Source organism: Mucilaginibacter sp. PPCGB 2223, from assembly GCF_001705515.1.
Taxonomy (GTDB): Bacteria; Bacteroidota; Bacteroidia; order Sphingobacteriales; family Sphingobacteriaceae; genus Mucilaginibacter.
In genome coordinates this window covers 1,499,459-1,960,831 of record NZ_MDJS01000001.1, presented here as the reverse complement: position 1 = coordinate 1,960,831, position 461,373 = coordinate 1,499,459, and the positions used below count along the sequence as shown (strand labels likewise).

Below are 461,373 nucleotides of genomic sequence, written 5' to 3'. Positions count from 1 at the left end.
GTAGTACCTGCCGTTTGCCTGCCCATAATGATGGTATTTGGCCTTGTACGAAGCTCTGCAGCCGCACTTTCGGCCAAACTCTGCGTAAACTCATTTACCAGGACGATCATCCTGCCGGTATACAAAGGCAGGCTCAAACTATTGCTCTGACCAAAACCGCCGCCTGTATGTTTAGCGAACGACCCGGGGAAGTCTACTATACCGTTACAATCGGTTCCCTGTATTTTGCTTTCTGTAAACAGGCCGTTTTTTACCTGCTGCATTACTTTAAAATCGGGGTAGGCACGCATGTCCCATATCACGGTTTTGGCTTCGTGTATGTCGGCAAAGAGTTTGGTAAGGGTAGCGGGTTGGGTTATTTCGCATATACGCACGTACCATACGCCGTTCCCCATGTCTTCCCATGCTTTTAACGGATGGCCCTGGCGGTATTTGTACAAAGCCGCGCCCGTATACAGCGAAACGTGTTTTTCCATAGTTTCACCCTGTCGTTTAATGCCAATTTGGATTGAAGCGACGGTGTCGATCTTAAAAAGCATTGCGCCGATATTGCGGTAAACGGATAGCTCGTTAGTTCCGGTTGTCAATGGTTTGAGATCATTAATCCGGTCGGCAACAGGTTTACCGTTAATGCCCACAATTTCATCACCTATTTTAAAATTGAGCGCGTTCATCAGCGAATCGTACCGACTTTTGATAATGTAAAACCTGCCATTGATAAAGCTCAGATCAAAAGGCATGTTTAAACGTGTATGTGCCTTGTTCCAGTCTTCCTGTTGGAAAAACGAATGGCTGTCTTTTAAACGAGCGGTAAGTTTTAAAAAGGCGAGCTGGTACTCTTCGGCATTGCTTGCCGCAACAAATTGCGGAATACAGTCGGCAAGTACCTTATCCCAACCGGGCGCATTGATCTTTTTGTGCGGATAAAAATAGTTGATAATGTTCCAGTAGCGGAATAATGCCAGCAGGCGGTGCTCTTCATCGGGGCAGGCCGGCTTGTTAAAAGGATCCTCGGTATGCCGGATGTAGTCTAAATGATACTTGCCCGACCAATCGGTTATATATTTGCTCGCCCCGGGCAGGTGATATTGATAAAGGCGGATAAACTCATCCTGCAAAGCCTGGCTTACGCCGAAACTTTTGATATCCTGCTCATCGAACACCCGCATGATGGTATCACTTTGCAATTGCGTTGTGGTTGCCGATAGTTTTGCTTTGGGCAGATGATTATACCAACTGTTGAGCAGTTGATTAAAAGCCTCGTCAGTAGCTGTAGATTTAACCATGGGTATCATCTTACATAATTCCTTATCCCAGTTCGGGTTGCCTTTCGCAGCTTCGGGGTGATAGTACTTTAAAAAGCCCCATACCTTGGCATAGGCCGATAAATTTTTTACCTGCTGTGCAGTTTGCGCTTGCAGCATTGTGATGCTCAATACAACGGCGTTGAAGAGGGCGGCGATCTTTTTCATGCTGCAAAAATGCAAGTGCCTGTTTGCTATCTACATTTAATTAGATGAACGTTGCCGTACGCCCGGTAAACGGGCCAAATAAATTTCGGCGAAGAAAAACAGCAGTTCATCGAAAAATACAAGCGGGATAAGTCAATAATATGGTACTTTGGGGTATGGGTATTCATTTCTCATCATTGAGCTATAAACAAAAGGCATTGCTAACCGAGGCGCTGTATCTTTTTGTGGTATGTATCCTTATCCCTCTGTTTATCGGTTTGCAGATATTCGATAAATTTAGCTGGACTATCGGCCTGGTGATCGTAACAGCATTCAGCCTGCCTTCCATCATCTTGTTTTACCGGTGGGTATTGCCGGTGATATTTGATAAAAAGCGATACTGGCTTTCGCTGATTTTATTCCCGGCCTATATTGTTATTTACGAACTGAATGAACGCCTGGCCGCTATCGCGGTCATCCACATGCCTTTTATCCCGGCTCAATACCGGCATAACCTGCAAATGGCAAGCCCGACAACTTTCAGCGGACATTGGCTGAATCAAACAGTAAGCTATACCTGTTTAATGTTGCTGGCCAACACTTCGTTATATGTGGTTTTACGCCTGTTCAAAAATCAGCACAAGTTGTATACACTCGAAAATGACAAGCTTAAGCTGGAACTAACGCATCTTAAACTACAGGTGCAGCCGCACTTCTTTTTCAACACCCTCAATAACCTGTATTCGCTTAGCGTGCAGGGCTCGCCAAAAACATCGCCTATGATCGCCGATCTTTCGGCCATTATGCGCTACGTGTTATACGAAAGCCAACAGGAGCAGGTATTGCTGCAAAAAGAAGTGGATTTTATGAAAAGCTATATCGAGCTGGAAAGGATACGGCACGATAACCCCGAAATTATCGATTTTGCTATTCAGGGCGACACCTCGCACATCCTGATCGAACCTTTACTGTTTTTACCGCTGATAGAGAATGCCTTTAAACATTCGCTGGCGAAAGATATCCCCGGTAAATATGTAAAAGTGGTGCTGGCAGCTGATGATGACGAATTGATCTTCCAGATTACAAACCCGGTTCTGCAATCACAATCTACCGTAGTTGTTCCCGAAACAGGCGGTATCGGTTTAAAAAATGTGAAAAAGCGGATAGAGCTGCTTTACCCTGGCAGGCACCAGTTTGATATCAGTACCGACGAAGAAACATTTACTGTAACTTTAACCATCAAACTTAAATGATCAATTGTATCGTCATAGATGATGAGCCGCTTGCCCGGCAACTGTTACAAGGATATATGGAGCAATTGCCCGATATAACCTGTGTTGCAGCCTGTCAAAGCGCTATCGAGGCTTTTAAAATATTGCACGAGCAGCCGGTTGATGTGATGTTCCTCGATATCCAGATGCCGGGTATTACAGGTCTTAGCTTCTTAAAATCACTTAAAAATCCACCGAAGGTAATATTTACTACGGCTTATGCCGATCATGCCGTCGAGGCTTTTGAACTGGAAGCGCTGGACTACTTACTAAAGCCCATTACTTTCGAAAGATTCTTGAAATCAGTACAAAAAGCTGTGCCGCAAAAAGAAGGACAGGAGATATCTTCGTCCAGGCAGGATGAAAACCCCTACCTGTTTTTAAAGGTAAACAAACGGCTGGTCAAGGTGGGCCATGCAGATATCATCTATGTTGAAGCGCTCGGCGATTACCTGAAAATATTCACGCCAACACAAACTCTCGTTACTTATATGACGCTCAATAAGCTGGAAGCCTTGCTACCCGCAGCTAAGTTTGCACGCATTCACCGGTCGACGATCATTAACCTCGATCATATTCAATTTATCGAGGGAAATTTTGTGCGGTTAGATGGCAAGGACCTCACTATCGGGCTCACCTATAAGGATAACCTGGCTCAAAAGCTGCAGGGAATCTGACTTGGCCACCCGTCAACGGCCGGATCTCCGATGAAGGGATGCCAATGCCAGGAACTTCCAGAAAAGACCCGCGAGTTTCTTTCAGCCAATCGGGGTGCATCAATATGTCACCACTTGCCTTGCACACAGTTATGCAACGGGAAGCTTTCCCGAGAGCATCCTTATTTTTTGGGCTTGGGTTGATGGGGTTTCAGGTCGGGATGCTTTGGCTTATTTGGCGGGTCTACCCGCTGCCTTCTGTCGTCTTTCCCGTCTTCCTTTTGACGTTTTGGTCCTGGTTTGATTGCTGAAATTTGATTCATCGTATTAAAGAATTTGATTTAGTATGGATATTGATCATTATCGTTTGTGCCGCCCGTAATGGTTACTGGTCCTGCTGTTCCGGTAATGCCCCCCTTTATGGGAGCTGCCCCGGCTGCCCGAATAATGTCCCCCATGGCTGCTGGTATGGCGGCTGCCTGAATAACGGGTTCTTTGCGCGAATGCTGCGGAGATGCACAGCATCGCCATAAAGCAGCAAAAAAATAATTTAGTTTTCATGTTGATTCGTTTGATGGTTTAATAACCAAATTTAAACAGTAAGGAAGATCTAATTTTACGGGAAACCGTATGCTGAATCGCCGTATATTTAGGCGATGATAAAAAAATATATACTTTTCGGGGCGTTCTTGTGGTCCTTTGCCTGTGCGCAGGCGCAGGAAGTGATTATTCACGTGAGTCAGGGTTACCTCGATACGCTGTATCATAAATACCCCGTCAAACCTTTTGTCCATCCGGGTTTCAGCAACTGTTTTGAGTGGGATACGCCCTATTTCCAGTCCATCGCCGATGTGAAACAGCATCAGGCGCTTGTCGTGCATGGCGTTTACACCAGGCAAATGGCTAAAACGGCAGACTCTTTGAATTTTGCGCGCAAGGGTCAGATGGCAGCCTGGAGGCATTTGCCGGATATGCCCAACGAAGATGGGGTTTACAGGGCTGCTAACCAGGACCGGACCGGGACCTCAAAAATGGATAAGGGGCACTTTTCGGCCTGGAAATTGAATGCTTATAACCAGGACGCGGCATTGTTGTCAGATACCTATACCTTCAATGCGGCTTTTGAGATGGCTGCACAGAACATCGGGACCGAGCTGGGGATCGAGTACTTGCAGCGTTTCCTGGTCGGCGAGGTCAAGGGCCGCCATCGCCCTGCGGGCTTACCGCTTTATAAGCGGGTCGAGTATTGGAAAGGAGCCTGGCCCCTGCTTGTCCGATAAACTACTCACCTGTTATGACCTCCGGATCATACGAAATGTAAAATGATCGATAGATTTTATATACGACAAAGAGCTTCGATTTCTCTATAATTATTATTAGGGCACTTCTTATGAAATGTTCCACTTTATAAAACTGCTGTTTTAAATATTGGGTAAATACCACTCAACAACATTTTTGATAATCACTGGGGCATTAGCGATCTCTGTTGAGAACACAATATTATCTTCGTCGATTAAATCGACATAACGCGCAATATCGTAAATTAGTTCAGGGGGGAAACCATATCTTAATAAAAGAATATATACATCGTTATTTGTATTGTACCTTAATAGTTCGATTAATCTAGCGGCTCTATTATCATTAGTTTGTTGCCGGTATATCATAAACGCTGCAATTAACACATCCGATAGCGAGAATGATATCACTTGATCCATGTAATCATAGGTGTCGTAAATAATGGAATCATAACTCACTGCCCTATTAGGGGTTTGTAGGCCAAATAAGCTAAAACTATTTTTTAAGCTGCTGTTTGGTAACTTTTCAGCGGGCTGGCTGAAATTCGCAAACGGGATACCCGGATTATCCCGATTAGTGATAGAGCTATACCTCAGTCCTACGATTTCACTGAATGACCGGCCCTGAGCGGCATGGAAAAAAATATCTATAGCTTGGTTAAAAACCTTTTCCTCCCCTTCATATAAAATCCGCCCAAGCGAGGCTTCATAAATGGTTTGCAATAATCTTTTTGCGTTATCCCGGTAGCTTTTATTGGCTGCGCCGCCTATGCTCAGTCTTAAGTCGGACGGAATTCTGTAAAATATGTCCAAAAAGCGCATAGCAGCATCGATAACGATTGGCTGAGACAGACGTTCAACTTTCGACAAAGGAATATTCGTTGCATCATCGAAGGTATCATTTTGTATGGCTTCGATCAGCTCTCTTTGGTCATTTTCATCGTCCCCCGTCACCACTGATTCCAGAATCGATTGCGGTGTAAGGATAAATTGAGTTTTAATTCTGGTCGAGAAAAGTTTTGCCTTACTGGTAAAAACATAACCATAGTCAAATATTTTTTCCGGCGTCAATCTGCCTGCCCGGCCTATTAAGTTCTTAAATGCCAAAGCACGCTCGCTTTCAGTACCGTCAAACCTGTTATTTTTTAGCCAAACTATGTCGAACGGCATATTTATTCCCTGAGCAAGCGTGCTGGTCGCAAAACAAAGCGAAGAATACTTATTTCGAATAAAATCTTCTATCAGAAATCTGACTTCCAAAGGGATCGAACCATGATGAATGACAACCCCTTTTTTTAAGAGATTAACCAAATTTGATACATGTTCCGAAGTGTTTGCACCCACAATGCGGCGTATGTTTTCAATGATCTCCAATGCACCCTGATCATTGAGTTCCGGTAAACCGGCGATATAAGCGTCAAATCCTTCTATAAAAGAACCATTATAAATGGAGTTTTTTGAGACATATATCAAAATGGAATGTTCACCATTTAATGCAAATTCAGCGAAACTATGTTCTAATTCGATGCAATTTTTTTTAAGATGCCCATTGTCCTGATAAGGGGAGAAGTAATAAAATTTTTCCTTGTCCTTAAAAACACATATTTTTCCCACGGCACCCTGGGTATACGAATGACTGAAACTGACCTCCTGATTTTCCGGTAGCCGGTGTTTAGTAAATTGCGCTCCGGGGTTTTCGATAAAAGGATGGGCGAAAATGATCTTCGCTGCTGGGTAGTGTTTATTAGCCCTTCTTACGGAAACGTCAAAAATTACCCCTCTGCCCTTTTCTTCAGACATTTGGGCTTCATCAAAGAAAAAAACTTCAATGGGCAATTGGTCCCTGTATTTATAAAGTTCTTTAGTTCGTTCCGGAGTTAGCACGAAAATTCTTCTTAAGGGCCGTGTTTTATAGACAAGATCAACAAAGGTTGTGATCATCACGTCTTTATTTCCCGCGAACTTCCGACGCATCGCATTCATATATTCTGCGATTAGTGCCCTGGACGGTACAACGACCACCGCATCTCCCTTTTGTTCAGCTATAAAATCCCGTATGGAGTAAGATTTACCAGCGCTTGTCGGGGCCGATATAGAAATATATTGATTGTCATCGATCGCCCGGCGGATACTTGCCTGGACAGGGGTAAGAAAAGCGCCATGTTCTTCCTTATGCTGGTCACCGAAACCTTGCATCAAAAAAGAATACAAATTACCCGGATCTCCCACCTTGTAAAAAAGTCCAAGTGCCGAGATGATTTTTTCCTCGAACTTCTCAAAAACAGCTGGAAAAAACTTCTTGAAATAACTTAGGTTTTCCAGCAGGGCCGGATCTTTCGGACCTTCACGATGAAGCGTCCCCAATAGGATAGCCAGATCATTTGCGGGGTCCGCTGAATTTTTAATTTCCGTCAGATTCATGGCTTACCCCCACAATGTAAATATTCTTTGCGCCCTTTAAATTTTCGTAAGTCTGCGCTTGTTCTAACGCATTCTTAAGCACCAGCAATGGGTTCGAGGCATTAATCGAAAAAGCCAGTACTACGCCATACTGATCATTATCTAAGTTTAATGCCGCTTTCTCTCCAGCTAAAGAGCCAAGGTGAACATTATCCATCAAATGCTTGGAAGCACCGATAAACCCGTCCGCTTGCCCTCCGGCTCCCGAGCTATCTCCCGAATTACCCCCGTAAGGTGACGCCGTTGACGAAAATTTCGCTTCGCCAAAATTTATAATTTCGCTTGGGCACACGGTATGGAAATCAAAGCCTTCGTTCTGTGATAAATTAGGTTTCCAAAGCTCCGCCAGCGGAATACACCGATGCTGAAAAACTATTTCGAGGGCTTTCGAAGCGCCCATAGAAACCATTAATTCTCCAAATTCGCTAGTAACCCGATTATCGAAAGTCGTCACCTTGAAGACTTCTACCAGTTTTTTCGCCGTTTTGAGGGCCGTGGTTTCATAGGCGCGCCTGGCTCTATGATCCAGGTCCAAAATCCAGTTATGATCGACCACCGTTTGGGAAAGTTCAAAAGCGACTTTCTCTAAATCCGCTATTTGAGCATGACAAATAAATATTTTTTCTAAAGCTGTAATATTTACTACTTCATTAAAAGTGGAGCCCCATGTTGCGTAGGGGAAACTTGCACCATATGATAAGCTATTAGGCATTATTTTTCGAAGAATTTATTTGCTATCTCAAGTTACTAAATTTACAATAGAATAAATCATTCCTATTTACCATGGCACTGAAACCCCGCCAATAACGTCATCCGTGCCCCTGCATCATCCACCCGGTACACCTGGAAAGCGCTTTTGTTGGCGAGGTTGGCAGTGGGGACTTTGATGAGATAACTCGATTTTTGTCCTGCCATGGCGTTTCCGTAGCTATAGCTGGTCTGCGGACGGTGGCTGAACAGACTGTCGGCGGTGCTTTTGGAGGGGGTATGGGCGAAGTCGTACAGGTTGGTGAAATAAACACCGCGGTTACCGGATAGGGCTGAAACTTGGGCGAGGCGGTCGAGGTAGGCTGGGCTCGGCAGGTGCCATGAGGGTTGCTTACCCGCGGAGGTGATGGTGATGGCGGGGCTAAGGCTATTCATGAAGGCCTGGTTGTTGCTGTGCTCGCTGCCGTGATGATCGGCTTTGAAGCCGCAAAGGTGCCCTGAGGCGCTCGTGGTATGGTTCCAGGACCAGGCCACGGGGAATTCTTTGGTAAAATCGGAGATCAGCGCGGTTTCCTGGTCGATGTATTCGCTTTCGGTCTTACCCCCGAGATCGCCGCCGATAAAATAGCGGAACTGCCCGCAGGTGAGTACGAAGGCCAGCGTAAAATTATTGGCATTGCTCTTTTGCGGTTTGGGGTCGGGAGTGATCCCTTGTCCGTTCAGCGTATTTCCCCAGCCCGCGACACATTCCAGCACGACCGGCAAGCCTCCGGCGGTGCCCAGTGTCAGTTTATGACCGATGCTGGTTTTGGCGGTGCCGAAAGACACAAAGTTGCGGCTATGGTGCTGTGTCTTGACTACATCCAGCCAGGGCGTAGCCACCTCCATCGCGGCCGGCCCCCCCTCGGCACCCGGGTCGATCACCGAATCCGCCGTTAAGCGGCCGTCTTTTAGGGCCAGCAGGCCATTGTAATGGTCTTTATGGTAATGCGTGAGCACGACATAGTTCACATGGGTAGCCATGACCGTTCTTAAATAAGGTAAGAGCAGGTCATTGGGATTGGATGCCCCGCCATCGATCAGGATGGTGCTTTTGTAATGATGCGTGGCCACATCATAGATACCGATCAGTGTCGCGTCCCCGTCCTCCACATTGATATGATGGATACGCAACTCCTCCTGGGCCAGTACCCGCAGGCACAACGTAAGAGCGATCAAAACAACTGTTATTTTTTTCATCGGGTTTAATTTATTAGTCGGCGATCACATCTAATTTCCCCATCGTATTGAGAATAATCCGGTAGCGTCTGCCGGCCTGAATCGGGTAAGTCACGAAGTTGAACAAACCGTTCACGACCCGGATGTACAATTGCGTTTGGTTCAGGTCCAAGTGCTGAACGTCCCCGGTCATCATACTGTAGCGCTGCCAGTTCAGCTTGTCTGCGCTGATCAAATAGTTCACGCCTTGGTTAGTACCGTTGGTGATCGTATAGCCGGTTGTTGCTATCGCCTGACGGGTCGTATCAACCATAGCTACCACCTCCAGGTGTACATTCACCGGCGCCGCCAGGTTATTATTACGGAAGCCGAAATAGACACCCGTTCCAAGGCATTGGCTGGTCGCAAAACAGGTGTTGATCACCCCCATGCTCGACCAGCAAACCCTCCAGCTATTATCTTGTTTACGTAGAAAATAATTGGCATCAGCGACATTACTGAAAGCAAAAAGATCCACCGCGCCCCCGTCACTATAATTCAGCGCAAATTGCAGCAAGGTGGCTTCCATCACCACTTGTTTTGGCGCAACAGTTTTAAGTAAGCTGATCAACTTATCACCCTGACCGGTATTTCCTTTCGCTGCGCTCACCCGGTAAATATAACCAATCGCCCTTGCCGGCAACGGTACGGGGATGACGTTCCGTGTATTGCTGTTCGAATTCACAAACATATTGCCAGAAGAATGCACGACGAACGACTGATCAATTACGTTTACGTATTCCTGAGCGGGGCAATCCAGCACGAGGAACAAAGCTATGATCAACAATACTAATTTGGATTTCATAACGGCTTAGGTTTAACGAATATACTATTATTCAACTAATTAGATCGTTAGAATCTCAGGCTCTTCGCATTAAACTGATTTATTACTTCGGAGTTGCAGTAACACCTGTAAATAGAGAAGGATGCTTTTTTTCGCGCACTGGCGATAAGAAAAAATCTTTCGAGTTCAATATATTTCCAGCTATTTCTAATTCAATATAGTTGCTTACTGCGTGCGCTTTCGAAATAAAAAAATCATTTACCTTTTGATTTACGGGATTGTATGTGATCTCTAAAGTAAAATCTCCTTTTTCAAAAAAAGCGTCCCCCGTCGCACCGGCCTGAATCTGATAATTCGTTGGTATAACATTATACTTAGGTTGACCTAATATTTTTTTGATCTGTGTCATACTTTTTCCTTTAAGCCGGGGAATATCAAAAATAACAGGCTGACGCTGCAATGCTCCGAATACCAAGCTAAGGGCAATAAAAAAAAGTTGTTTCATTTATATATACTTCTAAGTTATTGTTTTTCGACCCATTCCAATCTAAACCGATAACCCATACTTTTTATTTTTTGATACGTATCAAAAAGAATGATCTTACTAAAGAAAGGGAGATTAAAATTCGGCCCCTTTCGCAATATCCGGAAAACGACGGTGATTTCGGATACGTCAATTTTTTTGAGGTGTAATGCCGACTTGATCGTTTTATTGGTTAGCTTTTTATCGAGGCTCATTCTGAAATCCTTCTCCATACTTAACAAGCGCGCCGACACCAACCCCTGGTTGAATAAATGGCTTAACTTACTTGAACTGGCGCCGTCTTTAACATGGACGATTTCTCCCGCGTCATTCACAATGTCTCCATACTCAACCGCATTAGATGTCCCGCCTGAACCATAATACAAGTCTCTGTCCAGGACTTGCAAGTTCGGGCCTGAAATAGTAGCAAGATAATTGGGTTCATTCTGTTCTAAGGTTACGCCCGTTTGAAGATATTCTGCACTGCGCAATAATTGATCGAAGAAATGATTGACCTTTTCGTAATGTGTTTTTGCTAATTGAAACCACTGACCGTGTGATAAGATATAAAAGTGACCATTGTCTTCAATTTCTGTCGTTATACACTTATAAAGGGTAAAGCTTTGGAATATCTTTTCATGACCGTTATAAAGTTGAATACGGATGTCTTCGGTGTCATGAATCAATTGCTGATGATATACCCTATAGTCCTTAACGAAAGAGTCGAAATCAATTAGCTCATATTCAGTAATAGAACCATATCCGTTAAATCTAAAGTGATCCAAATTATCCATATCGATAACGGTAGGAAAAGACAGTACGATTTCGTTACCCTGGCCACCAGCGATATGATCATCGATATGCTGGTTCATTGCTAAATTCAAATGATTGATAAGTTGTTCATCTTTTATCGGGGATATAAAGTCAATCCATGCAAAACTGGTCTTGTAGGTTTGCCCTTCGTATTGTGCCATAATTTCTTGGCCCTTTTTTACCAGAGAGGATCCTTCCAGATCGACGGTGAGGTGAAGACTTTCACCGCCACTTAAGGTTTTGGCGAAATTCTTATCTGATGATAATCCTGATATGTGGCTCACCAGGTCCTGCATGATATCAATATCGAATTCTCCGACGCTACCCTGGGTACCTAATTGTACCCGGCGATTTTTAGCTTTATAGTCCAGGCTGTGGGAATCAACACTTTTAAGACCATCACTGTAGACAGAATTTAAAACCACTTTCAATCCAAAATCCCATTCTGTGAAACCAATTTGAACACTTAAAAAGCCATAGCCGAAAACATAGATCAGCTGCCGCTGTTTTGTCGTTGGTACGAATAGAACCGCTGCTGCGCCTTGATTATTCAATTCAAGTGTTTCATCCATACCTTCTTCGAGGAATTTTTTCCAGGCCGGCTCACCGTCATAAGATTGCCCATAATAGAGCTCTGAACCGTTTATGCCGTTCCAATTCTCTATAGGACCAGTAAGCCCATGATTCTTTTTTAACAACTGCGTGGTTGTTCTACCGGGTTTCCCTAATCTGACGGTTAGTTTCATAGCTATTGATGGCTGATTATGCGATACCAAAAGTAATCAGCTATAAAAGATCTTTCTTACGGTTTCCCGTAGCACCTGGAGTTACACTGTATTGTCTTCAAGAACTTTTGCGATTTCCTTAAGTACCGGGTTTAAAAACTTAAAAATATCTGCGATATGCATACAATCTTCCATTGTTTGCAATGGCGGCTTATAAATGGCGATCTTATGGTATTTGCTGCTTTTGCTTTCAAAGCACCAGGGCAGATTAAATTTATCCCGGCGTTTCAGTTCTTTAATGACCCGGTCTTTTAATTGGTTTTTGATATGATTGGGCGCACCGTCACCATAGATGCGGATCATCAGTTGCAGATCAAGCATTTCCTGATAGATCTGCAACTCGTGGCCTTTATAAGTGAATTTGGTCCAGGAATTGGCGTCATTCAGGATATACGCTGCGCCTCCCGCATTATTGACAGAATAAATATAAAAGCACTCGTCCAGCAAATACCGTTTGATCTTACTGTAGGCCGAATAAGCCCGGAAGTGCGGGTTCGCATAGGGATCCAGCCAGGCGCCGTCAAGATAAGCGGCTTGTTTGCTAAGCGCATCCCGGTAATTGGCAGCGATGATGCTAACGGGCAAAGCGGGATCATTGCGCACAATAAAGGTATCGAGTACACCGATCAATTGTTGGTAGCCGATCTTGCAGCTGTGGTCATAGGCGCGCTCCGCGAGCTCATCATAGTCCTGGTCACGGTGGAACTGCAGGTCGGTCGTGCCGAGCAGGATATGCATGCCGGGGCATCGCTGGCTCTCCAGGTGCTTGGCTTGTCTTTCCAGCTGGACATCGGATAAGCCTGACCACATTTTGAGTTCGATCAGGCAAACGTACTTTTTATCGTTATCAAGGATGCCGATATCAAAAAGACCGCCCAGCGGTTCCAACTGGACCTGATAACGGTCAGGCTCCATTCCCGTCATCACTTTCAGAAATAAAGGATCGTTGAACAAGCATTGCAGGATGAGCTGGTGTGTGCGTTCGAAATCCAGAGAAGTGCCTAAAAAATGCTTGAAGGGCATGAGTTTATGCTTTTATTTTTTTCAATACGTGCGACTACAGCTAACAGTGCGTCGGTATGTTTGTAGATCTCGTCCAGGGACTGGATATCGTAGCGAACCTCTTTTTTGGCTTCGTCTAAGATGGCCATGTGTTTTTTGGAGCCGTCCAGGTACAGGCGGCAGACGGTCTTGCGGTTGTTATCGTCCAGCAGGATCGAGAAATAGGATTGGGTATCGCGGTAAGTGATCCGTTTGGCGTCGACGTGCTGGCGGAGCAGGGCCTTGATGATATAGAAGCCTTCGAGCTCTTCTTCGGTGGTCACGATCTTGGGTGCGGGTTCTGCAGTGACGAGTTCTTCGGGCTCGTGTTGTTTTTCCTGGTTCAGGGCGGATTTGAGCCTTTCGCTGATGGCATCGCTGATCAATAGGCTGAACGAGCGCTTGATGATGGGCGCGAATTGTTCTTTGACTTTGGCGGTGAGTACGCCGGGGTAGACCTGCCGGGTGAAAAAGGACACGAAGGTTTCCGAAGGATTGACGACTTCCTGGGTGATCAGGTTCTTCAGTTCGTTGAGGTATTTCAGCTCGCTGGCCGTATTGGTGATACTTTCGATATCAAAATAGGACTTGTGGAACTTTTTGAGCTCGACGATCTCGGCTTCTTTGATCTCGGTAATGTTGAACTCGAAGAAGGGCGTGCTGTCCATCTTGTTCTTTTCATCGAGATCGGTATAGAAACGGTAATTGAGCCCGTTGCTCAGCAGGCCGAACTTCGCTTTGGTAGTATGGAAATAACGGAACAATTGTGAATTATGCGGGTCCAGTTTTTCCAGGTGGTGCTTGCATTCGATCAGGATGGTCGGCTCACCTTCTTTCATGATGGCGTAATCGACCTTTTCTCCCTTTTTGATACCGATATCCGCGACAAATTCGGGATTGACCTCGAAAGGATTGAAGACATCATAGCCCAATACCTGGATAAAGGGCATGATCAGCGCGTTCTTGGTCGCTTCCTCGGTTTGTAATTGCGGCAACAACTTTTCTACCCGCGCCGCCAGTTGTAATATTTGATCTTTAAAATCCATAACCAAAATTATATCGACTACGCCAGCTTTTTTTACGGGAACCCGTATCAGTCGATCTCTACGACCAGTTCTCCCTCGCAAAGCGTTTTTGTATAAGGATCTTCCGCGGACTTACCCGTACCGCTCTTACTTTCATAATAGTATTGCAGGCTATTGGCATGTCCTGGTAGCGGGAACTGGCCCTGTTGCTGGATGAATTTGGATTTCCAGGCGCTCCAGGGGCCGCCACTGCGGCGCCGGGTGCGGTAATACAGGGTCACGCTATCGGAACGGCTGTTGATGCTTAATTCGGCGAGTCGGCCAGTGCAACTGGTATCCGTTAGTTGATGTTTTCTTCGTATATGCACGACCGGCGTGGTATCAGCTACTTTAACGGCCGTCGTATCCGGCGCTGGAGGCAAGGGCCTTGGCACGATGCTGCCCATCGGATCGCTGAAGGCTTGCAGGAGTACCAGGCCCAGGACGAATGGCGCGGCCGCAGGTAGGCACCAGCGCAGCGGGATATGGTATTTGCGCCGGATGACCAGGCTGCCGAGCGCCAGGCCGAAGAAAAGGCCACCCAGGATCCAGCAGAGTACCGGGTAGGCGCTGCCGCCCAGGAGATGATCGCCCCAGGTAAAAAAATTGATCGCGCCTGCGCTGACGGTCGGGTAAGCGCCGAAAATGAGCACGACGCCGAAGATCAGGGCGACGATCCATATCTGTTGGGCTGTCACCTCCGGGGCCTTTGTTGGTACGGATACTTTCGGCAGCATACGGGGCAAGGCAGGACGCTTGTTTCTTTTGAGTAACACGTAGGCCCGCCAGATGATGAGCACAGTGAAGATAAAATTCATCAGCCCGCCAAAATCGATGCTGTAGACCAGGACGGCCACGGCGGTGGCGACCAATACGATCCGTAGGTTTCTTCTCATAGCTTTTCCACCTTTCTGATCGCTAAGACCGACAGGATCAGGGCCGTCAGCATGGCGACGAAAACCCAGTAAAATGATAGGTAGTTATCCGGCAGGGAGCGGGTGATCTCGGTCCTGATCAGCACAGGAGACAGGCTTCCCACTTGCCCGGTATTAAGGGTCAGCAGCCAACGGAACAGGCCAAAAAAAGCCGCGCCGAAAGCGCTGTATTTAAGCAGGTATAAGCGGAAGCTCCGTAAAGGGAAGACGCAGAGTACCCGTACGGGTATCTCCTGTATGTGTTCACCGGTGATGATCCGGATGACCGAGTGGTACTCGGTGTTTTTCTGTAGTTGTTGCGGATCGACGGATAGGATCAACGTTTCTTCGGTACGCCCGTCCAGATCGAATAGGATCACCTCTGTTTGATTAAGGCTGATACCCGCGTGGGCGGGCGATAGTTCGAGCTTTGCCCGGACAAATCCCAGGGCGGTTGCTCGCAACGGAATGATGACTTCCAGTATCTTGGTGGCCGGAATATCGGGCAAATCGATCTCTTTTTGTGTGCTTTCGATCCGGGGCCGATCCAATTCAGCAGCGATCACGTAGAGCAGTTCCTGTACCAGCGCATAGCCCCGGTGTTCATCATCAGGCATCGTAACGCTTTCCCAGGCCGTCCGCCAGTCCGCGTGCCCCCGGGCATCGCACCAGGTAAACAGGCTGCCGTTATCCGCGGATTTGAGCAGTTCCACCCAGAAATCCAGGTCCTGCTGCGCCCTGGTCACCAGATCTTCGGGCGTATCGAATGTTTCCTTACCGACATAAAAAGGGAAATTCGGGTCCAGCGCGTAAATAAAACGCAGGAAATTGATGGGCGAAGGCTCCGGGGGTAGTTCCGTCCAGGTCTGGAGCAGACCCTGGCGGTATTCTTTATAGATGCGGTTCATCAGCGACCGGCGCTCAAAGCCTGCTTTCAGGAGTGCCCGCGGGTCGGTGAACAGTTCCCCGTCGATGCGGTACGGTAAAGCCGGGTTCAGGGCATAACAAAGCTTCAAGTAGCGCTTTTCCGCGTCCTTTTCGGAGCGGTATAGTTGAACAAGTGCAATAGCCCTGTCCGCATCTTGCAGCGCATCAGCATGAGCCTTTAAAAGCGTCGCATCTTCGAAATAAACCTGCGCGCGTTCGGGCTCTTCAAAGAGTAGCGTGCCCAGGCGTTTGAGGCTATGCAGGGTGATGCCGAATAAGGTGACAAAGGTGCCTTTGCGGTTGGGCGGGTCGGGATCTTCTTCGGGACTGGGCAGGGCTTCCCGGAAAGCGACCTTGAGGATCTTTTTATAAAAATCATCTTCGCTGATACCATATTGCAGGCATTGCGGCATAAAATGCCCATAGATCGCTTCACGGACGCGCTCCTCTGCCTTTAGGGTCTTCAGGTGCTCGCGGACCTGGTCGGTCAATGTATCCTGGATCGCAGCTTCCATTACCTGAATTCGATCTGTGCTTTTTGCTGAATGATCCAGTCGCCTGCCGAGCGTTGTAACGTGCCTTCACTCCGCAGGATGATCCGGCAGCCCTTGTACGGCGTACCGAGCAATTCACAGGCCTTGCCCAGCGTATAATCGGGTTCGGCCAGGGCGTAGCGCTGTGCGCTCGGGTCCTCCGAAATACGGTAGGTGCCGGTATCGCCCGTGATATGGATCTCGTAGACCTGCTCGCCGTTCTGCGTAACAGAGAGCAGGCTGGCGCTGAAGCCATTGTCCAGGTTGGCCAGCTTGGCAAAAAACGTGGTCTGTGCTTCCTCCTCCTGATGGTCCGGTTCAGGCTCCGCCGTTCGGCGTTCAAAATCGTCCCAGACATGTTCTCGCTGTAGGGGTTGCTCCATCTGTTTAAAGCGTTCTTCCAGGTTTCGCACCTTGACGGCCAGTTCCCTCAGGTCGCGTTCGTTTGCTTTATATTGGAGTTCTTCCCGCCAGTCCTTGGAATCGTGTCGCGATCTTTCTACCGGGGCCGGCCGCCGGCGAAAAAGCGCGCATAATAAGGCGGTAACGCTGATCAGCAGCGCCAGGTAAATCAGCCAGTGGCTATCTTCTGTTAGGTATTGCATAGGTTTAAATTTGAGCGGTTTTAGCGATTTCTTTAGATAATTCGATCAGGGCATAATTCAGGGCGAAAAAGAACGGCGAGTCATCCACCTGGTCATTGGGATCGAGCCCCTTGATCGTTGCTTTAAAGCTGTCCCGCAGTACGCCCGTCTGGTAGACATCGGTATTGACCGGCAAAAAGAACCGCTTGTACTGCGCAAAATTTGAGATCTCCAGCTTCCGGTTGATGGTATCGACCAGACCGGTATCGTCAAAGAGCAGGTTAAAAAAATCCGTATGGTTGTCGATGAGGTCCCGGTAAAGCTCCTCGCTGTTCATCAGTTCCCCATAGCTCATCGGGCGTTCCTCATAAGCCGGGGTCCTGAAACCCTTATAGATCACGTTTTCCTTCCGGAGCTTTTTATCATTGGAACGCTGCCCTTCCAAAGGAACGTTGCCCCATTCGTTGCCATCCTCATCGCTCACCTCGTCTGCTGCATAATAGACCGCGCCACGGGCGGTGATCACTTTGGGCTCGCTGCTTTTTTCAATGATAAAATCATTCCGGGTCGCCTTGCCCGAAAAAATACCCAGCATCTTTTGGGTAAAGCCTTTCAGGTCTGCATCATTGAACAACAGGTTGATATATTCGCTTCCCTTTCCTGAAAAACTGACGGTACGGGGCAAGGCGATCTGCTTCCAGGTCGAGAGTCTGCAGATATAGAACAGGATCGCGGCATAATGGATCAGGGGCACGACCCGAAACGCGGGCTTATCCGCAAAGATCTCTTTGAACTTATACTCCGGGCTGCTGAACAGCAAACCCACAATATCTTCCGTCTTGATGCTGCTGCCATTGAGCACCCGCTCCAGGTTCCGTGAATTTTCATTGTCGACCTGGGCTTTCAACAGAAAATGTTTATAGTAGGCCACAAAGCCGTTATCGCTGCTTTGGTATTCGTTCACCCCGCTGCTCCAGAGCTGCCGGCCCGCAAAACGGAAAGAAGAACAATAGCATTGCAACTGATTACTGTCCTTGCTGTCTTCCGTCTTGGTCAGCACGATATCCGTCGTTCCCCCGCCGATATCGATATTACAGAAATTATCATTCTGGATATTGACGTTCTTGGACTTCAATTCGTAATAGGGGGCGATCGATTCCGTCACCGGGCTGGCTAGCGGCAAGGCATCCGCGCCTAACACTTCCAGTCTTTGCTGATCGAATATCCCGATCAGCTTGTTCTTCAGCGTTTCTCCCATACTGATCGGGAAGGCGAGGATGATCCTGAGCTTTTTCAGGTTTCCGTGCGATTCTTCCAACAGCACCTTCGTCCGGATCATGAGCAGCAGTTCCCTGGCGAATAAGGAAATCCGGTTGATATTGAACGAATCGCTGCTGGCTTTCTGCAAGAGCCATTTCAGGTCGGTCTTATACATGGCCTGGTCTGATAACTGGTCCTCGTCGATCAGAAACCCGATATTGGCGTCGATGAAAAGGCGGTTATTCTTCGCGTTGCCGATAAAACCGGCGCTCTCATTCGTCGCCGTCCGGAAAGGAAAGCGGACGGAAGCGCTTTTTTGCGTGCCGACCTGAAAGGGAATGAATTCCCTCAGGGTAACCAGGCGGGCCTTGTCGATCTTCGTACCGGTACTCCGCTCATAATCCAAATAACCCTCCCCGTCGTTTTGCTGCAGCCGCCCCGGTTTATTGAGCAGGTACATCTGCATTTCCTGTTCCGTGATGGCAAAGGGCTGTGCCTTTTGCACCCGTTTATCAACGACCTTGCCATACTCCACGTGGGTGTTGGAGGTACCGAAATCGATGGCATAAATGTATTCCGCCTCACCATTCCGCGCCGTTTGAAAAAGCGGCAGTATCGTACCGCCAACCTTGCTGTTATTCTTTTTAAAATTCAGCTGGATGATATCGAAGGACCGGCTGAGCTGATAATAGGTGGTCCTGGTATTAATGTCTGTATAATTCGACCGCTGGATGCCCGTCGCAGGCAGGGCTTCCAAGGCATCGTTCCGGAAAAAGCGGATGGATTCCAACTGTTGCGGCGCATTGGTCTTCTCATAAGAGGCGACCGTATATTGATTGATGAACAGCAGTTCCTGCTCCTCCGCCCGGGTAAAAGGGAAAATACCCAGGATACCTTGATAGTCGACGACCTGCTGGGCCGTATACATACGGGTGCAGGTGATCTCCCGCAAGCCCTTGGTGGGCCCGAATACGGGGACCCGGATCGTAAACCTGATTTCGCCGTTTCCTTCTTCCACGCTCAGGTATTCCTTGATCCGGTGGATGGGGAACAAATGAAAAAACAGCGGTTTGATCGGGTATAGGAAAGGTTGCTCATCCTTCAGTGTTAAAAAACGCTGGTCGTTAAGCACGTATTCCGGCAGCCGGACCAATGCCGGCTCAAAAAAATCGAACGAGGAGAAAAAAGGATACCTGATCCCCGATAAACCCGGTAGTTCCCGCTCCGTCACGATATCTGTGATCGTGTTTTCCGGATAGGCCAGTTCGGAGACTTCCGTTGCGGAGGACCAGAGGTTCGAGGCCGAAGAGTATTGCCCGTTCATCGCCATTTTGTCCAGGAGGAACAAGGGGTTCAACGGTCCCTGATAATGGGTATCCGGCGGCAAGGCGATCTTGAAATCGCTGCTTTCATTGATCCTTGCCCTGAAATCATCACCGCTTACCTGCTGGAGATGGACCTGCGCCGCCATCAGCGCCATATCCCCGAATTTGATATCGGACAGCACCGGCAAAGTCCCGTCAAAGCGCCGTTCATAGCGTTTCGCGGTGTTGGAGACATATTCCGCGATGCCTTTGAAAGAATCCCCGATCCCGGGCGTATTGACCAGTTGCTCCAGGTATTTGACGAAAGCGCTGTCCCGCTCTTGTAATTGCAGGTACTGGGAATCGAACAACACATCATCGGAAACCATGCCCCGCACGGGTCTGAACCCGCGTTCCCGCATCTTGCGTTTAAAGTTCGGCGAAGTAAAAACAAAGGTAAAAGGCGAAGTACCGCCGATCAGTACCTCTTTGCTGCCTTCTTTATAATAGATCAGGGTAATATCGATCTTTTGGCTGAACGGGTACTGGCTGGCCGCCTGTTGGAAGGACGTGGCCAGCAAGCGATGCCCGGGCCGTTCACCGAAATAGTTCAGCGCTTCGTCGCTGTTGTCGAAGGTCCAGCGCTGGTACCGGAAACGGGCCGTGTCGGCGCCGCTGGTATACAATAGCTCCAGCAGGTCCAGGGTCTCGGACACCAGACCGGCGTAGATACTGTTCGGTTCAACGGTATTCTTCCGTACCTGCGCCGCCATGATCTCGAAGGCGGTCTTGAATAAAAACAGGCGCGCCAAGGGTGTCGGGATAGAGGTTCCGGCCGAGGAAGACAGGATATTGGTTTTCTCGTTGATCTCCTGCAAATGGCCCGGGCCGATCCGGTCGGACGCCTTCCAGTCGTAAATATTGTTATTGGCGCCTTTGTGAAATCTGAAGATATACGGCATATATGAACGATTAAATGGGTTAAGGTAATGGACCAAGTTCAACTAAACAGGCCTGTGCTGTTTTGTAAAGCATGTTCAGGTATTTTTCCGGGATGCGCAGATCGTTTGGTTCGGCAACTTCGATCTTGGTTAACAGCCCGCCAACTTTATTTTTGCTCAAGCCCGATGATAAAAAACTGGTTTTGATGGGTTTGCCGTGCACCAACTGGTTTAGGTCCTTGTCGGGGCCGAAGTAAAAAGAATTAAATGCCCGGCCGTTATCCTTGCTGCTCATTTCCGTTCCGCTCCAGTTTTTGAATTGTTCGAAAAAGTCAATGATTTTCCGGTATTCCGACGGCACATCCAGCATGCCTGCGATATTTAGTTCTTTTGGCCCGTAGAAAGCATTATTGCTGAGTTCAGGAATAAGATCTGTCGCGATCTTCGCCGCATAGGCCAGCGCGGTCAGTGGACGGATGTATTGCTGTTTGGTATCGTTACTGAAATGCGCGATCCCAAAAGGGTTATCACCGCTTTCCGCCCCGAATTCGAAGCATTGGGGGCTGGATAGTTCATCGTCTTTTTTTCGTATAAAATCGAGAATAGCGGTCGCCGAGATCAGCTCTACCAGGTGGCTGTTGTTTAACTGGCCCGCGCCGCCTTCTACATTGGGTAAGGTCCCCGATTGGTTGGGGTCGGCGATATAATACAGCGAGTTCACGGTTTTTATTTTTTCATCTTCCGCATAGAAGGCCAATGCCGCTTTCGTCTTGGTGTCGAATATGGCCGAATTGATCGCGCTTTTTTCAAGGGCGTCTACGTTGAAATAGGGCATCACCGTGATAGCGCCAATCCTGGTTTTGGCCAGGTTGGCATTGGAAGTCGAATCCCGGATCAGTTTGACCAGGGTCGGAAAGCCCGAGGCCCCGGTTCCGCCAAAAATGGAGCTGATGATAAATACCCGGTCCTGTTGCGTGTAACTGCTTTCCAGGTTTTTGAACTGTGGTGAATTTTTGAGGTCATTGAATACCACGCTGCCGATGTTCGGGTTGCCCTTAAACCCGACATTCAAATTTAAATGCAGTTCGGGATGACCGTCCAGGTTATCGCTGTATAACAATTCGATCAGGTCCTTGTCCACCTGCTTCAAGGCGTTAAAATGGATAAAATTGGCGAAGGTATCGTCCTGGTTTTGGAAATTGAACTGCACGTCCAGGTCGGCAGCGTCTGAAGTTGTTGTATCCAGGCGGTTAAAAGAGCGGATCTGGGTATTGAAAAAGCTGTCGCTCCTGGAGGAGGCGTTCGGGTCCGCAAAGGTCTTCCGGATGGTATAATAACTGCGCAGCAGATCCCGTGTCCGGGCCGTATCCCCGTTATGGGCGTCCGTATCAATGATGATCGGGACGATCGTCAGGTCCGGATGGTCGAGTTTGACCCCGCTGGCCAGCAACATGGTCAATGAGCGGAGCACCCGTGAACCGGTGCCCCCAATTCCGAAAATAAATACTCTCATAATTAAAAAGGCGTTCTTTTGGAATAGATAGAAAAACGTTTAAAAAACAGCGACAGCAGGATCAAATAGACCGCTAGTAAAACCCCGTTCAGCAATGCGAACTGGGTCAGGTAAGCGTCAGCCGAACCGATGATCCCCTTGGCAATACCATAGGCCAGGCCAAAACCGATCAGGGCCGCGATAATGACCGTCAGCACCCAATGGATCCGGGTGTACCAAACGTTCCGCCAGCGGCCCAGCACCAGGTAAAACAGCAGGCCGATCACGATGGCCATCACCAGGGTCAGCAATCCGACACTGCGGTAGATCGTTTCCCGGTAATCCGGGATATCCGGGTTTTTGCCGCAAAGCAGCTCATAGATTCCTGTAAATAAAGTATTCATATCATTTGGTCAGTGAAAGTGAAAAATCGATGTAGTTTTTGTTGGACGCATCATAGGCTTCCTGCGCGCCCCTGATCAGGTACTCCAGCGCAAAGGTCTTGCCCGCTTGCTGTTTGATCCCTTTGTCGTTCATGGTGGACCAGTCCTGGTACCAGGTATCGTATTTCAGGGGTAGACGGAAATGCAGTTCCGCCTGGGAAAGGGACATTTCCGAAACGCCGATCATCAGCACATGTGTCGCGTTCTGAAAAGCCCGGGCCTGGCTCTCGGAATGAATTTTTGATGGATCGACGGATGATTTGGCCCGCACCTCAAATTTGGCGGTACAGCCACCAGCGCTCATTACCAGGTTATCCTGCAGGTACTTGATATTCTGGGCATACGAAGGCAGCGCATACAGGTCCAATACCGTGCCGATCTGCAACGATTGTCCTTTAGGAAGTTCGATATCGCTTACGCCCGAAGCGCTCTTTGACCAATCGCCCTTACGCTCCATTTCCGGTAAAATGGTATAGTGCGTTACCGGCTCAGTGACCAGGCCGAAATGCAGCGCATTTTCCGGCTTAAAACTGGAGATCCGTTCCAGGCGGTTGTTAAAATCGAGCAGCAGCGCTTTTTTGGCGATGACCCAGATGTAAAAGGGCCGTACCGTTCCCGAAAGCTTTGTTTTCTGATTCTGGTAATCATAATAGGTGCCGAAGAACCCGGACTTAAAACCATAGACACTGGCGGCAAACCCGCGTTTTCTTAGTGCGAAGAAGGTCGTATAAATACTGTTTTTGAAAGTTCCTGCATTTTCGCGGTTGATTTCCGGGTTTTTCTTGATCTCCTGGTCTGAAAAAGAAAGGATACAATCGGAAACCAGCAAAGCAACGTCATTGTCCCCGCAATGACCGGCGATATCCCCGATCATCCGCTGCAGTTCCGAACTTTTTTGCGCCGCCATCGGGGTCGTCGCCAATGCGGTGTTGAAATCTGTTACGCTACCGGGATAAGGCACCGTGGTATGGGCGATAAAGGAAATATCCACCGGCTTGATCTCCCGGTCCATTTTGACGGCCAGGTCGGAAACGATGGTCTTGTATGCTGTCTGTTCCCGGTAATAGCCCGCCATACTCGCCGAGTTATCGAGGTAGAGATGCACCTTTTTGATCTGGGGTGCCGCTACTTTTACCTGGTGCTCATCCGGCGCACATCCGGCTGCGATCAACAACAAACCGATGCAATAGATCTTTTTCAACATTCTTTCAGTTTAAGCAGGTTATCGGATTTTACGTCGTCGGCCTCAGTCTTGACATATTTGGTACCCTTGGCCGTGGTCCGCGCCAGCAGTTTCGCTTTGTTACCATCGGCGTCCTTGACATAGGCTTCTCCGCCATCCTTAACAAAATCGTATACTTCTATGCGGGTCGCAGTTCCGGTTTTTTTCGATTGTTCGTTGATCCAGCTCATGCTGCTGATCGCCACATAAGGATTCTCATGATCCCCGGCAGCCTTCTTAATACAGGTAATTCTTACTGACATATTTTTGATGGATTGATTTCTTATTTCTCCCACTTGCACCGCGTCTTTCCCTGGCTTTCCGCCTCCGATAACGTCATCTTCACGACCGTATAGGTACAATTGCTCAGGCCGCGGCAATGCTCCTTTAGGTGGTATTTTTTGGCACCGCGACTCTTACAGACATATACTATGGTTGTATCATCACGGCAGCTTTCGCTCCATAGTGCGAGCAATAATAAAACTATTTTTAAGCCCCTTTTCATCGTTAAGCATTACCCAAAACTACAGGCATACAGGAACTTATCTTTACGGGAAACCGTAATCTGAAAAAATAAATGAAGATGGATTGGATTTGGCTCAGATCACTTTGTGGTCCTTGCAATAAGCGACCAGCTGCTCGTTCTTGGTGAAGCCCAGCGTCTCTCTGATCTGGTTCAGGCGTTTCTCGACGCTGCTCAGGCTGGTCGCCTTAGCTCCGCTTTGCTGGAGGATGGCCGGGATGTTCTTTTGCAGCGTGCCCTGGGCAAGCAAGGAAATGATCTGGATATCATAAGTGCTAAAATCGTGGGCGTTTTTGCTCCGGACCGCCTGCTGGAACTCGGCCGGCACAAACTTCTTATGCTGATGGATATACTCGACCGCTGTCTTCAGATCGGTCATATCGCGGCGCCCCTTATGGACATAACCGTTGATGTCCAGTTGTTTAAACAGGTTACCCACGACCGCAGGGTCGGGTTCCGCGGAAAACACCAGCACCCGCAAGTCCGGCTGCAGGTTTTTGGCTGCCTCGATCAGCATCGCCCCGTTGCGCAACTGTTGCACGCGGCCATCTTCATCAAAAGACAGGTCGGTCAACAGCAGATCAAAAGGAGTGTTATCTTCCAGGGCTCTTTTCAACATCAACAAGGCATCATCGCAGTAATACGCATATTTCACGGTCATGACCCCCAGGTCCTTTAAGATTTGCTGGATCCACTGGTTCGAACTCTGATGGTCTTCTACGATAAGCGCGCTTTGAAACATAGCTGAATGGTTAAGCCTTGGTGGCTATGGTCAAAAATAAGTTCCCCCTGCATGGCTTTTATACGGTTTCCCGTATTCGTCAAACCGTTCTTATAGACCGTCTCTTCGGGCATGCCAATCCCGTCGTCCATATAAGTGATCACGCAGCGTTCTCCATCGGTTTCAAACTTGACCACCACATTGCCCGCCCCGCTGTGCTTTTGCATATTGACCATCAACTCCTGCAGGATGTATTTGAGCTCGAACTTATACGCCGGTTCGATCTTTTGCCAGAACTCCGCGCTATTCCCCACCAGTAGCACCTTTGTTTCCTCCGTACCGAAAGCCAGCACCAAAGCCGATATCTTTTCCTGGAAGTCCTCATCGGCGCCCGGCACCAGTTCATAGGAGATATCACGCGCTCGTTTATAGACATCGTCTATATCGTCCAGCAGCTCCTCCTGGCCCAGGCCCGTCCCGTATTGGACTTTTTTCATGATCCGATAAATATCGTTGGCTAAGGTATCATGCACCTTTTTTGAGGCCCTGCGCTGGGTCTCCCGCACCGCCTCCTGCGTTTCTTCCGCCTGCTTCCGCTTCCTTTTCCGGTACCACAGTACCACAGCAACAATAGCCAGCACAAATAGCCCAATGATCCCGTAGAGCTGGGCGTTCTTCTTAATAAGCTCGTATTTCTTGTCGGCATTCTCCTTTTGCAGGCGGAGGTTATCCGTCTTTGCCTTTTCCGTATCGTAGCGGATCAGCGCAAACTGGTTCTTGGCCGCGTTGCGCGCCGTCTGCACGCTGTCGTTCAATTGCTGGTAGGTTGAAAAATAGGTTTTCGCCGCTGGATCCGGCGCCAAAGCGATCAGCTTTTGTAAGGCCTCCAGCCGGTCATCCGGGCTGTTCAGCGCCGTCGCCACCGCGTACATTTTGCCGGCATATATTAAGGCCGAATCGGGATGAGATTTGGTATAATAGTTTGCCAAATGGATATAACTCGAATTTTGCCCCCAGCGATCACCTTCTTTCAAACGGATCCGGAGCGCCCGCATCAGGTCGGGTGCCGCATTAAAACCCGGTCGCTGCAACCAACGGGTGCTGGCCATATTGGTCAGGATCCGGGCATAGGTCCTGCCCCCGGCTTTCGTTTGTGTCAGGGCGGTCCGGTAACGTTCCAGGGCTTTGTTGTACGCCTTTTTCTTTTGATAAGCATTCCCCTGGTTATTGTACAACATGGCCAGGAATTCCTTATTGGCCGTAAACCGCATGCCCCGGTCATAAAAAGCGATCGCCTCATCATAGTTCTTGAGCTTCAGGCTGTTCGTGCCCAGGTCATTATAGTCCGAGGCGAGGCAGGCATGGTCCTTCGGATCATCTTCTCTCAAAAACTTCAACGAGAGCGACAAACTCTCCTGGCCGCCAAAATAGTCCCCGGCGTTGGATTGCAACAGGGCCATGTTATTATAAGCCATCGCCACCTGCACGCTATCTTTTGACGTGGTGGCTGCTTTATTGTAGTAATAAAACGCGGAATCGTTCTGATGGTCCCAGAAAGCCTCTGCCTTTTGATAATAACGGTTGTCGGCCACGACATCCTTTTGCTTTTCCTGGCGGCAGGCATACAGCGTGGTCAGCAAGACCGGCAACAAGAACCCAAGTTTTTTCAAAACAGCTTTAAAATATTCCTAAAGCTATTAAATAATATCAAAAAAATAAGGCAAGATCGCTCTTGCCTTATTTCGCCTGACCGGATATTAGTGAGGCGGGAAATGCCCTTCGTCGCCGCCGCTGCCATCATTTCCGATGGAATCCTGCGCCATGACGGTTGAACTGTGATGTGTTTTTGCCGAACGATGTGAAGGGCAAGCCAGGGCCAAAAAGAGGGCCAAAAATATAGAATAGTACATTTTTTTAAAGATTAAAAGGTTACGAAAAAGCAGCCCGCCCGCCAACCATATGGGGGCGGCACTGCGTGGTCGTAAGAAGCGCTTCTTACTGTTTGGGAAGTAAGCAGAGCATCGATCGCGGGGAGCTGGTAACCGCTTCCCAAGCCAGGTACAAACCCCCGCTTTCTTTGCTCATCGCGAAACCTGTTAACTGATTTCGAAACCAAAGGTATAGGCACCTAAAACGCTTTGCAGCAAGGAATTCCTGTAATTCTTATCGTTCTGGCCAGAATTCCGGGAAAGCGTAAAAAGACAGGAAAAATTAACTTAGCTTTACTTTTTAATCTATTGAAATGTCACCCGAGTACCGCGCTGCCGTATTAAAAGCTTACCAGGAGAAGAGAGATTCCGGTAACCTTTCCCCCAATTTGATCGAACCCAAATCGGGCACACTTAAAGCCGAATGCGTCACTGCTTTTGATTGGTACCAGAGCACAGACGAAGCCACGCTTCAATTATTCTATGGAAAAAAAGACAATGAAAAGGCCTACAAACAGGCCGTTAAAAATGGCGTAGCAGAGACAACCTTTAAAGCCCTGAATAATTTTTTGAATGATAGGACAGAGGCCCCTGTAGACCGGACCATTGAGTTACTCGCATTCCTGATCGACTTCCGGCCAAGACCTTACCGGTACGGCTGGAAGCCAAATGAAACCCAAGGCGAAACGGGCGGAAAAACTCCACCACCGCCACCACCAGTCAATGAAGATGATGATGACACCGGTGAAACCATCAAAGAAAATCTTTTAGCGCGCTGGATGCGCTTCGTCAATAGGAAGAACATAGCCATCACCGCCTTGGTGATAGCAACACTTACCGGAGGACTTTATGCATTGAAAAACAGCGCGGGAAAACCGCCTATCAAAAAAACTGATTCACTTTCTTTAAGTGTTATCCCAACCAGGCACATGTACTGGAACAACGACCACTACGATACCATCCCGGGCTCCACACCCAACAGTGCACCCGTCCTTACTTTGGATACCTTCAGATTGGCGCATTTCAGACAGATCACCGATACCAGTCAGATCAATGCGCAATCCATCGGGCATGTCTGGTATTTCAAGACCGCAAAAGGGCTGGCCTGTTTTACCGCAGGAGGCGCCTATCCGCTGGACACCAACCGGCGATTGAAACCCATCACCCTTTACATGATTGACAAATATTTTCATAGATAAGCACTGATAACAAGCTACTTAAAGAAATTGTATACATTTGGGTAAACCTAAACCCCGATGAAACAAGTATTGATTATCCTGAGACTGGCATTCAGCGTGGCGTGCACCAACCCGAGCAGCGCGGCCCATGCCCAAACCCGGGCCGACACCGTATTGATCTGCAAAAGCAAATCCGCACACGCCTATCATCTTTATGAATGCAGAGGCCTGAAAAATTGTACCTATACCATCATCAAGCTACCTAAGACCCAGGCGATCAAATTAGGTTACCGGGCCTGCAAGATCTGTTGCCGGTGAATGGGGATCAACGTCCATTCCAAGCTTCAAATCCCCGTGTCGTGATCAAATAATCACAACTATGCTTCAACTGCGTGATTGCCGGTTGCTGCCAATTATCGGTGGTATGGTAACCCAGCAAGGCGGTTTGCAGTTCTTTCCGGAAGCGTTGTTGTTTGTGTTGATGGAGTAAGTCCCAATAATGAAGGATGAGTTCGGTTTGGTTATCGATGAGGACCGGGCTGGGTATTTTATCGCGTTTTTGATTATTGAGGTCAGTGCGTGCGGGGAGCAGGTTCCAGAGGTCGTTGTTTTTCCAGATGGTGAAGGGGATGATGTGGTCGATGTCATAGCGGCTGATGATATCGCCGCTCCAGACGCAGCGGACTTTGCCGTCGGTTTTGAGGATCTGGCGGTAGAGGGCTTTCGATTCGAGGATATCGCGCTCGGTGACGGGGCTTCGTAATACTTCGTTGAGGACTTGGGTGGTGCTGAGTGTGTGGCCGGAGGCCTGCACGGAGAATTCGGCCCACTTAAATAAGATGGCATCCTGGCCGCTAATAAAACTGCCGAGGAACTGGAAAGCTTCGTAATAGCCGAAGGGTATGGAAAACGTTTTGCTGTCATATTGGTAGATACCATAATATTTACCGTAAATAGTCGTCCCGGTATACTTCATTGGCGTCTGCGTGATCGTGCCCGCCACCTTGCTCGCAGTTTGAGGGTTACCGAAAACCGGGCTGCGCTTCCCCGACCTGAAAGACAAGGGCCTATGAAAGTTAACCATACCCGCAAAAACCCGAACGCAGCAAGTGCACGGCTAAATCGCGCCCAGCTTTTTCAGAAACTTCGGCGCGTATTGCAGGCGCGGTAAAGTGTTTGGAAAGCGGTTGGATTTGGCAGATTTACTTAATAAAAGTAGTTATATTAGAGCACAAAAACCTATAATACCATGGACGCAGAAAATCAGTTGCGTGATTTTAGTGAATTCGACCCGAGGCTTGCTCTGGCGAATTATCAATTTCCACGTTTAGATTTATTGACACCGTTTTTCAGTAGGCCGGTCAACGCAGAGAAATTGGAAAAGGACAAAGGAATCATTGTGGATATCCTGGAGTTTAACGGGGTTTTGATCGAGCGTATCAAAGCGACTGTTGGCCCAACGCTGACTTTGTTCGAAATCATACCGGCACCGGGCGTCCGGATGTCGAAGATCCTGGCGCTGGAGGCCGACCTGGCGCTTTATTTAGCGGCCAAGGTGCGGGTTACCGGCCCACTGGCGCGCAAAGGGACGATTGGCATCGAAATGTTCCATCCGGTACCGGATAAAGTGAGGATACGGTCGCTACTGGCTTCGGATATATTCAAGGATGCGCCAATGGCACTACCGGTGGCTATGGGCAAGACTATGAACAATGATATTTTAATCGTCGATTTGGCTTACTTGCCACCTTTATTGATCGCCGGGGAGGGTAAATCGGTTTTCTTACGTTCCTTATTGCTTTCTTTATTGTACAAGAAGCATCCGGCGGAAATGAAGCTGGTGCTGATCGATACCAGTGGGATTGAATTAACCCTGTTCCACCGGATTGAACGGCATTTTTTGGCGAAGTTGCCGGAAGAAGCGCAAGCTATTGTTACCGATAGAGACAAAGCGTTGCGTACGCTGAATGCATTGTGTCTTGAGCTAGATGCGCGGTGTGACTTGTTAAAAGATGCGGATGTCTGGCATATCAGCGATTATAACGAGAAATTTGTCAGGCGAGGATGGAGCCCGGCCGGTGGATATCGCTACCTGCCTTTGATCGTGGTTGTTATCGACGAGTTTGCCGGGTTGCTGACCGCAGAGATCCAGATTAGCCGCCTGGCCCAATCAGGCCGTTCGGCCGGCATTCATTTGGTGATCGCCACACAATGCCCCTCGGCAAAAGTGATCACCAGCGCCATCAAAGCCAGCTTCATAACGCGGCTTGCGTTTCGCGTCGCCTCTGAAGCGGATTCGCGGACGATCCTCGATAACCGCGGAGCTGAGTTGCTCCATGGGAACGGCGATATGCTACTGTCGATCGGTCCTCATTTGAATCATTTACAGGGAGCGCTGGTCACCCCGGAAGAGATCAAAAACGTTTGCGCATTCATCGGAGCGCAAACCGGCTATGCAGACGCATGGCTTTTACCGGGGGCTGCGGCATACTGATCTTTCGGCCCAACGTAAACCCAAACGCAGTTACAACCGTTCCGGTCGCATGACCGATTACGGCCCGCATTATTAGCCGCTTCGGCATTACCAGCGCCAGGGAAGTAGATTGTCCGGATGATTATCCATCAGCGCTTGGTTCAGACACTCTTGAGCTGGATCGATGATAAAACCGGACTTTGAGGGTGCTGCTATTAAGGCGTCAGCAGCACCGAATCGAGTAAATACAGGGCAAAGCCAGGCTTTCCAACACCAACAATAGGCGCATGAAAGCCTTGCTGCACCTCAGGGCGTATTTCCAAAGGTGTGCCCGGAGCGATGGCAAAGCCCGGATGTTGGTCGTGAACGCCATCAGATATAGGATCATGCTGAGGCCTGAACGGCAGGCTCATCCCGGTTATTCAGCTTTAAAGCTTGCGTCAGTTCCCGCAGCGCCTGGTTATGGCCATCGGCTTTGTCCCAGTATTCGGTATGCCCGCCAGGGTAGGCCCAGAAGGACTTACGCGGAACAGGGATATCGACGATCCCTTTGCCGAAGATGCGCTGCATTGGTCCGCCGACGAAGTCGGAGGTATAAAAGATATTCGTCCAGCGCGTCATGCCGAACAGGGCGCCATGATGCAGGACATTGGCCCCTTTGCGTTTAAGGCCGTCGCCCTGGTCGAGCAGTTCCCGGTAATAGACGGTATTGGTCTTTTCGTCGGGAACGGGCGGGCAGACCGGCAGTTCGCGCTCTTCGATCAGTTTGGGAACGGCTTCGTTGGTCACCATAAAATAGTCCATCGCGTTGAGCGCCGCCCCCAGAGTGATAAAGTCGGTTACCAGCCAGGTATTGCCCAAATCCTGGGATTCTGCCCAGCACCGGTATTGCGCGGCCTGGAAGGCAGTCAGATCAAAGGACGTATCCTGCGTGCTTAATTCGTTGAGCTTGTCCATCGCAGGTTGTCCGTGGTCCGGCGCCGTGCTACAGACCGTATTGTGCTGCGTCCACAGTAACCGCAACAGGTCATAGGATACCACGGTACCTAAACTGTGCGCGACCACGATAATGCGATCGGGTTTGGTGATGTTGCTGATCGCGTGCATTTTTTTTAAGAAAGCGATGCCTTGTTGACGGATATGGCTGCGTTCGCCAATATTATCCGGTTCCGGGGTCATATAACGGGCCACATCGCCCAGCGAGTTCAAAAAAGACGTTTTAAAGAAGGAAGAGACCGCGCCGCCGATCAGGGACAGGGTCGTGCCGCCAAAAAGGGCCGCCACTGCTTTCCAGGCCGAGGGCAGGTGGAAGAAATGATGTGCGAACAGGAAACTGATCACGGCGAACAGGATGAAGAGCCCCCAGACCGTCCACCAGATTTTTTTTAACCGGGGTGGCACTTTGCTAACCGGCTTGAGGATCACCTGGGTCAGCCAGGTCTGCATCTGGCCGAACCTGGTGCCCCGCATATTATGCGCCCAATAGAACTCATAGAAATCAGTGATCGGTCGTTTCTGCGTTTTATGGTCGGCGGAATCATAGCAGCCTTCCATACTCAGGCGGCTGGTCTCGAAGATATCGCCAATGCTGTCTGGTTTGCTGCGGACCTTGACATTTTTTTCATCTGCATCCAGCGTTTCCAGTTGCCATTTCACACCGGCGACAAAGCTGCGCAGGGTGTCCATGGGACGCTGTTCGCCCATGCCGTGCACCACGACAACGGCGATCCTTTTGATTTTTTTGTTCATTTATCAATAATTATCAGATTAAATAGTTTTTAAATATCATATTATTTTTTATATTTACATGCCTGATAATTTAAACCTGATGAGGAAAAACCTACTCTTTTTTTTATCCCTGGCCCTCCTGTGGACCGCCGCAACCGCGCAAACCATCAACGCCGCTTATGTCAGTGCACTTTACGCCAAATATCCCGTAACAAAGTCGAATTTCTGTACAGACTGCTATTTATGGGTCAATCCTTATTATGTCTCCATCGGCGATGTGAAACGGCATATGCCGGTTGTGACCTATGAACATTTTACCAAAACCAATAACGACCAGGTCGCTGTGCTTAAAGTGCCGCGAGACGGCATTTACGCCGCCTGGCACAGCGTGACCGGTCAGCCGAACGAAGATAATGTCTACGCCGCGGCCAACAAGCTCGTGCGTCAAACCGACCCTAAAGCGGTGATCGCCAAGGGGCATTGCGAAGCCTGGATATTAAACGCGTTTTGTTATGATGCGGTGATCCTTTCGGATACCTACACTTTTAACGCCGGCCTGGAAAATCAGAAGCAGAATGTGGGTACCGAGATCGCGACCGAAAACATCACCCGTGAGAAACTGAAAACCATGGATGTCGACGTCTGGTGCGGTACCTGGGGGGACCAGGGCGCATTCACCGACGGCAGGATCACGGACACCTATCCCGCTTTTTACTGGAAGATCATCAGGGCGGGCGGCGAAACCACCTGTTACTGGATGCCGAACGTGGCCGCAGCCACCAAAGCGACCTTGCCCCAGTGCATCGTAACCTATGCACAACTGGTGAAGAACCTGCAGTTCGATCCTCAAAAAATATTTCCCCCAAAACCCTAAGCCTGAAACCGATATGATGAAGCTGCTTCGATTGACTACTTCCGGGATGGCGCTTGCCTGCCTGCTGCTTTTTTTTGGCCCGGCGATGGCCGCAACGTCTCCGGATTCGCTGCGTAAGGACTCTCTTCAAAGCGTTATTGACCTGAGTTCACATAAGGATACGGTCCGGATCAACGAGGTGATTGTTTTTAAATTAAAACTTAGGGAACCGGCCTCATTAGGCGCCTATCACACGCTGTACCTGAACGGTATCAAGGTGGACAGCGTTCATCCCTGGAAGGTCAGCGCGGCCGAACAACTGGTCTATTTTAAGCTGAGCGGACCGGTACGGCACCTGGCCGAACAGTTTCTGACGGCTGTGCCAACCGAAAAAATGGTCCTCCCGGTTAACCTGGGTATCGGCGGTGACCAGCAAGAACTGCTTCGCGCCCCCCAGGTATTTCAACTCGAGGTCAATCAGCATATCAGTGCCATCGGAATCTGGCTGATGGCCGCTGCTTTGATCGTGCTGGTGGGTATCGGGCTTAAATTCCATATTCTCAAAGATGACAATAACCTGTACTACAGCCTGGGCCGGACGCAAATGCTGTTCTGGACCCTGCTGTTCTCGCTGGCCTATCTGTACCTTTGCGGGGAAACGGGCACATTGCCGGATATTCCTTCATCGATGCTGGTCATCCTGGGGATCAGCGCAGCGACCACGGCCGCTTCCAAGTTTCTGGATAACAGTCATAAAGATATCACGCCAATCGATCCCACCGCCAGGAGCGAGGGCTTTTGGCTGGATATCCTTTCGGACGGGAGCAGTATCAATATCCAGCGTTTTCAAAACGTGGTGTTCAATTTGTTGTTCGGAATTATCTTCGTGCAGAAAGTACTGTCGGCGAGATTGATGCCGGATTTTGACAACAATGTTTTGCTGATGCTGGGAATCAGCGCCGGTACGTATGCAGGGATGAAAGTAACGGAGGTGACCAAGGCGCAGAACCAGCCAGCCCCACCGGTGAATTCGGATCAGCCGGCCTCGCAGGCCGGCTCCGCGGTCATTCAGCCCCCGGCGCAGGCGGACCCCGCGGTCACTGCGCCTGCGCCGCCGGTAACTACCGAGGAAGTCAAGCCGGAGCAGCACGCTACCCCAGACAGCGATTACGTGCAGTAATCCTCATTTAACTTTTAACGCCTATTGAAATTATAAAACCCAATTCATATGATCGGAGATCAAATCGCAGCTATCGCCCGAACCTTTGTCGGCCAGGAGGAAATTCAGCCCAATGCCGGCTTCAAAGATCCGGCTTACGCCGCTAAAATAAAAACCACCGGCTGGCAGACCGGTTCGCCCTGGTGCGCCGCCGCCGCCATTGTCGACTGGACGGAAGCCTATGCCCCGTATCCGGCGCTGGCCGCCCACGCCCATAAACTGTACTCGCTGAACAGCCAGGAAATGGGCCGCAATTTTCACGCGGATCCCGTTTGGCCGACCAGCACGAGCGTACCCAAAGTAGGCGCCATCGCCATTTTCGGGGACGGGGACAGTACGGTGACCGGGCATACCGCCGTCGTGGTCGACGTCCTGCCGGATAACGTGACTTATCATACCATTGAAGGCAACACCATTCCCGCCGGAAATCCGGGTAATCAGCGCGAAGGCTATATCGTCGCGCAGCATACCCATGTCGTCGGGCAGCCGCACAGTGTGACGGGGCTGAACCTGATCCGCTTCATTCATCCGATGGAACCTTAACCCTAACGCATGCCCGGAACTAAAAACTTTTACGATACCATCCGCCCCGCGCTGTTCAATGGGGCGCTGAGCACCGCGCAGGTCAATGGGATCGAAGCGATCCTGACCTGCTGCGCAGATGCCGCGATCACTGATCAACGGGAGGTCGCCTATATTCTGGCCACGATCTACCATGAATGCGACCGCACCATGCAGCCCATTGAGGAGTCGGGAAAAGGTGCCAGATATGATTACGGCAAGCAATTGAAAAGGGGTGGAGGACCCGGTAAGCGTATCCCGTATCTGACGCCCAAGCAGCTCTATTACGGACGCGGCTATGTACAGCTGACCTGGTACGAGAACTACGAAGCACAAGGAAAACTGCTCGGCCTGGATCTGCTCAACCACCCTGAACTCGTCCTGCAGCCGGCCATCGCGGCAAAGGTCCTGACCCATGGTATGACGCATGGTGATTTTACCGGGCACCGTCTGGCCGAATACTTTACGCCCCAACTGACAGACTTTGTGAACGCACGCAAGATCATCAACGGGCTGGACTGCGCGGAGCGTATTGCCGGTTATGCCGGTATTTTTCTTAAGGCGCTGACCGGGCCGGCGGCATCGGCCGAACATGACCCGCCTACGGCCTGATTGCTCTCCTGATTTCAGCGAGAGCCATTTTTCTTTTATCCCTTAGCGGAGCGTTTGTTAGTAAATGGTAAACCTATTATTAATAATTGTTAATTATTAATTAAGAATTGCATATGCCCGCGGCGCAGCGCTGCTTCTTGCCGGGATGTCGAAAAATAATTAAGGATTCAAGCTATTGTATTTGTGTAAGTTATACATTGTAATATAAATGTTACAATTGGTATACGTACAGGTAAGCACGCCAAACATATATATTTATAATATCAAAACCTGCCAATTTCCCCATCAGGCCGGTTTAATAATACCAGTAATACAACTACGAATACATGCCGAATACCATCTGCCTGACGGGGCCTGCTTTTTCTTTAAACGGGGATACCTCTTATACAGGTAACGTCATCGCCTTTATGCTGTCTTTCAATACGGAAGCGGATGCCGCTTCGGTGCTGGCCTTCGAATGGTTCCTGGACGGGGAACTGATGGTCGGACAAAGCAGCGCTGTCCTGGATGCGGAGGTGAGTTGTGGCGGCCATACGATCGGCATCCGGATCCTGTCGGCTTCCGGCTGGTCGGCGGTCAAGAGCGTTGCCTTTAAGACTTGTCTTGCGGTGATTTCGACTACCATCGTGGGGCCCGCGACGGTGGTCCAGGGTTCCAGCGCGAGTTACCGCGTGATCGAAACCTTATCGGACGGCCAGACCCGGGATGTTACTGCAGACTATATCCTGACCTGTCCGGACGGCGCCTTTACCGGCGGAAATTTCACACCTTCGGTCAATGGGGAAGATACGCATGCGGCGACGGTTACGGCCAGTAAGGCCGGGGCGGATCCGGTTACGCTGACGATCACGATCATCAGTACAGGCGGTAACGCCGGCGTACTGGTGGTGGATATTTACGACAACAGCGCCCTGCGCGTGGAGGGCCTGATTGATAACCCGGAAATACTGAACAGCCACAGTCCCGCTTTTAGCGGTAACAATGTCGTGCCCCCACTGGCGGCGCCTGCACAGGCGCTCATCCTGGCCTCGGATCTGGTCGCTTCCGCGGTGCTGAAATGGCGGTTTGAATTCAATATCGCTGCTTTACTGAACGCCTATCCGGACAGCCTGCAACTGGTTTTCCTGATCAGCGGGTTAGCGAACGCACCCGGTGCGGTACGGGGCCTGTACAGTCTGAAGACCTATGCAGGACAGATGGTCATGACCGGCGCTCCGGGCAGCTACCTGCCGACGGTCGCGGGTGCAAACCTGCATGCCCCGGTTACCTTCAATAGCTATGTGACCGGAGGAGCGGGCACGCTGCCGGATGCGGCGCTGAATGTCCTGGCCAAGTTTACTTATGATGTCGTCCACCGGACGGTATCCTGTGTCACGGTTACCTCGGTGTCCATAGTAGGGCCAGCCGCCGTTGAGCAGGGTTCCGCCGCGAATTATACGGTGCTGTTTAATTTTTCGGATGGCTCGGTTTCGGACCTGACTTCCGGATATACGCTGAGCTGCCCGGACGGCCTGTTCAGCGGGAACGTTTTTTCGCCCTTTGTCAATACCAATCCGACCCATACCACGGTGATCAGCGCCTCCAAAAACGGGCAGGTGCAACTTAGCCGGACGGTGACCATTACCAATACCAACACGAACGCGGGGATCCTGGTGGTCGACCTGCTGGGCGGCCCGACGCTGAATGTGATCGGCCTGATCGATAATACCGAAGTAGCGAATAATCACGTACCGGCTTACACCGGTCATAATAGCATACCGGCAGGTGCGACTGACCCCGCTTCGGCTCTGATCCTGGCCTCTGACCTGGTTTCAGGCAGTTCCTCTTTACGCTGGCGCTTTGAGTTCAATATCGCCCAGTTGTTGATCGAATATCCGGCCAGCCCCGAGTTCGTCTTTTTGATCAAAGGACGGGGAGATACCATTGGAGGGCTCAGCTTTGCTTTCGTGCTCAAGCAATTCGCGGCGCAGATGCTGATGAGCGGAACCACGGGTAATTTGCTGCCCGGCGTGAGCGGTGCGGACCTGCCCGGCAGCCATGTCAGTTCCGGCACCACGATGCTGGACGGCGCCAACGGCAGCTACGCGGAAGCAGATTTGCCCATACTGCTGAAACTGACCTATCATGTGGCCAGCAAAACGATCAGCTATGTAACTTACCTGGAGATCGTGTCGACCGACATTATCGGCTCGGATACGGTAGCCCAGCATACAATGCAGGCTTATCGGGTAATCGTCACTTACTCGGATGGAAGTACGGTTGATCAGACCGGCCAATATACTTTCAGCAGCCCGGCCGGGCTATTTACAGGGAATATTTTCCGGCCATTTGTTGACGACCGCTCGAGCTTTGGCGCTCAAATCACGGCGACCCCAACCAGTGGGACTCCGCTGAATAAAGCGATAACCATTACCGGAACGGGCAGCAATGTCGGCATACTGGTGGTGGACCTGTTCTCCAACAGTTCGCTGAACGTCATCGCCCTGATCGATAACGCGGAGGTTACCGAAACCCATCAGCCGGTCTATTCGGGCCATAACCTGGTACCGGCGCTGCCCGCTTCGGCGGCGGCGACCGCCTGGATGCTCGCTTCGGACCTGATTGACAGTACCGTGCTGAAATGGCGTTTCGAATTTAACATCGCCGGACTGATTAGCCGCTATCCTTTAACTGATCAGTTCGTCTTTTATATCAAGGGGCGCGGCAGTGTGGCACTGCCGGTGACGGGGCAGTACAGCCTGAAGAACTTTGCTGCGCAAATGACGCTCAGCGGCAGCCCGGGCAATTATCTGCCCAGCGTACTGGGCAGTAATTTAGGTAGCCCGGTCGCATACCGTAGTCAAGTGCTCGGCGGTGCGAACGGCAGCCACCTGGAGGCCGATCTGTATACGCTTTGCAAGTTGGTATATCATGTCGTGACCCGCCAGCTAACCTGCGTGACGGTGACTTCGGTAGCGATCAATGGCCCGGCCAGCGTTGCCCAGGGGACCAGCGCCCCCTACACGGTGCTGCTGCATTATTCTGATCAAAGTACGGAAGATATTACCGCGCATTGTGTGTTCAATAGTGCAGACGGGACCTTCTCGGGCAATACCTTCACACCTTTTGTCAACGAGACCGGTACGCATCAAACAACGATCAACGCGGTGATCGCCGGTTCGACCGCGGCTTCGGCCCAGGTAACGGTTACGAGTACGCATGGGCAGGTAGGTATCATCGTAGTCGACCTGTTTACGGTTGCTTCTCTGGATGTGATCGGGGTGATCAATAATTCGCCGAACGTGATGGAGCACATCGTAGCCTATACCGGGCACAATATCGTTCCGGCCGGATCAACGCCCGCCCAGGCCTATGTCCTGGCCTCCGACCTGGTGGCGGACAACCTGCTTAAATGGCGTTTCGAGTTCAATGTCGCGCGGCTGGCCACCGAAGTGACCGGCCCAACTGTTACCCTGCAGATCAAAGGCCGCGGACGCACCGCGGGGCTGATCTCCGGCGCCTATAACACCAAGAACAACGATACGGTGATGGTCATGACCAACCCGCCTGGATCCTATGTGCCCTCGGTCAGCGGCGGGCAGGAACTGAGCCGGAAATCTTTTACGAGTCACGTCGTGAGCGGCGCCAACGGCAGCCACGCGGAAACCGACCTGACGACGATCCTGCAACTGGTGTACAACCTGGACACCGGGGCTTTAACAGCAACCACTTATTAACAGCAACGACAAGCTATGCCGGATACCTCCACGACCTATATCTCGAAATTTGCCCCGAAATCGCATTTTATCACCGATGCGGGGTCGATTACCCAAACGCAGGCACAGGCTTTTGGCCCGGTATCTGCCGATGTGTATAAGCTTACTTCCAATTTTACGATCAGCGGTTCAGGCACGGATGTATTTGCCGCTTGTTCCGGTGTGGTGTTTATTCAGCCGCAAATGGGCAGCACCGATAAAGTGAACGTGATCCTGCGCCCGTTTACGCAGCCTATCGTCGGTTTCAATATCAAATATTTTATCTACCGCGGGCTGGGTATCAACGATTTTTTTGCCGCAGGTAAAGTGATAGCCGCCTCATCTTCCACTTCAGATCTGATCAATAGCGTAAACGCTTCTTTTGCTTCGTTTTACGGTACCGGAACGGTTCCCGATTTTCTAGCCTCTTTTATCGGCTACGACCCGGCAAACCAGGCCGATAGTCTTTTGCTGGATGACTTTTTCTTTAAGCAATCCACCTATACGGCCGGCACGGAAGATCCCGGCACGGCTTATGAATTACCCAAGGTTAACCTGGGCGATTCAATCGGCACCTTTGTCGCCGGTGAATGCGGTTTTGATATCGTTTTAAATTACGGTGATTATAGGTTGCCCACACCTAATACCGGATTTATCTTTGACTTGGCCTACGCCCGGGCGGCCTCAGCCAGTATCGATCTGAGCGGCACCAGCGATGCGCAGGTGAAAAAGATCACCCGCGAACATATCTTCCAGTTTTTGGATATTGCCGCTTACTACGGTTTTCATACCGATAACAATGGGGTAGTCGTTACCGATAGCAGCGGCACCAAAGTAAACAAAACCGGCGGCAGCATTTATACCGATGTGCTTAGCAACTTTTACACCAAAAACAACCTGTACCTGTATATCCAGAGCGACCGTACCCGCTCGTATAACTTTTACGGAAACTATAACATCAGCGCTACCGACACCAACAGTTTACTGATGGGCGCTACCGCCGACAGCCTTGCCGAGCGCACTTACGATACCAACGGCTGGCCGGTGATTATTGACCATGCCGCTCAAAACCGTACCGACGACCGCAACCAGCTGTTTTTACGGTTGGTGACCGATAATAACGTCAACACCATGCTGTACGGCCAGGTCGCACAGATCGATAACGCCCAGGCCAATAACTTTTGCGATGCCGACGACCTGCAATTGCCACCCGACACCAATGGCAATCCAAGCACTCTTACTAAAGTCATCACCCTATCTAATCCTGCCACCGGCCCTGATGGAGCAAAACTGAATGTGGCGACGTTTAATATTTTGATTTACCAGGGGCAGACTTACGATTACGTAGCGGGGCAAGTAACCGATGTAAATGGCGTAACTACAGATGTTTTAGCCGAACCGGATTTTTTTGATGATGTGTTTGATTTGTTGAATGCAACACCGCTGCTCAAAGCCGGTGACACACCTTATACTACCCTTGTTTCGCAACGGGTAAAACTGATCAACCATTATTATAACAATACACAATATGGCATCTCGGCCGTACAGACTACTATTATTAATGATCAGATAGATACTGGAGACCCAACTACGCCGACTTTGGATAGGGTAACCTACATAAGCGAAACGATTGATATTTTAAATGATGTAGTAGCAACGTTAGGGACAGTTAGTCAGGATACACAGTCATCACCGACAGCAGCTGGTAACCGATCCTATAGCTTGCCTGCACCATTTTATTATGATTTACAACCATTTAATGACGTAGCTGATAATTCGCTCTCAATAAATGGGGTAGTAATAAAAACTACCGACAATACTCTACCTAACAAAATAGTTTTAGGTATTTCCAAAACAGAAAACACTTTTTTGCAGGCGGTATTGGGCGTTGATAACTTTAAAAACCCGCGATTGTTTTTAGTGGATCTTTTTCCTGGTGCCAATCAGCTTATTTCAGAAGACGGGACAGTGTACCAGAAATTTCAACTAACTATAGTGGGAGAAGGTACAAATGGAGAATTGAGCTTAGCTTATCCTGATGAAGATGTTATAGTTTATTCAATCGATCTAAAAAGCTATTTCTCTAAAGCATATTCTGATTACATAAAGAGTGAACAAATCCAATCATTGTACTTAGATCTCGAAATTTCGTTATAAAATGGCAGAAGCGGCAGTATTTATGGACGGAAAGGTAAGGCAGATGACAAGTCTTTCTCAAGTTACATTTAATAATAAAACGGGATTTATTGCCACGTTCAAATTTGGCACAGTAAAATATGTCCATGTATCTAAAGACAGATTCAATTACGCTGACAAAAACTGGGCAGAATTAACAGCAGGCTATTATGACGAATCACAATTTCTAAAGTACTTAACCACTGATGGAGTAAATATTGCGGGAGCTAAACTCGCTTTAAACAAAATACCGGATGCTGTACTAAATGATACTGTGATTGTTCGTTTCTTGAAGGTTGAAACACCTTATAATGATTTTTGTACGGTAAATAAATATTCATGGAATTTTGACCCTAAAGCAAAAGTCTTAGATGATGCACATTTTAATATAATAATCCAACCGGGGTATACACTAACAACAGAATCAATAACTGTCTCGCAGATATCTAGCGCATTTTACAGTAAGAATATATCATTGATTAATAGTAGTGATTTTACAGATGATAAGAACAATGGCGCTTATTATATAAGCCTTATTGCACTATTGATACATCGTATCAATAGGGATATTTTCCCATTATTTTCTTCATCTACCAATCTATCAATCTACATAGCTAATCAGAATTCAGAGTGGCAAACTGGAACAATATTTGTCAAACCCTCTTTACAGGATATTGTCGATTATTTTTCCAATTTGACAAATTTTTATAATGCGGCTTATGCAAATCAAACAGTTATCGCAACGGCCAATGAACAAATAAAATTGTTTTGGTTAGTTAATTGTTTGTCAGCCAGTGGGATATCTGTATTTTCTGTTTATGATAAATTGTTCATTATTACCCAAGCCATTTTAACAAGTAAAAAGTTACAATTAATTGATGTTGCCTCCACTGTTCTTACAACATTAACCTTGCCTTATTTGCCTGTAAATCAATCATTATCCCCGTCTGCTGATGCAAAATGGCTTTTGAATAACGCTCCAAAACTGATTCTAAAAGTAGTTGAATCTGTTACCTTAACTGATGTACAGGGGGATGACTTCTTAGCACAATTAAGCAAAATAGGGGCATTTGGAGTTGCTAAAGACGAAACAGTCTTTGAAGTAATTTACAATTTTTTAGGTGAAAACGAAGTAGGAAATATTATTGGAGATAACAAAGCGGGAAGGATTGTAGGAGGCATTCTGGGTAAACCTGATGACCGAAAAAAATTCATAGAGTTTTTATATCAAATATGGAATAAATCAATATACAACCCTCGCTATCCATCTCCTAAATATACGTCGCCACCTAACGATGCAGGTATATATCCTGAATCTTATTATATGACAGCAACAGGGATACAACATTATGATCCTAATAATGCGACAGTCCTTTTTGTATTCAGTACTACACCTACCGATGACTTGGTGTCTTACACCTCTACTTTTAATTTAAAACTGGATGGGAAAAAGATTATCGCTTACCATGTTGTAACCGAAAAATTTAACATCGAACATGGCAGCCTTGAACCGGAAGACAGTGAATTATATGGTACATATGACTTTTATCAGCCAGTATCTTTAATTGGTTTTCAGGCAGACTTGACACTTAAAATGCCCAATGCAAATTGTATTCCATTATTTTATTTGTATTATGCCAATGATTATAAAGAGGTTAAGGATGCAGATGCATTTATTGAGTTAGTTGTCAACATAGGCTTAAATTTTACGGGCATTGGTGAAGTGACTGATTTGGGTTATTTGAAACAAGTTTCTCAATTTGAACAATTATCATCACTACCTGCATCACAAGCTGTATTATCGTGGGACGCAATAAGGGGAATCAATGAAACTGTACAATTCACAGCTGGAAATGGCTGGGCCATATCGCATTACATAAACCAAACCACAGTATCTCCGGGCCTGGAGCAGTTTACTTCATATTTGGATGGCTTTTTTGGATTAATACTATTTGGCTCTGTTTGCACTCATCCTATAATTAAAGGAAAGGTAACCTTTGCAGCAAAACAAGTAACCGCAGCATATGACAGTTTGGTTGCTGATTTAAGAACAATATTAACTAATAAAGGAGTAACCGAAGATGTTATTAATAATGTTAGGGTTTTGGCGGGCGATGCAGTAGCAACTGCCATAATGAGGTTTTCTGATAGTACAGAATTGCGAAAAGCTTTATTAAATCTAAATAACGCTGATTTAGCCAGATTTTTGAACGATTTTGGAGATATTCCTGATGACTTGTTGCTCAGACTAAAAAACAGTCCCGAATATATACAATACTGGCAAGGTTTATCGAATGCTGAAAGGGATGTAGTAAACGCAGACAAATTAACCTCTTTTAATAATTGGTATAAAAACTATGTTGATGAAGAGGTTCAGCGGCGTTTGGATACGGGTAAATGGATAGATGTTGATATTAGCAGTAAGACCGGCGAACCAAAGAAAAAGCGAAATAGTGAAATGGAATCTATGGTAGAACTAGATATTATATATAAAATGAAGTTAAGGCCTAGCAGTGCATTGGACGCAGGTGATGCGGTAGCCACAGCAGGCGATTATATTAACAAAAGTGTTGATCCGCTAGGATCTCCTATTGTTGCTTTTGAAAAAAACTGGAAAAAAAACCCTACTCAATTTATAGAACAATTTTTAGAATCAATAGACGATCATTTTTTAAAAATAAAAGTAGCAAAGGACGGTAAACCCAAATTGGATATAGTGGTTATCGACCTCAAAAATTTCGACAATTATGATCCTCAACTGAGGACTACTATAATGAATAAAATCAATGATCCCACATACAAGTATAGAGAATTTGTAAATCCCAATCACCTTATAATTATTAACTAAAAAAATGGCTGATTTTTCAAAAATAAAATTTAATTCCCTTGGATTTTGGATTCATCAAGCTTTCATCGAAGTTTTGAGCGAATATATCTGTGAAACTTTTGAAAGCATTGGAGTTAATACTTTTTCAGCAGGTCTACAGAAAATTTATGGATACTGTGATTTTAATAGGCAAGGTGCAAACGTTGGTATGTCAAATATATTATTTGACAATGGTATAACCAGCGTTGAAGACAAAACTGCGATGATAGATGTCTTAAATCAAACAAAAACGTTAATTGCTTCAAAGGGACCGGAATTAAGCATTGCGACACTTGAAGCTTTTGAAAGCAGAAAAACAGACGATTACTTTAAAATTCCATGGAGTTTCCCGATTAAAACACAAAGTTTGATTGCAACCATTGACATCATTATCCAGGTGCTGAATGGTACATGGGCTTATGATGACTACTCAGTTCGTTATACAGGCTTTCCCAATCCTACTAAAATGCCGGAGATATGAAAAACAAGGTATTCTTAAGGATAAGTAATAATAGAAGTCATCTAATTTTAATATATCATTATATGATTTCATTGTGTTTTAGAATCGAATTGTATTAAGAAAAGCAATTAACATTACTACCCATGCCAACATCATCCAACCCGGTTACCAGCAGATACTACCCGCGCTTATCAGAAGTGATAACGGTGGATGACCTGCCTGAGTTTTTGCATTTCGCCGAAACCGGTTTGGATCTGTTGCTGGATAGTATCCATTATAAAAACCTGCAATATTCCAGAAGCGCGCGCGGCGACGCGGCTTTTTACAGCCTGGATATTGTAGGAAAAAATATCGGTATCGATCTGCCTTTCGGCTTGCGTTTGGTGCTTAATCCGGATGATGCGGGGGATAGTTCGATCTCGTCGTTCCCGGTGAGCCTGCAATACCAGTGGCAGATCCTGGCCTTTCTGCGTTCGTTCAACCTGCCGGGTTTTTCGTATGCTCCGGATGGTTTTTATGCCCTGGGGTTGCAGGTCTTCCGGATCAGCGACAGCCAGGTGATCGCCAATACGCTGAATTTTTTTGTTACGCCCGGTAACGATACGACCACGGTCTATCAACAGATGCTGGATGATATCAACTTAGCCTACCCCGGTGCTAACCTGACTTTGCCTGCCGGGCAAACCCCGACGGTAAGCCTGCTGGCTGATCTGATCACTGAAAACGCACATATCCCGCACAGTGTTTCCGAGCTCATGTTCGGTCTCTATATTTCGGATACCGATCTGTCGGTCACCAAGACCAAACTACAGCGGTTCTTTAATATCGCGGTACCGGATGGGATAGAGGATTATATCAGCAAATTGCTGGTCCCGCAAATCAAGGCCAGCCTGTCGCTGTCGGCAGGTATCGAGTTCCCGACGACGATGTTACAGCCGGTAACAGCCGACGGAACGGTGATACCGAATACCAAAACCGTTTTTAAATTTATCGAGGCCACGTTTTATGTGGATACCCGGGCAGGTATCGGCACGCAGCTCGAACTGGGCGGATCGCTGATCCCGCAGTATTCGCAGATCGCCAATACGGGCCTGATCATCAGTTTTACCAATGCCAAGCTGGACCTGAGCCGCACCACGAATATACCCGAGGCGGATGCCGCGGGTTACCCGGTCGACTTCATGGGGCTATACGTGCAGCAGGCCTCGATCACCTTTGGCAAATTCGGTTCGGATGACACGGCCAATACCAGTACGACGATCTATGCCCGGAATTTCCTGATCGGTACGGGCGGGGTGTCGGGTACGATCGGTATCGATGCGTCGGGCGGTTCGATCTACCGCAAATTCGGCAGCTTTGGGGTGGAGCTGGATACGTTCGCGATGACCTTCCGGCAGAATGTGATCACGGGCTGTGCGATCAGCGGGTTGCTGATGCTGCCCGATAATTTCACTAACAATGGTAACCCGCCGGTGATCGGGATCGACGTCAATATCAAGGACTCGGGCGATTTTTCGATCACAGCCAAGGCGCTGACCGTGCTGCCGGTTTTTACGCTGCCGAATGTGTTTACACTGTCGATCCGCAGCCTGACGTTGGGAGAGCAGAACGGGCGTTTTTTTGTGGCCGTGGCCGGAACGCTGGATTTCATCGTTAACCTGCCGGTCCTCGGCCAGATATTGCCGAAAGGGATCCTGATCAACAAACTGGTCATCTGGGAGAATGGCGATATCGAGTTTGAGGGTGGCGGTCTGGTGGTGCCGAAAGCGTTCAAACTTTCGGTCGGCCCGGTTAAACTGGAGGTGTCGCATTTGGCACTCGGCTCCGTCCAGCGCAACGGGCGTAATTACTATTATTTCGGTTTCGACGGGATGGTCAATACCGGCGCAGCGGGCCTGGAAGCGACCGGTAACGGGATCAAATATTATTTTACACATGATCACGGTACTTTTGACCAGTTCCTAAGTATCGATGGCCTGGAGATCGATATCACAATACCAGGCGACGCTTCCAAAGAGGACGCAATATTTATTTTACAGGGTTACTTGTCGATGAAAAATCCCGACCCGGGAATTGCGACGTCTACGGCAGGTACCGAATATGCGGGTAAAGTGAGTTTCTCGCTCCCCAAACTGGATATATCGGGCAGTGCGGCAATGCAGCTCACGCCGAGTATCCCCTCATTCCTGGTCGATATCGGTATCGAGCTATCGACAGCCATACCGCTGGGCGGCACCGGGTTGGGTATCTACGGTTTCCGCGGCCTGATTGGTCAGCATTATATCCCTTCCTGGTCGGCTACGCACCCGCCGAGCCACAATTGGTGGGAGTATTACAAAACGCCGAGTACGATCACCCATAAGCAGGGAATCGAGATTGATAAGTTCGCGAACCAACAGGGGTACTCCATCGGAGCGGGTGTGTCGATCGCGACCGAGTTTGATTCGGGATTTATTTTTTCGAGCAAGCTGTTCCTGTTGCTCGGGGTGCCCGGCGCCTTTGTCCTGCAGGGACAGGCCGGCATTATCCGGAAAAGACTGGGCCTGATGGACGATGCAGATCCGCCGTTCAGCGCAGCTGTGTTGATCTCGCCGCAATCTTTCGAAACCCACCTGGCGTTACATTACAATCTGCCGGATAGCGGCTCGTTGAAGGGGTGGCTAATCGGGCTGGATGCGACATTTGATGTAGGATTCTCGTATACCGATAGTTCGGCGTGGTATATTAACCTGGGTCGCGATACCCCGGATAACGCAAGGGTAAGTGCCCGTTTGCTGACATTGTTTGATGGCTACGCTTATCTGATGTTGTCTTCGCAGGGTATTAAGGCCGGCGCGGGTATTCAGTTCAGTTACCGTAAAACAGTAGGCCCGGTTGGCGTTTACATTGAAGGCCATATCGACTTAGGCGGACATATCAGCTTTAAACCGGTACAAATCGGTGGATATATCAACGCAGGTGGCAGCGCGGGCGCGCTTATTTTCGGTAAGCAAATCGGTTTGAGCGCGCAGCTGGTATTGGCGGTAGAGGTTCCAAGCCCCTTCCATATCAGTGGCAGCGTAGAGATTTCGGTGCGCCTCTTTTTCTTCCGTGTTTCGGTGACCATTGAGGTGGGTTGGCATAAAAACAACAATGATGCCACCGCGGCCCCGTTACCTGTTTTGGCGCTCCCCGATGGTAAAGACTATGTGCCGGTAACCGCGGTCAATATTTTAACCAACGAAGTTTTTCCGGTGAATTATGTGATGTATGAGAACATGACGGTCATACCGCCGCCGACGACGCAAGGCATCTATTGGAAGCACAACTTTTTATCGGCCACGGATGTAACCAACGTGACTATACCTCTGGATAGTTTTATAGATATTGAGTTGCTGAAGCCGGTTATTCCGGGTAGTTTTTTAGGTGGTGCCGAGAACCAATTACCAGATGGTTATTCAGAAATGATACCGCCGCAAAAAGGGATCAGCAATCAGAATAAACACCAGTACGAGGTTGCATCGCTGGATATTTACGCCTGGAGCCCAGCTCTGAACAGCTGGCAGCCTTATAATGTGTACGAGGCGGTAACGGCGATCGTCTCCTCGAATGCGGGACCGGACGCGATTGACCTTAGCCAACTGAAGCCCGGTTATTGGCAGTTTACCGACAAAAATAAATACAACAAGATCAGGTTACTATCGCAAAACATGTTCAGTTATGCAAACGGTTCGGATAAAAACCTGCTGGCGATGGCTGCCCGTAATTTTAAAAACAAGGATATTTTCTGTTACGAGACGGTGCAGAAAGAAATCGTTGTTAATTGGAAACTGGTTGCCGGGGGAACGGTTTACCCTCCCGATACGCCGAATAATGTACAATTACTCACCTTTACATTTAACGGCGTAAATGGGAGGGTAAGCCAGGACCCGAGCTTTAATAATTTAAGTTTACGGATCGATGGCAACCAGGGACAACTAGACATACGTTTCCCAAGCCCCATAGCCGTAGCTAAATTAAATATAGGCGATAACCAGAACCACATAGTTGTCGATTTCATAAAAATTGTGCCTATACCCATGCTGTTCGGGCGAGTTTTCGAGTTTGACGAGGTGGTTAGTTCGGTTACCCTGGTACCCGGCCAGCAGCAAACCCAGGTAGCGTATAATAATGTGAATGTACCGATTGACCATGTCAGACTGACTTTTATCCCGGTTGCATTGCCCGATTATGAAGGTAATATCGTATTTGGGGGGCATTATCAGTTGCCGGCAAACCTCGTTGTTCCGGGCCTCAACCCAAATGTAGAGCAGGCGAAAGGATTGATGTTCGCGACCTGGTATAACCAGAGCTTTACGGGAGTGCAGGTATTGGCGTTGGATTATCAGGGGGCGACAGGCGTCGTTGCACAATGGAGGCTGGATACGCTCATCGATGGTATTCATGGGCTGAAAGGTTTTGCCGTGGGCAGGCCAGCTAAAGTTCCCGGTTTTTATGCCCCGGATGCCCAGCAGGTGCAGCAACAGCATCAAGTGTATTACTTCGTTTCGGTTAACGATGCGGTTATCGTGCCTTATGATCCTTTGCTGAAGGTTGAAAACAGCAGCTTCTCGTTTGAAGTAACTGCCGAGTTCAGTCCGTTTTCAGCGGGCATCAGTACTTTGCTGTATAAAGTTAAGCAGGATCCGCTGTCCGGTAATAAAAGAGGCTATTCTTTGCACTTAGTGCAAACGACAGCCGCCAATCCGGCGACCTTCTATAATACCGGGGCAACGGTGCCTGCATTTAGTATTTTGCTGACCTGTTACAGCGGAAAAACGAGTTCGGCTATTACAGCAACAGAATCCTATACGGTGGATTGCAATACTTCAAAAGTAAGCAGGGCTCAATATAAACGCATTTTGATATCGGTTAATCGGGAAACGGGAAAAGTCGACGTGTATATTGATAAGGTCCTGAAAATAAGTGCCGATATACCGGCAGAACTGGCCCCGTATGCGGTACCTGATACTTATACCTATCTGGATCAGCTCTCGTACGTGACCGGTGTCCTGCAGCGCAGGGTTGCCGATAATGGCCCTACGCCGGCAGGCTTGCTGAATGAAGTTCAGATATTGAGCGACACGATCAATAAAACAGTACAACCGGTTTGGCGGCCGAATACGATTTTTGCGATCAAAATCACTACTCAGGATCGGGTGAACGATAGCCAGAACGTGCCATCAGCCAATATCAAGACCCATATTTTTGGGTTTAAGACCGCCGGCCCGCTTGGGCACTTCCATCAACAAAGCGCGGTATATAAAGCATTGGCCGATGCCGATAAAAGTAATGCCTTCAAATTATCAACACTCCAGTCTTATATCGATTATCAGCGTTCGTATCCGGACGCACAAGGCCGGTATAACTTGAGCAAGCCGGTACTGTGTCATGATCCGCAGGTTAAATTATTTTTTACGCAACCTTACCTGAACGCGATGTTTTCAAACTGGGACAGTTACCTGGGTATGGAGGCCGTGAGTAGTAGCCTGCAACTCCAACTGATTGATACAGGAGGCAATATTTTGACACCGCAGCTGGTTTGGGAACCGCCGCATACCACACTGATTGACGATAGCAATTATACCAGCCTGCCTGCCGACCAGCAATTGCTTTATTTGTTTAACCGCGCCGCTTCACAGGGGGGCTGCGACCCGATGTCGTCGCCTTTGCTGAAAACATTGCGGCGGGCAACCTATCATTTTGACGATCTGCAGCCAAACCGTTTATATACCGCTTTGTTTACGGGCGTCTATGGCGCCAATAATGATGCCGTGGAAGTGTATAAATTCAGCTTTATTTCATCCAGGTACGCCACGTTTACGGCCCAGGCAGGCAGTTATGTACTGGATGCGACTGCCGGCAGCGAGAAGTATGCAGTTTATAAAGCGAATGTTGCCTTTACACAGGACTATATTGATAACACGCTTAAGCTGCTAATCGATAACGACCCGACGGATGACCCGGCACAGACGATACAATATTCCACTCCATTTGACCGGATGGTGTTTGGCGGGTTAAAACAAGGAACTCTAGAGCCTTTTAATTATACGGTGATCCGCCCGGTGATCAATGCAGATCCGGCTGATGCAGCGAACCGCAAAATACTCGGTGTTATCGTTTACAACCCCGAGCCTTTCAATGATCCGAAATTACCATCTGATGCTTTGGCTGGAACCGTTGCCGCGACATTGACCCTGCCTGATACGACCATCATAGGGCCGGATCAATTCATAACTATTTATTCGCGGGACAACTCTGCGGTATTTATCACCAATACCGCAATGAACATCCCGTCGGGATCCATGCAGTTAAGCTTTATTTATAAAATATTCGACGGAACGAACTATGTGCTTCAGGAACAGTATGATGGTCCGGGTATAAGCATCACCGCCGAAATGTAAACTAAAACAATAAGAACGATCAATCAATACATTAAAAATGCCATTACAAACCAACGCTTATGTATTCTGTGCAGACTATAGTGATATGGCCAACTGCTTGTTCGCTATACAGGCGACCGGTGACAGCGGCGCTTTCGATGGTCATACCGACATATTGGACCTGCTGGGCATTTTTGAACAGGACGTCTTAAAAAAACTATATAACCAAACCATCTGGATCCTGGGGCATTTGCAAGGAGTCTCCGTTACAATCGACGGTCAACAGGCCGGGGATTTTGAACGCCTCGATTATTCTTCGACGGACTTTTCGGTAGATTTTGTGGATGGAGAGTTCGAATACTGGGATTTTTCAGGGTATGATTTTAATGTAGGGCTCATTGACGAACGGAACAGCAGCTACAGCAGCCGTTTTCAAACTATACTTAACATCTTTAAACTGTTCTGCAGGTACACTCCCGGGTTAAGTAGTGGCGATGTGCAAAGCCTGATCACCACCTTTATTCCTGTACTGGATGTCTTTAAACAGCTGCGTGAAGCCCTGGCTCAGGCGGGCCTGAATCCGTGCAGTGTATCTACTGATTTTTCTAATAATTCGCTGAATCTAGTTTTACAGGCCGCTGGTTCACCTGGTACGGATGGTGTACCTCGTGGTGTGCATCTGCGTTGGCTTTTAACCGGCGACCTGGGAGCCAATCACCTACCTCAGGGCGGTTACTATAACGGCCTGCCGGATGTGATCCCTACCGGTTACAATAAGCTTGATGATTATGTGACTTTATCCAGGACGCCTTACGTCAATCCGGTAGTAACAACCCTTGATTTTGGAACGGCGCTTCCGGCGATCGATTATAATACGCTTACCTGGACCTATGTAATCAACGTTACTTACGGAAGCCAGAAGATTACCAATCATATACGGGTTACCTTCAATGATGTTTCGGCGTATGCGACCATTTCGCTCGATACAGACCCGACTTCAGATCCTTTTGGCTTTTTGAAATTGTATAACGGCCAGCTGGAAATATCGGTAGATAATAAGAACGCTTTTTCAGTTGCTTATGATTTCCGGCTGAATGAAGGCAACAGTCAGGCCTTTTTAAAAATACAGGCGGTTTCCGTTTTTGATACCACTGGTACCGCTTCCGAAGTGATTGGTGTGCAGAAAACGATTATGGCAAACTCGGCCGAACCGGTAACAGGGCAGTTTTTGGGCGAAAATATCGTACGCTTCCGGGCTCAAAAATCTGCAGAGGGGTATTTGCAGTCCATATCGATTGAAACCTATGCTGATTTCGCCAATACCCGAACAATCGGCGACTGGGTCATCTTAGGTGCCGATTTTGCATTATCGGTAACAGACGAAGTGGTATTTGACCGCTTAGAAAACAGCGCCTACCCGATTGATGACCTGTGGCCCCTGAATACCTTGGGTACGCGCTTAAAAGTAGCCAACTACCAGGACCAATGGCTAACTCCGCATGAAATGGGTATGCCAGTGAAAACCGGTGTGCAAAACTATCTGGAGATCAGTCAAACCGATCCCCGCGCGGTTGGTCAGTTCACGGACCCTTCAATGCCGGATGCCCCGGGGATTCCGGTAAGTTACCTGGATATGATGAATATGCTGATGGTAGATTACCATTGGGCACGAATGATGGGGATGGGCCATATCGATACCTCGGTCAATGACCTTGGCGCACAGCAGTATGTTTATCAGGTTACTTATGTTAACAGAGATGGTTTAAATTCACAGCAAAATACTACTTATCAGTACTTAAGTCTTCCAACAGGTTTATCAGATACACGTTTACCTGAGAAACCGGTAATGCGCCCGGTGAAATATACCCTGCCTGCTGATAATGGCGATCGTACAATTTATGATGATAACGGTTATGCGGTTCACGGTGAGGAACGGCTGGTCAACATCGGACGGCAGTTATATCCTTTTGAAATGGCCGGGAGTACGTTTTTTAATGATCTTAGCCAACCTTCGGATTTTAATAATTTTGATCACCCGCAGTCGGGCACTTATGGTATCGAGTACCGGCTGAACACCGTACCCAACTATGCTAAACCGAGTATCACCAGTACTTTTTTGTTGTCTTATCCTTACTATGCCTACGATGCCGATTTTCCGGATACGGGTGTGTTAGAACCGGTGCCGGTAATGGACGACCAAACATCTTTGTATGTTCATTTGGAGACGAATGATGGTATCCATGCTTATGCGATTTATGGGATCAACTTTCTTTCGCGATTGTCGGTTTTAAGTGACGAGGTATTCACCAATGACACGGAATTTCCGCCGCATAATACGCTGACGCCGCCGACCGGGGTAGGTGTTCAGTATATTCAGCAGGAAGACATCCTGTTATTTACCACGCAAACAGAGCAGGACTGGCTTGCCGGCCGTGCAGCCCAGTTCCCGGGACAGGATACCAATTTTACACGAATAACTTTTAATCGCTTAGACCTTATTGACCTGTCTTATGTCAGAAACATAGGCGGTTTCGATTTTTCAAAAGTTGTAAAGCCGACCCGGTCAAAAGTATGGTTTAAAACCGACCAGCCCCTACAGGTGGTTGGTATCCTAACGGATATTGTACCGGTAGGTGGCTCTGATACGTTGCTGAGTCTGTACACGGATGACTTTGTTATGCTGGATGGTACGAGTGCGGCGCCTTTTATCGCCAGTACCGATCAGGCTCGCTTTATTGGTTCCTTGCTATCGACAACGGAAGGTCAGTTTCCGGTGGTCAGCATATCTGATAACGCCGGCAAGCCGGTATTTGTGGTACAAAAGGTTGCCCAGACCAATGCGGTTGATGATCCGTCAAACCCCGGAGTGTATGGTGCGTACCAAACCTATACTTATCCGGCTGTGGGTAGCCGTTTTACCGTTACGGAAAACCTGTCAGAAGAAGGAAACTGGCTGCCTGTTGCGGAAGACGTCCAGTTGATCGATTTCGGCGATCCGATGCATCCGGTACTGGAGATCACGCCTGGTGATGGAACGAACGTGCGGCGCCTTTTGGTGGGCGGTATTTACGGCAGCGCATCCGTATTGCAGGCTTTGGATGTTGACGGGAATGTTATGAACGGTTATTACCAGATCACCTTTACCCCGGATATCAGCCTGGCGCCCCACCCGCAGAATAACTTGCCTTTTGATCCTGCAAACCCGGGCGCGAATGCACCGGGAACCTTGCACGCGCCCTATGTGAGTTGGTATAATGGGCAGATTCGCTTGCCATTGGCCGATGATCCCACGACCAAAAAAATATTAGATGTCATCCGGATCAGTAGTACCAGCCCGCTGCAGTTGTATATTTATGATGGAGGCTACGCAGATGATCCGGTTCAGACTTCGGTTAGCTCGTCTGATTTGCTGGCCGGTGTAAATTATCATCCGGGTTATAAAGTGTATCTCTACCCTGAACCACCGCCGGATCACGCGTTCAACGGACCAAATATATTGCCGTCCGGCGCTGCGAATGATAAAAAGACGATGCTGGCCTTACAGGAAACGGATTTGGGGCCAGGCCGGAGCGGGTTCGTATCCTGGGTATCTCCGCCAGCCGTTTTGCTGGCGCGGAAGATTGTTGAACCGGTGCAATTACCCGAGCCGCTGAACTACGGGCTCAAGGTGCGGCCCGACGCAACGACCAAGGCTGCATTTACGTTCGACAACGTCATCTTGCCTGATGCCTCGGGCAACGCCCGGAGCCCTTATGGCTTTATGTTTTACCGGACCACAGCGGAGGATGTGCTGAACGCGCTATACCTGCCCGCGACGGTAACCGCGATCCACCAGGCGTTAAGTACGCTGACGGTAGATAATTATGCGACCGCACGTTATTACGAACTGGTTAACCTGATTTATGACCCGGCTAACGACGGACATTTTAGGGTGTTTGACGCGCAACCGGCACCTTATGGTTTTCCTGTACCCGACAATACAGGCCCGCAAACTATGACTTTACCACAAAAGAAAGCTAGCTACCAAACGGCCATACATAGTACGCTGCTACCGCTTACCGCACAGCCCCCTGTATTTTCTTTACTGAAAACCGGCCTGCAAACAGAAAACAAGTTGCCTAAACTGCGGGATATCGATGGTAATTTACTGGATATCAATGATCCGACTTTTGATCCCTTCCCGATGGTGCGGAAGTACACACAAAGCAGCGTACCTAGTACCAGTTATGTGCGGGTGACCGACTATACGCTCAACGGCTCTTCGCGGTTCCTGTATTTTTATGGCAGTGCCGAAATCACCAACCAATTGATAATTGGCCCATTGAGCCTATTTACGGGCCCGGTCACCATTTTGCATACCTTGCCTGCCGACGCGCCGATCGTGCGTTTCTTCAACCTTGGCCCCCCAACAACGGGGAGTACTTCGCCGGTCGCTGTAACGTTCTTCCTTTTGCCTTTCGACGCGGAGGACCCGATCACTAAGGTAAGGGTCTATCGAACCTATACCCTTGACAACGCGGCTTCGCTCCAAACGATGGAAACGCAGACGGATATTGCCGTGCTGACGGATACCGATACGGGTATCGTGACGGTAGACGATTTTTCGGATCTGCCGGCCGTGCCCTACGGAGAGGTGATCTATTACCGCCTGGCTTTCATCCGCACGATCGTGAATGAACGGGAGGAATCGGAAGATGTGGTGGGCCTGGGTTCAGCTGTGGTGACGGTGACCCTGATCGATACGGTAAACCCGCCGCCGCCCGCGTTGACTTATGCTGCCGGCAGTAACGAACTGAGCTGGCCGGTCACGGCCAATAAAGGCACCTATTATTTATACCAACAGAACGACCGGGGGAACTGGCAGCGTATCTACGGGGTGACGCCGCCCGCCTCGGCCACGACGGTGAGCTATCAGCTGCCCGCGCCGCTGGTGCTGACCGGCCCGGACGGCAACCGGATCTATTACCGTTTTAAAGTGCAGGCCCAGAATGCGTCTGGACTGCTTAACCTGACCGATAATGAATTAACCATCTGATTTTTTACATATCAAAAACCTACCACTATGCCAGATCAAGGTCCAATATTAGACAGTTATATTGATAGTATCATTAAGGCGAACGGGGCCAGTAACCCGGATCCGACCAAAACGCAGGGCGCTGACCTGCGCGAGCTGATCAAGGCCATGCGCGATCACCTGGAAGCGGAGATTAGCAATACGTCCACGCTGGTGGGTTTGGAGACCGGTGCCCGGGAAGCGGGGGATATGGACCTGCAAAACCAGATCCAGCAGATATTGCCGCCTCCGGCTTACCGTACACCAAGCGAAACCTTAAGTTCGACCCAGACGACTGCAGGTCTGGAGATCGGCCAGACGCTGTCCATTGCTTTATCGTCGGCCTTTAATCAGGGCGATAGCGGCGGCGCCGTTTCGGTCACCCTGAGCAAAAATGGCTCCGTGATTGCTTCAGGTACTACCGAAAACCCTTTTACCCATACGGATTCCGGCCAAACGATCGGCGCGGCGGCGATCACCTACCAGTCGACGCGGTATTACAGCCAGGGCCCGGTCCTGGATAACCCGATCACACATACGCCGGACAGCCGCGGGCAGATCGGTTCGGGATCGGCGGCAAGTGACCCGCTGGTTTTTCAAGGCTATTATTTTATCGGGTTCGGAGCCGCAGCGGCGCAGCCGGCCGATACGGCAGCCGTCAGGGCCCTGCCTCAACATCAGCTGTCCAGCGGCAGCAAAGTGCTGAACCTCAATTGCGGTACCCAGTATACGTCACAATACGTGGTGCTGCCTCCGGGCAAGTCCATCATCAGCGCGGTCGACGCGGACGCGGGTTTCATTCCCGTAAGTTACAGTCAGGTGGCAAGCTTGTCTTTTAACGACCTGAGCAATACGCCGATTTCGGGCTATACCATCTGGGCCAGGACCCAGGGCGTCCCTTATTCTCAAACCCATATCCACCAGATCACTATAAACTAAGTTCATTATGAGTACACCAGGCATTGAAATTGAAGGTTCTTATAAAAATACCCAGGCATTAGGTCACATTGATTTCTGGTATGGAGGCGGCGATTTTGCTTATTCGAGCACGGCAGCGGCCTGTAGTGCAGTACCGGCAGTCAAAAGGCAAGGCCTCACCGTAGGGGTACTCGTTAGCGGCACGGTGGTTGAATACTGGTGGCCAACCATGGCGATCACGGATGCCGACCTGGTGCCCAAAGGCGCGGCCCTGCCGCAACCGCTGGGCACTACGGATAGTCCGACCTTTGCCGGGTGTACGCTCGCCGGCGCTTTACTGCTGGGCGGTGACCCGACTACGGCGCTGCAGGCAGCTACCAAAAGCTATGTGGATAACCTGATCACGGGCGTAGTGTTTAGCGGCGCGGACGTAATGGCGACGGGAAACGTCACCCTGAGCGGCGAGCAGGCCATCGACGGGATAACGACCTCGGCTTCGCGGGTTTTCCTGAATAGTCAAACTGACCCGACCCAAAACGGGCTCTATATTTCGAATACCGGCGCCTGGACTAGGGCCGCTGACGCGGCCACCGGAGCCCAACTGGAAAAACTGGCCGTGATCGTGCGGACCGGGACGGCGCATGGCGGGACACAATGGCTGAACGCGAACGGCAGCGTCACCGTGGGTACTACGGCCATTAACTTCATCCAGGCGGGCGGCCTGGGCACCTACTCGGTGGACGGAACGACCTTGTCCGCTGCCGGGAACGTATTTAGCCTGAATACAGCTTATACCGATGCGCGGTATGCACATTTGTCCGGGACTGCATTTACCGGCACGGTGGCGATGCCTAACCTAAATATTGCTGGCTCGGGCGTCAATGGTACGGCTTGGGTCAATTTAAAAAATAATGGGTTTACTACGCCGCCCACTCCGGCTGCGGGTACTGGCGGGGTGACTATATATTCAAGAGGTAATCAATTTGCATGGGTTGCTCCGAATGGGCATTATATATGGCTAAGCAATAGCTTGTTTACAACAGATCATAATGTGTTTTTTCCGGATGCAGACGGCACGGTTTACCTGACACCGACAGGTAGCGCAACAACTCAATACGTCGCTGGCGATGGTTCGTTACAAACCTTCCCTACGATACCGACCGCGGCGAATTATATTGCAAACGGTACCACACAACAAACGGGAGCCAGCTTTAATATTGATGGTGGCGGTACGATGTCAACGTTGACCCTTGGCGGTGGAAGCGCTGCAGCGTCGGCGTTAGTTACTTTGTCATCCAACCGAACCTACACAAATCCCTCGCCCGGTTCTATCATCGAAGCTAATTTTTTACCGGTCGGGATAGCTACAGTGGCGACCGCTACGAATGCGCTGATCGGTAATAATCACAATGTTCAAATCGGAGCGACCAATACACAAGATTGGACATCGCCTATAGGCGTTGTCGGCTCGACGACTTCGGTAAGCACCATCGCGGGCGCCCAAGGGACAGTAAGCAATATGGGGGGGATGCGACTGGGTTTTAATCATAACGCAAGCGGGGCGACTATTCTAAATGGTTTCCATATCAAGACGATGGCGCCCAATAACTCGGGCACGTTGACGAATTTTACTTACTGGGTTGCGGGCATCACCACCCAAAATAGCGGCAATTACCTTATCGATGCCAGTGCCGTAACCTATCCAAGCCTATTTGGCGGTAGTATCACCGCCAGTAGTCTCAATGCGGTCAATACCAGCGGTGGGGCTTTACTCAGTGCTTCTAAAAGTACTGCACAGTCAGTTGAGCTGATCACAAATACTAATGACAGGACTTTTGCCGGTGCAAATAACTGGACAGGTACCAATTGGTCAATCTCAGGTGGTACATTTTTACATACACCGGGTTCAAATTCTCCGGCTACATTAACTAACGTTAATTTAACATCAGATTCTATAATTTCAGGTAGGACGTACCTTATAACTTTTACGGTTAGTGGCAGAAGTACGGGTAATTGCACCATAGCTTTAGGCGGCGGAGGTTTGGTTACTATGGGTTCAAACGGAACATTTACAGTTCAAAGAGTAGCTGGTGCCAATAATGCTGATTTAGTTATTACTCCTGCTTCCACATTTGATGGCGCATTCACCAATGTTAGTATAAAAAGAGTAGAGCATTATTTTAGTATTGCGAATAATGGCAGTGTATTTATTAATAGCAATCTTAATGCAATACAACCCGATGGTACTAGCGCTTTAGTTAGCGTTAGTCGATCTCCGATAGGGCAGGGAACACTTAGTGCAACTTCCGGCTCAAATACGATAACTGGTGTTGGAACAAATTGGGCCAATGATTTAAATATTGGTGAAACGATAACAGCAGGAGGAGAGTCTCATGTTATTTCATTGATTAACTCTGCGACCAGTATCACTACAGTAGATAACTGGACGAATAATTTAGCCAATGTGGCTTATACGATACCGCTTTGGAACTCCCTTGCAATAGCAGGTAAAGGTACAGTAAATATATCTTCTCAAAATGGAAGCGGCTCCGCATTAGCGGTCACTGTAACAGCTAATAATAATACAAATAGCGGTACGATATGGGGGGTAAACCCTGCGATTTCGTACTCTAATACAATCGCGGCACAAAATGTTTGGGTGAATAATTTTGTAGGTACTTTAAATATTACGGCGGCTAATACGCAAAATATTACATCGAGTAACCACGCCGTAAGTAATCTCAGTACCAACTTAACTATAGCCGCGGGTGCCATAGGTACAATATCAAATATTTATGGGTGGCACTCTACAGGATTTAATAATAATGCGGCAGGTGTTACACTAACTCAGGCATCTTTAATCAGTTTCGATGCTTTTGCAAATGCTGGTACAATAACCAATATGCGCGGCTTAGTATTACCTGCATTTAGCGGAGGTACCATTAATAATCAGGTAAGCCTGTTACTCGGTACCAATACATCGCCATCAGGTAATTGGGGGATCTATAACGCAGTAGGCTATAACAATTACTACGCCGGCGCGATACTGATCGGTACCAATACGCGTACCGGCTCGGATATGCTGGATGTGAATGGCAGCGCAACATTTGTTGGCGGTGTAACGGCCCAGGGTTCATCTACCATCGGCACGGATACTTCGTCAAGAACGGAACTGGCGATACGGGGGAATAATAATACGTCTTCCGCGGGAGGAGTAGTTACCTTTTACAACGCCGGCACATTCGTAGGGGCGGTGGGTAATCAGTCAACCGTTCAGGGCACCGGGTACGACAGCAGTATGATGCTCTACGCTACGGGTAGTCTGAAAATGACTACCGGCGGTGGCATGGTCCTGACCGGCGGCGCTTTAACCGCGCCCAATTTTGTGACTTCGGGTAACGGGGGACTCAATCTGGCCAATATTGCCGGTACGCCTGCTGCGCCGGCAAGTGGGGTAACGCTGTTAGCAAGCTCTAATGATCAGCTGACGATCCAAAACACGTCCGGCCACCTGGTAACATTTAATATGAGCGGTTCTACGGGCAATCCGGTCTATAACTTGCCGTTAGCCAACGGTACTCTGTATTTAACACCTGCGGGCTCCGCTTCCACGCAGTACGTCGCTGGTGATGGTTCTTTGCAAACGGTAAATTGGGTACCTTCTTCCGGTGGAACCTTTTCAGGAAATCTGACCGCCACCGGTTTCGTGAAATCGGGTGGTACGTCGTCACAATTTTTGAAGGCGGACGGCAGCGTGGATAGCAATACCTATCTAAGCAATAAGCTGCCCTTTAACCTGTCGCAATCGGCCAACTCGGGTGGTACGGTGTCCATCACCAGTGGTTCGCCAACGGTAACCGGCACGGGAACCACATTTAATGCGGATTTCAGAACCGGGGATACGATCACTGTCAACGGAGAAACACATACGGTCATCACGATTAGTGGTAATACCACTATTACGGTTGATGCCAATTGGGGCCAAACGTTTACCGGCAACTTTTCCACAGCGTTAGCCACGAGGGCAGTCTGGATGAATAAAGGAGTATTGGCTTTGGGCAATATACCGCCGGTGGCGGGCCTTAATAATGCTGAGCTGATCGTGAATTCGTCATACACCAATCGACTGAATCAAACGACTGGCGCGCAAATTACTACAACAAGCAATGTAACCAGCCCTACACAATTACCTGGCGGTATTACGGGAGCTGTCATATCATCCGGTATCAGCGCCGCAACCACACAGGGGACTGCTATTACCACTACGGGGGTTTCCGCTAGTGCAACACTCCAGAGCGGAGCTACCGGACAGCATGGCACTTTTATCGGGGGATCTTTTACCGCAAATGCTTCGGGCATTACGCAAGCATATGACTTAGTTGCCGGCTACTTTGCCTGTAATCCGAATATAAACGTTACCCAGGCTACTGCCGTGTATATTAATACTCCGGGCACTGCTGCCCATGTTGCCGGCTTATATCTGGGACAAACTGCACCTTCGCCTACCGGCTCAGACTATACCGGTTATTGGGGTATTTACAATAATTCGGGATACAACAATTATCTGGGAAACGCACATACACTCATCAATACCACTACGGACGATGGCGTTAACGCTCTGCAGGTTAACGGAAGCGGCACTTTTAGTGGGAACTTAAATATAACCGGTGATTTTACAGCGGGTTCTATAACCTCGTCCAGCTCTGTTCAGGCCAACTATATCCAGGCGAATTTACAGCTTAGTTTCCTGAATAGCGGCCACCTGGGCACCCTTAGCGGTACCTTATCCAATGGGCGTAACTGGAGCTTCCCAGATAAATCGGGTACCGTTGCTTTGCTCTCAGATATCACCACCTTGCCAACCGGGGGAAGCGACGGCCAAGTATTAAGTTTACGAAATGGCGGCGTTGCTACATGGGTGCCGGGCGGCTATCCGTCTATGGTATCATCTGCTTATTTAACCGGCCAAACTGCCTTTGGTGCGGTATGCAGCTATACGGTTGGCGGGTCGGATGCCAATTTTGAGATAAAATCCATGTTCTCAATTACCACGGATCTGAGTTCAGCTATTAATGTCCAGGTAACCTATACAGATGAAACAAATACCGGTAAGACAGTTTATTTGTTGTGGAAGGCGGTAGGGGCCCAATCGACTGTTATAACGGCAGGAAGCACGACTGCGGATCAGCATTGCCCGATTCCAATTACCATAAGGGCGAAAGCGGGAACAACGATAGCATTGTCGACAAATGGGACCGCTTTAACATCTGGTCAGTTTAATATTGCAGGTTATATTTTTCAACTACCTTAATATTAAAAAATGATATTCTTAATAATCAGCTATCAATTAAATCGTCAATATCAACAAAAAATATCATGAGTACAGCAGGCATCGAACTTGAAGGTTCCTATAGAAATACCCGGCAGGCCAGTCATATCGATTTTTGGTATGGGGGCGGTGATTTCGCCTATCCGAGCGTTTTGGCAGCCTGCGCGGCTATACCAGCGGTAAAAAGACACGGCCTTACGATCGGCGTGGTGATCAACAATGCCGTGGTGGAATACTGGTGGCCTACAACCGCAGTGGCGGACGGGGACCTGGCGCTCAAAGAGGCACTGCCGCAAGCTTTGTCGGGTACGGACAGCCCAACCTTTGCGAATCTGTCGGTGACCGGTGCGGTAACCGTAGGGACGAATATCCTGCTGAGCAGCGGGGCCGATGTGCGGTATACGGGGCCAAGCGGACACGTGACCGAACTTCATGCCACGAACCCGGCGGCGGACCGGAATATTTATCTCCCGGATAATTCCGGCACGATTGCGTTGTTGTCTGATATACCGTCAAGTACGACGCCAACGGGTGCCGCGGGCGGGGACCTGAGCGGGACCTATCCGAATCCAGCCGTGGCAACGATCAACGGCATCAGCAAAAATTATTACGATCCGACATCTTCCATACAAGCCCAGCTGAATGCGAAGATTAACAAGACGGATATCGGGGCCAATAACGGCGTTGCTCCCCTGGATGCGGCCGGTAAAATACCGGCGGCCTTATTACCTTCTGCGGTCCTGGTCTATAAAGGCGTGTGGACGGTAGCCTCCAATACGCCTGCGCTGGCCAACAATACCGGCACGGCCGGCTGGGTCTACCAGGTCGCCGACACCGGTTCCCGGGACCTGGGATCCGGCACGATCTCGTTCACGGCGGGCGACTGGGTGATCCATAACGGGACCGTTTGGGAACGCTCGGGCGGTGCACAGGGGGTGACCTCGGTGAACGGCCAGCAAGGGGCGGTAAGTTTAAATACGGATAGTATCGCCCAGGGCTTAACCCACCTTTACTGGTCCAACGCCTTGGGCGACGCACGTTATCCGGTTTTGTCCGGGAGCTATGCGGATCCTTCCTGGATCACTTCCCTGGCCTGGTCCAAACTCAGCGGCACGCCGACAACGATCGCCGGTTACGGTATCACGGATTTTAACAGCCTGGGCGATGCACGCTACCTGGGACTCACGGCCACAGCTGCGAACGCCAGCCAATGGGCAGGGTATACCCTGGATACGACCAGTATCTACAGTACGGGTATTGATGCGATCATGGCCAGGACCAGCGGTACCAGTGGCTCACGTTTTATTAATGCGGGTGCGATGAGCGCTTTCCTGGGTTTGGGTAACGGAGCTTTTTTAAACGCCTCGGCCACCGCGGTCGATGGTACGCTGGTGCAGCGCTACGGGGGCGGATTTGTCCAGGCGGTGTATTTTAACCAGAGCGGCGGCGCCGTGGACGAAGTGGCGCTGGGTAGCAACCTGGCGGGCATTGATAGTTCGGGGTACTTCCGAAAGTTTTCCGCCGGCAGCGTACAGTCCTGGCTGGGCCTCGGTTCGAACGCCTATAATTCGACGCCTTATCTGCCTTTATCCGGCGGCACGATTTCCGGACAGCTGAACTTCTCGGGCGGGACCTTCCCGCATGTCAACGGTAACGGGTCTTCGCTGACGCTTTCGGCGAACGGGAACTGGAACAGTGGGGCCACTTCGCTGATCCAGTTGGGCACGAGCGATTTGACTTTCTGGTCGAACGGTGGTGTTTTTCATTTTAATAACGCTTCGGGAACGACCATCGTGAGCATTAATTCCCTGAACGGCCGGGTCAGCGCTTCAGGCTTCAGTGCGGGCGGGAGTTCCGCTCAGGCCCTGACCGCAGACGGCGGAACGCTGACCCTGGGTTCAGGAGCGACCAATGACTGGACCCATTTGCAGTCGACCACCCACGCAGGTACCTACTGGGTACAAAATGCCTGGGACGGCACTTATTGGCAATTGACCTCCAATCACCCGTCGCCGGTTAATGTAGGCCGCGCGAATGTAGCCGGTTCAGCGGAGAACTTCCCCATATCAGCGCGGGGGAATACGGATTTTAATACGATCACCAATAACTCTATACAAGCAGGAGACGATACCGCGCCTCACCGCCCCGGTGATTTTGTGTCCCTGTTAACCCTGAATAATGGCGACCGGGGGTTGCAGATCGCCGGCGGCTATACCAATGACAGTTTGTTTTTCCGGGGCTGGAGTTCATCGGGAGCGGCGTTCACCGCTTGGCGCAGTGTGCTCCATGACGGGAACTACCTGAATTACGGAGATGCGAGCGCAAATGCTAATACCCTGGTGAAAAGAGACGGTAACGGAGATATAACGGGACACTATTTTAACGCGGCCGGGACACCGGTGGACGGTTCGATCAGCCCGGCAGCGTTTTATGTCAGCAACGGGGATGCGTATATCCGTAAGATTAGCCTGGCCCAGGTGCAAACGGCTTTGGGGCTGGGTTCGGCGGCTTATGCCTCTGCTGGCGCTTTCCAGGCAGCAGAGAATCAGCGTCTAAGCACCGGGAACAATGTGAGTTTCGCACAGGTTTCCTCGGGGGCATTTATCAAGACCGGCGGTACTTCTGCGCAGTTCCTGAAGGCAGACGGGAGCGTGGACGGCAATACCTATGCATCCTCTTCCGCCCTGTCCGGCTATCTGCCATTAACCGGCGGTACGCTGAGCGGTAGTTTGACGGCGACCGCGTTTTATAATAGCTCGGATATCCGCCTGAAACAGCTGGATGCCCGGCCGCTTGACTTCGGCAGGCTGGATCAGCTCGAACTGATCGCCTATTATTGGAAAGATCAGCGTGATACGCGTTTACACTACGGTTATTCGGCACAGATGGTGGAAGCGCTGTACCCCGGTTTGGTAGGCAACGATTCCCAGGGTTTGAAGGCGGTGAACTATACAGAGCTGCATAGCCTGCAGATTGCGGCGGTAAAAAATGAAACTGAACTATTGAAAGAGAAAATAACCCTACTGGAGCGGGAGGTTGTGCGGTTAGGAGGGGCAATATGAGCTGGACGGCCCTGGCAGGCAATCAATGCCTGAGTTTTAACGATTTGCAGGATGCACTTAATCTTGGCCTGTTTACGGGGACCGGTACGAGTATTCCCGTTTCTGACCGGTTGGTTGAAAAGGACCAGGTGACTTTGTATCTCCAGGTGGATACCAGTTATTCGTCCTTTGCTGCCAGAGCCAATAATGAGTTAATCGTTAAAGATGACCTGCAAACAGCGTTGAGCACTATCGATGTTTTTTGTGTCAGCGATACCTCAAGTGGGGTTTTCGGTTGGTCATCTCCGGCGGACGCGCTAAATAACTATGCTTCCGGGACGATAGTTACCTGGACGTACTCGGGCACGTTGGCCGTCGGGACCTATCTGACCGGCGATGTGGTGTCAGGGGACTTCAACGGATATTATGCCTATTATAACGGTACAACGATGGCTTGGTTGCAGGTGGAATTTTATGACGGCACAAATCTCGTAATTGATATGGGCGTAGAAGTATCCACGATGCTGCATGTGGTAACGGATTCGATTCCGCCGTCTTTGAGCGCCCCGCCGGAAACGGCCTATATCAGCAATGCCTATACCACACTGGCGCCGGGCGTGTCTGTTTATGCAGATTCGGGACTGACGACGCTTTATCTGACCTTCGAACAGTATATCGCCGATCTGGCCACAGGAATTATCTATCATTATTCCAACGGTGTGGTAGGCGTCATTTGGTCCAACTATGTCAGCTGCAAAATGTCTGACGATTATAACGCGATTTGCGGCGCTTCGGAGCAGACGGTGTACTTTCCGTCTTTCAACGACATTTCGACCGGTATGACCCTGTATCTCGACGCGGGGATGACCACACTGGCAAATGCCGCCTTCGTTTTAGATGAGGTGAATAACATTATTTACGCGATGAGCAATGGGGTAGTGGGCGGAGCCGCCGGTTCATGTCCAGGCTAAATTTTATTATCTATGAAATACTATTATATTAGACCAAATAATCATTAAAATAAACTATATTCACAAGTATGACTAAAATTGAGTTTACCCTGCCTAAATTAAAACAAATATCCAATGATATCGCCGTGTTGAAATCCTGTCCGGCGATTCCTTTCCAGGTAGCGATCAAAATACATGGCAATATCTTTGCCATCGATGCGGCGATTAACAAACTGGAGGGCGAGATCGAAGTGATCAGGGAGCAGTTGAAAGAGTTTAACAAGAGCGAGCCCACGCCGGAGCAGCAATATGAATATGCTGCGAAAGCTGAAGAGCAGGCGCAGCAAATAGCTAATAAAAAGGTATCGGTGAATATCGACGTGGTATCGAAAGAAGCGGTCGAGGGGATTACGATCGACGGAGAAAAAGAAGTGAGCACGCAGGCCGGAACGGTTAAATTCAATTACCGCGACGCGTATTTTAACCTGGTATATTTCGGCATCATCGCTGCCTAGGCGCGCCTCTTTCTGAACACTGTAGACGCAGTTCCGGGATACCAGAACTGCGTTTGTTATATTGTATTTTGTGCTGATTAATTGTAATTTAGTGATTCAGTCGTGTCGTTGTTAAAAAAAATTGCAAGTCCTCCTGGTGCTGTTAACCGCTGTACCGGCGTTTGCGCAGCAACTGCCGGTCATCAGTTCCTTTAGCCCGGGCAGCGCCCCGGTCGGTACGGTGGTCACCATTAATGGCAGCCAGTTGGATAGTCCGACCTCGTTGACCGTCGGTGGCACTGCGCCGATCATTCTATCCGCCAGTAGTTCCCAAATTATTACGGCCTATGTAATGCCGGCGTCGGTAACCGGGCATCTTAACGGTCAACAACGCTCTTCCGGCAAACAACTTCGCCGTCTCAGCCAACAGCGCCACCTGCCATGGTTCAGCCAATGGTACCATCAGCATAACAGCCGCACAGGGTTTGACTATACCGGACCATAACCGGCGTAGCGTAAACGCCAGTTATCCTTTTACAACCAATACGACCATTGCTAACCTGGCAGCAGGTATCTATACGATTTGCTTTACCGTAGCCGGTATCAGCAGTGTTTTACCGTGGTAATCACCGAAACAACAGCATTCAAAACGTTAATCTCACTCTGGATGGCGGCAGTATTTACTTCGTTACCCTGAACGGCGTAACCACCACGGCCGGTAATATTACGCTGGCATTGAGCAAAGGCATCAACGAGGTACCCGTTACGACCGATAAGCCTTGCCAGGGTGTTTATCAGCATCGCTTTGATCTGCCGGCAGATATCCCGGCTTATCCAAACCCGTTTACATCAACATTAAATGTGAGCTTGGGTAGCGATAATATTGCTTCGGCAACTGTTGAGCTGTTTAACACGGCAGGTGTAAAAGTTTACAGTAAACAGTTTAACAATGCCTCCGGTACCGTACAGATGGATGCAGGGAACTTTATCCCAGGTATTTATATACTGAAACTAACCACAGGGCAAACCGAGAAGGTATTTAAAGTTGTAAAGCAATGAAAAAACACATCATTATTACATTAATTGCAATTACAATATTAATTGCCGGCTGCAGCAAAAAGAACAGCACCAGCGGGGCTCCCGATCCGAAACCGGCTGCCCTTACCTTCCCCGCGCAGAACTCGGCCTGTACCGCCGGTACGGTGATCTCATCCACCCAAAGTACCATTACCTTGACCTGGAACAGCGCCAGCAATACCGATAGCTACAAAGTAGATATCAAAAACCTGCTGACGGGGACCACAACAACCCAAACAAGTGCAACCAACCAGCTATCGGTCAACCTTAACCGGGATACGCCTTATTCGTGGTATGTGGTATCTAAATCTAACTCATTAGCTACAACTGCCAAAAGTGACGTGTGGAAGTTTTACAGTGCCGGGATAGGTACGCTATCGCATCCACCCTTCCCGGCTGATAACCTGTCGCCGGCATTCGGGCAAAGTGTGGCGGCCGGAACGGTTAACCTGACTTGGACAGCCAGCGACCCGGATAATGATATTGCCAGCTACGATATTTATTTTGGCACGACAGCTACGCCCGTATCCTACAAAACCCGTATCACCGACAAATTTGTGAACGGTGTAACGGTAATCTCAGGCAGTACTTATTACTGGCGGATCATCACCAAAGATGCTGCCGGCAACACCTCTGATTCGGGCGTGTTCAGTTTAGCGTCAGGTAGGGACGGCCTGTTCGGGATGAACCAGTCGAGGTAGTTATGCCAGAAATAAGAGAAGATATGTCAAAGGAATATTCAGAGTGGCGGGAAGATTTATCAAACACAACTTCACGAGTTAAACAGGAATACCACCGTATCAAGTACCCTGAAGTTGCGAAAAGACACACCCGCCACAATGGCGCCTAGGGGACCGCGCTGAGATCACCGCGGTTTCCGGCCGGCTCAAACAAGATTTTCGGACGCTTAAAAGAGGCCGGCCTTTTCTATTACGAAGACAACGCCATGGGCGATGCGGGCATTGCGCCAAGGTCAACTGCCAGGTGACAGCTGTGACGATAAACACTGCTGTCATCAAACAAATCAGGAATTCAAGAGTCACCAAGATATCCTCGTAATATATTGCTCGTGGTGTAACTTAATAGCCTGGGTAGGGTATTGCGAACGCTATGCAGACTTAATATTATTAGCAGGATGAATGCCTATTGGTCGTATCAGGGCATAGCTACTCATGTTGACCGGCGGGGATTAGCGATTATGTCAGGATAATAAGCCTATTGAAAACGTGAATTGTTACCGGTCAATATGAGTTGTTTTTTACCCACTAATCGTTGTAAAAATGAAAAGGTACACCTACTTTGTTGGCACTGATGTTTCCAGAAATAAACTTGACCACGCTGTAAAAAAGAATGATACTTTGCTTTTTCATAAGGAAACTGCGAATAACAGCACTGCGATCGGTGATTTTATTTCCGAGCTCAAGGCGCTGGAAGGATTTAAGATAGGTAAAACATTGTTTTGTATAGAAGACACCGGCTTTTATAGTAATCATATGTTAAACGGCTTACGAAAAGTGAAAGCCAACTTTATTTCGGAATCTTCTACTAAAATTCGCAATTCAATGGGGAATGTCCGGAATAAATCGGATAAAATCGACGCCATCCGAATTGCAGAATACGCTTTCCGATTTCAGGATAAGGTCACCCTGTGGAAACCAAAACGACCAATCATCGCACAATTGGCATACCTAAATACGTTGAGAGAACGGATGTCCGGATTGCACCTTACTATAAAGATGCCATTAAAAGAGCAAAGTTCGTTTATGAAAAAGACAGACTGTATTAAATGCGAATCGTTATGTAATGCAAGCATTCAGGCAACAAAAGCGGATATTGAAAGAATTGAAAAAGCCATAAGTACATTGGTCGAATCGGATAGCTCCATAAACCACCTCATGAAGGTCATCACCTCTATTCCAGCTGTTGGGCCGGTTACAGCACTAAATATTATTATAGCCACCAATGAATTCAAGGATATCAATAATCCAAAGAAATTTGCTTGTTATTCCGGGGTAGCACCTTTCGTGAAAGAATCAGGAAAGTTTAAAGGAAAGCCGCGCGTATCTCATATGGCAAACAAAAGATTAAAGGGGTTGCTGCATTTGTGCGCAATGGTGGCAAAAAAGGTGGTGCCGGAAATAGCCGCTTATTACAAGCGCAAAACAGGTGAAGGCAAAAATCCGATGTCCGTTTTGAATGCGATACGAAACAAGCTCATTATGCGGATATTTGCCTGTGTTAATAAGAACAAGTCCTACACGAATTTTTGTCCTGTTCCTAGCAATTAAGATCGCACATGATTGTAACACCAGATCACTATCGTCAAATACTCCGATGGGGACCTGCAGTACCGACGCCCAGTGCGCTTAAGGCAGCAATTGCCATAAACGCAGATCGGCCTTGATCTTATCCATTGCCGCTTTGGTCGCAGAACCACTGAGAAGCACTGCCGAGCCAATACCCAGCAAGATGGATTGCCACCAATTCAGCTTGACGGCGTTTTTGATCAGGGCCTGCATCCTTTTTTTGACGGCTGGTTGATACTGATCGATATCCGCTTCCCGGACCGCCGGCCAGTTGGCGCCTGAACTGAATTTAAAGTCAGGGAAAGTATAGTCGGTATAATCCTTAAACTGCGGAATGATCTGGTAACTGTAGTCGCGGGTGGATTTGAAATCGTCCTTATTGGCTAATCCGGCATACCCATTTGCGAAGATCGCGTTTGCATCTACGGCTTCTTTGGATACGGTGAAATAATCCCGCAGGAAGATCTTGCAGTTATAACGGCCGAGGTAATAATCATGCACCCGGAATTCTTTATTGATAAAACCGCTGAAACCATTAAGTGCGCCACAGGCGATCGCCCGTTCGCCGGCAACTTCCTGCAGGGTACCATCGGGTCCGGTGATCAGCCGCGAAGGGGCAATCAGGTACTGTCCGGCGCAGTTTTCATTGAGCGCGTTGGCGATATTCAGCGGCTTGGAGCGCATCTGGCTGATCATCGTAGATAAGGTCAGGCCGATGACATGCAGTAAGCCCTGATCCATACTGATAGGAACGGGAGGGGTAGTGGGAAAGGGCTCGATCATCAAAATGGTCGAGTTAAAGTGGTTAGGATCGTCTACGGTATTCTTAGGCTGACCGGTGGAGCGCAGCAATTCCTCCCTCACTTTCTCAAACGGCTCATTGTTGATCATTCCCCCGTCAACATTTAGCGTAGTATATGCTCCCGGACCGACCGGGGTGTTCCCGAAAATATCCTGCAAGAAAGGATTCGCGTTTACATAGGCTGCGTCACGCTCGAGCAGCCGGGATTTGAGGCCGACCGGGAAAGCGCCGGTAGCCATCGCCGCATTTCGCGCTATGCTCAGGTTGATGCCGGTCTTAAAGTTCAGGGGTACCCAGCCGGCATTTGGCGCCGCCGTATCTGTCATTTCGGTAAGCTGGAAGCAGGCATAGTCGTTATGCAATTGCATGTGATACTTCCTGTTTCCTGCCGAAGCAGCGTAAAAGTCGGCGCTGTACGGAAAGCCCCCGAGGTTTGATAATGTGGTAAACACTTTAAGACCAGGTGCGATATAGGGAGGCAGGGGCTGGTAGCCTGGGGCAGTTACGATCATTTTGGCGGCCACCTCATCTATAAAGTTCGAATTTAGGCCGGACGGAATCAGCCCAGGCTGGATATCGCCCGTATCCAGCATTTTGGAAAACATGTCAGTTCCGGTCAGGTCGACCCAGGCATGGTAAAACTTGTTTTCCGGATGTTCCGCCAGCAGATCATCGCCGGGCCGGTCCAGCGGCTTGACCGGGCTGTTTAAAGCCGATGCGGTAATGATCCCGGTCATGCCTCCCGCCGAGGCGCCTCCGATCACGGGGATCTCTACGCGATGGCTGGGTACGCCGGGCTGGCCGCGCCGTTTCTCCCATTCGGCAAGCGATTCCAACAGGTAGTCCATCACGCCCGCTGTGTAAGCGCCGGCAGAAACCGCGCCGGCCATGCAGATGCCGATCGAAAAAACACCGGGCTTGGGTTGTACAGGATCCATCATGAAACAGGTTAAAAATGTATCTTAAGTTTTTTATTATTTCCAGTTCCCCAGATTATAGTTGAACCCAATACCGTAGACGGTGGCGGACTTTTGGTCAAAAGGCAGCTGCCCCACAGAATAACTTGCAAAAAAGCCGTTGCTGGCCGCGAGCGCACAGACAAAATAATTGAAATGGGCCATATGCGCATTCACCAGGGCCTGGGAAGCGTTCAGTTGCCCATACCAGCGGTAATTCGCGCTGAACCAGAAGGACTGGCCAAGAGCCTTGGCAGCCAGGGTTTTAAATGAAGCCTCGAATCGGAGACGCTCGAAAGCAGCCAGATTGCCCGTAACCGCGTTCCGGAGACTGTCGTTGATGGGCGTGACATAATCGAGGCCAAAAAGGACCTGCGGTACGGAAACTCCCGAAGGGGCGAAGTAATCGGTCGTATTGGTCAGCCAGCGGAGCAATGCAAAGGGATAGTCCGGGAAGTTAAACCACTGTAAATGGCTATAGGAGCTGAAACCATTGATTCCGGCGTTGATGAGGATACCGGGCACGAACTGCGTTTTGGAAAAATCCTGATTGCTTTCATAGGAGGCATTGCCGGTGATGCCAATATAGTATTGGTCGGTGACATGGGTCAGGCTGTCGCCCCGCGCCTTCAGGTAGATGGCCTTCGCGTTGTCTCCTGCATGAACGGCGTCGCTATAGGATAATTTCAAGGCACGGAGCTGGTCGGCCTCGCTTCTGGTGTTTTTCCGGGCGAAACCTCCCCAAAAAAAAGTCCCATTGTAAGCGGCCTTGGATTCCAGGAAGTTACTGGGATTGTAGACTTTTTTAAAGGCGACATTGCCGCTGAAATCGAGATCCAGGGAGCGGCTGTAATGATAAGCATGGCTGCGGTCGGTATTGTTTTTGACCCAGCTGTTCGCGTATTGATAACTGAAGCCCAGTCCCGGGGGCAGGTTGTCTGCCTGAAAGACCTTGAACTTGACATTGAGATCGCGGATAAAGCGAGCCTTTGCGGTGTCCTTGGTCTGCAGGTCCGCCAAATATTTAGCAGCAGCGTCATTCAGGAAATTAGGGCTCGCCAAGGAGTCGGCGATCGCCTGTTTGACTTCATCAAAGCTTTTGATCTGGGCAAACACAAGTTGGGGGCATCCCAATAGCAGGATGAGCACCGCTTTTTTGATTAGTTTTTTCATTAGAAAGTGTAGAGGGTATCGGCGGTATTGGACAGGTCTTCCACGGTTTGATTGGCCACTTTTAAGATCAGTTGCAATTCGGCAATTGCTTTATTGGAATCGATCCCCGTTTTATAAAAGCCGGCATAGCTGTCGGTCAGAACTTCATCGAGGGCAGTGGCAATGGCCAATGCAGCCGCAGAGACCGGGCCTCCCGTAGCGAGTGTGTTGAAGAAGGCAAGGTATTTCATCATTAGGGGACCAGCGTCTTCAAAGGTCGTCGGTGTACCGTATTGTTTCAGGTCGTCAAGCGCGCCGTAGACGGAAACGCAGGTATTAGAAGTTCTGTTCCAAGCCATAGTGATCTTTTTAATATGCCCTAAGCTGTAAATAAAATAGCAAAAATACAAGTGTTAATGAATAATATCATATTAATTAATCGTTTTAATAAATAATTAATAGATGATCATTGTCACCTCAACCCGGTCGTTGGTAGCGGGACTCATATAACCGGTCTTGTTTCACGCAGGAGAATACCCGCAGCACCAGCTTATAACGGATGGCGTTCAGCACCGACATCTTATGTTTTTTTTCCGCGTTGACCTTGCGCTCGTAAAAAGCTTTGAGTTCCGGAACGTTGATCTTCGCCCGGACGGCGCAGATGTGCAGCAGCGACTTCATGTACTTGTTGGCCATCGGGGACACCCTGGCTTTTCCTTTTTGCGGGCCCGACTCTTTGAGAAAAGGTGCAATACCCGCATAGCAGGCGAATTTCCTGGGACTGTTGAAGTCTTTGAATTCATTCGTGCAGAGGATGATGTTCAGCGCCGTTACCGGACCGATGCAGGAAACTGAAGTGATCACTTTCATCAGGCGGGAAAGGGACTCATCCCCAGCGATGGTTTTCTCGATGAGTCCGTTGATTTCAGCCACGTCCTGGTCAAGCGCCCCGATCGTTTGAGAGCAAAGCCCTGAGTGCTGCCTGATCTGTCCTTCGGCCATAAAACCCTGTTGTTGCTTAAGCGACACTTTCAGGATATGCTGGATCCCCTGTAACCGCTTCCGAAGCGCGTTCAACTGCCCTAACTGCTGAACAACGAGCCTCTTGGGTGCCCAGAAACGCAGATGTTCGCGGTTACGGTAGGCATAATCGGCGATTCGCATGGCGTCCATCTTGTCAGTCTTACCACGTGGGTTTCCGATGGCATTTTGGATATGTGTAGCTGATTCGACTGCGAAATTCGCCCGGCATCTTTGCAGGGCTGCGCATAAATGGTTACCGTAAATGCCGGTATGCTCCATGCAGAATACGGTACGGCTCAGCATGAGGCCGGGTATCTTCTTGAGTTCGGCGAGCATGATGTTGACCGCCTCGGCGCTGTTTTCGGTTTTGCGGTGGAACAGGTGATCCTTTCCTGATGACACGGCCCAGTCGAGTTCCCGGGCGGAGATATCCACCCCGATAAAATAGGTGTACTTTTTCGCTTTCATCAAAATAAGCCCGGCAGGAATTGTGACTTTCGATAGGCCCGGAGCCTTTCCGCGATCTAATCCGCCCTGCCGCGCTGTTTCTTTAAAGCCTGATCGCCGGGGATTGCGACATTTTATAAGCCAGCTGCTTCTGTACCAAAATTATTCACCCCGACCCTCAGGCTTTATCCTTAACGACCTGCTGCACGAACTGTCCGCCGAAATTGGTCAGGCGGACGAGCACCCGTTCAAAATCGACCTGTTTGCCGCTGTCTACAATTTCCGCGAAAAGGGGTTCCAGCGCTTTGTCCGCCTCCAGCGGCTCATAAACTTTTTCATCGGCGATTATTTTCATCGCAGGTATCTCCAGAATGCCCAATCGGATCAGATTATCCAGATGAACCGGTACAATGGGGCCATCAAAACTGGTATGAAAACGCTTGGCGACCGAATAAGAACCATCCGCATGGAGCAGCTTGGCATAGGGCCGGATATAGGTTTGAATACTCATCTCAGATCATCTTAAATCGTTCCGGCCCGACGGCCATTAGACCTTCACACACGATATGAAGCGCTGCGCAAGCGGAGCGCAATTCCATCACGTATCGGCCTTCCGCGTTACTGAAGGACAGCCAGCCATTTCTGATCAGTAACAACCGCCCGGCACCGGCCTCTACGGCCATGCCCGTGATCCAGGCCATATCCGGCAAAACACTGCCAGCCTCCGAAAAGGCCAGTAGTCCCCGTTGGGCAGAGATCAGTAAAAGCACGTATTGTAATTGCTCCGCGGGCGCCAGGAGCGCTTTGGCAAAGGCATAGCAGGCTTGCTCGTCTTGCAACATCTTTTGGCGTGAAGTTACCCGGCGGCAAAACTCGGTTGCGGCCAACAAAGTAGCCGCTTTAGCCTGCCCGATACCTTTGATTTGGATCAGTGCCGGCGGATCCATTTGCACAAGGACTGGCAGCGGATAACTTAATGCAGCAGGTATCTTCTTACCCATCAATATGGTGAACAACTCTTCATCGCTTAGTTCACTTGCACCCAAGGCCAGTAACTTTTCCCTTGGCCGCTCCGTGGGCGGCAAATCTTTGATCTTGTCTATCAGGCCGGCCTCCCTTCACCATAACTATAGCGGCGCTGCACCATCGCCACGGCCTCTACGAAAAACTCGAAATCCTGCTCAAACAAAATGACGGACGAACGTTCATACTTTTCATTGGGCGCGTAATCTGCCCGGGTGATTTGTAAATAAGGTTTATTGTTTCTGGCCTTCATCAGGTCCACATAATAAAGTCTGCCTTCTTCGCCGAACATCTCCGAGTCCAGCCGTCTTTTAGCTATCGTTTCCATATCGCATTGATTAACAGCACAAAATTCCGCGAACCAAAATCAAAATTTGTTGTTTTATTCGGATAGAGCCGTTTATAAACGAATAAGGAAATGGAAGAAACCTTAACAGCAGAGACCAAAAAATGCGTGAACTGCGGAGCGCCGGTAGGCGCCGGAAGAAAGGATAGGCAATATTGCAGCGACCTCTGCAAAACGGAATACAACAATAACAAGCAAGCTGCAAAAAGGCGAAAAGAAAAGAATACGCAGGAGGTCAGCGTACCTGACTTCGTCAGCGGGATCAACGCGATCCTGTTAAATAACCGCCGTATCCTGGACGAATGTCTGGGTGAGGGGGAAAAATGTACCCTGAAAAAGCGCGATGTCGACGGACGTGGTTTCCGCTTCAAATTCTTTACCAGTTGCGATAGTACCACTACCGGTGTCGAATACTATTTTTGCTATGACCTGGGCTACAAGATCGTGGAGGAGGAACGGCTCGTCATTGTCCGGCGTCCGCGGGAGGCTACCTATTGAGATAATCTTTATCGAGGCAACGCAGGCCGATGGCCTCGGCTAAATGCGCCAGGTCAATATTTTGGCTATGTTCCAGGTCGGCAATGGTTCTGGCCACTTTCAATATCCGGTCATAGGAACGCGCCGATAATTTATGCTGGACCATTGCCTGGTTCAGCACTTCCTGTTGCATTTTTCCCAAACGAGAGAATTCTTTAAGCATCGCGGCGGTCATTAAGGCGTTGCAAACACCTGCGCGGTCCATTTGCAGGTTTCTCGCGGCAATGACCCGTTGACGTATGCTTTTGCTATTTTCCGCAGTTTGGGCCATTTCCATGGTAACCGGCTTGACGGCGATATGCAGATCGATCCGGTCCAGTAATGGCCCGGAAATTTTACTCATATAGGTACGAATGGCTTGTGGTGTGCAGGTGCATTTCCGGTGCGGGTGCCGGAAATAGCCGCAAGGGCATGGATTCATCGCGGCCAGCAAAACAAAGTTGGCCGGAAAAGTGACCGAATAACTCGCCCGTGAAATGGCGACCTGCCTTTCTTCCAGAGGTTGCCGCAATACTTCCAATACGCGCCGCTTGAATTCCGGCAGTTCATCCAGAAACAATACGCCGTTATGCGCCATGGAAATATCACCGGGCATCGCGATGGGGCCACCGCCGACCAAAGCGATGTCGCTCACTGTATGGTGAGGTGAACGGAACGGTCGCTGGGTCATGATACCCATGCCATCCAATTGCCCGGCTACGGAATAGATACGGGTCGTTTCCAGGGCTTCGGGCAAATTCAGAGGCGGAAGGATACCCGGCAGTCGTGCAGCCAGCATGGTCTTGCCGGTACCGGGCGGGCCGATCATCAGGCCGTTATGGCCGCCCGCCGCCATGATCTCCAGGGCACGTTTGACGTTTTCCTGCCCGCGAACATCTGAAAAGTCAGCTTCGTATAAGCTATCCGCTTGGTGGAACAGTTCCTGCTGTTGTACCATTACGGGTTGTGCCTGAGCAGGGTCATTCAAGAATTTCACTACTTCGCCGAGCGTTTCAAAACCGTAAACCGCCAGGTCACTGACCATGGCGGCTTCATTCGCATTCTCTTTTGGTAAGATCAGGTGTTTTATACCTGCTTTACGGGCCTCGGTAGCGACCGATAAGGCGCCTTTAATGGGCCGTAATTTTCCGTTCAACGAAAGTTCTCCGGTAAATAACATATCCGCCATTTGCTCCGGCGTCAGTTGGCCGGATGCGCCGAGGATACTCAGGGCGATGGGCAGGTCGAAGACCGCGCCTTCCTTACGGATACCCGCCGGCGCCAGGCTGACCAGGATCTTTTGACGCGGCATATCAAAACCACCAGAACTGATCGCGCTTTCTACCCGGAACAGGCTTTCCTTGACCGCTTCACCCGCCAGGCCGACGATAAAATAGCTGACCCCGGCACATACCCGTGTTTCCACTTCGATCATCACTGCCTCGATACCGGCCAGCGCCGCGCTTTTGACAGCGACCGTCACTGTCCGGCGGGTTTACCCAATAACATTATTTCGTTCACGACGATCTCGGTAACTGCATGTTTGATGCCGTCCTTATCGGTATAAAACCGGTTCGCCAACCGTCCCTCGATGGCGATCTGACTGCCTTTATCCAGGTATTTCTCCGCGACCTCTGCATTTTTGTTCCACAACACCAATTGGTGCCAATGGGTCTCCTGCACATTTTCGCCCTTACCATTCTTGCGGTAAAAGTTTGTCGCCAGGCTGATCTTTGCCACTTTCTTCTCATTGTCCAGTTCCCTCATCTCCGGTGCCGCGCCCAACCTCCCGGTCAAACGCACGCTGTTGCTTAAATTATTCATGAAGCAAAGTTGAACAGGTTAGGATGAAAATGTGGTCAATTATCCGTTTATAGCCGTTTCTAAACGGATAACCATTGGGGCGGTGCCTGCGGCCCGGGCTCTGCGCTCTATCTCCTATGGAGGATGCCGCTGCGATCCCTACCGCCGCCTCATGGCATTTTTGCTGCGCTGCAAAAGCCCCGGCGTATCAAACGCAGCTCGCTGCCTTTGAAATTTGAACGAGGGATTTTATCACCAGTTATTCTCAGAAACAAGAGTAAAAAAGAACGCGATGCTCGGAACGGACGGCCCGTACGAACGCATAATGACCTCCGCTTTGCTCCGGTCACCCTTCGGGACTTATAGTTCTCCCGTGCCTTACCATTCCGGCACTGGATGCTTTCTTTTTTACTCTTTTTTCTTTGAAAAAAACTACCCGGGCAGCGTCGCAGAGCAGCAGGGGGCGAAAAGAAATAACGAACAGATTTTATTCATTAAAAAACAAAACGTTATGGAAATCACAGGAAGGTTGGTGGCAGATGCTACCGTGAGGGCAGTAAACGCAGACAAAAATGTAACAGGGTTCAGGGTAGCGGTTAACCGCAATTACCGTTCACAGGGTGAACAAAAACAGGAAACCGCCTATGTAGAGTGTACCTACTGGCGGGGCGATGGCATAGCGCCTTATTTAATCAAAGGGATGGTCGTTCAGTTAAAAGGCTTTATGACCGCCGAGCCTTGGATAAGCCGTGACGGCGAAGCCATGGCAAGCCTCAAATTCCGCACTGACGAAATCAATATGCTGACCAGTTCGGCAAAAAAAGGAAACCGCAAACCTACGCAGTCGGGCAATAACAACCGGGTACTTAAACCAAGTAAACGCTTTAATTAAACGGATATAGCCGTTTGTACACGGGTATTTGACGGCTTTACGAGCGTGAGAGAAATAGTTTTGAACCGAAATTGTAAAGGAGATGAGCGTAAAAAATGATTGTTGGGATGTCGCCCATGCTTGGGCGAACCATCAGGACGGTAGCGGGATTGGTGCAGGTGGGAATATGCTGTATGGCAGTAGTTGCGTTTATTCGTATGGCGACCATTTTATGATTGCCCGACATGTAAAGAATGATAAAGGCGAAAGAGCGGTATTGTTTACCGAGCGTACCTATAGCCAAACTACGGCTAAGCATATTGCAATTGTACGGAATGCTTCGTCGCATTTGAATTTGATACACGTTGCCGACCCGGCATTGAATAAGGAAGAATTATTTAATGACTGGCAGGAGCGTATGATTTCGGTGGCCGAAAAGTTAGCGGATGCCAAACGTCCGCAGAAGTATGCCACCGAAATAGAAAAGCTGTACCATGAAGCAGAACGCTACGCCGATTTCTTCGGCTATGAAATGCCTGAATTATTGGTGATGGCGGGTAATATCCGCAATAGCGAAACCTTTATGGCCTACCTGACCAAAGACAGAGCCGAACGCGAGGCCGAAAAAGCAGAAGAAAGCGAGCGTCTGAAAAAGTTACACGCCCAAAGATTGAAAGACTGGCGTGCCTTTAAAAGCAATGGCACGGGCAGTTTGGACGGTTGGGATTACCTGCGCTTTTTGGAACAGACCTGCGAGGTAGAAACCACTCAACGGGTCATTTTCACGCTGTTTGATGCCAAAGCCTTGTATCGTTTTATTAAGGATACCATTGCCAAAGGCAGTTATTCAGAAAACAGCGAGCAGTTTTTGGGTTACGATATCATCGAGATTAATAAGGCTTATGTACGCATTGGCTGTCATAAAGTAGCCCTTAAAGAAATCAACCGATTTGCTGACCAACAGGGATGGCGCTGAACCATCCCTTAAACATCATCATCATGCAACCACTAAAAATGTTGAACAATGTGCAGAAAGCAAGGCTTTTGCATACTTTACTAATAAACGAGATACCCGGATTTTTAGGGTATCTCAAAGAATTGACCGAAGCGGTTTTGAACGATAAAGAGCGTATCAAAGCCGAATGGAAAGACCAGTTATTTGGGGTGGACTTTTGGTTTGAACTGGCCGAAGAAGTACAGCGGGTCACAGCCAAATATCCCAAAGACCTGCACAAAAGTTCGGGTGTATTTGCTGACCAGTTATTCGATGGCTATACCGCCATTTTTACGGTACATGGGTTAACGCAATACGTTGCCCTCGGCAAGCACACAGAACCCAAATTTAAACCCGCAGTAGACCTTTTATTCGGTTAATTTTCAAGCAATGGAAAAGACCCTGTTTATCAAATTAACGCTGTTGGTTTCAGGTTTATCCCTGCGTTACTGGATAGGTCGGCGCAGGTTTAACCGCCGGAATTTCGCAGGCTTGCAAGTGTACCGCTCGTATTTGGTTGCGGTATTGGTGCAGCTATTAGAAAGTCTGCTGAATATCGCAGGGATGCTCTTGATTTTGACAGCTATTTATTTACTGATTTTTTAATAATAAAAAATATGAAAACGAACTTTTTTGAACATTTAACAGGGTTAGCCCTACATGGTGCTTTGAATTTGAATATCTTAAAGAACCCCGATAACACGTTGGCGGTATCGGTTTACTTAGCGCACGAAACCGCCGATAAGGCGGGGACGGTCATCCCGCCGATGATTTTAAAAGCGACCGCCGAAGAACTGGACGAAAAATTCTTTGAAACTATCGCCAACCCGCTAAAAAAGACCTCGGAACTTTTTGCCAATATGGATGCCTATCAAAAGGCATTGGATAAGGCCAAAGAGCAATCCAAGCAGGAACAGGACAAAAAGAAAAAAGATACCAAACCTAAAACAACGGCTAAGAGCAACACCGAGGAAAACGAGGACGAGGAAGATACCGATAATTTATTCAGCGCACAGCAAAACGAGCAACAGCAGAAAGCTGAAAAGAAGCAACGTTACGAGGAAGCGATGACCCAAATCAACGAACTCAACAGGCAATGCAAATATGAAGAAGCCATCAGCCTCTTACCACAGGTGGAGGATTACCCCGACAAAGCCGAAGAGTTGGAGCGCAAGCGCAAGGAATTGGAGAAACGCAAAGCGCAATATGAGTTATTAATGCAGGAAGTTTAAACCCCACCATCATGGAAATTACAGCAGTCAGCAGGGTTTTCCTGCATAAGGAAAACGGACAGGAAGTCCGTTTGACCGACCCCGGCGAGCATCTGACCAAAGAAGATGTGCGGAATTTCTACGCCAATATTTATCCCATCCTGACCACCGCCAAAATACGTGGCCCTGAATTTAAGGATGACGAGATGCAGTTTCATTTTGAAACCACAATGGGAACGAAAGGATGAAAAAGGTAAAGCACCGCAAGGTCAAAATCGACAAGGAAAACGAAGCATGGAACGTACAGCAACAGTTGGGACGGTTCGCCGTAGGGCTCGACCGTCTGCCCGATGCGGGGGCGATTCAGCGCAATCCGCAGCGAAGCGCACCGCAGGGATTGACCGATATGGTTTTCTAAAGCACCGATTCTTGCCGTTTTACGCCTGTAACGGTAACATGAAAGCCATAGAAAGGGAGTTTTTCTGCTCCCTTTCTCAAATCTGCGCTTATTATGAAATGACGATGCCGGATGTAAACGGTCTGGTCTATCCGCAAAATGTATTTCGGGCGTGGGAACAAATTGCGCATCAGGTAAAGCAGGTAGATAAGAAAATGGACTGTGTGATTATGACCGACAAAAAACATCAAGCCACTTTAGCGACCGTCAAACAGATGGATACGGGGATGACCCTGTATTATATCCCGGTCAGGCCGTTGTGGAATTGGGCGCAGCAAGCAGAGCATCAAGCCATTGCCGAAATGCTGACCGCCATCTTCGCTTATCTTCATCAAATAGTTAAGATACCGTTCTACACCGAAAATGATAGCTATTTGTATGCACAATATGAAACACTTGGGCAATGGTTGGATGAAGGCGATTACGATGAAGATAACGAAGAAGAAAAAGAATGGCAGGAAATTCAATCAGATGCTTTATATGTTGCGCAAAATTCTGGATTGCACATTTACCGTCTAATTATTCAGCCTGAATATGTAAGCAATTTCCGTCAAACAATAGCCGATTTTGAGGTAAGTAATACTTGTGATTTGGAATGGTTGGGACTGGCAAATGAATTCTATGAATTATCACAAGACCATCCGAACCGTTCCATTTTTGACAACATCCGTCCTGACCTGTACTATCCGGAAGAAGAAGAACGCATTGATGCAGAGCAGTATATCAGTTTCTATTGGAGCGGGACGGATTGTTTAAGCGATACGCTGGACGACATGATAAACACCAATTTTCAGGAAATTAGTATCATGGATGAACCTTTGGCGGTACAAGTATTTGACGGGCTAACGCCAATCACGAACGAAACCTTTGATTTTGAAACCAAGCTGTTTGAACTACTGAACAAGTTAAGCAGTTTACTCAATAAATACGATTATGAAGAACGTGAGCCAACAATTTAATCAGCAATATGTTCCGTTCAAAGCCTTGCTCTTATATGAATGTGAAAGCGTCGACGAGGACAATTACAGACAGAAGCAGACCGATATTTACGTGGAAAGTTACGACATCGGTAAACAGGGCAACCCCATCAATGCCCATCCGTTGAGCGTGAGCGAAGTCATACAACTAAGCGAATTGTTCCAAAGTACACAGGAGGTGAAAAGTGGTTACTTGAAAAGCAGGGGCATGTTGCCGGGCAATATCTTGTATATCAATCCGAGCCATAATGGTTTTGCGGTTTGGCACACGCCACTGCAGGAAGTGGATTTATTCTTTGTCGATGGCTTAGCCATACCGTCAGGCAAAGCGCATATCCCCGCCATGATTTGGAAAGCCACGAAAGACAGTTTGTATGTCTATGCGCTGAAAGGCAAAGGCAAGCTGACCGAAAAGACCGTGTTGTATCATGCGCCATATTTCAACATATATTCCAATGGTAACGTGTGTATGGGTACGGTAAGCATTAACATTGACCGCTACACCTGCCTACAGGATTTTATGAGGCTTTGGCAGGAATACTTTTTTAACAGCTATTTCTCGCACACTATAGGCGGTCATTCGGGCGCATCGGTTGATTTGGTCGAGTTATGGCGGGAGCAGGTAAGCACCGAGCGGGAGTTCCCGGGCGAAGTATTGGTAAAACAGGGCATGACCCTCAAAAATTTAATGCAATGAAAAAGCTAAGTAAAAAAGCAATGGCGCTGACCGCCGTTCACATCATTGAAAAAACTTTACTACAGCCTTATAACCCCGTATCTGTTCACCTGATAGGCGCAGGCGGTACAGGCAGTCAGATGCTCACGGCATTAGGCCGTATGAACCAAGCCCTGATTGGTTTAGGGCATCCCGGTCTGATGGTGCGTTGTTTTGACGATGACAAGGTAGAACGTGCCAATCTCGGACGGCAGTTGTTCACCACCGCAGAATTGGGTTTGCACAAATCAGTTGCGCTGATTAACCGTATCAACCGCTTTTTTGGCACAAACTGGAAAGCGGAAACCGAAAAATTCGACAAAAATTATTCGGGTGGCGGTGGCGACCAATGGGCGACCATTACCATTTCCTGTGTCGATACGGTAAGTGCAAGGTTTGAGATAGGGGAAATATTGAACACGGTGAGCAAACAGTTCGGTAACAGCCGTAACCGTCCGCTGTACTGGATGGACTTTGGCAACAGTAAGGATAGCGGACAGGTCGTACTGGCGACCATTGGTAAAATCAGTCAGCCCGCTTCGGAGAAGTTTCGGGCTGTGGAAACCCTGCCATTCGTTACTGAAGAATTTAAGGACTTATTAATCGCTTCGGAAAACTCGGACCATACGCCGAGCTGTTCGTTAGCCGAAGCATTGGCGAAACAAGATTTGTTCATCAATTCGGCTTTGGCCAATTTGGGTGCATCTCTTTTATGGCAGATGTTCCGGGAGGGTATTTTGTATAACAGAGGTTTCTTTTTGAACTTAAAAGATTTCAGGACACAGCCTTTGAAAGTGGCTTAACCAATCAACTGATGAAAAGGGATGCGCAACGGAAAGCCCATTGGGAAAATATTTATCAGAAATTAATCAGTTTACAATCTTAAATCAGTGAAACCATGTGCTATTTAGTATTAGAAATCTTTGGCGGTGCAGAATACGCTGGCATAGTGACCGATGAAAACGGGAACAATAAAGTGTTCGATGAATTAGCGGATGCGGAGGCCGAAGCTGCCGATTGCCAGGACGGTATCGTCGTCGAACTTTGAATTGCCGGACGGCTCCGCTTTGCGGAGCCCTTTTCGCCCCGTGTTTTGCAGGATGAGGATCTTCTCAGGCGCAAAACACGGGGCGTTTGGGTTGAACACGTCTTTTAGCCCGTACCGCCCGCCCGTAGCCACTGGCGAAAAGATTGCTTTTACAGCAGCTAAAAGATCAAGACCAAAGCGAGGGGTTCCGCAGACATCGGCTGCGGAAATAAGGAAATCTGAATTGTGAACGCACCGCGTACACAATTCAGATTGGTGGTCAGTCAAGGAGCCAAATTGGCACCTTGAATTTATTTGAGATGCTTTTTAACATCGTTGATCTCGCTCGTTAGTTGTTCAGCCGTTGGTAGATATAATTGGTATTTTGAAGCAAAAACATTACTGTTTTCAGGCAATGAAAATTTGACGACGGTATCATTTTTCTCCAAACAAAGCAATATGCCCACTGTGGGATTTTCATGAGCTAAACGTTCTACCCGATCATGATAGTTTACATACATCTGTAATTGGCCTATGTCTTGATGAGTGACTTTATGAGTTTTCAGTTCGACGATTACAAAGCACTGTAATAAGCGGTTGTAAAACACCAGATCAACGAAAAAATCATCGCCATCCAAATGAATACGTTTCTGACGGGCTACGAACGAGAACCCGTTCCCAAGTTCCAGCATGAATTCCTGGATATGGGTGATCAAGGCCGATTCCAGGTCTTTCTCAAAGTATGCGCTTTCCTGTTTCAGGCCAAGGAATTCCAGGACCATGGGGTCTTTGATGATCTCTTTAGCTTCTTTTGGTTGTTGCTCGTTCCTGGCCATGGCCAAAACAGTTTCTTTATCTGTACTCAACAATAAGCGTTCATACAAATGACTGGATAACTGTCGTTCTAACTGCCGCGATGTCCAATTGTTTTTTATGGTTTCATGAAGATAAAACTCTCGCTGATCTTCATGACCCACTGTAAGTAACGACCGATAATGCGACCAGCTCAATTGTGCACGCAGTGCGTGCACAATTGGAAATGAGCGATAAAACTGACGGAACAGGCTTAGATTTCTCGAAGAAAAACCACCGCCGAATTGCGGTTGTAATTTCTCAGATAAATATTTGATGAGTTTATCTCCATAGGCCGCACGATCTTGGCCACCTTGTTCCTCTTCAAAAATGCGTCGGCCAATATGCCAGTACATAACGACACGCTCATGATCTACAGCGCGTATAGCCGTGTTACGGGCATTTTGAATGATCGATTGAATATCTGCTATAATATTTGTGTTGATTTCCATGTCGGTTAAGCTGATTTTAAATTGCCGTTAGTCGTAAATATTTTACCGGTGAGCGCCTTCATATTATTGCTGATCTTCCGCTTGGTGACCTTGGCGTAGATCTGTGTCGTGCGTAGGTCTTTGTGACCCAGCATCCTGCCGACCGTTTCAATCGGAACGTCATTTTCAAGCGTAACGGTCGTCGCGAACGTATGACGTGCCGTATGTGTCGTGAGGTTCTTTTTGATGCCGCAGATATTGGCCAGCTCTTTTAAATACACATTATAACGATAGTTGCTGTTGATCGGCAATAATTTGTTATACTCTACACAATAAGGGTGATCCTGGTATTTTTTTATAATGGCCAAAGGAATAGGCATCAGGGGGACGCATTCTTCCGACCCTGTTTTTGACCGGTCTTTCGTTACCCATTGTTTTCCATCCAGGCCCTTAAACACATTTTCAGGCGCCAGGTTATAAGTGGTTTCATACGCGTAGCCGGTAAAGCAGCAGAAGATAAAAGCATCCCGAACCTCGGCCAGGCGTTCGATGTCAATTTTCTTACGGTATATCCTCATCACCTCGTCCATTTCCAGGTATTCCCGGTCAGGCTGTTCATAGGTGCACTTAAAGCCCTCCAGCGCATTAAATTTCGTCCAGCCTTCGATCTTGGCCCGCTTAACGATCTGCTTCAGCGTCTTTACATATTTCATCGCCGTGTTTTCGCCGATATCCTCCGCAAGCAAATGATGATAAAAATTGACGGCAAAACCGGTATTGATATCCTCCAGATCGATATCGGCAACCTTATATTTCTTTTTCAAAAATGCGCGGGTATAATCTTTGAGCCGCTCAAACCTGTCCAGTGTTTTTTGTGAACCTTTCTTCTTCTTTACCTTAACGGCGAACTCATCGTTGTGTAACCCGAATGCCTGCATTAAAGTATGAGAGGAAGTTTTCTTAGGCAGGTAGGCGTCTTTGACCATGACCGCTTTGATCCTCGGGGATGATGCTGACACCTGGTTGTAGCTACGCTCGATACCTGCCAACGTCTTGGTGATATAGCTGTTGATCAAAAGATGATTGGGGCAGTCTGCGGTCGCTTCGCCCTTTTCTTCATCCCAATGATCGGGATGGATCTTTTTACCCGAAGAAAAACCGTCCCGGTCGCCGTTCACGGTAATACGTACGTAGATGGGAACGAGGCCGTCTTTGGAACCCTTGTCCCGCTTCAGCCAGAATAAAATAGACAACTCTTCATTAATTTTCATAACCAAAATTTTTAAGTGAAACCTGGTTCTTTGAACTGAAAATCAAACTGATACAAAGTAATCCAATGGGTACCTGATCAATTCGGTACCCATAAAATTGAGGAAAAACATATGGGTACCGAATAGGGTACCTTTTTCCTTGCATGACCTTGCCTTAAATTGAATTGGAATTTTAAAAAGAAGTCCGGAATTGTCCTGGCGTAATCTGCGTTTCCACGCTAAAACGGCTATAAACAAAAAAAGGAGCCTCTTTTTCAAGAAGCTCCTTTACCAAATTCGGAAACGAAATAGACTTTTTTTTCGTCTTCTGTGATCCCGCTGGGATCATTTTTTAATGTACTATATGCTTAAATATCAGTAAGTTATGACGATGCAATTTTGTATGGTCACCGAAAAGGTCACCGAATTACTTTGTACTAACTTGTATTACTTTGATACGTTTAAAGAACGATAATTATCTTTTACAAATATACTTATACTGACAATATTTTTCAGAATTATTATGGCATTATGTTCTTTTAAACTGAAATTTATTAAAGTTTCCTAAAGAATTAAAATCTTCCATTCCCTGTTTATTAACATACATGTTAGTTACTAACAAAATATATGAAACACAGCGTTTTAGTTTGCGTATTCAATTCAACTGATCTAACTTTATATGTTATCCCCCATGTTTTTTGATTAAACCCGTAACATAATGTTTGATAAAGAAATTGAAGCTATTGCGAAATGTACTGAATTGGTAAAGGAACTTGATGAAGATGCAAAATTTCGCGTCATCAAATACTTGATTGAAAGATTTGGAATTGGCACAACGACTAATCCTGCGCAAACAAATAATGGCTCAAAGCCTGTAAATAATCCTAAATTATTAAATGGTAATTCCGACAACTTTGAAGACATATCAGATACGCAACAAGAGGACGATAATGATTACCCAAGTTTAAAAGATTTAGTGGTTAAGAATTATCCAAAAACAGAACCCGAATGGGTGCTATGTTATGCATTCTTTGCATCAAAGTTTGGCACTGATACTTTTAAACGCGAAGATATTATTGAGAAATACAAAGAAAACAACAGGTCTTCAACAAGTACAACAGCAAATTTGGCTAATAATATTAATAGCTGTATTAAAAAAGACTGGATAAAATCACAAAATAATACTTTTATAATTAAGCCGGAAGGTATAGCTTACGCCAAAGAAATCTTGAAAGGTAATTCTACATCAAAAGAAGTTAAGGCTGTCAAAAAGAAAAAGGAAAAACCGACAGCTGAATAATCATGTTTGATGAATTAAACATATTTCTTGAAAAGGTTATTAATTTTCATAAAAGCAAGTCTTCTGACAAAATAGATTTATTTGCTTACTTTATCCATAAGGTTAAAGAAATCCCTGAATTTACTGCTCAAGACATTAAAGACGCTTTTACACATCTTAAATTGGTGCCATATTCAAACATTAATCAATATTTAAAAGATAATTCGGACAAAGCCAGACCCAAAAAGAAAAAAGTTAAGTTTCTAAAAAAGAAAGTGGGTTATTGTTTAGAAGGTCATTTTGAAAAAGAAGTTGGCGACTTAGTAAAAGATGCTGATGTTCCATTTATAAATTATTCCGTGAATTCAGAACATTTGGAATGGAAGCCGAGTGATATACCTTTTATAACATCTAAAACGAAAAAATCAGCTGATTTTTTTGCGAAACTATATTATGTGCTTTACCACTTAGAGAATAGCCTCCGAAAGTTCATAGCGCATCGTTTGTCAAAAATTATCGGTGTCAATTGGGAAACATCTTTAACGCAAACTGTTGATTTATCAAAAGCTGAATCTATACGAAATGATGTAAGTTTATCAGAGATGCTTCCTGAACGAGGCGACAATATATTGTTTTATTGCATGTGGGATGATTACGGAAAAATTATTAAAGGTTATCCAAATATGTTTTCAAATTCGAAAGAATCAGATGAAATCTTGGCTCATGTAAATTCTATGACGAAAATCCGCAATGCGATAGCCCATAATGCATCAACTATACCTAAAGACTACCAAGATGAATTTACGGTCTTCCTCAAAAAGTATATCAAGATAATGAAAATTCATGCTAAAGATTAAGGCAGATTTCAACGTTTAACTTCACTATGGATAAATCTTTAGAGGACAAAATAAGAGCGGAGATAAAAAAGTCTGGCTTTCCTTTAGAACTCGAATTAACGGAGAAGTTACGCAATGAGGATAACGTTTTGGTGTTTTCTAATATTACTTTTCAGAACGGAGAAAAGAGCATTCGCGAACTTGATGTTGTCGCCATTTTCCAGGACCAAGATAATGAATGGAGCAATGGTCCTGTGGGATCTCAATTACTAATAGAGTGTAAAAAGACTGATAAATATCCATGGGTTTTTTTTGAGGAAGTTTATGATCCCCTAACAATCTTAGGAATAGTACAGAAAATTGATTATTCAACTGATCTTAAAATTGAGGGCCGCGGATCCGTCTTGATAGGGGGTGCTAACACTGAACTTAATCAGCATTTCTATGACGATATAAATATCTCCAAGGCCAGAACCTACTTTGAAGCGTTAAAAGGCTCAAATGATTCCACAATATATAAGGCAGTCATGAATATTTTCCAGGGGAGAAAATATTTAAAAGAGCTTTTTTCGCGGCAATACGAAAACAGAATAGTTCATAGTGACAAAGCCCGAACGTTTTTAAGGCAATATGTAATTGTCTTAGATGGCAATTTAGTATTGGCGAGCAAGAACACAGATGATTTTGACCTTCAAAATGTAAACCATGTTATTTTAAGATCAATGGATACTGATTCTAAAACCAGCGATTACCTTTTCGGAGACGAGGTATTAATTGACGTTATTACAAGGGAATATTTTGATACATATGTAGAACTTACAAAAAAAGGCTTGCGGCATTTTACTAATCATTTGAATAGAGTAAGTAAATCAAATCTGCTTAAGATAAAGCCATCAAAATAACAGGCACACTTTTCTTTATCTTTTTTCACCCATTGAGGTGAGAGAAAAAAATTATTCGTGCTTATTCGAGCAAAAAAGGATTTGCCCTTTTATTAAATAGCCTAATTGTTATCATCTTTTAAAAAGTCTTCGATTTGGTGGTCCCACTGATAATCATAGCTTTTTGATAACTCATAGATATTTTCTGAATCGCTGAGGTAAAACCCATTAAGAAAAATCCTACCGGCCACAATACAAAACATCTAAATTTTCTTGCAGTGGCACCATCCATAACGGCTCTCTAATACTTTCGACTTGGCTTAAAAAAAACACCTAAGTTATGTACGAGTGGTGAAAAACTTAAAATCTTCGTATTCAATTTTGTCTGATTAAAGTATTGGACTATGGATAAAGTTATTTCACATTTCGATAAACATGGAAAGGTGTTCCGCGATCAGTTGATTACTGTTGGCGACTTATTAGAGTTTAAAGATCTTTTACTTTCGGAATTAAGATCAATTATTAGAGACCAGGCCAGTAGTAAAGGAAAAAAGTGGTTGAAAGCGATTGAGGTCAGAAAGATATTAAATATCTCACACGGAAAACTTCAGACTTTGCGCGATAGTGGGAAAATACCCTTTACCAAATTAGGCAAGGTAACCTATTACGATGCTGATAAAATAGAAGGGCTTATGGAAACGGCAACTATTGTTAAGTTTTAATTTATGTTGAAGCGCAGGGCTAAACGGCGACCTTTTAGGCAGCAAGAATTGAACAATGTCTTTGATGACAATTTGGCTGATTCTGTAAACCAGGGAATGGGGTATCAAATACCACCGCTTATTGGCCATGTAGCTATTTACTTCTATCAGCAAAGCATGACTTTGCCGGATGCCCAAACCTTCTTTCAGTATTACGAAAAAATGAATTGGAAAACTGTTACCGGCAGGCCGCATAAAAACTGGAAAGTTTTAGCAAAGGATTGGATTTATAATGCCCTTCAGCAATCGAAATTATTGGAACGTCAAAAAGCAAAACGAGCAGCGTTCCCTGATATAGAATTATAGAATTATGTATTTGCATAAATATGTAGTTATAGAATTATGTAAGTATTGAAAGCTGTAATTACAGAAAGACAGCTTTACAGAAATATGTACTTATAGAAATATGCAATTGATGAAATATGCATTTAAAGATTTACAGCATTATGCAATTACAGCAATATGCATTTAAAACAATTTAGAATTACATAACATGGGAAAGATTATCACGGTAGCTCACCAAAAAGGTGGCGTAGGAAAAAGCACACTTGCCATGAATTTAGCAGTGTGTTTTCAGGATCAGCTAAATGTCGCATTGGTTGATACGGATTTGCAAGGAAGCCTTCTTCATATTCAGGAAGAATTGCCCGATTTAGCAGTTGTTGGTAATGAACACTTGGAGGAAATTACAAAGTTGGAATACGATTTGATTATCGTTGATACTCCGCCTTATTTGTCCAACAAATTGCCGGAACTTTTCAGCTTATCAGATTTCATATTAATCCCTACCAAAGCAGGCTTTTTTGATGTGATGGCTATCCGGTCAACAATCGCTTTGGTGAAAGATGCGCAGTTTAAGAAACCAGAAATTCAAGCTGGTATCGTCATGAATATGATTAAACCCCGATCAGGTATTACTAAAGAAGTGAGCGGCCTTTTAGAAAGTATGGAAACACCCGTTTTGACAACAATGATACACGACAGGGTAAGCATTGCCAGGTCATCAATCACCGCAGGGGTTTTGAATGGAAGCGATGCCAAAGCGATAGACGAAATCACAACATTAGCCGAAGAGATCGTTAACCGCATTAGTGCATAATTACATAAATACAGATTTATGTACTCGTCTAAAATCATTGTTTATTGAAGTTCTAAGGATAGGTATTACCATGGCAGATTACAAAGACAAGCTGGGTGGCTTAGCGGACAAGCTTAAGAAGGACACTCCTAAAACACCCATTCAGGAAGTACACCCGATCAAGCAAAGTGCCGCAGTTAAAGAGGACGAGGCGCAGTTAAATGTATGGATTCCCAGGGCGCTTTTAAAGCGCATGAAGTCTTACGGCGTTGAGCATGATCAATCTTTAAAGGATATCAGTATAGATGCTTTAAAATTCTTTTTAGATGCCAAATTAAAGAAGTCAACATGATTAAGGTTTTAACAGAATGCTTGCAGGATGAAGAGGTCTTAAGGGATGAGATTGCCTATTTTCAGCAATCAGCAAGATAAACGTTTGTATTACAAACGAAATCTTGCCCTCCCTTCCGAAGTCAGTCCGGGGCCATGGTAAAATCTTCCAAAGTCAGATTTTTATAAGACAAGAGGTATGGAAAAACAGGATGAAAACAGATCAAAAACTTTACTTACAAGGCTGAAACCTGCCGAGTACAAGTATATATATACATCATTTAAAAAGACACGGTTTAACAAATTAAGTGAGTATTGCAGAAGCATATTATTAAGCAAACCGGTGGTTGTTACATACCGCGATAAGTCGATGGATGAAATGCTGGAGGAACTGTCATTACTTCGAAAAGAGTTAAATGCTATTGGCAACAATCTCAACCAAGCAGTTCGCCAAATTAATAGTTCGCATGGAAATGCGGATAACCGTTTATGGCTAAATCTGCTATCCATAATTGGCAGCAAGGTCGATCCCGCAATCCACCAGATCAAAGAACGTATGCAAAGCTTTTCAGTATTATGGTCGCAAAAATTAAAACCGGGAGAAGCATCATCGGTGCAATAAATTACAACGAACATAAAGTCAGGATTGGCAAAGCGGAGTTGGTTTCAGCCCCAGGCTATCTGAAAGATCCGGCTAATTTAATGTTCAATGATAAGCTGCAACGACTTACAGACCTTGCTAATCGAAATGAACGTACGCTCGTAAATGCTTTGCATGTTTCTTTGAATTTTGCAGTTGGCGAAAACCTTGATAAAGATGTTTTACAGCAAATCGCTGACGACTACATGGACGGGTTGGGGTTCGGTAAGCAGCCTTATTTGGTTTACCAACATCATGATGCCGGACACCCCCATCTGCATATTGTAACCACGAATATTGAGCCGGACGGAAAACGTATCAGCTTTCATTTACTGGCGAACAGGACATCTGAGGCTGCAAGGAAACAGGTTGAATTAACGTACAATTTGGTGAAGGCGGAAGACCAGGGTAAACAGCAAAAAATCATTAACAGACCATTAGAGCAGTTGAATTATGGCAAGTCAGAAACTAAAAGATCAATCACTAATGTAGTCAACGAAGTAGTGAAAGCCTACAAATTTACCAGTATTCCTGAATTGAATGCCGTACTAAATCAATACAATGTCACGGCTGATCGCGGTTCTAAAGATTCCAGAATGTATGAAAGGAACGGCTTAGTTTATTGGGTGCTTGATACAAAAGGTAATAAAATTGGCGTGCCGATTAAGGCAAGTAGTATCTACGGCAAGCCAACTTTGAAAGCGCTTGAAGACCGGTTTCGGTTAAATGAGGTTCTACGAAAGCCATTAAAAGAACAGTTGAAATCAAAGGTTGACAAGGTATTATCCTCACCTGTTTCAAAATTTACGTTTCAAAACAAGTTGAAAGCAGAGGGAATTCAGGTCATTTTCAGGCAAAATGAAGAAGGCCGATTGTACGGGATAACTTTCGTTGATCACGGGTCTAAATCCGTGTTTAACGGCAGCGACTTAGGTAAAATTTACAGTGCCGCGTCATTAATAAATTGGTTTAAAAACGAGGAAACACCGCATAGTAAATCAGTTTTCAAAAATGAAAATAGCAGCTCTCAAGCCCCCCATAACCCTGACAATTTTTCAGTCTCAAACCCAACTGGTGGTGACGGTGAATCACTGCTAAACATATTATTTAAGGAAGAACAGCAGGACATGGCTGCTATCAGCAGGCTTCAACAAAATAAGCGCAAGAAGAAAAGAAAAGGTCACACACTTTAAAATTTACCATTATGCAAACAGGTGAAAACGAACAAGCCCTTAGAAAGATAATAGACTTTACAAGGCTTTTAAGTATTGCTATTTTAATAGTACATTTTTATCTAAGCTGCTTTACAGCCTTTCAAATTATAGGCTTAACAAAACCTGTCTTAAGCCGTATTTTATTGCCCGTATCGCAAATGGGAATTTTTGCTAACGTTCTATATGCAAAACTGTCCTCGCTTATTTTGTTAATGATTTCGCTGGTTGGCAGCAAAGGAAAGAAGGATGAATCTATTACACCAAAAAGGGTTGTCATTTATTGTATTGTAGGGTTATCACTATACTTTATTAGTACAGTGTTCCCTAAAATGCGTTACCCTGCGACCACGGTAGCTACGTTGTATATAGGTGTAACAGTAATAGGTTACATGCTGCTTCTTTCAGGGATTAGTTTGCTTTTCAGAATGTTAAAAATCAATCTTGGGAAAGATATATTCAATAAGAAAAATGAATCCTTCCCGCAAGAGGAAAGGCTTTTAGAAAACGAATATTCCATTAATTTACCAGCGGTATATAATCTGAAAGGAAAAAGCCGGAATAGCTGGATAAATATTATTAATCCCTTCAGAGGAACATTAATTGGTGGTAGCCCAGGTTCAGGTAAGTCGTACTTCGTCATTCGACATATCATTACTCAACATATCCAAAAAGGCTTTACTATGTTGGTGTATGATTTTAAATATGATGATTTAACCAAGATCGTGTACAATGCATTGGTGAGATATGGCCATCTATATAAAATACCGCCAACCCAATACATTATTAATCTTGAAAATATCATGCATCGGGCTAATCCTTTAGAACCGCATACGATGATGGATATAACCGACGCAATAGATGCAAGCCGGACGATCATGCTCGGACTTAACCGGGAATGGATAAAAAAACAAGGTGACTTTTTCGTTGAATCTCCAATAAATTTTATTACAGCGATCATGTGGTTCTTAAAAAAACATGAAGGTGGGCGCTATTGCACACTGCCTCATGTTATTGAATTAGCGCAAGTAGAATATAAGGAGTTGTTTGAACTACTGTTGCAAGAACCGGAAATAGAAGTCCTTATTAACCCCTTTGTATCTGCCTGGCAGAATGAAGCCTACGAGCAGTTAGAAGGACAGATTGCAAGCGCAAAAATTAGCCTGGCCCGGTTAGCATCCCCGCAACTGTATTATGTTTTGAGCGGAAATGATTTTTCTATGGACATCAATAATCCAGATGAACCTAAAATCGTTTGCCTTGCTAACAATCCGCAAAAATCACAAGTTTACGGAGCGGTATTATCGCTTTACATTAATAGGATCAACAAGCTTGTCAACCGGAAAAATCAGCAAAAGTGCAGTATGATTTACGATGAGTTTCCTACTATCTATTTTAATGGGATTGATAACCTGATTGCAACAGCCCGATCAAACAAAGTTGCCGTTACCCTGGCTGTGCAGGATTATAGCCAGCTTAAAAAAGATTATGGGCGTGAACAAGCAGAGGTTATATTAAATATTGTCGGTAACATAGTCTTCGGACAGGTGACAGGGGATACTGCAAAACAGCTATCAGAGCGATTCGGAAAAATTAATCAGGAGAAGGAAAGTATCTCAATCAACAGCCAGGATACATCCGTAAGTAAATCGACGCAATTGGATTATGCAATCCCTGCATCAAAAATTGCTTCTTTATCCTCTGGAGAATTTGTCGGAATGGTTGCCGACGATCCCGATAATAAAATATCTCTAAAAACATTTCACAACGAAATACAAAACGATCATGAAGCTATCAGAAACGAAGAGCAATCTTATTTAGCTATACCCGAAGTTCGAGATATAGATCAAGCAACAATTTTGAGTAATTATCAGCAAATAAAAGACGATATAAAAATTATCCTTGCCAATGTAATTGCTTATGAAAAATAAATGCTGTCATGTTTAAATATCAGTTAGGTAGCTGATTATTAACTAAATATTACATTTCTGTTAAGTATGTTGGAACATCATATTCTTAAATTGCGTATAAATTTATACCTAATTAGCCAACATCACAGATATGAGAACTTATACCGAACGCCTTTACAGTGCTTTAGAAAATCAATTAAATGAAGTTTCAATCAACGGTGACTCTATAGCCGATCAATACAAAACGTCTATTCAACTTTGCAAAAAGGCAATGGCAAAGCTGAAAAACTACATTTCAAGTTATGCTTTCGAAAATAAGGAAGAAGAAATATACTTTTTTAAAGTTCTTAAGCCACAATTCTACAGCAAGTACATTTACTTCATAAATGTATATAAGTTCATTATGCAGGCTCCTCCGGGCGGTGAAGGTATTTTAAAAGATTTCATCAATTACGAATTAGCTGACATCAAACGTTTTTTTGATCACAATCAAACATTTTATCAGTATTATCGGTCGGGATCAACTCAAATGGATGAATTATACTTTACCCGAGGAGGTTTTGATGTGCATGTAGATCTTGAAGAGTTTGAGGAAGATGAACAATATTCAACCAGCCATGATTATAAGCTATCCAAAATCATTGCTAATGAAAAGTACCAAGACTTTTTAAATCTGGAACTTCAAAAAACGCTGGAACATGACGACACCCCGCCTGAAATGGGACTTGAATTGCCCCTGACCTGGACTTTCAATAAAACAGATCTTGTTGAGTTAATCTATGCGTTAGTTGCTGTGGGCGTATTCAATAACGGGAATATGGAAATAAAAACTGTAGTGAGTTTTTTTCAAACTGTCTTTCACGTTGATCTTGGTTCATATTATCATAAATACCTTGATATAGTCAAACGGAAAAAGGAACGTACTGCTTTCTTAGATAAGCTTAAACTGGCGTTATTAAGACGAATCGACGAAAAGTTGAACGAAGAAGCAACACCGCAACAAAGGCTGAAATTTGGCTGATTACAAATGTCTGTTTATCAGAAAATTACAGTCATTTAAATAAAAAAACACCTAAGTTAGGTATAGGTGGTGAAAAAATAATTTTTTCTACTCCAACCTTTGCTTTCACAATCGCCGCATGGTGCGGTGAGGATTAAAGCAAAGCAATTATGTTGTCCTCTATTTCCTGGCAGCACTATTTCGCAGCCATTGTCATTATTACTATTTCCTATTACCTGTATGTGGTTCTCAGATATTATCAAAAAGAAATAAGTAATCTATTTAATCGCAAGCCTCAAAAATCTGAAATCTTTTCGGTGGGTCAATCTTCAGCTATTTCTGTGATGGGCCAGGCTAAACCGGATAACGGAGTAACCATTAGCGAAATGCAAAACTTACAATTTACAGAGGTTTTGCCGGACGACCCAAAAGAAGTCGTCTTTGAACAGCTTCAAACTACCGCCATTCAAAATGACCCCACTACAGAGTTAGTAGCTGAAGCTGGTAACCTGATTGACGCTTTTAAAGAAGTGGACAACAAACAGGAGTTCTTAACCCTGGTGGGTATTCTTATTGGCTCTTATAAAAATTTTCAGGAGGACATAGACCTTCCTGCTGCACTAACCCGCGTGGTAGAAATCTCCAAAGACAAATTAAAATTCACAGTTGCCATAACAGACTTCCAGATTAGCTGGGCGTAGGCAAACTATCCATTAACATCAAAATTAAAAGTTATGAAATCTCAAAAATCACAAATCCGTTTGAGAGCGGTAAATTTTTTAAGGCATTTAGCAGCAACAATCACCTTAATAATTATTAGCCTGAGCCTTTATGCCCAGGATGGTAACTCAGGCATAACAGCAGCCACCACGCAGGTTAAAAGCTACTTCTCTACAGGCACAAGTTTGATGTATGCTATCGGGGCGATTGTTGGACTTGTTGGTGCTATCAAAGTATTTAAAAAATGGAATGATGGTGAACACGATACCGGCAAAGTTGCCTCAAGCTGGTTTGGCAGCTGTATATTTCTTGTAGTAGTTGCGACAGTACTGAAGTCATTTTTCGGAGTATAAAACCTGTATCATGGCATTATATCAGATAAATAAGGGAATTAACAAGCCTATCGAGTTTAAAGGACTTAAGGCGCAGTACATCGGCTACCTGGCAATTGGATTGGTTTTGTTGCTTATCGGCTTTGCAGTTATGTATATCGTAGGAGTGCCGGTCATTAGTTGCATTATGGTCATTTCTGTTTTAGGCAGCGCACTATTTTATCAGGTATTTAAATTAAGCCATAAATACGGAGAACATGGCCTGATGAAGAAAGCGGCCAAAAGGTATTTGCCCAACCATTTGAAGTTTACTACAAGAAATCTATTCTTAAAATTAAAGAAATAATCATGGCATCACACAGCAAAGCAGAACAGGTATTTCCTGTATATAAGGTGGAGCATAACTCCATGGTTTCCGCTAATGGCGATCTTACAATCGGTTATAAAGTAAACCTCCCTGAAATTTTTACCCTGTCAAATGACGAATATCTGGCCTTTCACGAGGTTATTATTAAGGCTTTAAAGCTGCTACCCAAAAACACGGTATTCCACAAGCAGGACTGGTTCATTAGAGACAGGTATGAAGCTGTTTTTGCAAAGGAAGGCCATCAGCAGGTTAAGACGTTTCTTTCCCATTCCAGTGAACGCTACTTTCACGAACGCGAGTTTTTGCATCATCACTGCCATATCTTTTTAACCAAAAAACCTGATAAATTTAAACAGCATTCGAGCGCAGTAAGTTCATTAATGCGTAAACGTATTGTTCCCGTACAAACTACGTGCGATGAATTATTCAGAGACTTTCAGGATAGCGCCGGCCAGTTCGTGCGGGTGTTAGAGGATAGTGGTTTAATCACTTTATCCCGGCTAAATGATGATCAATTAGCCGGGACATTAAAACATGCAGGAGTTTTGGAACAGTATTGCTTTTTGCTTAATCCAAACGAAGCGCCAGTATTAAAGGATATCCATATCCAGGACGAGATAAGGATCGGTGATAACCATTGTCAGCTATATACCCTCAGCGATGCAGAAGACCTGCCAGCATTATGCGGCCCAAGAATCACTTACGATAAATACAGTACCGATAAAACGAAATTCAGTACAGGCTTTGCTACGCCAGTAGGTACGTTGCTCAAATGCAACCATTTGTATAACCAGTATATTTTTATAGGCGATAGCCAGCAAACGATCAAAAGACTGGAAGCAAAGAAATTGCGCTTACAATCGCTCTCCGCTTATTCCAGGGAGAATGCCATAGGCCGGGATGCTACGCACGATTTTCTGAACGAAGCGATCAGCCAGCAGCGGTTACCGGTAAAGGCACATTTCAATGTTTTAGCCTGGACTGATAACCCTTCACTTCTTAAGGATCTCAAAAATAAGGTCAGTTCCTCACTGGCTCAAATGGATGCACAGCCGAAACAGGAAACCGATGGAGCTGCCCAAATCTGGTGGTCGGGCTTACCAGGTAATGAAGCCGCCTTTCCAATGAATGACACCTTCGATACATTCGTTGAACAGGCCACCTGTTTCTTAAACCTGGAAACAAATTATCAATCAAGCATCAGCCCTTGTGGTATACGGTTAGGTGACCGCTTATCCGGCAAGCCGGTACATGTAGATATCAGCGACGACCCTATGACAAAAGGAATAACCACTAATCGCAATAAATTTATCTTAGGTCCATCTGGCAGCGGAAAGTCGTTTTTTACTAACCACCTGCTTCGCAGCTACTTTGAACAAGGCTCCCATGTGGTTTTAGTCGATGTGGGGCATAGTTATCAGGGACTTTGTGACTTCGTAGGCGGTTATTATTTCACTTATACCGAAGACGAGCCGATCAGTTTTAATCCTTTTTACATTGCTGATGGTGATTATCTGGACACTGAGAAAAAGGAAAGTATCAAAGCCATGATTCTCGCTTTATGGAAAAAGGAAGACGAAGGGGTTCAGCGTTCAGAGTATGTAGCTATATCAGACGCCTTGTATCACTACTATGAAAAATTAAAAAGGCAACCTGACATATTCCCATGTTTCGACAGTTTCTACGATTTTTTGAACGGGGACTTTTATGAAGCTATGAAACAATCAAAAGTTAAAGATGAACGTTTTGATATAGATAACATGCTATTTGTATTGAAACCATACTATAAAGGTGGTGAATACGCTTACCTGCTGAATGCTAAAGAAAACCTTGATCTTTTGCAAAGGCGCTTTATTGTCTTCGAACTGGACAACATCAAAGACCATCCTATCTTATTTCCGGTCGTTACCTTAATTATCATGGAAACTTTCGTTTCCAAAATGCGCAAACTTGGGAAAGATGTTCGTAAAATGATTTTGATAGAGGAAGCCTGGAAAGCAATTGCACGCGAAGGGATGGCGGAGTACATTAAATATCTCTTTAAAACCGTCCGTAAATATTTCGGTGAAGCATTGGTGGTTACCCAGGACATCGAAGATATAATCAGTTCGCCGGTTGTAAAGCAAGCCATCATCAATAACAGCGATTGCAAAATCTTACTTGACCAGCGGAAGTATCAGAATGATTTTCCTAAAATACAGCAGCTATTAGGCATTACGGACAAAGAAACGGCGCTCATTATGAGCATGAACCGCAACAATGACGAGAACTTAAAATATAAGGAAGTATTCATCAGCTTAAACGGCCAGCTTTCAAAGGTATACCGCACTGAAGTGAGCCGGGAAGAATATTGGACTTACACAACTGAATCGTCGGAAAAAGCAAAAGTTCATGCTTACACAAAAAAGTTTGGAAGTGTAAAGCTGGCTATAGCCGCCATTGTCAGAGAAGAATTAGAAAAAGCAGCATAAACTAAATACTATAATTATGAAAGCACTAAAATTTCTTATCGTTTTATTACTTGCCGTACTTTTTTATAGCTGTAAAAGCCATACGGAATCAACTGATTTTTCCGGCACATACGTGTTACAAACTAAAGGCGAATATGCAATAGATTATGATACATTGATTTTGTCATCAAATAAGTCGAATACTTACAGTATCCAAAATAATTCCGGATTTCAAAAAATACGGAACGGTGTCATTATGCCCAAAGAATACAAAAAGACATCTTGGCTTGCAACTTGGAATGAGGATAAGCAACTGTTATCTGAGACTGATTTCGGCAGGCAAATTCTGTTCAAGGATAATGGTAAATCTTTAGTTCTGAAGAACTCTACATACAAGAAAATAAGATAACACTTTCTACATATCAATCAGTAATTCCTGTCTTTACACAGGGATAAGGGAGGTTATTATGAAAAATTTGCATAAAATATTAGTGGCTTCGATGGTTTTTATCACGTTTATCTTACCGGTACGACAAGCAAAAGCACAGTTCGTAATTGGCGAAGTAATAAAACTTACAGTTACCAAAGTGATTAAAGCTATTGATCTGAAAGTACAGCGCATGCAGAACAAAACTATTTGGTTGCAAAACGCGCAAAAGGTCATCGAAAATCAAATGTCCAAAACGAAGCTAACGGAAATTTCGGGCTGGACGGAGCAGCAAAGACAATTATACAGTAGTTACTATACTGAATTAGGAAACATTAAAGCCACCATAGCTAAATATCAGCGGATAAAGGATATTACTTTAAAACAAGCGGCCCTGGTTAGTGAATATAAAAGAGCCTGGAGTCTTTTCCGGCAGGATAGTCATTTCAACCCACAGGAATTAAATTATATGCAGCGGGTGTACACTGGAATATTAGATGCAAGTGTCAAGAACCTGGACGAAATTATGCTGGTAGTTAGCCCTGCAAAAACTCAAATGACGGATGAGCAGCGCCTTGAATTGATCAATAGGGCCAGCGATCATTTGGATGAAAATTATAATGACCTCCACCAGTTCAATAATCAGGGAATTCAATTAAGCTTGGCCCGCAGCAAAGATTTGAGCGACACGCAATCAATTAAGAAGCTTTATGGAATCAATTAACCAAATTAAACTCCGGGCAAATGAGCTACGGCGAAAAAGCAAAAAGTTACTGGCATTCACCGTAATGACAGTGGCCGCGTCAGCACTGGCGACTAACGTAAGGGCGCAAACCTTTGCGGAATGGTTCAGGCAAAAAAGTACCCAAAAGAAATATTTGTTACAGCAGATAGCCGCCTTGCAGGTGTATGCTGCTTATTATAAAGCAGGCAACAACATAGCTCATAATGGCCTGGGTTCAATTGCCGGATCTCTCAAGTCAGAGAACGGGCTACATACTACTTACTACAACAATCTTAATAATGTTAGCCCGATAGTAAAGAATAATAAACAGGTTAACGATATACTACAATGGCAACAAGATATTCTAAACCGTATGGCTTCGCTGGATAAAACTGCTAACCTTAACGGCGGCGAAAAAAAATACATCACTCAGGTAAAAACTGCGTTGCTCAAAGATTGTGATCAGCAGATCACCGAACTGCAAAACGTGGTGACCGATAGCAAACTAAAAATGAGTGATGAAGAACGGTTGAAGCATATCGGGGTGATCCATTCCGCTATGCAAAACAATTACCGCTTTGCTTCAGCCTTTGCCGATCACGTAAAAGTATTCGCCGTGCAGCGGGTACAGGAAAACAACAATGTGGTTTCTGAAAAAAAGATTTACGGAATTCAATAAGATAGTAAAGTATGAAAAAGCATTTAAGTCATGTGGTTATTATACCGGTATTGTTCATTTGCCTGGGTTCTGCGAATCATGCAAACGCCCAGGCTCAGGAAATGCAGCAGCTCATACTGGATATTGAAAAGCTTACCCAATTGAAAGGTATTTTAAGTGATATGAAGATGGGCTACCAAATCTATCAGCAAGGCTATGGAAGTATTTCTCAATTGTCAAAGGGTAATTTTGATCTGCACAGTGTTTACCTAAATGGATTGCTATCCATAAATCCGACGGTAAGAAATTATGGGCGGGTGGCTGATATCATTACCCAACAAGCAAGCTTAATAAGCGAATATAAAAGTGCTTACAAGCAGTTTAGGCAGAGTGGCTCTTTTAGTGCCGGGGAGTTAAATTACATGAGTAATGTGTATAATCAGCTGGTTAATCAAAGCCTGCAAAACCTCGACGACCTCACCAATGTCCTTACCGCAGGCAAGCTACGCATGTCCGACGATGAACGGATGCGGGCAATAGATCGCATCTACGCCAGCAGTTGTGATAAGCTCCAATATCTCCGGCATTTTAATCGGCAGGGCTTTATACTGAATATCCAGCGGCGCAAGGATGCTGGCGATACCCGAACGATGAAACAGCTCTATGGTTTAAATAACTAATCCCAAATTTTATGAAAAAGAAGATTTATTTAACCGCAATTTTTGCGGTAACGGGGATAGCTTTTCCTTTATTTTCCAAAGCAGATGGACTTGCCACCGATATTCAGGGCTTGCAGGGCACGTTAAATGGCGTTTATAACGATATGCTGCCCATGTGCAGTCAACTTATTGGAGTCGGTAGAGCAATAGCCGGATTTGGAGCATTATGGTATATCGGCAGCCGGGTTTGGCGGCAAATTGCCAGTGCAGAGCCTATAGATTTCTATCCGCTGATGCGGCCATTTGCTTTAGGTTTAGCTATACTCTTATTTCCAACGGTTATCGCCATTATCAACGGAATCATGTCGCCTACCGTAAGTGCCACGGGTGGCATGGTGCAAAGTTCTGATGCGGCCATTGCCGCATTACTGAAAGCAAAAGAAGCAGCCGTAGAAAAGACCGACACCTGGCAAATGTATGTCGGAGCTGATGGTGATGGCGACCGGGATAAATGGTATAAATACACTCATCCCGACGATCAGGACGGAAGTAAGGAAGGAATGCTCGCCAGCGTTGGAAACGATGTGAAATTCGCCATGGCCAAAGCTTCATACAATTTCCGCAATTCCGTAAAGCAATGGATGTCCGAAGTATTGCAAGTGCTATATGAAGCAGCAGCATTATGTATCAATACCATCCGTACCTTTTACCTGATTATTCTTGCCATACTGGGGCCAATAGTTTTTGGTTTGGCCGTCTTCGATGGATTTCAGCATACTTTAACCGTCTGGCTGGCAAAATATATCAATGTATTCCTCTGGCTGCCAGTTGCTAATATCTTTGGTGCGATCATAGGTAAGGTACAGGAAAATATGCTGAAACTTGATATCAGCCAGGTTCAAAGTGCAGGAGACACTTTCTTCAGCTCAACAGACACCGCTTATCTCATCTTTTTAATTATTGGCATCATCGGCTACTTCACCGTACCAAGCGTAGCGAACTACATCGTTAATGCTGGCGGTGGAAATGGCTTGCTTCAGAAAGTAACTGCAATGACAAGTTCTGCTACTGTTCAGGCTGGATCTGCTACAGGCGAACGCATGATAAACGGTGCAAATAACATAGTTAATATGCCTAAAAATTTCATGGAAGGTTGGGATAGCGCTGCAAAGAGTCAACCTGCCGCCGCAGGCGGGCAAGCACAAAAAATCGCTGGTAAATAGTCATTAACCATAATTATAAAATCATGTTCACACATCTTAAAAACATCGAAACTGCTTTTAGGCATATCAAGCTATTTAGCTACTTTTTGATAGCCGCTTGCACCATTATATCCTGTTTTGCGCTTTACAAAAGCTACCAGGCAGCGAATATCGCTGGCAGCCATATCTACATATTAGCAAATGGTAAAGCATTGGAAGCTTTTGCGGCAGACCGAAAGGATAATATTCCTGTGGAAGCACGGGATCATATCCGCATGTTCCATCATTATTTTTTTACACTTGATCCTGATGAAAAGGTGATCGATGCTAATATCGGCAAAGCCTTATACCTCGCTGATGAGAGCGCCAAAAATCAATACAATGACCTGAAGGAAAAGAGTTACTACAACAATCTGATTTCCGGCAATATAAGCCAGCAGATTATGGTCGATAGCATCCAATTAGATATCAACCAATATCCCTATTACTTCAAATGCTTTGCTACCCAAAAGCTGATTCGCGCTACTTCGACCGCAAACCGCAGCCTGATCACGCAGGGATATTTGAGGAACGTAGCCAGGTCGGATAACAACCCGCATGGTTTTTTAATACAGCATTGGGAAACCATAGCAAATAGAGACACCATCATTCAACATTAGAAGCTATGATTTTTTCAAATAAAAAAACGTCAGCACAAGTGAGCGACAAAGTTGCGGCAATGTTGGCAAACGTAATTATCAATATGAAATTTCGATTTTCAAACGGGCTTAACAAGTGGATTAACGCTTACTCTACCCGTCAAAAGAAACAGATAGCTATCGCAATAGGGTTTCTAACGTCCATCCTACTGATCAGCAGCTCGTTTTGCAGCTTTTATAAGCTGCCGAAATTAAAGCAAAACTATACTTCTGCCCATATCGGGCAGGCGTCTGACATTCCCGATCCCCAATTCATTAAACGTCAATTAACAGATTCATTAACTAAAAAAAAGTAAAACATGAATGCAGCATTGAACAGCGGCCAATTACCGCAGCATACTCCTGAATTTCTAAAGGAGCGTAAATTTTTAGTAGTAATACCACTGCTAATCATTCCATTTTTAACGATGGCCTTTTGGGCATTAGGTGGCGGCAGGCAATCGGCATCTGCCCTTGAAAAGACCAATGCACACGGGCTAAACGCCACGCTTCCCCAGGCGCAGTTCAAAGATCAAAAAGCGCAGGATAAAATGGGTGTTTATCAAACTGCCAAAACGGACTCCGCAAGTTCATCCAATAGCGGTGTTAGCGAAAGTTTTGTCAGATCAATGGGACTGGATGCAGCCAAAGGCGAGCATGTTGATTCGGCTACACAACGCTCGACCGCTAACCTTACAGGTGGTCCCAATATAGCCGATGTCAACGAAGCAAAGATCCAGGCTAAACTTGCAGCTATCAATCAGCAGATCAATCAGCCGGAACCGGCAAATTATGGCGGCGGCGCTTCCTCGCCTCAATCCTCTGCCGATGTAAAACGGCTGGAATTAATGATGAAAGCCATGAATGGCAATGGAGGCGGCAACGATCCTGAAATGAAACAGCTAACCCAGATGCTGCAGCAAATTAACGATATACAAAACCCCGGCAACGCCAATAACCGGCTGCGAAATCAATCCATGAAAAACCACGGACGCGTGTATGCAGTAATGGCAGCCAATGACGATGATGACGAAAATGCCGAAAATGATAAAGCACAGGTAAGCTACGCATCTTACGGTGGCGGTGGTAAAGCAAAAAAACACCGCACGACCGCAGCAGAAGCTGGAAATACCATTCAGGCGGTTGTGCATGAAGACCAGACGCTGGTAAGCGGTGCGGTGATCAAATTGAGGTTGTTGGATGGCATTTACGTGAACGGCAAAATGATCCCGAAGGGAAGTTTTGTCTATGGCACCTGCGCGTTAAATAATGAACGCCTCGATATCAAAATTGCCAGTATTCGTTACCTGAATAACATTCTGCCTGTCGCACTTACGGTTTACGACCTTGATGGTATGGAAGGATTATATGTGCCTGGTTCGATTGGCAGAGATGCTGCAAAAAACGGCGTTGGCGACGCGGTTCAATCCATGCAGATGATGTCAATGGACCAGTCTGTTGGTGCACAAGCCGCCAGTGCGGGTGTTGAAGCCGCAAAAGGGTTATTCAACCACAAGGTTAAACAGATCAAAGTCAAAGTAAAGGCCGGTTACGAAGTCCTTTTAAAGGATAGTAATGACCGCGATAATTAAACAAAATGCCATGAAAAAATCATTCATTATCTTCATTCTTGGTGCCTGGGGAACAGTTTCCCATGCACAGGATACGGCTTATGTGAGCCGTGATAAAACCACAGCCTTATTCTTTAAGTCCGCGGTTAAACTAATCAGCAAGCCAACATCTGATTTTGATGTAACTCAAAAGGAAGACGCCCTGATCACCATTAAAGCACTTGATGCAAATTTTACACCTACTCGCATTAAGGTGCAGGATGTTAACACTGCAAAAGTTTATCATATCCCCGTCGAATATTCTTATGGACGTGCCGGAAAACGGATTGATGTTGATGGAGCAACTCCAATGACTATTAGGGTCATTAAAAGTGCTGAATTTAACTACAATAACGTTATTGCACAATTAGTTACCGGAAAACGCAAAGACGTGGTAGACCACGAAAAGACCGGCGGCATAAAAGCTTGGATCGATAAGCTGTCTCTTGCTGGTAATAGGATATTTTTCAGGCTGGACATTCGTAACAAATCTAATCTGCCCTATGAAATTGATTTTGTGCGGTTCTATATCAGGGACTTGAAAGCAGTTGCAAGGATGGCAACACACGAGCAGGAAATTGTGCCATTAATAACCACCCTGCATAAAAAGACTACAATTGGTCATAAACAAGAGATTGCCAAAGTTTTCGGTTTTCACCGCTTCTCGCTTTCGGAAGATCAGGCGCTTAACATTGAATTATACGAGCGGAATGGCAACCGGCATCTTTACCTGCAACTCAAACAAAAAGATATGGATGATTTAAAGACAATCACCCCGGCAGCGCAGCAGCCGGTTAATGCAATAGCTGCCAATACACTTTAATTAACCATTTATTTAATTTTTTTAATCATTTCGTTATGAATATGCAAAATGCTGAATTTCTTAAAAAAAACTTGCTAAATCTGGGGTTTGGCGACAAGTTAAATGCTGAACTGGATAAAGAAATGGCTGCTAAGACACCTGAATTTAGGTTAGGGCTTCAACACGAGTTTAACCAAAAAACGGTTGACTATACCTTGCATTTCAAGGCTGGTGATAACCAGGACATGTATTTCTTTAACAAATACGACGCGACCATCAACCACAAGGACGATCCAGCAAAGAACATCGATCAAACCTTTTTTATTAATAAAGGCAGCGGCATTACCGCAAAAGAAGCCTTCAATTTAATGGAAGGCCGCGCCGTGCACAAACAGCTGTACAATTTAGAGGGGCAAAAGTACCAGGCGTGGTTAACGCTGGACGATAAAAATCTTACCGAGAACGGAAATAAGCGGATAAAGCATTACCATGAGAACTATGGCTATGATGTCGAAAAGGTAATTGCCGGAAAGGGTATCAAAGAGCTGGAAGACCTAAAAGCAAAGGAGGAACTATTATATTCACTTAAAAAAGGAAACGTGCAGCAGATCACTGTCAGCGGCAATGACGGTGATAAAAAGTATTTCGTCGCCGCAAACCCGCAATTCAAAACTGTTGACCTTTACGATCATCAGATGAAGAAAATAAAACGGGAAGAATTGCTACAGACTGAACAAAAACCAGTAAGGAGCCTAAAACAACGCGAGCAGCAAAAGGAGGATGCTCCAGTAAAAAAGCAGTCGCGTAAAGCAAAGGTTCACATTTAATTGTATCATGAGGAACAGGCTATGGATAGCCTGTTCCTTAATAAAATAGACCATGGAAATTAAATTACCTCCCAGGAACCCGCTAATTAATATTGACCATTTACAATGGATAAAATTAGTGGAGCTACTTACCGAAAATGTCTTTGCATTAAATAATAGAAGACTTACACAAGTAGAAAATTTATTTACTGAGGGCGGACATTATCCCGCTGTGTATTTTAGATTAACAACCTTGCCTGAAAATTCTGACGATCAAAACAAGGTAGAAGTGTCCGGCTTCGTCTTTGGGTTTAACAATGATTGGGATGATGATGTATACATTCATCCTTTATCGCCCCAGGGCTTTTGGGAGGACTGGCTGGTAAAAAATGGTATTAACACCACATTTAATTACCATGAAGTGGGGATTCGTAAACTGTACTCTTTTATCGACAAAGAAATCAAAATCTGGAGTACGATTGACTTTGCTCAAAAATCAGATATTCCGGTCGAAGAATGGAGAATTTTAAAGGCTTACTGATTTATCCCAATCATTGTAGAATAAACGAAATAAGTCATTCCTCATTCTAATCTATCTTCATTCGGCAAATTATCCAATAGATATTTAGCTCTCGCCTTTGCAAGATTTTTATGCCATTCCCTCATAACATTTCTGATAGCTTTCTCTGTCTTTGATTTGGTTTCAGGTGTACCGATACCGCCTCTTAGATTAGCTTTAACTGCATCATTGATCCGTTCGAGATATGGTTCGTTGAATTCCATTTCTTTTTCATCAAAATTTTCGTCGAGTAACTCTAAGAATAGAAACGTAGGCCATCTGCCTGTTTCATTTATATGACTATAGAAATAAGGAAAAGATATTTTATCCAAAATTGATTTAACAACAGCCGTTGGCTGCACTTGGAAAATATCACATAGTTGCTGAAAATCTTCCGGTAATTCCGATTTATATTCAAACTCCATATTATATTGCTTTAATTAATTCTTGATAATGTTTTAAGTAAAATTGTTTCATCAACGCGCGATGTTCCTCCAAGTCGCGAACAATAAATAATTCATATTTAATTGTTTGATATTCATCTATAAAATCTTGCTGCGCTTCGCCATTTACAATTGTCGTGTCCTCATTACGTCCTAAACCGAGTGTAACTAATTCAAAAAAAGCTAAAGCAGGATTTTCATTGATTTTGTTTAGTGCGATTCTTGCGTCTCTGTCTGCAAGGGAGATCTTTGACATAAAATATTCTAAAAACTCCTTCGGCGTATGTTGAAGCATTTCGCACCTAATACGGAAGTCGTCGCATAGCTCCAAGACAGTATTTTCATCCAAATAAAATTTCGGTTTTGTTATTTGGTGGTTTAATGACAGATTTAATTGCCTCACTATGGGAATGCACTTTTTTCTTTTTTTTTCTGCGCTTATCCCATTCCTCTTACTTATTTCAATCACGTTTCGAACGCACTTTATCGTGAAATCTCTATTTTCAGCCGGGGAAGCACTATAATTTATATTTTCAAATGAAAATTCTGCTAATGTATTCGTCGCTTCACGAAAACCTCGCAGATAATCTGTACTAAGAGACATAAAAAACGACACGTGGTTAATAAAAGTTTGAAGTACTTTTTCTGGCTTCAGATGATAAATTACACATGCAATTTTAAAATCTAATGGCATGGTTATTCCTTGACTTTGCTCCATATTATTGATTCAATAATTTAATATCTTTCGCTAATTCTGTCTGGCAATGTTGCACCGCTAATCCTATAAAGAAATTGCAATGTGATACCAACAAGTCGAATTTATCTGCACTTATTGGATTCACTACATGGTATCTGACGTCAGTTATGCTTTTTGACAAAAGATTTAGTAGGTTAACAGAGCCCACTTTTGTAGTTGGGAAAAACGGATACGCATCAGGCCAAAAGATTCTACACATTTTTAGTAAATGCGATAAGCTATATATATTAGGTACATAGCCCATGTAAGTGTATAATAGAGCCAGACAGATTTGTTCTGTGCTTAAAGCAAAAAGCATCGCAGAAGTGTTTGATTCCTCATTACGGATCTCGTTTGCCGCCTTGAGTAACGCTAATGAGCGTTTAAGCCGTGATGATGAATAGTAGTATTTGTCTGAAGGCTTTTTTTGGTCGCTGGATTTTAAGGCTATGAGCAATTCATTCTGTTCTGTTTTTTGATAAACCAATTGCCCGTCCGCTATGACTCTTACAAAAAATGGGTTTCCGCGTTCCACTTTACTTAAAACCTCTTGTTTAGAATGTATTAACAAATTCGCGGTGATATCATTAAGTTTCTCAATAGCATTATTGACATTAGTTGAATGAACATTAGCTTTTGACGTTATAACTAAAAGATCATAATGAAGTATACTGTTATTCACTTCCTCAACTGTAAATAAGTTGCATTTTGTTATGTGTTTAATATTATTACCAAACACATAAATGTAATCTGGGCACAAATATTCAACTACCAGGGATAAAGCATTTTTAAATTTTCCTGATGAACCAAAAAAACGATGATCATTAGTAATATTAATAAACTGGACTTCACCGATATTGATATTACCGTTTGCCTTCGATTCACTCATTAACGCTTTTTCGTGTTCTTTATCCAACAGTTCCAGTATCATATCTATAGTCCATTTCGATATTGTCTGAAGTGTTTCCACGCGTTCAAAGAGTTTGGGAATTATTTTATCATCGACTAAATGGTTCTGCTGATATCTAACCGAAGAATATGCTTTGTTTAACTTTTTTAATATGTCATGTTCTTCGGGGACCTCTTTTTTAAACAATTTCCCCAACTGAGGGAGGTACTGAAAAACATAATCTTGCAATTCACCTAAATCATGCGTTTTTTTTTCCTTAATTAACAAGGCACTTATTAATGATCGATATGTTAATTCTAAAACCTGATGCAGCATAAATGCAGTCAAATTCGTATCACCTTTATTGTTATAAAAATCAGCTCCAACCAAAAATGATGTGGTCTTATTAGTCCAAGCAGTAAAACGTTCACAAACTGTAAGTTTCCAGTCGGTTATCTTTGCCGATAAAATTTCAGGGATTATTTTTTTTTGAGTGCTGTCATAAATTAGATTGCTTTCAGAACAACTGATGAAAAAATATATATTACCATTCAAAATAGCCTGCCTAACTTCATCTGAACGGTATAACTTAAAAGAGACCGTATAATGATCTACTAAAGCCATTTTTATAAAAGGTTCTATTTCAGCAAACTTCCTTCCCTCGCCTGGAGAAGTTAGAATCAGCAAATTTTGATAAGTAATATCATCCTCAAAATATTCAATGCTGTAAATCTTGTCTATTCCTATTTTTAAAGCCAATTGGTTTACAACCTCTTTTAATTCAATAATTTCCATACTCACATAGATTTATTACCTATTTTGAACACTTTTTCGAAAGTCAAACCGTCCTTACGTTCCTTAGCCCTTAATTTTGGATAGGACTTCTTTTTGCACATGTCAAACAAGATTTCGCGAAGCTCATAGGGCTTCAATTCACCGTCAACAGCTATTTGACACCTATTGAAAATTGAAATAGGCTTTCTTGGTGAAAGGAAATATGTAGAAGAAAAAAGAAGGTCGATAAACTTCGTTAACAACATTCGCCTGTCCTCTTGGCCTTGCATATTTTTATGAGCCTTAACAGGATGGTTAATCTCAAAAAGCCTGAATATCAATTCTGGATCATCTTCATCAGACACTTTGAAAACTTCGTGAATAATCTGTTCAGGATATGTTATTCTAACTAACTTATAAGTTACAATTCCGTTAGCTTCAAAATCATCGAATACAATTCCGTCATTGTCATCCTGGAGTGCTCGGAGATATAAGTTGTTAGTTATAAAATCTAAGCCTAAATTCATAAGCTCTTCGACAGATTTAATAAAATCGAAAGAAAAGCCCATTAAAAAAGAAACATCTAACGAGCTGTACCCCTTCGCTATACGCTTCAACATAAAACTATACAGCAGATTAATATTCAATCTCGTCCTTTCCTCAATGTACACCTCCATTGATGGAAAAATATTACTATCCGGTTTAATCATTATCTGTACTACTAATATTTATAGTTGGATTATATTCTCTTTTGAGCTTGGAGCCAAATGATTGAAATTGAACATCGTAACATTCACTTATCTGATTAAGGAATCGCTCTTTAAAATCATTGATGTGATCTTTTAGGATAGTTAATTTGTAGCCAAACAATTTCAGCCAGTTGAGCAAAACTTCATCTTGAACAGAATTGACGAGATAAAAGCTGTAGCTATTTTTATCAATTACAAAGAGTGATATTTTATCAAAGTCAGTTAACCGTTCATTATTGACTTTAATTGTCGGCAACAAAGTGTAGTCCTCTTTTCGTTCTCTAAGAAGGAAGCTTATGCAAATTTTGTCGCGTGATAACTTGCACTTGTGCATGTCGGCTTTCTTAGGTTTATCCTGCCAGTATCTTAAACCAAAAAAATTATGGCATGCCACAATATTCTCTTGCTGAAGCAGCTTAGGCATTGCCTTTTGCCAGAGAGACAATAAAGGAAATATTACCTCGCTCCAGTTTAGGTTTTTTAAATTACTGTCTGATTTAAAAGCGCTTTTGGATATTTCAAACATATCGAAACATCTTTCATTAAGCATTATCTGCTCATTGGACATATCCACACTGTGAACAAAGTGCCTATCTCTGCGCAAATAGCGGTAGTATGATACTATTGATTTTCCGTCTTTGCTCGTCTTAGCTACGAATGGACTAAGAAAAGTATAGTGAGAACTTCGCCTGCCAGCGGACGTATATACAATAGCATAACCAAGAATTTCTTTATTTCCTACTGGTATCGTATCACTTTTCTTATTATCAAATGTTAACACATCATCAGATGAAAACCCTAAACCAATTTTGTAAAGGTTACCATATTTAATTTTAGGGGTGATGTCCACATGATGGTCATAAGCATGAACATCTATATATTTATAACCACCGTCAATTTCCTGTTGTAATTCAGGCCAGTAATAAGGTTTTAAACTCATGTCCTTATAGTGCATAAGGTAAAAAAGACCGTAGTAGGCATGTTTACAAAGTGCATGTTCCGGCATTCCGCACTCACAAGCAATAAATAAATGAGATCGCTCTATATGTACGTATAAATGATGCTTTTTCTCCTTGTGCAAATCGACCAATAATTTATAAATGTCCCTTTCAAAACTTGCAGTCCTTACCGATGCCCTGTCTGAATACCTTTTGTCTTCCGCTGGAGGGTGGTAATGGCTAAACAACACTGATTTCTTTAATATCATCTCGTCGTTTTCCAAAGGGATTTCGTAGAAAAATGTCTCAGGCGTTATGTCCATGATCTGAAAATATCTTTTAACCCATTTTTATTTCAATTAGCAACCCATCACTTCTTCTGGGATTTCTTAGGCAAAGTTCTTCGAGATAAATGGTGTATCGAACCATGAAAGGTTGTATTTTACAAATCATCGGTTGTTTTGTACATTTACCATTATTAATACTTTTGACCATGGAAGAAAGCACCTTACATCTTGGAAAGAAAATCAGTCGTATGCGTGAGCTTCGCGGCATGAAGCAGGAAACACTTGCTGCCGAATTAGGTATTAGTCAACAAGCCGTTTCTAAAATTGAGCAAAGCCCTGATGTAGAGGATGACGCTTTAGAACGAATAGCAAAAATCTTAGGAGTAACGCCAGACGCCGTGCGAAACTTTAGCGAAGAAGCCGTATTTAATTATTTTAATAATTTTAGTGATAACAGTATAAACCAGGGCCCTATCGGGGCACATAATACTTGCAATTTTAATCCTTTGGATAAAGTGGTAGAACTATATGAGCGTTTATTAAAAAGTGAACAGGAAAAACTGGAAATCCTAAAAAATAAGAGCTAATCAGGTATATAACTAATACAACGAAGCAGGTCTGGCAGCAGTCCTGCTTTTTTTGTAAATTAGTTTTGCAATCAGCACTATCAATGTTTACTTATAATGGCTTTTTTTAAAAAACAACTTGTAATGCTTAAGCTGCTATTAAGCGGATACAGCGAAAGCCATCAAAAAGATGAGCTATTTCTGCATGAGGCGCTTAGACATTCAAACACGGAGGATGATTTCAAAAATATTTGTTTTGTCCTGGGCAAGTCCGGTGGTTTGTTTTGTGTGCCGACTTTGATGGCCTTTGCTAAGGATGAAAATCAAGCCAAAGCAGTTGCAGCAATTAATACAATTTCGCAAATAAGAGAAAGAGTAAAAGAACGTGATAATTCAGAAATGCAGAATTTCTTCTCCCCCTCTTTTTGGCAACTTCACTGGATCGGAAGTAAGGAACGATTTATAAGTTATGCTGCATGTATTGCGGGGATTTTTGATAATGAAAGCCTTTTTGAAGAAAAATTAATAGATGATATTGGTGAAAAGCTAATGCGAGAAATTTATGTTGACATTTTTCCGCACGAAAGTTTTAGAGAGTTGCGCTTATGTACTTCGGGCTGGGAAACAAAAGAAGATTTTGTGCAGGTTTTGTCGGAGATACAGGCTGATACTTTAGTGCAAAGTGTAATGTTAGATGGAACAATTGTTAAGAGTCCGGAAGCGTTTTATGAAGAAAATATGATAAATATGCGTTGCGATTATCTTCTTACAAGGTTAAAGTTCAACGTAGACTACTCAAGCTTTCATTATTTATTAAAAGTAGCAAGTAGATTAAACGAGCCTGATTGAATCTGTATTAAATTTATCATGCCTGATAACTTCAAGCATCTCAGGATCGGCTGTTAAGTTGTGCATTGGGCATACTAACAATCCATCTTTCTCTAACATTAAAGTACCAAAATGAGGGCAAAGTCTCCCTTCACATTTTTTTCCAACATAAGAATTATACCAGTTGTTATATTTTTCGACTTTGGGAATCTGCTTTTCAATTGGATGATCAGGTATGCGAAGTCCAGTGTTTAATCGCTCGCATTTAACTTTTGTCTGAGCAATTGAAAGGAAGCTGTATGAAACAGAACTGTTGGGAACAATAACAGCCGCGGTATATCCGTCCCAGCAATTGAATTGTTGCTTCATTCTGGGCTCCATCTCGAACCTGCCGTCTATATGGTAATGTTCGTCGGGGAAATCAAACTGCTTATCTGCATGCAGATGCTCGAAAATTGGAATGTAATAAATCCTGCCATCAGGAATGGTCATTATTTCCGCGCACGGCCGCCAATACTCTTCGCCGATCTGAAAAACTTCCTGCATTAAGCTTTAACCGTTTGCAGTTCTTGCCAATGATCAAATTGTAATTCTTCAGTGTCGACAAAAGTCGTATCTATCGCTGCCAATTCTGGATATTCTAACGGCGTTGCTTCGAGTGTTGTTCGATAGTTGCGATCAACTGTGCAGAATTCCAGTAATTTTGATGGAATCTGTGTACGGGCAATTTGTGAAAGACGTTCTTCGCTTGGGTTTTCCATTAGCCATTCCCAAGCCAAATCTTCTGTTAAGATGGATGGCATCCTTTTTTTGGAATTATGTATTTGCGACATAACAGTATTGGCATCTGTAATTCCGAATGCAACCGTGTTTACAAATTGTCCAGTTTCAGGATCGAGCCACTCATTATACAAGCCTGGCAAGTAAAAGTACTCTTTGTCTTTTAACGTAACTTGATAGGGATACTTGATCATTTCTTTAAGTTCCTGGCCCTTCTTACCAATCTTTGGAATGTGCCGGGATTCTACTATTCCTGTGGACAGAACAAGACAACGACGGTTTTTGGCAGCATCCGCCCACATAGACCGTTTGCCGTCTTCTTTAACGAAAAGGTTTTCAGATTTAAAATTGAGCGTTGTGTATTTTGCCCGAAAGATATTTGCTTCGGCTCTGGTCTTTACAAAGCCGGGAACATAGCCCCATTCAGCTTGAACAATATCGAAATCTTTGTTATTCTCTGATGGTACAAGAATGGCACATGGCGCATAATTGAATCCATTATGTACACCAACATTTAAAAAGGGGTAATTTCTCACCGGCTTTGCCAAACTTTTTAATTCGATATACTCTGCTCTGGTTACCCGTTGACCGTTATAATAACACATACGCTTAATTTTTTTTACTTCTGATATATGCGGCAATTAGCTTGCCAACTTCTTCTGCTTCCTCCTGCCGACCTTCTGGTATAGACGTCCAAAATTTTTCGTCTCCAAGTCCTTTGCCAACGGTTATTGTTAGTACCTTCTCATTGCCCTGAAATTGAATGTAAAATATCCGTCTGTTTTTTATTTCGGCTTCTGTCACTTTAGTAACCGCGCCTTTATATTCAATTTCAAATGGTGGTTCTAATCCCCTCATTTCTTATAAAACTATAAGTTTTTTTTTTTCCAATTATAAAATCTGCTTACCAGCACTGTTGATCAGCTCTTTAGTAACCAAAAATTTCTGGTTGTAAAATTAATCTAAAAAAGATTTAAAATACTAATATTTTTAGCATTAGTTTTGTGCAGATTCTCATACCGGTTTTGTGGGCGTGATCTAAACGCTGGGAACAAACCGACTGAAATATTAAAATTTTATCTGATTAAATGTAATAGCAGCAGACTAATATGAACGCCGACCGCCAAATAATTCACATGGATCAGGATGCATTTTTTGTATCTGTCGAGGTCAGAAAAGACCCCCGGTTGGCAGGAAGGCCGGTCATTATTGGCAGTTTGTCCGACCGTGGCGTAGTGGCATCGTGCAGTTATGAAGCACGGAAATATGGGGTGCACTCTGCTATGCCAGCGCGATTAGCGAAACGGCTTTGTCCCCATGGAATTTGGATACGTGGCAATATGGATGAATATACCAAAGCATCCCATGAAATTACTGACATCATACAGGAAATGGTTCCGGTGCTTGAAAAAGCAAGTATAGATGAGCATTATATCGACATGAGCGGAATGGATAAGCATTACGGAACGCTCAAATGCGCGAAGGAGATTAGGGCTAAAGTCATCAGGGAAACGGGATTGCCTATATCTTTTGGTTTATCAGTCAATAAAACGGTCTCTAAAATGGCTACCAACGAGTGCAAACCTAATGGCGAACTCAGCGTGGCAAAGCCTGGGGTGCAGCCATTTCTAAACCCTTTATCCATTAGGAAAATTCCTGGTTTGGGTGAAAAGACATTCATCAAATTAAGTGACATGGGCATTAAGCGCATACATACACTGGCGCAGGTGCATCCGGAATACATGACCAGTATTTTAGGCAAGAACGGGATTTGGCTATTGCAGAAAGCCAAAGGGATTGATGATTCACCTGTTATTCCGTATCACGAAGCAAAATCAATAGGGACACAATCAACATTCAACCAGGACAGTATAGATGTTGAAACCATCAATCACTTGCTTACGTCAATGGTAATGGATCTTGCTTTTGAATTAAGGCAAAGTAAAAAACAGACGGCTTGTATCACTGTAACAGTGCGGTATTCAACATTTGAGACGGTCACTAAACAAGCAAAGATTCCTTTTACGGCACTTGATGCCATCCTGATTTCTAAAACAAAAGAGCTGTTCAGGCAACTCTATCAAAAGCGCCTGTTGATCCGGTTAGTCGGAGTCCGATTCTCTAATTTGGTTAACGGATTTGAGCAAATCAACCTTTATACGGAATCGGAGGAACAGTATAGCCTTTGCCAGGCGATGGATAAAATACGCCGACGCTTCGGTCCTGGTTCAATAAAATTAGCGTCTGGCATAGATTTAAACTTGTAGGCGATGTATTTGAACGTTCACTCACAGTATAGTCTTCGCTATGGCACAATGTCCATTCCTAATTTAGTTGAAGAAGCAGCAGCGCGGGGAATTACTCAAATGGTTCTGACTGATATCAATAATTCCACGGGTATCATGGAATTTATGCGCGCATGTGATGAACATGGGGTAAAGCCTATTGCCGGTATGGAGTTTCGCCGGGATAAACATCTGCTATTTATTGGCATCGCCCAGAACAAGGAGGGCATGCGCGAACTCAACGAGTTTTTAAGCGAACACAACCTGGGAAAGAAACCGCTGCCAGACAATGCACCAGCCTTTAAGAATGCGTTTGTGGTATATCCATATTGCTATAATGAAGACCTTAAACACAATGAATACCTGGGTATTCGCTTTGACGAATTGAATAAGCTTTATGGCAAAGATCTGAGTTTGCTAAAAGATAAACTGGTGGCTTTGCAACCAGTATTTGTGTTAGATAAAATCGAATACCGTCTGCACGAATACTTGCGAAGCATTGATCTGAATATGGTACTAACCATGGTAAAAGCGGAGGATAAATGCAAACCGACCGATATGTTTTTACCACCAGGTCAAATGGAAGCAAAATATTCACGATATGCTTTCATACTGGATAATACACGTAACCTGATGAATAGCTGCATCATGGATTATCCGAAAGGCCGGGTAAATCTTAACCGCCGAACATTTACGGGGAATAAAAAGAACGACAAAGAATTGCTGGAAAAACTCGCTATGAGCGGTTTGGAATATCGTTATGGCAAAAGCAATAAGGAAGCCCTCAAAAAGGTCAAACATGAACTCAAAGTAATTTATGAACTGGACTTTTGCGCATACTTCTTAATCACGTGGGACATTATCCGCTACTCGTCCTCGCAAGGTTATTATCATGTTGGACGGGGCTCAGGAGCAAACAGTATTGTTGCCTATTGTTTGAAGATAACAGATGTTGACCCAATTGAATTGAACTTATATTTTGAACGTTTTTTAAATGCCCAGCGCACATCGCCGCCGGATTTCGATATAGATTACTCTTGGGATGAACGGGAAGATGTACAGGACTATATCTTCAAACGTTACGGTAGTCATCATACGGCGCTGCTCGGTACCATGTCAACTTTTAAAGACCGAAGCATCATACGGGAAATCGGCAAGGTAATGGGTTTGCCGAAAGCGGAAATAGATAGTTTTACTGATCCAAGGAAGGCTGCTGACAACAGAAATAATCCCACATTTAAAAAAATAACGGCCATCTATGAGCGCATGTCAAACATGCCGAACCAACGTTCGATTCACGCAGGCGGGGTGTTAATTACGGAAGAACCTATTACCTATTATACAGCATTGGATATGCCGCCAAAAGGCATGCCAACCGTTCAATGGGATATGTATGAAGCAGAAAAAATTGGCTTTGACAAATATGATATACTTAGTCAGCGTGGAATTGGTCATATTAAAATGGCCGTAAAGCTGATTGAACAAAACCAGCAGCGCAAAATTGATATACACCAGGTTAAGGTGTTTATGAAAGACCCCAAGGTCAATGCACAACTTAAAACAGGTGATACTATCGGCTGCTTCTATATCGAATCTCCGGCTATGCGCCAGTTGATCCGGAAATTAAATTGTGATAACTACCTCACCTTGGTTGCCGCCAGCTCCATCATTCGTCCCGGCGTAGCCAGTTCCGGTATGATGGGCACTTACATCAAATACCATCACGCGCCTGAAACAGTTAATTACCTCCATCCGGTAATGAATGAACAACTGGAAGAAACGTACGGCGTCATGGTATATCAGGAAGACGTAATCAAAATATGTATCCACTTCGCCGGTATGGATGGTACAGATGCAGATATTCTAAGACGCGGAATGAGCGGAAAATATCGTTCAAAAAAAGAGTTCGAGCGTCTCGTCGAACGTTTTTTTGAAGAAGCAAAAAAACTGGGCCGACCTGATGATGTAGTAGCCGAAGTTTGGAGGCAGGTATCTTCCTTTGCTGGCTACAGCTTCAGCAAGGCACACTCGGCCAGTTTTGCGGTAGAAAGCTACCAAAGTTTGTTTTTAAAAACTTATTACCCCAGGGAATTTATGGTTGCCGTGCTCAATAACTATGGTGGTTTTTACGCCCGGTATCTGTACTTGCATGAACTGAAAAAAGCCGGAGCAATCATACATCTGCCATGCGTAAACAATAGTGACAGTATCGTTAACATTAACGGAATAGATGTTTATTTAGGTTTTGTTGGAGTACATGGATTAAATGAAACTTATATCAATCTGATTCCAGAAGAAAGGCGGGAAAATGGCGTATACCAAAGTTTGGAAGATTTAATTAAGCGCACTGGTATCGGATTAGAGCAGGCAATTATCTTGATACGTGTCGGCGCTTTACGATTCACAGGCAAAAGCAAAAAAGCATTGCTGTGGGAAGTTCATTTGTTGATGGGTGCAAAAGTAAAAGCGGCGAACGATGTTGAGCTATTCGCAATAGAAGCAAAAAATTACAGCCTGCCGATTTTAGTAAACACGGCTTTAGAAGATACTTATCATGAATTAGAACTTTTAGGTTTTCCGGTGACAATGACCAGCTTCGAGTTGCTTCAAACGGATTATCGCGGTGAGATTTATGCTAACGATCTCATAAATCATTTGGGACAAATGGTAAAAATGGTAGGCTGGTACGTTTGTGAAAAAACTGTCCAAACTAAAACCGGGAAATTAATGTGGTTCGGGTCATTCCTTGATGTAGAAGGTAATTTCTTCGATACTGTACATTTCCCAAATACAACAAAAGAATACCCGTTTACTGGCGCAGGCTGTTACTTAATCTATGGAAAAGTTGTAGAAGAATATGGCTTTGCCAGTATTGAAGTACTAAAGTTCGCTAAACTCCCTATTCACATTAATCCTGTTATTGACTGATTTATGGAAAGATTTAAAATTACATGCGAGATTTCACACAAGCAGGTAGAATTGCAGTTTGACATCAAAAAGATGCCAGGCGAAGTAGGGCCTTGCTATATGGTTTCCATTGACGGATTTTTTAAGGGTTATGTCAAAAGTAAGAAAGCAGGAACCTTTGATCAGTTAATGAGTTCTGATTTTACGGAAGAAGAAATGAGAACAATAAATTTCCATCTAAAGTCCTTTCAAATGAATGATTATAAAAATTCCATTGATTGACGGTTTCTTAAAATTTACTTTTTTTCAGACTCTGATTTCAACCGTGAAAATTCGTGTATTACGGAATTCATAAAGTAAGGTAACTGAGGCTTGTCGGGTTTGGCAGACATTACCGATGCAATATATTTAAAATCGTCTACCTGCTTTGTATCATAGGAGCGAGTCTTCATAGCTAATTCCTTGTCAACCATATAAAAAGCCAAAATTTCTTTTTGGGTGTGCTTAATTCTTTGACGACTTTCCTTGTCAAGATGCTTTGGATCGTAAACATACATCTCTGTCACGAAAAGCACCTGGGTAATAACATCCGCTTCAATTCGTTTGGCGATCTCGTTGAATTTGCGGTAAACTGTAGTTTTAATCGAGAAACCAAATGTTATCAATTCAAAAGTATCGTCGGCATACACAACCAGGCACGTAGGCAACAATGTCTTTTGCATTTGGAAGAAAACCAAATGCATTAATTCAAATTTGCTAAACAAGTCGCCGTTGGGATAAGCTTTGTTCAGATTTTCGATAGGGCTTTTGCTTTGGCCGTGACCACCCCACATGGTAACTCGTGACCCTTTTTCAAAACGATCTTTTTTAGCAAAAAAAACATAGTCATCTACTAAAAGGAAATCTTTTGGCACCCGGTAGAAATTCATCAACTCGATTTTGTTCTCTAACTCATCGGATAGTTTACAATCCTCATTTATGGATAGTTTTAAGGCAGCCATAAGTAGCCGCATTTGATTAATGCCGAAAATAAAGTTGTCATAAAGGTCTTCGGTGTGGCCTTGTTCATAAAAGAAGTATTCGGCTGAAAACATAACTTCAAGCTGGCGTAGGCTCAACAAGGTTACTCGCAAAGATTCGACAATGGTCGAAATTTCTACATCGTTATCAATCGTAAAAATCAATTCCGGGAACGACAACGTTGTCTCACCAGAATAAATAGTGATAACAATGCGCTTTTCCAGGTCAAACGGCTGTTGTTTTAATACTTCATTACGCTTGTCTTTAAACCATTTACCTACCTGATTAATAAGATACTCATCACGCAGTTTTTCATAGGTTGCCAAAAAGCCGGTATGCGCCAAAGAATGTTGTAAGACAAACGTAATATTCCTGTATTCCGAAAAAAAATTATCCAAGTACCTGATATTATCGAAAAAATTTGTCCCTTTTTCGAATTTCTCCAAACTACTTAAGGCGCTATAAAATTTATGCAGTGCAGGATATAGTAAGCCCCTTGAGTTGTTCATATTAATTGCTTAAAAAATTGAATATAAGAAATCTTCTTAAGCATAAACCGCTTGCGGCAGAACCGAATCAAAAACCAAACAGTTTAATATTATTGTTGTTGAAAGTAATCATCTACTAATAATTGAATTATGGCAACAAGAGGTACAAAAGTGGAAAGAAACTCCGTATCGGAGCAGCCACATGAATTAGCTTACGAAGCAAAGAAAGAAGGAACTACTGCTAAGACAGTAGAAGCCGCAAAAAAATCTGCCGGATCAAATCAGCGAAAAGCGGTTGAAAGCAAACTGACAGGAAAGAAATAATTGCTGAAACGTGATAAATAGCCAAATAGAAGCCCCGATAAGGGGCTTTTTTGTCTACCTATAATATGAAGATTGCAACTTACAATATCAACGGCATTAATGGTCGTTTAGAAATACTGCTGCGCTGGTTAAAAGAAGCGCAGCCTGATATTGTATGCTTGCAGGAATTGAAATCGGAAAATCATAAGTTCCCTGAAAGCGCTATTAATGATGCCGGATACCACGCGATCTGGCATGGTCAAAAAAGCTGGAACGGTGTTGCCATATTATCCAAATCAGAGATAAAGGAATTACGCAACGATTTGCCAGGCGGTGATGAAGAATTTACACACAGCCGCTATATTGAAGCATTTGTAAACGGGATGGTGATCGGCTGCATATATCTGCCGAACGGCAATCCCTACCCAGGACCAAAATTTGACTACAAGTTGCGCTGGTTCGAACGTTTAAGTGCACATGCAAAAGATTTAGTGGATCGCGATTTGCCTGTTCTCCTGATTGGCGATTACAATGTCATGCCAACAGAACTGGATACCTACAAGCCTGAAAAATATCTGGACAATGCACTCTTTAGGCCGGAGAGCCGCCAAGCTTATAAAGATCTGGTAGACCAAGGCTGGACAGATGCGATAAGGACGTTATACCCTGACGAACGGATATACACATTTTGGGATTACCTGAGGGATGCTTACGGCAGAAATGCAGGCTTAAGACTTGACCACTTCTTATTAAATAAAACGATGGCAGGCAAGCTTGTAGCTGGTGGTGTAGCAATGAATGTTCGTGGCTGGAAGGGTGCCAGCGATCATGCGCCAGTTTGGATTGAACTGGCTGATGAAAACACTAAAAAGCTCAAAACAAAAAAGACAAAGACCATTAAGACGAATGCTGAAACAGCTAAATCGCAAGCTGTAAAAACAATTTCAGAGCCAGTAGGCCTCGTCGAATTACTGAAAAATACACCTCAGACCCAAATGCCAACTGCTGTTAGGCCGATGAAGGCAACATTGGTGGATGCACCCTTTGATCAGCCAGGCTGGATCTATGAAATTAAGTGGGACGGCTACCGCGCTGTTGCCGTGGTTAACGATGGCAAAGCCACATTAACTTCCAGAAGTAACCTGGTGTTTAGTCAATTCGAGCCTATCAATAAAATACTCGAATCATGGAATTTGAATGTTGTCCTGGATGGTGAAATAGTAGCGCTTCACGAAAATGGGACTGCTGATTTTGGGGCATTGCAAAATTGGCGTAATAAAAAAGACGCTCACCTCGCTTATTACGTTTTTGACATTCTATGGTATAATGGACGAGACTTGGCAGGGTTGCCATTAACCACAAGGCGGGAAATTTTGGATGCGGTTTTACCCAAGGATAATGAAATGATCCGTCCGAGCCAAACATTTGAGGTTGACGGGATCAGCTTTTTCGAAGCCGTCAAGAAAATGGGGCTTGAAGGCATTATTGCCAAGCGGGCAGACAGTTTATACACTGCGGATGAACGTTCCGGCGAATGGGTAAAGATTAAAGCCAAGCGCAGGCAAGAAGTTGTTATAGCGGGTTTTACCAGGAATGAAGGAACAGGCAAGAATTTCAGTGCGTTGGCCATTGGTGTTTATGACCAAAAGGGGGTGCTTCGCTATATCGGAAAGGTCGGGACGGGCTTTAACGATACTAAACAAAAGGAAATGATGGCGCTTTTTAAGCCGCTAATTACTGATCATAGCCCATTTGATATTGAGCCTGACGTAGATGAAACCTCACAATTCAGGCCGAGAAGATTAGGCGCTAAAGCAACCTGGTTAAAACCTGAACTGGTCTGCGAGGTAGAGTTTGCCGAAATCACCAGCGATGGAAAGGTTAGACAAGCCTCTTTTAAAGGTGTGCGCACTGATAAGTTACCGAAAGATGTTGTGATGGAGATCGAAGCCGATACCGAGGAAATTGTCAATACTGGTGATTCCAATCCGGTTGTAAATGTAGCCCAAACGAAACCTCTAAGTCCAAGCAAGAAGATAGTCAAACCTAAAGGTAAAAAAAGCCCGGCTTACCTATTGATCACATCTGCAAAAGAAACGGAAGAAGTAAAAGTTGACGGACATCTGATTAAATTAACGCACCTGAATAAACTTTACTGGCCGGAGGACAAGGTGACCAAAAGGGATATGTTCAATTATTACCATCAGGTCGCACCATTTATGGTTCCTTATTTAAAGGATAGGCCAATGTCCCTTAATCGCTTCCCGGGCGGCATCCATGGTGAAAGTTTTTATCAGAAGAATGTTAAAGATAAAGCGCCCAAATGGGCTGAAACTATGCCTCATAGAAATGGTGAAGGCGTTGATAAAGATTACCTATTGGGCAATAATGAAGCAACCCTGCTTTGGATGGCATCTTTAGGTTGTATCGAAATGAACCCGTGGTTTAGCCGGGTTCAGTCGCCAGACAATCCTGACTATTGTGTAATCGACCTTGATCCCGACAAACAGCATTTTGACCAGGTTATACAGGCAGCTTTAGAGGTTAAAAATGTTTTGGATGCTATCGGCGTACCAAGTTATCCAAAAACATCCGGTTCAACTGGAATGCATATCTATATCCCCCTCGGTGCACAATACACATATGACCAAAGCAGCTTTTTGCGAATATCATTGTCAAACTGGTGCAAAAACAAATTCCCGAATTCACTACCCTTGAACGAATGATCTCCAATCGAAAAGGAAAAATGTATCTGGACTTTTTGCAAAACCGCCCAGGTGCGACGATTGCTGGTGTTTACTCTCTACGGCCTAAACCTGGAGCGACAGTTTCCATGCCGGTAACCTGGGACGAGGTTAGGCCAGGGTTAACAATGCGTGATTTTACGATTCATAACGCAATCGACCGTTTAAAGGAAACCGGCGATTTATTTAGCGGAGTTCTTGGTCAGGGTATAGATCTCGCCATAACCGTTCAAAAAGCCCAAAGTGTTTTCAATAGCCTGTAAATTACCTAATACAAAAATTTCCAAAAGTTTTTTAATAACCGTAATTGGTTTTTTTGCTGTCCCTGCGGCCAGGCTTTCCACTATATCTTTTTTACAAAAAGGATGCCGTTGCAATCCTTGACAGGCGACGGACTAAATATCCATAGCTTCATAGTCCGCTAATGCATTTTTGCTTTGCTGCAAAAGCAATCGCTAAAACCAACACTACTTCTAACTCCAATCAAGAGCATCTTTCAGGACGTCACTTGTTTACCCGCTATGCTGGGAAAAGCTGCGTTTGCCTTCACTCTGCACTTAATTCACTGCCAATAAATCAGATGCTTTCAAGGTGCTATTTTTCAAGAAACGGCCTAAAAGAAACTCAAGCTCGGTCAACTTCCGCGTGCGAACGCATAATGTCCTTCGCTGCGCTGCGGCCACCCTTCGGGACTTATAGTTCTCCCGCGAAAGTTCTGCGACCGGCTTTTTGAGCTTTCTTTTTTTCCGTTTTTTCTTTTGAAAAATAGCTTTTCAGGGAAAGTATTCGGGAAAAGAGGGAAATGAAAAAACAAATTTTAAACCCTTTTAAATCATTTAAAAAATGAAAACAGCAGAAAAAAATGCAAACGGTGTACAAGGTACAGCAGCAAAAAACAACCAAACAGCTAACCGAATTGAAAACCGCCCAAGCCTGACAGGAAAGGAGGCCAAAGAAGATGAAACCGCTAAAGATCAAACACCTGCCAAAACTCCGGAAGTTGAGGCAGCCAAAACCGCCGATGTCAAGACCGATAGCCCCGCTACAGTGGATAACCAACCCGCTAACATTGCACCATCTACAGCAGGACAAGAATTAAACGAAGCTCCGAAAGCCGAGCCGTCAAATGCGGAGGAAGCTAAAGCCGAACCCGTAAAAGTGGAAGAGGTAAAAGCCGAGCCTAAAAAATTCGCGTTGAATTTAGAGCAAACTTTAAAATCGGTGGAGGGATTGCACCGTTTGAGCATTCAGCGTTTGGCCTTAATTGCCCGTATTAAAACGTTAGAAGAATTTGAGGTTAAGTTAGTTGAAGAAAATGACGAACTCGAAAGCAATCCTTATCAGGGCTGCAAGTTGATTATTGAAGATGACAAACGCCGTCAATTTGTAACCAACACCCCGAACCTTATCCGCATGGTTTCACAATTCATATTTGATGCCTGCCACGAAAAACTGGCCGACATTGAAGCAAACATCATTTTCCCAAATGCTTAAACAAAATATGCTCCCATCCCGAAAGCTAACGGGATGGTGAGCATTTTTTATGGTTTCACAAATAAAAGTATTTCCTATGTACGAGCAATTTATAGAGTTAACCAATCAAATATTTTGGGAAGGGTATGCGGAAGCTTTGGTGAAGGAAGACCCTGCACGTTTCCAGTTAGAATTCAGCGATTTTGTGAACACCTATCAATTTTAAGGCAATGGAAGATAAGATCTTTTTACTGGTAAAAGTCAGTATTAAAACCAAGTATAGCAATATACACGATGCAATACAGGAACTGCAAACCAAAACGGTTTTACAAGTAAGCAGCACCCCGAACGTGGAAGTATTACAAACAAAAATTATTGAGCTAAATACAAAAAGTTAAACTTATGGCACATCAAATAAATTTCAATCAGAAAACAGGCAAAAACAGCTTTATGAGCGTGAAAGAAAAGGCCTGGCACGGGTTAGGGCAAATCATAGATCGCTATCCAACCAGTAGCGAAGCAATACAGCACGCCGGTTTAGATTACATCGTTGAAAAACGTCCCTTGTTTACTTACGATACTGCCAACCATTTAGGCGAAGGAAGCGACGATATTATGATACCTGAAATAGAAGTTCCTAATTTCTTTGCTACCGTTCGAGCGGATACCGAGCAGGTATTAGGGGTAGTCGGCAATGATTATGAAGTAGTACAAAACCGTGATGCGTTTTCATTCTTTGACGCAATCGTAGGCGGTGGAGATGGTATTTTATATGAAACTGCAGGGGCATTGGGTAACGGTGAGCGGGTTTTTATAACTGCAAAGTTACCCGATTATATACGGGTAGGCGTTAAGGACTGGATAGAGCAATATTTGTTTCTAACTACTACACACGATGGTTTAGGAAGCATTACCGCAGCTTTTACCCCTATAAGGATAGTTTGCAACAACACACTTAACGCTGCTATGAACAACCATTCAGGGGCGATTAAAATACGTCATACCGCCTCCGCAACCGAGCGCCTCAAACAAGCGCACACGCTTATGGGTATCAGCAAATCTTTAGGCGGTGAGATGGAAGGTTTATTTAACCAGTGGGCTAAAGTGCGTATTACCGATGCCGAAGTTAAAAAACTAATACAGATTGCAATGGCACCCAACAAAGAGGTTTTAAAAAATTTAGCTGAAGGCAAATTAGATTTGCTATCTACTCACTATACCAATATCGTAGATAACGTGTATGAATACGCATTAGGTAGCCAAACCCAGCAAATGGAAACTACAGCCGGAACGGTGTTTGGTGCTTACAACAGCGTAACAGGTTATTTTCAAAATGTGCGCAGTTTTAAAAGCGACGAGGCTAAGTTTAAATCTATTATGGATGGAACAGCCAAACAACGTGCACAAACCGCCTTTAATCTTTGTCGTGACTTTGCGGTTCAAGGTAGCGAAGCCCTGATTTATAATTGATTGTTATTAAGGGGGAGCAATTCCCCTTATTTTCAAAATGCCCGGCGGCGGGCTATCGCCCGCCCGAGGAACGCCCCCTGTTTTCTTATTGCTCAATGAATTTGGTGAAAACAGGGGGCGGTAGATTATTTACGATCTGTTGATTTCCGATTCAGGAATTTCAACCGCATATCGCATAGACTCCGCATAAAATTTTTCTGATCGCTCCCTTGGATCGCCCTTCACCAAGGTTTTACCATCTTTTAAGATGAAGTGGAATTTAGCGCCATCGAAGATAAAAGCCTTAGTTTGCAAGAAACCTTCCGCCTTTTCCAAATTAGGGAAATCGGTACGACAAACGAAGAAGCCGTCAGGAGAATGGTAAAAAACCGAGTATGTTGATGAGGCCATAGGATAGGTTTTACGCTAAAATAAAATATTTTGTTAGATTGCGCAATTGTTAGCTGGTTCCTACCGGCTAATTGTGATAAGGTTTAGGTAAAAATCCCTGGCAGCGAGTGTTAGGGATTTTTTATTTAATTTTCGATATAATATGAAATTAAAGGATCTTCATAAAAGGCAAAAGAAATTTTTAAATGATTTTGACCAAACTCGCATAGTTCAAATCCAAAATTTATTAACTGAATTTTACGTCCAATTTCCGAAGAATAGAATAAACAACATCGCTTTAGATCACTATGTATATGGAAGACATGGAAGAGATCATATAGAGACCTTTAGTTATTGGATGGAAAAAAAATTAGCCTCCTTTGGAAGAATTTCCGGCAGCCCTGCATCGCAATATGGTTTGTGGTATGGCACCCATGGAAAAGATAAAAACGTTATATATCGCCATACTGCTAAGTATGGCACATCCATAGACATTGCTTTTCGAAGAATAAAACAAGAAATTGTGGCTTTGATAGGATTTGGAGAAGCCCATAATTACTCGGCAATTGCAAATTCAATGATAGGAGAAAAACTAAAAGGCAAAATTCTCGCTACTTACTTTCCCGATATCTATTTAAGTATTTACGCGTCAAATTACCTCGATGATATTTTAAAATACTTTAATCTTGACGATTTAAATAGCCATAAGGAAGTTGCCATTTATAAACAACAAAGACTTATAAGTTTTAAAAACTCTGATTCAGTGATGAAGGGTTGGTCACTTATGAAATTTGCTATGTTCCTAAATGACGAGCTATATAATAATTATTATCCAGAGACGGCATCAAAAAATGAAGACAACAGAGTTCCGAATTTTCCTGACATTTCACTTGTTGAAGCATCATTATTAAATCAACAAGTTGATTTAGATGCGAATACGACTGTTGTCGAAAATGAAACAACAATTCCTATCTCCATTGGCAAGCCTGATTATTTGAAACGTAATAAAAAAAACAAAGCAATTGGTGATCGAGGAGAACAAATAGTTTTTTTTTCAGAGATAAAAAATTTAAAAGCTCTTGGCCGCCCTGATTTAGCGGCAAAAGTAAAGTGGGTAGCAGAAAAAGAAGATGGTCTTGGGTATGATGTTTTATCAAGAAACTTAGATGGTTCTAAAAAGTATATCGAGGTCAAAGCCACTACCAAGTTATCTGGTCACGCAGATTTTTATATAACTGGTTCGGAATTTAGGAAAGCCAAAAAATTGAAAAATTACTTTTTGTATTATGTTTATGATGCTACATCGAAAGCACCGAAAATTTGGCAAATTAAAAACCCATTCAATACAGCAAAGGGAGTACGAATGCTACCAACGGTTTTTGCTGTAAGAATTTATAAAATGTAATATTTATCTACAATTGCCTTAATTAAATCGGCGGAACCTTCGTGATTGCCTGTTTGATTTTTATTAAAAACCTTTGATGCCAGGGATTTTACGGCGTTTGGTTCCCCATTGATAAGTTCGATTTTTATTTGGGTAATTGCCGTGCTTGTAGAATAATAAACTACGGCAATAGGAATTTGTTGAACTTGGGTTTGTAAGAAGTCTCTGAATATAGCCAATCTATCATATTTTCTTTTATCTCTACTTGGATAATAATTAGATAATTTTTGATTTTCAATTGGACCGCCTTGAGTGTCTTTTTTATATTCCAACATTAAAACTGGCGAAAATTGCTCATTCAACACTAAAAGATCCATATCGCCTGGATAAGCAGCGTTAGTATGAGATAGTGTACATTCAAGCCGTGATGTTCCATAAATCAAACCTTTGGTTCCCACACTGACAGCTCCACCAGAATAAGTTTGTATTAATAATTTAAACCCATCTAAATTTATTAAATCTGGTTCAAAAGTGTTATTATCAAGATTTAAATTAACAATACATATTTGGCTTGAAGCGCTTGTCCAATCCTGCTCATCTTTAAAAATGATAAATTGAACAGCTAAAGAATATTTATTTGCAAACTCAGAAAGAACTTTAATATAATTGGTCCCGAATTCCTCCTTAATTGCTTTGTCTACATTTCCCAACAATGCATCATAACTATACTCTGTTTGCAAAAATCGCTTAATCCAAATTACTGGCGTAACAATAGGCGACGATTCTTTCCAATTAATGAAATAATCGAAAGAAATTCCGGTTAGCCCTACTTTAGAGATTAAATCGTTATGAAACCAGTCATCTGGGTTACCGCTTGTTGGATGTTCCTTAGGAAGTACCCTGCGATCATCACATTTCGCCAAAAACGGTTTGTTAAGCATCATTATTTTTCTTTCATTGTTATTCTTTCAATAATTGCGACCGAAAGATGTTCATAAATAGAATCCAAGACCGACTGATCTATTGAAAATGCATTGAGTACTGCTAAATCGAATATTCTTCGGTCAGGCATTTTTAACTCGTCAACAACATTTTTAATTTTCCTTTCTAAAAGAGGTTGAAATGCATCTTTGATGCGCATCTTACCCTCGGTTGAAAGTAGCCTTGGGTCAAGCAATTTTAATTCTTTAAAATAATCTGCATTCAAATCCAAAGCACCTAAACTTCTACCGGTACCCCTCATTTCCATGATCAAAATATTTAACGATGAGTTTAATAAAGCAGCCACAAGTTCAGTGTCAATTTCCAAATTATTTGGTTTGACATTGATTGGGGTAACACGTTGATCAACTAAAAATCCTTCAGTTGAGTAAGCAAAAAATATTCTTTGATAAGGATTAATGGCAGTTACAATGTGCGCTTGTTTAGGTTTAATTGTATACCAGTAAGGACGATTTCCTGTTGCTTGACTAATTGTTTTGCTTCCGTTTGAATTAGGTTCGTTTTCAAATTTTTTAATCCATTGATAAGCGCCTGGATAATTTTTTTTTATTTCTTCAATTGGCAATTCACAGCTAAATACATAATTATTAAACTTCCCGCCAAATTTGATGGAATCGAAATCTTTAGGCCCTTTAATAAAAGGCTTTAAGAATTGCTTTTCGATTTTTGTATTTTCAACCTCATCATTTTTTATTATAAACATAGGATTCCAAGCAGTTTTCTGACCTCGAAAGCTGTTGATAACATCAGGGTATAACTTGGCAAGGCTTTTTTCAAACGGTCCAAACAAATTTTGAGCAGTAAAAAAGGTTGCCCAGTTACTGCTGTCTGATAGTGATGAATATAACGAAGTATTGCTTATTATACTTACTTTTATACTGCCGTCCAATTTAAGGAAGACACCGTTGTAAGCGACATCCTCAGTCCAATTTTTATTAAATTTACTGTCACAATGATCAACTTCTGTATAAAAATCTTCAATTCTGCTGAGTTGGATCTCTTCATCCTGCGGCGATAGAAGGTCATTAAGTTTAAAGTTGACAGTTATAAATTTCGTTGGCTTTTTTAGAATACCTTTTTCCAATACAACGTAAATAGTGGAAACTTTCGAATCAGTAAACCAATGCTCTGCACTGCTTCTCACAACATACTTAATATGAAAGTTATCCAATAAAAAACGTTTGAATTGAACACCATACTCCTTACCCAACCATGCATTTGATGTAATTACAGACAGTATTCCATCGACTTTGAGAAAACGCCAAGCATTATATACACAATAGGCAAAATAATCGGAACGCTCATTTATTCTAAAACTGTTATCCTTTAAGAATGCTCTTTGTCCAAGTAAAAATATTTCTCTAAAAAATGGGGTTAAAATGTCATTAGGTATGTCTTCCTGTTGAATAAATGGAAAATTACTTGCTATACCATCAAATAAAGGAATTGGTTCTTCAATGAGTTGCCCAGAGACTTCTGGGTCAGGGAACATCACTTTTTGACCAGGCTCAAGGCTAAAGAAGTCCTCCCGTGTAACTCTTGGAAAATTATTTATTGTTTGGACATCTTGTTTATACAAGCTAATAACAGATAATATGGCTGGAAAATGGGAAATATCATTTCCCCAAATTTGCTCAAGAATTTGCCCATGATCTTTAGCTCCATGATATTTTAAGATTTTGTAAAAAGAATTTAAAAATGTGCCTGCCCCCGACGTAGGATCAAATAGGAATGACTTGCGGGTTTGAACTGCCGGAAATGCTACTAAATTTGATAATATTTCTGGGGTGAAGTATTGACCAAATTTTTGTTTTTCCTGTTTAGGTACAAGATTCTCAAGTATATAACCAATAACATTAGGTGGAAGAATTTTGAAATCAAATTCCGAAAAGCGGCTTATTAAAGCGAAAAAAGCCTGATTTGTAACCTCATTAAATTCTATTATATCAGTAAAATATGGCTTGAATACCGCCTGGTAATCAATTTTGCTTGCCAATTCAAAATACGACTTTAACTTTTCCTTAATACCATCTGCACTGATTATATCTAATTTTTCCAGCTTGCCTTCAAGGTTTTCAGCCAAGGTTAAATAAAACAAAACTCTCCCTATCAGATTATAAAATGTGAACTTTGCTAAAACCTCCTCTTCAATTACTTCTTCTTTTCGTCTTGAAGAACTGGCAAGTATTTGTAAAGTGGCTCGCTCATAGATTTTCCAAGCATTAAATTCATCGCGAAAATTTTTACTTGAACCTTTTTTTTGAATTATCTCTGACTTGAATTGCGGTAAAATTATTTCAGAAGCGTTTCTAACTGCCTCGATAAAACTACCAGAAACATTAATAGCCGGTTTAAGTTCTCCAGATTCGCTTAATTGACCCAGATCATGTAGTATCTCGTCTAAACGTTTTCTTAATTTTGCTTCGTTATTCCGAAATTTTACAGGATCAGAAAGATCTTCACGCAGGTTTATGTTAGGGTCGGGTGGATAATGTTTGACTATGGTGAGTGAATCTACTTTGTAATTATCGGAATTAATTTTCCAAATAATTGCTTCTCTGCCATTCCAGGTGACAAAAGATCCTGAACGTAACCGCTCTGCTTTTTCAAGGGCATTGATAAGCATGATTTGATCATCAACAGCAGTATCAGGATATTTTAATTCCCAACCATTAAATATCAAACCTGAGGTTTTGTCCGAGAAAAGAAGAATGTCTGGAAATTTGGTTACTCCTGAAGCAAGTTTGATGCCCATGTCATTTGTAGCACCTTCAAATATGGTTCGACCTTCACTTATTGCAATTTCAATCCAACTTATTAATTGTCCTGCCCAAGCACGTTCATTATATTTCATAGTTTAAAGTGTGGAATTGTAATAAAGGTTTACGGAAGCAATTTAACATTTCCGTTTCAATTCCATCCTTCGCTAATGTTTCTTCAATTCTTTCTGCGCAAACTTTAATGTAATCAGTTGGCTGTTTTTTATGTAACATTACAAGCTCGTTTTTTTCAATGCCTATAAAGTTTCTATTTTCACGAATTGCTGATAGCAGAAAACTTCCACTCCCACATGCATTATCCAGAACAATATCACCGGGATTTGTGAAGGTTCTAATCAAATAACGGCCAAGCTCAATGGGTTTTTGCGTAGGGTGAACAACCGCACCTTCGGATTCTGCTGTTTTGATATAAATAAAATCATCAATTAGATCTTGTTCTTCAAAAAAAACCACATCTTGTGGATAGCGTTCGCCATTACTTTTGACATGCCGCGGTTTAAAATCCCCGTAACTACCAGTAAACTGATCTTTTCGGATACCTTTATCATAAGGTTCACCAATTGTCATTTGCGGATTATATGTAGGCTGCTTTTTATAAAAGATGCAGATATCTTCATGTTTTCTTAACGGTTGCTTTTTAGCATTTAAAAAATTGGTAGGCTTTGATTTAATCCAAATTATCTTGTACTTAAAAAGCTTTTCATTACTCAATATTAATTTGGCCGTAAATAATCCTTGGGAAGTGAGGGCTATACAGCCATTGTCTTTAATAATTCTTTCATACTCTTTCCATAGCTTTTTTAGATTAATAACAGAATCCCACTTATTTTGAGTTGTCCCGTATGGCAAATCACATAAAACCATATCTACGCTTCCGGATGGAATATTTTTCATAACCTCCAGACAATCACCTTGAACCACTTTATTTAAAAAATCACTTATTTGCATCCGCGCCTTTGCCATTTAATATGATAAATCATAGCAAATGTAAACTAAAGGAATTAGTAAAAAACCTTAATTGAAAACTAATTATCCGAGTTTCTAATTTACTTTTGTCTAAGTTTAATGATATAAAAGTACGTAACAATGGGGTATATTGAAATAGCAGATGTCACTTTACAAATGATAATTGATGCAGGAATAATTCTTCCTGGAACATCCGTTTATAACTCCGTAGACGAAAACATAGTTGGTGTTTTAAACGAAGACGGATCAATTACATTAGATATAAATGGACAATTAAAAAATTTTCCTTACCCAAGTGGAGCTGCTCGTGCAATCGTAAATCTTAGTGTTAATGGTTGGATATTTTGGAAAATAAAAGAGAATAATCTTTTTAATACTTTGAAACATTATAAAGACTTATATTTAAAATTAAACCCATTGAAAAATAAGATTTGAAACTTATTCCAAATAAATCATGTTGATTATTAATAGGTCCAAAGACAAGCTACGATACCGGTATCAGAGACCCTATAACACTGTTCCCAAAGCTGCCATGATGTTTTTGTTTTTATTCTAAAATCGTCAGGAAACCATTCAATTGCGGCTACCTTTTCCGGCTTTACTTCTTTAGAGTTGTTGTAGAATAAATCACCTGCAACAGTATAAACGGGCACTTTACTTTCATATTCAATGTATTCAAAAGGAAATCCCGGAGTAAACTGCTTCCATTTGACTTTTCCGTTTTCTATAAAAATTATCATGACAGGAAAATCGCCGAGAAATCTGTATTTCAGGAAAGTTGCAGTTAACGATACATTGAAGAATTGGGAAGTATCTTGAATTAAGGTTATATCCAGTTTTTTGCCGAAAACTTTTTGTTTAAATAATGGGGAAGGCATTAGCAACTCCGAAGCGAAGTCATTGGCTTGTTGTTCTTGAGGGCCTTTTTTAAACCAATCAGATAGAGTTTTTTCAGTGTCGGAAAACAAGGGGATTACATTTTTATGAAGACAAAAATGTCCAATTTCATGGGCGATCACCCAATTTTTTCTTGGTTCATAGTTTATTGCAGAGTTTACCGTAATAATGGCGCTGTCACCCTTAATCAAGATACGTCCCTCTGAACCAGACAGTGGCTGAAATTTTAGCACTCCATTTAACGAAAAAACGATATCCTCCATCGACAGATCGCCAGGTTTTGACCAGCCAAACTCATGAAGCAACTGAAGCGCCTTGTTACCAGGGTTAACCATTATTGCTATCAGCCTCGTTTGCGCGGTCTTTAAGTATTTCCATGAACTGGAGCATTTCCTGATCTTCTAAAATCTCCTGTTCGTCCTTTTGAGAAAGTTCGGTAAACCTATTAAACATCGGCACTAACCTTGTCTGATCGACTGGACTGAAAAGTTTTTTAAATTCCTCAATGCCTTTTTGTTTTAAAAGTTGAAGTTGGCTTACGGCATCTGCGTAACGCTGACGGTTTGCTTCAGCTTTTAATTTAGTTGTTAATTGTTTGATCTTTAACAGGTGATTGTTAACCACCGAATCTGGTTTAGCTTCTAATTCCGCTAACACATCCTGATCGTCTTGCTGGTAGTTGATCTCCAGCATTAACCCATATAGGTTGTTTAAAATTTGCTTATTGGTCGGCATAGCTTCAGGATTGTTGTGATTTTTTTACCTTGTTAACCAATTTCTCTTTCAGTTTATCAAACTGCTTGGGTGATTTACCCAGCAGTTCGGCAATATCAGCTCGTTTCATCCCTTCACAGATCGCTTCATATATCATTTCTAATTCGGTATCTCCGGAGGCTGCGCTCTTTAAAGCTTCACATTGCTCCTTAAACGTATTTTCTTCATCTACCGTTACCTCAGAATCGTCTGGTACATAAAATTCATCAGTGATATCGGTGTATTCGATACGCAACGCTTTTGATTTAGGTGTTTTATATTTTTCAACTTCGGCACTTATTTCATGATCGATCAAACGGATCATCTGTTCTAACAACGTAAACTTTTCTTTCCATTCCCATTCACCACCCAGCAGTTTAGTGTAGGCAATCTCAAGGTAATGATCAACGGGATTGGTGCCTAAATTTCCGGAACTATGAGCGCCGCTCAAAGTCCTTTGTTTTAATCTTATACGTACGTGTTTTGTGCATTTTCGGAGTACAACTTTCCAATCGTTTTCTTTTAACGTTGAAAATCGTCTTTGATTATTGCTATAGTGGGGACCTATAATCATAGTGATAATAACCGGCTTAGTTTCATTTTCCCCCAGTGGGGAACTTTTTTAAGCATCCGGTTATATATATACCAGGGAGGGTTAATAAGCCGGAACCAAAAAACAGGGGAAGTTATAAAAAAGAAAGGAGTATATGAATTTAAAAGGGAAGATCAGTTTTATTATAGGTATCGCGGGTTTTATAGCCTGCATTTTTATTAAAGCGGCAGATGTGAAGTCTACCATTTTTAAGATCGCTTTGGGTTTTGTTTTAGGCGGGGCCATTGATCTGATCGTGTTTTTGGTGGAGAATAAAAAGCACTGGAATCTACTAAAGACAAAAATATTTAATCCCAATCAGCCGGTACGTGTTACTGTGGCCTATTTGTTTCGCATAGAAGTGAACGGTAGGTATGTATTGATTAAGCGGCATAAAAATGACCGGGTGGGCTACCAACCGATTGGCGGCGCATTCAAATATTTTAAAGAAGAGAACCGTGAGCTATTTGATAAGCTGGGGATTGAACCCTGTGACCACGTGCCGCGTGATGAAAAAACAGATCACGATCTGCGGATACGGCTTAAAAAGCGTAAGAACCTCATTGATTTTCTAAAATGGTTTGAAAGCCGCAAAAATCGGGAAATGGACCCATGGCGAGAGTTTTACGAGGAACTGGTTGAGCCGGGCTTGTTGCAGGAAGATATTTTTAAACATGTGAAGTACGTGTTCATCTGCAAACACACCGAAGGTGTTTTAAAATCGCCAGTTTATCCTATTGATGAACTTCGCTATGCCGAGATCTATGAGTTACGCCCGGAAACTGATGCTCAAAAGAAAGCTATTGCCGATTTAATCAGCCATAACGAACAAATCGTTTTTGCAAGCCCTGACGAAATCCGAAAAGGTGCTACCAATGATGGTCGCACCATATTACCACATACATTTAAAATTCTACCCAAATGATATATTTAAACAACAGACAAGCGCAGATAGATGACATTCTGGATAGAATGGCGGAATCATTGCAACTCGGCGATAGCCGTTATGATAGGATGAAAGGGCATTATGAAGCCATCAAATCCTGGATAGAGAAAGATGAAAAGTTCTTTAAACCTTTTGCGTACGAACTATATCCACATGGTTCCGTGCGTATCCTTACCACGGTAAAACCCATAGGTAAAGATGAGTTCGACCTGGATATCGCCTTGCATATCAAAACCAATCACACTTCGCATACTCCTCAACGCATATACCAGGAGTTGAAGCGCAGGCTGGGTGAACATGAAACGTATAAGGCAATGATGGAATTAAAGAAACGCTGTATACGCCTAAACTATTCCGGTGATTTCCACATGGACATTTTACCTGGTATACAGGAGTTTGACTGGGATGAAAACAGGCTTTGCGTTCCTGATCATGAGTTAGGTAGATGGGTAAGCAGCAACCCGCGTGGCTATGCAAAGTGGTTTATAGACCGGGCAAACACCGTAAAGGTTAGCTTACTGGAAAAGGCGCTGAGAGCAGAAAATATCCCCGCTGATAACTTTAAGTATAAAAAACCGCTGCAACGAGGGGTGCAGCTAATTAAACGTTACCGAGATATTTACTTTCAGGAGGATGATACCTATAAAACATCAAGTATTATTTTAACAACTATCGCCGGATTATATTATAATGGCGAAGAAAGTATCTTTGATACGGTTGAAAATATAGTAAATCAAATACGCCATAATGTAAACTATTTGCCATCGCGACTGAAGATCCTCAATCCTGTAAACGCACAGGAAGACTTTACTGATAAGTGGGATGTAGAGCCGCAATATTATACTGCCTTTAAAGCGTTTGTACTTCACCTGTACAATGAGTGGCAGGAACTGAAAAAACAACATGGGGTGATCACCGAAAGCCGTATTTTAAAAGGATTATTTGGCGATGATCTGTTCACTAAAGCGCAGCGTGACCAAACCACCTTGCTTGAAAGTTATCGCAAATCCCAGAATTTGGGTATTAGCCGGGAGACAGGGAATGTTGTAAAAGCCGGTACAATAGCAAGCGCAGCAGTTAAGACAAATACTTTTTTTGGAGACTAATGTATTGCAATAATAGCTTATTAATAGCCAAGCCACTTTCTGTGCAAGCCCAGGCAATCCGAGTTCAATGGCCTGGCTTTGCGGTAGGTGTAGCAGGTTATAAACTGAAAGCCGTTGGTTATTTGCAACCAACCTCCAGAAGTATTACCTACACTGTTCAAATTGTTTACCCGATAGGTGATAAGCCAGAAATAACATTGCTTAATCCTAAAATTGAAAAGAATTTTAAAGGCGAAATGCCTGAACATTTGTACTCAGAAGAACGCCTGTGTTTGTACCGCCCTATATATGGTGAATTTAAGCCGAGTGATCTAATTAGTATGACCATCATACCCTGGACTTCACTGTGGTTATATCACTACGAGGTATGGCATATTACAGGCGATTGGTTAGGTGGCGGTGAGCATCCATTTTAAATGGATATTCTTATTTGCGTTTGTTAAACTTAAAACTCTCAGCATCCCTGAGAGTTTTAAGTTGAGGATTAGTATACTAAATACCCTATGATACTTTTATCAATCCTTTTTCCCCAAAAATTTTGCTTTCCAGTGCCAACATATTGTTGCTAATCTTTCTTTTAGTGATTTTGGCGTATATCTGTGTTGAACGTAAATCTTTATGCCCTAATAGTTTTCCTACTGTTTCTATAGGTACATCATTTTCTAATAAAACGGTAGTTGCAAATGTGTGTCTTGCTGTATGCGTAGTGAGCTTCTTTTTAATGCCACAAATTGTTGCCACCTCCTTTATATAGGCATTGTATCGAACATTACTATTCACGGGCAGTAGTTTGTTTTCATTCATACAATAAGGGTGGTTTTTGTATTTTTCTATTATAGCCAAGGCAATTGGCATGAGGGGAACAGTTTCCTCAACACCTGTTTTTTGTCTATCCTTTGTAATCCATAATCTACCGTCAAGCCCTTTAAAGATATTCGCCGGTTCAAGTTTATAAACTGTCTCATAAGCATAGCCTGTAAAGCAACAAAAAACGTATACATCACGAACTTCCTCTAATCGTTGTACAGAAATTTTCTTTTCATACATTTCAACTAATTCGTGCATTTCAAGAGTTTCTCTGTCTGGGTCCACATAGGTACACTTAAATCCCTTAATTGTATTATGCTTAGTCCAGCCTTCGTTAATAGCTCGGTCGATGATCTGCTTTAAGGTTTTAACGTATTTCATTGAAGAATTTTCTCCCAAATTCTCCATAACCAAATGATGGTAAAAATTTACAGCAAAAGCCATTTCAATATCTTCTAAAGCTATATCCGCAAGTTTTAATTTCTTCTTTAAATAATCTTGGAGTTTAACTTTTAACCGCTCATACCGAATTAAGGTACCCTTACTACCTTTATTCTTCTCAACCCGTTGTGCAAATTCATCATTGTGAAGTTTGATTGCTTGCATTAATGTTTTTTGGGAATTATGTTTAGGCATATAAGCATCTTTGATCATATCAGGATGAACGCGTTTGTTGACCGCAGAAATCTGATTATAATGCTTTTCTAATTCAGCTTTAGTTTTTACAATATAACTATTGATTAGCTTATATTCGGGACATCCACTCATAGCCATCCCTGATTCTTCATCCCAATAGTCTGGATGTATTTTTTTGCCGGAAGAAAATTCTGTACGGCCACCCTTAACTGTAATACGGACATAAATAGGCACTAACCCTTCCTTAGTCTTTTTTTGGCGTTTTAGCCAAAATAAAATCGACAGATCTTCATTTACTTTCATGAGATTTTTGTTTAAAAAATGTTACAATGCGTTTTTAAACTGAAAATCAAACTGATACAAGACACCAGTATTAATTCGGTGACCTAATTTCGGAAGAAAGAATAGGTCACCGAATAGGTCACCGATTACTTTGAATTACATTAAACTAACTTGAACTGAAATTTTTAAAAAAAGCGCAGGGAGTGTTTTGAAAAACGTCGATTTTTAACCTAAAAACCGCGTTTAAACAAAAAAGAGGCGCTTTTCAGCGCCTCTTACCTTAAAAAACCAGTGGTCGTCTTTCAGACCTCTGTGATCCCGCTGGGACTCGAACCCAGGACCCCAACATTAAAAGTGTTATGCTCTACCGGCTGAGCTACGGAATCGTTTAACCGTTTTGATTAAAGTGGTGCAAATATAGGGTTATTAGCTATAGGGTGCAAGCTATTTTTTAATATATTTTATAATTGCTTTTAAGCCATTATAAACCAATAAATTGCATTATAAAAAGAGCTTTGGTTGTTTGATTTTCCAGGGATAAGGGCGTTTATGCCGTGTTTTTCGGAATAAAAGCAGCAAACATTGCTCAGTTTCAAACCGGAGCAGAAGTATGTACGTATATCCGATCATTACATGCCCGGCGCGCCCGAAGCATTGATCAATCTTAAATACTAAAAGGATAGTAACCACACTTAAAATACTATTCAGCGTACTGTTAATATGGATATGTTACGTAGTGATCAGCACCAGTCTGCAAAGTAACCTGCTTGCCAACTGGAACTTTTTAGGCTCGATACCCTGGATGCGCGCCACTTTGTGGGACTTTTATACCAACGTAGTAGTTATTTATTTCTGGCTATGCTATAAAGAGAGGAGCTTAATTGCTAAATTACTTTGGTTGGTGCTGTTGGTTTGTTTGGGCAGCATTGCCAGTTGCAGCTATATACTCATACAATTATTTAAACTTAAACGCGGTGAAGGGTTAAAAGAATTATTCGGTAACAAAAATGGATAGTTATTCAATCTGGCAACTGGTGCTGATATGCCTGGTGGTATGCTGCGCTATAATGGCGTTGGTATGGGTGTGGGCCAATAAGATAAAGAACGCAGGTGTTGTCGATATCTTTTGGTCGTACAACTTTCCGGTTATTGCGTTGCTGCTTTTATACCTGGCAGATGGCAACCCGACAAGGAAGGTGTTGATATGCAGTATGGTAGCTATTGCCGGTTTCAGGCTGGGGACACACCTGCTGGTGCGCGTGGTGGGGCACATTCGCGAGGAGGAGGGCCGTTACCAGCAATTGCGTAAGGAATGGTTGCCAAACCCCGATCGTAAATTTTTTTGGTTTTTCCAGATGCAGGCCTTATCCAATGTTTTTCTTGCTATCCCGTTTTTTATTATCGTTACCAATACTAACGCAGCGATATCGGCACTGGAATATCTTGGCGCCGGGATATGGGCAATAGGTTTTATTGGCGAAGCCATTGCCGACTGGCAACTGAAAGAGTTTAAAAAATCCCCGGCCAGCAAGGGCCAGGTTTGCAATATTGGCTTGTGGAAATACTCACGTCATCCCAATTATTTTTTTGAGTGGCTGATGTGGGTAGCTTATTTTGTTTTTTCACTGGCTTCGCCGTATGGGTATTGGGCAGCGGTTAGTCCGCTGGTGATTTTGTATCTGCTATTTAAAGTAACCGGCATACCTGCAACCGAAGAGCAGGCCGTACGATCGAAAGGTGAAAAATACAAAGCCTATCAAAAAAGTACCAGCGTTTTTGTGCCTTGGTTTAAGAAATAAATGTTCGTTTGATGAGTAGTAGTTTGTTCAATACGAGGGCATCAGAGCAAACGGCTCTGTTCAAATAATTTGATGATGGCAATATCTATTTCGAAATCTTCAAAAAAATGCTTATATTGTAATAGGCGGGAGACCGAAATAATTGTGAATTTGATAATCGATTATGGATACCTAATCAAAAAATACCCATAAATACCCATGTGTCTGAAAGTTTTTTTGCGGATATGGCAATAAGCCTGCGTTAACGACAGAAGTGGAAAGCCCGGAGCCGACCCCATCGGTGGCGAGTACTTGCAATAGAAAGCGCGACCCTGAGGGAACGCCAAATAAACAACTCCGATTGAGAATAATCTTCAAATATCAAATCCAATGCAACAGCAATATCGTTATATAGCCTACAAAAAACATTATCAGATGACAGGCGTATAATCCTCACGCTAATTTAAACCTATGTGGTACGATAGAATACTTGAACAGGATAAATTTCCCGATTTTTTGCTCCGGCAGGGTATCCGTAAACTGCTCCGGCAGCGTTTAGCCGATGAAAATAAAGGCGATGTCGAAGCACAACAGGCGCACCTGATGACTTTGATCGATCAGTTGAAAGCATCGCCAATAGCTGTAAATACAGCCGAAGCTAACGAACAACATTACGAAGTACCTACACAATTTTACAGGTACTGCCTGGGCAGGAATTTAAAATACAGTTGCGGGTACTGGAAACCCGGTGTTACCGACCTGGATACTTCGGAAGCCGATATGCTGGAGATTACCTGCCAGCGTGCGGAGCTGCAGAACGGGCAAAATGTGCTTGAGCTTGGCTGCGGCTGGGGATCCCTGTCGTTATTTATGTCGGCCAAATATCCCGGAAGCACCTTCACCGTGGTATCCAACTCGCGTACACAGAAGGAGTACATTGACGAACAGGCACAGCAGCGCGGTATCAAAAACCTGAAGGTGATTACCGCCGATATGAATACTTTTGCTATCGACGATCGGTTCGACCGCGTGGTATCCGTAGAAATGTTGGAGCATATGCGCAACTACCAGCTGCTGATGGCTAAGGTAGCCTCGTTTTTAAAACCCGACGGCAAGCTGTTTATCCATATATTTACGCATAAGGAGTATGCTTATTTGTTCGAAGTAAAAGATGAGACCGATTGGATGAGCAAATACTTTTTTACCGGGGGGATTATGCCCAGCGACGACCTGTTGTTTTATTTTAATGATGACCTGAAGGTAGAAAAGCACTGGCACGTTAACGGTACGCATTACGCCCGTACCAGCGAGGCCTGGTTAAAAAATATGGACGATCATAAAACCGAAATTATGCCTTTGTTTGAACATACCTACGGAAAGGAAAACGCTGTGAAATGGTGGGTATACTGGCGGTTGTTTTACCTGGCCTGCGCCGAATTATGGAACTATAACGAGGGCAATGAATGGATTGTGAGTCATTATTTATTTGGTAAAACTCACGCATGATCCGACTGATACTACTCATTTTCCTGTTCCTGGCTGCGTGGCTTACCGTGTTGCACGCGCCCCAATATCACCTATGGATACTGTCTATCTTGGTTACCGAGTTCTGCTGGGTATTTATTATCGCTACCATACTGGCGTTGATATTGGGTTATGGCGACCAAAGATACCATCACTTTGCAACAGTTATTGGCATTATAGCATTGTTGTTGTATTGCACGCCTATGATACGCGGATATGGCGTTGCCGCTAAACTGAATCCTGAGTTTGAGGCAGCTTTTGGAAAAGGCAGTGCCAGTCTAAAATCAGAGCCGGGTAAAAAACCACTCCGGTTTTTCAGGATGATAACCGGTATTAGTGCAAAGCAGATTGTGCCGGCGGTTTACACATACGACGAAACAAACAACTTAAAGCTCGACTATTACCCATCTCAGGTTGCCGGGAACAAGGGCTGTGTTATTGTGGTACATGGCGGCTCGTGGAGCAGCGGCAATAGCACCGAATTGCCCGAGCTAAATAGTTACCTGGCCAACAAAGGCTATAACGTAGCTGCGATAAATTACCGCCTTGCGCCCAAATATCAGTACCAGGCACCGGTTCAGGATGTGCATTCGGCAATCAGGTATCTGTGCAGGCATGCTGACAGCCTGCATATTGACACCAATAGTTTTGTTTTACTGGGGCGTTCGGCAGGCGGGCAGATAGCTTTGCTGGCCGCTTACACCCTGCACGATCCGGGAGTGAAGGGCGTGATCAGTTATTACGCGCCGGCGGATATGGTTTGGGGATACTCCATTCCGTCGAACCGCTGGATCATGGATTCGCGCAAGGTAATGGAAGATTATCTGGGCGGCAGTTATGGCCAGGTGCCCGGTAATTACGCAGCAAGTTCGCCGATACTGCATGTAGACAAGACATCGGTGCCAACCTTATTGATACACGGCCAGAACGATGTTTTGGTAGCTTACGAGCATAGCCGCCGCTTAAACATCAAACTTCAGGAAAATGGCATCAAACATTATTTGCTCACCCTGCCCTGGGCTGTGCATGGCTGCGATTACACCCTGAACGGGCCGTCCGGGCAACTGGCTACCTATACCGTCGAGCGATTTTTAAACCAGGTTATCCGTTAGTATGGAAAAGATAGCGATCATTGGTACCGGTATTGCCGGGATGGGCTGCGGCCATTTTTTAAACCAAACAGCCGACCTGACCTTTTACGAGCAAAACGATTATGTTGGCGGCCATACCAATACCGTTACGGTTGATGAACATGGCAAGCCAGTTTACATCGATACCGGTTTTATGGTATTTAACTACAAAACCTACCCCAACCTGGTTAAGCTGTTTAAGGAGATTGGGGCACCGGTAAAAAAAACCGATATGAGTTTTAGCGTACAGCATGTGCCAACAGGGCTGGAGTATAGCGGCAGCAGTGTAAACCACCTGTTTGCGCAGCGCAAAAACATCTTCAGTTTAAGCTATATTAAGATGTTGCTGGAGATAGGCAGGTTTAATAAAGAGAGTGTGAAGATCATGGACGATCCGCGGTATGCCAATTACTCGCTTGGAGAGTACATCAAAGAGTTTAAGTTTGGCGACGATATGCTGTGGAAATACCTGGTGCCTATGAGCAGCGCCGTATGGAGCACGCCGATGGAAAAAATGCTCGATTTCCCGGCGGTAACCCTGATCCGCTTTTTTTATAACCATGGTTTTTTGGGTCTGGATACCCAACACCAATGGTATACCCCGGTTAAAGGCAGCCAAAGCTACCGCGAACTGCTGATCGCACCTTTTCGGGATAAGATACACGTTAACCGCAAAGCAGTAAAAGTATCCCGCGAAAGCGGTAAAGCAGTTGTGCACGCAAGCGATGGCAGCTTTGAGGCTTATGATAAAGTCATCATCGCCACCCATGGCGACCAGGCCTTAGCTTTATTATACGAACCGACAGCCGACGAACAACGCCTGTTGAGCACCTTTAAATACCAATACAATAAAGCCACTCTCCATACCGACGAAAGCATGATGCCCAAAACAAAACTGGCCTGGGCCAGCTGGAACTATCGTATACAGGCCGAAGGTGGCCGGCTGGTGCCCAGTACGATTTACTGGATGAACAAACTGCAAGGTATGAGCGATAAAGTGAACTACTTCGTCTCCATCAACCCGCATAGTAATATCGATGAACGAAAGATCATCAAAGAAATTGATTATGAGCACCCGCTTTTTGATGTGGCAGCTATCCGTGCGCAGGATGAATTACAGAAGCTAAACCAAGATGGGCCGGTATATTATTGTGGCAGCTACTTTAAATACGGTTTTCATGAAGATGCCTTTACGAGTGCGGTGAAGCTATGCAGCCAGTTATTGGGTAGGCCGATGTACGATGATGCCATTTTGCCCGAACCGCTTTAGCTAATAGTCGGGCAAAAACATTTCTTATTTGGCTTTTTCGCCCAACGAGAACCAATTGCCTGAGTCATCTTTAAACAAAGCCTCAAAGCCATAAAACTCTTTGGTTGGAGCTTTGGTGAATACCACGCCTTTGGCTTTCAGTTCTTCGTAAGTGGCCAGCAGGTCGTTACATTCAAACACGCCGAAGCCGAAGGTGCCTTTGGCTACCAGGTCGCGCATGGCTGCGGCCGATTCCTTTTTGAACATCATGCCTTCGGCTATGGCCATCAGGCTTATCTCTAAATCGGGCTGCTCTGGCGGGGTAACAGTTAGCCAGCGCATGCCCGGGCCCATGCTCGCATCAGTGTGTACTTTAAAACCGAGTTTGTTTACATAAAAATCGTAAGCGCTGTCCTGATCCAGAACGAATACGCTGACGTGGTTAAGTTTCGTGATCATAATTTGTTGATTGTTTATGCAACAAAGATGAGGTGCCCGCTTAAACTTCAGTTATCGAAAATTGCGGTTCTTTGTTCCAGCCGTTGTTCTCCGCAAAACAATTCGGCACGAATTTTAGCGGCACACGTTTCATTTCGGCCTGGCGCTTTAGCTCGTTTTGCTGATATACCGATGGCGGGCATCCTACCAAACGTTTAAACAATGATGAAAAGGAGTGAATACTATCGAAGCCCACAGCATAGCAAGCCTTATTTACAGGCATTCCCTGGTTGAGCAATAGCCGGGCATGTTCAATACGCACCTGCATGAGGTACTGGTGCGGTGTTTTACCATAGGCTTGTTTAAACAGCCTGATGAAATGGAACTTGGAGAAATACGCCTCGCCCGAGATGTTGTTCAGGTCGATATTTTCGGGATGATGGTCATCAATAAACAGTTTGGCTTGTACAATGCGCCGGTACAGGTATATCTTCGGAAACTGTTCGTTTATCTCCATATTCAAATATCGTAAAATATTGTAAATGAAGATAGATGGTTATTCCGAATGGCTTTGAAACACCTCTTTAGCATGCGCAAGGGCATTGCTTACTGCAGCTCCGCCTGCATAAAAGGTCATCTGCAAAATCACCTCGACTACCTGTTGTTTGCTGGCGCCGAGTTTTAATGCGGCATCGATATGCGCTTTGAGTTGCGGTATGGCATGGCCCAGAGTTGTGCACGATGCGATAAGGAGGTATTCGCGGGTAAGCAGATCGAGCCCCGGCCTTGCCATAATGCCTTGTATAGCCCATTCAATAGTCATGTCGACAAAATCGGGGCAGACATCTTTCAGATTATTCACCAGTTGCTCGCCGGCCTGGCCGCCATGAAGATGGTTCAGAAGTTCGAGTCCCTTTTGATAGGTTTCTGTTTGCGTATTTTTCATAGTTTTGATAGTTTTCTGTTGCCAAAATTAGATGCTTGCTTTACTTTTATCAAGTAATTACCTTTTTGTCAGGTGCTGTCAAAAAGGTAACAATTGCTGATTTTCAATATGATTAAAACCGAAACGATCGAAAAAAAATATGATGAAGCTGCCGATTGTCCCATATCCGCGTCTATCGATGTGATAGGTGGCAAGTGGAAGCCTATTATTATCTGGCTATTGATGAATGAAACCCAAAGGTTTGGCGAATTGCACCGTTCCATCCCGGGTGTTGCTCTCAAAGTATTATCGCGCCATTTAAAGGAGCTCGAGGCTGACGGGATCATCATCCGGAAAGCTTATCCCGAAGTACCACCGCGGGTGGAGTATTCGCTGAGCGATAAAGGCAGGTCGCTCGATGCGATTATGAAACAACTGGCGCAGTGGAGCAGGGATAATATTGTGAAATAGGAACAGATCAACCCGGCCATAATAATCCTGATTCATCGCCGTTATGTAAACAACTCCTCCGGAAGGTGCTGGCAGAAAATCCCTGAGGTTGATAAAAACTGGTTGACGATGAAAAAAGGTTTACCCCGGATTGCCGGCCTGGCATTACTGGCCGCTTTAAATGCATGTAAAAAAAATAATAGTGACGTAAACCCTGTTTCGGCCTCACAAACCGTTGCCATTACACCGATAGCGACCTTGGGTTTGTACGAATACGCCTCCGGAACCAATAAGCGGATATTTTTACCTGTTACCAAAGTGGGCACCCAATCAGTTACATATTACACCATATTTGATACCGGGTCGACCGGTTTAACGCTCGATGCGAACGGTATCCTGCCTGCCTCGATGATCACGAGTTCGGGCATAACCGTTACGGGCGATTCGGTTGTGGTGAACGGTATTACGGTGACCAGCAAAACCTCGGTAATGAGCTACGGCGATCAAACCAGCCTTACTAAAGAATATGGCAACCTTGCTTACGCTACGATAACGCTTGGCGACCAAACAGGTAACATCACCACCAGGCGTATACCATTCTTTTTGTATTGGAAGATACAGAACGTAACCACCGGCGTAGTGGCCGTTGCGCATTCGGCCGATGTTTTTGGCGTTGGCCCGGGTACAAGCTACGCGTTTAGCGCAATTGCCAGTCCGCTGAGTTATTTTACCACCGCTACCGGCCAAACCAGCGGGTTTAAGCTGGCAACCTTAGGTACAACAGGGTTTACCAGCACAGGCACTTATGTTGGCGGCTTGCTGACTATCGGGCTCATCAACTCTGATTACTCATCAGGTTTTATCATGCACCCGCTTACCTACAATGCTACGGCCGGGTATTTATCCAACATCCCGGCAACTATCACTTACGGTTCGCAAAGCACTTCGGCACAGGTGTTGTTCGATACCGGCACACCATCAGTTACCATAATTGAGGATAAAACAGCAACCGTAGGGGCATTACCCGTCAATACCAAGGTTACCGTTACTACCAATAAGGGATTCGTTTATACTTATACCACATCAAGCACGGCGAATTTGACCTCGGTAGAAAACCCAAACATTACAGGCGATTACCGTACCATCTTCAGCCTCGACTTTTTTGTAACTAACGAATACCTGCTGGATTACACCAATCACCAGATCGGCCTGAAAAATAATTAACGGCTAAGGCATTTGCCATCCTGATCGAAGACAACCGTTTTGCCCGCACTTGTTTTGATGCGATAAGTTATTTTGCCTACTACGCTCACATTTTTGCGCGCCTCTGCTATTGCCGAATGGTAGTGGCTTTTAACATACCCGCTAACGGCTGCAGGCAGGAATTTAACGGGTGTAACGGTAGTTACACCTACAAATGCGCCGAATGTTGTAAATGTAGCAGTTGTAGGCCCGTCGGCCTTTGAAATCCACCTGGCGTCGTAGTTGCCGTCGTTCTTACTCCAAACCGTAGTTTTAGCATCCGGGTAACGGCGACTCAATTCTGACCGGACGGCTAAAGGCACGGAGGATGCCGGCATTTGCGCATATGCCGAAAGGGTAAGCGCAAAAACAAGGATGGCTAAAAACAGGCGTACTTTCATAGTAGGATAAGCATAAAAATGGCTTGTCAATTTTAGTGAAAAATCGGTATGATAAAAACACAAGTGTATTATTTATCTGCGGTCTGATATACAAATCCCGGCCTTTCCCCATCCTGATAAGTAAACAGTAAAGTACAGGCTTCATCAGGCAAAGCAGGGCGGACGGGTTGATGCAGGTTTAACGAGCAATCATGCCCGGTAAGTTTATCTTCATTATAAACAATGATCGAAGTGGTATATACCGGCCTTCCTTTTGCCTCGGGTTGATAATCAACAGCAGTTGCATCGAACAGCCAACCATTATGGTTTACAGATTGGGCAATTATCTTCTGGTAAGCTTCGATATTGAAATTATATAAATCGGCAACACGGGTTAGCGAGTCCCGGCCATTATCAATTGTTAACTGTACGCCGATATCCTGTGGTATATAAATAACCTTATCACCCAACTGCGATACCATGTTGAGCATAATATTAATTTGCGGCTCCTTCATCAGTGCATAGTTCATGGTTTCGCTTATTACGATATCAATGCGCTCGTCGGGCACCCGCCAGGTAATTGCGTCACAGAGTTCAAAACGTTTTACATAAGTGTCGAGTTCGAGATCCTTTAAAACTTTCCTGAGGGCATTGTAACTTACTTCATTGATCTCAAGTAGGGTAAACTGTAGTTGCGAAGACTTAAATTGCATCATTACAGGTAAAGCCAATGCTGCAAAGGGGCCGGTACCGGCATAAACCACATGCACAGGGCGGTTAGGCTCCTGTTTTAACCTGTCGACGACAGCTTTATATAACCCCCGGCAGAATCGCTGTACCCTGATTGGTTCTTTAATGCAAAAGCCGGCTTTTACAGCAGCTATTGCCCTGCCATGGCTGGTGATGATATCCTGTAAATGCTCGCTTTGGTTTTCTGTTATCCCGGTAAGGCCGAACATTAGTTCAGAATATTGCTTTACGGCCGGTGCCAGTCTTTCATGAAAATCACCTTCTGCAAGTATATCGGTACTAATGGCAGCCAGAGTTTTTTTAATCGTATATAGGTCCCCGGTTACTATAGTATCAAAATTCATTCTGCTGGTTATAGGAGCTTAAATATAGTGTTTGCAATTTAATATATCCTTTTGCTGGCATTACGAAACATCCTTATCAATAAAAAAAACGTAAATTCACTAAAGATACTCTGTAAAATAATGCAGCTAAATTCGTGTTTGTACCGGGCCAAAGTAATGCACAAGCGCCTGGCGCCAAAAGTGCACAGCTTTCATTACGAGGTATTTATGTTTTATCTCGACCTGGATGAACTCGACGTACTGCACAAACGAATGAAGCTGATGAGCCGTAACCGGTTCAACCTGTTCAACTTCCGCGACAGGGACCATTTGCAACTACCGGCTGGTAACCCCGATGCATCAAAAAACATCCGCCAGCATATTACCGATTATTTAAAAATACAAGGCATCGATATAGGCAGTGGTCGTATTATGCTGCTCACCAACCTTTGCACGCTGGGGTATCAGTTCAACCCGGTGTCGTTCTACTTTTGTTATAACGAGGCCAGTGAGCCGGTATCCTCGGTTGTGGAAGTATGCAATACCTTCCGCGAGATGAAACCGTATTTTTTAGGCGCCGAAACCAAAAACGGAGACAGTTTTAAGCTGAATACCGGGAAATATTTCTATGTATCGCCCTTTATAGATATGGATACCAGTTTTGATTTCGACCTGGACATCCCCGGCGAAAAGCTCCGGATCAGGATAGACGACCATGATCAAGCCGGCAATCGCTTTTTTATCAGCACCCTTAGTGGAACGAAAGTGATGCTGACAGATGCAAGGCTGTTGCAATATTTTATCAGCTTTCCGCTGATCACTTTAAAGGTGATGGGTATGATCCATTGGCAGGCATTCAGGTTGTGGCTCAAAAAAATGCCCTTTCATAAAAAGAACGAACAGATGGATCTACAACGGGAGGTATACAGGCCTTATCAATCCAAATAAGTATATTTAATAAATCTTCCGGGTGCTTTATCTCGTAGATAACCTAAATTAAATAACCTAAACAAGATGTCCGAAGCTATCACATTAGTTAAAAGAAGTGGATTTTACCAGGATATAGTTCTGAAGTTTTTAAGCAGGATGGAAAAAGGGGTTTTAAATCTTACCCTGCACGATGGAGAAACACTTTCAATAGGCGATGGCAGGGGCATATCGGCCAATATTACCGTTAAAGGCGAGGATTTTTACAAGCGGTGTATCCTGTATGGAGATATTGGTTTTGGTGAGGCTTATGTTGATGGCCTGTGGGATACGGATAGCATAACCGATGTGATCAAATGGGTTTTGCTGAATATCGAGAATGCGCCGGGTGTATCAGGCAGTAAAACACAGTCGATAGCGCTCAATATTTTAAAGGTATTTAACAAACTGTATCATTTCAGGCGCCCGAACACCCTGAAAGGATCGCGTAAAAACATTTCCGAACATTACGACCTCAATAACGATTTCTTCGCCAGTTTCCTTGATCCGAGCATGACTTACTCGAGCGCCTATTTTTATAAAGATGGCATAAGCCTTGAAGAAGCCCAATATGCCAAATACGAACGCCTGTGCAGGCAATTGCGGTTAAAACCTACCGATCATGTACTCGAGATTGGCAGCGGCTGGGGCGGCAATGCCATTTATATGGCTAAAAATTATGGTTGTAAAGTAACCTCGTTAACCATATCCGAAGAGCAATTGAAACTGGCCCGCGAGCGTGTGGTTGCAGCCGGACTGGAAGACAGGGTGGAGATATTGTTGAAAGATTACCGCGAACTGAAAGGCAATTACGATAAGATCGTATCTGTCGAGATGCTCGAGGCGGTAGGCGATCGATTTTTGGATACTTACTTCAGGCAGGTAAATAACCTGCTCAAAAAGGACGGGATTGTGGCTATACAGGTGATCACCAGTCCCGACTGCCGCTACGAAAGCCTGAAAAAGGGCGTCGACTGGATACAAAAATATATCTTCCCCGGTTCGTTGCTGCCATCGGTGGCCGCGATTAACAACGCCATCAACCGTACCGGCGATTTAACCATGGTCGACCTGAAAGACCTGGGCCTGCACTATGCCAAAACACTGAGGTTATGGTTCGAGCAGTTTAATGCCGAACTGGCTAAAGTGAAGAAATTAGGCTTCGACGATACTTTTGTACGAAAATGGAACTATTATCTGTGTTATTGCGAGGCTGCCTTTGCTATGCGCAATATTAATGTGATGCATTTGGTTTATACAAGGCCCAATAATTTGCAGTGGCAAGGTTAAATGCCATCGCGCAGTTTTTTTATTTGCTCCAATGCCAAAACATCTAATTGATCTTTCGGTCGATCAACAACTTTTTTATTCGCTATTAATTGGTTGATATGTAAAAATGGTATGCTCACACCTTCTATGTCCGCAATGGATGCCATCTGTAGACATTCTTCAAAAGTATAGTTCTCAAGGCCTTTCATTTCCGTTAAAATATCCAATACAAGGCCATTATTCAAACGAAATTCTGTCCATCCCGGAACAAACTGCATTCTTTCAATCATAGGATAATCGCCCATATCACAAGCCCGAAACGCTTTGCGTAAAGCTCGTCTGTTCTCTGATGAATCTTTAATCCAGATATTCAGGTCGCCGGTAAAACGCTGATAGCCATGGAGATTGATGGCATATCCACCAATCAGGATATATTTTACAGTATTGTCCTGAAGAGCTTTCCAGAAGTTAAGTATTTCCTGATCGAAAATATCCACAAATTAAATTATTTGCTGACAAAAGGTTTGTGTGCTATTGTGGCCTTATTCATGGTTTGTTGTATTTTATACAAGCGGGTAGCCATCTCAAAACGTTCCTTATAATTACGTTTCAATGCTTCTTTCAGCAGCGCTATTTCAGCTCTATTAAATGCTTGCTCAACGTTTTTCATGCCACTTCAAACTGAATGATACGCAAATTTAAACAATATTTTGCTCTCCCGCCTCAATAACTTTTGCTTGCTTTTTAGGCTTCGCTTCGCGAAAGCGGCTGAAGAACAGCATCGCCAGTATGCATAAAACAAAACCGCAGATACCGTTAAGGCGCAAACCTTTATCGTTGCCTATATCCCTGCCGTAAATGGTAAGGTACAAAAACAAAGCGCTGCCGATGGTTTGCCCGAGTTTAACGAAAAGATATTTGACCGCGAAGAACATACCCTCACGGTTTTCGCCGGTTTTTTTGGCGTCCTGCTCGGCAATTTCGGCTAAGATCGCATTGGGTAAAATACCCAGCGAAGCTAACGGAAAGGCGGCAAAGATGACCATGGCATAGATTTGCGCATGAGCCGAAAAAGGAAGCTTTCCTAAAAAGTATATCGTGACAAAAATAAGTGATAACAAGCCGAACGAAATAATCACCAGCGGTTTCTTCCCGAACCTGGCGGTAATGATGTTTACCAGTGGATAAAACATCACCGAAACTACTACCATCAGCCCAACAAGCGGCCCGCCTTCCGATTGATCCAGCTTTAATAATACCGTTACGAAATACAGCAACCCGCTGGTAATAATACTAAGTGCCATGTAGAATGAGAAGTCGGAGATCAGGTAATATTTAAAATTACGGTTTCTGAAGGTTTTTGTCAGCGTTTCTATCAACGGCAGGTGCGATGGTTTACTGTCGGAGTATTTTTTCTCGTCGATGGCCAGCACTGGTATCAGCATGATCAGGCCGCTAAAAATACACAGTCCCCAGATAGTATACTGCAAAGCGTGGTTGCGGCTCGTGATGTGAAATACTTCTTGCACCACGTTGGCAAAATTATTCACCATGGCCGAAAATACCATCCCCAGCACATATCCAACCTGTTGGTAGGATGAAAGTCTGACTTTCTCTTCGCCTGTTTCTGTAAGTTCGGCCAATAAAGCATAATAGGGTATTACATAGGCCGTCGCCATCACATAATAGCCTATCAGGGTAAATGTTAGCAAATAAGCGTTGTTTACCGTTTCCGAAAGGGCGAGCGGGCAAAAAACAAGGCAGCAAAAAATCACGGTAGGCAATGCTGCCCATTTCATAAAGGGCAGGCGGCGGCCCCTGGGGTTATTGCTCTTATCACTCATCAGGGCAATAAGCGGATCGGTAATGATATCGAACACCCGCCCTGAAGCTTGTACCAGCGCCATGATGTTTACTAAGCCGAATACCATTAGTTGCGGCACCAGCGATACCAGGCCCGATTTTGACGTTGGCAGATAAAAATAAGGCACCATTACAACAACAATATTCCACATAATGGCCCAACCCATCATCCCCGCAGCATAGGCAACTTGTTTATTAAAAGGCAGTTTGGCTACAGGCATGGTGCAATATGCGTTATTAATATTGTCCCGGTAACATTATGTTAAATTTTTAACCGGTATTTTACATCAAATTACGAAAAAAAGCGGGAGTTAAGTACACAGTGAAAACAACATTTTTATACACATTAATGCCATAATGTTTACATCTTGTTATTGCAACATGTTAACTGAAAGTAATTTGTTACGATAAACCTGAAGCTTTTCGTGTGCTATTGTGAAAAAAGTTAATCAAACGATTAACTTTGCGGCGTTTTTAGTTTTAAGATGATAGGGATAAAAAGAGCAACGGTTACTGATGTGCCTGCGCTTGTTAAATTGATCAACAGATCGTACCGTGGCGACGCTGCAGCAAAAGGCTGGACCACCGAATCACATCTGCTGGATGGTATACGGATAGATGCGGAAACCCTTACCGGGTATATACAAGACAAGGATACCATAATTTTAAAGTGCATTAATAATAATGAGTTGCAGGGTAGTGTTTATATAAACAAAAAGGATAGCGATATTTATTTCGGGATGCTGACCGTCGATCCCGACAGGCAAAATACGGGGATAGGCAAGCTGCTGCTTAAACATGTTGAATGGTTTGCACGCGAACAGAACTGCAACCGCATTTATATGACGGTAATAACCATTCGCGAAGAACTGATTGCCTGGTACGAAAGGCATGGTTTCAAAAAAACGGGCGAGGTAAATCCATTTCCTGAAGATACCCGTTTCGGCATACAAAAGCAGCCTTTGGAGCTACTGGTGATGGAAAAATATATTTAAACCTCAATATAGCGAAATAAAACAACATGCCCGTTTTTTTGTACTGTAAGCATGCTGTTCAAACAAAATTAAATGGCCGATAAAAACCTTACACAAGTAAAAGTGATTCGTAAACCTGGTTTTGCTCTTACGCGGTGGTTAACCAGCGTTTTTATCGATTTCTATAAGGTTTTTAAATTCATTGGCCGGTTTTTTAAGGAGGTGTTATTTCCACCTTACGAGTTTAAAGAGGTAGTGCGGCAATGTTTCGAGGTAGGGGTACGGTCGCTTACCATCATTTCGGTTACCGGTTTTATTGTCGGGCTTATTTTTACCAAGCAATCCAGGCCATCGCTGTCGGAGTTCGGTGCAACCTCATGGCTGCCATCGCTGATTTCGATAGCCATTATGAGGGCACTGGCGCCATTAATTACGGCGATAATTGCAGCGGGTAAGGTGGGATCGAGCATCGGCGCCGAATTGGGCTCAATGCGTGTAACCGAGCAGATCGACGCGATGGAAGTATCGGGTACCAAGCCTTTTAAATACCTGGTAACCACCCGTGTGCTGGCTACTACTTTAACTATACCCATACTGGCTATGTACGCAGGTTTTATAGCATTGATGGGAGGTTATGTTAATGTTGCACAAAACGAAGGTACCAGTTACACCACTTTTATGCAGCAGGTGTTTGAGCCCCTGTCGTTTGTCGATTTTACCTCGTCGCTGGTTAAATCCATCGTGTTTGGTTTCACTATCGGGATGGTAGGCTGTTACCAGGGGTATAACTCAAGCAAAGGTACCGAGGGGGTAGGTAAAGCAGCTAACATGGCAGTAGTTACTGCTATGTTCTTAGTGTTTATTGAAGAGGTTATCATCGTTCAGATATTTGGTTGGTTCAGATAAACAGGTATGATCAAAAAAGCTAAAGCCAGTATCGACTATAAAGAGGCGGTGATCACCATCAAAGCCCTGAAGAAATCGTTTGACGATAACGCCGTATTGCGAGGCGCCGACCTGGAACTGTACAAAGGCGAAAACCTGGTGGTACTCGGCCGTTCAGGTACCGGTAAATCTGTTTTGATCAAGATCATATCAGGCCTCATTAAACCCGACGCCGGTAAGGTTGTTCTGTTTGGCGAAGAGATGAATTACGCCAATGAAAAACAATTGCAATATATGCGTACCCGTATCGGTTTTTCTTTTCAGAACAGTGCCCTGTACGATAGCATGACCGTGCGCAAGAACCTCGAGTTCCCGCTGGTGCGCAATAAAAAGAAACTGACCCGCCGCGAAATAGACGAAGCTGTTGAAACCGTATTGGAAGCGGTAGGATTGGAGCAGGCCATCAACCAGATGCCTTCCGAGTTATCGGGAGGGCAGCGCAAACGTATAGGTATTGCACGTACCTTAATCCTTAACCCTGAAGTGATGTTATACGATGAGCCTACTGCCGGCCTCGACCCGATAACTTGTACCGAGATCAATAAGCTCATCAACGAGGTGCAGCAGCGATATAAAACATCGTCTATCATCATCACTCACGATTTAACCTGTGCCAAAGAAACGGGCGACCGTATGGCCATACTGCTCGATGGCAAGTTTGAGCGGCAGGGCAGTTTTGACGAAGTTTTTGATACGACCGACAACAGAGTAAAACCATTTTTCGATTATAATTTTATCAGATAAGATATGGAAAGAGATGAAACCAGGCGCGCAGTTACAGTAGGGATATTTATCATCCTCGGTCTGCTCGTTTTTGTACTGGGTATTTTTACACTCGGGGGGCAAAAAAAAACATTTGCCAATAATATTCACGTAAGTGCCGTTTTTGATGATGTCGCCGGTCTGAAAAAAGGTAACGCTGTATGGTTCTCCGGAGTTAATGTAGGTACCATCAGCTCTATCAAATTCACCAATAGTTCGCAGGTGGAAGTGCAAATGAATATCGATGAAAAAGTACAATCGTACATTCATCGCAACGCTACAGTAAAGCTAAGCTCGGATGGATTGATCGGTAACAAGATTATCGTGATCGACGGTGGCAGTCCGCAGGCGCCCATGGTTGAAGATGGCGCCGTTTTACAAGCCGAGAAGCTGCTGTCGACCGATGATATTATGAAAACGCTGCAGCAAAATAATCAGAACCTGCTGGCCATTACTGCCGATTTTAAAAAGATAAGCAGCAATATTGCCCGGGGCAAGGGTTTGGTTGGCGCATTGATGACAGATTCGTTAATGGCGTTGAAGTTTAAAAGCATCGTGACCAACCTTGACAATACAACGGCGAGCACCATGCGCATGGCAAACGAATTGAACCGTTTTGGCGATAAACTGAATACAAAAGGCGGTTTAGCCGATAAAATGCTCACCGATACTTCTGTATTTGCACAGTTGAAAGCATCGGTAGCCAAATTAAAGCAAACCGCTAATAGCGCCAGTGAGTTGACCGAAAACCTCAACCGCGCAAGCAATAAACTCAATACAACCGACAACGTTATAGGCGTTTTATTAAACGACCCTAAACAGGCCGCACAGGTGAAAAGCACATTGGATTATTTAAATCAAAGTGTCGTTAAGCTCAACGACGACCTGGAAGCGGCCCAACACAATTTCCTGCTTAAAGGTTTTTTTAAAGATCGCGCCAAAGCACAGAAAAAGGCTCAGGAAGCTGCTGCAAAGCAATAATAATTAAGGTATTATCTGCCTTTAACTACAGTTACCTTGTCGGTCTGTACACCAATCTTTCCGTTCATATCCGCGCCTTCTAATACTATGGTGTAGGTGGTAGGCTTATCGGCGGCATAAAACTTAATTTTTGCTTCCCCGTTTTTATTAGTTACGATGTTTTGGTTCCAATAGATAGTCGAACGTAAATCATTAAAGTTACGGCCGATATCCTTCACCGTGTATTTTGGACTGTAAAACTCTTTCGGTATGGTAACGGCCCTTGGTTTGTAAACATATACCCCTGTCGCTCTTCTCATAAAAGCCCCGTTGCCCGAACGGGTGGTTATTTCGAGGTAAGCTACCGACGAACCTCTCGGGCCTGCCGGGTTAAGGGCCAATATCTCATCCGTAGTTAGATTTTGATTGTTATAATTGGCCACATTCTGAGGGGTATATAACACCTCTATACCTAAAAGGTCTTCGGCTGTTAAGTAATCAAGGGTTTGTTTGATATACTCATAATGTTCGTTTGGTATCCTTGGGATGCCGGGGGCAGCTTCGGTTGGTTGATAAAATCTGTCCAGATCTATGCCGTCGATAACGAATCGTACCCTTTTATCCTTGATAAAGAAATTAAGATCGGTTGACCTGGGGAGATAGCCCGCATGAAAGCCTTTTACCTTGCCTGCAATTACATCGTAAAGCGATGCTTTACCCGCATTCTCCATGTCCTCGGTTGTCAGGGTCTGGTCGGCAGTACCCGCCCCGTTCAGGTTTTGCGAGCCCCTTATTGTGGCCTGATCTTTAATATTTACCGTGTTCAATAGCCGCCCTGTACCACCATTTTCTATCTTATCCAACTCGTAACGATAGGTATTATTTGTTTTAACATAATTAAGCAGGGTACTATCGGTATTCACATACCAGGGTTTAACCGGTTGGCTGTAAACCGTTGTTAACGGTGCCAGGCTTGGCTCGTTTACAGTAATGCCACCCTGTATGGTGCGGCCGCGTTTGGTGCGGGCGCTAAGCACGAATTTAGTGCTATCTGCAATTAAGGGTAAATTAAAGACAAATACCCCGTCGGCGTTGGTGGTGGTATCATGCAGCATTTTATATTTACCGGTGCCCAGCATCAGTACAGATGTATTGGCAAAAGGCTTGTTGAGGATATTGGTAACACGGCCCCTTATCTCTGAGTGCCTTTCGGGCTCAAATGCAGGTTTGGCGTTACCTGCTATAATATTTGCCCAGTTGTAGCCTATCCAGCCCTGGGTAAGTAATAATACATCCAATGCCTTGAAACTTTCGGCATTTTTAGCAAAATAGTAAGCCGGGTCTTCAATATAACCTTTCAAGTCGGCTGATAGCAGCATGCCGGTTAATATATTGGTGTTATTGCTAATGTCTTTCTTAACCTGTGCATTGTCGGTTACGGCAATCGAAAAACTACCCACTACCGGCTTACCATCGGCATCGGTTACTTTAATATGCATCGGTATGCTATCGCGCGGACTGAAAGTTTTACCGCTGCTGATACTGATGTTTAAATTATCGTTACGGGTAATGAATATCAATCTTTCGCTCAAAGGCTGGCCGGCCTGGTTAAACAAAGTTAAATGGGCGATCCCCGACGGGAAATTAGCTTTCGGGATATGAGCATTAACTGAATTGCTTTTAAAATCGAACGAGGCTGCATAACATACCACACCCCTCGATTCGGCAATGAAGTGATACATTTTACCCGGTGCTACCATATCTTCGGTAGCGAAAAAAGAAACATCAACCGTGTCATGGTTAGGAAGGTTGCGGACACGTAACCCAATACCTGATTGCCTTACGGCAGGAAGATTTACAGTTTTGGTATCACCATTGGTTAAGGTTATTTTGGCGGTATAAACTTCGCCCGGCTGCGGTACGAGGTTAAACTCGCCCATGCCTTTGTGCAGCGACTGAAAGGTGGCCACTGCTTCGCCGGCTTTATTAAACACCTCGCCTTTTACTTCAACGCCGCGCCCGTCCTGGCCAATGGCCTTAAAGCCAACAATGCCTGGCAGCGGGGCCACTAATTGGCCGCCTTCGGGCATAAATTGCAGGTCAATGTCTTGCGCCCGGTCCACGTTTACAGGTATCATGGCCAGTTTTTTATTATTTTGTTTATCGGCGGCTACAAGCGTAAGGTTTTTTACCGGTGTGGCGGGCAACACAAAGTTAGTCTCAAAAATACCATCATCGCCGGTTTGCAGGTTGTTACGGAACAATACCTTTTTGCTGTTCATCAGCTTTACATCAAAAGTGTGGCCATCAACCGCCCTGTTATTATTGCCGATGAATTTTGCACTTACGGTTACGTTATTTGGCGAGCCCTCATCGGTTTTAGCATTTGTACTGATGATCCATGGGCTGTTATCGGCATTGGCCAGGTAAAAACTCTTGTAAAAAAAGCTTTCCTCACCAAAATTCCGCATCCACTGGGTGTAAGCCCGGATGGTATAACCGCCCTCGTGATAGATCTTGTCATCCAGCGAAATATTGCCCCAGGTAAGCCCAATAGCCGACGCGAAAATATAACGTTTTACAACCCTGTTGCTATCATTCACCATATCCACATACACGCGGGTACTCAAGGGCGAATAAGATAGGGTAGAGCTCAAGATATAGCCTTTAAACCAAATGGTATCGCCTACCGAATAATAAGGCTTGTCAAATTGCAGGTATAGTTTTTCGACAGGTAGTTTGGCGTTATAGTCGTCAATTTTACTGATAATGCTTTTTACCGAACCGGATGGTACTACTTGGTTTTGGGCGTAGGATAACTCGCCGAAAATTACCAGGGCAAGTATCACAAACAGGGCTTTAACGCCGAACAATTTAAATGAACAAGGCATACGTATAGCTATTGTAGATGTAAGGTTATACTGGTAGACTAAAAATAAGCTTATTAGTTTAATATTTGATGCCTGCGTAACAATAAAATGACTTTAATGTCCTTTTTTTCTGATTTTAGGCACGAACCATATCTGGCGGATATGGTTACTTTGAAAAAGCAAAACAGCAATGGAAGATTACGAAAATATTGATAAAGTAACCAGGCACCAGCTTATAAAACTGATTAAAGGCGGTAATGCACATGCTTCATTACATGATGCGCTGCACGATCTGCCAAAAAAACTGCGCGGTGTGGTGCCCGATGGCTTGCCTTATAGTATCTGGATGCTGGTGGATCATATTCGTATTGCGCAATGGGATATTTTAAAATTCAGCACCAATCCGGAGCACCAGTCGCCTAAATGGCCCGAAGGATACTGGCCCAAACATCACGAGCCCCAAGATGACGATGAGTGGAACGACACGTTGGAACATATTGAAATTGACAGAGCAAAGTTTATCGAGCTTCTGGAAGATGACGAGCTTAACCTGTTTGAACCCTTTCAAAACGAGCCGGACATTAACCTGTTGCGCGAGGCATTACTGATAGCCGACCATACCAGCTATCATACCGGGCAAATCATCATGATACGCCGCTTGCTGGGTGACTGGAAGAGTTAACTATTTAACTGCATTTATAAAGTTAACAATGGCTGTTACAAACTCGGGCTTTAAAGGCAGATCGGGTTTATTATAGGTTTCGAGGTTTTGCTCCCTGTCAGTAGGCCCTTCTTTCAGGATATGGCTCATACCGTTAATAATTTTCAGCGTAGCTTCCGATTTGGCTTTTTTAAGCTTTTCGGCTTGCGATACGTCAACCTGCATATCGGTGGTGCCCTGCACAATGAGGATTGGAATTTTAACCCTTTTAATTACCTTTTGCGGATCGAAAACCATCCAATCCATCATATACTTCTGGATACTGGGGCGCATGATAGAGTAAAGGGCGGGGTCGACCCTATCGGTGGTCTTCCCTTTGCGAAGGCTATCAACAATACGCTTAAATTCGACCTGTACCGATGGCGGTGCTGTTTTTTTCAATTGTTCGGTTAATATCACGTCGGCAGGGTCAGCAGCGCCGGCGGCGGATATAAACCCGTTAAAAGATACCTGGGTTGAAGCGATCATCAGCATACCAGCCAGCGAGCCTTCACTGTGGCCCAGTACAATAAGCTTCGAAAACCGGTTGTCGTCCTTTAACATGGCAGCCAGTTCGTTGGCATCATCGGCCATATTGGTAAACCGGGTATCTGCTTCCTTAACCGAACTTTTGCTTTGTCCTATGCCACGTTTATCATAGCGTAAGCTGGCTATACCCGCCTTGCCCAGCGCAGCAGCTATCATTTTATAAGTATTTGGATGAGGCCCGAGCGCTGAGTTGCCATCCCTGTCAGTAGGCCCGGAGCCGGGAATGATCAGTACGACAGGTATTTTGCCGGATACACTTTTAGGCATGGTTAAGGTGCCCGATAATGTACCCGCGAGCGTACTTACCGTTACCGGCGATTCGGTGAGCGATGGATCGTCGATCGGGATTTGCGATGCAGCCTCCGTGGCTGCTCTGATATTTTCGGTTACCGGCGTTTTGTTTTCGGCAGCTTTTTCGGGTTTGTATTCGTTAAAAAAAATGCCGTCTACCTGATTTAATCCATTGAGAGACAAATTAATGAGGAGAGTGGCCTTGTCGTAATCAGCCTTGTATACCCCGGCTGTTTTGTAATAGTTAATGAAAGTAGTTTGTTTCAGATCGCCTATCTGTGCGTGCATTTGAGTGAACAACTCACGGGTTTTGTCCAGGGGTAAACCGGCTTTAACTTCGGCTGAGAACAGGCTGAATGCACTATCCGGCTGACTGGCGTTATAATACTTTCTGAACCTGGCAATGGCAGTTTTATAATTCGGTTGTTCTGCCTGTGCCATAGCAGCACAGGTAAGGCATGCCATCGTAATAAAAACAAGTACTTTTTTCATGCGATCCTCGTGGCTTTTATCAAAGCCTTTGCGAAAGTAATAAATGTTACGGTTTTTAGCAGGTACGACCATAATCAATTTACGATTAAACCCCGGCGTTTTTTTTAACTCAAACAATAAAAACCAAAAATTATGAAGAAGATCGTTTTGATTTTGCTATTAATAGCCGCATTTGCGGTTTGCGCCGGCGCGCAGGACACCGCTAAAGTAAAGCGCACACCCCAAGAACGTGCTGCACGCATGGGAAAGATGATGGAGAAAAGACTCAGCCTTACGGCCGATCAGAGTAAACAGATTAACGCCGTTTTGCTCGATAGGGCCACGAAAGAAGACGCTTTAAAAGGCCAGAAGGGTACCAAAGGCGAAAAAGCAAAGGTAATGGCTGATGCCGATGCGAAGATCGACGCTATACTTACACCCGATCAGCGGAAACTGTATGCGGCTATAAAAGAAAGCGCTAAAGAAAGAGGTAGAAAAGGCGAAACTACACCGCCATCAGCAAGTACGCCACCACCGGTGCAGTAAAGCATTAAATTAATAAAGCGGCATTAAAGGGACGAAGCAATCGCTATGCTATACAGGTCCGATTGAATGCATCGATCATCCTAAGTAGAGATTGCTTCGCTACCGCTTGCAATGACGCTTTAGTTTTTTACCCGATCTTCTCCATCTCACCTTTAACAAAAGCTGCTAACTCTTTTACATAAGCCGCGCTGAAATCGAATTTGATACCGGCGGTTTCGTAAATTTCGTTGATGGTTTTGGTATAACCCAGTTTCAGAGCATCAAGATATTGCTGTAAACCTTTTTCAGGGTTTTCCTTGTAGTTTTTCCAAACGGCAATCGCGCCAAGCTGAGCCATGCCATATTCGATGTAATAAAACGGCACCTCGAATATGTGTAATTGCTTTTGCCATAGGTTTTGTTTGGCTTCTTCCAATCCGCTCCAATCAACCATGCCCGCACCAAAACGGTTGTATATCTGTTCCCAGGCTTCGTAGCGCTGCTCGTTGGTATGATCGGGGTTGGTGTAGATCCAGTGCTGAAACTGATCGATAACCGCTACCCAGGGCAAGGTTTTCAGTACATCGAACAACTGATCTTTTTTGGCGCGTTTCAGTTCTTCCTCATCCTTAAAATAAACGTCCCAGTTATCCATCGATATCAGTTCCATCGACATAGAGGCCAGTTCGGCAACTTCCGACGGGCAGTGCTTAAAATCGTTCAGTTCCAGGTCGGCCGTTAAAAAAGTGTGGATGGCATGGCCGCCTTCGTGCACCATAGTGGTCAGGTCGCGAAAGATACCCGCCGAGTTCATGAAAATAAAAGGAGCACCGGTTTCGGATAAAGGATAGTTGTACCCCCCCGGCGCTTTACCTTTGCGGCTCTCCACATCAAACAGGCCGTTATCTTTCATGATCTCCAGGCGTTCACCCAAATAGCGGCTGATATTACTAAAACACTGGATAGATTTTTCGATCAGTTCGGTACCATTGTTAAATGGTTTTAAAGCCGGTTTGCCCGATGTATCCACTTCGGTATCCCAGGGTTTTAAAGCATCGAGGCCGAGGGCTGCTTTACGTTTTTCGGCCTGCTCGTGTAAAATCGGTACGATCTCTTTTTCTATCGCTTCGTGAAAACTGTAGCAATCCTGCGGGGTATAGTCAAAACGCCCAAGCGCCTTGAACATATAATCGCGAAAGTTTTCGAAACCGGCATTCAGGGCCAGCTTGTGGCGCAAGCCGCGTAAGTGGTTAAATAATTCGTTCAGGTTATCTTTATCCTGTAAGCGGCGGGCAGTTATCTTTTCCCAGGCTTCCTGGCGTTTGGCACGATCGAGGTTTTTTAAAAATACCGAAGCCTGCTCCAAGGTAAACTCTTTATCATCGATATGTACCGACATCGAGCCGGTTATCGACTGGTATTTTTGCTGCTCAACCTGAATCTCGGTTTGGATCGGGATATTCTCCTCACGGAAAAGCTCCAGGGCATTTTTAACGCCACGCAAGTAAATGAAAAACTTTTCACCGTCGAGCTTGGTGGCATATTCGCTGGCTACAAACTTTTCGTTCAGTTTATTATTATATGGTGCAATTTTAGGTTCGATCTCCGTTGCGAAATACTGGAATTTTTGCAACAGATCTTCACTGGCGGTGTCGCAGGTCATGCGAATGTAGCGCCAGGCAAAATCCTCTTCCAAAGCGGCCTCCAGTTCGCTGCGGTCCTGCAGCCATTTTTCCAGCCCGGCAACAGAACTTATTTCACGTTCGATCAGTTCGGTATAAAAAGGTTCGAGGGCCTCCCAGGTAATATCGAGGTTGGCGGGGATATATTTACGTTCTTTTTTGTGGATCATAATTAAATATGCAGATATGCAAATGTGCGAATGTGCGGATGATTATCAAAGACAGAATAAAATAAATTACCGGGGATACAGAAATGCGCAGACGTGTGCCTGGTTACTTTATTGATGCAAAATATTTAAGCACTTCATCGGGCATAGGTACATGGCCCTTGCCGGGGACAATGGTTTCGCTGATGTTTTTATAACCATGATCGATAGCCAGTTTTTTAGCTGTGTTCCATTGATCGTGGATCATCCCACCTGGCCCGAAGTTGCCATCGTTTTGCCCGGTAAAACCCATAACCGGTAAATTAACGCGCGATGGGTGAACTGAAAACTGATCTGTTTCCATGCAGCGCCCGCGATAATTACCTGCAATTGGTGCCGCCGCTTTTAGTTGCTCCGGATGCAAAAAGGTCATGGCCCAAACCAGGTGCGCGCCTGCCTCAAAACCGGTTATAAAGTACTTGCTCTCGGCGTTATACTCCTTTTGTACATCTTTAATAACCTGGGTAAGCCCTTCTTCATCAAAGGTGCAAACACCGCGCTTATCAATATCATCCCAAACGGTGTTTGAGTAAGGGTAAATTTTAGAGTCGCGGTGCCCCTGGTTTCCGTTGGATACGATAATGGGCGCCACAACGATGAAATTCATTCTTTTGTTGGCCTCTGCGAAGCGCTGCGCGTTCACTTTAAACTCCTTTTCAGCCGCTTCAATAACTACTACAATAGGCCATTTTCGGGTAGGGTTCCACCCTTCAGGCAGCGAAATATAATATTGCATCGGGTGGCCGCTGGCTTTCTTAAGTTCGGGCTGAGATGAGGCTGCTGTTTTAAAAGTGCCCGTCAATAGCAGCAGTACGAGTACATGAAACTTCATTTTTGCAGGTTTATGAATAAAATTACAAATAGGTTTCAACTTTAGAAACCGCAGGTAAACAAAAGCTACTGCGCCTTGTTAAATAACATCATTTATCGTTATGAAAAAATATTTGCTTATCCTCGGTTTGCTGTTGGCATTTAGTAAACCCGATTTTGCCCAAATTAAACCCGACACCTCGTTTTACCTGAAAAACGACAAAAATATCTACGCCGTTGTTATCTCAAAAAATAACAATATTGTTTACCAGCATTTTTTTAATGGGAAAAGCGATGCAACAATGATGAACGACCAGTCGCTTACCAAAAGCGTGCTTTCCATCCTTATCGGCATCGCTATCGACAAACATTGTATTACTTCGCTGGATGAGCCGATAAGCAGGTATTTTCCTCAGTTGGCTAAGGATAAAGATCAGCGGAAGCAAAACATCACCATCCGTCAGATCATGAACCAGGCTTCGGGGCTTTACCATGAAGACCTGAACAATCTGAAAGACTATCTCGGGAAAAAAAATCAGTCAGAATATGTGTTAAAACAAAACATGGTAAGCGAGCCCGGCTCAACCTTTTATTACAATAATGCGGCGAGCCATCTGCTTTCGGTTATATTAACCAAAGCTACCGGGATGACCACGTTTGATTTTGCCAGGAAAAACCTGTTCGACCCGATGGGGATAACCGACGTAAACTGGATTAAAATGAACGATGGTTTTTACGATGGAAGCGGTTTGCTGAGCCTGCGTATGCATACGCAGGATATGGTTAAGATAGGCGGTTTGCTGATTAATAATGGTTTTTATGGCAATAAGCGCCTGGTGCCCGCAAGCTGGATAAAAGCATTGCTCCGTCCGGATAATACCTTCGATACGCAATGGGGTTTTAAAGATTCGAAATATGCGCTGTGCTGGTATCATTTTACCTATAACGGAACGAGCGCGATATATGCATTGGGCTGGGGCGGGCAGTTTTTAATTGCCATTCCGAAATATCGCGCTGTCATCGCCGTTAATGCCAGCATAGCCGATGAAAGCGCGATCATGGAATCGGCCAGGTTTACCGATAAGATATTCCCGGTGCTATACGATTACATCAGGAAGTTAAAATAGTTACCTCACCCACAACCGGTCAATCATAAAAAACACAGCAAAAATAACGCTGGCAATGCCGTTAGTGGTCATAAAAGCGAAGTTCACACGGCTGAGGTCGTTTGGTTTGACCAGCAGGTGCTGGTAGATGAGCATGCTGCAAAAGAAAGCGATACCTAAGTAGTAGGGCCATCCTACAGCAGTGTAAAGGATAGGCAAAGTGATGAATATAGCAGACAGCACGTGCAAAAAAGTAGATAAACGCAAGGCATTTACCTTGCCCAACCAGGCAGGGATGGAGTGCAGGTTTTCGTTACGGTCGAAATCCTCATCCTGTAAGGCGTAAATGATATCGAAGCCGCTTACCCAACATAATACTGAGAGCGAAAAGAATATAGGCAACAGTGCAAAATGCCCGGTTACTACCAGGTAGGCGCCGATAGGAGCGAGTGATAAACCCAGGCCCAAAACCAAATGGCAAAGCGCAGTAAAACGCTTAGTAGCACTGTAGCCTAAAACCACCAGTAAAGCCACTGGCGATAAATAAAAACAGATAGGATTGATGAAAAATGAGGTGGCGATAAATAACCCGCAATTTGTTAACGTAAATATCAAGGCATTTTGTGCCGATATCCGGCCTGCGGGTATGTCGCGCACTTTGGTACGCGGGTTTTTGGCGTCGATATCCCGGTCGAGATAACGGTTAAAGGCCATGGCCGAATTACGGGCAAATACCATGCACAATACCATCAGCACCAGCTTTACCCAATCGAAGCGATAGGTGGTAGTTGTTACCGCCAGGAAAAAACCGATAAAAGCAAACGGCATGGCAAATATGGTGTGCGCAAAAGTGACTAAGGATAGATATTTTTTCATGGTTGAATACGTATTGAGTATTGCGATATGCGTATTGCGATGGTTTTTCTAAATTTTTGGTTCAAACATAGCTTTTGCCGCGCTATAATCAAACCCCTGGTTTACCTCGCCGATAAAACTGAGCACTTCATCGCGGCCTTGCTGCAATTCGGACGAAGTGACGAATACCGGCGGCATAGCCGAGAATGTGGCCGACAATGCTTTTTTGAATTTGGCTACGCTTTGATCCGTTTTTACACGTGATTGTTTATCGGCCTTGGTGAAGATGAGCGCAAATGCCAAGCCTTTTTCGCCCAACCAGTTGCAGAACTCCAGGTCGATTTTTTGAGGCTCCAGGCGGCTGTCGATCAGTACCATTACACACTGCAGGCTTTCGCGTTTATCCAGGTAGGTACGGATGAATTTGTTCCAATCTTCCTTTTTGCTTTTGGAGATACGGGCATAGCCGTAACCGGGCAGATCCACCAGGTACCAGGTGTCGTTGATCAGGAAATGGTTGATCAATTGTGTTTTGCCCGGGGTTTGCGAGGTTTTGGCCAAACCTTTTTTGCCCGTAAGCATATTGATCAAAGACGATTTACCCACGTTCGACCGGCCGATAAAAGCGTACTCGGGCTTTAATGCCGGCGGCAATTTTGATACCTGCGTGTTACTGCAAATAAACTCGGCAGTTTTAATATTCATCATGCAAAGGTAGATAATTTAGTCCGGAGTCTGGAGTACGGAGCCTTGAGTCAAAAAGCTTAGGCGGTTTTCGGTTCAGGACCCCTGACTTCCGGCTCAGCACTTTAAAAGATACGCCCGATATTAATTGACCGTTGAGGCTTCTCATCGGCTTTCGACGTCGATTTCATAAACCTGTATTGAAACGTCAGCAAGAAATATCTTCTGATGATCTGCGATTGCGTATCGGTTATGTTATTCTCAAATATAACGCGGTTTGTACCAACGGCCTGGTTTAAAATATCATAGCATGATAGTTTGATCTCGCCATGATCCTTTTTCAGGAACGAACGCGCTACGCTGATACTTAACAAATTGGAGCTTTTTTGAAAACCCGGGGTAACCTGCGGGTTGTAATTATAAGTGTAATTGCCCTCCCAATTGATATGTTGTGGCCAATATACGTTGAAGTGGGTATCTGCTGTGTGGGTGGCATTGTTTACCGGGTTAAGCGACACCCCGCTGTAGCTCGAGCGCGAAAAACGCAGCGAATATTGGGGGCTTATCTCAACAATATTGTTCCAACTGATGCCAAAATTATGACTATAGTTTACCGAATAGGTGTTTTGGAAACCATCAACATGATTCAGATCGAAAAAATTATGGCTTTGAAACAACGTTAGATTACCGCCGGTGTTGAACGTAATGCCGTGCTGCTTTTTAAAACGCTTATTGAAATAGGCGTGTGCCGAAACACTGTACCGGCCATTGGTATTGATGGGCGTACTGGTTTCAACGCCAAGGGCATCGAGCGTACGTTGTCTGAAAACCCCGTCGTGATCAACCGATAAATGCCCGCCTATGCTCAAACTCATTTGCCGCTGGTTGTTATAACCGAAATAGTTTAAATCAAAATTATCCGTGCGGGTGGGGTGTAAGTTTGGATTGCCGGTAACCGAATACAGAGGACTGAACACGACCGAATACGGCACCAAATCGCCGATATTGGGAAGGTTAAAGCTCCTGGAATAACCAAGCGTGGTTTCTTTATAATGCAGTTGTATATTAGGAAGCAAGGCAAAGTAATTTTTGTTGATATCGGCAAAACCACGATCGAACTGGTTGTTCACGGCCATATACTGTGCGTTGATACCGCCCTGTAGCGACAAGCTTTGGGTGATGTTACAGGTTGCACCTAAATTGGTATTATTGGTCCACAGGTTGCGGGTAAGATCGCCGCTTAATATCTGTAAAAAAGTATCATAATCGCCGGTAACCGGGTCGCGGTCAAAAGTAGCGGTATTGTTTACCTGGTGGTTGTAACTCTCCGCTTCCGAAATATTAAGCGTTACCTTTTTGCTCACCGGGTAACGGTATCCCACAGTAAGGCCCGAGCCGATTGCACGGTTATCGGTATTGCCACGCCGGCTTAGCAGGTACGACGGGAAAGTTGATACGTAAGAAGTTAACCCGTTATCGTTGTATGATATGCCGCCGTTCGGCTCGGCGCGGAGCTCACTGCTGATACTTACCGATTCGCCAGATTTTTTTAGCTGCCGGTTATAGGATATTGCCTGGTTAAACTGCAGGTTGTGGTTATTGTTGTTATCGTTGGTAAAAGTTTGGTTAAGCTGCGGCACGTAATTGCTAAAACTGTTGCCGGTAATATTACTCAGTGTGTTATTGGTGCTGTAGCTAAACCCCGGCACATACGTAAACTCCGTAGCATCATTTGGTTTCCAGCGCAGGTTCGCACTCAGATTATGCCTGTCGCTGGTACTGGTGCGTGTAGTAGCGCTGTTATTTATCAGGTCGGTATCGTGCAGAAACTGCTGCTTATTGGTGAGGCTGCTAAAGTTATTAATGTTGTGCGTGTAATAGTAGGATAGGTTTATCTTTAGCTTTTTACCATAATCGGTATTGATGTTAACACCGGCTGAGGTGGTTTTTTGTATGCCGTTAACCGGTGCAAAGCCAAAGCTGGGGTTACCAAATCCGCCACCACCGCCGCGGTTAACACCGCCCAATTGGTAAAGGTCGTTATAAGAGAAACCGGTGTTATTCAGGTTATTCGATTGGCCGATCAGGCTTACCTGCAAAGTGTCCCTGAACATGTTGACGAGCCCGCCTGTATTGTAGCGCTGCTCGGTACCTGTACCGCCATACACTTTGCCGAATATGGCCTTGCGGAAAGGCTTTTTAAACTTAAGGTTAATGATTTTTTTAACCTCGCTTGCCGGGACGAGGTGATCAGGGTCGTTTTCGCGGTCGTCGTATATTTGTACCTTATCTATCAGGTCGGCATCCAGGTTTTTAGAGGCGATGCGCGGGTCGCTGGTAAAAAAATCGTGCCCATCGACCGTTATTTTGCTAATAGGTTTTGCGTTAACGGTAATGTGGCCCTCATGATCAACCTCAACGCCCGGGAGTTTCTTCAACAAATCTTCAACCAGGGCATTTGGTCGGGTTTTAAATGCTTCGGCATTAAATTCGATGGTGTCTTTACGTATGACTATAGGTGGCCGCTCGCCGACGATATCAACCTGCGCCAGTTGGTTTTGAGCCATACGTATCACAGCAAGGCTAATTTCCTGCGCTTTTGTCAATGTTAAAAATTTACGGTAGGGGCGATAAGCCACAAACGTTATCAAAACCTTGATGGGGACGCCGGCGGGCATGTTATGCAAGGCAAATTCGCCTTTCTTATCCGTCACGGTATAGGCGATCAGCGAATTTGTGGTATCGCGTAAGTTTAAGGCTGCAACGGTAGCAAACTCCATGGGTTCGCTGGTCAGCGAATCGGTGACCTTGCCCTTAATGGTCGCGCGGTTTTGGCCAAGTGTACAGGTAACCGTCAACAATAAAACAACAGCAGTTAAGAAATAGCGCATAGATAAGGTGTCGGGCTGTAAAACTAAATATTTAGTTTGAAAATATATAGCTTTCAGAAAAATAATCAAAAAAAATATCCGGAAATTTTATTTAACTACTTTTAACACTCCGCGAACGAGAATATTACAATCAGGTAACATGCTTTTGGCGTAAGTATATTAAATTTGTATGTTTAAACATGTAATTAAATGGAAGAATATAAAATACCCGCCGCTACCCGTATAGGGCACGTACATTTAAAGGTGAGCGACCTACAGCGTTCGCTCGATTTTTATTGTGGGGTGCTGGGTTTCGATTTGGTGATGAAATACGGTGCCGAGGCTGCATTTATTTCGGCAGGCGGTTATCACCACCATATCGGGCTGAATACCTGGCACAGTAAAGGCTCCGGTCCGGCGCCAGTAAGTTACCCGGGGTTATATCATACGGCCATTTTGTACCCCGAAAGGAGAGAACTGGCTAAAATATTACGGCGGCTGATCGAATTGCGCTATCCGCTCACAGGCATGTCGGATCATGGCGTATCAGAAGCTATTTATTTGGATGATCCCGATGGTAATGGTGTGGAATTGTACTGGGACAGGCCACAGGAGCTTTGGCCAAAAAATCCCGATGGCAGCCTGACTATGTTTACCCGTCATTTGGATGTGGAGGGGTTGTTGGGCAGCCTTGAGTCCTGAGTCTTGGGTCGGAAAATTGCTTAACCTTTCCGACTCTGGACTCAGAACTCGCGACTCTGGACTAAAACACGTACCTTTGCCTCGTCTCATGAGCAAAACAGTTACACCCTACCAAAACGAGCAGGCTACCAAAAAAGAGCAGGTGGCCGATATGTTCAACAATATATCCAAAACCTACGATTTCCTGAACCACTTTATGTCGCTGGGGATCGATATCATCTGGCGAAAGATAGCGATCAATGAGTTGAAGGCTAACAAACCCAAACTGTTGTTGGATGTGGCAACCGGTACCGGCGATTTTGCTTTTGAAGCATTGAAAATTCTGCAGCCCGATAAAATTATCGGTGTAGATATTTCGCGCGGGATGTTGGATATTGCCGAACAAAAGATAGCCAAACGCGCGCTGGGCGATAGGTTCGAGGTGCGCATGGGCGATTCGGAAAAGTTGTTGTTCGATGCAAATACTTTCGATGCGGTGACTGTGGCTTATGGTGTACGTAATTTTGAAAACCTTGAAAAAGGCCTTGCCGATATTTACCGGGTGTTAAAACCGGGCGGTAAGGCTGTAGTTTTAGAGTTTTCGAAACCGAGGGTTTTCCCGGTGAAACAGCTGTATAACTTCTACTTTAATTATATCACACCGGGTATCGGTAAACTGTTTTCGAAGGATTCGCGGGCTTATTCTTATCTTCCCGAATCGGTAGCCGCTTTTCCCGACGGTGAAAAATTTACCTCGCTGATGGACAAAGTGGGCTTCAGCAATACCAAACACAGGCCGTTGGCGTTTGGTATTTGTTCGATATACACGGGCGTTAAATGATTAAAAGGCTTTATCTACTTTTTATAATACTGTTTTTGTGTGGCGCAAAACTGTTTGCACAACACCCGCCTGCATGGGGCGGTGGCGCCGACCAGAACGATATCAGCTTTGGTTTTCATTTCGATTACATCAACAGCAATTATAAAATCTACAAACAGCCCGACTGGCGTAAACCTTACTTTTACAGCGAAACCGGTAAGTATCTTACCGATTCGCTCAATAGCATTACTTCTGCCGGCTCGCCTGGTTTTGCCGTTGGTTTTATTGTACGTTACCGCATCACCGAGCACCTGGAGGTACGCAGCACACCGCTGTTATCTTTTGCCGACCGTACCATTACCTATAAATATGCCAACCCGGCGCAGGATGTAGACAAGAGCGTCCACGCCAGCCAGGTTGAGATACCGTTGCTGCTCAAAATTAAATCGGATAGAATAGGCGATTTCAGGGCGTACCTGTTGGGTGGGGTAAAATATTCCTATGGCCTGAGCGCCGACAAAACGAACGATGACCCTAACCTGTCGCCCCTGGAAAAACAGGTAATCAACAAACGCGGCTATGCATCGTACGAAGCCGGTATTGGCTGTGATATTTATTTCGAGTATTTTAAATTTTCGCCCGAACTCAAAATAGCCAACTCGTTTGGTAACGTTTTGATGCCAGGTACCGACCCATATTCGCAGCCGCTGCAAAAACTGCTTTTACACAGCCTGGTATTCACAATCTACTTTGAGTAGACAAATCAGTTGGGCAAAAAACTTAACTTCGCAGCGTATTAATTACACTCTATGTCGAAAATTGCTTTAATTACAGGTGCTACAGCCGGTATTGGCGAGGCATGTGCTTATACCTTTGCCCGCGAAAAATATAACCTGATACTCACCGGCCGCCGTGCCGACAGGCTCGAAAAACTATCCGCAAAGCTTATTGCCGATTATGGCGTTGAGGTAATTACCCTGGAGTTCGACGTACGGGAGCGCGATATCGTTATTGAAAAACTCGAGAGCCTGCCTGCCGAATGGAAGAAAGTAGATGTGCTGATCAACAACGCCGGCCTGAGCCAGGGGCTCGACCCGATACAAAACGGTAAGTACAGCGATTGGGAAACCATGATCGATACCAATATCAAGGGCTTGTTGTATGTAAGTAAAGTGGTGATCAACTGGATGATCGAAAATAAAAGCGGGCATGTCATCAATATGGGTTCCATCGCCGGCAAGGAAATTTATGCCAACGGCAATGTATACTGCGCCAGCAAAGCTGCGGTAGATTTTTTAAATAAAGGTATGCGTGTGGATCTGTTGCCTTACGGGATCAGGGTAACCGCTATCCATCCGGGTGCGGTTGAGACCGAATTTTCGGAAGTACGTTTTCACGGCGATAAGGAACGGGCTAAAAAAGTATACGATGGCCTGACACCGCTGGTAGCCGAAGATGTTGCCGAAACGATATGGTTCGCGGCATCGCGCCCGGCGCATGTTAACATCAACGAAATTGTGCTGGTGCCAACGGCGCAAGCTAATGCTACCACATTTTTTAGAAAATAATAATATGACTTTTGAAGCCCGCGTAAAGAAATTAGTCGCTGAATATTTAAAGATTTCCAGTAAGGAAATTTTAGATATTGAATTGATCAATGCCGTAGGTTACTCCGGAAACCTTTTAAACAAAGTAATTGCTTTAATAGAGGAAAAGGATGCTAAGGGGCTCGAAGATGAACAATTAAATAGCTCTGATAATCCGGATACCTTGTCAATTTACGAAATAGCCTTGTTAAATCAAAAGTATATTGCACTGATCTTCGAACCATTTGAACTGTACGAAAATACGCAAATATTGAAAGTGGCAGAAATGAATAACTGGCAACCCGCAACTTACAACTCATAACTCAAAGAATATGTCATTAGCAGAAAAAATAGACCAGGATATCAAAGCAGCGATGCTGGCCAAACAAGCCGATAAATTGCAAGGGCTGCGGGCCATCAAATCGGCCATATTAACCGCGCGTACCGAAAAAGGTGCCTCGCACGAACTGGATACCGAAGCCGAGATCAAGATCCTGCAAAAGCTGGCCAAGCAACGTAAAGAGTCGGCCGATATTTACAAAACACAAAACCGCGACGACCTGTACCAGATCGAGATGGGCGAACTGCAGGTGATCGAAGCATACCTGCCGAAACAACTGGGCCGCGAGGAGATCGAAGCTATCATTAAGCAGGTAATTGCGAGCACCGGTGCCACCTCGGTAAAGGATATGGGCAAGGTTATGGGAGCTGCCAATAAGGAACTTGCAGGCAAGGCCGATGGTAAAACAATTTCGGAAGTGGTAAAGCAATTATTAGGTTAAATAATTGTTTTTATTGTTGTAACTCCGCGCCAATAAGCTATTTTTATGGCGGGTAATTTAATTTTAGGCCTGATTTATATTTCAGGATAAAATTTTAATTATGTAAAATATTTACGAATTATATGGATTTTGTGTTAAAAAATGATCATGGTTTTAGTTATATAGACGAAGGCGAGGGCGAGGTCCTGTTGCTGCTGCACGGCCTGATGGGCGCGCTAAGTAACTGGGAACAAGTTATCGAAAAGTTTAGTAAACAATACCGGGTCATTATCCCCATGCTGCCAATTTACGATCTGCCGTTATTGACCACAGGCGTCAAAAGCCTGTCGAAATACGTGCATAAGTTTATTACCCATAAAAAGCTGACTGATGTTACCATTTTGGGTAACTCATTAGGCGGGCATGTGGCACTGATCTATTGCCTTGCGCATCCCGGTGTCGCCAAAGCCCTGGTGTTAACCGGCAGTTCGGGCTTATACGAAAATGCCTTTGGCGGTTCATTCCCGCGCCGCGAAAGCTATGAATTTGTAAAGGAAAAGGTAGAATATACTTTTTACGATCCGGCAACGGCGACAAAAGAACTGGTTGACGAAGTTTTTGCAACCGTGAACGATCGTCATCGTGTTATCCGCATATTGGCTATGGCCAAATCGGCCATCAGGCACAATATGTCGAAAGAGGTACATAAGATAACCATCCCGGTGCTGTTGGCCTGGGGTAAAAATGATAAAATTACACCACCCGAGGTGGCCGAAGAGTTCCATAAATTGTTACCCGACTCGGAGCTGCACTGGATTGATCAATGCGGGCATGCACCAATGATGGAGCGCCCCGAAGAATTTAACGAAATATTGGCCGGCTTTTTGAAGAAGATCAAATCGTAAATTAAAAAATGTTAGCAGCCGAACTCATATCCAACGCCATGCCTGCTGTTCGTACATCCGATACGATACAGAAGGTTATTGACCGTATGGCCGAGTTTAAGGTACGCCATTTACCATTGGTAAACGATGAGCAATTTTTGGGTTTGATAGCCGAGGATGATCTGTTTGAGTATCCCGATTATCAGCAGCCTATCGGTTCGATCGAGTTATCGCTGGTTAATCCGTACGTTATCGAAAACCAGCACATTTATGATGTGATCAGGTTGTTTTACGAACAGCAACTGACCGTGGTACCTGTGCTCGATTTCAAAAGCAATTATCTGGGTTTGATCTCACTTAACAGCATGAACGAGTATTTTGCCAAGCTGACTTCGGTTGCCGAACCAGGCGGAATTATTGTGCTCGAGATCAGCAACCGCAATAACTCGCTGGCGCAGATAGCCCAGATCGTAGAGTCGGATAACGCGCAGATATTGAGCTCATACATCCGTTCGTTCCCTGATTCGACAAAGCTTGAAGTAACATTGAAATTAAATAAACAGGATATTTCTGGCATCGTAGCTGCTTTTCAACGCTATGATTATACTGTACAGGCAACTTTTAACTCGAAGCCTGTTGACGACGACTCGATGGACAGGTACGATTCGTTAATGAATTACCTCAACTTATAACCTCCCCGCATGAAGATCGCGCTATACGGCAGGCAATTTAACGATTCGGTTTTACCTTACGTACAACAGGTTTTTACTTCGCTCGAACAACATGAAGTAGAAATTTATGTTTATTGCGACCTGAACGACCACCTGTCGGGCAAAATACTTTTACCCGAAGGGCATAAGGTATTTACCAAAGGCGATACTTTAAAGGGGTTGATCGATGTTTTTTTAACCCTTGGCGGGGATGGTACCTTGCTGGATACTTTAGCTTTCATCCGCGATTCGGGCATCCCGGTTATTGGTATCAACTTTGGCAGGCTGGGCTTTTTGGCCAGTATTAATAAAAGCGATATCGCCGCAGCTATACATGCCGTGGTAAACCGCAGCTTTACCCTGGATAGCCGTGTGCTGCTGACTATCGAGTCAGAGCATCCATACTTCGACAACGAAAACTTCGCGCTGAATGATATTACCTTTCACAAGCGCGACGATTCGGCCATGATCATTATCCACGCGTTCCTGAACGATGAATTTTTAAACTCGTACTGGGGAGATGGCATTATCGTGTCGACGCCTACAGGCTCTACGGCCTATTCGTTAAGCTGCGGCGGCCCCATCATCTTACCAAAGTCGGGTAACCTGGTATTAACACCGGTATCGCCGCATAATTTAAACGTCAGGCCTATCGTATTGTCGGATGATAGCGTGCTGAGCTTTGAAGTAGAGTTTCGCAGCGCCAATTACCTGGTATCCTGCGATTCGCGAACGGTGGTAATCGATAAACCTATCAAATTTAATATTCGCAAGGCCGGCTTTCAGCTTAACCTTATCCGCCTGGATAATGAATCGTACTTATCCACGTTAAGGAATAAGTTAATGTGGGGAATTGACGCCCGCAATTATTAATTGTTTTTAATGCGCAAGGTAAAACCTGTACTTGTTTTATTGCTGATGCTTATATCCTTTGCGGGAAGATTGAGCGCACAAACCTGGGAAGTTGGCGGTACGGTTGGCGAGTCGGGCTATATGGGCGATTTTAATCAGAACAACCCGTTTAAGCTGACTGATGTTAGCGGTGGGTTCTTCCTTAAACGCAATTTTAGCAATTATCTGTCGCTCAAGCTACAGTACATGTACGGTACCATCCGGGGCGACGATAGTACCTCCGCCAATCAGCAATTATTTAACCGTAACCTGAGTTTCTCCAGTTCGCTGAGCGAGATAAGCCTCATAGGAGAGTTTAACTTTATGAGTTATATACCCGAAATTGGCACCAATAAATATACCCCGTTTATTTTTGCCGGGATTGCTACTGTTGGCTTTAACCCGCGGGCCAGCTACAAAGGTACCGAATACGACCTGGCACCTTTAACTACCGAGGGCCAGGCAAGGCCATATAATACCAGGGCATGGTCGGTACCATATGGTGCAGGCTTAAAGTTTAACTTTACCGGTAAGTGGAATTTTATCGTCGATTTGGGTTATCGCTACACCAACACTGGCTACCTGGATGATGTTTACGGCGCTTATCCTAACAAGGCTGTATTACCAAGCGCGTTATCGCGGGCGCTTTCAGACCGTTCGGCCGAACGTACCGGCGAAAGTATCGGTTCTGCAGGTTCGCAGCGGGGCAACTATGCGCACGATAGCTATATGTTTTTAGGCTTTACCATTTCGTACACCTTCGTAACCCAAAACTGTTATAAGTTTTGAAAGGGGTCGGCCGGTTTTACAACCAGTTTTTTATCGAGTTCGGCTTTATCCAGGTAAAATAAAACCGCGCATATACCTGTGGCGACCAGGTCGGCAATCCGGCGTATCAGTTTTACATTTTCGAGCTCCGGGTTGATCTTCATGATAGTGAACGAGGTAGCATATAAAATAACAATGATACCTGCACCCACAAAAAACACAATCAGTTTCTTTTTTAACTTACCGGCCCACAACTGCTTTTCGGCGGCATCTTCGATCTGGCTATCTATCAGTTTGCCATAAAACTGCTTAAAGTACAGGTAACAGGTCAGTAAAAAAAGTACAGTGATAGAGGAAATCATGAACTGGCGAATTTGGGGATAAAATTAAGCGATTAAATTATCGATAATCAAAATAAAATCAAAGTACGATATTTTACTCCGGCCGGATTTTTCCACCGTATATTTCATGTTGTGATATTCCCTTGTTTGCCAATGTAATTAACCGTTACAGGTGTGCATTTTTCTTTTTACCATATAATAAAAATATACAAAGTTAGTTTTACCTTTGTCCCCTGAAATTTTGAGAAAAATTCAATTTATTTAGCGGACAGCGTTAATTAATTGGGCAAAACAATTGATTGATCACAAATAATAACAACACGTATAAGCTTTACGATACATTAAACCGGGCTACCTTCAGCAGCCTTGTTTTAAAGAAACATGTTACGCATGCAGATGATCGTTTAGCCGTTATTTAAAAGGATGAGTTTTAAAGAGCAGATAGATACCGCAAGGTTACCCAAACATGTGGCCATCATTATGGATGGCAACGGCCGCTGGGCAAAAGGCAAGGGCAAACTGCGGGTGTTTGGCCATCATAATGGAGTTTTATCGGTACGCGATGTGGTTGAAGGCGCCGGCGAACTCGGTATAAAATATTTAACGCTTTATACTTTTTCGGCCGAAAACTGGAACCGTCCCAAATACGAAGTAACGGCTATAATGGAGCTGCTGATCTCGACGATCAATAAAGAGATCAAAAAGCTGATGGAAAGCAATGTACGCCTCAACACCATAGGCGATATTGAAATGCTTCCTAAAAAATGTTATGATGAACTGGTAAGCGCGATGGAAAAAACAGCAGGCAATACCGGCCTGGTGCTTACCCTGGCGCTAAGCTACAGCTCGCGGCGCGAAATTGTACAGGCTGCCAGGGCTATAGCCGAGAAAGTTGAAAAAGGCGACTTAAAGGTTTCAGATATAACCGAAGATTTGTTTGCCGGCCACCTGCATACTGCCGGTATGCCCGATCCGGAATTGCTGATACGCACCAGCGGCGAATATCGTATAAGCAACTATCTGCTTTGGCAAATTGCCTACGCCGAACTGTATTTTACCGATAAGCTTTGGCCCGATTTCCGCCGGGAAGACCTGTATGAAGCCATATCGGATTACCAGAAACGCGAACGCCGTTTCGGGCTCACCAGCGAACAAGTTAACTAATATTTTTACGTTTAACACTTTTTAACAACTGTATAAATTATTTTAGCCACCAAAATATTCTGGATGAATAAATATCTTTTTGCAATTCTTTTTTCTGTGGCATGCACCGGTGCATGGGCCCAGGTATCTAACCAGGCCAGGCCGGCGCTTACCAAAATCCCGACCGACAGCCTAAGCTACCTCAACCCGAAAGACTACATTATTGGCGGCATAACAGTTAGTGGTACAAAATATCTTGAAAAAGATGTGCTGATCACTATTTCGAAATTAAATAAAGGCGATAAGATAACCTTGCCGGGTGATGCTTCGGCCAATGTGATCAAAGCGCTTTGGGAACAGGGTTTGTTTGACGATGTACAACTCAACATCACCCGGATGAACCTGGATACCGTATACTTTGATATTGCGATAGTAGAGCGCCCGCGTTTATCGAGGCTGCACTTAACCGGCCCGCGTAAAGGCGAGATTGAGGATCTGCAGAAAAAACTAAATGATAAGGTAGGCAAGATCGTGAACGAGAACCTGCTCAATACGGTAACTACCATCAGTAAAAGAGAGTTTAACGATAAAGGCTTTTTAAATACAACGGTTACCATTACCCAGCGTAAAGACCCGGCCGATGCCAATAGCGTTATCCTTGATGTGGCGATCGACAAAAAACAGAAAGTTAAGATCAACAGTGTAACCTTCGAGGGTAACAAGGCCTTTAACCAAAATACCTTACGTGGATATATGGGTAAAACCAAAGAGCGTAAATGGTACCATATTTTTGGCTCGAAGAAATTTATGCGCGATAAATACGAAGAGGACAAGCAGGATTTTATAGCCAAACTGCAAAGCAAAGGCTATCGTGATGCCGAAATACTGAGCGACTCGGTTTGGCGTAATGACGACAAGACCGTAAACGTAAAGATCAAAATGTACGAAGGCCCTAAATATTACTTCGGTAATATTACTTTCTCGGGCAATACCAAATATCCGGCAGCAGCTTTGAGCAGTATACTGCGTATTAAGAAAGGTAACGTCTTCAGCGAAGAGAACCTGACCAAACGCTTAAGCGGCCCTACATCAAGCGGCGATGATATTTCGACACTTTACCTTAACGATGGTTATCTTACATACCAGGCCGACCCGGTACAAACCCGTATTTACAATGATACCGTGGATATTGATATCCGCATGTACGAAGGCCCGCAGTATACGATCAACCGTGTATCGGTAAAAGGTAACGATGTAACCAACGATAAAGTGATTATCCGTGAGTTGCAGACATTGCCCGGTCAGAAATTTTCGAAAGAAGCCATTGTGCGCAGCCAACGCGATATTACCCAGTTAGGTAATTTTGACGAACAAAAAACCGAACCAAAACCAACCAATATCAACCCGGCCGATGGAACGGTGGATATTGTATACAACGTAGTTGAAAAGCCTTCAGACCAGATCGAGCTTTCGGGCGGTTTTGGCGGCGGCCAGCTGGTTGGCACTTTGGGCCTAACTTTCAATAACTTCTCGCTGCGCAACCTGTTTAACCTGAGCGCATATAAGCCGCTGCCAAAAGGCGACGGGCAAAAATTGAGCCTGCGCGGCCAGTCAAATGGACAGGATTATCAAAACTATTCGTTCACCTTCTCAGAGCCATGGCTGGGCGGCAAAAAACCAATCTATTTTGGTTTAACAGCTTATACACAATTAAGCTCGAACATCTCGGCTTATTCACAGTCTGACCCGAATTACTATCACCTGCGTATTAACGGTGTTGGTGTAACGCTCGGCCAGCGTTTAAGATGGCCCGATAACCTGTTCCAGTTAAACTACTCGTTAAACGTAGATCATTACAACCTGTTTAACTATCCGGGCTACCTGTTTAAAAACGGTACATCATATAACATTAAATTAACCCAGGAACTGAGCCGTAACTCAACCGATGCGCCTATTTACCCTACAACAGGTTCGAACCTGAAATTTACCATACAGGCCACGCCGCCATATTCGGCGTTTAATGGCGTAAACTACCTGATAGCCACCCCGCAACAGCGTTATCAGTTTGTTGAGTACCACAAATGGAAATTTGAGGGGCAGTGGTTTCAGAAGATATATGGTAAACTGGTATTGAAAGGCCAGGCACAGTTTGGCTTTATGGGTTACTATAATAAAGAAGTTGGCCAGGCGCCGTTTGAGCGCTTTAAACTGGGCGGCGATGGTATGCAGAGTTACCAGTTTTTACAGGGTAGCGAGATCATCGGCCTGCGTGGTTACCAAAACTTCTCTGTTGTTCCGGTTGGGTCAAATTATAACGAAAACAACAACCCGGGCAGCCCGGTGTTCAGCAAATATATGCTCGAGTTAAGGCATCCGGTTATCGCCAGCGAGTCGGCAACTATTTTCCTGCTCACCTTTGCTGAAGGCGGTAACGTTTGGAATAATTTTAGTGAATATTCTCCGTTCAATGTACGCAGATCTGTGGGTGTTGGAGCTCGCATTTTTCTTCCTATATTTGGCTTGCTTGGTTTAGATTATGGTTATGGATTTGACGCTATCCCCGGTATCCCCGGTGCAAACAAAGGTCAGTTCCACTTCTCCATCTCTCAAAGCCTGAATGGCGGATTTAATTGATCGTAACATGAAAAAAATATTCCTGACGCTTAGTGCGGTTATACTTGTGTCGCTTGGCGCATTTGCACAGCGTTTTGCCTATGTCGATTCGGAGTACATATTAAAACATGTACCCGATTATATCTCTGCGCAAAAAGAGTTGAATGCGCTGTCGGGCCAGTGGCAAAAAGAGGTCGACAGCCGTTTTCAGGAGATAGATCACCTGTACAAAGCTTACCAGGCCGACCAGGTACTGATGACCGCTGATATGAAAAAACGCCGCGAGGCAGAAATAATAGATAAAGAGAAAGCAGCTAAAGATTTTCAGAAATCGAAGTTTGGCCCCGATGGTGAACTGGCACAGCGCAGCAGTGCACTGGTAAAACCCATACAGGACAGAATAGCCAAAGCCATACAGGCTGTGGCCGAGGCCGAAGACCTGGATATGATATTTGACAAGAACAGCGAGGTGGTGATGCTATATGCAAACCCCCGTTACGACAAGAGTTCGGATGTCATAATCAAACTCGGATTAAAGCCCGGAGTGTTGGCCAAATAAAATAAATTAGTTAAAATAGCACCACAATAGAAATCAGAAAAACAGAAATGAAAAATTTATTAAAAGTTGTATTAATTGCCGGTTGTATGGTTTTTGCGGGTACGTTGGCGAAGGCGCAGGGTAAAACCGGTTATATTAATTTTAATGCAGTAATTGATCAGATGCCCGATACCAAGGTTATATCGTCGCAGCTTCAAACATACCAACAAACCTTTATCACCCAATTGCAAAGCATGCAGAACGAGTATCAAACCAAAGGCGCCGATTACGAGTCGAAACGTGCAACCATGACCGATGCCGTTCGTACACAAAGAGAAGCCGAGCTGACCGACCTGCAAAAACGTATCCAGGATTACCAAACTACTGCCCAGGGCAAAGTCGAAGCCGAAAAAGACAGGCTTGGCAAACCATTATTGGATAAAGTTAAAGCTGCGATAACTGCAGTTGCTAAAGAAAAAGGTTACGCTTACGTTATCGATTCATCACAAGGTATATTTATCGTTTCGCCTGAGGCGGACGACCTGATGCCGGCTGTTAAAATAAAATTAGGCTTAAAATAAAAGGCATTTAAAACCATATCGAAGCGAAGTTCGATCCGATGATCGAGTTTCGCTTTTTTTTTAACAAAGTATCAAAAAAAGGAAATAGAAATAAAAGATGAAAAAATTATTTGGAGCAATATTAGTAGCCGGGTGCTTATTGTTTACGGCAAATTTTGCAAAGGCGCAGCAAAAGATCGGTTATGTAAATTTCAGTGCTGTTATTGATGTAATGCCTGATAAAACAGTGATCGCCAAAACCATGCAGGATTATCAGAAAACATTTGCCGATCAATACCAGGCAATGCAGACCGAACTGCAGACAAAAGGTGCAGACTATGAAAAAAATAAAACCACCTGGAACGATGCGATACGTACCCAAAAAGAATCTGAAATAACCGATATCCAAAAAAGGATGCAGGAGTTTACCCAAAAAGCGCAGCAATCTATAGATGCGAAACAAAACGAACTGGCCAAACCTTTGTTCGATAAAGTAAAAACAGCAGTTTCGGCTGTGGCGAAAGAAAAAGGTTATACCTATGTATTTGATTCATCATCGCAGATCATGCTGGTTTCGCCTGATGCGGATGATCTGACCGCAGCAGTAAAGCTGAAACTGGGTGTAAAATAATCTTATTCTTTTTTAAGACAAAGCGAAGTTCGGTTTTTAATTGGGCTTCGCTTTGCTATTTTTACAACATGTTAAGCAAGCAGTCTATCGGCGTTTTTGATTCGGGTTACGGTGGCCTCACCGTGTTCAAATCTATAGCCAAACTGTTGCCAGGGTATGATTATATCTATCTCGGCGATAATGTGCGCGCACCTTATGGCAACCGGTCGTTCAAAACCATCCACCAATATACCTGGGAGTGTGTGCAATTGCTGTTCGAGATGGGGTGCCCGCTGGTTGTATTGGCCTGTAACACGGCCTCGGCTAAAGCATTGCGTACCATACAACAGCAGGATTTGAAAAATGTCGACCCGGCAAAACGTGTGTTGGGTGTTATCAGGCCCACGGCCGAAGTAATCGGCAATTATACCAGTACCAAACAAATAGGTGTGCTGGGCACAAAGGGTACTGTCCAATCCAATTCGTATGGTATCGAGATAGGCAATTTCTTCCCCGATGTAAAAGTATACCAGCAGGCTTGCCCGCTTTGGGTACCTTTGATCGAAAATGGCGAACACAACAAACCTGGCGCAGATTATTTTGTAAAACAATACCTTGATCAGCTCCTGTCGCAAAGTGCCGATATTGATACCCTGCTGTTGGCATGTACGCATTATCCTTTGCTGCAGGATAAAATCGAAGCTTATCTGCCCGACCATATCAGGGTAATAGCACAGGGCGAAATTATAGCGCAAAGCCTGCAGGATTACCTGCGCCGTCATCCCGAAATAGAGTCAGGGTTAAGTAAAAATGGCAACCAGCAATTCTTTACCACTACGGATGATACGCTCGATTTTGATCAGAATGCCACAATGTTTTTTTCCGAAAAAATCAAATCAACGTATATACCGGTTAAATAGGCCCCTCCTGAATCCTCCCCGGAAGGGCAGACTTGATTTGATTTATCAGGCAGACGCTTATTAAATCTACTAATCTCATCGGGTTTTCCTTCTAAATAACTAAGTTTGCACCCAAAGCAAACTTGATTGAATTTTTACTTCACATATATATTAGTAGCATTAGGACTTTTTGGCTTTGCTGCCGTGTTTGCCCTTTTCGGGATCTATGCCGAGCGTAAGGTTTCGGCCTTTATACAGGACAGGCTTGGCCCCACCGAAACAGGTAAATACGGCTCCCTGCAAACCATCGCCGATATTATCAAACTCATCCAAAAAGAGCTGATCGTGCCATCGGCAGCTGATAAGATTTTATTTGTATTGGCGCCCTTTATCATTTTTGTTTCGGTGTATATGGGCTTTGCTGCCCTGCCATGGGCGCCAGGGCTGGTTCCGGCCAAACTAAATATCGGCTTGTTTTACATTTTTGCCATTGTATCTGTAGAGGCGCTGGGCATTTTGATGGCCGGCTGGGGGTCGAACAATAAGTATTCGCTGTTAGGCGCTATGCGCTCTGTAGCACAGATCATCTCGTACGAAATCCCGGCAGGTTTTGCTATTATTTCTGTTGTGATGATTACACAAACCCTGAATTTACAGGATATCGCTACACAACAAGGTGTTTTATCGGGCGAAAGCAGCAGGTTTTTAGGTTTTATTGATGTGGGACAGGCAGGTGGTATTTTAGCCTGGAACATATTTCGCGCGCCGCACCTGATCGTGGCATTTGCTATTTACTTTATCGCATCGCTGGCCGAAAGCAACCGCGCGCCGTTTGACATACCCGAGGCCGAATCGGAACTGGTATCTGGTTTCCATACCGAGTATACCGGTCTGGGCTTCGCTTTTGTTTTTCTGGCCGAATATTCGATGATGTTTCTGGTATCGATGCTGGGCGTTATCTTATTTTTAGGCGCCTGGAATACGCCGCTGCCCAATATCGGTCCGGCACACCTGGCCGATTATACAACCGGTACGGTATGGGGCATCATTTGGATCGTACTCAAATCGCTGCTGTTGGTTGGTGTGCAGATGTGGATCAGATGGACGCTGCCACGTTTCCGAGTTGATCAGTTAATGAACTTATGCTGGAAGGTGTTAACACCACTGGCTTTATTGTGTATGCTTATTTCGGGCGTATGGCGCCTGTGGTTAATGTGATATGGCAAAGAGCGGAGCTATAGGATTGAAAACGGTATTCGGAGGGTTGTTCCTTACGCTGAAGCATTTATTTGCTTCAAAAAAACGCAGGGTGATGGATTCGGTAAAATCCGACAATTATTTTACCGAACAAAACCGGGGCACGAACACCATACAATACCCGTCGCAACAGTTACCCGTCCCGGAAGTTGGGCGCTACCAGCTTTTTGTGGAGATGGACGATTGCATTGTATGCGACCTGTGCGCCAAGATATGCCCGGTTGATTGCATCGATATCGAGGCGATAAAAGCGACAGAAGCTATCGGGCAAACATCCGATGGTACGACTAAAAGGCTGTATGCGGCCAAGTTCGATATCGACATGGCTAAGTGTATGTATTGCGGCCTGTGTACCGTAGTTTGCCCGACAGAGTGTATTACCATGACGAACCAGTACGACAAAAGCGTACAGGAGCTTGATTTGCTGACGTATAAATTTTCGGAAATGGACCCGGCTTTGGCCGAAGAAAAACGCCGGCTATTTGACGAGCAGCAGGCCGAAAAACAGGCGGCCAAATTAGCTGCTATGAAGAAAAAGGAAAACGGAGAATGAACATAAACCAGGTTTTATTTTACGTAATGGGTTTTACTGCGCTGGCATCGGCATTAATTGTTGCTGCAAGCAAAAACCTGGTACGCTCTGTTTTTATGTTTTTTGTAACGTTGTTTGCCCTGGCGGGGCTGTACGTTTTTGCCCTGGCCGATTTTGTGGCCGTAACGCAGATTGTGATCTACGTTGGCGGCGTATTGGTGCTGATGTTGTTCGCCTTTATGTTATCGAACAAGGAAACGTTAAACAGCCTGCAGAACAAAACCGGTAATAAGTTTATTGCCATCAACAATATGGCGGCGCTGCTTGCCGCAGGTTTGTTTTTGGTGATCCTGGTAAATGCAATCATTAAGGCGCGGCCCGATGGCATCGTCTGGATACAACATGCGCAGCGAGTAAATCCGCCACGTACGGATAATCTGGGTAACATCGGTGTAAACCTGATGACAAACTACTTACTGCCTTTCGAAGTGATCTCAATTATATTAATGATGGCACTGATTGGTGCGGTGCATTTATCCCGGAAGGAGGAGCATAAGCTATGAGTATGTTATCCGATTTCATGTTCATCAGCGCAGGCCTGTTTTGCATCGGGATTTATATCGTGTTATCAAAGCGCAATGCCATTCAGATATTGATCGGTATTGAACTGATGATCAATGCGGCGATACTGAACCTGGTAGCCTTTGGTAAGTATGATGACTTAGCTAACAGCGGACAGGTATTCGCCTTGTTTGCCATTGTACTTGCAGCAGCGGCCGTGGCGGTTGCCTTAGCGATAATTTTAAATGTATACCGGCAATACAAAACGATCGACCCGGCAAAGGTGGAAAGATTGAAAGACTAATAGTTTAGCAAGTTTGGAAACAGTTTTAACACATTCGGATATTTCCGTTATACAATTGGCCGTTACGGCGGTTGTATTGCCGTTTGTGGCTTTTTTGCTCAACCTTTTTATTGTACCCAGGCAGAGCAAACTATCTGGAGTGCTTTCGGGCTTGGCTATTGGCGCAAGTCTGGCGCTCTCTGTATTCGTGTTTTTTGAGGTTTGGAACCAACCGGCGCTGCATGTGCAGCAGATATGGTTTACTGTTGGCAGTACACAAATCCGCTTAGGCATCTGGCTCAATAACCTGTCGGTACTCATGTTGTTACTGGTATCGGCTATAGCCTTGCCGGTTCATGTTTATTCCATCGCTTATATGAAAGGCGATAACCATTACACGCGGTACTTTGCCTATCTCAGCCTTTTTTGTTTTGCTATGCTGGCTTTGGTGGTAGTGGATAACCTGCTGCTGCTTTATGCTTTTTGGGAGATGGTGGGTTTTGCTTCGTACCTGCTTATCGGTTTTTGGTTTACGCGCGAAAAAGCTATTCAGGCCAATAAAAAAGCTTTCCTCATGAACCGGATAGGCGATGTGGCCTTGCTCACCGGTATTATGCTGGTGTATACGCATTACGATACTTTTGATATCGTTACCTTATTCGGTGATCACTCATTAGCGACTGCTGCTGCTACAGCAACTGCTACTAAATCGGTAACAATTGCAGGCCTGTGTTTCCTGGCTGGCGCCGTTGCCAAGTCGGCACAGTTTCCCTTACATACCTGGCTGCCTGACGCCATGGAAGGCCCCACCTCGGTTTCGGCGCTCATCCATGCTGCTACCATGGTTGCTGCGGGCATATTTTTACTGGGCAGGGTTTATCCTTTGTTTAATACCGAAGTCCTAACAGTTATTGCCATTGTAGGTTGCTTTACCGCTTTTATGGCGGCCACCATCGCGCTAACGCAAACCGACCTGAAACGGATACTGGCCTATTCCACCATATCGCAGTTAGGTTACATGATGATGGCGATGGGGATCGGCGCTTATTCGTCGGCCTTATTCCACCTGGCTACCCATGCATTTTTTAAATGTTTATTGTTTTTAGCTGCAGGTGTGATTATCCACGAAATGCAGCACCTGAAACGTAAACATCGCTTACATATCGATGCGCAGAATATTAATAACATGGGTGGCCTGCGCAAAATTATGCCGGTAACTTTTATAACCTGTTGCGTTGCAGCGCTGGCTTTGATAGGTTTCCCGTTAACAGCCGGTTGCCTATCTAAAGATGGTATATTGATCCAGGGCTTTGCTTGGGCAGAAGGTAAAGGATGGGCTTATTCGATCATCCCGATAGGTGCGGTGCTCACAAGCTTACTTACTGCTTTTTACATTGGCCGTTTAATGTTTAAGGTGTTTTTTGGTGAGTCGGGGTTAGAAGGCATTAGTGCCGATAGCGAACCGGAAGCTCACGAAGAAAACCCGCTGTTGTACCTGCCGATGATCTTGCTCGCATTGGGCTCATTATTTCCTTTATTCTCGTTAAACCCGCTGAAATTCGAAAGCGCCTGGATAGTTAAGGGCTTTGCTGATATGGTAAATAAAACCGAAAGTTCCGGCGAGTTGGTCCCGTTCCTCATCAGCGCGCTAAGTGTTTGCGTAGTACTGATAGCCTATGGGGTGTACGTCAGGCAAAAACTGCAATGGCTTAAATTTAAGGGTGTGTTGTTTAACATGTCCTATAATCAGTGGTATATCGATACATTTTATAACGGTATAATCGTAAGAGCTGTAGTTGGTTTAAGCCGCGCCGCATCGTGGTTTGATACTTATGTTATTGACGGCATCGTCAAATTGATTGCAGGAACAGGGCTGGTATTGAGCCGTATTTCGGCCTGGATAGATCGGTATATTATTGACGGGATTATCCACTCGATTACCTATTTTGTAAAACAGGCGGGTAATTTCATTCGTGGTTTTCAAACCGGCAGGGTACAGGGTTACCTGTTTACTATGCTCATCATTGTGCTGGCATTGTATATTTTAAAGACGTTTATTTAAAGATGAATATACTATCGTTACTTATATTTTCGCCTTTGTTATTTGGCTTACTCGTTCTGGTATTGCCCGATAGCCTGCGGAATCTTTTCAGATACATTACACTGTTTGCCACACTGTTGCAACTGGTGTTAAGTGTATGGCTGTATATTCATTTTAAAACAGGGCCGAATTTTGCAGGAATAAGTAATGAAGGGCAGTATCAGTATGTAGAGAAAGTACACTGGATAGGCCTTAACCTGGGGGGCATGGGCAAAATGCAGATCGATTATTTCGTTGGTGTTGACGGTGTTTCCATCCTGATGCTGGTAATGTCATCTATCGTTATGGTCATCGCCGCTTTGTCATCCTGGGAAATCAATAAAAACCATAAAGGATATTTTGCGTTATTTTTATTGCTTGATATGGCAGTAACGGGCGTATTCTGCTCACTCGATTTCTTTTTGTTCTACATTTTTTATGAATTAATGCTGCTGCCGCTTTACTTCCTGATAGGCATCTGGGGCGGTGTCCGGCGCGAATACGCGGCTATTAAGTTCTTCCTCTTCACACTGTTCGGCTCGGTATTTATGCTGCTGGTGATGCTGGGGCTATACTTTTCGGTTAAAGACCCGGCAACGGGTTACCATACTTTCAACATCATCCAGATGATGAACCCGGCTAATTATGATAAAGACTCGATTTTTAGTATCCTGAGCCATCAAACCCTGTTGGGTTTCCCGGCACGTACGGTGGGCTTCATAGTCCTTTTCATCGCATTTGCCATCAAAGTACCGGTAGTGCCTTTGCACACCTGGCTGCCCGACGCACACGTGGAAGCACCTACGCCGGTATCGATCATCCTGGCCGGAGTACTGTTGAAAATAGGAGGATACGGTATTATCCGTATCTGCCTGGGCATCTTCCCCGAGGTAGCAACTTCCGGCGCTTTTTGGTTGGGACTGTTGGGGGTGATATCTATTTTGTACGGTGCGCTTAACGCGCTTGCCCAGCGCGATTTGAAGAAGCTGATCGCCTATTCCTCTGTATCGCATATGGGCTTTGTGCTGCTTGGGATAGCCTCACAAACCGCCGAAGGCGTAAGCGGTGCAGTTATGCAAATGGTGAGCCACGGCTTTTTATCAACCATGTTGTTTTACCTGGTTGGTGTAATTTATAACCGCGTACATAACAGGGATATTTACAGCTTCCGTGGGTTGGGTACTTTGCTGCCACGATATACCGTTTTTGTGATGATCGCATTTTTTGCATCGCTGGGCCTGCCCGGTTTCTCGGCATTCATAGCCGAAGCATTCAGCTTGCTGGGCGCCTTTAACTCGCATGTATTTAACGGTTTATTGCCAACCTGGATGGCTGTTTGCGGTTCGGTAGGGATATTATTAAGTGCCGGCTATTTTTTATGGACGCTGCAGCGAATGTTTTTTGGCGAAACGCATTTAAAAGGCGGCGATATATGGAAACTGGCCCTGACCGACCTCGGGAAACGTGAAATGATAGCCCTGGTACCTTTGGCTTTGCTCACGCTGGCGCTGGGTGTAATGCCTTCGCTGGCTTTTGATAAGATCAACGATTCGGTACTGGCGCTGATACAATTTATGCATACCAAATAACCTAACCTTATGGACAAGAAGTTTATCAACTTATGTTTTCTCCTGTTGCTGGTTTGCGGATTGGCAAACGCCAATGAAGATCAGAAGGTCACCTCAAAGCCCGAAAAAATAACTGTGTTTTTAACAGGTGCGCAGGTAACGCGCAGTGCAATGGTCAATATTGTTACAGGTACATCAACCGTAACATTCCAGGGTATTTCACCGGATATCGATGTGCAAAGCATACAAGTACATGCGGCCGGTCCTTTTACCATTTTATCGGTAAAGCAGGAACTTAACTTTTTGAACCAGCAAACCAAGCTAAAACAAATAGAAGAGCTGCAGGATCAGCAAAAACTCATCAAAGATAAAATAACCTTACAGACCGACCAGCTTTCGATCTATAAAGAAGAGGAAAGTATGCTGCTCAAAAACCAGGTTGTTAGCGGGCAGAATGTTAACCTCGATGTTTTGAAACTGCAGCAGGCGTTGGACTTCCAGACGCAGCGGCTAACCGTGCTCAGAAAAAAACAGCAAGTAATCAACACAGAGTTGGCCGCTTTAAACCTTGAACTAAATAAGTTTACCAGCCAGATTGCCGATATATCGCGCGGCAGCACCAAAAATACAAGTGATATCATTGTCACCATTTCATCTAAAGTGGCAACGCGTTCACAGTTTACTTTAAGCTATCTGGTACATAATGCCGGCTGGTACCCAACCTACGATATCCGCGCTAAGGATGTGAACAGTCCGATCAATATTGCTTATAAAGCCAATGTATCGCAACAATGCGGCGAAGAATGGAAAGATGTAAAGCTGATCTTATCGACAGGAAACCCCAGTGTGAGCGGCAGTAAACCAGAGCTTAAGCCTTATTATCTGAACTATGGGATGGTGTATAGCAACCAGGCAGAAAACATAACACGCGTTACCGGGCGTATAACAGATCGCACTGATGGGACGTCTTTAATTGGTGTTAGCGTCAAAGTTAAAGGTACGTCTATCGGTACAGCAAGTGATGCAAACGGAAATTATTCATTGCAGGTACCACAGGGCAGCCAGACACTGGTGTTTTCATATATAGGTTACGAAACACTGGAACGCCGTGTTACTTCGGCCAGCATGAATGTAAGCCTGGAGGCTTCGCATAACTCTTTAAATGAGGTTGTTGTTACGGGTTACGGCAGCGCATTAGAGGGGCGTGCGGCCGGAGTTGCTGTTAATTCGGATAAAGTACGGATCAGGGGAGCAGCTTCCATGGAAACTATCCCGGTTTTGGTGGATCAGGAAGAGAACCAAACCAACGTTGATTTTAATATCAATAACCCATACAGCATACCGAGCGATGGCAAACAATATGTGGTCGATATTGGTCAGTTTGATCTGAATGCCAGCTTTCAATATTTTGTGGCGCCTAAGCTCAATACCGATGTTTTCCTGACAGCTCAACTGGTCGACTGGAATAAGTATAATTTCCTTTCGGGAGAGGCTAATTTGTTTTTTGAGGATACATATATCGGCAAATCCTTACTTGATACGCATTCTTCGAGCGATACCCTGAATCTTTCGCTGGGTACAGATAAAAATATCGTGGTAACACGCACCCTTCAAAAAAATACCACTCAACGGCAGATTATTGGTTCGAACAAAAAGGAAACCAAAGACTGGCTGATCGATGTTAAAAACCGGAAGAACCAGGTAATAAATCTTTTAGTTGAGGACCAGGTGCCGGTTTCGCAAAACACAGCTATCGAAGTGGAGAAACAGGAACTATCAGGTGGTAAAATAAACGACCTGGATGGCAAGCTACAATGGGTACTTAAACTTAGTCCGGCTGAAGAGAAAAAGCTTGATCTGCGTTACCAGGTTAAATATCCCAAAAACCAACAAGTTATAGTTCAATAATTAATGAACGACCTGATACCATACATACCCGCACAGCTTAAAAATATTACAGATAGTTTGCACTTTTTTGTGCCCGAACTATTGCTGAGTGTTTTGTTTTTGCTGGTTTTTATTACCTATCTGTTTGCGGGCAAGCAGAACCCTGTGTTTTGCCGCACAATTGCATTGGCCGGCATGGTATTGGTAACATTTGAAACTTACCGTGAATTAACCACATTAAGCCAATCGCACTTCCTGTTTAACGGGATGTTGTTGCTGCATCATACCTTCACCTTATTTAAGCTGATAATTGATGTTGCAGCCTTGCTGATATTGCTTTATCTGCCCTGGGATAAAGCCCTGCGCTCGCATTATAAAGGGCTGGCCGATCTGTATTCGATTATTATCGCATCGTTATTAGGCTTGCATTTAATGACGATGGCGGTAAACCTGCTGAGTATCTATATTTCGGTCGAGATGGTATCTATTGCATCGTACCTGATGGCCGCTTACCGGTCTGACACGGCTGTGAGTACCGAAGCAGGTATGAAATACGTCCTGTTTGGTGCTACTTCGTCGGCCATTATGCTTTACGGTATATCCCTGTTATACGGTTTTGCAGGTACGATGGATATTTTCTCGGGCGACTTTGTTACCAACCTGATATTGGCGCACCCGGTCAGCGTGTCGCTCGCCATGGTGCTGGTACTGGTTGGTATAGGTTTCAAATTGTCATTTGTACCGATGCATTTTTGGGTACCCGATGTTTATCAGGGTGCGGCGACCCCGGTTACTGCATACCTGTCTACGCTACCCAAAATTGCAGGTTTTGCATTGCTGGTTAATTTTCTGAGGCCTTTTGCATTCAACGCCTACTGGTCGACTTTCGATTTCAGGTTGTTTTTATCGGTTGTAGGTATTGTGACGATGATTGTGGGTAACCTTGCGGCTATCTGGCAAAAGAACATCAAAAGGCTGCTGGCCTACTCGAGCATCGGCCATACGGGTTTTGCGTTAATGGCCGTTACTACATTTTCGCAACAGGGTATATCTTCGCTGGTGTTCTACCTCGCAGTATACGCTGTGGCTAACCTGGCCGCGCTGATGCTGGCGACGTACTACGTTAACAAAATAGGCGCTGCTACCCTCGATAGTTTTAAGGGAGTAGGATTGCGCTACCCGCTGCCGTCTGTTTGTTTTGTAATTATCCTGATATCCTTAGCGGGGTTGCCGGTTACGGCCGGTTTTAACGGTAAGCTACTTGTTTTTTCGGCTGCATATACGATGTATGAGCAAACACGTAACGGTTGGCTGCTGGCGTTAATGATAACAGGGGCAGCTACTACGCTGATCGCGCTTTTTTATTATATCAAGATACCGCTGTATATGTTTTTGAAGAAAAACGAGCATCATGCCGACGATCTGATCGTTAATCACCGGTATTTACTGATGATGGTTTGTTTCCTGTCGGTTTTTTTGCTGTTTTTGGGAATATTTCCCCAATTTTTGAGCAATCTGCTTAATTAATATGATATATGTAATATAAATTAGGTAATGTATACCGAAAATGTAGAAATTTTATAATTTTGGAAATCTATTTAACAGGTTTTTGAAATTATAAATGAAACGCTACGTCCCCTTTGCTATTCTGGCATTTCTTGTTATCCTCACTTTTATTTACCCGTCTATCCAGGTAGTTAATTCGAACGGAAAGATTGACGCTGCCGACACCGCCTGGATGCTAAGCGCTACAGGTTTGGTACTGATCATGACCCCGGGCCTTGCCTTTTTTTACGGCGGTATGGTGAATAAGAAAAATGTGATCTCGACCATGTTCCAGAGCTTCATCTGTATGGCCGTTATCACGGTTATCTGGATAACGTTCGGGTTTAGTTTAGCCTTTGGCAATTCGATACATGGCATTATAGGCGACCCGCGTACGTTTTTTATGATGAAAGGCATGCTCGGTAACCAGGTTTGGAAACTGGCGCCTACCATACCGCTGCTGCTATTTGCTATGTACCAGTTAAAATTTGCCATCATTACCCCGGCGCTGATCACCGGCGCTTTTGCCGAGAGGATCCGTTTTAACTCGTACGTGGTATTTATCTGTTTGTTCTTTGTATGTATATACGCCCCGCTGGCGCATTGCACCTGGCACCCGGATGGGTTGTTGTTTAAGTTAGGCGTGCTCGATTTTGCCGGTGGCACGGTAGTACACATGTCGGCCGGATGGGCGGCGCTGGCATCGGCGCTTTATTTAAAACGGCGCAATGAGCCCAATCATTCGCCTGCCCGGATAACTTATGTGATGATCGGTACCGGCCTGCTTTGGTTTGGCTGGTTTGGTTTTAATGCCGGTTCGGCCATGGGCGCTAACCCGCTTGCGGTTACAGCGTTGGCTACCAGTACAACAGCATCGGCGGCAGCTGCAGTTTGCTGGATCAACGTCGACCTGCTCCGTGGTAAAAAACCAAGCGCAATGGGCGCCTGTATCGGTGCTGTGGTGGGCTTAGTGGCCATTACCCCGGCTGCGGGTTTTGTATCTATCCCGCACTCGCTGGCTATCGGCGTTATTTCGTCGTTGGTGAGCAACCTGGTGGTTGAATGGCGTACACGTACCACGATCGACGATACTTTAGACGTTTTTCCATGCCACGGTGTGGGCGGTATGGTAGGTATGGTACTTACCGGTGTATTTGCCCATAAAAACATCAACGGCGGCAATACTACGGGTAACGGTTTGTTCTTTGGCGAATGGCATTTGTTTTTGACCCAACTGGAGGCATTGGTCGGCGTTTCGATATTCGCCTTCTTTGGCTCGCTGCTGTTGCTCAAAATAACTGATATGATTACGCCGCTGCGTGTTTCGGCAGAAGAGGAGGCAATAGGTTTGGATATCAGCCAGCACGGGGAGAAGTTGTAGCGGGATTTCGAATTTCGGATGTTCAATTTCGAATTTTTAATATAAAAGCGTTATCGCTGTAAGGATAAGTTTCGTAATTGTTGATAATAAATTAATTACCGATATTTGTGTAATGAATTTACTTAGCCGTATAACTATCGATCCTGAAATCTGCCATGGCAAGCCATGTATACGTGGAATGCGCTGGCCGGTTGAAGTTATTATCGATATGCTGAGTTCTGGTATGTTAGCGGAAGAGATATTGGGTGATCATCCGGAATTAGAGAAGGATGATATTTTGGCGAGCCTGCAATACGCTAAATTAACTTTGTCGGGACATTCATTGCAAGATGTTGCCTGATGAAGTTTTTATGTGATGTACACATTTCTTATAAACTTGTTAATCGTTTGATTTTATTGGGGTTTGAGTGTATCCACGTCAATAATATATTGAATAACTGGAACACAACCGATAATGAGATATGTTCTTTTGCGGATGCCGGTGGTTTTGTTGTGATTACAAAAGATGCCGATTTTCGGGATAGCTTTTTAGTCCGGAATACTCCAAAGAAACTAATCAAAATTAACCTTGGCAATATTTCGAATGCTGAACTGATGGACATTATCGAAACTAATTTAGCTGCGATTGTTAAGCTTGATGGCTACGATAGTTTTCTTGTTGAAGTAGATAAAAACCGATTGAGTTATATTGCTAAGTAATCTCTTTATTGATTAACTCTTCGCGTTAGTGATAGGAGCGGATACCGGCCCTGTGGCTAATGCCCGTGCAGTATGAGCGGATAGCCGGGCCGCAGACAACGCCCAAGTTGTCAATGACTGAATTATTGAGTTATTGAATGATTGATCGAAGGCAATAACTGCTATCAAAGAATAATTGATCGAATTATCTTTGATTTACTACAAAATTTTTACTAATAAACACCTCTTTCTGCAGATTTGTCAGAAACTCAAAAACTGTCATATTGTACTCATTTAAGCGTTTTTAGGAATGATTCGTCTTTACAATTTGATAATAAAGCACTAACTTTGCGTGCTTAATATCCAACATGAGCGAATCGATAAAACACGAGTGCGGCATCGCATTTATTCGTCTTTTAAAGCCCCTATCTTATTACCAAAAAAAATACGGCACGGCACTTTACGGCCTCAATAAGTTGTACCTGCTAATGGAAAAGCAGCACAACCGGGGGCAGGACGGCGCCGGCGTAGCTACCATCAAGCTCGATATCGAACCGGGTAAGCGTTACATCAGCAGGCACCGGTCGATGGCATCGAATGCTGTGGCAGATATATTTGAATACATCCAGAAGAAGTTTGCCGACATACAAAAAGAACAGCCCGAAAAAATGGCTGATGCAGAATGGCTCAAAAACAACGTTAGTTTCACCGGCGAAGTTTTATTGGGCCATTTGCGTTATGGTACCCATGGGAAGAACAGTGTGGAGAATTGCCACCCGTTTTTACGCCAGAACAACTGGATGACGCGTAACCTGGTGATTGCCGGCAATTTTAACATGACTAACGTTGATGAGCTTTTGCAGCAACTGTACGACCTTGGTCAGCACCCTAAAGAAAAAGCCGATACGGTAACGGTACTGGAAAAAATCGGCCACTTTCTGGATAGTGAGGTACAGGGTTTGTTCGACCAGTATAAACGCGAAGGTTTGGATGATAATGCCGAGATCAGCAGGCTGATCGCTAAGGATCTGGATGTAGCCAAGATCCTGAAGAAATCGGCCAAGAACTGGGACGGAGGTTATACCATATCGGGTATCTTCGGCCATGGCGACGCGTTTGTAATGCGCGACCCGGCAGGGATCCGCCCGGCATTTTATTATGTTAACGATGAGATTGTCGTAGCTGCTTCGGAAAGGCCCGCTATACAAACTGCCTTTAATGTGCCGATAGGAGATATTAAGGAAGTACAGCCGGGCCATGCGCTTGTGGTGAAAAAGAACGGCAAGATAACCGAGGAAATGTTCAGCGATCCGGTTGAGAAAAAAGCGTGCTCGTTTGAGCGGATCTACTTTTCGCGCGGCAGCGATGCGGATATTTACCGTGAGCGTAAACAACTGGGCAGGTTATTGTGCGATCAGATATTGAGTGCTGTAGATCACGACATGGAAAACACAGTGTTCTCTTACATCCCCAACACAGCCGAAATAGCATATTACGGCCTGGTTGAGGGTATGCATAAATACATTAAACAGCAGCAGCGCGATATCTTGTTAAGCAAAGCAGGAGCGCTGACAGATAAAGAAATCACGAAAGTGCTCAACATGGCGCCGCGTATCGAAAAGATAGCCATTAAGGATGTAAAACTACGCACTTTTATTACCCAGGATGCCGACCGCAGCGAAATGGTAGCGCATGTGTATGATACGACCTATGGCGTGATCAAAGGCGGTGCTGATACACTGGTTGCATTAGATGATTCGATTGTACGTGGTACTACGCTGAAGCAAAGTATCCTGAAGATACTTGACAGGCTGGGGCCGAAGAAGATCGTTGTAGTATCATCGGCGCCGCAGATCCGTTATCCCGATTGTTATGGTATCGACATGTCGCGCATGGGCGAGTTTGTGGCTTTTGAAGCAGCTATCAGTTTGCTGAAAGAGAGCGGCCGTTACCAGGTGATCGCGGATGTTTACGAGAAATGCCAAAACAGTTCGAAATTGCCGAAAGAGCAGGTAGAGAACTATGTAAAAGAAATTTACGCACCGTTTACCGATCAGGAAATATCCGACCGTATAGCACAAATCATCACACCCAAAGAAATTAAAGCCAAAGTACAAGTGGTTTATCAAACCCTGGATAACCTGCATATCGCCTGCCCTAATCATATCGGCGACTGGTATTTTTCGGGCAATTACCCTACTGCCGGCGGCAACAAGGTAGTTAACCGCGCCTTTGTAAACTGGATGGAAGGCAAGAACCAGCGGGCTTATATGTGATTTGGTTTAGACTAAAGAACAAGGAGCAAGGAATAAAGATTTAATGAAAGTCTTTGTTCTTTGCTCCTTGTTCTTTTATCATATCTGTTGGATTTTAAGCCAATTTTTGCTATATTGTAAGTTTGGCGCGAGGCTTTGGGTTTGTAGTTACTCCCAAATTATAACTCATGGGTGTACCCATTAAATACCCATGTGTTTAATGGGTGCAGAATGTTGAAAAGTTGCATTTAGATTGATTTAGGGCATATTTGACCAGAAAATCGCAAAAACACCCATAAATACCCATGTGCCTGAAGAGCTCAAAAGGTGGCAGGTGTATTTTACTATCAGCCCCAGTGGCTAACGTCGTTAATTACTACAATAATGGCCGGTATGAATGATACTAAGCTCCCCCATAGGAAACCACGACCGGTTATCTTAACTTTCTCATTCTCCACAGATGCCACAATAACAAAGCCAGTGGTTAAAAACCGAAAAAGCTTATAAAAGGAATTGAGTTTATATGCAATGAATCAGAGATGCGGGCACATAACACGTTGAGTAAAATAGTCAGTACGGTAAATAAATAATGTTCTTCTCATTTATTGTATTTACTTACCTCCAAAAATAAAATGCGTAAATATCTTATCCACCAAAATCAGCGCGGCTATAATGAGCGCAATACCGGCTACCTGGTTTAGGCGATGGACGGATTTTTCGGAGATCCGGTCGCGTAGTTTGTTGGCGTAAAAGGCCTTGGTCGTATCCATCGAGAATTGCACAGCCAGGATGGTGATGAACATAATAGCTATTTTTAACTGGCGGTTATGCACGTCTTCAGGGTAATAAGTGCTGGCAGCGCCGATTACGGTTACCCAATGAAACAACAGGGTAGGGTTGAAAATGCACATCAGGAAACCCTTCAGAAAAAAGCCTGCGCGGTTACTTTTTATCGGCGTGGTACTATAACTGATCTCGGCTTTTTTGAATATGTAATAAACGCCGATAATAAATAATATGGTGCTGCCTACTGCTCCAACTATCCTGGTATCAACTTTAAAGCTAATGAGTTGTGAGCCGAAAAGGATGGCTCCGATGAACACCATATCGCTTGTTACAACCCCAAGGGCCATAGCTACGCCGGCATGAAAACCTTTTTCAATACTGGTTTTGATCAAGGCGAAAAAAACGGGCCCGGTTAGTACCGATAGTACTAAGCCAAACCCAATGCCGGTAATAATGGCTTCTATCATTAATTATGGCCTCGTATTCATTAATGCGAATATGCAACTTTATATTAAATAGAAAGAAATTTTAAAACTATTGAATTGAAAATTTAAAGTTAGATAATTATAAAATTTAAACTATGTTTATAGCGTAAAAGGTACACTAACCAACACCAATACAAAAATTCATGGAACAAAACAGCACCAAAAATTACGGCGCCGCGCTGTATACTTTAATTACCGTATTCTTTTTCTGGGGTTTTGTTGCAGCAAGCAACGATATCCTGATCCCCGTTTTTAAAGAGAAACTGCACCTGGAGCAATGGATGTCGCAAATGATATCTTTTGCTTTTTATGTAGCATATACAGTGGGCTCAATTATTTACTTTTTTGTTTCGAAAGCCATGGGCCAGGATGTGCTAAACCGCTACGGCTATAAAAACGGCATTGCTGTCGGCCTCATTATATCGGCTTTGGGTACACTGTTGTTCTTCCCGGCAGCAGAGAGTGCGTCTTTTGTACTGATGATAAGTGGTTTGTTTATTGTAGGCCTGGGCTTCTCGCTGCAACAGATAGCCGCCAATACCCTGGTTGTTGCTTTGGGCGATCCTAAAACCGGCGCGCAGCGTTTAAGTCTGGCCGGCGGTGTAAATAACTTTGGTACCACGATAGGCCCGTTATTGGTTAACCTTGCCATTTTCGGCAGCGTTACCGGCACCAAAAGCGTAGCCGACATCAGTGCAGTTAAGTTCCCGTACCTTATATTGGGTGCAGCATTTATCCTGGTCGCTATCATATTTAAATTCTCGGGAGTACCCAACAAGATACACGGCGTAAGCGACGAAGAAGCTATTAGTTCGCCAACGGATGTTTCAAATACAGTTAAGCCAACCAATAACAGAAGAAGCGCTTTGAGTTTCCCGCAATTAACGCTGGGGATGATTGCCATATTTGTTTATGTTGGGGTTGAGGTATCAACAGCCAGTAATTTACCTGCTTTTATGAAAGATAAGCTGCATACGGCTACCGATAGCATAGCACCCTTCATTTCCCTGTACTGGGCAAGTTTGATGATTGGCCGCTGGACAGCATCAGTAGGCGCCTTTAACTTTGGTGAAGGGATGAAAAAAGTATTGGCGCTTGTAATGCCATATATTGCTTTTGTAGTGTTCCTGATAGTTAATGCGATCGCACATAAAGATATTGCACAGTTTTATGTGTATGCGATCGTGATCGTGGCGCTGATAGTTGCCAACCTGTTAAGTAAAGGCAATCCGGCGCGGCAGTTATTAATATTTTCGGGTTGTGCCATTACCGCATTATTCGTAGGTATGCTGTCGAACGGAATGGTAAGCGTATTCGCGTTTATCACTGTAGGGTTATTCTGTTCAACTTTATGGCCTTGTATCTATACGCTGGCGGTTACCGGTTTGGGCAGCCACAGCAATGAGGGCGGCAGCTTTCTGATCATGATGATTATGGGTGGCGGGTTCATCAGTTTATTGCAGGGCTATCTGGCAGGTGATGGCTTATTAGGTATACAATGGAGTTACCTGGTTGGAGTTGCCTGCTTTGCCTATCTGGCATTTTATGCTATCAAAGCTAAAAGTGCTTTGATAGAACAAGGTATCGATTTTGACAAGATAGAAGCTGGTGGCAGCCACTAATATATACCAATGACCACTAAACCCGGTTTCGACGAAATATTCATGAACCTGGCGCTCGACCTGGCCAAACGTTCACACTGCGTTAAGGCCCAGGTTGGCGCTGTTTTAGCTAAAGATACCCGTATTATATCCATCGGGTACAACGGCCCACCTGCCGGTACGCATAATTGCGATGAGGAATGGCCAGGTACAGGCTGCGCCCGCGATGCCAAAGGCAGCTGTTCATTGGCGTTACATGCTGAAGAGAACGCCATATTATATGCCGTAAAAAACGGCACACGATTGGAAGGCGCTACTTTGTATACCACCTTGTCGCCTTGTTTACCCTGTGCCAGGCTTATATTTTCGGCCGGGATAACTAAAGTGTACTTTCAAAAATCGTACGCCGCGTACAAAGGCCTGCCTTTTGATGAGGGCGTTGAGTTTTTAAGGCGCTTTGGGGTTGCGGTTGTCCGGATAGAGGAGTAAGGCTTAAGTCAAAAGCCAAAATTAAAAAGTCAGAAAGGCACTCAAGCTGCCCCCCCAAGACTATACCCCGCTTCCTTTTTTAACTTTTGGCTTTTAACTTTTGCCTTTTTTAACTATCTTTTTGGCATAATCATTTACCGCTTAATGATATGGCCAGCCAACAGGCGCAACAGCTTAAAAAGGTTTTAAAACCCATCCACTTGTGGGCCATAGCGGTCAGTCTCGTTATCTCGGGCGAGTATGTGGGCTGGAATCTGGGCTGGGGCGTATCCGGAACTGTCGGGTTTCTCATTGCTACCGTGATCATTACGGTGATGTACGTTACCTTTGTTTTCAGCTACACCGAGCTCACCACATCCATACCCCATGCCGGCGGCGCATTTGCCTACGCCTATCACGCGATGGGGCCATTCGGTGCGTTGGTGGCAGGCTATGCTACCGTGATCGACCTGATGTTTGCCACCCCGGTTATCGCTTCGGGACTTGGTAGCTATATCCATTTTCTGTATCCGGGAATTCCGGTAATACCCTGCGCGATGACATTCTATCTCATTTTTATGGGGCTTAATATCTCCGGGGTGAAGGAGTCGGCCGTGTTTTCCATCGTAGTGGCCATGCTGGCTATAGCCGAGTTACTCCTGTTTATGGGTGTCATAGCGCCTTCGTTTAAAATACATACGTTTTTAACCGACTCTATGCCTTTTGGCTGGGGAGGCGTGTTTGCTGCATTGCCTTTTGCTATCTGGTTTTACTTAGCTATCGAAGGTGTGGCCATGGTTGCCGAAGAGGTAAAAGAGCCCAAAAAAGATATCCCGAAAGGCTATATATCGGGTATTGTTACATTGGTGTTTTTAGCTTTTGGTGTGATGATCCTCTCCGGCGGTATCACCAACTGGAAAAACCTCAGTAAGATTGACTATCCGCTCCCCGAAGCCATCGGTATTGTTTTGGGTAAGACAAATGGCTTGACGAAGATGTTCGCGGGTATCGGTTTGTTTGGCCTGATCGCTTCCTTTCATGGCACTATACTGGCCTATTCGAGGCAGTTGTTTGCAATGGCCCGTAGCGGTTATCTGCCCGGTTTTCTATCGGCAGTGAACAAAAAATTCAACACCCCACACTGGGCCATTATTGCTGGCGGCGTTATTGGCTGTATAGCCATCCTCACCGGTACTACCGACCAGATACTGGTACTTTCGGTGTTGGGCGCTGTTGTGATGTACCTGATGAGCATGCTAAGCCTGTTTATCCTGCGTATCAGACAACCGCATATGGAGCGGCCCTTCGCTGCGCCGTTTTACCCGGTATTTCCAGGAGTGGCTTTGCTGATTGCAGTTGTGAGTCTCTTTGCGATCATTTGGTACAACCCCGTGCTAAGTTTGCTATTCCTCGGGGGATTGATATTGACCCTTGCCTTATTCATACTGTTGAAAAAACACAAGGCAGCGGTACCCGAAGACCTGATGTCTGTTACCATAGATATTTAAAATGGCATACCGGCATACCATAAAAGGAAAGGTTTACAAGTTTGACGACTTACGGACACTTCTTGCCAAAGCATCCCCATACCGCTCAGGCGATGTACTGGCAGGGTTGAATGCCGATAGCTACGAGCATCGCATCTGCGCGCAGATGACACTGGCTGATGTGCCGCTGAAAAACTTCCTGAGCGAAGCGCTTATCCCTTATGAAGAGGATGAGATCACACGCCTGATCATTGATACACACAGCGCAGCTGCTTTCGATGTGATCAGTCACTTAACAGTAGGCGGCCTGCGCGACTGGTTATTATCCGATGATGTAGACGGCGCGGTATTGACTACCCTGGCGCCAGGCTTCACCCCGGAGATAGTCGCGGCGGTGTCCAAACTGATGAGCAACCAGGATTTGATAGCCGTTGCCAAAAAGTGCGAGGTGGTTACCCGTTTTCGAAATACGATTGGCCTAAAGGGGCATTTTTCAACCCGTTTGCAACCGAATCATCCGACGGATGATGTAAAAGGCATTGCGGCCAGTATTATCGACGGTTTGCTGTATGGCAGCGGCGATGCGGTCATAGGCATTAACCCCGCAACAGATAGCCCCGCGGCGGTAAACTCTTTGCTCGAACTGATCGATTATCTTCGCCGGCAATTTGATATCCCTACACAATCGTGCGTGTTGTGCCATGTGACTACTACCATCGGGCTCATCAATAAAAATGCACCTGTCGATCTTACGTTCCAATCCATCGGCGGTACCGAGCGTACCAACGCCAGTTTTGGCGTTAACCTGGCATTACTTGAAGAGGCTTACCAGGCTACACTTTCGCTTAACCGGGGCAGCGTGGGTAATAACGTAATGTATTTTGAAACCGGGCAGGGCAGCAGCCTGTCGGCCGATGCGCATTACGGGGTCGACCAGCAGACCTGCGAAGTGCGGGCCTACGCCGTGGCGCGCCGGTTTAACCCGCTACTGGTCAATACGGTGGTTGGCTTTATTGGTCCGGAGTATTTATATGATGGCAAGCAGATTATCCGTGCTGCATTGGAAGATCATTGTTGCGGTAAATTGCTTGGGCTGCCCATGGGTGTTGATGTTTGCTACACCAATCATGCTGAAGCCGACCAGGACGATATGGACAACCTGCTCACCCTGCTTGGCGTTGCCGGCTGCAATTTTGTGATGGGGATACCCGGATCGGATGATATTATGCTGAACTACCAGTCAACCTCGTTCCACGATGCCCTGTACCTGCGCAAAGTGCTCGGGTTGAAACCCGCACCCGAATTCGAGCAATGGTTAATAAAGCAAGGCATATTTAACCAAAGTGGCCAGCTAAACCATCATCATAATCCAGCTAAGCTGTTAAAAGCGATTAATTATGAGCGATAAACCCGAAAAAGCAGATCAGTTGCAGGGCGATCCCTGGGTATCGCTCAAAAACTTTACCGCTGCCCGTATTGCCATTGGCCGGGTAGGGAGCAGTATCCCGCTGCGGCAGATGCTCAATTTTAAACTGGCCCATGCCCATGCCCGCGACGCAGTTTATTCGAAACTGGATATTGATGCGCTAAGTGATGCACTGGAAGAATTTAACCTGCCTGTGTACCAACTGCACAGCCGGGCCATCAACCGCGAAAAATATCTTACACGACCTGATTACGGCCGGAGGCTGGATGAAACTTCCGTTGAGGCCCTTCGCGATCAGGTGCCCGTTACCATTTCGTTGGTTATTGCCGATGGCTTATCGGCGGCGGCCGTAAATCAATATGCTGTCGAATTGCTGCGATTGCTCATTCCGAAGCTCGTGGCTGCAAATACAGGAACGCTCAATATCAGCCTGGCTGAGCAGGGCAGAGTGGCCATAGCCGACGAGATAGGGCAATATTTTGACGCCGAACTTTCGGTAATATTGGTAGGCGAACGCCCCGGCCTGACAGCGCCCGATAGCATGAGCGCGTATCTGACCTACAAACCGCGGGTTGGCCTTACTGATGAATCCCGTAATTGCATATCCAATATCCGGCCCGATGGCCTCGATATCCGGCCCGCAGCCGATAAACTGTTTTACCTGATCAGTGAATCGCTGAAAAGGAAACTTAGCGGAGTTGAGTTGAAAGATCGTCATGGGTTATTAAGTAGTTAAATCTTTATATTATCATAAATTTGTATGTAATTTAGTACAGATTTAAGATCAACAACTTGATGACATATCCGTCGGTGGACTCTAATCAAACAGGTGGTATACTCCGATAACATATACTTAACCATGCTGTTACCCTCTTTAACTATTTCAATAACTATTATTTAGCGGCCACACAACTGATACATATAATCACATGGCATTACTATTGATTTGCTAACTAACGTTTACCCTTTTGAAGTAAACCAATAAAAAACAACAATGATGAAATTCAACTTAAAAACTACTACATTATTACTGTCGGGGCTAATGCTCGGCAGTACGGTGCTCGCGCAAACCATCGACACCCCGCTCACAAATAATTATGTACAACCCTTTTCGTCGGGAAGCGCTTTTAAAACCTGGTCGTTCGGTATACATGCCGGGATGATCACTCCTTACACTTTTATAGGCGGCAAGCAGGATTTTAAGGGGCGCGAGACCCAGTTGGGCTACGGAGCTTATGTTAAAAAACAAATATTGCCCTCGTTTGGATTAGAAGCAGAGTATTTTGGAGGTCAGATAGCCGGTAACGGATCGCCGACCACAACCAATGTACAGCCTTATGCAAGCTACAGCACCCAGTTAAACTGGACGGCAGCCCTGGCTGCCAATATTACACTGGCTAATATTAACTGGCGGCATAATCAAGGCGCAATACAGCCTTACCTTACTTTGGGCGGCGGTTATATGGCATTTACTCCTAAATTGTACAGCGGTACCGGCAGCAGAGTGCCATTGGCAACAAGTGCAACTGATTTTACCGAGTTTTTTATCCCGGTAGGCGTGGGTTTAAAGTTTGATATTGCAAAAGATGTGAACCTCGACCTGGGATACCAGATGAATTTTGTGAATTCGGATTTTGTTGACGGTTACGCTTATGGTTACAACAATGATAAATTTGCTTATGCCCATGCAGGTCTGGAGTTTGCATTCGGTGGCAAAGGAAAGCCCCAGCTGGCTACGCATAATCCTGTATCGTCTATGCGTTATGAGTACATGACCAAGGCACAAACCTTGCAAACCGAATTAGATGCCCAAAAAGCAGAAAACGATCGTTTACGTGCTGATTTAAATGCCACTAACAACAATCTGGCCGCTACCAATGCAAACCTGGCTAAATTAACCCAGGACAGCGATGGCGATGGCGTTCCGGATTTGTTTGATAAATGTCCCAATACTCCCGCCGGGACAAAAGTTGATGGCTCTGGTTGCCCGCTGCCGGTTGCCAAAGCACCAACCGAAACTAAGGTTTATATAACCGAAGAAGATAAGAAAGTCGTTAAAGATGCGATTGCTAACCTCGAGTTCGACCTGGGCAAAGCAACCATCCGCCCACACTCGTTCCCAAGTTTAGACAAGGTTGCCCGCTTACTGGTTGATAAAAACTTCAGCCTGAAACTGGCCGGCCATACCGATAATACAGGTTCGCCCGAGTTTAACATGCGTTTATCAAAAGACCGCGCCGAATCGATCAAAAATTACCTGGTGGGTAAAGGCGCAAACCCATCGCGTATTGAAGCTACCGGATATGGCGAAACACAGCCTATAGCTACCAACAAAACCGCTGCGGGCCGTCAGAAAAACCGCAGGGTCGAGTTTACTTTGTATTAAATATCAGATATTAACTATTGATGAAAGCCATCCGGATTTATACGGGTGGCTTTTTTTATTTGCCGGTATTTAAGTATCTTGCTGTATCTAAATCAGATACGCAATGAGCCATTTTACCAGTTTTAACAGCACAGGGGTACCCCGCTTAAACACTTTTATACCCCAGGCAGCCGTAGCCCAAGGTACCATTTACGTTTCCGGAATGGCGGGGCTCGACCCGCAAACCGGCAAACTGATCAGCGATAATTTTGAGGAACAGATACGCCAGGCTTTCACCAACATCAAAACTATATTGAACGAGCTTAACAGCGATGTTGATAAAATAGTTAAGGTGGTGGTGTGGATGGTATCTGGGGCCGACCCAACTTTCGCCGGCCTCAACAAGGTTTACGCCGAATTTTTTCCAACCAATCCGCCTGCCCGCAGTGCCCCACAGGTCATGCCTTTTCCGGGTGGGATATTGGTCTCGGTTGAATGTATTGCTTTGGCTTGATCAGTATTTGCCCGGCACATAAGGCCATAACCGGCTGAACCAGCTGTTTTTAAACTGTGCCTGCGATGGGTTGTTGGCTATGATATTCTGATAAAATTGCTTACGCAAAGCAATAAAGGCGTTGTACAAAGTTTCGGGATTGGCGGCATTTACAGCGGCCAGCGTTTGTGGCCCGATAATGCGATCGACAGTTACCCCGGCAGCTTGCTGCAGAAACTGTGCGCCGCGGCCTACACCCATATTCACCGAAGTATCGAACACCTGGTTCGCTATCTGCTGATCGTTGATCGAGCCGGTGCTGTTTACATTCCAGTAATTGGTAAGATAAAATTGCTGTATATCGGTTTGCAGTTGTGCGTTTGCACCTAAAGCAGCATTGATATTTGGCGGATTGGTAGCCAGGATACTATCGACAATTGCCCACCCGCTCCAGTTAGGGTTGTAATTGCGTGCAACGCCGCGGTAGGTTTGTCCGCCACTATCGGCAGGGTTATTGGCATAGCCGCCCTCGGCGCCCATAGTTAAGTTGAATGAGATCGAAAAATTAGCCATAAGTGTAGGTTTGTACAGAGCTAATTTATGAATGTTTATTATCTTAAAACAATAAATAACAAATATCCTATGAGGCCTCAGGGCTCATAGATAACAATAGCCTCAAATAAAAAACCCGCGGCACTACCGCGGGCAATATTTTATCAAAGAGATGTTTAACTTTTGTTAACTAACCGGTCCGATAGGTAGTACAACCCGGCCGTAAAGTTCGTTTAATACCTGTGCAATGCCGGTATAAATAGCCAGCAGGCCGCAAAGTATGCCTTCGTAACCGGCAAAGTGGCCCAGGCCTTCGCAGCCTGCATGCTCTGCAGCTAATAAAAAGAACAGGATAGTTAACGTGCCAAAAACCAGTTGCAATGCGCGGTTAAGCTTTAATGTGCCGAAAAACAGCAAGAGGGTAAATACACCCCACATACCTAAATATGCCGCCATCGAAGCATCGGTAGGGGCGGGCATCCAGCCAAATTTTGGTATCAGTATTAATGCTACCAGGGTAAGCCAGAAAAAGCCGTAGCTGGTAAAAGCGGTTAATCCGAAAGTGTTATTCTTTTTCGCTTCGATAATACCGGCAATTACCTGTGCCAGGCCACCATAAAAAATACCCATACCCAAAATCATCGGGCTCATTTCAATAAGTCCCGCATTTTTAAAGTTGAGTAGAACAGTGGTCATGCCGAAAGCCAGCAGGCCAAGCGGGGCCGGGTTGGCGGTGTTCTCTTTTAAAGAGATAATAGATGTTTCTGCCATAATTTTTATAGGTTTGGTTAAATGATTTCAGGTAATTACAAAATTGGTTAACTGTAATTATTACATCTAAAAATAGATGTTTTTAGAACAATATCAAATAAAAAAACCTCTGGGCAACAAGTAAGTTACCATATGCAAAAATTAGTGCTGCTGCGCCACGGCGAGAGCGTTTATAACCAGGAAAACCGTTTTACCGGCTGGACGGATGTCGACCTGAGTGATGCTGGATACCTGCAGGCAAAGAGGGCAGGCCAGCTACTCAACAAATACGGCTATAATTTCGATGCTGGTTTTACTTCGGTATTAAAACGGGCCATTAAAACATTACATATTGTTTTGGAAGAGCTCGACCACTTGTGGATACCCGTGCAAAAGTCGTGGCGGATGAACGAGCGCTTTTACGGCGCCTTGCAGGGTTTGAATAAAGATGAGACCATGGCAAAGTACGGACCGGAACAGGTACAGAGATGGCGCCGCGACCCTAACGAACATCCACCCGCTATCACTAAAGATGATGAACGTTATCCGGGCCATGATATCCGTTACAGGCAATTAACCGAGCGCGAATTGCCATTGACTGAGAACCTGAGCGAGACTATGGACAGGGTTTTACCTTTTTGGCAGGAAAGTGTTGTGCCCGAAATGCGTAAGAATCAAAAAGTGATCATTTCGGCGCACGGAAACAGCTTACGCGCACTGATCAAATACATTGATAACCTGACAGACGAAGAAGTAACCGGTTTAGAGATACCTACCGGGATACCTTTGGTATATGAGTTAGATGATGAACTGAGGCGTATAAAACATTATTATCTCGAATAATCCTCATTTAAACATCCAAAAGTATGATCATGAGGTGGCAACCTTATCGATAGCAGCGGCCAGTTCACGGTCTTTTGCGGTGACGATATCCCCGGCATCATGGGTGTTTAGCCAGATATCGACCTTGTTGTAGGTGTTGGTCCAGGTAGGGTGGTGGTTTTGCTTTTCGGCAATAGCAGCAACTTTGGTCATGAAAGCAAATGCCGCCGTAAAATCCTTAAAAATGAAGGAGCGGTGTAGTTTGTTATCTTCTTCGCGCCACATGGTTAACTGATTTATTATAGAATATACTAATTTATTCCCTGGCCCGGTATATTGGGAATTCTTAAACTACGATAGTACGCCAGATTGTGCAGCGGTTTTTCGAAATTGTCGGGGATAGGTTTCCGCGAAAAAGTTTGAAAATACAATACACAGGCATCGCGCCACCATATAGCTTCGTCGTGCTGTATGGCCATCAATTCCTTAACCTGGGTAAAACGATCGTGGTCTATATACTTTTCCATCAAATTCCATACCAGCTGCATGTGCTTTACCGAGTCGGCGCCGCGATAATAATGTTCCACCATTTCGTCCCAAAGTGTTTTACCCGATCGCATACGATAATTCCAGCTGAGGTGATGGAACCATAAAAGGTATTCGTCGGGGCAGGTACTCAGGTCTTCAAAATATTTTTGCACCTGGGGGGAGTATTGGGCGAGGGCATTGCTTCCGGTGCGGGTACGATCGAACCCTACGCCGTTTGTATCCGCTTTATGGTAATAAACAGCGGTCCAGTCGGCCCTGCCGGTATTATCCGTCCAGGGGCCGGGGCCGTAGTGCCCGTTTGCGCCCATAATATGATGCAAGCCAAGTGGCGTCATATAGTTCACGGTATTTTCGCGCGATTGAAGCATCTCGCGCTTCATCGGTTCAATAAAATGATGATCATTGGTAAAGGTCATACGTAACCAGTCGTCCGCTATTTTGGTTGCCGATAACCCCGGGTTCCAGGCCAGGCGGCCAAAGCTATACCAATTGGCCTGTGCAAAAGGATGGCCGCACCAGTTGATATCGGTGCCTATGTTGGCAACTCCGGCCATACCGGTAATCAATTTCGGATTATACCGGCCCTCCAGTATATGCTCAACCGTGCTGTTTGGTCCGGCTGTATAGGTATCGGCATTTAAACATTCCTTAAACAGAGGTGCTTCATATACCAGGTGGGTCGAAAAACCAAGATACTCCTGTGTAAGCTGCAGCTCGAGCATAACCGATGTATTGGGAAGTGCACCAAACAGAGGGTGAAAAGGTTCACGGGGCTGAAAATCGATCGCTCCGTTCTTTACCTGTATAATTACGTTTGCATCAAATTTGCCGTCGAAAGGTTTAAACTCATTATAGGCTTGTTTCGCGCGGTCATCGGGTACTTTATCGTCGTAAACAAAAGCCCGCCACATGACAATGCCGTGGTGCGGAGCCAGCGCCTTGCCAAGCATATTAGCGCCATCGGCATGTGTGCGGCCGTAGGTTTGGGGGCCGGGCTGCCCTTCGGAGTTTGCTTTTACCAGGAACCCGCCAAAATCAGGGATGTAGCGGTATATCTCATCAACTTTAGCTTTCCACCAGGCTTTAACATCTTCATCGAGCGGGTCGGCGGTTTTTAGCCCCCCAAGTTCTACCGGGCTACTGAATTTTACCGAAAGATATATTTTGATGCCATAAAGCCTGAATACATCAGCCAAAGCTTTGATCTTGGCCAGGTAAGCTGGTGTGAGCATAATCGTATTGGCATTCACATTATTAATAACGGAGCCGTTAATACCGACAGATGCGTTTGCACGCGCATAATCAATATACCTCGGATCGATATAGCCGGGAAGCTTATGCCAGTTCCAGATAGAAAAACCTGCATAGCCGCGCTCTACAGTGCGGGTGGGATTATCCCAGTGATCGAGTACCCGGAACATGGTTTTAGGGTATTCAGCAATATTCAACGCAGCGAGCGAACTGTTTATCTGAAATAATTTCAGGAAGTTAAAAACGCCGTACAGAATGCCCAGGTCGGAGTTTGCAGTTAAAAGGATAGTGTTTTTTTTCGAGGTAGTTATGGTTTTGATCAAAAAGCCATCAGTACCGATCTTGGCCGGAATGCTGTCGGGTACGTATTTTCTCAGGTTCCCTATTTTATCGATTGTGGCAATAACCAGTTCGCTTTCCGATATCGTTTTTTGAGCGGGCGACAGACCGATCATACTGCTTAAGCCCCTGTATAATTCGTCATGAGCAACCTTTAAACGATCCGATCCTGCAGGGAAATAGATGTTTTTAACCGATTTTTGATATTGAGCCTTTAAAGCAACATCAGTGACAGGCGCGTAGCGTAGCCAAAGTTCATACCCGTTTTCGGCCCTGGCCATGTCGCCAACCAAAAGAATCCCGGCTAAGATGAGTAATATGAGGCGGATTTTTACACGCATATTCACGATGTTAAGAAACATAGCTAAAACTGTTTGACTTGTTCAATATTACTTAAATAACGCGGGGTCGACGGCCTCTCCTAATAATTTATATCCCGCTTCATTCGGGTGAAGATAATCGCCGGATTGAGCTGCCGGCAGCAATGCTACTGTATCCTGCGGGTCTCTTAAAACTTTGTCGAAATCAATAACGGCATCAAAATGCCCGCTGGTACGTATCCATTCGTTTATTTTATTGCGTGCCGAATCGCGATAGCTGCGGTAATAAAACGATTTTCCGAAAGGTGTGATCGTGGCCCCATAAACCTTGATGCCCTGCGCGTGCGCATCGGCTATCATTTTATCGTAAGCTGCAATCAATCCGTCGGCTACCTGGAAAGCGGCCAGGCTATCCCTTGTCCCACCCAAATCGTTAACCCCTTCGAAGATGATCAGCCAGCGTACGCCGGCTTGTTTCAGCACATCGTGCTCAAATCGTTTAAGGCCATTAGGGCCCAGGCCGCCTTTAAGCACTGCATTACCGCCGATGCCCATATTCAGCACGCCGGTTTTTTTGTTCCCTTTTGCCTGCAGGCTGATTGCAAGCACATCCGGCCACCTGTTTTGTTTGTTTGTGCCCGAACCGCGACCATCGGTAATAGAGTCGCCAAAAACTACTACAGAAGCTGTTGAGGTACCCTTTTCGACTTCGATGCCAGTAATGGTGTACCAATGATCTGTTTTAACAGCTGTCGCAAAATCCGCATCGCCGGAAATATGTTCGCCATTAAGCAGGTAGGAGGTGGTACGCGAACCCGGGTGGCCGGTTAACGCCGTTGGCACTGTTCCGAAAACGATGGTAATGGCGATCTCGGCTCTTGGTTTAAGCTCGAATTTGATCGGGTCTGATTTAATTTCTTCGCCCTGGCCGATGTCGATGCCCGGATTGCCATTAAATGTTAATGCTTTTGCGGAATTTTCATCGGTAAGATATTCTCCTTTTGAAGTCGCTATCTGTACAGATTTAATCGAAAGAACACCGTTACCAAACTCATTCGAAAACTTTAAGCGCAGCTTTTTACCACCAGTCGATACGCATACAACCTGACGCAGGGTATTATTACTGAGACCGGGAGCAGGGGGCATATTGTTGGGTTCGACCAGTTGCCGGGCAGTACCCCAGGTGCCTATCCATTCGTTTTTTTGCTGTGTTTGCGAAAATGTCTTAGTGATTGTCAGTAACAGGAAGAGAACCATGCATCCAGTTGTCAGGACACGGCGTTGCCCTGTGTTGTGGTATGCTTCAGCGCTGCGGTATCGGATTTGATCATTCATAAAACTCTTGATTAAACTTAAGTGTTTGGCTGGTTAATGTGTTATGGATGTATATGTAGAAGTTCTTATCTTGCGAAAAGGCGTTAAGGTTGCATAAAATGAAGCCTGTTAAAATTACTATCCGGAGTTTACTGAACATGTTATCGTCAATTAAAAAGGATATTTACAGACAAACATCACCTGTTAAAGCAAGTATGGTTTTATAATTGGTTATACATTAAGGCGCTATATCCCAAGCTGCCCTGGTGCTGATTGCTGGTATTTTATAGTACGTGCAACCGCTATGCAAATAAAGCATTAGTTTGCTATTTTGCAATCGATTACTAAAAAATATTTTAAATGAATTTATCATTTGATCAATGAAAGAATTTTTTTTGAAATGTGTTGAATGTAATCGGTTGCTCGCTTATTTTTGTTAGAGCCAATAATTAACCGATAATCATTCATCCGGGGGCGCCATCAATCGTTTGTTGAAATTTATGCAACGATTGTATCAGATTGTCCTTTTGATTTGTATAATTGCCCAAGATTGATCTGTTTTAGAGACAGCCAGCCTATAAATACTAACAATAATAACATGAATACGAGATTTAATGTGTTATTTATGAGGGGCTTGCTGACATGCTTTTTGTCGGCATCAGTTTTCCTCGTTTCTTTCGGACAGGATACCCACGTCATCAGCTTATATGACGGTGTGGTACCGAACAGTAAACTTGCTCCCGACGATTATGCCGAAAAAAATAGTAATGGGTGGGTTACAATGGTAACGAAACCCGAGTTAGCCGCTTTCCTTCCGCCCGGCGGAAAATCTACAGGGGCTGCGGTAATTGTTATCCCCGGCGGCGCTTATGCCGGCCTTGCCATTAACCATGAGGGAATTGATGTGGCCAAAAGATTTGCATCTTTAGGCATTACAGCGTTCGTATTAAAATATCGCTTACCCGATGACCGTATCATGCCCGAACGCTCGATAGGCCCGTTACAAGATGCAGAGCGGGCTATTCAATTAGTTAGGCAAAGAGCCGCTGAATGGCATATTGACCCGCACAGGGTTGGGATTATTGGCTTTTCCGCTGGGGGGCATTTGGCTTCCAGTCTCGGAACGCATTATAATGAGGTAGTGATAAAAGATATGCCGGGTATAAGTCTCAGACCTGATTTTATGATGCTAATTTACCCTGTGATCAGCATGGGACAATACACGCACCAGGGATCAAAGCAAAACCTGATTGGTACGAATGCAACTACAGACCAGATCATACACTTTTCGAACGAAAAGCAAGTGAATGCCCAAACGCCGGTTGCTTTTATTGTACATGCCGAAGATGACACTGCAGTGCCCGTAGAAAACAGCCTCAATTTTTATAAAGCTTTAAAAGATAATGGGGTTAAGGCCGAAATGCACCTGTATCCGCAAGGCGGACATGGATTTGGAATGTACAACAGTACCACCTCCGATTCCTGGTTCGACCGTTGTATCAACTGGTTACAGGCAAATAAACTATTAACGCAGTAATATGTATAAATAGCTTTCATTAAATGATTATTATTCTGTAGATCAATCGTGTGCTGATAAGCTTTTGTTACAGTACTGTATACAAAACGGCAACTGTAGCACCGGTATGATTATTTATTTTGTGCATTCAATAATAATTTTAGTCTGACAGGTGCTTTTTCGAACATTGCACATCTACCTTTTTATCACTATAAATGTAACTGATGAAAAAGGTGCATCGTGCCTGACGCAGAAAACGACCCCTGATTTTACCATATCAGGGCCAGGCGAAATAGTTGCAACTGATAATAGCGACCCGTCATATCTTACCTCATTTGCTTCAAATCAGCGCAGGCCATTTAACGGGTAACCTGGTAAAATGCTGTGGAAAGAGATAGGCCGTAATCAAACAAATGTTTTATTAATATCAATAAATGTGCTATCCTAAATAAGGTATAAACCTGATCTTTGGTTATTCAGCGTCTGGTAAGATATCTTCTTATCACCCATTACCCACCCACTTCACAATTGGTTAGTGAATGTAATTGGAAAGGACAGCGCGAGGCTGTCCTTTATTCTCTACTTGCCGCACAAACCGGAGATCAGAGCCGATCCCAACCCAAACACTGCAAGGGATATATTACTCTGGTCTGCTTAGTTTATCGGGTGTTGCAATAATAAAGTAGCCTTTAGGCATATCCCTTTTCGAATTTTTTACGCGTAATGTATGTTTACTGTGCTCATTTGTGATAGCATATTCACGATTTGTGCTATTCCTTTCTTTTACAGATGGATAGCTTAGGATATCCGAAACGCGGATGCCAATTAACCATTATTCATCTAAAAACTACATTTATGAAAAGAACTGTTTTCAATCTGATTGGAATAGGATTGCTTTTGGCCGGTTGTACCAAAGACCAGCCGGTGCAGCAGCCTCAATCGGCACAACAACTACAGGCGGCTACGTCAAGTACGACTCCGCAGCTTCAAACAATGGCTACTGGTACAGCAGCCATCGATGCATCCACCGTGCAGCAAACCATCCAGGGTTTTGGCGGAGCCAGTATCTTGGCCTGGGAAGCCGACCTGACCGGCACGCAACGGACAGAGGCGTTTTCTCCCACAAGCGGTATCGGTTTGAGCATCCTGCGGGTGATGGTGCCCAGCACCGGCACAGGTAGCTTTGCTGCCGAAAAACCTACTATCGATGCTGCTAAAAGCTTTGGTGCGAAAGTTGTAGCCACAGCCTGGAATGCTCCATCCAGCATGATGACCGGTGTACATTTGAATACATCATCATATGCTGCTTATGCATCCTATCTCAGCTCATATAATACCGCAGTAGGCGGCGTTTACGCAATAAGTCCATTCAATGAACCCAATTATTCGGGTTCGGGCTGGATGGAAGCCACTGCTACCGAAGTGGCTAATTTTGTTGCGGCACAAGGTGCCAACTGCGGGGCGCCCATTATGGCACCCGAGCCTTTTAACATGGACCAGACTTTTATTAACAGCTACTTAAGCAATGCCACTGCAAAAACCAACACCAGTTTTGTTTGCGGCCATATCTATGGCAAAACACCTTATAACCTGGGTAGCATCGGTAAATCGGTTTGGATGACCGAACACTATACCAACTCGGGTGTTAGTGGCGATGACTGGAACAATGCCATGACTGCGGCGAAAGAGATCCACGATTGTATGAACTCTGGCTGGGCGGCTTACGTGTGGTGGTATATCCGCCGCAGTTACGGCCCGATTGATGAGAGCAGCAATATTACCAAGCTGGGTTATGTAATGGCGCAATACGCGCGTTATGTCCGCCCTGGTTACAGCAAGATATCCTGCACGGCAAACCCGTCTACAGGAGTATATGTAACTGCTTATAAAAGCGGTACCAAACTGGTAGTTGTTATTGTTAATCAAAATACGGCAACTACCTATCAGGCATTCAGCCTCAGCGGTATCACAGTTACCGGCTTTAACCGCTATTATACCAACAGCACATCAAGCCTGGCTTCAAACAGCTTTAGCGTTACCGGCAGCAGCTTTGGTATTAACCTAACACCATCAAGTGTGACAACCCTGGTTTCGATGTAACCCGGGCTATTTAAATTATCCGCGTTATCGGCTATTTAATCAAACGGGAGCTGCAGAACCACGGCTCCCGTTTTTAATGAAACGTATGCCGGTTGAAAAGGTGACCGGTACGCACAATGTGTTTTTGTGTTTAAAGGAGAAAAGTCCGGCGTACTAATGTATTTCGACTATTGGATGTTTTTAAAATAACCCTGAATAACAACAGATTCCTTTTTTACCTGCGATATTTTTTCTCTCATATTTCTTTTTCAATTTATAGTATTTTCAGGTGGATTTTTTTAAATTCACACAAACTGTAATCGGTTGCTTTTTTTTGTGTATATTTGACACGTAAAACCAATTGTAAGATAGCCGGCTAAAGGTTTCTATCTAAATTTCTAATTCAACAGTGCCATACTTATGCAAAGATGTTGGGCGAGTTGTTTCTTGTTATGGTCTTTTTTATGCTTTTCGGCAGGCTCCGTATTGGCACAGGAAGATATTAATTTTACCAGCCTCACCATCAAAGAAGGGCTTCCCTCGAATATTGTCCATGCTATTGTAAAAGACCGACACGGGCTGATGTGGTTTGGTACCGCAAACGGGTTAAGCAGGTTCGACGGGACTAATTATTATATATACCGGCACGAAACGGAAAAACCTTATTCACTACCAGGAAACGAGATACTATCATTATGTGCAGACCGCGAAGGGAAAATCTGGATTGGAAGCGGTGCTAACGGCCTGAGCTATTACGATAGGGCGATGGACCGGATAGTACCGTACACGGGTGATGGCTCCTGGCCAAACATTATTCATATTTCGCCCCGGGCAATTATAGAAGATCACCTCGGGAATATATGGCTGGGCACGTATGGAGATTGCCGCATGATCGATCCGAAAACGGGGCATATCACACAAATCATAATCCCCGGGATAAGAAAGCTGGATGAGTCGTTCGTGGTGCTTTCGCTGTTAGAAGGTAAAGACCATCGGATATGGATAGGCACGAATAAAGGTTTGTACCTGTTCGAGCCTAAGGCCAAAACATTTACCCGGTTTGCCAATATCCCGGGCGACCCGGCAAGCCTCAGCGATAACCTCGTCAAATCGATCATTCAGGACCAGGCGGGTAATATATGGATAGGCACTTACAATGGATTAGATAAAATGCTCCCCGGCGGGCATTTCCAGACTTACCGGCATAACCGCGATCCGGGCAAATCTATCAGCAGCGATGCGGTTTTTGCACTGAGCGAAGATAAACAAGGTAAGATTTGGATAGGTACTGAAGAGGGCGTAGATATTTATGATCCCGGATCGGCTACATTCCGTAACCTGCATCCCGATCCGAGAAATGTTTTTAGCCTTCACAACAAATCTGTCCGTAGTATTTTTATTGATAAGGGAGATATTTACTGGGTAGGCACTTTTGGCGGCGGCGTGGCTAAATACAATAAAAACACCCCGTTGTTTAACCTGAAACAAAGTAACCCTTTCGATCCGTTTGGTTTGCGATCGCCGATGGTGACCTCTTTTGCAGAAAAAGGTAACGGGCCGATCTATATCGGTACTGATGGCGCAGGCATGGGTACAGCCGGTGCAGGCATAGAAATTTTTGACAGGGTTAGTGGTTTGTGCAGGCCGCTAAAGCTGGTAAGCAAGTTACACCGGCAGTTGCTTACCATTTTTTCGCTGTATTTTGACAGGAAAGGCTTTTTATGGGCAGGCACTTATCACGATGGGGTTTTTCGTATCAATACCGCAACCGGGCAGTATGAGCAGATAATTTGTGATGGTACGGCAAGCGGATTGAGCCATAACGATGTGACCTCGATCATTGAAGATAACTTCGGTAATTTCTGGATCGGTACATTAGGTGGCGGAATTGATGTATACAACCCGCAGACAAAGAAAATGGAAAGGTTCAACAAACGGCAAACATCCGGTGCTTTCAATAACCAATTACTTCCGCTCAATGGCTTTATCAGTTGTATAGTTAAATCTCCAACCGGCGAAATGTGGATAGGTTCGGTAGGGGACGGTGTCGTGATGTTCGATCCGAAAACGAAACACATGGAGCATTACACCAAAGATAAAAACAACATACCATACGATATCGCAGATAACCTGTTTTTTGACAGCAGCGGTACGCTTTGGATATCAACAGAACTGGGTTTGGGGAGGTTTGACAGAGCAACTGCCCGGACAGCTTTATATACCGAAAAGGATGGCCTTGCCAACGCTGCGGTAAAGTGTGTGACTGAGGATAAGACCGGGATGTTATGGATCAGTACCGAACAGGGCATCAGTTCATTCGACCGGCAAACCCGCAAATTCAGGAATTTCAACGGCGATAACGGTGTTCAGCAAGGTTCGTTTTATTCCAGGGCAGTGCTCAGAACCCCCGATGGCGATATTTACTTCGGTGGTCACGATGGGTTTAATTTTTTTAACCCGCAAAGCCTGCCTAAGCAAGGCACATCGGGACCGGTGTTGCTTACCGATCTTAAAATAAGTAACCAATCTGTCGCACCATCAGAGGATGCACCGATACAGGAGCAGCTAACTACCGCTAAGGAAATTAACCTCAAATACGGGATGAACTTTGCCATTAGCTATGTGGCTTTAAATTTTACGGCGCCAAAGCAAAATCAGTTTGCGTACCGCCTGGTAGGTTTTGATAAGGAGTGGAACTATGTCCGCAAAGGTAAAACGGCAAATTACACCAATATCGACCCCGGGAACTACGTGTTCCAGGTAAAAGCCAGCAGCGATGGCGAGCATTGGACCTCACCGCCTACCGAAATAAAAGTATTTGTCGCACCGCCCATATGGCGTACAAGCTATGCCTACATCATCTACTTGTTACTGCTGGGGACGATATTGTTTTTATTAAGGCGCAGAGGCATACAAAAAATAAGGCAGGAGTTTGCCACTGAGCAGGAAAAAATCAGGATAGCCCAGGAACGCCGAGAAGCGGAACGTCTGCATGAATTAGACCTGCTGAAAATTAAGTTTTTAACCGATCTCAGTCATGAATTCAGGACACCGATATCGCTGATTGTGGCACCTGTAGAGAATCTGTTACAAAAGAGACTGGCCACCGAATCGCGGGAGGACATTGAGATGATCAACCGGAACGCCCGCAGGCTGCTCAATATGGTGAATCAATTGCTGGATTTTCGCAAAATGGAAGAGCAGGAGCTAAAGCTTAACCTGCAGGCAGCCGATGTTATTACTTTTGCAAAAGATGCAGGCAACTCTTTTAAAGACCTGGCTGCCAAAAAGAAGATCAGCTTTTCGATTGAGTGCAAGAGTGATTGCTGGTATGCCGAATTTGATCACGATAAATTAGAGCGAATCATTTTCAACTTATTGTCGAACGCGTTTAAATTCACCCCGGCAGAAGGAGAAGTTACGCTACAGGCTGAAATAACAGGCATAGATAATGAAAACCCATGCCTGACAATTACAGTGACGGATACGGGTACTGGTATCCCAGCCAACGAACTGCAAAAAATATTTGAGCGATTTTATCAGCATCAAACTAATGATGTGATGAACCAGGGTACAGGGATCGGGCTCTCGATAACAAAAGAGTTTGTCGAGCTGCACGGAGGGCATATTCGCGCAGAAAATATGGAACGGGGCAGCAGGTTTGTCGTAAAGATCCCGATGCCCGGTGTGGCTGAAAATATAACCGAAGATGTACTTGATATTTTACTCCCGGACCTGGAACCCGAATTGGATGCTATTAATAGCGGGATTGTAAGCGGTGATGCAGTTGCTAATCAAAAAACCACTGTGTTGCTGGTTGAGGATAATGATGAGTTCCGTAGCTACCTGGTAGGCCATCTTAAACAATATTATCATATTGTTGAGGCTGCTAACGGTAAAGAAGGGTGGCAAAAAACATTGAGCGCTCATCCACAGCTTATAGTAAGTGACATTAACATGCCGCTGATGAACGGGATAGATCTGAGCAGGAAAGTAAAAGCCGATAAGCGTACTTCGCACATCCCGGTAATTTTGCTTACCGCGATGACTGGTGAAGAAGACCAGTTGAAAGGGTTACAGTCAGGAGCAAGCGATTACCTCTCAAAACCATTTAACTTCCAGATATTGAATACCAAAATAGGTAACCTGCTTGATCTGAACCGCACATTGAAAGATACTTATTCCAAACAAATACAGCTCACGGGTAAGGAAGTGGTAGCTGAGTCGACAAACCTCAAGCTGCTGAACTCGATCATGAAATACATCGAGGATAAACTGAGCGATTCTGATCTTTCGGTAGAAGAGTTAAGCAAGCACGTCGGCATGAGCCGGGGATCGCTTTATTACAAGCTCATTGAGTTAACAGGGTTAACGCCGATCGAATATATCCGTACAGTAAAGCTCGAAAAAGCGGCTGCATTATTGGAAATAAGCGACTATAATGTGGCACAGATAGCCTATATGACAGGTTTTGGTACACCAAGCTATTTTTCAAGAATGTTTAAAAATAAGTATGGTATGGTACCATCAGAATACCTGAACTTTAAACGAGGGCAGAGTAAATTGGCTATAGCTGTTGAGTAAGCAATCCCCCGGTGCCTATTTCAACATTCATTCTGTATCAGTGTGAATGTGAGATTGTTTTGCGTGGCCAGAAATAATTAGCTGCATCCGAATATTTCAAGCATAATCTCGCTATGAAAGTCGCCGCTTTGGTGTTTTTTTGAGCCCGTTGCGGTTTAGGTCTGGCGTCAAATAAGTCCGATTGGGCGCGGTTGGAAATACCTGCCGGAAATAAACACACCGCATATCAATCATCGATCAAACTGGTCGTTACTCTTTCCTCGAACTTACGGGCTATTTCAGTTCAAGAGCTAAACAAATCACACCAGGTACTTTGCCGGCCTCCGATCGCAGAACTATATCCCATCCTACGGTCAGTTATAACGCTAATCATCGAATTTAACAGTATTTTATTAAAAAAAACATGATGTTTTATATGGTAAATAATTGATTTTAAGTAGCTTATAATCTATGAACATTCCAACTACTATATTGAACAATTGTGATAGTGACACTTTTTCCAATCTGATACTTTTACTTCTAAACCAATGAACTGAATCGTGTCGGTTCAAAACCAATTTATTAAACCTTAAGCCCTGTATTATGAAATTGAACAGCACTTGAACGCATTTTTCATCGGGAAAGCAACGAGTGTGCAGAGGATAATGCGTTGCTGACAATCCCGGTTGATGTGTATCTCCTTTTGCACGTCTCAGGATAGTATAAAGTCAGGCCCCCATACACCCCGGCTGCTTTATGACTATACTCAATTAACCCAATTATATTTTCTCTAGTTGATAAGACATGATTAAAGTTATACTAAAGAATTTTAACCCCCCAAAAATATGGCTGGCCGTTCTGGCAATTAGTATCCCGGCTATTATTCTGAGCAGTTGCAAGAGCCGGTTCGACGAATATTATAACGATGCAATCGGTACTAAAGGCGGATATTTATTTACCAAATTGCAGAGCAACCCTAAGTTTTCCATTTTTACCGCGGGCTTAAAGCGCGCCAGTATTGATCAGTATATTGCATCCGGTGGCTTATATACTGTTTTTGCTCCTACAGACAGCGCTTTCCAGGTCTATTTTAAAAGTAAAGGGTACGGCTCGGTCAATGACGTACCGATAGACACTCTTTTCTCCATCCTAAGTTACCATATAGTTAATAACATGTGGTATTATTATGATTTTAAGCTCAGATATCAAACTTACCAGCAAACGCTGTTTTTAACCAGGAGCAAAAAGTTTGTAAACGTCGACGTGAGCGCAACAGATTCTTTGAAAGTTAACGGTATCACTGTTATCAAAAGTCTGCGTGATATTGATGCTGATAACGGCGTTATTCATGGTATAGGCCAATTGCTGCTCCCGAACCCTAACCTGGAACAAAAACTCCAGGCAGATCCGCAGTTAAGCGTCAGTACCTTTTATCGCCTGATGAAAGTATGTTCGGCCCGCACTTTCGACCGGTTTAACAGTTACGATAAAAACCACGATGGCTTACTCGATTCGGTATTTTACACCTCGTATCCGTACCTGAGTAACGTGTACACCGCGATCGATTACCAGGTTAATACGCTGGCTTCCGACCAGGGCGGCGACCCGGTATTTACAACCATATTGGCGCCAACCAATACAGTATTGGACCCGTTGATTGCACCGGCGTTAGCCAAGATCAGTAACACCGTCACCGATAAAATAGCTGCGTTATCGCCTATTTATGCCAAAGCCGTGTTAGAGTCGTATTTCATTGGCGGGCAAAATATATCTTCAAGCGTATTAATTAAGCGGCCAAGTGCGCTCACATCTGTAAACGGTGCTCTTGTGCCAGGCCTCACAGCCGCTTCTTTTTATCGTGCTGATATTCCGGCAAGCAACGGGGTTATCCATATGATCAATACAACCTTCCCTATATCCGATCTCTTAAAGAGCGGTATCGGGCAGGCATTGTCTGACCCCGACCTGTCGATGTTTTGGCTGGCAGTTCAAAAGGCGGGCTTGTTATCTTCATACGCGGCAAGTACCAGGGCCGGGACCCTTTTTGCGCCTACCAATGCAGCCTTTGCCAGTGCGCGCCTCGATCTGACAACAATGACCCTGAACGGAGCACCGCTCACCACGGCAACGCTAACCAATATCATCAGGGTGCACATGATCAATTCGAACCTCGCAGCCACGGCATTTCCTAACGCGGTATACAGTACCGATCTGGCCGGAACGGAGCAGCTTACATTTAACAGTACAGGTACTACGGTAACCAGCCCGACGGGTAATGCGGCCAATATCGTTTTACCTTTCGTAGCAGTAGGGCCAAGCAATGTTGGGTATGTGTATAAAATTGATCAGATACTGATACCGCAATAACATTTCATCATAGTAAATCTTCAAACACTGATTTTAAACCTTATTAAGATGTTAAGATTTAAATTAAAAATACTTTTCATGTGTGCCGGGCCATTGCTTTTGCTCTGCTGGTCAGGCTCTGACGGCCTGGCGCAAACTGCTGCCGCAGTTGTAATAAAAGGTACGGTTACCGACCTCAAATCCAAAGCGCCTATTCCGGGTGTAACGGTTGTTGAGGTTAACGAAAACGACCGCCAGGTAAACGCATCAGTAACCAACCTCGATGGTATCTATACACTGAAAGTTGCCAATAAGAACGACAAGGTCAGATTTTCTTTCATCGGCTACGAGTCGCAAACCTTGCCTATTGGCGATAAAACCGTTATTAACGTTTCGCTGAAAGAAGCACAATCCAGAGATCTTGCAGAGGTAATTGTTCAATCGAAAGCCACGCAAAAAATTTCGAATGGTTTTGGCGAAAGTTCGCCACGGGATAAGATCGGCGCCATTGCATCGGTTTCGTCCGAACAGCTTGCCGGGCAGCCCGCTACTTCTATAGACCAGATGCTGCAGGGGCAATTGGCCGGTGTACAGATCGTATCCAACTCTGGCGACCCGGGTGGTGGTACGAATATCGTAATCCGCGGGCAGGGATCTATATCGGCAGGGAATGACCCTTTGTACGTTGTAGATGGTATCCCTATTATTTCGACGCCCTACGATAACAGCAATGCCGCCGCCAGTTATGCACGCATCAACCCGATAGCTGACCTCAATCCGAACGATATCGAAAAGATCGATGTGTTGAAAGATGCGAATGCCGCAGCTATTTATGGTGCAAGGGCGGCAAATGGCGTTATTGTAATTACAACCAAGCGCGGAAAGCCGGGCACAACGAATATTATTATTAACACGCAGTTTTCGTTACAGATGGCACCGCGGCCGATACCAGTGCTTAATGCCAGCCAGTACAAAGTGATGAGGCTGGAGGCCGAGCAAAATAATAATGATATCAACCCTTCGACGAACACCCTGCTTCCGCTGGTTGACGATCCGACTTATCAGAACTATTGGCTATACCAATCGAATACCAACTGGATAGCTGCCCTGGAGAAGACCGGCTTTACACAAAACTATAACATGTCGCTAAGCGGTGGCGGTGAGAGCGCAAGGTATAATTTCAGTACCTCTTATACTAACGCAGCAGGATCAATGATCAATACCGGTTTCAGCCGCTTTACCGGCCGGTTTAACCTGGATTATACGGTGTCAAAAAAGCTGCGGTTTACTGCGAATATTGCTTTTTCGCGAAGCAGCATTAAGGATTATGCCAACAATGGCGGCGGTACACTGTATTTTAATGCCCTGGTGCGCTCGCCGGCAATGCCTATTTATGATGTGAGTTATGTGGATGGCAGCTCGTTGCCAAATTACATGTCGTTAGGCGGCGTTAACGGTTTTCAGGATAACCCGATCGCGTTTGCCAATACGGTTGATAACTCATCGTACAGTACCAACCTTAAACCTAATATCAGGGCGCAATTGCAGCTTACCAAAGGCCTGCAGTTTATCAGCAATGCATCGCTTGATTTTGTCGGTGAAAACGCAAAGTACTTTCAACCGGCTGCCGCAACAGGCGTGATCTGGAACAGTAACCAGTTTAACCGGGTGGATACGCGCGATTTTGAGCGTATGCAAATGATATCAGACAACTACCTGACCTACAATGTGAACCTGGTGCCTAAGCTGGTAACCAATTTTTTACTGGGCAACACATTGAATACTTTCAAATCGAACCAGTTAACTGCCCAGGCCTATGCCACCGCCGACGCCGCCATGCAGACACTCGGAAATTCGGGAGGGTATAACGCTATTAACTCAAGCAGCGCCACGGAAACCATTTTATCGCAGTTTGTAAAAGCCGACTTTGTTTATAATGATACTTACGGGTTTAATTTCACCATGCGAAGGGATGGTTCTTCTAAGTTCGGAGGCTCGAATAAGTACGGTTACTTCCCATCGTTTGGGGGGTACTGGCGTATCTCCAACCTTAAATCGTTAAAAAACAGCAATACCGTATCCGATTTAAAGCTACGCGCATCATGGGGGCAACTGGGTAACAGCGGTATTCCCAATTATGCCTATATCAGCCAGTTCGCACAGGGAGCCAACTATATGGGGCTAAGTGGTGTAAGTCAAAGTAACCCGCAATTAAACCACCTGAAATGGGAGACGAGCGAAAGCACGAACCTTGGTTTGGATGCGTCTTTCTTTAACAGCAGGCTCGGGCTTACGGTGGATGTGTACAACCGGTTGACCAAAGATTTATTGTATAACCTTGCCCTGCCTGCAAGCAGTGGTTTGGTAAACTCGTTAACGGGTAATTCGGGCGGATATATCTACACCAATTTAGGTACCATCCGCAACCGTGGTATTGAGATCAATATCACCGGAACGCCTGTTGCCCTAAAAAACTTTAGCTGGAACACCTCATTCAATATAGCCACCAACATTAACAAGGTGCTCTCATTACCGGGCGGCACGGTTACCACTGCCGATAGTTATGGCGGTTTTACCTCGCAGATTAAAGAAGGCGATGCGTTGGGAACTTACTACGGGTTGGTGTTCAAAGGTGTTTATGCCCGCGATGCCGATGCGGTTGTGCATGATAAGAACGGGAACATCATCTATGAATTGAACGGAACCACGCCGCGCCTGATGCACATCGGCAGCGAAACCGGTAACGTTTACAAAGGCGGCGACGCTATCTATGAAGATTTCAATCATGATGGTATCATAGATGATCAGGATAAAGTGAGGATCGGCGATGCAAACCCGAAATTTTTTGGTGGGTACAATAACTCATTTACCTATAAAGGCTGGGGGCTACGTTTCTTTATCCAGTACCAGTACGGTAACAATATTATCGACGGCCTTCGCCTGCAACTGGAAAGCATGACCAACGCGAATAACCAGGCCCAGTCGGTATTGCGGCGCTGGCGTACCCAGGGCGATGTAACCAATATGCCAAGGGCCCTGGCTACCGATACCAGGAACATTTTGCCGTCTACGCGCTGGGTAGAAGATGGTTCGTACGCCAGGTTGAAATTCGTTACTCTATCCTACAAAGTGCCGACAAAGGTTGTTCAACGGCTTAATATTTCGAGCCTGGATATGTTCTTCACAGCCAATAACCTGTATACCTGGACGAAGTACACCGGCGCTGATCCCGAGATCACCCTGGGAAGTAACCCGGCCTTTATCGGCATAGACCAGGGTTTAACGCCTCAAACCAAAGGCTACACATTCGGCATCAATCTGAAACTTTAATTACCATAAAGACTCAAAAAATGAATTCAAAACATAAAAAAAGCCCCTTATGGTTTGGCATGTTGATCATCTGCATGGCCTTATTGCCGGTCGGGTGCGGCAAATACCTGGACCAGGCGCCGACCAACTCGCTGACCAGGGAACAATTCTTTCAAAACGAAGCCGATGCCAACGCCGCCATGATCGGGGTTTACGATGGCCTTCAGGGTTGTGTAACCCAGTTTTTGGCCTGGGGTGAGTTTCGGGGCGACCTGGTTACGGCAACAGTGCAGAGTACTTCAAACTATCCGTATTATGAAGCTTTCTCTGCTGATGCTACCACGAATATCAGCTCATGGTCTGATTGGACTGCGGTATATAAAATGATAGGCCGGGCCAATATCGTGATCGAATCTGTACCCAATATCGTTAACCTGGATAAAAACTTTACCCAGGAAAAAAGCGACGCTATTGTCGGGCAAGCACGGTTCCTGCGGGCATTGGGATATTTTTACCTGGTAAGAGCTTTTAAAGAAGTTCCGTTAATACTAACGGCCCCAAGCAGTGACGACGTCAACTACCGTATCCCCAAATCTTCTGCTGACGTGGTGCTGGACCAGATAGAAACAGATCTGACCTTTGCAGAAGCTAAGGCTCCCGCACAATACTCTACCGACCAGGCCACCCGCGGAATGGCGACAAGAGGTGCCGTAAACGCATTACAAACCGATGTTTATTTGTGGCGTGCCAAATACCAGCAGGCAGTTGATGCTTCTCAAAAGGTTCTTAATAACACGCTATATTCATTGGTAGCAGGGGTTAACTGGTTCAGTATGTTTTCCCAGAAGAATACTTCCGAAAGCATATTTGAGGTTCAGTTTGATTATAAATTACAGGAAACCAATAATCTTGGAGGGGTGTCGGGAGGTTTTACGGTAAACCCGGTGTTAACAAACTATTTCTCGATCGAGCAGGATAAGACGAGGGGCTTAAACAATACCTACGTAAATGCCGGTTCGAACGTGTACTGGAAGTATACAGGCTTAAGTGTAAACGGTACCACCAATATCGGCCGTCCGGCGGGCGATGCTGATTTTATTGTATATCGCCTGGCGGATGTGATGTTGCTCAGGGCCGAGGCGCTTACCCATCTTGGCGTATCCCAAAAACAGGAAGCGATCAATTTGATTAACACGATACGCACCCGGGCTGGCATTTCTCCTTATGTAGGGGTTGATGGGACCGCCGATGGTGGCTTACTCGAAGGATACGTGCTGAAGGAGCGTGCCCTTGAACTCGCCATGGAAGGTAAACGATGGTTTGACCTGGTGCGTGAGGCGACAAATGACAGCAACCCTGATTTGCTGATCAATGCCGTGGCCCAATCGAGAACGGTTGCTGAGCGTGCGCTTATCCGGTCGAGAATCATCGACCCAAGAAGTTGGTACCTGCCTATACTGAGCATCGAACTTAACCGAAACCCAGCGTTGGTGCAAAACCCATATTATCAATAAACGCCAATGATTTAAACCGATTAATATGAAAAGAGTAGTAAAAATATTAACCAATACAAATACCGGTGCAGCAAAGCTGTTAACCAGGCTTACGGTTATTTGTTTGCTGGCTGCATGCGCAGGTTGCCGGGATACCAGTCTTTCGTACATGGTGCCCACCCGCACTACCCTGATGCTGGATCAGATACAGGCAGATACTTCGCTTACCACAACAGTCCAGGCGCTGCAAATAGCAAACATGGCAGCCACGCTGGATACTTATGGGCCGTTTACTTTTTTTGCGCCCAATAATTCGGCCTGGGCGCAATACATCAAAAACAAAGGGAAAACAAGTATTAACGATTTAACCGCCGCGCAGTTAAAAACGGTATTGACTTATCTTATACTCCCTACGCGGTTATATGCTGCCAACTTTATCCAGGGGCCGCAGGCAACCCCATCCGGTGCGGGCGATTTTTTGACCTTAGATATATCCAAGGGGTATCGTTATAATACGGTTGCAAATGGTATTGCGCATGTTTATCAAACGGATATCGTTTACTCTAACGGCCTTGTCCACAAGATAGATGCGGTTCTGGATCCGCCAAGTTTAACCATTGGTCAGTTCCTGTCGCAAAATCCAGGCACCTACAGTGTATTTACAGCAGGATTGCAACGCGTAGGGTTACTCGATACGCTTACTTTACTTAACGATAAGAATAATGTGCGGGTAGCCTTATCGCTTTTTGCCGAAACCAACGATGTATTAAAAACCGCAGGCATTACAACATTCGATAATATGCCAATGGCTGACCTCAAAAGCCTGATGCTGTATCACATCATCAAAGGGAGCAATTTTAGTGCTTCCTATACGCCGCACACCCTGGCTATTCCGGGTATCAACCTGCTGGAAAGCTATGATAATACCATTCTGTCACTGGATAATCAAAGCTGGATATATTTTAACCTGGCAGACAATAAGCTGATTAACAACAGTACGGTCGGCCTGGCCGCCAGCGATATCCTGATGCGGAATGGACTCGTTCATAACCTGGATAAGCACATGGTGTTTGACACAACAACCGATAGCAAAACATCGAAAAGGGTTCAGATCTATCACTATTTCAGCCTGGCCACCAGTTATGAATACGGTGCTGCCGGGTTTACCGCTGGTTCGCTTCCCCCGACGACCACCACCGGCAACTGGCGCATTTATGCCGAGAGCGGTACCGGTACTTCACGTGGGACGATCAACTGCTTGTTCTTTAGCCCTCATGCAGCGGGCGACTCCGTGATCTCGATTGTGAAGAATATCAGAAAAGGGACTTACCGGATTGAGGCCAATTACAAAGCAGGCGGCCGCGGAACCTACCAGTTGTATTGCGGGAAGGATCTCATCGGAGTGCCGGTCAACTATGGTTTGACGCTGGGGCAGCCTTCAAACTGGGAGCAGAAAGCTTTTATTGGTAACTACACCTTCAAAAAAAGCGGCGATACTCCATTAAAATGGGTTTGTACGATAAACGGTTCAGTCGATTTTGATTGTCTGGTGCTGACGCCGATATATAAATAAGTCCACCCGTTATTTAACCTTTCAACATAGAAAAATGATAAGATCTCGACACCAAATAATTCGTTTTTGGGGTTTAACCATACTTGGCTTCGGGGCGTTCTATACGGCGTTCGGCCAAAATAGCACCTCCCCGGCTAAATTGTCCAAAATAGATTCGCTGCGCGCTTTGATCAATCAAAGAGACGTGCAGGATTCGCAAAATGCGCAAAATCCGGATGTGGGTTACTTAGGCGTTAAAAACCAACCTTCTATCGGAACCATATCGGTGCTACAGGATAACCGATTTAAAGAATTGACCTCGCAATCGATAGGCAGCCTGTTACAGGGGCAGGCAGCAGGTGTGCATGTAATTAATACATCGGGCGCACCAGGTTCGGGTGCGCTTGTGAATATCAGGGGAATATCTACATTAAATGCGGGCACCACGCCATTATATATTGTGGATGGAGTGCCCGTGCGATCAATCCGCAATCAATACCCACTGGCGCTGAATGCAGATAATGACCCACTGGCCGACATTAACCCGCACGATATCGCATCCATAGCTGTTTTGAAGGATGCTTACGCGACGGCAGCTTATGGAGTTCGGGCGGCTAACGGAGTTGTCATTGTTAATACTTACGGCGGTACCAGCGGAAAGACCTTGCTGGATATCACGCTGAACAATGGTATCTCGTTCGTTCCGAAAGAATTGTCGGTTTTAAATGCCGATCAGTACAAAAGTTATATTATTGATGAGGAGACCTCACGGGGGCAAACTCCCGCCCAGATAACATCCGGCATGGGGCGTTACCTGCTGTTATCCACCCCATCAAACCAGCGCTGGCGTTATAGTAATAATACCGATTGGCAACAACAGGTGCTTAGCCGGGGCAGCTTCAACGATTTTCACCTGGTGCTGCGCGGAGGTGATGCGGTGGCTAAATATTCACTCATGGCAGGCTATACCAACCAGGGCGGTGTAATTACCGGTACCAGTTTCGACAGGTTTAGCGCCAGGTTTAACCTGGATTATAAAGTAGGTAAGAAACTAACTTTCCTGAACAGCCTGACATTTATACGCTCGGATAAAGTATTGAAAGATGAAGGTAACGCTCCTAATACCAATCCGTTGTTATTGGCCACATTAAAAAGTCCTACATTAACCACTTTACAGCACGATCCCACAGGCAATACGCTTCGCGACCCTGACAGCTCAGATTATGCCGGGCGTAACAATCCGTACGCGATAATTTACAGGATGCGCGATGAAAACAACTCAAACCGCATATTCGGGCGGATAACCGGGCAATATACCTTTTCGCCTTACCTCAATCTGCGTATCGGTATCGCTGCCGATTTTGACCGCCTGAACGAATTGCGTTTCGTGCCGTCGGCCGGTTTTTTACCAGTAACTTATGTGCAGCGTTATTCGGCGCAAGCCAACAGTACAGAGCTGATGGTACTTAACGAAAATACGTTGAATTATGAACGGGTGTCGAAGTCGGGCGACCACGCGTTTTCGGCATACCTGGGTAACTCTTTTCAATCGACGTCGCTTGATGCCAAATATGTTAAGGCAATTAACTCCACGGCCGACCAGTTCCTGATCAATACCAACGATCCCAATTTTATCGATTCGATAGCCAGCCAGACGCCTACCTGGCGACTGATCTCATTTTTTGCAGGTACGCAGTATAGTTATAAATCAAAATATACCATCGGGGCAAACATCCGGGCCGATGGTTCGAGCAGGTTTGCGGCAGGGCATCAGTGGGGATATTTCCCGGCGGTTGCAGTCTCGTGGCATGCCACGAAGGAAGACTTTTTCAAACCCGGGTCTTTTTTATCTGATCTGACCTTGCGCGCCAGCTACGGCATTACCGGTAATGATGATGTTGGTTATTACAGCGCTTACAATTACATTGTCGCATCTCCATACCAGGGCTATTCGGCGGTAAAGTTAGGCATCCTCGGTAACCCCGATTTTACCTGGGAACAAACCACCCAGTTTGATGGAGGGATCGACTTCAGCGTGCTGAAAAACAGCATCGAACTCACTGCAAACTTTTATAACCGGGTTACCGGTAACCTGCTGAACTCGATAGCCCTGCCGGGTATAAGCGGCTTTAGGAGCTATACCGTAAGCGAAGGTTCGGTAAGGAACCGGGGGGTAGAGCTCTCCTTATCCACTCATGTAAAAAAAGGGTCTTTCGCCTGGAACTCCGGGTTTAATATCTCCTTTAATACAAATACCATCTTATCGATGCCGGATAGGACGAACCCGATAGTCAACTATCCGGGTGGATTCAGCACTATCTTAAAAGCTGGCAGTCCGGTTGGTGCATTTTATGGCTATAACGCTACAGGGGTATATGCACGAACATCGGATGTAACGCTGAAAAACGGGGCGACAAACGCTATCCCTTTCAAAGGCGGTGATATGATTTATGAAGATGTGGATCGCAATGGCGTAATTGATACCAACGACCGCAAGATCATCGGCAATGCTAATCCCAAGTTCTTTGGCGGCTTTCACAATACGTTCAGCTACAAAATGTTTGATCTGACCGTGTTTATGGATTTTGCGTATGGCAACCAGGTATATAACGCGCAGCGTGCCGCCCTGGAGTCGATGTCTAATTACGACAATCAATCAACTTCTATCTTAAATCGCTGGCGCCAGGAAGGCGACGTATCTGCAATGCCGAGGCTTCAGTATGGCGATCCGGAAGGGAATGCGCGTTTTTCGAGCCGCTGGATCGAAGATGGCTCTTACCTGCGCTTTAAGGCGGTGACCTTAGGTTATAACCTGCCGCTGAAAAGCGCGAGGTTGAACAGCGTGTTTAAAAGTGTCCGGGTACAGGTCACCGGGCAAAATCTGTACACTTTCACCAAATACAAAGGCTATGGCCCTGAGGTGGGTAGCGCAGTTAATCAGATTATGTACGGCGCCGATTACGCAAGTATCCCACAAGCCAAAGTGGTTTACATAGGTGTTAAGCTGGGGCTATAATGGTTGGATATTTTAGAGCAAAATAATGATGAAAACTTTCTTCAATAAGCGACTTACTTTTGCAACGATAGTTGTTGTGAGCGTATTGGTCACCGCAATATCATCCTGCAAAAAGTTCCTGGATGTAAAACCTACCGATGTTACCCGAGCCCAGGACTTTCTGGGCGATTATTGGGATGCGCAGTATATGCTGCGCGGAACCTACGAGGAATTGCAACCCCTGGTGGACTACATGTTTGTACTGGGAGAGGTACAGGCAGATTGGGCCAAACCGGGTACGGGTGCCGACAGTGATATCGTTCAGCTGGCTGAGCATCGCGTTAAGCCCACAAACCGGTACACCAATTGGGGGCCGTACTACGACCTCATCAACAGGGCAAATTATCTGATCAAAAACATATACCGTGTTCCGCGCGATCAGAACAATTTTTCGCTGTTTATGATGAACCAGTATATAGGCGAGGCTAAGTACCTGCGGGCCTTTGCCTATTTCCACCTGATCAGGAACTGGGGCGACGTGCCATTTACAACTACACCGGTCGACGATATCAGCAAGGTATCATACTTATCGGTAACTCCGCAAAACACCATCCTGGATTCGATCGAGAATGACCTGACCCAGGCGTTCACCAATACCGATTTTGCCATCAACGTATTTAACGAGGATGGCACCTTAAGGCAAAGTAACGAGCAAACACGGCACCGGGTTTGTAAAGGTACCGTATGCGCCTTGCAGGCGGAGGTTTACCTGTGGCGAAATAAATATGCGCAGGCAAACGCCGCTTGCCAGGCCTGGTTTAACACCGGCCAGTACCCGTTCATATTGAATGGAAGCGGCCCGACCATAGGCGATCACTGGTTTGATATTTTTACCTTAGGTAACCAGTTGTTCAACGAGCCGATGTTTATGGTCAATTTCTCGTACGCAACACGCGAAACAAGTACTTTGATGGCTTTAACTTCAAATGACCCAGCATCTGGCGGGAAATATGTCGTCGCACCATCTGATGTGGCAATAAAGGCTTACAACCCTAATTGGCCAAATAGCGTAAGCGTAACAAATACCGCTACCGATGATGCCTACCGTGGTTTTGGCGGTACGTATGCCGGTGGTGCACCATCTTACAACAGGGTAGGGAGTCCTAACCCTGTAATATGGAAGTATTTAGGTACCGGTAAGGTTGCACCGGCTACTATTGATGTGCCGCCGCCGGTAAGGTTGCCCTATCGTAGCGAAGGCGATTTTCACATCACCCGCCAGGGCGACATGTACCTGTTATGGGCCGAAGCATTGAACAGGGTTGGAGATAAAAGCAATGCTATCTCCAAGCTTAATGCAGTGAGGGGAAGAGCAGGAATGCCAACTTATCCGTCAACGACCGCAACAACTTCTACTAACGACCAGATTGAAGATTTAATTTTGAAGGAGCGCGGACTTGAATTAGGGTATGAAGGGCATCGCTGGTACGATTTAATGCGCGTGGCCAGGCACGGGCGCCCGCGTGTGCTGATCGATGCAGTTGAGAATAGGGCACCTGCATCTTTAAAACCTTATTTGGAGTCGACTCTGACAGATCCTAATAAATGGCTGTTACCATATAACGCTAATGAGCTTCAACTGAACCCTAATTTGAAACAACATTGATGACTGACTGATATGACCTAAGCTTTAATTAAGCAAAAAGCTGTGTACTGTAAAGTGCCGGCTTTTTGTTTTATGTATAACGTTATACAAATGTGTACATAATATATACAAACGTAGTATTGCAGAACGAAATAAGGCTATAGCTTTGACCATCAAATATTATTTATCGGTATGCTAAAAATATCTTCACAGCTTCAAATAAAATGTTTAATTATAGTTGCGGTTTTATTCATTTTGTTTCAATTACCAGGCTATAGCCAACAAAAAACAGCAATCGAACCGGCATATAAATCAGGTGTGTATCGCAATCTTTTTCGCGAAGCTGGTTATGACCAGAAAGAAATCGACCAGAAGGTGGCTAAAGCTTATTACGATGTTTTTGAAGGGCCGAACCGTGTTTATTTTGAAGTGGGCGATACGATGGCGTATGTGTCGGATGTTAAAAACCATGATGCCCGCACGGAAGGGCTTTCGTATGGGATGATGATCGCGGTGCAGCTTAATAAGAAGGACGTGTTTGACCGGATATGGCGCTGGTCGAAAAAATATCTCCAGCACCAGGATGGCCCCAGGGAAGCTTACTTTGCCTGGAGCATTAACCCGAAAACAATGCGCCGTAATTCGGAGGGGTCTGCTTCAGATGGGGAGCTTTATTTTATAACCGATTTGCTCTTTGCATCAAACCGGTGGGGAAATAATACCGGGATAAATTATTACGCTGAAGCACGGTGGATACTGGATGCGATGTGGAAGAAGAACGGAGACGCGGGTATCTATAACATCATCAACACCGAACATAAGCAAATCAGTTTTGTGCCCGAAGGCGGTGGCTATAACTGGACCGATCCATCATACCACCTACCTGCTTTTTTTGAAGTTTGGGCGATGTATGCACGCGATGGTCATGAACAATTTTATAAAGATTGCGCAGATACTGCGCGTGCGTTCCTGCACCGGGCGTGCGCGGCAGGTACCGGGCTGAATCCCGATTATACCGAATTTTCGGGCCAGCCGCACAATACGCGTATGCAGTCGGTATTCAGGTACGATTCGTGGCGGGTGCCCATGAATATTGCTATGGATTACAACTGGTTTGGTAAAGACAGGGCATGGCAGCATGATTATGCCCGGCGGTTCCAGGCATTTTTACGATCGAAAGGGATTGATCAATTCGGCGATCAGTTTAACCTGGATGGCACGCCGCCCGAATACATTTTGCAGGCAGGCGGTTTCAGAAAGCTGCGACACTCTTTAGGACTCGTATCCACAAGTGCAGCCTCGGTGTTAATGGATACGGACAAGCATAGCCTTGATTTTGTGCGTGCGCTGTGGGACGCTAAGCTACAGCCTTATGATGATGGTTATTTTGACCCTTACTACGATGGGTTGCTTTACCTGTTCAGCCTGATGCACCTGAGCGGTAAATATCATATTATTAAACCATCGCCTCATTGAAAGCAGCACAACGGTCAAAACAAAAAAACCTTTCAGAGAGAGCATCTCCAAAAGGCTTTGTTTCGTGGTCGCATCAGGGCTCGAACCTGAAACCTACTGCTTAGAAGGCAGTTGCTCTATCCAGTTGAGCTATGCAACCGTGCAAGTATATTTTTTTGCGGTGCAAATATGCACAAATTGCTTAAGATTTGAAAATGCTTGTTTAAGTTAATTTAATCAGATATGTATTACTTTAAGTATTTTATCCTGAGGTTTTTATACTCTATCTTCATGGGTGGCCCAACGTGCACCTGCACACCGATGAGGCCGTTCATCTTGCGGTTAACAAGGTCGTTATCGGTAACTTCGCTCATTAACACACCGTTGATGTAATGCTTCATGTTATTGCCTTTTACTACCAGGTCAATCTCGTTCCAGTCGTCGTACCTGATCGCTTTTAATAACGTTTCCTTAGTGCCCAAACTATCAGTAACGACAGGCTTTTTATCGGGCTCAATAGTGGTACGCTGCCCGCGATAGGCGAGGAATTGCCGGCCGCGCTCTTCATAGTTCTGGCCACTGTATTTGGGATAGCCCAAGTTGTATTTGTCCTTACCGTCGAGGTCGAACTGGTAGCCTTTTAGGGCATAAGGCAAGGTATCAACACGTGTGCTGCGATAGTTGATGCCGCTGTTGCCTTTGGCCGAGATGCGGTACTCGCATTTCAATTCAAAATCGCCGGGCTGGCCGCCTTTCCAAATCAAAAAGGTATTGACTTTGATGATCGTTGCCGGTGTTATCTCGCCGATGATCTCGCCGTTTTCGGCGCGCCAGTATTTCGGGTCGCCTTCCCAGCCGCTGAGGGTTTTGCCGTCGAACATCGGTACAAAACCTTTTTCCTGGTCCTTAAATGACAGTGCCGGGATGGCAACCGTAATGAGTAGTAGAAAATATCTGATCTTCATTGGTTTTAAACAGGTAGATAAAGGTAACAATCAATTACTTTTATTCATCAGTCTATCGTTGAAAGCCAGCAGCAATTTAAATAATTCCGGATATTTGGTTAGAGGCAGGGTAGCACTGATGTCGTAAACATCGTGATAAGCTTTGATGCCGCCCATGGTGTACATAAAAAACGCCGGTACCCTCTTCTCGGTAAAAAAATAATGATCGCTGTTTGCGGCTTTGCCACGTGGATAAATTTTAACCAAGTAATGATACTGATCGTTCACCTGGTTAAGCAGGGCAAATTCGTTTTTGTAGATGGTGCTGTTCACTACGGTCGCACCTTCGTCGCCGGTACCTTCCAGGTCGAGGTTGAATAGGAAACGGATATCTGATAGTTTGATCAACGGGTTTTCTGTAAAATACTTAGACCCCAGCAAGCCAGCCTCTTCACCCGAAAAGAGGATAAAGGCCATGGTATAAGGTTGAGGGTGCGTTCCGTAATACTGTGCCAGAGCAAGCAATAAAGTTACTCCGCTGGCATTGTCGTTAGCACCCGGAAAGTAGGTAGCGTTGCCCATGCCGCCCAGGTGATCATAATGGGCAGTTATTACGATGATGGAATCGGGTTTAACAGTACCCTTTACCACACCGCAGATGTTGGCTGTTTTAAATTGGGGGATGAGCTTGTTTTCTATATCAATGTCGATAGTTTGCGGATCGCCGGTTATAGCTTTCTGATCTACTTCAATACCGGTATAATCTTCGGTTTTTTGAGCTACATCCCAGGTTAGCTTTTTTTGCAAGGTTACCATAATTCGATGTTCCGCATCTACAAAATGTACGCTGTCGCTTTTTATGAGGGTACCGCTGGTTTTGATACCACGGCTATCGGCAGTTACAATATAATCGTAACCGGTACGCAACTTAGTGCCATTAATGTTCACCTCTGCTTTTCCCGGAAAGGTGTTAACCGGGAAACTGAACGGCTGTTCGAAACGCTTGCCATCCATCGGCTGCAAACCGTAACTTTTAAATTGCCCGGCCAAAAAACGTGCGGCTTTGCCAACGCCGTCGTTGGTATAACCGCGGCCCCAAAAGTATTTTGAAGTGAGCGTATCAATCATTTTGTGGCCAAAGGCAGGGTCGGCCTCCTGGGCGAGGGAGATGTTAGCGATAAGTATAAATAGTAATACGAACTTTATTTTCATGTGACTTCGATCTGAACAAGTATACCGATTTTATCAGAATTGACCACACAAAAAAGCCCCCGGGTGGCTGTCCGGGGGCATGGCTGGTGTTTTGGTCAGTTAACTAAAATTATTTTTTAAGGGATTGGATAAAAAATAATTAAAGAGGATCAATATTGTTGTTGCCCGAGCATCCGCCAGTAAAGGCTCAGACAAAGAACAAACAAAACTTCACCGTACCCAAAAATGGGATTGATGATTAAAATTGCCCAGGAATAAAACGGTGTGTGTTTGGGTTGCAGGATTGCAACCTGGAAAATAACAGCTATACTGCAATGATACTAAGCCTGGGGATTGGCCGTTTTAAATAACATCACTAAAAGAATAACTTGTTATTTTTATAAAGGTAAAAATATTTTGATATCTCCAAAAAATATTTTTCCGGATATAATTCGCCAAAAACACAAAAAGCCCCGGATTTATTTAATCCGGGGCTTTTTGTGAATAAATTATTTCTTTCTGGGTATCTGCGCGATGAGCCATTTACTCAGATCGTCGGCTGCTTTGTCGTTATCGTAACCTGCGGGTAAATGCCCGTTAGTGTATTCGTTGTACAACCAGGGGTCGCCTACTGCAAATACGGTGCCTTTACCGTACTTAACTGTCGCCATCAGCACTACACCGTCTTTATTAGTGTAAGCAGCTTTGGCATTGCCGCTCAGGGTGATGGAGCTCATATCCTTCAGGTAAATCTTTTTGGCAGTTTTGAAGATAGGGTCGCCGTCGGGTACCATCAAAGTACCAGCAGCAATGTTGCTACCGATAACGTGGTTCTGTATATCATCATTGAAATGTAAACCAAACTCTTTAGCGAGCACATTGGTGCTTGGCAGGTTAACGTTGGCGCTGTCGTTAGCCAGTATCACCAAAACGCCGCCGGCTTTTACCCACCCGGCTATGGCTTTGGCATCTTTCGGGGTAATGATATGCGGGTCGGGCGTTTCCTTTTTGTTGTCAGGGTCTACAATGATATAAATATCGCTGTGTTTCAGGTTTTCGGCAGTGGGAGCTTCTTCGTGACTTTTGAGTGTGGCGCCGTATTTGATAAATGCATCGCCCCAATTGGAGTAACCGTTCAGGTCCTTTTCATCCCAGATGTAGTGGAAGCGTTCGGAGGTAAATTTACCTTCCTTATCCTTTTTAAACTCGTGGTTAAAGTAGCAGTCGAGATCGACTATCCAGTTCGGGCCTTGGGCCTTTACCTTTGGAATGAGTGCAAGCGCGAAGAGGGCAATAAGCAGCGTTATTCTGTTTTTTTTCATGGTTGTTGTTAATTGGATAATTGGTGCCTAAATATAGACGTTAAAAACCAAAATAGTAAAACACCTGTGCAAAATATGTGTTTAAGCCAATATAGTGTAATATTTTGCATATAGTGGATAAGCACTGCCGGCACTGCGAGAAAAAACTTTCTATATTTGCCTTTCAGTTTATTGACATTTGCCCGATCAGAAACCAAACTCAGAAGCACAGGTGCCCGATAGTATTGTAATTATACCAACCTACAACGAAAAAGAGAATATTGAACGCCTGTTGAATAAAGTATTCTCGCTTGAACATGATTTTCATGTATTGATTATAGACGACGGTTCGCCCGATGGTACGGCGCAGATCGTTAAACGCATCCAGATAGATTACCCGGATCGGTTGTTTATCGAAGAACGTGCAGGGAAGCAAGGTTTAGGCACCGCTTACATTCATGGGTTTAAATGGGCCATTGCGCACCAGTACGATTATATTTTTGAAATGGATGCCGATTTTTCGCATAACCCCGACGACCTGATCCGCCTGCGCCAGGCTTGTGTGGATGGTGCCGATGTGGCCGTGGGTTCGCGCTATGTTAAAGGCGTTAACGTGGTAAACTGGCCGATGAGCCGGGTGCTGATGAGCTATTTTGCCTCGGTATATGTGCGCTTTATTACCGGCATCGATATACAGGATGCCACAGCCGGGTTTAAATGCTATAAGCGCAAAGTATTAGAGACCGTGCAACTGGATAAGATACAGTTTGTAGGCTACGCCTTCCAGATCGAGATGAAATATACCGCTATTAAGCATGGTTTTAAGGTGGTTGAAGTGCCGATCATTTTTACCGACCGTACGGTAGGCACTTCCAAAATGTCGACCCGTATTTTCCGTGAAGCGTTTTTTGGTGTGATCCAGATGCGTATCAACGCCATATTCAGGAAGTATCCGGAAGGGTAGGCCCCACCCAACCCTCCCCGGAAGGGAGGGCTTTAAACAACCATTTAAAAAAGTCTCCCCTACAGGGGGAGATTTAGAGGGGGCTTTTCAATTTAATTACTAATTTCGTTGGTAATGAACCAAAATCTCGATCCTAACCCGGATAGCCTTTCGTCGACTGAGCGTGATATTGAAAAAGTATTGCGCCCGCAGGCTTTTGAGGATTTTACAGGCCAGCATAAAATATTAGCCAACCTGAAAGTTTTTGTGCAGGCGGCCAAACAGCGCGGCGAATCGCTCGACCATGTGCTGCTGCACGGCCCGCCGGGATTGGGTAAAACTACCCTTTCACATATCATCGCCAACGAAATGGGCTCGGGTATTAAAATTACCTCGGGCCCGGTGCTGGATAAACCCGGCGACCTGGCCGGCTTGCTTACCAATCTCGAACAAGGTGATATTTTGTTCATCGATGAGATACACCGGTTGAGCCCGCTGGTGGAAGAGTACCTGTATAGCGCGATGGAGGATTTTAAGATCGACATCATGCTCGAAAGTGGACCTAACGCACGCTCGGTGCAGATATCGTTGAATTCGTTTACGCTGGTGGGGGCTACCACACGCTCGGGATTATTAACCGCACCGTTGCGCGCCCGTTTCGGTATCAACGCCCGCTTAGAATATTATGATGCCAAATTGCTCACCACCATTGTGTTGCGTTCGGCATCGATATTGCGTACCCCGATACGCGAAGAAGCCGCTTACGAAATTGCCCGCCGCAGCCGCGGTACACCGCGTATTGCCAATGCTTTGCTGCGCCGAACCCGCGATTTTGCCCAGGTAAAAGGCACCGGGCAGATAGATACCGAGATTGCCCGTTTTGCTCTGAGTGCCCTGAATGTTGACGAGCATGGTTTGGACGAAATGGACAATAAGATACTGCTCACCATCATCGATAAATTTAAAGGCGGGCCGGTTGGTTTAAAAACCATCGCGACAGCCGTTGGTGAGGATGAAGGCACCATTGAAGAGGTTTATGAACCTTTTTTGATACAAGAAGGGTTTTTGATGCGCACATCGCGCGGCAGGGAAGCTACTGACAATGCGTATAAGCATTTGGGGAGGTTGAAGCTGGGCGGCGGGCCGACGTTGTTTTAGAGATGGGCAACGCGCGCAAAGTTGCGTTAGGAAGCGGATACCGGCCATGCGACTAATGCCTGTGCAGTATGAGCGTACAGCCTGACCCAAAGGGGAACGCCCAATAATTAAACTCCATTTTAAATTACTACTTTAGCCAGTACTTTAAAAACTGACCTGTTACTACTTATGAAAAAACTCTGCTGCATTTTTGCATTTGCTGCTGCTTGTACTTTTGCACAAGCACAAATGATAAATACCGTTACCGACCCGGTTGAATATATCAACCCGCTGATGGGTACCGAATCAAAGATCGATCTATCTAACGGAAATACTTATCCGGCTATAGCCTTGCCCTGGGGCATGAACTTTTGGACGCCCCAAACCGGCAAAATGGGCGATGGCTGGCAATACACCTACAGTGCCGATAAGATCAAAGGTTTTAAACAAACACACCAGCCTTCGCCATGGATGAACGATTACGGGCAATTTGCCATTATGCCGGGCACCGGCCGAATTAAAGTGGGGCAGTGGGACAGGGCAAGCTGGTTTTCGCACAAGGCCGAAATATCCAAACCTTATTATTATAGCGTTTACCTGGCCGATGCGGATGTAACTACCGAGATCACGCCGACTGAGCGCGCTGCCCAGTTCAGGTTTACGTTCCCTAAATCGGATACCTCGTTCGTGGTGGTTGACGCGCTGGACAGGGGATCGTATGTCAAAGTCATCCCGCAGGAAAACAAGATCATCGGTTACAGCACACGCTATGCCCGCGGCCCGTTAAAAAACTTTAAAAACTACTTTGTTATTTACCTGAGCAAGCCGTTTACGATGGTTTATACTACACGAGATACGTTGCTGGTAAAAGATTCGTTGGAAATGAGCACCAGGCATGCAGGCGCAGTTATCGGGTTTAAGACCCGTAAAGGAGAGCAGGTAACGCTGCGTGTGGCATCTTCGTTCATCAGCTTTGAGCAGGCCGAACTGAACCTGAAGCGTGAGTTGGGTAACGATAGCTTCGACATCACCAAACAAAAAGCTAAAGCTACCTGGAACAAAACCCTGAGCCGCATCCAACCCGAAGGGGGCAGTATTGACCAGATGCGCACTTTTTACAGCTGCCTGTACCGGATGCTGTTCTTCCCGAATAAATTATACGAGATCGATGCCGGCGGAAAACCGATGCATTGGAGCCCATACAACGGGCAGGTGCTGCCGGGCTATATGTTTGCCGGTACGGGTTTCTGGGATACTTTTCGCGCCTTGTACCCATTCCTTAACCTGGTTTATCCGTCGGTAAATAAAGAAATGCAGGAAGGGCTTGTGAATGATTATAAAGAGAGCGGCTGGCTGCCCGAGTGGAGCAGCCCCGGTTTGGCCAACGTGATGGTGGGCAATAACTCAGCATCAGTCGTAGCTGAAGCTTATCTGAAAGGCTTGCGCGGATACGATATCAATACACTTTGGGAAGCCCTGAAGCATGGCGCCAATAACGAAGGGCCGATACGTGCCGTGGGCCGTTTCGGCGTAAAACAATATAACGGGTTAGGTTATGTGCCGGCCGATTTTAATATCAATTTGAAACACGATACCGTATTGACCTTCCCCGAAAGTGCCGCCCGTACTTTGGAGTATGCGTATGATGACTTTGCAATTTACCAGTTGGGCAAAGCCTTAGGTAAACCTAAAGAGGAGATAGAGATTTACGCCAAACACAGCCAGAACTATCGCAACCTGTTTGATAAAGAAACGCGGATGATGCGCGGCAAATACAGCGATGGCCAATTTCAAACCCCTTTTAACCCCTTTAAATGGGGCGATGCATTTACCGAAGGTAACAGCTGGCATTATACCTGGGGCGTTTTTCATGATATTAACGGGTTGATCGGTTTGATGGGCGGTAAACAACAGTTTGTAGCCAAGCTCGATTCGGTGTTCAGCCTGCCCCCGGTGTTCGATGATAGTTATTACGGCGGTACCATACACGAGATACGTGAAATGCAAATTGCCAATATGGGGCAGTATGCGCATGGTAACCAGCCCATACAACACATGATCTACTTGTACGATTATGCCGGCGAACCCTGGAAAACCCAATACTGGGCCCGCGAAACTATGAACCGGATGTACAAAGCCACACCCGATGGTTACTGTGGCGATGAAGATAACGGGCAAACTTCGGCCTGGTATGTGTTTTCGGCGATGGGCTTTTACCCGGTTTGCCCGGCCAGCGACCAGTATGTTTTAGGTGCTCCATTATTCAGGAAAATGACATTGAAGCTCGAGAGCGGCAAAACCCTGGTGATCAATGCGCCGCTAAACAGCGCCGATAATAAATATGTAAACAGCATAACTTATAACGGTAAGCCTTACGACTTTAACTGGATAAGTCATAAGCAACTGATGCAAAACGGCGGTATGATTAATTTTAATATGTCGAAATCACCAAACAAACAGCGTGGGATAAACGATGTGGATTTTCCGTATTCGTTTTCGCGCGGTTATTGATCTGACATTGAACAATATAAAAAAGGCAGCTGCACATTTGTACAGCCGCCTTTTTTATTTCGGGATTGTTACATGGATGAAGTCCTTCTTATTTTTAATTATAATTTATTAAGTAAACCTATAATTAAAAACACAAATACTTTACGCAATTATTTGATTTGTAACGCGATAAGTTCTACTTTTTACGTATATAGATGCACTTTGTTTCACTTTATATTTTAAATATTAACAAAAATGTCGCAACATTGCAGTTACCCTTAATTAAGTAAACCGTTGAATTAACCTTTAATGTTATTGTATTTAAATTATGAAAAAAACATTACTACTGTCTCTTTTGTTTGTTTTATGTACGATGTTCAGCTATGCACAGGTTGATCTGGACCCGAGCCAGTTCATCTCATTTACAGTCAGGAATAAAACTGACAACTCTAAATTTACTGTAATCAGGCCCTCCTCATTTACCAGTGTAAAGTATATCCAGTCGAACTCACAGATCAAAATCAATTTTGATAAGAACCTGATCAAAAAGATAAAGGATTCGGTGAAGATCAAACTGATGGCTACACTGATTGATACCAAGGGTAACGAAAAACCGGTAAATGTTTTTGGTTTTGTAGACGTATTGAAGAACCAGGTGCCACGTGCAGATCCTTCAGCGCCCGAGATGTACACCTATACCTATACCCAGAAATATGTTGATGGCGCCGATTTGCAAAATACGGAGATCGACATCTCGTCGGAAAATATGGAACCTGGCGATAAACTGAAGATCACGGTTGATAACATCAAAGGCAACTCAGCCTTTGTAATGCTTTTCCAGGTGGATGATTTTGGCTGGACAGGCGGTCCGACTTCGGGTTTTGCATGGTTAAAAACACCAGGCAGCGGCGATAACGGCATTAACTTCCAGCCGGCACCGTGGGTTGGCTATTCGTTTTATTTAAAGCCTAACAAGGGTGCCAGCGTGGTAAAACAAATATTTGTACCGTCGTTTGGCCCGGAGGCAAGTTTTGTGGAAGTGAATAATCACATTTACGTAGGTTTGGGAGGCCAGATTAGTATTTTTGCCAATACGGTTAAATTCAGCTACGGCAGGTTGCTGAGCTACGAAACGCAAACATCATACTTTACCATAGGTTTAAACTTTGTGAACTCGATTCAAAGCATCAGCCATTTGCTAAGAGATAAATAAGATATCTTAAAGAAATAATTGGAAAGCTCTGGTAAATGCCGGGGCTTTTTTTGTTTGGGAGAGGCTTAAAAAAACAAAAGAGAGCATTTTGCAATGCTCTCTTCCCCCTAATTAATTTAAACTATTGATTAACCCAAAAAAAGAACGTACCGGATGCGACATGGGTAATTGCGCATTACAGGTTTAACGCGTAAAAGCATATAAGGTTTAATGTGTTCATTAAAATATCTTAAATTCATACTTATTCGTCAGGATTTATTTCATGAAAGGATTAAAATTGCGCGTTCCGATCTCCATTCCTGCCGCCCGGCATACAGTTTTATCCCCATAACGGAAATTTATTTTATCCAATGCCCGGTATAGCCTGATTTTTTCTTCGTTATCCTCAAATAAGTTGATCTGGTAGTTGCCCTGGCAAAGCTGGCTCAGCCTCACACCAATTAACCGCACCGGCCTGTGCCTGTTCCATGCTCTTTTCAACAGGTTTTTGATGCCGGGTATGAGGATATGATCGGCAGAGGTGAGGGCGATCTTTTCCTGCAGGGTATGCGTTTCAAAATTAGCATAACGTACTTTAATTGCCAGGCACGAGGCCAGCATGTTTTCTTTGCGAAGTTTAAAAGCCAGCTCCTCGGTCATCGAAACCAGGACGGATTCTAATGTCTTATGATCGGCCACATCGTTGCCAAAAGTATTTTCGGTTGAAATGGATTTGCGGTCGGACTGGGGTACGATGTCGCCATAATCAATGCCGTTGGCTTTCTCCCAGATGGCGCGGCCTGCCTGACCGAAAACTGTTTGTAAAAAACGCAGGTCGGCACGCTGCAGGTCGCGTATTTTTTCAATACCGTATTGGTAAAGCTTTTGGCAGGTCTTTTCGCCCAGCATGGGTATTTTATTGATGGGCAGCGGCGCCATAAACTCCTTCTCACGGCCATGCTGTACAAACAACTGTCCGTTAGGTTTGGCTTCGTTTGTGGCCATTTTGGAGACGGTTTTATTTGACGACATGCCGAATGAAATGGGCAGCCCGGTTTCGCGGATGATCTTATGCCGCAGGTCGGTGGCAAACTGATAACAATCGTAAAAGCGATCCATCCCCGTAAGATCGATGTAAAACTCATCGACAGACGTTTTCTGAAAGGCCGGAACGGTATCGGCAATGATTTTTGTAACCTGCGCCGATGCTTCAGAATATTTGCCGTGCGAACCGCGCACGATAATGGCATGCGGGCATAAACGCATGGCAGTACGCATAGGCATAGCTGAGTGGATGCCGAATTTGCGTGCCTCGTAACTACAGGAAGCTACTACGCCACGATCGGCAGAACCGCCTATCAAAACAGGCTTACCGATAAGCGAGGGATCGAACTTGCGCTCGACCGATACGAAAAACGAATCAAGATCGATGTGAACGATGTACCGCTTATGCTCCATAAAACAAAGTTAAATAATTATTTGAATTTGCTAAAAATATTAGCAAATTAGTCAACAAAAATTAAGGCTATGGGAGTGTTGGAAAGTACCTATTGTGACTATATGATGCTGATATCTCCATCGGCGGAGATTAAAGAAATGGTGCGAAGGCTGAAGCTGTCGTCGGCAAAAGTAATTGGCGAATATGATGGGAAGCATTCCATCGCGCATATTACCATTACCGGGCAGGGGCGGCAAATGCCGGTGATGATGACCGAAAAGCTGGAGTATTACCAGAAAAAGCTGCTGCGCATCAGGGCGAATTATATCAGCGTAAAGGGTTTTGCCTATTTTCTGCACGGTTCTGCATCGGCTACAATCTATGCGCGCCCCGTTTTAAATGCCGAACTGGCCGATTGGTTCAGGGCTGTCAGGAAAGTGTTTGGCGATAAACAGCAGCTTGTACCGCACATTACCATAGTTAAAGATATCCCGATGGTCGATTTCAGGCGGCTGTGGCCATATTTTGAACATAGGGAGTTTAATGCATATTTCCTTGCAGATAAACTTACCGTTTTATCGAGGCCAACCTTCGGCAGTGAAAACGCGCATTGGACAAATTTTAAGGACCTGTATTTTAAAAAGTAAACAGCGCTGAATATTTTGTAGCTTATGGATGCTAAAACATCGCTTGATTTTCAATAACTTGCGCCTCCTTACCGGTGTGCAGAATGTGCCTATGAGCGAACAGGAACTACAAAATATTATACAGGGCTGTGTAAAACAGGATAGGGCCAGTCAGAAAATGTTATATAAAACGTTGTATGGCTATGCTATGAGTATTTGCCTGCGCTACGCTGCCAATCGCTACGAGGCCGCCGAAGTATTAAACAGCGGTTTTTTTAAAGCGCTTACCAATATCAAAAAGTACGATGAATCGAAGCCGTTCAAGGCTTGGCTGGGTCGTATTATGACGAATACAGCCATCGATTATTACCGTACTAATTTAAAAGTAGCTTATACCGAAGATATTGATACGGCGCCTGAGGTAGCTGTAGGCGATACGATTACCGCTAAGCTGAATTATGATGATCTGCTGGCGCTGGTGCAAAGCCTGCCGCAGGCCTATCGCACAGTATTTAACTTATATGTTATAGATGGTTACACGCACGATGAGATTGGTGCAATGCTGGGCATAAATGCAGGTACATCAAAATCAAATCTGCACAAAGCCAGGCACAAATTGCAGCAAATGATATTGGGGAAAGATAAAGGCGAGCCAGAGCGGCCCGGAGAAGGTGCAAGAATGACGATACATAAAATAATGACAGATAGTTATTTAAGAGATATTTTAAGAAGATGAGCCAGGATGACGAATTGAACAAAATGTTCAGGGAAGTGCTAACCGAACCCGGCCATCATGCAGAGTACCGTGAGGCCGACTGGGAAGCACTTGAAAAAATGCTGGATGAGCGTGAAAAAAAACGCGGCATTATAGTTTTGCTGCCCTACATAGGCGCTGTCGCGGCTGTTTTGCTGGTGTTTTTTGCCTGGATGTTTTTTAAACCTGCAGCAACAGATGAGCAGGGTAAGCCATCTTTTGCTGTAAGCAAGCCACAACAAAATGGAACAATTGGTGGTGATAAGGCACAACAAACCAGACCCGCCGGGCAGCAGGCAACTGCCAATATTAACTCAAATGGTGCATCTGCTGCGGCTGGGGGCATCGTTGAGCAGCCAGGTGCAAAACAACCTGCAAAAAATCAAAGCGGTACGCAAGGGACGGTAACAGCAACAAGCATTAACCCGGCTGCTATAGCCTCGAACAAACATCCCCGTAAGGGAAACAGACCTATTGCACCTATTAAAAATGAGCCGGAAAGCATAACCGCTGCAAATAAACCACCAAAGGTAAATACCGAAAGTACTGCAACAGATAAACCCGGAACGACAAATAACACCGATGTAATTGCAGCCAATAAGCCAGAGCAAAACAATACGGCAACTGCATTCAGCAATAAAACTTTTGAAGTTAGCAAACCGGAGACTGTCAGGGGTGGGGTTGCTAACCCGGATTCGGCGGCAGTTGAGGCTAAAGAAACGCCGCAAATTGCCAAACAAATACCCAAAACAGGAGTGAAAGCTACATCCACATTGGCGGGTACACACTTTGCGTTAACTATTTTGGCAGCGCCGGATATAAACGGGGTAGGCTCGTTCGCCGAAACACAAACCGGGGCGAATTTTGGCCTGCTGTTCTCAGTTGGCCGCGGCAGGTTTACATTGAGCACCGGCGTTGTGTATGCTAAAGCCACCTACGGTACCGATTTTAGTAATTATCACACCGGCTATTATTTTACCTACAAGCCACAATATGTAAATGCCGATTGCCGGATACTGGATATACCGCTCGACCTTAATTACCGCTTGTTTGGCAACGTTAAGAACCAGTTTAGTATTGGAGCAGGCCTTTCATCGTACCTGATGCTGAAAGAAAATTACTTTTATGATTACGGCGCCGCCGGTATTACGGGCCCTGCAGGATACCAGGTTTCGAACCGGAATAAACATTATTTCGGCGTGGCCGATCTGAATGTACTGTATCAGCACCGCCTGAGCTCTAAATTCAGCCTCGGTTTGCAACCTTACCTGCAATTGCCGCTGACGGATATCGGTTACGGCAAAGTTAAGCTACAGTCGGCCGGTATGGCCGTTGGTTTTAGCTGGAATATTAAATAGTTGTATAGTAAACAGTTATGAAGATAACATTGGCAAAATGTTATTTTTAGTGAACGGAAAGCATTTTTTTGTATCTTTGTGCCGGGGTAAGTCTTTTACGACCAGCTCCTCTTGAATTCCCCCAGGGTGGGAACGCAGCAAGGGTAGAGGGTTGTAGCGGTGCGATAAAAGGTGCTTACCCTTTTTTTTGTGCCCTTTTTTTTGCCGGCATCGTTCTGATGTTGTTGGCAGCAAACAATACTTTAAAATACTTGGTATGGTGTCCTCTGCTACCTGACACTGCCTGGAAAGCATTCATAAATATAGATGTAATGCAAACTATCAAATAAAACTCTCTAAAAATAAAATACTTGATACCTGATACTTGCGACTTGATACTATTTCCCCATTTAATTGTCACAGTTTTAACTGAAACAAAAACAACTGCCATAAATTGCTAATTTTAGCACATGCTTGATCTGTTTATTATTGGCGCCGGACCCATTGGTTTAGCCTGCGGGTTGGAAGCGCAAAAGGCGGGCCTCTCTTTTGTGATTACGGATAAGGGCTGCCTGGTTAATTCGCTGTACAACTACCCGTCGACGATGACCTTTTTCAGCACTTCGGAAAAACTGGAGATAGGCGGGATACCGTTCGTCTCCAATAACGTAAAACCCACACGGGCCGAAGCACTGGAGTATTACCGCAGGGTAGCGTTTTCGAACCATTTACTCATCAACCTTTTTGAAGAGGTGCTGAGTGTTGACGGCAAAGACGGGCATTACACCATTACTACAGCCAAAACAGCTTACCATGCAAAAAAGATCATTATCGCTACTGGTTTTTACGATATCGCCGTAAAGCTGAGCGTACCCGGCGAAGATCTGCCAAAGGTGAAGCATTATTATAAGGATCCGCATTATTACGCCATGCAAAAGGTACTGGTGGTTGGTGCGAGCAACTCGGCAGTGGATGTTGCGCTCGAAACCTACCGCAAAGGCGCAGAGGTGACTATGGTGGTGCGCGCACCTGAGATCAGCAGCCGGGTAAAATACTGGGTGCGGCCGGACATCATCAACCGGATAAAAGAAGGCAGCATCAAGGCTTATTTCAATTCGTCGGTAACAGCTATCAGCGAAAGTGAGGTTGATATAGCCACGCCGGATGGCCCGGTAACCATAGCCAACGACTTTGTGCTGGCCATGACGGGCTATAAACCCAACTTCGACTTTTTGAAGAAGATAGGCATACAGCTTTCGGCTGATGAGAAGCTGCTGCCGCAATATAACGCCGAAACTATGGAAACAACAAGCCTGCCAGGCGTTTACCTGGCCGGTGTAGTTTGCGGTGGAATGGATACGCACCTGTGGTTTATCGAGAACTCGCGGGTGCATGCGGAGATGATTATTGGGGATATAGTTAAGAAGAAATAAGGACACAATATGAAGAAATATCTACCTGGATTTTTTGCCTCATTAGGCGTGCTGGTTATGTTTACCAGTTGCGGTACCAATAATTCGGAAAAAGCAGGTAAAAAAGCCTCTTTTGATAAGATTAACCTTTCTACCATAAAGGGTAATTGGGTTGTAACAGGCTATTATTTTGCAGGTAACGTTACAGCGATGGATGAGAGTGAGGCTAAGAAAATGGTAGGAAAAAGCGTTTTGCGCATTCATCAGCACGACATTGCAGATTCAAAGGATTCCTGTGCTTATGATAAGATTGGTATGGATAAGCTTAACGCGGATAAATACTTTGAAGAAGACAAGATAAAAAAGGAAAACCTGAAAATCAGCTCGAAATATATCATTGTTGTTTCGTTTAAAGGTAAAGATGATTCGAACGAATGCGGTGCGTTAAGCAACGAGATCATTGCGGCGCCCGGTCAATTTTTATTTTATATAGATGGTGTCTATTTTATCATCAAACATAAAAAGTAATCAATATACTTAATACCGTAACCATGAGATCGCGAAATACCTTATTTGTAACGTTTTATGTTTTAAGCATTACCGCAGCAAAAGCAGCCCCGCATAAGTTACCCGTTATTGATACCTCAGTAAACGTTTTTAAATGGGATATTGATAAAAAGGATAAGGGTACGCTGATGTTTTTGGATGTGCAATTCTCGTTACGGAGTAAACAATACGTTACTCTGACGGTGGCTAAAACAAAAACCGTTAAACGGCCCGCGTTCATATCGTTTATATTGCCCGGGGTAATAGCCCCTCAAAAAGGTTTGAAGGTTAGCTTTACAGATGACCTGAAAGATCCGACGCGAACTGTATCGGCAAATATGCAGTTTACTGAAAGTTCTGGCGACACCTACACCGCCAGGGCGGTTGACGGTTATGGAAATCCGGGTAATAAGTTTGATGTTTTTAAAGATTTTACCAAATATAGATACCTGATTTTGCTGTTTTACGGAAAGGGTGATAAGCAGAAGGCTGTTGTGGTACCTTTGGCAGACTTTCAGACGCAATATGCCCGACTTCCTTAATAAGCTTTGGATGCCGGCCTTCTTTCAGGCCCAGATATAATAGTAGCAGCCTTTTTGTATATTTATTCAATCTTTAGTTGATGCCCCAAAACCGACGACTCTTTGTAAAGCAGTTTACCGCCCTGGCAGGAGCCTTTTCGGCCGGTAATTTATTTGATATTGCCCATGCTGCCGATTTTGCCCATGCAGCCAAACGGGTGTCGCATTTAACGGATGCGGAGGTTGCTGCAGATGAAGACTACTGGGCAACTGTACAACAGGCTTATACGGTAAACTCGGGATTGATCATCCTGAATAACGGCGGCGTATCGCCGGCGCCATTGGTGGTGCAACAGGCCCTGGCCCGGTATAACGACCTGGCAAACCAGGGGCCATCGTACTACATGAACCGGGTGCTGGATATGGGCCGCGAACCGCTTCGCGAAAAACTCGCCCTGCTTGCCGGAACATTGCCAGACGAGATCGCCATTAACCGCAACACCACCGAGGCACTGAATACGGTGATCTACGGGCTCGACCTGAAGGCGGGCGACGAGGTTATCGGCACCAAACAGGATTACCCGAACATGATCCAGGCTTACCGCCAGCGGGCCATGCGCGAGGGGATAGTGTATAAGCAGCTTAGTTTCGACTTCCCGATAGAGAACGACGAGCAGATTGTGAAAGCTTTTGCCGATGCCATTACCCCAAAAACCAAGCTGTTGCATGTAACACATATCATCAATTGGGTAGGGCAGATCATGCCGGTGCAGAAAATATGCCGTATGGCGCACAGCCGGGGCGTGGAGGTGATGGTGGATGGCGCGCATTCGTTCGGCTTGCTGGATTTTAAGATACCCGACCTGGGGTGCGATTATTTTGGCACCAGTTTGCATAAGTTTCTATCGGCACCGGTAGGCACAGGCATGTTGTGGATTAAAAAAGAAAAAATAGCGAAAATATGGCCGCTGCTGTGTAATAGTAAGCCTCAAAGCGATGACATACGCAAGTTTGAAACCTTGGGTACACGCAGTTTTCCGATAGAGCAGGCTATAGGCGAAGCGCTCAACTTTCATAATGCCATTGGCAGCAAGCGCAAGCAGGAGCGCATCCATTACCTCAAATACTATTGGGCGAGCCGTGCCGCGCAAATACCCAGGGTAAAGATACATACCTCGTTAAAACCGCAATACTCGTGTGCTATTTGCGGGGTGACCGTTGACGGCATGACCCCGGCTGAGTTGGACAGCGCCCTGCTCGGCAAATACAAAATACATGCTGTGGGCATTGTTTGGGAAAACATCAGCTGTGTACGCGTAACGCCGCATGTGTATACTAAAATTGCCGACCTGGATAAACTGGTGAAAGCGCTGACCGAGATCGCCGCCGGGGTAAAATAAAACACCTGTTGTTTTGTAAAAAAATGTTAAATGTATTGCATCATTTTTAAGCTAAGACGTTAAATGGCTATATTGTGGCCCCTTAGCATTTAACATTCCATCCATGATTTTACGGAAATTTTTATTTGCCTTATTTGTATTTGTTACAACGTTTTGTTTATTGGCCGATGCGCAAACTAAACCCGATACCGTTAATTTAACAACGATATTGGAGAAAACGATTAAACAAGGCAATGAACACCCTATCGAAAAGGTTTACCTGCACATGGATAAGCCTTACTACGCGATAGGCGATACCATCTGGTTTAAAGCTTATGCTACTATCGATAAGCACCAGCTTACGGGGTTGAGCCGGATAGTATACGTGGATGTGATCACCAGCCGCGATTCGCTGGTAACAACCATTAAATTGCCGCTTAATAACGGCATTGCCTGGGGCAGTATACCCTTGCCTCAAAACATGTACAAGCAGGGCAGCTATCATTTGGTAGCCTATACCAACTGGATGCGTAATTCAGACCCGGCCTACTTTTTTAACAAGGTGATCAGTGTTGGGAATGCGATAGAGAAGGAATTAACCACTAACGTATCGCTGGCTGTTGCACCAGCAAAGAACGGGCAATCGAAAGTAACCGCACACGTAGTGTACCGCGATCAGAATGGCCTTGCATACGCCGGTAAAAAGGTGAACTGGCATGTCGACCCGGAGGACGATAAAGAAATAAAAGGTACAGCTGTTACCGATGCCAGCGGCGCTGCCAATATCGTCATTAATACTGCCAAGCTATCGGGAATTAGCCAGGCGCCGCTGCAAACCAATATTGAAGTGGGTAGCCGCAAAGTGCTTGGTGCTTCGTTTTCGTTAAAACAGGTTGATAAAGAAAAAGATGTACAGTTCTTCCCCGAAGGCGGCGAACTGATCAGCGGTATCCGTACCGTAATGGGTTTTAAAGCTGTCAAACCTGATGGTTTGGGGATTGATGTGAGCGGCGTTATTATGGATAGCGACGGCAAGCAGGTTACCGACTTTAAATCGCAAAACCGGGGCATGGGCAAATTTGTGCTGACGCCCGAAAGCGGGAAAACTTATACGGCCAATGTTACCTTTGCCGATGGCAGCCACGGTAATTACGATCTGCCGAGGATAGCAAGTACCGGGATCAATCTGGCGGCAAGCATCATCGATCCGCAAAACCTGTTGTTGAAGATCACCAGTAATGACATTTTTTTTCAAAAAAACCAGGGTAAGGAGTTTTACATCATCGCGCAAAGCGGTGGGATCATTTATTATGCGGCAAAAAGCACGCTTACCAGTCAGTTATACACTGCATCTGTACCTAAAAGTAAATTTCCTACCGGGATATTGCAGATCACGCTGTTTGCATCAAATGGCAGCCCGGTAAGCGAGCGGATCGTTTTCATCCGGGCGAATGATCTGTTGAACCTCTCGGTAACATCTTCTAACCAGACTTTCGCTGCAAGGCAAAAAGTAAAGCTTAATGTAACGGCTAAAAATCAAACAACGCCTGTGGCAGCAAGCATTTCGATGGCGGTGATAGACGAAAGTAAAGTGCCTCTTGATGAAAATGCCGAAACCACGATACTCACCAGTTTGCTCCTTACATCCGATTTGAAAGGCTATATCGAAAAACCCAATTACTATTTTACAAACGTTACCGATAAAACGACATCCGATCTGGACGTGCTGATGCTGACACAGGGGTACCGCAGGTTTTCGTACCGTGATATTATAGCCGATAAGAAGCCGCCGGTATATTTTCTGCCCGAAATGCACGGCATTGAAATATCGGGTACATTGCGAAACAATACCGGGCTGCCTATACGAAAAGGCAATGTAAGGCTGCAGATACCGGATAATAATTTTTCGACGCAAACTATTACCGACCCGGTTGGGAAATTCAAATTCTCAAATCTGTCCATATCCGACTCAACCAGCGTAACCCTGAACGCGCGCGATAACCTGAACAACAACTCGCTGATGATGACGCTTGACCAGCCTCCGCTGCAAGGTGTAACACCTAATTATAATGCGCCTGATGAGGTAGCCAATATAGATAGCCTGATGCATCCGTATCTGCAAAACAGTCTGAAAATTTATAACAACAGCCATACACTGAAGGAGGTTGTGATAAAAGATGTGCCCTATGTTAAAAAACCGAGCCATACAGATTATCCTGCACTGATGGGACTTGCTATGGACCCGGATCACCTGGTAAAGGGCGAACAACTGAAGGATTGCCCGTTTTTAGCCAGTTGTTTACAAACCGCCCTGATCGGTTTTACCTATGATAATAATAACTTTTATGTAACGCGCGATTATAACAGTGGTAAACGTACCCCTGCCGCGATATTTTATAATGGGATGAATGTTGATTACAATTACCTGGCAAGTATAAATGCTAACGAAATTGAATCGGTAGAAACGTTTATGAAAGATGACCTGAGCGGTATAAACCGGATGTACAATACCAATGGCGTTATCGTGATCAACGGTAAAAAGAAACCCGAGGGTAAAAAGATCAGCAAAGAACAGCTTAAAGAGTTGTTCCCGCCAAAATACCTGTTAACCTTCATGCCAATGGGATATAGCAAAACGCGCGAGTTTTATTCGCCTAAATACGCCGGCCCGGCAACTGTTAATTCGCGGTCCGATCTGCGTACCACTATTTACTGGAACCCAAGGTTGTTAACCGATAAAACTACCGGCGCAACAAGCGTCGAATTTTTTAACGCCGATGGCCGCGGCAGCTACCGGGTAGTTGTTGAAGGTATTGACGGCGATGGTAACGTCGGCCGGTTTGTGTATCATTATAATGTACAATAAATAAAAGGCGCACACGTATTGTGCATGCCTTTTATCGTGTATTTGAAATAAATTCTATCAGAATTTAAAGCCCAGGCCAATTTGCCAAACCTGGTTGTTATATTGCGGATTATAGTTGGGCGAATAGGCTGTGTTACTTTGCAGATCGACAGTATAACGACCGCGCAGCTCAGCATTGCGGTTAAGATTGATACTTACACCAAATACGCCATCAATCAAACTTTTATTATAACCCTGGCTATCCTGGGTATATTGTTGCTGCACTGTTTGACTAAAGCCATTATTAAAAACCGTTTGCGTAGATGTTAAAAAAGCTACCTGCGGGCCAACCACAAAACTAAAATTAGGAATGACGTGAATTTTAAGCAATAATGGCAAATCGATAAAGTTATTGCGCTGGCTAAATTGCCCATAGGGGGTATAAGCAGTATAGCCTTTTTCTGAATACAATAGCTCACCTTCGAAGGCCAACGGATACACAATTGGCACATCAAGACTTACACCTAAATTGAGACCAACACGGGTATCGGTATGAAAACTCGGATCGTTGGGATCAATAATATTGGCAATATTGGCACCGGCCACAATACCGAACCTGGGTTTATAAAAATCGCTGTTGTTTTGACGCTGTTGCTGCTGTTGAGGGTAGCGGCGAGGGTGCGGGTAACGGCGCGGAGGCGGATAATAACCCTGGGCTTTAACTGTGATTGAGCCTGCCAGCAATACTAGCATGCCTATGCTTAGAAAGAGAATTTTTTTCATGGCGTGTAACGTTTATTAATAGTTAGGATATAGATTAAACCAGAATCAAAAGGTTTATTTAAAAGAGAGGGAGTTTTATTGATTTTAACAATAATTAACACATTAACGGCACTACTGTAACTTTGTTGTTTTTTTAAGCTCCGGCCTGAAAATTATTTTAAACTTTTTAAAGAAGGCAGAGTTAAAGCTATAAATACTGCATCATATGAAGACGATTTTAAGATCAATAACAATGGCAGCCGTTTTGGGCGCTATTGCATTTACAGGTAATGCGCAAGTAAGGGTTTTTGTACGTACCAGGCCGGTTGAGCCCGTTGTGGTAAGGCCCGCACCTCCGGATAGAGAATCGGTATGGGTTAGCGGCGAATGGGCATGGCGCCACGGCCGTTATGAATATGTGCGGCCACACTATGAGCGTATGCGCCCGGGCCGGCACGAATGGATACCAGGCCACTGGCGAAGGGTACGGGGTGGCGAGGCATGGGTACCAGGCCATTGGAGATAACAAATTTGAACATCAAAAGCGCCGGGGATATCCCCGGCGCTTTTGATTGCGGTTAACTGTTGTAGAGTTCGGGAGGAAAAGTGAGTTTAAAGGTAGTACCTTTGCCAAGCTGCGAAGCCACATCGATCCGGATATTATGGAAATCGGCAATGGATTTTACGATAGGCAAGCCCAGGCCAAAGCTTTCCTGCTGCAACGATTGTTTGAACTTCTTAAAACGGTTAAAAATAAGCGGCAACTGCTCTTCGGCTATTCCAATGCCGGTATCCGAAATTTCTACCACAAATGCACCATCGTACATATAACCGTTTATCTCTATCGTGCCCGACTCCTGATTGTATTTGATAGCATTGTTAATAAGGTTAAAGAACAGGTTAAACATCAAAAACTTATTGATACCGTTTAACGTAACATTTGGCGCAACGGCAATATTCAGTGTAAGGTTCTTCTCTTGCAGGCGAATGGATATCTCATCATAAACTTCCTGTAAAAGCTCGGCGGCATTCACATTATCATCCTTGATAAATTGCTCGTTTTCGATCTGCGATATCAATAATAGAGTTTTGGTGATGCTTTTCAACCGGTTCAATATCCGTTGCATCTCGAGCAGGCGTACCTTTACGTCGTCTATCACATCGTCGCGGTCGAACATATTCTCTATTTTGGATTGCAGTATCGAGATGGGCGTCATCAGCTCGTGCGAGGCATTTGAGATGAACTCACGTTCTTTCTGAAAGGTGCTTTCGATGGTTTTGATCATCTGGTGGATGCTCTCGTCGAGATATTGAAAGTCAGAGGTGGTGGTGCGCACCTTTTTATAAATGCCGAAGTTGGGAAATTTATGGCCGATAAGCTTGGTTTTAATGATCTTATCGAGTGGCCTGAGCACGTAGTTGGAGTAGATCAGATCCGAAAGGATGGTCAGAAAGATCATCCCCAGCAGTACCTGCAGGGCAATACTTTGCAATGGGCTGCTGGTATCGCTTATGGTACTCACACTGCGGCCAATTTCGAGCAGGTATTTCTTGTTGCTGACGGTAAAATTGCGGCTCAGTATCCGGTACTCCAAAGTATCTTTATCATCGGTAAAAACCCGGCGGTCGTTCTTAATCGTGTCCAGCCACTCGTTTGCAGTATCGATATCCAAACTGATAAAATCTTCGTGCAATGGGAGGTAACTGCCGTAGCTTTCGCCATTTTGTATATAGTTGGATATGCCGCGTTCTTTTACGATCTGCAAAAACTTATCACGTTGTTTGCGCAGGCGGTTATCGGTGTAGGTTTTATTAATGTTTTGGATAAGCTTTGGCAACAGCAAAACAAACAGGATCACAATCACCAGTTTTGAGCTGGTATTAAACAAGGTGAGTTTGTTTTGCAGTTTCAAACCGTATTATATTTTTATTTTGTAACCTAAGCCACGTACGGTTTCCAGCCAATCGGGCTGAGCATAAACGCCCAGTTTTTTGCGGATGTTTTTAATATGGACGTCGATATAGTTCGAGTCATAATCGTCGTTAACTACACTGCCCCAAATATGCTCGCTCAATTGCGGGCGGGTAAGTGTGCGGTTTTTGTGCAGGATGAGATAAGCTATAAGGTCGAATTCTTTTTTGGTGATGGCGCTGACAGGAGTGCCATCGTGTGTAATGCTGCGGTCGTTCAGGTCGATTAAAAATTCTCCCAACGTTATGGTAGTATGTTTTAAACCAAATTTGCGCCGGGTAATGGCCTGCATACGGCTTTGCAGTTCAAGCATTGAGAAGGGCTTGGGCAGGTAATCGTCGGCACCCAGATCGAGGCCTTTGATACGGTCGTAAACTTCGGCGCGGGCCGTTAAAATAATACAGGCCGCTTCGGGATTGTTCTTTTTTGCTTCCTTAAGTAAATCCAGACCCTCGTAATCGGGCAGACCAAGATCTATCAATATAAAATCGTACAGGTTTACGCCTATCTTTTGCGATGCCGATTTACCATCATAGCATATCTCGCACAGGTAATTACCGTTAGTTAAAAATATTTCCAGCTCACGTGCCAGCGATTTTTCGTCTTCTACGATCAAAACATTCATAAGGTATCTTAATAAAAAACGTAATAGAAGGTTAAGTTAAAAAACGACTCGTGGTTATTAACTAATGCGCCCTGAACGTTTACAGGGATAGCATATTTATAGGCAGCTTCCAAAGTATAGTGAGGCCTGTTGTAGGCTATGGGCAATTTAAAACTGTAGTTAAGCAGTTTAAATTGCTGATTCTGATTGGCTGCATCGGGTGGTGGGTTTGGATCGTAATGCATCGGCGGCCCGTCATGCCCGGGCGGGTTATAAAAATCGTGATTGTTTGCAAAATTCTGCACAAAGTTTTGTGTGCCGAATATCATCGTAAAAGCGGGCTCGAACGTTAAGTAATCTTTGTCATCAAAAACACTCCAGTTACTTTCAAAATACTTTGAGTTATTGATCGTAACAAAAAAATCGTTCGATCTGCCGAACAGATAATCCAATGTCGCACTCGTTTTCAGATACTTCCAATCGTACGAATTTTTAAAGTTAATATCGTTTGTGGCTGATGATTTGATGATCTGCGATTTATCATTGATGAAAAAACGGGTATAACTGATGTCGCCTTTAAATTCTTTCGAAAAACGGTAATGATAGCCCGCGCCCAGATCAAGCTCATCAACTGTTGGTTCGGAGGCCAATACCTTCCATATCGATCCATAAGCAAAAAGGCCTGATTTGCTGTTGTAAATTACATCGCTTGATAAAAATGGGTAACGGTACTGGCTGGTGCGACCAAAAAAGCTTACATCGGTGCCGTAATTTACACCAGCAGAAACCGATTGTTTTTTGACGATGGTGCCCGTATCGGGCGCCATAACCGCTGGTGTGGCGCTAACGGCACCGTACATCAGCAGCAAAATCAGAGTCGTTAAATATCTCATATCATTAACTTTTGATAAAACTCATTTTTAATCGTTGTTCCGCCGCGGTATTTCGGGTGGCCTTTCCAAACCTTCGGGCCGTCGCTGGCGTTTCGCTTTTTTATTTACGGTAGCGGTATCAACCGGCGCAACAACTTTTTCTGGTTTCGACTGGTGCTTTGGTTTGGCTATCTCCTTTATTTTTTTTGCTCCAAGTACATCCATATGGCTTTGCGGAACGGTTTTTATACGCAAAGTATCAACAGGTAAAGCCGCGGCCGGGACAGCTAACTCTGGTTTTGCGGCAGGCGGATAGCTTATAACACCATTTGCCGGTATGTGGCCGGGGCTTGCAGCCAGTAAGCGTGCTGTGAAAAGCAATAAGATCAATATGTACACGAGCCGCTTCATCATGGGTGGGTGGAGAACAATTAAAAATTATTCAAATTGATATTAATTAAATTAGCATGCCCTGTTATTAGCATGCTAATTTAATTAAAAATGATATAATGCTGTTGTATTAATGTTTAACGGCAACAAAACACTCTTGTTACCTGTAGCTCAGGTTTTTTGATGTATATATTTTTTTGCGATGGTTAATAATTACACAAGCTATTTGGTTTAAACGATTAATTAAATTTAACCCAAGGCGTACACCCATGGCCATAACAGGTACACCCATGGCTGCGGCAAGCTCGGCGCTTGGACTTAAAATGGATACACTCTTGATATTGCTTACAGCCATACCGTTTTTAGTATTAAAGTATCCATTATTCCCTGCGGTAATTACTGCCATGTTACTGATATTGAGGTTGGCAATCGGACCAAAGCATTGATTGGGCGCCGCAGCCGATACCGTCCAAGGTTGGTGATCGGGCTGGCTGCCCCAGGTTAGTAAGTTGCCCGCTACGTTAACTACTCCGCTGGCTACACCCTGCATCTGTAAAAAATATTTAACACGATCGGCAATGTAACCCGTGCTGATGGCGGCAAGGTTGATTTTCATCCCTTTTTCTTTTAAAAACACACTGGTCTGTTCTGGCTGGAGGATGATATCGCGGTAATCAACGTTGGCAGGGCCATAGGTGATATCGAATGAGCCGTGTGTCAGTTCGGCTATCTTTCGCGAACGGTCTATCAGGTTATAAACTTCCTGGTCCACCTTAACGGGCCCGATTCCGGCAAATTGGTTAATTCGGTTTGCTGCACTTTGCGGGTTGGCATCGGTAAGCAACTCTTCAATGCGGTCGATCTCGGCAAAAGCCTCATCGATACGCTCGTTGGCCCATTTCTCGTCATCGGCAACCACACTGATCTCAAAAATAATGCCCATCAGGCGCATTTCGCGCCTGAAGACACTTGTTAATATAGAGTTTGGGAGTTGAGTTAGCAGCATAATTTTTAGTATATATTGATACGAAAGTAGGTGGGCATAATGAAAATCAAATGAAACCATGCCTCATTAAAAAACCCCGGCGCCTCTGGCATAGGCAACCGGGGTAAGTAATAATTTAACCTCACATTAAATTACCTTAGAACTATAGTTTTTACAAAATTCCCGCTGGCATCAAACTGTACCGCCAGCCTTGTATTGTTGGCATTTATAAAAACAAAATAACCTTTAAGTACACCGTTAAGCGTTTCGGTAAATGCTTTGTCGAATACGTATCCGGGGAAAGTGGTTGTTAGATAGGTAGTTACACTGGCCGGCAATGCGCTTTGTGCGATAGAAGCATGGTGCTCGTGGTGCGGATAGATCTGTATACGTTTGATAAAGGTGCCGCCCGATGTAAAGGCAGTAGCAAATAAGCCGTTATCGGCGCTGATGACAATATACGTTGCATCAAAGTTAACAACGGCATGCAGCAATGTATCGGCAGGGTAGTTGGTAGCAAAGTACGTTTTAATGGCCGCCGGCAACGCGCTGATGGCTAAAGTATCTTTAAAGTTGCCGCTGCGGTTACCAAAGCAACCTCCATCGTGCCAGCCTTTGCCCGCCAGGTCGTGCCCCTCTCGTTGTTCGAGTACTGCTACAAAAACACCGTTTGCATCAAATTTTAAACCAACGGGCTTGCCGTTATAGGTAATGATAACTACATAACCGCCGGCAGTGCCGCTTGCTGTAGTAATTTTAAATGCTTTTTGAAAAGTATAGCCCGCATAGTTGGCAGTTAAATACTTGCTTATAGTATCGGGCAGGCTGCTGAACGATGTCAGCGAATCTTTTTTTGCACCCTGAGGATAGCAGTTCACCACAAATAGGCCGCTGGTTACTATCGGCGTAGTTACAACGCCCGATGGGGTCGTTACGGTAAGTGTTGTGTTTGTTGACGACGATACCTGTATGGCAGCAGCGGCGGTCAATGCGGCATCGTCAGACTGATTACTATTAGTTACCCCCGATTTTTGGCAGGAGTTTAAACCTGTTAGTGCGACAAGGCCGATAAGCAGTAATGAATAGAATTTCGTTAGCTTTTTCATTTGTTTAAGTTTTTTCAGGTTAAAAACAATTAGGTTAAATGGTGGCCACCCATTAAATTTAATGTAAACCTATCGCCCTTAAATGAAATCAACATGAAACCAAATTTTTTTTAAATTTTTTTCTATTTGAAATATCCTTTGCCCGCCGGCCATGTCTGCAGCCCGTAAAAAGTTTTTAATTTAGCACGATATGCCTGCAACCAAAACCCAGCAGTTTGATTGGATAAATAATTTAAGGGTGATCGCGCTTTTTGCCGTTATCGTGCTGCACACTACATCGCCGGTACTCGAAACTTATAACAAGGGCCCGGTAAATGTTTGGTTGATTGGCGATTTTTACAATTCGCTGGTGCGTTTTGCCGTGCCGGTTTTTGTAATGATAACAGGCGCACTGATGCTGCACCGGGAGTATGAACTGGGCGATTTCCTCAAACGCCGCCTGAGCAGGGTGGTAACGCCGTTCCTGTTTTGGAGCCTTGTGTATATAGCCTATATGTATTATAATGAGGATATCGATATGCCCGAAACCTGGTGGTTAACCTTTAAACAGGCGATGCATTTTTTGCGCGACGGGGCATCCTATCACTTATGGTATGTGTATATGCTCATTGGCCTTTATTTAATTATGCCGGTTATCAGCAGGTTTGTTCGGAATGCATCCCAAAAGGAGGTGAGATACTTTTTAATTGTTTGGTTTTTGGTGATGATGATAGAGCAGCCTTACTTCTCCAAATACAAGCCCTCGCTCGATCTGCGTTACTTCGAGGGATATATCGGTTATCTGGTTTTAGGGCATTCCCTGGCTTTCGCAAAGTTTAAGGTCAAAAATATGAGGGTATGGATGTACCTGTTGTTTGTGGTTAGCCTGGCACTGATTGTTTGCGGGACGTATCTTTTATATCAGCATTATAACGGTATCAGCACTATCATGTACGAACCCATCAGCCCGTCGATCATGCTTATCGCCTCAAGTGTGTTTTTAATTGGTAAATCATCTGCACCAAAATTGCCGCAATGGCTTATTAAGCTGCGCGATTTTGCCGGTACCTACTCCTTTGGCGTTTATTTAAGCCACGCATTGATATTGCAATTGCTCGATCAGCAGGGGTTGAATTATAAGCTATTCAATCCCCTGTTCAGCATCCCGGTAACGGCATTTACCTGTATGGTATTATCGCTTTTGCTGGTTTGGATAGTTAATAAGATACCTTTTGTGGGTAAGTATATATCGGGTTAATTAATATGTATAACTCCCGCCAAACTCAAAGCATCCCAGGTCGGGGGCCTTGCCTTTAAACGGGAAACCAATATCAACACCTTTATCTATAAACTTGCTGCCCGGCCTTAATTTCATAAAGTCGACGTCCGGTAAATTACCATTAGCCTGGCGTGGGCCGGTTAGCAGCGCTTCGTTTAAACTTTCAAAATCGGCGTCGCTGGCTTCAAGGTTAAGGTCGAAATAGTTGTTGGCCACATCACTCTTGGCCCTGTCCAGGTTCTGCAATTCGCTGCGGCTTTTGTAGCCCAGGTTATTACGCATTTTTTGACTGTATCCCGGTACATCAGCGCCCGGGTCGTCAAGTAATCGATTCAGCATATTAAAGTTGATGCTGTTTTTGTAAGCGGTATTGTTATACCAGTTATCGCCGTTAATGTGGTGATTGGCATAAAAGCCGCTTGCTTTATTACCAACTGCCAGGCAAAACTGAATGGTGTGGCGCGGTACAGGGTTGGGTATTTCGTTGGCCGGCCTGCGGGCAAATCCGCCGGCTTTAAAGCCGTTGCCGTCGCCAAGGCTTTTAAAATCGGTGCCCAGGCCATTGTACATTGCCCAGCAATGATCGAACGTTACCGATTCGGCCGAGTTGATCACATCGTAACCATCATCACTGTTAAACCACGAACGGCAACCCCTGAATATATTATTAACAGCCCCCTTGCGCGGATGGCAACCAAAACCGTCGGTATTGCCACCGCGCCCTGTTTCCGAATAATAGTCCCAGTTGCGGTAAGCGTCGCAGTTCAGTATCAGGTTGTTCGAGCCGTTTAACAGGTAAAAACCGATAGCCATACCATCGTGCATGCTCAGCTGCTCATAAATATTGTTGCTGCCCTGGTTCTCAAAGCATTCCGACTGAGTATGGGTTTTGATGGTAACCTGGGTGCCCACAACCTCGAACCCTTTGAGGTGTATCCACGAACCCGAAACATAAAATACCGTAACCCGTAAACCTTCGGGTTTGATGGCCGAAAGATCGAACACCGGTTTTTCGTTAGGGTAGGCCCAGTATTTAATGGGTTTACCTTCAGCACCGCTCTTATCAAGATAGGTAACATATGCCCACTGGCGTTCCTGTTTTGCAATCTGGTTTGGTTGCAGGCGATAAGTGCCGCCACGCAGGTAAACTAAATCGCCGGGGTTAGCTACGCTTTGTGCTTTTTGTACAGTAGCAAAAGGCTTATCGATGCTGCCATTGCTGGCATCGCTGCCGTTGGGCGCTACATAAAATGTGGCCGAAAAGGCAACAGGCAATTGCAACGCAAGTACAAGCAGGGTAATAATTTTTTTGATCATTTTTATTAAGGCGATGGGCCGGATTTAAGTGATTGGTTTATAAGACGTAAATATCTGCAGGATGGTTTAATTAAGCATCCTGTCGTATCCTGTGTTAATTTTATTGCGATGGTTTTCGTATCTTTAGGGCATAAAATACTATGGCAGCAACTAAACTAACTATAAACAGCAACGGTTCGGTAAAGATCGACGGCGATTTTGAGATTGTGGATATGCAGGGCAACGCTTATGGCCTGCAAGGCCGTACGGTGGTTTCCATCTGCCGTTGCGGACTTTCGGCTAATAAGCCGTTTTGCGACGGGTCTCACAAGGGGCACTTCGAGCATAATGCCGAAGCGTTCGACCTGCCGCCGCGTAAAGTATAAATAAAACCTGAAATCTGGTATGATAGATCTGTTTGGCGAACAGGCGGCAGCGTTAAAAAACGTTATTGAGGCCCAGCAAGCGGTCATCAGTTCGTGGGAGGCTGTTTTCGGCTCAGTTGAAGATACCGTATTAAGCCTGGTGAAACAAAACCTCGAACTGAAGGTAAGGCTATTGCAGGAAAAAGATCCCACAATTAAGGTGCCCGAAGATATTTATGCAGGTATGGACCAGTTAAAGGATCAATATCACCAGGGAAGGATTTCGGCGCTTGAATATTTTGAGGGCTTGGATACTATCCTTACGGCGATAGCTTAGTGAGTATGCGAATGGGAAATTATTTAGGCCGAATTTTTGAAATTGCCTGATACAACCTTGCCAAAGTTTTCCTTGTTGTTGATATAATTCCATTTTTCAACGTTGATAAAGCTATCCACAACAGCATTTTTACAGGTATCTGTGAGGCACCTGATGGTCCATACTTTTTTGTTCTGCTCAATTACAGGGCGTTTCCCGCAAACCTTGCAGTTTTCACAAAAAAAGTTCTTTTGGATCTCAAAACTCATTTCAAAACAATTAACATATTGTTCGCTATCGGTTGTTAGTTAACGCTATAGTGCAACAAAGTTAAATAAATATTAAGCAATTTCAATCGGTGTTTTCACCATGAACCGGCCGTTATTTAACGGGAAATTAATTGGTTTATTTAAAAGAGCTCATGGCATAGCCTATCACTTCCTTGGTATAGGTATTCCACGCCGACAGGATTCCGGGCTGGGGAATAAGTTCTTCAAACGAAAAACTCTTATTTACCGAAAAGTATTCGGCGGGATAAGGAATAACGGGTACGCCGGCCTTTTTAAAGATATATAGTGCCCGGCGCATGTGGTAGGCGCCTGTTACCAGAAGATACGGCGGTTGCAAATGCCTTGCCTGGAGCACTTTTTTTGAAAACTCTGCATTTTCGAAAGTGTTGCGCGAGTCGTGCTCAACCAGTATAGCGCTATCGGGTACATTAAATTTCAGCAATTGAGTTTTAACCCAGTCGGCCTCGCGAAATCCGTCGGGCCGCAAACTCGAATTACCGCTGCTGATCAGCACATGGGATATCGTACCTGTGGTCTTTAATTCTGTAGCTTCGATGAACCTGTCACACGATTCATTAAAATACCCCTTGCCATTACCCTTTTCGGAAGCAAAACCACCCAGTAGTATGGCACAGCTGTATTTACCGCTTACCTGAACAGGCGGATAATTCCAGTATCCTGCAAAACGACGCAGCAAAAGCGGGTTCGAAAAAATAAGGAATACCGCTGCAGAAGCAATAAAAAAGCGTTTTTTTATTTTGGGCTGTTTGCTGATGAGGCCTGAAACGAGTAAGCAGCACACCCAAAAAAACGGTGTGATCAAAAAGTAAAGAAGCTTTGAAAATATAAAGTACATAGCAACAGATTAGAGCTTAAAAATAGAGTTTTTTTAAGCTGCCGGTTTACGTTGCCTCTAAAATATAGTTTTGTGTTTTTTTAAATGCGGTTTGTGCCGGGTAACCAGCAGCCAAACCAGTGGCGCACTAAGCAAGGCCAATACGGCGATAAGTGCCGGTAACCAGGTTTTATCTGCCGATCGGAAGATGCCGGTTATAGCTACGCCATATACACTTACCGGGAACAGGATCATGAGGCATAAACCCGGCGTATTGAACTTTATTTTAAAGGGTCTGTTTGCACGGGGGAATGCAATACGCAGTTTGATGAGCGATGCATATTCCAGAAATAAACCTGCACCGTAAATGGTCACATCGATAATGATCAGTTCCTTAAACCCTAACAGGATCATCATACTTACTACAGCCGAACAAACCAATATGGATACATACGGCGTTTGGAACCGGGTATGCAGTTTATTGATACTGCTGTGCAGCAACTCATCATTTGCCATGGCTTTTGGCAAACGCGATACCGAGAGCAAGTTAGCAGCATACAGGCCCAGCGCGCTGGCCATGCCGCCAAGGGCTATTAATGTTCCTAACCATTTGCCGCCAACCAGCGCTCCGAGTGAGGGGTAACCATCATCAGCAAGATGTTTGAAATTGATGTGCGATTGCTGCGATACCAGCACCACGCAAAAATATACCACTATCACCAGTACAAAAGCCGTAGCTATCGAAACAAAATAAGCGCGTACAGGCTTCTCAACTTCGTCGGCATAGGTGGTAACGCTGTCCCAGCCAAAACAATTCCACATAATGGTATACAAGCCGAAGCTTAACGAAGGGAAAGCGACTCCTTTTAACGATGGCGACGGGATATGTAACCCGCCGGTATGGTGGTAGAACGCTAATCCAAATAAAATAAGAAACGGCGTTAGTACCAGCGCGCTTAACGCCACAGTAAACTTACCTACCGGCAGTATCCCCCAGATGTTTAAAATGGCAGATATCCAGATAATAGCCAGGCATATCTCAGCCTTAACCAGCTTTAAATGTTCAAGTTCAGGGAAGAAGAAGCTCGCATACTCAACAAATAGCACAGGGTATATAGCCAGGTCGACAAATGTGTACAACCAGGTCCACCAACCCTCGCAAAAACCCCAGAATGGCCCCAGTGCATTTTTCACCCATTGATAATAGCCGCCGTTAACAGGCATCATGCTGTTTAGCTCCAGCACGGTTAGTATCGCCGGTACATCCCACAAAAGCGGCGTTATCACAACGAGCAGTAACGCTCCATGTTCGCCCACGCTGTCCAGCAATGGTTCCAAGCCATAGGGGCCGCCCGATACGGTAAAAAATATGAGTGCTACAAGCTGTACAATGCGGATCTTTTTCAAAGGCGTTATAAGGCAAAAATATGAGGGTACATGATCGAGGCTTTTAAAATGAAACAAACCGAATCGGTGGTCCATATTTCGCCATCTTTTACCATCTGCAATACCTGTGGCGCGGGCAGGGTAATCAGCTCTATCACTTCCGACGGGTCGGGTTTTTGCGTGGAGTTAAACTCTGCATCGAACAACAAATAACCATAGGTCACCTGTTTCAGCTTGGTTGGGTTAATAGCTATTCTGCCCAATGATATTAATTTGTCGGCGGTTGTTTTAACGCCGGTTTCTTCCTCCATTTCGGCAATAGCCGAATCGATCAGCCCTTTACCAGGTTGCTGCATTCCCCCGGGCAATTCGAGTAAAATATCGCCTAAACCATGTTTGTACTGTTTTACCAGTATCACTTCGTGCTGCGGGGTTAAGGCCAGTACCTGTACAACATCGCCCAGTGGGGCAAAATAATAATCGTTTAAAATCTGCCCTCCGGGTAATTTCACTGTTTCGCGCGTAAGCGGGAACCATGGGCTTGGAGAAATATCTTCCTGCTCCAAAACCGACCATCTTTCAATCTTTTGTCTTACCATTGTGCCAAATATACTTGTTTTTACATGGCCCGTGGGCATTGTTGCCATTTTGCATTCCGGCAAAAGTATCACCGGGTAAAATAAGCAGATAAGTGTAAATCACCTTCGTGCGACATGCATCAACCCTTAAGATATTAAATGATAAAATACTTATATTACCACCACATAAATTTAAACCTTAACAATGATGGATATTAAAAAAACCTGGCACCAGATCGATAAAGAATCACTGGATTTCGGCCAGCGCCTTGCCGATTCGGTGGCTAACGGCATGGGCTCTTGGCGTTTTATCATTATTCAAACAATTATAGTTGCCCTATGGATGGTGCTTAACGTTGTAGCATTCATGAGCCATTGGGACGTGTACCCATTTGTGTTACTTAACCTGGTGTTCTCTACCCAGGCGGCTTATGCGGCACCTATCATCATGATGGCTCAGAACCGCCAGAGCGAGCGCGACCGCATACAGGCCAATGAAGATTTCAGGACTAATATCGAAGCCAAAAAAGAGATCGAAGAGTTGCAGCTTCGCCTAAATGCCATCGAAACCGAGAAGCTGGACAGGATTTTGACAATGCTGGAAGAAATGAACAAAAAATAAGACCAATGAACAGGGAGTTTACAGTATCGGTATGGCTTAAAGTATTTTGTGGTTTTTTTGCCCTTTTGATGATCGGCGGAGCCGTGTTCGGTATAGTTCAAAGCCGGGGCGAGGATGTTGCCTGGATCATGGCTATATTTCTGGTGCCGATCGGTGTGTTCATTTTCACATCGGTGGCACAAAGGCGTATTGTTATTACGGATACTACGCTAACCAACACCAATATTTTTAAAACTATCGAATTACAGATAGCCGATATTAAAGGAGTTCGTTTCAATCAAAAAACTGTGGTTATCGAATCATTGTCGGGTAAAAAAATAAGCATAGGCAGTTGCGGCGACTATGCCGATGGCAGCGAGTTAAAAGATTGGCTACTGGCTAATTTTACCGATCTGAATGCCGATGAAGGCGCGACGGAGTTAAATGCCGTCTTAAACGATATCAGTTTAGGCTATACCGTAGAAGACAGAAAAGCTAAATTGGACCGTGCAAAATATATAGCGATAGGCTATTCTATCGGTGGTGGTATAATAGGGGCGCTGGGCTTTATCAGTTTAGCAACATCAGGTGGCGATGCGCCCTTTATTTTGGTGGCCCTGATCTATCCTTTGCTCGGGGCATTGGTTATAGCCACCAGCAACGGCCTTATCCGGATCATCACAAAAAAAGCAAGTCCCTATTATCACATCATTATCGGTATCGAGTTCCCGGCAATAATGTTGATGGCCGTAGGCCTGAGCCGGGGTAATATCCTACAATACGACAACTTTGTGTTGTTTGCAACTATTGTATTGCTGGCGTTTATGCTGTTATTTTATTTTGCAGATCATGCAAGCAACAATACAGATATCAAGGGCAAGATTATTATTTTACTCATATTCGGTGCTATGTACGGCGCCGGCGCAGTAGCTTCGGTTAACGATGTGTTCGATAGGTCGGAAGTGCAGCAGTACAGCGCTACAGTGTTAGATAAGTACGTAAGGCACGGCAAAAGCACCAGTTATAATTTACAGATAAGTGGCTGGGGGCAACAACTCAAGGTACGTACCGTTTCGGTTTCGCGCACTTTATACAATCAAAAGTCTATCGGCGAAAGTGTTTCTGTGTACTTACATAAAGGCTTTTTAAGTATTCCCTGGTACACGGTTTCGCAATAAAATAATGTACACGCAGCTATCCGAACATATCAGGCGCTTTGTAACGTTAACAGTGGATGAAGAGCAACTGCTTCAAGCTAAAATTCAATCTAAAACTTTAAAAAAGAAAGAGTTTTTGTTGCAGCCGGGCAAGGTATGCCCGGGGAATTACTTTGTAGTGAAGGGCTGCCTGCGCTTATATTTTGTAAACGATAAGCTGAATGAGCAGATTACCCAGTTTGCTATCGAAAGCTGGTGGATAGCCGATTATGATAGCTTGCTTAACAAACAACCTTCACAATGTTATATACAGGCTATCGAACCCTGTGAATTGTTTTTTTTACCTGCCATGCATCAAACCGAACTGTTTGAGCAGGTACCTAAATTGCAAACATACTTCTATATCATGATGCAGAAAGCCTTTGTTGCTTCGCAGCGCCGAATAGGCTTTATCTTTAATCAAAGCGACGAAGAGCGTTACCGCCATTTTGTTAAACTGTTCCCCGGGTTTATACAGCGCGTGCCGCAATACATGCTGGCATCGTACCTGGGCTTTACACCGCAATTTTTAAGCAGGCTGAGGGCCAAAAAAGATTAGTGTTTTCTTAAACCCGGTTCATTTTTTTGAGGATACTTAATGCTCAACTTTGTTTTAACAAAACAATAAAACCATGAGCACACGAATTAAAATTAACCAGGCCGAACCAGAAGCATACAAAGCGATGCTGGCTTTTAACCATTATGTAGAAACATCTTTGATAGATCCCAAACACAACGATCTGATCAAAATACGGGCATCACAAATTAACGGCTGCGCTTTTTGTATCGACATGCATACCCACGATGCGCGCAAAGCAGGCGAAACCGAACAACGCATTTATGCACTGAACGCCTGGCGCGATACGCCGTTTTTTGACGACAAGGAGCGCGCGATACTGGCATTGACCGAAGAGGTAACCCTTATAACCGGCCACGTATCCGATGAAACCTATAATGCGGCTGCCGCCTTGTTTGACAGGGCTTACCTCTCGAAAATCATCATGGCCATCATCAACATCAACTCCTGGAACCGGATTGGCATTGCCACAGCCCTGCAACCATCGGTACAGGCAAAATGAATTAAACGATAACCCGGTTTATGATGTTAAGCAGATATGACAGCACAAACCAATCCCGAGAGCGCTGCGAAAGTTGCAGTGCTCTCGTTTATTGAAGCTTTGAACAAAGAAGATTTTAAAGCCGCCCGCCGTTTCATGGCGGATGATATGAAGTTTGAAGGCGTAATGGGCAGCCGCGATGGCGCCGACAACTATATGGCCGATATGCAGAAAATGAAATTCAAATATGATATCAAAAGATCGTTTGCAGACGGCGATGATGTTTGCCTGTTTTACGATATCAATATGGGCGGGGCTACCCTGTTTTGCTGCGGGTGGTACAAAGTTACAGCCGAAAAGATAGCCTGGTTTAAAGTAGTTTTCGATCCGCGCCCGTTATTGAAATAGGGATTCGGCGATAGGTAAAAAGCGATACAAAATTACTATGCAATAATCTATAGTTTTATGTTTATTTTGGATGGGGAAAAACTAAACACATCCTATGACAATTCGCTTTGCTTTAATCTTCACCGCTTTATTTATCATCGGTATCAGGTCATCTTTTGCCCAGGAGCCGGGTGCTGTAATTTTCCATATCACATCGTCGCATACAGCCTTCCCGGATACAGGCAGGGCAAAGGGGCATATTTATGCCAAGGTTTTGTATACCGAAGCCGAACATTATCACGATAGTACGGTGCTGATCATTGCACCCAAAAAACTGGATGCCAAAAAAACGGTCGACCTTGTGTTTTGGTTCCACGGCTGGCGCAATCATGTAGACAGCGCGGCATCGTTTTACCAGCTCACCCGGCAGTTTATTGCTTCACACGAAAACGCTGTTTTAATTTTACCCGAAACAGCCCGCGACGCCCCGGACGGCTACGGCGGTAAACTGGAAAACGAGGGTGTATTCAAGGCTTTAGTTGCGGATGTATTAAACGGAATGAAAGCGCAAAAGCTCATCGGCAAGGATTGCCAACCGGGGCACATACTGTTAGGGGGCCACAGCGGCGCTTACCGGGTGATAGCCCACATCCTCCAAAATGGGCAAATGCCCGTCGGCCAGGTGATGCTGTTTGATGCCCTGTACGCCAATACCGCTCAATTTATCAACTGGTTAAAGGCTGATACTGCACACCGGTTCAGCCAGATTTATACGGATCATGGAGGTACGGTGGATGAAAGTCACAACATGATAAAGTTACTTGCACAGGAGCATTTGCCTTATACTGAAACAGAAGAGATTGATCTGACGCCACAAATGGTTAAAAACGAACGGATACTGTTTATCCATAGCCTGCACGAGCATAACGATATTATATGTAACCCGGATAATTTTCAGCTTTTTTTGGAGAATAGTCCGTTTTTGAAGAAGATAAGATAAGACCAAATAAAAAAGGATCGTTCCGAAAAACGATCCTTTTTTATTTATGAAATGCATCACACAAGCGATTCCAAAGGAGACTTGGCGAGCAAATAAACCATTAGCTATGTTCTATTTTGTCAATGGTCCGAACAACTTCCAGTTGCCTTCTGAAATAACTTCAATTTTTTGGTCAGTTATTTTCACAGCGGTTTGGTCATCGATCGCGTAAACAGGAACAGTGAGTTTGGCGGCCCATTCTTCCACATTAACTCCGCAGGCGTCAGGGTGGCCAGCGTTCTCAAAGTGTGGAATGATCGCAAAGTCGACCCATCCGGCTCCCCGGGCAGTGATCAACGTCCGGCGAACTTCGCCTTCCGGCGCAGTAAATAAAATATCTTCGGAAGCGAGCACATCGCCGGCCCCGCCGCGCGGCCCCTGGTAAGTCTCGGCGAAAGTGGCCGACGCAGCCATACTACCCGCACTCACGCCCACATACACCATTTCCCGCCCAAGCGACGATAACAGATCGATCAGGCCCGACTTCTGCAGCCAGTAAGCCAGGAACAAAGGGTCGCCGCCCCAGGCGAGCAGGACATCCGCCGCTGCGACCGAGGCTGCCCAAATTTCAAGGTCGATACCCGGCAGCGCGGTCAGTTCCAGCAGACCGATCGACTTCCAGCCCAGGTTGACCAGTTTGGCCCGCTCACCCCAAAGGGCATTTCCAGCGTAAAATGAGCCCTGCGCAAAAGGATAGATCGCCGTTGGAATAAAAAGTGCATTAGCTTCGGCAACAGGTTTGCCCAGCAATTCGACCAGCGCATGATGAATACTGACATTGCTGATACCAGAGGAAGTAAGCAGTAGTTTCATGCTTCAGCATATTTTTTAAATGAATTTAATACCGCCTGGCAAAAATCACGCTGCATTTCCAGCGGGTCATGATCATTAGGCTCGAAAGTTTCGGTTATAGTAACCGGGTTAGTTCCCGTAAACTGAATTTCGGATCGCCGCCCCTCGGTCAGTGTGTAACTGATGAATTCGTGCATCCGCACCTCATCATACACCGCCTCAAAATCAAAACTGAAACTACCATCTTTCAAACCCATAACCAGGGAGAGCCTGCCGCCAGGGCGCAGATCGTTCTGTGCCGACGGTGTATGCCATTTATCGGACACATTATTCCAGTGCCTGATATCTTCAGGTGTGTTCCATAGTTTCCAAACCAAATCGATTGAGGCGTTAACTTCAACGCTTAGCGTGATAGGCATGTAATCTGTTTGCATGCTTCAAAGATAGACGGCCAATTGAATGGCCGTGAGGGGTATTCGAGACTTTTAAGGGGCGGATCACGACAAACACAGGATGTTAAGTCCTTGTCGGGTGGTTGTTGGGTATCAATAAAAAAGGATCGCTATTTTTAGAGCGATCCTTACCCGAAACTGATGCAGTCTCATAAAGTGCTTCCGACGAGATTCGAACTCATATCGATGGTACCGGAAACCATAATTCTATCCATTGAACTACGGAAGCAAGCCCCAAACCCCTAAAGGGGGCTTGAGAAATACAAATATATCAATTCCCTCCTTAGGGGGCAAGGGGGTTACACGTTAAATCTAAAATGCATAATATCGCCATCGGCAACCACATATGTTTTGCCTTCAACGCTTAATTTACCGGCTTCCTTGCAGGCGTTTTCCGATCCGTATTTTACAAAGTCATCATATTTGATCACCTCGGCTCGGATAAAGCCTTTCTCAAAATCTGTATGGATAACGCCGGCAGCTTGTGGTGCGGTGAAGCCTTGGGTGATGGTCCAGGCACGTACTTCCTGTACGCCGGCGGTGAAATAAGTAGCCAGGTTAAGCAGCTTATATGCTGCCTTGATCAGCTGGGCCACGCCCGATTGCTGTAAGCCAAGGTCGTCCAAAAACATCTGGCGCTCTTCGTACGAGTCGAGCTGTGCTATTTCCGATTCGATCTGCGCCGAAATGATCAATACCTGCGCATTTTCTTCTTTTACGGCGGCTTTTACCTGTTCAACATAAGCATTGCCGGTGTTTACCGATTTCTCGTCCACATTGCAAACGTACATCACCGGTTTTGCTGTCAGCAGCCAGATATCTTCAATATATTCCTTGTCTTCATCGGCTACCGGCGCGGTACGTGCCGATTTGCCTGCAAGCAGATGATTTTTATAAACCGTCAGTACATCAAAAGCTTTTTTCTGTTCTTTATCACCTATCTGCGCACCTTTGGCAACTTTGGATATTTTTTTCTCTATCGATTCCAGGTCTTTCAACTGTAGCTCGGTATCGATGATCTCTTTATCGCGGATGGGGTCTACCGAGCCGTCAACATGGATCACGTTATCATCATCAAAGCAGCGCAAAACGTGGATAATGGCATTGGTGGCGCGTATGTTAGCCAGGAACTGGTTGCCTAAGCCTTCGCCTTTACTGGCGCCTTTTACCAAACCGGCAATGTCAACAATCTCGATCACATTTGGCACAACGCGTTGCGGGTTTACCAACTCGGCTAATTTGGTAATGCGTTCGTCGGGAACGGTGATAACCCCAACGTTCGGCTCAATGGTACAGAACGGAAAGTTTGCGGCCTGTGCCCTGGCATTTGATAAGCAATTAAAAAGTGTTGATTTACCCACATTCGGCAAACCTACTATACCACATTGTAAACCCATTTTATCGTTATTATGTAGCCCATAGACCATGGTCAATAGTCCATAGTGTTTACTATGATCCATAGACTATCGGCTATCGACCGTAATTCGGCCGCAAAGATAAAATAAAAAAGCGCCCTGTCTAAGGCGCTTCTTCAAGTTTTTGTTTTTGCGATAACCAATGCTTCATAGTAGGATAGGGATTTACAGCCGCTTCGGGGTTATGATCGCCATAGTTGGCCATACCGTGCCAATCCAACAAAAAAGCGCCCATGTATTGCCCTGCATCAAAATTTGCTGCTATGCTTCGGCTAACGCCCCTGTAACCATGATCGTGAAACACAATGAGCGGGTCGATATTCAGATACCTGCATGCCGCGTACGACCATGCCATAGCTGCCATTTCGTTGCCGTCGTCAAACTGGCCGGTTTTGCTTTCATCCAATGCATCACGTTCATCAGCAGGTGTTACCGCTATATGGCCGGCCTCGTGCAACAGGTCGCCGGGATATAGCAGTTTTTCATGATCAACTATCAGCGCGCCGTTTCTGATGGTCATACCGGGCAGAAAGGTCTGCCCGGTAATGTTTTCGCAATAAACAGGTATGCCTGTGCTTTGTATAAAATTGATGAGTGTTTTGGTAATATCCTGAGCCATTTATAAATATACAATTAATTAGTTGCCGGTGTATCGGGCGGATTAACCGGAGGTATAGTAACATTAGGTACTGCCGCTGCCGGATCGGGCAAAGGTGCAGCAGGTACAACCGGTGGTATAACCGGAGCAGCAGGTACAACCGGTGGTGTAACCGGGGTTGCAGGTGTTGTTGGAGCCACAGGCGCAGGGTTGTTAGCCGGCGGGATGGTTGGTGTTGCCGGCGGCGTGGTGTTCTCCTGTGTTTTCATGGCCAGGTAAGTAGCATTGCTAATCCCGGTTAGAGCAAGCAGGGTCGAATCTAACTCGGGCAGGCCAGGGCATGCACTTGTTGAGCAACCGTGTTTTACCATAAAAACTTTGGTTAAGTAAACCACCATGGCGATCCCCGTCCACACCACGTTCTGGAAACGGGGGATACTGATGCCATTTGCATCCGAAAGAATATCGGTAAAAAAGCCTTGTGATATATGGTTCTGATGTCTTTGTTTATTGTTTTGTATATCGCCTTTGTCGATAATGGTGCCGCTTGCGGTAACAGCTGCGCCAATCCCCATCAATATCAGTGCCGTTTGGTTAATATCCGGGTTAGGGCAGCACGCTTCGTTGCAAAAAGTTAAATAGATATAACTGCAGGATATGATGACAGTCCACACAGCCAGTTGTACACGCGACAGGCTAAATGGCGCATTATTACGGCGGAAGCGGGTACGCCCGTTAAGTTTTGCCGCCTCAACTTCGGCATCTATGGCATTGCAATCCACATCGTCGCGCAGCAGATTTGAATAGACATCTAAAATAAAAAACAGCGCGATAATCAGAATGATCAATACCAATGCCAGCGTTTTGTGCAGGTCGATATTGCCGTGAGCACCGGTACAACCGGTAAATAAAATGGCCAATACAATTGTGCCGGTAAATAAAATGGGTTTCATCATTGTTGTAGGTTTGGTTTGTAATGTAATATTAAAAAATAATTACAATATGTAATCCATCTGTTTTAAATAAATATTGGCCTATTGTTTGTTATAACCTGTTTAGGTACAATGAGTTTGATTAAAGCGTAACAGCTCAACCTGGTTGTAAAGATCGAGTGCATCCCACAGACATTCGGGCGGGGGCATGTCCCTTTGCTCAGAGAATACAGTGCCCGGGTATTTTGAATGGTAACCGGTTCGCTCTTCCATCTTTTGCCGTAAAGCAGTATCATACTTTATGTTGGTAACCCTGGCTATTTTATCCATTATGGCCGTCATTCCTTCGTTGTAGTTTAATAATACACTTAAGCTGTCGGTGGAAGCAACCGTAATGTAGGCCGTCAAATAGCTTGCGATGACCTTGGCCGGGAAAGAGTGAAAATCCGGGATGCCATCATTTGCAAATCCGAACACTTCGGGTTCTATCAGCCCGGGTACGGTTTGCGTCCCTCTGAGCTTGACATGCGATTCAAAAACTTCGGCCGGGGCACGGTATAATAACAAGAATGGAACATCCGGGTAAAGCGTGCGCAATTCCCGGTAAAAATGGATATGCCAGCTATCGGTTTTGATGAACATATTTTTTTCTGTTCCGAAACGCTTTTGTCCGTAAAATTTCATGGCAGCCTGTAAAAGTTCGCCGGTGTATTCTTCGGTAATGCCCGGAAGTTTATACCGCAAACGCAGGATATCGTCAAATATCGGCACTTCGGACAGTGAAATAGATTCTTCGTTGAGCCCGAGTAGCTGCGACAACAAAGTTGAACCGCAGCGTGAGATGTGAAAAATAAATGAGGTGGGCGATACATGGTCAATTACCGTCGCCCATTCTTTCATCATTTCAAGACTGCTTACCGGTAAGCAAAATATCCGACGACGGGGTATCGACCTCATTTTACTTATCGTTTCCGCAAAGAAGGGTTCAAGGTATCGGATGCTGAAGGTGTCGATCCAATGGCATAGTGCGCCATCATTATCTACAGTTATTTTGTAAGGTATCCAGCCTTGCATAGGGCAAAAAGTAGGGTTATGCATCGGTCTGCGCCGATAGTTTTAGTTCCAGTTCATCGGCCATGCGGTTCGAAAATTCGGTCTGCATTTCCCGGAGTGCCTTGATCATCTGACTGGTTTGAACAGGGTCGAGTTTTTGTTTAAAAGTAGTTTTCTCGGATGACTCAAAAACATCCTTCAGCCAGTCGTTCACTTCACAATCCATCACCAAATGTATGCGGTCTGTACCACCCATATTGTTTACCCGGTGTGGCATGTTGGCATTGATATACCAGCACTCGCCCGGCACCATGATCACCCGCTGGTTGCTCACATAAAATTCTACCTGAGGGTTAGTCTGCACCGGAAAGTGCAGGCGCGCATAGCCGTTTTCGAACGAAAGCTCCACATCGCGGTGTTCTTTAATAATGGCCCCTGCTTTGAGGTTGAGCAACCTTACCGAGTTTACACGGCATGGCAGGTTATCCAGCAAGCTTTTAACCGATGGCGTTTTTTGCATATATGGGGTGTCCGCGAAACCGTCTTCGCCATTAATGGGTTCGGGAATAATGGTATCCCTGCCGCCGGGAGTGCGCAGGGGTAATACTTCCCATCGGCCTTCATAATCGCGCGTATTAAAGTGCGGCTGCCAGTTATCATCCAAAAAGTCAAGTACATCGGTAAAAGAAGGTACAGTTACAGGCAATCTGGCGAAGCCGATAATATCATCCATATTGGTTAACGGTTAATAGCTTTTTAAAAATAGAATATTATAACCGGCATTAATAATAAAACTGAAAAATTAATATTTAAATTAGCCATACACTAACACAAATAAAACCTAAGCTTTTTAATCAGATGAATGATCAGAATATTGCGCAGCCCTTATCCCTGGCGCAGGCTACCGAAGTTGGAAAACTTGGCATAATGCACTTGAAAAGATTCTGGAGTAAATCGCTGCTCAAACGAATTAATGCGTTAAAAAACGACGATTATATCGACGAGGGCCAGCTGGATAAAACCTTGCTGTACGCCCTTGGCCTGGGCCTTGAGCAAACCACGATATATATCTACACTATCGCACCCTCCTTTGATCAGTTTGAAAACTGGATTGTAGAAACAGCCGGGCGCCCCACACCCCAAACAACACAGCGGTTTAACCGGATAATTACCGGGGAGGCCCCGGAGCAGGGCGAGATACCACAGGTATTAAACGCTGATGATCTTGCTTTTTTCGAACAGCATGGATATATTATTATAAAAAATGCCGTACCGGCGGAAGACTGCGAAAAAACTATTGATACGATATGCAGATATATTGGGATTGATCGTGCAGATCCATCCACCTGGTACAACAATAACCAGGCGCGCCAGGGTATTATGGTGCAGCTTTTTCAGGATCCGGTAATGGAGCGTAACCGGAACTCGGTTAAAATACGGCAGGCTTATGAGCAGCTTTGGCAACGTACCGATTTGTGGGTATCGGCAGATAGGGCGGGGTTTAATCCCCCCGAAACTGAAATCTGGAAATTTCCGGGGCCCAATCTGCACTGGGACGTGAGCCTGCAATTGCCCATCCCGTTTGGTTTGCAGGGCATACTTTACCTGGCCGATACCGAAGAGAATCAGGGGGCGTTTAGCCTGGTGCCGGGCTTTCAGCATCAAATAGACGACTGGATAAACGGTCTGCCCGAAGGCGCTGACCCGCGCACGCAGGATCTGGACGCTTTGGGCAGAAAATATATAGCAGCTAATGCCGGCGATTTTATTATCTGGCTTAAAGCCTTGCCGCATGGCAGCAGCGCTAACACCTCAACCAGGCCGCGTTATGTACAATATATTAATTATGCGCCGGCAAAGCTGGATATAGCCCGAGAATGGAAATAACATCAATATGCACAGATGTAAAAGGCTGTTTCTGTAATAAGAGATGGCCTTTTTTATTTGGGAAGCGGTTACTGTTTTAAGTAACTTAAAAAAAATGTAAATTTCCTGTAACCATTTATTTTTTACGGGGTCTCCAATCATATAAAAGCAAAAGAAACATTGAATTCGCTGACCGATAACGCTATTATGCTCCGGGTAAAAGCCGGCGACCTGGACAGGATGGGCCTGCTGTTTGAGCGGTACAACCGTCAGCTTTACGGCTTCCTGTTTCACATGACGTATGATAAAGAAGCGAGTGAGGATATGGCCCAGCATGTATTTTACAAAATGCTGAAATATCGTTACACCTTTACAGGCGACGGCGAGTTTGTTGCCTGGATGTACCAGATAGCGCGTAATACGATTAAAGATATGGCTAAAAAAAACAAAAATAAGCTGTATCAATATGATGTGGAAGATATAGCCGACAAAATAGGTGGCGGCACTTTGGCCGATGAGTACCTGGAAAAGAAGCAGGCAAAAGCCGAACTGCACCGGGCAATGGCTAAATTAAGCGATGACCATCGCGAGATATTAACCATGAGCCGTTTCCAGGAGATGAAATACCAGGAGATAGGGGCGATACTGAACATCAGCGAAGGTGCCGTGAAGGTTAGGGTTCACCGGGCGATGCAGGAATTAAAAGATATTTACAAAAGAGTAGAACAATAATTTTGAGAGAGATGAAAGATTGCGGGCAATTTCAGGATAAATTTACAGATCTGGTGAACAACCAGCTTTCGGATGCGGATAAACAAAGCGTAGAAATGCACCTGGCCGGTTGTGCCGATTGCAGGCAGGAACTTGCCGATATGTGGAAACTGTGGGATATGATGGGCGAAATTGAAACGCCCGAACCATCGGCGCATTTAAAAGTTAAGTTCAACGCTATGCTCGAAACCTATAAAGAATCGCAGCAAAATGCAGGCTTACTGGCGAGGGTACGTGAGCAGTTCGGGCGTTTATGGCAACTGCAACCGCGTTGGCCTTTATCATACAGTGTTGTAGTGATGTTGTTGTGCCTGGCTGTTGGCTATTGGTTTATACGACCCGCTCGCATAAGCGACCAGGATAAGCAATTGGCCGCGCTCACTACGCAGGTACACGAGCTAAAACAAACCATGGCGCTGGCCCTGATGGAAAACCCTTCTGCATCCGAACGTATCCGGGGGGTTAGTTATACGAGCGAGATGAAACATGCGGATAAGGAGGTGATCGATGCCTTGCTGGCTACACTAAACAACGATCCTAACGTAAATGTGCGCCTTAGCACGCTGGATGCATTAACTCATCTTGCCAGCCATCCCGAAGTGCGCGAAGGGCTGATCAGGTCGATCGTCACACAGGAATCGCCGTTAATGCAATCGGCTATAGCCGATGTGATGCTGAAATTGCAGGAAAAGGCTTCCGTAAAATCATTTAAAGAATTGCTTAAACAGAAAAATCTCGATAGCGGGGTAAGGGATAAAATCCAACAAACCATTACACAACTCATTTAAAACCAACGATTATGAAAAAATCATTACTTCCCATTTTTATGGGACTGGGGCTGTGCCTTGTCCAAACCATAGCCAAAGCTCAGCATGAAGCCAAGGAGCACATCAGCAAAGAATTTACCTTAACCAAAGGCGTGGTAGCTGTTTATAACGTGTTTGGATCTATTAATGTCGAAGGCTACTCGGGCAATAAAGTGATCATGGAGATCGATCAAACCATCTCGGCCGATGACGAAGCTACTTTAGCGGAAGGAAAAAAGGAATTTAAATTGGCCTTTGACGAGAAAGCAGATACCGTGATGGCTTATATTGCCGCACCTTTCGACTCGCGTCCGCATACCCATTACGGCGATTGGGAAAACAACCACAGGCGTATCGAATACAAATACAAACTAAACTTTACGATCAAGGTGCCCTATGCCTTAAGTTTGCGTATATCAACAATAAACAGCGGCAATATACTGGTTAAGGATGTTTACGGCTCGCTGCATATCAATAACGTGAACGGCGGTATTGAGATACAGAACGCCAAAGGCGCCACTTATGCGCACACGGTTAACGGCCCGGTAACGGTTAACTACCTGGTTGCGCCTAACGATGATTCGTCGTACTATACCATCAACGGGGCTATCAAAGTTACCTACCCGGCCACCTTGGCGGCCAACATTGGCTTCAAAAGCATGAACGGACAATTCTATACCGATTTTGATGATGTGGAGGTATTGCCGGGCAAGGTTACCAAAACCGAAGGCAAAGGTAAAAACGGCACCACTTACAGGTTGAATAAAGATTCGGAAGTAAAGATTGGTGCGGGTGGTAAGCTTTTTAAATTTGAAACACTCAACGGAAATATTTATATTAAAAAACAACAATAAGAAGATGAAAACGATAAGATCAATAAAATTTGCAGGGATACTCGCTACAGCAATGCTGCTTGGCACACAGTTGCGGGCACAAGATAAAAGCGAGCAATTAACAGTAGCTTTAAGCGAACCGGGGAAACCTTATAAACTCAACGTCGACCTGGTGCAGGGCTCAATAACGGTAACCGGTTACGAAGGTAAGGACGTAATTATTGAAGTTAAGAGCGAAGAACGCCGCCACCAGGACCGTGAAGTAAACGGCATGAAACGATTAGATCCGGGCGCTTCAGCCGATATCCACGCCGAAGAAAAGAATAATACGGTTACCGTAGGTGCCGATATCCCGCACCGTGTTAACCTGCTTATCAAAGTGCCTCAAAACGGTGCTACCTTAAAGCTGAGCACAGTTAACGGAGGAAATTTAACAGTGAACAATGTGAGCGGAGATATGGAGTTAAGTAACACCAATGGCGGTATTAAAATGAGCGGCATATCAGGGTCGGTGGTAGCAAACACTACCAATGGGCCCGTAAACGTTGCTTTTAAAAGCATCGACCCTAAAGCTGCCATGGCGTTTACCACTTTGAACGGTAGTGTTGATATAACTTTCCCGGCAAACCTGAAGGCTAATATCAAGCTTAAAACCGATCATGGCAACATCTATACCGATTTTGATGTGGTTAACGATGCCCGCAAGCCCGAAATTACCCGCACCGCCAAAGATGGCATGTATAACCTGAAGATAGACGATTGGGTTTATGGCAAAATAGCAGGTGGTGGCCCCGAAATACTGATGAAAACCATGAACGGCAGTATTTATCTCCGAAAGGTTAAGTAACGGATACCTCTGAATATAACCGAATAGCAACTTACCTTATGAAAACATTTATAATGGCTTTGATAGCCACAGGGCTGTGCTCTGCCTTTAATTTTGCCCGGGCCCAAGGTGGCTCGGGCAAAATTGAGGGTAAGGTTTCCAATCAGGATAAAAAACCGGTAGATGCCGCTACGATAACAGTGGCCGATTTTAAAACACTGGCAATGGTGAAAACAGCACTTACCAATCCCGATGGCTCCTTTGTGGTTGAAGGGCTGCAAAATGGTAAATACCGCGTTTTAATTAGCGCAGTAGGCTATCAGAATTATAAAGGCGACTCGTTGCTTATCGATAAGCAGCAAACAATCAGCTTGCCCGCTATTGTACTTGTATCAACGAGCAGGCAACTTAAAGAGGTCGAAATCGCTGGTCAGAAACCATTTGTTGAGCAAAAGATTGATCGTACGGTGGTTAACGTAAGCTCTTCTATATCCAGTGTGGGCGAAAACGCTCTTGAAGCTTTAGAGAAAGCACCCGGGGTTACCGTTGACGATAACGGCAATATAACTTTCAAGGGGCGCACGGGTGTAATGGTGCTGATTGACGATAAACCGACTTATTTATCTGGTCAGGATCTGGCCAACTACCTTAAGTCGCTGCCTGCATCACAGCTGAACCAGATAGAGCTGATGCCCAATCCGCCGGCTAAATATGATGCTTCGGGTAACGCAGGTGTGATCAATATCAAACTTAAAAAATCAAAAGCCAAGGGATTTAACGGTGGTATCGCAGCAAGTGTGGGTATGGCTAAATATTGGCGCACACTGGAAAGCGTTAACCTCAACTATCACGTGAACAAGGTAAACTTTTTTGTCAATGCCGGGTACGGTGTGCAAAATGGTTACCGGAGGCTCGATGTTGGCCGCACTTATCTGGATGGGCTCGGCAATGTGACTTCGTCATATACCGAAACAGCTTTTTTTAACCCTACCAACTACAACCCGAATGTTAAACTGGGGATGGACTATTACCTGTCGCCCAAAACTACACTTGGCTTTGTATTGACGGGCGCAATGTCCACCGGGCATAATTACAACCCGGTAAACAGCGTGTTAAAAGACAGGGAAGGAAAGCTTGATTCGACCATTACATCCAATAACAACACCCAGAGCAAAAACTATAACGGCGGTATTAATCTTAATTACAGCCATCAGTTTGATAGTTTGGGCCAGGTTTTAACCTTCGACCTGGATTATCTGAGATATAGTAACAGACGGGATCAGTCGTTTTTTAACAATACTTACAACGCGGGCGGCATCATGGCCACGACACAGGATATACTGGATAATTTACCCGCTGATATTGACATATATGCTGCCAAAACCGATTATGAGCGTCCGTTAAAAAATAAGGCTAAGCTATCGGCGGGCTTAAAAACCAGTTATGTAAATACAGATAATGCAGCCAATTATTTCAATGTGATCAATAGCATCAGTACTGTAGATAACAACAACACCAACCGCTTTTTATATAAAGAAAGCATTAATGCCGCCTATATCAGCTTTAACCAGGATTTTAAGCGGCTATCAATACAGGCGGGTTTGCGTGCCGAAAATACCCATGTAAACGGGCATCAATTAGGGAATGCGCAAAGTCCCGACTCGTTATTTACTCAGCAGTACACCAGTTTATTCCCTACAGCATACATTTTATACAAATTGGATACAGCAGGAAAAAACGCCTTGAAATTTAGTTACGGCAGGCGTATCGACCGCCCGTACTACCAGGATCTGAACCCCTTTGTAACTATATTGGATAAATACAGCCAGTTTAGCGGTAATCCTTTCCTGAGGCCCCAATACTCAACGTACTACGAGTTGACATACTCATACAAAAGCATGCTTACCTTAACGGCAGAGTACAATCCTATTGTCGATTACCAGGTAGAAGTGGATAAGACCATAGCAGGCGGTATTTTTGCGGCAACCTCAGGTAACCTGGGCCGCCGCGACCATTGGGGGATTACCGCAAACATTGCCCTTAATCCGGCAAAATGGTGGAGCTTTAATTTTTACACCGAGCTGATGCACAATTGGTATAACGGGCAGATTGATAACCTGAACCTCAATAGCAGCAGTACCTATTATTACTTTAACTGGACCAATCAGTTTAATTTAGGTAATGGCTGGAGCGCCGAGCTGGGCACTTTTTATGTTACACCAACACGCGATGCACAATTTACCCATCGTTTCCGCGAACAAACCAATGCCGGTATCCAAAAGAAGGTGTTAAAAAATAAGGGTGCGATAAAGCTAAGTGCACGGGATGTATTCAAGGCAAACTTTTCGGCAGGCACGATCACCAATGTCCCGGGCGCGGCTATAACCTATCATAACGATAATGCTAACCGCTCGGTTACGCTTGGTTTTAGCTATAACTTCGGATCAAATAAAGATAACCGTAAAAAACGCGATACGGGCGCTGCCAATACCGAAGCAGGCAGAGTAGGGAATTAATGGGGAAAGTTATCCTATAATTTTCTGGCCAGCCTGTTTTTACGCGTCTGGGATATGGCAACGCCTATGTGATAAAGTGCCAGAAATAGTTTGGGGCTAAAATAAGCCAGCGCGTATTTAAATTTAAAGGATGGCGTAGGCTCCCGGTTAAAATCGCGGCGCAGGCCGGCAATTATTTCTTTGTAAGGCTGATCGGCAGTGCCAAAGCACAAGCGCCATATATATACGCCTTCGGCGTAATGATAAACAGTATCCGCCGCCGATTCGCCCCAGCGTTCGATCAAAACATCTTTAAAGGTATAATCAACCAGCTTGTGCGATGATATCCGCGTATCGGGATGCAGGTTGATCATGACCAGCGGGCCGGGTATTGATTTTACTTTCAGATCGAGTTCAATAACTCTCCTGCACAGGTCATAATCGTCCATGCGGCTTTGCGCCTCATCAAAATACAGGTCGTTCTCTTTAAATATGCTGCGGTTTATCGCTATCGATGAGCACGACATCATCATCAGTTTTTCGGTATGCAGCTTTTTGTTGTAATGGTAATACCTGTACATTTTAAAAGGGTAGGGGTATATCTTTGAGTATCCTGCACAATACAATAACGCCAGTTCGGGGTCGGCCAGCATTTCGTCTACGCGTATGCTCAGGCTGTCAGCCAGCAGTTCGTCGTCGTCATCTAAAAAAAAGATCAGGTTACCTATGGTTGCCGCCATGCCATCGTTACGTGCCCCCGAAGCGAATTTTTTATTGCTGTGGATATAGATCCAATTAATGTCGGCGTACTGTAGCTCAAACTCCGCCACGGTTTGTTTTACCTGGAGGCTGTTCTGTTCATCAGTGTTGTTATCTACCACACAAACCTCAAAATGCCTGTAGGTTTGCTTAACTACAGACTGTAACGCGCGTACTAATAGATACGGACGATTTTTGGTTGGAATAATGACCGATAAAATTGCAGGCTGGGTTACATCCATACTGTACGGGTAACGTTCGGGTTTTAACAGATGCGAATATAACATGTTGCCCGCTGCATATACAATTTGTTTTATCAAGGGGTTTATGATAAACAATGGATTATGTTTTGATGTAAATATTACTGTACATTACAGTATGGTAACTATTAATTAATTTGTATTATTGCAATCAAAACCCATAATCTTTTTAAAAACTGTTATTACCCCAACCAAGGATTTCCGCCAGGCCATAATAAAATGTGTATCAGCAAACGATTTCTCCTATTTCTACTTCTTTTCGTTTTTCTTGATCAATCTGCAGTGTTTGCGCAGGCTATAGGCAGGCAGCTACCGGTCGATACCTCAAAACTTGGGAAAGGAAACGGAAACACTGGGATACCCAATCCTAATAAAGTGGATGTTGAACCAACGGTTATTGCTCCAGTAAACAGGACACCCGTAAAAAACGACTATCAAACTGTTGCTAAGTTGCCTACTTCGGAGGTATTTGGCGCATCTTTTTTTACAAATGAGTCTTTATCCTTTGAGCCAAACCTGCGTATCGGCATTCCGCCAAATTATATACTCGGTCCGGATGACGAATTAACGATCAATGTGTCGGGCTATCAGGAAATGAATATTAAGACCCCGGTACAGCCCGAAGGCTCTGTTTTTATACCACAGGTAGGCGCCGTTAACGTAAATGGCCTTACTATCGAAGATGCAATTGCACGTATCCGCGATAAAATGTCGCAAACAGCGTACCCCTCGTTAAGAGTGGGTTCGTCAAAGCTCTCTGTAACATTAAGTAAGATACGCAGTATTCATATCACAGCCGTAGGGGCTGCCAAATCGGGTAATTTTACAATTTCGTCTTTATCAAGCCTGTTTAATTCACTCTACTTGTGCGGTGGGCCCGGCGCCATTAATACCTATCGTAATATCGAACTCATCAGGAACAACAAAGTTATTCAGCATATTGATATTTACCAGTTTTTAACACGTGGCGATCAAAGAGGCAACGTATCCCTGCGCGAAAACGACGTGATCAATTTCCCGGTTTACAAAAAACGGGTAACCGTAAACGGAGCTGTAAAAAGGCCCGGGATTTTTGAACTAAAGGACGGCGAAACCCTCGACGATTTGTTGTTTTTTGCCGGAGGCTATACCGATAAAGCTTATAAAGCAAGTATCAAGGTAAAGCAAAACACTGATACAGAAAGAAAAATCAGGACTGTATTTAAGCAGGGAATATCCACATATGTACCAACAGATGGTGATGAGTTTGATGTCGAAGAAATATTAAATACCGTTGAAAATGCGGTAAGTATTAAAGGAGCAGTATACAGGCCCGGCGAATTCGAACTGACGCCCGGTTTAACCATCAGTGCATTGATTAAGCACGCAGGCGGTTTACGGGAGAACGTTTTTACCGATAGAGCGACTTTAACCCGGACACATCCTGACGGCACAATGGAAAATTTTACATTTAATGTAGCCAGTGTGATGAAAGGAGGTGCTGATGATATGCAGCTTATTAAAAGGGATGTTATTAACATCGCTACAATCAACGAATTTAAAAGTATATATACGGTAAATATAACCGGAGAGGTAAGAAAACCAGGCTCATTCCCATATCAGGAAAACCTCTCATTGCGGGATCTGTTTTTTCTGGCAGGCGGTTTTACCGACGCAGCATCATCATATCATGTCGAAATAGGCCGGCGCATTATTAACGAACGCACAAACCGCGATGCCGATTCGATAGCGACTGTTTATGATGTTAACATCGAAAAAGCGCTTAACATCGAAAACGATAAATTTATTCTGAGACCCTTTGATATAGTTACTGTTCGTAAAAATCCGGGCTATACAGAGCAAAGGACTGTAAACGTTAGCGGTGAAGTAAATTATCCGGGCGCGTATACTATCGGGTCGAAAAAAGAAAGGGTAAGCGACCTGATTAAACGGGCCGGCGGTTTAACTGCTTTAGCTAATCCTAATGGCGTATTTCTCATCAGAAGTACGCCCGAGGTAAATGATTCGCAAAAACAAGCCGCTAAACTTATACAAAGCAGTATTAAAGATACAAGTGTCAAGGTTCTGGAAGACATAACCCGGACTAATTTTAGAATCCCGATAGAAGTTAAGACAGTTTTAAGCAATCCGGGTTCATTACAGGATTATATACTGGAGGACCATGACGAAATACAAGTTTCGAAGTTTGACCCACTGGTAAAATTAAGCGGCGAAGTTTTGATATCGACTAAAACCGGGTTTGTTGAAGGCAAAAGCATACAGTATTATTTATCACAGGCCGGAGGGACAACCGATAATGCCCGCCGCTCAAAAATTTATGTATTATATGCCAATGGGCACATTAAACGGACAAAAAATGGTGTTTTCGGTATATTCCGGTCATATCCAAAAGTAGAAGAAGGATCGGAGATAGTAGTGCCTAAAAAAATGGAGAAAAAGGGTGTCGACGTAGGCTCTACAGTAAGCACCCTGGGTACATTAATTTCGCTGATATCTTTAGTTGTAGTTACCATTTCAACCATAAAAAAGTAAGATGGCCGAATTATTCAATAAGAATGTTATAAGGCTTTGGCGGGTACGGATATTCCGGGTGGGGTTTTACCTCTTTAAAAAATGGTACTTTATCCTCCTGGCCATAGTTGCCGGTGGGGGGTATGGATATTATAAGATGTCGAAAGTAGTACCTACTTACAGTGCTACTTTTACGTTTGTGCTATCAACCGATCAAACCGGCCGAAGTGGGGCATTAGCTGGTTTGGCAGCGCAATTGGGTGTTGATGGCCTGACCACCGGGCCCGATAACATTTTTTCGGGTGACAATATTATCGAATTGTTCAAATCGCGTAAACTGATCGGGGCCGGCCTTCAGTCAGAGATAGACCGGCAAACCCATCAAACATTGCTAAATTATATTGCACAAAAGCAATTTAATGCACGTTATAAAAAACTTGGCCCGTTTGGTACCAATCCCGATACCTATACACAAGCGCAAACCGGTTTATACAGATCTGTTATCAGCTCAGTGGCGAGTTCGTTCCTGGTATTCAAAAAAGATAAAAAGTTAATATTTTACAATATCACAGCAACTTCAGCAGATGCCAAAACTGCCTATTTTGTGGCTAAGGAAATGCTTGATCAAACTTCTCAATATTTTATTGATACCAAAACCAGGGTTTCGGCTACCAGCGTAAGATTGCTCAAACAGGAAGCCGACAGCCTTGCCACGGTTTTGAGCAAAAACTACAGTGCCACAGCATCTATGAACGACAGAACCTATAATCTCAATCCATCGGTAACGGTACAGCGTTCGGGCCTGCAATTTAACATAGCTAAAGCAAATGCACTGGCAGGAGCATATACCGAAGTTATGCGTAACCTTGAAGTGGCTAAAATGAACCTGCAAAAGGAAACACCGCTATACCGTATTATCGACGAACCCGAACTACCGCTCTATGCGGCGGGAGTCAATAAATTAAGATACACTGTTTTTACTGCCGGGATTGCATTTATATTGGTTATAATCCTGCTTATTGTGTTACGCTTTCATAAAAGCATTCTATCATTACTTAAATAATTAAAATGACCGGAGATTTTACACCCCATATAGGGATAATTGGATTAGGTTACGTAGGCTTACCGCTGGCCGTTGAGTTCGGTAAAAAATATCCGGTTACAGGTTTTGACATCAATACCCAAAGAATCGAGGAGTTATCGGCAGGCAACGACCATACACTCGAAACAGACGCGGAAGAGTTAAGAAATGTAGCACGAAAGGAAGATTCGGCCCAAGGTGTATTTTTTACCACTGATAAAAGCTCTTTACACAACTGCAATGTATTTATTGTTACAGTGCCAACACCGGTCGACCGGTATAACAACCCCGATCTTACCCCTTTGCTAAAAGCAACCGAAACAGTTGCCCAGGCGTTAAAAAAAGACGACATTGTTATTTACGAATCAACAGTTTACCCGGGTTGTACCGAAGAAGCCTGCATTCCCATTTTGGAGAAAAACTCTGGCCTGGTGTTTAATGCCGATTTTTTCTGTGGTTATTCGCCCGAAAGGATAAACCCGGGCGATAAAACCCGGACATTGCCTAATATAAAAAAAGTAACATCGGGTTCAACTAAACAATCGGCGCAATTGATTGATGATCTGTACTCGTCCATAATCCCGGCGGGTACACACCTGGCCCCTTCGATAAAAGTGGCCGAAGCAGCCAAGGTTATTGAAAATGCACAACGCGATATCAACATCGCCTTTGTAAACGAGCTTTCAAAAATATTCACATTGCTTGGCATCGATACCAACCAGGTGTTGGAAGCCGCTTCGACCAAATGGAATTTTTTATCATTCAAACCAGGCCTGGTTGGTGGACATTGTATCGGTGTCGACCCGTATTACCTGGCACAAAAAGCTATATCTGTAGGATATTATCCTGAAATTATTTTATCGGGCAGGCGCATCAACGATAGCATGGGCACTTACATTGCCGATAAGGTAGTTAAACTGATGCTCAAAAAACAGATCAACGTTTGGCATTCGGACATTTTGGTGCTGGGTATTACCTTTAAGGAAAACTGCCCGGATGTTCGCAATACCAAAGTGGTGGATGTGATCAGGGAACTTAAATCGTACAAAGCCAACATAACAGTATTTGATCCATGGGCGAGTTGCGCACAAGTAAAACAGGAGTATGGGATAGATTGTGTGGACAAATTACCCGCTGATAAAACTTACGATGCTATTATTCTGGCCGTAAGTCATGCCGAACTCATTAAACTTAATTTGAAATCTATGTTGAAACAACCCGGAGTGCTTTATGATGTTAAGGGTGTTTTAGATACTGAGATGGTTGATGGCCGCTTATAACGATGATAGCCGTCAACAAACGACGGCTTTATAATAATGAAAACTGAAACTATTTATTTTCCAGGGCTAAACGGTTTACGTGCCATATCTGCTATTGCTGTGGTGATATTCCATGTTTCGTTAAATGCAAAAGCATTTAATTTGAACTCATCTTATCTGGTTAAATTAGAGAATGGCTACCCACTGGGTGCATTCTTAGGTAGTTATGGTGTAAGTATTTTTTTTGCATTAAGCGGTTTTTTAATTACCTACCTGCTACAGGCCGAAAAACAGAAACAAGAAATTGATATTAAGAAATTCTACCTTAGAAGAATATTGCGAATCTGGCCCCTTTACTATTTGTATCTGTTTATAAGCATACTTGTTATAAATTACTGGGGATTAGGCATAAATTTCACGGCATTATTACTGTATATTTTTTATGCTGCAAATCTTCCGTTCGCCTTAGGGTTATCTTTGCCTTTGCTGTATCACTATTGGTCTTTGGGTATCGAAGAACAATTTTATATATTCTGGCCTTGGCTAAACAAAAAAATAAATTCGTTAATTAAAATTTGTATAGCTTTAATAATAGTTTTGCTCGTTGTAAAACTATTGGTGCATTTTGCTTACCAAAACTCACTTGCTGATAGAATACTTCATTATGCAAGGTTTCAATGCTTGATTATTGGAGCCTTGGGTTCTCTTTTGTATAAACAAGATAACCTACTGCTGCTACGGATCATGGATAATAAAGTTTCTCAATTGATATGCTGGGGAATTATGTTTTTAGCAGCTGTTAACAGGTTTCATATTGCTACAGTCATAGATGATGAGATCATATCTGTTGTGGCTTTATGTTTAATTATAGGACAAATCAACGTCAAAAACAGGATTATAAACTTGGATACTCCTATATTTAATTTTCTTGGTCAGATATCGTATGGAATATATGTCATACATCCAGTACTAATTTTCTTGTTAGCCAAGTGCCTATCAGACTTACCGATATCACAGCCTTATAAATATTGCCAGGCTTATTTAGGCGTATTGGTGGGCACCATTGGTATTTCTTATTTGTCTTTTACATATTTCGAAAAATATTTTTTGAAATTAAAGGAAAAATTTGCCGTGGTGCGAAGTTCTGCCCAAAGCCCAATTTGAAATAAGTAATATGTACGAGACTCCTTACCACAATGTTAATTTGAGCCAGCACAGTTTCTTGGTTACTGGCGGCGCCGGGTTTATCGGGGCAAACCTGGTCGAATATCTTTTAAAATACGGCGCAGGTAAGGTACGCGTGCTTGATAACTTCTCGACCGGATTTATGCAGAATATCGAAGCGTTTAAAACCAACCCGGCGTTTGAACTGATTGAAGGAGATATCCGCGATTTTGAAACCTGCAAAACAGCCGTTGACGGTATTGATTATGTTAGTCACCAGGCCGCATTAGGGTCGGTGCCAAGGTCTATTGCCGACCCGCTAACTACTAACGCCGTAAACATAACTGGCTTTTTAAATTTGCTTTATGCTATAAAAGAAACGGGAACTGTTAAACGGCTTATCTATGCTGCATCTTCATCAACCTATGGAGATAGTAAAGAGCTTCCCAAAGTTGAAGCGCGTATAGGTAAACCTTTATCTCCATATGCGGTAACCAAATATGTTAACGAGTTATATGCCGATGTTTTTGCACGTACTTATGGTATCGAAACGATAGGGTTACGGTATTTTAACATATTCGGCCCGAAGCAGAGCCCTGCAGGCGAATATGCAGCAGTTATTCCATTATTCATTAAAGCTGCAAAGGAAGGCAGGGGCGCAGCGATTAATGGCGACGGACGGCAAACCCGCGATTTTACTTACGTTGAAAATGCCGTACAAGCAAATATTAAGGCTTTATTTGTTGAAAATAAAGATGCAGTTAATGAGGTATATAACATCGCCTGCGGAGGACAAACATCACTAAATGAGCTTTGGCTGTTAATAACCGGTATAGCAGGTAAAGATATTTTACCTGTTTACAGGCAGGCGAGGGCAGGAGACGTGCGGGATAGCAAAGCCCAGATAAAAAAAGCAATGCAACTGATAGGATATCAGCCTTTGGTAGATTTACAGGAGCAATTAAAACTTGTATTCGGGTTATTTGATTAAGATGAAACGTATTTTCGCAATTTTGATACGAACCTCAGGTAAACTGTATTTAAAGTTGACCAACATATTGAGGATTACATACTTGCGTTTAAAATATCCCGGGGCAGATATTGATTTCAAATCAAAAATTGCTAAAAACTGTCATATAATCTGTGTTGATGGCGGTACACTGAAGCTTAGAAATACTTCATTGGCACCAGGGACCCATTTATTTGCAGATAAAGGATCCAGACTTGAGGTATATGATTCTGTTATCGGGCAAAACTGTGTCATAGTTGCAAAAGATTGTATCGTTATTAACCCAGGTTGTGCAATTGCCGAGATGGTTGTTATCAGGGATCAGAATCATATGGTGGATACCGGCAGTAAGACAGATGTATTCTCGCAATACGATACCGGCAAAATAGAAATACACGAAAATGTTTGGATAGCAGCGAAAGCCACAATTTTAAAAAACGTAACTATTGGCAAATATGCTGTAATAGCTGCATCGGCAGTGGTTACAAAAGATGTTCCCGGATACCAGATATGGGCTGGCATACCAGCAAAATTTTTAAAGTATGTTAATCAATAACACCGTATTTAAATTATCATACCTGCGCAATCTACATAAAAGCAAAACTTTTAGAGCATTCAGCATTTATTTTTCGACTACATTTTTATCGAAGGTTTTCTATTTTGCATCTTTCATACTTTTTTCCCATTACCTGACTAAGGACGATCTCGGGCATTTAAGTATATATAATAACTCCATAACCCTTTTAACCGGTTTTACTACCTGGGGGATAATTTATAATATCAACACTAATTTTTTCAGGCAAAAGCCTGATGAATTCGGTACAACCTTTAAGTCTGTTCTGATTCTGCCTGTTATAAACATTACCGTGTTGATGGCCCTGTTATATCTGACGCTCGATATAACTGTGAAGAAGTTTGGTTTTTTACCTGCTTTTTTTTGGATGATACCATTAACCTTGCTTTTTAATTTTTTAAGTGATGTTGGCCTTAACATGCTGCGCAATAATTTAATGCAAAAAGAGTTTGCTTATGCATCGGGCGCAGAGCTGGGTATCGAATTGTTATTGGCCACCGTATTGATTGTATGGTTTCATTTTGGTTGGCAGGCCAGAATAATCAGCATAATTATCAGCTCTTTTTTTCCAACAATTTTTTTTATTTATTTTTTTTATAAGAGAGGTTACTTTAAAGGCCGCCTTGATGTTGTACATTGGAAAACCGAACTGCTGGCATTTGTGCCTATAATAATTATGCAGGTTTGTATTTTCATGCTCACCGGCTCAACTAATTTTTTTATCAGTTATTTTGAGAACATATCACGGACAGGTTTATTTTCAGTAGCTACAAATTTCTCCTCAATAATTATCGTAGTAAGCAACGCAGTTTCACTCACGCTTATCCCGCCGATGTATAAAGACCTGGCCGAGCACAAATCATTTGATGTAGTGCTTCCTAAATTTTATCAATATTTGTTGTTGCAACTTGTTTTTTTTGTAGCGATATGTGTTTTTATATGGGTGGCATATACCTATCTCATCAATAAAAACTTTTACGTAACAATGAAGTATGCGTATATTACATTAATTGGCTGTTTTTTGTGGACATTGTGTAATTTTTTTCTCACCATATTTCTCTTCCTCAAAATGTTTAAAATGATTCTGGTGGTTTCAGCAGTTTCAATTGCCTTTACTTTTTGCGCTAATTATTACCTGATAAAAAAATATTCATTTTTAGGTGCTTCGCTTTCAACGGTAATAACAAATTTATTCTTGTTTTTACTGATGATTGCCATTTACAGGTTTATAGTTGCCGGCAAAATTAAAACCAGTTTAAGTAACCATTAAAAAATATGCGTGTTGTATTTATTCTGTATAACATTTATAAATCATTAGGCATTGAATGGTTAACAACTGGATTATTGGAAAATAATATCGAGCTGCATTTTATATTGATTAACGATGATGTTAGCGATATGGAGTTGTTTTTACAAGATCTAAATGTGCCGGTGACCCGTGTGAAATATAAAGGCAAGGCTCAGGCTCTGGTTTTGCTGTATAAATTGTATCTCCAATTACACCATATAAAGCCCGATATTGTCCATACCCATCTGCGTCAGGCTGATATATTAGGGCAAATGGCTGCATATCTATCGCGGATAAAAAAACGTATCTATACCCGTCACAGCTCAACGCTAAACCACGTATTCCATAAAAAAGCAGTGCTGGCAGATAAAATGGTAAACTTTTTGGCTACCGACATTATTGCCATATCTGATGTTACAAGGCAGGTGTTAATTAAAATGGAAGGTGTTAATGAAGCAAAGGTTACTTTGATTCATCATGGGTTTGATTTGGCTGCTTTTGACAATGTTGATGCCGAAAGGGTAACTTTATTGCGAAACAAATATGGTTTTCGCAACGATCATCGAATAGTGGGGGTGATTGCAAGATACACTAAATTTAAAGGCCATGAATATATCATACCAGCGTTAGCCAAGCTGAAAGAAAAGTTTCCCGATCTGCATTTTGTGTTTGCAAATACTGCGGGCGAATACGCTACGACCGTAAGGCAGTTGTTAACCGAATATTTACCCCGGGATAGCTATACCGAAATATCGTTTGAGGCCGATATACAGGCGCTTTACAAGCTGTTGGATATATATATACACGTGCCGATTGACGACAAGCTTGAGGCATTCGGGCAAACATATGTTGAGGCATTGGCATCGGGGGTGCCATCGGTATTTACATTATCGGGTATTGGCAATGAGTTTATAACAGACGAAGAAAACGCACTGGTTGTCGGTTATAAAAACACTGCACAAATATACAATGCTGCTTACCGGTTGTTAACGGATGAGGATTTAAGGAAAAGACTGATAATCAATGGAAAAACATCGGTGCAGCAATTTGACCTTGCCTCGTTTATAAATAAAACTATACAGTTATATGAAAGCTGAAGATTTAAATCGTAACAATAATGGGCTGTTTATTTTGTAACTCTGAGAAAGTCATAGATTCCTGTTATGAGGATACTTTGTTTAATAATAAACAATTCAGGTATTTAAAATGTGCAGCATGCAATTTGGTCTACCTCAGTCCGCTGCCGGTTGCAGATGATTTCGACAAAATGTACCCTACAAGTTATCAGGGTAAGCTAATTACGTCGGCAACCGGGTGTTACGACTGGTTGTTTAAAAAGGTTGAAAATGCCGGAAAGTATGCCAGGATATTAGATTATGGTTGTGGTAATGGTAAATTTGTAGCAGAAGCAGTAGCCAAAGGATACCAGGTAACCGGCATAGAATACAATGAAGATTTAGTGCAAAGCCTTGCGCAGGCAATTCCTGGTGCTTCATTTTTAACGATAGGCGATTTTACATCGCAAACTGATTTGTATGATGTTATTTTTTTAGGTAATGTGCTCGAGCATTTAACGAACCCCTCAGAGATGTTAGCGTATTTTAAAGAGCGTTTAAGTACCGGTGGGTTGTTGATCCTGGAAGGGCCGCTCGAAGAAAACTTTACTATTGCAGGCGCTCTGAGGCGATGGTTTTTTAAGCGACGTAAAAAAAGAGGCCAAATGGCAGCTCATTTTCCGCGGCATATTTTTTATGCCGATTATAATAATCAACTGGATGTTTTAACACGGGCCGGCTTCGAAAAGATAAAATATAAAGTCGGCGAAAAGACCTGGCCATTTCCTGCAACATTGCGCGAATGCACATCAGTAAAGAGCGTCGTGTTTTTGTTGATCGGGTGGTTCTCGATCGGTTTAGGGTGGTTTATTCCACATAACGGCAACTTGTTTTTTTACATAGGCAGGTCGATATCAGAGCCGGTTATCGGCCATAAAGTGGCCGAACAAGCAATTGTGGTAAAATGAAAAAGCATGTAAAGATTATCCACCGGTTAGTTGCCTATCTGGGTATCGAGGGCTTTTTTGTTGCAGCTAAAAAGTATTTGCCATGGCTTATTAAATTCATCCCGCTGCATACTGCGTATAAAAAGGCTGCGCACCGGTTGGTAAAGCGCGATGGTGTATTCTTTAATGTTTTGCTCAGTGACTATATGCAATGGTATGTGTTTGCCGATATTGAAGATCTATCGTGGCGAAAGGCTACCCAATATGTGGCTAACAATAGTATAATTATTGATGTTGGTGCAAATTGCGGCGCTTTTGCTTTAAAGCTTGCCCAATATGCGCATAAAAGCCAGATCAGCAACTTTAAAATCTATGCCTTTGAACCTAACCCGCTTGTTTTTGAGCAATTAACCGATAATTTACAGTTAAACCCCAATTTGCAGGCCTATGTTTATCCTGTAAATCTCGGCTTAGGCGATAAGGATGCTACACTTAATATGATCATATCAGCTGATAATACAGGAGGGGGCGCCATCACCACGGCTGAGGGGCTGGGTGAGGTGCAGATATCTGTAACATCATTGGATAAATTTGCCGGGACAGAAAATTTAACCGATGTTAAATTTATCAAGATCGATGTTGAAGGTTTTGAATCATTAGTATTAGCCGGTGCCGAAAACAGCTTAAAAAAATGGCTGCCGGGTATCCATATTGAGATAACGGATGAGTGGCTACAGAAGCATGGCTCATCTCAAAATGCAATTATCGATTATTTTACAAAATTGGGGTATGAGTTGTACGTTGAGAAAAATGATAAATTTGTTCCCATTGTAAATGCGTATAACTATATTAGCAACATATTCCAATATAATTTATTAGCAGTTTTGCCTAAAAACAGCTAATCTTTAAACTATTAAATTGTAACTAAGGGATCAAACTTTGCCAATGTTTTTAAGTGATACCAGTTCTCATCCCGAATTTTCAATTATTGTTCCCACATATAACCGAGCAAAACTAATAGGCGAAACAATTAAAAGTTTGCTTGATCAAACCTTCAAAAATTACGAGATCATAGTTGTTGATGATGGAGGAACAGATAACACCAAAGCAATAATAGAAGATATTAAGGATGAGCGTGTAGCTTATTATTGGAAACCAAATGCCGAACGGGGTGCTGCCCGGAATTACGGAGCCTCATTGGCAAAAGGCAGGTATCTTAATTTTTTTGACAGTGACGATATAGCTTATTCAAACCACCTGGAAACAGCAAGCAGGTTTATTAGTGAAAACCCCGACGTTGTGACGTTTCATTCGGGCTATGATTGGACGGATGTTAAGATGAAAAAAATACGTCCAACTGTAGCAAATACGGGTTTATTAAACAAAAAGATAATTAAGCATAATATTCTTAGCTGCAATAATGTATTTATCCGTAAGGTTGAATTTGACGAACTGAGATTTTCGGAAGACAGGAAATTGTCGGGCACCGAAGATTGGCTTTTATGGTTAAGGATAGCCTGTCGGTACGATATTTTAGGGCTGCCAACAATTACCTCGGCCATTATTGAGCATGACCTGAGAAGTATGAACATTGCCACGGGTGAGAATACATTAAAAAGAACCATGGCGTTTGACGAAAATATACGATTAGATACTTGTTTAAAACAAACCGTATATAAAAAGGCGATGGCTGAAATGTACTATCTTACTGCCTTGTATTTTAGTATTGAAGGCAGAAAACGAAGTCGGGCTATCACTTTTGCTGTTAAAGCATTTAAACTATCGCCTGTCATCATCGGCACTAAAAGAACTTTAGCCATTATAAAATACCTGTTAAAAAAGTAACTTTTCTATTGTAATGTGTGGCATAACCGGTTTTGTTGACTTCAATTGCGATAGTTCTGCTGATCTGTTGCAGGCAATGACACGAACTATGCAACATAGAGGCCCGGATGGGGAAGGGCTGTTTTTCAGGCAGCATGACAGCTTTCAGATAGGCCTTGGGCATCGCCGCTTATCAATTATTGATTTAAGCACCAATGCCGACCAGCCAATGAGCTATGACGGACTGCATGTTGTATTTAACGGAGAAATTTATAATTACGCTGAACTTAGAAACGAACTGATACTTTTAGGCCATCAGTTTAAAACACACTCGGATACGGAGGTTATATTACATTCGTGGAAAGAGTGGGGCAATGCAAGCATACATCGCTGGATAGGGATGTTTGCCATAGTTTTGTATGATGAGCAAACCAATGAAATTATAGTTATCCGAGATAGGGCAGGTGTGAAGCCTTTGTACTACTATCATAGCGACGGTTTATTTGCTTTCGCTTCAGAGCTAAAAGCTATAGTGCTCCATACGGGGTTTAAAAAGGAGATCAATAAAAATTCTGTTGCCAGTTTTTTGCAATACGGCTATGTATCGGCGCCGCACTCCATTTACAATAATACCTTTAAACTTGCGCCCGGATATCTTCTAAAACTAAATTTATCAACCCGTAAAGTATGCATTGAGCAATATTGGAATGTTTATGACTACTATAACAAGCCAAAGTTAAATATAAGTTTAGAGGATGCCATTACAGCGACCGAACCTATTTTGCAAAAGGCTTTTAAATATCGCATGGTAGCAGATGTCCCCGTAGGCATATTTTTAAGCGGGGGATATGATAGTACGTGCGTAACCGCGCTGCTACAAAAAGAGAGCACCGAAAAGTTGAAAACCTTTACCATTGGCACCATTGAAAATAAGTTGGACGAAGCGCCTTTTGCTAAACAGATAGCGACGCATTTAAATACCGACCATACCGAATATTATTGCACTGCAAAAGAAGCTCTTGAGATAATACCTGTACTACAGCATTATTATGATGAACCATTTGCCGATAGCAGTGCCATTCCAACAATGCTGGTAAGCCGTTTGGCAAGAGAAACAGTAACAGTGGCATTATCGGCCGATGCCGGTGATGAGGTGTTTGCAGGCTATAACCGTTACGACTATATAGCACGGTACGGAAAAAAGATCGCCTCAATACCCCGGCCAATACGAAGATTAACTGTGAGTGCAATGAAGACTATTTCGTCTGAAAAATTGCCCGTGCTCAATAAAATGCAAAATTTTCATAGCCGTTACAATAAGCTCCGGAATTTGTTGAATAATCCATCGACAACCGAGTTGATGAATAATCTTACACAGGCATTTACCTCCAGCGAGATCGGTCAATTATTTAGCCAACCGATACTACCGTTGTCTACCCAGCACCGGGTTATGGAGATTGATTCAGAAAGTGACCCGCTGGCTTATATGATGGCTATTGATTATGAAACTTATCTGGTCGACGATATTTTACAAAAAGTGGATCGGGCTACAATGGCTGCAAGCCTGGAAGGAAGAGAACCCTTTTTAGATCATCACATTATTGAATGGGCCGCGCAATTACCATCAGAGCTTAAGTACTATAAAGGCGATAAAAAACATATCATAAAGCAAATAGTGCATCGATATGTGCCACAGCAAATAATGGACCGCCCGAAAATGGGATTTGGCATACCGGTTGAAAAATGGCTTCGCAATGATCTGAGAGAGGTGGTTGAAGATTATTTAAGTGAGCAAAAATTGCGTAAGCACGGGTTGTTTAATATAGCGGAAGTTAGGAAAATATTGACGCAGTTTTATAATGGCAGGACTGAAAAGCACCTGCAGATATGGTATTTATTAATGTTCCAGATGTGGTATGAAATGTGGTTCTGAAACGATTAAAAAGACGGACTTTGAAAGTTTTCGATAATGACTGAAAAAGCGGTGAAACACGTTTTATATATTTCGTATGACGGGATGACTGATTCTTTGGGAGAGAGTCAGGTTATATCTTATTTAAAAGAGCTAAGCAAAAAGGGATTTAAGTTTACAATTATAAGTTTTGAAAAGAAAAAAGCCTTCGAACAGAAAAAACATGCTATTCAGAAGATAACCGATGAATGTAATATACTTTGGTGTCCGGCTATGTACACTAAAAAACCGCCGGTGATCTCAACTCTTTTCGATCTGTGGAAAATGAAAAAAATGGCGGCGGCATTAGAAAAGGAGCATCAATACGATGTTGTTCATTGCCGCAGTTATATAGCTGCAATGGCAGGGCTTTACCTGAAAAAAATTACGAAAGGAAAGATAAAGTTCATTTTCGATATGCGTGGTTTCTGGATTGAAGAGCGCGTTGAAGGAGGGATGTGGGATCTGAAAAAACCGCTGTTTAAAATAGTTTATTCTTTCTTTAAATCGCAGGAACAGAAATTTTATCAGCAATCGGACAAAATTGTCAGCCTGACTGATGCCGGTAAAGGATATATAGTTAAAGCAGAGGGGATCAATGAAAAAAAAATTGGTGTTGTACCTACATGCGTTGATTTTGAGCTTTTTAAGCTTACCGATTTACAGCAGCGCAATGATCTGAAAAAACAATTAAAAATTGATGCAGATGCCAAAGTGTTTGTTTACGCCGGGGCCGTGGGAGGGAGTTACACAACCGATTTGATATTAAAGGTTTATTATTATTATAAACTGTATTTTAAACATACACATTTGCTTTTGCTGGCAAAGGATTCCCTGAATGCGGATAGCCTTGTAACACTCGACGAGTTGGAAATCAAACCCGATGAGATAACAATAATTCAATCGCCCTTTAGAGAAGTTTACAGGTACCTTAACATTGGCAGCCTGGGGTACGTTTTTTATGCGAAGGGATGGTCAAACATAGCTCGCAGCCCAACAAAGATGGGCGAATACCTGGCTTGTGGATTGCCGACATTGGTATACGGCGATATTGGCGACGTGAATAAGCTAAAGAATGACCTTGAAATTTTCATTACTGGTGATATTTCACAGGGGAGTTGCTTTGGTTTGTTTGCAGAGATCGAAAAAAGCACAAAGGCCCCCCAGATAATGCGCAGCGAAGCATACGAGTATTGCAGCCTTGAAAAAGGCGTTAAGTTTTATGATAATATATACCATGAATTAATGGGCGAAACGGTATGATGTTTTTGAAAATAACGGTTTATTAAATAAGAAATGAAGAAAATTTTAGTCACTGGCGCTGCTGGTTTTATTGGTAGTAACCTAATCAACCAATTATTAGGCGCCGGTTTACAAGTCATAGGGATAGACAATTTTGACGATTTTTACCCAAAAGCCATAAAAGAGACCAATCTTAACACCGCTTTTAAATACACTTCATTTTCTTTTTTCAAAAGTTCAATATTGGATATAGATTCGACAGGCATGCCTGATGATATTGATTGTGTTATTCACCTGGCCGCAAAAGCCGGAATACAGCCCTCTATCAATGATCCATCAGGTTATATCGATACCAACATACAAGGCACACAGGCGATATTGAATTTTATGCAAAATAAACGCATTAAAAAACTTGTATTTGCTTCATCATCGTCGGTTTACGGAAACACGGATAAGGTGCCGTTTTTAGAAAGTGCAAAAACCGATGAGCCTATTTCGCCTTATGCTGCAACAAAAAAAGCCGGTGAGTTACTCTGTAAAACCATGCACCACTTAACCGGTATCGATATTATATGCTTAAGATTGTTTACGGTGTACGGGCCCGGGCAAAGGCCCGACCTGGCCATACACAAATTTTTTAAGTTAATAAACTCAAATAAACCTATACAGCTGTACGGCGATGGATCCACTTCGAGAGATTATACCTATGTTAGCGATATTGTTAACGGTATCAATCTTGCAGCCAATTACCTGATGGCGAATGACAATGTTTTTGAAATTGTAAATCTGGGCAACGAGTACCCTGTTTCGTTAAACGAGCTGATAAAAATTATAAAAGAAGTAGCTGAGGTACCGGTAAACATTAATATGATTGATAAAAAACCCGGCGATGTAGATATCACATACGCGGATATAACAAAGGCAAAACAATTGTTAGGATATGCTCCGTCAGTTACGATAGAGCAGGGTATAAGGAATTTTTATAATTGGTTTAGATTAAATAATCAATAACGTACAAATTATGAAAAGCGAAGAGCTTAAGAGTTATTTGCAATCGCTTAACATTGTTGCTGAGGGGAATGAGAATGCCAGCAAGATAATAACGGGAAAGGAGTACTCGGGTTTTTTTCTGACATCGTCAGGGGTCGGGGCAAAAAATCTGTCACTCATCCGCGAACTGTTGTTTGGGAAATTTAATTTTTGGTTTTTCCGTATCTACCTTTTAAAATATTTTTTTTTTTCGCACAAGGAACGCCTAAAAAAAGATAAGTATCTGATTGTTCATAATTTTTGGTCGGGCGGCTATCATCATTGGTTAGCCGAAGCATTATTAAAATTGGCGGTATCTGAAATTAACTATGAAGACTACACCCTGCTTTTGCCAAAGGAGTATCCTGCATTTACGTCAGAGTCGCTCACAAAGTTTAAGTTTTCGGCAATTGTATATTTAAAACCCAAAAACCTGTATTATATCAATAATGCTGTTATATTGAGCAATCCTGTTTCGGGTTTTTTTTGTAACAGACATATTGAAAAATTGAGGGAAATGTATGTCGCAAAGAAATATTCAAAGCCATTTAGAAAAATCTACGTAAGCCGGATAAACGAACGCTCAAGAATGGTAACGAACGAAAAGGAAGTATACGGAGCTTTGCTTGATAATGGATATGAAATTGTTGAAACGCAAAAAATTAGTTTTAACGAGCAGGTTGCTATGTTTGCCGAAGCTTCGGAAGTGATATCGATACATGGTGCTGCACTTACCAATATGATTTTTATGCAACCAGGTACAAGGGTAGTTGAACTATATCGCGAATTAACATACGGTGATAAAATGAATCTGTGTTATTACCGTTTAGCCGACGCTGCGTCATTGGCGTACGAATGTCATTTTTTGAAAGTAGCTGCTGAACATCATGATATTGACCACTCCGATCTATCGATCGACGTATCCGATTTCATTTCTGTACTAACACCTAAACAAAGTAACTTGTAAGGAGCATAATTGGATTATTATTGATAATGACTAAGAAGATTCTTTTTATTGTTCCATACCCGTACAATGTAGCCCCCAGTCAGCGGTTAAAGTTTGAGCAATATTATGCCGAATTTGATAAGGCCGGTTACCATGTTACCTATAATTCATTTATCAGCTTAAGATTTTGGAATATTGTTTATAAAAATGGAAGATATCTTAGCAAAATTATCTATACCGTTATAAGCTATTTTAAACGATACTTCCTTTTAGGTACAGTAAATAAATACGATATCGTCTATATTCATTTATGGGGAACACCATTGGGTTTGCCAATTTTTGAATGGATGCTGTGCAGATTATCAAAAAGAATAATCTATGATATTGACGATCTTGTTTTTTTGAAGGATATAAAGCACGAAAACAAGATCCTGGCTTTCTTAAAGGGGAAAGGTAAGCCCATATACCTGATGCGGAACGCCGACCATGTCATAACCTGTACCCCATACCTTGATCAGATAGCTAAAAAGTACAATAAACATACTACCGATATTTCGTCGACGATCAATACCGATGCGTATATCCCCGTAAATTCCTACAATAATAATGACCGGTTGGTTATTGGCTGGAGTGGCAGTCACAGTACCTCGCAGTATTTATATTTGTTAAAGGATGTTTTGCTCGAGTTGCAAAAAACAATTCCATTTAAACTTTTAGTAATGGGCGATACCTCATTCTATATTCCGGGCCTTGATATGGAGGCTATAGCATGGACGGAAGAAGAGGAAATTAAAACCCTGCAAAAAATAGATATCGGTGTTTATCCGCTCCCGCAGAATGAAGAATGGGTATTGGGCAAAAGCGGTTTAAAAGCACTGCAGTATATGTCATTAGGTATACCAACAGTGGCAACTAATGTAGGATGCAACGATAGGGTGATTGAAAATGGGGTCGACGGCTATCTGGTTTTATCAGCGCAGGAATGGCTGGACAGATTGATGGCTTTATGCCGGGATCCCGCGTTGCGCCGGGCAATTGGTCAACGGGCTCGTTTAAAAGTTGAAAAGCAATTCTCGGTAAAAAATACCGCGCATGTTTACCTGGGTATATTCGATAATCTTTAAAGCTTTCAGTTATCAACCTTCCCGGCAGGTAAATTATCTGCCGATGTTGTACGGTCAAATATGATGATTATTAAGAAGAGGATATAAAACGGTGTACATGGTATTTTATACCTTGATAACGAACCGAAATTGTAACTCGAAACACCAACAAAAAAAGCAAAGACCAGTGTAAAAAATAAACACATGATCAAATTGGGGTCCTTATAAATCTTTTTAACTGTTTTTAAAATATTCCTTTTTATAATCATGTATAAGGTCAGCAATATTACCCCTGTAGATTCAAGCGCATTAAAAAGCTGGATAGCACTTTTTGATTCCCTGATATACGGCCTGAATAATGTAACATTAATGGCTGGTATTATCATTTTTGATATCCCGCGTATTGTTGGTTCAAAATCGCCAAGATCATATGCCGAACCTTCCGAATCGAGTGAAACCCGCAATAGATAATCCTTTTGTATTTTTACTTTTTCCAATACGTTTTCTGTACTAAAGTCCGACAGGTAATTTGCTGCTGCTTTTGCTGCTTTGTAACCTATAAAACAAATCCCAATAAGGGCAATGTAAAAAATCAGTTTTCTTTCAGGGTGCAGCGCCACTCTCTTTTTGTGAACCAATATGATTTTAAAAATTAAGATTGGAAACAGGGCTATCAATATATAGGCCTTAATTAACCATAATAATGTTATTGAGAATGCTGCCAGCAGAACCAATGATAATTTTAAGGTACCTTTTTCGAACAGGAGATACATACTGTAAATTAAAGCGCCTATTGCAAACATGCAGAAACTATCCTTAAAAAGGCCGGCTCCCCAAACAATAGGTCCCGGCATAAATAAAACAGCTATGGCTATATATTTGGTTATTGTTTTATATTGTTGTGCAAATGTTAAAAACATCAGCCACATCCCCACAAATGACAGTGAAGCTACAATGACATTAATTTCCAGATATTTTGTAAAGCAAAATATACCGATAACCGCACCCAAACACGAGGTAGAGTAGGCGGATACATCATCGTACCAAAACATGTCAGATAATGCCTGCGAATCGGCATAAATACTTTGATCGGCGGTATGGGTTATAAGCCTGAACCAGGTACCCGGTGATGAGATCAGTGTTGAGTTAATTATTTTAGCATGAAAAAAGAAATTAAAGGTATCACCACCCTGGTAATAGTAATTGTAGATCAACCCTATAAAAATAGCTCCTGCAATTTTTGCTGTTAAACCAGGTATAAAGTACGGTTTGAATGGATGGTGATCGGGATAAAACTTATCCCGGTAGTGATAAGCCAACTTATAAATAAGTACCAGGTAGAATGGCAGTAAAAGATAATCAATCGTAGTTATTTGCGCTATCACACCAGGATGTTTTTGGGGTTTACCAACAGATGTAAAATAACAAAATATATTTCACTATAATTATGCCATGTATAAAGTTAAAGTTATCAATAGGCATACCGGCGCCTTGCAGGCTGTTCAAATAATGTGTTATGCCTAAAATTTTACGGATACTTAATCGTTTAAACGTTGGCGGCCCAACCTACAATGTGGCATATTTATCAAAATATTTGAAACAGCCGTATCAAACAATGGTACTGGCAGGGCACAAGGAGCCGGATGAGGGGAGCTCGGAATATATATTGGATGATCTTGGAGTGCAGTACAGGTTCGTTCCTGATATGTACCGCAGCATACACCCCGTGAAAGACTTTAGGGCATATAAATTTATAAAGCAGTTTGTAAAAAAATATCAGCCCGATATTGTACACACCCACGCTGCAAAAGCCGGCGTATTGGGCAGGTTAGCTGCATATCACAGCCGTAACCGGCCTAAGGTTATCCTCCATACTTATCATGGGAATGTTTTCGACGGCTATTTTTCGCCGCTCAAGACGAAGATTTTTTTAGCCGTCGAACGTTATTTATGTGGTATCAGTACAGCAATAGTTGCTATCAGCGAAGCGCAAAAAAACGACCTGGTAAATAAATACCGCATAGTTGAAGCCGATAAAGTACACGTTATAAGGTTGGGGTTCGATTTAAGCAGGTTTACCGAAGATGATGCACAAAAGCGTAAAGTATTCCGCTCTTTTTATCAGCTTACCGACGATGAAGTTGTGATCAGTATTACCGGGAGGCTTGCGCCGATAAAGAATCATTCGCTATTGATAAAGGCGGTAAGCTTAATTAAGCAGGATAACCCCGGTTTAAAATTTAAGCTATTTATAGTTGGTGATGGAGAATTGATGGAGCCTATTATCGAAGAAATTAAACAAACCAACCTGAGTTTTTGCCGATTTGGTGAGCGAGATTACAGTGCTGATATCATCTTTACATCGTGGCGTAAGGATATTGATGTGATCAATGCCGGGTCGGATGTTATAGCGCTGACATCGCTAAATGAAGGTACCCCTGTAAGTATAATCGAAGGAATGGCGTCGCAAAAGGCTGTGATATGTACCGATGTGGGCGGGGTTAAAGATGTAGTTCAGAACAGGGAAAACGGTTTCCTGTGTAGCCTGGATGCGAAAGAATATGCTGAAAAGTTAAAGGAGTTAATTGTAAATAAAGACCTTAGGGTCGAAATGTCGAAAAACGGAAAAGATTTTGCCTTGAAAAATTATTCCTACGAACGCTTATTGTCAGAAACTCAAGATTTGTATAGGCATTTATTAGAATAATATTTAATTTCACCCTTGTTAATTACCCTTACATAATCTATTAAACTATATTTATGACGAAGATTTTAATTACGGGCGGCGCAGGAAACGTTGGTGGTGCACTTGCCTGTCACCTCGTGCAAAAAAAGGGATACCAGGTAGTAGTGGCCGATAATCTGATCACCGGCTCAGTAAAAAATCTTCCGCAGGGATACGATAACTTTACATTTATTAAGTGCGATATCAATAATTATAACGATGTGGCAGCTGTGATGCTGGCGTTCAAGTTTGATTATGTGTTTCATTATGCTGCTTTGGTTGGTGTAAAACGCACATTGAATAACCCTATATCGGTTTTGCAGGACATCGACGGGATTAAGAATATCCTGAATCTTTCAAAAAACACAGGTGTAAAGCGTATATTTTATTCGTCTTCATCCGAAGTTTACGGCGAGCCGGTCGAATTCCCGCAGAACGAGCACACCACCCCTCTTAACTCCAGGTTACCCTATGCTATTGTAAAGAATGTAGGCGAGGCTTTTTTCAGATCTTTCCATAAAGAATATGGTATCGATTTTACCATATTCAGATTTTTTAATACATATGGCCCTAAGCAAAGCACTGATTTTGTGGTATCAAAGTTTATTAATGCCGCGCTGAACAATCAGGATATTACCATTTATGGTAACGGTGCCCAAAGCCGGACGTTTTGCTATATTGATGATAATATTGAAGCCACCACCCGTATATTTGAAGACGGACTTTATTTGAATGATGTAATCAATATCGGTAACGCAAAAGAGATTAGTGTACTACAGCTTGCTCAAAAAGTAATTAGACTTACCGAGTCATCTTCGTCCATTGTGCATCTCGATCCATTATCAGAAGGTGATATGACCAGGCGACAACCCGACAATTCACGGATGCTGCAGGTTTTAAACCGCGATTTGTTAACCATTGATGAAGGCATCAACAAAATACTTGAGCTTAAATATAGCTTCTCTAAATAAATACAGTGAATGTCTTTTTTACTTAAAGCGGTACTGGCGGGTGTTGCTTCCTTAATTGCCAGTTTGGCTATAATGCCTTTAGTTATTAAGCTGGCAAGCCGCAAAGGGTGGGTTGTTTATCCGCGTAACGACAGGTGGCACACCCGTCCTACGGCTCTGATGGGAGGTATAGGTATATTTGCATCTTTTACAGTAGCAGTTTTCTGCTTTAATGCAATATCGGGCTTTGTTAACTGGACGATATATATAGCCGCCCTGGTGATGTTTGGCATAGGCCTCATAGATGATATTAAGGAGGTAAAACCAATTGTAAAACTTCTGGCACAAATAGCCTGTTCGTTTGTGCTTATTTATCATGGCTATACCTTTGGTGGCGGTTTATTGGGCTGGGCAGGCATACCCTTAACTTTTATCTGGGTAATAGGCATTACCAATGCTATTAACCTGCTCGATAATATGGATGGCCTTGCTGGTGGGATATCGGGTATTATAGCAATTATTTCGGGCGTCTTGGGGCTGTTAAATAACGAATTTACCCTTGCATTAATGGCTTTTGCCATAGCCGGTGCAACCACAGGTTTTTTGTTTTACAACTTTAAGCCCGCCCGCATTTTTATGGGCGATTCGGGTAGCTTGTTTTTGGGCTTTTCGCTCTCTTTTCTAAGTATAGCTGTACAGGGTAAACTGGGCTCTTCGTCGGCGGTATTAATGTTGTTAATACCTATCGGGCTGATGGCTTTGCCTATTATGGATACAACCCTGGTAACCATTAAGCGTATTGCGGCAGGCCGCAGGATAGACCAGGGCGGGCGCGACCATACCTCGCACAGGCTGGTTGCTTTGGGGCTGAGCGAAAAAAAAGCAGTGATCGTACTGTATGTGATCAGCGCTATCTGGGGTGTTTTGTGCCTGTTGATGTACAAGTTTCAGGTTAATAACCTGATTCTGTGCGTTATACTGCTTGCGGTTTTTTCGATCGCTTTCTCGGTACTGTTGTCTAAAGTAAAAGTGTATAACGAATCGGAAGAGAAACTGTCGTACCTGAAAATGCGTGGCCAGAAAACGGATGATAATAATTTCTCGCTGCGTTTTTTTATGATGCACAAGAAATTAATATTTGGTTTGTTTACCGATATATTAATCATCTATTGCTCCTTCCTGATCTCTACAAAAGCCATCCACATCAGCTTAGCTAATGATTATGTAGTGCTGGCAACTTTTATATGTGTTAAAATATCGTTGTTGTATATCAGCAATCTTTACTATCGCCTGTGGCGTTATATGGAAGTGTTGGAAGTGGCTGGTTATTTTATGTTTATCACCATCGCTACCCTTATTTTAGTGGGTATATTATTTATAAAGGGTAAGATGAATGTTTATACACCTTACTTTTTTATGTTCGATTACCTGCTTACGTTTACCGGTATTGTGTTTTCGAGGCTGTTTTACCGCTGGCTTGGTGAGGTGATTAACCGTAACCGCAACATCGAAAAAAAGGTGATGATCTACGGAGCCGGCGACAGCGGGTATTTGCTGATTAAAGAGATACTGCAAAACCATAAGCACGAGCTGCGGCCCGTGGGCTGGATTGACGATGATGAATCGAAGCATAACATGTATCTGTACGGTTATAAAATATATGGCGGTAAAGACCAGTTGCGGGATATATGCAGCAAAGTTAAGCCTGATATTGTCTTGATTTCGACTAACGCCATTGATGAGGATTACGAAATGATCATAAAGGATATCCTCGCCGAGCAGAATATCGGTACCGGGCGATTTAGCTTATCGATACGGTATAATTAAAAAAAGAAGCCCCTGTATTTTCAGGGGCTTCTTTTTTATTGACCAAATCCACGGGGTTTGATCTGATAGTCATAAGGCGGCTCGGCGCCAAGCAGGTTCTTCACAAAATAATCCCAGCGGCGGCGCATCATGTATGATGAGTATGAGCCGTAACCGTGAGCACTGTTCGGGAAAATAACGAGGTCGAAACTTTTGCCGGCTTTTTCTAAAGCTTCAACCACCAGTAAGGTATTTTGAGGAGGGACGTTATTGTCCATTAAACCGTGTGCAAGCATCAATTTGCCTTTGAGGTTTTTAGCCAGGTTCTCGTTGGCCTGGGCATCGTAATCCGAATTTGCCGTTAACCCATTATAACGCTCGCCCCAGTTATCTTCATAATTGCGGTTGTCGTGGTTGCCCGATTCCGAAATCCCAACCTTAAAAAAGTCCGGGTAACGGAACATTGCTCCGGCAGTGGCAAAACCACCGCCCGAATGCCCCCAGATACCAACCCGGTTGATATCGATATACGAATACCGCTCGGCCAGTTGTTTGATGCCGGTAACCTGGTCGGCTAGTGTATTATCGGCCATATTGCCATAGCTCATATCGTGGAAGCTTTTAGAGCGCAAGGGGTTGCTTGTGCCTTCGATGGCAACAACGATGAACCCTAATTCGGCCAGCGCCTGGTTATCGCCACGGGCAACAGAGAACGACCAGGCTGTGGAGCTGGAGCCTATACTACCGCCCTGCGGGCCGGGGTAGATGTAATCGATGATCGGGTATTTTTTTGACGGATCCAGTTTTGTAGGCGTCCACATCATGCCATAGATATCGGTCTTGCCATCGTGTGCTTTTACCGAGAATGGTGTAACAGGCTTCCAGCCAGTGGCCAGCAATTTCGAAATGTCAGTTTTATCCAGTTCCATTACCTGCTTACCCTGCAGGTTACGTAATACAGTTACCGCCGGGACATCGGGCTTTGAATAAGTATCGGTAATGTAATTACCGGCAGGCGATATGGTGGCGATATGGTTTCCGGCCCCCGGTGTTAATATCGTAAAACCTTTGCCATCAAAACCTATTTTGCAAAGCTGGCCAAAGTATGGGTTTTCGGGCTGCAGGCCGTCAACAGTAAAATAAATCACACGGTTCTTTTCGTCGATCTTTTCAACGCTCGTCACCACGTAATCTCCCTTGGTAACCTGGTTTTTTAGTTGCCCTGTTGCAGCATCATACAGATAAAGGTGCCCCCAGTTGTCGCGCTCCGAAAACCAGAGTATTTCGTTCGTTTTGCTTAGATAACGCCAGTTGATGCTTTCCCAACCCGATTCGAATTGTGTTTTAACCGTTTCTTCAAATATTTCACGAACGGCCCCGGTAGCTGCATCGGCCATGCGTACTTTTTCCTGTTTATGATCGCGATTGGTGGAAACAAAAACCAGTTTGCTGGCATCATCGCTCCAGTAAACATCTGCCCAGCCTGCTCCGCCCTTAATATCATCGCTTAAGGTCGACCGGTGGGGATCGGGTGCAACATTTAAACTGATCACCCTGGGATTATCGACATCAATAATCACCCGCCTTAACATAGCTACTTCCTTATCGCCAGGTAACGGATTTTTCCATTGGGTAAGCACCGGTGCACCTACTTTAGTGCTTACCAGGTACATATCACTACAGTTGCGTTCGTCCTGTTGAAAAGTGGCTATCTTTTTCGAATCGGGCGACCATATCAGGATGGGCCTGTCGCTCCCGGCCCACCCCGCGTTATCGGTAGCATAACCGTTGTATTTAACCCCATCGGTTGTTAGCTGGGTTTGTGTATTTGTTTTAACATCACGCACCCAAAGGTTGTAATCTTTGATAAATGCCGCTTTCGAGCCATCGGGGGATAAGATTTCGTTTCCACCACGGCCGCCTGCACGACGCCCCCTGAAACCTCCGCCATTTACCGGCGCCGTGATGGGCGAGTTATCCGGACTTACCTGGTTGGTTTTGATGTCGAACTTATATTGTTTACCCTCAACCAGGAAGATAACTCCTTTATAATCGGCCGAAAAACTAATGGTTTGAAAAGGCAGGTCGGTAGCCTGATAGGTTTTACCTGTAGCTGACGAAAGCGCCGCGGCGAGCTTTTGATGATCGAACGCCGAGGTAGAAGTGCCTTTTGCCGGGTTAAACAACATGAATTGTTTATCAGCTGTGCGATACCAAAAATGGTCATCTGGCAGCCAATTCGGAGCAATGCCATTGTGCTGGATCAGGGCCGGGTTACTGCCCAGAAAGCTTTCAGCATGTTCGTAATCTTTGGCGGTAACAACCACGCCTTGTTGTGCATACGTTGTAAGCGAGATGCCTAACGCAGTTAATGCGAGGAGAGATTTATTCATTTTGTGTGAATAAGTTGTTTATTGGTCAGTTAATTAAAAGCACCAATATAGAAAAAAATAGCATTACACTATCCTGCAGTTTGTGTAACGAATTAATGATAGTAGTGCCAAATGAACTGAAGGCAGAAGATAAGAAATAAAACCGACCCGTGCAGCGGGTTGCGGGTTTGCAGATTACTGATCGGACTGGTTGTCGTTTGTAAGTTCGAGAAGCCCCTTTTCGTTAACAATAACAATGTTTTTGCCGTTTACTTTGATCAATTCATCGGCGATGAGATCGTTCATCGTTCTGAAAACAGTTTCATAGGTGGCGCCGGCAAATGAGGAGAGATCTTGTCGCGTAAGTTCAATGTTAAGCCTGTTGTTGTCAGTTACGCCAAACTGATCTTTCAGGGTAAGTAACGATTGGGCCAGCCTGCCTTTAACCGGCATGTGGGCAAGGTTACGCATCCGTTTTTCAGATTCCTGCAGATCGCTGGCGAAAAACATGAGCAGGTTATAGGCAAAATCGTGATTTACCTTTAAGGTAGCATTGAAAAAATCAAGGTCGAAGAAGCAAATTTTGGTGGGTTCTAAAGCTGTTGCAGATATAGGGTATGTGTTTGTATTTAAACCTCTGTGGCCAAATATGGCACCGTTATTTGCAAACCGTACAATAAGCTCTTTATCATTGCCCCATTTTTTATGAACTTTAACATTTCCGGAATATACGAAGCAAACACCGGTTACCGGGTCGCCCTCCTTAAATATAACTTCGCCCTTTTTCACATCAAAGTTCTTTCGGTTGGCGCTGATAGCAGGCTGCCACTCTTTGACACATGACCGGCATAAAAAACAGCTCTGGAGATCGCAATCGTGTTTGCTTTTTTTCATATGTGGGCGATAGGATCAATAATTTTATAATTATTTCAATATAAATCAATAAAAACTCACAAAAATAATTCTTTTTTTTATGTTTTTTGCAAGATTGTGTAAATAATTGCGAATTATGTCTGATTTTTTACTTTGATATTTTAAATGTTCCATTTTTTTTTGATGGTTGCAGTAATTTTTAATCATTGTTTTTTATTATCAATAAAAAACAATGCATTTTATTTGATAAATTATAAAAGAATTACTGAATCTCATTTGGATATTCCGGTTGTCAGCTTTGTCTTGATCTGGCGTATTTAAAATCGTTGAATGTATATTTGCTTAATCTGTGCGGTGAAAGTAAACCTGCACCCGAAATGTGGATTAACTATAGGATGAAACAACTACGTGGTGTAATTATATGCGGCGGTGAAAGCCGGCGGATGGGAACCGATAAAGGGTTGATCCGTATTGGAGACAGTTGCTGGGCGGCATACATGGCAGATAAACTAAATGTATTTGGTTTACCTGTACTGGTTTCCATAAACAAGACACAGCAACTGACCTACCTTAATTTTTTTTCGGGAGATCAATTGATAGTCGATTCGATGGACATAGGCGGGCCTTTGAATGGTTTGTTGAGCGTCCATACATTGTATCCTGATGAAGATTTGTTATTGCTGGCCTGCGATATGATCAATATGCAGAAATCCACGATCGAACGTCTGATTAACACGTATAATGACGATGCGGGCCATGATTTTTATGCCTACCGGCAAGATGCTTTTGCAGAGCCGTTGTGTGCCATCTATACCGGCCGCGGGTTAAAAAAACTTATCCGCGAACAGGGTACCTTATCTCTTCAAAAATGGAGCTTGCAGAAAGTGCTGATGCCTGCTATAACCAAAAATCTCACTATTACTGAGCCCGGGAGTTTTGAAAATCATAATAACTTGTAATAAGTTTAGAGCAAGTGAGATGTTTTTGCTTTATAGCTTAGTATTGTACCTTATTTGAAACTTTGTTGATAAAATACGGTAAAAACACCTATTGCTATTTGATAAATATCTCCGCATCTTTATCATAAACCAAATCCCTTAGATCATGAATGTTTCAGCACTCGATGAAAGCGGCAAACCCGTTGACTGGTGGTTTATTTATAAAGTGCCACAGTTAAATGCAGGTGTAGGATGCGATGCCGCCACCGGCTACGAATATGTTTACTACGACTCGACTATCGACTCAAACGCCGATCCCCGGCAAAAGAATATCCTCAAATCGCCTTATACGCTTAACAGTGGTAAGGGCGCACTGAACCTTACGCTCGACTCTGTATTTGCCAACTTTAAGAACCCGGCAAAAACAACAGGCTGGATATTGTATAACGATGAGTTGCCTGCAACAGCTAACCGGCACGATGATGGCAGTAAGGGACATACCAAAGGCGTCTTAGCGTTCGATACACAGTCGGGAACTGCATTCTGGCTGCTGCATTCGTGGCCGAAATTTGCCGACCCCGACGCAACGACCGACCCTACACCAAAATACGGGCAAACCTATTTATGCATATCGCTCGATATCGCAACAGCGCGTCTGATTGCCGCGCAGATGTACGACCATCAGGAACCACAGGTGTATTTCCCAAACACGGCCGATTTGCCAAATACCGATGCGCTTTACAAGCTTGCTCAGGGTACTGCTACCAAACCGGCTCCCCTGGGCGATAGTATTGACCTGAAGTCGATCGGTGGGACGCCTTTCAAAGTGATTGCCAAGAACCGCGAGTGGAACAAAGACTTTTGGAACGATTTGGTTGGCCCGATATTGCAGGACGATATGGACGATGAAACATGGATCCGTGGGCCGATACCGCCGATCGCCGATTCGGACGGTATCCACAAAACATTCGATATCAAATATATCAATTTAGGCTATATGGGCGCTCATTGGGCCTGGCCCGAAACCAACGATCATGCCAAATGGGGGATAACGCTGCACCAGCCATGGGTTTGTATAGGCGACATCAACAGGATGATCTCGCAACGCAAACGTGGCGGCGGCACCATCGCTTTCCAAAACCAGACACTTTGGATAGGCTTATCAAAAGCCGGGCTGCTATTGGCGCCTCCGGGGCATACCCGCACCCAGGCTCACGAACTGATCGCAAGCACGCATCACCCTCACGCCGAAGCTCCGCCCAAGGCGCCAAAATCGTAAATTAATAAAACGCCGTTACTGTGAGGGTCGGCGTTTTTGTGGGGTTCTATTATTCCTGAGGCCCCATTCTGCCTGTTTTCACTTCTCCGTTACGCTTATAATTGGCCATAATAACACCGGTCGATGTAACATGGCTTTCTGCCAGCTCAAATGCCGCCGGCATTGCTTCGGCATCAAACAGCTTTTTCCCTTTGCCCAAGACAATGGGGTGGATGTTGAGCCAGAGTTCATCAACCAAATCGTATTTCAGCAATAGCTGAACAAGCCCACTGCTGCCCCAAACTTTAATGTCGCCGCCCTCCGAATTTTTGAGCTTTTTGATGTCATCTACATTGTTAAGAATCACCGAGTTTTTCCAATCCGACTTTTTCAACGTGTTAGATAAGCAGTATTTGGTGACATCCATAATGCCCGGCCAATATTCGGCATGCCGGGGCCAGTAAGCAGCAAATATGTCGAAGGTTTTTCTGCCCAGAAGAAGATCTGCAGGAGCCAGCAATTTTGGGAATACCCTACCTGCAACTTCGTCGTCGAAAGGTGCGCTCCAGCCGCCGTATTTAAAATCATCCGACGGGTCCTCCTCCGGGCCGCCCGGCGCCTGTATCACACCATCCAGCGTGATGAACTCCAAAACAATTATTTTTCTCATGTTATGTGCCTCCTGCAATTGGTTTTATTAAGACATACAAATCTCAGCAACAATTGATTGAAAATGGAGGGGTGTATACGGCAAATTAAAGGGCAAAATGCGACAAAAAAAATGCTGCCCATTAAGATGAACAGCATTTTACTATTGGCGGAGAGAGAGGGATTCAAACCCCCGGTACCTGTTACAGTACACCTGATTTCGAATCAGGCACATTCGATCACTCTGACATCTCTCCGTTTTTCCGGCCCATGAGCCGAAAGCGGGTGCAAATATAAAACTTTTGATCATATCAGTAAAAAAAACTTACATTGTGTAAGTGTGCGGTGTAATTTGCAATATTTGCTCAAGCCAATTCAATCATGACCAATAAAGTCCTTTCTGTAATCGCGTTATTTTTAAGTCTTGTTATAAGCGTTAGCGCACAAACGCCCGACCTTGACTTTCATTTGTATATCCTGATCGGACAATCGAATATGGCAGGCCGCGGGCCGATCACCGATGAGCTGAAAAATGAAAGTAACGATCGGGTTCTGATGCTGACCAAAGACCTGAAATGGGTTGAGGCCAAACACCCGCTTCATTTTGATAAGCCTAAAATTGCAGGAGTTGGCCCCGGGCTGGCGTTTGGCCTTCAAATGGCCAAGGTCTACCCTGAAGCCAAAATCGGACTAATACCCTGCGCCGTTGGCGGCACTCCTATTGAGCATTGGTTACCTGGCGCTTATGATAAAGCTACCGACACCCATCCCTGGGACGATGCCGTTGCTCGGATAACCGAGGCGATGAAATATGGTGTCATTAAAGGTGTGATATGGCACCAGGGCGAATCGGACAGCAGTCCAGAAAAGGCAAAACTTTACCTGGCCCGGTTGACCGAACTGATAGCGCGTGTACGCACTTTGGTTGGCAACCCCAGCCTGCCATTTATTGTTGGCGAACTTGGTCGTTACCGGCCGGTTTATGCCAACATCAATACCGAACTGGCTAAATTACCCGCCCAGGTACCTTTTACCGCGGTGGCCACATCCGAAGGCCTGGTGCATAAAGGTGATACCACGCATTTTGTCGGAACCTCGGCTGAGGAATTGGGTAAAAGGTTTGCGGCACAAATGCTTAAGATGCAAAAAACAAAGTAAAGCCATTGATGGTGATAGTGTTTATTTAACACTAAGTACTATATTTGGGAGCCAATTAACCAAACAAGTCATCATTATGCGGTCTGCCAAAGTCATTTGCCTCGTTACTTTTCTGTCACTATTTATCGTTAATCAAATTTTAGCCCAGGGGCGGATCAAACAATCCGTTAACACCGGCTGGCACTTTTATAGTGGGGATATCGCAGGATATCCCGAAAAGGAAAGCAATGTAAACTGGGAACCGGTTTCGATACCCCACACCTGGAACACTAAAGATGTAAACGATGACGAAAAAGGGTATTACCGAGGGATTGGATGGTATAAAAAAACAATCTATGTACCTGCATCATACAAAAACAAATCGGTATCGCTTTACTTTGAAGGCGCCGACCAGCAAACTTGGGTGTATGTGAACGGAAAACTGGCGGGCAGCCATACCGGCGGCTATACAGCGTTCAATATTCCTGTCGGCAACCTGCTTAAGTTTAACAGCGATGATAATACCCCTAACGAAATTGAGGTGAAGGTAACCAACGCGCACGATGCCAATATCCCGCCACTGAGCGCCGATTTTACCTTTTACGGCGGTATTTACCGCGATGTGTACCTGGTGGTCACTAATCCCATACATTTTGATACCGATAACAATGCCTCGAACGGTGTGTTCATTAGCACGCCATCGGTGTCGGCAGCATCAGCTTGGGTGAATGTAAAAGCGAGTGTCGATAATCAGTCTGCCGTAAAGCGCGATGTGAAAGTGCTTACGCAGATATTGGATCGTGACGGTAAACTGATCTCATCCGGCGAAAGCCGTAGCAATGCCCTTCCCGGGCAAAAGATAAGTTTCGTTCAAAACCTCAAAAACATCAGCAGGCCCAATCTATGGGCGCCCGATGAGCCATACCTGTACCGTGTGGTAACTACTTTAACCGATGCAAAAACCAAAGAAATATTGGATGAAGTAAGTAATCCGCTGGGTTTCCGCTGGTACCGGTTCGATGTCAATACCGGTTTTTATCTGAACGGCAAACCGCTGAAGCTGATCGGCGCCAGCCGCCACCAGGATTTTAAAGACCTGGGCAATGCACTGCCCGATGCCATCCATGTACACGATATGGAATTGCTGAAAGCGATGGGCGCTAACTTTGTGCGGATAGCACATTACCCCCAGGACCCGGCCATTGTTGAAGCCTGCGATCGCTTAGGTATCCTCGCTTCCGAAGAGATACCGATCGTAAACGAGATAACTGATAACGAAACGTTCGGCACTAATTGCAAAAATATGATGACGGAGATGATCCGCCAGAATTATAACCACCCGAGTATTATTGTATGGGCCTATATGAACGAGATTTTATTGCGGATGCCGTTCAAAGAAGCCGAAAGGCAGGCCACCTATATCAAAAACCTGGCGTTGCTGGCGCAAGGTATCGAAACCCTGACACGAAGCGAGGACTCGAGCCGGTACACCATGATACCTTGCCACGGCAGCTATAACGCTTATGCGAAGGCCGGTTTGTTAACCATACCTAAAATTGTGGGTTGGAACTTATACAACGGATGGTACTCGGGCAATTTCGGCGGCTTTGCCGATTTTATGGATAAGTTTCACAAGGACATGCCCAATACACCTTTCATCATATCAGAGTATGGCGCAGATGCCGATCCGCGCATTCACAGTAACAATCCCGAAAGGTTTGATAAATCGATGGAGTATGTGAATACTTACCACGAAGTGTATATGAAAGCCATTATGGCCCGCTCGTTTTTAGCCGGAGCTGCGATATGGAACCTGGCAGATTTTAACTCTGAACAACGCGAGGACGCCATGCCGCACATCAATAGTAAAGGCATCATGACGGTAGACCGGCAGCCGAAGGACAGTTACCTGTTTTACCAGGCTAACTTGCTGAAAAAGCCTTTTGTTAGGATAGGCTCGCGCAGCTGGACTTTAAGGAGCGGCATCGCTAACGATAAATTGCAATGCATACAATCGGTGGAGGTATACACCAATCAACCCGAAATTAAGTTGGTGCTTAACGGAGAGAACATCGCAACCAAAAAGGCCGAAGACCATGTTTGCCGCTTTGATGTGCCATTCGTAAACGGAATAAATAAACTGGAAGCGATCGCGACAAGCAACAGTCAGAGCGATGAAGCGGAGATCAATTTTGTGATGGTCGATAACAACTTAAAAGGCACCGTGTTGCCGTTCAGTGAGTTAAACGTGAGCGTAGGCGACAGGCGCATGTATGTTGATGAGCGTGATCATGAAGTTTGGCTGCCCGAACAGGAATATAAACCCGGTAGCTGGGGCTATGTAGGTGGACGTGTTTATGCGCTAAAAGGCGGCGGCCGGCAGTCGTTTGGCACGGATAAAAACATAACCGGAACCGATGACGACCCTATCTATCAAACCCAGCGGGTTGGCCTTGAAGGTTTTAATTTTGATATAGCCGATGGCGATTATGAGCTGACCTTACATTTTGCCGAACTCGAAACCCCGGCTAAACAGGAGGGGCTGGCCTATAACCTTGGCGCCAATGCCGAGGGTGCTGCCTTTACCGTTCGTAGTTTTAGCGTATCCGTTAACGGCAATGAAGTTTTACACGATCTGAATAACGCGGCCGATTTGAAGCCCTTAGCAGCCTATGCTACCAAAGTGCGGGTAACTGTAAGAAACGGACAGGGGATACGCATCGGCTTTAAAGCCAACAAAGGCGAGGCTATTCTAAACGGTATACAATTGAGGCGCATATTTTAAGCCACTGTTTTTGTTACCAAAATTTTTGGATAAATGTGACGGATACAGTTAATTTTACCACTGTTGTATCGGCCCATCTTCATGAACAAACACAAATCTAGGAAACAATTGCGTGCCGATCAAATTGTAAAGGGCGCCAATAAATCCGATGTTAACCCACAGGTAAAATGCAAAAAATCTTATTTACGCTGATATTTTCTGTTGTTATTGCACACGCTTTTGCCAAACGCATCACTGTAGCCCAGGATGGCAGCGGCGATTTTAAAACCGTACAGGAAGCTGTTAATGCCGTGCCCGATCAAAGCAAAAGCATTACCGAGATATTTGTAAAGAAAGGCACCTATAAGGAACGCATTGTAGTACCTTTAAATAAACCCAATATTACGCTGATTGGCGAAGATGCCAAAGGTGCGGTACTTACTTTTGATAATTACGCAGGCAGATTAGATACCGCAGGCAAGCCATTGGGTACTTCGCGCTCGGCAAGTTTTTATGTTTATGCTAACGGGTTTACAGCGAAGAACATCACCTTCGAAAACTCTGCCGGGCCGGTAGGCCAGGCTTTGGCTATCTATGTAGCCGGCGATAAGGCAGCGTTCTTCGACTGCCGCTTCTTAGGTTTTCAGGATACAATCTATACCAACGGTCGTGGTACCCGCGAGTATTACCAAAACTGCTATATCGAAGGTACCACCGATTTTATCTTTGGTGCGGCAACTGCGCTGTTCGTCAACTGCGATATCTTTTGTAAAAAAGGTGGCATGTTTCTTTCGGCAGCATCAACTTTAGATACTACCAAATATGGCTATGTTTTTCTGCACTGCCATATTACCGGCGATGCACCCGACCACAGCTTTTCGTTAGGCCGCCCATGGCGCCCCTATGCCAAAGTGGTTTACCTATATTGCGATCTGGGTAAAGTGGTAAGCTATGAAGGCTGGAGTAACTGGCATGGTACCGAAAGTGACAAAACCGCTTATTATGCCGAATATAAAAACAAAGGCGATGGTTATACACCGGATAAACGCGTCGCCTGGTCGCATCAGCTTACCGACGAACAAGCCAAAATATATACACCCGGCCAGATACTGAACGGCTGGGAACCTAAGCCATAAAGAGATGAAGAAATTACTCGCCTTTTGCCTTATCGCGCTAAACGGATATGTAAACGCTCAAACCAAAACAATTACCGTAGCGCAGGATGGCAGCGGTAGTTATAAAACCGTACAGGCGGCTTTGGACGCCATACCGAACAGCAATACCAAACCTTTGGTTATTTATGTGAAAAACGGGTTGTATCGCGAAAAGCTGCACCTGGATGCCGGCAAGCAGTTTGTTGAACTGGTGGGTGAGTCGAGGTTTGGCACGATCTTAACGTATGACGATCATCCCGGCATGGTATCGCCAAAAGGAGATAGCATCAATACCCGCAGCTCCTACAGCTTTTTAATTGCCGCAGATAATTTTAGGGCTCGTAACATAACTTTCCGTAATGATGCTGGTTTTACTGCCGGGCAGGCAGTAGCAGTCGAGTGCCGTGGCGATAAAGCCATATTTACCGATTGCCGTTTTATCGGCAACCAGGATATTCTTTTTCTTAACAGCGAAACCAGCCGGCAGTATTATAAAGATTGTTACATTGAAGGTACCACCGATTTTATCTTCGGTGCTGCGACGGCCTGGTTTGAAAGTTGCCATATCCACAGCAAAAAGAACTCGCATATTACCGCAGCATCTACTCCGCAGGATCATCCGTACGGTTTTGTGTTTTACGATTGCAGCCTTACCGGCGATAGTACCCTGCATATGGTTTCGCTGGGCAGGCCATGGCGCCCGTATAGCTGGGTGACCTATATTCACTGTTATATGGGCCAGCAGATCAAAGCCGAAGGTTTCTCCAACTGGAACAAAACCGAAAGTTATAAAACCGCACGTTATTCGGAGTATCAGAGCTATGGCCCGGGCTCATCAAGTGCAGGCCGTGTAAGCTGGGAAAAACAACTCACCGCTACCGAAGCCGAGAAGATCACTGTGAAAAACGTGTTGGGTGGATGGGAGCCTTGAGAAAATAATATAAGTAAGGATTTATCGATTATTTTGATTGTAAGCTGTCGATTAGTGCCTTCATTTCGCTGATCTCTTTCTGCTGTGTTTTAATAATTCCATCAGCCAATTTTCTTACGCGCGCATCTTTGATATGTGCATTTTGGCTAGTCATAATGGCTATAGAATGATGTGGGATCATTCCTTTCATATATTGGATATCGCCGATACCTACCTGTTTGTGAACACAGACAAAGGCCAATACCGCTACAAGAGTACTACATGTGATAATACCTGTATTCACTTTTTTATTCTGATACATCATCGGCATCATCACAACCATTAGAATAGCCATTGCAGATATCATGATGAGGGTCATATATAATCGTGTCATATTAATATAAATGTGGTCTGCCTGATCTACGTTCAGAAACATGATCAGGTACATTAGCAGGAAAGATATACCCAGAATAAATATGAGCCTGATGTAGTTCCCATTTTTCATAATGTCCTTTTAAGAGTAATACAACGATAATCAGAATTTGTTGGCTGATATATTCATCCGGGGAAGCTTTTAAATCCTGGTGATAATGAATGGAGGTATACTTTCTGCTGTGTTTATCAACTCATAGTAGCCATTAAGTGCAAACATATTCAGAACAATACCACGGGCAGTTGGTTAATTTAAAAGCACTCTGTTTAAACAAGATGGATAACTAACACCGATATTATGATTAGGAAATTAAAATCAGGCCAGTACCGTATTTACTCCAGGAAGGTTGACCCTGAAACTCATAAACGGAAAAACCTCGGGACATTTGATTCTCTCGATGCGGCAAAGAAACATGAAAGGGAGATACAGTATTTTAAGCATCATTAGTTATAAAAATGTTAAATATGAAAGGATAGGCATCATGATACAAGCGTTTACAAGGTTACCAAGTATTGTAGCGCAGGTGGTTTCTATGAAGCAGCAGCCGGGGTGGAAGTTGCCGGCTAAAAAACCTGGTTTTTGAAAATTAAATGGAACACGATAAAAATAATGAGCAGGATCAGTACAGCCAGGATCAGGAACGGATAGGGATTTATTTTCTCATTCGTTTTTCTTGTTTTTAATACGTGTTTCATGGTTTTTCGGCTTATCCGTCTTTCAGTATTTTTTTCTTCTCGCGATAATCCTCTTTTGTTATCTCACCCGAGGCAAAGCGCCTTTTCAAAATGTCCATGGGCGAGTCTTTTCTTTTGCGTTGGCCAGGAAGATCGTAAGGAATTGCAAATATCCAGATCAACACGATGCACCAGAGGAACCACCAGATCAGGTGCATTCCCCAAAAATGATAACCTTGATAAAAATGTAACATGATCTTAATTTTAATTGGTTAAAAACTAATTCCGGATGATAAATTGAAAAGCAATCCATAAGATTAACGCAATCAATATCACCAACAAATACAATGGATAGGGGCTGGCATGCTCACCATCCCTTTTTTTGAGGTTCCAAACATTTTTTTTCATCAGCTTCAATATTTTAAAGTTAAAACTCAATATTATTTAAAACCGGGAGGGAAAACCAATACGGAAAATTGCTGGTCTGAAATCATGGCTATTGATTCGCTATGACCGAAAAGCCGCGAAACGAAAGAATGATGGCCATGGGCCATAGCCAGTAAATCCGTATTTTTTTCCTGACAATAATGCCGCAAACCCCGGTGTACATCATCTGTAAACACCTGGTTGAAATTTAACCGATGTTGATTCAGGTATTTCCGGAAGCTTACTTCCGGTTCGATCTTCGTATTGACTTCGCCGTGAGGGATCATATGAACAATATCAAGTTCGAAGCCCAGCTTTACCGACAGATCGTGCAGAAAGCCCACTGCCTTGATATCGGCTGTTCCGAAATCGGTCGCAAAAACTACTTTTCCCGGGATGATGAAAGCTGCGTTCATAGGAATGATCAGAACCGGTTTTGTGGCTTTTCGCATAACTGCTGCAGTGTCGCTCCCGGACAGGATATGATCAAGTGCGCCGCCGGACCTGCCACCCATGATGACCAATAAGATGTCCGGATCATTAGTTAAATCGGCTATTACATCACCAATACTGCCGTCGCCATTTCTCTCCTCAATTCTTACCTCGCAACCCGGAGTCATTACCCCGATTTCCTTCAGTTTATCGGCCTCCTGCATCAGGCGTTCTTTGCTATCTTCAAAAAGCATATTAGCCGTTTCTGTAACATACGGCCCCCCGCTGTCACTGGGGATCAACGGGACATAGGGCAACGTATGGTATAACAAAATGCCAGCGCCTATTTTGGCAGCTATCCGCAACGCAGCCGCTTCGGCGTGCGAAGCATTGGCTGTGAAATCGGTAAGGACAAGCAGCTTTTTCATTTTTGTTTCTTTTTTAATTCGCTTCATAATTTCAGCGCTTCGTTTGTCGATTCCGCATCCGTTCCAGGTAGCGGGCTTACTCGTCTTTTACCGAAAGCTGAACTTCTGTTTCCGGCCGCCGCCCGTGTTCGGAAGTGGATTTTATATTATCTTTTTTAACTATCACTCAAAGTTAATCAACAGATGAGCGCCAATATATGACGGTGGGCATAAAAGCGACTGATATTAAGCATTTTAACTCAATACTAACAACAAGTTGGGCCCACTTTGTTTTTTTAGATTTTGCTATATCCACTTTTAGTGGGAAGCAGGATTGCCCTGGATTGGTGATTATGATTAGTTACAATAGTGACCAGCATCATTGTTGCCGCTTTGTCATCTCTGTAATTTTGTCTCGCAGCAAGATGAACGGACGGCGCTTTCTACCCCAGCCGTATGAATAAACAGGGAATCTGCAGCAGTGACTATCTTGTCGTATAATGACTTTCTATAAATGCGAACTAAGATGAATGCTATACTTGATCCGGAGATCCACGAAGTGATAAACGCCGTTCATTATCGGCCTGCATTATCTATCATTCTGCCGCTTGAACCACATATCGGTTTAGAAACAGAAATAGCCCATACCCTTAAAATTACTGCCGATAAAGCGGAGCGAGAACTACACCGATATTATCCTGACGAGCAGTGCCGGGTGGTTACGCAGAAACTTCAAAGGCTGATTGCCGGAGTAGATATTCCTGTAAAAAAGAAAGGGATGGCGCTCTTTGTGTCACCACTGTTCGAAAAAGTCCTTTACCTGGACTACCCTGTAATGGAGAAGCTGGTAGTGGATGAATCCTTTAAGGTGCGCGATCTGCTTTACGATGCCAAACAGGATGTCAGATTTATTTTATTGGTACTTAGCGCGCTGGAAAGCAAGGTATTTCTGGGAGATCACACCACCCTGACTCCGCTGCCGTCCAATATCCCCGGGTCTATTTATGCTTATATGACCGATATGCCTGAACGGATAAGTAATTTTTCGGATATAGGGGAGCATAAGCAGATTGTGATTGACAAATTCCTGCATCATATAGATGAAGAGCTGGGAAACCTGATCAATGAACGGCATTTGCCGGTGCTGGTGCTGGGGGCAGAAAGGATATTGGGCCAGTTTAAAAAACTGAGCAGAAATACCAGGTCGGTAATGGCCTATGTAGACGGTAATTATGAAAACGCGACGATTGTGGAGCTGACCGAACTGGTCCGGCCTCATTTAAGAGCCTTGAAGATGACGCGGCAACAGGAATTGCTGCAGCGCCTGGACAAAGCGGCCGGGCAACACCGTATTGCTACCGGCATCCAACAGGTATGGCGGGATGCCCATGACGGCAAAGGTCAATTGCTGATCGTGGAAAAGAATTATCGTTTTGCAGCGCAGCATGGCCCTGAACCTGGCATCATCGAAGCAGCTACAGAGCCTTATGATCACTTTGCATATATCCGTGATGCGGTGGATGACGCCATGGAAAAAGTTTTAATAAGTGGCGGGGATGTGGAGTTTACCGAGGACGGGGCGCTTGAACATTTTGATCATATAGCGCTGATTAAATACTATCAATAGCCAGCAAAATTAACAATTGACTAAATATTTATTCATTAAAAATCAATTAATTATGAAAACACAAGCATTAACCAGATTTACCGACGATATGCCGGTATTGTTCGAGGATCTCCTGAAGCCATGGAACGAATTATTTGACCGCCGCCTGTTCAGAAAAGAACTGAAAGTCCCCGCGGTTAACATCGCCGAACACAAGGACCATTACCTGGTATCGCTGTCGGCGCCTGGTTTAAAGAAAGAAGATTTTAATATCGATGTGGATGGTGATGTATTGACAATCAGCAGCGAAAAAGAAGAAAGCAAGGAAAAGAAAGAAGAGAAGTATACCCGCAAGGAATATAACTATTCCTCTTTCAGCCGCAGTTTTAACCTTCCGGAAGGGGCCGATAAGGAAAAAATAGCTGCCAAATACGAAGACGGCGTGCTGAACATTACCGTGCCGCGCGATCACCGGGGTAAAACCCCTCCTGCCAAACATATTGCGGTAAAGTGAGCAGCGTATAATAAAATAGCTACACCCTGCCGCTTTTATGCGGGTATTTAAGCCTTATAGCGGTGACCAGGAAATTTTTGCTGATTTGCGAAATCGGCGGCTCTTCCTGTCGATGCGCAACGAATCCGCGGACGAACATCGAAGATGGGCTGAGCGCGTGTGTCATAACTCTTCAATAAGACAATTGCCACTTGTTATTTCAAACCGTTCCAAAACTGCTAATTTATAATTATATGTCAGCTATTGTTACCATAACCTTTAACCCTGCCCTCGATAAAAGTACATCGATAGCCGAACTGATACCCGATAAAAAATTAAAATGCACCCGGCCGGTTTGTGAGCCCGGCGGTGGCGGTATTAACGTAGCCAGGGCTATTAAAAAGCTTGGAGGGGAAGCAATAGCAGTTTATCCTGCCGGTGGTGAAGCCGGGGAAAACATTACACGGTTGTTAACAGAAGAGACCGTTTCAACCCTCGCCATCCCTATAAAAAATCATACCCGCGAAAATTTGGTGATCGCCGATCAAACCCATCAAAAGCAATATCTTTTTGATATGCCCGGACCATCGGTTAGCAAACAGGAGTTGGAACAGTGCTTAAACGCCATCGCCGGGATACACGATGTTGCATTCATGGTTGTTAGCGGGAGCCTGCCCCCCGGCGTACCTCCCCACGTTTTTGAGACTATATCATCTATAGCACGAACAAAAAACGCCAAACTCATTGTTGATACGTCGGGCGACGCGTTGAAAGACGCCATAAAAGCCGGTGTCTACCTAATAAAACCCAATTTGACAGAATTAGCTTTGCTGGCCGGGAAAGATAAACTGAACTCCGCATCAATAGGTCATGCGGCCACGGAAATGATTGCATATGGCAAGTGCGAGGTTATAGTGGTTTCGCTGGGGGGGCTTGGGGCCATATTGGTAACAAAAGACCTGGAAATGAGTTTAACGCCGCCAGCACTGGCTACCAAAAGCACTGTAGGTGCTGGCGATAGTATGCTGGCGGGCATAGTACTTGGTTTGATGAAAAATACCTCCCTGGCCGATGCCGTCAGATACGGCGTTGCCTGCGGTTCGGCCGCTACTCTGCGTCCTGGTACCGAATTATGCACCAAAAAAGATGCTGATGACTTGTACAGCAAAATTGTAATAAAAAACATTAGGGAATACCATGTATCATAAAAGTCATAAAACTTCGTTAATGGATCATAACGATTCAGAGATAGTTTCTGTAGCTTTTTGGTAGAAATCAAGGGCGAAATCGGCAATAGCTGGTTCGGTTTTTTCAGGTTATCACACGAAGTAGACAATTCACCGTCGTGCCAGTTTCCGATCACGTCCTGAAATTGCGTTAGGTAACCTTCATTTATCCCGACTTCCGGTATTGGCTTAACGAGCGGGTAATTATACAACAATACCTTGATCCGTTTGCGGCAGTCGTGTAATTTATCAAACACAAGCGGATCTAAGGATCCCGCTATCAGCCGCAACTCATCCCTATAAAACAGCGTTATTGCAGTGTCGTCGATCGATTTTATTTTAGGTTTGAGCGCTTCTCCGGCAATGTTTATTTTTTTTAATATTTCTGCCCGTTTTTGCGAAATTTTCTTCTGACTTTTTTGCCTGATGATCGTCCTTGGCCGCCTGCGATCGTCCGGCTAACTCCGATTTGATCTGAGCGTTGCGTAAAACTCCCGCTTTTTAAATATCTTTTGGATGGGGCCGAAACTCCCGGTTAAAGACCGGTGACGTGAGGAACTGTCCGAAAACAACATCAGTAAAGCCTTTAGTTTTTTGACGTGTACTCTAAATTGACGCAGGTCTTCCTCTTGCCGTTTTTTTAAATAGGATTTCAGGTGCATCCTCATTGCTATCCACTCCTGCTTAAAATAACTGATGACTTTCTTCCTTTTCGTACGGAATTATCTCGTTTTTATTCCTTTTACAACCGGTTTCTGCCAACCCTGCAAATCAGCTTCCGCACGGAAAGCCAGGTTTCTGTTATCGCTGCGCCGTACTGGAATGGTGATGAAAATCATATCGCACCCTGACCAATATCATAGTAAATTTCATAGGTCCAGTCGTACTTTGATTAGAATTCTACAGGTTTTACTTAATCATTAAAATTATGAAAACAGACAGTCAAATTCAAAAAGACGTGATGGATGAACTGAAATGGCAACCATTTTTAAGTTCATCAGAAATTGGCGTGGCCGTAAAGAACGGTGTTGTTACCCTTTCAGGGATCGTCGATTCATATTCCAAAAAAATAGACGCCGAAAAGGCCGCCAAAAATGTAGCCGGGGTGAAAGCAGTTGCTGAAGATATTCAAGTAGGTGTATCACCAGTTTATCGTAAAACAGATGCGGAGATTGCACAAGCTGTTTTAAATGCGCTTAAGTGGCATAGCGCGGTACCTGACGACAAGATCAAAATCAAAGTGGAGAACGGGGTAGTGACCTTGGAAGGCGAGCTGGAATGGGAATACCAGCGTGTAAGCGCCAGAACAGCCATACAAAACCTAACAGGTGTGCGTTCGGTGACCAACCTGATCACCATGAAACCACGTGTCTCGCCGATTGAATTGGAGCAAAAGATCAGGGCTGCCTTTCATCGCAGTGCAAGTATTGACGCCAATAAAATACACCCGACGGTAAGTGGCACTACAGTAACACTTACCGGTAAGGTTCGTTCGTTTGCTGAAAGTGAAGACGCTGAAAATGCGGCATGGGCGGCACCTGGTGTTTACCACGTGCTCAATCAGCTCGATATTGAAGAGCCGGAACTGGTATATTAATTGCTTTCAGGCTGCCCGCCTTGGCCGGCGGGCAGCCTGGCACTGCAGGGCATGGATATCAAACACAGTTATGCCGGTGCAAGAATACATTGCGGACAAAAAGATAATTGATCATGAAAAAAATATTATTAGCCATTGACGCCGAAAGATTAAATCAAAAGAGTGTTGATTTTGCATGCTACCTCGCACAGCTAACCGGCTCTCCTCTGGCCGGTATGTTCTTGGAAGATATTCGATCCAAAAATGTACCTGGCTTAAAATTCGCCTATGGTGGCGTTTATGTGGAGACGATTGATACGGCGATGGATACTACTTCCGTACAAAAAATTGTAAACGATAATATTGCTGTTTTTAAAACTCACTGTGATTCGCGTATGGTTGCTTATGATATTTGTCATGGCTACGGTGAGCCTATCGAACAAATCGTTGCGGAATCACGGTTTGCGGACCTGTTGATTTTAGAGCCAACCTGTTTTTCGTCATCTCCGTTGGAAAAACCTTCAATTTTCGTCAAAGAAGCACTCTCGCGGTCCGAATGCCCGGTTGTTATATCCCCGTATGATTTTGACGAGGTAAACGAGATTATATTCGCTTCCGATGGCGATGCGCCGTCTGTTTTTGCGGCCAGACAGTTTACTTATCTTTTTCCAGAGCTAAGGGATAAAAAGGTCACCGTTCTGCAGGCAGGCGAACAAACCAATTTTAAAGCTGACGGTGAAGAGAAGTTGGAAAGCTATCTCAAATGTCACTACGGCAGCGTTGCTGCCGAAAAGCTGCCTGGTAAGCCGGAGGATAAATTGTTCGATTACCTGTTACGGAAAAAAGATGCATTTGCGGTTATGGGGGCTTATGGTCGTAGCAAGCTGTCAAACATGTTAAAGCATAGTACAGCCGAATTGCTTATTGAGGGCAACATGCTTCCAATATTTATTGCCCATCATTGATCCGCCAGAGAGCTATGATGAGTAAAGCTGATATTTTTGGTTACGAACCTGATCATAAATACAATAAGGCCGTTGCCTATTTCGCTATGGAATTCGGTATTGACCAGGCACTTAAAACCTACTGCGGTGGCTTAGGTTATTTAGCGGGTTCGCATATGCGCAGTGCATTCGCGTTAAAGCAAAATGTGATTGGTGTAGGCATCTTGTGGAAATATGGTTACTATGATCAGGTGAGAAGTTCGGACGGATTATTAAATCCCGTCTTTATTAAAAAGAGCTATTCTTTTTTAGAAGATACCGGAATTATAGTCACCGTCCGGATACACCAGGCTCCGGTACATGTTAAAGCATATTTATTATCACCTTCAGTATTCGGTACGGCCCCCATTTTATTACTAAGTACCGATATACCCGAAAACGATTATCTCTCCGGGACGATAACGCACCGCCTTTATGATCCTAACGAATCCACCCGCATCGCACAAACTATCGTTTTAGGAATCGGTGGCGCACTTGTACTCGAAGCCCTGGGCATTGCCCCGGATGTTTACCATATGAACGAAGGTCATAGCGTGACGCTCGGCTTCTATCTGTTTGAAAAATACAAAGATATAGCCGAAGTGCGGAGGCGCTTGGTTTTTACTACCCACACGCCCGAAGCCGGCGGAAATGAAGAACATCGCATCAGTTTCCTGAGCGATATGTCGTTCTTTTGTTCATTGCCCGAAGCAGAGATAAGAATGCTGCTTGACATGAATGGCGAAATCTTTAATTATACTGTTGCGGCCCTCAGATTTTCGCGGAGAGCTAATGGAGTTTCTAAGCTCCATGCAGAAACCGCCAATCAAATGTGGGGAAATACCCCTGGCATATGTCCGATCCTGTCAATAACCAATGCTCAGAACAAGGCCTACTGGAAAGATGATATTTTAGACGGCGCAATCCTGAGTGATAACGATGAATTGATCAAAGCCAGGAAGAAAGAGTTAAAGCGGTGCCTTTTCAAGATCGTTGCAGACCAGTGTGGGAAAATTTTCGATGAAAATGTATTAACTATCGTATGGGCACGGAGGTTTTCGGGTTATAAACGGCCGGAACTTATCATGGCTGATTGGAATGAATTCGTAGGTTTAGTAACCGATAAACAATGCCCGGTTCAGATCATATGGGCAGGAAAACCTTATCCTGAAGATGCTGTCGAAATTGGCAAATTTAATTTCATCATTAAACAGACCGCTGATCTGGCCAATTGTGCAGTGTTATTGGGGCACGAACTGGCTCTGTCGGCATTATTAAAAAGAGGGTCTGACATTTGGTTAAATACCCCGCGCAAATATCACGAAGCTTCGGGAACCAGTGGAATGACAGCTGCCATGAATGGTAGTATCAATTTGTCTATTCCTGATGGCTGGGTTCCGGAATTTGCCGTTGACAGGAAGAATTGTTTTTTAATACAAACTGCAGCCGATGGGGCAGGGCAGGAACAGGCTGATCAGATGGAATATCGCAATCTGTTTGATACCTTAACCAAGGTGGTTATCCCGATGTATTACCACGACCAGGAGCAATGGTTGCGCATCATCAAAAAGGCTGCTGCAGATATAGTCCCCCGATTTGACTCCGGGCGGCTTGCGCATGAGTATTATGAACAATTGTACCTGTAAAAATATTAAGGCATCAACAGTACTGCGGCGCCATTTATTTTACCCGTTCTTAACAGGTTTATCGCCGTGTTGGCATCCGCCAGTTTGAAAAATTGGGTTTGAGTGACGACGCGTAATTTTTTCAGACTGCTAAAAAAGTCAGCGCCATCCTTCCGGGTTAAATTAGCTACCGAACGCAGGCTTCTTTCCTGCCATAAAATGCTGTATGAAAAGGATGGTATATCCGTCATATGGATACCGCCACAAATCACCTCGCCACCTTTGTCCGTATTTCCTAACGCTTTAACTACTAACTCGCCCGCCGGGGCAAATATCATGGAAGCATCTAATCTTTCCGGCGGGGTATCCCCACTTTCGCCAGCCCAGGCGGCACCCATACGCAATGCAAATGCCTGTGCCTCCTGGTCATCTCTTTTGGTAAAAGCAAAGATATTTTTACCTTCAGCTTTGGCGATCTGGGTAATAATATGCGCGGCGGCCCCAAAGCCATAAATCCCGATATTTTTGGCACTCTGGCGGATCATCCGGTACGAACGATACCCAATCAGGCCCGCACAAAGCAGAGGTGCGTTTTCAGGACCTTGGTAAGCCGTCCCAAGCAAGAAACAAAAGCGGGCATCTGCAACTGTATATTCGGCGAAACCGCCGTTGATGGTATAACCGGTAAATCCGGCGTTATCGCATAAGTTTTCACGTCCTTGCAAACAAAATTTGCAGGTGCCGCAGGTATATCCCAACCAGGGAACCCCTACGATATCGCCCGGTTTAAAACTGCCGGCATCGCTGCCGCAAGCTACAACCCGCCCAATGATCTCATGTCCCGGTATCAGCGGGAACTTAGCCTCTGGCAGTTCCCCGTCGATAATATGCAGATCTGTCCGGCATATCCCACACGCAGTTACCTTAATTAGTACCTGATCGTTATTGGGCGCCGGGACGTTCAGTTGTTTCAAAACAAGGCTGGTGCCGTAGGCTTCCAACACCATCGCCTGCATTGATTCTGGATGCTTCATCTTATGTACATTGTTAGCTATCCATAAAATTCGCGCAATTAATCCCCAAAACTGCTGACTATCATCATACAAAAAATTGATCGCACGCATAAAGATGATTAGAGACCCGAAAATGTCGGAGTACAAAGTCAGCACATTTTCGCGATTCAACATGTGAAGATATAATCATCATCAGTAATTTTCGTGCCTTAGCTCATAGGCTTACCCAACAGGTTGCTTTATTATTGTGACGAATTGTAAGAGTACAAATATGCCAAGTAAAATGAAAGACGCCAGGACAAATTTCATGAAGCGCACAATTACAGGTGCGGTATTGGTACTTGTTATTTTGTGCGCCGTTGTCTGGAATATATATAGTTTTGTTGCTTTGGCGGTGGCCATTAATATACTCTGCCTGACAGAATTTTATCGCCTGTTACAATCAAAAACGTTCTTGCCACAAAAGGTAAATGGTATTGCCCTGTCTGTTTTGATACTTATTGCTTCCGCAATGGCATTCTATCAGCAAAACCTGAAATTTGTTTTGATAAACATACCTGCAGTTTTCGGTGTTTTTGTGGCTGAACTATACCGAAAGGCCAGCCACCCGTTTTATAACCTGGCCCTTACGTTTTTGGGCATCTTTTGTATTACAGTACCGCTGTGCTTGTTGGTTGGCGTAGCATTACTGCCAACCGGCAGAATGTTTTATCATGCCGATATCGTGCTGGGCTGTTTTATCCTGATCTGGACCAGTGACACCTCTGCGTACCTTATTGGCCGTAGCTTTGGTGAACACGCTTTATTTAAACGGATATCACCCGGTAAAACCTGGGAGGGGAGCATCGGTGCATTTTTATCTGTTACCTATATGGCCTATTTTATTTCGTGCTATTTTAAAAGCCTGAGCGCCGGCATGTGGCTGATTGTGGCGATGATTGTGCTGATAGCCGGGACATACGGAGATCTCATCAAATCGATGATGAAAAGGAGCCTGGGCGTTAAAGACTCGGGTACGCTGCTTCCGGGCCACGGAGGGATGCTCGATCGCTTTGATTCCCTGTTAGGCTCTGTACCTTTTATATTGGGTTATTTACTGTTATTCTATGAAGCATAAACCGGCCTGTCTTGCAATCAACCTGATTACGATGTACCGGATAATTGCGGCGCCCATACTTTTTATATTGATTTTTGCGGCCCGGTTCGAATTATTTAAGTGGATGCTGGCATTTAGCTTTTTAACCGATGCGGTCGATGGTTTTCTCGCCCGCAAGTATAATGTAACCAGCAAACTTGGGGCAACTATAGATTCGATAGGAGATGATTTAACGGTGGCAGCAGGGATATTCGGTATTATCCGTTACAGGCCGGGGTTTTTAAGCCAGGAGTATTTACTGGTTACGCTGCTGATTACTCTCTACCTGGCACAGGTTATACTGGCGCTTGTCAGGTATGGCCGTATGAGCAGTTTTCATACCTATGCAGCCAAGCTCGCAGCGATTTTTCAGGGCGTATTTTTAATTCTTTTTTATTTTATATCTCCTTCATCCAACTGGCTGTTTATACTGGCTGCCTTGCTCACCGTTTTCGATTTATTGGAAGAGATTCTGCTTGTTATTATACTTCCGCGGCACCAAAGTAATGTTAAGGGCTTGTACTGGGTTTTTAAAAGAAAATAAAAAATAAGATCAACTATGTTTAACAGCTATTAATAAGCGGTCCAGCCGCCATCGGCAGTAACAACGGCGCCATTAATAAAACTTGATTTTTCGGATGCCAGGAATAAGGCCAGTTCCGCAATTTCAGATGGCTCGGCACTTCGCGGATTGTTATTTGTTCCGGCGTTCATACGGTCGAAACCAAACGCGTTACTTTCCATGCCCTGTACAATATTCGTGTTAACGCCGCCTGGTGCGATGGCATTACACCGGATATTTTTTAGTGCATACTGGTACCCGATACTTTTGGTAAGGCCTATAAGCGCATGTTTTGATGCCGTGTAAGCTGCACCTGCGCGGCCGCCAAACAGTCCGCCGATAGAAGAAATATTGATAATATTGCCCGCCCCCTGTTGCAAAAAAAGATTGATAGCCTTGCGGCAGGTATAAAAAGGGCCGTTCAGATTAATCCCCATTACCTGGTTCCACAGCGCTGTACTTACATCGCCGGCTGGCGTGAAACTATCCATAATGCCCGCATTGTTAACCAGTATATCCAATTTATGATATGTTTTTAAAACATAATCCAGCAAGAGGTCAACATCGCTTTCCTTGGCAATGTCAACAATTAAACAGTAAGCATTTCCTCCCCCGGCCTTAATGCCTGCTGCTACCGCTTCTATATTTTCCTGGTGAATGTCAGCCAAAACAACGCTCGCTCCCTCATGGGCAAAAAGTTCTGCTATCGCTTTACCAATCCCTGATCCCGCTCCGGTAACCAGGGCTACTTTTTTGTTTAATGTATGCATGATAGGTTCTCATTAACATCATTTATATAGTTGATTTGTCAATCAGGGTTTTAGCTTTTTGAGTTTGAATGATAGATGAACCCTGAATATCCCCGAAAAGATAAAAGCGATACTTGTCCACATGAGGATATTGGCAATGCCAAACGCCGGATTTGCTAAAATGGCCAGTGCCAACAAAATGATGATGATCCCGACAACAAGGAGCCAGCCCCAGTCCCATATACCATATGCGCGCATCTCGATAGCACTGCCTATAGCCATAAACCCCCTGAAGAGCATCCAAAAACCAACAATGAAAGGTAAAACAGCCATTGTAATTACCGGGTAGCCCATCAGGTATCCGCCTATAAAAAGGTCGATCAGCCCGCTGATGAGTATCCAAACCCAACCTTCCAGAGATTTGCTGTTAGCGATTGAAAAAATAACTTCGAACAAGCCTGCGACGAACATACAGAATGCGAACGCCAGGCTAAGTGAAATATAGGACTGAACCGGGCTTGCTATAATCCAGATTCCGAGCCCGATCATCACGATCCCGCCAATCAGGATTAGCCACCAATGATTAACTATTGTACGGATATTTTTTAAAATAATTGTTGCCATAATCTGTTTTATTTAATCGGTTTAAAATTTAATTATTGCTCGATCAAAGTTGAATAAATAAGAGTGCGTAAAGAATGATCATGGTCAACATCACGAATGATAATCAGCACCAATCGCCGGTAGCTTTTCATCAATCAGCCCTGGACGAAGTTCATGGTAAAGCAGGCTCCTTCGCCAGGTTTGCTGGTTAAAGTCATCGTGCCGTTCATTAATTGCACATATCTCAGCACGATATTCAGGCCCAAACCGGTGCCGGGGATACTGCCATCTTGCTTGATCCGGAAAAAAGGCTTGAATAAGTTTTTCATATCTTTTTCGCCGATACCCACACCATCATCATTGACAGCAATAATGATCTGGCCAGAATCGACCATAGTTTTTAACAAAATATGTGCATCCTTACCCGCATATTTAATAGCATTTGAAATAAGATTAATAATCGAATTCCTGATCAGGTGCTCGTCGAGGCCGGAGACTTCAGAACCTCCTTCGGCCTCGTAGCGCAAAGCCTGTCCGGGCTTCACTATCGTCTGCAGATCTTCTACAATATCTGAGCAAAGCTCCTGCAGGTTAAACGAGGTGTAAACAGGTTTGACCTTCCCCGTGTTGAGCTTTTCTAGTGATAGAAAGTCTTCCAAAATCCCGTTTAAATTATTAATGGAGTTTTTTATTTTTTGACAATGCTTGATGATATTTTCCCTGTCCTGTGTGCCGTTGTATTTTTCAATCAGGTTAACCGATAGCAAAACTGAACTTAGCGGCGTTCGGAATTCATGCGATGCCAGGGAGACAAAATTACTTTTGAGCGTACTGATGTCTTTTTCTTTTTCATACGCTCGCATTTCTTTGCCAAACTCGGTTAAAACCAGATAGATCAGAAAAGATACGATCGCCAGGATAAGCAGGACCCCGGTAATAACGGATATGGATGTGCGTTCACGTAATCTGCCGTTCTCGCGGATTCTTTCCTTCAATAATGACTGTTCGCTTTTTTTAACGGTATCGATGGTCGTCCTGATTGCTTCAAGTGTTTTTTGTTGTTCAATACTCCTTCTCTGAGTAAATGCAGACGGCTCGCTTCCGGTTTGTTGGATATTTAGCAGGTTACTCACATGCGTAGAGATCATTTGTGCCCTGGCTTTCTGCGGTTTATTATCCTGAACTAAATCTGTGAGGGCTGTGGTCTTACGAAGGAGATCGGCGGTTTGTGCCCTGTCCGCCGGATGGTCGGGGAAATTCTCGGACTGAACAGCAGTTTCCCTGGCTCTGATAAGATCTGTTACCTCTTGTTGTAAAGACGCGACGGCGTTTAAAACGATATAAGTGCGCTCAATCCACTTTTCTTCCTCTTTCTGTTTATCAGAAAAATATAGGGCGACCATCGCGACAGATAGGACCAACGCGAGTGCAAGCCCACTGCCCAGGTATAACAGCGGCGGAAACTTTCTTAGCACTTTAACACTGGTCGTTGATCGTGATGAAGTGATATCGTTGTCGTTACCCTGGTAACGGGTATCCGGTTTTTCATGTTTTAATCTCATGACAACTCGAATTATATCTAAAGTTGAGTAATTAGTAGGGCAAAAAAAATGACTTAGGACACCTATTGAGTGCCGTGAGATTTCCACATGTTTTTTGGCCGCCGTACGCGAAGCCCGACCTCTTCCGGAACCTGATTCCAATCACCGGACGGATTGACGGGCGTCATTCTTTAGTTTGGTACCGGCATTTAATTTTAAGCGACAAAATGTAAACAGGTAAAATTAAATTCAGTACCAATGAAAAAGATCAGTGTAGCATTCGACGGTTTGAAGTTTTCGACTGCGACCATGCAATATGCCCTTAAAATTGCTCAGGAAAGTAAGGCATTGCTCTCCGGTATATTTCTTGAGGACTTTCTTTACCATAGTTATACAACCTTCGATATGGTAGGAAGCCAGGGCGTTTCGGCTACCAAACTACGGGGCCTGATTTACGAAGATAAGCGAACCAGAGCGCAAGCTGCTGCTGTTTTCGAGGATAATAGTAAAAAACAGGGGATCAATTATACCGTCCATTTCGACAAAAGTTTTGCCCTTGAAGACCTGGTTAAAGAGAGTATCTATAGCGATCTGTTACTGATAGGGAGTAGCGAAACCCTCAGTCACTATCATGAAGAACCGCCCACATCGTTTATCCGCAATCTGCTGGCGAAAACGCAATGTCCGGTGTTGATACTCCCCAGCGAATATCATGATATCAGCCGGGTAATTATGCTGTATGATGGCCAGCCATCATCGGTATTCGCTATCAAGATGTTCCACTACCTTATGCCCTGGCTATCTAAGGTTGAAAAGGAAATAATTCACGTTGGCGCTGATGTCGATCGTACTGATGATAAGTTGTTAAATGAATATATTACCTGTCACCATCCGGCCGCAAAATACAAACCAATAAACGGTTCACCGGACATCGTCATTTCCCAATATTTAAAAAAAGCGCCGCCGGGTAGTATGGCCGTATTAGGTGCCTATGGACGCGGGTCGCTTTCGCGGTTGTTGAAGGCAAGCATGGCTGATACATTGATGCAAGAAATACAGATGCCGCTATTTATCGCACACAGCAAATGACGATGGCCATAGCCAAATCGATCAAGCGTGCCCCCAACCTTAATCAAACAGCAAAATCCGCCGGCAATGATAATTGCCAAATCCATGAAGGTTAAAGTAACTTTGCCGTAAAGATCAAGTGTTTTATATGTTGTGCTCAAACCCAAAAATGATTTGCAACATATTAAATAATATCTTATTATTGTATTAGCGTAAGCTGCATCTACTTTTTTTTAAGACTACCATCTAACACACCGTTCACATTCATTTGCTGGTACTATCTATTTGTTCATTTTAATTTATGATGTATGAAAAAGCTCATATTAATCATCGAAGATAATGAAGATATCAGAGAAAATTCGGCAGAGCTTTTAACCCTTGCAGGATTTGAAGTAATTGTTGCCTGTAACGGCGGGCAGGCACTCGAACTGATCGGCGAACGGAAGCCCGACGTGATTATATGCGATATCGTAATGGGTGATATGGACGGATACGAAGTCTTATCGCAGCTGAAACAAAACGCGCTTACTTCGGATATACCTTTCATATTCTCTTCTGCTTTGTCCGAAAAAAAAGACCAATTCAAGGCATGGTCGCTGGGAGCTGCTCATTATCTCGTCAAGCCATTTGATGTGCATGAACTGATGTCGTGCATTGATAAATGTTTGACAGCAAAGCCGAGACTGAGAAAAGGTGATGAGTATCAATCCAGCAGTTGATAGGTATCATAGAAGAGCCGTAGCCTCGCGGCTATTTTTGCCATTAAAAATGGCATGGAAAATCATACCAACCAGGCAATTCTTACTAACCTGCTAAATTATGATGCCAGCAGATTTATAAGTGCTGAAATGCTGTTGAAAAAACAGTTTAACTGTTTGGGTCGACCATGCCCATTCGGCGCAGCTAAAGATGATCATGTTCAGATACCTGAATATCATCCATCAACACATCGAAAAAATGCACCAAACCATGTTGGATGAAAAGATCAGTTCGTTAAGCCTGGCTAACGCAGTGGTGTGTACATTTATAGAAGAAACTGACGAAAAGCTTCTCAATTGTACCCCCGGCGATCAGGATACCTGCATCTTAACCTGCTTAATGGATATTAACCACTATAAAATAGGTAAATACAACACCGCCGCCACCTTTGCCGAAGTTTTGCACAAGGACACAGTAGCCTCATTTTTTTATTTTCTGGAAAGCAACGAGCGCGAAATCAATAATCGCCTGTACCACCTGGCAGACGAAGAACTACACCTGAGTTATCGATAATTTTCGCATAGTGACAACGATCATGCGGAGTTGTGACGGGAGTCAAGGCCATTGCAAAGTGCCCAAGGTAGTTTTGTTTTACAAAACAAAGAGCCATGGAAACAAATTCGACAATTACCATCCTCCGGCAGTTGCTGGATGACGACATCCGAAGGTTAATCAGCGCTGAAGCTGAGTTGGCCAACAGCCTGGTTGTATGGTCAAAAAAGGCCGGTGCCTTACCGCTCAAAATGCTTCTGCAGGAGTACAATCAGCAAACAGAAAGCCATATTGAAAAACTGAATGCCTATGCGGCCGCGGAGCAGATCAATGCGATCAGTATCGCTAACCGGGTTATGAAAGCTTACATTGATGAGACTGACGATAAATTGGCAGCCTGTTCGCTGTCGGACGTGCGGGATGCATCTCTTTTAGCATCTGTACAAAGTATTTGCCATTTTAAGATCAGCATGTACGGAACGGCGGCAACTTTCGCTAATCTGCTCGACTTAAAGGAGGCGGCCAAGGTATTTCACGAAGCAGAGTCGAACGAGAAAGGTATGGATGAAAGACTGTCTTTCCTTGCCGAAGATCATATTAACAAAAAAGCCAAGTCGCCGGTAGCTTTGCCATTATGATAACTGAACTATGCGCTACCACGTATTCACAACGGATTATGATGGAACATTAGCGGTTAACGACCGTGTTTCTGCCGAATCGGTCCGGTCACTGATCAGGCTAAAGGCAACCGGTCGTAAGCTGGTATTGGTTACAGGTAGAGAACTGGATGAATTGAAAAATGTCTTTCCGGAACATCGCCTGTTTGACCGGATTGTTGCGGAGAATGGTGCACTGATCTATCGCCCTGCTACCCTTGAAATTAAATTACTCGGCCAACTGCCACCTGTAGATTTCATCGATAGCCTGCGAAGCAAGAATGTACCGGTTTCGGTCGGGCGCGTCATTGTTGCTACTCATGAGCCATATCACGCAACGGTACTCGAAACCATCAAGGAAAAAGGATTGGAATACCAGGTGATTTTTAATAAGGGCGCCGTGATGATATTGCCTCCCGGCATCAATAAAGCTACTGGGTTGCATGAGGCTTTGCGGGAAATGTCAACCTGCGCACATAATACTATAGCTATTGGCGATGCCGAAAACGATAATGCCATGCTGCAATTTGCCGAGTGCGCTGTGGCTGTTAATAATGCTCTCTCCCAGGTAAAGGAAGCCGCCGACTGGATTACCGAACCGTCATACGGTGAAGGTGTACAACAATTGATAGCAGCGTTGATCAATGATGATCTTTGTAATTTAGATATCAAAATGACACGTCATTATTTAAAGATAGGCGAAGAAATGGATGGTTCGCCATTTCTTATCAGCCCATACGACAACCGTATCTTACTTGCCGGTACATCCGGATTCGGTAAAAGCACATTAGCAGCTGCCTTACTCGAAAAACTTATTGTTAAACAATATCAGTTCTGTGTGATCGACCCGGAAGGAGATTACCTGGATTTTCCGGATGTGGTTACTGTAGGCAACAGCGTACAACCACCGGTAATAACAGAGGTGCTGCGGTTACTTCATCAAGCAGAAGAGAATGTAGTTGTTTGTATACTGGCGATACCTTTTAACGATAGGCCAGCTTTTTTTGCGAAGCTCATGAATGAGATTTTTATATTACGCGCCCATACCGGGCATCCGCATTTTCTCGTTCTTGATGAGGCACATCATCTCATTCCAAAAGAAAACTGTTCCACTTTTTACAATTTCCCCGAAGACCTGAACAATTTTATGGCCATTACAACCAGGCCCTCATTACTTAATATAGACTTTTTGAAACGGATGAACCTCGCCATGACGATGGGTGAACTGCCGGATAAAACGATGCACTCGTTTACTATGCTAGTTGGTGAAGAAGCAGATATACCCAAAGGTTTGGTTTTCCAAAAAGGGGACGTATTGGTATGGCAAAAACAAAAAGGCAGCCCCCGCCTGGTGCGAAGTGATATGCCCGGGCAGCTCATGATGCGGCATAAGCGCAAATATGCTGCCGGAGACATGGGTAACAATAGTTTTTATTTCAAAGGACCATCGTGCAAGCTCAACCTGAAAGCTAATAATCTGCTGATCTTTATCCAAATGGCCGCAGGCGTTGACGATGAAACCTGGTTATATCACTTACACAGGCACGATTATTCTAAATGGTTCCGAAATTCGGTAAAAAATGAACTCCTTGCCGAGCGTACCGAACGAATTGAAAATCGTGAGCAAGGAGCCGATTGTTCACGGCAGGCGATTTTTAAACTTATCCTCGAAGATTATACTGCGGCCGCCTGACCTGCTATGTGCCTCAGAACACAATGCTGACAAGTATCATTTTGGGTGATGATGCAGATTGTACGCTCGCATACCGCAGATGGTCAGCAACTATTGATTGTTGGCAGGCTTGATCATAAAACAGGCCACGAAGACCCTGAAAAAGCTTTCGCCGATCTGGAAAAATACATCCGCAAATATTACAATGTATCGTCGGTCAAATACCGTTGGTATAGTGAAAACACGCCGATAGCCACTACCGCAGCTACAACCATGATGACTGTGTTCTGCTATCTTGTATCGTTGTATCGTTGGCTTTATTACTTTTGAAAGGCCGGGTAAAGCATTCAGTTACACCACCGGCTGCCAGCAGGAGCTTGATAAGGCCCAGGTGCCGGAAGTAATTGAACTCCTGGCAGATATCAGGACAATCCGGCATCGTGGGGTTGGCTACACGATAATCAACCCTACCCGTTTACCACCTCACCGCCATTAACGTGGATGACCTGGCCCGTGATGAACGAAGCATCGTCCGAAGCCAGAAAAACATAGGCGGGCGCTAATTCCGAAGGCTGCCCGGCACGTTTCATTGCGGTTTCGGAGCCAAAATCTTTAATTTTATCCGCATCAAAAGTGGAAACGATCAGCGGTGTCCATACAGGGCCGGGTGCGACGGCGTTAACGCGGATCTTCTTTTTTACAATATTGGTCGCTAAGGAACGGGTAAAGGAAGTGATGGCACCCTTGGTTGAAGAATAATCCACCAGGTTGGGCGACGAACGGTAAGCCGTTACCGAAGTGGTGTTGATGATACAATCCCCAGCCTTCATAAATTCCAGTGCCTCATTGGCGAAATGGAAATAGGCGTAGATATTGGTACGGAAGGTATCGTCCAGTTGTTTTTCGTCGATGGCTTTCGGGTCTTTTTGTGGCACCTGCATCCCTGCGTTATTGACCAGGATATTAAGCCCACCCAGTTTCTGTACCGTTTGCTGCACGGCTTTTTTACAGAAAGCGCTCCTTTTAACATCGCCTTTCAAAAGAAGACAGGTGCGTCCTTCGGCTTCAACCAAGGAACGGGTCATTTTGGCATCCACCTCTTCATCATAATAAACAATGGCAATATCCGCCCCTTCGCGTGCGAAATGGATACTCACAGCCCGGCCTATGCCGCTATCACCTCCGGTAATAAGGGCAACCTTGTTTTTGAGCTTGCCCGAACCCGTATAGTTGGGTTTTATATACTCAGGAGCCGGGGCCATCTGCGCTTCGATGCCGGGTTGCCGGTTTTGTTTTTGAGGTGTGTTTGCCATGATGATATTGCTTTATTATATAACCTTTATTACCGGCAATAGTTTAGAAACAAATAAAACAGGCTGACGCTTTCGCTGTTGAGCAATAACCTATGAAAGATATTGCACAACGTTTTTCTGAAAACCCCTTATTGCTCCCTAAAGACCTGCAACCCAGCAATGCAGGTTTGCAGATCATCAGTTTATTAAACCCGGGTGTCTTTCGCTTTCAAGATAAAACCTGGTTATTGGTTCGCGTGGCCGAAGGTACCGCGCAAAAAGAAGGCGTGATCTTTTTTCCAGTGCTGAACGCAACCGGTAATACAGAGATCATCGAAGTGCCCTTAAATGACCCTGACCTGATCGCGACGGATGCCCGCGTGATCAATTATAAAGGATTGGATTACCTGACCACCATCTCGCATTTACGCCTGATGGCGAGTGATGACGGTATTCATTTTACTGAGCAGGATGGTTATGCACCTTTATTTGGACAGGGCTACCTGGAACGGTTCGGCATTGAAGATTGCAGAGTTACACAAATTAACGATACTTATTACCTGACTTATACCGCTGTTTCGGACAGCGGCGTAGGTGTTGGTTTACAAACCACCAAAGACTGGCAGCATTTTGAGCCGGGTGGGATGATATTGCCGCCACATAATAAAGATTGCGCGCTGTTTGAGGAGAAGATAAGTGGCAAATACTATTGTTTGCACCGGCCGAGCAGCAAGGAGATCGGCGGCAATTATATCTGGCTGGCCGAATCTTCAGACGGCAGGCAATGGGGCAATCACCAGTGTTTGATCAAAACCCGTTCTGGTTTATGGGATAGCGCCCGTGTAGGTGCAGGCGCCGCACCGATCCGTACCGAACAAGGCTGGCTGGAGATCTATCACGGTGCCAATGCCGAGCACCGTTACTGCCTCGGCGCTTTTTTAATGGATATCAATGATCCTTCCATAGTACTGGCACGCACCACCGAACCAATCATGGTGCCCACCGAGCCCTATGAATTGAGCGGTTTTTTTGGTTATGTGGTTTTTACCAACGGCCATATTGTATATGGGGACAAGTTAGTTATCTATTACGGCGCAGCTGATGAGTTTGTTTGCGGTGCGCATTTTTCGATCAAGGAAATACTAAGCAGGCTAAGCTAAATCAGCAAGTATCCACTACGACCATTACCGGTTTAAAGATAAAAAGCTACCTGATCAACAAGTGACCTTTCAAAACTTAGCACTATTTTCTATTTATTTCACGCTGTCATGGATCTTTTGAATGGCCTACAGGTGCATTTTTAGGGTAGTCAAGGTTTTTATGGCAAAGGTTTTCAGGTCGGCATCTTTAGTTTTTAGTTGCGTCTTCGAATTCCTTAATATCCATTTTATGATCGTCGGTCATATTACTGACATAAGCCTTGTCAAAATCGCAGCCGAAGTCTTTGACCTTAGCATTCGCTGCTTTCTGCTGCGCCAGTTGCCCCGGTTCCACTTAGGCCGTGCCGCCGAATTGCCCAGTGACAGGTTAGCAAAACGTGGGTCAGGGCGCGGTACCCCTGGCATTGAATTGTATGTCAACCAGTCTGGGTAAAATATGTTTCTAATTAATTAAAAAAATAAATATTATAGAAAATATCTAAACAAAAAAGAATGTTTCTCAGTTAATATTATACATCTTTTATTGCCGCTATTCGCGGGTTAATGGGTAATTGAAATATAAAATGCTAAGTTTTTTACAATGAGCGCAGCTTCACCCTGGCTTTTAAATATTAATAAGCAACTCAATGAACCTGGTCTCCAATCGGTTTTTGGGCGGGAAGTATCGGGTTATTTATTTAAAGTTTTCCTAACCAATGATTCCTGCTGGTTGATCGTCTACTGGCCCAAAGGCAGTCGCATCGCCTTTCGGATGGCTTACTCGCCCGATGATCAGTTGGAGCTGAAAAGGGTTTTGGCAAACGACCGGGCTGTCACTTTTACCATCAGCTCGCTGATGGGCGAATACGAGGTTGTTTTAACCCTAAGCAGCGAAGAAACACCGGTCATACGTTTAAAAACGACCTTGCAAACGGCAGCTCCGCTATTGTTTCCGTACTGGCCGCGCGATATCGTGCCATTGGGTGCAAGTAGCAGCGATGTGCTGGCTGAAGGCGAAGTTAAAGTAAGCCAGGTGGGTGCGCGTTCGGGTCAGCTTTACTTTAACTTAACCCGGCCGAGAGCCGGTTCGGTTTTGTACCTGCAAAACCTCACTGCACTTGCAGATTACAACCAGGATACAGAAACGTCGGCAGGCGGCACCGTTGGTGGCGAATGGCCTGAAATTGGTTTCGCTCTGCCGCCAACACTTAAAAATAAATCGCTCAAGGCCAATAAGGTTTATACCCTGAGCGATGCCATTATCGCCTTTTCTGAAGAGGTACCGGCAGATGAGCCGGCTATGGTGCAGCAGTATTTAGACCTGCTGGCAGCAATTTATCTGAAGCTGTCCACTCCGGCAACTACTTACAAACATTGGCCGGATATCCTGCAAAAAGGGCTGGATGATCTTCAGAAAAGCCCCGGTTGCTGGTCGCAGGTTAGTGGCAACCACTATTTTAACGCTTATGTGTGTGATTATAAAACACCGCCCGAAATTATGGTACAACTGGCTGTGCTGTTACCGTTAACAGACTATACAGCGTGGAGCGGCACACAACTCGAAATGATAGACAAAATTAAGGCCGGTTTGCCAGCTTTTTATAACGAAGAGCTTGGCACCATTATGCGTTGGCACCCTAAAATGGCCGATACCATGGAGGGTGAAGAAGAACATAAAAAACCGCTGGTCATGGATTCCTGGTATCTCCAGCATCCGCTGCTCAATTTGTCGCGGCTTGCCTTGAAAGGCGATAAGATCGGCAAAAAGCTGTTCCTGGACTCGCTCGAATTTGCGATTAAGGTAGCCCGGCATTTTGATTATGCCTGGCCGGTCTTTTACAACATGGATACGCTCGAGGTGGTCAAAGCCGAAACACAACCCGGTAAGGGCGGTGAAAAAGACGTACCAGGTTTGTATGCACACGTGATGTTGCAAGCCTGGGAGCTGACCGGAGAAAGGCGTTATTTGACCGAGGCAGAAAAAGCAGCACAGCGTTTGCACAGGCTTGGCTTCGAATTATTTTACCAGGCCAATAATACCTCGTTTTCTGCGGGCGCTTTATTGCGGTTATATAGGATCACTAAAAAAGAGATATATAAAGACTTAAGTTACTTGTGCCTGGCCAATGTTTTCAAAAATGTTAAGCTATGGGATTGTAACTACGGTTACGGGAAAAACTTTCCATCCTTTTTCGCCCTGTTCCCGTTGAACGATGCGCCTTATACGGCAGTTTATGAAGAGCAGGAAGTTTTCTGCGCTTTCCATGATTACCTGCACCATGCCCGTGGCCAGGATATCCTGCCATCGGTAAGACTATTGCTGTCCGAATATATTCGTTTCCTGATTGACCGCGCGGTGTATTATTATCCCACGATGCTGCCGAAAGAACTATTGTCGGAGAAAGTAAAGACAGGCGAAGTTGATCCTAATCTTTGGATAGCATTGGAAGACCTGCACGATGGCTGGGAGAAATCGGGCGAAGTAGGCCAGGAAGTTTATGGGGCAGGTAATGCTTTCGGCATCGTTCCGCGGCACTATATGCGGGTAGTCGGTCAGCCCTTTATGATCTATACCGATTACCCGACCTATGGTTTTTCTTCAACAAAGCAACGTCAGGCCGAATTTAGGTTGGCTGGCGACGGCCGGCTCGCAGCCCGGGTTATGCTCGTAAAAACGGGTAAAGAAAAAATTCCCGCATTCGAGATAAGGGCCCGTGGCCAACAAGAAAGCTTAAAAGGGAGGCAAACAAAAGAAGGCCACCTGGAATTTACCGTCCCCGGCGATAGTGAAATTCAGATCAGTTGGCATAAGCGTTGATAAAAACATGAGGGAAAAAGAATTCAGTATCGATCAGTTTTATAATGCCGCCTATCATTGGGTGCTTAGTTACGGGCCGCGTTTCCTCATAGGCCTGGCTGTGCTGTTCATAGGCCTCCGGTTTATCCGGTGGATACTGAACCGTTCGCACGAAGGGATGCATCAAAAAAACATCGATCCGACCGTCAAACCTTTTTTGGCCAGCCTCATCGGTGTGGCCTTGCGTGTTCTGCTGGTCATTGGCGTCATGCAGATCATGGGTATCGAACTAACGCTTTTCACAGCGATCGTTGGCGCTTTCGGTGTAGCCGTTGGCCTGGCCCTGTCGGGTACGCTGCAAAACTTTGCAAGCGGCCTCCTAATCTTGCTGCTTAAACCATTTGTGGTCGGCGATAATATCCTGGCCCAGGGTTTGGAAGGCACCATCACTTCCATCCAGATCTTCTATACACTGATGACGACCTATGATAACCGCTCGGTCATCCTGCCCAATAGTCTGCTGTCCAACAACCTGATCATCAATATCAGCCGCGAAGGCATCCGGCGGCTGGATATCGATTATAAATTCAACAATGGGGTAGATATCGGGCAAGCCAAGAAAGTGATCGGCGATATTATCGACAAAGAAGAGGCTTGTTTGAAAACACCTGAACGAAGGATAGGGGTTATGCAGCTTGAAGCCGACAGCTTCACCCTGGCCATTAATGTCTGGATTGCCGCCCATGGGTATTGGGACAATAAAATGAAAATACAGGAGGCCATCTTACAGGGCTTGAAAGATTCCGGTATCAGGATCGGAGGCCTATAAATCTATCATTCTATGAAAAACTAAATATCATGAAAAAAGAGATACAAAATTTTTGCTGGATGTGTTTTTCGGGTTCATGTAAATGCCGAAGCACGCAGCTTATGCCAGAATTGCCTGAAGAGGGCCAAAATGCAAAATACTATTTTATTGAATCGATAAATGAACCTTAAAAATTCAGTTTATGGATATATTCATCCACCTTTTCGGACAAGGGAAAGATCTTAACGCCCTGCAGATGAGCGATCGTGGGATCGTTATATTTTTTATTGCCCTCATCCTTATCCGCTTATCCGGCCGGCGATCGTTCGGCCTCCGCACGCCGCTGGATAATATTATCAGTATTTCGCTGGGGGCTATTTTGAGCCGGGCGGTAGTAGGCGCGTCGGATTTCGTGCCTGTAGTTGTTTGTTGTTTTGTTATTGTCCTTTTGCACCGGCTGTTCGGTTGGCTCATCGCCAATAATAAACGATTTAACCGCATGGTAGAAGGGCAAAAGATATTATTGTTCGATAAGGGGCACTTTCTGGAAGAAGAGATGAAACGGGCATTGGTATGCCGTGAAGATATTATGCAGGGGGTGCGAAAATCAGCGCTCACTGAAGACATGGAAAAAATCGATAAGGTGTATATAGAACGCAACGGTGAGATCAGTGCGATCAAAAAATAGCGGAACACAAATTGCATCTGTTTTATACATTAATAAATCTACCATTATGACTACAAAAACAAACAAAAGAACGACCGCAGCAGCTGCGGAGCGTACACCGGAAGCCGAAAGCGCTTTAAGAGAATTATTCGTTGATGAATTAAAAGACATCTATTGGGCAGAAAAACACTTAGCGAGCGCTTTACCAAAAATGGTCAAGGGCGCAACCTCGGAAGACCTGAAGCAAACGATTACCAATCACCTGGAAGAAACCAAAAACCATCTGACACGTTTAGAAAATGTATTTGGACTAATAGGTGAAAAAGCCGCTGCCAAAAAATGCCTGGCCATGGATGGGTTATTGAATGAAGCGACTGAATTATTATCGGATACTGACAAAGGTACCGAGGTGCGCGATGTGGCGATCATTTCTGCCGCTCAAAAAGTGGAGCACTATGAAATTGCCTCTTATGGCACCTTGCGCACTTTAGCCGGTACTTTGGGTTACAACGAGGCCAAAAGCCTACTCGACGAGACCTTGGCCGAAGAAAAAAATGCCGATTCCCTGTTAACCCAGGTAGCCGAAAATTACGTGAACGAAGCAGCTGCCGCCGAAGTAGAATAAAAAGTCTAATTGTGATTTTATTTCCCTCTCAAAAGCTATCATTTTTAACCATGCGGGCTGCGATGGTCAAAAAATCCCGCCTGCTAAGTCCAACTATGGGCCGATGATAACTACATATTTTTTCGGAGGGAGGTATTAGCCAATCGATTCAAGGGCAGCGGAGCAGATTATGCAGGCGTTCATAGAAAATGCCTGCATAATCTGTGAAAGATGTCAATGATCCGGTTGCAGCAATTTTCACCAGTCGCTTTCTATCAATAAAAGTGGTTATTTTTCCTTTGCGATAGATAGCAGCCCGGCATTGATGGCGACCACTACGGTACTCACGGTCATCAGTACCGCGCCAATAGCCGGGCTCAGCAAAATGCCCTGGTTATAAAGCACGCCGGCAGCAAGCGGTATCGTCACTACGTTATACCCGGTTGCCCAGGCCAGGTTCTGGATCATTTTTCGATGGGTAGCTTTGCCAAACAGCACCAGGTTGACGATGTCTTTAGGATTGCTGTTGACCAGTACGATGCCCGCGGTTTCTGCGGCTATGTCGCTGCCCGAACCTACGGCGATGCCGATGTCGGCCTGGGCCAGGGCAGGCGCATCGTTCACGCCATCGCCGGTCATGGCTACAAACTCGCCTTTTTGCTGAAGTTCTTTGATCTTTTCCAATTTTTGGTGCGGTAATACTTCAGCAAAAAAGCCATCCATCTGGAGTTGCTTACTCACACTCTCGGCGACCTGTCTGTTATCACCTGTCAGTAATACTGACTTAATGCTGTTTTCATGCAGTATCGCAATAGCATCTGCTGATTCCGGTCTGATCGTATCCGCCAGGGCAACAAATCCGGCTAACTCATCATTAAGCAATACAAAAACAACTGTCTCGTTACCTGCCGGGCTGTAATCTGCCGGAAATTGCATCTTCTTTTCTTTCAGATAGCCGGGACTGACGACTTTAACGTGTTTTTGTTCTACAACGGCTTCGACACCTTTACCAGTGATCGCTTTAAAGTGATCGGCAGCCGGCAGGCTCAGATTCCTTTTTTTCGCTTCTGCGATGATGCCGGTTGCAATCGGGTGTTCGGAGTTTGCTTCCAAGGCTGCGGCTAACCGAATGAGCTCATCTTCGTTAAGTTGAGTCTTTGCTATAACCCCGACCTGCGATACTTCAAATTTTCCTTTGGTCAGAGTTCCCGTCTTGTCAAAAACAATGGAAGTGATTTTCCGGGAATTTTCAAATGCCGTCCGGTTCTTAATGAGCAGGCCATGCTGGGCGGATAAGGAAGTGGATTTGGCGACCACGAGCGGCACCGCCAGGCCAAGCGCATGCGGGCAGCAAATAACAATTACGGTTACCATGCGCTCCATGGCAAATGCGAGGTCGCGGCCCAGACTGATCCAGACCACAAATGTACCTATACCCGTTAACAGCGCAATAACTGTCAGCCACCTGGCGGCTTTATCGGCTAACAGTTGCGTACTTGATTTGGCTTCCTGCGCGCTGCGCACCAGTTCAACCACTTTGAACAGGTAAGAATCTTTACCGCTATGGGTCACCCGCACTTTTAAGGAACCATTACCGTTCACCGATCCCGCGATCACTTTTTGCCCTTTAGTTTTCTGGACTGGTGTAGATTCCCCCGTCAGCATGGACTCATTCAAATAACTGTCGCCCTCCTCGACCATGCCGTCAGCGGCGATCTTTTCGCCGGGCTTGACCAGGATCAGGTCGTTTTCTTTTAAGGTGTCTGTTTTGACATCCATGATATGCTCCCCGTGTACCAGGTGCGCACCAGAAGGCATGAGCTGAACCAGTAATTCGAGCTCGCGCGAAGCGCCCGCCACGGATTTCATTTCGATCCAGTGCCCCAGCAGCATGATTAGGATGAGCGTGGCCAGTTCCCAGAAAAAGTCCATGCCCTTCAGTCCGAAAACGGTGGCGGCGCTATAGCCATAAGCCACGGTAATGGCAAAACCGATCAGCGTCATCATGCCCGGATTTTTAGCTTTCATTTCCGAAAGCCAACCGGTAAGAAAAGGCCAGCCGCCATAAACAAATACGACACTGGAAAGTGCAAAAAGGACATACTGGCTTCCCGGAAAGCTGATCTGCAAATGCAGCCACTGCTGGATCATGAGTGATAAGAGCAAGATGGGTACCGTCAACACCAGCACAACATAGAAACGTTTTCGAAAATCCGCGATCATGGCATTATGGCCATGGCCTGCATGTCCCATGTGCTGATGCTGACTGCTATCATAATGGGTGTGCATTTCGTGGTCGTGATGATGATGTTCCATATTTTTTGCTATTACATTTTTAGGCCACTCATTGGGTTAGCGCCTTTTATAAAGATATATTCGCTGCTTGGGAGATACGCCCCTGTTTTGACAATTACATTCCCATCGTTTAATCCTGATTTGATCTCTATGCGATCGCTGTTTTCAACGCCAACATCCACCATTTGGCTCTTAAACCTGTTGTGCCCCATTGCTATCCAAACCGTTGCACTTTTGCGGTCGCGCAATACAGCATCAATCGGCAGTGAAAGTGAACTGTGACCGGGATTACGTACATTAACATAAACAGCCATTCCCGGTTTTAGTTGAGCCATCGCTTTTGCATCTTAATCCTCTCTCAGATAGAGAACCCTCAATAGAGGGTTCTTATTATAATTATCGGCAAAAGTTAGTTAAAACGGTGTTGGCGTACCTATAATGAAAACGCTTTTAGCGCAGCCTGAGCATAATCGCCCCAATCTTTTAAAGCTGATTGCAAGGTTTTGGTCAACCCTTTACGATCTATCGGCTTGCCTTTGGTTGGTGCGACGAGCGGTTTCTGATTAGTGGCCAGCATATCGGTAACCTTGGTAGCAAACCAGGTTATGTTCTCGTGGGGCAGGGCAACGCCTAATATCATACCAGGCAAGCCGGTAAATGATTCCGGACCACCGGAAACGGGTATTTCATCAGTATAAAAGGCCACCACGTAAATCGAATCCATGATCAGAGCATTGGCCCTGCGGCAATGATAACCAGCTATATCGCGCGTTTCGCTGGTCATTTTCCAGTTGATACGGCGGGTGCTATCTTTCAACAGGAAAGTTTCCTCATATACTTTTTTCTGCGCTACCGATGTATTAGTACCCAGGTCGGTATAGATGGTGTTGTTCTGTTCGGCCATAACGCTGATACCAAAACCATTCATGGGTGTTTCGGGTTCGATAGGAGTAAACAACGTTTTATCGCCCTGGAAACTAAGCGTACTATTTAAAACTTTAAATTGAGGCTGGTTTTTGATATAGCTCTCATAAGCAGGGCGCATATAACTTTCATTATCCTTATTGATGTTCTTTTTCATCAGCGCGAACATGTTCACGCTTTTTTGATATTCGATCACACCGTTGAAGGAAAAGTGAGCATTCTGCGCATACATCGTACCACAAGCTGTCAAAAAAATGAGGAATAAGATTGATATCTGTTTCATGGTATGATTATTTTTTTTCGGCACCGGTCGTACCAAAGTGACTGAAATCGTAAGTTACAGAAAATAAGAAATAGCGTTTAATAGTTGTATAGCTGTTTTGTGTAATGGTACTGCCGTAAGCATTACGGTTGAAACCGACATTCTGATTGAGGATGTCGTTACAGGTAAGCGACATCTTAAGGTTCTGCTCTTTCAGGAATTTTTTACTGAGCGTAACATTTAACAGTAATTGGTTAAAATCCTGGTCGAAAGACTGGGTTTTACCTTTGAACTGGTAATTGGCTTCGTAATTAAATTCGATGCTTTTAGGCAGGTACAGATTTACATAAGAGTAGCCACCAAGGCCGAACCCGTTATTGTTGACATTGGGTTGTAACGACGAACCGCTGACCGTATAATTCGGGCCGAAATTAAAGTAGATATCATATTTCTTTTCCGAATACCGTGACACGTTCAGCTGCATGCTGTAAGAGTTATTGGTTGTTGTATTTAACGCGTTATTCGAATAATTGTATGATGTATTGCCGCTCACATTGGCGTTCAAACCCAAATTGATATCGCCAAGAAACTTCACCTTGCGGCCAAAGTTTGAATACACATAGAAGTTCGACGAGTTACGGGTAGTCAGATTAGAATATTGAGAAGTCGTTTTGCCGGTAGTATAGTCGGTAACGGTATTACTTACTATCGGGTTTACCCTGAACGAATAACTGCCGCTGATGTAGAAATACTGATCGCTTAAAACTTTGTACGAGTTGTAGTAAAAGTTAAAAGAGTTATTGAACGAAGGCTTTAAATCGGGGTTACCTAAAGTAACATTTAATGGGTCGTTGTTCGTAAATACAGGCTGGATCTGATCGATAGTAGGCTGCGTGGTGTTACCATTATACCCGAAACGGATGGAATTACGCTGCGAGAAATTGTACTGATAATATCCACTCGGATTCCAGTTCAGGAAATTGCGTTTGAAGACCGAGTTCGTATACTCGTTGGTTTGATCGAAATTTACAGCCGTTACCTTAGTGCCAAAGTTCAGGGTGCCTTTACCCTTTTTCAGGTTGAAAGTAGCGCCGCCCTGGTTAGATAGCTGATCGAGTTTGAAATTATTACTTAGTAAGCTATTGAAGCGGTTGTATTCGCCTGTGGCTATGGTTTGATCAAGGGTCTTTCTGTCTGATGTGCCATTGTTAACGTTCAGTCCGTAGTTTAGTGCCAGTGTAAGGTATTTGCTCAGTGGCTCGGTGTAGGTAAAGGTTGAATTGAGCACCGAACTTTTCGTATTACTGGTCTTGTATTCGTTAATCAGTTGGGTGCTATCCAGCACTGTTGTTTTGCCGTTATAGAAGTTGATTGATGAGTTTAAATAGCCGTGCGTATCTACTTCGTTATACGCTTCAGACAAATTGACCGAGAAGGTACGGCCTTTTTTCTTAAGCTTTTTGCTATAGAAAAGGCTGGCGTTGAATATTTTAGTATCACTGATGTTGTTGATGCTTCGCTGGCTCTGGTTAAGCAGCGTATCCATATTGCGATAGCTGGATGTTTTGTATTGACTATTGGTGGTGCTGTGCTTCATGGTACCATCGGCACTGATTTTCAGATTAGCCGTGGTATCTATCTTTAAATTGTATGCTGCATCCAGCTTTTGCCTGAAGACATAGTTGTGATAACCCTGGTCTGAACTGCTGTTTAACACATTACCCGGTAAATTATTTTGGGTAAGACTGGTGTTATTACCATCAACGGTTAACTCGCCCGCCTTGTAGTTCATGTTCAGGGTGGCCTTATCTTTAGTTACCTTGGTATCGTAATGCACGCCGCCGGTATGGGCAACAGGTATGCCGCGGCCATTGTAGTTACCACCGAATGATTCAAGTTCGTCGCCACCACCTCCGGTTATAAAGATACCGCCGTCATCGCTAACTTGCACATTGTCTGACGATGCGCCATACTTACTGTTATCTTCCCAGCTTAATCCGGTTTTGCCGGTGTTGGCCAGGGTTACATAGGCCGATAGCTTAAACTTAGCTTTGAAACGATTGAACAAGGCCTGGCCCTGGTAAAAACCATCAGTGCCTGCGCCGGCATCGATTTTGCCGAAATAGCCCGACTTTTTATCTTCTTTCAATTTGATGTTGATGGTTTTGTTTTTCACACCGTCATCAATGCCGGTAAACGCAGCCTGATCGCTTTTTTTATCATATAGCTGTACTTTATCTACCATATCAGCACGCAGGTTTTTGGTAACGAGGGTAGGGTCGTCGCCAAAAAATTCTTCACCGTCTACCAAAACCTTGTTTACTGTTTGACCTTGTGCTGTTATTTTGCCGTCCTTATCTACCGTAATGCCCGGTAATTGTTTGAGCAGATCTTCGACCTTGGCGTTGGGCTGAACCGTAAAGCTCGATGCATTAAATTCGGTTGTATCACCATTGATCTTGATCTGGGCCTTTGTGCCTTTGATCATGACCTCGCTTAACAGCTTTGATTTTAGTGTAAGGTTAATCTTGCCGAAATTTCTTTCCTTCTTTACAGAGTCGAGTACAAAACCCTCTACGTAATCGGCATAATCAGGATAACTAACCAAAAGCAGGAATTTACCCTTGCGTAGATTATTGATCGAAAATGAGCCGTTGGCCCCGGCACGGGTAAACTTGTACAAGGTCGAATCCTTAGCATTAAGTATGCAAATGGTGGTGTTCTGCATTTTGCCATTCGAGGCCGAATCGGCTATTATGCCCTTAATACCGTAAGTGGTTTGTGCGAGAGCGCCCAGTGTACTTAAGCACAGGATGGCTATTGCCAGGATTGTGAATCGCATAGGAAGGTTTTATGCGATCAATATATAACTAAAAACTTAGTAATCAAAAAAAGAAGTAGTTAAATATTGTTAAATATGAAAATAGTTATTCAGGTAAAGATTTTAAGTGATGTCATGATAACTTACCCAGATATACTTCCGTTTCGTAATATATCGTTACGCGGCCATTAACCTGGTGAGCATCAAACAGCTGTTGCAGCAATAATGCAAATTCGCGCCCCGCGCTGGTATCTGCCGGAGGAACATAGGATGAAGAGAAAGCCCGCCCTGCTAAACCTTCGGCATCAAAAACCTGTTTATTGCTGAATTTAGTGAGACTATATTCCCCATCCTTATAGAAATAATCAAAATCAACGCCTTTTAAATGCTGATGGTTAACCTCACGATAATCTGTGGCTTTTTGCTCTAATAACAGTTCATATGCTCTTGCGAAAGCATCAATACGGGTTAGCCTGTTATTCCAGATTAAAGCCACATAATTGCTATTATTTTTAAGTATACGCTTAAATTCGGCACGTGTTTCGTCGGGCCTGAACCAATGATAGGCTTGTGCGCATACAACCAGGTCGACAAAGTTGGCAGGCAGGGTAGTGGCTTCGGCGATGCCATATACCGGAATAAAATGAGCATTATTTCTAAAATGATATACAGCTGCCAGTTGCATAGGCTCATTGGGTTCGACACCATATACGATGTAGCCTTTATCAAGCAGTAATTTTGAAAAGATACCCGTTCCCGAGCCAACATCGGCAACGAGCGAACCTCGTTTCAGAGTACATCGCCCGGTCAGAAAGTCAATTACCTCAACCGGATATCCCGGACGGTATTTGATATATTCGTTTACCCGGTTTGAAAATCGTTGTGTGGAGTCGGCTTGAGCCATGGCGATCCTATAAATAAACTGAAACAAAAAAGGTGCTCCTAACTGAAGCACCTTAATATTGATATAATAACGGATTTATTTTAAAATGAGTATCAGTAACAAAATAATGATAATGATAGCGCCTACCGACAGATAGATGCCACCGCCCATACCATCGCTCGAGTTAATAGCACGGGCTTCTTTGCGCATTTCGCGTAATTCAACACGCAATTCCTTTTTCTGCTCGTGGGTGAGGGTTGATTTATCCATAGATTTTATCTCGTTTACACGATCTTTGATCTCTTGCAAACGGGCGGTTTTTTCTTCAACACTCATCTTGTTCAGTTCTTCTTTGCTGTAGTTAGCTAAGCTGGTAGTGGCAGTAGGCACAACGGCTGCCGCTTTAGTTGCTGTAGCGCCAAAAACCAGCATCAGCAGGGCTGTAAGTAAATAAATTTTGATCTTCATGTGTTTAAAGTTTAATGTGAATTAATAATTAAATCTATAAATGCGCGAGCCTGAAAATTGTTTTAAAACCACCAAAAATTTTTAATAGCTGGTTGTTATAAAGTATTCAGCTTCAAATACATGCCCTTTGTCTACTTTCTGTATCGCTTCTTTTTTCTTAAAATCTTTTACTTCGCCCTCGTTATCGGCGCAGCCCAGCCATGGTTCGATACACACAAAAGGTGCGCCGGGTTTAGCCCAGACGCCCAGGTAATTAAAATGTGGATACTCTACCGATAGTACTTTGTTGTGTTTACTGCTTTTAATATGTACCTCCCGCGATTTGATATTCTTGAATACCAGGGCATCTGCAGCAAAAAGATCTTTGGTTAATTTAAGTTTTTTACCGTCGGTTTTAACCGGTTCGGTTTCGCCAGTAAACAGTCCTGAGGGGCCCAACAGATGCTTTTCGAGCTTTTCTGATTGTTCAAACTCGAGGTAATAATCTTCGTATGCCTCGTCATTATGAAAAGGTACGTTAAATGCCGGGTGCCCGCCTACCGAAAAATAGATGGTTTTAGCATCCTGGTTGATGACTTTATAGCAAATACGCAGGGCGTTATCTATCAGATCGTATAAAATTTGAAATTCGAATTTATAAGGATAAACAGCCAGTGTTTTTTCATTGTACAATAATGAAAACTTAGCGTGGGTATCACTCGCTTCCACTAACTGAAAATGCGAATTGCGGGCGAAACCATGCCTTTCGAGCATATAATCGTTGCCGTCAACATGTATCTGATTATCCTTAACACCGCCAACAATAGGGAAAAGGTTAGGGGCATGCCAGGGCCATACGGATGCATCGGCTTGCCATAAATGCTCGGTTTTGTCGGTTTTATCGTAAAATGATGTTAGCTGGGCGCCTTCCTGGCTGATAGACACTTTAAGGTATTGATTTTGAAGATTAGGCATGGTATTATCGGTTTATGATTGTAAATATACAACCCAGATAAATACAAAAAGGTTTCTGTTAACAGAAACCCTTGCAAAATTGTATGAATGATTTTCAACTATGATCAATCGTCATCATCTTTCTTTTTCTTTACGGGCATTACAAATGCGCTGCGTTTTGGAGCAGGCATGGTAGCGTCCTCGCCTTTAACGTACTTCCAGATCACGTCGTTCAGTTCCAGGTCGGGTATGGCATCTTCCTTGGCAAAGTTAAATTTATCCGAACGTTTGCTGCTGTTATTGTCGGCAATGTTGCGTTTTTGCAGGTCAACTTCGGCGGGCTTAACCTCAAAAGGTGTAACATCAGGGGTGCTGGTAAAGCAATCGAACAGAGGTGTCGCGGCTGCATCGTACTGGCTCATAGGCGGCAGGCCTAAGATGAGTTCGATCGTTCGTAATACACCCGATGTCGAGTACATGGTATGGCTAACGGCGTTACGTTTTACATATCCACCAGCAACATACACCGGCGAGCGGTGCGCGTCGATATGATCGGGACCGTTTTGGGCGTCGTCTTCCAAAACAAATACAACAGATTCTTTCCAGATCGGGCTGTGTGATAAATGTTCGATCATCAGACCCACGCCCTGGTCGTTATCGGCAACGGCTGCTATAGGCGATATTTTACCCTTTTTCTGCCCGCTGGTATGGTCGTTCGAAATACGCAGGGTATTGAACCGCGGTACGGCGTTCATCGTCAGTAGCGAATCAAAATCGTGCGCCCAAACCTGTTCGCGTCTGATATCGGTAATATCGAGGTCAAAGCCCGGCGATTGTACGCAGAAGTGTCCCTGAAGCGATTTGATGTTAGCTTTTCCGTCCTCGGCAAATTCGCCATAGGTGCGATAGCTTATGCCTGCGCGTTTGCAATAATCCCATATAAAACCATCGCGCGGGTAACCTATCAGCCGGGTGCCCTCGCCATCGTAATTGCCACCGCGGCTGCCGTAGCTTGTAGGCCAGGTTTTTTCGGTAAAATCGGTAGCGTAGGCGGCAGTGCTCCAGTTGTGGCCATCGCAGCTTACCTCGGCATCGACATAAAAGTTATCCATCAGCACAAAATTATCGGCAATGGCGTGCAGGTTAGGTGTAACCTTTCTGCCGAAGATACAGAGCGAGGTATCGCCGTTGCCTTTGGGCATATCACCTAAAACCTGGTCGTAGGTGCGGTTCTCTTTGATGATGTAGAACACGTATTTAATAGGCGATTTATCGCCCACCTTTCGTGGGATGGGGTTGCCTTCAAGGCCATCGGCGGTCAAAGCTTTCTGATCAGTAAAAGGTGTGTTTGCATAAACCTGCGTGGTGTATTTTTTTAATTGTTCGTCGGTTGGTGCATCAATAAGCGATAGTTTACCTTTAAACAAACCAGCTATATATTGCTCGCGCGAATTGATAGCGCCACGCTGATAACCACTGTTATCGCTCTTGCGTACCGGCTGCGGCCCTTTGGGGTTAGCCATCGACGTATAACCTTTACCATTCGTAACAATTATTTTGCTGCCCAATGTTTTAACGTTGGTTGGATACCAGCCTACCGGGATAAAGCCCTTGCTATGGCTTTTGCCTGGCTGGCTCACATCAAAAACTGCAAGGCAGTTATTATCGGCATTGGCAATATATAACGTCTTTTCATCTGGTGATAGTGCCAGGCCGTTACTGGTCGAACCGGTTAAACGCGTAGGGTATAAGGCTGTGCTGATGTTCTCGGCAACTTTGTTGGTTGCCGTATTGATTACTGATACCGAATTATCGTTGGCATTGGCCACAAACAGCCAGGTACCTTTTTTATTGAGCAACAACTCGTTCGGGTGATCCTGTGTAGGTATTTCGGTAATTATCTTGTTCGATAAGGTATTGTAAACGGCTACTTTTTGCCCGCCCCATAACGATATGTACAATAATTTTTCATCCGGCGAAAGCATGCAACTGTAAGCTTCGGCATCCAACTGAACTTTATTGATGACCGAGCGGTTTTGCGGATCGATCACATAAAGCGTATTGTCTTCTTTAGTTACCGCGTATAGGCGGTTATTATCCCGGGTAACTGTCATACCTGTAGCGCATATCTTGCCTTTCGGCCATGGAGCGCCAAGTTTGATGGTATCGGCCGAGCCGAATTTTCCGTTTTTGATGTTAAAAGCCAGTATCCAGTTATCGTTACCGCCCGAAGCATAAAGCTTCTTTTCATCGTAGCTGAAAGTCAGGCCGTACCATAGTTTGCCAACCACTTTCTGGTCGAGCAGTTGTTCATTCCTGGGGTCGATCAGTTGCAGGCTTTGTATACTTTGCCCGTTGTTGGTTACCGCGAGTAATTTGCCCGATGTAGATAGCTGCATGTTTAACGGCAAATCGCCTAATTGGAGGGAGCGCCCTGCAGGGCTCAATTTCCAGCCATTGGGGAGTAAAACCTGGTCGGTATTGACAATGGGGCCCGGGGTTTGAGCGAGCGTTGTGGCAGTTAACACCGTTAATGCAAAACCTGCAACAATAGAAAGTTTGTTCATAAGTTAAGAGGCAGCTAATTAATTGTGCTCAAAGCTAACAATTAGTCGGCATTGAATTAGCGCTTAACAAAAACTTAACGAACGTATAATTAACTGTTTACAATAATCCGGGTTTGATGATGCTGGTAAATTCCTTCGCAAACTTGGTCATTTTGGGTTGGATAACAAACATGCAGTAAGGCTTCATCTTGTTATCGTTGTAATAGTTTTGATGATAATCCTCGGCAATGTAAAATTCGCTGGCAGGGGTTACTTCGGTAACGATTGGCTGATCAAAAATATGCTCACCGGTGAGCCTTTTGATCATTGCTTCGGCCTGTTGCTTTTGCTCATCGCTGTGGTAAAAAATAACCGAACGGTACTGTGTGCCTACATCATTGCCCTGGCGGTTAAGCGTAGTGGGGTTGTGGCTTTTGAAAAAAGCCAGCAGCAGGGTATCGAATGAAACGACATCGGCATCGTACTCCAGCCGGATTACTTCGGCGTAACCCGTATCGCCGTTGCAAACTTCTATATAGGTTGGGTTTGGCTTGCTGCCGCCCATGTATCCCGACTTTACCGATTGGACCCCTTGTATGGATTGAAAAATGGCCTCAGTGCACCAAAAGCAACCATTACCAAATGTGGCTTGTTGAATATTCATATCTTACTGACGAAGTTAAGGATATTTTGGTTGGCGAAGATCAGGAGTTTGTCAATAATCGATCAAACCTCCGACTTAACTTACAGACTGTTATTTAGTCGCTTTCATATACTTGGCAATCGCAACTTCATTCCCATCCGCGCTTTTCTCTAAAGCTTCAATAATATTCCGGCGCTCAGTCTCACTGCGATTTTGGCTCAGTTTATTTTTCGCTTGTAATGAGGTTACCCTGATCCCGAAAACAACAATGCCTTTCAGCATTTTGGTTTTGTATTCCATAGGCAACCCATCCCATTGTTTAAGGTAGCCCAAATCGTATTGCCTTATCATCTTCTCCAGCAGGGCTAAAGCTGTATCGGCATCGTCAATAATGGTGGCCCTGCCATAAGCATGCACGGCCATATAATTCCATGTGGGCACACTTTGCTCTTTTTCGTAATGTTTCGGCGATACATAGGCATGTGGTTCAGAAAAGATAACCATTACCTCGTTGTTGAGCAATTGTTCAGCTTGCGGGTTGTTTTTCGCGATATGTGTTGTTAAAACTATGTCATCGCCCTCCATCTCAATCGCAAAAGGCATGTGCGTGGCAAATGGCACATTATTTTGCGCAGTAACAATGGTGCCAAAGCTATACTTTTGGATAAACCTCAAAATCTCTTTGGTATCGCTGTTCTCAAAATGTTTAGGTATGTACATGATTTCGAAATTCGAATTTTCAATTTCGGATTTATAGCACCGGTTAACGCAACTGCCGCCGCTACTGCAAACTTTCCAACATACTCTTCAGCACCGCCTGGGCAGCCCAAACACGGTTCCCGGCTTCGTGTACCACCAATGAGTTAGGTCCGTCTAATATCTCTGCCGAAAGCTCTAAGTTTCTCCTTACGGGAAGGCAGTGCATTACTTTGGCATCATTGCTTTGCGCAAGCTTTTCGGGTGTCAGCATCCAATCATCATATCCGCCAATCACTTTTCCATAAGGCTCATAAGCCGACCAGTTTTTTACATAAATAAAATCGGCACCGGCTATAGCTTCAGTTTGGTTATGAGTAATAGTAGCACCCTGCGTAAAATCGGCGCAAAGCTCATAACCTTCGGGGTGGGCTATCACAAAATCAACATCGGCTTTACACATCCATTCGGCAAAAGAGTTGGGTACGGCCTGTGGTAACGGCTTAACGTGAGGCGCCCAGGTTAATACTACTTTTGGTTGTGCAGTTTTCTTTAGTTCGGTAATGGTTACCAAATCGGCTAAGCTTTGCAGCGGATGACGCGTTGCCGATTCTAAACTTACAACCGGTATACCGCAGTACTTTACGAATTTATTAAATATCTCTTCGCTGTAATCCAGTTCGCGATCTTTTAAGCCAGGGAACGAACGTACGCCTAAAATATCAACGTATTGGCCCATTACACCGGCTGCTTCACGGATGTGCTCAACGGTAGTGCCGTTCATGATCACGCCATCGTTAAACTCCAGAGCCCAGCCCTCTTTATCCATATTCATCACAATTACGTTCATGCCCAGGTTGGTTGCGGCTTTTTGCGTGCTTAAACGGGTACGCAGGCTTGGATTTAAAAAGATCAATCCCAGGGTACGGTTTTTGCCCAGGTGCTGAAAAGCATACGGGTCCTGTTTCAGTTTAAGCGCATCGGCAACCAGTTGGTTAATGTCGGTAACGTCGTGTACAGAAGAAAAAAGTTTCATTGTTTAAGGCTTAAAGCCGAAAGCATAAAGCTAAAAGCCTTTTGCTTTCGGGTAATAATTACATGATTAATGTGGCACAGCCTCGCCGGCTAATACGGTGCTGAATGCTTCCAAAAACCTGTCGGCATGTGTTTTAGTCAGGTTGAGCGCAGGCAATAACCTGATCACATTCGGTTTAGCCTCGCCGGTAAAAATATGATGCTTAAACAGCAGTTCTTTTTTAACATGCGCCAGCTCTTCGGGCAATTCAATACCGATCATTAGGCCACGGCCACGCACTTCCTTAATTTGAGTGAACTTTTTCAATTCATCAATCAGGTAACCGCCAACCTCGGCAGCGTTCTGGATCAGGTTATCGTGTTCCATCACTTCCAACACAGCCAGTGCTGCCGCACAGGCCAGGTGGTTACCGCCAAAAGTGGTACCCAGCATAAAGTAAGCCGGCTTAATTTTTGGTGCTATAGATATTGCCCCGATAGGGAAGCCGTTACCCATACCTTTAGCCATACTGTAAATATCAGCATTGATGCCGGCATAATCGAACGAGTAAAATTTACCGCTCCGACCATAACCGCATTGTACACTATCGGCAATAAATACCGTATTATGTTCGTCGCAAAGTGAGCGTATTTTTCTCAAAAAGCTTTCGGGCGCTACCTGTATGCCGCCAACGCCTTGTATACCTTCAATAATTACCGACGATATCTCATCTTTATGGTCGGCGAAAGCCTGCTCTAAAGCCGCTTCATCGTTCCATGGGAGAAATATCACGTTGTCGGTCTCATTAATAGGCGCAACGATCTTCGGGTTATCAGTAACGGCAACTGCCAAGGATGTACGGCCGTGGAATGCTTTACTGAAAGCGATCACTTTCTTCCGTCCGTTGTAAAACGAGGCAAGTTTCAATGCGTTCTCATTGGCTTCGGCGCCTGAGTTTACCAAAAATAGTTGATAATCTTCCTTACCCGAAACATGGCCCAGTTTTTCGGCCAACTCCTGCTGCAGCGGGATTTCGATCGAGTTTGAATAAAATCCGAGTTTATGCAGCTGGTTCTCCAGTCGTCGCACATAATGTGGATGAGTGTGTCCGATAGATATTACAGCGTGACCGCCATAAAGGTCCAGGTACTCAGTTCCCTGCGCGTCCCAAACCAAACTGCCTTGTCCCTTAACAATCTCGATATTGTTGATAGGGTAAACGTCGAATAGTTTCATTTTTTGTGTATTAATATTAAAACTCCTTGTACCTCACAATGGCACTTTTATAATTAAAAAGCAACTGCTTTTAGCCTTAAACCTGCAGTTTCTGGTAATCCAAAAACTAAGTTCATATTTTGCACAGCCTGACCAGATGCACCTTTAAGCAGGTTATCCAATATGCTAACGATAAACAGCTTAGTCCCGTGCTTTTTAACCTGTATAAAACATTTGTTAGTATTCACGATCTGCTTCATATCGATGTTGCGCTTGGTAACATGGGTAAACGGATGCCCATCGTAATATCCGGCATATAGTTTTAACGCTTCGTCTTCGGTTAAATCGCTTTCGGTATACATGGATGCAATAATGCCTCGTGTAAAATCTCCCCGGTAAGGGATGAAATTTATATCACCAATCGCCTTATCAGGCTGTAATTGTTTTAACGACTGGCCAATCTCATTCAAATGCTGGTGCTCAAATACCTTGTAAACAGAAAGGTTATCATTTCTCCAGGTAAAGTGCGATGTCGCCGCCAGGCTTTGGCCCGCTCCGGTTGAACCCGTTGTGGCCGTAATGTGCACCTCGCTGGTCAGTAAGCCTTTTGCGGCAAGCGGTAATAATCCCAACTGCAAACAAGTAGCAAAGCAACCCGGGTTAGCAATGTTCTTAGCCGTTTTTATGCTTTCGCGATTTAATTCGGGTAAACCATAAACAAACTGCCTGAAGCTTGGCTCCGGGTCGGCGGTTATATTCTGGATATGGAATTTTGAATTCTGACTTAACCTGAAATCCTGGCTCAGATCAATGATGCGGATTTGTGGCGCAATAGCGTTAGCTTCCAGGAATTTTTTGGCATCACCATGGCCAACACATAAAAACAACACATCAATATCATCCGACAATTCATCGCCAAACTTCAATTGCGTATCGCCGAACAGGTCCGTATGTACTTCGTAAACGTAATTACCAGCGTTACTGTTACTGTGTACAAATACAATATCAACATCGGGGTGATTGACCAAAATACGCAGCAGTTCGCCGCCGGTATACCCTGCACCACCAACTATGCCTGCCTTTACACGGATTAGTGAATTATAATCGCCTATATTTTGTTCGTTGCTCATTATTCTTTGCCCCTTTCCGGGATTAAATATTTATCCTGTCGTTATTGGTGGATGGTTGTGAGTATAAAATAAACTCCAGGTCGGCCGGGTCGTTGTTGCTTATTTTATGTTTTTGTCCTGCCCTTATCTCTATCCCCTCACTCGTTTTCAAAACGTGATCAACACCATCTATCATAAACTTTGCCGTACCCTTTAATATAAAAAAGAATTGGTTGGCGTGCTCATGATAATGCAGCTGTTCGCTGGTATCGGGCGGCATTAGCTCTTGTTTTATGGATAGGGCAGGGGTATCGACAAAGGTCCAGCCATAACAATCATCGCCCCAGTTATATTGGTTAAGGCAGTTTGATTTGGAAACGCCCGGGCCAGCTAATGAAGGTTGTTGATTGTTATTGCTCATCTTTAATCGTTTGTGTGGTTAACCTTGTGATAGATCATTACCTGGTTACCGAATATTTTCGAAAAACCCTTAACGTCGTCGCCGGTCCAGGCATTGTTCATTTCGCCGTAGCTGCCAAATTTGTTCGACATCAGGTCGTGATCCGATTCGATACCGATGATTTGGAAGCGATATGGGTGCAGTTCGACAAATACCTTACCGCTAACGGTTTTCTGGGTATCTGTTAAAAATGCTTCTATATTACGCATGATTGGGTCGTGAAACTGACCTTCGTGCAGCCAGTTACCGTAGAAGGTCGATAATTGATCTTTCCACGACAATTGCCATTTAGTAAGTGTATGTTTCTCTAAAGTATGGTGAGCTTTGATGATGATGATAGGCGCAGCGGCTTCAAAACCTACACGACCTTTAATGCCGATAATGGTATCGCCAACATGGATATCGCGGCCAATACCATAAGGCTGTGCGGTAGCCTGTAAAGCCTGTATGGCCTGCGTTGGATGATCGTATTTTTTACCATCGATAGCAATTAGCTCGCCTTTCTCAAAAGTCAGTTCCAATTGTTTAGGTGCTGTTTCAGTTACCTGTGTGGGCCAGGCATCCTCAGGCAGGCCAAGATTTGATGTTAAAGTTTCCTTACCACCAACCGATGTACCCCAGATACCTTTATTGATGGAGTATTTGGCTTTCTCGAAGTTCATCTCCACGCCATGGTCTTTCAGGTATTTAATCTCTTCTTCACGACTTAATTTCAGATCGCGGATCGGAGTCAGTATTTTTACGTCGGGTACCAGGATATTGAATATCATATCAAAACGAACCTGATCGTTACCTGCGCCGGTACTACCGTGAGCAACGTACTCAGCGCCAATCTCTTTAGCATAGTTAGCAATAGCTGTGGCCTGGCTAACACGTTCGGCACTTACCGATAGAGGGTAAGTATTGTTTTTTAACACATTACCATAAGTAAGATAACGGATGCAGGTATTGTAGAAGTTAACGGTTTCATCAACCACATGGTGCGAGGTTACGCCCATCTGGTAAGCACGTTTCTCCACATTATCCAGTTCTTCTTTACTGAAGCCACCGGTATTAACAATAACGGAGTGCACTTCCAGACCTAAATCCTGTGTTAAATAAATGCAGCAGAATGAGGTATCTAAACCGCCGCTGTAAGCCAATACTACTTTCTTTTTCATTTGATATGTTTATTCAATGGTCATTAGTCATTAACCAGTGTTGTTCATTATGGCTCTGCTCACCATTCACTACTCACCACTCACTCAATGATCTTGCCCTATTTTTTTTAATGCGTTTTCAATACGCTCCAGCAGGGTGGCTTTGTGCGTGATTTTTTTCATTTTTTCTTCGTACTCTTTTTGCTTCTCGGCCGGGTCGAACAGCATGGCGGTGCACATACAATTCTTGCGATTTTTGCTCATCAGGATGTCGTAGTTTACGCAGCTTTTACAGCCCTGCCAAAAGTTTTCGTCCTGCGTCAATTCAGAGTAGGTTACCGGTTCGTACCCCAGGTCCGAGTTGATCTTCATTACAGCCAGGCCGGTTGTTAAACCGAATATCTTGGCGTTGGGGTATTTGGTACGTGATAATTCAAACACTCTTTCTTTGATGGCTTTTGCCAAACCAACTTTTCTGAACTCCGGATTAACGATCAGGCCCGAATTGGCCACAAAATCGCCGTGGCTCCAGGTTTCGATATAACAGAACCCCGCCCACGTACCATCTTTGTATAAAGCAATAACCGCCTTGCCTTCCAGCATTTTGTCGGCAACATATTCAGGCGAGCGGCGGGCTATGCCGGTGCCCCTGGCTTTTGCCGATTCAGCCATCTCATCACAGATTTGCTGGGCGTATTCGACATGCTGACCGGTTGCAACCTGAATATCAAAATCTTGTATGGTCATCGAAAGAAAAATATTAGCTTAATAAAATCAGATAATTTTGAAAAACCTTAGTTGAGAAATAACCAGGGAAAGGACCCAATGTTTCCTTTTTTAGTTTGAGGGTGACTCAATTACCGAATCAAAGCCTCGTAATAAAAAGCCTTCGTCGTGATGTGGGTATCACAACCATTGTAACCAAAGCGCAAGTAGCCACAGCAAATTTTGCTGTAGTTTCCTGCTTGTATATGCCTGGTCGCTTCATTTTATTTAAAGTTTGGGATAGCTTTAAAATTTGATGCAAAATACAGTATAATTTTTAAATTATACAATACCGTTTTTGATTTATGACATCAGCTACAGTTTAAATAAAAAAGCCCTCCCAAGTTGTTCAGGAGGGCTTTTTTATTTTTATTAATGTAAAAGTTATTGCTTTACAGGAGCACCTGTTGAAGGTGTCGGCTGCGGAGGCGTATTTGCAGCCTTTTTAGGAGCCGCCTGTTTTTTACCCGATTTGGCGTTGGCTGCAGCTTCACTTCCATCCAAAGCGCCTGTTGTGGTATACGCCCATGCATTGGCTTTGTAATCGGCCAGTTTCTTTTCGATGCGTTGTGCTTCTTTATCCTGGTCGGCAGGATCTTTCATATAGTCCTTTATCCTGCGGCCCAGCGGGTTCGATTCTTCCACGATCTTGGCATAAAACTGCCTTTGTAAAAACATGTCGTCCATGCTTACGTCGTACAGGTTTTTGTCGGGGTCAGAAACATCCATTGTAGCAAACACAAGTCGGCACTGTTTATATTTTAACCAGCATACCGGCTGCGTACCGATAGTATCGCCGTTGGTTAATGTAACCCTGATCAGAGGTGCTATGCCAATGATGCGGGTTTGCACACGCGACAAGCGCTTGTCAAAATACACATCTTCTTTAATACGATATCCAACTACTTTGTCTGGAGAAAAGTCATTCAATTTTCTTTCGCTGCCTATCTTGTTGCCATCTTTATCCAATTTGTCAATTGTAGCAGTGTCGCGCATACGGCCCATTAAATTATCATAGCTCATCGGCACAGTAAATGCGTCGCCTCCGGGGTTTTCGGGGATGCCCCCGGTTGCATCATAGGCGTTTATTCTGCCATCCTTAATCCCTTTTAACAATGCCTCGATTAAGGTAGCACCAGGCGTATTAAATTTCTGGTTCCGAGGGTCTTTCAGATCAATATCCCTCCAGTAACGGTGGTAATATTTAATGTTATTCGGGTTAGGGTCAGGTATCGGGAATGGCCTGGCCTTGGTCATTATTTCGCTTTTTAGATAGCCATCATCCGAATCGGGCACCGACACTACTTTATTAGGAGTATTCTGAACCACAACAGGAGTTGAATCTTTTTTTGCTGCGATAGCAGTTGTATCTGTTTTAGGCTTAACAACCTTGGTAGTTCTTTTGGCAGGGGTTTTTGTTTTGCTTCTTTTTTTGCTCTGCGCCATTGTAGACAGGCTTGCCACAAGCATTATACACAAAACAATGAGGATTCTCTTTTTCATATTTCTACAGTTTCCGTTTCTCTGTGTGTCAGATCTTAATTAGTTGATGCAGTTAATTTAGCTGCTTTTTTGCTCTTTTTAGGTGGTTTAACAGCCGAGCGTGTTCTAACCTGTTCAGTTAACAGGTCGGGAGCAAGCATTACGCATCTAAAGCCAATGTATGAGTGAGCGGTGCCCTGCACTTCGTAATTGCGCGTTGCGGTGTTCATGTCAGCAGCCGGGTCCTTCCACGATCCGCCGCGTACAACCTTACGTTTCATTACATCAACATCGTTGTCCGGTGCATCAAAAAGCAATACAGGGTTCAGGTCATCTACAAATTCGCGGGCCGAAGGGCTATATGCGTCAAGTGTCCATTCGGCAACATTGCCTTGCATATTGTAAATGCCGAATAAGTTAGGAGCGTATGATTTCACAGGCAAAGTATATGTTGAACCGTCTTTAGTATAGTTACCGTCACCTTGTTTAAAGTTGGCGATTGGCAAGTTCTTTTTACTTTTTTTGTTTATATACGAAGGAACGACATTAATTGTTGTGTATGCAGCCACATTTCCGGCAACCGTTTCGGAATTATTTTCGCCGCCCGATGCTGCATATTCCCATTGTGCCTCTGTAGGCAAGTTAAAGCGCAGACCAAAATCTTTCAAACCTTCATCCTGCGAGCCCGATATAATACCTCTCCAGGCGGCATAAGCGCGAGCTTGTTTCCAGTTAACGCCTACAACGGGGTAGCTTTCAAAAGCCTTGTTGGTAAAGTAATTGTTTACGTAAATATCCGATTGTGAATTTGGAAAGTCTTCGGCCCAAACGTTGCTGTCTGGCATAACGTTCACGGTATCAGTCACACTTTTGCCATCATTGGGACCGCCGGCCTGTACGTGCACAAAGGTGAACTTTACTTTATCTTTATTCAATATTTTCTTTCCTCCCGAATTAATTACCAGGCCGGAAAGTTTTGGCTGAAGGTCGTTGTTTAACCAAAAAGGAACTTTGCCGGTGATATTGATCTTGCTCCAGTTAATGCGTTGTACCGTCGAATCTTTAGCACCTTTGGCTTTTGATTTGATCTTGGTTTTGTAAAAATATTTAGGGTCTTTAATAAAATCAGTAACTGCAATCGAATCGGCTACCCAATCAACAAACCTGCGGTATTGTTTATTGCTCACTTCTGTAGCATCTATAAAAAATGCGGTTAAAGTAACCCTCCTTTGCGATAACGTATCCACAGCATTTGAATCTCTAATAGAGCTCTTCTCAAATATCTGTCCTGCAGGGATATATACCATCCCCGGGGGAGCGGTTATGGTTTTGCCTTTAAAAGGGCGCACCTCATCAGGCACTTCGTACATTTTTTTGCTTTTGCAGGCACAAAATGTTGCACATGTGGCTAACAGGGCTATTTTGATATATTTTGTAGTCATATCGATGTTCAAAATGGTTGTTGGTTTAAATAGTTAAAGTGTGTTTAATAAGGGTATTTTGAGTCAACGTTGTCCTAAAATTTAAATCTTAATGTAAGCGATCCTACAAAGTAAGCCTGGTTTCCGTTCACCCCAATAAGAGGGTTGTTAGGGTCGGGCTGCGAGTTTGGCTGATAACCATCGAAGTACGGACTCTGAACGAATACATACTGAAGGTTTGGATTCAACTCAACCTTGTCATTCCCTAAGAAACCACGCAAAGCAATATTTGTACCAAAGCTTACCGGTATCTGGGTGACCGTTATATTTCCGGCAAAAGTTCCGTTACTTTTTTGTTTGGTTCCGGGAGGTATTTTGCCATAGGCTAAACCCGATACAACAAGGCTTGGCAACCCTTTACCATCAGTATGCGGTGTAAGAGTGAAATTTGAATAAACTTCGCCTATACCAACCCCAACATAAAGCCTTTTCATCGCATCCTGGAAGCCATTTTTACTTTTAAAGTCGGCAAACTGTCCGAGAGCGATTTTAAAGGTTAAACTGCCTCCGGCAAAAACTACACTGGTTTTGGTAAAGTATAGTTTGTTTTCGGCATCGGTACCTGTAAGCTGTCCAAAACTGCCATCTAAACCAATAGTAAAATAGGGGCTAAGGTCATAATCCAAATACAAAATCCCCGCAGGCCCGATCGACGTTTTGCTCCAGTTTGATTGTAACTGCGAAGCGCCCAGACCTACGCCCACCCGGAAACCTTTTTTACTCACCCCGTAACTATAGTCGATTTGGCCATAGGCAGATGATGAACAAAAGAGCCCGAACATGACGACTACCAGCGCTAAAAAAGGGGGATTTTTATACTTAAAAAATTTAGTCGGTGTGAATTTCATATTGTGATGGTTTTCGAAATGTAAAAATAGAAAAATTTTAATAAATACAAACTATTAAGCTTTTTGATATTCAAAATAAAATTTTAAAACCATTTTTGTATAAAGTATTTAATCTAAGTCCACATTAGCTACATTTATTGCATTTTAACTTATTACGGTATTTTGGCGTTATTGTTTCAAAAAAAATGAGTGTGTATAGTGTTTATTTAACCATTAATTAACTATAGAATATTTCCAGAATTGGTATTCATCTTTATCGTTCTTTTGGATGTAGTTTGATTGTGGCTACAAAAATATTTGCATGCAGTTGATTACAAAACCGTGATTTAACGGTTTTTATAGAGTGATTTAACCGTTTTTAATAATAGGGTGTCAGGCAGAGTTGTAAGTTATAAATTGTAAGTTTGAGTTTGTTTTATTTCTTTTATGTGTAGTTTTTGTTGATTTTTGATAGGCGTAATTTAATTATTGAATAAAAATTTCTTAATAGTTGAAGATATTAATAATTGAGGATGAGAAAGGACTCCGGGAAAGTGTAGAAAACTACCTTTCGGATGGGGGGAATCTGTGCGAAACAGCGCCCGATTACCAATCGGCTATAGCCAAAGTAAGCCTTTATAATTACGATTGTATTTTGCTCGATATCACCCTCCCCGACGGTAACGGCTTTAACGTATTAAAGTATCTGAAGGAGAATAATAACCCCGACGGGGTATTGATCATCTCGGCAAAAAATTCGCTCGATGATAAAGTAGCAGGGCTGGAAATGGGCGCCGACGATTACCTGGTTAAGCCTTTTCATTTATCGGAGCTTAAAGCACGTTTAATGGCCATAGTAAGGCGTAAATCTTTCAACGGCAGTAACTCGCTCATATTTAATGAGCTTGTTATTGATCTGTTAGCTAAGGAGGTAAGGATAAATAACGTATTGCTTAAGCTAACACGTAAAGAGTATGCCCTGCTTTTATATTTTATTGCGAACAAGAATAAGGTGGTTTCAAAAAATGCTATTGCCGAGCACCTGTGGGGCGACGGCGCCGATATGGCTGATAACTTTGATTTTATTTACTCGCACATTAAAAATCTGCGCAAAAAACTCGAAGAGGCCGGCGCGAAGGATTACATTAAAGCTGCTTACGGCATGGGCTATAAGTTTACCGACCAATGAAGTTATTAACCAAATATAACAGGGTAAACCTTGCATCGGCCGTAGCAGTATTGTTTGTAACAGGTCTTATCTACTATAAGGCCATCAGCTATATCCTTAACGATCAGGTCGATAAAGATATATTGATCGAGGAGCAGGAAACGTTCACTTACGTGAAACAGAATAACAAGTTGCCGAAGATTGAGCAATATAAAGATCAGCATATATTTTTTGTTCGGGTTAATGGCCCCGTTGAGCGCAGGTTTATCAATACGGATTATTTTAACCCTAAAGAGCACGAAGCGGAATCAGGGCGTGGACTGATCACATCTGTACAGGTAAAAGGTCAGACTTATCAGGTGACCATCATCGAATCGAAAGTCGAGACCGAGGACCTTATCCGGATCATCTTTTGTATTACCATCGGCGTCATCCTCTTCTTGCTGTTGGTTTTGTCTATAGCCAACAGGTTAATCTTAAATCGCATCTGGCAACCATTTTACAATATTTTGCAGCAGCTTAGATTGTTCAGCCTGACTGATAACAAGGATATTGCTATTAGCAATTCGACTATCGACGAATTCAACGAATTGAATAGTGCGGTGACCAGTATGGCATCGCGGGTCAAAACGGATTATAAGGCCCTTAAAACCTTTACGGAGAATGCCTCGCACGAATTACTAACGCCTATAGCAGTTATTAATTCAAAATTAGATTCGCTCATCCAGGCCGGCGAGTTTAATGCCGAGCAAAGCAGTCTGCTAAATGATGTTTACGATGCAGTGGCCCGCCTGACGCGTTTAAATCAATCGCTGTTGCTGCTGGCTAAAATTGAGAATCATTTAGTGAGGGATGATCAGGTTGTCGATATGAAACAACTCGTAGAAAATAAGATCAATCAATTTAAAGAGTTGTTTGTCAACAAGGAACTTGACCTGAAATGTGACCTGACAGCAAAAGAAATTAAAGCCAGTTTTTTTTTGATGGATGTTTTATTAAATAACCTGATCGGTAATGCTATACGGCATACACCTGCCAGCGGGACGGTAGAGATAATGCTAAACATGCAAAAACTGAGCATTAAAAACACGGGGACCGGTGCTGAACTGCCCGGGGACGAAATTTTTAAACGTTTTAGCAAATCGGCAAACTCCGAAGGCAGCGGACTGGGCCTGACTATCTCAAAACAAATATGCGAAAGCTATAAGTTTGAATTATCGTATGATTATGAAACACCATACCATTGTTTTACAGTGAATTTTTGAGTTTGACCTTGTTGATTAGCAGGTGGGCAATTTAAAATTTGGGCATAAAAGTCGTTAAATCACATTTTTATTATATCTTTACAATTCGCAGACTATTTTTTATAATTAAGGTTATTCAGAATAGCGTTAAGCCGCACCGCACCTTAATTATAAACTAATGGCGTTTTTAGACCATGTACTGCAACCGCCATCTTACGGATGGAAACACGAAAACGGCGATCTGATAAAGCCGACCCCAAAACAAATCTTCAGCGAATTTTTTTCACGCCTAAATGTTTTTAAAAGCCGTAAAAACTGGCTGGCATTTTTCAGCTGGTTAAAGGTATTGTGCCTGGTGCCGTTTTTCCTGTTGTTTATTTTTAAGTTTTTTAGTTTGTGGATGCTGCTGGCGGCTTTTGTATATAGCATGATTGTTATGGGTACGCACGGTACTATCTGGTATCATCGCTATTGTACCCATGGCGCCTATAAATTTAAAAATGCGTTTTGGCGCTTTTTTACCCAAAACCTCACGCTTAAAATTATTCCCGAAGAAATATACGTGGTATCGCACCATGTGCATCACGCCAAATCAGATCAGCCCGGCGATCCGTATAACGCACAGGGCGGTTTTCTGTATTGCTTTCTGGCCGATGTCAATCACCAGCCCATTGCTACCGACCTTAGTGAAGGCGATTACAAGCGCATTGGCAATTTGATGAAACATACCGGCGTTAAGGTAAATACCTATGTGCAGTATCAAAAATATGGCTCGGTGGCCAACCCATATTCGGCTGTTATTTACTGGATCGTTAACTGGAGCCTTTGGTATTTTATTTTTTATGCCATGGGCGGGCATGCCCTGGCATGTACTTTATTTGGTGCGGCGGGCTTTTGGGCGGTTGGCGTACGCACATTTAATTATGACGGGCATGGCCAGGGCGATGATAAGCGCCGCGATGGTGTTGATTATAACCGTAACGATATGTCGATCAACCAGCTATGGCCGGGTTATGTGGCGGGCGAGTGGCACAATAACCATCACCTGTACCCTAAAAGCGCGCGATCGGGCTTTATGCCGCACCAGATCGATCTGGCCTGGTGTTATATAAAATTCTTGAGTATGATAGGTGCCGTTACTTTTTACCGCGATTCGAAAAAAGAGTTCCTGGAAAATTATCACAAGCCATACCTCGAAACAAAAAAGCATGCCGAACCACAGGTTGCAGTAGCTGAGGCCGGTTTATAAAAAATAACGCCGCAACTAAAAGCTGCGACGCTATAACTAAACAAACTAATCACTTATCAACAACTAATAAGTTTCTTAAAGTTCTTCGCCGTGCTGGCTGATATCTAAACCTAAAGCCTCTTCTTCTTCGCTTACTCGGAGAGGGCTGATCAGGTCGGTCACTTTTAACAGGATGAACGAGCCGCCGAAAGCAAATATCGATACGGCTACCAGTGCAATGAGGTGCATCAGGAACAAATGTGTTTCGCCATAAAATAAACCGTTGCCGGTAGAGTTGCCGCTGTTTACATTAGTATGTGCAAATACCCCGGTAAGCAACATGCCTACCATACCGCCCACGCCGTGGCAGGGGAATACATCCAGCGTATCGTCGATTGAGGTGCGTGAGCGCCACATCACCACCAGATTACTTACAACCGCGGCTACTATACCTATAATTAAAGATGATGATACGGTTACAAAGCCGGCAGCAGGCGTAATAGCCACCAGACCGACCACCGCGCCGATACAGGCGTTCATTACCGATGGTTTTTTGCCCAGCATCATATCAAAAAATATCCACGACATAGCCGCTGCTGCCGAAGCTGTAGTTGTAGTAGCTAAAGCCGTTGCGGCCAGAGCGCCCGAACCCAGCGCCGAACCTGCGTTAAACCCGAACCAGCCAAACCATAATAAGCCTGTACCCAGTAACACATAGCTGATGCGCGCCGGGGCATGTGCTTTTTCGTTGCGCTGCTTAAGATAGATTGCCGATGCTAACGCAGCCCAGCCGGCCGACATGTGTACTACCGTACCGCCGGCAAAATCGAGCACGCCCAATTTAAACATCAGGCCATCGGGGTGCCAGGTAGAGTGGGCGAGGGGCGCATAGATAAACACCATGAACAGACATAGAAATATTAAGTACGAATTGAAACGGATACGTTCGGCAAAAGCTCCGGTGATCAATGCAGGAGTAATTACCGCAAATTTTAGCTGGAACATGGCGAATAATACCAATGGTATGGTAGGTGCCAGCTTCCAGGTTGCATTGCCCAGCATGCCTTTCATCATAAAAAAGGTCGACGGGTTGCCGATAATGCCGTTAATCGAATCGCCAAAAGCGAGGCTAAAGCCGAATACCACCCAGATAACGGTGATGACACCCATACATACAAAGCTTTGCATCATGGTTGAGAGTACGTTTTTCTTGGTTACCATGCCGCCGTAAAAAAAGGCCAGTCCTGGAGTCATCAGTAAAACCAGGGCGGTTGAGGTAAGTAGCCAGGCAGTGTCGCCACTGTCTATCTTATTACCTGCTACAGTAACAGTTTCGAAAGAAGGGGAAATTAAAGCGAGTATGAGTACAATAACAAGTATTGCAAAAGGTAGTGATCTTTTCATTGTTATAAGGGGTTTTGAACAGGGCATAAAATGCCACTCTAAGTTTGATTGATTTGGTAAATAATGTTGTGCAATTAGCAATTACGGGCCATGCATGCCGGATATGGCCGGTGATGCCGGGAAAAATTACAACAATAAGTAACTGCCCCTGCATAGCAGTGGAGCTATTGTTGTGCCAGATGAAATGAATTGCCGGATTTTGTATTTACCAAAAAGCGTGGAAAGGAAATAGGATGAGCTTATAAAACCTTGCTAAGCCCGAAACATGGGTGCCTGTATAATGCGGGAGTGAATGGATGCAGGCAGCTATCCGCGACTGGAAAACTACCGCCGCTTTATTAAAGTGCACCTGCTTAAAACTTTGGGAGGTAAGCTGTGCTGCGCTGCCGTAGTTAAAAAAAGCATCAAAGGCATCTTTGCTATTGTGCTTTGATACCGACGCCGGTGCTTTGTTGTTTTTTTGTACCTGTTGTTTGCGACTAAGGTTGGCTATCGTTGCATGGCAATATCCCCCGAAAAGGAATAGTGTAAACAGCGATATTTTAATAAAATTCTTAATCACGTCATAAATATACATCAAATCATCAAATATTTAAGGGTGAAAACAGAATTTTGATAAATTTTATAGATTTTATGGGGTTTTATGCACGATTGTTGATGTATATAGGTAAAATATCTCGAAACTTTAGGTTTTTGATCGGTTTTTTATGTTGTTTAACTGATTTCAATCAAATTAAGTAATATAATAGAGCCAATTCGATTTGTTTTTGATCATATTACCCGCAAATAATTTTCAGCCTCTTGAATACTTACCGGCAGCACTTTTTGTTAAAAACTGTTAAACCTTGCTTTAAATGATTTTTTAAGTTTTTTTTGCAGTTAACTTTGATGTAAATGCGGTATCTATGTTAATGCTATTCCTATTCGGATACTGTATTTTTTAGCATATCTTTGCAGCTTAATTACAGGCATTCTGTATAAAGCAAAGTTTCATGTTAATTGATTATTTAATAAAATTGTTATGTTAAGTTCAACGTTATTGTTTTTCAGTGGTCAGGATACCATTGTGATTCTGTTAGTGGCTTTAGTGTTGTTTGGTGGTAAAAAACTTCCTGAACTGGCCCGCGGTTTAGGTCAGGGCATCCGCGAGTTTAAAGATGCTTCGGAAGGCGTGAAGAGAGATATACAGGAGCAGATCAATAAGGAGACAGCCAAAAGCGACCCAACTCCGCCGCCTGCGCCGCCGGTACAAAACACTAACCAGATCCCGGAACATTCTACCCCGGTAACCAATACGCCCGGTACACCCGTGAGCCAGGCTCCCATAGCAACCGACCATTCGGAACCGTATGTGCCTTCATCATCTATATCTTTAGAAAAAAATGACGCTCCTGCTCCGACAACCGAGCACCCGCGCGAAACACCGATATCGTAACACAATAAAATCAATTATAAACCTTACAAATGATTTTTTCTATTTCCTGAAAAGCTATGCAATACAACAGAATCAATAACATTTTGGGCTGGCTTTGCTTTGCAGTAGCGGCAATTACGTACATTTTAACTTTAGAGCCATCGGTAAGTTTCTGGGATTGCGGCGAGTTCATCTCATGTGCCTTTAAATTGCAGATATCGCACCAGCCGGGTTATCCGCTGTTTACCATGATCTGTAAAGCATTCTCATTGCTTTCGATGGGTGATAATGCAAAAGTTCCATATTTTACCAACTTGGGTACAGCCATGTCGAGCGCGGCTACGGTAATGTTCTTGTTTTGGACGATTACCGCGCTGGCTAAAAAACTCCTGGCCAAAAGCACCGAAAACCTCGATGCCTCGCGTACCATATTAATTATGGGCGCAGGTTTGGTTGGCGCGCTGGCCTTTGCATGGTCGGATACGTTTTGGTTCTCGGCTGTCGAAACCATCGTATGGTCTACTTCATCGTTATGTACCGCAGTTGTTTTCTGGGGGATTTTAAAATGGGATGCCCATGCAGATGAACCGAACGCCGACAGGTGGATCGTGTTTATCGCCTATGTGATGGGTTTATCCATCGGTATACACTTGCTGAACCTGGTAACTATACCGGCTATTGCGCTGGTGTATTACTTCCGCAGGTACAAAACCATTACACCGGGTAATACCATTATTGCAATGGGTATAGGTGTGGCGATTTTGTTAGCAGTAATGTTTGGTGTGATACAATACACCGTAAAGTTTGCCGGTTATTTTGATTTGTTTTTTGTTAATACACTGCATTTGGGCTTTGGCTCGGGCGCATTGTTTGCCATTGTGGTGCTTGTTGCTGTTATTGCCTGGGGTATTATTTACAGTACACGCAGTAACAAACCGGTAATGAACCTGATATTTTTATGCCTGGCATTTATTTACCTGGGTTATAGCTCGTTTGCCTTTATCCCTATCCGTGCCAAGGCCGACCCTAACCTGAACAACACCGACCCGAACAACGCCATCACCATGCAAAGCTACCTAAGCCGCGATCAGTATGGCGAGCGCCCTTTGGTTTACGGCCAGTATTTCGATTCAAAGCCTGTTGACCAGAAAGAAGGAAGTACTATTTATCGTAAGGGTAAAACCAGCTATGAAGTTGCAGGTAAAAAAACCGACTATATCTACGACAGGAACACACTGTTACCGCGTATGTATGATACCGAAGGCGATCACCCTAACTTCTATAAAGAATGGATGCAGCTTGGTGAAGGCCAGAGCCCGACTTTTGCCGATAATTTAGGCTTTATGTTCAGCTGGCAGATCAAACAGATGTACATCCGCTACTTTTTATGGAATTTTGTTGGCCGTTATAACGACCTTGATGGCCAGGCCAACCAGGGTAAGGTGGATGGCCTGCCAACCTCGGGTATCTTTGATAATAAAGATAACCTGCCTAAAAGTATTTTGAACAGCAATACCTATACTCCGCTGTTCTATACTCCTTTGATATTAGGCTTATTGGGTATGATCTATCATTTTAGCCGTAACCGCCGTTATGCGCTGGTAGTTGCTTTGTTGTTCTTTTTTACCGGTGTGGCTATTATTTTATATGTAAACCAACCACCTGAACAGCCCCGTGAGCGTGATTACTCATACGTAAGCTCATTCTATGCATTTGCTATATGGATAGGTTTGGGTGTGATAGCAGTTGCCGATGGTATCCGTAAAAAACTCGATGGCAAGGTGGCTGCACTTGTAGCAACAGGCTTATGCTTTTTGGCCGTACCGGTAGTAATGGCTAAAGAGGAATGGAAGAGCCACGACCGCTCAACCAAATGGACACCGCACGATATGGCCTGGAACTACCTGAACAGTTGCGCTCCTAATGCCATTTTGTTTACCTATGGCGATAATGACACGTATTCGTTATGGTATGATCAGGAAGTTGAAGGCGTCCGCCCGGATGTACGCATCGTTAACCTGAGCTTGTTAGGTACCGATTGGTACATACGCGGCATGAAGCACAAGATGAATAATTCCGATCCGCTGCCTATTACGATGCCCGACGAGAAATTCGAGTTAGGCGTTCGCGATGTGGTTTACTATAATGATGCGAAAATACCGTCTTCGGTAGAATTGAAGGAGATTTTTGACTTTATCACCTCTGATGATCCGCGTGCCAAGCTCGAGTTGCAGGGCGGCGAAACAGCCAATTACCTGCCTACCAAAAACTTTAAGCTAACTGTTAACCCTGATGATGTGATCAATAGCGGTACTATCCCTGCATCACAGCGCGATAAAATTACCCCGGCCATGGAGTGGAAATACACTTCGAACTATGTAACCAAGGATAACCTGGCTATGCTGGATATACTGGCGCATAACAACTGGAAGCGGCCGGTATACTTCGCAGTAACCGTAGGCAATGATAACATGATCGGCTTACAGCAATACCTGTATAAAGAAGGTTTCGCCTATCATCTGATGCCGTTTAAACCAGATACCGCTTTGAGGGGTAACGAACAACTGGACAAAACCAACACCATGGCGATGTACAAAAACGTGATGGAGAAATACAAATGGGGTAATATGAAAAATGCCCGTTATCTGGATCACGAATCATCAACCATGTTTTACCCGCTGATATTGGGTACATTCTCAAACCTTGCGCAAAGCCTGCTGCAGGAAGGGCACCCGGATATGGCATCGAAAGCATTGCACAGGTATCTCGACGTAATGCCGGATATTTATCCGGATATCGAATCGGCTATCCGTAAAAACTTTATAGCGCAAACATTCTATCAGCTAAATGAGCCGAAGCCGGCTAATGATCTGATGAAAAGCATCGACGGCTATCTCAAAGATCAGTTGGATTATAACGCTTATTTATTGCAGAAAAGTCCGGAAGCCGTAGATATGCGCACGGTGCAGTATGGTATTTCGGTGTTGAACGATATGGCAACTATAACCAAGCGTTACCAGCAGACGACATTGGCGAACGATTTTGATAAACAACTGAAAGATTACGAAGGTAAGTTTTCGGGAGTATTAGGTCAGCGACGCTAATCTGTTCCGACTATACAACCAAAGGCCATGCTTAAAGTATGGCCTTTGTTATTTGTGCGCGTTTGTTAAATAAAAAGGGGTATGTGATTATTTATTTTATTTTTGCGGCGATAGTGCATAAAAACATAACCCGCTTTTTGCCGTTAATAAAAGCACCAACGTACGCCTATGAAATATTGCCACCGGTATAAAAAAGCTCTGTTAGTTACCCTTTTTTCTATCCTGTTTGCTCTACCGGCATTTGCTCAGCTGGATTATCAGCCGTATAGTTACCAGTTTTACCAAAAGCTGAATATTGATGTGTATAGCCCGTTAACAAAACTGCACACATCGGTAAAACCATATTTTATCGGCGATAGCAGCGCACTGCGTCCACGGTATGACTCGCTCATGCTGAACAATACCGATAATCGTAAAAACAGCTGGATACACCGGGTTTTATTTAACGGGCATATTGCCGAAGTCAGGAACAAGGAGTTTACTTTTTACTTTGATTACCTGACAGATATCGGCCAGGGCCGCGAACTAAACGATAGCAAGACCACTTATATCAATACCAGGGGGTACGAAGCCGGCGGCTCAATTGGCTCCCGGTTTTTCTTTTTTGCCAGCGGGTACGAAAACCAGGGCCGTTTTGCCAATTATGAGCAAGCGTATATCCAGACCAAAGCTTTTGTACCTGGCCAGGCACAGGACAGAACCGTTATAGGCCAAACCACGGTTAAAAACAGCAGCGACTGGTCGTACTCTACTGTGTTATTGGGCTTCCAGGCTTCAAATGCCATTATGCTTAACCTGGGTATGGATAAAATGTTTATCGGCGATGGTTACCGCTCGGTATTGTTATCTGATTATTCTTCGAGCTATCCTTTGTTCCGCTTAACTGCCGACCTGGGCAAAAATGTACGATATATGACCATGTGGGCCTATCTCGACGATCAGAATGCTCATAAGTTTGATCTGAATACCAGCGGCGCAAATAACAGGCGCAAGTGGGCAGTGTTTCATTATGTGGATTGGAATGTGACCAACCGTGCTTCGCTGGGTTTTTTCAACGCATTGATAGCCGCCGAGACTGATGACCAGGGCAACCGGCACGGGTTTGACCTCAACTATATTAACCCCTTGATTTTTTCAAGCTCTATAGGGCCGTCATCGCCTATTACCGACCATACTTTATTGGGCTTTAACGCCAGATACAAAGTGCTGGATAAGACGACAGTTTACGGGCAACTGCTTTTCGATAACGGGTCGACGACAAGGAACGCCTATCAATTAGGCTTCCGCGGGGCGGACCTGTTTAAAATAAAGGCGCTGAACTATCTGTTCGAATACAATACAGCCGATCCGTATACCTACGCCGATCAAAACCCAATAGTTAACTATACGCAGTTCAGCGAGCCGCTTGGGCATCCGTTCGGGGCTAATTTTAAGGAGTACCTGGGGATACTAAATTATTCGATAGGAAAATTTGATTTGCAGGGACAGTTAAACTATGCAACATACGGTTTAAACTCCGGAGGGATTAACTACGGTAAAGACATTACCTTACCCGATAACGTATCGGTTGCTAATGGAAGTACCGGGCAGGGCCTGGCAACCACTTTAAAATACGCCGAAGGGACAATAGCGTATGTGCTCAACCCGAAATATAACCTGCGGGTTGAAGTAGGGGCATTACTGCGTCAGGAGAAAAATGCGGTTTCGGATACGAAAACAACGCTGATAACTTTTGGCCTGCGCAGCAGTTTCAGAAACCTTTACCATGATTTTTAATCGCAACGTATGAACATCGATATATCTAAAATATACCAACGGGTACTGCTGTTTTTGATGGTGATGGTTTTGGCGGCATCTGCGCTAAGAGCGCAGTCTGTATACCAACCTTATTCGTACCAGTTTTATCAAAAATTCAGCACCGAACTGTATGCAACGAATACTGCAATACATACCTCGATAAAACCATGGTTTGTTGATGATACCTTGCTCAGGCACAAATACGACTCGTTAATGCAAGCTAACAATAAGGCCAATGGCCTGTTAAAGGGGCGCTTTTTTAACGAACACCTGGTTGATGTGCAACGGGCCGGTTATACGCTTTATGCAGACATACTTCCCGACCTGCAAACCGGGTACGACTTTGCCAGCAGCAAAGCTACCTGGCTAACCACTTTAGGCTACCAGGTTGGCGGCACCATTGGCTCTAAATTCTCTTTTTATGGCAGCGGCTATAATAACAAGGCACAACTGCCGGCTTATATTACCAACTACGCCAACAGCACGGGCGTAGTGCCCGGGCAAACCCGGGTAACCAATCGCGGGAGCAATATTACCGATTGGTCGTATTACGCCTTTCTGCTATCCTACACGCCGGTTAAGTATGTAAACTTTACCGCCGGGCAGGATAAAAACTTTATCGGCGATGGTTACCGCTCAATGTTATTATCCGATTATGCCTCACCCTATCCTTTTTTTAAAGCAACGGTCAATGTAGGCAGCGTTAAATACATTGCACTATATTCTTTATTTGAAGACCCTAACGGACCAAAAGTGCCAGGCGATAACTCGAACCTCAAAAAATGGGGTTATTTTCAATATATCGACTGGAGCGTAAGCAACCGGGTTTCGCTGGGGTTTTTCGAGTCGCTGGTTTCGGCCGACAGGGACAGCGTAGGCCACAAACGCGGGTTTGATTTCAGTTACGCCAGCCCGCTGACGTTCCTTACCACGGTCGAATCTTCACATGGTTCGCCAGATAAAAACGGGCTTGGCCTAACCTTCAAATGGAAATTTGCCGATAAGAACATTGTTTACGGCCAATTTTATCTGACCGAGTTTCAGGCAGGCGATTTCTTCTCCAGCAACGGCAGTTCGCGGAACAAATATGCTTACCAGCTGGGCATACGCGGCGCCGACTTGCTGAAAGTAAAAACATTGAATTACCTGTTCGAATTTAACGCAGCCAAACCTTATACTTATACCGAGACGGTAGGATTCAGAAACTACTCGCATTACGACGAGCCTTTGGCTCACCCGCTTGGGGCAAACTTTAGAGAGTGGCTCGGAATATTAAACTACTCGACAGGCCGTTTTGATCTGCAGGGACAGCTTAATTATGCCTATTACGGGATGGACATGAACGGGCTTAATTATGGGCAAAATATTTTCGAATCGTATCAAACGCCTGCCAAAACCACTGGTAACTTTATAGGACAGGGTTTACGCACCGATTTTTATTATGCCGAAGGAAAAATAGCCTATCTCCTCAATCCGAAATACAATTTGAGGCTGGAACTTGGAGCATTATATCGCGACGAAAAGAATAGCGTATTCAATAACAAAACCGGGATGATCACGTTTGGGCTACGCAGTTCGTTCCGCAATATTTACAACGATTTTTAACAACCGGCTCACTTTTTCATTGTAAATTCGCAGCCTTATATCACAACATGAGCCATAAGTTTACGCTACTTTTTTTTATTTCGATATTATCAGGCACCACCGCTTTTGCACAGCAGGGCGACGAAAAACAAGGCAGCCTGGACGTGCATTTTAATGGCCTGGGTTATATGGATAACCGCGAGTATTCGGCTTTTGTGCCACGTTCGCGCACTTACTCTGGAACCCGCACTATGATAGATTTCGGCATTAACCTCGATAGCCTGAACCATTTTATAATAGGTGTTAACGGCCAGCATGAGTTTGGCGGGAAGCCTTTTTGGGTAAATACCGACCCGGTTGCTTACTATCATTACCAAAGCCAGAAATGGACATTTAATGTAGGCGAATTTCCGCGGGAAGGCTTGCTGACGCAGTACCCCCGCGCTTTATTGAACGATACCTTGCGCTACGAGCGCCCGAATGTTCAGGGGCTGTTAACCTCGCTGCATACACAATATGGTTATGAAACTATCTGGATAGACTGGGTAAGCCGCCAGACGCTTACCGACCGCGAGCAGTTTTTATTCGGCGATGGCGGTACGTATATTCCTAATCCAAAAGGGCCGTTCTTTCTATCACACTACTTTTTGCTCCTGCATGATGCGGGAGATGCCTCTAACGGCCCGCAGGCCGGAATATCGGATAACGGCGGCGCCCAGATCCGTGTAGGGTTGGACTTTAGCCACCGTACAGTCTTCGATTCGCTGAAGGTTGATATTGGCGGTATGATCTCGCTCGAGCGTACCCGAGGTATCGACGGGTTTAAAATACCGAAGGGCTTTGTGGCCAGCGCATATTTGAGTTACCACAGGTTCGCTTTCTTCGATGAGGTTTATGCCGGCCAGGGCAGCCACATCGATTATGGCGATTCGTTCTATGAAAAAACCTTTTACAACCGCTTAGATATCATCTATTCGCCCTTTATCTATAAACGATTAAAAGGCCAGTTTATCATCAGCCTGCACCAATCGCCGGGCTTTACCGGGGATAGTCAGCAGGCGTTTAGGCTCATCTACGATGTCGGCCGCAAAAAACTGGTGAAGTTTAAGAGTGATAATTTACTGTGAAATTAACTTGTGCCTTAATTTCTGAATATATCGTTTACTAAGTTGGCGATCAACGCAGTCCACCCGGTTTGGTGGCTTGCGCCCAGTCCGTGCGCATCATCGCCATGGAAATACTCATAGAACAGGATCAGGTCGGCGTTTTCGGGCTTTTTGTAAAACTCCTGGTGCGCGCCGTTTACAGGCCGTTCACCTTTTTCATCCACTTCAAAAATATTGATGAGGCGTTTGCTTAGCTCATCAGCCACCTGGTGCAGGGTGAGTTGCTGATCTGAGCCTTTCGGGAAATTGATCTTCGTGGTATCGCCGTAGTATTGCGCATATTTTTTCAGGGCGTTGATGATCATAAAATTCATCGGTATCCAGATAGGGCCGCGCCAATTGGAATTTCCGCCAAATAAGTTCGATGTCGAATCGCCGGGTTCGTAGTCGACACTATAATCGGCACCAGCAATATTGACGCGGTAAGGATGATTTAAGTGATACTTGGATAAGGCCCTGATGCCGCCTTTTGATAAAAACTCATCCTCATCGGCTATCCTGTCAATAAGCTTTAATAACCTGTCGTAGGGTACAAGCGACAGCAGATAGTTGCCTTTATCATCAATGCTCAACGGTAAAAAAAGCTTATTCTGTTCGCGGTAACGGTTAAGCCAGCCAGCCCTTTTCCTGAAATCCTTCAAACGCTGATCATTTTCATCCAAATGAAATACAGATACCGCAAACATGGATATTAAACCTACTAATGAACGTACTTTGAGGTGATGTGGCGTGCCATCCTGCAAACGCAGGGTATCATAAAAAAACTGGTCCTCGTTATCCCACAGCCCCAGCTCATTCAGTGCTTCGGCTATTAACACAAAATGCTCATAAAATTTTACGGCCATGTCTTCGAAAGCTTCGTCAACCAATGCTATTTCGATAGCAATATCCATCATATTGAGGGCGAATGTGCCCATCCAACTGGTACCGTCGACCTGCTCCAAAACAGCGTCTTTTATCTGGGCGCTGCGATCGAAAACGCCGATATTATCTAAGCCTAAAAAACCGCCCGAAAAAATATTATTGCCATCGATGTCTTTCCGGTTGGCCCACCAGGTAAAATTTACCACCAGCTTCTGAAAAACGCGCTTTAAAAAAGTAATATCCCCGGTACCTTTCTTTTCCTTTTCGATACGGTAAACCTGCAATGCCGCCCAGGCCTGCACGGGTGGGTTTACATCGCTGAAGTTCCATTCATAAGCTGGTATTTGCCCCTCGGGGTTCATATACCACTCGCGCATAATGAGGATGAGCTGGTTTTTGGCAAACACAGGGTCTATCAATGCCATCGGTACGCAATGGAAGGCCAAATCCCAGGCGGCATACCAGGGGTATTCCCATTTATCGGGCATTAATATTACGTCCTGGTTTTTGAGATATTTCCAGTTGCTGTTACGCCCGTTTGGCCTGGTTTCGAAAGCCGGAGAGGTATTCCGCCCGTTATAAACCATTAATCGCGTATCGTAGTGATAGTACTGCTTGCTCCAGAGCAGGCCTGCTAAAGCCTGGCGCTGTATGATGGCATGTTCGGGAGTAGTATTGGGCGGCAGTATAGAAGCGTAAAAATCATCGGCTTCTTTTTTTCTCTTAGCAAACATGGCCTCAAACTCGGCATCGAAAGGATTTTGTACCTGGCCCTTACAAAGCCGCAGGTAAATGCGCGCACTGCCCTTACCGCTAATTTTAAACTTGTAAACGGGTGCGTATTTTGTGCCCGTCTCTTTGCTCTCTAACCTGTCAACATTAGCCTTATTGATAATGGCATTGTGAAAAGCATCCTTTACAAAAGCAGTTGGATTGGGTATACCAAAAAGGCGCTCGACATTGGTATCATTCTCTGTAAAAAATGCGGTATCCGCAGGCTGATGATAAAGGTAATAACCGCCGCTGTTGGGGTGGTTGGCCCTTACACAGTTGGGGCCCATTTTAGTGATGAGCGGTTTGGGTTTTACTTTATCAAACTGCCAGTAATTGTAAAACCAGAGCGTGGGTAATACCGTGATGCTGGCGGCATCGGTACCCCGGTTAATTATTTCAATACTGATGTGAATGTCCTCGCTGTTCTTTTTTGCGTAGGTTACATATACATCAAAATACCGGTCGTTGTCAAATACGCCCGTATCCAGCAGCTCATATTCCGGTTCAAGTTTCGAGCGCTGTATATTGGTGCTAACCAGGTCGTTATATGGAAACCTGTCCTGCGGATATTTATATAAATATTGCATATAATAATGTGTGGGCACATTATCCAGGTAATAGTAAAGTTCCTTAACATCTTCACCGTGGTTACCCTGACCGTTGGGCAGGCCGAACAGGCGTTCTTTTAAGATAGGGTCGTTGCCGTTCCATAAGGCAATTGCAAAGCAAAGGCGCTGGTGATAATCTGATATGCCAGCCAGTCCATCCTCGCCCCAGCGATAAGCGCGGCTCCGGGCCTGATCATGTGTGAGATAGCCCCATGCGTCGCCATTTTCGCTATAATCTTCCCTTACGGTAGCCCATTGTCGTTCACTTAAATAAGGTCCCCAGTGCTCTAACGGAACCTCTTTTTTACTGTTTTCGTCTAACCGTAGTTGCTCAGGGTTTGTATCCGTTTTAGCCATAAATAATTTCGACCCCAATCAGGCCTTTAAAACAGTGGTGTTTTAAGGGGAAAAGTAAGCAAATTAATTAACAAGAGGAAGTTGATGCGACTTGTTTTTGGTTTGAAAAAAAAATTATACTTTCGGAAAAATATATCTGTTAACAGCTGTCAATAATAAATTATATTTTGATTTAATAAATTTGGCGAGGTTGCTATCACTCTTAATGCTAAAAGGTTTTCTTTTTAGAATAATAAATTGTTAAATCTGTTTGCTATTTTAAGCTGATGTAACTATTTTGTGACTGGATTTAAATATGGTAAATATTTATTAGCGAGCGGTTGAAATTTTACAAAAATTTACTTTTTTTATTTATACTGACCAATTTTTGTACTGCAAATGCCCAAACCAATAATGGTACGATTATCGGTTTGGTGGCAGATATTCAAAATGTTCCTGTAAAGGATGTTACAGTATATCTGTTGCGGTCAGCGGATTCCAGCGTGGTCAAATTTACCATTTGTAATAAAGATGGTAAATTCGAGTTCAACGATCTGCAGCCCGGTTCGTACCTCATTAAGGTAACCGATATCAGTTATATCAAAACTACTACCAAGGTTTATCGCCTTAACCGCTCGGTAATTGTCGATGTCGGTGTAATTAAATTACAACTAAGCAATAACCAGTTAGGGCAGATCGATGTGGTAGCTTCAAAGCCTTTCATCGAAAACAAACCCGGTAAACGGATCCTTAACATCCAGAACAGTGTTACCTCGACCGGAAGCAACGCTTTGGAAATACTTAAAAAATCACCCGGCGTTAAGGTCGATAACGATAACACCATCAGCCTTGAGGGCAAGGGCAATGTGTTGGTATTGATCGACAATAAGCCCACCTATATGCCGCCCGACGCATTGATAGATATGCTCCAGGCCACACCGAGCAGCATGATCGATCAGATTGAACTGATTAACAGCCCGGGAGCAAAATACGATGCTGCAAATGGCGGGGTTATCAATATCAAGCTGGTACGTAGCGAGGGCATGGGGATCAACGGATCGGCAAACGTTACCAACGGTGCGCAACAGATCAGCAACGATCATGGCTCGAGGTTTAGGAGCAGCACGGGATTTAATTTTAACTGGCGCTTAAAAAACCTGGATGTATTCGGTAATTATGCTTATACCTACACGCCCTATAACCGCATATTTATAACCGACAGGCTGGTGAACTATAAAGGCCTGCTCACCGAAGTAAACGCCGACTATTTTTCGGACCAAAGCAAAGCATCCAACGTTTACCAGTTCGGGGCCGACTATAATTTTAGCCCCAAACATATTATCGGCTTTTTGGTAAGAGGGTTAACCAATAGCTTTACTTTAAAGAAAAGCACCACAACCAATATTGCCAACCAGGGTGTACGCGATTCGAGCGTGGCAACTACCGCTAAACTGGATAGTAAAGCAGCCCAGGTAGCTGTCGATTTAAATTATAAAGGCAATTTCGACAAAGCAGGAGAGCTATCAGTCGATCTGGATTATTTCAGCTACAACCGTAGCCCGCTCGAAATGATCAACAGCGATTATTTTAATGTTACTAATGTTCAGCCGTATCGCAGCCTGGCCATACAAAATAGCTTTCCGTCGAATTTTAAGATATATACATCCAACATAGTTTATGATGTGAACCTGTCGAAAACCTCGAGCCTTTCGGTAGTTGCGAAAACAGATTACGTTAAAACACACAACAACCTCGACTTTGGCGAGATAGTTAACAAAGTTTACCAACCCGACCCGCGGTTTACCAACCAATTTGATTTTACCGAAACCGTGAAAGCCGGCGCGGTAACTTATAACTACACACCAAACAAAAAATTGAGTTTTGAAGCAGGTTTAAGGGTTGAGCAAACCACATCCGAAGGAGTATCGCCGACCAATAAAACGGATGTTAAAAACAACTATCTCGACTTTTTTCCGGATGTTAAGATCACCGATAAATTAAACAATAACAACGTGCTGCACCTTACTTACGGGCGAAGCATTTACCGGCCTTTTTATACCGACCTTAACCCATTTATTGCCTACCAGGATCAGTACAGCTATTATATGGGCAATCCATATCTAAAGCCGGTTTATATCGATGTGGTGCAACTGCAGCATCTTTACAAGGATAAGTTTTCTGTTTCGCTGCAATTTGCCAAGTTCCATAATTTTATAATGGCTGTCTTTTCGCAGAATGATAGTTCAAAAATACTGATCACACATAAATCTAACTTAGGCAACCGTTATGTTTATAGTTTTAATTTTAACGGAGAATTTGACCCTGTTTCGTGGTGGGAAGTAAACGCCGCCGTGTCGGGATCATATCAATGGTTAACAGCAAACCCTGCTGAAGCTTATCTCAATCATACCGGGATCGATCTTGACTTACTGGTAAAGCAAATATTCCATATTGGTAAAAGTTTTAAAATCGGGTTCGACAGCGAATACGAAATACCGACAACCTACGGGGTTAATCAGTACAAATCGGCGTATAATTTTGACGGGAACATTACCAAAAACATAAGTAAACAGGCGACCCTGGCTCTCAATGTAAACGATATTTTTAACAGTAAGCGTAACAGGTTCACATCCAATTATTCAAACCTGAATGTTACCGGTACCGATCAGACCGAATTTCGTACTATACTCCTCAGCTTTACCTACAAGTTTGGCAATAAAACAGTTAAAGCAGAGCGCTCGCGGCATACGGGCGCCGAAGCCGAACAGATCAGGGCAGGCTCGGGCAATAACCCGCAATAAAAAAGGTATCCATGTTTCTGCGGATACCTTTTTAGTTTATAATTTAATAATTTTCTTAGCTCAATTTAGCCAGGGCTGCTTTAATGCGTTTCATGGCTTCGATCAGTTTATCATCCGCGGCAGCGTACGATATACGGATGGATTTAGGATCGCCGAACGAGTCGCCGCCTACAGTAGCCACGTGCGCTTCTTCCAGCAGGAAGATGCTCAGCTCATCAGCATCGTTAATGGTTTTGCCGTTAAAGCTTTTGCCGAAGAACGAGGTTACGTTAGGGAAGAAATAGAAGGCGCCATCAGGCAGGTTGGTTTTAATGCCCGGGATATCTTTTAGCAGGTCATATACAATACCACGGCGGCGTTTAAACGATTCGCGCATTTCCAATACGCTCTCCAAACCGCCTTCGCAGGCTGCAACGCCTGCCTTTTGGGTGATAGAGCAGGTACCCGAAGTGATCTGGCCCTGTAATTTATCGTTAGCAGCGGCTATCTCTTTATTCGATGCCGAGTAGCCGATGCGCCAGCCGGTCATCGCGTAGGCTTTTGAAAAACCGTTGATGATGATCACACGGTCTTTTACCGACGGGAACGAAGCGATAGAAGTGCAGGCATCAACAAAGTTGATATGCTCATATATTTCATCCGAGAGGATATAAACCTGCGGGTGTTTTTCGAAAACTTTTACCAGGCCTGCCAACTCTTCTTTGCTGTAAACGCTGCCGGTAGGGTTACATGGCGACGAGAACATGAACAATTTGGTTTTGGGCGTAATTGCAGCTTCCAGTTGCTCGGGAGTGATCTTAAAGTTTTGCTCAACAGTGGTATCGATAAATACGCTTTTGCCTTCGGTTAATTTTACTACTTCAGAGTATGATACCCAGTAAGGCGTAGGGATGATCACTTCTTCGCCTGGGTTTACCAGCGATAACAAGGTGTTGGCAATAGCCTGTTTTGCACCTGTCGAAACAACAATCTGGCTCGGGTCGTAATCCAAACCATTCTCGGTCTTTAACTTATTGGCAATAGCCTTACGCAGTTCTGGATAACCCGCAACCGGTGTGTAGTAAGTAAAGTTTTGGTCCATAGCCTGCTTGGCAGCAGCCTTTATGTGCTCCGGGGTGTGAAAATCCGGCTCTCCAAAACTCAGGCTGATCACATCAACCCCTTTAGCTGCAAGCTCGCGGCCCAGCTTTGCCATTTTAATTGTTGCTGACTCGGATAAATTGTTGATCCTATCGCTTAGTGCACTCATATTAATTGTTTGGTTGTATTTGCGGCAAATATAGAAAATAACTTTACTGGTAATGAGGCTTATTGCCTATTAATTTTATATGCAAAGTAGTTTTATGCTCTAATTGCGAATGTTGTAAAATTTCAACATTAAGCCCATCCGGCAAGTTTAGCGTGAAAATTTGCCTAAGTTTGCCCACAAATAAAAAACAGTTTTGCACCAGCAACGCCGGATTATCCTTATTTCGCTCATTACAGGCGCCGTTTTAATGGTAGCCAAGTTTATCGCATACTTTTTAACCAACTCCAACTTTATTTTAACGGATGCCGCCGAAAGTATAGTCAACGTAGTGGCCAGCGCTTTTGCCTTTTACAGCATTTACCTGGCGGCGCAGCCACGCGATATCAATCACCCGTACGGGCATGGTAAGGTGGAGTTTTTTTCGGTTTTTGTGGAAGGGATCCTCATATCTATTGCAGGCATCATCATTATCTTTAAATCGGTTTATGGCTTATTAAGCCCACACCCGGTGCACGAAGTGTTGCTTGGCGCTGCAATAATCGCAGCTACCGGTGTGGTAAATGGGTTACTTGGCTGGTATCTGATACGGAAGGGTAAAAGCCTTAATTCCATCACACTGGATGCCGACGGGCACCATCTGCTTACCGATATGGTAACCAGCGTTGGCCTGGTTATTGGCTTAATGCTCATCTATCTTACCAAAATTACTCTGCTTGATAATATATTGTCTATACTGGTTGCTTTGTATATTGTGTACACCGGTTATAAACTTATACGGAAATCTGTTGCCGGGTTGATGGATGAAGCCGATTTTAAGATTGTAGAAAATATAGTTAAGATACTGAATGATAAACGTAAATTCGACTGGATCGATATCCATAACCTGCGTGCGCAAAAATACGGGCACGAACTCCACATCGATTGCCATTTAACCTTACCTAATTATTACGACCTGAACAAAGTACACGATGAAGTTAAGCAGGTTGACATGCTGATCAACGCCGAGGCAAGCATCAAAACCGAACTCTTTATCCATACCGACCCCTGTATACCCGAGTGCTGCCATTATTGCAGCATGCCCAACTGCCCGATACGATCGGAAGCCAAAACAAAAGATATTGAGTGGACAATGGATAACGTTACCCGCAACAAAAAACACTTTGAATAATGCACCCATTTAATGTGAGAGTATACGGACTATTGATTAACAGCCAAAACGAGGTTTTGATCAGCGACGAGCAGGAGTATGGGATGAAGTTTTCCAAATTCCCGGGCGGCGGGCTCGAGTTTGGCGAAGGGTTGGTTGACGGGCTTAAACGTGAGTTTATGGAGGAGTGCGCAATGGGAGTTGAGGTACTGAAGCATTTTTACACAACCGATTTTTTTGTGAAATCGTTATTTAGCGAGGCGCAATTGATCAGCGTTTACTACACCGTGAAAAATATCCAGCCGATAAACCTGGCCGTCAAAACTACTGCCTTTGATTTTGACGGGGAAGTAGAGCCGCTGCAATGCTTTAGATGGGTAAAAATAAATGAGTTGAAGAAAACTGATCTCACCTTCCCGGTAGATCAGTATGTGGTTGAACTGTTACACCGGCATTATGAATTTAGTTGAACGCGACCTGAACGTTATATGGCACCCCTACACCCAAATGCAAACCGCCAAACCGCCCATCCCCATAGTAAGGGGCGAAGGTGCTTTGCTTTTTGACGAGCATGGCAAAAGCTATATCGATGCAGTATCATCCTGGTGGGTAAGCATACACGGGCACGCAAACCAATATATCGCCAAAAAGGTTGCCGAACAGTTAAAGGTGCTTGAGCATGTGATTTTTGCAGGTTTCACCCATCCTACGGCAGTGGAACTTGCCGAAAGGCTTTTACAGATCATACCCGATAACCAGGCTAAAGTATTCTACTCGGATAACGGTTCGACCGCAGTTGAAATAGCCATTAAAATGTGCCTGCAATACTGGAGCAACAAGGGACATAAGCGGGGCAAAATGCTGGCATTTAAGAATGCCTATCATGGCGATACTTTCGGGGCAATGGCGGTAAGTGGTCGCAGCGCTTTTACCGAGGCTTTTGATAACCTGCTGTTTGATGTCGAGTTTATTGATCTGCCGAACGCCGAGAACATAGATGAGCTCAAATCTCATATATCCCATCTACAGTCTGACCTGGCTTGCTTTATTTTTGAGCCGCTTTTACAGGGCTCGGGTGGTATGCTGATGTATGAGGCTAAGTATCTCGACGAACTGATAGCGCATTGCCGGGCAGAACAGGTATTTACCATTGCCGATGAGGTAATGACCGGCTTTGGCCGCACCGGCGAGCGTTTTGCCTGCGACCATTTACAGCAGCAGCCCGACGTGATGTGTTTCTCAAAAGGCTTAACGGGTGGTACCATGGCTTTAGGGATCACCACCTGCACACAGCAGATCTACGATGCATTCCTGTCAGACGATAAGCACAAAACGCTTTTTCACGGGCACTCGTTCACCGCAAATCCTGTGGCATGCTCGGCGGCATTAGCAAGTATGGATCTGTTTATGCAGCCCGAAACGATGGCCAATATCAAAAGAATAGTAGCCAGCCATGTGGCTTTCGGTAAGAAAATAAAAGATCACCCAAAAGTAAAAGACGTGCGCCAAACCGGTATTATAATCGCCATTGAATGGGAAACCGGGGCCGGCACATCGTACTTCAGCACCCTGCGCGATAAGCTGTACCAGTACTTTTTGGATGCCGGTATTATTTTACGCCCGCTGGGTAACGTGTTGTACATTTTACCTCCGTATTGCATTAGCAACGAACAACTCGGCTATATTTACGGCAAAATTGAAGAGGCTTTAAACACCTTTTAATGGTAATTATGGATAAATTATTAGAGAAAATAGTGGCTGATACCGACCTTCATGCCCGTTGGCTCAATACGCTTTCGCTGATGGAGAACACCGGTGCGCGTAAGATATCGGCAAGCGAAGATACTGTTAACGTAACCTACATCATTTTAAAGCATGCTGCCGAAGAGCACCGCCATGCTTTTTATCTCAAAAAACAACTGGAAAAATTAGGCAACGGCTTTTGCCCGACCTATGCCCGCGAATACCTGCTTGCGCCATCGCACAGCAAATACTACCTGAATTACCTGGATGTTGAAGTTTGCCGTCACCTGAAAAGCGAATTGGGATTAACCGGCAGCGAACTGCGTTTTGCAGCTTACCTGCTGGTTACCTACGCCATCGAAGTTCGCGCCGATGAGCTTTACCCGGTTTATCAGCAGGCTTTGGATGATGCCGGCAGTAAAGTGAATGTGAAATCCATCATCCTGGAAGAAGAAGGGCACCTGGAAGAAATGCTGAACCAGCTCCGTATTTTCTCGCCCGAATGGCAACGCCACGCCGATAAAGCAGTGGAGATTGAGACCGGGTTGTTCAATAACTGGATAAAAGGATTGGAAGAAGAATTGAAAACGATAGCGGTCTAATACGCCATATACTCTGTAAAGATCTGTTGTAAAAAGGCCTTGCCATAAAGCAGGGCTTTTTCGTTGGTGGCTTTACCGATCTTTGGATTTTGGACGTAAACCACCTGTTTGCCCAGGTTATCGTACGATATAGTTTGCCCGTTTATCATAAAGCCCATGCCGTTATCCCAATCAAAAAAGGCAAAAGGTTTGGTGCCGGGGTTCAGCAAATCTTTCGACCAGCGGAACTGATCGTAAGGCAGATCCAGCTGCGCCAGTAACGTTGCCGCGATATCGGTTTGATTACCCAGCTTATTCACTTTTATACCCCGGTATTGCTCTTTTATCGCCCCGCCAAAAAATAACAGCGGGATGTGATATTTGGCGGGCTGGTACGATTCGGAAGTATTGCGCGGCAGGCGGTGCCCATGGTCGGCAACCAGGATGAATAGTGTATTTTTGTACCAGGGTTGCTTTTTAGCCTGTTCGAAATAATTATTCAAAACCGAATCGGTGTAATATGCCGTACTCCTGAATTTGTTGGAGACGCTGGCACCGGGAAAATGAGGCTTTGCCGGCATATCAAAGGGCTCGTGGTTGGTTAGCGTTTCAACCAATGAGAAAAAGGGCTGTTGTTCGGTATTCAGGTATTCGATATGCGAATCGAGCAAAGTGCCGTCGTTTACACCCCATTTGGAGTCGACCTGGCTGCGGTCGAAGTTATTCATCCCGGTAATATGCTGTATCCGATGCGTGAGCATATACGATTTGAAGTTCATATACTCCACTTCGCCGCCATAGAAATAAGAGGTTTTGTAACCGGCGGGCAGCAATACTTCGGGTATGGCTGGCAATTTTTCCTGCTTGGTGTTATTGGTGATGATGGTACGGATTGCCTGCGACGGGAAACCGCTCAGGATGGCTACCATGCCTTTGTCGGTACGGTCGCCGGCGGCGTAAACGCTATCGAACAGCACCCCGTTTTTGATGAATTTCTCGAAGTTGGGGCAGACGCCCTTATCACCGCCAAGCGATTCGATCACATCGGCTGTAAAGCTCTCCAGCTGAAAGATGACCACATTGGGGCGTTTAGTTTTAAGAATATGCAAAGTGGTATCGGCTTTTTGCAGGTATAACGAACGTGATATGCTGTCGGCTTGTTTGGGCGGGAGATACAGGTAAGGATTATGTGCGGCCCGCAGGTTCTCGATGATGTTATCAACCAGGTTCCATTCGGTGTTCAATGCCGACTGGTTCAATATCTGCTTTTGCGAAAAGTACGACATACTTTGATTGGCCGGCGTTGGCTGCCAGCCTCCCCTGATGGCTGTTAAACAAACAAAAAGCAATACAAATGAGTAAGCTACTTTTGATGATGTTTTAACATACGGTGCTTTATAAAGGTAATCGATCAGCCGGTTTGAAAGCAGTATACCAATCGTCAGCAGCAACACGCCGATGGCAATGCAGGGCAGGACAGGGGCCGAACCGCTCGAAGCTATGGCTTCGGAGAACGAGTGGATGATGCTGTCGAAAACGCGGTAATTAACCTTGGTGCTCCACTCCTGGAAGATGTTATAATCCAGTATGGTCAAAAAACAAACAATCAGCAAACAAAACCAGATATACAGCTTAAAATAGATCGGTTTTACCCTGCCGCCGGGAATGAACCATACCACTATTGAGACGAGGAGCGGGGCAATGGCAATGTAAGCGGCGGTTGAAAGATCGAGCCTGATTGCGTAAAGGAATGACTCGATAATTTCCTTGATGCTGGCTACCTTAAGTTTGCTGTGAAAATATAACTCAAACGAGATACGGGTTATAGCAAAAAATAACAGCCAAAAAATAAAGAATCTAAATAAAGCAGCGAGGTTCTTTAACATGGGCCACAAAAATAAGCAATTAAGCCGATGTTAAAAGTTAATTTAACACCGGCTTAATGTAACACTAACACTTACGCGTTTATTGCCTGCGGCCGCCCATTGCTTTCAGGTCGGATAATGATATTTTGTCGTAGCTGGCGTCGATTTTGAAAGTTCCGGCAGGTACTTTTTCGTCGCTTATAGATTTTAAAGTAGCTAACTGGGCCACTTTTGCACCTGCAGGTATGTACGAAAACTGGACAGGTACGCCTTTAACGCTTGCAAAGCTACGGGTTAAAATATTGGCAGGCGCGCTGATATCGGTTGTTACCCACAGGTCGTAGCTTGTGCCGGTTTTGGTATCTTTGGCAGTATACTTTGTACAGTTATAATCGCCTATCTTTTTAGTTTCGGTGCCAGGGGCGAAAGTATAGCTTGGTTCCGAATCGGCAGATTCTTCGATCTCACCAGGGGTTGCGACAGCAGCTTTTTTCATTGATGCTACAGGTACGTCGACCAAAATGGCAAAATAATCAGCTTTAGCAGTGCTGATCATCTTGATGGTTGCAGGACCTGCAGAATATTGAAATGATGAGCTGTCGGGCGTAAAATAGGCTTTGCCTTCAACGTCCTGACCCATCGCATTAATGTTATAAGTGGCAACACCCCGGGTGTAGGTTTTTTGTGCCTTTGCTGCTACAACAGCTGTAGTAAGTGCAAGGCCAAGGGCAATTTTTTTAATGGTTAGCATTTTCATCGATCAGTTTTTTACTGCAAATTATTGTTGTTTTTGATTTAATTTAAAGATTAGATACAACTATGAGCGAATTGTTACGCTTCAGGTTTTTAAAATCTGTTTTTGTTGATAAGGATTCGGTTTGCAGCCTGTTTATCACTTTGTTTGAGTTATTGCCATCAACTATCAGCATCTTAAAATTATATTTCTGCTTCAGCTGGATTAACCCGGTTTGCGGGCTGCCGGTAACGTAAATATAATCCAAATTTATCTTCCCTGCAAATAAATTGTCGGGCGCAGCTTTGTCAATTATCAACATACGGGTATTGTTAAACTGTACCAGGTTTTGCTTTTTGGCGATATAACTGCATAAAGTATCTTTATTTGCGCCAATACGCTTTACATCGGTTATCTTGCAGCTATCCAGGTAAGGCTGTATCGAATATTGGTAATCTTTATCTCCGGGCAACAGATCGGAGATAAGCACCGCCTGTTCGCCATTCCTGAACAGAATAGCCGGATTTTTTCGCAGACTAAAAAATGTGATGTTTTGTGTATCCATAGCCCGGTAACGTTTCATACTCAAACTCACGGCCATCAGTATTAGCAAAACAAAACACCATTTTAAAGCATTTTTGCTTTTGCGGGCGATCACATAAAAAGCGCTGAACAGCACACCGTAAAACAAAACCGACTCGGCGGGACTAAGCCATATTTTATTGATGCTGCCCAGTGGCGCATGCTCAATGGCCGAAAGCACCCGGTTCATCAACAGGATAGTTTTCTCGACCACCCAGGCCAGCGACGTGGATAGCACAGGTATTTGCGGCAACGCCAGGTAAGCAATGCCTGCGTACATTACCACAAGCGAAGGGATAATGATAAACACATTGCTTGCCAAAAAATATACCGGCAGATCGTGAAAATAAAAGGCGCTTACCGGGAAAAGAATCAGCTGTGCCGAAAGGGATACCGAGCACACCATCCACACTTCGCGGGCGATCCTGTTTTTAACATTTATCCATTTATAGATAACGGGTTGCAGGATGATAATGCCAGATACAGCCAGATACGATAGCTGAAACCCTGCGTCGGTAATCAAAAACGGATCATATAATAAAAGAATAAATGCTGAAGCCGCCAGCAGGTTGAGCTTGTTGATGTGCCGGTTAAATGCAAACCCGACAATAAATAAGCTCAGCATTAACGATGCCCGGCATACCGCAGGCGAGAAGCCGGTGATCAGGGCATAGCACCAGATGACGGTTATGGACAGAACAGCTTTAATTAACCTGCCATGCTTTTGAGGCGGCAAAAACGCCAGTAAGAAGCTTATCAGCAGATAGATCAAACCCACATGCATACCCGAAACCGATAGCAGGTGCATGGTGCCGGTTTTTGAGTAAGCTTCCTGCACTTCTTTGCGCAGGTCGGCACGGTACCCTAAAATAATGGTCGACGCTACGGCAAGCGCATCTGTATCGCGGATGCCGGCGCTGAGTTTTTCAACCAGATGTTTCCGCAGTTTAAGTGCTATGGCAACGGCAGTATTGCCCATATCGTGCCGTATAACCTTAACCTGGCCTGCTGACAGGTAGGCTTGATGATAAATATTTTGATGTGCGAGGTACGCCCTGTAATTGAACCCGGCCGGGTTTAACGGTGGCTCAACGGGCGTATAGCTGGCCGGGATAAGCAGTTCATCGCCATAATTAAAACTGTTTTTCGAGGCGCTGTCCACCCGTACCGAGATCATCAGCCTGCCGGTTACCGGTTTAACCGCAGCCGAATCTTTCGCCTGCTCGGCAATAGCAGTAAACCGCGCGGCGCTGCCGCTCAGTTTAGGCTCGCTGTTGATGCGAACAACCAGGTAGCCTGATTTGAGTTTCGAAAAGTGACCGGCGACATTAAGCTCGTTTCCCGCATTGATATAACACAGCCCGGCAAAAAAGAGCAGCAAACCGGCTATTGCTCCGCCTAACCATCGCATCCTATAAATATTGAGTTTTCGATAGGCCACATTTAATACAACAAAAGCTGCAAGCAATACGTAAAATATAGTATTCAACCAAACTATAAACCCATTGCAGGTAATTATTGCGCCCGTTGCCAGTCCCGCCAAAAAAGGCAGCAGTAATAACAGTAAGGGAACCTCTTGTTTATTAAAAGCGGTCATACCGGGTGCGGGCTGTTAAGTATTTTATAATGATAGTAATAAATTAAGCACGGCTGCAAATTTTATCTATTTTTGCGCCGGTCAAATTTTTTTGGTCCGACTACATGAACACAATGGTATCAAAGCGCTTTCTTCTGCCCCTGATTTTGATTGTTGCGGTTTTGGCGGGATGTAAGCATAAGCCCGAGATAGCCGGAAAATTATCAGAACACTACCAAAACAAAACTTACGAAGATTTTGATACCGCCGCCTATCATGCAGAGTTCAAAAAACAATTTGAGGTTCTCAAACCCGGACTCCGCCATGCAGACGTGATCGAAAAGTTCTACACTGCGCAAAACAACGAACCGCATTTTGTAAACGAAGGTCTTACCGACGGGCAGATAGCCACACTGGTCAGTTATTTAAGTCGTGCCGGCGAGCACGGCCTCGATACTGCGGTGTTCCGCCCGGGGCAGATCATGGCTTTGCTTAACCAGGTGCATGCCAATAAATTCACCAGCATCAGCCAGGTTTACCCGGTATTTGCCAAACTGGAGCTGCTGACAGCCAATGCTTTTCTGAATTACTCGGCCGTAATTCATTTCGGCGTGGTTAACCCTCATAACCTGTACCGGCGATACGATATGCAGCCCTTGCGGCCCGATAGTGCGTTCTACCAAACGGTGTTCAACGCGCCCGATATAGCCGTCTTTCTGCACGATATCCAGCCGGCCAACCCTGCTTACCTCGCTTTACAAAAAGCCCTTGCCGCTATCAATACCAATTATGTGGATAGCGCCAAGATGCAACGTATGCGTTTGATCAAGCTCAATATGGAGCGCCTGCGCTGGCAAAATCCCGAAAAGGAGAGCAAGTACATCTTCGTAAACATCCCGGCATTCAAACTGCAATGGATACAGGACGGAAAGCCTGCACTCGAAATGAAGGTTTGCGTGGGCGAACCCAAAGGACCTGATTACGATCAGCAACTGGCGCATTACCTGCAGACCCATAAGCTGGACGATAAGCCTTTCAACCACGAAACCACCATCCTGAGCAGTAAGATAACCACCATACAGCTTAACCCAACCTGGAGTATCCCGAGCAGTATCGCGCAAAGCGAAACGTATTTCAATATCCAAAAGAACCCGAATTACCTTTCGGATAATAACATCCGGGTGTACAGTACCCGTACCGACCGGGAGGTCGACCCGGACACGATCAACTGGGCACGCATCCCGCGCGATAAAATGCCGTTCAGGTTTCAGCAGGATGCCAGCGATCAGAACGCCCTGGGTAAATTCAAATTTATATTTGACAACGAGGCGGGTATTTACCTGCACGATACCAACAACAAAGGCGGTTTCCTGAAACCATGGCGCGCCATCAGCCATGGCTGTGTACGTGTGCAGGACCCCCTGATGCTGGCCCAGCAATTGATCGGCGATACCACTCGGATGGACGCTATCCGCATGGAAGTCGGCCTGGCACCCCGCGATTCGGTCAATAAAGCCAGATATGCCAAAATTCAGCAGGCCCGTTCGGCGCCCGGCTTCCAGCTCAAATCAAAATTCCTCGAGGTGCCCGATAAAGGCGTGCAGGTATTTATCGATTATTATACCTGCTGGCCAAATGATAAAGGCGAACTGCAGTTTTATTACGATGCCTACCGCATGGACGATATCCTCGAAAAAGCCATGGGTAAATATCTGGCTAAATCGACGCGGTAATCAGGTAGTATCAAGTCGCAAGTATCAGGTATCAAGTATTTTTCTGTCTGGTTACTTGATACCAGCTACTTGCTACCAAAGCACATGGGTATTTATGGGTATTCTCATTTTTACTTCCGGCTTCGTGCTTCAAGCTTCCTGTTAAAAACTGTAACAATTAGCGTAAATTGCGGTTTAATAAACTGAAATACATTCATTACCATGAGAAGAAGAGATTCGAGCATCCTTTACCTGGCCCTGGGCGTTTACTCGCTCATGATCAACTGGTACTATAACCACAGCCTTTTGTACCTGCTGCTGAGCTATATCTTTTGGCCGCTGTATTTGTTATACGAACTGCTCACCGGCGGGCTTTCGCACGGTATGTGGAAAACGATCCCGTTATCTTACTTTAAGTAGAGTTGTGATACGGGTTCAGATTTGACAACTTTTTTCAGGACGGGACAATCTGAAAACACATAGGTATTCTTCGGTATTTTTTGCAATATTTCCCGCTTTATTGCCCCTGTTGGCTTCAAACAGGCTTCTTGCGTATTTTATACCTATCAAACACATCGGTATACCTATGTCGCTGTGATGATCATTCAATCCTTCGATCAATAAAAAAGCAGGGTCCGAAGGACTCTTATGGAGGGGGATATTGTAAGAAATTTTTCAATACTTTCGCTTAGATTTAAAGAACGATTATCTATAAATATAAGAAAAAGGCCTCAGAAAAACAAACGATTTACCACTCACTACCGACTACTCACCATCAGGCAATCTGATCTAAAACCGTGCTGATCGGCTGATCGCTATCAATCAGGATACCCTTTACACCGGCAGCTGTTCCGGCTTCCACATCACGTTCCCGGTCGCCAATAAAATACGACTGTGCCGGGTCGATATTATACTTTGCTATGCCCTGTAAAAGCAGCCCGGGTTTAGGTTTGCGGCAATCGCAATCGCCGGTATATTCCGGGTGGTGCGGGCAATAAAAAATATCAGTTATCTCAACGCCGTGTTTGTGGTATTCGCTGCGCAGATGTTGGTGCATTTGCGCCAGGATCTCTTCGCTGTACCAGCCTTTGGCCAGGCCGCCTTGGTTGGTAGCTACGATGAGCAGGTACCCCTTGTCCTGCAAGGCTTTAAGTGCTTCAAAGTTATCGAGCAGTTTAAAGTCTTCCAGGCGGCAAACATAATCGCCTAATTCTTTATTTAAAACCCCGTCGCGATCCAAAAAAACCGCTTTATTTTTTTCTGACATTCTATATTAGGTTCAATGCTAACATGGTTGTTAACAAACTTATTATTATACATAGCGGCGAAAAATACAATTTATCCGCATCGGCGAAGGTAGTGCCCTTTATCCGTTTATTAAAGCCCACATACTTAAAATCGCCAATGGCGCGCAAAAGGAAAATGAAGGATATGATACTAAACCCGTAGGCATCCAGCCAACGCCACAATGCTATGTGCAATAGTTTTACTTGTATCATCACAAAAATCGCCATCGACAGTAATATCAGGCCAAGCGCAAAGCAAGCTGCAGGGCCTGGATTTAGTAGTTTTTTGCCCTCTTCGTTGGTGGGGATAGCCGCTCTGATTCCCCATTCCCCGCCCAAACCCCAATAAAAATGTAAAGAAGAAAGAGATGTGAAGATCAGGGTTAATAAAATAGCAAGAGCGATGTTCATGGATTTACCTGGCTCGTATCGCGCACGTTGAGGCGCATGTAAAAATTAGTGTAAAAATCTTTACCGGCAGTAGTTAACTGGTACGATGCCGCGTAATATTTGTTCCAGCCCGTGTTCTTTTTCTCAAAAGCCCCGGCGTAATTGGGTTCCAGCTCGTTTTGAAGTAATTGCTGCGAGTTTTTAAACTGGAGAAAGAAAGATACATTGCTCTTTTCGGCCTGCAGGTTATCAAAGCGGCGGTATTCATCGTTATGGCTCAGCAAGTTGCCGTTAGTGTAGTTGCGATAATACTCCAGCAGGCCGGTTTGAGATGCGCACATGATGAGATAATTATCCGCGATAATAAAATACGGCCGCCTGAAAATGCTGAACGCATCGCCCAGCAAAAACAAGGGCAACTTATCATAGTTAAACTGGCCGGCATCCTCGGTTACCATCGTGCTGATATTTACCATAAATGGCCGGAGCTGTAAGCCGTTCTTGAGCTTTACAATAGCCAGTTTTTCCTGGTATTTGGTGGTGATGATGGCGAACTCGTTCCCGAGGTCGTTCATAAACTGTTGCATCAGGTCGACAGCTGTTTCGCGTTTAATGCGGGCAAAAACCGCCTTCTTTTCCACGTTAACACCATTTTGCACCTGCCACTGAAAAAGGTTATTTTCGAACTTTACCGGGTCGGATACGGCAAAGTTTACACTATAGGCAGTAGTGAGCGGAAAGATATCTTTCAGCTCGTTAACAGTAGGCTGCTGATACCTGAACAGGCTCAGGTAGCTGTTCGGCTCTGCACCGTTAATGTGGCTCGTGCCGTTAAACATCAGCGCATCGCTTTTATAGTTCAGGTTGAGCGATGCCACGGCAGGCATCTGGCGGAAGCTGCGCAATATGTCGTTGTTCTTACTTTTAAACAAGCCGTCGAAAAGCGGGTCGAGCGCCCGGTAGTTCACATACAGGTTGGCTATCGAGTTGGCATCCTGCTGGTCGGTCATCTGCACAAAAACGTCCCCGTGCTTTTGCGTGCGGTATAACGCCGAAGCCTCAGCCAGTTGTTTCGAAAAACTTGCCGAAAATATATTCTCGCCCTGGTTTACGATGTATAGTTTTTTGCTGATGCTATGCAGGTTAACCACCAAACCGGGCCGGCCGGCAAAGTTGGTGCCTGCCATATCTATATCGTCGGTTCTTAGCGCGCCAAAACGTTCAAAAGCACCGTTGAGCGGTTTATTGCCCGACGTGGTGATCAGAAACGCCACGCTGTCCTGTCGCGGATGCACCGATATAAAAATACTTTGCCCTGCAAAAAAGCTTTTCAGGTCGCGGTTTTGCAGTATGCTGGTTTTCAGTTTGATCAGCTCGGCAGATCGTTGGTCGCCTATCAGCGTGGTCAACAAGCTGTCTTTCCCTAAAAGTTCGTAAAAATCCTGGTCGTTTTTATACTCCAGCACCAGTGCAGCATCGGCCGGTATAGCGCTCATTACCCTGCCCGATTGCTGGCCGGGCAAATGCAGGTTTTTAAAATATGCGACAGTTATGGCTCCTGCAATCATCAATAAAATAGCCGTGATAATAATAGGTCGCCTCATTGTTTGCGGGGAATTTTTACAAAAATAGATTTTTAAACTGCAAGCCGTTAGTTATTCTTTTCAACTTGTTAACTTAGCGCGCAAATATCACCCATGAATAAACAGATCATCGTAACCGGGGCGCTCTTTGGTTTGCTCGCGGTTGTTGCAGGTGCCTTCGGCGCGCACGGCCTCGAAGCTAAGCTCGATGCAAAACAGCTCGAAGTTTGGCACACTGCCGTGCAGTACCAGTTTTACCATGTGTTTGCCTTGCTGTTCCTGTCAACCTTTACCCGTTTTAAAAATAACCTGATAGCTGCAAGTTATTACCTGTTTACGTTTGGCATCATCTGCTTTTCGGGTTCGCTTTATCTGTTCGTTTTCGGCCATTTATTTAACTGGAACCTGCCAACTGTTATCGGTGTGATTACACCCATTGGCGGCTTGCTATTTATTGCCGGATGGGCTACATTAGCTGTAGCTGCCATAAGGAATAAATAAATGCTTGAATTTGCCGGATCGACTGGCACCCAGCGCGAAACACTTTTTGTTGAAGTGATCCTGCCGCTGGCCATTGCCAAAAATTACACTTACCGAGTACCATTTGAGTTGAACGACAGCGTTGCTGTGGGCAAGCGTGTGGTAGTGCAGTTTGGTAAAAGTAAGCTCTATACTGCGATCATTGCCAGTATCGGTAACCAGGCGCCCGAAAAATACGAGGCTAAATACATCATTGATATTTTGGATGACCGCCCGGTGGTTAACGACCGGCAACTGGCTTTCTGGAAATGGATTGCCGATTATTACCTCTGCAATGTAGGCGAAGTAATGAACGCTGCCTTGCCGGCCGCGTTAAAACTGGCCAGCGAAACCAAGATCACCCTTAACCAAGATTTTGAGTACGATAAATCGGAGCTTAATGACAAGGAGTTCCTGATCATTGATGCGCTCGACATGCAGCCCGAACTGACCGTAAGCGATGTGGCTAAACTGCTGGGCCAAAAAACGGTGATGCCGATCCTGAAAAGGCTGTTCGAAAAAAATATCATCCATATCAGCGAGGACGTGAACGACCGTTACAAACCACGTAAACGCGCTTTTATCACGCTCAACCCGGTTTATCAAAACCCGGAACAAATGAAAGAGCTTTTCGCGATACTGGAACGCGCGCCCAAGCAAGCCGATGCCTTGCTGGCTTATATCCACCTGTCGCGCCAGCAAAAAGCGATCTCCAAAACCGAACTTACCGAGGCCAGCGGCGCCAGTGCTGCAGCCATTAAAGCTTTGATAGATAAAGAAGTTTTTATTGCTGATGAGCGCGTGGTTAGCCGGTTATCTGATGGCGATGATTTCCTCGATGAGCATTTTACCTTGAGCGATAAGCAATCAGAAGTGTTAAGCGGTATCAAAGAGCGGTTTAGCACGAAGGATGTGGTTTTGCTGCACGGGGTAACCTCATCGGGCAAAACGCAGGTGTACATTCGTTTGATAGAGCAGGTGCTCGATAAAGGCGGGCAGGTGCTGTACCTGCTGCCCGAGATCGCCCTGACTACACACATCGTCGAGCGCCTCCGCCAGTACTTTGGTAATAATATCGGTGTTTACCACTCCCGTTTTAATGATAACGAGCGGGTAGAAGTATGGCAAAAGGTTTTAAAAGGCGAATACCGCATTATACTCGGTGCACGATCGTCGGTATTTTTACCTTTCGAAAATTTAGGTCTGATCATCGTAGATGAAGAACACGAAAGCTCCTACAAACAATACGACCCGGCTCCGCGCTACAATGCGCGCGATGCTTCCATCTTTTTAGGTAACCTGCACAAGGCTAAAGTGTTGCTGGGTTCGGCCACACCCTCGTTCGAATCGTACTACAATGCCCAAGCCGATAAGTACGGGCTGGTTGAACTGAATGAGCGGTTCGGCGGCGTTGAGCTGCCGAAGATCGAGGTAGTGAGCATTGTTCAGGAAACCAAAAATAAAACCATGCAGTCGCACTTCAGCAGCGTGCTGATGCAGGATATCGGCGAAGCGCTGGCAAAAAAAGAACAAGTCATTTTGTTTCAGAACAGACGCGGCTACGCACCGGTCATCATCTGCAAAACCTGCGCGTATACACCCAAATGTATCAATTGCGATGTAACGCTTACCTATCATAAAAGCAGCGGCAAGCTGCACTGCCATTATTGCGGTTACCGCGAGGATTCGCCATCCATTTGCCCGGCATGTGGTTCGGCGCACCTGGAGCAAAAAGGCTTCGGTACCGAAAAGGTGGAAGACGAGCTATCCATGCTGCTGCCCGATGCCCGGATAGCCCGTATGGACCTCGATACTACCCGCTCTAAAATGGCTTTCCAGAATATCCTGAACGATATCGAGGAAAAAAAGATCGATATACTGGTAGGCACGCAAATGGTAGCTAAAGGGCTCGACTTTCCGGATATTACCGTTATCGGCATCGTCAGCGCCGACAGCCTGCTTAAATATCCCGATTACCGGGCCAATGAGCGCGCCTTTCAACTCCTGGCTCAGGTAAGCGGCAGGGCAGGGCGAAGGGGTAAGCAGGGTAAAGTTGTTATCCAAACTTACGACCCTGCGCACCGTGTCATCAAACAGGTGATCGAAAATAATTACCGCGACCTGTATGATACCGAAATGATCGAACGTAAAGGCTTCAAATACCCGCCGTTCTCTCGTATCATCAGCCTCGATATCAAACACAAAGAACCCGAAAAGCTATACCTGCAGGCCGATTACCTGGCAACAGAGTTAAGAAAGCACTTCGCCGACAGGGTGATCGGTCCGGAGTTTCCGCTCATTAACCGCATCCGCAATTATTATATCAAATCCATCATGCTCAAGTTTGAGAAGGATACGGTTTCGATAGTGAAAGCCAAAGCTATTTTGCAGGATGTGCTGCTGCAGTTCCAGACCACCAAACTGAGCAAAGGTTGTGTGGTGCAGGTTGATGTGGACCCGTATTAGTGCCCGAAATCTACGTTAGGGATAGCAGCGCCTGCCTGTCGGCAGACAGGGATACCGGCCTTGTGGCTAATGCCTGTGCAGTATGAGCGGATAGCCCGGCCCGTAAGGGAACGCCCAAACCCCTCCACCAAAATAGTAATATGGCAATATAATTGAATGTTTTCCCACACCAAAGTTTTCTTCCCAATCTTCTATTATTTACCTTTACCCTCACCAACAAACCAATTTACTTTTATGAAAAAGATACTCCTTTCAATAACGATCTTTGCCATCACCGTCTTCACCGCCTCGGCCCAAGCCGAATGGACCCAGGCCAAAGCCGATAAATGGTTCGCCGATCACCAATACCTCGATGGCTTAAAGCTCGTTCCGGTACCATCGACAAACAAGATCGAGTTCGCCAAACAATACAACGCCAATAAGGCCGTGTGGGATAAAGTTTTCGCTTACCTCAAAAATACCGACCTTAATGCCCTGCCCGTAGGTAAATACGCCGTTGAAGGTACTGCCGCTACCGTAGCTGTTACCGACAACCCGACCAAAGATTATGAGAAAACCGCCTGGGAGTCGCACCGCAAGTTTATCGATCTGCAATATGCCGTTACCGGTGCCGAAAAGATGGAAACAGCACCAATAACCAGCTTAACCGTAACCGAACCATACCTGGATGCTAAAGACGTTGCCCATTACGGCGGAACAGGTATGCAATACGTGGCAACTCAAGGCGCCTTCTTTTTATTTTTCCCGGCCGATGCCCACCGCGTAAACATCAAAGCCGACGGCTCCGACCACGATAAAAAGATCGTGATCAAAATACCCTATGTGCAGTAGGTTAATCCTTTTTGTAATCCTTGTTTGCGATAATAATTTGATGGGCGTCTTCGTCTAAACGATCTTTTGAGAAGCTGTATTGCGCAAATTTTTGAGGATAGTCTAACTCATTTGAGTGATAACTAATCAATTCGCTTTTTTGAAAACTCATAATCAGGTGATTGACATTGCCAATGCCAGTATAAATGAAATCTGATCTGTCAAAGTAAAAAAAGTAAGTAGCTACGTTTTTAAAACTCTCGTTAAAATTGATCTTGATATTGCTACCGGATATGGTTATGCCGCTTTGTTGCGTCCCGCGCGATGCAACACGATTTATAGATTGCTCAATACTATCCAAAAATAAAACTACCAATGACGTTTGATACCCTGCATCACGAGCTAAATCGGCTAATTCTTTAAACGATTCATCATTAAATACTGTTTCCAGTATCACATTTTTACGTTGAGCTATAGCATTTTTAGCAAGATCTTTAGTACGCGCCTTATAGACATCGGTCATCAACACGTCGAATCCAGCTAACTCGCTCAGCCGGGTTCTGATAAAGGTGGATTTGCCTGCCGCATTACAACCTACAACCAAAACCAATTCTGGCTTACTCATTAATCCAGCTTTTTGATGATAGTGTCTTTTATTTGAACGGGCATATCATTTTCATCCATAATAACCTCTATGGTAACCAGATATTTTTCACCTGTGGGTAATTCCTTGCGCCAGTATTCACCATCTTCTTCAAATTGGGCATAAAACGGATTGCCTAATTCAAACGCACGCTGGCGCCCCAGTTCGTGCATGTTACTCATGTTTTTTAGCAAGCGGTCAACTATCGATGTTTGCATAGTATTGGATAACTGATTGTAAAAATAGCGATTTTATCGGGCAACAACCAAACTACAAGTATTTGACTTAATAAATCGATTGGCTCTGTTTACTTTGTGCCTCCTCTGTGCACTTTGTGGTTAAGATACATATGCAGAGTTTTGCACATTCGCGCCTTATGAGTGTTTAATAGGCGTTTTTATACTAAATTCGCCTTTGCAATGGCATATAAGTATATTGATAATTACCGCGAAAAGGGCGCACGTAAAAAACTGGTCGAACTGCTCAAAACCAAAGGTATCGAAGATGCCCATGTGCTCAATGCCATCGCCAAAGTACCCCGCCATTACTTTTTCGATGAAACTTTCTGGAACCAGGCTTATAAGGATATCGCTTTCCCGATAGGCGAGGGGCAAACCATTTCGCAACCTTATACCGTAGCCTACCAGTCCGAACTGCTGCACATCCGCAAAGGTGATAAGGTATTGGAGATAGGCACCGGCTGCGGTTACCAAACCTGTATTTTACTGGAACTTGGCGCGAAAGTTTACACTATCGAACGCCAGGAAAAACTCTACCAGCGCACCATAAAAGTATTACCGCACATCGGCTACAAGGCCGAGTTTTTTTATGGAGATGGCTCCAAAGGGTTACCCAAACATGCACCTTTCAACAAGATCATCGTAACTGCGGGCGCACCGTTCGTACCTGAGGATCTGCTGAAACAACTGGCCATCGGCGGTATCCTGGTAATCCCCGTAGGCGATGAGGAAAGCCAGAAAATGGTGACGGTGCTAAAAACCTCCGAAAACGATTTTGAAAAAGTTACCCTGGATACCTTCAGGTTTGTGCCGCTTGTGGGAGATAAGGCGTGGTAATGATTCGGATTTTCAATTTCGAAATTAAAAGAGCAATAAGAGCTCAATAAAATTCCAAATCTAAATGATACAATATGACTGTCTAAATTCGAAATTGAACGTTCGAAATTCGAAATAAAGGGTCATCTCTTCAACGCCCTGTCCATCTCCACTTTGCTGTCGCGCTCTTTGAGGGTTTCGCGTTTATCGAAAGTCTTTTTACCCTGGGCCAGGGCAATTTCCAGTTTGGCAAAACCCCGCTCGTTTATAAATATGGCCAGCGGTACAATGGTGAAACCCTTTTCTTCGCCTTTGGTCTGCAGTTTTTTGAGTTCTTTTTTATTGAGCAGTAAAACCCGGTCGCGCTTTTGCTCGTGGTTATAGAACGAACCGTGCGAATACTCCGAAATATGCAGGTTGCGCACATACAATTGCCCATCAATAAACGTGCAGAAAGCATCCGTCAGGTTGGCTTTACCCTGCCGTATGGATTTGATCTCGGTACCCAGCAGCGCAAGGCCGGCCACATATTTATCCAGTATGTGGTAGTCAAAGTAAGCCTTTTTATTCTTGATGTAGATGTTTTCCTGCGCCATAAGAGCGCAAAGATAGTGCGATTTCGGATTTATTTAATTCGAAATTATAATTAAAACAGCCAAAAGATGTTGGCCGGCTTTTCTTCATTCTCTGTATCGATCTTTTGTAATATTATTTCAAAGTTCGTTTCTTCATCAAAAACAATATCAGAATCAGGGTCAGATACTTGTCTTACGGTTACCTTATAAAAGCCATTTTCGAGGTCAATCCTTAAATCCGAGTTATGGCTTGATGGAATTTTCTTATCCTCAAATTGCGCAGCCATGGTAAGGTCTTCATAATTTGTTAAATAAATACAACCGCCCGTTACTTCAATAAGCTTTGAAAATTCTCTGAATGGTAACGTATCAGAGGAAGCCTTTAAAAAATCAGCAGACCAATTGTTTGCAAACCCGGTCGACCAGATTATCAACGAATTCTCATTCATTTCTGAAAGGAAATGGTCGAACAATTGAGTAAGGCTCCAATCGTTATCAACAAATGAGGCATATTTTTCGGCGTTTACCAAGGCTAAAAAGCCAGAACCATCGATAATTTGATGGCGCACTAGAATATTTGATCGCATTGATTAAGCTTAAACTTAATGTAAGATAGAACTTTATTTTTATCGGGCGTTGCCTTCGGCTCGCGCTGTCCCTGCCCGTCCGGCAGGCGGGCGCTCATACTGCACGGGCATTAGCTACGGGCCGGTATCCCTGTCTGCCGACAGGCAGGCGCTGCCATCGCTAACGCGGGTTAACGTTCAATAGTTAGCTTATCGGGTTTCACTATCAAAATAGGGATATTCACCCTATGCCGTACCGCATCCACCGTCGTCCCAAAGATGATATCCTTCAACGCCTTATGCCCGTGCGCGCCCATCACCAAAAAGTCGATGCCTTCGTCGTTAACTATCTTGGCAATAGCGTTTGCCGCTTTACCATAGCCTATTTTAGCGTTGGCCTTGTAGCCCAGTTTGTTTAACGAGTCGACATACTGCTGCAGGTTTTCCCGGTCGCTTTGGGTTTCATGATCGGCAACCTCGGTACCGTGGTAACTTGCGGCGGCCGTTTCCACAATGTGTATCAACGTATATTGCGCCTGTTTGCCGCCCTGCATCAGCCCGTGTCGTATCGAGTCGCGGTCGTTTTTCGAAAAATCTATCGTAATGCCGATGTGGGTATAAGTCGTCACGGCCAGGTCGTTGATGGTCGTAGCCACGCCGTGCGGCACCTGTATAGTTTTGCGCGTAGGGCCGTGATGTTTAAAAAATATCGGTTTAAAGAAAACATACAACAGCAATACCGCAATGCCGATGGTAACCGGTACTACCAGCGCATATATCCAGGTGGCTGCCGATGGGAACTGTTTGACCCAATCCTGTATCTGCTCTAATACCAGTTTACCGTTCAATATAACAATAAGCGCCGCGCTGGCCCACGCCAATACTTTTACCGGTGGTTTGATGGCGAATACGCCCATCTTTTCCTTATCGGATGTAAAATGGATAAGCGGTATCACCGCGAAGCCCAGTTGTAAACTCAGCACCACTTGGCTTAAGATGATCAGGTTACCCAGCCCTTCCTCACCGAAATAAACAATGGTGAGTACCGCCGGCAAAATAGCCAGCAGGCGTGTAAGTAACCGGCGCAGCCAGGGCTGTATCCGCAGGTTAATGTGCCCTTCCATAATGATCTGCCCGGCAAGCGTACCGGTAATGGTGGAGCTCTGGCCCGAGGCGATCAGCGCGATAGCAAACAAAACAGGAGCGAGGGCGCCGAAGATGTGCTCGAGCAATTTATAGGCATCCTGTATCTCGGCCACCTGGAAATATCCGCGGTGGAAGAAAGCTGTGGCCGCCAGTATCAAAATAGCCGCATTTACCAAAAAGGCGAGGTTCAAGGCTATCGATGTATCGAACAGATTAAACCTGATGGCATTGCGTATGCCATGCTCCGAACGGTCGATCTTACGCGTTTGTACCAGCGACGAGTGCAGATATAAATTGTGCGGCATCACCGTAGCACCGATAATGCCAATAGCGATATACAAAGCACTGCCGCTCAGGTTACCCGGGATAAACCCATGCGCTACCTCGCCAATATCGGGCTGAACGATGAACATCTCGATCAGAAACGACAAGCCTATGATAAAGATCATCGAGATAATAAAACCTTCCAGCTTGCGCATGCCCTTATTCATTAAAAACAGCAGTAAAACGGTATCGGTGATGGTGAGCGATACACCCCAGATGAGCGGTAAATGAAAAAGCAATTGCAGGCCGATAGCCATACCGATGATCTCTGCCAGGTCGCAGGCTACAATGGCTATCTGCGCCAGTATATACAGGCAAACGTTCACAAAACGGGTATAGGTGTTTTTGGATGCCTGGGCCAGATCCAACCCCTGTACAATACCCAGCCGGGTACTCAACGATTGCAGCAGCAGGGCGATCATGTTCGAGAGGAACAGGATCCATATCAGCTTATAGCCAAAAGCACTGCCGCCGGCAATATCTGTGGCCCAGTTACCCGGGTCCATATAGCCCACGCTCACCAGGTAGGCCGGGCCTAAAAAAGCCATCACCTTGCGCCAGCCGGTTTTATTTTCGGTACTTACCGAGCTATGTACATTGCCTAACGATACTTCCTGATGCTCATTCATATGGTTACCAGTATATTTTTGGCCACTTCCCTGCTGATGGTGACGGAATTTTTGTTGTTCAGCTTCAATATCACCGACTGATCGTAATCGATAATATCGGCTACATGTACCTGTATACCAATAGTTAACTGTAATTTGGCCAGATATTGCAAAAAGGCCGGTGCGTGTTCTCTTACACCCATGATGGTTCCGCGGCTGTTAATTGGCAGTACCGATATGGGTTTTAGCTCGTCGGTTTTGATGCAGCCGTTCCTGTCGGGTATCGGGTCGCCGTGCGGGTCGTATTTAGGATATTCCAGAAAGCGGTCAAGCCGGTCGATCAATTCGGCCGAACTGATGTGTTCCAGTTCCTCTGCCAGCTCATGCACTTCGTCCCATTTAAAATGGAGCTTTTCCATTAAAAAAAACTCCCACAAACGGTGCTTGCGCACAATATTAATAGCCACGGCCCTGCCTTCATCAGTAAGGCTAACGCCTTGGTATTTAGCGTAGTTTATGAGTTTTTTATCGGCCAGCTTTTTCAGCATATCGGTAACCGATGCTGCTTTGGTATTGAGCGCGGCAGCAATGCTGTTGGTACTCACACTTTCATCATCGGTAACTGATAAGTGGTAGATAGATTTGAGATAGTTTTCTTCTGTAAACGAATTCATTTAAACAAATCTAATAATAAATTTAGACTTATCTAAAAAAATCATCAAAACGAATTTATTTTGCTCGAACAGTATTTTTAAAAAATTTTATTTTGTTTGATAGGAAAATTTATATTTGTAACCAATTATGGCAACCGACATAGATAAAATAGACCTACAGATCCTAAAAACGCTCCAGGAAAACGGGCGTATCACTAACCTCCAATTGTCAACCGAGATAGGCTTGTCGCCTGCGCCTACTTTAGAGCGTGTGCGTAAGCTTGAAAACTCCGAGTATATCAAGAGCTACCATGCCCTGGTGGATGAAGAAAAATTGGGCCTGGGTATCAAAACATTCATCCAGGTTTCGCTCGATTTTCATAAAAACAATACCATCCAGGTGTTTGTAGATGAGATCAAAGCCATCAAAGAAGTAACCGAGTGCCACCACGTAACCGGGCAGTGCGATTTTCTGCTTAAGGTTTATGTAAAGGACATTAAAGCTTATGAGCAGCTCATTATGGATAAGATCAGTAAGATTACGGTGGTAAAAACCTTCCAGACGATGATGATCATGAGCACCAGCAAAAAGGAGCCTACCGTGCCGCTGGAATATTAACCCCCTAACCCCCTAAAGGGGAGACTTAGTTGGAAATAAAAAGCCATTACTTTCTTGATAAAGTAATGGCTTTTTGCTTTTGGTTCCCCCTTTAGGGGGTTAGGGGGTTCCGCTTATCGCGTTAATAATATCATACTGTGTAATGATCTCGATCGCGCCGTTTTCGTCCTCAACCAAAACTGCGGTGTTATCTTTATTGATCAGCGATGATATCTTGTCGATACTGGTATTCAGATCCACAAACGGGAACGAACCCGTAGCGATGCTTTTTACCGGGCTTGACCGTAACGACGGGTTTTCCAGTAAAGCATCCAGTATGCCGCTTTCGGTTATCTTGCCGATAACCATCCCTTTTTGCGTTACCGGTATTTGCGAGATATTTAAAGTTTTGATGGTCCCTATCGCCTCGATAATGGTTTTCTCGCAATCGATGGTCACAATTTCCTGTTTTTCCTTTTTTGCTATGATACTGCGTGCGGTAAGCTTGGTATCGGTTAAAAATCCGCGCTCGCGCAGCCAGTCCTCATTAAACATTTTACCCATATAGCGCGAGCCGTGATCGGGAAAGATCACCACCACTACATCGCCGGGTTTAAACCTGTCTTTCATCTGTAATAACCCGGCAACTGCTGAGCCCGATGAGTTCCCAACAAAAATGCCCTCTTTAAGCGATATTTCGCGAGTCATCAGGGCGGCATCCTTGTCGGTCACCTTTTCAAAATGATCGATCAGGTTAAAGTCGACGTTTTGCGGTAAAAAGTCTTCGCCAATGCCTTCAGTTATATAAGGATAGATCTCATTTTTATCAAAAATGCCGGTCTCTTTATACTTTTTAAATACCGAACCGTAGGTATCTATACCCAATACCTGGATGTTGGGGTTTTGCTCCTTTAAAAATTTAGCGATACCAGATATGGTGCCACCTGTGCCGACACCCGCCACCAAGTGCGTTATTTTACCTTCTGTCTGGTCCCATATCTCGGGCCCGGTCTGTTCGTAATGAGCCTGCGAGTTCGACAGGTTATCGTATTGGTTTGGTTTCCACGAGTTGGGTGTCTCTCGTACCAGGCGCGATGATACCGAGTAGTACGAGCGCGGGTCTTCCGGCTCAACATTGGTAGGGCAAACTATTACCTCGGCGCCAAAGGCACGCAGGGCGTCGACCTTTTCTTTCGATTGCTTATCAGTAGTGGTGAAGATACATTTATAACCTTTAATAATAGCAGCCATAGCCAATCCCATCCCTGTATTACCCGAAGTGCCTTCGATGATGGTGCCGCCAGGTTTTAACAAACCGTTTTTTTCGGCATCTTCTATCATTTTAAGCGCCATACGGTCTTTAATCGAATTGCCGGGGTTGGTTGTTTCAATCTTGGCCAAAACCGTAGCGGGTATATCCTTGGTTATTCTGTTTAGTTTTACCAGTGGGGTATTACCAATGGTTTCTAAAATATTATTATGCCACATAGTGTGCTTGATTTACTTGATCGTTATAGTAGTATTTAATGCCGTAAAATTAGCTTTATCAAATCACATATTCTATCTTTACTATGTGATTTTTGAGAAATGTGCCCGACTGTGTAACAATGATGCTGGGGATTAATTTCCACAATTCCACACAAATTCCACACTTTAATCAATAAAGAGGCTTTTGTTCGCTATACTAAATTTTGTTAGCAATAAATTAATTTTTGCCATTTTCATAAAAATACCGCCTGGCCAGTTTTCTGCGCCTTATAACGATAGCTATCTCAAATACCAATACCAGGCGGTTGGGGCGTTTTAGATAGTTTCTGGCAACTTATCTTCGCACTTAAAAATGTTGTTTTACACTTAAATGGTTAATATGTGGACGGATAAATAGCCTGGTTAGGGAGGTTTATTTTATTAAAAATAAAAGTTTTTCACACAGGTTAATTCTTTGAGAAATAGCAAGCCGGGCTGTTGGAATATATCGATAAGCACAGGATTCTTAGCAGAGCATATACGTATCGGGCAACCCTTTAACAGTGTTTTGCAAATTTCGAAAAAAAGCTTTTTTGTGGCAAAAAACTCAAAAATACGGGAATAGTGTTTGCGCGGGGGATGGTAGAGTTTAAATAGCATCGTTAAGGGTGAGATTTAAACCTCCCCTATGCAACTATGATGAAAACAAAACTACTAACAACGTTTTGCTTTTGCTTTATGCTTATCCTGGCGTACGGTCAAAGTAAAAAATATAAAGCGGTGCAACGGTCGCTTCAGGACGGAGCCGTCGCTGCATCATCTGTGCCCGATACATTAAAAAAGGCGCGCCATGTCAACAAAAAGAAATCTGCGGTTCCTACCCCAAAAGTATTTGGGGGCTTAAAGCAGTTTCGTACCTGGAGCGTCGGTTTCAATGCCGGGGTATTATCAACATCGGTAGTAACCGGTGGCGAAAACGATTTCCGCAAAGTTGCGCCCGATGCTGGTTATGGTATTTCGGTACGCAAGCAGTTTGGTCACATATTCGGGTTGCAGTTCGATATCTTATCAGGGCACATGTCGGGCTCCGTACCGCGCCAATATGACGAGGCCATCAGCAGCTACCGCACCGAGTTGGGTTATTCGGCTACAACCAGTATCGTCGCAAATTTAGGTACTGTTAGTTATATGCAGCGTAAGCAAAGTATGAGTTTTTTTGTTTTAGGCGGCGAGGGCTTTTTAGGTTTTGCCCCGACGGTTTATTATAAGGATGGTACATCGTTCAGCACAAAATACCTCAACGGTGCATTTAAAAATAAAGTGTATATCCACGAGTTTACCACATTTGTCGGTGCGGGGGTCAAATTCCGGATCAACGATCGGTTTGCTGTCAACACCGGTTATACCGAAAACTTCATCGATGATGATTTTCTCGATGGCATCCACAATATGTCGGCCAATGGCCGCGATTATCAGAAAGATAAGTTTTCTTACGGTTATGCTTCGCTTGAGTTTTCCATAGGCAAAAGCTCAAAGCCAAATATCGATTGGGTGAACCCGGTATCGCTGATCTATAATGAGTTGGAAGATCATTCGATACGGGATGAGTTCGAGATATTGAAGATGAGGCTGACAGGCATCGAACACGCCATCATCGAACTGAAAGGAGATAGCGACGAAGATGGTGTTCCCGATTACTTCGATAAATGCCCTAATACCCCAAAAGGTGTAATTGTGGATGGAGCAGGCTGCCCGGTTAAGGTTGATAGCACGCTTATCAAACGCGATAGTGTCATCCGTGAAATATTGATTAAGAACAGCACAGCTACGGATACCGGTATGCCTTGCAACAAAACGATAATATTTAATTATAACAACGCCGAAATTATGCCTGCCTACTTTAAAACGCTGGATGCGATAGCCGCGGAGCTAAAAGCTAATAACAACAAAAACGTGGTATTGAGCGGTTATTCATCATCCGAAGGCACAAGCGATCACAATATGCGCTTATCATTGCAACGGGCATTGGCAGTAAAGGCCTACCTGGTAAAAGCCGGTGTTAACGAAAAGCAACTTGCCGTAAAGGCCATGGGCGAAACAAAAGCCGTTGCCAGCAACGCCAGCGAGGAAGGGCGTATGCTGAACAGGCGCGTACAGATTTATTGATTTTTGATTGGTTATATTGGTTTAAACTGGGGTGTCGTCAAAATTGATGGCGCCCTTTTTGTTGCCCCGGGGTTTTTAAAACCACTAAAAATTTTACCTTTGCTGTCCGTTTTAACAAATCTGTTTCTTAGTTTATTACATGGTTAAATTCAACCGCTTTACATTAGATAATGGCCTGCGGGTCATTGTTCACGAAGATAAAACCACACCGATGGCGGTGCTCAATATTTTGTATGATGTTGGCGCCCGCGACGAAGATCCAAAGCAAACCGGCTTTGCCCACCTGTTCGAACACCTCATGTTCGGCGGCTCGGTTAACATACCCAGTTACGATGAGCCTTTACAACGGGTTGGCGGCGAGAACAATGCATTTACCAGTAACGATATTACCAACTATTATATCACGCTGCCTGCGGTTAACATCGAAACAGCCTTCTGGCTCGAGAGCGACCGTATGCTCAGCCTGGCTTTCAGCGAAAAAAGCCTCGAAGTGCAGCGCAACGTGGTGATGGAAGAGTTTAAGCAACGGTATCTTAACCAACCATACGGCGACGTGTGGCTAAAACTACGGCCGCTGGCTTATAAGGTACACCCTTACCGCTGGGCAACCATTGGTAAAGAGCTTGCCCACATCGAGGAAGCGCAGATAGGTGATGTAAAAGCTTTCTTTAAAAAACACTACAACCCGCAAAATGCCATTATGGTTGTTGGCGGCGATGTGGATACCGAACAGATCAGGGCCCTTGCCGAAAAATGGTTCGGCCCGATACCTGCAGGCTTAAAATACCATCGTGACCTGCCTCAGGAGCCTGTGCAGACCGAAGCAAGGCGCCAAACCGTTACTGCAAAAGTGCCTTTGAACAGCCTGTATATCGCGTTTCACATGCCCGAACGTACCGACGAAGAATATTATACTACTGATCTGATATCCGACCTGCTTTCGCGCGGTAACTCTTCACGTTTATACCGCACACTGGTTAAAGAAAAACAACTGTTCAGCGAGATACATGCCTACACCACCGAAAGTATTGACGCAGGTATGTTTGTTGTAGACGGCAAACCGCTTGCAGGTGTAAGCATTGCCGATGCCGAGGCTGCCATTTGGGAAGAACTGGAGAAGATAAAGAACGAATTGGTTGAGAACGACGAGCTGACCAAGGTTAAAAACAAAACCGAGTCGACCATGATGTTCTCCGAAATGTCGTTACTGGATAAGGCCATGAACCTGGCATTTTTTGAGCTGTTAGGCGATGCCGATCAGCTTAATCTCGAAATAAGCCGTTACCTGGCCATTACGCCTCAGCATGTACAGCGGCAGGCGCAGCATCTGTTCAGCAAACAAAACTCATCAACGCTTATATACCTGGCCGAATAATGTTAAACAGAACCATCACTCCCGAATTTAAGGCAATTGAGCATATTAAACTAATAGCTCCGGGTCATATCAGGCTTGAGAACGATTGCAACTTTTACTGGTTTAACTCAGGCGAGCAGGAACTGGTGCGCATCGAATGGATATTTAATAACCTGCGGTTCAATCCCGAAAAACCACTGTTAAACATTGCGGTAAATACCATGCTGAACGATGGTACCAATAATTTAACCGCCGCCCAAATCGCCGATGCTATCGACTATTATGGCGCATTTTTACAGGTCGACTATGGTTTCGATCATTCGCAGGTAACGCTGTATTGCTTAAATAAGCATCTCAAACATACATTGCCTGTTGTTAAAGAGGTGCTCACCGAATCTGTATTTCCCGAAAAGGAGTTGGCTACGTTTATCCGCAACCAGCAGCAAAAGCTGCAGGTTAGCCTGCAGAAGAATGATTTTGTGGCCCGCCGCACTTTTAACAAGGCTTTATTTGGCGGAACCATGTATGGTATCAGTCCGGAAGTCGAAGATTACGCACAGATACAGCGCGACGACATGCTGGCGTACTTTAAGCAAATGTATCAGCCCAATAACTGTACGCTGATAGCTGCCGGTAAGATTGACGATGATATTTTAAAAGAAATAACAGATTGCTTTGGTAAGAACTGGACCGGCAATAATGTGCCCGATATCACACAGCCTGGCTTTAAAACATCAGAGCAGTTATTCAATTATATCGAAAAGCCCGGTGCACTGCAATCTGCCATACGTTTGGGTACTATGCTCATCAATCGTACTCACCCCGATTTCCCGGCGTTGCAGGTTGTGAATACTATTTTAGGAGGCTATTTTGGATCGAGACTGATGGCCAACATTCGCGAGGATAAAGGTTACACTTATGGTATCGGTTCGGGGATGGCTTCGATGAAAGCCACCGGTAGTATATTTATTGCTACCGAGGTAGGAGCAGATGTTACACGCCAGGCATTGGCTGAGATCGAAAAGGAGATCAATATCCTTAAAACCGAACTGATCAGTGAGGAAGAGCTATCTTTAGTTAAAAACTATATGCTCGGCTCGCTGTTGGGCAGTTTGGAGAATGTCTTTTCGCACGCCGATAAGTTTAAGAATGTTTACCTAAGCGGGCTCGATTTTGAATATTACGACCAGTATACCGAAGTCGTGCGTAGCATCACCGCTAACGACGTATTAAGGCTTGCAGGCAAGTATCTGAATTTCGGTCAGTTTCACAAAGTGATTGTAGGGAAATATTAATTGCCGGCAGTATCTGCTTTAAGCGATGCCAGCTTGCGTTTATCGGGCGGCAAGGCTAAAAACTTTTGATAACAATCATTCAGATAAAGCGCCAGGTCAAAATTTGGCGCTTTATATTGTTTAATGGTCGGGCGATATATTGCGATGAACTGTTTCAGGTCATTGCCTTTTAACGGGATGTATTTGCTCACGCTCGCCGGGCTGAAAGCCTTATCTATCTGTGCCGTGGCTACGGTATCGTATCCCAGTTTTTCGGCACGTTTCTCTTTAGCGCTTTTTCCGTAACCAAACCGTATAGCCAGGCCGCCTATCGGGCTGCCGTTTGCATCGCGCTGGTAGGTCACTGCCTGATTATGAAAGGTCGTATCCTTTAAATTGCCCAGTTTGGTCGATTGGTTCTTAATTGTTACCTCTTTTAAATTGGTGTTTTGTGGCTGCAGCAGTATCTCCAGGTAACGCGCATTGGTTACCAGCACTGTGTCCGGTTTGTAAGCAAACGATTCGAAGATCAACATGTCGCCGGCTTTAGCTTTAATACTGAATATGCCTGCGGCATTGGTAAGGGTATTATCCTTAGTAGTGGTATTTTGCACTTTTACACCGGCCAACGTTACACGTGTGCCTTTTTCCAAAACTTTTCCGCTTACCGGTATTTGCCCATAAGCAGCCCGGCAGGCAAATAACAACAATGTAAAGGCAAGCAGCGTACGCTTCATTAGTACTGGGTATATTTAATAATGATGCAAGTTTATCAATTGTGAATGGATAACGTTGCTGGCAGGAGGGATATTTCACTTTTTTTAACATATCCGTAAGGCTATAAAACAAAAAAAAGAGAAAGTGGGAACTTTCTCTTTTTAGTTAACTGACCTCATTATTTATCATAAAGAACAAATTGGTTAGTACGGATAAATTAACAATTGATACAAATATATAATCTATAGAATTACCAGACTAATTTTTAACAATAATTTAACACATTTTTTTTCCACATATACTACATAATTAATGGTTTAACTAATCGGATTTGGTGTTTTTATACCGATTTTAACCTAAGTATTTAGTTTTTGTGCTGCGAAAGCTGTCCTCAATAAAATATAATATGGCAATAACAGGCTATAGGCAAAGTGCAAATGTTAATTAAATTTAATTGATGGTTGGTTGTGCACAGTACATTTTTCATCAAAAATTAACAATAATTTCCATCTTTGCGGGGGAATTTAATCCATAACTATGTTATTTGAGCAAATAAGCAGCGCCCCGTTTTTCATATTGGGCCCCTGCGTGATGGAAGATCAGGAGTTGTTATATACCGTTGCCGATAAGGTTGCTACCATTGGGCAAAAGTTTAACGTGCCTGTTATTTTTAAGTCATCGTTCGATAAGGCCAATCGAACTTCCATACATTCCTATCGCGGCCCGGGTATTAAAAAGGGGATGGAAATGCTGAATAACGTTAAAGAGCGTTTTGGCTTGCCCTGCACTACCGATATTCATGAGCCGGGGCAGGCAGCAATAGCCGCCCAGGTAGTTGATATATTACAGATACCGGCTTTTTTATGCCGTCAAACCGATTTATTGGTAGCTGCTGCGCAAACCGGTAAGATCGTGAATGTAAAGAAAGCTCAGTTTTTATCGGGCCAGGATATGTTTTACCCGGCTCAAAAAGTTGTTGAAGCCGGAAACAAACAGGTTATCCTTACCGAGCGCGGCAATATGTATGGTTATAATAATCTGGCTGTCGATTTCAGGAATATATATGACATGAAGCAGTTTGGCTACCCGGTATGTATGGATTGTACGCATTCGGTACAGCGGCCGGGCGGGGCAGGAGGCAAAACCGGTGGCGACCGTACCTTTGTACCCATGATGGCCATGGCTGCCAAAGCTTTTGGCGCCGACGGGTATTTTATGGAAACACACCCGGATCCGGATAACGCTTTGAGCGATGGCCCGAACATGGTTAAGCTGCACGAATTGGAAAACGTTATCGCACCTTTGTTAAACAAATAGCAGCCTGGTTAATGAAAGATATAGCCCGCCGTGTTTTTGATATTGAGATCGAGTCGCTGCTGCATGTAGCCAGTCAGCTCGATGATGAATTTGACCGTGTTATACAGGCTATATTAAAAGGTACAGGTAAGGTAATTATTACCGGTATCGGCAAATCAGGCCTGATCGGAAAAAAAATAGCAGCTACTTTATCAAGCACAGGCACGTCGAGTTTCTTTATGCATCCAGGCGAGGCTTTTCATGGCGACCTGGGTATGATCGGTGCGGACGATATCGTGATCATGATATCCTATTCGGGCGAAACTGACGAGGTTCTGAAGCTGATACCTTATCTGAAATGGAATAAAAATATACTGATCGCGCTGACAGGTAATGCCGAGTCAACCATCGCCCGCAACAGCGATTATCATTTAAATGTTAGCATAAAGCACGAAGCCTGCCCGTTAAAGCTGGCGCCTACTTCGTCGACGACTGCGGCGCTGGTTATGGGGGATGCTATTGCTGTTGCCTTGATGGAGTCGAGAGAGTTTAAAGAAACAGATTTTGCACGTTTCCATCCGGGAGGAAGCCTTGGCCGTAAGCTGGTGCTTAAAGTGAAAGATCTGATGCGTACAGATAATTTGCCCTTTATCAATACTGATGCTACGTTTACCGAGCTGGTGTTGAAAATGTCTGAAGGCAGGATAGGGATGGTCATCGTCGGGACAGGCGAAAAAGTTGAAGGTATCGTAACAGACGGCGACCTGCGCCGTGCCCTGGTACAAATTGCCGATACATCAAAACTCAATATCAGTGATATGATGAACCGTAACCCCGTTATAGTTGACGAAAACGAGTATCTCAATACTGCTGATAACCTGATGATAGATAAAAAAATAGTGACCGTCTTGGTTGGTTCGGCCCACAAGCATACGGTAAAAGGGGTTTACCAGATTTATCATAATTAGAACAAAATGCACCTTAATCGGTTTATGGTAAATTGCAAAATTTGTACAACGATTGGATATTAATTGTTAATTTCGTAAAATAAAATAAGATATTCTATCTATAAATTTAAACTGTTTTAACTCAATTGAGTCTTAACGAAAACTAAAAAATGAGATATTGCTACCGCGTCCTGATATTGCTTTTGCTTTTCATTTGCATACAAAATACCAACGCTTTATTTGCTCAGACAATTACCCCGGCCAATATCGGTACTGTAAAGGTTGATGAGCTGACCGACGCCCAGCTTTCGGAACTGATAAAACAAGCCCAGGCAACCGGGATGAGCGATGCGCAATTACGCAGCCTGGCTATCTCCAAAGGTATGTCTGAGGATGACGCTAATAAGTTGCAGACCCGTATTAATCTGTTAAGAAATAACGGCAATAATGTAAATAATAGTCAAACAGGGTCGCGCCAATTGAATTACACACCCCAAACAGCAAACAAAAACATACCGGCAGATAGCAGAGACACAAGTAAATTAAGGGTTTTTGGCGCAGACTTGTTTAACGGCAGTGACATTACGTTCGAGCCAAATCTGCGTATTGCTACCCCACAAAACTATGTTTTAGGCCCGGATGATCAGGTACTGATCGATGTAAACGGGGTAAACGTAGCCAATTGGAAATTGACTGTTTCTCCCGATGGAACTATTCAGGTACCCAACGTTGCTTTGATAAATGTTAATGGAAAAACCATCGAGCAGGCGAAGGCATTGATCAGCAATAAATTAATTGCCGCCCATTATGCCATCGGCAACGGAGCTACGTTGGCTGTTACCTTAGGTAATATACGCAGTATAAGAGTGACTATCACCGGTGAGATAACGAAGCCCGGCACTTATACGCTTTCGTCTCTTACCACACTTTTTGGAGCATTGTATGCGTCCGGAGGGCCAAATAATAATGGCTCCCTGCGGCAGATTAAACTGATCCGTGATAATCGTATTATCAGGACAGCCGACGTTTATGATTTTATATTGAAGGGGATCCAAAAGGATAACATTCGCCTGCAGGATGGCGATGTGATCAATATCCCTACCTACAAGGTACGTGTTGCGTTGGCTGGCGAAGTGAAGCATCCAGCTTTATTTGAGGTGCTGCCCGGCGAAACGCTGCGGTCGGTTATTAATTTTGCCGGAGGTTTTACGGATATTGCCTATACAGCCTCGATAAAAGCTACGCAAGTTACCGATAAAGAGCTCCGTGTAACCGATATTAGCTCTGACGATTACTCAAACTATATTCCTCTGCGTGGCGATCAATATGCAGTTGGTAAAATACTTGAACGTTTTGAGAACCGGGTGATTATTAACGGAGCGGTTTTCAGGCCCGGCCAGTTCGAACTGGATAAAGGATTGACTTTATCGCAACTAATCGCCAAGGCAGCCGGTTTAAAAGAAGATGCTTTTGCTTCAAGAGGATATATCACGCGTTTGAAACCGGACAATACTACTGAGAACATCCCTTTCGATGTTAAAGCGATTATGTCGAAAACAAGCGCTGATATTCCGTTACAGAGAGAGGATGTGGTAACCATTCCGTCTATATTTGATTTACGCGATAATTATAAGGTTACTATTAAAGGAGAGGTAAGAAAAGCAGGAGATTTTGATTATGCTGATAACATGACTATCGAAGACCTGATCGTCCGGGCCGGTGGCTTTGCCGAAGGCGCAAGCGCTAAACGCATCGAGATAGCACGTCGTATAAATAACAGCGATCCTAATCAGAAAGGTGCTCCCGTAGCTCAGGTGTTTGTTGTTGATGTGGATAGTCAGCTAAAATTTAGTACTTCATCATTCATATTGCAGCCCTTTGATGAGGTATCGGTATTTGGCTTGCCGGGTTTTGAAAAACAACGTACAGTTAAAATAGAGGGCGAAGTGTTATATCCTGGCCCATACGCTATCAGCAGCAAAAATGAAAAAATATCAAGTCTGGTAAAACGGGCCGGCGGGTTAACAGCTTATGCAGACATTGAAGGCGGTACACTAAGGCGAACCAGTGATAACGGAGGCCTCGATTCGGATAAAGGCAAGTTAGATTCGGCAATATTGAGGCAAAACCGCCTTGACAGGCTGCTGCAACTGCAAAAAACGTTTAAAGATTCGACAAACAACGTGCTCGAACAAGTTAAGAATGATAATGTGGGTATCGACCTGAAAAAAATATTAGATAATCCCGGATCCGATATCGACTTAATTTTAGAGGAGGGTGATGTACTGATAATTCCCAAACAACAACAATTGGTTAAAGTCAACGGCGAAGTATTATTTCCAAGCTCTGTAATTTATTCCAGCTCAAAATCGCTCAGAGGATATGTTGATAATGCCGGTGGCTTTTCGCCGGATGCGTTAAGACGCAGAGCTTACGTAGTTTATGCTAATGGAACGGTTAAAAGCACGCACACCTTTTTGTTTTTCAGGAGCTATCCTAAAATAAAGGCAGGCAGCCAAATCGTCGTACCGAAAAAGCCTGTTACACGGGGGTTATCGGCAGCCGAATCGGTTGGTCTGCTTGGCGGCTTAGCATCAATGGGCGCTGTGATTATTGGGATTATCAGTTTGGTTAAAAAGTAATATAATGAAAACCACTAAATTGTCGGTTGATGACTCTGCAGCGAAAGAAGAAATATCTATACACGAAATGTTATTGATGTTTAGAAACAGTTACAGATATCTGTTATCTAAGTGGTTAGCTATTGCCATTGTAAGCTTATTGGGTGCGATATCAGGATTGGCTTATAGCATTATTAAAAAGCCGACCTATACTGCCAACTGCGTTTTTGTATTGGAGGATAATAGTAAGAGTGGGTTACTCAGTCAATATGCTGGTTTAGCCTCAATGGCAGGTATAGACATTGGAGGGATAGCAGGCGGCGGGGTATTTCAGGGAGATAACATTCTCGAATTGTACAAATCGCGTACAATGATCGAAAAAACACTTTTGAATAAGGGGAACTTTAACGGGCGCGATCAGTTGCTTATCGAAAGATATATTGATTTCAACAAACTGCGACCCGGTTGGAAAAAAAGCACCGGTATCGACAACATAAGTTTTAATGGAGATCCTCAGAAATTTAGCCGTATACAGGACAGTATAGTAACCAATTTAGTAGATGTTTTTAACAAGAAGCTGCTTTCGATTGTTAAACCCGATAAAAAACTTAATATCATTAATGTATCGCTTACCACAGAGGACGAACTTTTTTCGAAGATATTTACAGAGCAGCTTGTTGAGAATGTTAACCAGTTTTATATACAAACCAAAACAAAAAAGGCTTACCAAAGCGTAGCCATACTGCAACACCAGGCCGATAGTGTAAAAAATGTTTTAGACCGGTCAATTAACGGTGTTGCCTCCGCTATGGATGCTACGCCCAGTGCCAACCCCAATCTGTTATCATTGAGGGTGCCTTCACAAAAAAGACAGGTGGATGTTCAGGCAAGCAGCGCCATGTACGCCGAGATCGTAAAGAATTTAGAATTGGCCAGGATATCTTTGCAGCAAGAAACGCCTCTGATACAAATTATCGATAAACCGGTTTTGCCATTGGAAATTAAGAAGGTAGGGAAAGTAGTAGGTGTGTTGTTGGGCATTGTAGTTGGCGCATTCGTTGCGTGTGCCTATTTTTTAGTTAAATTGATGGGGCAAGGTATCGGGATGTAAGTTTCGCGCGGCAAGCTGACGTTTTAATAAATAAAGAATGAATACGAATTTTAATAACAAAAATATCCTGATAACCGGCGGAGCCGGCTTTGTTGGCAGTAATATTGCGTTTTACCTGCAAAAAAACTACCCCGACAGCAATATTGTAGTATTCGATAAATTTCAGTCAAGCGAAAGATTCCCGTCCGGGAATCACACGGCATTAGGTCATTTTAAAAATTTGCGGAATTTTGCTCATACAGTTATTTCAGGCGATATCAATAACCCGGATGACCTGGCTTTACTGAATGCTTATTCGTGGGATTATATATTTCACCAGGCCGCCATCAGCGATACTACCGTAATGGACCAGTCTTTGGTTATCAAAACAAATACCAATACGCTTAAGTTCTTTATCGACCTTGCTGCCCGCACAGGCGCACACCTGGTATACGCGTCATCGGCAGGTACCTACGGTAATTCGGAGGCACCTAATCGGGTGGGGTATGGCGAACATCCTGAAAACGTTTACGGATTTAGCAAACTGATGATGGATAACATTACGCGCGATATAATCCCAAAAACCCCTCTGGCTAAAATTACCGGACTGCGTTACTTCAATGTGTATGGAAATGCAGAATATTACAAAGGAAAAACCGCGTCAATGATACTGCAGCTCGGCCTTCAAATGCTGTCAAATAACAAGGTGAAATTGTTTAAATATGGCGAGCAGCTCAGGGATTTTGTTTTTATTGATGATGTAGTACAGGCTAATATTAAGGCAGTCGATGGTAAGCCGGGGATTTATAATGTTGGTTATGGTAAGTCAAGGTCCTTTAATGATATTGTATCTGTTTTAAGTCAACATCTCAATAAAAAAGTTGAGGTCGAATACATTGATAACCCGTTCACTTTTTATCAGAATAATACTTGTGCTGATATCACTGCGACCAGCCAGAATTTAGGGTACCTACCTGAGTTTACACTCGAAAAAGGTATTGCCGCATATATCGACGAGATACAACGAATTCATGAACAGATAAGGTAACAGCGTTAATGCCCAAACCAACAGCTTGTTCAGCAACTTCTAACATTCTATTTTAATAAATGAGAGATATTTTAGCGGTAAAAAACGATATCCGTACACATATTCAAACTGCCCTTGCGGTAGAAGACCAGTTGCCCGAAGCTATTGCAAATGCATGTGCAATGGTCGTATCTACAGTCAAAGCAGGCAACAGAGTGTACCTTTTCGGCAACGGGGGCAGCGCAGCCGACGCGCAGCACATAGCGGCCGAGTTTACCGGGAGGTATTTGAAGGAACGCGACGGTTTACCCGCTATAGCCCTTACCACCGATACTTCGGCCATTACAGCCATTGCCAACGACTATAGTTTTGACCGGATATTTGAAAGGCAGGTGCAGGCATTGGCCCGGGAAGGCGACCTCCTTATCGGCATATCAACAAGCGGTAACAGCACTAACGTTTTAAATGCTTTACAGTATGGGCGGGCAAAAGGGTGCAAAACATTGGGCCTGTCTGGCCGCAATGGTGGTAAAATGAGCGAGTTGTGCGATATTAACATTGTCGTACCATCCGATATTACTGCTAATATTCAGGAAATGCATATTTTGATCGGCCATATTTTATGTAAGGCCATTGATGATTGCTTTTAAAGGATAAAGAATTAGGTGACCAGGGCAAACTGAATATTGATTATGAGGGTAGCGAAGCTTAATATTTTTAGTGCGAATAAGATCAAGGTTAACGAACTGAACTCCCAATCGCGCGACAAAAATATCCTGAAACAGCTTAGTACATCCATGGTATTAAAGCTGTTGTCTATCGGTCTGAGCCTTTTTTTGGTTTCTTTTTTAATCAGCAAGCTTGGCGCCGAAAAGTATGGTGTTTGGTCTACCTTGCTAACTATATTGCAATGGCTCTCACTGATGGATATAGGTATTGGCAGCGGTTTGCGCAACAAGCTGTCGGCAGCTCTTGCCAAAAACCGATTGTTCGAAGCCAAAAGATATGTATCGACAGCATACTTTGCAATGGCCATATTTGGTATAGGCGCCATCATTATCGTAACTCCATTATTTTATCTTTTTAATTGGAATAAGGTATTTAATACCCAAATAGTGAGTAACGGCGAACTGCGGATAGTTGTAATGACATTTATCTACTGCATGATCATCTATGTTGTGCTCGCATTGATCAATCAAATACTTATTGCGGTACAACGTAACTCACTGACATCCGTAATTTTGATAATCGGAAATACACTTTTTATAATATTACTGGTAGTGTTTTTTCATGGACGGCCGGTGAGTTTGATCATGACAGCCGTATTATATTCAAGCAGTCTTTTAATAGCAATCCTGATTGTTTCTGTACTATTTTTTACAGAGTACACCTATCTTAAACCTGGCATCAAATACTTTAAAAAGTCAAAAGTCTCTTCTATTCTGAATTTGGGATTGAAATTTTTCCTTATGCAGATTATAAGCATCATAGTATTTTGTACGGATAATATCATCATCTCAAACATACTCGGGCCAAAATTGGTTACCGTATATGCTGTGCCATTTTTGATATTTAATAACATAGGTTATTTAATGAATATGTTAATGACGCCTTTTTTTGCGTCGTATACAGAAGCATATACTAAAGGAGATATTGAGTGGATGCAAAAGAAGATAGAACTGATGTGCAAATTATTGATTCCTATTATATTCTTTATTTTACTTGTCGTTTACTTTTGTGATGAAATTATTAAAATATGGATAAAAGAACCAATTGTTATGCCTAAAGGATTGCCGCTGTTGATGGGAGTATATGCTATAATCTATACATGGAACAATATTTTTGCGTATGTGCTTAATGGCATAGGTAAGTTACGTCTATCTATGTACCTGTCAATTGTTACTGCTGTTATAAATATTCCGCTTGCTATATTTCTGACAATAAACATGAAGATGGGCTTAAATGGTATAGTACTCAGTAATCTGATTTGTCTTGGACTGGGGACCATTACTTCTCCGATACAGGTTTACTATTTTATTTTTTCAAAGAACAAAAATCCAAAATACGAAAGATTACTGCAATGAACATTGAAAAGCAGCCCTAACGTATTAAAAGTTTGCTGAATAGGCTATATTTGCCCACATTATTACTATAATCTCTGTTTTCTTAATAGAGTACTTTAATTGAATAATTTTTTAATGAAGAATTTTATTGTTTTAGGCGATCTTATTTTAGACAGGTTTATTTATGGCGATATAACAAGGATATCTCCGGAGGCCCCTGTTCCGGTATTAGATGTTAGGGAAGTTATTAATAGTTGTGGCGGGGCATTTAATGTACATGCGCATATTGAAAATTTACAGCATAACTCCACCTTTATTTCGGTTGTAGGGAATGATTTTGAAAAACTCCGGGATGATTTTTTCTCGGAAAAAACGAAAGATAATATACGGCTTATCGTTCAGAACGGCAGAAAAACCTCATTAAAAACGCGAATCATAGCGCTTTATAACCACAATCATCAAATACGGTTTGATGACGAAGATAGTTCTGATATATCCGCCGAGTCGGAATCGGCGATAATTGAGCTTTTAAAAAAAATGGTAAATCCTGATTCGTTCATTATTCTAAACGATTATAACAAAGGGGTAATTACCTACAATTTGGCACAAAAGGTAGTTCAGTTAGCAAAACAGGCTAACGCAAAAGTATTTGTTGACAGCAAGCGGGATGATGTGCAGCGCTTTAATTCGGTTTTTTTACTTAAACCTAATAAGCACGAGTTTAATATGATCAAGCTGCGGTACAACCTGTCGAGCGAATTTCCGGAAGAGTGTAAGGAACTGGTTAAGCTTTTGAATTTACAATACCTTGTGGTTACCTTAGGTGATAATGGCATTTTTTGTTGCAACGCAGCTTTAGAGTGTTTCTCGGTACCCAGTATTAAAACAAGAGTGAAAGAGCTTTCGGGAGCCGGCGACTCTGTATTGGCGGTAATCGCTGTTGCCCTGGCCACGGGTTCAGACATTAAAAGATCAGTTAAAATAGCCAACAATATCGCGGCTAAGTTTGTTTCAATCGGGCCGACATACCGGGCGGATATTGCAGATTTTAACGAATGATTTTTTTATGAAGGTAATTAAAGCGCTACAACGAAGGGGTAAGCATATTTTGTGGTTTTTGTTTCCGGCTTTGGTTTGGCGGTATTATAATGCCAGGTGGCGCTCTTTTAAAAATATTGTAATTGTACCACACGGCGGGCTTGGCGATATCGGGGTAATTGTACCCGCATTAAAAAAACTCGCAGGTAAATTTGATAATATATACGTTGTTTGTCACCCGGAGTACTTTAAGGCAGCACAGATATTATTTGCATTGCCTGCCAATATTCATCATATCGATTTTCCGGCACAACACCGGAAAGTTTATGAGTTAGATACTGAATTTAGCAGTACGCTGAAGGAATACGGACAGCTTATTAAGTTAGGGACGTATGATAACGATCCGATTGTAAATTATCCGGATTTGTTTTTTCTCAAATTGGGGATAGACCCTGCTTGTGTTAACGATAAATACGAAATTGATTACAATAAATTGTCGAATCCGCAGCTGGATTCTTTCATCCGGCAGATAGGCAACCAATATGTATATGTTAACTTAACAACTTCAGAAGAACTAATGGCTTTTAATTCAAAATATCCGGATAATATACCATACATATCTTACGGCGATTCGGCACTGGCGTTAGGCATTAAAACATATTCTGATATTAATGATATAAAACCTTTATCCATCCATACTTCAATCATTAATAATGTATTAACCTGTTTACGTGCCAGCCATGTGATAATTTCAGACGCGGGCTTATTTAACCTGGTTATAAAATTTGTTAATTGCCCTGCTTTAACCGTAGTTACCAGGGCGCATAATCATTCACACAATCGTTCACTATACAAATCAATCAAATTTAATGGAACAATTCAAAGCTGCAGTTTTAACTAAGCAGCATCAACCGCTTGAGATATTCAATTTAAAAGACGCCCAGGTAGCACGCGGCCAGGTTAAAGTACGGATGGAAACATCCGGATTGTGCGGTGCCCAATGGAATGAGATCAACGCTGTTAAAGGTGTTGATAATTACTTGCCACATTTAATGGGGCACGAAGGTTATGGCGAAGTTATCGAAGTAGGCGAAGACGTTAGCAGAGTTAAAGTTGGTGATTTTGTCGTACTACACTGGCGTAAAGCCTCGGGTATTGATGTGTTCGGCCCCCGCTATGAATCAGAAATCGGGTTAATCGGGTCGGGATCGGTAACCACTTTTTCCCAGATCACGGTCGTTTCGGAGAATAGGGTATCGCCCGTTGCCAAAAACGATGAACTTAGGCTGGTATACCCGTTAATTGGTTGCGCTTTGTCGACCACATGGGGTATCTTTAAAAAGGAGCTTACAATCAGCGCAAACAGCCGTATATTGATTACCGGGGCAGGCGGTCTGGGCCTGTCGTTACTTTTTTGGGCCAAGGTTTTTGGCTTCGGCCAGATTGTGATAGTTGATAAATTCTCATCAAAAAAACAATTTGTTGATAAGTTCGATGTGGATTTTCACAGCATTGAGGACGGATTTAAATTTGCCGATCTGGAAGGGAAGTTCGATGTCATTATGGATACTACCGGCGATGTAAATATCATATCATCAGGTTTTAACTTACTGGCCAAAAAAGGATCATTTGTTTTAATCGGGCAACCGCGCACCGGCGAGACGCTTAAACTGGAAGATCCGTTGAAGTTTTTTGATGGGATTAAATTATTTGCTTCTGATGGCGGCGGTTTTAACCCGGATACAGATTTTGATGAAATTGTAAAAGATGTTAACAGCAACGCGGCCCTTGCCAAAAATCTCGTATCGCACGTTATAGGGCTAGAGCAGGTTAACGAAGGTTTCGATGTTATGAAATCAGGGAAATGTTCAAGAATAATAATAGACTTTAATTAAGTATAAATATGTTAAGCACAGAATTCTCAATGAATTTGTTGTCGAAGATGGTTCAGATCAGAGCAGTTGAAGAGCTCATCGCAGACGATTTTTTTAAAAGTAAGATATTTTCGTTTTTACACCTCTCCATCGGGCAGGAAAGTTCGGCAGTAGGCGTATGCTCGGCGTTAGAGACAGATGACCTGGTAATGGGTAATCATAGATCGCATCACCATTACCTGGCTAAGGGCGGTGATTTCGACAAGATGGTGTATGAGGTATACGGCGATTCCAGAGGGTGCTGCAAAGGTTACGGGGGGTCGATGCACATGCTCGACCGGTCGGTAGGCTTTGTTGGTTCTACACCTATCCTGGGCAGTGTTGCTCCTTTAGGTACAGGTATCGGATTTTCGATCAAAGCTTCGAAAAAAAATAATATAGCTGTTGTTTTTATCGGAGATGGGGCTGCTGAAGAGGGCGCTTTTTACGAGTCTATAAACCTTGCTGCTTTAATGAACGTACCGGTGTTATTTGTAATTGAGGATAACAAGTATTCAGTTATATCAGCTCACAGCGACAGAAAAGCAAAAGATTATTCGTACCCGAAAATCATCGAGGGCCTTGGCGCCACGTATCACCGTATGGAAGCAAGGGATGTTAACGCTGTAAGCAAGCAAACGAAACTGATGAAAGAAAACATACTTGCCGATAGAAAACCGGCGGTTTTGCATTTGGATGTTGTTAGGGGTACTTACGGACACAGCGGCCCGATGAAAGAAAAAGCACCTGGTTATCGTGTCAATGATACGCCGGAATTTATTGAAGCCAACGACTGTATAACAGTTAGTAAGGATTTGCTGATCCAAAATGGTGTTGAACCGGAAAAAGTAGAAGCTTTAATTGCAAACACAATTAAAGAAACCGAGGAGAAGTTTTTAAATATTAGAAATCAAATAAAAGTTAGAATATGAATTTTGTCGAAGCGCTGAGAGAAGGCCACCTTTATCAGTTAGAAAATAACGATTCCACATATATTATTGGTTTGGGGGTAAATTATGCTAACGGTGCTGACGGCAGTACAAAAGGTTTGGCAGAATTATATCCGGACAGGGTGCTTGACGTACCTGTTTCTGAACTATCTTTCACAGGTATGGCTGTCGGCATGGCATCGCAGGGGTTAAGGCCCATAGTTCACCACGGAAGGATCGAATTCGCGATGCTTGCTTTTGATCAGATATTCACCCAGGCGTCCCGTTGGGATTATATGTTTGGTGGTAACTATCCTTGCCCGGTAGCATTACGCATTTGTATAGGCAGGCAATGGGGCAATGGCCCGCAACATACCGCAAACTACCACTCAATATTTATGCAGGCTGCCGGTTTGGATATCTTTATCCCTGCAACGCCGCTTGATGCCTACAGAGCATCAATTTACTCAACACTGATCGACAAACCTTCTGTGCTTTTAGAGCACCGCTGGCTGTATAAAACTATGGAGCAGTTTGAGTTGGGATACGACGTAACCCATGATAAATTTGAAACAGCTGCCATATACGGCGATGGAGAGGACTTTACTCTGTTAACTTATGGTGATGGGCTGGTCGAGTGCCTTAAGTTTATTGATTTTAGCAAAGAAAAATACGGATATCAAGGTAAGGTCATTTGTTTAAAATACTTCTCTGCCGACAAACGCTATTCTGAAGATACTATAAAAGCTTTACTGGCATGCAAAAACGTTGTTGCAGTCGATACCGCACCTTTTGAGGGGGGGATTCTTGCATCTTTCATCGGCTTTGCAATTACCCACAACAAGCACGAAAAAATCAATATCGAAAAATGTGCACCACCTCATCATCCTTGCCCAACTTCACCGGCGCTCGTTGGCGAATACTATCCTAATGTGAAATCTATCGCGGCGAGCCTCGCCAATTTTGGATTTGAATTTAACGAATTACCCGAATTGGTTTTTGATGACCTGCACATAGCACCCGGTTTCGATTATACTAATTATAAATTCGTTAATATTTATTAAATAGCGGAGTTTTAGTAAATAATGTAATTAATCACAGATGTCATATATAAAAAAGGTTTTAAGATTTATCCCTCGTGTAACCAACGTCATTGTTGCCGAGTTGCTTTATCCATTCAGGAAAATTAAACAAACACATACAACAAAATTAGGCGTTAAACTATCTATTAACGACCCGGTAATTAGCCGGCAGGTATTTAGAGAAATAGTTAAGGAACATTATGAGGCTGGTGAAAATGATTGCATCAGAACAACATTAGAGCCGGATGATATATATGTCGAACTTGGCTGTGGTGTTGGGTTCAACTCAATTACTGCACAGAAAATATCTAAAAATAAAGTAGTGGCGTTTGAAGCTAACCCGAAGCTGATTTCGCTCATCAAAAAAAATATGGCGTTAAACCATATCGCTTTTGATGTTCACAACGAGATAGTTGTAAGTAATGACTTTGACAAAAACGAGATAGATTTTTTTATAAAAGATGATCACCGCGAGTCTTCAATATTTAGCGAAATTGATGGGAAGCCTGCTAAAATAAAAGTCATCAAATTAAATGATTTGATAAAAAAGTATAACCCTACCTATTTTTGTGTAGATATTGAAGGCGGAGAGGTCGAAATTTTTAAAGATGTATCCTTTCTGAAAAACTCGAATATTAAGAAAATAGCGCTCGAATTCCATCCTTCAATTACAGGCGAAAAGGTAATATCGGACATAGTAAGGCGAATTTTAAACGAAGGTTTTTATTTTATTTGCGATGATTTTAACAAAAACTTTTTTTACTTCATTCGCCTTTAAAACAGGGGTTTTTTAGTTAAAATTTGAATGTTGATTAAATTTACTCATATCAGAACAGTAGCATAACGTATATAAATTCATAAAACGTATTAATGCGATCTATAGCGCTTCATTTTTAATTGTAGATGATGAAATCAATAAAAAAAGAAGCTATTGAAAACTATGCTGAATATATACTGGCTATTTTTGCCGTGTATGCCAATGGTTCATGGTTGTTTTTTGAGTATACCAATGCCGTTAAAATAGGTTTAGACCTGTTTTTATTACTGTATCTCTTTTTCCAGGTAAAAATTACAAAGACAATTGCAGTTCCAAATGCAATTGTCTTTTTTTTAGCTGTTTTTCCATTAATATCGAAGATATTTAATGTGTCATTTGACCTGTTTAATACATTCTCAATCATGATTGTGTATTTTATCCTGGGCTTTTACAACAAAAAAACGCTGCTATCTATTCTCGATAAATTTGCCCAGGTAATCTATTATTTGTCTATAATAAGTATCGTATTTGGTATCCTTTTTCTAATCAATTATTCATGGATAACACTCTTGCCGACCCATACTAACGACTTGTTTGGCGGTGCCGACACAGGTGGATATTATAACCTGTTGGTTTACACAGATAGGGTATCAAACGATTTACGGGTACAAAGTATATTTTGGGAACCCGGTGCCTGGGCTTTTAATCAGCTTTTCGCATTTTATTGGTTTTTGTTCTATAAAAGGAACAATAAGGTACTTATCGTGTTCTTAGTAAGTATTTTACTCACAGTTTCTACCAGTGGTTTTATCATGGTTTTGCTTCTGGCGCTGCAGATATTTTTATTTTCGGATGATCGGGTATTGAAAAAAAGGTTCGGCATTTGTTTAATTTCTTTAGTTTCGTTGCTTGTACTCGGAAGCGTTTATCTGGCCAGCGCAACCGATTTGGATATCGGCAACATGATTTACATACAAACCATCGATAAGCTTTTTACTCACGAAAATACACTGGCCGCCGGATCAGTCAACGATAGGGCCGAAATTACTTTAAAAGCATTTAATATTGCACTCGATCATCCCATATTTGGTATAAGCAGGCAGAGTGCCGAGAATATGTTACAGGTTACATCCTCAATTTCTGAGGTTTCGTATCAACTTGGTTTTTTATACCTGTTTGTATTTATGTATCTGTTTCGTATGGTATTTAAAAAGCTTAATTGGTTCATTTCAATCTTATTTATCATTGTGTTACTAAACGGTGAGGCATATGCAGGTGGTATTCTGTGCTCGTTTATTTTAATATACGGAGCAAAGGAAACGCGCTGGGCCGAGGTGCTTTCGTTCAAGAAACCCATAGCCGCCGTTTACCATATCAATAGCTAAAAATGAATGTATATACACAAACACCGGGCACTGATACACTTCCTCTGATATCGATAATAACTATTAATTATAACGGTGATAAATACCTTGAAGAATGTATCAGGAGCATCATATATCAGGATTATCCCAATATTGAATACATCGTTATCGACGGTGGCTCAACCGATAACTCGATAAACATCATCAATAAATACCGTGATAATATAAATGTATTTGTCTCGGAGAAAGACGAAGGAATCAGCGATGCTTTTAATAAAGGTATATTGCGGGCCAATGGCGAAATAGTTGGCATTTTAAACAGCGACGACCTGTTTGCAGATAGTGCTATAAAAGCCGTTGCAAACGCTTATTTAGCCAACAAAAAAACCGGAGGTGTATATTTTGGTGATATCAGGTATTTTAACGATGAAAAAACAATGGAATTGGTAGCCAATTCGGCCGACTTGTGGAAATACATGTCGATATTTCATCCTTCGACATTTGTCACCAAAAACGTTTATGACGAGTTTGGCGTTTACTCTAAAGAGTATAGGTACGCGATGGATTGTGAGCTTATCCATAGATTTTTGATCAATAAAGTACCTTTTATTCATATTAGCCAAACACTGGCGAATTTCAGGCTTGGCGGAACAAGCGACAAAAACTATATCAATAGTTACCGCGAATTTTATAAGTCTGTAAAAAAATATAACCCAAGCTACACGGCCAAATTATATTTTTATTGGAACATTACTAAAAAAAGGGTGCTGCATTCCGGCATCGGCGGTTTTTTAGACAGAAATAGAAGAATATTCTCTTTTCTCTTAGCCGGGAAAGCGAAGTAAATGTTTAACATAAACATATCAGGAATAGTTTGAAACGTTTAAGTATCGCGTTGTTATTGGGTGTTTGTTGCTGTGTTTTGCGGGCCGGTATAACTGCGCCCGTTACTAATCTACCAGTCAAAATTATAAAAGGTATCAACGGGCACCCGCTTAACCAGGCTACTTATATGGATATACCGCTGCAACAGCAGATCGATATGATTAAAAAGCTTGGATTTAATTACTATAGGTTTGATGTACCGGTAGACAGCAGCGGGAATATCAGAAATGAAACAAACTTTTATCAACTTGTTAAACTAAGTAAACCAGCTCATATCGGTTTGTTGCCAATGATATATATGATGGGGATGAACTTTAATGATAACAGCCAGGTATCATATAACAAAGGGCGTACCATCGGAAATGTGTTCGCACAAAAATATGGCGCTTACTTCGATTATTTTGAACTGGGGAACGAACAGGAGATAGCATTGGCTAAACCCGGTACAAGCGGGAGCTCTCCCGATGACTATGATGTTAATAAACTGGATGTTTTAGCCTCATTTTATAAAGGAATGATCGACGGTATAAAAAGCCAACGCCCAGGCGCAAAAACAATTATAAATACCGGTGGCTGGTTCCATTTTGTTTTTTTTGACCTCCTGAAAAAAAAGAATGTGAATTTTGACATTATTGGATATCATTGGTATTCGGACATGGACGAATACTCGAAAAAAGTGGGGGTGGATATTGTAAAAACAATTTCGGCACGTACAAACAAGCCCATATGGTTTACAGAAGTAAACACTGCTTTTGGTACCTTTAAAACAAGTGAAGAAGAACAAAAAAAATGGCTTGAGAGTTTTACCGGCTATTGCAGAAAATATAAAGCTGTGCAGGCTGTTTTTATTTATGAATTATTGGACGAAACTAAACTGCCTATGTCATCTGGCGGAGAAAGATTTTATGGAATAGCAAAGTGGCAGCGTAAACAATTTGCGTTAAAATTAGGCGCACGTGTAATGACCACGGCATACAAAAAATAATTGATCAAAATCAAAATAGACTAATGATATATATAAACGGGAAATTTTTGACCCAAAAACAGACTGGGTCACAGAGGTTTGCCTACGAAATGACCCGCGAACTGGTTAGTAAGTATAACGAGGGCGAAATATGTATACTGGTGCCAAACCAGCCTATTAACAGTTCATATAACGTATCAGGTTTTCCAATCAAAACCATCGGAAAATTAAAATCAGTATTTTGGGAACAAATAGACCTGCCTTATTTCTTATATAAAAACGGAAAAGAACTTTTGATCAGTTTTGTCAATACAGCTCCGCTAATCTATAAAAATCAATTTGTCTCTATTCTGGATCTGACGGTTTTTGTGAACCCTAAATGGTTTAGCAAAGCGTTTTATTATTATTACAAATTTGCTTTACCCAGGATAGCTAAAAACAGTAAGTTAATAATTACGATCAGCGAGTGTTCTAAAAATGATATTGTGAACATATTGAAAGTAGAACCCGATAAGATTGTTGTTATTTACTGCGGTGTTGCAAATGAGTTTACCAATACCGGAAGCCCATCACCGGAATGCGAAAATATTCTTAAACGCCTTGAGGTTAAAAAAAAGGGATATTTATTAGGAGTGTCTTCGTTAGAACCCAGGAAGAATTTTGTAAAGCTTGTACAAGCTTATAAAAAGCTTAATAATGATGCACTGCCACTCGTTATAGTGGGATCTGAGGGAAAGGTTTTTGCCGATCATGATCTAAAAGAAATGATCACTGATTCGCCCAATATTAAATTAACAGGATATATTACCGACGTTGAATTAGCGTATCTCTATCGCTCCGCTTTTTGTTTTATCTATCCATCACTGTATGAGGGCTTTGGCATGCCGCCCCTTGAAGCAATGGCATCCGGTTGCCCAACTATAGTATCTGATACCTCAAGCCTTCCTGAAGTATGTGGCGATGCGAGTTTGTATGTTAACCCCTACGACGTTGACTTGCTTACAGAGGCCATGATCAGGCTTCACGAAGATCCGCAACTGAGAGCCGGGCTAATTGAGAAGGGGGCCGGTCAATACAAAAAATTCTCCTGGAAAAAATCTGGCGATGCTTTGGAAAAAATTATTAATGATTTCAGATATCAGAGTTATATTTGACCAAACTAATGTTATAATTACCTGATATCAGATTTCTTTGCTCATTATTACATGATTAACTTTTTGAAATGAAAATAGCCTGCATATCCGGCATCACAGGTCAAGACGGGCCTTATTTGGCAAAATTACTATTAAGCGAAGGATATACAGTGGTGGGACTTACCCGGAGCTACAATAATGTTAATTTTAATAATTTTAAATACCTCGACATAGATGGGCAGATTAAAATTGAAGAGTGCGATCTGCTTGATTTTTCGAGTATTATCAAAATATTGATTAAATACAGCCCGAGCGAATTTTATAATCTGGGGGCACAAAGTTCGGTTGGTATGTCATTTGAGCAGCCGATCGGGACCATTACTTACAACACACAATCGTTGCTGAATATATTAGAGAGCATCCGGCTTTTAAAACTGGATACCCGGGTTTACCAGGCCTCAAGCAGCGAGATGTTTGGCAAAGTAACAAATCTGCCGGTTACTGAAGTCACGCCACTCCATCCGCTTAGCCCATATGCCATATCGAAGGCCTCGGCATATTGGATAGGGATCAATTATCGCGAATCTTACGATATATATTGCACTAACGGCGTGTTATTTAACCATGAATCTTACCTAAGAAGCTCCAATTTTTTTGTTAAAAAAGTAATCAAGACCTCGTTAGATATTAAGCATGGCCGCGCCGATTTTTTGCGGGTAGGCAATATAGATATCAAAAGAGATTTTGGCTATGCCCCCGATTATGTTAGAGCAATGTGGCTATCATTGCAGCAAGATAAAGCTAACGATTATATCATCTGCTCGGGCACGTCGATTTATTTACGCGAAATTATAACGTTTGTGTTTGATCTGCTTAAGATACCAGCTGACAAACTGGTTGAAGACAAAGAATTATTCAGACCAACAGATATCGAAGACATGTACGGAGATAACAGTAAAGCGAAAAGATTGCTCAAATGGGATTATTCAAAATCGTTTTTTGAAGTTTTAGAATTATTGGTTAGTGAAGAGTTAAAAAACTACAAATAATGTTTTATCCATATATCGAGTCATTACAATAAATGTAACTCGAGCCGGATAGTATAGCTACTGCAAAAAAGCCTGTTTAGCACCTCTATTGGTTTGTGCGGTTTTTCATGAACATCCCCAGATGATATGATTTTTTAATTAGGATAAAAAACTCTAATCTTGTACATTGATTGCCGGCAGTTTTACATGCCTTGATTTGTTACAAAGTACAATAAGGCAAATGTTCTGATCTGCATTGTAGTAAATAAAGGAGAGGGATACAGGTCAGCATTTACACTATTGATTTATAAATGAAAATTGCAATTGTTCATGATGATTTGATGAGGCGGGGTGGTGCGGAGCAGGTGGCCCTTAGTATGTTAAAGGCATTTCCTGAAGCCGATTTCTATACCATGTGTTATGATCCGGAAAGCACCTATCCCGAATATAAAAACTATAAGATACATACCTCGCTTTTTCAAAAAATAGCAAAAAACGCATCTGTTATGAAGAAGCTGTTTTTTCCTTTTGGCATTTGGGCGATGAAAGCTTTAAAGGTAAAAGGTTATGATGTTGTAATTATCTCAACAACCTTTTGCTCTAAATATGTTAAAGTTGATCAGCAATCAATCGTAATTAATTACACCTATACACCCTTCAGGTTAGCCTGGAACCCCACAAGTTATGATCAATATAACCAATCAAGGGGGATATCAAGGTGGATTTTCGACATAGTCATTAAATATTTAAGATATAGCGATGCCAAAGCAGCAAAAAGGGCAAATTATTTTGTCGCCATGACACCCGAAACCTCACAACGCATACGCGACGCATATCAGGTTACCGGCGAGATTGCAATAATCAGACCCGATGTGAAGTGCCGGAATTTTTATCTTTCTGATAAACCTAAGACCTATTATTTATTGGTGTCGCGCCTTGAGCCATACAAAAGGGTTGATCTGTGTATAGAGGTGTTCAATAAGCTGGGTTTAAATATTATCATAGTGGGTACAGGTACCAAAGCCAAAGAGCTAAAGGCAATGGCCAACAGTAATATCGAGTTTAGGAGTGGTTTATCGAGTGCAGAGCTCGCAGATTTGTATGCTAATTGTAAGGCATTTATTTTTCCGCAGCATGAAGATTATGGTATTACACCATTGGAGGCAAATGCATCTGGCCGACCCGTTATTGCTTACGAGAAAGGCGGCGTATTATCGACTATGATACCTTATGTTAACGACGCCTCAAAAGCAACTGCAGTTTTTTTTAGTGAACAAACTGTTCAATCGTTGTCGGAGGCAATTACTAAATGTGAACAATTGGAGTTCGACCCGGCTTTTGTTCGCAACCACGCAGAGAAATTTGATGAGTCGGTTTTTATAGATCAACTCCAGAGCTTTGTCAGTAAAAAATGCAAAAACCTGTCTGACGAGGTTGAAAGCCTGGCAGGCATAAATATAACAACCTGAGGCGCATTAATTTTTCCCATAAAATGAGAAAAATATAGAGCATATGATTACACGATACTCAAATTTTTTAAAGAGCGTAAATTTAGTATTTGACTATTTGATCCTGAATGCATCGCTGATCATTACTTACTTCGAGGTCGATAAATCTGGTATTTCGTGGACCGTTAATAAACAATATCTGCCAATTGTTCTGTCAATCAACCTCATCTGGCTGCTGTCTACCAATATAACCGGTTTATACGAGTATGTGTTAAACAATAATTCTGTAAAAACCTTTCAGGCAGTTTATAAAACTTACATACTATTTATATGCTTCATTTTTGTGTCGGTTGTTATCATCATAGGCACTAACTTTTATTTTATAACCAGGCCCTACCTTTATTATTCGATGATTTTGTTTGGCTTTTTGATAGGTGTCTGGAAGACAATCTTCCTCCTTATCAGAAGGAGTAACAGGACGTTGATTAGCGACACCATTAATGTGGTAATAGTTGGCGCACGGCAATCAGGATTTGAATTACAGCGATTTTTTTCAGAAAACCCCTTTCGGGGATATAAATTACTTGGTTTCTTTGATGATGATATAAGCAGGCTAAGTAATAAAAAACTGTACCTGGGTAATAACGACGATTTTAAGGACTACATAAGCAACAACAAAGTCGACGAAATATTTTGTGCCCTTCCCACTGCCGAGCATTCAACTATACAACGGCTTATGCTTTGTGCCGACAAAAATCTGATACGTTTCCGGATCGTTCCGGAGTATCATGAATACTTGAACAAGCCTACTTATTTGCAAAGTTTTGGAAGTATACCCGTAATTGCAGTGAGAGAAGAACCTCTTGAAAACAGGTTTAACCAGCTGGTAAAGCGGTTGTTCGATATTTTTTTCTCTTTATTTGTTATAGTTTTTATTCTTTCGTGGCTATTGCCGATACTGGCAATTATAATCAAACTGGAGTCGAGAGGTCCTGTGTTTTTTGTACAACAACGTCCGGGCCTATATCATAAACCCTTTAAATGCTATAAATTCAGGAGCATGAAAATCAACCGGGATGCTGATACTATCCAGGCCACAAAGGACGACTCGCGCATTACCAGGGTTGGCGCTTTTCTTCGAAAAACAAGCCTCGATGAATTACCTCAATTCTTTAATACGTTAATTGGCAATATGTCTGTGGTAGGGCCGCGTCCAAATATGATGATCCACACCGAACAATATGCCGAGCTTATCGACAAGTTTATGGTGCGGCATTTTTTAAAACCAGGAATTACCGGTTGGGCCCAGGTAAATGGTTTCAGGGGCGAAACAAAAACAACCCAGGCGATGGAAAAAAGGGTTGAAGCTGATGTGTGGTATCTCGAAAACTGGTCGTTTTTTTTAGATATTCAGATCATTGTCCTCACGCTATGGAATATTTTAAAAGGTGAAGAGAACGCATTTTAGGAAATATCCGAAAGATGGCTCTTCTTCCCGATTGCTCTTTTTTTTGATTAGGCCACAAAATAATGCTATTTTAGCTTACTCTTAATTTCGCTGTAGGTTCTATATGGTTAATAAGTACTCAACATTTTTTAAGGCAATAAATCTTTTTGTTGATTACGTACTTCTTAACATAGCAATGTTGACGGTTTATATCTATCTGGATAAACCAACCACTATCTTTTTAAACAATAAACAATACCTGCCTGTAGTTCTGGTATTCAATCTGATATGGTTACTGTCGGCCAATATTACCGGTTTGTATGAGCATGTGCTTAATAAAGACTCGGTAAAAACATTCCGTAATGTATTTCAAACCTATCTGTTGTTTTTAAGCCTTATTTGTATCACTATCCTGATCGTAATCGGCACAAAACGATATTTTATTACCCGCTCGTACCTGTTCTATTCAATCGCATTATTCGGTTTTTTATTAGGTTCATGGAAAGTAGTTTTCCTGTACATCCGGCGAAGAGGGCGGGGCATGCTGAAAGATGCGCGAAATGTGATTATCGTAGGGGCAGGCCGGGCAGGCCACGAACTACGGACTTATTTTAAACACAACCCTTTTGGGGGATACAATCTGCTTGGATTCTTTGATGATGATCCCGTACGGGTAACCGAGAAAGGGCTCTATCTGGGCAATACGCAATATTGCATGGAGTATGTGCTTAATAACAAGGTTGACGAAATATACTGTGCATTACCTTACTCACAACATGATGTGATAGAACGGCTGATGATTGATGCCGACAAAAATTTAATACGTTTTAAAATAGTTCCCGAGTATCACGAATACATCAAAAAGCATACTTTTTTACAAACTTTCGGAAATATCCCTATCATCTCGATCCGGCCCGAGCCGTTAGAAAACCTGCTCAACCGCGGTATTAAAAGAGGATTCGATATTGGATTTTCAATTTTTGTGATCCTATTTATATTCAGCTGGTTGTTTCCGTTGCTGGCAATACTGATTAAACTCGAAAGTAAGGGCCCCGTGCTCTTTGTTCAGAAAAGGTCCGGACGCGATAACAGCCCGTTTAACTGTTATAAGTTCAGGAGTATGTATGTGAATAAACATTCGGATACATTACAAGCTACCAAGGGCGACTCGCGCATTACCAGGCTCGGCACCTTTTTAAGAAGGACCAGCATCGACGAGTTACCACAGTTTTTTAATGTGCTAAGCGGCCACATGTCAATAGTAGGGCCGAGGCCGCACATGATAAGCCATACCGAACAGTACTCTGAACTGATCGATAAATTTATGGTACGCCACTTTCTGAAACCAGGCATTACCGGCTGGGCGCAGGTAAATGGCCTGCGTGGCGAAACCCGCACTACCGAAGCCATGCTCGAGCGTGTTGAAGCCGATGTGTGGTATCTCGAAAACTGGTCGTTTGTGCTGGATATCAAAATTATTTTCCTGACCGTATGGAACTCTGTTAGGGGCGATAAACATGCGTTTTAATGGTGCGCAGCTTTACTGATCAGCTGGGGCGCCAGGTGCAAATAAATTATCCGCCGCAACGTATTATTTCATTGGTGCCTTCGCAAACTGAGCTGTTGTTCGACCTGGGTTTACAGGCTAATATCGTCGGCATAACCAAATTTTGTAACCATCCGGCCAGCCTTGTAAAAACTATAGCGAAAGCAGGAGGAACCAAGCAACTCAATTTTGATACCATCCAAAATCTTAAACCCGATTTGATTATTGGTAACAAGGAAGAAAATGAGCGTACACAAATAGAGGCGCTGATGCATAGTTACCCCGTTTGGATGAGCGACATAGCGACATTAACTGGTGCTTTGCAAATGATAACAGCCGTGGGGCTGATAACAGGCACACAAAGCAGCGCCGACGGGATCGTTGGCCGGATATTGACCGGTTTTGATCAGTTTGAACCCTTAAACAAGCCAATGACGGTTGTTTACCTCATCTGGCAAAAGCCTTTTATGGTTGCCGGAAGAGGTACCTTTATCGATGACATGCTTAAACGCTGTGGCTTTGTCAATGCTGTTAAACAGGACCGTTACCCGGAGCTATCGGCTGAAGATATACAAAACTCACAGGCGGATATTGTGCTTCTTTCTTCGGAGCCGTATCCTTTTAACAAAAAGCACATCGCGCAATTTCAGGCCTTATTACCCGATAGCAAAGTGCTGTTGGTTGATGGTGAAATGTTTTCGTGGTATGGCAGCAGGTTATTGCATGCTGCCAGTTATTTTAAACAACTGATAAACGATATAGCGTTTTAGAGCTAGTAGCCAAATAATTTGAAAAAATTGATCCTTACATTTCTGTATTTACAATTTTAGCTTACCTTTGCAGTCCTGTAAAAAACCAACAAGCGGAAGTGGCGTAATTGGTAGCCGCACCAGACTTAGGATCTGGCGCCGCGAGGCGTGGGGGTTCGAGTCCCTTCTTCCGCACTTCTTAAAAAGCCGTTAACTTATTTTAGTTAATGGCTTTTTACTTTAAAATAACCTTGTTAAACATATAAGCTACCCCTTTATTTTGGTTTCTTCTACAATATGAATGCAATCGATTGAATTTATATTGAAATAATTTGCTTTTATCTTGTCGAATAATTACGTTCGTCTCAATAATTGTACAATTTACAATTATTGAGACGGCGGCTCCGTACATTTATAGCTCCTTAACCTAAAATAACCAATTATTAATTATGAAAAAAACACTACCCTTACTGCTTATCTTGTTCGTAATGTTTGCCGATAACACATTTTCGCAATCATATCAACGTACAAGCCTGGGCGTTAAAGCCAATATTCAATCTATGGATATTGAAGTGCAATTTTACTCACCTCAAATTGTGCGGGTATTAAAACAGCCTGAAGGCAGTGTCGTAAAAAAAGAAAGTCTTTCGGTGATCAAAAAGCCACAAATAAAGCAATTTGATGTAACAGATAAAGATGGGATCGTTACTTTAAAGAGCGACTCGATTGTGGTTACGTTTAATTTAAAAACAGGAAGGGTTAGTTTTGCAACCATTAATGGCACACCGTTGTTTACCGAGAAAGATTACGGTGCACAGTTTACGCAGGTTAAAGATGGTAACGAAGCATCTTTTGATGTGAGGCAATCTTTTCTGTTAGATAAAGATGAAGTGATTTACGGGCTTGGACAGCAACCTAACGGTAAACTGAATCAGCGCGGGCAAAAGGTATACCTGCGTAATGAAAATACGCGCGTTTGTATACCGTTTTTTCAGTCGGTAAAGGGGTATGGCATTTATTGGGACAGCTACGCGCCCACCACTTTTACAGATAATGTACAGGAAACCTCTTTCGACTCAGAGGTCGGTAATTGTGCAGACTATTATTTTATGTACGGCGCAGGGGCCGACGGTGTTGTTGCCCAGATGCGCGACCTTACCGGCCAGGCCCCAATGATGCCGTTATGGGTATACGGGTACAGCCAATCGCGCGAACGTTACAAAACACAATTTGAATTGATCAGCGTGGTTAAAAAGTACCGTGAGCTTAAAGTACCCTTAGATGGTATTGTGCAGGATTGGCAATATTGGGGTAAAGACGACAACTGGAATGCTATGGCCTTTGACGCAGTCACGTATCCCAAACCACAGCTGATGGTAGATAGCGTACACCTTTTAAATGCCCATTTATTTATTGTTGCCTGGCCGGGCTTTGCTCCCAAAACGCCACAGTTTAAGGAGTTTCAGCAAAAAAGTATGCTGATCAATTTTGACACCTGGCCACCGGGTGCTAATACACGTCCGTACGATGTATATAACCCTGTTGCCAGGGATATTTATTGGAGTTACCTGAGCAAAGGCCTTTTCTCATTGGGCCCCGATGCCTGGTGGCTGGATTCAACCGAACCCGATCATATTAATATAAAGGATAAAGATTTTGATCAGCCTACTTTTTTGGGCACTTTCAGAAAGGTACAAAATGCATTCCCGCTGGAGCATACCAAAGGAGTGTATGAACATCAAAGGCAAACTTCGGAAGGAAAGCGGGTTATCCTGCTTACCCGTTCGGCATTTGCAGGGCAACAACGGTACAGCGCCAATACCTGGAGCGGTGATGTACGGTCGGACTGGCCCACCTTAAAAAAACAGATACCTAATGCACTTAACTTTTCGATGACCGGGCTGCCATATTGGAATGCCGACATAGGTGGCTTTTTTGCCGGTAACTGGAATAAGGGCGGTGGTATTAATAACCCAGAGTTTCAGGAATTATATGCCCGCTGGTTGCAATTTGCTACTTTTACACCAATGATGCGATCGCATGGTACGGATATCCCGCGAGAGATATACCAGTTTGGCAAGCATGGCGACCGGATATTTGATGTACTCGAAAAATTTATTAACCTGCGTTATAGTTTACTGCCTTATACCTACTCAACTGCCTGGGATGTTACGCATAATTCAGGCTCTATCATGAGGCCGTTATATGCGGGCTTTGGACGCGATAAACAAGGTTATGAAAATAATACCGAGTACCTGTTCGGTAAGTCGTTTTTAGTGATGCCGGTTACCAGCGAAGGCGTTAAAAGCCAAAACGTTTACCTGCCTGCAGGAACTAAATGGTATGATTTCTGGACAGGAGAAGTTGCAGAAGGCGGGAAAACGATCGAGCGTGCAACGCCGATAGATATCCTTCCGCTGTATGTTCAGGCGGGTTCGATTATCCCGTGGGGGCCAAAAGTGCAATATGCTACAGAGAAAAAATGGGATAACCTGACCATTCGTATTTATCCCGGTGCTGATGGTAAATTCACTTTGTACGAAGATCAAAACGATAACTACAATTACGAAAAGGGGATGTATAATACCATAGATTTTATGTGGAACGACAAAGAACGCACATTGACTATCAATAAGCAACAGGGAGCTTTTCCGGGGGAGATTAAAAAAAGGAACTTTAATTTGATTATTGTTAGGCCCGGCCATGGCAATGGGGTTGAAATCACTCCTCCAGATAAAACCATGAGTTATAATGGCAGGACTTTGAAAATTAAGTTTTAAGAAACGTCGTCTTTCTGATTTTCTACTGCCCTGACTAAAGCATTTTCAAGGTATTACAGCTCCTGCACAGGCTTCGCACATTCTCTGCAAAGTTGTAAGCGGCGTAGAAGATTTTCAAGCAGCCGTTAACTGAATAGGTTAACGGCTGTATTGTTATATAATTTTGTAAAAAATGTGGTTCCGGGCGAACGCAATCATAAATGCAAGCTGATAGATTGTAAATAAGCCTCCCCGGCCATCTCTTTACTCTCCGAAAACAGGCCGATCCCAATAATTGCCCGCATTACTGTATAACCCTTTTCTGCTTAGCTACAGGATATTGATGAACGTCATCTTTACCAGTGACACTCATCATAGTATTTCAGGCTGCAAAGGGTCAACTTTATAATTATTTAGTATCAAAACAAAGAGGTTTATAAGGACTCGCTTATGCGAAAATTACCTTATCCCTGTAAATTTTAGAATTATGTTAGGTACGCTTGATGAAAAACAGATCGACGACCTGTTGACGCGGCAGGTTACCGGCAGAATAGGCTGCCATGCAGGTGGAACAACCTATATTGTGCCGGTTAATTACGTTTATCGAAGCCCCAATATTTTTGCGCATTCGGCTTATGGAAAGAAGATTATGATGATGCGTAAGAACCCTAAGGTATGTTTCCAGGTAGATGAGATCAGAAATATCTTCAACTGGCAAAGCGTTATTGCCTGGGGGCAGTTTGAAGAAATAACCGACATAAGCGAAAAGGAACGGGTTATGCAGGGGCTTATACACCGCATTATGCCGATGGTCGATCAGCCTTCAGGTCATCCTTCGCATGGTATAACCGAAAGCGAATATGATATCGGCACCTCCGTTGAACTGATCGTATATAAAATAGTGCTAACTAAAAAGACCGGCCGATTTGAAACAAGGCCATGATTGGTGATGAATTTATCGGTCATCTGAAAAAATCGTTAACCATCTGATCCGGGCATGGGCTTATACAGAAAAGTAATGATGATCAAGTCCGGCTAACAATGGCCGGATTAATTTTATGCTTAGAAAAGACAAGTAAACTATCGCAGTAGAGAATCTATTTTGTACGGCAATGAAAAAAATTTTGGCTCTTACCGATCTTTCAGAAAACTCAGCACACGCAGCCCGGTTTGCATCCATGCTGGCAGGCCAGATGAAAAAAGGGCTAATATTATATCATAGTTATGCCGTTTTGCCGGTGATACCGAGCTATGCAGGAGCTCCATGGGTTGCCCGCGACATTGTATACGCTGCAAAACAGCGAAAGGCGCATCTTGAAGATCTGGCCGAACAACTATCGGCGGTGCCGGGCATTGGCAGTCCGGCTAAAATAGAAACATCCAGCGATGAAGGTTCGCTGGTAACTAATGTCAAAAAACTGATTAAGCAAAATGATATTGAGATGATTGTGATGGGCGCCGCTTCGGGTAGCCGGATCGATCATTTTCTGAATGGGAGAGATACGCTGGCGATTATCAGTACTTGCCCGTGCCCGGTGTTGGTAATTCCACGAGCTGCCGAACCCAAACCTATCTGGAAAATCATTTTCGCAACTGCATTGCACGATCGGGATATCGCAGCTGCGTCTTACCTGGTTAACCTGGCCAGGGTGTTAGGCGCGCACCTCGAAATCGTGCACATGCTGCCCTTAGCCGGAGGAGAAACTGAAGAATGGCAGGAAGCCAGGTTTATGCATCTGTTGGAAAATTTTAAATATCCTTTGATCACTTATCACAGAATGAGGGCCAAAAGTATTTCTGCCCACCTTCAGCACGAAGGAAAAGAGTATGGAGCTGATACGCTGGCGCTGATCCATTATCATCATGGTTTTCTGACCGGGCTATTTGCACATGGCACCATACGGCAGTTGCTGGCGCATCACAACCTGCCTGTGTTGGTTTTGCCTGCAGAGATGGAACTTGAAAGCCCAGACTAATGGAAAGCCCGGGGTCATATAATATGCTGATTGGCGAAACAGAAGCCATCAGCGGGTTAAACTCTAACCAGGTTTTAGAGGCGAGACGTGTACACGGATCTAATATCATCAGTGTAAAAAAACAAAACAGGCTTTGGCTGGCCGTCATATCGCTTATTCGTGAGCCTATGGTTTTACTGTTACTAATCACGTCGCTGATCTATTTCCTGACGGGTAATTATAACGATGGCTTTTTTCTGGGGGTATCTGTTTTGCTCGTTTCTGCTATCTCGCTTCTTCAGGATGCACGAAGCCGGGATGCGCTCGAAAAACTAAAACAATATACAAAACCGCGTTGCAAGGTAATCCGTAATGGCAAAACGCAGTGGATCGATGCCATGGATCTTGTAGTAGGCGACTGCCTGATCATCGAAGAAGGTTCGTCCGTTGCTGCCGATGGCATAATTATCAATGCCAACGATTTTTCAGTTAATGAGGCAATACTCACCGGCGAATCGTTTCCCGTAACTAAACATGCAGGCGGAAACGATGAGGTTTATCAGGGCACGCTGGCGGTAAGTGGGATGGCAGTAATATCGGTTACCGCCATCGGCGACCGCACCAAACTTGCAGACATTGGCAAGATTGTGGAGGATATCACTGCCGAAACAACGCCGCTTGAACTGCAGATAAATGCCTTTGTAAAAAAAATGGTTTATGCGGGAGCGACTATGTTTCTGATTGTTTGGCTGCTAAACTACCAACGCTCACATAATTTTCCCGACAGCCTGGTTAAGGCACTGGCGCTTGCCATGAGTATTCTCCCCGAAGAGATACCGGTGGCAGTAACAACGTTCATGGCCTTAGGTGCCTGGCGACTAATGAAAGCGGGTATTGTGGTTAAACAAATGAAAACCGTGGAAACCTTGGGCAGCGCCACCGTAATCTGCCTGGATAAAACAGGCACTATTACTGAGAATCGGATGGTTATCGCGGAACTATACACCCCTCACTCTGGTTCTCAAGTGTACACAGATTCGTTTTCTGCATCTGAAGTATCACTGTTAACGGCAGCCATGTGGGCCAGTGAACAAGCTCCTTTTGACCCGATGGAGAAGGCTATCCATCAGGCCTACAGTAAGCTCACCCCGCCGGATGAGCGCACGGGCAGTAGGATGATACACGAATATCCTCTTTCGGGCATACCACCAATGATGACGCACATCTTCCTGAAAGCCAACGGGGAGCAGGTTGTTGCTGCAAAAGGTGCGCCCGAAGCTTTGTTTGCGTGTTCGGTACTGACCGCTGACGAAAGGAGGCTTGCAGACAATGCTATGCATGAAATGGCAGCTAAGGGCTACAGGGTGCTGGGCGTAGGCATTGCAGAATACGATGATACGGATTTTCCTTCGGCACAGCAGGATTTTCATTTCACATTTAAGGGCCTTATTGCATTTTACGATCCGCCCAAAGCCAATATTGGTAAGGTGCTCGAACGTTTCTACAAAGCCGGCATCCGGGTTAAACTGATCACAGGGGATAATACGGCTACAACGATCGAGATAGCCCGCCAGGTCGGATTTCGCGGGTATGCCGATCATATCACAGGGGAAGAGCTGATGCAATTGACCGCCGGACAGTTATCGGCAGTTGTACAAAACGTCAATGTGTTTACACGGATGTTTCCTGACGCCAAACTTAAGGTCATCAATGCTTTAAAGAGCCGGGGTAATGTAGTAGCCATGACTGGCGATGGGGTTAATGATGCGCCGGCATTAAAGGCTGCTCATATTGGTATTGCAATGGGTAAAAAAGGTACCGAGGTTGCACGGGAAGCTGCCGCGCTGATCTTACTGGAAGATGACCTGTCCAGTATGGCCAATGCTGTAGCTATGGGGCGAAAGATCTACACCAACCTGAAAAAAGCTATAGGATATATCCTTTCTATCCACATCCCGATCATTTTAACGGTCTTTTTTCCACTTGTGCTCGGCTGGAAATATCCCAATATTTTTACGCCTGTGCATATTGTGTTTCTCGAATTAATTATGGGGCCAACCTGCTCGGTGGTATATGAAAACGAACCCATGGAACCCAACATGCTCGAACAAGTACCCCGTGGCTTCAGCGATACATTCTTTAACTGGCCCGAGCTGACACGCAGTATCATACAAGGCCTGGCTATTACAGCAGGTACGCTCATGGTGTATCATTATGCTCAAAACATTTATAGCTTGCAGGTTACGCGTACTATCGTTTTCATTACTATAGTCAGCGCAAATATTTTCCTAACGTTGGTTAATCGCTCATTCTATTACTCTTTGTTGAATACCATACAATACCCTAACAGGCTGGTATGGTATATTGTCGTCGTAACGATCATTCTCTGCGTATTGTTGATTCGCGTGCAACTCCTGGCGGGTTTATTTGGCTTCGCATCCCCAGGTCTGGCCTCTATACTTGGTGCAATTGCAGCGGGTATGATCTCGGTAGCCTGGTTCGAAGTATGGAAGTGGCAGATAAGAAAGGTGAAAAGTGTGCCGAATCAATAAGATAAGTGACTTGAGGCACTATTTATATCGCTCATCATCAGGAGCTTTGGTGTATAAAACAAAACACCATGAAAACGCTACTCTTATCAACGGATTTTTCGTCTACGGCAGATCACGCCGTGAAATATGGTTATCACCTGGCACAAAACATCCATGCAAATGTAGTATTGTGCCATGCTTTTATTGTGCCCGCCGAGGTACCGCAGGCCGGAATGGTTGTTTGGCCGATGGATGCATACGATGAAATTCTGCACGACAATGATGAAAAGTTAAAAAGGCTTAAAGCCAGTTTAGGAAGGCAACACAACGAAACTGGTTTTACCCCCGATATCAGGATATTTAACCAGACCGGGCCGGTGGGCGATGTTGTACGCAACGCTGCCAATTCGGAAAAAGCCGATATGATCGTTATCGGTACACACCATTCGGGGCTTAATACCCTGCTTGTCGGCGATCATGATAAAGCATTGATCGACCATTTGGGCAAGCCTTTATTGCTTGTGCCGCCGAACATAAAATTAAAGTCACCACAAAAAATTGCCTTCGCATCCGATTTTAAGCACCCGGACCAGGACATGCAATTGATTCTTGGACTGATGCCTTTGATCAGGACATTGGGGGCAGAACTTTATATTACCCATGTTCAGCCAATGGCACAGCACAGCGAGCATCAGCTATGGTTGTCCCGGTTTTTGACTGATATTGCCAAACAAGCAACCTATCCCCGCGTATTTTCGAGAGTAATTGATGATGATGACCGCGTTGCTGCATTGGAAAGGTTATGCACCAGCGGGGAAATGGATTTATTGGTAATGGTACACCATCGCCGTAGTTTTTTCGAAGAACTTTTTAGAGGTAGTTATACTAAAAAAACTGCGAAAAGTACCAAGGTGCCACTACTTGTTTTACATCCAACCGAATGACACCATCTTTCACAGAGTTATTATTAAACCGGTTAACGATGAGAACGATAAAAAATCTAAAAGATATATGTGCCGCAACAGGTATGGCAGTGATTATCCTGTTATACAGCGGCATTTCTTTTAACACGGTTTGCGGTCAGGGTATGCCCATTCGTAACCAGCTTAACAGGCAGGTGCAGTATCTGTATTACCCGCAATCGGTAAAAAGATTTTATGCGGCAACGAACTTTAAAGCAGCATGGGTTGCCCCCGATACAGTTAAAACACACGCCTATGATGCCATGCTGCTATTGGATTGTGTAAGGCAGTACGGGCTTAATCATGCCGATTATCACCCGGATAAATTACTGTATAAAAGGTTAAATGCAATTACAGCCAATTATGCCGGGACCAGTGAGGACGAGAAAGCTGCTTTTGATATTTTTTTGACCGACGCTATGATCAGATTTATCAATAACCTTCACTATGGTAAGCTTAACCCCCGCTATTCATCCAAATTGCTTGATGCCCGTTCAAATGATGGCCTTCGGGCAGAAGAAATTCTGTTAAAAGCTGATGATAGCAAAAATTTCGTTGCGGATATCGAAAGGGTGCAACCCCGGTCTGAATTGTATCGCGACCTGCAGCGGCAGATGCACCAGATGGCGGGTGTCTATGTCGGCGATTGTTATGAGGTGCCCGAAGCATTGCTCAGGCAGGTTGCCGCTAATATGGAAAGGCTCAGGTGGATGCCGGTCAGAGGGCGTTCGTATGTTCAGGTTAATATCCCGTCATTCACGCTCAGATTTCACCAGCAGGACACAGATATTTCGTACCGGGTGGTAGTTGGAAAGCGCGAAACACCTACAACCGTGGCATCGGGCGTATTATCGGGGGTAGTATTGGGCGGGCCGGTACCCGATATCAGGCGGTGGCTGCCCCCTTCGCTTAATGATATTAGCTATGTTGAAAAACATGCTTATCAATTGACTGATCTGGATGGGAAGCGGATTGAACCCACTGCAGCCAACATTGCCATGGCAAGGCAAAACCCTTCCAAATACCGGTTGATCATACCCAAACCCGGTCAGACTGCTGTAAACCAGATCAATTTTGAACTAAGCGGCGCTCCTAATATTATCCTGGCGGGCCGGGCTGAAGGACGCCCTTTTAAAACGATAAATCCGGCACTGAGCAATGGCACAATTTGGATTGATCAGGCCAGAAA

Annotated in this window: 414 protein-coding genes, 5 tRNA genes, 1 other RNA gene and 1 pseudogene (2 of these 421 only partly in view); 267 read left to right on the top strand and 154 right to left on the bottom strand. The window is 44.4% G+C overall.

Going from position 1 to position 461,373, the window contains the following annotated elements; genetic code table 11:
• Nucleotides 1-1,472 carry the 5' portion of a S41 family peptidase gene (locus BEL04_RS08500; RefSeq protein ID WP_066002296.1) on the bottom strand. It extends 205 nt beyond the left edge of the window, so only the first 1,472 of its 1,677 coding nucleotides appear in the window; its start codon is at nucleotides 1,470-1,472; its stop codon lies off the left edge, out of view.
• A 155-nt stretch (nucleotides 1,473-1,627) separates the two neighbouring features.
• Between BEL04_RS08500 and BEL04_RS08495 the strand changes: the two genes are divergently transcribed.
• Both BEL04_RS08495 and BEL04_RS08490 read left to right on the top strand, forming a co-directional pair.
• Nucleotides 1,628-2,704 carry a sensor histidine kinase gene (locus BEL04_RS08495; protein ID WP_066002295.1) on the top strand — a complete coding sequence of 359 codons (1,077 nt, stop codon included), beginning with the start codon at nucleotides 1,628-1,630 and terminating at the stop codon, nucleotides 2,702-2,704.
• On the top strand, nucleotides 2,701-3,399 hold the full coding sequence (locus BEL04_RS08490) for a LytTR family DNA-binding domain-containing protein (RefSeq protein ID WP_066002294.1): 699 nt from the start codon (nucleotides 2,701-2,703) through the stop codon (nucleotides 3,397-3,399). Before BEL04_RS08495 ends, BEL04_RS08490 begins: the two co-directional genes overlap by 4 nt.
• Nucleotides 3,400-3,560: 161 nt before the next feature.
• Here BEL04_RS08490 and BEL04_RS24230 read toward each other — a convergent pair whose 3' ends face one another.
• Together BEL04_RS24230 and BEL04_RS23850 are read right to left on the bottom strand one after the other, a co-directional pair.
• Entirely contained in the window at nucleotides 3,561-3,701 is a 141-nt protein-coding gene (locus BEL04_RS24230) for a hypothetical protein (RefSeq protein WP_175404031.1), read from the bottom strand.
• A 37-nt stretch (nucleotides 3,702-3,738) separates the two neighbouring features.
• Complete coding sequence (locus BEL04_RS23850; RefSeq protein WP_083227819.1) at nucleotides 3,739-3,939, bottom strand: hypothetical protein; 201 nt, start codon at nucleotides 3,937-3,939, stop codon at nucleotides 3,739-3,741.
• A gap of 95 nt (nucleotides 3,940-4,034) precedes the next feature.
• Between BEL04_RS23850 and BEL04_RS08485 the strand changes: the two genes are divergently transcribed.
• Complete coding sequence (locus BEL04_RS08485; protein WP_066002292.1) at nucleotides 4,035-4,658, top strand: hypothetical protein; 624 nt, start codon at nucleotides 4,035-4,037, stop codon at nucleotides 4,656-4,658.
• 141 nt (nucleotides 4,659-4,799) lie between these two features.
• On the opposite strand, the gene BEL04_RS08480 is transcribed toward BEL04_RS08485, so the two are convergent.
• The 19 genes from BEL04_RS08480 to BEL04_RS24225 form a co-directional block, all read right to left on the bottom strand.
• Entirely contained in the window at nucleotides 4,800-7,094 is a 2,295-nt protein-coding gene (locus BEL04_RS08480) for a DEAD/DEAH box helicase (RefSeq protein WP_066002290.1), read from the bottom strand.
• The gene (locus tag BEL04_RS08475) at nucleotides 7,075-7,845 is read right to left on the bottom strand and encodes a hypothetical protein (RefSeq protein WP_066002289.1); all 771 of its coding nucleotides are present in this window, start codon (nucleotides 7,843-7,845) and stop codon (nucleotides 7,075-7,077) included. Before BEL04_RS08475 ends, BEL04_RS08480 begins: the two co-directional genes overlap by 20 nt.
• Before the next feature lie 62 nt (nucleotides 7,846-7,907).
• Nucleotides 7,908-9,080, bottom strand: a complete 1,173-nt coding sequence (locus tag BEL04_RS08470; protein ID WP_066002288.1) for a ComEC/Rec2 family competence protein — start codon at nucleotides 9,078-9,080, stop codon at nucleotides 7,908-7,910.
• 13 nt (nucleotides 9,081-9,093) lie between these two features.
• Nucleotides 9,094-9,903 (bottom strand): hypothetical protein, encoded by an 810-nt coding sequence (locus BEL04_RS08465; RefSeq protein WP_139112961.1) that lies wholly within the window; start codon nucleotides 9,901-9,903, stop codon nucleotides 9,094-9,096.
• An 82-nt stretch (nucleotides 9,904-9,985) separates the two neighbouring features.
• On the bottom strand, nucleotides 9,986-10,387 hold the full coding sequence (locus tag BEL04_RS08460; RefSeq protein ID WP_066002285.1) for a hypothetical protein: 402 nt from the start codon (nucleotides 10,385-10,387) through the stop codon (nucleotides 9,986-9,988).
• Between the two features lie 17 nt (nucleotides 10,388-10,404).
• Entirely contained in the window at nucleotides 10,405-11,964 is a 1,560-nt protein-coding gene (locus tag BEL04_RS08455; protein WP_066002283.1) for a DUF6119 family protein, read from the bottom strand.
• Nucleotides 11,965-12,045: 81 nt separating this feature from the next.
• Complete coding sequence (locus BEL04_RS08450; protein WP_066002279.1) at nucleotides 12,046-13,026, bottom strand: PD-(D/E)XK nuclease family protein; 981 nt, start codon at nucleotides 13,024-13,026, stop codon at nucleotides 12,046-12,048.
• Nucleotides 13,005-14,090 carry a type I restriction endonuclease gene (locus tag BEL04_RS08445; RefSeq protein ID WP_066002276.1) on the bottom strand — a complete coding sequence of 362 codons (1,086 nt, stop codon included), beginning with the start codon at nucleotides 14,088-14,090 and terminating at the stop codon, nucleotides 13,005-13,007. Before BEL04_RS08445 ends, BEL04_RS08450 begins: the two co-directional genes overlap by 22 nt.
• A gap of 47 nt (nucleotides 14,091-14,137) precedes the next feature.
• Complete coding sequence (locus BEL04_RS08440; protein WP_066002275.1) at nucleotides 14,138-15,004, bottom strand: hypothetical protein; 867 nt, start codon at nucleotides 15,002-15,004, stop codon at nucleotides 14,138-14,140.
• Nucleotides 15,001-16,464: a hypothetical protein gene (locus tag BEL04_RS08435; protein WP_066002274.1), complete on the bottom strand. Its 1,464-nt coding sequence runs from the start codon at nucleotides 16,462-16,464 to the stop codon at nucleotides 15,001-15,003. Before BEL04_RS08435 ends, BEL04_RS08440 begins: the two co-directional genes overlap by 4 nt.
• The gene (locus tag BEL04_RS08430; protein WP_066002273.1) at nucleotides 16,464-17,087 is read right to left on the bottom strand and encodes a hypothetical protein; all 624 of its coding nucleotides are present in this window, start codon (nucleotides 17,085-17,087) and stop codon (nucleotides 16,464-16,466) included. The genes BEL04_RS08435 and BEL04_RS08430 overlap by 1 nt, the downstream gene beginning before the upstream one ends.
• A gap of 4 nt (nucleotides 17,088-17,091) precedes the next feature.
• Entirely contained in the window at nucleotides 17,092-20,592 is a 3,501-nt protein-coding gene (locus BEL04_RS08425; RefSeq protein WP_066002271.1) for a hypothetical protein, read from the bottom strand.
• Between the two features lie 19 nt (nucleotides 20,593-20,611).
• Nucleotides 20,612-22,084 (bottom strand): hypothetical protein, encoded by a 1,473-nt coding sequence (locus tag BEL04_RS08420; protein WP_066002268.1) that lies wholly within the window; start codon nucleotides 22,082-22,084, stop codon nucleotides 20,612-20,614.
• A 2-nt stretch (nucleotides 22,085-22,086) separates the two neighbouring features.
• Nucleotides 22,087-22,467, bottom strand: a complete 381-nt coding sequence (locus tag BEL04_RS08415) for a hypothetical protein (RefSeq protein WP_066002266.1) — start codon at nucleotides 22,465-22,467, stop codon at nucleotides 22,087-22,089.
• Between the two features lies 1 nt (nucleotide 22,468).
• Entirely contained in the window at nucleotides 22,469-23,710 is a 1,242-nt protein-coding gene (locus BEL04_RS08410; protein ID WP_066002265.1) for a hypothetical protein, read from the bottom strand.
• On the bottom strand, nucleotides 23,704-23,991 hold the full coding sequence (locus tag BEL04_RS08405; RefSeq protein WP_083227818.1) for a DUF3892 domain-containing protein: 288 nt from the start codon (nucleotides 23,989-23,991) through the stop codon (nucleotides 23,704-23,706). The genes BEL04_RS08410 and BEL04_RS08405 overlap by 7 nt, the downstream gene beginning before the upstream one ends.
• 336 nt (nucleotides 23,992-24,327) lie before the next feature.
• Nucleotides 24,328-24,993, bottom strand: coding sequence for a response regulator (locus BEL04_RS08400; RefSeq protein ID WP_066002262.1), 666 nt, complete (start codon nucleotides 24,991-24,993; stop codon nucleotides 24,328-24,330).
• A complete protein-coding gene (locus BEL04_RS08395; protein WP_066002260.1) occupies nucleotides 24,969-26,642 on the bottom strand; it encodes a tetratricopeptide repeat-containing sensor histidine kinase in 1,674 nt (557 codons plus the stop codon). The genes BEL04_RS08400 and BEL04_RS08395 overlap by 25 nt, the downstream gene beginning before the upstream one ends.
• An 87-nt stretch (nucleotides 26,643-26,729) precedes the next feature.
• Nucleotides 26,730-26,882, bottom strand: a complete 153-nt coding sequence (locus BEL04_RS24225) for a hypothetical protein (protein ID WP_175404030.1) — start codon at nucleotides 26,880-26,882, stop codon at nucleotides 26,730-26,732.
• A 332-nt stretch (nucleotides 26,883-27,214) separates the two neighbouring features.
• Here BEL04_RS24225 and BEL04_RS08385 point away from each other — a divergent pair, with 332 nt between their 5' ends.
• Entirely contained in the window at nucleotides 27,215-28,099 is an 885-nt protein-coding gene (locus BEL04_RS08385) for a hypothetical protein (RefSeq protein ID WP_066002255.1), read from the top strand.
• 57 nt (nucleotides 28,100-28,156) lie between these two features.
• Nucleotides 28,157-28,396 (top strand): hypothetical protein, encoded by a 240-nt coding sequence (locus tag BEL04_RS08380; RefSeq protein WP_066002253.1) that lies wholly within the window; start codon nucleotides 28,157-28,159, stop codon nucleotides 28,394-28,396.
• A 7-nt stretch (nucleotides 28,397-28,403) separates the two neighbouring features.
• On the opposite strand, the gene BEL04_RS08375 is transcribed toward BEL04_RS08380, so the two are convergent.
• The gene (locus tag BEL04_RS08375; protein WP_175404029.1) at nucleotides 28,404-29,081 is read right to left on the bottom strand and encodes an HNH endonuclease domain-containing protein; all 678 of its coding nucleotides are present in this window, start codon (nucleotides 29,079-29,081) and stop codon (nucleotides 28,404-28,406) included.
• Nucleotides 29,082-29,327: 246 nt separating this feature from the next.
• Here BEL04_RS08375 and BEL04_RS08370 point away from each other — a divergent pair, with 246 nt between their 5' ends.
• Nucleotides 29,328-30,572 carry a DNA translocase FtsK gene (locus tag BEL04_RS08370; RefSeq protein WP_066002246.1) on the top strand — a complete coding sequence of 415 codons (1,245 nt, stop codon included), beginning with the start codon at nucleotides 29,328-29,330 and terminating at the stop codon, nucleotides 30,570-30,572.
• A 194-nt stretch (nucleotides 30,573-30,766) separates the two neighbouring features.
• Here the strand turns inward: BEL04_RS08370 and BEL04_RS08365 are convergent, their stop codons facing one another.
• Together BEL04_RS08365 and BEL04_RS08360 are read right to left on the bottom strand one after the other, a co-directional pair.
• Nucleotides 30,767-30,964 (bottom strand): hypothetical protein, encoded by a 198-nt coding sequence (locus tag BEL04_RS08365; RefSeq protein ID WP_066002240.1) that lies wholly within the window; start codon nucleotides 30,962-30,964, stop codon nucleotides 30,767-30,769.
• Complete coding sequence (locus BEL04_RS08360) at nucleotides 30,936-32,300, bottom strand: hypothetical protein (protein ID WP_066002238.1); 1,365 nt, start codon at nucleotides 32,298-32,300, stop codon at nucleotides 30,936-30,938. The genes BEL04_RS08365 and BEL04_RS08360 overlap by 29 nt, the downstream gene beginning before the upstream one ends.
• A gap of 79 nt (nucleotides 32,301-32,379) precedes the next feature.
• Between BEL04_RS08360 and BEL04_RS08355 the strand changes: the two genes are divergently transcribed.
• The 19 genes from BEL04_RS08355 (at nucleotide 32,380) to BEL04_RS08265 (ending at nucleotide 70,310) form a co-directional block, all read left to right on the top strand.
• Nucleotides 32,380-33,153, top strand: coding sequence for a DNA/RNA non-specific endonuclease (locus BEL04_RS08355; RefSeq protein WP_139112960.1), 774 nt, complete (start codon nucleotides 32,380-32,382; stop codon nucleotides 33,151-33,153).
• A 13-nt stretch (nucleotides 33,154-33,166) separates the two neighbouring features.
• On the top strand, nucleotides 33,167-34,312 hold the full coding sequence (locus BEL04_RS08350; RefSeq protein WP_139112959.1) for a hypothetical protein: 1,146 nt from the start codon (nucleotides 33,167-33,169) through the stop codon (nucleotides 34,310-34,312).
• A gap of 48 nt (nucleotides 34,313-34,360) precedes the next feature.
• Nucleotides 34,361-34,894, top strand: coding sequence for a CHAP domain-containing protein (locus BEL04_RS08345; RefSeq protein WP_066002231.1), 534 nt, complete (start codon nucleotides 34,361-34,363; stop codon nucleotides 34,892-34,894).
• 9 nt (nucleotides 34,895-34,903) lie between these two features.
• Entirely contained in the window at nucleotides 34,904-35,524 is a 621-nt protein-coding gene (locus tag BEL04_RS08340) for a glycoside hydrolase family 19 protein (RefSeq protein ID WP_066002228.1), read from the top strand.
• Between the two features lie 326 nt (nucleotides 35,525-35,850).
• Nucleotides 35,851-39,240 (top strand): hypothetical protein, encoded by a 3,390-nt coding sequence (locus BEL04_RS08335; protein ID WP_066002226.1) that lies wholly within the window; start codon nucleotides 35,851-35,853, stop codon nucleotides 39,238-39,240.
• Nucleotides 39,241-39,255: 15 nt separating this feature from the next.
• Nucleotides 39,256-41,415, top strand: coding sequence for a hypothetical protein (locus BEL04_RS08330; RefSeq protein WP_066002224.1), 2,160 nt, complete (start codon nucleotides 39,256-39,258; stop codon nucleotides 41,413-41,415).
• 1 nt (nucleotide 41,416) lies between these two features.
• The gene (locus BEL04_RS08325) at nucleotides 41,417-44,281 is read left to right on the top strand and encodes a hypothetical protein (protein ID WP_066002221.1); all 2,865 of its coding nucleotides are present in this window, start codon (nucleotides 41,417-41,419) and stop codon (nucleotides 44,279-44,281) included.
• Between the two features lie 4 nt (nucleotides 44,282-44,285).
• On the top strand, nucleotides 44,286-44,780 hold the full coding sequence (locus tag BEL04_RS08320; RefSeq protein WP_066002218.1) for a hypothetical protein: 495 nt from the start codon (nucleotides 44,286-44,288) through the stop codon (nucleotides 44,778-44,780).
• A gap of 122 nt (nucleotides 44,781-44,902) precedes the next feature.
• Nucleotides 44,903-51,181 (top strand): hypothetical protein, encoded by a 6,279-nt coding sequence (locus tag BEL04_RS08315; RefSeq protein WP_066002216.1) that lies wholly within the window; start codon nucleotides 44,903-44,905, stop codon nucleotides 51,179-51,181.
• Nucleotides 51,182-51,218: 37 nt separating this feature from the next.
• Nucleotides 51,219-56,195, top strand: coding sequence for a hypothetical protein (locus BEL04_RS08310; protein ID WP_066002214.1), 4,977 nt, complete (start codon nucleotides 51,219-51,221; stop codon nucleotides 56,193-56,195).
• Between the two features lie 27 nt (nucleotides 56,196-56,222).
• Entirely contained in the window at nucleotides 56,223-57,152 is a 930-nt protein-coding gene (locus BEL04_RS08305) for a hypothetical protein (RefSeq protein ID WP_066002212.1), read from the top strand.
• 7 nt (nucleotides 57,153-57,159) lie between these two features.
• Nucleotides 57,160-62,442, top strand: a complete 5,283-nt coding sequence (locus BEL04_RS08300; RefSeq protein ID WP_066002209.1) for a hypothetical protein — start codon at nucleotides 57,160-57,162, stop codon at nucleotides 62,440-62,442.
• A 905-nt stretch (nucleotides 62,443-63,347) separates the two neighbouring features.
• A complete protein-coding gene (locus BEL04_RS08295; protein ID WP_175404028.1) occupies nucleotides 63,348-65,522 on the top strand; it encodes a tail fiber domain-containing protein in 2,175 nt (724 codons plus the stop codon).
• On the top strand, nucleotides 65,519-66,472 hold the full coding sequence (locus tag BEL04_RS08290) for a hypothetical protein (RefSeq protein WP_066002203.1): 954 nt from the start codon (nucleotides 65,519-65,521) through the stop codon (nucleotides 66,470-66,472). Before BEL04_RS08295 ends, BEL04_RS08290 begins: the two co-directional genes overlap by 4 nt.
• Nucleotides 66,473-66,540: 68 nt before the next feature.
• Nucleotides 66,541-66,966, top strand: a complete 426-nt coding sequence (locus tag BEL04_RS08285) for a hypothetical protein (RefSeq protein ID WP_066002201.1) — start codon at nucleotides 66,541-66,543, stop codon at nucleotides 66,964-66,966.
• 121 nt (nucleotides 66,967-67,087) lie between these two features.
• Complete coding sequence (locus tag BEL04_RS08280; protein ID WP_066002198.1) at nucleotides 67,088-67,450, top strand: IPT/TIG domain-containing protein; 363 nt, start codon at nucleotides 67,088-67,090, stop codon at nucleotides 67,448-67,450.
• 104 nt (nucleotides 67,451-67,554) lie between these two features.
• Nucleotides 67,555-68,004: a T9SS type A sorting domain-containing protein gene (locus BEL04_RS08275; protein ID WP_066002195.1), complete on the top strand. Its 450-nt coding sequence runs from the start codon at nucleotides 67,555-67,557 to the stop codon at nucleotides 68,002-68,004.
• The gene (locus BEL04_RS08270) at nucleotides 68,001-68,723 is read left to right on the top strand and encodes a hypothetical protein (RefSeq protein ID WP_066002193.1); all 723 of its coding nucleotides are present in this window, start codon (nucleotides 68,001-68,003) and stop codon (nucleotides 68,721-68,723) included. The genes BEL04_RS08275 and BEL04_RS08270 overlap by 4 nt, the downstream gene beginning before the upstream one ends.
• A 579-nt stretch (nucleotides 68,724-69,302) precedes the next feature.
• On the top strand, nucleotides 69,303-70,310 hold the full coding sequence (locus BEL04_RS08265) for a transposase (protein ID WP_066002191.1): 1,008 nt from the start codon (nucleotides 69,303-69,305) through the stop codon (nucleotides 70,308-70,310).
• A gap of 78 nt (nucleotides 70,311-70,388) precedes the next feature.
• Here the strand turns inward: BEL04_RS08265 and BEL04_RS08260 are convergent, their stop codons facing one another.
• The 7 genes from BEL04_RS08260 to BEL04_RS08230 form a co-directional block, all read right to left on the bottom strand.
• On the bottom strand, nucleotides 70,389-72,071 hold the full coding sequence (locus BEL04_RS08260) for a patatin-like phospholipase family protein (RefSeq protein ID WP_083227816.1): 1,683 nt from the start codon (nucleotides 72,069-72,071) through the stop codon (nucleotides 70,389-70,391).
• Between the two features lie 33 nt (nucleotides 72,072-72,104).
• Nucleotides 72,105-73,259 (bottom strand): hypothetical protein, encoded by a 1,155-nt coding sequence (locus tag BEL04_RS08255; protein WP_066002187.1) that lies wholly within the window; start codon nucleotides 73,257-73,259, stop codon nucleotides 72,105-72,107.
• Nucleotides 73,259-73,597: a hypothetical protein gene (locus BEL04_RS08250; RefSeq protein WP_139112958.1), complete on the bottom strand. Its 339-nt coding sequence runs from the start codon at nucleotides 73,595-73,597 to the stop codon at nucleotides 73,259-73,261. The genes BEL04_RS08255 and BEL04_RS08250 overlap by 1 nt, the downstream gene beginning before the upstream one ends.
• A 118-nt stretch (nucleotides 73,598-73,715) precedes the next feature.
• Nucleotides 73,716-74,729: a transposase gene (locus tag BEL04_RS08245; protein WP_066002182.1), complete on the bottom strand. Its 1,014-nt coding sequence runs from the start codon at nucleotides 74,727-74,729 to the stop codon at nucleotides 73,716-73,718.
• A gap of 157 nt (nucleotides 74,730-74,886) precedes the next feature.
• A complete protein-coding gene (locus tag BEL04_RS08240) occupies nucleotides 74,887-75,219 on the bottom strand; it encodes an Abi-alpha family protein (protein WP_066002180.1) in 333 nt (110 codons plus the stop codon).
• A 1-nt stretch (nucleotide 75,220) separates the two neighbouring features.
• Complete coding sequence (locus BEL04_RS08235; protein ID WP_371327580.1) at nucleotides 75,221-75,793, bottom strand: UPF0758 domain-containing protein; 573 nt, start codon at nucleotides 75,791-75,793, stop codon at nucleotides 75,221-75,223.
• A 17-nt stretch (nucleotides 75,794-75,810) separates the two neighbouring features.
• The gene (locus BEL04_RS08230) at nucleotides 75,811-76,059 is read right to left on the bottom strand and encodes a hypothetical protein (protein WP_066002175.1); all 249 of its coding nucleotides are present in this window, start codon (nucleotides 76,057-76,059) and stop codon (nucleotides 75,811-75,813) included.
• A 126-nt stretch (nucleotides 76,060-76,185) separates the two neighbouring features.
• On the opposite strand from BEL04_RS08230, the gene BEL04_RS08225 reads away from it, so the two are divergent.
• Nucleotides 76,186-76,575 (top strand): hypothetical protein, encoded by a 390-nt coding sequence (locus tag BEL04_RS08225; RefSeq protein WP_175404027.1) that lies wholly within the window; start codon nucleotides 76,186-76,188, stop codon nucleotides 76,573-76,575.
• Here the strand turns inward: BEL04_RS08225 and BEL04_RS08220 are convergent.
• Together BEL04_RS08220 and BEL04_RS08215 are read right to left on the bottom strand one after the other, a co-directional pair.
• Nucleotides 76,565-78,076, bottom strand: coding sequence for a YifB family Mg chelatase-like AAA ATPase (locus BEL04_RS08220; RefSeq protein ID WP_083227815.1), 1,512 nt, complete (start codon nucleotides 78,074-78,076; stop codon nucleotides 76,565-76,567). The genes BEL04_RS08225 and BEL04_RS08220 overlap by 11 nt on opposite strands.
• The gene (locus BEL04_RS08215) at nucleotides 78,073-78,417 is read right to left on the bottom strand and encodes a single-stranded DNA-binding protein (RefSeq protein WP_066002170.1); all 345 of its coding nucleotides are present in this window, start codon (nucleotides 78,415-78,417) and stop codon (nucleotides 78,073-78,075) included. Before BEL04_RS08215 ends, BEL04_RS08220 begins: the two co-directional genes overlap by 4 nt.
• A 490-nt stretch (nucleotides 78,418-78,907) precedes the next feature.
• On the opposite strand from BEL04_RS08215, the gene BEL04_RS24220 reads away from it, so the two are divergent.
• The 11 genes from BEL04_RS24220 (at nucleotide 78,908) to BEL04_RS24210 (ending at nucleotide 84,669) form a co-directional block, all read left to right on the top strand.
• A complete protein-coding gene (locus BEL04_RS24220) occupies nucleotides 78,908-79,288 on the top strand; it encodes a single-stranded DNA-binding protein (RefSeq protein WP_066003567.1) in 381 nt (126 codons plus the stop codon).
• A gap of 82 nt (nucleotides 79,289-79,370) precedes the next feature.
• Nucleotides 79,371-80,243, top strand: coding sequence for a hypothetical protein (locus tag BEL04_RS08205; protein ID WP_066002168.1), 873 nt, complete (start codon nucleotides 79,371-79,373; stop codon nucleotides 80,241-80,243).
• Nucleotides 80,244-80,266: 23 nt separating this feature from the next.
• The gene (locus tag BEL04_RS08200) at nucleotides 80,267-80,641 is read left to right on the top strand and encodes a hypothetical protein (protein ID WP_139112956.1); all 375 of its coding nucleotides are present in this window, start codon (nucleotides 80,267-80,269) and stop codon (nucleotides 80,639-80,641) included.
• Nucleotides 80,642-80,651: 10 nt separating this feature from the next.
• On the top strand, nucleotides 80,652-80,867 hold the full coding sequence (locus BEL04_RS08195; protein ID WP_066002163.1) for a hypothetical protein: 216 nt from the start codon (nucleotides 80,652-80,654) through the stop codon (nucleotides 80,865-80,867).
• Between the two features lie 11 nt (nucleotides 80,868-80,878).
• On the top strand, nucleotides 80,879-81,493 hold the full coding sequence (locus BEL04_RS08190) for a PRTRC system protein E (RefSeq protein ID WP_066002160.1): 615 nt from the start codon (nucleotides 80,879-80,881) through the stop codon (nucleotides 81,491-81,493).
• 11 nt (nucleotides 81,494-81,504) lie between these two features.
• Nucleotides 81,505-81,720: a PRTRC system protein C gene (locus tag BEL04_RS08185; protein ID WP_254659543.1), complete on the top strand. Its 216-nt coding sequence runs from the start codon at nucleotides 81,505-81,507 to the stop codon at nucleotides 81,718-81,720.
• Nucleotides 81,717-81,890: a hypothetical protein gene (locus BEL04_RS24215; RefSeq protein WP_175404026.1), complete on the top strand. Its 174-nt coding sequence runs from the start codon at nucleotides 81,717-81,719 to the stop codon at nucleotides 81,888-81,890. The genes BEL04_RS08185 and BEL04_RS24215 overlap by 4 nt, the downstream gene beginning before the upstream one ends.
• Nucleotides 81,891-81,928: 38 nt before the next feature.
• On the top strand, nucleotides 81,929-82,888 hold the full coding sequence (locus BEL04_RS08180) for a hypothetical protein (protein ID WP_066002156.1): 960 nt from the start codon (nucleotides 81,929-81,931) through the stop codon (nucleotides 82,886-82,888).
• Nucleotides 82,863-83,603 (top strand): PRTRC system protein B, encoded by a 741-nt coding sequence (locus tag BEL04_RS08175; protein ID WP_066002154.1) that lies wholly within the window; start codon nucleotides 82,863-82,865, stop codon nucleotides 83,601-83,603. Before BEL04_RS08180 ends, BEL04_RS08175 begins: the two co-directional genes overlap by 26 nt.
• Nucleotides 83,600-84,424, top strand: a complete 825-nt coding sequence (locus BEL04_RS08170; RefSeq protein ID WP_254659542.1) for a PRTRC system ThiF family protein — start codon at nucleotides 83,600-83,602, stop codon at nucleotides 84,422-84,424. The genes BEL04_RS08175 and BEL04_RS08170 overlap by 4 nt, the downstream gene beginning before the upstream one ends.
• A 95-nt stretch (nucleotides 84,425-84,519) precedes the next feature.
• Nucleotides 84,520-84,669: a hypothetical protein gene (locus BEL04_RS24210; protein WP_175404025.1), complete on the top strand. Its 150-nt coding sequence runs from the start codon at nucleotides 84,520-84,522 to the stop codon at nucleotides 84,667-84,669.
• 290 nt (nucleotides 84,670-84,959) lie between these two features.
• On the opposite strand, the gene BEL04_RS08165 is transcribed toward BEL04_RS24210, so the two are convergent.
• Nucleotides 84,960-85,952, bottom strand: coding sequence for a YhcG family protein (locus BEL04_RS08165; protein WP_066002152.1), 993 nt, complete (start codon nucleotides 85,950-85,952; stop codon nucleotides 84,960-84,962).
• A gap of 5 nt (nucleotides 85,953-85,957) precedes the next feature.
• Nucleotides 85,958-87,202, bottom strand: coding sequence for a site-specific integrase (locus BEL04_RS08160; protein ID WP_066002148.1), 1,245 nt, complete (start codon nucleotides 87,200-87,202; stop codon nucleotides 85,958-85,960).
• A gap of 697 nt (nucleotides 87,203-87,899) precedes the next feature.
• Here BEL04_RS08160 and BEL04_RS08155 point away from each other — a divergent pair.
• The 26 genes from BEL04_RS08155 (at nucleotide 87,900) to BEL04_RS08030 (ending at nucleotide 109,082) form a co-directional block, all read left to right on the top strand.
• Nucleotides 87,900-88,481 carry a hypothetical protein gene (locus tag BEL04_RS08155; protein ID WP_066002146.1) on the top strand — a complete coding sequence of 194 codons (582 nt, stop codon included), beginning with the start codon at nucleotides 87,900-87,902 and terminating at the stop codon, nucleotides 88,479-88,481.
• Between the two features lie 2 nt (nucleotides 88,482-88,483).
• On the top strand, nucleotides 88,484-89,317 hold the full coding sequence (locus tag BEL04_RS08150; protein WP_066002145.1) for a HEPN domain-containing protein: 834 nt from the start codon (nucleotides 88,484-88,486) through the stop codon (nucleotides 89,315-89,317).
• 26 nt (nucleotides 89,318-89,343) lie between these two features.
• Nucleotides 89,344-90,198 carry a hypothetical protein gene (locus BEL04_RS08145; RefSeq protein ID WP_066002142.1) on the top strand — a complete coding sequence of 285 codons (855 nt, stop codon included), beginning with the start codon at nucleotides 89,344-89,346 and terminating at the stop codon, nucleotides 90,196-90,198.
• A gap of 383 nt (nucleotides 90,199-90,581) precedes the next feature.
• Nucleotides 90,582-90,899, top strand: a complete 318-nt coding sequence (locus BEL04_RS08140) for a helix-turn-helix domain-containing protein (RefSeq protein WP_066002140.1) — start codon at nucleotides 90,582-90,584, stop codon at nucleotides 90,897-90,899.
• A 3-nt stretch (nucleotides 90,900-90,902) separates the two neighbouring features.
• A complete protein-coding gene (locus BEL04_RS08135; protein WP_083227813.1) occupies nucleotides 90,903-91,244 on the top strand; it encodes a hypothetical protein in 342 nt (113 codons plus the stop codon).
• Between the two features lie 187 nt (nucleotides 91,245-91,431).
• Nucleotides 91,432-92,037, top strand: coding sequence for a ParA family protein (locus BEL04_RS08130; RefSeq protein WP_066002138.1), 606 nt, complete (start codon nucleotides 91,432-91,434; stop codon nucleotides 92,035-92,037).
• Nucleotides 92,038-92,107: 70 nt separating this feature from the next.
• On the top strand, nucleotides 92,108-92,368 hold the full coding sequence (locus tag BEL04_RS08125) for a hypothetical protein (protein WP_066003561.1): 261 nt from the start codon (nucleotides 92,108-92,110) through the stop codon (nucleotides 92,366-92,368).
• Nucleotides 92,369-92,545: 177 nt separating this feature from the next.
• Nucleotides 92,546-92,968, top strand: a complete 423-nt coding sequence (locus BEL04_RS23985; RefSeq protein ID WP_066002137.1) for a plasmid mobilization relaxosome protein MobC — start codon at nucleotides 92,546-92,548, stop codon at nucleotides 92,966-92,968.
• Nucleotides 92,923-94,179 carry a relaxase/mobilization nuclease domain-containing protein gene (locus tag BEL04_RS08115; protein WP_066002133.1) on the top strand — a complete coding sequence of 419 codons (1,257 nt, stop codon included), beginning with the start codon at nucleotides 92,923-92,925 and terminating at the stop codon, nucleotides 94,177-94,179. The genes BEL04_RS23985 and BEL04_RS08115 overlap by 46 nt, the downstream gene beginning before the upstream one ends.
• Nucleotides 94,180-94,190: 11 nt before the next feature.
• Nucleotides 94,191-96,128, top strand: a complete 1,938-nt coding sequence (mobC, locus tag BEL04_RS08110) for a conjugal transfer protein MobC (protein WP_066002131.1) — start codon at nucleotides 94,191-94,193, stop codon at nucleotides 96,126-96,128.
• Nucleotides 96,129-96,258: 130 nt separating this feature from the next.
• A complete protein-coding gene (locus BEL04_RS08105; RefSeq protein ID WP_066002125.1) occupies nucleotides 96,259-97,128 on the top strand; it encodes an RteC domain-containing protein in 870 nt (289 codons plus the stop codon).
• A 149-nt stretch (nucleotides 97,129-97,277) separates the two neighbouring features.
• The gene (locus BEL04_RS08100) at nucleotides 97,278-97,808 is read left to right on the top strand and encodes a hypothetical protein (RefSeq protein ID WP_066002122.1); all 531 of its coding nucleotides are present in this window, start codon (nucleotides 97,278-97,280) and stop codon (nucleotides 97,806-97,808) included.
• A 33-nt stretch (nucleotides 97,809-97,841) separates the two neighbouring features.
• A complete protein-coding gene (locus BEL04_RS08095; protein ID WP_066002120.1) occupies nucleotides 97,842-98,180 on the top strand; it encodes a DUF4134 domain-containing protein in 339 nt (112 codons plus the stop codon).
• A gap of 10 nt (nucleotides 98,181-98,190) precedes the next feature.
• Nucleotides 98,191-98,505 (top strand): DUF4133 domain-containing protein, encoded by a 315-nt coding sequence (locus BEL04_RS08090; RefSeq protein WP_066002119.1) that lies wholly within the window; start codon nucleotides 98,191-98,193, stop codon nucleotides 98,503-98,505.
• Nucleotides 98,506-98,507: 2 nt separating this feature from the next.
• Nucleotides 98,508-100,997, top strand: a complete 2,490-nt coding sequence (locus BEL04_RS08085) for a TraG family conjugative transposon ATPase (protein ID WP_066002116.1) — start codon at nucleotides 98,508-98,510, stop codon at nucleotides 100,995-100,997.
• Between the two features lie 16 nt (nucleotides 100,998-101,013).
• Nucleotides 101,014-101,385 carry a hypothetical protein gene (locus BEL04_RS08080; protein ID WP_066002114.1) on the top strand — a complete coding sequence of 124 codons (372 nt, stop codon included), beginning with the start codon at nucleotides 101,014-101,016 and terminating at the stop codon, nucleotides 101,383-101,385.
• 58 nt (nucleotides 101,386-101,443) lie between these two features.
• Nucleotides 101,444-102,127 carry a conjugal transfer protein TraI gene (locus BEL04_RS08075; protein ID WP_066002111.1) on the top strand — a complete coding sequence of 228 codons (684 nt, stop codon included), beginning with the start codon at nucleotides 101,444-101,446 and terminating at the stop codon, nucleotides 102,125-102,127.
• The gene (locus BEL04_RS08070) at nucleotides 102,114-102,806 is read left to right on the top strand and encodes a hypothetical protein (protein WP_083227810.1); all 693 of its coding nucleotides are present in this window, start codon (nucleotides 102,114-102,116) and stop codon (nucleotides 102,804-102,806) included. Before BEL04_RS08075 ends, BEL04_RS08070 begins: the two co-directional genes overlap by 14 nt.
• An 11-nt stretch (nucleotides 102,807-102,817) precedes the next feature.
• Complete coding sequence (locus BEL04_RS08065) at nucleotides 102,818-103,465, top strand: hypothetical protein (RefSeq protein ID WP_066002109.1); 648 nt, start codon at nucleotides 102,818-102,820, stop codon at nucleotides 103,463-103,465.
• An 11-nt stretch (nucleotides 103,466-103,476) separates the two neighbouring features.
• Nucleotides 103,477-104,667, top strand: coding sequence for a conjugative transposon protein TraJ (traJ, locus tag BEL04_RS08060; RefSeq protein WP_066002106.1), 1,191 nt, complete (start codon nucleotides 103,477-103,479; stop codon nucleotides 104,665-104,667).
• Between the two features lie 23 nt (nucleotides 104,668-104,690).
• A complete protein-coding gene (gene traK / locus BEL04_RS08055) occupies nucleotides 104,691-105,305 on the top strand; it encodes a conjugative transposon protein TraK (RefSeq protein ID WP_066002103.1) in 615 nt (204 codons plus the stop codon).
• Nucleotides 105,306-105,310: 5 nt separating this feature from the next.
• Nucleotides 105,311-105,640, top strand: a complete 330-nt coding sequence (locus tag BEL04_RS08050) for a hypothetical protein (RefSeq protein WP_066002101.1) — start codon at nucleotides 105,311-105,313, stop codon at nucleotides 105,638-105,640.
• Between the two features lie 3 nt (nucleotides 105,641-105,643).
• Complete coding sequence (gene traM / locus BEL04_RS08045) at nucleotides 105,644-106,915, top strand: conjugative transposon protein TraM (RefSeq protein ID WP_066002100.1); 1,272 nt, start codon at nucleotides 105,644-105,646, stop codon at nucleotides 106,913-106,915.
• 10 nt (nucleotides 106,916-106,925) lie between these two features.
• Nucleotides 106,926-107,756, top strand: coding sequence for a DUF4138 domain-containing protein (locus BEL04_RS08040; protein ID WP_175404024.1), 831 nt, complete (start codon nucleotides 106,926-106,928; stop codon nucleotides 107,754-107,756).
• Nucleotides 107,757-107,791: 35 nt separating this feature from the next.
• Nucleotides 107,792-108,562, top strand: a complete 771-nt coding sequence (locus tag BEL04_RS08035) for a hypothetical protein (RefSeq protein ID WP_066002097.1) — start codon at nucleotides 107,792-107,794, stop codon at nucleotides 108,560-108,562.
• Nucleotides 108,563-108,614: 52 nt separating this feature from the next.
• Nucleotides 108,615-109,082, top strand: a complete 468-nt coding sequence (locus tag BEL04_RS08030) for a hypothetical protein (protein ID WP_066002095.1) — start codon at nucleotides 108,615-108,617, stop codon at nucleotides 109,080-109,082.
• 41 nt (nucleotides 109,083-109,123) lie between these two features.
• On the opposite strand, the gene BEL04_RS08025 is transcribed toward BEL04_RS08030, so the two are convergent.
• From BEL04_RS08025 to BEL04_RS08005, 5 genes are all read right to left on the bottom strand, one after another.
• The gene (locus tag BEL04_RS08025; RefSeq protein ID WP_066002092.1) at nucleotides 109,124-109,525 is read right to left on the bottom strand and encodes a hypothetical protein; all 402 of its coding nucleotides are present in this window, start codon (nucleotides 109,523-109,525) and stop codon (nucleotides 109,124-109,126) included.
• Nucleotide 109,526: 1 nt separating this feature from the next.
• Nucleotides 109,527-110,261 (bottom strand): hypothetical protein, encoded by a 735-nt coding sequence (locus BEL04_RS08020; protein WP_066002090.1) that lies wholly within the window; start codon nucleotides 110,259-110,261, stop codon nucleotides 109,527-109,529.
• 1 nt (nucleotide 110,262) lies between these two features.
• Nucleotides 110,263-111,963: a HEPN domain-containing protein gene (locus BEL04_RS08015; RefSeq protein WP_066002088.1), complete on the bottom strand. Its 1,701-nt coding sequence runs from the start codon at nucleotides 111,961-111,963 to the stop codon at nucleotides 110,263-110,265.
• Between the two features lie 2 nt (nucleotides 111,964-111,965).
• Nucleotides 111,966-112,562: a hypothetical protein gene (locus BEL04_RS08010; RefSeq protein WP_139112954.1), complete on the bottom strand. Its 597-nt coding sequence runs from the start codon at nucleotides 112,560-112,562 to the stop codon at nucleotides 111,966-111,968.
• Between the two features lie 82 nt (nucleotides 112,563-112,644).
• Nucleotides 112,645-113,952 carry a hypothetical protein gene (locus BEL04_RS08005; protein ID WP_066002084.1) on the bottom strand — a complete coding sequence of 436 codons (1,308 nt, stop codon included), beginning with the start codon at nucleotides 113,950-113,952 and terminating at the stop codon, nucleotides 112,645-112,647.
• Nucleotides 113,953-114,122: 170 nt separating this feature from the next.
• Here BEL04_RS08005 and BEL04_RS08000 point away from each other — a divergent pair, with 170 nt between their 5' ends.
• Both BEL04_RS08000 and BEL04_RS07995 read left to right on the top strand, forming a co-directional pair.
• Entirely contained in the window at nucleotides 114,123-114,503 is a 381-nt protein-coding gene (locus tag BEL04_RS08000; protein ID WP_066002082.1) for a helix-turn-helix domain-containing protein, read from the top strand.
• A gap of 96 nt (nucleotides 114,504-114,599) precedes the next feature.
• The gene (locus BEL04_RS07995; RefSeq protein WP_066002080.1) at nucleotides 114,600-115,331 is read left to right on the top strand and encodes a hypothetical protein; all 732 of its coding nucleotides are present in this window, start codon (nucleotides 114,600-114,602) and stop codon (nucleotides 115,329-115,331) included.
• On the opposite strand, the gene BEL04_RS07990 is transcribed toward BEL04_RS07995, so the two are convergent.
• Genes BEL04_RS07990 through BEL04_RS07980 form a run of 3 tightly spaced genes read right to left on the bottom strand, consistent with a single transcriptional unit; the run spans nucleotide 115,314 to nucleotide 116,948 of the window.
• A complete protein-coding gene (locus tag BEL04_RS07990) occupies nucleotides 115,314-115,856 on the bottom strand; it encodes a hypothetical protein (protein ID WP_066002078.1) in 543 nt (180 codons plus the stop codon). The two genes, BEL04_RS07995 and BEL04_RS07990, sit on opposite strands and share 18 nt — an antisense overlap.
• Nucleotides 115,856-116,695: an SOS response-associated peptidase gene (locus tag BEL04_RS07985; protein WP_066002077.1), complete on the bottom strand. Its 840-nt coding sequence runs from the start codon at nucleotides 116,693-116,695 to the stop codon at nucleotides 115,856-115,858. Before BEL04_RS07985 ends, BEL04_RS07990 begins: the two co-directional genes overlap by 1 nt.
• A gap of 4 nt (nucleotides 116,696-116,699) precedes the next feature.
• On the bottom strand, nucleotides 116,700-116,948 hold the full coding sequence (locus BEL04_RS07980; protein ID WP_066002076.1) for a hypothetical protein: 249 nt from the start codon (nucleotides 116,946-116,948) through the stop codon (nucleotides 116,700-116,702).
• A gap of 251 nt (nucleotides 116,949-117,199) precedes the next feature.
• Between BEL04_RS07980 and dinB (BEL04_RS07975) the strand changes: the two genes are divergently transcribed.
• Genes dinB (BEL04_RS07975) through BEL04_RS07965 form a run of 3 tightly spaced genes read left to right on the top strand, consistent with a single transcriptional unit; the run spans nucleotide 117,200 to nucleotide 121,564 of the window.
• The gene (gene dinB / locus BEL04_RS07975; RefSeq protein WP_066002073.1) at nucleotides 117,200-118,357 is read left to right on the top strand and encodes a DNA polymerase IV; all 1,158 of its coding nucleotides are present in this window, start codon (nucleotides 117,200-117,202) and stop codon (nucleotides 118,355-118,357) included.
• A 3-nt stretch (nucleotides 118,358-118,360) separates the two neighbouring features.
• On the top strand, nucleotides 118,361-121,303 hold the full coding sequence (locus BEL04_RS07970) for a DNA polymerase III subunit alpha (protein WP_066002071.1): 2,943 nt from the start codon (nucleotides 118,361-118,363) through the stop codon (nucleotides 121,301-121,303).
• A gap of 3 nt (nucleotides 121,304-121,306) precedes the next feature.
• On the top strand, nucleotides 121,307-121,564 hold the full coding sequence (locus BEL04_RS07965; protein ID WP_066002070.1) for a hypothetical protein: 258 nt from the start codon (nucleotides 121,307-121,309) through the stop codon (nucleotides 121,562-121,564).
• A gap of 14 nt (nucleotides 121,565-121,578) precedes the next feature.
• Here the strand turns inward: BEL04_RS07965 and BEL04_RS07960 are convergent, their stop codons facing one another.
• Nucleotides 121,579-122,811 carry a hypothetical protein gene (locus BEL04_RS07960; RefSeq protein ID WP_066002069.1) on the bottom strand — a complete coding sequence of 411 codons (1,233 nt, stop codon included), beginning with the start codon at nucleotides 122,809-122,811 and terminating at the stop codon, nucleotides 121,579-121,581.
• Nucleotides 122,812-122,940: 129 nt separating this feature from the next.
• Between BEL04_RS07960 and BEL04_RS23980 the strand changes: the two genes are divergently transcribed.
• The 7 genes from BEL04_RS23980 to BEL04_RS07945 all read left to right on the top strand — a co-directional run bounded on the left by BEL04_RS23980 (nucleotide 122,941) and on the right by BEL04_RS07945 (nucleotide 128,780).
• Nucleotides 122,941-123,114 carry a DUF3606 domain-containing protein gene (locus tag BEL04_RS23980; protein ID WP_139112952.1) on the top strand — a complete coding sequence of 58 codons (174 nt, stop codon included), beginning with the start codon at nucleotides 122,941-122,943 and terminating at the stop codon, nucleotides 123,112-123,114.
• Between the two features lie 65 nt (nucleotides 123,115-123,179).
• A complete protein-coding gene (ligD, locus tag BEL04_RS24750; protein WP_083227809.1) occupies nucleotides 123,180-125,819 on the top strand; it encodes a DNA ligase D in 2,640 nt (879 codons plus the stop codon).
• On the top strand, nucleotides 125,816-126,100 hold the full coding sequence (locus tag BEL04_RS23975; protein ID WP_175404023.1) for a hypothetical protein: 285 nt from the start codon (nucleotides 125,816-125,818) through the stop codon (nucleotides 126,098-126,100). Before ligD ends, BEL04_RS23975 begins: the two co-directional genes overlap by 4 nt.
• 580 nt (nucleotides 126,101-126,680) lie before the next feature.
• A complete protein-coding gene (locus tag BEL04_RS07950; protein ID WP_066002067.1) occupies nucleotides 126,681-127,331 on the top strand; it encodes a hypothetical protein in 651 nt (216 codons plus the stop codon).
• A gap of 76 nt (nucleotides 127,332-127,407) precedes the next feature.
• A complete protein-coding gene (locus BEL04_RS24685; RefSeq protein WP_256389324.1) occupies nucleotides 127,408-127,536 on the top strand; it encodes a hypothetical protein in 129 nt (42 codons plus the stop codon).
• Between the two features lie 4 nt (nucleotides 127,537-127,540).
• Nucleotides 127,541-127,708 carry a hypothetical protein gene (locus BEL04_RS24205; protein ID WP_175404022.1) on the top strand — a complete coding sequence of 56 codons (168 nt, stop codon included), beginning with the start codon at nucleotides 127,541-127,543 and terminating at the stop codon, nucleotides 127,706-127,708.
• Between the two features lie 4 nt (nucleotides 127,709-127,712).
• Entirely contained in the window at nucleotides 127,713-128,780 is a 1,068-nt protein-coding gene (locus tag BEL04_RS07945; RefSeq protein ID WP_066002064.1) for a DUF932 domain-containing protein, read from the top strand.
• A gap of 129 nt (nucleotides 128,781-128,909) precedes the next feature.
• On the opposite strand, the gene BEL04_RS07940 is transcribed toward BEL04_RS07945, so the two are convergent.
• Nucleotides 128,910-129,170 (bottom strand): hypothetical protein, encoded by a 261-nt coding sequence (locus BEL04_RS07940; RefSeq protein WP_066002063.1) that lies wholly within the window; start codon nucleotides 129,168-129,170, stop codon nucleotides 128,910-128,912.
• A 142-nt stretch (nucleotides 129,171-129,312) separates the two neighbouring features.
• On the opposite strand from BEL04_RS07940, the gene BEL04_RS23835 reads away from it, so the two are divergent.
• Nucleotides 129,313-130,554, top strand: coding sequence for a DUF3883 domain-containing protein (locus BEL04_RS23835; RefSeq protein ID WP_083227808.1), 1,242 nt, complete (start codon nucleotides 129,313-129,315; stop codon nucleotides 130,552-130,554).
• Here BEL04_RS23835 and BEL04_RS07930 read toward each other — a convergent pair.
• The 3 genes from BEL04_RS07930 to BEL04_RS07920 are packed head-to-tail and all read right to left on the bottom strand — an operon-like array spanning nucleotide 130,542 to nucleotide 135,278.
• On the bottom strand, nucleotides 130,542-131,477 hold the full coding sequence (locus tag BEL04_RS07930) for a hypothetical protein (RefSeq protein ID WP_083227807.1): 936 nt from the start codon (nucleotides 131,475-131,477) through the stop codon (nucleotides 130,542-130,544). The two genes, BEL04_RS23835 and BEL04_RS07930, sit on opposite strands and share 13 nt — an antisense overlap.
• Nucleotides 131,477-134,389, bottom strand: a complete 2,913-nt coding sequence (locus tag BEL04_RS07925; protein ID WP_066002057.1) for an N-6 DNA methylase — start codon at nucleotides 134,387-134,389, stop codon at nucleotides 131,477-131,479. Before BEL04_RS07925 ends, BEL04_RS07930 begins: the two co-directional genes overlap by 1 nt.
• Nucleotides 134,379-135,278 carry a site-specific DNA-methyltransferase gene (locus BEL04_RS07920; RefSeq protein ID WP_217493606.1) on the bottom strand — a complete coding sequence of 300 codons (900 nt, stop codon included), beginning with the start codon at nucleotides 135,276-135,278 and terminating at the stop codon, nucleotides 134,379-134,381. Before BEL04_RS07920 ends, BEL04_RS07925 begins: the two co-directional genes overlap by 11 nt.
• A 123-nt stretch (nucleotides 135,279-135,401) precedes the next feature.
• Here BEL04_RS07920 and BEL04_RS07915 point away from each other — a divergent pair, with 123 nt between their 5' ends.
• Nucleotides 135,402-135,716: a DUF4357 domain-containing protein gene (locus BEL04_RS07915; RefSeq protein ID WP_066002054.1), complete on the top strand. Its 315-nt coding sequence runs from the start codon at nucleotides 135,402-135,404 to the stop codon at nucleotides 135,714-135,716.
• Nucleotides 135,717-135,745: 29 nt separating this feature from the next.
• Here BEL04_RS07915 and BEL04_RS07910 read toward each other — a convergent pair whose 3' ends face one another.
• Genes BEL04_RS07910 through BEL04_RS07900 form a run of 3 tightly spaced genes read right to left on the bottom strand, consistent with a single transcriptional unit; the run spans nucleotide 135,746 to nucleotide 137,382 of the window.
• Nucleotides 135,746-136,513 (bottom strand): ImmA/IrrE family metallo-endopeptidase, encoded by a 768-nt coding sequence (locus BEL04_RS07910; RefSeq protein ID WP_066002052.1) that lies wholly within the window; start codon nucleotides 136,511-136,513, stop codon nucleotides 135,746-135,748.
• On the bottom strand, nucleotides 136,506-136,913 hold the full coding sequence (locus BEL04_RS07905; RefSeq protein ID WP_175404021.1) for a hypothetical protein: 408 nt from the start codon (nucleotides 136,911-136,913) through the stop codon (nucleotides 136,506-136,508). Before BEL04_RS07905 ends, BEL04_RS07910 begins: the two co-directional genes overlap by 8 nt.
• Before the next feature lie 4 nt (nucleotides 136,914-136,917).
• Entirely contained in the window at nucleotides 136,918-137,382 is a 465-nt protein-coding gene (locus tag BEL04_RS07900; protein ID WP_066002048.1) for a sigma-70 family RNA polymerase sigma factor, read from the bottom strand.
• 256 nt (nucleotides 137,383-137,638) lie between these two features.
• Here BEL04_RS07900 and BEL04_RS07895 point away from each other — a divergent pair, with 256 nt between their 5' ends.
• From BEL04_RS07895 to BEL04_RS07885, 3 genes are read left to right on the top strand one after another with little or no spacing between them, the layout of a single operon-like run.
• Complete coding sequence (locus BEL04_RS07895; protein WP_066002047.1) at nucleotides 137,639-138,448, top strand: hypothetical protein; 810 nt, start codon at nucleotides 137,639-137,641, stop codon at nucleotides 138,446-138,448.
• The gene (locus tag BEL04_RS07890) at nucleotides 138,445-139,575 is read left to right on the top strand and encodes a nucleotidyltransferase (protein ID WP_066002046.1); all 1,131 of its coding nucleotides are present in this window, start codon (nucleotides 138,445-138,447) and stop codon (nucleotides 139,573-139,575) included. The genes BEL04_RS07895 and BEL04_RS07890 overlap by 4 nt, the downstream gene beginning before the upstream one ends.
• Nucleotides 139,575-139,991: a hypothetical protein gene (locus BEL04_RS07885; RefSeq protein WP_083227806.1), complete on the top strand. Its 417-nt coding sequence runs from the start codon at nucleotides 139,575-139,577 to the stop codon at nucleotides 139,989-139,991. Before BEL04_RS07890 ends, BEL04_RS07885 begins: the two co-directional genes overlap by 1 nt.
• Nucleotides 139,992-140,076: 85 nt before the next feature.
• On the opposite strand, the gene BEL04_RS07880 is transcribed toward BEL04_RS07885, so the two are convergent.
• Both BEL04_RS07880 and BEL04_RS07875 read right to left on the bottom strand, forming a co-directional pair.
• Complete coding sequence (locus BEL04_RS07880) at nucleotides 140,077-141,321, bottom strand: site-specific integrase (RefSeq protein ID WP_066002045.1); 1,245 nt, start codon at nucleotides 141,319-141,321, stop codon at nucleotides 140,077-140,079.
• Nucleotides 141,322-141,613: 292 nt separating this feature from the next.
• Nucleotides 141,614-141,686: transfer RNA gene (locus BEL04_RS07875), tRNA-Lys, on the bottom strand.
• Between the two features lie 275 nt (nucleotides 141,687-141,961).
• On the opposite strand from BEL04_RS07875, the gene BEL04_RS07870 reads away from it, so the two are divergent.
• The 5 genes from BEL04_RS07870 to BEL04_RS07850 all read left to right on the top strand — a co-directional run bounded on the left by BEL04_RS07870 (nucleotide 141,962) and on the right by BEL04_RS07850 (nucleotide 147,002).
• A complete protein-coding gene (locus BEL04_RS07870) occupies nucleotides 141,962-142,315 on the top strand; it encodes a DUF1475 family protein (protein WP_083227805.1) in 354 nt (117 codons plus the stop codon).
• Complete coding sequence (locus BEL04_RS07865) at nucleotides 142,308-143,099, top strand: DUF1295 domain-containing protein (protein WP_066002042.1); 792 nt, start codon at nucleotides 142,308-142,310, stop codon at nucleotides 143,097-143,099. Before BEL04_RS07870 ends, BEL04_RS07865 begins: the two co-directional genes overlap by 8 nt.
• 450 nt (nucleotides 143,100-143,549) lie before the next feature.
• Complete coding sequence (locus BEL04_RS07860; protein ID WP_066002040.1) at nucleotides 143,550-144,584, top strand: cyclopropane-fatty-acyl-phospholipid synthase family protein; 1,035 nt, start codon at nucleotides 143,550-143,552, stop codon at nucleotides 144,582-144,584.
• Nucleotides 144,581-145,714: an alpha/beta hydrolase gene (locus BEL04_RS07855; protein ID WP_066002038.1), complete on the top strand. Its 1,134-nt coding sequence runs from the start codon at nucleotides 144,581-144,583 to the stop codon at nucleotides 145,712-145,714. The genes BEL04_RS07860 and BEL04_RS07855 overlap by 4 nt, the downstream gene beginning before the upstream one ends.
• Before the next feature lies 1 nt (nucleotide 145,715).
• Entirely contained in the window at nucleotides 145,716-147,002 is a 1,287-nt protein-coding gene (locus tag BEL04_RS07850; protein WP_066002036.1) for an NAD(P)/FAD-dependent oxidoreductase, read from the top strand.
• A 24-nt stretch (nucleotides 147,003-147,026) separates the two neighbouring features.
• On the opposite strand, the gene BEL04_RS07845 is transcribed toward BEL04_RS07850, so the two are convergent.
• Genes BEL04_RS07845 through BEL04_RS07835 form a run of 3 tightly spaced genes read right to left on the bottom strand, consistent with a single transcriptional unit; the run spans nucleotide 147,027 to nucleotide 148,365 of the window.
• Nucleotides 147,027-147,440 (bottom strand): VOC family protein, encoded by a 414-nt coding sequence (locus tag BEL04_RS07845; protein ID WP_066002034.1) that lies wholly within the window; start codon nucleotides 147,438-147,440, stop codon nucleotides 147,027-147,029.
• A 40-nt stretch (nucleotides 147,441-147,480) separates the two neighbouring features.
• Nucleotides 147,481-147,936 carry a helix-turn-helix transcriptional regulator gene (locus BEL04_RS07840; RefSeq protein ID WP_066002027.1) on the bottom strand — a complete coding sequence of 152 codons (456 nt, stop codon included), beginning with the start codon at nucleotides 147,934-147,936 and terminating at the stop codon, nucleotides 147,481-147,483.
• A gap of 39 nt (nucleotides 147,937-147,975) precedes the next feature.
• Nucleotides 147,976-148,365: a carboxymuconolactone decarboxylase family protein gene (locus tag BEL04_RS07835; RefSeq protein WP_066002026.1), complete on the bottom strand. Its 390-nt coding sequence runs from the start codon at nucleotides 148,363-148,365 to the stop codon at nucleotides 147,976-147,978.
• Nucleotides 148,366-148,473: 108 nt separating this feature from the next.
• Between BEL04_RS07835 and BEL04_RS07830 the strand changes: the two genes are divergently transcribed.
• Together BEL04_RS07830 and BEL04_RS07825 are read left to right on the top strand one after the other, a co-directional pair.
• Nucleotides 148,474-148,815: a helix-turn-helix domain-containing protein gene (locus tag BEL04_RS07830; RefSeq protein WP_066003552.1), complete on the top strand. Its 342-nt coding sequence runs from the start codon at nucleotides 148,474-148,476 to the stop codon at nucleotides 148,813-148,815.
• 108 nt (nucleotides 148,816-148,923) lie between these two features.
• Nucleotides 148,924-150,018 (top strand): hypothetical protein, encoded by a 1,095-nt coding sequence (locus BEL04_RS07825; protein ID WP_066002025.1) that lies wholly within the window; start codon nucleotides 148,924-148,926, stop codon nucleotides 150,016-150,018.
• Here BEL04_RS07825 and BEL04_RS07820 read toward each other — a convergent pair.
• Both BEL04_RS07820 and BEL04_RS07815 read right to left on the bottom strand, forming a co-directional pair.
• Nucleotides 150,015-150,437 (bottom strand): PepSY-like domain-containing protein, encoded by a 423-nt coding sequence (locus tag BEL04_RS07820; RefSeq protein ID WP_066002024.1) that lies wholly within the window; start codon nucleotides 150,435-150,437, stop codon nucleotides 150,015-150,017. The genes BEL04_RS07825 and BEL04_RS07820 overlap by 4 nt on opposite strands.
• A 68-nt stretch (nucleotides 150,438-150,505) precedes the next feature.
• On the bottom strand, nucleotides 150,506-151,510 hold the full coding sequence (locus BEL04_RS07815; protein ID WP_066002022.1) for a hypothetical protein: 1,005 nt from the start codon (nucleotides 151,508-151,510) through the stop codon (nucleotides 150,506-150,508).
• Nucleotides 151,511-151,630: 120 nt separating this feature from the next.
• Here BEL04_RS07815 and BEL04_RS07810 point away from each other — a divergent pair, with 120 nt between their 5' ends.
• Nucleotides 151,631-152,437: a DUF1365 domain-containing protein gene (locus tag BEL04_RS07810; RefSeq protein WP_066002017.1), complete on the top strand. Its 807-nt coding sequence runs from the start codon at nucleotides 151,631-151,633 to the stop codon at nucleotides 152,435-152,437.
• A gap of 66 nt (nucleotides 152,438-152,503) precedes the next feature.
• Nucleotides 152,504-153,745, top strand: a complete 1,242-nt coding sequence (locus BEL04_RS07805) for a cyclopropane-fatty-acyl-phospholipid synthase family protein (RefSeq protein WP_066002014.1) — start codon at nucleotides 152,504-152,506, stop codon at nucleotides 153,743-153,745.
• Here BEL04_RS07805 and BEL04_RS07800 read toward each other — a convergent pair.
• Genes BEL04_RS07800 through BEL04_RS07795 form a run of 3 tightly spaced genes read right to left on the bottom strand, consistent with a single transcriptional unit; the run spans nucleotide 153,742 to nucleotide 155,808 of the window.
• Complete coding sequence (locus BEL04_RS07800; RefSeq protein WP_066002011.1) at nucleotides 153,742-154,221, bottom strand: nucleotidyltransferase; 480 nt, start codon at nucleotides 154,219-154,221, stop codon at nucleotides 153,742-153,744. The two genes, BEL04_RS07805 and BEL04_RS07800, sit on opposite strands and share 4 nt — an antisense overlap.
• Nucleotides 154,222-154,229: 8 nt before the next feature.
• Nucleotides 154,230-154,394, bottom strand: coding sequence for a hypothetical protein (locus BEL04_RS24200; protein WP_175404019.1), 165 nt, complete (start codon nucleotides 154,392-154,394; stop codon nucleotides 154,230-154,232).
• Between the two features lie 28 nt (nucleotides 154,395-154,422).
• Nucleotides 154,423-155,808, bottom strand: a complete 1,386-nt coding sequence (locus BEL04_RS07795) for an MFS transporter (protein WP_066002009.1) — start codon at nucleotides 155,806-155,808, stop codon at nucleotides 154,423-154,425.
• Between the two features lie 264 nt (nucleotides 155,809-156,072).
• On the opposite strand from BEL04_RS07795, the gene BEL04_RS07790 reads away from it, so the two are divergent.
• From BEL04_RS07790 to BEL04_RS07775, 4 genes are all read left to right on the top strand, one after another.
• Complete coding sequence (locus BEL04_RS07790; RefSeq protein WP_066002007.1) at nucleotides 156,073-156,582, top strand: GNAT family N-acetyltransferase; 510 nt, start codon at nucleotides 156,073-156,075, stop codon at nucleotides 156,580-156,582.
• 72 nt (nucleotides 156,583-156,654) lie between these two features.
• Nucleotides 156,655-157,467, top strand: coding sequence for an ABC transporter permease (locus BEL04_RS07785; RefSeq protein ID WP_066002006.1), 813 nt, complete (start codon nucleotides 156,655-156,657; stop codon nucleotides 157,465-157,467).
• A 6-nt stretch (nucleotides 157,468-157,473) separates the two neighbouring features.
• On the top strand, nucleotides 157,474-158,250 hold the full coding sequence (locus BEL04_RS07780) for an ABC transporter ATP-binding protein (RefSeq protein ID WP_066002003.1): 777 nt from the start codon (nucleotides 157,474-157,476) through the stop codon (nucleotides 158,248-158,250).
• Nucleotides 158,251-158,253: 3 nt separating this feature from the next.
• Nucleotides 158,254-159,249: an MlaD family protein gene (locus BEL04_RS07775; protein WP_066002002.1), complete on the top strand. Its 996-nt coding sequence runs from the start codon at nucleotides 158,254-158,256 to the stop codon at nucleotides 159,247-159,249.
• A gap of 11 nt (nucleotides 159,250-159,260) precedes the next feature.
• Here BEL04_RS07775 and BEL04_RS07770 read toward each other — a convergent pair whose 3' ends face one another.
• Nucleotides 159,261-162,119 carry a hypothetical protein gene (locus tag BEL04_RS07770; RefSeq protein WP_139112950.1) on the bottom strand — a complete coding sequence of 953 codons (2,859 nt, stop codon included), beginning with the start codon at nucleotides 162,117-162,119 and terminating at the stop codon, nucleotides 159,261-159,263.
• 169 nt (nucleotides 162,120-162,288) lie between these two features.
• Here BEL04_RS07770 and BEL04_RS07765 point away from each other — a divergent pair, with 169 nt between their 5' ends.
• Nucleotides 162,289-162,780 (top strand): DinB family protein, encoded by a 492-nt coding sequence (locus BEL04_RS07765; RefSeq protein ID WP_066001996.1) that lies wholly within the window; start codon nucleotides 162,289-162,291, stop codon nucleotides 162,778-162,780.
• Here the strand turns inward: BEL04_RS07765 and BEL04_RS23830 are convergent, their stop codons facing one another.
• Nucleotides 162,781-164,130, bottom strand: a complete 1,350-nt coding sequence (locus BEL04_RS23830) for a serine aminopeptidase domain-containing protein (RefSeq protein ID WP_175404018.1) — start codon at nucleotides 164,128-164,130, stop codon at nucleotides 162,781-162,783. It abuts the gene before it with no gap.
• Between the two features lie 132 nt (nucleotides 164,131-164,262).
• On the opposite strand from BEL04_RS23830, the gene BEL04_RS07755 reads away from it, so the two are divergent.
• Nucleotides 164,263-164,655, top strand: coding sequence for a hypothetical protein (locus tag BEL04_RS07755; RefSeq protein ID WP_066001995.1), 393 nt, complete (start codon nucleotides 164,263-164,265; stop codon nucleotides 164,653-164,655).
• Nucleotides 164,656-164,782: 127 nt separating this feature from the next.
• Here the strand turns inward: BEL04_RS07755 and BEL04_RS07750 are convergent, their stop codons facing one another.
• Nucleotides 164,783-166,486, bottom strand: coding sequence for a M3 family oligoendopeptidase (locus BEL04_RS07750; protein ID WP_066001992.1), 1,704 nt, complete (start codon nucleotides 166,484-166,486; stop codon nucleotides 164,783-164,785).
• A gap of 103 nt (nucleotides 166,487-166,589) precedes the next feature.
• A complete protein-coding gene (locus BEL04_RS07745; protein WP_066001990.1) occupies nucleotides 166,590-167,354 on the bottom strand; it encodes an alpha/beta hydrolase-fold protein in 765 nt (254 codons plus the stop codon).
• A 100-nt stretch (nucleotides 167,355-167,454) separates the two neighbouring features.
• On the opposite strand from BEL04_RS07745, the gene BEL04_RS07740 reads away from it, so the two are divergent.
• Entirely contained in the window at nucleotides 167,455-168,459 is a 1,005-nt protein-coding gene (locus tag BEL04_RS07740) for a serine hydrolase (protein WP_066001987.1), read from the top strand.
• Here the strand turns inward: BEL04_RS07740 and BEL04_RS07735 are convergent, their stop codons facing one another.
• The 3 genes from BEL04_RS07735 to BEL04_RS07725 all read right to left on the bottom strand — a co-directional run bounded on the left by BEL04_RS07735 (nucleotide 168,460) and on the right by BEL04_RS07725 (nucleotide 172,868).
• Nucleotides 168,460-169,314, bottom strand: a complete 855-nt coding sequence (locus BEL04_RS07735) for a UbiA-like polyprenyltransferase (RefSeq protein ID WP_066001985.1) — start codon at nucleotides 169,312-169,314, stop codon at nucleotides 168,460-168,462.
• Between the two features lie 48 nt (nucleotides 169,315-169,362).
• Nucleotides 169,363-169,998, bottom strand: a complete 636-nt coding sequence (gene yihA, locus BEL04_RS07730) for a ribosome biogenesis GTP-binding protein YihA/YsxC (RefSeq protein ID WP_066001983.1) — start codon at nucleotides 169,996-169,998, stop codon at nucleotides 169,363-169,365.
• 104 nt (nucleotides 169,999-170,102) lie between these two features.
• Nucleotides 170,103-172,868, bottom strand: coding sequence for an outer membrane beta-barrel protein (locus tag BEL04_RS07725; RefSeq protein WP_066001980.1), 2,766 nt, complete (start codon nucleotides 172,866-172,868; stop codon nucleotides 170,103-170,105).
• Nucleotides 172,869-173,057: 189 nt separating this feature from the next.
• Between BEL04_RS07725 and BEL04_RS07720 the strand changes: the two genes are divergently transcribed.
• From BEL04_RS07720 to BEL04_RS07675, 10 genes are all read left to right on the top strand, one after another.
• A complete protein-coding gene (locus tag BEL04_RS07720; RefSeq protein ID WP_066001978.1) occupies nucleotides 173,058-173,549 on the top strand; it encodes a VOC family protein in 492 nt (163 codons plus the stop codon).
• A gap of 88 nt (nucleotides 173,550-173,637) precedes the next feature.
• A complete protein-coding gene (ubiE, locus tag BEL04_RS07715; RefSeq protein ID WP_066001975.1) occupies nucleotides 173,638-174,369 on the top strand; it encodes a bifunctional demethylmenaquinone methyltransferase/2-methoxy-6-polyprenyl-1,4-benzoquinol methylase UbiE in 732 nt (243 codons plus the stop codon).
• A 35-nt stretch (nucleotides 174,370-174,404) separates the two neighbouring features.
• Nucleotides 174,405-175,106, top strand: a complete 702-nt coding sequence (locus BEL04_RS07710; RefSeq protein ID WP_175404017.1) for an outer membrane beta-barrel protein — start codon at nucleotides 174,405-174,407, stop codon at nucleotides 175,104-175,106.
• Nucleotides 175,107-175,157: 51 nt separating this feature from the next.
• Entirely contained in the window at nucleotides 175,158-175,916 is a 759-nt protein-coding gene (locus BEL04_RS07705) for an SDR family NAD(P)-dependent oxidoreductase (protein ID WP_066001967.1), read from the top strand.
• Between the two features lie 4 nt (nucleotides 175,917-175,920).
• Nucleotides 175,921-176,256 (top strand): hypothetical protein, encoded by a 336-nt coding sequence (locus tag BEL04_RS07700; protein ID WP_066001966.1) that lies wholly within the window; start codon nucleotides 175,921-175,923, stop codon nucleotides 176,254-176,256.
• A 10-nt stretch (nucleotides 176,257-176,266) separates the two neighbouring features.
• On the top strand, nucleotides 176,267-176,716 hold the full coding sequence (locus BEL04_RS07695) for a GatB/YqeY domain-containing protein (protein WP_066001964.1): 450 nt from the start codon (nucleotides 176,267-176,269) through the stop codon (nucleotides 176,714-176,716).
• A 122-nt stretch (nucleotides 176,717-176,838) separates the two neighbouring features.
• Nucleotides 176,839-177,600: an alpha/beta fold hydrolase gene (locus tag BEL04_RS07690; protein ID WP_066001963.1), complete on the top strand. Its 762-nt coding sequence runs from the start codon at nucleotides 176,839-176,841 to the stop codon at nucleotides 177,598-177,600.
• Between the two features lie 8 nt (nucleotides 177,601-177,608).
• Nucleotides 177,609-178,271, top strand: coding sequence for a CBS domain-containing protein (locus BEL04_RS07685; protein WP_066001962.1), 663 nt, complete (start codon nucleotides 177,609-177,611; stop codon nucleotides 178,269-178,271).
• Between the two features lie 9 nt (nucleotides 178,272-178,280).
• On the top strand, nucleotides 178,281-179,162 hold the full coding sequence (locus BEL04_RS07680) for an NAD kinase (RefSeq protein ID WP_066001960.1): 882 nt from the start codon (nucleotides 178,281-178,283) through the stop codon (nucleotides 179,160-179,162).
• A 9-nt stretch (nucleotides 179,163-179,171) separates the two neighbouring features.
• Nucleotides 179,172-179,969 carry a DUF6089 family protein gene (locus BEL04_RS07675; RefSeq protein ID WP_083227803.1) on the top strand — a complete coding sequence of 266 codons (798 nt, stop codon included), beginning with the start codon at nucleotides 179,172-179,174 and terminating at the stop codon, nucleotides 179,967-179,969.
• On the opposite strand, the gene BEL04_RS07670 is transcribed toward BEL04_RS07675, so the two are convergent.
• On the bottom strand, nucleotides 179,957-180,310 hold the full coding sequence (locus BEL04_RS07670; RefSeq protein WP_066001958.1) for a hypothetical protein: 354 nt from the start codon (nucleotides 180,308-180,310) through the stop codon (nucleotides 179,957-179,959). The genes BEL04_RS07675 and BEL04_RS07670 overlap by 13 nt on opposite strands.
• A 402-nt stretch (nucleotides 180,311-180,712) precedes the next feature.
• On the opposite strand from BEL04_RS07670, the gene BEL04_RS07665 reads away from it, so the two are divergent.
• From BEL04_RS07665 to BEL04_RS07580, 18 genes are all read left to right on the top strand, one after another.
• Complete coding sequence (locus BEL04_RS07665) at nucleotides 180,713-181,453, top strand: isoprenyl transferase (RefSeq protein WP_066001954.1); 741 nt, start codon at nucleotides 180,713-180,715, stop codon at nucleotides 181,451-181,453.
• A gap of 63 nt (nucleotides 181,454-181,516) precedes the next feature.
• Nucleotides 181,517-184,066 carry an outer membrane protein assembly factor BamA gene (gene bamA / locus BEL04_RS07660; protein ID WP_066001953.1) on the top strand — a complete coding sequence of 850 codons (2,550 nt, stop codon included), beginning with the start codon at nucleotides 181,517-181,519 and terminating at the stop codon, nucleotides 184,064-184,066.
• 7 nt (nucleotides 184,067-184,073) lie between these two features.
• Entirely contained in the window at nucleotides 184,074-184,604 is a 531-nt protein-coding gene (locus BEL04_RS07655; protein ID WP_066001951.1) for an OmpH family outer membrane protein, read from the top strand.
• Between the two features lie 47 nt (nucleotides 184,605-184,651).
• Entirely contained in the window at nucleotides 184,652-185,164 is a 513-nt protein-coding gene (locus BEL04_RS07650) for an OmpH family outer membrane protein (protein WP_066001950.1), read from the top strand.
• Between the two features lie 97 nt (nucleotides 185,165-185,261).
• A complete protein-coding gene (locus BEL04_RS07645) occupies nucleotides 185,262-185,774 on the top strand; it encodes an OmpH family outer membrane protein (protein WP_066001949.1) in 513 nt (170 codons plus the stop codon).
• 68 nt (nucleotides 185,775-185,842) lie between these two features.
• The gene (murI, locus tag BEL04_RS07640; RefSeq protein WP_066001947.1) at nucleotides 185,843-186,673 is read left to right on the top strand and encodes a glutamate racemase; all 831 of its coding nucleotides are present in this window, start codon (nucleotides 185,843-185,845) and stop codon (nucleotides 186,671-186,673) included.
• Nucleotides 186,674-186,799: 126 nt separating this feature from the next.
• Complete coding sequence (locus BEL04_RS07635) at nucleotides 186,800-187,870, top strand: complex I subunit 1 family protein (RefSeq protein ID WP_066001945.1); 1,071 nt, start codon at nucleotides 186,800-186,802, stop codon at nucleotides 187,868-187,870.
• A gap of 1 nt (nucleotide 187,871) precedes the next feature.
• Nucleotides 187,872-188,462, top strand: coding sequence for a 4Fe-4S binding protein (locus BEL04_RS07630; protein WP_066001944.1), 591 nt, complete (start codon nucleotides 187,872-187,874; stop codon nucleotides 188,460-188,462).
• Nucleotides 188,459-189,004, top strand: coding sequence for an NADH-quinone oxidoreductase subunit J (locus BEL04_RS07625; RefSeq protein ID WP_066001943.1), 546 nt, complete (start codon nucleotides 188,459-188,461; stop codon nucleotides 189,002-189,004). Before BEL04_RS07630 ends, BEL04_RS07625 begins: the two co-directional genes overlap by 4 nt.
• Entirely contained in the window at nucleotides 189,001-189,306 is a 306-nt protein-coding gene (nuoK, locus tag BEL04_RS07620; protein WP_066001940.1) for an NADH-quinone oxidoreductase subunit NuoK, read from the top strand. The genes BEL04_RS07625 and nuoK overlap by 4 nt, the downstream gene beginning before the upstream one ends.
• 13 nt (nucleotides 189,307-189,319) lie before the next feature.
• Nucleotides 189,320-191,347, top strand: coding sequence for an NADH-quinone oxidoreductase subunit L (gene nuoL / locus BEL04_RS07615; protein ID WP_066001938.1), 2,028 nt, complete (start codon nucleotides 189,320-189,322; stop codon nucleotides 191,345-191,347).
• A gap of 2 nt (nucleotides 191,348-191,349) precedes the next feature.
• On the top strand, nucleotides 191,350-192,954 hold the full coding sequence (locus BEL04_RS07610; RefSeq protein WP_066001936.1) for a NuoM family protein: 1,605 nt from the start codon (nucleotides 191,350-191,352) through the stop codon (nucleotides 192,952-192,954).
• Between the two features lie 9 nt (nucleotides 192,955-192,963).
• The gene (locus BEL04_RS07605) at nucleotides 192,964-194,841 is read left to right on the top strand and encodes a mucoidy inhibitor MuiA family protein (RefSeq protein ID WP_066001934.1); all 1,878 of its coding nucleotides are present in this window, start codon (nucleotides 192,964-192,966) and stop codon (nucleotides 194,839-194,841) included.
• A 3-nt stretch (nucleotides 194,842-194,844) separates the two neighbouring features.
• A complete protein-coding gene (locus BEL04_RS07600) occupies nucleotides 194,845-196,347 on the top strand; it encodes an NADH-quinone oxidoreductase subunit N (RefSeq protein ID WP_066001931.1) in 1,503 nt (500 codons plus the stop codon).
• A 94-nt stretch (nucleotides 196,348-196,441) separates the two neighbouring features.
• Nucleotides 196,442-197,746 (top strand): ammonium transporter, encoded by a 1,305-nt coding sequence (locus BEL04_RS07595; protein ID WP_066001929.1) that lies wholly within the window; start codon nucleotides 196,442-196,444, stop codon nucleotides 197,744-197,746.
• A gap of 112 nt (nucleotides 197,747-197,858) precedes the next feature.
• Nucleotides 197,859-198,086, top strand: a complete 228-nt coding sequence (locus tag BEL04_RS07590) for a DUF433 domain-containing protein (RefSeq protein WP_066001926.1) — start codon at nucleotides 197,859-197,861, stop codon at nucleotides 198,084-198,086.
• Nucleotides 198,086-198,445 (top strand): DUF5615 family PIN-like protein, encoded by a 360-nt coding sequence (locus tag BEL04_RS07585; protein ID WP_066001924.1) that lies wholly within the window; start codon nucleotides 198,086-198,088, stop codon nucleotides 198,443-198,445. The genes BEL04_RS07590 and BEL04_RS07585 overlap by 1 nt, the downstream gene beginning before the upstream one ends.
• A 347-nt stretch (nucleotides 198,446-198,792) precedes the next feature.
• Entirely contained in the window at nucleotides 198,793-200,700 is a 1,908-nt protein-coding gene (locus BEL04_RS07580) for a class II glutamine amidotransferase (RefSeq protein ID WP_066001921.1), read from the top strand.
• Between the two features lie 590 nt (nucleotides 200,701-201,290).
• Here the strand turns inward: BEL04_RS07580 and BEL04_RS07575 are convergent.
• Nucleotides 201,291-201,932 (bottom strand): LysE family translocator, encoded by a 642-nt coding sequence (locus tag BEL04_RS07575; protein ID WP_066001919.1) that lies wholly within the window; start codon nucleotides 201,930-201,932, stop codon nucleotides 201,291-201,293.
• A gap of 161 nt (nucleotides 201,933-202,093) precedes the next feature.
• On the opposite strand from BEL04_RS07575, the gene BEL04_RS07570 reads away from it, so the two are divergent.
• The 7 genes from BEL04_RS07570 to BEL04_RS07540 all read left to right on the top strand — a co-directional run bounded on the left by BEL04_RS07570 (nucleotide 202,094) and on the right by BEL04_RS07540 (nucleotide 209,811).
• Complete coding sequence (locus tag BEL04_RS07570) at nucleotides 202,094-203,572, top strand: MFS transporter (RefSeq protein WP_066001916.1); 1,479 nt, start codon at nucleotides 202,094-202,096, stop codon at nucleotides 203,570-203,572.
• Between the two features lie 9 nt (nucleotides 203,573-203,581).
• The gene (locus BEL04_RS07565; RefSeq protein WP_066001914.1) at nucleotides 203,582-204,040 is read left to right on the top strand and encodes a dCMP deaminase family protein; all 459 of its coding nucleotides are present in this window, start codon (nucleotides 203,582-203,584) and stop codon (nucleotides 204,038-204,040) included.
• 149 nt (nucleotides 204,041-204,189) lie between these two features.
• Nucleotides 204,190-205,527, top strand: a complete 1,338-nt coding sequence (eat, locus tag BEL04_RS07560; RefSeq protein ID WP_066001908.1) for an ethanolamine permease — start codon at nucleotides 204,190-204,192, stop codon at nucleotides 205,525-205,527.
• Between the two features lies 1 nt (nucleotide 205,528).
• Nucleotides 205,529-206,914, top strand: a complete 1,386-nt coding sequence (locus BEL04_RS07555; RefSeq protein ID WP_066001906.1) for an ethanolamine ammonia-lyase subunit EutB — start codon at nucleotides 205,529-205,531, stop codon at nucleotides 206,912-206,914.
• Nucleotides 206,904-207,668 (top strand): ethanolamine ammonia-lyase subunit EutC, encoded by a 765-nt coding sequence (gene eutC / locus BEL04_RS07550; RefSeq protein ID WP_066001904.1) that lies wholly within the window; start codon nucleotides 206,904-206,906, stop codon nucleotides 207,666-207,668. Before BEL04_RS07555 ends, eutC begins: the two co-directional genes overlap by 11 nt.
• A gap of 261 nt (nucleotides 207,669-207,929) precedes the next feature.
• Nucleotides 207,930-209,318, top strand: coding sequence for an OmpA family protein (locus tag BEL04_RS07545; RefSeq protein WP_066001901.1), 1,389 nt, complete (start codon nucleotides 207,930-207,932; stop codon nucleotides 209,316-209,318).
• Nucleotides 209,319-209,421: 103 nt separating this feature from the next.
• Entirely contained in the window at nucleotides 209,422-209,811 is a 390-nt protein-coding gene (locus tag BEL04_RS07540; protein WP_066001899.1) for a RidA family protein, read from the top strand.
• On the opposite strand, the gene BEL04_RS07535 is transcribed toward BEL04_RS07540, so the two are convergent.
• Together BEL04_RS07535 and BEL04_RS07530 are read right to left on the bottom strand one after the other, a co-directional pair.
• A complete protein-coding gene (locus BEL04_RS07535; protein WP_066001896.1) occupies nucleotides 209,812-210,363 on the bottom strand; it encodes a glycoside hydrolase family 108 protein in 552 nt (183 codons plus the stop codon).
• Nucleotides 210,364-210,528: 165 nt separating this feature from the next.
• On the bottom strand, nucleotides 210,529-211,113 hold the full coding sequence (locus tag BEL04_RS07530; RefSeq protein WP_066001893.1) for a GPR1/FUN34/YaaH family transporter: 585 nt from the start codon (nucleotides 211,111-211,113) through the stop codon (nucleotides 210,529-210,531).
• A gap of 132 nt (nucleotides 211,114-211,245) precedes the next feature.
• On the opposite strand from BEL04_RS07530, the gene gpmA reads away from it, so the two are divergent.
• Nucleotides 211,246-211,935, top strand: a complete 690-nt coding sequence (gene gpmA / locus BEL04_RS07525) for a 2,3-diphosphoglycerate-dependent phosphoglycerate mutase (RefSeq protein ID WP_066001891.1) — start codon at nucleotides 211,246-211,248, stop codon at nucleotides 211,933-211,935.
• Nucleotides 211,936-211,962: 27 nt separating this feature from the next.
• On the opposite strand, the gene BEL04_RS07520 is transcribed toward gpmA, so the two are convergent.
• The 3 genes from BEL04_RS07520 to BEL04_RS07510 are packed head-to-tail and all read right to left on the bottom strand — an operon-like array spanning nucleotide 211,963 to nucleotide 215,708.
• Nucleotides 211,963-212,199 carry a 4a-hydroxytetrahydrobiopterin dehydratase gene (locus BEL04_RS07520; RefSeq protein ID WP_066001889.1) on the bottom strand — a complete coding sequence of 79 codons (237 nt, stop codon included), beginning with the start codon at nucleotides 212,197-212,199 and terminating at the stop codon, nucleotides 211,963-211,965.
• Between the two features lie 26 nt (nucleotides 212,200-212,225).
• On the bottom strand, nucleotides 212,226-214,394 hold the full coding sequence (locus BEL04_RS07515) for an alpha-glucuronidase family glycosyl hydrolase (protein ID WP_066003547.1): 2,169 nt from the start codon (nucleotides 214,392-214,394) through the stop codon (nucleotides 212,226-212,228).
• Nucleotides 214,395-214,442: 48 nt separating this feature from the next.
• Entirely contained in the window at nucleotides 214,443-215,708 is a 1,266-nt protein-coding gene (locus BEL04_RS07510) for an SGNH/GDSL hydrolase family protein (protein ID WP_066001887.1), read from the bottom strand.
• A 577-nt stretch (nucleotides 215,709-216,285) separates the two neighbouring features.
• Between BEL04_RS07510 and BEL04_RS07505 the strand changes: the two genes are divergently transcribed.
• The 11 genes from BEL04_RS07505 to BEL04_RS07455 all read left to right on the top strand — a co-directional run bounded on the left by BEL04_RS07505 (nucleotide 216,286) and on the right by BEL04_RS07455 (nucleotide 238,661).
• Nucleotides 216,286-217,224, top strand: a complete 939-nt coding sequence (locus BEL04_RS07505) for an alpha/beta hydrolase (RefSeq protein ID WP_139112948.1) — start codon at nucleotides 216,286-216,288, stop codon at nucleotides 217,222-217,224.
• A gap of 151 nt (nucleotides 217,225-217,375) precedes the next feature.
• Nucleotides 217,376-217,573 carry a hypothetical protein gene (locus tag BEL04_RS24745; RefSeq protein WP_175404016.1) on the top strand — a complete coding sequence of 66 codons (198 nt, stop codon included), beginning with the start codon at nucleotides 217,376-217,378 and terminating at the stop codon, nucleotides 217,571-217,573.
• 485 nt (nucleotides 217,574-218,058) lie between these two features.
• On the top strand, nucleotides 218,059-219,303 hold the full coding sequence (locus BEL04_RS07495) for a glycosyl hydrolase (RefSeq protein ID WP_066001883.1): 1,245 nt from the start codon (nucleotides 218,059-218,061) through the stop codon (nucleotides 219,301-219,303).
• Between the two features lie 399 nt (nucleotides 219,304-219,702).
• Nucleotides 219,703-223,866 carry a hybrid sensor histidine kinase/response regulator transcription factor gene (locus BEL04_RS07490; RefSeq protein WP_083227802.1) on the top strand — a complete coding sequence of 1,388 codons (4,164 nt, stop codon included), beginning with the start codon at nucleotides 219,703-219,705 and terminating at the stop codon, nucleotides 223,864-223,866.
• A gap of 783 nt (nucleotides 223,867-224,649) precedes the next feature.
• Nucleotides 224,650-226,212, top strand: coding sequence for a fasciclin domain-containing protein (locus BEL04_RS07485; RefSeq protein WP_066001877.1), 1,563 nt, complete (start codon nucleotides 224,650-224,652; stop codon nucleotides 226,210-226,212).
• A gap of 48 nt (nucleotides 226,213-226,260) precedes the next feature.
• Nucleotides 226,261-229,521, top strand: coding sequence for a SusC/RagA family TonB-linked outer membrane protein (locus tag BEL04_RS07480; RefSeq protein ID WP_066001876.1), 3,261 nt, complete (start codon nucleotides 226,261-226,263; stop codon nucleotides 229,519-229,521).
• Between the two features lie 20 nt (nucleotides 229,522-229,541).
• Entirely contained in the window at nucleotides 229,542-231,014 is a 1,473-nt protein-coding gene (locus tag BEL04_RS07475) for a RagB/SusD family nutrient uptake outer membrane protein (RefSeq protein WP_066001873.1), read from the top strand.
• A gap of 25 nt (nucleotides 231,015-231,039) precedes the next feature.
• Nucleotides 231,040-232,566, top strand: a complete 1,527-nt coding sequence (locus tag BEL04_RS07470) for a fasciclin domain-containing protein (RefSeq protein WP_066001870.1) — start codon at nucleotides 231,040-231,042, stop codon at nucleotides 232,564-232,566.
• 34 nt (nucleotides 232,567-232,600) lie between these two features.
• Nucleotides 232,601-235,561 (top strand): SusC/RagA family TonB-linked outer membrane protein, encoded by a 2,961-nt coding sequence (locus BEL04_RS07465; RefSeq protein WP_083227801.1) that lies wholly within the window; start codon nucleotides 232,601-232,603, stop codon nucleotides 235,559-235,561.
• Nucleotides 235,562-235,586: 25 nt separating this feature from the next.
• Nucleotides 235,587-237,206, top strand: coding sequence for a RagB/SusD family nutrient uptake outer membrane protein (locus tag BEL04_RS07460; RefSeq protein ID WP_083227800.1), 1,620 nt, complete (start codon nucleotides 235,587-235,589; stop codon nucleotides 237,204-237,206).
• Nucleotides 237,207-237,503: 297 nt separating this feature from the next.
• The gene (locus BEL04_RS07455; protein ID WP_254659539.1) at nucleotides 237,504-238,661 is read left to right on the top strand and encodes a glycosyl hydrolase family 8; all 1,158 of its coding nucleotides are present in this window, start codon (nucleotides 237,504-237,506) and stop codon (nucleotides 238,659-238,661) included.
• Between the two features lie 65 nt (nucleotides 238,662-238,726).
• On the opposite strand, the gene BEL04_RS07450 is transcribed toward BEL04_RS07455, so the two are convergent.
• From BEL04_RS07450 to BEL04_RS07435, 4 genes are all read right to left on the bottom strand, one after another.
• Nucleotides 238,727-238,800: transfer RNA gene (locus BEL04_RS07450), tRNA-Arg, on the bottom strand.
• An 88-nt stretch (nucleotides 238,801-238,888) separates the two neighbouring features.
• Complete coding sequence (locus tag BEL04_RS07445) at nucleotides 238,889-239,605, bottom strand: DUF1080 domain-containing protein (protein WP_066001857.1); 717 nt, start codon at nucleotides 239,603-239,605, stop codon at nucleotides 238,889-238,891.
• A 30-nt stretch (nucleotides 239,606-239,635) separates the two neighbouring features.
• Entirely contained in the window at nucleotides 239,636-240,796 is a 1,161-nt protein-coding gene (locus BEL04_RS07440; protein WP_066001855.1) for a M28 family metallopeptidase, read from the bottom strand.
• Nucleotides 240,797-241,284: 488 nt separating this feature from the next.
• Nucleotides 241,285-242,097 carry a DUF4350 domain-containing protein gene (locus tag BEL04_RS07435; RefSeq protein ID WP_066001853.1) on the bottom strand — a complete coding sequence of 271 codons (813 nt, stop codon included), beginning with the start codon at nucleotides 242,095-242,097 and terminating at the stop codon, nucleotides 241,285-241,287.
• Between the two features lie 211 nt (nucleotides 242,098-242,308).
• Between BEL04_RS07435 and BEL04_RS07430 the strand changes: the two genes are divergently transcribed.
• From BEL04_RS07430 to BEL04_RS07415, 4 genes are all read left to right on the top strand, one after another.
• Nucleotides 242,309-243,040, top strand: coding sequence for a polyprenol monophosphomannose synthase (locus BEL04_RS07430; RefSeq protein ID WP_066003543.1), 732 nt, complete (start codon nucleotides 242,309-242,311; stop codon nucleotides 243,038-243,040).
• 114 nt (nucleotides 243,041-243,154) lie between these two features.
• Nucleotides 243,155-244,177 carry a Holliday junction branch migration DNA helicase RuvB gene (ruvB, locus tag BEL04_RS07425; protein WP_066001851.1) on the top strand — a complete coding sequence of 341 codons (1,023 nt, stop codon included), beginning with the start codon at nucleotides 243,155-243,157 and terminating at the stop codon, nucleotides 244,175-244,177.
• Nucleotides 244,178-244,345: 168 nt separating this feature from the next.
• Nucleotides 244,346-246,667, top strand: a complete 2,322-nt coding sequence (locus tag BEL04_RS07420) for a GH92 family glycosyl hydrolase (RefSeq protein WP_066001850.1) — start codon at nucleotides 244,346-244,348, stop codon at nucleotides 246,665-246,667.
• Nucleotides 246,668-246,974: 307 nt separating this feature from the next.
• Entirely contained in the window at nucleotides 246,975-247,859 is an 885-nt protein-coding gene (locus tag BEL04_RS07415; protein WP_139112946.1) for a hypothetical protein, read from the top strand.
• Between the two features lie 255 nt (nucleotides 247,860-248,114).
• On the opposite strand, the gene dinB (BEL04_RS07410) is transcribed toward BEL04_RS07415, so the two are convergent.
• Nucleotides 248,115-249,296 carry a DNA polymerase IV gene (gene dinB, locus BEL04_RS07410; RefSeq protein WP_066001845.1) on the bottom strand — a complete coding sequence of 394 codons (1,182 nt, stop codon included), beginning with the start codon at nucleotides 249,294-249,296 and terminating at the stop codon, nucleotides 248,115-248,117.
• Nucleotides 249,297-249,398: 102 nt separating this feature from the next.
• Between dinB (BEL04_RS07410) and BEL04_RS07405 the strand changes: the two genes are divergently transcribed.
• The 9 genes from BEL04_RS07405 (at nucleotide 249,399) to BEL04_RS07360 (ending at nucleotide 258,717) form a co-directional block, all read left to right on the top strand.
• Complete coding sequence (locus BEL04_RS07405; RefSeq protein ID WP_066001843.1) at nucleotides 249,399-249,923, top strand: 2'-5' RNA ligase family protein; 525 nt, start codon at nucleotides 249,399-249,401, stop codon at nucleotides 249,921-249,923.
• 58 nt (nucleotides 249,924-249,981) lie between these two features.
• On the top strand, nucleotides 249,982-250,638 hold the full coding sequence (locus BEL04_RS07400; RefSeq protein ID WP_254659537.1) for an RNA polymerase sigma factor: 657 nt from the start codon (nucleotides 249,982-249,984) through the stop codon (nucleotides 250,636-250,638).
• Nucleotides 250,635-252,014: a hypothetical protein gene (locus BEL04_RS07395; RefSeq protein ID WP_066001839.1), complete on the top strand. Its 1,380-nt coding sequence runs from the start codon at nucleotides 250,635-250,637 to the stop codon at nucleotides 252,012-252,014. Before BEL04_RS07400 ends, BEL04_RS07395 begins: the two co-directional genes overlap by 4 nt.
• A gap of 84 nt (nucleotides 252,015-252,098) precedes the next feature.
• An RNA gene (gene ffs / locus BEL04_RS07390) (signal recognition particle sRNA small type) lies at nucleotides 252,099-252,198 on the top strand.
• A gap of 265 nt (nucleotides 252,199-252,463) precedes the next feature.
• Entirely contained in the window at nucleotides 252,464-253,426 is a 963-nt protein-coding gene (locus tag BEL04_RS07380; protein WP_066001834.1) for a YpdA family putative bacillithiol disulfide reductase, read from the top strand.
• Nucleotides 253,427-253,435: 9 nt separating this feature from the next.
• Nucleotides 253,436-253,933 (top strand): hypothetical protein, encoded by a 498-nt coding sequence (locus tag BEL04_RS07375; protein WP_139112945.1) that lies wholly within the window; start codon nucleotides 253,436-253,438, stop codon nucleotides 253,931-253,933.
• A 23-nt stretch (nucleotides 253,934-253,956) separates the two neighbouring features.
• Nucleotides 253,957-254,493 (top strand): hypothetical protein, encoded by a 537-nt coding sequence (locus BEL04_RS07370; protein ID WP_066001829.1) that lies wholly within the window; start codon nucleotides 253,957-253,959, stop codon nucleotides 254,491-254,493.
• An 80-nt stretch (nucleotides 254,494-254,573) separates the two neighbouring features.
• On the top strand, nucleotides 254,574-255,872 hold the full coding sequence (locus BEL04_RS07365) for an aminotransferase class V-fold PLP-dependent enzyme (protein ID WP_066001827.1): 1,299 nt from the start codon (nucleotides 254,574-254,576) through the stop codon (nucleotides 255,870-255,872).
• Between the two features lie 103 nt (nucleotides 255,873-255,975).
• Nucleotides 255,976-258,717 (top strand): carboxypeptidase-like regulatory domain-containing protein, encoded by a 2,742-nt coding sequence (locus tag BEL04_RS07360; protein WP_066001826.1) that lies wholly within the window; start codon nucleotides 255,976-255,978, stop codon nucleotides 258,715-258,717.
• Between the two features lie 57 nt (nucleotides 258,718-258,774).
• Here the strand turns inward: BEL04_RS07360 and BEL04_RS07355 are convergent, their stop codons facing one another.
• Nucleotides 258,775-259,479 carry a porin family protein gene (locus BEL04_RS07355; protein ID WP_083227798.1) on the bottom strand — a complete coding sequence of 235 codons (705 nt, stop codon included), beginning with the start codon at nucleotides 259,477-259,479 and terminating at the stop codon, nucleotides 258,775-258,777.
• A 205-nt stretch (nucleotides 259,480-259,684) separates the two neighbouring features.
• Between BEL04_RS07355 and BEL04_RS07350 the strand changes: the two genes are divergently transcribed.
• Nucleotides 259,685-259,984: a YXWGXW repeat-containing protein gene (locus BEL04_RS07350; RefSeq protein ID WP_066001820.1), complete on the top strand. Its 300-nt coding sequence runs from the start codon at nucleotides 259,685-259,687 to the stop codon at nucleotides 259,982-259,984.
• A gap of 52 nt (nucleotides 259,985-260,036) precedes the next feature.
• Here the strand turns inward: BEL04_RS07350 and BEL04_RS07345 are convergent, their stop codons facing one another.
• From BEL04_RS07345 to BEL04_RS07320, 6 genes are all read right to left on the bottom strand, one after another.
• Nucleotides 260,037-261,371, bottom strand: coding sequence for a sensor histidine kinase KdpD (locus BEL04_RS07345; protein ID WP_066001818.1), 1,335 nt, complete (start codon nucleotides 261,369-261,371; stop codon nucleotides 260,037-260,039).
• Nucleotides 261,372-261,377: 6 nt separating this feature from the next.
• On the bottom strand, nucleotides 261,378-262,055 hold the full coding sequence (locus BEL04_RS07340) for a response regulator transcription factor (protein WP_066001815.1): 678 nt from the start codon (nucleotides 262,053-262,055) through the stop codon (nucleotides 261,378-261,380).
• 8 nt (nucleotides 262,056-262,063) lie between these two features.
• Nucleotides 262,064-262,927 carry a hypothetical protein gene (locus tag BEL04_RS07335; RefSeq protein WP_139112944.1) on the bottom strand — a complete coding sequence of 288 codons (864 nt, stop codon included), beginning with the start codon at nucleotides 262,925-262,927 and terminating at the stop codon, nucleotides 262,064-262,066.
• 27 nt (nucleotides 262,928-262,954) lie between these two features.
• On the bottom strand, nucleotides 262,955-263,320 hold the full coding sequence (locus tag BEL04_RS07330; RefSeq protein WP_139112943.1) for a hypothetical protein: 366 nt from the start codon (nucleotides 263,318-263,320) through the stop codon (nucleotides 262,955-262,957).
• Between the two features lie 136 nt (nucleotides 263,321-263,456).
• Nucleotides 263,457-264,302, bottom strand: coding sequence for an FAD:protein FMN transferase (locus BEL04_RS07325; RefSeq protein ID WP_066003539.1), 846 nt, complete (start codon nucleotides 264,300-264,302; stop codon nucleotides 263,457-263,459).
• Between the two features lie 131 nt (nucleotides 264,303-264,433).
• The gene (locus BEL04_RS07320; protein WP_066001807.1) at nucleotides 264,434-265,387 is read right to left on the bottom strand and encodes a PepSY-like domain-containing protein; all 954 of its coding nucleotides are present in this window, start codon (nucleotides 265,385-265,387) and stop codon (nucleotides 264,434-264,436) included.
• A 190-nt stretch (nucleotides 265,388-265,577) separates the two neighbouring features.
• On the opposite strand from BEL04_RS07320, the gene BEL04_RS07315 reads away from it, so the two are divergent.
• A complete protein-coding gene (locus BEL04_RS07315; RefSeq protein WP_066001805.1) occupies nucleotides 265,578-266,624 on the top strand; it encodes an acyltransferase in 1,047 nt (348 codons plus the stop codon).
• Here BEL04_RS07315 and BEL04_RS07310 read toward each other — a convergent pair whose 3' ends face one another.
• Complete coding sequence (locus BEL04_RS07310) at nucleotides 266,625-267,962, bottom strand: rhamnogalacturonan lyase domain-containing protein (RefSeq protein WP_083227797.1); 1,338 nt, start codon at nucleotides 267,960-267,962, stop codon at nucleotides 266,625-266,627.
• Nucleotides 267,963-268,102: 140 nt separating this feature from the next.
• On the opposite strand from BEL04_RS07310, the gene BEL04_RS07305 reads away from it, so the two are divergent.
• A complete protein-coding gene (locus BEL04_RS07305) occupies nucleotides 268,103-268,327 on the top strand; it encodes a CDGSH iron-sulfur domain-containing protein (RefSeq protein ID WP_066001801.1) in 225 nt (74 codons plus the stop codon).
• A 19-nt stretch (nucleotides 268,328-268,346) separates the two neighbouring features.
• Complete coding sequence (locus BEL04_RS07300; protein WP_066001799.1) at nucleotides 268,347-268,643, top strand: hypothetical protein; 297 nt, start codon at nucleotides 268,347-268,349, stop codon at nucleotides 268,641-268,643.
• A 23-nt stretch (nucleotides 268,644-268,666) separates the two neighbouring features.
• Here BEL04_RS07300 and BEL04_RS07295 read toward each other — a convergent pair whose 3' ends face one another.
• The 4 genes from BEL04_RS07295 to BEL04_RS07280 form a co-directional block, all read right to left on the bottom strand.
• A complete protein-coding gene (locus BEL04_RS07295) occupies nucleotides 268,667-268,891 on the bottom strand; it encodes a hypothetical protein (RefSeq protein ID WP_066001798.1) in 225 nt (74 codons plus the stop codon).
• A 136-nt stretch (nucleotides 268,892-269,027) separates the two neighbouring features.
• Nucleotides 269,028-269,735, bottom strand: coding sequence for a YdcF family protein (locus tag BEL04_RS07290; protein ID WP_175404015.1), 708 nt, complete (start codon nucleotides 269,733-269,735; stop codon nucleotides 269,028-269,030).
• Between the two features lie 90 nt (nucleotides 269,736-269,825).
• The gene (locus tag BEL04_RS07285) at nucleotides 269,826-271,154 is read right to left on the bottom strand and encodes an APC family permease (RefSeq protein ID WP_066001794.1); all 1,329 of its coding nucleotides are present in this window, start codon (nucleotides 271,152-271,154) and stop codon (nucleotides 269,826-269,828) included.
• Between the two features lie 5 nt (nucleotides 271,155-271,159).
• Nucleotides 271,160-271,732 (bottom strand): NUDIX hydrolase, encoded by a 573-nt coding sequence (locus BEL04_RS07280; protein ID WP_066003535.1) that lies wholly within the window; start codon nucleotides 271,730-271,732, stop codon nucleotides 271,160-271,162.
• Between the two features lie 184 nt (nucleotides 271,733-271,916).
• Here BEL04_RS07280 and BEL04_RS07275 point away from each other — a divergent pair, with 184 nt between their 5' ends.
• The 6 genes from BEL04_RS07275 (at nucleotide 271,917) to BEL04_RS07250 (ending at nucleotide 275,953) form a co-directional block, all read left to right on the top strand.
• Nucleotides 271,917-272,333 (top strand): DUF1003 domain-containing protein, encoded by a 417-nt coding sequence (locus BEL04_RS07275; RefSeq protein WP_217493605.1) that lies wholly within the window; start codon nucleotides 271,917-271,919, stop codon nucleotides 272,331-272,333.
• 5 nt (nucleotides 272,334-272,338) lie between these two features.
• Nucleotides 272,339-273,490 (top strand): hypothetical protein, encoded by a 1,152-nt coding sequence (locus BEL04_RS07270; RefSeq protein WP_066001789.1) that lies wholly within the window; start codon nucleotides 272,339-272,341, stop codon nucleotides 273,488-273,490.
• A gap of 4 nt (nucleotides 273,491-273,494) precedes the next feature.
• On the top strand, nucleotides 273,495-274,067 hold the full coding sequence (locus BEL04_RS07265; RefSeq protein WP_066001786.1) for a Crp/Fnr family transcriptional regulator: 573 nt from the start codon (nucleotides 273,495-273,497) through the stop codon (nucleotides 274,065-274,067).
• A 73-nt stretch (nucleotides 274,068-274,140) separates the two neighbouring features.
• Nucleotides 274,141-274,587 (top strand): carboxymuconolactone decarboxylase family protein, encoded by a 447-nt coding sequence (locus BEL04_RS07260; RefSeq protein ID WP_066001784.1) that lies wholly within the window; start codon nucleotides 274,141-274,143, stop codon nucleotides 274,585-274,587.
• A 36-nt stretch (nucleotides 274,588-274,623) separates the two neighbouring features.
• On the top strand, nucleotides 274,624-274,974 hold the full coding sequence (locus BEL04_RS07255; protein WP_066001783.1) for a nuclear transport factor 2 family protein: 351 nt from the start codon (nucleotides 274,624-274,626) through the stop codon (nucleotides 274,972-274,974).
• 94 nt (nucleotides 274,975-275,068) lie between these two features.
• Entirely contained in the window at nucleotides 275,069-275,953 is an 885-nt protein-coding gene (locus BEL04_RS07250; protein WP_066001781.1) for a hypothetical protein, read from the top strand.
• 111 nt (nucleotides 275,954-276,064) lie between these two features.
• Here BEL04_RS07250 and BEL04_RS07245 read toward each other — a convergent pair whose 3' ends face one another.
• From BEL04_RS07245 to BEL04_RS07210, 8 genes are all read right to left on the bottom strand, one after another.
• The gene (locus BEL04_RS07245; protein WP_066001779.1) at nucleotides 276,065-276,805 is read right to left on the bottom strand and encodes a Type 1 glutamine amidotransferase-like domain-containing protein; all 741 of its coding nucleotides are present in this window, start codon (nucleotides 276,803-276,805) and stop codon (nucleotides 276,065-276,067) included.
• Complete coding sequence (locus tag BEL04_RS07240) at nucleotides 276,802-277,218, bottom strand: SRPBCC domain-containing protein (RefSeq protein WP_066001777.1); 417 nt, start codon at nucleotides 277,216-277,218, stop codon at nucleotides 276,802-276,804. Before BEL04_RS07240 ends, BEL04_RS07245 begins: the two co-directional genes overlap by 4 nt.
• A gap of 175 nt (nucleotides 277,219-277,393) precedes the next feature.
• A tRNA-Arg gene (locus BEL04_RS07235) sits at nucleotides 277,394-277,465 on the bottom strand.
• A 70-nt stretch (nucleotides 277,466-277,535) separates the two neighbouring features.
• Complete coding sequence (gene ychF / locus BEL04_RS07230) at nucleotides 277,536-278,633, bottom strand: redox-regulated ATPase YchF (protein ID WP_066001776.1); 1,098 nt, start codon at nucleotides 278,631-278,633, stop codon at nucleotides 277,536-277,538.
• Nucleotides 278,634-278,754: 121 nt separating this feature from the next.
• Complete coding sequence (locus BEL04_RS07225; protein ID WP_066001774.1) at nucleotides 278,755-279,270, bottom strand: hypothetical protein; 516 nt, start codon at nucleotides 279,268-279,270, stop codon at nucleotides 278,755-278,757.
• A 14-nt stretch (nucleotides 279,271-279,284) separates the two neighbouring features.
• A complete protein-coding gene (locus BEL04_RS24190) occupies nucleotides 279,285-280,205 on the bottom strand; it encodes a hypothetical protein (protein ID WP_175404014.1) in 921 nt (306 codons plus the stop codon).
• 99 nt (nucleotides 280,206-280,304) lie between these two features.
• Nucleotides 280,305-281,255: a sulfotransferase family protein gene (locus BEL04_RS07215; protein WP_175404013.1), complete on the bottom strand. Its 951-nt coding sequence runs from the start codon at nucleotides 281,253-281,255 to the stop codon at nucleotides 280,305-280,307.
• A 16-nt stretch (nucleotides 281,256-281,271) separates the two neighbouring features.
• Nucleotides 281,272-281,967, bottom strand: a complete 696-nt coding sequence (locus tag BEL04_RS07210) for an aspartyl/asparaginyl beta-hydroxylase domain-containing protein (RefSeq protein ID WP_066001770.1) — start codon at nucleotides 281,965-281,967, stop codon at nucleotides 281,272-281,274.
• 125 nt (nucleotides 281,968-282,092) lie between these two features.
• Between BEL04_RS07210 and BEL04_RS07205 the strand changes: the two genes are divergently transcribed.
• From BEL04_RS07205 to BEL04_RS07180, 6 genes are all read left to right on the top strand, one after another.
• Nucleotides 282,093-283,121, top strand: a complete 1,029-nt coding sequence (locus tag BEL04_RS07205) for a phytanoyl-CoA dioxygenase family protein (protein ID WP_066001768.1) — start codon at nucleotides 282,093-282,095, stop codon at nucleotides 283,119-283,121.
• A gap of 159 nt (nucleotides 283,122-283,280) precedes the next feature.
• Complete coding sequence (locus tag BEL04_RS07200) at nucleotides 283,281-283,832, top strand: RNA polymerase sigma factor (RefSeq protein ID WP_217493604.1); 552 nt, start codon at nucleotides 283,281-283,283, stop codon at nucleotides 283,830-283,832.
• Nucleotides 283,833-283,843: 11 nt separating this feature from the next.
• Nucleotides 283,844-284,659: a zf-HC2 domain-containing protein gene (locus tag BEL04_RS07195; RefSeq protein ID WP_066001766.1), complete on the top strand. Its 816-nt coding sequence runs from the start codon at nucleotides 283,844-283,846 to the stop codon at nucleotides 284,657-284,659.
• Nucleotides 284,660-284,670: 11 nt separating this feature from the next.
• Nucleotides 284,671-285,531, top strand: coding sequence for a hypothetical protein (locus tag BEL04_RS07190; protein WP_066001763.1), 861 nt, complete (start codon nucleotides 284,671-284,673; stop codon nucleotides 285,529-285,531).
• Nucleotides 285,532-285,535: 4 nt separating this feature from the next.
• Nucleotides 285,536-286,357 (top strand): DUF4097 family beta strand repeat-containing protein, encoded by an 822-nt coding sequence (locus BEL04_RS07185; RefSeq protein ID WP_066001761.1) that lies wholly within the window; start codon nucleotides 285,536-285,538, stop codon nucleotides 286,355-286,357.
• Nucleotides 286,358-286,395: 38 nt separating this feature from the next.
• Nucleotides 286,396-288,852 (top strand): TonB-dependent receptor, encoded by a 2,457-nt coding sequence (locus tag BEL04_RS07180; RefSeq protein WP_066001759.1) that lies wholly within the window; start codon nucleotides 286,396-286,398, stop codon nucleotides 288,850-288,852.
• Nucleotides 288,853-288,866: 14 nt separating this feature from the next.
• On the opposite strand, the gene BEL04_RS07175 is transcribed toward BEL04_RS07180, so the two are convergent.
• Nucleotides 288,867-289,877: a glycosyltransferase family A protein gene (locus tag BEL04_RS07175; protein WP_139112941.1), complete on the bottom strand. Its 1,011-nt coding sequence runs from the start codon at nucleotides 289,875-289,877 to the stop codon at nucleotides 288,867-288,869.
• Between the two features lie 255 nt (nucleotides 289,878-290,132).
• On the opposite strand from BEL04_RS07175, the gene BEL04_RS07170 reads away from it, so the two are divergent.
• The 15 genes from BEL04_RS07170 to BEL04_RS07095 all read left to right on the top strand — a co-directional run bounded on the left by BEL04_RS07170 (nucleotide 290,133) and on the right by BEL04_RS07095 (nucleotide 308,854).
• A complete protein-coding gene (locus BEL04_RS07170; RefSeq protein WP_066001755.1) occupies nucleotides 290,133-292,382 on the top strand; it encodes an SLBB domain-containing protein in 2,250 nt (749 codons plus the stop codon).
• 1 nt (nucleotide 292,383) lies between these two features.
• Nucleotides 292,384-293,424 (top strand): hypothetical protein, encoded by a 1,041-nt coding sequence (locus tag BEL04_RS07165; protein WP_066001753.1) that lies wholly within the window; start codon nucleotides 292,384-292,386, stop codon nucleotides 293,422-293,424.
• 5 nt (nucleotides 293,425-293,429) lie between these two features.
• The gene (locus BEL04_RS07160; RefSeq protein WP_066001751.1) at nucleotides 293,430-294,722 is read left to right on the top strand and encodes a nucleotide sugar dehydrogenase; all 1,293 of its coding nucleotides are present in this window, start codon (nucleotides 293,430-293,432) and stop codon (nucleotides 294,720-294,722) included.
• 36 nt (nucleotides 294,723-294,758) lie between these two features.
• The gene (locus tag BEL04_RS07155; protein ID WP_066001749.1) at nucleotides 294,759-295,865 is read left to right on the top strand and encodes an acyltransferase; all 1,107 of its coding nucleotides are present in this window, start codon (nucleotides 294,759-294,761) and stop codon (nucleotides 295,863-295,865) included.
• A gap of 10 nt (nucleotides 295,866-295,875) precedes the next feature.
• Complete coding sequence (locus BEL04_RS07150) at nucleotides 295,876-296,856, top strand: SDR family oxidoreductase (protein ID WP_066001747.1); 981 nt, start codon at nucleotides 295,876-295,878, stop codon at nucleotides 296,854-296,856.
• Nucleotide 296,857: 1 nt separating this feature from the next.
• On the top strand, nucleotides 296,858-297,430 hold the full coding sequence (locus BEL04_RS07145; RefSeq protein WP_066001745.1) for an acyltransferase: 573 nt from the start codon (nucleotides 296,858-296,860) through the stop codon (nucleotides 297,428-297,430).
• A gap of 1,362 nt (nucleotides 297,431-298,792) precedes the next feature.
• Nucleotides 298,793-299,833, top strand: a complete 1,041-nt coding sequence (locus tag BEL04_RS07135) for a glycosyltransferase family 4 protein (protein WP_175404012.1) — start codon at nucleotides 298,793-298,795, stop codon at nucleotides 299,831-299,833.
• 170 nt (nucleotides 299,834-300,003) lie between these two features.
• Nucleotides 300,004-300,759, top strand: a complete 756-nt coding sequence (locus tag BEL04_RS07130) for a bifunctional 2-polyprenyl-6-hydroxyphenol methylase/3-demethylubiquinol 3-O-methyltransferase UbiG (protein WP_175404011.1) — start codon at nucleotides 300,004-300,006, stop codon at nucleotides 300,757-300,759.
• Nucleotides 300,756-301,640: an FkbM family methyltransferase gene (locus tag BEL04_RS07125; RefSeq protein WP_066001736.1), complete on the top strand. Its 885-nt coding sequence runs from the start codon at nucleotides 300,756-300,758 to the stop codon at nucleotides 301,638-301,640. The genes BEL04_RS07130 and BEL04_RS07125 overlap by 4 nt, the downstream gene beginning before the upstream one ends.
• Nucleotides 301,641-301,683: 43 nt before the next feature.
• Nucleotides 301,684-302,583, top strand: coding sequence for a glycosyltransferase family A protein (locus BEL04_RS07120; protein ID WP_066001734.1), 900 nt, complete (start codon nucleotides 301,684-301,686; stop codon nucleotides 302,581-302,583).
• Between the two features lie 13 nt (nucleotides 302,584-302,596).
• Nucleotides 302,597-304,495: an asparagine synthase (glutamine-hydrolyzing) gene (asnB, locus tag BEL04_RS07115; protein WP_066001732.1), complete on the top strand. Its 1,899-nt coding sequence runs from the start codon at nucleotides 302,597-302,599 to the stop codon at nucleotides 304,493-304,495.
• A 36-nt stretch (nucleotides 304,496-304,531) separates the two neighbouring features.
• Nucleotides 304,532-305,776, top strand: a complete 1,245-nt coding sequence (locus BEL04_RS07110; protein WP_066001729.1) for a glycosyltransferase — start codon at nucleotides 304,532-304,534, stop codon at nucleotides 305,774-305,776.
• 33 nt (nucleotides 305,777-305,809) lie between these two features.
• Entirely contained in the window at nucleotides 305,810-306,766 is a 957-nt protein-coding gene (locus BEL04_RS07105) for a GDP-mannose 4,6-dehydratase (RefSeq protein WP_066001727.1), read from the top strand.
• 10 nt (nucleotides 306,767-306,776) lie between these two features.
• Complete coding sequence (locus tag BEL04_RS07100) at nucleotides 306,777-307,751, top strand: DUF563 domain-containing protein (protein ID WP_066001722.1); 975 nt, start codon at nucleotides 306,777-306,779, stop codon at nucleotides 307,749-307,751.
• Between the two features lie 26 nt (nucleotides 307,752-307,777).
• Complete coding sequence (locus BEL04_RS07095; protein ID WP_066001720.1) at nucleotides 307,778-308,854, top strand: glycosyltransferase family 4 protein; 1,077 nt, start codon at nucleotides 307,778-307,780, stop codon at nucleotides 308,852-308,854.
• 5 nt (nucleotides 308,855-308,859) lie between these two features.
• Here the strand turns inward: BEL04_RS07095 and BEL04_RS07090 are convergent, their stop codons facing one another.
• On the bottom strand, nucleotides 308,860-310,218 hold the full coding sequence (locus tag BEL04_RS07090) for a hypothetical protein (RefSeq protein WP_066001717.1): 1,359 nt from the start codon (nucleotides 310,216-310,218) through the stop codon (nucleotides 308,860-308,862).
• A gap of 131 nt (nucleotides 310,219-310,349) precedes the next feature.
• Here BEL04_RS07090 and BEL04_RS07085 point away from each other — a divergent pair, with 131 nt between their 5' ends.
• Genes BEL04_RS07085 through BEL04_RS07075 form a run of 3 tightly spaced genes read left to right on the top strand, consistent with a single transcriptional unit; the run spans nucleotide 310,350 to nucleotide 314,335 of the window.
• Entirely contained in the window at nucleotides 310,350-311,540 is a 1,191-nt protein-coding gene (locus BEL04_RS07085) for a glycosyltransferase (RefSeq protein WP_066001716.1), read from the top strand.
• A gap of 53 nt (nucleotides 311,541-311,593) precedes the next feature.
• Nucleotides 311,594-312,529 carry an NAD-dependent epimerase/dehydratase family protein gene (locus BEL04_RS07080; RefSeq protein WP_066001714.1) on the top strand — a complete coding sequence of 312 codons (936 nt, stop codon included), beginning with the start codon at nucleotides 311,594-311,596 and terminating at the stop codon, nucleotides 312,527-312,529.
• A 9-nt stretch (nucleotides 312,530-312,538) separates the two neighbouring features.
• Entirely contained in the window at nucleotides 312,539-314,335 is a 1,797-nt protein-coding gene (locus BEL04_RS07075) for a hypothetical protein (protein ID WP_066001712.1), read from the top strand.
• Between the two features lie 35 nt (nucleotides 314,336-314,370).
• Here the strand turns inward: BEL04_RS07075 and BEL04_RS07070 are convergent, their stop codons facing one another.
• On the bottom strand, nucleotides 314,371-316,707 hold the full coding sequence (locus tag BEL04_RS07070) for a S9 family peptidase (protein WP_066001711.1): 2,337 nt from the start codon (nucleotides 316,705-316,707) through the stop codon (nucleotides 314,371-314,373).
• Between the two features lie 174 nt (nucleotides 316,708-316,881).
• Nucleotides 316,882-317,580, bottom strand: a complete 699-nt coding sequence (locus BEL04_RS07065) for a Crp/Fnr family transcriptional regulator (RefSeq protein ID WP_066001710.1) — start codon at nucleotides 317,578-317,580, stop codon at nucleotides 316,882-316,884.
• Nucleotides 317,581-317,954: 374 nt separating this feature from the next.
• On the opposite strand from BEL04_RS07065, the gene BEL04_RS07060 reads away from it, so the two are divergent.
• Together BEL04_RS07060 and BEL04_RS07055 are read left to right on the top strand one after the other, a co-directional pair.
• Complete coding sequence (locus BEL04_RS07060; RefSeq protein WP_175404010.1) at nucleotides 317,955-318,518, top strand: molybdenum cofactor guanylyltransferase; 564 nt, start codon at nucleotides 317,955-317,957, stop codon at nucleotides 318,516-318,518.
• A gap of 145 nt (nucleotides 318,519-318,663) precedes the next feature.
• On the top strand, nucleotides 318,664-319,776 hold the full coding sequence (locus BEL04_RS07055; protein ID WP_066001706.1) for a deoxyribonuclease II family protein: 1,113 nt from the start codon (nucleotides 318,664-318,666) through the stop codon (nucleotides 319,774-319,776).
• A gap of 49 nt (nucleotides 319,777-319,825) precedes the next feature.
• On the opposite strand, the gene BEL04_RS07050 is transcribed toward BEL04_RS07055, so the two are convergent.
• Nucleotides 319,826-320,425 carry a dihydrofolate reductase family protein gene (locus BEL04_RS07050; RefSeq protein ID WP_066001704.1) on the bottom strand — a complete coding sequence of 200 codons (600 nt, stop codon included), beginning with the start codon at nucleotides 320,423-320,425 and terminating at the stop codon, nucleotides 319,826-319,828.
• Between the two features lie 145 nt (nucleotides 320,426-320,570).
• Nucleotides 320,571-320,660: transfer RNA gene (locus tag BEL04_RS07045), tRNA-Ser, on the bottom strand.
• A gap of 124 nt (nucleotides 320,661-320,784) precedes the next feature.
• Between BEL04_RS07045 and BEL04_RS07040 the strand changes: the two genes are divergently transcribed.
• The 4 genes from BEL04_RS07040 (at nucleotide 320,785) to BEL04_RS07025 (ending at nucleotide 326,389) form a co-directional block, all read left to right on the top strand.
• Nucleotides 320,785-321,561, top strand: coding sequence for a sialate O-acetylesterase (locus tag BEL04_RS07040; protein ID WP_066001701.1), 777 nt, complete (start codon nucleotides 320,785-320,787; stop codon nucleotides 321,559-321,561).
• A gap of 76 nt (nucleotides 321,562-321,637) precedes the next feature.
• Nucleotides 321,638-324,325, top strand: a complete 2,688-nt coding sequence (locus BEL04_RS07035; protein ID WP_066001698.1) for a glycoside hydrolase family 2 TIM barrel-domain containing protein — start codon at nucleotides 321,638-321,640, stop codon at nucleotides 324,323-324,325.
• Between the two features lie 167 nt (nucleotides 324,326-324,492).
• On the top strand, nucleotides 324,493-325,440 hold the full coding sequence (locus tag BEL04_RS07030) for a pectinesterase family protein (protein ID WP_066001697.1): 948 nt from the start codon (nucleotides 324,493-324,495) through the stop codon (nucleotides 325,438-325,440).
• A gap of 4 nt (nucleotides 325,441-325,444) precedes the next feature.
• Nucleotides 325,445-326,389, top strand: a complete 945-nt coding sequence (locus tag BEL04_RS07025) for a pectinesterase family protein (protein ID WP_066001696.1) — start codon at nucleotides 325,445-325,447, stop codon at nucleotides 326,387-326,389.
• Between the two features lie 28 nt (nucleotides 326,390-326,417).
• Here the strand turns inward: BEL04_RS07025 and BEL04_RS07020 are convergent, their stop codons facing one another.
• The 4 genes from BEL04_RS07020 to BEL04_RS07010 all read right to left on the bottom strand — a co-directional run bounded on the left by BEL04_RS07020 (nucleotide 326,418) and on the right by BEL04_RS07010 (nucleotide 328,761).
• Nucleotides 326,418-326,762: a DUF305 domain-containing protein gene (locus BEL04_RS07020; RefSeq protein ID WP_254659535.1), complete on the bottom strand. Its 345-nt coding sequence runs from the start codon at nucleotides 326,760-326,762 to the stop codon at nucleotides 326,418-326,420.
• 602 nt (nucleotides 326,763-327,364) lie between these two features.
• Nucleotides 327,365-327,496, bottom strand: a complete 132-nt coding sequence (locus BEL04_RS24680) for a hypothetical protein (protein WP_256389310.1) — start codon at nucleotides 327,494-327,496, stop codon at nucleotides 327,365-327,367.
• Nucleotides 327,497-327,507: 11 nt separating this feature from the next.
• Nucleotides 327,508-327,729 (bottom strand): SHOCT domain-containing protein, encoded by a 222-nt coding sequence (locus BEL04_RS07015; RefSeq protein ID WP_066001693.1) that lies wholly within the window; start codon nucleotides 327,727-327,729, stop codon nucleotides 327,508-327,510.
• Between the two features lie 186 nt (nucleotides 327,730-327,915).
• Nucleotides 327,916-328,761 carry a universal stress protein gene (locus BEL04_RS07010; RefSeq protein ID WP_066001692.1) on the bottom strand — a complete coding sequence of 282 codons (846 nt, stop codon included), beginning with the start codon at nucleotides 328,759-328,761 and terminating at the stop codon, nucleotides 327,916-327,918.
• Between the two features lie 505 nt (nucleotides 328,762-329,266).
• Between BEL04_RS07010 and BEL04_RS07005 the strand changes: the two genes are divergently transcribed.
• The 6 genes from BEL04_RS07005 (at nucleotide 329,267) to glgP (ending at nucleotide 336,270) form a co-directional block, all read left to right on the top strand.
• Nucleotides 329,267-330,367: a hypothetical protein gene (locus BEL04_RS07005; RefSeq protein WP_066001691.1), complete on the top strand. Its 1,101-nt coding sequence runs from the start codon at nucleotides 329,267-329,269 to the stop codon at nucleotides 330,365-330,367.
• Between the two features lie 52 nt (nucleotides 330,368-330,419).
• Entirely contained in the window at nucleotides 330,420-330,860 is a 441-nt protein-coding gene (locus BEL04_RS07000) for an Hsp20/alpha crystallin family protein (RefSeq protein ID WP_066001689.1), read from the top strand.
• Between the two features lie 233 nt (nucleotides 330,861-331,093).
• The gene (locus BEL04_RS06995; RefSeq protein ID WP_066001687.1) at nucleotides 331,094-332,047 is read left to right on the top strand and encodes a 1-phosphofructokinase family hexose kinase; all 954 of its coding nucleotides are present in this window, start codon (nucleotides 331,094-331,096) and stop codon (nucleotides 332,045-332,047) included.
• Nucleotides 332,048-332,993: 946 nt separating this feature from the next.
• Nucleotides 332,994-333,662 carry a BON domain-containing protein gene (locus BEL04_RS06990; protein ID WP_066001686.1) on the top strand — a complete coding sequence of 223 codons (669 nt, stop codon included), beginning with the start codon at nucleotides 332,994-332,996 and terminating at the stop codon, nucleotides 333,660-333,662.
• A 113-nt stretch (nucleotides 333,663-333,775) separates the two neighbouring features.
• Nucleotides 333,776-334,606: a hypothetical protein gene (locus BEL04_RS06985; RefSeq protein ID WP_066001684.1), complete on the top strand. Its 831-nt coding sequence runs from the start codon at nucleotides 333,776-333,778 to the stop codon at nucleotides 334,604-334,606.
• A 14-nt stretch (nucleotides 334,607-334,620) separates the two neighbouring features.
• Nucleotides 334,621-336,270, top strand: a complete 1,650-nt coding sequence (glgP, locus tag BEL04_RS06980) for an alpha-glucan family phosphorylase (protein WP_066001682.1) — start codon at nucleotides 334,621-334,623, stop codon at nucleotides 336,268-336,270.
• 5 nt (nucleotides 336,271-336,275) lie between these two features.
• Here the strand turns inward: glgP and BEL04_RS06975 are convergent, their stop codons facing one another.
• On the bottom strand, nucleotides 336,276-337,283 hold the full coding sequence (locus BEL04_RS06975; protein WP_066001680.1) for a zinc-dependent alcohol dehydrogenase family protein: 1,008 nt from the start codon (nucleotides 337,281-337,283) through the stop codon (nucleotides 336,276-336,278).
• A gap of 286 nt (nucleotides 337,284-337,569) precedes the next feature.
• Between BEL04_RS06975 and BEL04_RS06970 the strand changes: the two genes are divergently transcribed.
• Both BEL04_RS06970 and BEL04_RS06965 read left to right on the top strand, forming a co-directional pair.
• The gene (locus BEL04_RS06970; RefSeq protein ID WP_066003529.1) at nucleotides 337,570-338,379 is read left to right on the top strand and encodes a phosphatidate cytidylyltransferase; all 810 of its coding nucleotides are present in this window, start codon (nucleotides 337,570-337,572) and stop codon (nucleotides 338,377-338,379) included.
• Nucleotides 338,369-338,941, top strand: a complete 573-nt coding sequence (locus BEL04_RS06965; protein ID WP_066001678.1) for a CDP-alcohol phosphatidyltransferase family protein — start codon at nucleotides 338,369-338,371, stop codon at nucleotides 338,939-338,941. The genes BEL04_RS06970 and BEL04_RS06965 overlap by 11 nt, the downstream gene beginning before the upstream one ends.
• A 29-nt stretch (nucleotides 338,942-338,970) precedes the next feature.
• Here the strand turns inward: BEL04_RS06965 and BEL04_RS06960 are convergent, their stop codons facing one another.
• The 3 genes from BEL04_RS06960 to BEL04_RS06950 all read right to left on the bottom strand — a co-directional run bounded on the left by BEL04_RS06960 (nucleotide 338,971) and on the right by BEL04_RS06950 (nucleotide 341,873).
• On the bottom strand, nucleotides 338,971-339,729 hold the full coding sequence (locus BEL04_RS06960) for a glucose 1-dehydrogenase (protein WP_066001675.1): 759 nt from the start codon (nucleotides 339,727-339,729) through the stop codon (nucleotides 338,971-338,973).
• Nucleotides 339,730-339,771: 42 nt separating this feature from the next.
• Complete coding sequence (locus tag BEL04_RS06955; protein ID WP_066001673.1) at nucleotides 339,772-340,332, bottom strand: HdeD family acid-resistance protein; 561 nt, start codon at nucleotides 340,330-340,332, stop codon at nucleotides 339,772-339,774.
• 134 nt (nucleotides 340,333-340,466) lie between these two features.
• Nucleotides 340,467-341,873, bottom strand: coding sequence for a HAMP domain-containing sensor histidine kinase (locus BEL04_RS06950; RefSeq protein WP_066001671.1), 1,407 nt, complete (start codon nucleotides 341,871-341,873; stop codon nucleotides 340,467-340,469).
• A 237-nt stretch (nucleotides 341,874-342,110) separates the two neighbouring features.
• Here BEL04_RS06950 and BEL04_RS06945 point away from each other — a divergent pair, with 237 nt between their 5' ends.
• From BEL04_RS06945 to BEL04_RS24185, 6 genes and pseudogenes are all read left to right on the top strand, one after another.
• Nucleotides 342,111-342,941, top strand: coding sequence for a universal stress protein (locus tag BEL04_RS06945; RefSeq protein ID WP_066001668.1), 831 nt, complete (start codon nucleotides 342,111-342,113; stop codon nucleotides 342,939-342,941).
• A gap of 287 nt (nucleotides 342,942-343,228) precedes the next feature.
• Entirely contained in the window at nucleotides 343,229-343,639 is a 411-nt protein-coding gene (locus BEL04_RS06940; protein WP_066001665.1) for a PleD family two-component system response regulator, read from the top strand.
• Between the two features lie 172 nt (nucleotides 343,640-343,811).
• A pseudogene (locus tag BEL04_RS06935) lies at nucleotides 343,812-344,192 on the top strand (hypothetical protein); the annotation flags it as partial.
• Nucleotides 344,193-344,287: 95 nt separating this feature from the next.
• A complete protein-coding gene (locus BEL04_RS06930) occupies nucleotides 344,288-344,809 on the top strand; it encodes a ferritin-like domain-containing protein (RefSeq protein ID WP_066001661.1) in 522 nt (173 codons plus the stop codon).
• A 10-nt stretch (nucleotides 344,810-344,819) separates the two neighbouring features.
• A complete protein-coding gene (locus BEL04_RS06925) occupies nucleotides 344,820-346,520 on the top strand; it encodes an HAD-IIB family hydrolase (protein WP_066001659.1) in 1,701 nt (566 codons plus the stop codon).
• Between the two features lie 48 nt (nucleotides 346,521-346,568).
• Nucleotides 346,569-346,829 carry a hypothetical protein gene (locus BEL04_RS24185; protein ID WP_066001657.1) on the top strand — a complete coding sequence of 87 codons (261 nt, stop codon included), beginning with the start codon at nucleotides 346,569-346,571 and terminating at the stop codon, nucleotides 346,827-346,829.
• A gap of 137 nt (nucleotides 346,830-346,966) precedes the next feature.
• Here the strand turns inward: BEL04_RS24185 and BEL04_RS06915 are convergent, their stop codons facing one another.
• Nucleotides 346,967-347,812: an SDR family oxidoreductase gene (locus BEL04_RS06915; RefSeq protein WP_066001655.1), complete on the bottom strand. Its 846-nt coding sequence runs from the start codon at nucleotides 347,810-347,812 to the stop codon at nucleotides 346,967-346,969.
• A 92-nt stretch (nucleotides 347,813-347,904) separates the two neighbouring features.
• Here BEL04_RS06915 and BEL04_RS06910 point away from each other — a divergent pair, with 92 nt between their 5' ends.
• The gene (locus tag BEL04_RS06910) at nucleotides 347,905-348,951 is read left to right on the top strand and encodes a glycoside hydrolase family 130 protein (RefSeq protein WP_066001651.1); all 1,047 of its coding nucleotides are present in this window, start codon (nucleotides 347,905-347,907) and stop codon (nucleotides 348,949-348,951) included.
• 187 nt (nucleotides 348,952-349,138) lie between these two features.
• Here BEL04_RS06910 and BEL04_RS24180 read toward each other — a convergent pair whose 3' ends face one another.
• Complete coding sequence (locus BEL04_RS24180; protein WP_175404008.1) at nucleotides 349,139-349,285, bottom strand: hypothetical protein; 147 nt, start codon at nucleotides 349,283-349,285, stop codon at nucleotides 349,139-349,141.
• A 246-nt stretch (nucleotides 349,286-349,531) separates the two neighbouring features.
• Here BEL04_RS24180 and BEL04_RS06905 point away from each other — a divergent pair, with 246 nt between their 5' ends.
• The 4 genes from BEL04_RS06905 to BEL04_RS06890 all read left to right on the top strand — a co-directional run bounded on the left by BEL04_RS06905 (nucleotide 349,532) and on the right by BEL04_RS06890 (nucleotide 353,827).
• Entirely contained in the window at nucleotides 349,532-351,748 is a 2,217-nt protein-coding gene (locus BEL04_RS06905; RefSeq protein ID WP_066001648.1) for a hypothetical protein, read from the top strand.
• 7 nt (nucleotides 351,749-351,755) lie between these two features.
• Nucleotides 351,756-352,556 (top strand): mechanosensitive ion channel family protein, encoded by an 801-nt coding sequence (locus tag BEL04_RS06900; protein ID WP_066003528.1) that lies wholly within the window; start codon nucleotides 351,756-351,758, stop codon nucleotides 352,554-352,556.
• Nucleotides 352,557-352,737: 181 nt separating this feature from the next.
• Nucleotides 352,738-353,223 carry a DUF421 domain-containing protein gene (locus BEL04_RS06895; RefSeq protein WP_066001647.1) on the top strand — a complete coding sequence of 162 codons (486 nt, stop codon included), beginning with the start codon at nucleotides 352,738-352,740 and terminating at the stop codon, nucleotides 353,221-353,223.
• 46 nt (nucleotides 353,224-353,269) lie between these two features.
• Nucleotides 353,270-353,827, top strand: coding sequence for a ferritin-like domain-containing protein (locus BEL04_RS06890; RefSeq protein ID WP_066001646.1), 558 nt, complete (start codon nucleotides 353,270-353,272; stop codon nucleotides 353,825-353,827).
• Nucleotides 353,828-354,094: 267 nt separating this feature from the next.
• Here BEL04_RS06890 and BEL04_RS06885 read toward each other — a convergent pair whose 3' ends face one another.
• The 19 genes from BEL04_RS06885 to BEL04_RS06795 form a co-directional block, all read right to left on the bottom strand.
• Nucleotides 354,095-356,122, bottom strand: a complete 2,028-nt coding sequence (locus BEL04_RS06885) for a copper-translocating P-type ATPase (RefSeq protein WP_066001642.1) — start codon at nucleotides 356,120-356,122, stop codon at nucleotides 354,095-354,097.
• Between the two features lie 11 nt (nucleotides 356,123-356,133).
• Nucleotides 356,134-356,436: a hypothetical protein gene (locus BEL04_RS06880; RefSeq protein WP_139112939.1), complete on the bottom strand. Its 303-nt coding sequence runs from the start codon at nucleotides 356,434-356,436 to the stop codon at nucleotides 356,134-356,136.
• Between the two features lie 98 nt (nucleotides 356,437-356,534).
• Nucleotides 356,535-357,308 (bottom strand): GLPGLI family protein, encoded by a 774-nt coding sequence (locus tag BEL04_RS06875; protein ID WP_066001637.1) that lies wholly within the window; start codon nucleotides 357,306-357,308, stop codon nucleotides 356,535-356,537.
• A gap of 7 nt (nucleotides 357,309-357,315) precedes the next feature.
• Entirely contained in the window at nucleotides 357,316-360,129 is a 2,814-nt protein-coding gene (locus BEL04_RS06870) for an outer membrane beta-barrel family protein (RefSeq protein ID WP_066001630.1), read from the bottom strand.
• 112 nt (nucleotides 360,130-360,241) lie between these two features.
• A complete protein-coding gene (locus BEL04_RS06865; protein WP_066001628.1) occupies nucleotides 360,242-361,012 on the bottom strand; it encodes a class I SAM-dependent methyltransferase in 771 nt (256 codons plus the stop codon).
• 75 nt (nucleotides 361,013-361,087) lie between these two features.
• The gene (locus BEL04_RS06860; RefSeq protein WP_066001627.1) at nucleotides 361,088-361,459 is read right to left on the bottom strand and encodes a hypothetical protein; all 372 of its coding nucleotides are present in this window, start codon (nucleotides 361,457-361,459) and stop codon (nucleotides 361,088-361,090) included.
• Nucleotides 361,460-361,540: 81 nt separating this feature from the next.
• Entirely contained in the window at nucleotides 361,541-362,413 is an 873-nt protein-coding gene (locus BEL04_RS06855) for an aldose 1-epimerase family protein (protein ID WP_066001626.1), read from the bottom strand.
• A gap of 104 nt (nucleotides 362,414-362,517) precedes the next feature.
• The gene (locus BEL04_RS06850; RefSeq protein ID WP_066001623.1) at nucleotides 362,518-364,959 is read right to left on the bottom strand and encodes a bifunctional YncE family protein/alkaline phosphatase family protein; all 2,442 of its coding nucleotides are present in this window, start codon (nucleotides 364,957-364,959) and stop codon (nucleotides 362,518-362,520) included.
• Between the two features lie 97 nt (nucleotides 364,960-365,056).
• Nucleotides 365,057-365,602 carry a peptide-methionine (S)-S-oxide reductase MsrA gene (gene msrA, locus BEL04_RS06845; RefSeq protein WP_066001621.1) on the bottom strand — a complete coding sequence of 182 codons (546 nt, stop codon included), beginning with the start codon at nucleotides 365,600-365,602 and terminating at the stop codon, nucleotides 365,057-365,059.
• A 90-nt stretch (nucleotides 365,603-365,692) separates the two neighbouring features.
• Nucleotides 365,693-366,301: an FMN-binding negative transcriptional regulator gene (locus BEL04_RS06840; protein WP_066001618.1), complete on the bottom strand. Its 609-nt coding sequence runs from the start codon at nucleotides 366,299-366,301 to the stop codon at nucleotides 365,693-365,695.
• 61 nt (nucleotides 366,302-366,362) lie between these two features.
• Nucleotides 366,363-367,313: an acetylornithine carbamoyltransferase gene (locus tag BEL04_RS06835; RefSeq protein WP_066001615.1), complete on the bottom strand. Its 951-nt coding sequence runs from the start codon at nucleotides 367,311-367,313 to the stop codon at nucleotides 366,363-366,365.
• Between the two features lie 66 nt (nucleotides 367,314-367,379).
• Nucleotides 367,380-368,528, bottom strand: a complete 1,149-nt coding sequence (locus BEL04_RS06830) for an aspartate aminotransferase family protein (protein ID WP_066001610.1) — start codon at nucleotides 368,526-368,528, stop codon at nucleotides 367,380-367,382.
• 53 nt (nucleotides 368,529-368,581) lie between these two features.
• Entirely contained in the window at nucleotides 368,582-369,637 is a 1,056-nt protein-coding gene (argC, locus tag BEL04_RS06825) for an N-acetyl-gamma-glutamyl-phosphate reductase (protein ID WP_066001607.1), read from the bottom strand.
• 22 nt (nucleotides 369,638-369,659) lie between these two features.
• Nucleotides 369,660-370,037, bottom strand: a complete 378-nt coding sequence (locus tag BEL04_RS06820) for a cupin domain-containing protein (protein ID WP_066001605.1) — start codon at nucleotides 370,035-370,037, stop codon at nucleotides 369,660-369,662.
• Between the two features lie 2 nt (nucleotides 370,038-370,039).
• Nucleotides 370,040-371,236 carry an argininosuccinate synthase gene (argG, locus tag BEL04_RS06815; protein ID WP_066001598.1) on the bottom strand — a complete coding sequence of 399 codons (1,197 nt, stop codon included), beginning with the start codon at nucleotides 371,234-371,236 and terminating at the stop codon, nucleotides 370,040-370,042.
• Nucleotides 371,237-371,320: 84 nt separating this feature from the next.
• Complete coding sequence (locus BEL04_RS06810; protein WP_066001597.1) at nucleotides 371,321-371,962, bottom strand: acetyltransferase; 642 nt, start codon at nucleotides 371,960-371,962, stop codon at nucleotides 371,321-371,323.
• A 402-nt stretch (nucleotides 371,963-372,364) separates the two neighbouring features.
• Nucleotides 372,365-373,483: a gliding motility protein GldN gene (gldN, locus tag BEL04_RS06805; RefSeq protein ID WP_083227793.1), complete on the bottom strand. Its 1,119-nt coding sequence runs from the start codon at nucleotides 373,481-373,483 to the stop codon at nucleotides 372,365-372,367.
• A gap of 35 nt (nucleotides 373,484-373,518) precedes the next feature.
• On the bottom strand, nucleotides 373,519-374,904 hold the full coding sequence (locus tag BEL04_RS06800; RefSeq protein WP_066001595.1) for an SUMF1/EgtB/PvdO family nonheme iron enzyme: 1,386 nt from the start codon (nucleotides 374,902-374,904) through the stop codon (nucleotides 373,519-373,521).
• A gap of 74 nt (nucleotides 374,905-374,978) precedes the next feature.
• On the bottom strand, nucleotides 374,979-375,791 hold the full coding sequence (locus tag BEL04_RS06795) for a hypothetical protein (RefSeq protein WP_066001590.1): 813 nt from the start codon (nucleotides 375,789-375,791) through the stop codon (nucleotides 374,979-374,981).
• A gap of 490 nt (nucleotides 375,792-376,281) precedes the next feature.
• Between BEL04_RS06795 and BEL04_RS06790 the strand changes: the two genes are divergently transcribed.
• The 3 genes from BEL04_RS06790 to BEL04_RS06780 all read left to right on the top strand — a co-directional run bounded on the left by BEL04_RS06790 (nucleotide 376,282) and on the right by BEL04_RS06780 (nucleotide 379,431).
• The gene (locus BEL04_RS06790) at nucleotides 376,282-376,959 is read left to right on the top strand and encodes a response regulator transcription factor (RefSeq protein WP_066001589.1); all 678 of its coding nucleotides are present in this window, start codon (nucleotides 376,282-376,284) and stop codon (nucleotides 376,957-376,959) included.
• Nucleotides 376,956-378,203: a cell wall metabolism sensor histidine kinase WalK gene (locus BEL04_RS06785; RefSeq protein WP_066001587.1), complete on the top strand. Its 1,248-nt coding sequence runs from the start codon at nucleotides 376,956-376,958 to the stop codon at nucleotides 378,201-378,203. Before BEL04_RS06790 ends, BEL04_RS06785 begins: the two co-directional genes overlap by 4 nt.
• A gap of 157 nt (nucleotides 378,204-378,360) precedes the next feature.
• Nucleotides 378,361-379,431, top strand: coding sequence for a fatty acid desaturase (locus tag BEL04_RS06780; protein ID WP_066001586.1), 1,071 nt, complete (start codon nucleotides 378,361-378,363; stop codon nucleotides 379,429-379,431).
• 75 nt (nucleotides 379,432-379,506) lie between these two features.
• Here BEL04_RS06780 and BEL04_RS06775 read toward each other — a convergent pair whose 3' ends face one another.
• Together BEL04_RS06775 and BEL04_RS06770 are read right to left on the bottom strand one after the other, a co-directional pair.
• Nucleotides 379,507-380,814, bottom strand: coding sequence for an ammonium transporter (locus BEL04_RS06775; protein WP_066001585.1), 1,308 nt, complete (start codon nucleotides 380,812-380,814; stop codon nucleotides 379,507-379,509).
• 205 nt (nucleotides 380,815-381,019) lie between these two features.
• Nucleotides 381,020-381,394: a hypothetical protein gene (locus BEL04_RS06770; RefSeq protein ID WP_139112938.1), complete on the bottom strand. Its 375-nt coding sequence runs from the start codon at nucleotides 381,392-381,394 to the stop codon at nucleotides 381,020-381,022.
• A gap of 441 nt (nucleotides 381,395-381,835) precedes the next feature.
• On the opposite strand from BEL04_RS06770, the gene BEL04_RS24570 reads away from it, so the two are divergent.
• The 5 genes from BEL04_RS24570 (at nucleotide 381,836) to BEL04_RS06745 (ending at nucleotide 389,840) form a co-directional block, all read left to right on the top strand.
• Complete coding sequence (locus BEL04_RS24570) at nucleotides 381,836-382,249, top strand: twin-arginine translocase TatA/TatE family subunit (protein WP_083227792.1); 414 nt, start codon at nucleotides 381,836-381,838, stop codon at nucleotides 382,247-382,249.
• 56 nt (nucleotides 382,250-382,305) lie between these two features.
• A complete protein-coding gene (locus tag BEL04_RS06760; RefSeq protein WP_066001581.1) occupies nucleotides 382,306-385,332 on the top strand; it encodes a DUF2723 domain-containing protein in 3,027 nt (1,008 codons plus the stop codon).
• Between the two features lie 168 nt (nucleotides 385,333-385,500).
• Complete coding sequence (locus BEL04_RS06755) at nucleotides 385,501-387,108, top strand: hypothetical protein (RefSeq protein ID WP_066001580.1); 1,608 nt, start codon at nucleotides 385,501-385,503, stop codon at nucleotides 387,106-387,108.
• A 9-nt stretch (nucleotides 387,109-387,117) separates the two neighbouring features.
• Complete coding sequence (locus BEL04_RS06750) at nucleotides 387,118-388,734, top strand: gliding motility protein RemB (RefSeq protein ID WP_066001574.1); 1,617 nt, start codon at nucleotides 387,118-387,120, stop codon at nucleotides 388,732-388,734.
• Between the two features lie 47 nt (nucleotides 388,735-388,781).
• Nucleotides 388,782-389,840, top strand: coding sequence for a hypothetical protein (locus BEL04_RS06745; RefSeq protein WP_066001568.1), 1,059 nt, complete (start codon nucleotides 388,782-388,784; stop codon nucleotides 389,838-389,840).
• A 14-nt stretch (nucleotides 389,841-389,854) separates the two neighbouring features.
• Here BEL04_RS06745 and BEL04_RS06740 read toward each other — a convergent pair whose 3' ends face one another.
• The gene (locus BEL04_RS06740) at nucleotides 389,855-392,482 is read right to left on the bottom strand and encodes a glucosidase (protein ID WP_066001566.1); all 2,628 of its coding nucleotides are present in this window, start codon (nucleotides 392,480-392,482) and stop codon (nucleotides 389,855-389,857) included.
• 320 nt (nucleotides 392,483-392,802) lie between these two features.
• On the opposite strand from BEL04_RS06740, the gene BEL04_RS06735 reads away from it, so the two are divergent.
• Complete coding sequence (locus tag BEL04_RS06735; protein WP_066001563.1) at nucleotides 392,803-395,262, top strand: outer membrane beta-barrel family protein; 2,460 nt, start codon at nucleotides 392,803-392,805, stop codon at nucleotides 395,260-395,262.
• A gap of 55 nt (nucleotides 395,263-395,317) precedes the next feature.
• Here BEL04_RS06735 and BEL04_RS06730 read toward each other — a convergent pair whose 3' ends face one another.
• Entirely contained in the window at nucleotides 395,318-396,511 is a 1,194-nt protein-coding gene (locus BEL04_RS06730; RefSeq protein WP_175404007.1) for a pyridoxal phosphate-dependent aminotransferase, read from the bottom strand.
• 193 nt (nucleotides 396,512-396,704) lie between these two features.
• On the opposite strand from BEL04_RS06730, the gene BEL04_RS06725 reads away from it, so the two are divergent.
• From BEL04_RS06725 to BEL04_RS06710, 4 genes are read left to right on the top strand one after another with little or no spacing between them, the layout of a single operon-like run.
• Entirely contained in the window at nucleotides 396,705-397,679 is a 975-nt protein-coding gene (locus BEL04_RS06725) for a cation diffusion facilitator family transporter (protein ID WP_083227791.1), read from the top strand.
• Entirely contained in the window at nucleotides 397,679-398,128 is a 450-nt protein-coding gene (locus tag BEL04_RS06720) for an NUDIX domain-containing protein (protein ID WP_066001561.1), read from the top strand. Before BEL04_RS06725 ends, BEL04_RS06720 begins: the two co-directional genes overlap by 1 nt.
• Nucleotides 398,115-399,380, top strand: coding sequence for an adenosylmethionine--8-amino-7-oxononanoate transaminase (bioA, locus tag BEL04_RS06715; RefSeq protein ID WP_066001559.1), 1,266 nt, complete (start codon nucleotides 398,115-398,117; stop codon nucleotides 399,378-399,380). The genes BEL04_RS06720 and bioA overlap by 14 nt, the downstream gene beginning before the upstream one ends.
• A gap of 8 nt (nucleotides 399,381-399,388) precedes the next feature.
• The gene (locus BEL04_RS06710; RefSeq protein ID WP_066003519.1) at nucleotides 399,389-400,003 is read left to right on the top strand and encodes a hypothetical protein; all 615 of its coding nucleotides are present in this window, start codon (nucleotides 399,389-399,391) and stop codon (nucleotides 400,001-400,003) included.
• On the opposite strand, the gene BEL04_RS06705 is transcribed toward BEL04_RS06710, so the two are convergent.
• From BEL04_RS06705 to BEL04_RS06695, 3 genes are all read right to left on the bottom strand, one after another.
• Nucleotides 400,000-401,868 carry an LTA synthase family protein gene (locus BEL04_RS06705; protein ID WP_066001557.1) on the bottom strand — a complete coding sequence of 623 codons (1,869 nt, stop codon included), beginning with the start codon at nucleotides 401,866-401,868 and terminating at the stop codon, nucleotides 400,000-400,002. The two genes, BEL04_RS06710 and BEL04_RS06705, sit on opposite strands and share 4 nt — an antisense overlap.
• A 79-nt stretch (nucleotides 401,869-401,947) precedes the next feature.
• On the bottom strand, nucleotides 401,948-402,604 hold the full coding sequence (locus BEL04_RS06700; RefSeq protein WP_066001555.1) for a hypothetical protein: 657 nt from the start codon (nucleotides 402,602-402,604) through the stop codon (nucleotides 401,948-401,950).
• A gap of 43 nt (nucleotides 402,605-402,647) precedes the next feature.
• On the bottom strand, nucleotides 402,648-404,759 hold the full coding sequence (locus tag BEL04_RS06695) for a ComEC/Rec2 family competence protein (protein ID WP_066001552.1): 2,112 nt from the start codon (nucleotides 404,757-404,759) through the stop codon (nucleotides 402,648-402,650).
• A gap of 113 nt (nucleotides 404,760-404,872) precedes the next feature.
• Here BEL04_RS06695 and BEL04_RS06690 point away from each other — a divergent pair, with 113 nt between their 5' ends.
• On the top strand, nucleotides 404,873-406,471 hold the full coding sequence (locus tag BEL04_RS06690; protein WP_066003517.1) for a L,D-transpeptidase family protein: 1,599 nt from the start codon (nucleotides 404,873-404,875) through the stop codon (nucleotides 406,469-406,471).
• 201 nt (nucleotides 406,472-406,672) lie between these two features.
• Nucleotides 406,673-406,870, top strand: coding sequence for a hypothetical protein (locus tag BEL04_RS06685; RefSeq protein WP_066001549.1), 198 nt, complete (start codon nucleotides 406,673-406,675; stop codon nucleotides 406,868-406,870).
• A 355-nt stretch (nucleotides 406,871-407,225) separates the two neighbouring features.
• Here BEL04_RS06685 and BEL04_RS06680 read toward each other — a convergent pair whose 3' ends face one another.
• From BEL04_RS06680 to BEL04_RS06670, 3 genes are read right to left on the bottom strand one after another with little or no spacing between them, the layout of a single operon-like run.
• On the bottom strand, nucleotides 407,226-407,717 hold the full coding sequence (locus BEL04_RS06680) for an HAD-IIIA family hydrolase (RefSeq protein ID WP_066001548.1): 492 nt from the start codon (nucleotides 407,715-407,717) through the stop codon (nucleotides 407,226-407,228).
• A gap of 1 nt (nucleotide 407,718) precedes the next feature.
• Nucleotides 407,719-408,147 carry a DUF3995 domain-containing protein gene (locus BEL04_RS06675; protein WP_066001543.1) on the bottom strand — a complete coding sequence of 143 codons (429 nt, stop codon included), beginning with the start codon at nucleotides 408,145-408,147 and terminating at the stop codon, nucleotides 407,719-407,721.
• Complete coding sequence (locus tag BEL04_RS06670) at nucleotides 408,144-409,730, bottom strand: hypothetical protein (RefSeq protein WP_139112937.1); 1,587 nt, start codon at nucleotides 409,728-409,730, stop codon at nucleotides 408,144-408,146. The genes BEL04_RS06675 and BEL04_RS06670 overlap by 4 nt, the downstream gene beginning before the upstream one ends.
• Before the next feature lie 93 nt (nucleotides 409,731-409,823).
• On the opposite strand from BEL04_RS06670, the gene BEL04_RS06665 reads away from it, so the two are divergent.
• From BEL04_RS06665 to BEL04_RS06655, 3 genes are all read left to right on the top strand, one after another.
• A complete protein-coding gene (locus BEL04_RS06665; RefSeq protein ID WP_066001537.1) occupies nucleotides 409,824-410,210 on the top strand; it encodes a DUF423 domain-containing protein in 387 nt (128 codons plus the stop codon).
• Nucleotides 410,211-412,694 (top strand): primosomal protein N', encoded by a 2,484-nt coding sequence (priA, locus tag BEL04_RS06660; RefSeq protein ID WP_066001534.1) that lies wholly within the window; start codon nucleotides 410,211-410,213, stop codon nucleotides 412,692-412,694. It begins immediately after the preceding gene.
• A 234-nt stretch (nucleotides 412,695-412,928) separates the two neighbouring features.
• Nucleotides 412,929-413,525 carry a YhcH/YjgK/YiaL family protein gene (locus tag BEL04_RS06655; protein WP_175404006.1) on the top strand — a complete coding sequence of 199 codons (597 nt, stop codon included), beginning with the start codon at nucleotides 412,929-412,931 and terminating at the stop codon, nucleotides 413,523-413,525.
• Between the two features lies 1 nt (nucleotide 413,526).
• Here the strand turns inward: BEL04_RS06655 and BEL04_RS06650 are convergent, their stop codons facing one another.
• Both BEL04_RS06650 and BEL04_RS06645 read right to left on the bottom strand, forming a co-directional pair.
• Entirely contained in the window at nucleotides 413,527-414,129 is a 603-nt protein-coding gene (locus BEL04_RS06650) for a zeta toxin family protein (protein ID WP_066001532.1), read from the bottom strand.
• Entirely contained in the window at nucleotides 414,129-414,365 is a 237-nt protein-coding gene (locus tag BEL04_RS06645; RefSeq protein ID WP_066001531.1) for a hypothetical protein, read from the bottom strand. Before BEL04_RS06645 ends, BEL04_RS06650 begins: the two co-directional genes overlap by 1 nt.
• Before the next feature lie 201 nt (nucleotides 414,366-414,566).
• Between BEL04_RS06645 and BEL04_RS06640 the strand changes: the two genes are divergently transcribed.
• On the top strand, nucleotides 414,567-415,223 hold the full coding sequence (locus tag BEL04_RS06640; protein ID WP_066001523.1) for a protein-L-isoaspartate(D-aspartate) O-methyltransferase: 657 nt from the start codon (nucleotides 414,567-414,569) through the stop codon (nucleotides 415,221-415,223).
• Between the two features lie 122 nt (nucleotides 415,224-415,345).
• Here BEL04_RS06640 and smpB read toward each other — a convergent pair whose 3' ends face one another.
• The 4 genes from smpB to BEL04_RS06620 all read right to left on the bottom strand — a co-directional run bounded on the left by smpB (nucleotide 415,346) and on the right by BEL04_RS06620 (nucleotide 419,095).
• Nucleotides 415,346-415,798: an SsrA-binding protein SmpB gene (gene smpB, locus BEL04_RS06635; protein WP_066001517.1), complete on the bottom strand. Its 453-nt coding sequence runs from the start codon at nucleotides 415,796-415,798 to the stop codon at nucleotides 415,346-415,348.
• Between the two features lie 50 nt (nucleotides 415,799-415,848).
• Complete coding sequence (locus tag BEL04_RS06630; protein ID WP_139112936.1) at nucleotides 415,849-416,364, bottom strand: hypothetical protein; 516 nt, start codon at nucleotides 416,362-416,364, stop codon at nucleotides 415,849-415,851.
• 170 nt (nucleotides 416,365-416,534) lie between these two features.
• Nucleotides 416,535-418,442: an Nramp family divalent metal transporter gene (locus BEL04_RS06625; protein ID WP_066001514.1), complete on the bottom strand. Its 1,908-nt coding sequence runs from the start codon at nucleotides 418,440-418,442 to the stop codon at nucleotides 416,535-416,537.
• Nucleotides 418,439-419,095 (bottom strand): metal-dependent transcriptional regulator, encoded by a 657-nt coding sequence (locus BEL04_RS06620; protein WP_066001506.1) that lies wholly within the window; start codon nucleotides 419,093-419,095, stop codon nucleotides 418,439-418,441. The genes BEL04_RS06625 and BEL04_RS06620 overlap by 4 nt, the downstream gene beginning before the upstream one ends.
• 127 nt (nucleotides 419,096-419,222) lie before the next feature.
• Between BEL04_RS06620 and BEL04_RS06615 the strand changes: the two genes are divergently transcribed.
• Nucleotides 419,223-419,693 (top strand): Lrp/AsnC family transcriptional regulator, encoded by a 471-nt coding sequence (locus tag BEL04_RS06615; RefSeq protein WP_066001504.1) that lies wholly within the window; start codon nucleotides 419,223-419,225, stop codon nucleotides 419,691-419,693.
• Between the two features lie 99 nt (nucleotides 419,694-419,792).
• Here the strand turns inward: BEL04_RS06615 and BEL04_RS06610 are convergent, their stop codons facing one another.
• Nucleotides 419,793-421,160, bottom strand: a complete 1,368-nt coding sequence (locus tag BEL04_RS06610) for a pyridoxal-phosphate dependent enzyme (protein ID WP_066001503.1) — start codon at nucleotides 421,158-421,160, stop codon at nucleotides 419,793-419,795.
• 717 nt (nucleotides 421,161-421,877) lie between these two features.
• On the opposite strand from BEL04_RS06610, the gene BEL04_RS06600 reads away from it, so the two are divergent.
• The 3 genes from BEL04_RS06600 (at nucleotide 421,878) to BEL04_RS06590 (ending at nucleotide 425,954) form a co-directional block, all read left to right on the top strand.
• Nucleotides 421,878-423,305 (top strand): OmpA family protein, encoded by a 1,428-nt coding sequence (locus tag BEL04_RS06600; protein ID WP_066001499.1) that lies wholly within the window; start codon nucleotides 421,878-421,880, stop codon nucleotides 423,303-423,305.
• Between the two features lie 139 nt (nucleotides 423,306-423,444).
• Nucleotides 423,445-424,680: a pitrilysin family protein gene (locus BEL04_RS06595; protein WP_066001498.1), complete on the top strand. Its 1,236-nt coding sequence runs from the start codon at nucleotides 423,445-423,447 to the stop codon at nucleotides 424,678-424,680.
• Nucleotides 424,680-425,954: a pitrilysin family protein gene (locus BEL04_RS06590; protein ID WP_066001497.1), complete on the top strand. Its 1,275-nt coding sequence runs from the start codon at nucleotides 424,680-424,682 to the stop codon at nucleotides 425,952-425,954. Before BEL04_RS06595 ends, BEL04_RS06590 begins: the two co-directional genes overlap by 1 nt.
• On the opposite strand, the gene BEL04_RS06585 is transcribed toward BEL04_RS06590, so the two are convergent.
• A complete protein-coding gene (locus tag BEL04_RS06585; RefSeq protein ID WP_066001496.1) occupies nucleotides 425,951-426,670 on the bottom strand; it encodes a carboxypeptidase-like regulatory domain-containing protein in 720 nt (239 codons plus the stop codon). The genes BEL04_RS06590 and BEL04_RS06585 overlap by 4 nt on opposite strands.
• Before the next feature lie 517 nt (nucleotides 426,671-427,187).
• On the opposite strand from BEL04_RS06585, the gene kdsA reads away from it, so the two are divergent.
• From kdsA to BEL04_RS06440, 29 genes are all read left to right on the top strand, one after another.
• Nucleotides 427,188-427,967, top strand: coding sequence for a 3-deoxy-8-phosphooctulonate synthase (gene kdsA, locus BEL04_RS06580; RefSeq protein WP_066001495.1), 780 nt, complete (start codon nucleotides 427,188-427,190; stop codon nucleotides 427,965-427,967).
• Nucleotides 427,968-427,978: 11 nt separating this feature from the next.
• Nucleotides 427,979-428,914: an SIS domain-containing protein gene (locus tag BEL04_RS06575; protein ID WP_066001490.1), complete on the top strand. Its 936-nt coding sequence runs from the start codon at nucleotides 427,979-427,981 to the stop codon at nucleotides 428,912-428,914.
• Between the two features lie 149 nt (nucleotides 428,915-429,063).
• Nucleotides 429,064-431,535 carry an SLBB domain-containing protein gene (locus BEL04_RS06570; RefSeq protein WP_066001488.1) on the top strand — a complete coding sequence of 824 codons (2,472 nt, stop codon included), beginning with the start codon at nucleotides 429,064-429,066 and terminating at the stop codon, nucleotides 431,533-431,535.
• A 4-nt stretch (nucleotides 431,536-431,539) separates the two neighbouring features.
• Entirely contained in the window at nucleotides 431,540-432,625 is a 1,086-nt protein-coding gene (locus BEL04_RS06565; protein WP_066001487.1) for a Wzz/FepE/Etk N-terminal domain-containing protein, read from the top strand.
• A 37-nt stretch (nucleotides 432,626-432,662) separates the two neighbouring features.
• Nucleotides 432,663-433,652, top strand: coding sequence for an ADP-glyceromanno-heptose 6-epimerase (rfaD, locus tag BEL04_RS06560; protein ID WP_066001483.1), 990 nt, complete (start codon nucleotides 432,663-432,665; stop codon nucleotides 433,650-433,652).
• 59 nt (nucleotides 433,653-433,711) lie between these two features.
• Nucleotides 433,712-434,281, top strand: a complete 570-nt coding sequence (gmhA, locus tag BEL04_RS06555) for a D-sedoheptulose 7-phosphate isomerase (protein ID WP_066001482.1) — start codon at nucleotides 433,712-433,714, stop codon at nucleotides 434,279-434,281.
• Nucleotides 434,282-434,323: 42 nt separating this feature from the next.
• On the top strand, nucleotides 434,324-435,715 hold the full coding sequence (locus BEL04_RS06550) for a lipopolysaccharide biosynthesis protein (protein WP_066001481.1): 1,392 nt from the start codon (nucleotides 434,324-434,326) through the stop codon (nucleotides 435,713-435,715).
• A gap of 114 nt (nucleotides 435,716-435,829) precedes the next feature.
• Nucleotides 435,830-436,753: a bifunctional heptose 7-phosphate kinase/heptose 1-phosphate adenyltransferase gene (locus tag BEL04_RS06545; protein WP_066001479.1), complete on the top strand. Its 924-nt coding sequence runs from the start codon at nucleotides 435,830-435,832 to the stop codon at nucleotides 436,751-436,753.
• Between the two features lie 7 nt (nucleotides 436,754-436,760).
• The gene (locus BEL04_RS06540; RefSeq protein WP_066001478.1) at nucleotides 436,761-437,633 is read left to right on the top strand and encodes a hypothetical protein; all 873 of its coding nucleotides are present in this window, start codon (nucleotides 436,761-436,763) and stop codon (nucleotides 437,631-437,633) included.
• Nucleotides 437,602-438,627 (top strand): medium chain dehydrogenase/reductase family protein, encoded by a 1,026-nt coding sequence (locus BEL04_RS06535; protein ID WP_066001477.1) that lies wholly within the window; start codon nucleotides 437,602-437,604, stop codon nucleotides 438,625-438,627. The genes BEL04_RS06540 and BEL04_RS06535 overlap by 32 nt, the downstream gene beginning before the upstream one ends.
• Nucleotides 438,628-438,674: 47 nt before the next feature.
• A complete protein-coding gene (locus BEL04_RS06530) occupies nucleotides 438,675-439,577 on the top strand; it encodes a thiamine pyrophosphate-dependent dehydrogenase E1 component subunit alpha (RefSeq protein WP_066001476.1) in 903 nt (300 codons plus the stop codon).
• On the top strand, nucleotides 439,574-440,638 hold the full coding sequence (locus BEL04_RS06525) for a hypothetical protein (protein WP_066001474.1): 1,065 nt from the start codon (nucleotides 439,574-439,576) through the stop codon (nucleotides 440,636-440,638). The genes BEL04_RS06530 and BEL04_RS06525 overlap by 4 nt, the downstream gene beginning before the upstream one ends.
• A 37-nt stretch (nucleotides 440,639-440,675) precedes the next feature.
• Nucleotides 440,676-441,434, top strand: coding sequence for an FkbM family methyltransferase (locus BEL04_RS06520; RefSeq protein WP_066001473.1), 759 nt, complete (start codon nucleotides 440,676-440,678; stop codon nucleotides 441,432-441,434).
• A 125-nt stretch (nucleotides 441,435-441,559) separates the two neighbouring features.
• Entirely contained in the window at nucleotides 441,560-442,798 is a 1,239-nt protein-coding gene (locus BEL04_RS06515) for an O-antigen ligase family protein (RefSeq protein WP_083227786.1), read from the top strand.
• 2 nt (nucleotides 442,799-442,800) lie between these two features.
• Nucleotides 442,801-443,622: a glycosyltransferase family 2 protein gene (locus BEL04_RS06510; protein ID WP_066001469.1), complete on the top strand. Its 822-nt coding sequence runs from the start codon at nucleotides 442,801-442,803 to the stop codon at nucleotides 443,620-443,622.
• Between the two features lie 197 nt (nucleotides 443,623-443,819).
• Nucleotides 443,820-444,647 (top strand): glycosyl hydrolase, encoded by an 828-nt coding sequence (locus tag BEL04_RS06505; RefSeq protein WP_175404005.1) that lies wholly within the window; start codon nucleotides 443,820-443,822, stop codon nucleotides 444,645-444,647.
• 89 nt (nucleotides 444,648-444,736) lie between these two features.
• Entirely contained in the window at nucleotides 444,737-445,780 is a 1,044-nt protein-coding gene (locus tag BEL04_RS06500; RefSeq protein WP_175404004.1) for a glycosyltransferase family 1 protein, read from the top strand.
• A gap of 68 nt (nucleotides 445,781-445,848) precedes the next feature.
• Nucleotides 445,849-446,808 carry a GDP-mannose 4,6-dehydratase gene (locus BEL04_RS06495; RefSeq protein WP_066001460.1) on the top strand — a complete coding sequence of 320 codons (960 nt, stop codon included), beginning with the start codon at nucleotides 445,849-445,851 and terminating at the stop codon, nucleotides 446,806-446,808.
• Between the two features lie 290 nt (nucleotides 446,809-447,098).
• A complete protein-coding gene (locus tag BEL04_RS06490; protein WP_066001458.1) occupies nucleotides 447,099-448,256 on the top strand; it encodes a glycosyltransferase in 1,158 nt (385 codons plus the stop codon).
• A 43-nt stretch (nucleotides 448,257-448,299) separates the two neighbouring features.
• On the top strand, nucleotides 448,300-449,703 hold the full coding sequence (locus tag BEL04_RS06485; protein WP_066001454.1) for an undecaprenyl-phosphate glucose phosphotransferase: 1,404 nt from the start codon (nucleotides 448,300-448,302) through the stop codon (nucleotides 449,701-449,703).
• Nucleotides 449,704-449,806: 103 nt separating this feature from the next.
• The gene (locus tag BEL04_RS06480) at nucleotides 449,807-451,210 is read left to right on the top strand and encodes an undecaprenyl-phosphate glucose phosphotransferase (RefSeq protein ID WP_066001452.1); all 1,404 of its coding nucleotides are present in this window, start codon (nucleotides 449,807-449,809) and stop codon (nucleotides 451,208-451,210) included.
• Complete coding sequence (locus BEL04_RS06475; RefSeq protein ID WP_066001451.1) at nucleotides 451,210-451,998, top strand: helical backbone metal receptor; 789 nt, start codon at nucleotides 451,210-451,212, stop codon at nucleotides 451,996-451,998. The genes BEL04_RS06480 and BEL04_RS06475 overlap by 1 nt, the downstream gene beginning before the upstream one ends.
• A gap of 92 nt (nucleotides 451,999-452,090) precedes the next feature.
• Nucleotides 452,091-452,172: transfer RNA gene (locus BEL04_RS06470), tRNA-Leu, on the top strand.
• 254 nt (nucleotides 452,173-452,426) lie between these two features.
• Complete coding sequence (locus BEL04_RS06465) at nucleotides 452,427-454,757, top strand: TIM-barrel domain-containing protein (protein ID WP_066001449.1); 2,331 nt, start codon at nucleotides 452,427-452,429, stop codon at nucleotides 454,755-454,757.
• 466 nt (nucleotides 454,758-455,223) lie between these two features.
• Nucleotides 455,224-455,679: a pyridoxamine 5'-phosphate oxidase family protein gene (locus tag BEL04_RS06460; RefSeq protein WP_066001447.1), complete on the top strand. Its 456-nt coding sequence runs from the start codon at nucleotides 455,224-455,226 to the stop codon at nucleotides 455,677-455,679.
• A gap of 169 nt (nucleotides 455,680-455,848) precedes the next feature.
• The gene (locus BEL04_RS06455) at nucleotides 455,849-456,712 is read left to right on the top strand and encodes a universal stress protein (RefSeq protein WP_066001446.1); all 864 of its coding nucleotides are present in this window, start codon (nucleotides 455,849-455,851) and stop codon (nucleotides 456,710-456,712) included.
• A 23-nt stretch (nucleotides 456,713-456,735) separates the two neighbouring features.
• Complete coding sequence (locus BEL04_RS06450; RefSeq protein WP_066003512.1) at nucleotides 456,736-459,243, top strand: cation-translocating P-type ATPase; 2,508 nt, start codon at nucleotides 456,736-456,738, stop codon at nucleotides 459,241-459,243.
• 68 nt (nucleotides 459,244-459,311) lie between these two features.
• Entirely contained in the window at nucleotides 459,312-460,166 is an 855-nt protein-coding gene (locus tag BEL04_RS06445) for a universal stress protein (protein WP_066001445.1), read from the top strand.
• A 38-nt stretch (nucleotides 460,167-460,204) separates the two neighbouring features.
• A protein-coding gene (locus BEL04_RS06440; RefSeq protein ID WP_139112934.1) for a hypothetical protein crosses the window boundary here: on the top strand, nucleotides 460,205-461,373 show its 5' portion. 244 nt of this gene lie beyond the right edge of the window; the window shows 1,169 of its 1,413 coding nt (coding positions 1-1,169); the start codon lies at nucleotides 460,205-460,207; its stop codon lies off the right edge, out of view.

What these genes read in the sequence shown, in the direction of transcription:
- BEL04_RS08495 (WP_066002295.1), top strand. Translation starts at nt 1,628, where the DNA reads ATGGGTATTCATTTCTCATCATTGAGCTATAAACAAAAGGCATTGCTA.
- BEL04_RS08490 (WP_066002294.1), top strand. Translation starts at nt 2,701, where the DNA reads ATGATCAATTGTATCGTCATAGATGATGAGCCGCTTGCCCGGCAACTG.
- BEL04_RS24230 (WP_175404031.1), bottom strand. Translation starts at nt 3,701, where the DNA reads ATGAATCAAATTTCAGCAATCAAACCAGGACCAAAACGTCAAAAGGAA.
- BEL04_RS23850 (WP_083227819.1), bottom strand. Translation starts at nt 3,939, where the DNA reads ATGAAAACTAAATTATTTTTTTGCTGCTTTATGGCGATGCTGTGCATC.
- BEL04_RS08485 (WP_066002292.1), top strand. Translation starts at nt 4,035, where the DNA reads ATGATAAAAAAATATATACTTTTCGGGGCGTTCTTGTGGTCCTTTGCC.
- BEL04_RS08480 (WP_066002290.1), bottom strand. Translation starts at nt 7,094, where the DNA reads ATGAATCTGACGGAAATTAAAAATTCAGCGGACCCCGCAAATGATCTG.
- BEL04_RS08475 (WP_066002289.1), bottom strand. Translation starts at nt 7,845, where the DNA reads ATGCCTAATAGCTTATCATATGGTGCAAGTTTCCCCTACGCAACATGG.
- BEL04_RS08470 (WP_066002288.1), bottom strand. Translation starts at nt 9,080, where the DNA reads ATGAAAAAAATAACAGTTGTTTTGATCGCTCTTACGTTGTGCCTGCGG.
- BEL04_RS08465 (WP_139112961.1), bottom strand. Translation starts at nt 9,903, where the DNA reads ATGAAATCCAAATTAGTATTGTTGATCATAGCTTTGTTCCTCGTGCTG.
- BEL04_RS08460 (WP_066002285.1), bottom strand. Translation starts at nt 10,387, where the DNA reads ATGAAACAACTTTTTTTTATTGCCCTTAGCTTGGTATTCGGAGCATTG.
- BEL04_RS08455 (WP_066002283.1), bottom strand. Translation starts at nt 11,964, where the DNA reads ATGAAACTAACCGTCAGATTAGGGAAACCCGGTAGAACAACCACGCAG.
- BEL04_RS08450 (WP_066002279.1), bottom strand. Translation starts at nt 13,026, where the DNA reads ATGCCCTTCAAGCATTTTTTAGGCACTTCTCTGGATTTCGAACGCACA.
- BEL04_RS08445 (WP_066002276.1), bottom strand. Translation starts at nt 14,090, where the DNA reads ATGGATTTTAAAGATCAAATATTACAACTGGCGGCGCGGGTAGAAAAG.
- BEL04_RS08440 (WP_066002275.1), bottom strand. Translation starts at nt 15,004, where the DNA reads ATGAGAAGAAACCTACGGATCGTATTGGTCGCCACCGCCGTGGCCGTC.
- BEL04_RS08435 (WP_066002274.1), bottom strand. Translation starts at nt 16,464, where the DNA reads ATGGAAGCTGCGATCCAGGATACATTGACCGACCAGGTCCGCGAGCAC.
- BEL04_RS08430 (WP_066002273.1), bottom strand. Translation starts at nt 17,087, where the DNA reads ATGCAATACCTAACAGAAGATAGCCACTGGCTGATTTACCTGGCGCTG.
- BEL04_RS08425 (WP_066002271.1), bottom strand. Translation starts at nt 20,592, where the DNA reads ATGCCGTATATCTTCAGATTTCACAAAGGCGCCAATAACAATATTTAC.
- BEL04_RS08420 (WP_066002268.1), bottom strand. Translation starts at nt 22,084, where the DNA reads ATGAGAGTATTTATTTTCGGAATTGGGGGCACCGGTTCACGGGTGCTC.
- BEL04_RS08415 (WP_066002266.1), bottom strand. Translation starts at nt 22,467, where the DNA reads ATGAATACTTTATTTACAGGAATCTATGAGCTGCTTTGCGGCAAAAAC.
- BEL04_RS08410 (WP_066002265.1), bottom strand. Translation starts at nt 23,710, where the DNA reads ATGTTGAAAAAGATCTATTGCATCGGTTTGTTGTTGATCGCAGCCGGA.
- BEL04_RS08405 (WP_083227818.1), bottom strand. Translation starts at nt 23,991, where the DNA reads ATGTCAGTAAGAATTACCTGTATTAAGAAGGCTGCCGGGGATCATGAG.
- BEL04_RS08400 (WP_066002262.1), bottom strand. Translation starts at nt 24,993, where the DNA reads ATGTTTCAAAGCGCGCTTATCGTAGAAGACCATCAGAGTTCGAACCAG.
- BEL04_RS24225 (WP_175404030.1), bottom strand. Translation starts at nt 26,882, where the DNA reads ATGTACTATTCTATATTTTTGGCCCTCTTTTTGGCCCTGGCTTGCCCT.
- BEL04_RS08385 (WP_066002255.1), top strand. Translation starts at nt 27,215, where the DNA reads ATGTCACCCGAGTACCGCGCTGCCGTATTAAAAGCTTACCAGGAGAAG.
- BEL04_RS08380 (WP_066002253.1), top strand. Translation starts at nt 28,157, where the DNA reads ATGAAACAAGTATTGATTATCCTGAGACTGGCATTCAGCGTGGCGTGC.
- BEL04_RS08370 (WP_066002246.1), top strand. Translation starts at nt 29,328, where the DNA reads ATGGACGCAGAAAATCAGTTGCGTGATTTTAGTGAATTCGACCCGAGG.
- BEL04_RS08365 (WP_066002240.1), bottom strand. Translation starts at nt 30,964, where the DNA reads ATGAGCCTGCCGTTCAGGCCTCAGCATGATCCTATATCTGATGGCGTT.
- BEL04_RS08360 (WP_066002238.1), bottom strand. Translation starts at nt 32,300, where the DNA reads ATGAACAAAAAAATCAAAAGGATCGCCGTTGTCGTGGTGCACGGCATG.
- BEL04_RS08355 (WP_139112960.1), top strand. Translation starts at nt 32,380, where the DNA reads ATGAGGAAAAACCTACTCTTTTTTTTATCCCTGGCCCTCCTGTGGACC.
- BEL04_RS08350 (WP_139112959.1), top strand. Translation starts at nt 33,167, where the DNA reads ATGATGAAGCTGCTTCGATTGACTACTTCCGGGATGGCGCTTGCCTGC.
- BEL04_RS08345 (WP_066002231.1), top strand. Translation starts at nt 34,361, where the DNA reads ATGATCGGAGATCAAATCGCAGCTATCGCCCGAACCTTTGTCGGCCAG.
- BEL04_RS08340 (WP_066002228.1), top strand. Translation starts at nt 34,904, where the DNA reads ATGCCCGGAACTAAAAACTTTTACGATACCATCCGCCCCGCGCTGTTC.
- BEL04_RS08335 (WP_066002226.1), top strand. Translation starts at nt 35,851, where the DNA reads ATGCCGAATACCATCTGCCTGACGGGGCCTGCTTTTTCTTTAAACGGG.
- BEL04_RS08330 (WP_066002224.1), top strand. Translation starts at nt 39,256, where the DNA reads ATGCCGGATACCTCCACGACCTATATCTCGAAATTTGCCCCGAAATCG.
- BEL04_RS08325 (WP_066002221.1), top strand. Translation starts at nt 41,417, where the DNA reads ATGGCAGAAGCGGCAGTATTTATGGACGGAAAGGTAAGGCAGATGACA.
- BEL04_RS08320 (WP_066002218.1), top strand. Translation starts at nt 44,286, where the DNA reads ATGGCTGATTTTTCAAAAATAAAATTTAATTCCCTTGGATTTTGGATT.
- BEL04_RS08315 (WP_066002216.1), top strand. Translation starts at nt 44,903, where the DNA reads ATGCCAACATCATCCAACCCGGTTACCAGCAGATACTACCCGCGCTTA.
- BEL04_RS08310 (WP_066002214.1), top strand. Translation starts at nt 51,219, where the DNA reads ATGCCATTACAAACCAACGCTTATGTATTCTGTGCAGACTATAGTGAT.
- BEL04_RS08305 (WP_066002212.1), top strand. Translation starts at nt 56,223, where the DNA reads ATGCCAGATCAAGGTCCAATATTAGACAGTTATATTGATAGTATCATT.
- BEL04_RS08300 (WP_066002209.1), top strand. Translation starts at nt 57,160, where the DNA reads ATGAGTACACCAGGCATTGAAATTGAAGGTTCTTATAAAAATACCCAG.
- BEL04_RS08290 (WP_066002203.1), top strand. Translation starts at nt 65,519, where the DNA reads ATGAGCTGGACGGCCCTGGCAGGCAATCAATGCCTGAGTTTTAACGAT.
- BEL04_RS08285 (WP_066002201.1), top strand. Translation starts at nt 66,541, where the DNA reads ATGACTAAAATTGAGTTTACCCTGCCTAAATTAAAACAAATATCCAAT.
- BEL04_RS08270 (WP_066002193.1), top strand. Translation starts at nt 68,001, where the DNA reads ATGAAAAAACACATCATTATTACATTAATTGCAATTACAATATTAATT.
- BEL04_RS08265 (WP_066002191.1), top strand. Translation starts at nt 69,303, where the DNA reads ATGAAAAGGTACACCTACTTTGTTGGCACTGATGTTTCCAGAAATAAA.
- BEL04_RS08260 (WP_083227816.1), bottom strand. Translation starts at nt 72,071, where the DNA reads ATGATGGATCCTGTACAACCCAAGCCCGGTGTTTTTTCGATCGGCATC.
- BEL04_RS08255 (WP_066002187.1), bottom strand. Translation starts at nt 73,259, where the DNA reads ATGAAAAAACTAATCAAAAAAGCGGTGCTCATCCTGCTATTGGGATGC.
- BEL04_RS08250 (WP_139112958.1), bottom strand. Translation starts at nt 73,597, where the DNA reads ATGGCTTGGAACAGAACTTCTAATACCTGCGTTTCCGTCTACGGCGCG.
- BEL04_RS08245 (WP_066002182.1), bottom strand. Translation starts at nt 74,729, where the DNA reads ATGAAAGCGAAAAAGTACACCTATTTTATCGGGGTGGATATCTCCGCC.
- BEL04_RS08240 (WP_066002180.1), bottom strand. Translation starts at nt 75,219, where the DNA reads ATGAGTATTCAAACCTATATCCGGCCCTATGCCAAGCTGCTCCATGCG.
- BEL04_RS08230 (WP_066002175.1), bottom strand. Translation starts at nt 76,059, where the DNA reads ATGGAAACGATAGCTAAAAGACGGCTGGACTCGGAGATGTTCGGCGAA.
- BEL04_RS08215 (WP_066002170.1), bottom strand. Translation starts at nt 78,417, where the DNA reads ATGAATAATTTAAGCAACAGCGTGCGTTTGACCGGGAGGTTGGGCGCG.
- BEL04_RS24220 (WP_066003567.1), top strand. Translation starts at nt 78,908, where the DNA reads ATGGAAATCACAGGAAGGTTGGTGGCAGATGCTACCGTGAGGGCAGTA.
- BEL04_RS08205 (WP_066002168.1), top strand. Translation starts at nt 79,371, where the DNA reads ATGAGCGTAAAAAATGATTGTTGGGATGTCGCCCATGCTTGGGCGAAC.
- BEL04_RS08200 (WP_139112956.1), top strand. Translation starts at nt 80,267, where the DNA reads ATGCAACCACTAAAAATGTTGAACAATGTGCAGAAAGCAAGGCTTTTG.
- BEL04_RS08195 (WP_066002163.1), top strand. Translation starts at nt 80,652, where the DNA reads ATGGAAAAGACCCTGTTTATCAAATTAACGCTGTTGGTTTCAGGTTTA.
- BEL04_RS08190 (WP_066002160.1), top strand. Translation starts at nt 80,879, where the DNA reads ATGAAAACGAACTTTTTTGAACATTTAACAGGGTTAGCCCTACATGGT.
- BEL04_RS08185 (WP_254659543.1), top strand. Translation starts at nt 81,505, where the DNA reads ATGGAAATTACAGCAGTCAGCAGGGTTTTCCTGCATAAGGAAAACGGA.
- BEL04_RS24215 (WP_175404026.1), top strand. Translation starts at nt 81,717, where the DNA reads ATGAAAAAGGTAAAGCACCGCAAGGTCAAAATCGACAAGGAAAACGAA.
- BEL04_RS08180 (WP_066002156.1), top strand. Translation starts at nt 81,929, where the DNA reads ATGAAAGCCATAGAAAGGGAGTTTTTCTGCTCCCTTTCTCAAATCTGC.
- BEL04_RS08175 (WP_066002154.1), top strand. Translation starts at nt 82,863, where the DNA reads ATGAAGAACGTGAGCCAACAATTTAATCAGCAATATGTTCCGTTCAAA.
- BEL04_RS08170 (WP_254659542.1), top strand. Translation starts at nt 83,600, where the DNA reads ATGAAAAAGCTAAGTAAAAAAGCAATGGCGCTGACCGCCGTTCACATC.
- BEL04_RS24210 (WP_175404025.1), top strand. Translation starts at nt 84,520, where the DNA reads ATGTGCTATTTAGTATTAGAAATCTTTGGCGGTGCAGAATACGCTGGC.
- BEL04_RS08165 (WP_066002152.1), bottom strand. Translation starts at nt 85,952, where the DNA reads ATGGAAATCAACACAAATATTATAGCAGATATTCAATCGATCATTCAA.
- BEL04_RS08160 (WP_066002148.1), bottom strand. Translation starts at nt 87,202, where the DNA reads ATGAAAATTAATGAAGAGTTGTCTATTTTATTCTGGCTGAAGCGGGAC.
- BEL04_RS08155 (WP_066002146.1), top strand. Translation starts at nt 87,900, where the DNA reads ATGTTTGATAAAGAAATTGAAGCTATTGCGAAATGTACTGAATTGGTA.
- BEL04_RS08150 (WP_066002145.1), top strand. Translation starts at nt 88,484, where the DNA reads ATGTTTGATGAATTAAACATATTTCTTGAAAAGGTTATTAATTTTCAT.
- BEL04_RS08145 (WP_066002142.1), top strand. Translation starts at nt 89,344, where the DNA reads ATGGATAAATCTTTAGAGGACAAAATAAGAGCGGAGATAAAAAAGTCT.
- BEL04_RS08140 (WP_066002140.1), top strand. Translation starts at nt 90,582, where the DNA reads ATGGATAAAGTTATTTCACATTTCGATAAACATGGAAAGGTGTTCCGC.
- BEL04_RS08135 (WP_083227813.1), top strand. Translation starts at nt 90,903, where the DNA reads ATGTTGAAGCGCAGGGCTAAACGGCGACCTTTTAGGCAGCAAGAATTG.
- BEL04_RS08130 (WP_066002138.1), top strand. Translation starts at nt 91,432, where the DNA reads ATGGGAAAGATTATCACGGTAGCTCACCAAAAAGGTGGCGTAGGAAAA.
- BEL04_RS08125 (WP_066003561.1), top strand. Translation starts at nt 92,108, where the DNA reads ATGGCAGATTACAAAGACAAGCTGGGTGGCTTAGCGGACAAGCTTAAG.
- BEL04_RS23985 (WP_066002137.1), top strand. Translation starts at nt 92,546, where the DNA reads ATGGAAAAACAGGATGAAAACAGATCAAAAACTTTACTTACAAGGCTG.
- BEL04_RS08115 (WP_066002133.1), top strand. Translation starts at nt 92,923, where the DNA reads ATGGTCGCAAAAATTAAAACCGGGAGAAGCATCATCGGTGCAATAAAT.
- mobC (WP_066002131.1), top strand. Translation starts at nt 94,191, where the DNA reads ATGCAAACAGGTGAAAACGAACAAGCCCTTAGAAAGATAATAGACTTT.
- BEL04_RS08105 (WP_066002125.1), top strand. Translation starts at nt 96,259, where the DNA reads ATGAGAACTTATACCGAACGCCTTTACAGTGCTTTAGAAAATCAATTA.
- BEL04_RS08100 (WP_066002122.1), top strand. Translation starts at nt 97,278, where the DNA reads ATGTTGTCCTCTATTTCCTGGCAGCACTATTTCGCAGCCATTGTCATT.
- BEL04_RS08095 (WP_066002120.1), top strand. Translation starts at nt 97,842, where the DNA reads ATGAAATCTCAAAAATCACAAATCCGTTTGAGAGCGGTAAATTTTTTA.
- BEL04_RS08090 (WP_066002119.1), top strand. Translation starts at nt 98,191, where the DNA reads ATGGCATTATATCAGATAAATAAGGGAATTAACAAGCCTATCGAGTTT.
- BEL04_RS08085 (WP_066002116.1), top strand. Translation starts at nt 98,508, where the DNA reads ATGGCATCACACAGCAAAGCAGAACAGGTATTTCCTGTATATAAGGTG.
- BEL04_RS08080 (WP_066002114.1), top strand. Translation starts at nt 101,014, where the DNA reads ATGAAAGCACTAAAATTTCTTATCGTTTTATTACTTGCCGTACTTTTT.
- BEL04_RS08075 (WP_066002111.1), top strand. Translation starts at nt 101,444, where the DNA reads ATGAAAAATTTGCATAAAATATTAGTGGCTTCGATGGTTTTTATCACG.
- BEL04_RS08070 (WP_083227810.1), top strand. Translation starts at nt 102,114, where the DNA reads ATGGAATCAATTAACCAAATTAAACTCCGGGCAAATGAGCTACGGCGA.
- BEL04_RS08065 (WP_066002109.1), top strand. Translation starts at nt 102,818, where the DNA reads ATGAAAAAGCATTTAAGTCATGTGGTTATTATACCGGTATTGTTCATT.
- traJ (WP_066002106.1), top strand. Translation starts at nt 103,477, where the DNA reads ATGAAAAAGAAGATTTATTTAACCGCAATTTTTGCGGTAACGGGGATA.
- traK (WP_066002103.1), top strand. Translation starts at nt 104,691, where the DNA reads ATGTTCACACATCTTAAAAACATCGAAACTGCTTTTAGGCATATCAAG.
- BEL04_RS08050 (WP_066002101.1), top strand. Translation starts at nt 105,311, where the DNA reads ATGATTTTTTCAAATAAAAAAACGTCAGCACAAGTGAGCGACAAAGTT.
- traM (WP_066002100.1), top strand. Translation starts at nt 105,644, where the DNA reads ATGAATGCAGCATTGAACAGCGGCCAATTACCGCAGCATACTCCTGAA.
- BEL04_RS08040 (WP_175404024.1), top strand. Translation starts at nt 106,926, where the DNA reads ATGAAAAAATCATTCATTATCTTCATTCTTGGTGCCTGGGGAACAGTT.
- BEL04_RS08035 (WP_066002097.1), top strand. Translation starts at nt 107,792, where the DNA reads ATGAATATGCAAAATGCTGAATTTCTTAAAAAAAACTTGCTAAATCTG.
- BEL04_RS08030 (WP_066002095.1), top strand. Translation starts at nt 108,615, where the DNA reads ATGGAAATTAAATTACCTCCCAGGAACCCGCTAATTAATATTGACCAT.
- BEL04_RS08025 (WP_066002092.1), bottom strand. Translation starts at nt 109,525, where the DNA reads ATGGAGTTTGAATATAAATCGGAATTACCGGAAGATTTTCAGCAACTA.
- BEL04_RS08020 (WP_066002090.1), bottom strand. Translation starts at nt 110,261, where the DNA reads ATGGAGCAAAGTCAAGGAATAACCATGCCATTAGATTTTAAAATTGCA.
- BEL04_RS08015 (WP_066002088.1), bottom strand. Translation starts at nt 111,963, where the DNA reads ATGGAAATTATTGAATTAAAAGAGGTTGTAAACCAATTGGCTTTAAAA.
- BEL04_RS08010 (WP_139112954.1), bottom strand. Translation starts at nt 112,562, where the DNA reads ATGTTGAAGCGTATAGCGAAGGGGTACAGCTCGTTAGATGTTTCTTTT.
- BEL04_RS08005 (WP_066002084.1), bottom strand. Translation starts at nt 113,952, where the DNA reads ATGGACATAACGCCTGAGACATTTTTCTACGAAATCCCTTTGGAAAAC.
- BEL04_RS08000 (WP_066002082.1), top strand. Translation starts at nt 114,123, where the DNA reads ATGGAAGAAAGCACCTTACATCTTGGAAAGAAAATCAGTCGTATGCGT.
- BEL04_RS07995 (WP_066002080.1), top strand. Translation starts at nt 114,600, where the DNA reads ATGGCTTTTTTTAAAAAACAACTTGTAATGCTTAAGCTGCTATTAAGC.
- BEL04_RS07990 (WP_066002078.1), bottom strand. Translation starts at nt 115,856, where the DNA reads ATGCAGGAAGTTTTTCAGATCGGCGAAGAGTATTGGCGGCCGTGCGCG.
- BEL04_RS07985 (WP_066002077.1), bottom strand. Translation starts at nt 116,695, where the DNA reads ATGTGTTATTATAACGGTCAACGGGTAACCAGAGCAGAGTATATCGAA.
- BEL04_RS07980 (WP_066002076.1), bottom strand. Translation starts at nt 116,948, where the DNA reads ATGAGGGGATTAGAACCACCATTTGAAATTGAATATAAAGGCGCGGTT.
- dinB (WP_066002073.1), top strand. Translation starts at nt 117,200, where the DNA reads ATGAACGCCGACCGCCAAATAATTCACATGGATCAGGATGCATTTTTT.
- BEL04_RS07970 (WP_066002071.1), top strand. Translation starts at nt 118,361, where the DNA reads ATGTATTTGAACGTTCACTCACAGTATAGTCTTCGCTATGGCACAATG.
- BEL04_RS07965 (WP_066002070.1), top strand. Translation starts at nt 121,307, where the DNA reads ATGGAAAGATTTAAAATTACATGCGAGATTTCACACAAGCAGGTAGAA.
- BEL04_RS07960 (WP_066002069.1), bottom strand. Translation starts at nt 122,811, where the DNA reads ATGAACAACTCAAGGGGCTTACTATATCCTGCACTGCATAAATTTTAT.
- BEL04_RS23980 (WP_139112952.1), top strand. Translation starts at nt 122,941, where the DNA reads ATGGCAACAAGAGGTACAAAAGTGGAAAGAAACTCCGTATCGGAGCAG.
- ligD (WP_083227809.1), top strand. Translation starts at nt 123,180, where the DNA reads ATGAAGATTGCAACTTACAATATCAACGGCATTAATGGTCGTTTAGAA.
- BEL04_RS23975 (WP_175404023.1), top strand. Translation starts at nt 125,816, where the DNA reads ATGATCTCCAATCGAAAAGGAAAAATGTATCTGGACTTTTTGCAAAAC.
- BEL04_RS07950 (WP_066002067.1), top strand. Translation starts at nt 126,681, where the DNA reads ATGAAAACAGCAGAAAAAAATGCAAACGGTGTACAAGGTACAGCAGCA.
- BEL04_RS24685 (WP_256389324.1), top strand. Translation starts at nt 127,408, where the DNA reads ATGTACGAGCAATTTATAGAGTTAACCAATCAAATATTTTGGGAAGGG.
- BEL04_RS24205 (WP_175404022.1), top strand. Translation starts at nt 127,541, where the DNA reads ATGGAAGATAAGATCTTTTTACTGGTAAAAGTCAGTATTAAAACCAAG.
- BEL04_RS07945 (WP_066002064.1), top strand. Translation starts at nt 127,713, where the DNA reads ATGGCACATCAAATAAATTTCAATCAGAAAACAGGCAAAAACAGCTTT.
- BEL04_RS07940 (WP_066002063.1), bottom strand. Translation starts at nt 129,170, where the DNA reads ATGGCCTCATCAACATACTCGGTTTTTTACCATTCTCCTGACGGCTTC.
- BEL04_RS23835 (WP_083227808.1), top strand. Translation starts at nt 129,313, where the DNA reads ATGAAATTAAAGGATCTTCATAAAAGGCAAAAGAAATTTTTAAATGAT.
- BEL04_RS07930 (WP_083227807.1), bottom strand. Translation starts at nt 131,477, where the DNA reads ATGATGCTTAACAAACCGTTTTTGGCGAAATGTGATGATCGCAGGGTA.
- BEL04_RS07925 (WP_066002057.1), bottom strand. Translation starts at nt 134,389, where the DNA reads ATGAAATATAATGAACGTGCTTGGGCAGGACAATTAATAAGTTGGATT.
- BEL04_RS07920 (WP_217493606.1), bottom strand. Translation starts at nt 135,278, where the DNA reads ATGGCAAAGGCGCGGATGCAAATAAGTGATTTTTTAAATAAAGTGGTT.
- BEL04_RS07915 (WP_066002054.1), top strand. Translation starts at nt 135,402, where the DNA reads ATGGGGTATATTGAAATAGCAGATGTCACTTTACAAATGATAATTGAT.
- BEL04_RS07910 (WP_066002052.1), bottom strand. Translation starts at nt 136,513, where the DNA reads ATGGTTAACCCTGGTAACAAGGCGCTTCAGTTGCTTCATGAGTTTGGC.
- BEL04_RS07905 (WP_175404021.1), bottom strand. Translation starts at nt 136,913, where the DNA reads ATGCCGACCAATAAGCAAATTTTAAACAACCTATATGGGTTAATGCTG.
- BEL04_RS07895 (WP_066002047.1), top strand. Translation starts at nt 137,639, where the DNA reads ATGAATTTAAAAGGGAAGATCAGTTTTATTATAGGTATCGCGGGTTTT.
- BEL04_RS07890 (WP_066002046.1), top strand. Translation starts at nt 138,445, where the DNA reads ATGATATATTTAAACAACAGACAAGCGCAGATAGATGACATTCTGGAT.
- BEL04_RS07885 (WP_083227806.1), top strand. Translation starts at nt 139,575, where the DNA reads ATGTATTGCAATAATAGCTTATTAATAGCCAAGCCACTTTCTGTGCAA.
- BEL04_RS07880 (WP_066002045.1), bottom strand. Translation starts at nt 141,321, where the DNA reads ATGAAAGTAAATGAAGATCTGTCGATTTTATTTTGGCTAAAACGCCAA.
- BEL04_RS07865 (WP_066002042.1), top strand. Translation starts at nt 142,308, where the DNA reads ATGGATAGTTATTCAATCTGGCAACTGGTGCTGATATGCCTGGTGGTA.
- BEL04_RS07860 (WP_066002040.1), top strand. Translation starts at nt 143,550, where the DNA reads ATGTGGTACGATAGAATACTTGAACAGGATAAATTTCCCGATTTTTTG.
- BEL04_RS07855 (WP_066002038.1), top strand. Translation starts at nt 144,581, where the DNA reads ATGATCCGACTGATACTACTCATTTTCCTGTTCCTGGCTGCGTGGCTT.
- BEL04_RS07850 (WP_066002036.1), top strand. Translation starts at nt 145,716, where the DNA reads ATGGAAAAGATAGCGATCATTGGTACCGGTATTGCCGGGATGGGCTGC.
- BEL04_RS07845 (WP_066002034.1), bottom strand. Translation starts at nt 147,440, where the DNA reads ATGATCACGAAACTTAACCACGTCAGCGTATTCGTTCTGGATCAGGAC.
- BEL04_RS07840 (WP_066002027.1), bottom strand. Translation starts at nt 147,936, where the DNA reads ATGGAGATAAACGAACAGTTTCCGAAGATATACCTGTACCGGCGCATT.
- BEL04_RS07835 (WP_066002026.1), bottom strand. Translation starts at nt 148,365, where the DNA reads ATGAAAAATACGCAAACAGAAACCTATCAAAAGGGACTCGAACTTCTG.
- BEL04_RS07830 (WP_066003552.1), top strand. Translation starts at nt 148,474, where the DNA reads ATGATTAAAACCGAAACGATCGAAAAAAAATATGATGAAGCTGCCGAT.
- BEL04_RS07825 (WP_066002025.1), top strand. Translation starts at nt 148,924, where the DNA reads ATGAAAAAAGGTTTACCCCGGATTGCCGGCCTGGCATTACTGGCCGCT.
- BEL04_RS07820 (WP_066002024.1), bottom strand. Translation starts at nt 150,437, where the DNA reads ATGAAAGTACGCCTGTTTTTAGCCATCCTTGTTTTTGCGCTTACCCTT.
- BEL04_RS07815 (WP_066002022.1), bottom strand. Translation starts at nt 151,510, where the DNA reads ATGAATTTTGATACTATAGTAACCGGGGACCTATATACGATTAAAAAA.
- BEL04_RS07810 (WP_066002017.1), top strand. Translation starts at nt 151,631, where the DNA reads ATGCAGCTAAATTCGTGTTTGTACCGGGCCAAAGTAATGCACAAGCGC.
- BEL04_RS07805 (WP_066002014.1), top strand. Translation starts at nt 152,504, where the DNA reads ATGTCCGAAGCTATCACATTAGTTAAAAGAAGTGGATTTTACCAGGAT.
- BEL04_RS24200 (WP_175404019.1), bottom strand. Translation starts at nt 154,394, where the DNA reads ATGAAAAACGTTGAGCAAGCATTTAATAGAGCTGAAATAGCGCTGCTG.
- BEL04_RS07795 (WP_066002009.1), bottom strand. Translation starts at nt 155,808, where the DNA reads ATGCCTGTAGCCAAACTGCCTTTTAATAAACAAGTTGCCTATGCTGCG.
- BEL04_RS07790 (WP_066002007.1), top strand. Translation starts at nt 156,073, where the DNA reads ATGATAGGGATAAAAAGAGCAACGGTTACTGATGTGCCTGCGCTTGTT.
- BEL04_RS07785 (WP_066002006.1), top strand. Translation starts at nt 156,655, where the DNA reads ATGGCCGATAAAAACCTTACACAAGTAAAAGTGATTCGTAAACCTGGT.
- BEL04_RS07780 (WP_066002003.1), top strand. Translation starts at nt 157,474, where the DNA reads ATGATCAAAAAAGCTAAAGCCAGTATCGACTATAAAGAGGCGGTGATC.
- BEL04_RS07775 (WP_066002002.1), top strand. Translation starts at nt 158,254, where the DNA reads ATGGAAAGAGATGAAACCAGGCGCGCAGTTACAGTAGGGATATTTATC.
- BEL04_RS07770 (WP_139112950.1), bottom strand. Translation starts at nt 162,119, where the DNA reads ATGCCTTGTTCATTTAAATTGTTCGGCGTTAAAGCCCTGTTTGTGATA.
- BEL04_RS07765 (WP_066001996.1), top strand. Translation starts at nt 162,289, where the DNA reads ATGGAAGATTACGAAAATATTGATAAAGTAACCAGGCACCAGCTTATA.
- BEL04_RS23830 (WP_175404018.1), bottom strand. Translation starts at nt 164,130, where the DNA reads ATGAAAAAAGTACTTGTTTTTATTACGATGGCATGCCTTACCTGTGCT.
- BEL04_RS07755 (WP_066001995.1), top strand. Translation starts at nt 164,263, where the DNA reads ATGAAGAAGATCGTTTTGATTTTGCTATTAATAGCCGCATTTGCGGTT.
- BEL04_RS07750 (WP_066001992.1), bottom strand. Translation starts at nt 166,486, where the DNA reads ATGATCCACAAAAAAGAACGTAAATATATCCCCGCCAACCTCGATATT.
- BEL04_RS07745 (WP_066001990.1), bottom strand. Translation starts at nt 167,354, where the DNA reads ATGAAGTTTCATGTACTCGTACTGCTGCTATTGACGGGCACTTTTAAA.
- BEL04_RS07740 (WP_066001987.1), top strand. Translation starts at nt 167,455, where the DNA reads ATGAAAAAATATTTGCTTATCCTCGGTTTGCTGTTGGCATTTAGTAAA.
- BEL04_RS07735 (WP_066001985.1), bottom strand. Translation starts at nt 169,314, where the DNA reads ATGAAAAAATATCTATCCTTAGTCACTTTTGCGCACACCATATTTGCC.
- yihA (WP_066001983.1), bottom strand. Translation starts at nt 169,998, where the DNA reads ATGAATATTAAAACTGCCGAGTTTATTTGCAGTAACACGCAGGTATCA.
- BEL04_RS07725 (WP_066001980.1), bottom strand. Translation starts at nt 172,868, where the DNA reads ATGCGCTATTTCTTAACTGCTGTTGTTTTATTGTTGACGGTTACCTGT.
- BEL04_RS07720 (WP_066001978.1), top strand. Translation starts at nt 173,058, where the DNA reads ATGGAAGAATATAAAATACCCGCCGCTACCCGTATAGGGCACGTACAT.
- ubiE (WP_066001975.1), top strand. Translation starts at nt 173,638, where the DNA reads ATGAGCAAAACAGTTACACCCTACCAAAACGAGCAGGCTACCAAAAAA.
- BEL04_RS07705 (WP_066001967.1), top strand. Translation starts at nt 175,158, where the DNA reads ATGTCGAAAATTGCTTTAATTACAGGTGCTACAGCCGGTATTGGCGAG.
- BEL04_RS07700 (WP_066001966.1), top strand. Translation starts at nt 175,921, where the DNA reads ATGACTTTTGAAGCCCGCGTAAAGAAATTAGTCGCTGAATATTTAAAG.
- BEL04_RS07695 (WP_066001964.1), top strand. Translation starts at nt 176,267, where the DNA reads ATGTCATTAGCAGAAAAAATAGACCAGGATATCAAAGCAGCGATGCTG.
- BEL04_RS07690 (WP_066001963.1), top strand. Translation starts at nt 176,839, where the DNA reads ATGGATTTTGTGTTAAAAAATGATCATGGTTTTAGTTATATAGACGAA.
- BEL04_RS07685 (WP_066001962.1), top strand. Translation starts at nt 177,609, where the DNA reads ATGTTAGCAGCCGAACTCATATCCAACGCCATGCCTGCTGTTCGTACA.
- BEL04_RS07680 (WP_066001960.1), top strand. Translation starts at nt 178,281, where the DNA reads ATGAAGATCGCGCTATACGGCAGGCAATTTAACGATTCGGTTTTACCT.
- BEL04_RS07675 (WP_083227803.1), top strand. Translation starts at nt 179,172, where the DNA reads ATGCGCAAGGTAAAACCTGTACTTGTTTTATTGCTGATGCTTATATCC.
- BEL04_RS07670 (WP_066001958.1), bottom strand. Translation starts at nt 180,310, where the DNA reads ATGATTTCCTCTATCACTGTACTTTTTTTACTGACCTGTTACCTGTAC.
- BEL04_RS07665 (WP_066001954.1), top strand. Translation starts at nt 180,713, where the DNA reads ATGAGTTTTAAAGAGCAGATAGATACCGCAAGGTTACCCAAACATGTG.
- bamA (WP_066001953.1), top strand. Translation starts at nt 181,517, where the DNA reads ATGAATAAATATCTTTTTGCAATTCTTTTTTCTGTGGCATGCACCGGT.
- BEL04_RS07655 (WP_066001951.1), top strand. Translation starts at nt 184,074, where the DNA reads ATGAAAAAAATATTCCTGACGCTTAGTGCGGTTATACTTGTGTCGCTT.
- BEL04_RS07650 (WP_066001950.1), top strand. Translation starts at nt 184,652, where the DNA reads ATGAAAAATTTATTAAAAGTTGTATTAATTGCCGGTTGTATGGTTTTT.
- BEL04_RS07645 (WP_066001949.1), top strand. Translation starts at nt 185,262, where the DNA reads ATGAAAAAATTATTTGGAGCAATATTAGTAGCCGGGTGCTTATTGTTT.
- murI (WP_066001947.1), top strand. Translation starts at nt 185,843, where the DNA reads ATGTTAAGCAAGCAGTCTATCGGCGTTTTTGATTCGGGTTACGGTGGC.
- BEL04_RS07630 (WP_066001944.1), top strand. Translation starts at nt 187,872, where the DNA reads ATGGCAAAGAGCGGAGCTATAGGATTGAAAACGGTATTCGGAGGGTTG.
- BEL04_RS07625 (WP_066001943.1), top strand. Translation starts at nt 188,459, where the DNA reads ATGAACATAAACCAGGTTTTATTTTACGTAATGGGTTTTACTGCGCTG.
- nuoK (WP_066001940.1), top strand. Translation starts at nt 189,001, where the DNA reads ATGAGTATGTTATCCGATTTCATGTTCATCAGCGCAGGCCTGTTTTGC.
- BEL04_RS07610 (WP_066001936.1), top strand. Translation starts at nt 191,350, where the DNA reads ATGAATATACTATCGTTACTTATATTTTCGCCTTTGTTATTTGGCTTA.
- BEL04_RS07605 (WP_066001934.1), top strand. Translation starts at nt 192,964, where the DNA reads ATGGACAAGAAGTTTATCAACTTATGTTTTCTCCTGTTGCTGGTTTGC.
- BEL04_RS07600 (WP_066001931.1), top strand. Translation starts at nt 194,845, where the DNA reads ATGAACGACCTGATACCATACATACCCGCACAGCTTAAAAATATTACA.
- BEL04_RS07595 (WP_066001929.1), top strand. Translation starts at nt 196,442, where the DNA reads ATGAAACGCTACGTCCCCTTTGCTATTCTGGCATTTCTTGTTATCCTC.
- BEL04_RS07590 (WP_066001926.1), top strand. Translation starts at nt 197,859, where the DNA reads ATGAATTTACTTAGCCGTATAACTATCGATCCTGAAATCTGCCATGGC.
- BEL04_RS07585 (WP_066001924.1), top strand. Translation starts at nt 198,086, where the DNA reads ATGAAGTTTTTATGTGATGTACACATTTCTTATAAACTTGTTAATCGT.
- BEL04_RS07580 (WP_066001921.1), top strand. Translation starts at nt 198,793, where the DNA reads ATGAGCGAATCGATAAAACACGAGTGCGGCATCGCATTTATTCGTCTT.
- BEL04_RS07575 (WP_066001919.1), bottom strand. Translation starts at nt 201,932, where the DNA reads ATGATAGAAGCCATTATTACCGGCATTGGGTTTGGCTTAGTACTATCG.
- BEL04_RS07570 (WP_066001916.1), top strand. Translation starts at nt 202,094, where the DNA reads ATGGAACAAAACAGCACCAAAAATTACGGCGCCGCGCTGTATACTTTA.
- BEL04_RS07565 (WP_066001914.1), top strand. Translation starts at nt 203,582, where the DNA reads ATGACCACTAAACCCGGTTTCGACGAAATATTCATGAACCTGGCGCTC.
- eat (WP_066001908.1), top strand. Translation starts at nt 204,190, where the DNA reads ATGGCCAGCCAACAGGCGCAACAGCTTAAAAAGGTTTTAAAACCCATC.
- BEL04_RS07555 (WP_066001906.1), top strand. Translation starts at nt 205,529, where the DNA reads ATGGCATACCGGCATACCATAAAAGGAAAGGTTTACAAGTTTGACGAC.
- eutC (WP_066001904.1), top strand. Translation starts at nt 206,904, where the DNA reads ATGAGCGATAAACCCGAAAAAGCAGATCAGTTGCAGGGCGATCCCTGG.
- BEL04_RS07545 (WP_066001901.1), top strand. Translation starts at nt 207,930, where the DNA reads ATGAAATTCAACTTAAAAACTACTACATTATTACTGTCGGGGCTAATG.
- BEL04_RS07540 (WP_066001899.1), top strand. Translation starts at nt 209,422, where the DNA reads ATGAGCCATTTTACCAGTTTTAACAGCACAGGGGTACCCCGCTTAAAC.
- BEL04_RS07535 (WP_066001896.1), bottom strand. Translation starts at nt 210,363, where the DNA reads ATGGCTAATTTTTCGATCTCATTCAACTTAACTATGGGCGCCGAGGGC.
- BEL04_RS07530 (WP_066001893.1), bottom strand. Translation starts at nt 211,113, where the DNA reads ATGGCAGAAACATCTATTATCTCTTTAAAAGAGAACACCGCCAACCCG.
- gpmA (WP_066001891.1), top strand. Translation starts at nt 211,246, where the DNA reads ATGCAAAAATTAGTGCTGCTGCGCCACGGCGAGAGCGTTTATAACCAG.
- BEL04_RS07520 (WP_066001889.1), bottom strand. Translation starts at nt 212,199, where the DNA reads ATGTGGCGCGAAGAAGATAACAAACTACACCGCTCCTTCATTTTTAAG.
- BEL04_RS07515 (WP_066003547.1), bottom strand. Translation starts at nt 214,394, where the DNA reads ATGCGTGTAAAAATCCGCCTCATATTACTCATCTTAGCCGGGATTCTT.
- BEL04_RS07510 (WP_066001887.1), bottom strand. Translation starts at nt 215,708, where the DNA reads ATGAATGATCAAATCCGATACCGCAGCGCTGAAGCATACCACAACACA.
- BEL04_RS07505 (WP_139112948.1), top strand. Translation starts at nt 216,286, where the DNA reads ATGAATACGAGATTTAATGTGTTATTTATGAGGGGCTTGCTGACATGC.
- BEL04_RS07495 (WP_066001883.1), top strand. Translation starts at nt 218,059, where the DNA reads ATGAAAAGAACTGTTTTCAATCTGATTGGAATAGGATTGCTTTTGGCC.
- BEL04_RS07490 (WP_083227802.1), top strand. Translation starts at nt 219,703, where the DNA reads ATGCAAAGATGTTGGGCGAGTTGTTTCTTGTTATGGTCTTTTTTATGC.
- BEL04_RS07485 (WP_066001877.1), top strand. Translation starts at nt 224,650, where the DNA reads ATGATTAAAGTTATACTAAAGAATTTTAACCCCCCAAAAATATGGCTG.
- BEL04_RS07480 (WP_066001876.1), top strand. Translation starts at nt 226,261, where the DNA reads ATGTTAAGATTTAAATTAAAAATACTTTTCATGTGTGCCGGGCCATTG.
- BEL04_RS07475 (WP_066001873.1), top strand. Translation starts at nt 229,542, where the DNA reads ATGAATTCAAAACATAAAAAAAGCCCCTTATGGTTTGGCATGTTGATC.
- BEL04_RS07470 (WP_066001870.1), top strand. Translation starts at nt 231,040, where the DNA reads ATGAAAAGAGTAGTAAAAATATTAACCAATACAAATACCGGTGCAGCA.
- BEL04_RS07465 (WP_083227801.1), top strand. Translation starts at nt 232,601, where the DNA reads ATGATAAGATCTCGACACCAAATAATTCGTTTTTGGGGTTTAACCATA.
- BEL04_RS07460 (WP_083227800.1), top strand. Translation starts at nt 235,587, where the DNA reads ATGATGAAAACTTTCTTCAATAAGCGACTTACTTTTGCAACGATAGTT.
- BEL04_RS07445 (WP_066001857.1), bottom strand. Translation starts at nt 239,605, where the DNA reads ATGAAGATCAGATATTTTCTACTACTCATTACGGTTGCCATCCCGGCA.
- BEL04_RS07440 (WP_066001855.1), bottom strand. Translation starts at nt 240,796, where the DNA reads ATGAAAATAAAGTTCGTATTACTATTTATACTTATCGCTAACATCTCC.
- BEL04_RS07435 (WP_066001853.1), bottom strand. Translation starts at nt 242,097, where the DNA reads ATGAAAAAAAACAGAATAACGCTGCTTATTGCCCTCTTCGCGCTTGCA.
- ruvB (WP_066001851.1), top strand. Translation starts at nt 243,155, where the DNA reads ATGAACCAAAATCTCGATCCTAACCCGGATAGCCTTTCGTCGACTGAG.
- BEL04_RS07420 (WP_066001850.1), top strand. Translation starts at nt 244,346, where the DNA reads ATGAAAAAACTCTGCTGCATTTTTGCATTTGCTGCTGCTTGTACTTTT.
- BEL04_RS07415 (WP_139112946.1), top strand. Translation starts at nt 246,975, where the DNA reads ATGAAAAAAACATTACTACTGTCTCTTTTGTTTGTTTTATGTACGATG.
- dinB (WP_066001845.1), bottom strand. Translation starts at nt 249,296, where the DNA reads ATGGAGCATAAGCGGTACATCGTTCACATCGATCTTGATTCGTTTTTC.
- BEL04_RS07405 (WP_066001843.1), top strand. Translation starts at nt 249,399, where the DNA reads ATGATGCTGATATCTCCATCGGCGGAGATTAAAGAAATGGTGCGAAGG.
- BEL04_RS07395 (WP_066001839.1), top strand. Translation starts at nt 250,635, where the DNA reads ATGAGCCAGGATGACGAATTGAACAAAATGTTCAGGGAAGTGCTAACC.
- BEL04_RS07380 (WP_066001834.1), top strand. Translation starts at nt 252,464, where the DNA reads ATGCTTGATCTGTTTATTATTGGCGCCGGACCCATTGGTTTAGCCTGC.
- BEL04_RS07375 (WP_139112945.1), top strand. Translation starts at nt 253,436, where the DNA reads ATGAAGAAATATCTACCTGGATTTTTTGCCTCATTAGGCGTGCTGGTT.
- BEL04_RS07370 (WP_066001829.1), top strand. Translation starts at nt 253,957, where the DNA reads ATGAGATCGCGAAATACCTTATTTGTAACGTTTTATGTTTTAAGCATT.
- BEL04_RS07365 (WP_066001827.1), top strand. Translation starts at nt 254,574, where the DNA reads ATGCCCCAAAACCGACGACTCTTTGTAAAGCAGTTTACCGCCCTGGCA.
- BEL04_RS07360 (WP_066001826.1), top strand. Translation starts at nt 255,976, where the DNA reads ATGATTTTACGGAAATTTTTATTTGCCTTATTTGTATTTGTTACAACG.
- BEL04_RS07355 (WP_083227798.1), bottom strand. Translation starts at nt 259,479, where the DNA reads ATGAAAAAAATTCTCTTTCTAAGCATAGGCATGCTAGTATTGCTGGCA.
- BEL04_RS07350 (WP_066001820.1), top strand. Translation starts at nt 259,685, where the DNA reads ATGAAGACGATTTTAAGATCAATAACAATGGCAGCCGTTTTGGGCGCT.
- BEL04_RS07340 (WP_066001815.1), bottom strand. Translation starts at nt 262,055, where the DNA reads ATGAATGTTTTGATCGTAGAAGACGAAAAATCGCTGGCACGTGAGCTG.
- BEL04_RS07335 (WP_139112944.1), bottom strand. Translation starts at nt 262,927, where the DNA reads ATGAGATATTTAACGACTCTGATTTTGCTGCTGATGTACGGTGCCGTT.
- BEL04_RS07330 (WP_139112943.1), bottom strand. Translation starts at nt 263,320, where the DNA reads ATGATGAAGCGGCTCGTGTACATATTGATCTTATTGCTTTTCACAGCA.
- BEL04_RS07325 (WP_066003539.1), bottom strand. Translation starts at nt 264,302, where the DNA reads ATGCTGCTAACTCAACTCCCAAACTCTATATTAACAAGTGTCTTCAGG.
- BEL04_RS07320 (WP_066001807.1), bottom strand. Translation starts at nt 265,387, where the DNA reads ATGAAAAAGCTAACGAAATTCTATTCATTACTGCTTATCGGCCTTGTC.
- BEL04_RS07315 (WP_066001805.1), top strand. Translation starts at nt 265,578, where the DNA reads ATGCCTGCAACCAAAACCCAGCAGTTTGATTGGATAAATAATTTAAGG.
- BEL04_RS07310 (WP_083227797.1), bottom strand. Translation starts at nt 267,962, where the DNA reads ATGATCAAAAAAATTATTACCCTGCTTGTACTTGCGTTGCAATTGCCT.
- BEL04_RS07305 (WP_066001801.1), top strand. Translation starts at nt 268,103, where the DNA reads ATGGCAGCAACTAAACTAACTATAAACAGCAACGGTTCGGTAAAGATC.
- BEL04_RS07300 (WP_066001799.1), top strand. Translation starts at nt 268,347, where the DNA reads ATGATAGATCTGTTTGGCGAACAGGCGGCAGCGTTAAAAAACGTTATT.
- BEL04_RS07295 (WP_066001798.1), bottom strand. Translation starts at nt 268,891, where the DNA reads ATGAGTTTTGAGATCCAAAAGAACTTTTTTTGTGAAAACTGCAAGGTT.
- BEL04_RS07280 (WP_066003535.1), bottom strand. Translation starts at nt 271,732, where the DNA reads ATGGTAAGACAAAAGATTGAAAGATGGTCGGTTTTGGAGCAGGAAGAT.
- BEL04_RS07275 (WP_217493605.1), top strand. Translation starts at nt 271,917, where the DNA reads ATGATGGATATTAAAAAAACCTGGCACCAGATCGATAAAGAATCACTG.
- BEL04_RS07270 (WP_066001789.1), top strand. Translation starts at nt 272,339, where the DNA reads ATGAACAGGGAGTTTACAGTATCGGTATGGCTTAAAGTATTTTGTGGT.
- BEL04_RS07265 (WP_066001786.1), top strand. Translation starts at nt 273,495, where the DNA reads ATGTACACGCAGCTATCCGAACATATCAGGCGCTTTGTAACGTTAACA.
- BEL04_RS07260 (WP_066001784.1), top strand. Translation starts at nt 274,141, where the DNA reads ATGAGCACACGAATTAAAATTAACCAGGCCGAACCAGAAGCATACAAA.
- BEL04_RS07255 (WP_066001783.1), top strand. Translation starts at nt 274,624, where the DNA reads ATGACAGCACAAACCAATCCCGAGAGCGCTGCGAAAGTTGCAGTGCTC.
- BEL04_RS07250 (WP_066001781.1), top strand. Translation starts at nt 275,069, where the DNA reads ATGACAATTCGCTTTGCTTTAATCTTCACCGCTTTATTTATCATCGGT.
- BEL04_RS07245 (WP_066001779.1), bottom strand. Translation starts at nt 276,805, where the DNA reads ATGAAACTACTGCTTACTTCCTCTGGTATCAGCAATGTCAGTATTCAT.
- BEL04_RS07240 (WP_066001777.1), bottom strand. Translation starts at nt 277,218, where the DNA reads ATGCAAACAGATTACATGCCTATCACGCTAAGCGTTGAAGTTAACGCC.
- ychF (WP_066001776.1), bottom strand. Translation starts at nt 278,633, where the DNA reads ATGGGTTTACAATGTGGTATAGTAGGTTTGCCGAATGTGGGTAAATCA.
- BEL04_RS07225 (WP_066001774.1), bottom strand. Translation starts at nt 279,270, where the DNA reads ATGGCTCAGGATATTACCAAAACACTCATCAATTTTATACAAAGCACA.
- BEL04_RS24190 (WP_175404014.1), bottom strand. Translation starts at nt 280,205, where the DNA reads ATGATGAAACCCATTTTATTTACCGGCACAATTGTATTGGCCATTTTA.
- BEL04_RS07215 (WP_175404013.1), bottom strand. Translation starts at nt 281,255, where the DNA reads ATGCAAGGCTGGATACCTTACAAAATAACTGTAGATAATGATGGCGCA.
- BEL04_RS07210 (WP_066001770.1), bottom strand. Translation starts at nt 281,967, where the DNA reads ATGGATGATATTATCGGCTTCGCCAGATTGCCTGTAACTGTACCTTCT.
- BEL04_RS07205 (WP_066001768.1), top strand. Translation starts at nt 282,093, where the DNA reads ATGAATGATCAGAATATTGCGCAGCCCTTATCCCTGGCGCAGGCTACC.
- BEL04_RS07195 (WP_066001766.1), top strand. Translation starts at nt 283,844, where the DNA reads ATGAAAGATTGCGGGCAATTTCAGGATAAATTTACAGATCTGGTGAAC.
- BEL04_RS07190 (WP_066001763.1), top strand. Translation starts at nt 284,671, where the DNA reads ATGAAAAAATCATTACTTCCCATTTTTATGGGACTGGGGCTGTGCCTT.
- BEL04_RS07185 (WP_066001761.1), top strand. Translation starts at nt 285,536, where the DNA reads ATGAAAACGATAAGATCAATAAAATTTGCAGGGATACTCGCTACAGCA.
- BEL04_RS07180 (WP_066001759.1), top strand. Translation starts at nt 286,396, where the DNA reads ATGAAAACATTTATAATGGCTTTGATAGCCACAGGGCTGTGCTCTGCC.
- BEL04_RS07175 (WP_139112941.1), bottom strand. Translation starts at nt 289,877, where the DNA reads ATGTTATATTCGCATCTGTTAAAACCCGAACGTTACCCGTACAGTATG.
- BEL04_RS07165 (WP_066001753.1), top strand. Translation starts at nt 292,384, where the DNA reads ATGGCCGAATTATTCAATAAGAATGTTATAAGGCTTTGGCGGGTACGG.
- BEL04_RS07160 (WP_066001751.1), top strand. Translation starts at nt 293,430, where the DNA reads ATGACCGGAGATTTTACACCCCATATAGGGATAATTGGATTAGGTTAC.
- BEL04_RS07155 (WP_066001749.1), top strand. Translation starts at nt 294,759, where the DNA reads ATGAAAACTGAAACTATTTATTTTCCAGGGCTAAACGGTTTACGTGCC.
- BEL04_RS07150 (WP_066001747.1), top strand. Translation starts at nt 295,876, where the DNA reads ATGTACGAGACTCCTTACCACAATGTTAATTTGAGCCAGCACAGTTTC.
- BEL04_RS07145 (WP_066001745.1), top strand. Translation starts at nt 296,858, where the DNA reads ATGAAACGTATTTTCGCAATTTTGATACGAACCTCAGGTAAACTGTAT.
- BEL04_RS07130 (WP_175404011.1), top strand. Translation starts at nt 300,004, where the DNA reads ATGTACCCTACAAGTTATCAGGGTAAGCTAATTACGTCGGCAACCGGG.
- BEL04_RS07125 (WP_066001736.1), top strand. Translation starts at nt 300,756, where the DNA reads ATGAAAAAGCATGTAAAGATTATCCACCGGTTAGTTGCCTATCTGGGT.
- BEL04_RS07120 (WP_066001734.1), top strand. Translation starts at nt 301,684, where the DNA reads ATGTTTTTAAGTGATACCAGTTCTCATCCCGAATTTTCAATTATTGTT.
- asnB (WP_066001732.1), top strand. Translation starts at nt 302,597, where the DNA reads ATGTGTGGCATAACCGGTTTTGTTGACTTCAATTGCGATAGTTCTGCT.
- BEL04_RS07110 (WP_066001729.1), top strand. Translation starts at nt 304,532, where the DNA reads ATGACTGAAAAAGCGGTGAAACACGTTTTATATATTTCGTATGACGGG.
- BEL04_RS07105 (WP_066001727.1), top strand. Translation starts at nt 305,810, where the DNA reads ATGAAGAAAATTTTAGTCACTGGCGCTGCTGGTTTTATTGGTAGTAAC.
- BEL04_RS07100 (WP_066001722.1), top strand. Translation starts at nt 306,777, where the DNA reads ATGAAAAGCGAAGAGCTTAAGAGTTATTTGCAATCGCTTAACATTGTT.
- BEL04_RS07095 (WP_066001720.1), top strand. Translation starts at nt 307,778, where the DNA reads ATGACTAAGAAGATTCTTTTTATTGTTCCATACCCGTACAATGTAGCC.
- BEL04_RS07085 (WP_066001716.1), top strand. Translation starts at nt 310,350, where the DNA reads ATGCCTAAAATTTTACGGATACTTAATCGTTTAAACGTTGGCGGCCCA.
- BEL04_RS07080 (WP_066001714.1), top strand. Translation starts at nt 311,594, where the DNA reads ATGACGAAGATTTTAATTACGGGCGGCGCAGGAAACGTTGGTGGTGCA.
- BEL04_RS07075 (WP_066001712.1), top strand. Translation starts at nt 312,539, where the DNA reads ATGTCTTTTTTACTTAAAGCGGTACTGGCGGGTGTTGCTTCCTTAATT.
- BEL04_RS07070 (WP_066001711.1), bottom strand. Translation starts at nt 316,707, where the DNA reads ATGAATAAATCTCTCCTCGCATTAACTGCGTTAGGCATCTCGCTTACA.
- BEL04_RS07065 (WP_066001710.1), bottom strand. Translation starts at nt 317,580, where the DNA reads ATGAAAAAAAGCAAACACGATTGCGATCTCCAGAGCTGTTTTTTATGC.
- BEL04_RS07060 (WP_175404010.1), top strand. Translation starts at nt 317,955, where the DNA reads ATGAAACAACTACGTGGTGTAATTATATGCGGCGGTGAAAGCCGGCGG.
- BEL04_RS07055 (WP_066001706.1), top strand. Translation starts at nt 318,664, where the DNA reads ATGAATGTTTCAGCACTCGATGAAAGCGGCAAACCCGTTGACTGGTGG.
- BEL04_RS07050 (WP_066001704.1), bottom strand. Translation starts at nt 320,425, where the DNA reads ATGAGAAAAATAATTGTTTTGGAGTTCATCACGCTGGATGGTGTGATA.
- BEL04_RS07040 (WP_066001701.1), top strand. Translation starts at nt 320,785, where the DNA reads ATGACCAATAAAGTCCTTTCTGTAATCGCGTTATTTTTAAGTCTTGTT.
- BEL04_RS07035 (WP_066001698.1), top strand. Translation starts at nt 321,638, where the DNA reads ATGCGGTCTGCCAAAGTCATTTGCCTCGTTACTTTTCTGTCACTATTT.
- BEL04_RS07030 (WP_066001697.1), top strand. Translation starts at nt 324,493, where the DNA reads ATGCAAAAAATCTTATTTACGCTGATATTTTCTGTTGTTATTGCACAC.
- BEL04_RS07025 (WP_066001696.1), top strand. Translation starts at nt 325,445, where the DNA reads ATGAAGAAATTACTCGCCTTTTGCCTTATCGCGCTAAACGGATATGTA.
- BEL04_RS07020 (WP_254659535.1), bottom strand. Translation starts at nt 326,762, where the DNA reads ATGACACGATTATATATGACCCTCATCATGATATCTGCAATGGCTATT.
- BEL04_RS24680 (WP_256389310.1), bottom strand. Translation starts at nt 327,496, where the DNA reads ATGAAACACGTATTAAAAACAAGAAAAACGAATGAGAAAATAAATCCC.
- BEL04_RS07015 (WP_066001693.1), bottom strand. Translation starts at nt 327,729, where the DNA reads ATGTTACATTTTTATCAAGGTTATCATTTTTGGGGAATGCACCTGATC.
- BEL04_RS07010 (WP_066001692.1), bottom strand. Translation starts at nt 328,761, where the DNA reads ATGAAAAAGCTGCTTGTCCTTACCGATTTCACAGCCAATGCTTCGCAC.
- BEL04_RS07005 (WP_066001691.1), top strand. Translation starts at nt 329,267, where the DNA reads ATGAATGCTATACTTGATCCGGAGATCCACGAAGTGATAAACGCCGTT.
- BEL04_RS07000 (WP_066001689.1), top strand. Translation starts at nt 330,420, where the DNA reads ATGAAAACACAAGCATTAACCAGATTTACCGACGATATGCCGGTATTG.
- BEL04_RS06995 (WP_066001687.1), top strand. Translation starts at nt 331,094, where the DNA reads ATGTCAGCTATTGTTACCATAACCTTTAACCCTGCCCTCGATAAAAGT.
- BEL04_RS06990 (WP_066001686.1), top strand. Translation starts at nt 332,994, where the DNA reads ATGAAAACAGACAGTCAAATTCAAAAAGACGTGATGGATGAACTGAAA.
- BEL04_RS06985 (WP_066001684.1), top strand. Translation starts at nt 333,776, where the DNA reads ATGAAAAAAATATTATTAGCCATTGACGCCGAAAGATTAAATCAAAAG.
- glgP (WP_066001682.1), top strand. Translation starts at nt 334,621, where the DNA reads ATGATGAGTAAAGCTGATATTTTTGGTTACGAACCTGATCATAAATAC.
- BEL04_RS06975 (WP_066001680.1), bottom strand. Translation starts at nt 337,283, where the DNA reads ATGAAGCATCCAGAATCAATGCAGGCGATGGTGTTGGAAGCCTACGGC.
- BEL04_RS06970 (WP_066003529.1), top strand. Translation starts at nt 337,570, where the DNA reads ATGAAGCGCACAATTACAGGTGCGGTATTGGTACTTGTTATTTTGTGC.
- BEL04_RS06965 (WP_066001678.1), top strand. Translation starts at nt 338,369, where the DNA reads ATGAAGCATAAACCGGCCTGTCTTGCAATCAACCTGATTACGATGTAC.
- BEL04_RS06960 (WP_066001675.1), bottom strand. Translation starts at nt 339,729, where the DNA reads ATGCATACATTAAACAAAAAAGTAGCCCTGGTTACCGGAGCGGGATCA.
- BEL04_RS06955 (WP_066001673.1), bottom strand. Translation starts at nt 340,332, where the DNA reads ATGGCAACAATTATTTTAAAAAATATCCGTACAATAGTTAATCATTGG.
- BEL04_RS06950 (WP_066001671.1), bottom strand. Translation starts at nt 341,873, where the DNA reads ATGAGATTAAAACATGAAAAACCGGATACCCGTTACCAGGGTAACGAC.
- BEL04_RS06945 (WP_066001668.1), top strand. Translation starts at nt 342,111, where the DNA reads ATGAAAAAGATCAGTGTAGCATTCGACGGTTTGAAGTTTTCGACTGCG.
- BEL04_RS06940 (WP_066001665.1), top strand. Translation starts at nt 343,229, where the DNA reads ATGAAAAAGCTCATATTAATCATCGAAGATAATGAAGATATCAGAGAA.
- BEL04_RS06930 (WP_066001661.1), top strand. Translation starts at nt 344,288, where the DNA reads ATGGAAACAAATTCGACAATTACCATCCTCCGGCAGTTGCTGGATGAC.
- BEL04_RS06925 (WP_066001659.1), top strand. Translation starts at nt 344,820, where the DNA reads ATGCGCTACCACGTATTCACAACGGATTATGATGGAACATTAGCGGTT.
- BEL04_RS24185 (WP_066001657.1), top strand. Translation starts at nt 346,569, where the DNA reads ATGATGCAGATTGTACGCTCGCATACCGCAGATGGTCAGCAACTATTG.
- BEL04_RS06915 (WP_066001655.1), bottom strand. Translation starts at nt 347,812, where the DNA reads ATGGCAAACACACCTCAAAAACAAAACCGGCAACCCGGCATCGAAGCG.
- BEL04_RS06910 (WP_066001651.1), top strand. Translation starts at nt 347,905, where the DNA reads ATGAAAGATATTGCACAACGTTTTTCTGAAAACCCCTTATTGCTCCCT.
- BEL04_RS06905 (WP_066001648.1), top strand. Translation starts at nt 349,532, where the DNA reads ATGAGCGCAGCTTCACCCTGGCTTTTAAATATTAATAAGCAACTCAAT.
- BEL04_RS06900 (WP_066003528.1), top strand. Translation starts at nt 351,756, where the DNA reads ATGAGGGAAAAAGAATTCAGTATCGATCAGTTTTATAATGCCGCCTAT.
- BEL04_RS06895 (WP_066001647.1), top strand. Translation starts at nt 352,738, where the DNA reads ATGGATATATTCATCCACCTTTTCGGACAAGGGAAAGATCTTAACGCC.
- BEL04_RS06890 (WP_066001646.1), top strand. Translation starts at nt 353,270, where the DNA reads ATGACTACAAAAACAAACAAAAGAACGACCGCAGCAGCTGCGGAGCGT.
- BEL04_RS06885 (WP_066001642.1), bottom strand. Translation starts at nt 356,122, where the DNA reads ATGGAACATCATCATCACGACCACGAAATGCACACCCATTATGATAGC.
- BEL04_RS06880 (WP_139112939.1), bottom strand. Translation starts at nt 356,436, where the DNA reads ATGGCTCAACTAAAACCGGGAATGGCTGTTTATGTTAATGTACGTAAT.
- BEL04_RS06875 (WP_066001637.1), bottom strand. Translation starts at nt 357,308, where the DNA reads ATGAAACAGATATCAATCTTATTCCTCATTTTTTTGACAGCTTGTGGT.
- BEL04_RS06870 (WP_066001630.1), bottom strand. Translation starts at nt 360,129, where the DNA reads ATGCGATTCACAATCCTGGCAATAGCCATCCTGTGCTTAAGTACACTG.
- BEL04_RS06865 (WP_066001628.1), bottom strand. Translation starts at nt 361,012, where the DNA reads ATGGCTCAAGCCGACTCCACACAACGATTTTCAAACCGGGTAAACGAA.
- BEL04_RS06860 (WP_066001627.1), bottom strand. Translation starts at nt 361,459, where the DNA reads ATGAAGATCAAAATTTATTTACTTACAGCCCTGCTGATGCTGGTTTTT.
- BEL04_RS06855 (WP_066001626.1), bottom strand. Translation starts at nt 362,413, where the DNA reads ATGCCTAATCTTCAAAATCAATACCTTAAAGTGTCTATCAGCCAGGAA.
- BEL04_RS06850 (WP_066001623.1), bottom strand. Translation starts at nt 364,959, where the DNA reads ATGAACAAACTTTCTATTGTTGCAGGTTTTGCATTAACGGTGTTAACT.
- msrA (WP_066001621.1), bottom strand. Translation starts at nt 365,602, where the DNA reads ATGAATATTCAACAAGCCACATTTGGTAATGGTTGCTTTTGGTGCACT.
- BEL04_RS06840 (WP_066001618.1), bottom strand. Translation starts at nt 366,301, where the DNA reads ATGTACATACCTAAACATTTTGAGAACAGCGATACCAAAGAGATTTTG.
- BEL04_RS06835 (WP_066001615.1), bottom strand. Translation starts at nt 367,313, where the DNA reads ATGAAACTTTTTTCTTCTGTACACGACGTTACCGACATTAACCAACTG.
- BEL04_RS06830 (WP_066001610.1), bottom strand. Translation starts at nt 368,528, where the DNA reads ATGAAACTATTCGACGTTTACCCTATCAACAATATCGAGATTGTTAAG.
- argC (WP_066001607.1), bottom strand. Translation starts at nt 369,637, where the DNA reads ATGAGCAACGAACAAAATATAGGCGATTATAATTCACTAATCCGTGTA.
- BEL04_RS06820 (WP_066001605.1), bottom strand. Translation starts at nt 370,037, where the DNA reads ATGAGCAATAACAATCAACAACCTTCATTAGCTGGCCCGGGCGTTTCC.
- argG (WP_066001598.1), bottom strand. Translation starts at nt 371,236, where the DNA reads ATGAAAAAGAAAGTAGTATTGGCTTACAGCGGCGGTTTAGATACCTCA.
- BEL04_RS06810 (WP_066001597.1), bottom strand. Translation starts at nt 371,962, where the DNA reads ATGACCATACAAGATTTTGATATTCAGGTTGCAACCGGTCAGCATGTC.
- gldN (WP_083227793.1), bottom strand. Translation starts at nt 373,483, where the DNA reads ATGAAAAAGAGAATCCTCATTGTTTTGTGTATAATGCTTGTGGCAAGC.
- BEL04_RS06800 (WP_066001595.1), bottom strand. Translation starts at nt 374,904, where the DNA reads ATGACTACAAAATATATCAAAATAGCCCTGTTAGCCACATGTGCAACA.
- BEL04_RS06795 (WP_066001590.1), bottom strand. Translation starts at nt 375,791, where the DNA reads ATGAAATTCACACCGACTAAATTTTTTAAGTATAAAAATCCCCCTTTT.
- BEL04_RS06785 (WP_066001587.1), top strand. Translation starts at nt 376,956, where the DNA reads ATGAAGTTATTAACCAAATATAACAGGGTAAACCTTGCATCGGCCGTA.
- BEL04_RS06780 (WP_066001586.1), top strand. Translation starts at nt 378,361, where the DNA reads ATGGCGTTTTTAGACCATGTACTGCAACCGCCATCTTACGGATGGAAA.
- BEL04_RS06775 (WP_066001585.1), bottom strand. Translation starts at nt 380,814, where the DNA reads ATGAAAAGATCACTACCTTTTGCAATACTTGTTATTGTACTCATACTC.
- BEL04_RS24570 (WP_083227792.1), top strand. Translation starts at nt 381,836, where the DNA reads ATGTTAAGTTCAACGTTATTGTTTTTCAGTGGTCAGGATACCATTGTG.
- BEL04_RS06760 (WP_066001581.1), top strand. Translation starts at nt 382,306, where the DNA reads ATGCAATACAACAGAATCAATAACATTTTGGGCTGGCTTTGCTTTGCA.
- BEL04_RS06755 (WP_066001580.1), top strand. Translation starts at nt 385,501, where the DNA reads ATGAAATATTGCCACCGGTATAAAAAAGCTCTGTTAGTTACCCTTTTT.
- BEL04_RS06750 (WP_066001574.1), top strand. Translation starts at nt 387,118, where the DNA reads ATGAACATCGATATATCTAAAATATACCAACGGGTACTGCTGTTTTTG.
- BEL04_RS06745 (WP_066001568.1), top strand. Translation starts at nt 388,782, where the DNA reads ATGAGCCATAAGTTTACGCTACTTTTTTTTATTTCGATATTATCAGGC.
- BEL04_RS06740 (WP_066001566.1), bottom strand. Translation starts at nt 392,482, where the DNA reads ATGGCTAAAACGGATACAAACCCTGAGCAACTACGGTTAGACGAAAAC.
- BEL04_RS06730 (WP_175404007.1), bottom strand. Translation starts at nt 396,511, where the DNA reads ATGAGTGCACTAAGCGATAGGATCAACAATTTATCCGAGTCAGCAACA.
- BEL04_RS06720 (WP_066001561.1), top strand. Translation starts at nt 397,679, where the DNA reads ATGCACCCATTTAATGTGAGAGTATACGGACTATTGATTAACAGCCAA.
- bioA (WP_066001559.1), top strand. Translation starts at nt 398,115, where the DNA reads ATGAATTTAGTTGAACGCGACCTGAACGTTATATGGCACCCCTACACC.
- BEL04_RS06710 (WP_066003519.1), top strand. Translation starts at nt 399,389, where the DNA reads ATGGATAAATTATTAGAGAAAATAGTGGCTGATACCGACCTTCATGCC.
- BEL04_RS06705 (WP_066001557.1), bottom strand. Translation starts at nt 401,868, where the DNA reads ATGTTAAAGAACCTCGCTGCTTTATTTAGATTCTTTATTTTTTGGCTG.
- BEL04_RS06700 (WP_066001555.1), bottom strand. Translation starts at nt 402,604, where the DNA reads ATGAAAATGCTAACCATTAAAAAAATTGCCCTTGGCCTTGCACTTACT.
- BEL04_RS06695 (WP_066001552.1), bottom strand. Translation starts at nt 404,759, where the DNA reads ATGACCGCTTTTAATAAACAAGAGGTTCCCTTACTGTTATTACTGCTG.
- BEL04_RS06690 (WP_066003517.1), top strand. Translation starts at nt 404,873, where the DNA reads ATGGTATCAAAGCGCTTTCTTCTGCCCCTGATTTTGATTGTTGCGGTT.
- BEL04_RS06685 (WP_066001549.1), top strand. Translation starts at nt 406,673, where the DNA reads ATGAGAAGAAGAGATTCGAGCATCCTTTACCTGGCCCTGGGCGTTTAC.
- BEL04_RS06680 (WP_066001548.1), bottom strand. Translation starts at nt 407,717, where the DNA reads ATGTCAGAAAAAAATAAAGCGGTTTTTTTGGATCGCGACGGGGTTTTA.
- BEL04_RS06675 (WP_066001543.1), bottom strand. Translation starts at nt 408,147, where the DNA reads ATGAACATCGCTCTTGCTATTTTATTAACCCTGATCTTCACATCTCTT.
- BEL04_RS06670 (WP_139112937.1), bottom strand. Translation starts at nt 409,730, where the DNA reads ATGAGGCGACCTATTATTATCACGGCTATTTTATTGATGATTGCAGGA.
- BEL04_RS06665 (WP_066001537.1), top strand. Translation starts at nt 409,824, where the DNA reads ATGAATAAACAGATCATCGTAACCGGGGCGCTCTTTGGTTTGCTCGCG.
- priA (WP_066001534.1), top strand. Translation starts at nt 410,211, where the DNA reads ATGCTTGAATTTGCCGGATCGACTGGCACCCAGCGCGAAACACTTTTT.
- BEL04_RS06655 (WP_175404006.1), top strand. Translation starts at nt 412,929, where the DNA reads ATGAAAAAGATACTCCTTTCAATAACGATCTTTGCCATCACCGTCTTC.
- BEL04_RS06650 (WP_066001532.1), bottom strand. Translation starts at nt 414,129, where the DNA reads ATGAGTAAGCCAGAATTGGTTTTGGTTGTAGGTTGTAATGCGGCAGGC.
- BEL04_RS06645 (WP_066001531.1), bottom strand. Translation starts at nt 414,365, where the DNA reads ATGCAAACATCGATAGTTGACCGCTTGCTAAAAAACATGAGTAACATG.
- BEL04_RS06640 (WP_066001523.1), top strand. Translation starts at nt 414,567, where the DNA reads ATGGCATATAAGTATATTGATAATTACCGCGAAAAGGGCGCACGTAAA.
- smpB (WP_066001517.1), bottom strand. Translation starts at nt 415,798, where the DNA reads ATGGCGCAGGAAAACATCTACATCAAGAATAAAAAGGCTTACTTTGAC.
- BEL04_RS06630 (WP_139112936.1), bottom strand. Translation starts at nt 416,364, where the DNA reads ATGCGATCAAATATTCTAGTGCGCCATCAAATTATCGATGGTTCTGGC.
- BEL04_RS06625 (WP_066001514.1), bottom strand. Translation starts at nt 418,442, where the DNA reads ATGAATGAGCATCAGGAAGTATCGTTAGGCAATGTACATAGCTCGGTA.
- BEL04_RS06620 (WP_066001506.1), bottom strand. Translation starts at nt 419,095, where the DNA reads ATGAATTCGTTTACAGAAGAAAACTATCTCAAATCTATCTACCACTTA.
- BEL04_RS06615 (WP_066001504.1), top strand. Translation starts at nt 419,223, where the DNA reads ATGGCAACCGACATAGATAAAATAGACCTACAGATCCTAAAAACGCTC.
- BEL04_RS06610 (WP_066001503.1), bottom strand. Translation starts at nt 421,160, where the DNA reads ATGTGGCATAATAATATTTTAGAAACCATTGGTAATACCCCACTGGTA.
- BEL04_RS06600 (WP_066001499.1), top strand. Translation starts at nt 421,878, where the DNA reads ATGCTTATCCTGGCGTACGGTCAAAGTAAAAAATATAAAGCGGTGCAA.
- BEL04_RS06595 (WP_066001498.1), top strand. Translation starts at nt 423,445, where the DNA reads ATGGTTAAATTCAACCGCTTTACATTAGATAATGGCCTGCGGGTCATT.
- BEL04_RS06590 (WP_066001497.1), top strand. Translation starts at nt 424,680, where the DNA reads ATGTTAAACAGAACCATCACTCCCGAATTTAAGGCAATTGAGCATATT.
- BEL04_RS06585 (WP_066001496.1), bottom strand. Translation starts at nt 426,670, where the DNA reads ATGAAGCGTACGCTGCTTGCCTTTACATTGTTGTTATTTGCCTGCCGG.
- kdsA (WP_066001495.1), top strand. Translation starts at nt 427,188, where the DNA reads ATGTTATTTGAGCAAATAAGCAGCGCCCCGTTTTTCATATTGGGCCCC.
- BEL04_RS06575 (WP_066001490.1), top strand. Translation starts at nt 427,979, where the DNA reads ATGAAAGATATAGCCCGCCGTGTTTTTGATATTGAGATCGAGTCGCTG.
- BEL04_RS06570 (WP_066001488.1), top strand. Translation starts at nt 429,064, where the DNA reads ATGAGATATTGCTACCGCGTCCTGATATTGCTTTTGCTTTTCATTTGC.
- BEL04_RS06565 (WP_066001487.1), top strand. Translation starts at nt 431,540, where the DNA reads ATGAAAACCACTAAATTGTCGGTTGATGACTCTGCAGCGAAAGAAGAA.
- rfaD (WP_066001483.1), top strand. Translation starts at nt 432,663, where the DNA reads ATGAATACGAATTTTAATAACAAAAATATCCTGATAACCGGCGGAGCC.
- gmhA (WP_066001482.1), top strand. Translation starts at nt 433,712, where the DNA reads ATGAGAGATATTTTAGCGGTAAAAAACGATATCCGTACACATATTCAA.
- BEL04_RS06550 (WP_066001481.1), top strand. Translation starts at nt 434,324, where the DNA reads ATGAGGGTAGCGAAGCTTAATATTTTTAGTGCGAATAAGATCAAGGTT.
- BEL04_RS06545 (WP_066001479.1), top strand. Translation starts at nt 435,830, where the DNA reads ATGAAGAATTTTATTGTTTTAGGCGATCTTATTTTAGACAGGTTTATT.
- BEL04_RS06540 (WP_066001478.1), top strand. Translation starts at nt 436,761, where the DNA reads ATGAAGGTAATTAAAGCGCTACAACGAAGGGGTAAGCATATTTTGTGG.
- BEL04_RS06535 (WP_066001477.1), top strand. Translation starts at nt 437,602, where the DNA reads ATGGAACAATTCAAAGCTGCAGTTTTAACTAAGCAGCATCAACCGCTT.
- BEL04_RS06530 (WP_066001476.1), top strand. Translation starts at nt 438,675, where the DNA reads ATGGTTCAGATCAGAGCAGTTGAAGAGCTCATCGCAGACGATTTTTTT.
- BEL04_RS06525 (WP_066001474.1), top strand. Translation starts at nt 439,574, where the DNA reads ATGAATTTTGTCGAAGCGCTGAGAGAAGGCCACCTTTATCAGTTAGAA.
- BEL04_RS06520 (WP_066001473.1), top strand. Translation starts at nt 440,676, where the DNA reads ATGTCATATATAAAAAAGGTTTTAAGATTTATCCCTCGTGTAACCAAC.
- BEL04_RS06515 (WP_083227786.1), top strand. Translation starts at nt 441,560, where the DNA reads ATGATGAAATCAATAAAAAAAGAAGCTATTGAAAACTATGCTGAATAT.
- BEL04_RS06510 (WP_066001469.1), top strand. Translation starts at nt 442,801, where the DNA reads ATGAATGTATATACACAAACACCGGGCACTGATACACTTCCTCTGATA.
- BEL04_RS06505 (WP_175404005.1), top strand. Translation starts at nt 443,820, where the DNA reads ATGATTAAAAAGCTTGGATTTAATTACTATAGGTTTGATGTACCGGTA.
- BEL04_RS06500 (WP_175404004.1), top strand. Translation starts at nt 444,737, where the DNA reads ATGACCCGCGAACTGGTTAGTAAGTATAACGAGGGCGAAATATGTATA.
- BEL04_RS06495 (WP_066001460.1), top strand. Translation starts at nt 445,849, where the DNA reads ATGAAAATAGCCTGCATATCCGGCATCACAGGTCAAGACGGGCCTTAT.
- BEL04_RS06490 (WP_066001458.1), top strand. Translation starts at nt 447,099, where the DNA reads ATGAAAATTGCAATTGTTCATGATGATTTGATGAGGCGGGGTGGTGCG.
- BEL04_RS06485 (WP_066001454.1), top strand. Translation starts at nt 448,300, where the DNA reads ATGATTACACGATACTCAAATTTTTTAAAGAGCGTAAATTTAGTATTT.
- BEL04_RS06480 (WP_066001452.1), top strand. Translation starts at nt 449,807, where the DNA reads ATGGTTAATAAGTACTCAACATTTTTTAAGGCAATAAATCTTTTTGTT.
- BEL04_RS06475 (WP_066001451.1), top strand. Translation starts at nt 451,210, where the DNA reads ATGGTGCGCAGCTTTACTGATCAGCTGGGGCGCCAGGTGCAAATAAAT.
- BEL04_RS06465 (WP_066001449.1), top strand. Translation starts at nt 452,427, where the DNA reads ATGAAAAAAACACTACCCTTACTGCTTATCTTGTTCGTAATGTTTGCC.
- BEL04_RS06460 (WP_066001447.1), top strand. Translation starts at nt 455,224, where the DNA reads ATGTTAGGTACGCTTGATGAAAAACAGATCGACGACCTGTTGACGCGG.
- BEL04_RS06455 (WP_066001446.1), top strand. Translation starts at nt 455,849, where the DNA reads ATGAAAAAAATTTTGGCTCTTACCGATCTTTCAGAAAACTCAGCACAC.
- BEL04_RS06450 (WP_066003512.1), top strand. Translation starts at nt 456,736, where the DNA reads ATGCTGATTGGCGAAACAGAAGCCATCAGCGGGTTAAACTCTAACCAG.
- BEL04_RS06445 (WP_066001445.1), top strand. Translation starts at nt 459,312, where the DNA reads ATGAAAACGCTACTCTTATCAACGGATTTTTCGTCTACGGCAGATCAC.